The organism is Archangium gephyra (assembly GCF_049060025.1).
GTDB classification, from domain to species: domain Bacteria; phylum Myxococcota; class Myxococcia; order Myxococcales; family Myxococcaceae; genus Archangium; species Archangium gephyra_A.
Genome location: NZ_JBMEQQ010000002.1, coordinates 1550460 through 2011832, shown reverse-complemented (window position 1 = coordinate 2011832; position 461373 = coordinate 1550460). Strand labels below are relative to the sequence as shown.

Annotated in this window: 329 protein-coding genes, 33 pseudogenes and 1 riboswitch; of the genes and pseudogenes, 193 read left to right on the top strand and 169 right to left on the bottom strand. The window is 68.8% G+C overall.

What is annotated here, in order from left to right:
* Window positions 1-788 precede the first annotated feature (788 nt).
* The 5 genes from ACN28I_RS08720 (at window position 789) to ACN28I_RS08700 (ending at window position 5027) form a co-directional block, all read left to right on the top strand.
* Window positions 789-1934 carry a hypothetical protein gene (locus ACN28I_RS08720; RefSeq protein WP_420941620.1) on the top strand — a complete coding sequence of 382 codons (1146 nt, stop codon included), beginning with the start codon at window positions 789-791 and terminating at the stop codon, window positions 1932-1934.
* Complete coding sequence (locus ACN28I_RS08715; RefSeq protein WP_420941619.1) at window positions 1931-2716, top strand: hypothetical protein; 786 nt, start codon at window positions 1931-1933, stop codon at window positions 2714-2716. The genes ACN28I_RS08720 and ACN28I_RS08715 overlap by 4 nt, the downstream gene beginning before the upstream one ends.
* Before the next feature lie 127 nt (window positions 2717-2843).
* Window positions 2844-3509, top strand: a complete 666-nt coding sequence (locus ACN28I_RS08710; RefSeq protein WP_420941618.1) for a TetR/AcrR family transcriptional regulator — start codon at window positions 2844-2846, stop codon at window positions 3507-3509.
* A 32-nt stretch (window positions 3510-3541) separates the two neighbouring features.
* Window positions 3542-4876 carry a P1 family peptidase gene (locus ACN28I_RS08705; RefSeq protein WP_420941617.1) on the top strand — a complete coding sequence of 445 codons (1335 nt, stop codon included), beginning with the start codon at window positions 3542-3544 and terminating at the stop codon, window positions 4874-4876.
* A gap of 40 nt (window positions 4877-4916) precedes the next feature.
* Window positions 4917-5027: a hypothetical protein gene (locus ACN28I_RS08700; protein WP_047858218.1), complete on the top strand. Its 111-nt coding sequence runs from the start codon at window positions 4917-4919 to the stop codon at window positions 5025-5027.
* A gap of 48 nt (window positions 5028-5075) precedes the next feature.
* On the opposite strand, the gene ACN28I_RS08695 is transcribed toward ACN28I_RS08700, so the two are convergent.
* Window positions 5076-5570 carry a hypothetical protein gene (locus tag ACN28I_RS08695; RefSeq protein ID WP_420941616.1) on the bottom strand — a complete coding sequence of 165 codons (495 nt, stop codon included), beginning with the start codon at window positions 5568-5570 and terminating at the stop codon, window positions 5076-5078.
* Window positions 5571-5686: 116 nt separating this feature from the next.
* On the opposite strand from ACN28I_RS08695, the gene ACN28I_RS08690 reads away from it, so the two are divergent.
* Window positions 5687-6829, top strand: a complete 1143-nt coding sequence (locus ACN28I_RS08690; protein ID WP_420941615.1) for an AI-2E family transporter — start codon at window positions 5687-5689, stop codon at window positions 6827-6829.
* A 50-nt stretch (window positions 6830-6879) separates the two neighbouring features.
* On the top strand, window positions 6880-8520 hold the full coding sequence (locus ACN28I_RS08685; protein WP_420941614.1) for a hypothetical protein: 1641 nt from the start codon (window positions 6880-6882) through the stop codon (window positions 8518-8520).
* Window positions 8521-8544: 24 nt separating this feature from the next.
* Here ACN28I_RS08685 and ACN28I_RS08680 read toward each other — a convergent pair whose 3' ends face one another.
* The 3 genes from ACN28I_RS08680 to ACN28I_RS08670 all read right to left on the bottom strand — a co-directional run bounded on the left by ACN28I_RS08680 (window position 8545) and on the right by ACN28I_RS08670 (window position 11037).
* Entirely contained in the window at window positions 8545-9282 is a 738-nt protein-coding gene (locus tag ACN28I_RS08680) for a response regulator (RefSeq protein WP_420941613.1), read from the bottom strand.
* Window positions 9279-10556 (bottom strand): sensor histidine kinase, encoded by a 1278-nt coding sequence (locus ACN28I_RS08675; protein WP_420941612.1) that lies wholly within the window; start codon window positions 10554-10556, stop codon window positions 9279-9281. Before ACN28I_RS08675 ends, ACN28I_RS08680 begins: the two co-directional genes overlap by 4 nt.
* A gap of 88 nt (window positions 10557-10644) precedes the next feature.
* Entirely contained in the window at window positions 10645-11037 is a 393-nt protein-coding gene (locus ACN28I_RS08670; protein ID WP_420941611.1) for a hypothetical protein, read from the bottom strand.
* Window positions 11038-11170: 133 nt separating this feature from the next.
* Between ACN28I_RS08670 and ACN28I_RS08665 the strand changes: the two genes are divergently transcribed.
* The 8 genes from ACN28I_RS08665 to ACN28I_RS08630 all read left to right on the top strand — a co-directional run bounded on the left by ACN28I_RS08665 (window position 11171) and on the right by ACN28I_RS08630 (window position 15966).
* Window positions 11171-11896, top strand: a complete 726-nt coding sequence (locus ACN28I_RS08665) for a HesA/MoeB/ThiF family protein (RefSeq protein ID WP_420941610.1) — start codon at window positions 11171-11173, stop codon at window positions 11894-11896.
* On the top strand, window positions 11884-12126 hold the full coding sequence (locus ACN28I_RS08660) for a sulfurtransferase TusA family protein (RefSeq protein WP_043395479.1): 243 nt from the start codon (window positions 11884-11886) through the stop codon (window positions 12124-12126). Before ACN28I_RS08665 ends, ACN28I_RS08660 begins: the two co-directional genes overlap by 13 nt.
* A 3-nt stretch (window positions 12127-12129) precedes the next feature.
* On the top strand, window positions 12130-12402 hold the full coding sequence (locus ACN28I_RS08655; RefSeq protein WP_420941609.1) for a ubiquitin-like small modifier protein 1: 273 nt from the start codon (window positions 12130-12132) through the stop codon (window positions 12400-12402).
* 4 nt (window positions 12403-12406) lie between these two features.
* The gene (locus ACN28I_RS08650) at window positions 12407-13018 is read left to right on the top strand and encodes a ThiF family adenylyltransferase (protein ID WP_420941608.1); all 612 of its coding nucleotides are present in this window, start codon (window positions 12407-12409) and stop codon (window positions 13016-13018) included.
* 20 nt (window positions 13019-13038) lie between these two features.
* On the top strand, window positions 13039-13527 hold the full coding sequence (locus tag ACN28I_RS08645) for a Mov34/MPN/PAD-1 family protein (protein ID WP_420941607.1): 489 nt from the start codon (window positions 13039-13041) through the stop codon (window positions 13525-13527).
* A gap of 162 nt (window positions 13528-13689) precedes the next feature.
* Entirely contained in the window at window positions 13690-14484 is a 795-nt protein-coding gene (cysC, locus tag ACN28I_RS08640) for an adenylyl-sulfate kinase (protein ID WP_420941606.1), read from the top strand.
* Window positions 14485-14594: 110 nt separating this feature from the next.
* A complete protein-coding gene (gene larE / locus ACN28I_RS08635; RefSeq protein ID WP_420941605.1) occupies window positions 14595-15476 on the top strand; it encodes an ATP-dependent sacrificial sulfur transferase LarE in 882 nt (293 codons plus the stop codon).
* A 325-nt stretch (window positions 15477-15801) separates the two neighbouring features.
* Window positions 15802-15966, top strand: coding sequence for a ribbon-helix-helix domain-containing protein (locus tag ACN28I_RS08630; RefSeq protein ID WP_073562486.1), 165 nt, complete (start codon window positions 15802-15804; stop codon window positions 15964-15966).
* On the opposite strand, the gene ACN28I_RS08625 is transcribed toward ACN28I_RS08630, so the two are convergent.
* Window positions 15963-16823: a tRNA pseudouridine synthase A gene (locus ACN28I_RS08625; RefSeq protein ID WP_420941604.1), complete on the bottom strand. Its 861-nt coding sequence runs from the start codon at window positions 16821-16823 to the stop codon at window positions 15963-15965. The genes ACN28I_RS08630 and ACN28I_RS08625 overlap by 4 nt on opposite strands.
* 488 nt (window positions 16824-17311) lie before the next feature.
* Here ACN28I_RS08625 and ACN28I_RS08620 point away from each other — a divergent pair, with 488 nt between their 5' ends.
* From ACN28I_RS08620 to ACN28I_RS08605, 4 genes are all read left to right on the top strand, one after another.
* On the top strand, window positions 17312-17851 hold the full coding sequence (locus ACN28I_RS08620; protein WP_420941603.1) for an AgmX/PglI C-terminal domain-containing protein: 540 nt from the start codon (window positions 17312-17314) through the stop codon (window positions 17849-17851).
* A 69-nt stretch (window positions 17852-17920) separates the two neighbouring features.
* Window positions 17921-18553 carry a hypothetical protein gene (locus tag ACN28I_RS08615; RefSeq protein ID WP_420941602.1) on the top strand — a complete coding sequence of 211 codons (633 nt, stop codon included), beginning with the start codon at window positions 17921-17923 and terminating at the stop codon, window positions 18551-18553.
* A 205-nt stretch (window positions 18554-18758) separates the two neighbouring features.
* On the top strand, window positions 18759-20036 hold the full coding sequence (gene clpX, locus ACN28I_RS08610; RefSeq protein ID WP_420941601.1) for an ATP-dependent Clp protease ATP-binding subunit ClpX: 1278 nt from the start codon (window positions 18759-18761) through the stop codon (window positions 20034-20036).
* Between the two features lie 132 nt (window positions 20037-20168).
* Window positions 20169-20579 carry an endonuclease domain-containing protein gene (locus ACN28I_RS08605; protein WP_420941600.1) on the top strand — a complete coding sequence of 137 codons (411 nt, stop codon included), beginning with the start codon at window positions 20169-20171 and terminating at the stop codon, window positions 20577-20579.
* Between the two features lie 54 nt (window positions 20580-20633).
* On the opposite strand, the gene ACN28I_RS08600 is transcribed toward ACN28I_RS08605, so the two are convergent.
* Window positions 20634-22148, bottom strand: a complete 1515-nt coding sequence (locus ACN28I_RS08600; protein WP_420941599.1) for an Hsp70 family protein — start codon at window positions 22146-22148, stop codon at window positions 20634-20636.
* A 70-nt stretch (window positions 22149-22218) separates the two neighbouring features.
* Window positions 22219-24300: a hypothetical protein gene (locus tag ACN28I_RS08595; protein WP_420941598.1), complete on the bottom strand. Its 2082-nt coding sequence runs from the start codon at window positions 24298-24300 to the stop codon at window positions 22219-22221.
* 745 nt (window positions 24301-25045) lie between these two features.
* On the opposite strand from ACN28I_RS08595, the gene ACN28I_RS08590 reads away from it, so the two are divergent.
* From ACN28I_RS08590 to ACN28I_RS08565, 6 genes and pseudogenes are all read left to right on the top strand, one after another.
* Complete coding sequence (locus ACN28I_RS08590) at window positions 25046-27322, top strand: PrkA family serine protein kinase (protein ID WP_420941597.1); 2277 nt, start codon at window positions 25046-25048, stop codon at window positions 27320-27322.
* Window positions 27323-27457: 135 nt separating this feature from the next.
* Complete coding sequence (locus ACN28I_RS08585; RefSeq protein ID WP_420941596.1) at window positions 27458-28354, top strand: S1 family peptidase; 897 nt, start codon at window positions 27458-27460, stop codon at window positions 28352-28354.
* A gap of 87 nt (window positions 28355-28441) precedes the next feature.
* Window positions 28442-28906 (top strand): deoxycytidylate deaminase, encoded by a 465-nt coding sequence (locus ACN28I_RS08580; protein ID WP_420941595.1) that lies wholly within the window; start codon window positions 28442-28444, stop codon window positions 28904-28906.
* A 239-nt stretch (window positions 28907-29145) separates the two neighbouring features.
* On the top strand, window positions 29146-29826 hold the full coding sequence (locus tag ACN28I_RS08575; protein WP_420941594.1) for a histidine kinase dimerization/phospho-acceptor domain-containing protein: 681 nt from the start codon (window positions 29146-29148) through the stop codon (window positions 29824-29826).
* A 68-nt stretch (window positions 29827-29894) separates the two neighbouring features.
* Window positions 29895-31332 (top strand): annotated as a pseudogene (gene nla6, locus ACN28I_RS08570) (enhancer binding protein Nla6).
* A 357-nt stretch (window positions 31333-31689) separates the two neighbouring features.
* Entirely contained in the window at window positions 31690-33714 is a 2025-nt protein-coding gene (locus ACN28I_RS08565; protein WP_420941593.1) for an ArsA family ATPase, read from the top strand.
* On the opposite strand, the gene ACN28I_RS08560 is transcribed toward ACN28I_RS08565, so the two are convergent.
* Window positions 33630-34277 (bottom strand): hypothetical protein, encoded by a 648-nt coding sequence (locus tag ACN28I_RS08560; protein ID WP_420941592.1) that lies wholly within the window; start codon window positions 34275-34277, stop codon window positions 33630-33632. The genes ACN28I_RS08565 and ACN28I_RS08560 overlap by 85 nt on opposite strands.
* Window positions 34278-34468: 191 nt before the next feature.
* Window positions 34469-35044, bottom strand: a complete 576-nt coding sequence (locus ACN28I_RS08555) for a hypothetical protein (RefSeq protein ID WP_420941591.1) — start codon at window positions 35042-35044, stop codon at window positions 34469-34471.
* A 97-nt stretch (window positions 35045-35141) separates the two neighbouring features.
* On the opposite strand from ACN28I_RS08555, the gene ACN28I_RS08550 reads away from it, so the two are divergent.
* From ACN28I_RS08550 to cmk, 3 genes are read left to right on the top strand one after another with little or no spacing between them, the layout of a single operon-like run.
* A complete protein-coding gene (locus tag ACN28I_RS08550) occupies window positions 35142-36110 on the top strand; it encodes an acetyl-CoA carboxylase carboxyltransferase subunit alpha (RefSeq protein WP_420941590.1) in 969 nt (322 codons plus the stop codon).
* A gap of 26 nt (window positions 36111-36136) precedes the next feature.
* Window positions 36137-37231 carry a histidinol-phosphate transaminase gene (gene hisC / locus ACN28I_RS08545; RefSeq protein WP_420941589.1) on the top strand — a complete coding sequence of 365 codons (1095 nt, stop codon included), beginning with the start codon at window positions 36137-36139 and terminating at the stop codon, window positions 37229-37231.
* Window positions 37228-37917 (top strand): (d)CMP kinase, encoded by a 690-nt coding sequence (gene cmk / locus ACN28I_RS08540; protein WP_420941588.1) that lies wholly within the window; start codon window positions 37228-37230, stop codon window positions 37915-37917. Before hisC ends, cmk begins: the two co-directional genes overlap by 4 nt.
* A 78-nt stretch (window positions 37918-37995) precedes the next feature.
* Here cmk and ACN28I_RS08535 read toward each other — a convergent pair whose 3' ends face one another.
* A complete protein-coding gene (locus ACN28I_RS08535; RefSeq protein ID WP_420941587.1) occupies window positions 37996-38487 on the bottom strand; it encodes a GAF domain-containing protein in 492 nt (163 codons plus the stop codon).
* Window positions 38488-38585: 98 nt separating this feature from the next.
* Here ACN28I_RS08535 and ACN28I_RS08530 point away from each other — a divergent pair, with 98 nt between their 5' ends.
* Window positions 38586-39314 carry an NAD-dependent deacylase gene (locus tag ACN28I_RS08530; RefSeq protein ID WP_420941586.1) on the top strand — a complete coding sequence of 243 codons (729 nt, stop codon included), beginning with the start codon at window positions 38586-38588 and terminating at the stop codon, window positions 39312-39314.
* 93 nt (window positions 39315-39407) lie between these two features.
* Here ACN28I_RS08530 and ACN28I_RS08525 read toward each other — a convergent pair whose 3' ends face one another.
* Window positions 39408-41090, bottom strand: coding sequence for a serine/threonine protein kinase (locus ACN28I_RS08525; protein WP_420941585.1), 1683 nt, complete (start codon window positions 41088-41090; stop codon window positions 39408-39410).
* A gap of 212 nt (window positions 41091-41302) precedes the next feature.
* Here ACN28I_RS08525 and ACN28I_RS08520 point away from each other — a divergent pair, with 212 nt between their 5' ends.
* From ACN28I_RS08520 to ACN28I_RS08490, 7 genes are all read left to right on the top strand, one after another.
* Window positions 41303-43264 (top strand): ABC-F family ATP-binding cassette domain-containing protein, encoded by a 1962-nt coding sequence (locus tag ACN28I_RS08520; protein WP_420941584.1) that lies wholly within the window; start codon window positions 41303-41305, stop codon window positions 43262-43264.
* Between the two features lie 429 nt (window positions 43265-43693).
* The gene (locus ACN28I_RS08515) at window positions 43694-44659 is read left to right on the top strand and encodes a hypothetical protein (protein ID WP_420941583.1); all 966 of its coding nucleotides are present in this window, start codon (window positions 43694-43696) and stop codon (window positions 44657-44659) included.
* A 9-nt stretch (window positions 44660-44668) separates the two neighbouring features.
* The gene (locus ACN28I_RS08510) at window positions 44669-45358 is read left to right on the top strand and encodes a hypothetical protein (protein ID WP_420941582.1); all 690 of its coding nucleotides are present in this window, start codon (window positions 44669-44671) and stop codon (window positions 45356-45358) included.
* 334 nt (window positions 45359-45692) lie between these two features.
* Window positions 45693-46070, top strand: coding sequence for an IS66 family insertion sequence element accessory protein TnpA (gene tnpA, locus ACN28I_RS08505; RefSeq protein WP_420941581.1), 378 nt, complete (start codon window positions 45693-45695; stop codon window positions 46068-46070).
* On the top strand, window positions 46064-46435 hold the full coding sequence (gene tnpB / locus ACN28I_RS08500) for an IS66 family insertion sequence element accessory protein TnpB (RefSeq protein ID WP_420941580.1): 372 nt from the start codon (window positions 46064-46066) through the stop codon (window positions 46433-46435). The genes tnpA and tnpB overlap by 7 nt, the downstream gene beginning before the upstream one ends.
* Before the next feature lie 36 nt (window positions 46436-46471).
* Window positions 46472-48142 (top strand): IS66 family transposase, encoded by a 1671-nt coding sequence (gene tnpC, locus ACN28I_RS08495; RefSeq protein WP_420941579.1) that lies wholly within the window; start codon window positions 46472-46474, stop codon window positions 48140-48142.
* A gap of 123 nt (window positions 48143-48265) precedes the next feature.
* Window positions 48266-48472 (top strand): hypothetical protein, encoded by a 207-nt coding sequence (locus tag ACN28I_RS08490; protein WP_420941578.1) that lies wholly within the window; start codon window positions 48266-48268, stop codon window positions 48470-48472.
* A 132-nt stretch (window positions 48473-48604) separates the two neighbouring features.
* Here ACN28I_RS08490 and ACN28I_RS08485 read toward each other — a convergent pair whose 3' ends face one another.
* Window positions 48605-49453, bottom strand: a complete 849-nt coding sequence (locus ACN28I_RS08485) for a hypothetical protein (protein ID WP_420941577.1) — start codon at window positions 49451-49453, stop codon at window positions 48605-48607.
* Window positions 49454-49968: 515 nt separating this feature from the next.
* Here ACN28I_RS08485 and ACN28I_RS08480 point away from each other — a divergent pair.
* Complete coding sequence (locus ACN28I_RS08480) at window positions 49969-50862, top strand: dipeptidase (RefSeq protein WP_420941576.1); 894 nt, start codon at window positions 49969-49971, stop codon at window positions 50860-50862.
* Window positions 50863-50973: 111 nt separating this feature from the next.
* Window positions 50974-51765: a hypothetical protein gene (locus tag ACN28I_RS08475; RefSeq protein ID WP_420941575.1), complete on the top strand. Its 792-nt coding sequence runs from the start codon at window positions 50974-50976 to the stop codon at window positions 51763-51765.
* Between the two features lie 51 nt (window positions 51766-51816).
* On the opposite strand, the gene lnt is transcribed toward ACN28I_RS08475, so the two are convergent.
* Both lnt and ACN28I_RS08465 read right to left on the bottom strand, forming a co-directional pair.
* Window positions 51817-53457, bottom strand: a complete 1641-nt coding sequence (lnt, locus tag ACN28I_RS08470) for an apolipoprotein N-acyltransferase (protein WP_420941574.1) — start codon at window positions 53455-53457, stop codon at window positions 51817-51819.
* Window positions 53454-54095, bottom strand: a complete 642-nt coding sequence (locus tag ACN28I_RS08465) for a hypothetical protein (protein ID WP_420941573.1) — start codon at window positions 54093-54095, stop codon at window positions 53454-53456. Before ACN28I_RS08465 ends, lnt begins: the two co-directional genes overlap by 4 nt.
* A 66-nt stretch (window positions 54096-54161) precedes the next feature.
* On the opposite strand from ACN28I_RS08465, the gene ACN28I_RS08460 reads away from it, so the two are divergent.
* Together ACN28I_RS08460 and ACN28I_RS08455 are read left to right on the top strand one after the other, a co-directional pair.
* Complete coding sequence (locus ACN28I_RS08460) at window positions 54162-55049, top strand: hypothetical protein (protein WP_420941572.1); 888 nt, start codon at window positions 54162-54164, stop codon at window positions 55047-55049.
* Between the two features lie 544 nt (window positions 55050-55593).
* Complete coding sequence (locus ACN28I_RS08455) at window positions 55594-56133, top strand: hypothetical protein (RefSeq protein ID WP_420941571.1); 540 nt, start codon at window positions 55594-55596, stop codon at window positions 56131-56133.
* A gap of 21 nt (window positions 56134-56154) precedes the next feature.
* On the opposite strand, the pseudogene ACN28I_RS08450 reads toward ACN28I_RS08455, so the two are convergent.
* Window positions 56155-58381: pseudogene (locus ACN28I_RS08450) on the bottom strand (ATP-binding protein).
* Between the two features lie 102 nt (window positions 58382-58483).
* Between ACN28I_RS08450 and ACN28I_RS08445 the strand changes: the two are divergent.
* From ACN28I_RS08445 to sugE, 9 genes are all read left to right on the top strand, one after another.
* Window positions 58484-60877 (top strand): transglycosylase SLT domain-containing protein, encoded by a 2394-nt coding sequence (locus ACN28I_RS08445; RefSeq protein WP_420941570.1) that lies wholly within the window; start codon window positions 58484-58486, stop codon window positions 60875-60877.
* Between the two features lie 69 nt (window positions 60878-60946).
* A complete protein-coding gene (selA, locus tag ACN28I_RS08440; RefSeq protein WP_420941569.1) occupies window positions 60947-62344 on the top strand; it encodes an L-seryl-tRNA(Sec) selenium transferase in 1398 nt (465 codons plus the stop codon).
* Entirely contained in the window at window positions 62338-62937 is a 600-nt protein-coding gene (locus tag ACN28I_RS08435) for an HNH endonuclease (RefSeq protein WP_420941568.1), read from the top strand. The genes selA and ACN28I_RS08435 overlap by 7 nt, the downstream gene beginning before the upstream one ends.
* Before the next feature lie 128 nt (window positions 62938-63065).
* Window positions 63066-64796, top strand: a complete 1731-nt coding sequence (locus ACN28I_RS08430; protein ID WP_420941567.1) for a hypothetical protein — start codon at window positions 63066-63068, stop codon at window positions 64794-64796.
* Between the two features lie 128 nt (window positions 64797-64924).
* Complete coding sequence (locus tag ACN28I_RS08425) at window positions 64925-65872, top strand: P-loop NTPase (RefSeq protein ID WP_420941566.1); 948 nt, start codon at window positions 64925-64927, stop codon at window positions 65870-65872.
* The gene (locus ACN28I_RS08420; RefSeq protein WP_420941565.1) at window positions 65872-67011 is read left to right on the top strand and encodes a helix-turn-helix domain-containing protein; all 1140 of its coding nucleotides are present in this window, start codon (window positions 65872-65874) and stop codon (window positions 67009-67011) included. Before ACN28I_RS08425 ends, ACN28I_RS08420 begins: the two co-directional genes overlap by 1 nt.
* Before the next feature lie 91 nt (window positions 67012-67102).
* Window positions 67103-67366, top strand: a complete 264-nt coding sequence (locus ACN28I_RS08415) for a hypothetical protein (protein WP_047858179.1) — start codon at window positions 67103-67105, stop codon at window positions 67364-67366.
* Window positions 67360-68352, top strand: coding sequence for an RluA family pseudouridine synthase (locus ACN28I_RS08410; protein WP_420948598.1), 993 nt, complete (start codon window positions 67360-67362; stop codon window positions 68350-68352). The genes ACN28I_RS08415 and ACN28I_RS08410 overlap by 7 nt, the downstream gene beginning before the upstream one ends.
* A gap of 72 nt (window positions 68353-68424) precedes the next feature.
* Window positions 68425-68484, top strand: a riboswitch (guanidine-III (ykkC-III) riboswitch).
* Between the two features lie 16 nt (window positions 68485-68500).
* On the top strand, window positions 68501-68827 hold the full coding sequence (gene sugE, locus ACN28I_RS08405) for a quaternary ammonium compound efflux SMR transporter SugE (protein ID WP_420941564.1): 327 nt from the start codon (window positions 68501-68503) through the stop codon (window positions 68825-68827).
* 41 nt (window positions 68828-68868) lie between these two features.
* Here sugE and ACN28I_RS08400 read toward each other — a convergent pair whose 3' ends face one another.
* Together ACN28I_RS08400 and ACN28I_RS08395 are read right to left on the bottom strand one after the other, a co-directional pair.
* Entirely contained in the window at window positions 68869-70188 is a 1320-nt protein-coding gene (locus tag ACN28I_RS08400; protein WP_420941563.1) for an HD-GYP domain-containing protein, read from the bottom strand.
* Between the two features lie 3 nt (window positions 70189-70191).
* The gene (locus tag ACN28I_RS08395) at window positions 70192-71958 is read right to left on the bottom strand and encodes a HEAT repeat domain-containing protein (protein ID WP_420941562.1); all 1767 of its coding nucleotides are present in this window, start codon (window positions 71956-71958) and stop codon (window positions 70192-70194) included.
* 281 nt (window positions 71959-72239) lie between these two features.
* Between ACN28I_RS08395 and ACN28I_RS08390 the strand changes: the two genes are divergently transcribed.
* Window positions 72240-72884 carry a hypothetical protein gene (locus tag ACN28I_RS08390; RefSeq protein ID WP_420941561.1) on the top strand — a complete coding sequence of 215 codons (645 nt, stop codon included), beginning with the start codon at window positions 72240-72242 and terminating at the stop codon, window positions 72882-72884.
* Window positions 72885-72894: 10 nt separating this feature from the next.
* On the opposite strand, the gene ACN28I_RS08385 is transcribed toward ACN28I_RS08390, so the two are convergent.
* The 8 genes from ACN28I_RS08385 to ACN28I_RS08350 all read right to left on the bottom strand — a co-directional run bounded on the left by ACN28I_RS08385 (window position 72895) and on the right by ACN28I_RS08350 (window position 82873).
* Entirely contained in the window at window positions 72895-73692 is a 798-nt protein-coding gene (locus ACN28I_RS08385; protein ID WP_420941560.1) for a head protein, read from the bottom strand.
* On the bottom strand, window positions 73689-74207 hold the full coding sequence (locus ACN28I_RS08380) for a hypothetical protein (protein WP_420941559.1): 519 nt from the start codon (window positions 74205-74207) through the stop codon (window positions 73689-73691). Before ACN28I_RS08380 ends, ACN28I_RS08385 begins: the two co-directional genes overlap by 4 nt.
* 240 nt (window positions 74208-74447) lie before the next feature.
* Window positions 74448-76919 carry an OPT family oligopeptide transporter gene (locus ACN28I_RS08375; protein WP_420941558.1) on the bottom strand — a complete coding sequence of 824 codons (2472 nt, stop codon included), beginning with the start codon at window positions 76917-76919 and terminating at the stop codon, window positions 74448-74450.
* Window positions 76920-77088: 169 nt separating this feature from the next.
* On the bottom strand, window positions 77089-77979 hold the full coding sequence (locus ACN28I_RS08370) for an RNA polymerase factor sigma-32 (protein ID WP_375765309.1): 891 nt from the start codon (window positions 77977-77979) through the stop codon (window positions 77089-77091).
* 417 nt (window positions 77980-78396) lie between these two features.
* Window positions 78397-80436 carry a transglutaminase TgpA family protein gene (locus tag ACN28I_RS08365; protein WP_420941557.1) on the bottom strand — a complete coding sequence of 680 codons (2040 nt, stop codon included), beginning with the start codon at window positions 80434-80436 and terminating at the stop codon, window positions 78397-78399.
* The gene (locus ACN28I_RS08360) at window positions 80433-81317 is read right to left on the bottom strand and encodes a DUF58 domain-containing protein (RefSeq protein WP_420948597.1); all 885 of its coding nucleotides are present in this window, start codon (window positions 81315-81317) and stop codon (window positions 80433-80435) included. The genes ACN28I_RS08365 and ACN28I_RS08360 overlap by 4 nt, the downstream gene beginning before the upstream one ends.
* Window positions 81318-81391: 74 nt before the next feature.
* Window positions 81392-82372, bottom strand: coding sequence for an AAA family ATPase (locus tag ACN28I_RS08355; protein WP_420941556.1), 981 nt, complete (start codon window positions 82370-82372; stop codon window positions 81392-81394).
* Between the two features lie 369 nt (window positions 82373-82741).
* The gene (locus ACN28I_RS08350) at window positions 82742-82873 is read right to left on the bottom strand and encodes a hypothetical protein (RefSeq protein ID WP_420948878.1); all 132 of its coding nucleotides are present in this window, start codon (window positions 82871-82873) and stop codon (window positions 82742-82744) included.
* Window positions 82874-83015: 142 nt separating this feature from the next.
* Here ACN28I_RS08350 and ACN28I_RS08345 point away from each other — a divergent pair.
* From ACN28I_RS08345 to ACN28I_RS08335, 3 genes and pseudogenes are all read left to right on the top strand, one after another.
* A pseudogene (locus ACN28I_RS08345) lies at window positions 83016-83159 on the top strand (histidine kinase dimerization/phospho-acceptor domain-containing protein); the annotation flags it as partial.
* 191 nt (window positions 83160-83350) lie between these two features.
* Window positions 83351-85105 carry an ATP-binding protein gene (locus ACN28I_RS08340; RefSeq protein WP_420941555.1) on the top strand — a complete coding sequence of 585 codons (1755 nt, stop codon included), beginning with the start codon at window positions 83351-83353 and terminating at the stop codon, window positions 85103-85105.
* Window positions 85106-85137: 32 nt separating this feature from the next.
* Window positions 85138-85524 (top strand): response regulator transcription factor, encoded by a 387-nt coding sequence (locus ACN28I_RS08335; RefSeq protein ID WP_420941554.1) that lies wholly within the window; start codon window positions 85138-85140, stop codon window positions 85522-85524.
* 79 nt (window positions 85525-85603) lie between these two features.
* Here ACN28I_RS08335 and ACN28I_RS08330 read toward each other — a convergent pair whose 3' ends face one another.
* Both ACN28I_RS08330 and ACN28I_RS08325 read right to left on the bottom strand, forming a co-directional pair.
* A complete protein-coding gene (locus ACN28I_RS08330; RefSeq protein WP_420941553.1) occupies window positions 85604-85930 on the bottom strand; it encodes an STAS domain-containing protein in 327 nt (108 codons plus the stop codon).
* Window positions 85931-86130: 200 nt separating this feature from the next.
* Entirely contained in the window at window positions 86131-86844 is a 714-nt protein-coding gene (locus ACN28I_RS08325; protein ID WP_420941552.1) for a lytic transglycosylase domain-containing protein, read from the bottom strand.
* Between the two features lie 262 nt (window positions 86845-87106).
* Between ACN28I_RS08325 and ACN28I_RS08320 the strand changes: the two genes are divergently transcribed.
* The 10 genes and pseudogenes from ACN28I_RS08320 to ACN28I_RS08275 form a co-directional block, all read left to right on the top strand.
* Window positions 87107-87262: a lmo0937 family membrane protein gene (locus tag ACN28I_RS08320; RefSeq protein WP_143195608.1), complete on the top strand. Its 156-nt coding sequence runs from the start codon at window positions 87107-87109 to the stop codon at window positions 87260-87262.
* Window positions 87259-87819, top strand: coding sequence for a hypothetical protein (locus tag ACN28I_RS08315; RefSeq protein ID WP_420941551.1), 561 nt, complete (start codon window positions 87259-87261; stop codon window positions 87817-87819). The genes ACN28I_RS08320 and ACN28I_RS08315 overlap by 4 nt, the downstream gene beginning before the upstream one ends.
* Window positions 87820-87854: 35 nt before the next feature.
* Window positions 87855-88964, top strand: coding sequence for a HupE/UreJ family protein (locus tag ACN28I_RS08310; protein WP_420941550.1), 1110 nt, complete (start codon window positions 87855-87857; stop codon window positions 88962-88964).
* Window positions 88965-89100: 136 nt separating this feature from the next.
* The gene (locus ACN28I_RS08305) at window positions 89101-89502 is read left to right on the top strand and encodes a hypothetical protein (RefSeq protein WP_420941549.1); all 402 of its coding nucleotides are present in this window, start codon (window positions 89101-89103) and stop codon (window positions 89500-89502) included.
* A gap of 32 nt (window positions 89503-89534) precedes the next feature.
* Entirely contained in the window at window positions 89535-90308 is a 774-nt protein-coding gene (locus ACN28I_RS08300; protein ID WP_420941548.1) for a hypothetical protein, read from the top strand.
* A gap of 172 nt (window positions 90309-90480) precedes the next feature.
* Window positions 90481-91128 carry a 50S ribosomal protein L3 gene (rplC, locus tag ACN28I_RS08295; protein ID WP_420941547.1) on the top strand — a complete coding sequence of 216 codons (648 nt, stop codon included), beginning with the start codon at window positions 90481-90483 and terminating at the stop codon, window positions 91126-91128.
* A gap of 376 nt (window positions 91129-91504) precedes the next feature.
* Window positions 91505-92182: a hypothetical protein gene (locus ACN28I_RS08290; RefSeq protein WP_420941546.1), complete on the top strand. Its 678-nt coding sequence runs from the start codon at window positions 91505-91507 to the stop codon at window positions 92180-92182.
* 70 nt (window positions 92183-92252) lie between these two features.
* Window positions 92253-92900, top strand: coding sequence for a hypothetical protein (locus ACN28I_RS08285; protein WP_420941545.1), 648 nt, complete (start codon window positions 92253-92255; stop codon window positions 92898-92900).
* A gap of 100 nt (window positions 92901-93000) precedes the next feature.
* The gene (locus ACN28I_RS08280) at window positions 93001-94419 is read left to right on the top strand and encodes a hypothetical protein (RefSeq protein WP_420941544.1); all 1419 of its coding nucleotides are present in this window, start codon (window positions 93001-93003) and stop codon (window positions 94417-94419) included.
* Between the two features lie 42 nt (window positions 94420-94461).
* Window positions 94462-96186: pseudogene (locus ACN28I_RS08275) on the top strand (GMC family oxidoreductase); the annotation flags it as partial.
* Between the two features lie 90 nt (window positions 96187-96276).
* On the opposite strand, the gene ACN28I_RS08270 reads toward ACN28I_RS08275, so the two are convergent.
* Window positions 96277-97674 carry a sigma 54-interacting transcriptional regulator gene (locus ACN28I_RS08270; RefSeq protein ID WP_420941543.1) on the bottom strand — a complete coding sequence of 466 codons (1398 nt, stop codon included), beginning with the start codon at window positions 97672-97674 and terminating at the stop codon, window positions 96277-96279.
* Window positions 97675-98141: 467 nt separating this feature from the next.
* On the opposite strand from ACN28I_RS08270, the gene ACN28I_RS08265 reads away from it, so the two are divergent.
* From ACN28I_RS08265 to cglE, 9 genes and pseudogenes are all read left to right on the top strand, one after another.
* On the top strand, window positions 98142-98915 hold the full coding sequence (locus ACN28I_RS08265) for an outer membrane beta-barrel domain-containing protein (protein WP_420941542.1): 774 nt from the start codon (window positions 98142-98144) through the stop codon (window positions 98913-98915).
* 14 nt (window positions 98916-98929) lie between these two features.
* Window positions 98930-100022 (top strand): annotated as a pseudogene (locus tag ACN28I_RS08260) (outer membrane beta-barrel domain-containing protein).
* 10 nt (window positions 100023-100032) lie between these two features.
* Complete coding sequence (locus ACN28I_RS08255) at window positions 100033-101568, top strand: tetratricopeptide repeat protein (protein ID WP_420941541.1); 1536 nt, start codon at window positions 100033-100035, stop codon at window positions 101566-101568.
* A gap of 274 nt (window positions 101569-101842) precedes the next feature.
* A complete protein-coding gene (locus ACN28I_RS08250; RefSeq protein ID WP_420941540.1) occupies window positions 101843-105490 on the top strand; it encodes a tetratricopeptide repeat protein in 3648 nt (1215 codons plus the stop codon).
* A 44-nt stretch (window positions 105491-105534) separates the two neighbouring features.
* Window positions 105535-106917, top strand: a complete 1383-nt coding sequence (locus ACN28I_RS08245; RefSeq protein WP_420941539.1) for a tetratricopeptide repeat protein — start codon at window positions 105535-105537, stop codon at window positions 106915-106917.
* A 177-nt stretch (window positions 106918-107094) separates the two neighbouring features.
* The gene (locus tag ACN28I_RS08240; RefSeq protein ID WP_420941538.1) at window positions 107095-107376 is read left to right on the top strand and encodes a hypothetical protein; all 282 of its coding nucleotides are present in this window, start codon (window positions 107095-107097) and stop codon (window positions 107374-107376) included.
* A pseudogene (locus ACN28I_RS08235) lies at window positions 107376-107654 on the top strand (FHA domain-containing protein); the annotation flags it as partial. The gene ACN28I_RS08240 and the pseudogene ACN28I_RS08235, both read left to right, overlap by 1 nt.
* A gap of 1492 nt (window positions 107655-109146) precedes the next feature.
* Window positions 109147-109338 (top strand): AgmX/PglI C-terminal domain-containing protein, encoded by a 192-nt coding sequence (locus ACN28I_RS08230; RefSeq protein ID WP_420941537.1) that lies wholly within the window; start codon window positions 109147-109149, stop codon window positions 109336-109338.
* A gap of 87 nt (window positions 109339-109425) precedes the next feature.
* Window positions 109426-110022, top strand: coding sequence for an adventurous gliding motility protein CglE (gene cglE / locus ACN28I_RS08225; protein ID WP_420941536.1), 597 nt, complete (start codon window positions 109426-109428; stop codon window positions 110020-110022).
* 139 nt (window positions 110023-110161) lie between these two features.
* On the opposite strand, the pseudogene ACN28I_RS08220 reads toward cglE, so the two are convergent.
* The 8 genes and pseudogenes from ACN28I_RS08220 to ACN28I_RS08185 form a co-directional block, all read right to left on the bottom strand.
* Window positions 110162-111460: pseudogene (locus ACN28I_RS08220) on the bottom strand (Ig-like domain-containing protein); the annotation flags it as partial.
* 70 nt (window positions 111461-111530) lie between these two features.
* On the bottom strand, window positions 111531-112499 hold the full coding sequence (locus ACN28I_RS08215) for a LamG-like jellyroll fold domain-containing protein (RefSeq protein WP_420941535.1): 969 nt from the start codon (window positions 112497-112499) through the stop codon (window positions 111531-111533).
* A gap of 4 nt (window positions 112500-112503) precedes the next feature.
* On the bottom strand, window positions 112504-113478 hold the full coding sequence (locus ACN28I_RS08210) for a LamG-like jellyroll fold domain-containing protein (protein ID WP_420948596.1): 975 nt from the start codon (window positions 113476-113478) through the stop codon (window positions 112504-112506).
* A gap of 105 nt (window positions 113479-113583) precedes the next feature.
* Window positions 113584-113985 (bottom strand): annotated as a pseudogene (locus ACN28I_RS08205) (LamG-like jellyroll fold domain-containing protein); the annotation flags it as partial.
* 766 nt (window positions 113986-114751) lie between these two features.
* Window positions 114752-116083, bottom strand: a pseudogene (locus ACN28I_RS08200) (IPT/TIG domain-containing protein); the annotation flags it as partial.
* A gap of 206 nt (window positions 116084-116289) precedes the next feature.
* Window positions 116290-117600 (bottom strand): annotated as a pseudogene (locus tag ACN28I_RS08195) (Ig-like domain-containing protein); the annotation flags it as partial.
* A 300-nt stretch (window positions 117601-117900) separates the two neighbouring features.
* A pseudogene (locus tag ACN28I_RS08190) lies at window positions 117901-118503 on the bottom strand (CHAT domain-containing protein); the annotation flags it as partial.
* Window positions 118504-118612: 109 nt separating this feature from the next.
* On the bottom strand, window positions 118613-122557 hold the full coding sequence (locus tag ACN28I_RS08185; RefSeq protein WP_420941534.1) for a protein kinase domain-containing protein: 3945 nt from the start codon (window positions 122555-122557) through the stop codon (window positions 118613-118615).
* Window positions 122558-122673: 116 nt separating this feature from the next.
* Between ACN28I_RS08185 and ACN28I_RS08180 the strand changes: the two genes are divergently transcribed.
* Window positions 122674-123582 carry a sigma-70 family RNA polymerase sigma factor gene (locus ACN28I_RS08180; protein WP_420941533.1) on the top strand — a complete coding sequence of 303 codons (909 nt, stop codon included), beginning with the start codon at window positions 122674-122676 and terminating at the stop codon, window positions 123580-123582.
* A gap of 13 nt (window positions 123583-123595) precedes the next feature.
* Here ACN28I_RS08180 and ACN28I_RS08175 read toward each other — a convergent pair whose 3' ends face one another.
* Complete coding sequence (locus ACN28I_RS08175; protein WP_420941532.1) at window positions 123596-124666, bottom strand: ADYC domain-containing protein; 1071 nt, start codon at window positions 124664-124666, stop codon at window positions 123596-123598.
* A 463-nt stretch (window positions 124667-125129) separates the two neighbouring features.
* On the opposite strand from ACN28I_RS08175, the gene ACN28I_RS08170 reads away from it, so the two are divergent.
* The 5 genes from ACN28I_RS08170 to ACN28I_RS08150 all read left to right on the top strand — a co-directional run bounded on the left by ACN28I_RS08170 (window position 125130) and on the right by ACN28I_RS08150 (window position 130154).
* Window positions 125130-126353, top strand: a complete 1224-nt coding sequence (locus tag ACN28I_RS08170) for a hypothetical protein (RefSeq protein WP_420941531.1) — start codon at window positions 125130-125132, stop codon at window positions 126351-126353.
* 99 nt (window positions 126354-126452) lie between these two features.
* On the top strand, window positions 126453-126878 hold the full coding sequence (locus tag ACN28I_RS08165; protein WP_420941530.1) for a YeeE/YedE family protein: 426 nt from the start codon (window positions 126453-126455) through the stop codon (window positions 126876-126878).
* Between the two features lie 12 nt (window positions 126879-126890).
* A complete protein-coding gene (locus ACN28I_RS08160; protein ID WP_420941529.1) occupies window positions 126891-127379 on the top strand; it encodes a DUF6691 family protein in 489 nt (162 codons plus the stop codon).
* Window positions 127380-127611: 232 nt separating this feature from the next.
* On the top strand, window positions 127612-129081 hold the full coding sequence (locus ACN28I_RS08155; protein WP_420941528.1) for an MDR family MFS transporter: 1470 nt from the start codon (window positions 127612-127614) through the stop codon (window positions 129079-129081).
* Window positions 129082-129215: 134 nt separating this feature from the next.
* The gene (locus ACN28I_RS08150) at window positions 129216-130154 is read left to right on the top strand and encodes a hypothetical protein (RefSeq protein ID WP_420941527.1); all 939 of its coding nucleotides are present in this window, start codon (window positions 129216-129218) and stop codon (window positions 130152-130154) included.
* A gap of 80 nt (window positions 130155-130234) precedes the next feature.
* On the opposite strand, the pseudogene ACN28I_RS08145 reads toward ACN28I_RS08150, so the two are convergent.
* The 3 genes and pseudogenes from ACN28I_RS08145 to ACN28I_RS08135 form a co-directional block, all read right to left on the bottom strand.
* Window positions 130235-133382, bottom strand: a pseudogene (locus ACN28I_RS08145) (efflux RND transporter permease subunit).
* Window positions 133383-133460: 78 nt separating this feature from the next.
* Window positions 133461-134627: an efflux RND transporter periplasmic adaptor subunit gene (locus ACN28I_RS08140; protein WP_420941526.1), complete on the bottom strand. Its 1167-nt coding sequence runs from the start codon at window positions 134625-134627 to the stop codon at window positions 133461-133463.
* On the bottom strand, window positions 134624-136012 hold the full coding sequence (locus tag ACN28I_RS08135) for a TolC family protein (protein WP_420941525.1): 1389 nt from the start codon (window positions 136010-136012) through the stop codon (window positions 134624-134626). Before ACN28I_RS08135 ends, ACN28I_RS08140 begins: the two co-directional genes overlap by 4 nt.
* Window positions 136013-136148: 136 nt before the next feature.
* On the opposite strand from ACN28I_RS08135, the gene ACN28I_RS08130 reads away from it, so the two are divergent.
* Window positions 136149-136577, top strand: a complete 429-nt coding sequence (locus tag ACN28I_RS08130) for a MarR family winged helix-turn-helix transcriptional regulator (protein WP_420941524.1) — start codon at window positions 136149-136151, stop codon at window positions 136575-136577.
* Window positions 136578-136608: 31 nt separating this feature from the next.
* On the opposite strand, the gene ACN28I_RS08125 is transcribed toward ACN28I_RS08130, so the two are convergent.
* Window positions 136609-137907, bottom strand: coding sequence for a hypothetical protein (locus tag ACN28I_RS08125; RefSeq protein ID WP_420941523.1), 1299 nt, complete (start codon window positions 137905-137907; stop codon window positions 136609-136611).
* Between the two features lie 214 nt (window positions 137908-138121).
* On the opposite strand from ACN28I_RS08125, the gene ACN28I_RS08120 reads away from it, so the two are divergent.
* Window positions 138122-139648, top strand: coding sequence for a hypothetical protein (locus ACN28I_RS08120; RefSeq protein WP_420941522.1), 1527 nt, complete (start codon window positions 138122-138124; stop codon window positions 139646-139648).
* 120 nt (window positions 139649-139768) lie between these two features.
* Here the strand turns inward: ACN28I_RS08120 and ACN28I_RS08115 are convergent, their stop codons facing one another.
* The 5 genes and pseudogenes from ACN28I_RS08115 to ACN28I_RS08095 form a co-directional block, all read right to left on the bottom strand.
* Window positions 139769-140491 (bottom strand): YebC/PmpR family DNA-binding transcriptional regulator, encoded by a 723-nt coding sequence (locus tag ACN28I_RS08115; RefSeq protein ID WP_420941521.1) that lies wholly within the window; start codon window positions 140489-140491, stop codon window positions 139769-139771.
* A 97-nt stretch (window positions 140492-140588) separates the two neighbouring features.
* On the bottom strand, window positions 140589-141677 hold the full coding sequence (locus tag ACN28I_RS08110; RefSeq protein WP_420941520.1) for a metallophosphoesterase: 1089 nt from the start codon (window positions 141675-141677) through the stop codon (window positions 140589-140591).
* Window positions 141678-141821: 144 nt separating this feature from the next.
* Window positions 141822-143662, bottom strand: a pseudogene (gene typA / locus ACN28I_RS08105) (translational GTPase TypA).
* Window positions 143663-143911: 249 nt separating this feature from the next.
* Window positions 143912-144859, bottom strand: coding sequence for an alpha/beta fold hydrolase (locus ACN28I_RS08100; RefSeq protein ID WP_420941519.1), 948 nt, complete (start codon window positions 144857-144859; stop codon window positions 143912-143914).
* A gap of 4 nt (window positions 144860-144863) precedes the next feature.
* A complete protein-coding gene (locus tag ACN28I_RS08095; RefSeq protein WP_420948595.1) occupies window positions 144864-146447 on the bottom strand; it encodes a sigma 54-interacting transcriptional regulator in 1584 nt (527 codons plus the stop codon).
* 111 nt (window positions 146448-146558) lie between these two features.
* Here ACN28I_RS08095 and ACN28I_RS08090 point away from each other — a divergent pair, with 111 nt between their 5' ends.
* The 7 genes and pseudogenes from ACN28I_RS08090 to ACN28I_RS08060 all read left to right on the top strand — a co-directional run bounded on the left by ACN28I_RS08090 (window position 146559) and on the right by ACN28I_RS08060 (window position 152567).
* A complete protein-coding gene (locus ACN28I_RS08090; RefSeq protein ID WP_420941518.1) occupies window positions 146559-147548 on the top strand; it encodes a cation diffusion facilitator family transporter in 990 nt (329 codons plus the stop codon).
* 267 nt (window positions 147549-147815) lie between these two features.
* Window positions 147816-148274: pseudogene (locus ACN28I_RS08085) on the top strand (carbohydrate porin); the annotation flags it as partial.
* A 28-nt stretch (window positions 148275-148302) separates the two neighbouring features.
* Window positions 148303-149058, top strand: coding sequence for a carbohydrate porin (locus tag ACN28I_RS08080; protein ID WP_420948594.1), 756 nt, complete (start codon window positions 148303-148305; stop codon window positions 149056-149058).
* 63 nt (window positions 149059-149121) lie between these two features.
* A complete protein-coding gene (locus tag ACN28I_RS08075; protein WP_420941517.1) occupies window positions 149122-150171 on the top strand; it encodes a hypothetical protein in 1050 nt (349 codons plus the stop codon).
* Window positions 150171-150728, top strand: a complete 558-nt coding sequence (gene rsmD, locus ACN28I_RS08070) for a 16S rRNA (guanine(966)-N(2))-methyltransferase RsmD (protein ID WP_420941516.1) — start codon at window positions 150171-150173, stop codon at window positions 150726-150728. The genes ACN28I_RS08075 and rsmD overlap by 1 nt, the downstream gene beginning before the upstream one ends.
* Window positions 150729-150761: 33 nt before the next feature.
* Window positions 150762-151244, top strand: coding sequence for a pantetheine-phosphate adenylyltransferase (gene coaD / locus ACN28I_RS08065; protein WP_420941515.1), 483 nt, complete (start codon window positions 150762-150764; stop codon window positions 151242-151244).
* 132 nt (window positions 151245-151376) lie between these two features.
* Entirely contained in the window at window positions 151377-152567 is a 1191-nt protein-coding gene (locus tag ACN28I_RS08060; protein WP_420941514.1) for a pyridoxal phosphate-dependent aminotransferase, read from the top strand.
* Window positions 152568-152583: 16 nt separating this feature from the next.
* Here ACN28I_RS08060 and ACN28I_RS08055 read toward each other — a convergent pair whose 3' ends face one another.
* The 3 genes from ACN28I_RS08055 to ACN28I_RS08045 form a co-directional block, all read right to left on the bottom strand.
* The gene (locus ACN28I_RS08055; protein WP_420941513.1) at window positions 152584-153135 is read right to left on the bottom strand and encodes a hypothetical protein; all 552 of its coding nucleotides are present in this window, start codon (window positions 153133-153135) and stop codon (window positions 152584-152586) included.
* 3 nt (window positions 153136-153138) lie between these two features.
* Window positions 153139-153633, bottom strand: coding sequence for a hypothetical protein (locus ACN28I_RS08050; RefSeq protein WP_420941512.1), 495 nt, complete (start codon window positions 153631-153633; stop codon window positions 153139-153141).
* Between the two features lie 87 nt (window positions 153634-153720).
* Complete coding sequence (locus ACN28I_RS08045; protein WP_420941511.1) at window positions 153721-154461, bottom strand: hypothetical protein; 741 nt, start codon at window positions 154459-154461, stop codon at window positions 153721-153723.
* A 155-nt stretch (window positions 154462-154616) separates the two neighbouring features.
* Here ACN28I_RS08045 and carB point away from each other — a divergent pair, with 155 nt between their 5' ends.
* Complete coding sequence (carB, locus tag ACN28I_RS08040; protein ID WP_420941510.1) at window positions 154617-157844, top strand: carbamoyl-phosphate synthase large subunit; 3228 nt, start codon at window positions 154617-154619, stop codon at window positions 157842-157844.
* A 57-nt stretch (window positions 157845-157901) separates the two neighbouring features.
* Window positions 157902-159410 (top strand): D-alanyl-D-alanine carboxypeptidase/D-alanyl-D-alanine endopeptidase, encoded by a 1509-nt coding sequence (gene dacB, locus ACN28I_RS08035; protein WP_420941509.1) that lies wholly within the window; start codon window positions 157902-157904, stop codon window positions 159408-159410.
* A 27-nt stretch (window positions 159411-159437) separates the two neighbouring features.
* Here the strand turns inward: dacB and ACN28I_RS08030 are convergent, their stop codons facing one another.
* The 11 genes and pseudogenes from ACN28I_RS08030 to ACN28I_RS07980 all read right to left on the bottom strand — a co-directional run.
* Window positions 159438-159908, bottom strand: a complete 471-nt coding sequence (locus ACN28I_RS08030; RefSeq protein WP_420941508.1) for a sensor histidine kinase — start codon at window positions 159906-159908, stop codon at window positions 159438-159440.
* Window positions 159909-160623: 715 nt separating this feature from the next.
* Window positions 160624-161016, bottom strand: a pseudogene (locus ACN28I_RS08025) (PAS domain-containing protein); the annotation flags it as partial.
* A gap of 193 nt (window positions 161017-161209) precedes the next feature.
* Entirely contained in the window at window positions 161210-161968 is a 759-nt protein-coding gene (locus ACN28I_RS08020; RefSeq protein ID WP_420941507.1) for a glutathione S-transferase family protein, read from the bottom strand.
* A 48-nt stretch (window positions 161969-162016) separates the two neighbouring features.
* A complete protein-coding gene (locus ACN28I_RS08015; RefSeq protein ID WP_420941506.1) occupies window positions 162017-162667 on the bottom strand; it encodes an SGNH/GDSL hydrolase family protein in 651 nt (216 codons plus the stop codon).
* A gap of 133 nt (window positions 162668-162800) precedes the next feature.
* Complete coding sequence (gene argF, locus ACN28I_RS08010) at window positions 162801-163706, bottom strand: ornithine carbamoyltransferase (protein WP_420941505.1); 906 nt, start codon at window positions 163704-163706, stop codon at window positions 162801-162803.
* Window positions 163703-165148: an argininosuccinate lyase gene (gene argH, locus ACN28I_RS08005; RefSeq protein WP_420941504.1), complete on the bottom strand. Its 1446-nt coding sequence runs from the start codon at window positions 165146-165148 to the stop codon at window positions 163703-163705. The genes argF and argH overlap by 4 nt, the downstream gene beginning before the upstream one ends.
* The gene (argR, locus tag ACN28I_RS08000; protein WP_420941503.1) at window positions 165145-165630 is read right to left on the bottom strand and encodes an arginine repressor; all 486 of its coding nucleotides are present in this window, start codon (window positions 165628-165630) and stop codon (window positions 165145-165147) included. Before argR ends, argH begins: the two co-directional genes overlap by 4 nt.
* 24 nt (window positions 165631-165654) lie before the next feature.
* Window positions 165655-166152, bottom strand: coding sequence for a hypothetical protein (locus ACN28I_RS07995; RefSeq protein WP_420941502.1), 498 nt, complete (start codon window positions 166150-166152; stop codon window positions 165655-165657).
* Between the two features lie 103 nt (window positions 166153-166255).
* Window positions 166256-167680: pseudogene (gene argJ, locus ACN28I_RS07990) on the bottom strand (bifunctional glutamate N-acetyltransferase/amino-acid acetyltransferase ArgJ); the annotation flags it as partial.
* Between the two features lie 50 nt (window positions 167681-167730).
* Window positions 167731-168399, bottom strand: a complete 669-nt coding sequence (argC, locus tag ACN28I_RS07985; protein WP_420941501.1) for an N-acetyl-gamma-glutamyl-phosphate reductase — start codon at window positions 168397-168399, stop codon at window positions 167731-167733.
* A 34-nt stretch (window positions 168400-168433) separates the two neighbouring features.
* Window positions 168434-168793: pseudogene (locus ACN28I_RS07980) on the bottom strand (N-acetyl-gamma-glutamyl-phosphate reductase); the annotation flags it as partial.
* Window positions 168794-168868: 75 nt separating this feature from the next.
* Here ACN28I_RS07980 and ACN28I_RS07975 point away from each other — a divergent pair.
* Window positions 168869-169177, top strand: coding sequence for a hypothetical protein (locus ACN28I_RS07975; RefSeq protein WP_420941500.1), 309 nt, complete (start codon window positions 168869-168871; stop codon window positions 169175-169177).
* 3 nt (window positions 169178-169180) lie between these two features.
* On the opposite strand, the gene ACN28I_RS07970 is transcribed toward ACN28I_RS07975, so the two are convergent.
* The 3 genes from ACN28I_RS07970 to ACN28I_RS07960 all read right to left on the bottom strand — a co-directional run bounded on the left by ACN28I_RS07970 (window position 169181) and on the right by ACN28I_RS07960 (window position 172617).
* Entirely contained in the window at window positions 169181-170254 is a 1074-nt protein-coding gene (locus ACN28I_RS07970) for an AI-2E family transporter (protein WP_420948593.1), read from the bottom strand.
* A gap of 65 nt (window positions 170255-170319) precedes the next feature.
* Window positions 170320-171483, bottom strand: coding sequence for a hypothetical protein (locus ACN28I_RS07965; RefSeq protein WP_420941499.1), 1164 nt, complete (start codon window positions 171481-171483; stop codon window positions 170320-170322).
* A gap of 585 nt (window positions 171484-172068) precedes the next feature.
* Window positions 172069-172617: a hypothetical protein gene (locus tag ACN28I_RS07960; protein ID WP_420941498.1), complete on the bottom strand. Its 549-nt coding sequence runs from the start codon at window positions 172615-172617 to the stop codon at window positions 172069-172071.
* A gap of 592 nt (window positions 172618-173209) precedes the next feature.
* Between ACN28I_RS07960 and ACN28I_RS07955 the strand changes: the two genes are divergently transcribed.
* From ACN28I_RS07955 to ACN28I_RS07945, 3 genes are read left to right on the top strand one after another with little or no spacing between them, the layout of a single operon-like run.
* Entirely contained in the window at window positions 173210-174244 is a 1035-nt protein-coding gene (locus ACN28I_RS07955; RefSeq protein ID WP_420941497.1) for a hypothetical protein, read from the top strand.
* The gene (locus ACN28I_RS07950) at window positions 174241-174696 is read left to right on the top strand and encodes a hypothetical protein (protein ID WP_420941496.1); all 456 of its coding nucleotides are present in this window, start codon (window positions 174241-174243) and stop codon (window positions 174694-174696) included. Before ACN28I_RS07955 ends, ACN28I_RS07950 begins: the two co-directional genes overlap by 4 nt.
* A gap of 4 nt (window positions 174697-174700) precedes the next feature.
* Window positions 174701-175165, top strand: coding sequence for a hypothetical protein (locus tag ACN28I_RS07945; protein WP_420941495.1), 465 nt, complete (start codon window positions 174701-174703; stop codon window positions 175163-175165).
* A 10-nt stretch (window positions 175166-175175) separates the two neighbouring features.
* Here the strand turns inward: ACN28I_RS07945 and ACN28I_RS07940 are convergent, their stop codons facing one another.
* The 8 genes from ACN28I_RS07940 to ACN28I_RS07905 form a co-directional block, all read right to left on the bottom strand.
* Window positions 175176-175973 (bottom strand): IS5 family transposase, encoded by a 798-nt coding sequence (locus ACN28I_RS07940; RefSeq protein ID WP_420941494.1) that lies wholly within the window; start codon window positions 175971-175973, stop codon window positions 175176-175178.
* 362 nt (window positions 175974-176335) lie between these two features.
* Window positions 176336-177223: a peptidoglycan-binding protein gene (locus ACN28I_RS07935; protein ID WP_420941493.1), complete on the bottom strand. Its 888-nt coding sequence runs from the start codon at window positions 177221-177223 to the stop codon at window positions 176336-176338.
* Window positions 177224-177284: 61 nt separating this feature from the next.
* Window positions 177285-177866, bottom strand: a complete 582-nt coding sequence (locus ACN28I_RS07930) for a hypothetical protein (RefSeq protein WP_420941492.1) — start codon at window positions 177864-177866, stop codon at window positions 177285-177287.
* Window positions 177867-178198: 332 nt separating this feature from the next.
* Window positions 178199-180091, bottom strand: coding sequence for a sigma 54-interacting transcriptional regulator (locus ACN28I_RS07925; protein WP_420941491.1), 1893 nt, complete (start codon window positions 180089-180091; stop codon window positions 178199-178201).
* Window positions 180092-180103: 12 nt separating this feature from the next.
* Window positions 180104-181063: a hypothetical protein gene (locus ACN28I_RS07920; RefSeq protein ID WP_420941490.1), complete on the bottom strand. Its 960-nt coding sequence runs from the start codon at window positions 181061-181063 to the stop codon at window positions 180104-180106.
* Window positions 181060-182871: a serine/threonine-protein kinase gene (locus ACN28I_RS07915; RefSeq protein ID WP_420941489.1), complete on the bottom strand. Its 1812-nt coding sequence runs from the start codon at window positions 182869-182871 to the stop codon at window positions 181060-181062. The genes ACN28I_RS07920 and ACN28I_RS07915 overlap by 4 nt, the downstream gene beginning before the upstream one ends.
* 125 nt (window positions 182872-182996) lie before the next feature.
* On the bottom strand, window positions 182997-183485 hold the full coding sequence (locus ACN28I_RS07910; protein ID WP_420941488.1) for a hypothetical protein: 489 nt from the start codon (window positions 183483-183485) through the stop codon (window positions 182997-182999).
* Between the two features lie 204 nt (window positions 183486-183689).
* Window positions 183690-184019 carry a hypothetical protein gene (locus tag ACN28I_RS07905; protein ID WP_420941487.1) on the bottom strand — a complete coding sequence of 110 codons (330 nt, stop codon included), beginning with the start codon at window positions 184017-184019 and terminating at the stop codon, window positions 183690-183692.
* A gap of 877 nt (window positions 184020-184896) precedes the next feature.
* Between ACN28I_RS07905 and ACN28I_RS07900 the strand changes: the two genes are divergently transcribed.
* The 15 genes and pseudogenes from ACN28I_RS07900 (at window position 184897) to ACN28I_RS07830 (ending at window position 234352) form a co-directional block, all read left to right on the top strand.
* Entirely contained in the window at window positions 184897-189864 is a 4968-nt protein-coding gene (locus ACN28I_RS07900; protein WP_420941486.1) for a hypothetical protein, read from the top strand.
* Window positions 189857-192892 carry a helicase-related protein gene (locus tag ACN28I_RS07895; protein WP_420941485.1) on the top strand — a complete coding sequence of 1012 codons (3036 nt, stop codon included), beginning with the start codon at window positions 189857-189859 and terminating at the stop codon, window positions 192890-192892. Before ACN28I_RS07900 ends, ACN28I_RS07895 begins: the two co-directional genes overlap by 8 nt.
* Window positions 192893-193162: 270 nt before the next feature.
* Window positions 193163-194494, top strand: a complete 1332-nt coding sequence (locus ACN28I_RS07890; RefSeq protein ID WP_420941484.1) for a S1C family serine protease — start codon at window positions 193163-193165, stop codon at window positions 194492-194494.
* The gene (locus tag ACN28I_RS07885) at window positions 194482-195453 is read left to right on the top strand and encodes an FHA domain-containing protein (protein ID WP_420941483.1); all 972 of its coding nucleotides are present in this window, start codon (window positions 194482-194484) and stop codon (window positions 195451-195453) included. Before ACN28I_RS07890 ends, ACN28I_RS07885 begins: the two co-directional genes overlap by 13 nt.
* A gap of 118 nt (window positions 195454-195571) precedes the next feature.
* Window positions 195572-198058, top strand: a complete 2487-nt coding sequence (locus ACN28I_RS07880) for a type VI secretion system Vgr family protein (RefSeq protein ID WP_420941482.1) — start codon at window positions 195572-195574, stop codon at window positions 198056-198058.
* Window positions 198059-198090: 32 nt separating this feature from the next.
* The gene (locus ACN28I_RS07875; protein WP_420941481.1) at window positions 198091-199638 is read left to right on the top strand and encodes an esterase/lipase family protein; all 1548 of its coding nucleotides are present in this window, start codon (window positions 198091-198093) and stop codon (window positions 199636-199638) included.
* Between the two features lie 194 nt (window positions 199639-199832).
* Window positions 199833-200666, top strand: coding sequence for a T6SS immunity protein Tli4 family protein (locus ACN28I_RS07870; RefSeq protein ID WP_420941480.1), 834 nt, complete (start codon window positions 199833-199835; stop codon window positions 200664-200666).
* 257 nt (window positions 200667-200923) lie between these two features.
* Window positions 200924-206275, top strand: coding sequence for an amino acid adenylation domain-containing protein (locus ACN28I_RS07865; protein WP_420941479.1), 5352 nt, complete (start codon window positions 200924-200926; stop codon window positions 206273-206275).
* Window positions 206268-217641 (top strand): annotated as a pseudogene (locus tag ACN28I_RS07860) (MupA/Atu3671 family FMN-dependent luciferase-like monooxygenase). Before ACN28I_RS07865 ends, ACN28I_RS07860 begins: the two are co-directional and overlap by 8 nt.
* Window positions 217638-219206 (top strand): annotated as a pseudogene (locus tag ACN28I_RS07855) (condensation domain-containing protein); the annotation flags it as partial. The pseudogenes ACN28I_RS07860 and ACN28I_RS07855, both read left to right, overlap by 4 nt.
* 16 nt (window positions 219207-219222) lie before the next feature.
* The gene (locus tag ACN28I_RS07850; RefSeq protein ID WP_420941478.1) at window positions 219223-224316 is read left to right on the top strand and encodes an amino acid adenylation domain-containing protein; all 5094 of its coding nucleotides are present in this window, start codon (window positions 219223-219225) and stop codon (window positions 224314-224316) included.
* A pseudogene (locus tag ACN28I_RS07845) lies at window positions 224300-230206 on the top strand (amino acid adenylation domain-containing protein); the annotation flags it as partial. The gene ACN28I_RS07850 and the pseudogene ACN28I_RS07845, both read left to right, overlap by 17 nt.
* Before the next feature lie 20 nt (window positions 230207-230226).
* Window positions 230227-231624, top strand: a pseudogene (locus tag ACN28I_RS07840) (condensation domain-containing protein); the annotation flags it as partial.
* 142 nt (window positions 231625-231766) lie between these two features.
* Window positions 231767-233188 (top strand): annotated as a pseudogene (locus tag ACN28I_RS07835) (non-ribosomal peptide synthetase); the annotation flags it as partial.
* A complete protein-coding gene (locus ACN28I_RS07830; RefSeq protein ID WP_420948592.1) occupies window positions 233162-234352 on the top strand; it encodes an alpha/beta fold hydrolase in 1191 nt (396 codons plus the stop codon). The pseudogene ACN28I_RS07835 and the gene ACN28I_RS07830, both read left to right, overlap by 27 nt.
* Here ACN28I_RS07830 and ACN28I_RS07825 read toward each other — a convergent pair.
* Window positions 234323-235252, bottom strand: a complete 930-nt coding sequence (locus ACN28I_RS07825) for an N-acetylmuramoyl-L-alanine amidase family protein (protein WP_420941477.1) — start codon at window positions 235250-235252, stop codon at window positions 234323-234325. The two genes, ACN28I_RS07830 and ACN28I_RS07825, sit on opposite strands and share 30 nt — an antisense overlap.
* Before the next feature lie 157 nt (window positions 235253-235409).
* A complete protein-coding gene (gene lon / locus ACN28I_RS07820) occupies window positions 235410-237887 on the bottom strand; it encodes an endopeptidase La (RefSeq protein WP_420941476.1) in 2478 nt (825 codons plus the stop codon).
* A 258-nt stretch (window positions 237888-238145) separates the two neighbouring features.
* Between lon and ACN28I_RS07815 the strand changes: the two genes are divergently transcribed.
* The 6 genes from ACN28I_RS07815 (at window position 238146) to ACN28I_RS07790 (ending at window position 248098) form a co-directional block, all read left to right on the top strand.
* Window positions 238146-238454 carry a hypothetical protein gene (locus tag ACN28I_RS07815; RefSeq protein WP_420941475.1) on the top strand — a complete coding sequence of 103 codons (309 nt, stop codon included), beginning with the start codon at window positions 238146-238148 and terminating at the stop codon, window positions 238452-238454.
* A complete protein-coding gene (locus ACN28I_RS07810; RefSeq protein WP_420941474.1) occupies window positions 238393-239361 on the top strand; it encodes a VWA domain-containing protein in 969 nt (322 codons plus the stop codon). The genes ACN28I_RS07815 and ACN28I_RS07810 overlap by 62 nt, the downstream gene beginning before the upstream one ends.
* 302 nt (window positions 239362-239663) lie before the next feature.
* Window positions 239664-240512 (top strand): ImuA family protein, encoded by an 849-nt coding sequence (locus ACN28I_RS07805; RefSeq protein WP_420941473.1) that lies wholly within the window; start codon window positions 239664-239666, stop codon window positions 240510-240512.
* A 21-nt stretch (window positions 240513-240533) separates the two neighbouring features.
* Window positions 240534-242045, top strand: a complete 1512-nt coding sequence (locus tag ACN28I_RS07800; protein ID WP_420941472.1) for a Y-family DNA polymerase — start codon at window positions 240534-240536, stop codon at window positions 242043-242045.
* Between the two features lie 216 nt (window positions 242046-242261).
* Entirely contained in the window at window positions 242262-246869 is a 4608-nt protein-coding gene (locus ACN28I_RS07795; RefSeq protein WP_420941471.1) for a metallophosphoesterase, read from the top strand.
* 266 nt (window positions 246870-247135) lie between these two features.
* Complete coding sequence (locus tag ACN28I_RS07790; protein ID WP_420941470.1) at window positions 247136-248098, top strand: NAD-dependent epimerase/dehydratase family protein; 963 nt, start codon at window positions 247136-247138, stop codon at window positions 248096-248098.
* 36 nt (window positions 248099-248134) lie between these two features.
* Here ACN28I_RS07790 and ACN28I_RS07785 read toward each other — a convergent pair whose 3' ends face one another.
* The 3 genes from ACN28I_RS07785 to ACN28I_RS07775 form a co-directional block, all read right to left on the bottom strand.
* Window positions 248135-249475 (bottom strand): hypothetical protein, encoded by a 1341-nt coding sequence (locus tag ACN28I_RS07785; protein WP_420941469.1) that lies wholly within the window; start codon window positions 249473-249475, stop codon window positions 248135-248137.
* Window positions 249476-249545: 70 nt separating this feature from the next.
* Window positions 249546-251816 (bottom strand): hypothetical protein, encoded by a 2271-nt coding sequence (locus tag ACN28I_RS07780; protein WP_420941468.1) that lies wholly within the window; start codon window positions 251814-251816, stop codon window positions 249546-249548.
* Window positions 251817-251965: 149 nt separating this feature from the next.
* Window positions 251966-252985 carry a DUF481 domain-containing protein gene (locus tag ACN28I_RS07775; protein ID WP_420941467.1) on the bottom strand — a complete coding sequence of 340 codons (1020 nt, stop codon included), beginning with the start codon at window positions 252983-252985 and terminating at the stop codon, window positions 251966-251968.
* A gap of 294 nt (window positions 252986-253279) precedes the next feature.
* Here ACN28I_RS07775 and ACN28I_RS07770 point away from each other — a divergent pair, with 294 nt between their 5' ends.
* Both ACN28I_RS07770 and ACN28I_RS07765 read left to right on the top strand, forming a co-directional pair.
* Complete coding sequence (locus ACN28I_RS07770; protein WP_420941466.1) at window positions 253280-253960, top strand: GMC family oxidoreductase N-terminal domain-containing protein; 681 nt, start codon at window positions 253280-253282, stop codon at window positions 253958-253960.
* 14 nt (window positions 253961-253974) lie between these two features.
* On the top strand, window positions 253975-256500 hold the full coding sequence (locus ACN28I_RS07765) for an alpha/beta fold hydrolase (RefSeq protein WP_420941465.1): 2526 nt from the start codon (window positions 253975-253977) through the stop codon (window positions 256498-256500).
* Between the two features lie 15 nt (window positions 256501-256515).
* Here ACN28I_RS07765 and ACN28I_RS07760 read toward each other — a convergent pair whose 3' ends face one another.
* From ACN28I_RS07760 to ACN28I_RS07730, 7 genes and pseudogenes are all read right to left on the bottom strand, one after another.
* Window positions 256516-256884, bottom strand: coding sequence for a DUF2381 family protein (locus tag ACN28I_RS07760; RefSeq protein WP_420941464.1), 369 nt, complete (start codon window positions 256882-256884; stop codon window positions 256516-256518).
* 31 nt (window positions 256885-256915) lie between these two features.
* Window positions 256916-257428: pseudogene (locus tag ACN28I_RS07755) on the bottom strand (DUF2381 family protein); the annotation flags it as partial.
* A 23-nt stretch (window positions 257429-257451) separates the two neighbouring features.
* The gene (locus ACN28I_RS07750) at window positions 257452-259086 is read right to left on the bottom strand and encodes a serine/threonine protein kinase (RefSeq protein ID WP_420941463.1); all 1635 of its coding nucleotides are present in this window, start codon (window positions 259084-259086) and stop codon (window positions 257452-257454) included.
* Between the two features lie 116 nt (window positions 259087-259202).
* On the bottom strand, window positions 259203-260270 hold the full coding sequence (locus tag ACN28I_RS07745; RefSeq protein WP_420941462.1) for a phosphotransferase family protein: 1068 nt from the start codon (window positions 260268-260270) through the stop codon (window positions 259203-259205).
* A complete protein-coding gene (locus ACN28I_RS07740; protein ID WP_420941461.1) occupies window positions 260267-261091 on the bottom strand; it encodes an SDR family oxidoreductase in 825 nt (274 codons plus the stop codon). Before ACN28I_RS07740 ends, ACN28I_RS07745 begins: the two co-directional genes overlap by 4 nt.
* On the bottom strand, window positions 261088-262332 hold the full coding sequence (locus ACN28I_RS07735; protein ID WP_420941460.1) for an acyl-CoA dehydrogenase family protein: 1245 nt from the start codon (window positions 262330-262332) through the stop codon (window positions 261088-261090). Before ACN28I_RS07735 ends, ACN28I_RS07740 begins: the two co-directional genes overlap by 4 nt.
* Before the next feature lie 108 nt (window positions 262333-262440).
* Window positions 262441-263604, bottom strand: a complete 1164-nt coding sequence (locus ACN28I_RS07730; RefSeq protein ID WP_420941459.1) for a hypothetical protein — start codon at window positions 263602-263604, stop codon at window positions 262441-262443.
* Window positions 263605-263759: 155 nt separating this feature from the next.
* On the opposite strand from ACN28I_RS07730, the gene ACN28I_RS07725 reads away from it, so the two are divergent.
* On the top strand, window positions 263760-264353 hold the full coding sequence (locus ACN28I_RS07725) for a DUF4136 domain-containing protein (protein ID WP_420941458.1): 594 nt from the start codon (window positions 263760-263762) through the stop codon (window positions 264351-264353).
* On the opposite strand, the gene ACN28I_RS07720 is transcribed toward ACN28I_RS07725, so the two are convergent.
* The 4 genes from ACN28I_RS07720 to ACN28I_RS07705 form a co-directional block, all read right to left on the bottom strand.
* Entirely contained in the window at window positions 264295-265866 is a 1572-nt protein-coding gene (locus tag ACN28I_RS07720; RefSeq protein ID WP_420941457.1) for an ATP-binding cassette domain-containing protein, read from the bottom strand. The two genes, ACN28I_RS07725 and ACN28I_RS07720, sit on opposite strands and share 59 nt — an antisense overlap.
* 183 nt (window positions 265867-266049) lie before the next feature.
* Complete coding sequence (locus ACN28I_RS07715; RefSeq protein ID WP_420941456.1) at window positions 266050-266433, bottom strand: hypothetical protein; 384 nt, start codon at window positions 266431-266433, stop codon at window positions 266050-266052.
* Window positions 266434-266586: 153 nt separating this feature from the next.
* Window positions 266587-267654 carry an SPFH domain-containing protein gene (locus ACN28I_RS07710; protein WP_420941455.1) on the bottom strand — a complete coding sequence of 356 codons (1068 nt, stop codon included), beginning with the start codon at window positions 267652-267654 and terminating at the stop codon, window positions 266587-266589.
* Window positions 267655-268131, bottom strand: coding sequence for an NfeD family protein (locus ACN28I_RS07705; RefSeq protein WP_420941454.1), 477 nt, complete (start codon window positions 268129-268131; stop codon window positions 267655-267657).
* Between the two features lie 168 nt (window positions 268132-268299).
* On the opposite strand from ACN28I_RS07705, the gene ACN28I_RS07700 reads away from it, so the two are divergent.
* From ACN28I_RS07700 to ACN28I_RS07675, 6 genes are all read left to right on the top strand, one after another.
* A complete protein-coding gene (locus ACN28I_RS07700; protein ID WP_420941453.1) occupies window positions 268300-269067 on the top strand; it encodes a glucose 1-dehydrogenase in 768 nt (255 codons plus the stop codon).
* A gap of 26 nt (window positions 269068-269093) precedes the next feature.
* Window positions 269094-269807: a histidine phosphatase family protein gene (locus tag ACN28I_RS07695; protein WP_420941452.1), complete on the top strand. Its 714-nt coding sequence runs from the start codon at window positions 269094-269096 to the stop codon at window positions 269805-269807.
* Window positions 269808-269833: 26 nt separating this feature from the next.
* Window positions 269834-270919 (top strand): phosphotransferase family protein, encoded by a 1086-nt coding sequence (locus ACN28I_RS07690; protein WP_420941451.1) that lies wholly within the window; start codon window positions 269834-269836, stop codon window positions 270917-270919.
* A gap of 292 nt (window positions 270920-271211) precedes the next feature.
* Window positions 271212-274241: an error-prone DNA polymerase gene (locus ACN28I_RS07685; protein ID WP_420941450.1), complete on the top strand. Its 3030-nt coding sequence runs from the start codon at window positions 271212-271214 to the stop codon at window positions 274239-274241.
* Between the two features lie 155 nt (window positions 274242-274396).
* Entirely contained in the window at window positions 274397-274741 is a 345-nt protein-coding gene (locus ACN28I_RS07680; RefSeq protein ID WP_420941449.1) for a hypothetical protein, read from the top strand.
* Window positions 274742-275135: 394 nt separating this feature from the next.
* Window positions 275136-275408, top strand: coding sequence for a hypothetical protein (locus ACN28I_RS07675; protein WP_420941448.1), 273 nt, complete (start codon window positions 275136-275138; stop codon window positions 275406-275408).
* A gap of 15 nt (window positions 275409-275423) precedes the next feature.
* On the opposite strand, the gene ACN28I_RS07670 is transcribed toward ACN28I_RS07675, so the two are convergent.
* Window positions 275424-276152, bottom strand: a complete 729-nt coding sequence (locus tag ACN28I_RS07670; protein ID WP_420941447.1) for an NAD+ kinase — start codon at window positions 276150-276152, stop codon at window positions 275424-275426.
* A 191-nt stretch (window positions 276153-276343) separates the two neighbouring features.
* Window positions 276344-277321 (bottom strand): SPFH domain-containing protein, encoded by a 978-nt coding sequence (locus tag ACN28I_RS07665; RefSeq protein WP_420941446.1) that lies wholly within the window; start codon window positions 277319-277321, stop codon window positions 276344-276346.
* Between the two features lie 296 nt (window positions 277322-277617).
* Here ACN28I_RS07665 and ACN28I_RS07660 point away from each other — a divergent pair, with 296 nt between their 5' ends.
* The 7 genes and pseudogenes from ACN28I_RS07660 (at window position 277618) to ACN28I_RS07630 (ending at window position 282703) form a co-directional block, all read left to right on the top strand.
* Window positions 277618-278994: a hypothetical protein gene (locus ACN28I_RS07660; protein WP_420941445.1), complete on the top strand. Its 1377-nt coding sequence runs from the start codon at window positions 277618-277620 to the stop codon at window positions 278992-278994.
* Window positions 278991-279362, top strand: coding sequence for a DUF2019 domain-containing protein (locus ACN28I_RS07655; protein WP_420941444.1), 372 nt, complete (start codon window positions 278991-278993; stop codon window positions 279360-279362). The genes ACN28I_RS07660 and ACN28I_RS07655 overlap by 4 nt, the downstream gene beginning before the upstream one ends.
* 34 nt (window positions 279363-279396) lie before the next feature.
* The gene (locus ACN28I_RS07650) at window positions 279397-279747 is read left to right on the top strand and encodes a DUF2019 domain-containing protein (RefSeq protein ID WP_420941443.1); all 351 of its coding nucleotides are present in this window, start codon (window positions 279397-279399) and stop codon (window positions 279745-279747) included.
* A 79-nt stretch (window positions 279748-279826) separates the two neighbouring features.
* A pseudogene (locus tag ACN28I_RS07645) lies at window positions 279827-280171 on the top strand (DUF2019 domain-containing protein); the annotation flags it as partial.
* A 66-nt stretch (window positions 280172-280237) separates the two neighbouring features.
* Window positions 280238-280609 (top strand): DUF2019 domain-containing protein, encoded by a 372-nt coding sequence (locus tag ACN28I_RS07640; protein WP_420948591.1) that lies wholly within the window; start codon window positions 280238-280240, stop codon window positions 280607-280609.
* Between the two features lie 32 nt (window positions 280610-280641).
* Window positions 280642-281790, top strand: a complete 1149-nt coding sequence (locus ACN28I_RS07635) for a hypothetical protein (RefSeq protein WP_420941442.1) — start codon at window positions 280642-280644, stop codon at window positions 281788-281790.
* Window positions 281791-281848: 58 nt separating this feature from the next.
* The gene (locus ACN28I_RS07630; RefSeq protein WP_420941441.1) at window positions 281849-282703 is read left to right on the top strand and encodes an alpha/beta hydrolase; all 855 of its coding nucleotides are present in this window, start codon (window positions 281849-281851) and stop codon (window positions 282701-282703) included.
* Between the two features lie 142 nt (window positions 282704-282845).
* On the opposite strand, the gene ACN28I_RS07625 is transcribed toward ACN28I_RS07630, so the two are convergent.
* From ACN28I_RS07625 to ACN28I_RS07615, 3 genes are all read right to left on the bottom strand, one after another.
* Window positions 282846-283292, bottom strand: a complete 447-nt coding sequence (locus ACN28I_RS07625; RefSeq protein WP_420941440.1) for a hypothetical protein — start codon at window positions 283290-283292, stop codon at window positions 282846-282848.
* A 164-nt stretch (window positions 283293-283456) separates the two neighbouring features.
* On the bottom strand, window positions 283457-284329 hold the full coding sequence (locus ACN28I_RS07620) for a DUF4747 family protein (RefSeq protein ID WP_420941439.1): 873 nt from the start codon (window positions 284327-284329) through the stop codon (window positions 283457-283459).
* Between the two features lie 71 nt (window positions 284330-284400).
* Entirely contained in the window at window positions 284401-286062 is a 1662-nt protein-coding gene (locus ACN28I_RS07615) for an acyl-CoA dehydrogenase family protein (RefSeq protein WP_420941438.1), read from the bottom strand.
* 68 nt (window positions 286063-286130) lie between these two features.
* Here ACN28I_RS07615 and ACN28I_RS07610 point away from each other — a divergent pair, with 68 nt between their 5' ends.
* Window positions 286131-288077 (top strand): ATPase, encoded by a 1947-nt coding sequence (locus tag ACN28I_RS07610; protein ID WP_420941437.1) that lies wholly within the window; start codon window positions 286131-286133, stop codon window positions 288075-288077.
* A gap of 80 nt (window positions 288078-288157) precedes the next feature.
* On the opposite strand, the gene ACN28I_RS07605 is transcribed toward ACN28I_RS07610, so the two are convergent.
* On the bottom strand, window positions 288158-288934 hold the full coding sequence (locus ACN28I_RS07605) for a WbqC family protein (RefSeq protein WP_420941436.1): 777 nt from the start codon (window positions 288932-288934) through the stop codon (window positions 288158-288160).
* 71 nt (window positions 288935-289005) lie between these two features.
* Window positions 289006-290106: an endonuclease/exonuclease/phosphatase family protein gene (locus ACN28I_RS07600; protein ID WP_420941435.1), complete on the bottom strand. Its 1101-nt coding sequence runs from the start codon at window positions 290104-290106 to the stop codon at window positions 289006-289008.
* A 436-nt stretch (window positions 290107-290542) separates the two neighbouring features.
* On the opposite strand from ACN28I_RS07600, the gene ACN28I_RS07595 reads away from it, so the two are divergent.
* Entirely contained in the window at window positions 290543-292882 is a 2340-nt protein-coding gene (locus ACN28I_RS07595; protein ID WP_420941434.1) for an ATP-binding protein, read from the top strand.
* An 18-nt stretch (window positions 292883-292900) separates the two neighbouring features.
* On the opposite strand, the gene ACN28I_RS07590 is transcribed toward ACN28I_RS07595, so the two are convergent.
* Both ACN28I_RS07590 and ACN28I_RS07585 read right to left on the bottom strand, forming a co-directional pair.
* On the bottom strand, window positions 292901-293692 hold the full coding sequence (locus ACN28I_RS07590) for a phytanoyl-CoA dioxygenase family protein (RefSeq protein WP_420941433.1): 792 nt from the start codon (window positions 293690-293692) through the stop codon (window positions 292901-292903).
* A 2-nt stretch (window positions 293693-293694) separates the two neighbouring features.
* Entirely contained in the window at window positions 293695-294696 is a 1002-nt protein-coding gene (locus ACN28I_RS07585) for an aldo/keto reductase (RefSeq protein WP_420941432.1), read from the bottom strand.
* A 79-nt stretch (window positions 294697-294775) separates the two neighbouring features.
* Between ACN28I_RS07585 and ACN28I_RS07580 the strand changes: the two genes are divergently transcribed.
* The gene (locus ACN28I_RS07580; RefSeq protein WP_420941431.1) at window positions 294776-295729 is read left to right on the top strand and encodes an alpha/beta fold hydrolase; all 954 of its coding nucleotides are present in this window, start codon (window positions 294776-294778) and stop codon (window positions 295727-295729) included.
* A gap of 127 nt (window positions 295730-295856) precedes the next feature.
* Window positions 295857-300536, top strand: a complete 4680-nt coding sequence (locus ACN28I_RS07575) for a DUF4215 domain-containing protein (protein WP_420941430.1) — start codon at window positions 295857-295859, stop codon at window positions 300534-300536.
* 6 nt (window positions 300537-300542) lie between these two features.
* Here the strand turns inward: ACN28I_RS07575 and ACN28I_RS07570 are convergent, their stop codons facing one another.
* Window positions 300543-301859 carry a trehalase family glycosidase gene (locus tag ACN28I_RS07570; protein WP_420941429.1) on the bottom strand — a complete coding sequence of 439 codons (1317 nt, stop codon included), beginning with the start codon at window positions 301857-301859 and terminating at the stop codon, window positions 300543-300545.
* Window positions 301780-302199, bottom strand: a pseudogene (locus ACN28I_RS07565) (trehalase family glycosidase); the annotation flags it as partial. The pseudogene ACN28I_RS07565 and the gene ACN28I_RS07570, both read right to left, overlap by 80 nt.
* Before the next feature lie 291 nt (window positions 302200-302490).
* Here ACN28I_RS07565 and ACN28I_RS07560 point away from each other — a divergent pair.
* The 6 genes and pseudogenes from ACN28I_RS07560 to ACN28I_RS07535 all read left to right on the top strand — a co-directional run.
* A pseudogene (locus tag ACN28I_RS07560) lies at window positions 302491-302871 on the top strand (dihydrofolate reductase family protein); the annotation flags it as partial.
* Between the two features lie 79 nt (window positions 302872-302950).
* A complete protein-coding gene (locus ACN28I_RS07555) occupies window positions 302951-303202 on the top strand; it encodes a dihydrofolate reductase family protein (protein WP_420941428.1) in 252 nt (83 codons plus the stop codon).
* A 54-nt stretch (window positions 303203-303256) separates the two neighbouring features.
* On the top strand, window positions 303257-303844 hold the full coding sequence (locus ACN28I_RS07550; RefSeq protein ID WP_420948590.1) for an NYN domain-containing protein: 588 nt from the start codon (window positions 303257-303259) through the stop codon (window positions 303842-303844).
* Window positions 303845-303907: 63 nt separating this feature from the next.
* On the top strand, window positions 303908-304942 hold the full coding sequence (locus ACN28I_RS07545) for an aldo/keto reductase (protein WP_420941427.1): 1035 nt from the start codon (window positions 303908-303910) through the stop codon (window positions 304940-304942).
* A gap of 98 nt (window positions 304943-305040) precedes the next feature.
* Entirely contained in the window at window positions 305041-305829 is a 789-nt protein-coding gene (locus tag ACN28I_RS07540) for an exodeoxyribonuclease III (RefSeq protein WP_420941426.1), read from the top strand.
* 18 nt (window positions 305830-305847) lie between these two features.
* Window positions 305848-306627, top strand: coding sequence for a lysophospholipid acyltransferase family protein (locus tag ACN28I_RS07535; protein WP_420941425.1), 780 nt, complete (start codon window positions 305848-305850; stop codon window positions 306625-306627).
* On the opposite strand, the gene ACN28I_RS07530 is transcribed toward ACN28I_RS07535, so the two are convergent.
* Window positions 306614-307144 carry a hypothetical protein gene (locus ACN28I_RS07530; RefSeq protein WP_420941424.1) on the bottom strand — a complete coding sequence of 177 codons (531 nt, stop codon included), beginning with the start codon at window positions 307142-307144 and terminating at the stop codon, window positions 306614-306616. The two genes, ACN28I_RS07535 and ACN28I_RS07530, sit on opposite strands and share 14 nt — an antisense overlap.
* A gap of 229 nt (window positions 307145-307373) precedes the next feature.
* On the opposite strand from ACN28I_RS07530, the gene ACN28I_RS07525 reads away from it, so the two are divergent.
* The 3 genes from ACN28I_RS07525 (at window position 307374) to ACN28I_RS07515 (ending at window position 310227) form a co-directional block, all read left to right on the top strand.
* The gene (locus ACN28I_RS07525; protein ID WP_420941423.1) at window positions 307374-308468 is read left to right on the top strand and encodes a fatty acid desaturase family protein; all 1095 of its coding nucleotides are present in this window, start codon (window positions 307374-307376) and stop codon (window positions 308466-308468) included.
* Window positions 308468-308839: a hypothetical protein gene (locus ACN28I_RS07520; protein WP_420941422.1), complete on the top strand. Its 372-nt coding sequence runs from the start codon at window positions 308468-308470 to the stop codon at window positions 308837-308839. The genes ACN28I_RS07525 and ACN28I_RS07520 overlap by 1 nt, the downstream gene beginning before the upstream one ends.
* A 308-nt stretch (window positions 308840-309147) precedes the next feature.
* Window positions 309148-310227, top strand: a complete 1080-nt coding sequence (locus ACN28I_RS07515) for a sialidase family protein (RefSeq protein ID WP_420941421.1) — start codon at window positions 309148-309150, stop codon at window positions 310225-310227.
* 19 nt (window positions 310228-310246) lie between these two features.
* Here the strand turns inward: ACN28I_RS07515 and ACN28I_RS07510 are convergent, their stop codons facing one another.
* From ACN28I_RS07510 to ACN28I_RS07495, 4 genes are all read right to left on the bottom strand, one after another.
* A complete protein-coding gene (locus ACN28I_RS07510; protein ID WP_420941420.1) occupies window positions 310247-311707 on the bottom strand; it encodes a tetratricopeptide repeat protein in 1461 nt (486 codons plus the stop codon).
* 156 nt (window positions 311708-311863) lie between these two features.
* The gene (locus ACN28I_RS07505) at window positions 311864-312898 is read right to left on the bottom strand and encodes a threonine aldolase family protein (protein ID WP_420941419.1); all 1035 of its coding nucleotides are present in this window, start codon (window positions 312896-312898) and stop codon (window positions 311864-311866) included.
* Window positions 312895-315240, bottom strand: a complete 2346-nt coding sequence (locus ACN28I_RS07500; RefSeq protein ID WP_420941418.1) for a hypothetical protein — start codon at window positions 315238-315240, stop codon at window positions 312895-312897. The genes ACN28I_RS07505 and ACN28I_RS07500 overlap by 4 nt, the downstream gene beginning before the upstream one ends.
* Window positions 315194-316615, bottom strand: coding sequence for a hypothetical protein (locus ACN28I_RS07495; protein ID WP_420941417.1), 1422 nt, complete (start codon window positions 316613-316615; stop codon window positions 315194-315196). The genes ACN28I_RS07500 and ACN28I_RS07495 overlap by 47 nt, the downstream gene beginning before the upstream one ends.
* A 136-nt stretch (window positions 316616-316751) precedes the next feature.
* Between ACN28I_RS07495 and ACN28I_RS07490 the strand changes: the two genes are divergently transcribed.
* Complete coding sequence (locus tag ACN28I_RS07490) at window positions 316752-317819, top strand: hypothetical protein (protein WP_420941416.1); 1068 nt, start codon at window positions 316752-316754, stop codon at window positions 317817-317819.
* Here the strand turns inward: ACN28I_RS07490 and ACN28I_RS07485 are convergent, their stop codons facing one another.
* Window positions 317820-318278: a universal stress protein gene (locus tag ACN28I_RS07485; RefSeq protein ID WP_420941415.1), complete on the bottom strand. Its 459-nt coding sequence runs from the start codon at window positions 318276-318278 to the stop codon at window positions 317820-317822. It lies immediately after the preceding gene.
* Window positions 318279-318521: 243 nt separating this feature from the next.
* Window positions 318522-319322 carry a trypsin-like serine peptidase gene (locus ACN28I_RS07480; protein WP_420941414.1) on the bottom strand — a complete coding sequence of 267 codons (801 nt, stop codon included), beginning with the start codon at window positions 319320-319322 and terminating at the stop codon, window positions 318522-318524.
* A gap of 385 nt (window positions 319323-319707) precedes the next feature.
* Here ACN28I_RS07480 and ACN28I_RS07475 point away from each other — a divergent pair, with 385 nt between their 5' ends.
* On the top strand, window positions 319708-320589 hold the full coding sequence (locus ACN28I_RS07475; RefSeq protein ID WP_420941413.1) for an SDR family NAD(P)-dependent oxidoreductase: 882 nt from the start codon (window positions 319708-319710) through the stop codon (window positions 320587-320589).
* 3 nt (window positions 320590-320592) lie between these two features.
* Here ACN28I_RS07475 and ACN28I_RS07470 read toward each other — a convergent pair whose 3' ends face one another.
* The gene (locus tag ACN28I_RS07470) at window positions 320593-322080 is read right to left on the bottom strand and encodes an FAD-dependent oxidoreductase (RefSeq protein ID WP_420941412.1); all 1488 of its coding nucleotides are present in this window, start codon (window positions 322078-322080) and stop codon (window positions 320593-320595) included.
* Entirely contained in the window at window positions 322077-323435 is a 1359-nt protein-coding gene (locus tag ACN28I_RS07465; RefSeq protein ID WP_420941411.1) for a 2Fe-2S iron-sulfur cluster-binding protein, read from the bottom strand. The genes ACN28I_RS07470 and ACN28I_RS07465 overlap by 4 nt, the downstream gene beginning before the upstream one ends.
* Before the next feature lie 279 nt (window positions 323436-323714).
* Between ACN28I_RS07465 and ACN28I_RS07460 the strand changes: the two genes are divergently transcribed.
* A complete protein-coding gene (locus ACN28I_RS07460; RefSeq protein WP_420941410.1) occupies window positions 323715-324218 on the top strand; it encodes a DoxX family membrane protein in 504 nt (167 codons plus the stop codon).
* Between the two features lie 44 nt (window positions 324219-324262).
* On the opposite strand, the gene ACN28I_RS07455 is transcribed toward ACN28I_RS07460, so the two are convergent.
* Both ACN28I_RS07455 and ACN28I_RS07450 read right to left on the bottom strand, forming a co-directional pair.
* Window positions 324263-324862 carry a DsbA family protein gene (locus tag ACN28I_RS07455; RefSeq protein ID WP_420941409.1) on the bottom strand — a complete coding sequence of 200 codons (600 nt, stop codon included), beginning with the start codon at window positions 324860-324862 and terminating at the stop codon, window positions 324263-324265.
* A gap of 285 nt (window positions 324863-325147) precedes the next feature.
* Window positions 325148-325744, bottom strand: coding sequence for a dihydrofolate reductase family protein (locus ACN28I_RS07450; RefSeq protein WP_420941408.1), 597 nt, complete (start codon window positions 325742-325744; stop codon window positions 325148-325150).
* 162 nt (window positions 325745-325906) lie between these two features.
* Here ACN28I_RS07450 and ACN28I_RS07445 point away from each other — a divergent pair, with 162 nt between their 5' ends.
* Window positions 325907-326722, top strand: coding sequence for a hypothetical protein (locus ACN28I_RS07445; protein WP_420941407.1), 816 nt, complete (start codon window positions 325907-325909; stop codon window positions 326720-326722).
* A 50-nt stretch (window positions 326723-326772) separates the two neighbouring features.
* Here ACN28I_RS07445 and ACN28I_RS07440 read toward each other — a convergent pair whose 3' ends face one another.
* The 11 genes from ACN28I_RS07440 to truD all read right to left on the bottom strand — a co-directional run bounded on the left by ACN28I_RS07440 (window position 326773) and on the right by truD (window position 337433).
* Window positions 326773-327171, bottom strand: coding sequence for a VOC family protein (locus ACN28I_RS07440; RefSeq protein ID WP_420941406.1), 399 nt, complete (start codon window positions 327169-327171; stop codon window positions 326773-326775).
* A gap of 114 nt (window positions 327172-327285) precedes the next feature.
* Window positions 327286-328716, bottom strand: coding sequence for an HYR domain-containing protein (locus tag ACN28I_RS07435; RefSeq protein WP_420941405.1), 1431 nt, complete (start codon window positions 328714-328716; stop codon window positions 327286-327288).
* Entirely contained in the window at window positions 328713-329954 is a 1242-nt protein-coding gene (locus ACN28I_RS07430; protein ID WP_420948589.1) for an ELWxxDGT repeat protein, read from the bottom strand. The genes ACN28I_RS07435 and ACN28I_RS07430 overlap by 4 nt, the downstream gene beginning before the upstream one ends.
* A complete protein-coding gene (locus ACN28I_RS07425) occupies window positions 329923-331191 on the bottom strand; it encodes an ELWxxDGT repeat protein (RefSeq protein ID WP_420941404.1) in 1269 nt (422 codons plus the stop codon). Before ACN28I_RS07425 ends, ACN28I_RS07430 begins: the two co-directional genes overlap by 32 nt.
* Window positions 331188-331595 (bottom strand): hypothetical protein, encoded by a 408-nt coding sequence (locus ACN28I_RS07420; protein ID WP_420941403.1) that lies wholly within the window; start codon window positions 331593-331595, stop codon window positions 331188-331190. The genes ACN28I_RS07425 and ACN28I_RS07420 overlap by 4 nt, the downstream gene beginning before the upstream one ends.
* A gap of 24 nt (window positions 331596-331619) precedes the next feature.
* Window positions 331620-332348 (bottom strand): helix-turn-helix transcriptional regulator, encoded by a 729-nt coding sequence (locus tag ACN28I_RS07415; RefSeq protein ID WP_420941402.1) that lies wholly within the window; start codon window positions 332346-332348, stop codon window positions 331620-331622.
* Window positions 332349-332424: 76 nt separating this feature from the next.
* Window positions 332425-332841 carry a DUF1761 domain-containing protein gene (locus ACN28I_RS07410; RefSeq protein ID WP_420941401.1) on the bottom strand — a complete coding sequence of 139 codons (417 nt, stop codon included), beginning with the start codon at window positions 332839-332841 and terminating at the stop codon, window positions 332425-332427.
* 440 nt (window positions 332842-333281) lie between these two features.
* Window positions 333282-334673: a hypothetical protein gene (locus ACN28I_RS07405; RefSeq protein ID WP_420941400.1), complete on the bottom strand. Its 1392-nt coding sequence runs from the start codon at window positions 334671-334673 to the stop codon at window positions 333282-333284.
* An 8-nt stretch (window positions 334674-334681) separates the two neighbouring features.
* Window positions 334682-335191, bottom strand: a complete 510-nt coding sequence (locus ACN28I_RS07400) for a hypothetical protein (protein ID WP_420941399.1) — start codon at window positions 335189-335191, stop codon at window positions 334682-334684.
* Entirely contained in the window at window positions 335188-335754 is a 567-nt protein-coding gene (locus ACN28I_RS07395) for an RNA polymerase sigma factor (protein ID WP_420948588.1), read from the bottom strand. The genes ACN28I_RS07400 and ACN28I_RS07395 overlap by 4 nt, the downstream gene beginning before the upstream one ends.
* Before the next feature lie 122 nt (window positions 335755-335876).
* On the bottom strand, window positions 335877-337433 hold the full coding sequence (gene truD, locus ACN28I_RS07390) for a tRNA pseudouridine(13) synthase TruD (protein WP_420941398.1): 1557 nt from the start codon (window positions 337431-337433) through the stop codon (window positions 335877-335879).
* 95 nt (window positions 337434-337528) lie between these two features.
* On the opposite strand from truD, the gene ACN28I_RS07385 reads away from it, so the two are divergent.
* The 5 genes from ACN28I_RS07385 (at window position 337529) to ACN28I_RS07365 (ending at window position 344713) form a co-directional block, all read left to right on the top strand.
* Window positions 337529-338488, top strand: a complete 960-nt coding sequence (locus ACN28I_RS07385) for a hypothetical protein (protein ID WP_420941397.1) — start codon at window positions 337529-337531, stop codon at window positions 338486-338488.
* A gap of 102 nt (window positions 338489-338590) precedes the next feature.
* Entirely contained in the window at window positions 338591-340270 is a 1680-nt protein-coding gene (locus ACN28I_RS07380; RefSeq protein ID WP_420941396.1) for an adenylate/guanylate cyclase domain-containing protein, read from the top strand.
* A gap of 38 nt (window positions 340271-340308) precedes the next feature.
* Entirely contained in the window at window positions 340309-342219 is a 1911-nt protein-coding gene (locus ACN28I_RS07375) for a serine/threonine-protein kinase (protein WP_420941395.1), read from the top strand.
* Window positions 342220-342354: 135 nt separating this feature from the next.
* Window positions 342355-343254 carry a hypothetical protein gene (locus ACN28I_RS07370; RefSeq protein ID WP_420941394.1) on the top strand — a complete coding sequence of 300 codons (900 nt, stop codon included), beginning with the start codon at window positions 342355-342357 and terminating at the stop codon, window positions 343252-343254.
* Between the two features lie 163 nt (window positions 343255-343417).
* A complete protein-coding gene (locus tag ACN28I_RS07365) occupies window positions 343418-344713 on the top strand; it encodes a hypothetical protein (RefSeq protein WP_420941393.1) in 1296 nt (431 codons plus the stop codon).
* Between the two features lie 45 nt (window positions 344714-344758).
* Here the strand turns inward: ACN28I_RS07365 and ACN28I_RS07360 are convergent, their stop codons facing one another.
* The 4 genes from ACN28I_RS07360 to ACN28I_RS07345 form a co-directional block, all read right to left on the bottom strand.
* Window positions 344759-345715, bottom strand: coding sequence for an ATP-binding protein (locus ACN28I_RS07360; protein WP_420941392.1), 957 nt, complete (start codon window positions 345713-345715; stop codon window positions 344759-344761).
* Window positions 345657-346898, bottom strand: coding sequence for a PAS domain-containing protein (locus ACN28I_RS07355; RefSeq protein WP_420941391.1), 1242 nt, complete (start codon window positions 346896-346898; stop codon window positions 345657-345659). The genes ACN28I_RS07360 and ACN28I_RS07355 overlap by 59 nt, the downstream gene beginning before the upstream one ends.
* A gap of 179 nt (window positions 346899-347077) precedes the next feature.
* Complete coding sequence (locus ACN28I_RS07350) at window positions 347078-348592, bottom strand: sigma 54-interacting transcriptional regulator (RefSeq protein WP_420941390.1); 1515 nt, start codon at window positions 348590-348592, stop codon at window positions 347078-347080.
* A 69-nt stretch (window positions 348593-348661) separates the two neighbouring features.
* A complete protein-coding gene (locus ACN28I_RS07345; protein ID WP_420941389.1) occupies window positions 348662-349507 on the bottom strand; it encodes an MBL fold metallo-hydrolase in 846 nt (281 codons plus the stop codon).
* 278 nt (window positions 349508-349785) lie between these two features.
* On the opposite strand from ACN28I_RS07345, the gene ACN28I_RS07340 reads away from it, so the two are divergent.
* From ACN28I_RS07340 to ACN28I_RS07330, 3 genes are read left to right on the top strand one after another with little or no spacing between them, the layout of a single operon-like run.
* Window positions 349786-350403, top strand: a complete 618-nt coding sequence (locus ACN28I_RS07340; RefSeq protein WP_420941388.1) for a hypothetical protein — start codon at window positions 349786-349788, stop codon at window positions 350401-350403.
* The gene (locus ACN28I_RS07335) at window positions 350400-351455 is read left to right on the top strand and encodes an SPFH domain-containing protein (RefSeq protein ID WP_420941387.1); all 1056 of its coding nucleotides are present in this window, start codon (window positions 350400-350402) and stop codon (window positions 351453-351455) included. The genes ACN28I_RS07340 and ACN28I_RS07335 overlap by 4 nt, the downstream gene beginning before the upstream one ends.
* 5 nt (window positions 351456-351460) lie before the next feature.
* A complete protein-coding gene (locus ACN28I_RS07330) occupies window positions 351461-352513 on the top strand; it encodes an SPFH domain-containing protein (RefSeq protein WP_420941386.1) in 1053 nt (350 codons plus the stop codon).
* 17 nt (window positions 352514-352530) lie between these two features.
* On the opposite strand, the gene ACN28I_RS07325 is transcribed toward ACN28I_RS07330, so the two are convergent.
* From ACN28I_RS07325 to ACN28I_RS07280, 10 genes and pseudogenes are all read right to left on the bottom strand, one after another.
* Window positions 352531-353106: a hypothetical protein gene (locus tag ACN28I_RS07325; protein ID WP_420941385.1), complete on the bottom strand. Its 576-nt coding sequence runs from the start codon at window positions 353104-353106 to the stop codon at window positions 352531-352533.
* Window positions 353066-353656 (bottom strand): restriction endonuclease, encoded by a 591-nt coding sequence (locus ACN28I_RS07320; RefSeq protein ID WP_420941384.1) that lies wholly within the window; start codon window positions 353654-353656, stop codon window positions 353066-353068. Before ACN28I_RS07320 ends, ACN28I_RS07325 begins: the two co-directional genes overlap by 41 nt.
* A 3-nt stretch (window positions 353657-353659) precedes the next feature.
* Window positions 353660-354676: an MlaD family protein gene (locus ACN28I_RS07315; RefSeq protein WP_420941383.1), complete on the bottom strand. Its 1017-nt coding sequence runs from the start codon at window positions 354674-354676 to the stop codon at window positions 353660-353662.
* Complete coding sequence (locus tag ACN28I_RS07310; protein ID WP_420941382.1) at window positions 354669-355391, bottom strand: ATP-binding cassette domain-containing protein; 723 nt, start codon at window positions 355389-355391, stop codon at window positions 354669-354671. Before ACN28I_RS07310 ends, ACN28I_RS07315 begins: the two co-directional genes overlap by 8 nt.
* Before the next feature lie 6 nt (window positions 355392-355397).
* Complete coding sequence (locus ACN28I_RS07305) at window positions 355398-356141, bottom strand: MlaE family ABC transporter permease (RefSeq protein WP_420941381.1); 744 nt, start codon at window positions 356139-356141, stop codon at window positions 355398-355400.
* A gap of 44 nt (window positions 356142-356185) precedes the next feature.
* Entirely contained in the window at window positions 356186-357169 is a 984-nt protein-coding gene (locus ACN28I_RS07300; protein WP_420948877.1) for a hypothetical protein, read from the bottom strand.
* Between the two features lie 301 nt (window positions 357170-357470).
* Window positions 357471-358556: pseudogene (locus ACN28I_RS07295) on the bottom strand (recombinase family protein); the annotation flags it as partial.
* Window positions 358553-359056, bottom strand: coding sequence for a DUF5372 family protein (locus ACN28I_RS07290; RefSeq protein ID WP_420941380.1), 504 nt, complete (start codon window positions 359054-359056; stop codon window positions 358553-358555). The gene ACN28I_RS07290 and the pseudogene ACN28I_RS07295, both read right to left, overlap by 4 nt.
* A gap of 498 nt (window positions 359057-359554) precedes the next feature.
* Window positions 359555-367861: a SpvB/TcaC N-terminal domain-containing protein gene (locus ACN28I_RS07285; RefSeq protein ID WP_420941379.1), complete on the bottom strand. Its 8307-nt coding sequence runs from the start codon at window positions 367859-367861 to the stop codon at window positions 359555-359557.
* Window positions 367862-367907: 46 nt separating this feature from the next.
* Complete coding sequence (locus tag ACN28I_RS07280; RefSeq protein WP_420941378.1) at window positions 367908-369971, bottom strand: hypothetical protein; 2064 nt, start codon at window positions 369969-369971, stop codon at window positions 367908-367910.
* A 1216-nt stretch (window positions 369972-371187) separates the two neighbouring features.
* Here ACN28I_RS07280 and ACN28I_RS07275 point away from each other — a divergent pair.
* From ACN28I_RS07275 to ACN28I_RS07255, 5 genes are all read left to right on the top strand, one after another.
* Window positions 371188-372024 carry a DUF2381 family protein gene (locus ACN28I_RS07275; protein WP_420941377.1) on the top strand — a complete coding sequence of 279 codons (837 nt, stop codon included), beginning with the start codon at window positions 371188-371190 and terminating at the stop codon, window positions 372022-372024.
* Window positions 372021-372881 (top strand): serine/threonine protein kinase, encoded by an 861-nt coding sequence (locus ACN28I_RS07270; RefSeq protein ID WP_420941376.1) that lies wholly within the window; start codon window positions 372021-372023, stop codon window positions 372879-372881. Before ACN28I_RS07275 ends, ACN28I_RS07270 begins: the two co-directional genes overlap by 4 nt.
* A gap of 406 nt (window positions 372882-373287) precedes the next feature.
* On the top strand, window positions 373288-373848 hold the full coding sequence (locus tag ACN28I_RS07265; RefSeq protein WP_420941375.1) for a hypothetical protein: 561 nt from the start codon (window positions 373288-373290) through the stop codon (window positions 373846-373848).
* A gap of 190 nt (window positions 373849-374038) precedes the next feature.
* Window positions 374039-375205, top strand: coding sequence for a phage capsid protein (locus ACN28I_RS07260; RefSeq protein WP_420941374.1), 1167 nt, complete (start codon window positions 374039-374041; stop codon window positions 375203-375205).
* Between the two features lie 52 nt (window positions 375206-375257).
* A complete protein-coding gene (locus ACN28I_RS07255) occupies window positions 375258-375992 on the top strand; it encodes a dienelactone hydrolase family protein (protein WP_420941373.1) in 735 nt (244 codons plus the stop codon).
* Between the two features lie 21 nt (window positions 375993-376013).
* On the opposite strand, the gene ACN28I_RS07250 is transcribed toward ACN28I_RS07255, so the two are convergent.
* The 3 genes from ACN28I_RS07250 to ACN28I_RS07240 form a co-directional block, all read right to left on the bottom strand.
* The gene (locus tag ACN28I_RS07250) at window positions 376014-376790 is read right to left on the bottom strand and encodes an MlaE family ABC transporter permease (RefSeq protein ID WP_420941372.1); all 777 of its coding nucleotides are present in this window, start codon (window positions 376788-376790) and stop codon (window positions 376014-376016) included.
* A complete protein-coding gene (locus tag ACN28I_RS07245) occupies window positions 376787-377485 on the bottom strand; it encodes an ABC transporter ATP-binding protein (protein WP_420941371.1) in 699 nt (232 codons plus the stop codon). Before ACN28I_RS07245 ends, ACN28I_RS07250 begins: the two co-directional genes overlap by 4 nt.
* 1009 nt (window positions 377486-378494) lie before the next feature.
* Window positions 378495-379418 carry a putative metal-binding motif-containing protein gene (locus tag ACN28I_RS07240; RefSeq protein WP_420941370.1) on the bottom strand — a complete coding sequence of 308 codons (924 nt, stop codon included), beginning with the start codon at window positions 379416-379418 and terminating at the stop codon, window positions 378495-378497.
* Between the two features lie 185 nt (window positions 379419-379603).
* Between ACN28I_RS07240 and ACN28I_RS07235 the strand changes: the two genes are divergently transcribed.
* From ACN28I_RS07235 to ACN28I_RS07220, 4 genes are all read left to right on the top strand, one after another.
* Window positions 379604-380983, top strand: coding sequence for a TolC family protein (locus tag ACN28I_RS07235; RefSeq protein ID WP_420941369.1), 1380 nt, complete (start codon window positions 379604-379606; stop codon window positions 380981-380983).
* A 6-nt stretch (window positions 380984-380989) separates the two neighbouring features.
* On the top strand, window positions 380990-382177 hold the full coding sequence (locus tag ACN28I_RS07230) for an efflux RND transporter periplasmic adaptor subunit (RefSeq protein ID WP_420948587.1): 1188 nt from the start codon (window positions 380990-380992) through the stop codon (window positions 382175-382177).
* On the top strand, window positions 382174-385311 hold the full coding sequence (locus tag ACN28I_RS07225) for an efflux RND transporter permease subunit (protein ID WP_420941368.1): 3138 nt from the start codon (window positions 382174-382176) through the stop codon (window positions 385309-385311). Before ACN28I_RS07230 ends, ACN28I_RS07225 begins: the two co-directional genes overlap by 4 nt.
* 131 nt (window positions 385312-385442) lie before the next feature.
* A complete protein-coding gene (locus ACN28I_RS07220; RefSeq protein WP_420941367.1) occupies window positions 385443-387062 on the top strand; it encodes a DUF2330 domain-containing protein in 1620 nt (539 codons plus the stop codon).
* A 36-nt stretch (window positions 387063-387098) separates the two neighbouring features.
* On the opposite strand, the gene ACN28I_RS07215 is transcribed toward ACN28I_RS07220, so the two are convergent.
* The 3 genes from ACN28I_RS07215 to nhaA form a co-directional block, all read right to left on the bottom strand.
* Window positions 387099-387335: a hypothetical protein gene (locus tag ACN28I_RS07215; RefSeq protein WP_420941366.1), complete on the bottom strand. Its 237-nt coding sequence runs from the start codon at window positions 387333-387335 to the stop codon at window positions 387099-387101.
* A gap of 86 nt (window positions 387336-387421) precedes the next feature.
* On the bottom strand, window positions 387422-389110 hold the full coding sequence (locus tag ACN28I_RS07210) for an ABC1 kinase family protein (RefSeq protein WP_420941365.1): 1689 nt from the start codon (window positions 389108-389110) through the stop codon (window positions 387422-387424).
* Window positions 389111-389176: 66 nt separating this feature from the next.
* Window positions 389177-390550, bottom strand: a complete 1374-nt coding sequence (gene nhaA, locus ACN28I_RS07205; protein ID WP_420941364.1) for a Na+/H+ antiporter NhaA — start codon at window positions 390548-390550, stop codon at window positions 389177-389179.
* A 309-nt stretch (window positions 390551-390859) separates the two neighbouring features.
* Here nhaA and mutS point away from each other — a divergent pair.
* The 3 genes and pseudogenes from mutS to ACN28I_RS07190 all read left to right on the top strand — a co-directional run bounded on the left by mutS (window position 390860) and on the right by ACN28I_RS07190 (window position 394952).
* A pseudogene (gene mutS / locus ACN28I_RS07200) lies at window positions 390860-393480 on the top strand (DNA mismatch repair protein MutS).
* A 76-nt stretch (window positions 393481-393556) separates the two neighbouring features.
* Window positions 393557-394327: a PAS domain-containing protein gene (locus tag ACN28I_RS07195; RefSeq protein ID WP_420941363.1), complete on the top strand. Its 771-nt coding sequence runs from the start codon at window positions 393557-393559 to the stop codon at window positions 394325-394327.
* Window positions 394233-394952 (top strand): adenylate/guanylate cyclase domain-containing protein, encoded by a 720-nt coding sequence (locus ACN28I_RS07190; protein ID WP_420941362.1) that lies wholly within the window; start codon window positions 394233-394235, stop codon window positions 394950-394952. The genes ACN28I_RS07195 and ACN28I_RS07190 overlap by 95 nt, the downstream gene beginning before the upstream one ends.
* A 69-nt stretch (window positions 394953-395021) precedes the next feature.
* Here the strand turns inward: ACN28I_RS07190 and ACN28I_RS07185 are convergent, their stop codons facing one another.
* The 4 genes and pseudogenes from ACN28I_RS07185 to ACN28I_RS07170 all read right to left on the bottom strand — a co-directional run.
* Window positions 395022-396914, bottom strand: coding sequence for a kelch repeat-containing protein (locus ACN28I_RS07185; RefSeq protein ID WP_420941361.1), 1893 nt, complete (start codon window positions 396912-396914; stop codon window positions 395022-395024).
* 129 nt (window positions 396915-397043) lie between these two features.
* Entirely contained in the window at window positions 397044-398726 is a 1683-nt protein-coding gene (locus ACN28I_RS07180) for a long-chain fatty acid--CoA ligase (RefSeq protein ID WP_420941360.1), read from the bottom strand.
* A 4-nt stretch (window positions 398727-398730) separates the two neighbouring features.
* On the bottom strand, window positions 398731-399264 hold the full coding sequence (locus tag ACN28I_RS07175) for an MYXO-CTERM sorting domain-containing protein (protein ID WP_420941359.1): 534 nt from the start codon (window positions 399262-399264) through the stop codon (window positions 398731-398733).
* Between the two features lie 658 nt (window positions 399265-399922).
* Window positions 399923-404416: pseudogene (locus tag ACN28I_RS07170) on the bottom strand (choice-of-anchor D domain-containing protein); the annotation flags it as partial.
* A 237-nt stretch (window positions 404417-404653) separates the two neighbouring features.
* On the opposite strand from ACN28I_RS07170, the gene ACN28I_RS07165 reads away from it, so the two are divergent.
* The 20 genes and pseudogenes from ACN28I_RS07165 to ACN28I_RS07070 all read left to right on the top strand — a co-directional run bounded on the left by ACN28I_RS07165 (window position 404654) and on the right by ACN28I_RS07070 (window position 425761).
* Complete coding sequence (locus ACN28I_RS07165) at window positions 404654-406030, top strand: OmpA family protein (RefSeq protein WP_420941358.1); 1377 nt, start codon at window positions 404654-404656, stop codon at window positions 406028-406030.
* A 44-nt stretch (window positions 406031-406074) separates the two neighbouring features.
* Window positions 406075-408177 carry a hypothetical protein gene (locus tag ACN28I_RS07160; protein WP_420941357.1) on the top strand — a complete coding sequence of 701 codons (2103 nt, stop codon included), beginning with the start codon at window positions 406075-406077 and terminating at the stop codon, window positions 408175-408177.
* 225 nt (window positions 408178-408402) lie between these two features.
* On the top strand, window positions 408403-409407 hold the full coding sequence (locus tag ACN28I_RS07155; protein ID WP_420941356.1) for a hypothetical protein: 1005 nt from the start codon (window positions 408403-408405) through the stop codon (window positions 409405-409407).
* Window positions 409408-409547: 140 nt separating this feature from the next.
* Window positions 409548-409934, top strand: coding sequence for a DUF4280 domain-containing protein (locus ACN28I_RS07150; protein WP_420941355.1), 387 nt, complete (start codon window positions 409548-409550; stop codon window positions 409932-409934).
* 98 nt (window positions 409935-410032) lie between these two features.
* The gene (locus ACN28I_RS07145; protein ID WP_420948586.1) at window positions 410033-410956 is read left to right on the top strand and encodes a type VI secretion system protein IglI family protein; all 924 of its coding nucleotides are present in this window, start codon (window positions 410033-410035) and stop codon (window positions 410954-410956) included.
* 3 nt (window positions 410957-410959) lie between these two features.
* Window positions 410960-411829: a hypothetical protein gene (locus ACN28I_RS07140; protein WP_420941354.1), complete on the top strand. Its 870-nt coding sequence runs from the start codon at window positions 410960-410962 to the stop codon at window positions 411827-411829.
* Between the two features lie 140 nt (window positions 411830-411969).
* Window positions 411970-412044 (top strand): annotated as a pseudogene (locus tag ACN28I_RS07135) (type VI secretion system contractile sheath small subunit); the annotation flags it as partial.
* Window positions 412045-412114: 70 nt separating this feature from the next.
* Window positions 412115-412546 (top strand): type VI secretion system contractile sheath small subunit, encoded by a 432-nt coding sequence (gene tssB / locus ACN28I_RS07130; protein ID WP_420941353.1) that lies wholly within the window; start codon window positions 412115-412117, stop codon window positions 412544-412546.
* A 42-nt stretch (window positions 412547-412588) separates the two neighbouring features.
* A complete protein-coding gene (tssC, locus tag ACN28I_RS07125; RefSeq protein ID WP_420941352.1) occupies window positions 412589-414082 on the top strand; it encodes a type VI secretion system contractile sheath large subunit in 1494 nt (497 codons plus the stop codon).
* 47 nt (window positions 414083-414129) lie between these two features.
* On the top strand, window positions 414130-414705 hold the full coding sequence (locus ACN28I_RS07120) for a hypothetical protein (protein ID WP_420941351.1): 576 nt from the start codon (window positions 414130-414132) through the stop codon (window positions 414703-414705).
* Between the two features lie 155 nt (window positions 414706-414860).
* A complete protein-coding gene (gene tssK, locus ACN28I_RS07115) occupies window positions 414861-416114 on the top strand; it encodes a type VI secretion system baseplate subunit TssK (RefSeq protein WP_420941350.1) in 1254 nt (417 codons plus the stop codon).
* Window position 416115: 1 nt separating this feature from the next.
* On the top strand, window positions 416116-416511 hold the full coding sequence (locus ACN28I_RS07110; protein WP_420941349.1) for a GPW/gp25 family protein: 396 nt from the start codon (window positions 416116-416118) through the stop codon (window positions 416509-416511).
* A complete protein-coding gene (locus ACN28I_RS07105) occupies window positions 416511-418163 on the top strand; it encodes a hypothetical protein (RefSeq protein WP_420941348.1) in 1653 nt (550 codons plus the stop codon). Before ACN28I_RS07110 ends, ACN28I_RS07105 begins: the two co-directional genes overlap by 1 nt.
* Window positions 418164-418205: 42 nt before the next feature.
* The gene (locus tag ACN28I_RS07100; protein WP_420941347.1) at window positions 418206-418808 is read left to right on the top strand and encodes a hypothetical protein; all 603 of its coding nucleotides are present in this window, start codon (window positions 418206-418208) and stop codon (window positions 418806-418808) included.
* Between the two features lie 10 nt (window positions 418809-418818).
* Window positions 418819-420468: a type VI secretion system baseplate subunit TssF gene (locus ACN28I_RS07095; RefSeq protein WP_420941346.1), complete on the top strand. Its 1650-nt coding sequence runs from the start codon at window positions 418819-418821 to the stop codon at window positions 420466-420468.
* Window positions 420465-421103 (top strand): DotU family type IV/VI secretion system protein, encoded by a 639-nt coding sequence (locus ACN28I_RS07090; protein WP_420941345.1) that lies wholly within the window; start codon window positions 420465-420467, stop codon window positions 421101-421103. Before ACN28I_RS07095 ends, ACN28I_RS07090 begins: the two co-directional genes overlap by 4 nt.
* 102 nt (window positions 421104-421205) lie before the next feature.
* Complete coding sequence (locus ACN28I_RS07085; RefSeq protein WP_420941344.1) at window positions 421206-421409, top strand: hypothetical protein; 204 nt, start codon at window positions 421206-421208, stop codon at window positions 421407-421409.
* A gap of 3 nt (window positions 421410-421412) precedes the next feature.
* Complete coding sequence (locus ACN28I_RS07080) at window positions 421413-423044, top strand: hypothetical protein (RefSeq protein ID WP_420941343.1); 1632 nt, start codon at window positions 421413-421415, stop codon at window positions 423042-423044.
* A gap of 1320 nt (window positions 423045-424364) precedes the next feature.
* Window positions 424365-425249, top strand: a complete 885-nt coding sequence (locus tag ACN28I_RS07075; protein WP_420941342.1) for a hypothetical protein — start codon at window positions 424365-424367, stop codon at window positions 425247-425249.
* On the top strand, window positions 425246-425761 hold the full coding sequence (locus ACN28I_RS07070; protein ID WP_420941341.1) for a hypothetical protein: 516 nt from the start codon (window positions 425246-425248) through the stop codon (window positions 425759-425761). The genes ACN28I_RS07075 and ACN28I_RS07070 overlap by 4 nt, the downstream gene beginning before the upstream one ends.
* 1 nt (window position 425762) lies before the next feature.
* On the opposite strand, the gene ACN28I_RS07065 is transcribed toward ACN28I_RS07070, so the two are convergent.
* The 7 genes and pseudogenes from ACN28I_RS07065 to ACN28I_RS07035 all read right to left on the bottom strand — a co-directional run bounded on the left by ACN28I_RS07065 (window position 425763) and on the right by ACN28I_RS07035 (window position 436919).
* Window positions 425763-428024, bottom strand: a complete 2262-nt coding sequence (locus ACN28I_RS07065; RefSeq protein WP_420941340.1) for a phage tail protein — start codon at window positions 428022-428024, stop codon at window positions 425763-425765.
* A complete protein-coding gene (locus ACN28I_RS07060) occupies window positions 428025-428249 on the bottom strand; it encodes a hypothetical protein (protein WP_420941339.1) in 225 nt (74 codons plus the stop codon).
* Between the two features lie 28 nt (window positions 428250-428277).
* Window positions 428278-430206 carry a hypothetical protein gene (locus ACN28I_RS07055; RefSeq protein WP_420941338.1) on the bottom strand — a complete coding sequence of 643 codons (1929 nt, stop codon included), beginning with the start codon at window positions 430204-430206 and terminating at the stop codon, window positions 428278-428280.
* 150 nt (window positions 430207-430356) lie between these two features.
* Window positions 430357-431766: a type VI secretion system contractile sheath domain-containing protein gene (locus ACN28I_RS07050; RefSeq protein WP_420941337.1), complete on the bottom strand. Its 1410-nt coding sequence runs from the start codon at window positions 431764-431766 to the stop codon at window positions 430357-430359.
* Window positions 431766-432074: an ATP-binding protein gene (locus ACN28I_RS07045; RefSeq protein ID WP_420941336.1), complete on the bottom strand. Its 309-nt coding sequence runs from the start codon at window positions 432072-432074 to the stop codon at window positions 431766-431768. Before ACN28I_RS07045 ends, ACN28I_RS07050 begins: the two co-directional genes overlap by 1 nt.
* 697 nt (window positions 432075-432771) lie before the next feature.
* Window positions 432772-432837, bottom strand: a pseudogene (locus ACN28I_RS07040) (hypothetical protein); the annotation flags it as partial.
* Between the two features lie 1288 nt (window positions 432838-434125).
* Window positions 434126-436919, bottom strand: a pseudogene (locus ACN28I_RS07035) (YncE family protein).
* A 201-nt stretch (window positions 436920-437120) separates the two neighbouring features.
* Here ACN28I_RS07035 and ACN28I_RS07030 point away from each other — a divergent pair.
* Window positions 437121-437492, top strand: coding sequence for a VOC family protein (locus ACN28I_RS07030; RefSeq protein ID WP_420941335.1), 372 nt, complete (start codon window positions 437121-437123; stop codon window positions 437490-437492).
* Window positions 437493-437512: 20 nt separating this feature from the next.
* Here ACN28I_RS07030 and ACN28I_RS07025 read toward each other — a convergent pair whose 3' ends face one another.
* The gene (locus ACN28I_RS07025) at window positions 437513-438463 is read right to left on the bottom strand and encodes an MMPL family transporter (protein WP_420941334.1); all 951 of its coding nucleotides are present in this window, start codon (window positions 438461-438463) and stop codon (window positions 437513-437515) included.
* 349 nt (window positions 438464-438812) lie between these two features.
* Window positions 438813-439406: pseudogene (locus tag ACN28I_RS07020) on the bottom strand (MMPL family transporter); the annotation flags it as partial.
* 189 nt (window positions 439407-439595) lie between these two features.
* On the opposite strand from ACN28I_RS07020, the gene ACN28I_RS07015 reads away from it, so the two are divergent.
* Window positions 439596-439862: a hypothetical protein gene (locus ACN28I_RS07015; RefSeq protein WP_420941333.1), complete on the top strand. Its 267-nt coding sequence runs from the start codon at window positions 439596-439598 to the stop codon at window positions 439860-439862.
* Window positions 439863-440106: 244 nt separating this feature from the next.
* On the opposite strand, the gene ACN28I_RS07010 is transcribed toward ACN28I_RS07015, so the two are convergent.
* The 3 genes from ACN28I_RS07010 to ACN28I_RS07000 form a co-directional block, all read right to left on the bottom strand.
* Window positions 440107-440748, bottom strand: a complete 642-nt coding sequence (locus ACN28I_RS07010) for an energy transducer TonB family protein (protein WP_420941332.1) — start codon at window positions 440746-440748, stop codon at window positions 440107-440109.
* Complete coding sequence (locus ACN28I_RS07005) at window positions 440699-441256, bottom strand: hypothetical protein (protein WP_420941331.1); 558 nt, start codon at window positions 441254-441256, stop codon at window positions 440699-440701. The genes ACN28I_RS07010 and ACN28I_RS07005 overlap by 50 nt, the downstream gene beginning before the upstream one ends.
* A gap of 112 nt (window positions 441257-441368) precedes the next feature.
* Complete coding sequence (locus ACN28I_RS07000) at window positions 441369-443315, bottom strand: CHAT domain-containing protein (protein WP_420941330.1); 1947 nt, start codon at window positions 443313-443315, stop codon at window positions 441369-441371.
* A 127-nt stretch (window positions 443316-443442) separates the two neighbouring features.
* Here ACN28I_RS07000 and ACN28I_RS06995 point away from each other — a divergent pair, with 127 nt between their 5' ends.
* Window positions 443443-444522 (top strand): ComEC/Rec2 family competence protein, encoded by a 1080-nt coding sequence (locus tag ACN28I_RS06995; RefSeq protein WP_420941329.1) that lies wholly within the window; start codon window positions 443443-443445, stop codon window positions 444520-444522.
* Window positions 444523-444588: 66 nt separating this feature from the next.
* On the opposite strand, the gene ACN28I_RS06990 is transcribed toward ACN28I_RS06995, so the two are convergent.
* Window positions 444589-446643, bottom strand: a complete 2055-nt coding sequence (locus ACN28I_RS06990; protein ID WP_420941328.1) for an Ig-like domain-containing protein — start codon at window positions 446641-446643, stop codon at window positions 444589-444591.
* Between the two features lie 173 nt (window positions 446644-446816).
* On the opposite strand from ACN28I_RS06990, the gene dusA reads away from it, so the two are divergent.
* Window positions 446817-447842, top strand: a complete 1026-nt coding sequence (dusA, locus tag ACN28I_RS06985) for a tRNA dihydrouridine(20/20a) synthase DusA (RefSeq protein ID WP_420941327.1) — start codon at window positions 446817-446819, stop codon at window positions 447840-447842.
* Between the two features lie 6 nt (window positions 447843-447848).
* On the opposite strand, the gene mltG is transcribed toward dusA, so the two are convergent.
* Window positions 447849-448865 carry an endolytic transglycosylase MltG gene (gene mltG, locus ACN28I_RS06980; RefSeq protein WP_420941326.1) on the bottom strand — a complete coding sequence of 339 codons (1017 nt, stop codon included), beginning with the start codon at window positions 448863-448865 and terminating at the stop codon, window positions 447849-447851.
* A 260-nt stretch (window positions 448866-449125) separates the two neighbouring features.
* On the opposite strand from mltG, the gene ACN28I_RS06975 reads away from it, so the two are divergent.
* Window positions 449126-450331: a M24 family metallopeptidase gene (locus tag ACN28I_RS06975; protein WP_420941325.1), complete on the top strand. Its 1206-nt coding sequence runs from the start codon at window positions 449126-449128 to the stop codon at window positions 450329-450331.
* 1 nt (window position 450332) lies between these two features.
* On the opposite strand, the gene ACN28I_RS06970 is transcribed toward ACN28I_RS06975, so the two are convergent.
* Complete coding sequence (locus tag ACN28I_RS06970; protein WP_420941324.1) at window positions 450333-451268, bottom strand: MBL fold metallo-hydrolase; 936 nt, start codon at window positions 451266-451268, stop codon at window positions 450333-450335.
* Window positions 451269-451349: 81 nt separating this feature from the next.
* On the opposite strand from ACN28I_RS06970, the gene ACN28I_RS06965 reads away from it, so the two are divergent.
* On the top strand, window positions 451350-451493 hold the full coding sequence (locus tag ACN28I_RS06965) for a hypothetical protein (protein WP_420941323.1): 144 nt from the start codon (window positions 451350-451352) through the stop codon (window positions 451491-451493).
* Here the strand turns inward: ACN28I_RS06965 and ACN28I_RS06960 are convergent.
* From ACN28I_RS06960 to ACN28I_RS06915, 10 genes are all read right to left on the bottom strand, one after another.
* The gene (locus ACN28I_RS06960; RefSeq protein WP_420941322.1) at window positions 451475-453151 is read right to left on the bottom strand and encodes an ATP-binding protein; all 1677 of its coding nucleotides are present in this window, start codon (window positions 453149-453151) and stop codon (window positions 451475-451477) included. The two genes, ACN28I_RS06965 and ACN28I_RS06960, sit on opposite strands and share 19 nt — an antisense overlap.
* A gap of 95 nt (window positions 453152-453246) precedes the next feature.
* The gene (locus ACN28I_RS06955) at window positions 453247-453558 is read right to left on the bottom strand and encodes a PadR family transcriptional regulator (RefSeq protein ID WP_420941321.1); all 312 of its coding nucleotides are present in this window, start codon (window positions 453556-453558) and stop codon (window positions 453247-453249) included.
* A gap of 114 nt (window positions 453559-453672) precedes the next feature.
* Window positions 453673-453828, bottom strand: coding sequence for a hypothetical protein (locus ACN28I_RS06950; protein WP_420941320.1), 156 nt, complete (start codon window positions 453826-453828; stop codon window positions 453673-453675).
* Window positions 453822-454127: a hypothetical protein gene (locus ACN28I_RS06945; RefSeq protein WP_420941319.1), complete on the bottom strand. Its 306-nt coding sequence runs from the start codon at window positions 454125-454127 to the stop codon at window positions 453822-453824. Before ACN28I_RS06945 ends, ACN28I_RS06950 begins: the two co-directional genes overlap by 7 nt.
* A gap of 185 nt (window positions 454128-454312) precedes the next feature.
* Entirely contained in the window at window positions 454313-455518 is a 1206-nt protein-coding gene (locus ACN28I_RS06940; RefSeq protein ID WP_420941318.1) for a hypothetical protein, read from the bottom strand.
* A 35-nt stretch (window positions 455519-455553) separates the two neighbouring features.
* Window positions 455554-456378 carry a hypothetical protein gene (locus ACN28I_RS06935; protein WP_420941317.1) on the bottom strand — a complete coding sequence of 275 codons (825 nt, stop codon included), beginning with the start codon at window positions 456376-456378 and terminating at the stop codon, window positions 455554-455556.
* Entirely contained in the window at window positions 456375-457499 is a 1125-nt protein-coding gene (locus tag ACN28I_RS06930; protein ID WP_420941316.1) for a VWA domain-containing protein, read from the bottom strand. Before ACN28I_RS06930 ends, ACN28I_RS06935 begins: the two co-directional genes overlap by 4 nt.
* The gene (locus tag ACN28I_RS06925; protein WP_420941315.1) at window positions 457496-459808 is read right to left on the bottom strand and encodes a DUF5682 family protein; all 2313 of its coding nucleotides are present in this window, start codon (window positions 459806-459808) and stop codon (window positions 457496-457498) included. The genes ACN28I_RS06930 and ACN28I_RS06925 overlap by 4 nt, the downstream gene beginning before the upstream one ends.
* A 10-nt stretch (window positions 459809-459818) precedes the next feature.
* Window positions 459819-460955 (bottom strand): AAA family ATPase, encoded by a 1137-nt coding sequence (locus ACN28I_RS06920; RefSeq protein WP_420941314.1) that lies wholly within the window; start codon window positions 460953-460955, stop codon window positions 459819-459821.
* 60 nt (window positions 460956-461015) lie between these two features.
* Window positions 461016-461342, bottom strand: coding sequence for a hypothetical protein (locus ACN28I_RS06915; RefSeq protein ID WP_420941313.1), 327 nt, complete (start codon window positions 461340-461342; stop codon window positions 461016-461018).
* Window positions 461343-461373: the final 31 nt, after the last annotated feature.

Below are 461373 nucleotides of genomic sequence, written 5' to 3'. Positions count from 1 at the left end.
GGACGTCCCGGAGGGAGTGGGCGCCGGAGAGTTGCTCACCCTCACCTATGAGTGGGGCTGGAAGCACGCGGGCCAGTCCGCCCTGGAGCGCACCTGGCGCCTGCCGCCCATGGAGGAGATTCCGCCAGAGTGGCGGGAGGACGAGCAGGTCGAGACGGAGGACACGCCCGAGGACGGGGAGGACAGTGCGCTCACATTCCTCTCGGCCCAGGAGGCTTCCTTCCCCGTGCTGGTGGACCCGGAGCGGCCGGAGCTGCTCTGGGTGGCCGGGTACGCCTCGCGTGAGGACATAGCCTCGCGCCTCTTCGGGGACGCCGCGGCGGCGGGCGCTTTCGACATGGAGCCCCGTGCGCCTCCCTCCAGCGCCGCTGAAGTCCTCCAACTCTGCGTCCGCGTGCGCCACCCGCCAGCGCTCGTGCCACAGGTGCTCGCCACCCTGCGCAGTGCCTTGGAAGCGCAGTTGGAGGCGGATGTCGCCTGGAGCCGCTCCCAGCTCTCGACGGCCTCCCTGGACAGGGCCGAGGCCGCCGCGCTGGTGGAACGCGGCCTGCGCTGGGCCCAGCGCTCGGACATTCCGGACGGGGCCGGGCAGAGCTACTTCGACCGCTACCTCCAGGCGCTCGGCCCCTGGCGGGACGAGGACTGGCTCTCTCTCGGCGAAGCCGCCGAGCCCCTGCGCAAGGCCGTCGCCCTGCGCTCCAGGCGCTTCAAGACGGGCTACGTTGAGCGCGGCGGGGGCCGGGGCCTCGTCCGGACTGCGCGAGTCGGTGGAGTCCGTCCAGGCGCTGGTGAAAACGCTGGAGCGGATGCTCGCCGAGGGCAAGGCCGTTGCGACACCGGACGGGCTGCGGTTTTCCCTTCCTGGCGGCGCCGAGGCCTTCAAGCAGGCCTTCTTCGCCATCCGCGGGGAGATGGCCGCTGCGCGCGCCCTCGGCGGCATTCGCGGTGCGGGGATTGCCACCCAGGAGGCCGAGAAGACGCTGGAGGCGTTGAAGCTCTTGGCGGCGGAGAGCCAGGAGATGGCGCTCGCCTACGGTGCGGTGGCACGGCGTGCGGCGGCGCTGCCGGCCGACAAGGCCCAAGCCTACCTCGCCGCCGTGGAATCGCTGCGCTCCTCCGCGCGCGGTGCAGCGAAAGCGACATTGCCGGGATTGCTGCACCGCGCTGGAGCACCGAGCCTGAAGGATCCGCTCGCCTTCATGAAGGAAGCCGAGTGGCTCGTCAGTCACCCGGAACTGGATGCCGAAGCTGTCGTTGAGTTAGCGAGCAAAGCAGTCAAAGGCCGCGTGGACCTGGGCTGGTTGCGTTCCACAGGGCTGACCATGGATTACCTCAACTTCATGGCCAGGAACGAGAAGACGGCTTGGAAACTGTTCCAGAAGGCGGCAGCGGAACCGTGGAACGTAGTGGTGCAACGGCGGGCACGTGAGCAACTCCGAGGCATCGCGATGGAGATGCTGACAGAGCGCAATGCTCAGAAGCTCTTCCCGGGCTTCCGGCTCACGGGGCGACAGGTGCCGTTGGAAGGGGGGCACGTCATCGACAATGAGATAACGGCGATGCTTGGCTTGCGGCTTCAACATGGAGTGGAAGCAAAGGGCTGGAATAAAGACAGGTGGCGCATGGCGCTCAATGCATGGGATGTCAAGCAAGGCGCGCAACCGATCAGCGAACAGCAGGCTGCACTAGCAGACCAACTGCAGCACCTGCTCGAACAACTCGCCGATGCGGCGAAGGCGCCCCGAGGGAAGCCGTTCCTCGTCATTACAGACAAGCTGAGTGGGCCCACCAAGGAGAAGCTGGAGAGATTCCTACGCAGAAACGCGCGGGGCACACAGGTCATTGAAGTAGAGGAAGCCCAAATACTGGAGCAGACGAAGCAGTTGCGCGCCGCATTCAAGCTGCCCGAGGACTTGTCCGGAGGAGCGCCATGAACCGGTGGCCTCTCTGGGCGGTTCTGGCTCCAGGTGCGCCTGCACGGCTGGAGAGCCGTGCCCGCTCCATCGTGATGTCGGATTTGGATCAAGAACTCGGGAAAGAGCAGCCCTTCGAGGTCATCCCGGGCAGTGGACATTACCACGCCATCGTGGGCACGGACCCCAGCGACGTGGGCGCAGAGATGCAACTCGCCGAGGAACTATCGCTCGAAGGTGATGAGCCGGTGTACTCGATTGAGCGCGCCAACGACCCCTGGACCGTCATGTCGTGGCGAAACGGTGCGCTTGAGGTCTTGGAGGTGAGCCCAGACGGATTGGCGAAGTCTCTCGGTTGTCCGCTGCCAGGCAGCGAGGCGTCTTCGGACTCGTCCGCGAGGAAACCACTGCAGGCTGTCTCATTGGTGGAAGGAGTCCGGGCCCAAGAAGCGATTAGGGCTCTGGAGGAAGATGCTGGCGAGCCACTCACTCCGGGGCGCTATCGCCTTGAGGACACGCCGAGAGGGCTCCTCATTGCCAGCGGAACTGGCGACATAGGGTTCGCCGACATCACTGTGTCGGAACGGATTCCCCACGCGACCGTGTTTGCGGTGATTGCCTCGCCGAACCTGGACGAGTTCTTTGTTACCGTGAGGCGAGGGGGGGAGGGCATCGAAGAGTTCGCGCAGCCGCCTGATGAGTTTCCGCGTCTGCCGGTCGTCAGCGAAATCAAGGGCGAGCGCTCGCCCGAGCGGATTCTCGCGGCTTTAGGTATTCCAGCGGAGTGGTTCCGGAATGAATGACAGGGGGGCCGGGCGGCCTCGCCCAGGCGCCGGACACCCGGCCGGGCGGAGTGAGCTGGATGGAGCCTGGGGAGATCCCCGTACCGTCTGAAGTAGGCGGTGGTTACATCTTGCGCGTGGAGGCCCGTTGAGCGAGGAGGGCGGCATGGCCATGCGCGGCACCCGGAAGAAGACGGCGGACAAACCCCAGTACCACCATGGAGATCTGCGCCGGGCGCTGTTGGATGCCTCGCTGACCCTCATCTCCGAGGAAGGTTTTGGGGCGCTGACGCTCCGGGAGGTGGCCCGGCGGGCCGGGGTGACGCACGCGGCGCCCTACCGTCATTTCGCGGACAAGGAGGCGCTGCTGGTGGCCGTGGCCCAGGAGGGCTTCCGCGTCATGACGGCCCGGATGAAGGAGCGCATGGCCGGGGAGACGTCACCCGAGGGCCGTCTGGTGGCCTGTGGCGTGGCCTATGTCCTCTTCGCCATGGAGCACCCCGCGCACTTCCGGGTGATGTTCGGGCCACACTTCACCCAGCCGCCCAAGATGGGCCCGCCGGGCGGGGACACGGATGCGTTCGGTCTGCTGGTGGACTCCATCACCCAGGGCCAGCGGGCGGGCGTGTTCCACGAGGGCGAGCCGCTCATGTTGGCGCTGACGTGCTGGTCCCTGGTGCACGGGCTGGGCTCGCTGCTGGTGGACCGGAAGCTGGAGTTCTCGGGCGTCATCACCGTTCAACAGGCCGAGGCCCTGGCCCTGGAGCAGACGCGTCTGTTGCTGCGCGGGCTGACGCGCGCAACGAGCAATTGACCGGGAGAGCGCCTCGGCTAGGTTGGCGCCCCATGGCCAACCCACCCGAGAGCGAGCCCACCGAGAAGCGCGTCCGAGCCCGGGAGCTGGGCATTCCCCTGGGCCGGTTCAAGACGGGCCGGCACAACGCCATCACCGACGTGGAGGGCGTGCTCGTCGGGCACAGCACCATCATCCGGGGCGAGGGGCCGCTGCGGCCGGGCCATGGCCCCGTGCGCACCGGTGTCACCGCCATCCTCCCCAACCGCGGCAACATCTTCATGGAGCGGATGAACGGGGGCGGCTTCGTCCTCAACGGGGCGGGCGAGGTGGCGGGCATGACCCAGCTCATGGAGTGGGGCCTGGTGGAGACGCCCATGCTCCTCACCAACACCATGTCCGTGGGCGCGGCGTCCGACGCCCTGGCCCGCCACATGGTGGAGCAGTACCCCGGCATCGGCGACGAGCACGACGTCATCATCCCCATCGTCGGCGAGTGCGACGACAGCTATCTCAACGACATCTCCGGCCGGCACGTGCGCGCCGAGCACGTCTTCGAGGCCATCCGCAACGCCTCGGAGGGTCCCGTCCCCGAGGGCAACGTGGGCGGCGGCACCGGCATGGTGACGTGCGACTTCAAGGGCGGCATCGGCACCTCCTCGCGCAAGCTCCCCGAGGCCCTCGGCGGCTACACCCTGGGCGTCCTGGTGATGAGCAACTTCGGCAAGATGCACAACCTGCGCGTGGGCGGCCTGCCCGTGGGCGAGGTGCTCGCCGAGAAGCTCAAGGGCACGCCCCGCCGCGGGCAGACGTACGGCTCCATCATCGCCGTGGTGGCCACCGACGCCCCCCTGCTCAGCCATCAGATCAACCGCCTGTGCAAGCGCGTGTCGCTGGGCATCGGCCGGGTGGGCAGCTACGCGGCGCACGGCTCGGGGGAGATCGTCGTGGGCTTCTCCACCGCCAACATCATCCCCCGGCGCACCCAGAAGATGGTCTACAAGCTGAAGATCCTCCTGGATCAGCGCCTGGATCCCCTCTACGAGGCCGTCATGGAGGCCACCGAGGAGGCCATCCTCAACTCCATGTGCATGGCCACCTCCATGAAGGGGGTGAACGACAACTACGTCCCGGCGCTGCCGCTGGACGAGGTGCGGCGCTTCGTGCAGGCCTGCCGGCCCATCTTCGCCTCGGTGAAGAAGCGCCCCCAGCAGACGAGCGCCCCCGTGGGCCGGGAGAAGCCGGCGGACGTGGACAAGGAGGGCGAGGTGACGGCCGGAGCGGCCCTCCCCACCGAGGTCCGGGGGGCGGAAGGCATCCCGTATCCCACCCGGCCGGCACCGGACGATATCGAGGACTCCTCATCCGGCGGATCTTCTGGTAGTTAGGCGCCCCTCGTCTGTCCTACCTCTCTCAGGAGACGCCTACATGGCCCGCAGCAAGAGCAAGCACCGCCGCGTTCAGAACAAGATCAAGCAGAAGTGGAAGCGTCAGTTCAAGCGCAAGGCGGCCAAGGCGGCCGAGGGCGAGAAGAAGTAATCTCGCTCGGTTGCCTCGGACCCGCTCCGCGCGAGCACGCTCGCCTGCCTACTGGCGGGCCGCCGTGAAGGAGCGGGTCACCGAGCATCGCCGGGCCCCCCCGGCCGTGGTGCTCGAGAAGTTCCCCTGCCAGTCTCCCACCAGTCTGGGCACGCCGCCGTCCCCGATCGCCGGGATGTAGCGTCCGGAGAGGATGGTCGAGTCGGGCCCGCCGGTCCCCCCATCCGTTGGCTGCCCCAGGCTGTTGCCCACCAGGCTGAAGTCATAGGTCTGGAAGAGCGTGCCGCGCAGCGTCATGCCGTCCAGGGTCGCGTCGAGCTCACTGCCCTGGCGGTTCACCTCCAGAGGGCCCTGGGGCAACGCCACCGTCACGCCCTCGCAGGAGGAGGGAGTCGTCCCCGGCTCCAGGGCCAGACCGTAGGTGCCCTCCATGGGGGGGCAGTGGGTGCAGCCCTGCGAGGAACCCCCGCACCCGGAGGCGATCAGCAGCATTCCGGCCAACGTGAGGGGGAAGGTGAGGAATCCGAAGCGTCCAGAAGTCATGGATCATCTACCTCGTGCAGGACGCCCAGGCTTCCCGCAGGGAAGCGAAGTTCCTACGTTCTGTCGCGTCCTGGGCGGGGTGCCGTTGTTGAGGGTGGTGGGGTGGAGGGGTGGGCGTGACTGGGCTCGACACGAAACGGTGGTCCAATCTTATCTTCGCCGGGCTCTTCGCCCTGGCGCTGATTCTCTTCTCGAGAATCCTGCTTCCTTTCCTGATGCCGGTGCTGTTGGGAGGCTTCCTGGTGGTGCTGTTCCGGCCCCTTCAGGATGTCCTGTTCCGGACCCGGCTGAGGGCTTGTCCCTCGCTGTGCGCCGGACTGTCCACGCTGGCCGTCTTCATGCTCATCCTGGTGCCGCTGGCGGCGGTGGGCTGGCTGGTGGCGCGCGAGGTGCTGGGGCTGCTGGAGCATTCGCAGGTGCTGTTGGACCGGATGGAGCAGCAGCAGCTCGCCGCGAGCCTGCCGAGGGGGCTGCGGCGCTTCGTGCCGGCCAACCTGCATGGCTCGCAGACGGAGGAGGCGCTGCTGGGGGCGATGACCAACGGCGCCTCGGTGGTGAAGGATCTGCTGGGGGCTGGCACGGCGCTGATCATCGACATGTTCCTGATGGCGGTCGCCATGTACTACTTCTTCCTGGACGGCCGCCGCCTGTGGGCCGAGTCCACGCAGCTCGTGCCCCTGGACAAGCGCTACATCCAGGCGTTCGCGCAGGAGTTCACCGACGTGGCGCACGCCATCGTCTACGGCAACACCATCACCGCCTTCGTGCAGGGGGCGATGGGGATGGTGGGGCTGATGCTGGCGAAGGTGCCGCACGCGGGGGTGTGGGGCGCGGCCATGGTGCTGGTGTCGCTGGTGCCGGTGGGTGGCACGGCGCTCGTCTGGGGCCCCATCGGCATGGTGCTGCTGCTGGCGGGCAAGGTGAACGAGGGGGTGTTCCTGCTGGCCTGGGGCGCCTTCGTGGTGGGCAGCATCGACAATGTCATCCGGCCGAAGCTGTGCGGCTCGCGCATGGCGCTCCACCCGCTGCTCGTCTTCCTCTCCATGTTCGGTGGCCTGGCGGTGTTCGGGATGATGGGGCTGCTGGTGGGGCCGCTCATCGCCTCGCTCTTCATGGCCATGGTGCGCATCTACCGGCGTGACTTCCTGGGCATCCAGCCGGCCGTGCTGCCCGCGGTGGCCGCGCCCGCGCCCGTGTCCCAGCCGGTGGCCATGCCGCAGCCAGTGATCGCTCCTGGACCAACGGTCGCCGAGGTCTGACGCTCCGCCTGGACAAGGGCCCGCGCGCCGGGTGAGTCTGCCGGCCATCCATGATGGTCTCTGGACGCTGGTTGTCTCGCTGGGGCGTGGTGCTCGCCCTGGCCCTGATGCTCACCTCGCAGGCCGCGCGCGCGGAGCGCGTGGCCGTCTCCGCGATTGAAGGAGACAAGAACCACAAGCTGCGTGCCCAGGTGACGGGGTTGTTGCGCAAGACGCGCAAGGTGAAGGTGCTGCCGCCCTCGGCCTGGGCCATGGCGGCCGCGAAGCAGCGGCTGCGAGGCCCCGCCTCCGTGGAGCGCCGGGTGGTGGCGCGCCTGGCACCGACGCTCGAGGTGGACGCCGTGCTCACGGGCTCGGCGGGGCGGACCTACAGCACCTTCAATGCCCGGCTGCTCGACCAGGACGGCGAGGAGCTGTGGACCGGGGAGTTCGTGCTGCAGCGCGGGCTGCTGCCGAAGTTCGAGGCCCGGAAGTTCACCCAGGCGGTGATCGACGCGCTGACGGCGGCGAACGCGCCCGAGGCGACGGAGTCCGTGGCCGGGTCCGCTCCCGCGCCCTCACCGGCGCCCGCGGTGGCGCCGCCCGCGTCCGAGTCTCATGCGGTGGGCACGGGAGAGCCGGAGGCGGTGGAGCCGGTCCGTCCGGTGCAGCCCGAGCCGCCGCCCGCGCAGGGGACCGCCTCCGCTCCGAGGGCCGAGGCCACGCCGCCGGCTGCTCCGAAGCCGGTGCTCGTTCCGGAGGCGAAGCCCGTTCCCGCGTGGGAGGCGCTGGACGAGGCGTCGCACACGTACCTCATGGAGCTCGAGGGCAGTGGCGGAGGTTTCCCCGAGGAGGGGGGCGTCACGCCGGACGTGGGCGGGAGGCCTCCGCGGCTGAAGGTGTTGCTCGGGGCGGCGGTGACGTGGCGGCGCTACTGCGCGCGGCCGGGCGTGGAGTCGTGCAGCCAGTACGACGCCCAGCTTCCGGAGCAGCAGGTGGGGGACATCTCGGACTTCAGCTCGAATGCGCCGTACGCGGGCCTCGCCGTGGAGGCGGAGGTGTTCCCCCTGTCGCACTGGCCGACGCTGCTGCGCGGGGTGGGGCTCACGCTGGGCTACCAGCGCGGCTTCGCGCGGACGACGGTGCAGGTGTCGTCGCCCGTGGGCGAGACGCCCGAGCGCGAGGTGTACGCGACGGACACGGCCTATGGGGCCATGCTCGCCTACCGCTACTTCTTCGATCTGGGGATGGTGGGGACGCCGCTGTGGGGTCACGCCGGTTTGCGGCTGGGAGCGCTCGGCCGGGAGTTCGACGTGGGCGAGCGGACGGACGTCCCGCTGCCGGTGGTGCACCGCTTCTACCCGGCGGTGGGGCTGGACGTGTCGGTGCCGTTGATGCGCGCGGTGCGCCTCGAGGGCGCGGGCCAGCTCTTCTTGCGGCCCAACCCGGGGCAGTCGCCCTGGGGGGACGAGGATGGCACGCGGGTGGCCGAGGTGCGCGACTACGGCACGGCCGTGTCGAGCCTGGGCTGGGCCGCGGAGCTGGGCGTGGCGGGAGACCTCTGGGGCCCGCTCGGCTACTCCGCGCGCTTCCGGCTGGAGTCCTACAAGGACCGTTTCACCGGGCAGGGCACCCGGCGCGGCTGGACGGAGAGCGGCGTGGCCGAGGAGTCCTACTCGAGCATCGTCGCGGGCCTCACCGCCTCCTGGTGAGACTCCGGGGAAGGCCCCGGTCCGTCACACCGAGATGAGGCCCTTGCGGATGCCCTCGGTGACGGCCTCCACGCGGTTGGTGACCTCGAGCTTGTGGTAGATGTGCTCGAGGTGGGTGCGGATGGTGGCCTTGGAGAGGTTGAGCAGCCGGGCCGCCTCGCTGTTGGACACGCCCTTGGCGATGAGCTGGAGCAGCTCCGTCTCGCGGTTGGACAGCGGCTTGAGGAGCGGCTCGCTGGCCCCGGCGTGAGCGGGCTCGGGACTCTTGAGTGCGGGCGGCGCGGCCACGGGCTCGGTGGGCACGGGGCCCGCGTCCGGCTCCACGCGGAAGTGGCGCAGCAGCCGGCGCGCCAGGCTGGGCTGGATGACGGTGCCGCCGGCGCGCACTTCCTTGATGGCCTCGATGATCTTGTCCGCGGGCGTGCCCTTGAGCAGGTAGCCCGAGGCCCCGGCCTTCACCGCGTCGAGGACTTTGTCCTCCTCGTCGAAGATGGTGAAGATGAGGATCTCCACCTGGGGCCACCGCGCCTTGACCTCGCGGGTGACGTCGATGCCGCTCATGCGCGGCAGGCCCAGGTCCAGCAAGAGGACGTCCGGGTTCACCCGGGGTACCTCCTCGAGCGCCGCCTCTCCGGACAGCGCGGTGCCGACGATGGTGATGTCCTGGTTGCTCTCGAGCAGGCGGAGCTGGTTCTTGAGGATCTTCGTCTGATCCTCGACGACGAAGACGCGGATGGGGGAGGGCGCGATCGCTTCGGTCATGGGCTGGAGGGGAGGGAGAAGGATACGCGAGTGCCGTTACCCGGCGCCGAGTCTACGATGAGGGTACCGCCGAGCTTCATGGCCCGCTCGCGCATGTTGAGCAGGCCGTAGTGGCCGCGAGGCGTCTGCTTGGGATCGAAGCCCTTGCCGTCGTCGCGGACGAAGAGGTGCACGCGGTCCAGGTCGTAGTCGAGCTTCACCTGCACCTGCCTGGGCTGGGCGTGCTTGACGGCATTGGAGAGGCACTCCTGGAGGATGCGGAAGAGGGCGAGCTGGGCATCCGGGGTCAGCTTGCGCGGCAGGCCGGTGCGCTCGAAGCGCAGGTCCACCTGGGTGCGGTCGCCGAACGTCTTCACGTAGTCCTCGAGCCCCTGGGTGAGCTCGAAGTCCTCGCGCATCATCTGCAGGTTGCGGCGCAGCTCCTCGATGGACTCCTCGGCGGTGGCCTTGAGCTCCTGGATTTCGGAGCGCAGCGAGTCGTCCTTCGCCATGCCGAGGATGAACTCGGACTGGATGATCATCGAGGAGAGCGAGGCGCCCAGGCCGTCGTGGATCTCCCGGGCCAGGCGGCTGCGCTCCTCCAGCACGGCCAGCTCCTTGAGATCGCCCTGGAGCTGCACCACCTCGCGGTGGGCGGCGGCCTCGCGCTCGCTGAGGTACACGAGCACGTAGACGATGGTGAAGTTGAGCGCCGCGTACCAGAAGATGGTGAGGACCTCGACGGCGGTGACCTCGCGGTTGAGCAGCAGATCCAGCCGGGCGGTGATGGGCAGCGCCAGCATGGAGGGGAGGATCGCCAGCGGCTTGGGGAAGAGGATGGCGAAGAGGGTGGTGAAGAGCAGCTGCGTGCCGAGCAGCGGGCTCTGCAGACCGCCGCCGACCTGGGGCTTGGAGATGAGCACCACCACGATGATCAGGTCGAGGCACAGGGTGATGTACGTCACCCAGCGGCCAGCCGTGGGGTGGTCGATGACCATGAAGTTCGCGACGCTGTAGAGGAGCATCGCGAAGTAGCCGGCGAAGGCGAAGGTGCTGAAGTCGAAGTAGGAGGACCAGGCGGGCACGGCGAGGATGGCCAGGCCCAGGGTGAGGAACATGAGGCGCGCGTAGAAGAGGGCGCGGGCCCGGGCGACGAAGCGCTCCTGCTCCCAGGAGGCCGCGGCCTGCTCGGCGGAGATGCTGTTGGTGAGCTTGCGCCGCTCGAGCACCGCGCGCACGCGAGCACGGCGGTGCGAGTCGGGATTGTCGTCTTCGAGCGCCAGGGCGGGTTCCATCGGGCCGGCAGCTTAAGGGACCTGCCGGGCTTTCGGGAATACCACCACTCCGGACGCCTGCCTCCCTGGTTCCGGGAGGCGGCGGGGACTACTGCGCCTTCTGGGGGGCGCAGGCCTTGCGAGCCTCGGGCTGGCGCTCGAAGACGAACTCGAGGCGGTCCCGGCTCTCGCCGGTGGCCTCGTTGAAGAGAGGGGTGCCGCCCGCGTACATGGTGCCCTCGGCGTTGCCGTAGCGGTCCAGCTTGTGCTCCTGGAGCCAGCGGTCCACGCAGGCCTCGACCGCGGCCTGATCGCCGCCCTGGCCCGTGGGGCCGCCCGCGTCGGTGGGGGCGGTGAGGGGGGCCCCGGTCGAGCCGGTCTGCCCGGCATTCTGTCCTGCATCGTTGACGGCGGGGTTGTCGGCGGGCTGGTTCTCCCCGGTCTTCTTGGGGCAGCCGGTGGCGAGCAGGGCGACGGCGAGGAGGGCGAGCGCGTGTCTCATGGATCCTCTAGACGGGAAGGCGGGGTAGGGGTGCGACGAAGCGGGGCGGGAAGATATTCGTTCGGGTGAGGGGCGGGAGGCTTTTCGCGGGGCGGAGTTGACGGCGGACGGAGGCTCGGCGAGGGTCGCGCGCGTGGAACGAGTGGCCTCGGCACGGGTGCTGGTGGTGGGCGCGGGCGGATTGGGCTGTCCGGCCTCGCTGGCGCTCGCGCGCGCGGGCGTGGGGCACCTGACCCTGGTGGACCCGGACCGGGTGGACGTGACGAACCTCCACCGGCAGCTCTGGCACCGCACCCCGGACGTGGGCCGGCCCAAGGTGGAGTCGGCGGCGGAGGGGCTGAAGCGGGCCTTCCCGGCCCTGCGCGTGGAGACGCTCACCGAGCGGGTGGACGATCGCAACGCCGCCTCCCTGTTCCGGGCCCATGACGCGGTGGTGGATGCCACCGACGGGACGTCCACCAAGCTCTTCCTGTCGGATGTGGCGGTGGCGGCGGGCGTGCCGCTCGTCTACGGCGGGGTGCTGCGGATGCAGGGGCAGGCGATGCGCGTGGAGCCCGGCGGGCCGTGCCTGCGCTGCCTCTACGAGGAGCCGCCCTCGCCGGACGCGGTGCCCACGTGCGCCCAGGCGGGGGTGCTCGGCTCGATGGCGGGGCTGGTGGGCGCGCTGCAGGCCCTGTTGATTCTGGAGCGGCTGACGGGCGCGGCCCCGGCGGAGGAGGGCTCGGCCACCCTGCACGTGCTCGATGGCGCCACGCTGCGGGGCCGCCAGGTGCGCGTGCGCCGCGCTCCCGATTGTGAGGGCTGTTCCCGCCCGCGCCCGCCCGTCTTCACCGAGGAGCTCGCCCGATGCACGAGGTGACCCGGACGCTGGACATCACCCGCGAGGTCTGTCCCATGACCTACGTGCGCACCAAGCTCGCGCTGGAGGCGCTCGACGACGGCGCGGTGCTGGAAGTGGTGTTGCGAGGGGACGAGCCGTTGAAGAACGTCCCGCGCAATGCGCGCGAGGAGGGCCACGAGGTGCTCGTGCTGGAGCCCCGGGGCGATGGAACCCACCGGTTGCTGCTGCGCAAGCAGGGAGGAGTTTGAGCGATGGCCACGATTCGCATTCCCACCACCATGCGGAGCCTGACGGGCAACAAGGGCGAGGTGCGCGTCACGGGCGCGACGGTGGGCGAGGTGTTGAACAACCTGGAGAAGGCGCACCCGGGAATCGGCGCGCGCGTGTTCGACGACAAGGGCGCGGTGCGGCGCTACGTCAACGTGTTCCTCAACGACGAGGACATCCGCTTCCTGCAGGAGCTGTCCACGCCGGTGGCGGAGGGGGACCGCATCACCCTCATCCCGGCGATCGCGGGAGGGTAGGGCGATGGCGCTGCGCGAGGAGCAGATCCTCCGCTACTCGAGGCAGATCCTCCTGCGTGAGGTGGGTGGGCGCGGGCAGGAGAAGCTGCTGGCCGGAGGGGTGCGGCTGAAGGCGGCGGGGACGGCGGGGCTGACGGCCGCGGCGTACGTGGCGGCCGGGGGCACGGCGGTGGAGGCGGGCCCCGAGCCGCTGTCCTCCGGTGCCGAGGGCTTCCTCGTCCAGGCGGAGGAGGTGGGCCGGCCGGGCGCGGAGGTGCTCGCGCGGGTGCTGCCGGACGTCAACGCGGACGCCCTGCCCATGCGCGGGGCCGGGCGGCTGGCGGAGCTGCCCGCGCTCTGGGATGGCGAGGGCCCCTGGGTGGCGCTGGGCGGCGACGGGACGCGGGGCGTGGCCGTCTTCCGGGGCGCCGCGGGGTGTGCCGGGTGCTTCGAGGCCACCACGGCTGCGCTGGGGGCTCCGCCCTCGGGGGCACTCGGGGTGGGGCTGGGCGCGCTGGGGGCGCTGATCCTCCAGCGGTTGCTGCTCGGGATGGAGCCGGCGCTGGGGGCGTGCGGGTGGGAAGCCCCGGGCGTGCTGACGGACCTGCCGGTGCGGCGCTGCGCCCGGTGTGGCTGACCCACAACCCAGGAGCCAGGGTGAGCCCCACGTTGCCGGAAGACTTGTCGGACGTCATCCGACACCTGGCGTCCTCCTATCCCCGGGAGGGCTGTGGGGTGCTGCTGCGGGCGGGGGCGTCCGGGCCCTGGCGGGTCCGCCCCCTGCGCAACGCCCAGGACGAGCTCCACGCCCGGGAGCCTGTGCGTTTTCCTCGCACCTCCCGGACAGCCTACTCCTTTGATCCACGCGAGTGGCTCGGCGTCCTGATGGAGGTGGAGGCCCGGGGCGAGCACGTGGCCTGCGTGTTCCACTCCCATGTGGACAGCGGTGCGGAATTCTCCGACGAAGACCGGCGCCAGGCCGCCCCGGACGGACATCCGCTGCTTCCCGGCGTTTCCTACCTCGTGATCGCTATCCACTCGGGGTGTGTCAGGGATGCGAAAATTTTCTGGTGGGAGTGCGGATTTTTCCAGGGGGAACAGGTTTTACTTGACTTTGAGTCCCTTCAACCCTTGGAAATCCCTTGAGAAGGCGGGCACTTGGCCGGTTGCCCCCCCTACCTGCGGAAAGGTGGGTGCGAATTGTCAAACGCCGGGATCTTCGTCTATAACGCCCCGGACTTTTGATCTGCCGAGCTCTTGGGGGGCCGGATGTAACCTCCTGGAGTCGCAGGGAGTTTGGGACCCGTTATGGCGCAGACGACTGGTTTTACCGTTTGGCTGACCGGCATGTCCGGGACCGGCAAGAGTACGATGGCTGCCTACATCGCGGCCCGGCTCAGGCAGGTGGATCGCAACGTGGAGATTCTCGACGAGAACGAGCTCCGTGACGATCTCTGGCAAGGATTGGGAGACAGCAAGGACGAGCGCAACACGATCGTCCGCCGGCTGGGGTATGTGGCCGGGCTGCTCACCCGTAACAACGTGGCGGTGCTGGTTCCCAGCGTGAGCCCGTACAAGGCGGGGCGCGAGGACAACCGCAGGACGATTGGCCGCTATATCGAAGTGTACGTGGACTGCCCGACCGAGAAGCTGATCGAGCGCGACAGCACGGGCCGTTACAAGAAGGCGCTGAGCGGGGAGATCCCCAACTTCATCGGCATCACCGAGCCGTATGAGCCGCCGGCCTCGGCCGAGGTGGTGATCCACTCGGACGTGGAGAGCGTGGAGGACGGCGCGGGGAAGATCTTCCAGTCGCTGTTGGATCTCGGGTACGTGACGGTCGAGGAGCTGAAGATCATCACGGGCAAGAAGATGAAGGCGCAGCCTCCGACGAAGACCGAGGTGACGCGCGTGTCGTCGGCCCCGAAGTCGGGCAAGGCGGCGCCGGCGGCCAAGGCGGCACCGGCGGCCAAGGCGGCACCGGCGGCCAAGGCGGCGGCGAGCGCGGGCAAGGGCGCCAAGGCGCGTCCGGCGGCCCGGGCGGCGCGGGTGGCGAAGCCGGCGGCCAAGAAGGCGGCTGCTCCGAAGCGCAAGGCCCGCTAGCCGGGCGGCCCATCCCCCTCCTGCCGAGGGAGGGGCGTGGACCCGAGCGTCTCGAGGACCCCCAGGTTGCACGGGCAACCCGGGGGTTCTTCGTTTATAGAGGTGCCCCCATGCTGACCCCCGAGCGCATCCAGGCCCTGTGTGATTCCTCCCGTCCCAAGCTGGAGGCGATGCGTGCGGCGTTGCGCGCGCACGGCTCGGCGCTGGTGGCGTTCTCGGGAGGAGTGGACTCCACCTTCGTGCTGAAGATCGCGGTGGAGGAGCTGGGCGAGCGGGCCCTGGCGCTGACGGCGTTGTCGGCCTCGGTGGCGCCGGAGGAGGAGCGGGAGGCGCGGGAGCTGGCGGCGAAGCTGGGCGCGCGGCACATGGTGGTGTCGAGCGACGAGCTGGCCAACCCGAGCTACGCGGCCAACCCGACCAACCGCTGCTACTTCTGCAAGACGGAGCTGTACGATCTCTGCGAGGCGAAGCGGAAGGAGCTGGGGCTGGAGGTGGTGCTGGACGGCTTCAACGCGGACGATTTCAAGGATCATCGGCCGGGGCACCAGGCGGCGAAGGAGCACGCGGTGCAGTCGCCGTTGGCGAAGGCGGGGCTGACGAAGGAGGAGATCCGGGCGTGGAGCCACGCGCTGGGGCTGCCCACGTGGGACAAGCCGCAGATGGCGTGCCTGGCGTCGCGGATTCCGTACGGCACGTCGGTGACGCGGGAGCGGCTGTTCCAGATCGCCGGGGCGGAGTCGGAGCTGCGCAAGAGGGGCTTCCGGCAGTTCCGGGTGCGCTACCACGACGAGATCGCGCGCATCGAGCTGGCGGCGGAGGAGTACGAGCGCTTCCTGTCGGCGGAGGTGCGGCGCGAGGTGGACCAGGCGCTGAAGGCGCTGGGCTTCAAGTTCGTGGCGTTGGACCTCGAGCCGTTCCGTTCGGGGCGGATGAACGACGCGGCGGGGATTCAAAAGCCGGCGGACGCCCACCCCCTGCCGGTGGTGAGCTGATCCAACAGGTGATCCCGCGCTGATCCGCGGCTGATCCCAGCCTGATCCCCCGTCTGATCCGTTCCTGATCCGCGAAGCCTCCCCCCTCGCCCTCCGGGAGAGGGTCGGGGTGAGGGTATCTCGCACCCCGAATTCTCCCTGTGCGGGCGCCGGGATTTTGGATCCGCGAGCGGATCGGACGTAGAGCAGAGCGGCTGCGTGCGCGGCCCTCCTGTGATCCGGTTCTGATCCCAGGTGATCACCAGGTGATCTGACGGGTGCGGGGATTTTCTTGCGATCCGATGCGTCTGTGGGACTCTGTGCGCACCTGTAGGAGACAACGCACATGGACATGAATCCTCGCCTCACCTCGGTGGTGTTCCGTCTCAACCGCGAGAAGCTCGATGCGCTCAAGGAGCTGTCGCGCTCGACGAGGATCCGCCAGAGCGAGTACCTGCGAGAGGCGATCTCGGATCTGCTGACGAAGTACGAGGATCGCCTAGTCGACTAGGCGGCGGCCGCGGAGTCCGAGTCAGCCGGGTAGAAGGGAGGCGCCAGGGGGAGACCCGGGGCGCGGGCCCGCTCCTCGGCGGGGAACGGATCCACGGCGGACGGGTAGAGCACCTCCCAGAGCAGGAGTCCCTGAGCCGGAGCCTTGAGGCCGGGGATGGAGGTGCCCCGGTCCAGCGCGGAGCGGTAGAGCTCCTCGGAGAGGACGCCGGCGGCGGTGAGCAGCGCCGAACCCACGAGGTAGCGCACCTGGTAGCGCCCGAAACCATCCCCCCGGAGCCGGACCTCGAAGAGGCCATGGCCCAGCTCGTGGAGGGTGGAGGACTCCAGGGTGCGCGGCTTGCGCAGGCTGGAGTGCTCGTGGAAGGCGTAGAAGTCGCGGCAGCCCACGGCGGCGCCGAGCAACTCGGCGACGCGCTCGGGCTTCAACGCACTGCCCTCCATCAACCGGGGCTCGGTGGAGGGCTCCATGACGAAGGGCCGCCACGCCTCGGAGACGGTGCCGCCGAGCTGGATGCGGTAGCGGTACTCCTTGCCGGCGGCGCTCCACTGGGCATGGAAGCCGTCGGGCGGACGCCGGGCGACACACAGGCCGAGATCCGGCGGGACGTGGGGCGGGAGCCGCTCGGAGAGCATCTCCGAGGTGTAGCAGGGAGGCAGCCGGACACTGACGACCTGCATGCGGGCATGGACGCCGCGGTCGGTGCGGCCGGCGGCCATGACGGTGTAGGGGACACCGGCCTTGCGGAGCGAGGCCTCGAGGGTCTCCTGGACGGTGGGGCCTTCCGGCTGACGCTGGTAACCACGGAAGTGGGTGCCGCGGTACCAGATCCACAGGGCGGCGGGGGTTCTTTTCACGGAGGGTAGGGGCGAGCGAGCGGAAGGAAGTGGAAGGGGCGTTGTGATGGCCCGTGCGGCCTGGGATACTTCCCGGCCCATGTCGGCTGCACAAGACCTCCATGACCCCGAGAGGGAGCAACTCGATTCCCACTGGCTCTACCGCCAGGGGGACCTCGTCCTCGGTCCCCTGACTGGCCACCAACTGGTGGAGAAGCTCTACGCGGGAGTACTGACCGGGAAGACGGAGGTGTCCTCCACCGGCCCGAGCGGTTTCCGCAAGCTCGAGGAGCTGGAAGCCTTCCGGCTGCACGTGTCCAGGGCGGCGGCGAAGCAGCGGGTGGAAGCCGAGGCCCGGGCGCTGCGCGCGCGGCGGACGCGACAGGCGCTGCTCGCGGGAGCCGTGGCGCTGATGGTGCTCGGCGGACTGGGGGCGGGGGCGTGGCAGATCGCCCGCTACTCGTCGGTGTACCTGCCGGGCGTCGAGCGCGACGAGCTTCTCCATCGAGATGTCCGTGCCGGTCATCACCGTGGCCAGGCGCTCCGGTTCCGAGGAGCTGTTCGAGTACCCGGGCGAGCCGAAGCAGCGCACACCGGAGAAGACTCCCACCCCCAAGCCCACCGAGACGGTGCCGGACAAGCCGGACAAGCCGGAGAAGGTGGCCTCGGCCGCGCCGGTGGCGAAGCCGGATCGCCGTCCCACGGGCGGGCGGGCGTCGGGCAAGGTGATCACCGACGCGGATGGCATGTCCACGGAGGTCAACTACGACCAGGCGGCCATCAACCGGGTGGTGAAGCAGAGCCAGGCCACGCTGCACAAGTGCTTCAAGGCGGAGGCCGAGCGCCGTCCGGGCTTCGCCGCCAAGGTGCCGCTCGAGTTCACCATCGGCAACGACGGCCGGGTGGCGCAGCTCTGGGTGGACCATCCGCAGCTGAAGAAGGGACCGCTCTTCGACTGCCTGCTGGGCGAGATGAAGAAGTGGCCCTTCAAGCCCTACACGGGGGAGCGCGCGACAGTGAACCTCGCGTTCACCATCGGTAAGAGGTGAAGCAGGAGATGTAGGCGGCGGCGGGCCGCTTTTTTGCCCCCCCGGTTTTCCTGCCCGATACAGGGGGGCATGGTGACCGCTGCTGAAATCGACATCGAGAAGAAGGCCGCCTCCGTGCCCCCGGGCACCTTCCGCCACACCGTCCTGGTGGCGGCCAAGCGTTTCAAGTCCACCTGGGCCGAGCTGGGCAAGCTCCTGGTGCAGGTGCGGGACGAGAACCTCTGGGAGCCCTGGGGCTACAACTCCTTCGAGGCGTACGCCCTGAAGGAGCTGCACATCAAGAAGCAGACGGCGCTGAAGCTCACGCGCTCGTTCAGCTTCCTGGCCAAGCACGAGGCCCCCGAGGAGGTGTCCCAGCCGGACTTCCCCCAGAAGGCGCCCCCCTTCGAGGTCATCGAGGTCCTGGCGGACGCGGAGGAGCGCGGCCAGCTCTCGCCGCAGGAGTATCGTTCACTGCGTGACAGTATCTGGAACGCGGAGAAGCCGCCCAATGAACTGAAGAAGGAGTTCGCGGAGCGCTTCCCGAAGCCGCCGCCGGAGCCCCCCCCGGAGAGCCTCCAGGTGAGGAAGCTGGCGCAGTTGGCCCGGAAGCTGGCTGCCGAGGTGTCCGGGTGTCGCCGGGTACCCCATGCCATTGCCGAGCGGGCGGGCGCCCTGGCCGAGGACCTGGAGGAGCTCGCTTCGGGCGTGAATGACGCCTGAACGGGTGTTACTCAACGCTGACCTCGTCCGGCGGTGCACAGCCCGCCGGTCGACACATCCGAGATGGGCTTCCTGCGGATTCAGTCGGAGCCTATATTTTGTCGGACGGCTGTTCGAGACGTGGGCAGCCAGGCAATTTGGGTGTGGTGAGGGTGTCGGCTAGGTAGGCTCCGGGGAACCGGGGTCGGTGAACTCGGAGGCGGCAGTGAAGAAGGAGCACCACGTCAACCTGTCCTGCTCGTTCTGCGGCAAGTCCCAGCGCGAGGTCCGCAAACTCATCGCGGGCCCGACGGTCTACATCTGCGACGAGTGCATCAAGCTCTGTAACGACATCATCGCGGATGAGAACGAGCGCGAGGAGGGCAAGCCGCAGGTCAGCTTGCCGACGCCGATGGAGATCAAGGCGTTCCTCGACGATTACGTCATCGGACAGGACCAGGCGAAGAAGGTCCTCTCCGTTGCCGTCTACAACCACTACAAGCGCATCTATCAGAAGAAGCCGGCTGCGCGGCCGCGTCCGGGGATGAAGGCCTCGGGCGCGGATGAGGTGGAGCTGAGCAAGAGCAACATCTTGCTCGTGGGCCCCACGGGAAGCGGCAAGACGCTGCTGGCGCAGTCGCTGGCGCGTTTCCTCAACGTTCCCTTCACCATCGCGGACGCCACCAGCCTCACCGAGGCCGGCTACGTGGGTGAGGACGTCGAGAACATCATCCAGAACCTGCTCCACAACGCGGATTACGACGTGGAGAAGGCAGCGCGGGGCATCGTCTACATCGACGAGATCGACAAGATCGCCCGGAAGGGTGACACGCCGAGCGCCACGAGGGACGTGGGCGGCGAGGGCGTGCAGCAGGCGCTCTTGAAGATCATCGAGGGAACGCGCGCCAATGTGACGCCGCGGGGTGGGAAGAAGTACAACCAGCAGGAGTACGTGCAGGTTGATACGACGAACATCCTGTTCATCTGCGGCGGCGCGTTCCACGGCATTGATGGAGTGATCAAGCGCCGGGTGGGCGAGAAGGGCCTGGGGTTCGGGGCGAAGATCACCCACCGGGAAGAGCGCAGCGTGGGCGAGCTGCTGGCGATGGTCGAGCCGGAGGACCTGATGAAGTTCGGGATGATTCCCGAGTTCATCGGCCGTCTGCCGGTGGTGGCGACGCTGAACGACCTGAAGGAAGAGGATCTGATCACGATCCTCACCCAGCCGAAGAACGCGCTGATCAAGCAGTACCAGAAGCTCTTCGAGATGGAGAAGGTGAAGCTGACCTTCACGAAGGAGGCGCTGAAGGCGATCGCGAAGGAAGCGATGCGGCGCAACTCCGGAGCGCGCGGCCTGCGTGCCATCCTCGAGGACGCGATGCTGGACATCATGTACGACGTCCCGTACCGGGATGGGGTGAAGGAGTGCAAGATCACCGAGACGGTGGTGACCAAGCACGAACCGCCTCAACTGGTGATGGAGAAGGAGAAGAAGTCGGCGTAGCCCGGCGTCTCTCCGCGTAGAAAAGCCCCCGTTGCCCACCGAGGCACGGGGGCTTTTCCACTTCCTCGATCACTGTGCCAACTTCCCCCCAATTTCCCCTCTCCCCTCGGGAGAGGGACGGGGTGAGGGTGCGTGTACAGATCGTCCCACGGTGAACTGGATCGACTCGGGTTGCTCGCGCTGTGCCGGCGGCTCCGGGCGGACACCACGGATGCCGAGTCCCTGCTGTGGAGACTGCTGCGGGCCCGTAGGCTGGTGGGGGTGAAGTTCCGGCGCCAGCACCAGTTCGGTCCGTACATCCTCGACTTCTACTCGCACGAGGCGAAGCTGGTGCTCGAGCTGGACGGGGACGGCCATGCACAGCCGGAACAGCAGGCACGGGACGCGGAGCGCACGGCGTTCCTGGAAGCCCACGGGCTGACAGTGCTGCGGTTCTCGAATCGGGACGTGCTGCAGGAGACGGAGGCCGTGCTCACACGGATCTGGACCCAGGTGAGCACGCACCCTCACCCCGTCCCTCTCCCGGAGGGCGAGGGAAAATAGGCACAGAGGGAGAGCAGGCTCGCGTGGGAAGCAGGCGCGCGCGGGAGCGCGAGGTCAGCTCACCCGCACCGTGGTCTTCATCTCGCGGCCGGTGGCCGGATCCCTGGCGCGCATGGTGAGGATGCCTTCCACGTTCACGTCGAAGGTGATCTCCACCTGCACGGTGCCTGCCCGGGCCGGGCGGATCCCCGAGAAGGTGAACTCGCCCAGCATGTCGTTCTTCGCGACCATCTCGTGGTCGCCCTGGAAGATGCGCATGGCCAGCTCGGTCTGGTTGTCCATGCTCGTGGTGGCGACCACCTGCTTGGCGTTCGGAATCGGGGCGTTGCGCGGGAACACCGTGTGGAAGGCCCCGCCCGCGCGCTCCAGGCCGATCGCCATCGGAATCACATCGAGCAGTTGCAGCCGCAGGCTCGAGTTGTCCTCCAGCGACTTGGCGTACAGCGCCGCGCCCACGGCCACGGCTTCGTCCGGGTGTACACCCTTGCTCGGCGTCTTGCCGAAGAACTTCGTCAGCCGATCCTGCACGACGGGCATGCGCGTCTGCCCACCCACCAGCAGCACCTCGTCGATGTCCTTGGTGCTCAGCCCCGAGTCCACCAGCACCCGCGCCACCATCTGGAGCGTGCGATCCACCAGGTGGTTCGTCAGCTTCTCCAGCATCTTGCGCGTGAACTTCATCTCGATGTTCAGCGGCTGGCCCTGCGCCGTCATCGTGATGAAGGGGATGTTGAACTGCACGTCATCGCGCGCCGACAGATCGATCTTCGTGCGCTCGGCGAGATCCTTGATGCGCTGCATGGCCACGGGATCCGTGGCCAGATCGATCCCCGTCTTCGACGCGAAGTCCGTCAGGACGTGGTGGATGATGGCGTTGTCGAAGTCGATGCCGCCCAGGAAGACGTCACCGCCGGTGGCCTTCACCTCGAAGATGCGATCGCGGATCTCGATGATGGAGACGTCGAAGGTGCCGCCGCCCAGGTCATAGACGAGCACCTTCTTGTTGACGCCCTTGCCGGCGCCGTAGGCGAGGGCCGCGGCGGTGGGCTCGTTGATGATGCGGACCACCTCGAGGTCGATGAGCTTGCCCGCTTCCTTCACGGTCTGGCGCTGCCGGTCGTTGAAGTAGGCCGGCACCGTCACCACGGCGCGCTTGATGGGCGTCTTGAGGTAGTTGGCGGCGACGTCGCGGATCTTGTTGAGGATCTTGGCGCTGATCTCCTGGAGGGAGAACTCCTTCTTGCCCACGTCCAGGACGACGCCGCTCTTCTTGCCGGGGCGCACCGAGTACGCCACGACCTTCTTCATGGCGTCGACGATGTCGCTCTTGTAATGCCGCCCGACCAGACGCTTGGAGCCGTAGATGGTGTTCTTCGGATTGAGCTGCCACTGGCGCTTGGCCTCGTAGCCGATCAACTCGTTGCCCTTGTCGTCGATCGCGAAGATGGAGGGGATGGTGTACTCGCCGCCCTTGTAGGGGATGAGCTTCACGTTCCCACCGTCCTCGACGATCGCGGCGCACGAGTTGGTCGTGCCGAGGTCGATGCCGATGATGGGATCCTTGTGCATCGCGCGTGGACTCCGAAGAAAGGGGGGCTCGGGGCGAGGGGAAAGCGCCCCGGCTTATCAACTCGCGAGGTTAGTGCAACTTCACTGGGGTCGCGAGCGAGAGTAGGCGTCCAGCACGCCAGGGAACTGGAGCAGGTTCACCCCGGGAGCATCCAGGAGGCCCTCGGCCGAGACCCCCGGGGACAGCCGCAGGGCCGCCACCTCCAGCGACACGCCGGTCTCCCCGGCGGGATCCGTTCCTGCTCCGGCGGGCGAGTCCGGTACCCGCACGGCCGCTCCGCCCGCCTCCAGGGCGAAGAACACCACGTGCCGTCCCTGGGCGCCGGTGAGCGTCACCCGGGCGAGCCCCGCGCCCGCTCCGGCCAGGTTGTTCCAGCTCGCCGGGGAGGGGGTGAGGGTGCGGCTCGCGGGTGTGTAGGCCGCGGTGGGCACGGGCAGGAAGGCGGGCATGGAGACACGGGTGGGGAGCGAGGGCGCGCGGACGATGCTCCCGCTGACCGAGCCCCCCGAGGTGCCGGACGTGGCGAGAACCCACACTCCGGGTGTGCCCACCTCCGTCCCTCCGTACGGCGCGCCGCTGCGCAGCAGCACCGGCTGGACGGGCCGGGTCCCATCCGGCCAGGCCGCTCCGGCCGCCTGGGAGGCGAGCCCCAGGGGCATGAGACCCGCCTCGGGGGAGAAGCTCCACGGCGGCAACCACGGCGGTATCGAGGCCGGAGGGGAGGTGGGGGATCACCACCTCGGTGCGGCGGAGCTGCTCGCGGCGGGGGCGGTGGGTGAGGCCGGTGAAGCGGCTGTAGTCCGGGAGATCCTCGCTGCCCACGCAGCGGGTGGTGTCCGAGCACAGGCCATCCCCATCGAGGTCCGTCTCGTCCGGCACGTAGGGCAGGTGGGTGATGGGGGTGAAGGCCTGGAGGGCGTAGTCCATCGCGCCGGTGTAGGCGAGCAGGTCCGTGGGGCGGAGGCTTGTGGCGCGGGCGAGCGGCAGCTTGCCGGCGAAGGCCACGGCGGTGCGGCGCCCGGCCTGTCCCAGTCCATACGAGCGCGTCTTGATCTCCGTGTTGCCCGCCAGCCCGAGGGTCGCGTACGCCACGAGGCCGCCGGGAGCGGGGATGCGCTGGGTGAGGCCGGGGAGGGGAACGAGGAAGGTCTCCCCGAAGAGGTTGCCGAGGTCCACCGCCGTCGGATCCCCGGCGGACAGCACCGAGACGCCGAGCGAGAGCTCGCCGGAGGAATGCACCTCGTTGAAGCTGATGCCCGCGTTGAAGCCGGCGGCGCCGTGGACGGGGTTCTCCCCGAGCGGCAGCAGCACGTCGCGCGCGGGCGTGGAGACCACGGAGACGCGGTCATACCGGGGACGCGAGTCCGCCCGGGTCTCGGCCGAGGCGGCGGAGAAGCTGGCGGTGGCTCCGGTGAAGCCGGGGAAGAGGGCCACGCCGAACGCATCCGTCGTCACCGTGAGGGGGGTGGGGCAGGGGCCGGAGGCGGGCGGCGCGTCACAGCCGAGCACCTCCACGTCGGCGAGCGGGCGCCGGGAGGCCGCATCCACCACGATGATCCGCCGGCCGCTCTCCAGGGAGGGCAGCACGGTGAGGGTGGCCTCCTGGGGAGACACCACCGAGCCCACGGGCCGTGCCTGCACGCGCACCGTTCCGGAGGACACGGCCGTCACCAGGCCCGAGGGCGACACCCTCACCGCGCCACTCGCGTCCAGTGGCGAGAAGCTGGCCTCCGAGAGGGGGAAGCTGGCTCCGTCCAGCGTGAAGGCCACCAGCGAGAGCTGTGCGGTATCACCCACCACGAGCGTGAGCACCCGGGGGCTCAGGGCGATGGAGACGATGTTGGCCGTCGAGGGCGCGGGGCGGCAGGCGCCATCCGTGCAGGCCTCGCCCGGAGCGCAATCCGCGTGCCCCCGGCAACCACCCGGCACGCACCGGCTCGCCACACAGGTGAATCCCGAGGCGCACTCGCTGCCATCGGTGCACGCGGCGCCCGGCTGGCAATGCGAATCGCGGCAGTACGCGGTGGCGGCACATTCCGTGTCCAGCAGGCAGCGCGGCAGCTCCTGGCAGATCTTCGTCGCGCAGTCGAAGCCCGGAGGACAGGTGGCCGGGGTGAAGGCCCGGCACTCGGTGTTGGGGCCGCACTCCACCTGGGACTCGCAGGTTCTGGTACTCGAGGCAGCGGCCCGCGGTGGCGCTGGTGCAGTACTGGCCCGAGGGGCAGTCGGCCTGCGTGGCACACCCGGCGCGGGCGCACGTCCCGGCCTCGCAGACGAAGCCCGCGCCGCAGAGCTGATCATTCACGCACTGGCGCAGACAGTCGCCCGCCCGGCAGACGTAGAGCAGCGAGGCCACGCGCGGATCCACCCCGGGAGCGCAATCCGTGGCCTGGGCACAGGGGGCCTGACACACGCCCTGGACCACCTCACAACGCTGTCCGGCCGGGCAGTCGTCCGCCGAGGTGCATGCGGCGGCCGTGACACACCGGCCCTCGCGGCAGGACTGATTGGCGGCACAGGCCGCGTCCGAGCCACATTGGCACTGGCCCTCCATGCAGGCGAAGCCCTCGGCACAGTCCGTGGCCTGGGTGCACTCGGGACGGGGAGCGCACGAGCCCCCCGCGCATACCTGTCGACTTCCGCACTCGGTGTCGTCGAGGCAAACCGGACCACAACCGCCCAGGCGGCACCGGCCTCCGGGACAATCCGTGTCCGTGTCGCACGGCGTCGTCGAGGTAGGCGGGCAGGCGGAGAGCACTGCCAACAACACAACGGAAACAAGAGCCCTGGACATCCCGCTCTCCGAGGGGAAAGTTCCGGGGGGTCCGCGCGACGTGGCGGCGACCGTCCGGTGTGGTTAGTGGGTTCCTGAACTACAGCACAGAGGAGTCATCCCGTGGAAGCCAAGCGATACCTGCAGGAAGTGGGCGCCCAGGTGTCCGACGACTTCGTGAAGAATCGCTCGATTCTGTCCTTCGAGGAGTACGTCACGCTCTTCATGGGGGATCCCCGGGGACAGTCGCGCAACGCCGCCCAATACCTGCGCGACGTGATGGACCATTACGGCACGGAGACGGTGCCGCACCCCACGGGGAAGATCCGCCGCTTCAAGGTCTTCGACGTCCCCGCCAGTGACCGGGATGGCCGGGTCGGTGTCTCCGGCCAGGAGGATGTGCAGAACGCCATCTACCGGCTGCTCGGCAACTTCACGCGCGCCGGCCGCATCAACAAGCTCATCATGCTGCACGGCCCCAACGGCAGCGCGAAGTCCACGCTCGTCAACGCGCTCAAGGCGGGCATGGAGGACTACTCGCGCCAGCCCCAGGGGGCCCTCTACCGCCTCAGTTGGATCTTCCCCTCGGAGAAGCTCGTCAAGGGCTCCATCGGCTTCGGTGGCGAGCGCGCGGCGGCCACGGTCGGCTCGGGCACGGCGGGGGACCTGTCCACCTACGCGCACCTGGACGCCGAGTCCATCGACGTGCGCATCCCCTGCGAGCTGCGCGACCATCCGCTCTTCGTCGTCCCTCCCTCCGAGCGCCAGCGGCTGCTCGAGGGCGCGCTGAAGAAGAAGGGCCTGGGCAACGGGGACGGGCAGGGTGACAGCGACTTCGTGCTCTCCGACTACATGGTGCACGGAGAGCTGTGCCACAAGTGCCGCAGCATCTACACGGCGCTGCTGGCCAACTACAAGGGCGACTACCTCCAGGTGCTGCGCCACGTGCGCGTGGAGCGCTACTACATCTCGCGCCGCTACCAGGTGGGCACGGTGACGGTGGAGCCGCAGATGAGCGTGGACGCCATGTACCAGCAGGTGACGGCGGACCGCACCCAGCTCAACGTCCCGCCCGCGCTCCACAACGTGGCCCTCTTCGAGCCCCACGGCCCGCTGGTGCACGCCAACCGCGGCCTCATCGAGTACTCGGACCTGCTCAAGCGCCCGCTGGAGGCCTTCAAGTACCTGCTGGGCTTCAGCGAGACGTCCCAGGTGCCCCTGGAGCACTTCGTGCTGCAGCTCGACGAGGTGCTCATCGCCTCGTCCAACGAGAAGCACCTGGGTGCCTTCAAGGAACTGCCGGACTTCGCCTCCTTCAAGGGCCGCATCGAGCTGGTGCGCGTGCCCTACCTGCGCCGCTTCAAGCTGGAGCAGCAGATCTACGACGCGCAAATCACTCCCACCACCGTGGGCAAGCACGTGGCCCCGCATGCCACCGAGGTGGCCGCCATGTGGGCCGTGCTCACCCGCCTCAAGAAGCCCATTCCGGATCGCTACGCGCCCGAGGTGAAGGAACTGGTGGATCAGGTGACGCCGGTGGAGAAGATGCACCTGTACGAGGAGGGCGTGGTGCCGGACCGGCTCAGCCTCTCGCACGGCAAGGAGCTGCGGAAGCTGCGCACGGACATGTACGAGGAGTCCGACGCCTACCCCAACTACGAGGGCCGCAGCGGCGCCAGCGCCCGGGAGATCAAGACGGCGCTCTTCAACGCCGCGCAGAACGCCGACTACAAGTGCCTCAACGCCCTGGCGGTGATCGAGGAGCTCGAGGCCATCTGCAAGGACAAGAGCGTCTACGAGTTCCTCCTGCAGGAGGTGGTGGACGGCTACCACGACCATGAGGAATTCGTGCGCGCGGTGGAGGCCGAGTACCTCGACCGGGTGGACGAGGAGGTCCGTGAGTCCATGGGGCTCGTCTCCGAGGGCCAGTACCGCGAGCTGGTGGAGCGCTACGTCTACAACGTGAGCCACTGGGTGAAGGGCGAGAAGATCCGCAACCGGATTACCGGCGGCATGGAGCGCCCGGACGAGCAGCGCATGGCGGAGATGGAGGCCATCGTCATGCCGCGGGGCGAGGATCCGGGCGAGTTCCGCCGCGGGCTCATCTCGCAGATCGGCGCGCACAAGCTGGACAACCCGGACGCGGACATGGACTACCCGCGCATCTTCCCGGACATGTTCCGCCGCCTGCGCGATCACTACTTCGAGGAGCGCAAGCGCGTGCTGCGCCGCAACAAGGAGAACGTCCTCAAGTACCTCTCCGAGGAGCGCGGCTCGCTGTCCTCGCGCGAGCAGACCCAGGTGGAGAGCACCCTCAAGACGATGCACGAGCGCTACGGCTACTGCGAGCACTGCGCCAAGGACGCCATCCTCTTCCTCATGAAGAAGCGCTACGGGTGATTCCCCCGGAAGCAGCCGGGCGGGCGGGCGCCCGGTGGCCGTGATGCTTTCCGAAACCGCGTTACAGCGGGGATGATGGGGACTCTTTAAAGGTAGAGGGGTTTTGTTCCCTCCACCCCCAGCATCGGAGCGTCGATGAACCGTTTCTCCCTGGGCCTGCCCGCCCTCTTCGCCATGCTCTCCTGCGCTGCCTCCCCGACGCCCCCTCCGCTCTCCGAGGCGGCGGGCACCGGTGGGGCGGGCGGCACTCCGGTGGTGATGCAGCAAGTGGGCGCCTTGACTCCCCGGCTCACGCGCAAGGAGCAGGTGAAACGGATCCTCCCCCACAACGTCCGGCTCTCCATCCTCGAGGAGGGCAAGGCCCGGCGCACCGCCTCGGGCGTGGTGATCGGCAGCGAGCAGACGCCCGAGGGGCTCGTCAGCTACGTCATCACCAACGCGCACGCGGTGGAGATGGGCGACCTGAAGGACCCGCGCCTCGTGGCCATCGTGGACGATCGCGCCAACTCCACCGAGTACACGGCGCTCGTGGTGGCCACCGGTGTGGTGCCGGACATGGACCTGGCGCTGCTCAAGGTGCCGGGCCTGCCGCTGCGGCCCGCGCAGCTCGCCGCGGACGCGGAGCTGGAGCTGGGCGATGACGTGGTCGTGGCCGCCTCGCCCTTCGGCCGGGCCCTGTCGCTCTCCGGCGGCATGGTGTCCCAGGTGGAGTGGGACAAGGAGAGCAAGACGCCGCGCATGGTGAAGACGGACGCGGCCATCGGCTACGGGGCCTCGGGCGGCGGCATCTTCAGCCTCGAGTCCGGCAAGCTGCTCGCCATCGTCGAGGGCTACCGCACCGCCAAGGTGGGCTTCGCCGTGGCCGAGCAGAACTTCAGCTTCGACGTGCCCATGCCCGGCGAGACCTTCGCCGCGCCCAGCTCCAAGGTGCGCCTCTTCCTCCAGCAGAAGGGCTTCGCCCGGTTGCTGGGCACCGGTGCGGCGGGGACGGACCCGGGCACGGGCGGCTCCTCGCAGACCGCCAGCCGCTAGCCCCCGTCGCGAGCCTCCCTCGCGCTTCCGGCCGGAAATTCGACTGCGGGCCCCGCCACGGTACATCCGCCGGAGGCGGAGGCACGCATGGGCAATGACCGGAGCTCGTGGGATCAGTACTTCATGGACATCGCGCGTCAGGTGGCCAGCCGCGCCACCTGCGACAGGAAGCACGTGGGTGCCCTCCTGGTCCGCGACAGGACCATCCTCTCCACCGGGTACAACGGCTCCATCCGTGGCCTGCCCCATTGCAGCGACGTGGGCCACATGATGGAAAACGGACACTGTGTGGCCACCGTCCACGCCGAGGCCAACGCCATCATCCAGGCCGCCAAGAACGGCGTGCGGATCGACAGCGAGCGGGACAAGCCCACAACGCTCTACACCACCGCCAGTCCCTGCTGGCCGTGCTTCAAGCTGATCGCGAACGCGGGCGTGCACCGCATCGTCTACGGCGAGTTCTACCGTGATCCGCGCATCTTCGAGTACGCGGGCCGGCTGGGCATCGAGCTCGTGGGCCCGGGCCCCGCCGAGCAGCCCGGCGAGCGCTGATCGCGCCGCTCACACTGTTGTCCGCTGCACGAACCAGGCGTGGACTCGAACTGCAGTACGAGTGAAGCGTCTGATCGGGGACATCTGAACAGCCGAGTGTCCGACGGTTCGTTGTGGGAATTCCTCCCAGTCAGCAAGAATTACCGCCCCAGGGTTGACGGTACTTGGGCGGCTCCCTAAATCCTCGCAGCGACAGGGCGGCGGGTGTGAAGGGCGCCGGTCAATCTCTAGGAGCTTTCGTGATTACCTCCACGGCTGCGAACAGCGGTGCGCCCTCGGTGCGCGAAGGGGCGGACCCGGTGGTGGATGCCGCTCGTTACAGTGCGGTGCCCTCACTGATGGATAGCCTGCTGCACGATGTGCGCAATCCCCTCAACGCGCTCTCCATCCACCTGGAAGTGCTGTCCGAGAAGTTGAAGGCCGAAACGGGCCAGGTGCCTCCCTCGCAGGAGAAGAACCTCAAGTCCATGCGCGATCAGATCCAGCGCGTGGACGGGATTCTCCGGCGCTTCGCCGAGTTCATCGTGAACCGCCCGGGCGTGCCCGGTGACGCGGACCTGTCGGAGACGGTGACGCGCGCCCTGGAGGTCCTGGCGCACGAGAGCCGCAAGCGGCGCCTCCAGGTACGCCAGGCCATCTCCGCCGGGGTGCGGGCACGGCTGTCGGACACCGGCGAGCTGGGTTTCCTGGTGGTGCAGGCCCTGATGAGGGGCTACGGCCGCTCGGAGCAGGGCGCGGACGTGCTGGTGGCGGTCCGCGCCGAGGAGTCCCGGGCCGTGCTCGAGGTGGTGGATGCCAACACCTCGCCCACGGAGTCCACTCCGGAAGCCGCCGCGGCCCTGGAGCTGCGGTGTGCGCAGCTCGGTGTGGAGCTGCAGCTGCGCCCGGGCATGTGCCGGCTTTCGTTCCCGCTCGTCTGATCCAGCGAGCGGTGGTGGTCGCAACGTTTCCTTTATCTGGGTTGTTCTAGATGTCTGGAGGTATTCACGTGGGCAGCGCGCGAATTCTGGCCGTGGACGACGAGCGCGATACGTGTGAGGCGCTGGCGGAGATGTTGACCGCCTGGGGCCACAAGGTCGAGACCGCGTTCGACGCGCACGATGCTCTGCGCAAGGCGGGCGAGTTCCGCCCGGACGTGGTCCTGTCCGACCTGGCCATGCCGGAGACGGACGGTCTGGGCTTGTTGCGCGCGCTGCGCGACGAGCTGCCGGACTGCCCGGTGGTGCTCCTCACCGGTCATGGCACCATCGCCGCCGCGGTGGAGGCCATCCGCGAGGGCGCCTATGACTTCATCGTCAAGCCGCTCGACACCGCGCGGCTGAAGGTCTGCATCGACCGGGCGCTGGAGAAGAAGGAGACGATGCGCGAGGTGCAGGGCCTGCGCCGGCGCCTCAAGCAGCTCGGCTCCTCGGACTTCATCGGCCAGTCGGCGAACATGCGCAAGGTGTTCGAGCTCATCGAGAAGGTGGCCCCCTCCAAGGCGAGCGTGGCCATCTCCGGTGAGTCCGGTACGGGCAAGGAGGTGGTGGCGCGCTCCATCCACAACCTGTCCCAGCGCCGCGACAAGCCCTTCGTCGCCATCAACTGCGCCTCCATCCCCGCCACCCTGATCGAGTCGGAGATCTTCGGCCACGAGAAGGGCGCCTTCACCGGCGCGGATCAGCGCCGGCCCGGCGTCTTCGAGCTGGCCCATGGCGGCACGCTCTTCCTGGACGAGCTTCGGTGAAATCCCCATCGAGCTGCAGGCCAAGCTGCTGCGCGTGCTCGAGGAGAGCCGGCTGCGGCGGCTGGGCGGCAAGGTGGAGCTCGAGGTGGACGTGCGCGTGCTGTGCGCCACCAACCGCGATCTCAAGAAGGAGATCGAGGCCAAGCGCTTCCGCGAGGATCTCTACTTCCGCCTCAACGTCTTCCAGATCGCCCTGCCGCCCCTGCGCGACCGGCGCGATGACGTGCCCATCCTGGTGCAGCACTTCGTGGAGAAGTTCCGCGGGGACTCGGCCAAGCGCGTGACGGGGGTGCACCCGGACGCGATGGAGACCCTGAAGAACCACGAGTGGCCGGGCAACATCCGCGAGCTGCGCAACGCCGTCGAGCGCGCCGTCATCCTCTGCGATGGCGAGCTCATCATGCGCGAGCACCTGCCCCCCGACATGGCGGGCAAGAGTCCCGAGCGCCACACCTTCCGCCTGCCCTACGGGCTGTCGCTCGACGCGGTGGAGCGCGAGTACATCCTCGGCAGCCTCCAGCGCAACGGCAACAACAAGGCCCGCACGGCCGAGGTGCTCGGGGTGAGCGAGAAGACGCTCTACAACAAGCTCAACCGCTACGCGGCCGAGGCCCGCCAGCAGGGCGGCAAGGATTCCCAGGGCAACACCCTGTCGGGCCATGGCGGCCCGTCGCTGGGCAGCAACCCGGAAATCCGCTGATCGCCGTCCCACCGCGTCCTACCTACTTCAGCGGAACCTGACCCGGAGCCGACCTGTCCGGTTGGCCCGGTCATGCACTCCCCGTCCACGTCCAGATACCGGGAGAGCGTGCGCCAGGGCGCATGTTCCTCATGTGGACGAGGCATGACGCGGTGCGCGAAGCGCGGGGTGGGATACCCCGTCTTCGCTTGACTCACAGGGTCACTGCGGGCGATCCTTCCGGTACACACACCCACGGGGTAGCCGGTGATACAGCTCCCTACTCAGGAGCACCTCCGGTGTGCCCTCTCCGCGGCTGTCAAGAATAAGACGGAGACCGGCCACGCGCCCGTGGGCGTCAAGGAAGGCCACGTTTTCATGAGCGACGCGCGAGTTCTTCACTTCTTCGGCGGCAAGGGCGGGGTGGGCAAGACCACGCTCGCGGCGGCGTACGCGCTGCGGCTCGCGGATGAAGCGCCCAAGGAGAAGGTGCTGCTCGTCTCGTTGGATCCGGTGCGTTCGCTGTCGGATCTGCTGAACAAGAAGCTGTCGGCGAAGCCGGTGAAGGTGGAGGAGGACGAGGCCGCGGCCGCGGCCGCGAAGGAGAGCAAGCCGGAGCCGAAGGGCAAGGGCAAGGCGGCGAAGGGCAAGGCGGACGGGGGCCTGTGGGCGATGGAGGTGGAGCCCGCCGCGCTGTCCAAGGGATTCCTGGCGAAGTACGTGCCGGCGCTGCAGAAGGCGGCGGTGAAGGGCCAGCACCTGACGGAGGAGGACCTGGGCAAGCTGTACGGCCAGGCCACGCCGGGGCTGGAGGAGCTGCTGGGCCTGCTGCACGTGGTGGAGCTGGCCGAGAGCGGCGAGTTCGACCGGGTGGTGGTGGACACGGCGCCCACGAGCCACACGCTGCGCCTGTTCGACATGCCGGTGGGGCTGCGCAAGTTCCTGGGGATGGTCAAGGCGGGGGCGGAGCGGGCCGCTGGCAAGGTCAAGAAGGCGGCGGCACCCTCGGAGGAGCAGGTGTTCCTCGAGGAGTTCGCGGCCAGGGCGGAGAAGCTGCTGGCGCTGCTGAAGGATCCGGCGCGCTCGGCCTTCCACCTGGTGACGCTGGGCGAGCCGGTGCCCGAGGCGCAGACGCGCATGTATTTCACGCAGTTGCGCGAGCGCGGGATTCCGGTGGTGGAGGTGGTGGTCAACCAGGTGGAGGACAAGGAAGGCTGTACGGCCTGCCAGGGCCGCCGCGGGTTGCAGGCGCCGCACGTGCGCAAGTACCAGGCGCTGGACAAGAACGTGCCGGTGCACCTGGTGCTCAAGCGCGAGGTGGCGCCGCGGGGCCTGGAGCTGCTCAAGCCCTTCGCCAAGGAGTGGGCGAGCGGCAAGGAGACGAAGACGATGGAGTTCGCCGCGTCCGAGGGCCCTCCGGCCCTGGTGCGCGCTCCGTCGATGCCGCCCATCGCGGCGCCTCCGCTGCCTCCCACGCGGCTGATCTTCTTCGTGGGTCAGGGTGGGGTGGGGAAGAGCTCGTGCGCGGCGGCCGCGGCGGTGACGCTGACGGAGAAGGAGGGGCCGGTGCTCCTCATCTCGACGGATCCGGCGCACTCGCTGTCGGACGTGCTGCAGAGCCGGCTGACGGACGTGGAGACGCAGGTCAAGGGCACCAAGGGCCTGTACGCGCGCGAGCTGGACATGGCGGGCTGGTTCGGCAACCTGCGCAAGCGCTGGAAGGAGAAGGCGGAGAAGGCCTTCGAGGGCGCGCCGAAGACGGGCAACGAGGTGCCGGCGGATCTGCTGCTGTTCCGCAACATGCTGGACGCGGCGCCTCCGGGCATCGACGAGCTGGCGGCGATGTCGTGCCTGACGGACGCGCTGGTGCAGGAGCGCTTCAAGCGGATCGTGGTGGACGGGGCGCCCATGGTGAATTCCATGCGCGTGGTGGAGCTGGCGGACACGGCCAAGGCCTGGTTCACGGCGCTGCACGGGGTGCTGTCCAAGTACAGGTCCAAGGGCCTGGGCGATCTGGCCGAGGACATGGGGGCGTTCCTCAAGCACATCAAGCGCTTCGAGGACGCGCTGGCCTCGCCCACCGAGTCGCGCTTCGTGGTGGTGACGCGGGGTGAGGAGCTGGCGGCGGCGCGCAGCGAGCGGCTGGTGGAGTACCTGAAGGAGCGCAAGCTGCAGGTGGAGCGCGTGCTGGTGAACCGGGTGGGTCCGAAGGCGGACTGCCCGAAGTGCGAGAACCGGCGGAAGAACGAGCTCAACGCGGCGAAGGTGATCGAGAAGAAGATCGGCCTGCCCGTCACGGTGGCGCCGGCGCTGGGCCGTCATCCGGCGGGTCTGCGCGAGCTGAAGGCGTTCCGGACGGCCTGGTACGCCCTGAGCGCCACGGCGAAGACGAAGGCGGCCTGAGGCTTCCGAGGCCTCCCCCCTCGCGCCTCCATCCCCTCTCCCCCCGGGAGAGGGACGGGGTGAGGGTTCCGAAAACCCCGGGTTGAGCCCGTGTCCAGGGTCACCAGGCGCCCAACCGGGGCATCCGCGGAATCACCCGGGGCAACTGGTACCGGAGCTTCTCGGCGAGCTTCCCGGGCCGGATGAAACCGCTCCTCGCGAGGCGTTGCCGTGCCGCGCTCGAGGCGCATGGCGAGCGCCGGCCCCGCGAGCAGCAGACAGAGCGCGGGGATGATGCACAGCCCCATCGGGACGAGGGTCGCGAACACGAGCCCGAGGGCGCGCCGGATCGGCGAGCTGCCGAGCCCGGGCGACTGGGCCAGCGTGCCGAGACAGCTCGCGAACAGGGCGCCGCCCAATAGCCCCAGGAGTGCGGCCAGCACCCAGCTCGCGCCGCCGAGCGCCGTGCCGAGCACGGGCTCGACGAGGCCCGGAGAGGCAGCCGCGAGCAGGAAGGCGAACAGGAACGGGGTGCTCGCCACCACGGCCACCAATCCCCACTGACGTCCCGCGAGTCGCACCATCCCCCGTCACCTCCTTGCTGGGAGGGTGAGCAGGGGGCGCTCGGCCGCCAAGTCCCCCCGGGCGGGCTCCGGATGGAATCCGTCCTAGGCTTCGCACTCGGACGGAGAGTCCTGAAACGCCCCCAACTCCTCGAATTCGAGCACTCCGCGAGGGGTCATCCGGCCCGGGAGGGGCTTCTTGCCCGGGAAGCTCAGGGTGATGGTCCGGCCCTTGATCTTGTACGTCCCGGTCTGCTCCTCGGTGCGGGTGGGATCCTCGATGATCCGCCGCCAGAGCACGACGCGCTTGCCGTCGGGGAAGGTGAGCCTGCGGGTGGAGCCGTAGACGCCCTCGCCGGGGGAGAACCAGGTGACGCGGCGCAGGAGCTCTCCGGGACATCGCCCTGACGCTCGGGGGAGCGGCCCAGCAGCTTCTGCCAGCCCAGGGTGTCGCGGATGGGGTCCAGGTCCGCGTCCTGCCTGGCCCGGGTGAGCCGGCGGGGATCCAACCGGACGGCCAGGTTGAGCCGCTCGAGGATCGTCTGCCGGTGGGCCGAGTACGGGCAGATCTGCCCCTGCTTGCGCAGCACGCCGAGGGTGGCGGCCACGTTGTAGTGGGCGAGGGCGAACTTGGGGTCGGCCTGGGCGGAGGCTTCGAACTTCTCCAACGCTTCAGGGTACTTACCGGCCTGGTAGAGGCGGAAACCCTCGGTGTTGAGGGCGCGGGCCGACTGGGCGGACGAGGGGGCGGCGAGGACGAGGGCGAACAGGAGCAGCAGGCGGTGCATGACACTCCGACGGATGGGAGGGAAGGGGGATTCTACGCACCGCGTAACGGGTTGCGCGTTGTAAAGGCCCACGGGCAGGTGATAGGGGTCCGGCGCCATGGCGAACGGCATCAACTATCCACTCGATTTCGAGCGCCCGCTCATCGAGCTGGAGAAGAAGATTGACGAGCTCAAGGCCCTCTCGGCGAGCGGCTCGGTGGATTTCACCTCGGAAATCTCCAAGCTGGAGAAGAAGGCCAAGAAGCTGCAGACGGAGATCTTCAGTGATCTCTCCCGCTGGCAGGTGGTGCAGTTGTCGCGCCACAGCTCGCGTCCGTATTTTCTCGATTACGTGCAGCACCTCTTCACGGACTTCTTCGAGCTGGCGGGGGATCGCCGCTTCGGGGAGGATCCCTCCATCGTGGGCGGCTTCGCGCGCTTCGATGGCCAGACGGTGATGCTGATCGGCCACCAGAAGGGGCGCAACACGAAGGAGAACATGGCGCGCAACTTCGGCATGCCGCGCCCCGAGGGCTACCGCAAGGCGCTGCGGCTGATGGAGATGGCCGAGCGCTTCGACAAGCCCATCCTCACCTTCGTGGACACGCCGGGCGCCTACCCGGGCATCGGCGCCGAGGAGCGCGGCCAGGCCGAGGCCATCGCGGTGAACCTGGAGGTGATGAGCCGGCTGACGGTGCCCATCATCGCCACGGTCATCGGCGAGGGCGGCTCCGGCGGCGCGCTGGCCATCGGCGTGGGCAACCGCGTGCTGATGATGGAGAACAGCGTCTACTCGGTCATCACCCCCGAGGGCTGCGCCTCCATCCTCTTCCGTGACGCCACCAAGGCGGCCAAGGCGGCGGACGCGATGAAGCCGACGGCCAAGGATCTCAAGGAGATGAACATCATCGACGAGATCGTCCCCGAGCCGGCCGGCGGTGCGCACCGCGACTACGCCAAGGCCGCGGACAACCTGGCCAAGGTGCTGCGCAAGAACCTGGCCGCGCTGTCGGAGCTGTCGGGCGACGAGCTGGTCCAGGACCGATATCAGAAGTTCCGCGCGCTCGGCGTGTTCTCCGGGCGCTAGCCGTACCCAAAGGAAGCCACACGCCCATGAGACCGCTCGTTCCGCCGTACATCGAGACGCTCAAGCCCTATGTCCCGGGCAAACCCATCGAGGAGACGGAGCGGGAGTACGGGCTCACGGGCGTCATCAAGCTGGCTTCCAACGAGAACCCGCTGGGGCCCTCGCCCAAGGCCATCGAGGCCATGCGGGCCGCGTCGCAGAAGGTGCACCTGTACCCGGACGCGAGCAGCTACGCGTTGGTGCGCCGGCTGGCCGAGCACCTGGGCGTGAAGCCGGAGGAGGTGGTTTTGGGCAGTGGCTCGAACGAGCTCATCGAGCTGCTCATCCGCACCTTCACCACGCCCGAGGACGAGGTGCTGCTGTCCAAGGGCTCGTTCCCGGCGTACCGCATCTCGGTGCAGGCGCATGGCCGGCCCTTCTCGGAGGTGCCCATGCGCGAGGGGCACCGGTATGACCTGGAGGCGATGGCGAAGGCGATCAACCCGCGCACGCGGATGATCTTCATCGCCAATCCGGACAACCCCACGGGGACGACGTTCGGGCGCCAGGAGTGGGAGGCCTTCCTGGCGAAGGTGCCGGAGCACGTGCTGGTGGTCCACGACGAGGCCTACTTCGAGTTCGTGGAATGGCCCGAGTACTTCAGCGCGGTGGAGTACTTCCGCGAGCACCCGAACGTGGTGGCGCTGCGCACGTTCAGCAAGATCTACGGGCTGGCGGGGCTGCGGCTGGGGTACGGGGTGATGGACGCGCGGCTGGTGGCGTACCTGCAGCGCACGCGGATGCCCTTCAACCTGACGGTTCCGGCGCAGATGGGCGGGCTGGCGGCGCTGGAGGACGCGGAGCACGTGCGGCGCACGCGCGAGCTCAACAGCGAGGGGCTGCGCTACTACCAGACGGAGCTGCCCAAGCTGGGGGCGAAGCTGGCGGAGAGCCACGCGAACTTCGTGCTGGCGGACTTCGGACGGCCGGCGATGGAGCTGTACGAGAAGCTGCTGCGCAAGGGCATCATCGTGCGGCCCATGGTGGGCAACGGCTACCCCACGTCGCTGCGCATCTCGGTGGGGACGCGCGAGGAGAACGTGCGCTGCGTGGCGGTGCTGCGCGAGGTGCTCGCCTCATGAGCGCTCGCCCCTTCATCGTGGCGATCGACGGCCCGGCGGGCGCGGGCAAGTCGACGGTGTCGAAGGTGCTGGCGCGGCGGCTGGGCTTCGCGCTGGTGGACACGGGAGCCATCTACCGCAGCGTGGCGTTGAAGGCGCGGCGCGAGGGGCTCGCGTTCGACGACGACGAGAAGCTGGGCGAGCTGCTGAGCCGGGTGCACATCTCCTTCCAGGTGGTGGGCGAGGACAACCACGTGTTCCTGGATGGCGAGGACGTGTCGGGGGAGATCCGGACGCCGGAGAACTCGATGGCGGCCTCGCAGGTGTCGAGCCGGCCGGTGGTGCGCGCGGGCCTGCTGTCGCTGCAGCGGCGGCTGGCACTGGAGACGCCGAAGGGCGCCATCCTCGAGGGCCGCGACATCGGGACGGTGGTGTTCCCGGACGCGGACGCGAAGTTCTTCCTGGAGGCGGATCCGGACACCCGGGCGCGGCGCCGCTTCGAGGAGCTCTTCCAGAAGGGCGTGGAGCGCTCGCTGGAGGACGTGCTGGCGGATCAGATCAAACGGGACCAGGACGACGCGTCGCGAGCGGTGGCGCCGCTGAAGCCGGCGGAGGACGCGATGCGGCTCGACTCGACGAGCATGCCGCTGTCCGACGTGGTGCGGATCCTGGAGCAGACGATCCTGGAGCGGATGTCCAAGCGCTAATTTCCCCTCTCCCCCCGGGAGAGGGACGGGGTGAGGGTGCCACGGACCCGTGTGCACCCCCCGCATCAACCCGAGTCCCTACTTCCGGCGCGAGAACCAGCCCACCAGCTCCTCGAGCGCGCCGCGGTCCACGTCGTCGAAGGTGGACTTGTGCTCGGAGTCGATGTCGAGCACGGCGATCAGCTCGCGGTTGGGCCCGAAGACGGGAACGACGATCTCCGAGGCGGAACGCCCATCACAGGTGATGTGGCCGGGGAAGGCGTGCACATCGGCGACGACGACGGTCTCGCCCTTGGCGGCGGAGGTGCCGCAGACGCCCTTGCCGAAGCGGATCTCCAGGCAGCCGAGGGTTCCCTGGTAGGGGCCGACGCGCAGCAGCTTGCCGGGCTCCACGACGCGGTAGAAGCCGGTCCACAGGTGGCCGAAGGCGTGGTGGAGCAGGCAGCTCATGGTGGCCATGGCGGCCACGTCGTCGTTGATGCCCTCCAGGATGGCCTCGGTGTGCTTCTTGAGCTCGGCGTAGGCCTCGGCCTTGGGCAGGCCGCGCAGATCCAGGGTGACTTCAGCCATGGTGTGTAGTCCTCGAAACAGGAGCCGGCGGGGTGTCGCACCGGCGCGCGGCGCATGTTTAACCTGATCCGGATCCAGCCGCGATACCGGGAGGAAACATGAACACGCTGCGAATCGACGAGGGAACCCGCCTGCTCGTCCTGACGGGGGCGGGCGTGTCCGCGGAGAGTGGCATTCCCACCTTCCGGGGCTCGAATGGGCTCTGGGAGAACCACCCCGTCGAGCGGGTGGCCTCTCCGGAGGGCTTCCGGGATGACCCGTCGTTGGTGTGGCGCTTCTACTCGCAGCGAAGGGCGGGGGCGGCACCGTGCGAGCCCAACCCGGGGCACCTGGCGATCGCCGAGTGGGAGAAGAAGCTGGGGGACCGGTTCCTGCTGGTGACGCAGAACGTGGACGGGCTGCACCGGAAGGCGGGGAGCCAGCGGATGGTGGAGCTGCACGGCAACCTCTTCACCACGCGGTGCACGCGGTGCGAACGGACGCCGTTCGAGGATCGGCTGGAGTACCCGGAGGGGACGGTGCCGCTGTGTGGCGAGTGTGGAGGAGCGCTGCGCCCGCACATCGTGTGGTTCGGCGAGATGCTGAACCCGCGGGAGCTCATCGAGGTGGGGGAATTCCTCCAGCGGCTGGACACGCGCCTGGTCTTCATGGCGGTGGGCACGTCCGGGGCGGTGTGGCCGGCGGCGGGCTTCGTGGACGGGGCGCGGAAGGGGGGAGGGCAGACGTGGTTGGTGAACGCGGATCCAGCGGACAACGCGGACCGGTTCCACCACTTCGTCCAGGGCCGCAGCGGCGAGGTGCTGCCGAAGCTCGTGACCTTCGAGTGACAACCCCTGAGTGACAACCACTCGCCAAGAACCCCTCTCCCCTCGGGAGAGGGACGGGGTGAGGGTGCCACGCCCCCCGGGTTGAACCCCGCGCTACTCCCAGATGGCGATGTCGTCCTTCTCCTTGCTCTCCCTGCTCGGCTTCGCGGGGCGCGAGGGCCGGGAGGGCTCCGCTGGAACGGTCTTCACGGCCTCCAGCGTCACGCTCACGGCCTCGGCGTCGGAGAGCACGCCAGTGAAGTCCAGCTTGCGCTTCAGGTCCTGGTGCCCCGCGAGCTGGAAGGTCAACTCCTGCACCTCGTCGCGGCGCAGCCGGCGCTCCAGCGGCGTGGTGCCGATCTGCACATCCCCCGCGAAGACGGTGGCGCCCTCGGGCGTGGAGCGGATGCGCACCAGGATCATGCTGTCCACGGCGGGCGCGGCGGGCTTCGGCTCCGGCTTCACCTCGGCGGCGGCGGGAGGAGGCGCCTCGACCGGAGCGGCGGGGCGCATCACCACGAAGGCGCCACCCGCGGCGATGAGCAGCAGCGGCACCGCCACGAGCGCGATCTTCCTGCCCGTGGAGCCGCGCTGCGTGTCCTCCGCGAGCGAGTGGGTGTGGTGGGGCGCGGGAGCGGCGGCCTCGGGGCGCGGAGTCCGCTGACGGGCGGCCGAGGCGGATCCACTGCCTGACCGGGCGGAGGCCGGACTGGACGGCTGGGAGCCTCGGGAGGCGGGCGGGGCGGCGCGGGCCGCGGAGGGCTGTGAACCGCCGCGAGCCGCGGGGGCGCCAGACCGGGAGCGCGACTCGCTCGGAGACGAGCGGCCCGGCTTCGACACGCTGCGCTGGCCCGGCTTGCTGCTGCTGCCCGCCCGGCTGCTCTTGCTGGCGTTGCCCGCCTCGGGCGCCGAGCCGGTGGGCATCGCATCGAGCTCCTCGGGAGTCGCGTCCGCCACCGCGTCCAGCATGGCGTCGATGAACTCCTGGGCGTTCTGGTAGCGGTCCTCCTTCTCGCGGGCGAGGGCCTTCTGGAAGAACTCCTCGACGGCCGGTGGCACGGGAGCGCCCTGGCGCTTGGCGGCCACCGTGGGCGGGGGCTGCGTCAGGGCGGCGGTGAGCGCCTTGCGCACCGTGTTGGCCCCGTACGGCGAGGTGCCCGTGAGGCAGTAGTAGAAGACGCCGCCCATCGAATAGAGGTCGGAGCGGTGATCCACGTGCTCGCCGCCGGCCTGCTCGGGAGGCATGTACTGGGGCGTGCCGAGCACCTGGCCGGTGGAGGTGAGCTGATGCTCGTCCTCGGCCTCGAGCGCCTTCACCAGGCCGAAGTCCAGCACCTTGACGAAGTCCCGCTTGTCGAGCTGCTGCACCATGATGTTGTGCGGCTTGATGTCGCGGTGGACGGCGCCCTGCTCGTGGGCATGGGCGAGGCCGCGGCAGGCCTGCTCGATGACGTCCACGGCGCGGCGCAGGGACATGGGGCCGTCGCGCTTGACGAGCTCGCGCAGGCTCTCGCCCTCCAGCAGCTCCATGACGTAGTAGCAGGTGCCGTCCTGGGCACGGCCGAAGTCGTAGATGGTGATGACGTTGGGGTGGCGCAGGCGGCTGGCGATCTCCGCCTCGCGCCGGAAGCGCTCGAAGAACTGGGGCGCGGCCGCCAACGAGGGGTTGAGCGTCTTGACGGCCACCTGGCGCTGCACGGACGTCTGGGTGGCGCTGAAGACCATGCCCATGCCGCCCTGGCCGATCACGTCCTCAATCTTGTAACGGCCATCGAGCACCTGGCCGATGAGCGCCATCTGGGAGGCGCTGCACAGGTGATCGGAACCATCGGTGCTACCGCAGTGCGGGCAGGGGGGAGCCATCAGGAGGCCGAGTATAGACAGAGCCGGGCACCGCCGGGCAGGGGTCCTGGCGGGAGGCCGCCCCGGGCCTGGGGTGGGGGAGGGAGCGGGCGGGCGAATCGGCCGTTCCCGGAAGGCCGCTGGACTGTTACACCCCCGAATCCGCCATGAGTCTCGTCATCGCCCAGGACATCTGCCTCTCCTACGGGAAGAAGGTTCTCTTCGACAACGAAAGCTTCGCCCTCAGCCCCAAGGACCGCATCGGTCTGGTCGGGGCCAACGGTACGGGGAAGAGCTCGCTGATGAAGATCCTCGCGGGGGTGCAGCACCCGGACTCGGGGTCGCTCACCTACCGGCGCAAGGCACGCATCGGCTACCTGCCCCAGGAGCTGGCGGGCCTGCCCGAGGGCTCGGTGGTGGACGCGGTGATGAGCACGGTGCCCGGCCGCGACGCGCTGGAGGCCCGCCTGAGGGAGACCGAGGAGGCACTCGGCAAGGCGGCCAACGAAGAGGAGCAGCTCGAGCTGGCCCAGACGCTGGCGGACCTGCACACGGAACTGGACCACTTCGAGGAGCACTACGGCCGGCACCACGCCGAGCGCATCCTCAAGGGACTGGGCTTCCGCGAGGCGGACCTGGCCAAGCCCACGGGCGCCCTGAGCGGCGGCTGGCGCATGCGCGCGGCGCTGGCGGGCCTGCTGCTCCAGGACCCGGACCTGCTGCTGATGGACGAGCCCACCAACCACCTGGACGTGCCGACGCTGGCGTGGTTCGACGGCTTCCTCAAGCGCTCGAACAAGGCGGTGGTGCTCATCTCGCACGACCGGGACTTCCTCAACCGGCAGGTGGACCGGATCCTCTCGCTGGAGATGGAGGGGCTGCGCTCGTACGTGGGCAACTACGACACGTACAAGCGGCAGCGCGCCGAGGAGATGGAGCAGCTCAAGGCTCAGTCCGAGCGCGTCGAGGCGCGCAAGGCGGAGCTGCAGGCGTTCATCGATCGCTTCGGCGCCAAGGCGACGAAGGCCCGGCAGGCGCAGAGCCGCGCGAAGATGCTGGAGAAGATGGAAGACGTGCAGGTGCTCGAGGAGCGGGCCACCATGCGCTTCCGCTTCCCGGAGGTGGAGCGCTCGGGGCGTGACGTGGTGACGCTGGAGGGCATCCAGAAGCGCTACGGCGAGGCGGTGGTGTACTCGGGGCTGGACGCGCGGGTGGAGCGCGGGCAGCGCATCGCGGTGGTGGGCGCGAACGGCGCGGGCAAGACGACGCTGCTGAAGATCATCGCGGGCGAGCTGGTGCCGGATGGCGGCACGGTGAAGCTCGGGCACAACGTGGTGATGGGGTATTACGCGCAGCACCACGGCGACAAGCTGAACAAGCACAACAGCATCATCGAAGAGGTACGGCCGCTGGCGGCGGACAAGCCGGAGAGCTTCGTGCGCGGGGTGCTCGGCGCGTTCATGTTCTCGGGTGACGACGTGGACAAGCCGGTGGGCGTGCTGAGCGGTGGCGAGCGGGCGCGCGTGGCGCTGGCGAAGCTGCTGCTGGTGCCCTCCAACCTGCTGCTGATGGACGAGCCGACGAACCACCTGGACCTGGACTCGACGGAGATGCTGATCGAGGCGCTGAAGGGGTACGGGGGGACGCTGGTGTTCGTCTCGCACAACCGGAGCTTCGTGAACGGGTTGTCGACGCACGTCTGGGACGTGGTGGGCGGGAAGGCGGTGCCGCACCCGGGCAACCTGGACGACTACCTGTACCACCAGGAGCAGCAGCGGCTGGCGGCCGAGGCGGCGGGGCTGGGCGAGAAGGTGTCGGAGAAGGGCGCGGCGGCGGGGCTGACGGAGAAGGACCGCAAGCGGATGGAGGCCGAGGCACGGCAGAAGCGCAGCGCGGTGGAGGGCCCCATCAAGAAGGAGATCGCGAAGCTGGAGGAGGCGATCTCCAAGCTGGAGGCGGCGCAGAAGGAGCGCGAGACGCAGCTGGCGGATCCGGTGCTCTACAACGACTTCGCGAAGGCCAAGCCGCTGATGGACACGCACCGCGAGGGCAAGGAGCAGCTGGAGCAGCTCTACGCGAAGTGGGAAGCGGCCCAGGAGAAGCTGGCCGAGGCCTCCGCGTCCCTCTGAGAAAATCCATTTTTCCTCTGGAGGCAGCGGTTAATGCGCATTGCATTGTCCATTCTTGGGACAGTGCATTGTTGTAGGCTTGTGTCGTCGGTTGTCTCGGATTGACATCTGCATAAACAGGTGTTGATGCGTTCGATGATTGATGGTTGCAGCATGCAGTCAATGGCGAGTCGTCGAGAGGTTGACGAAAGCATGCGCCGACTGGTGGCCCTAAAGTTGCGATGTGGGAGCGTGTGGGGTAGATGTGTCGCGGTGTTCGTCAACTATCCCACCCCCTGGACATCCTTCTGGCGGGGAACTAGTAGAGCGTGGGCAGGAGCAGACTAAGAATTTCCGTGCTCCCGGGTCCCCCTTATGAGGGGGAGTTGTGAAATATTTTTTTACGGGTTGTGGTATCGGGTTTTGAAGTGGATGGTATCGGAGGCGGAGATGAGCATTTTCGAAGAGAGGCGAAAATTCAGTCAAGATAGACTGGACAAGCTCTCGACCCAGGTCGGTGAGCTGGAGTATGTCAAAAGGCTCGATCCGCTTTGCATATATGTCACGGGCTCGTTTGGGCGCCTTGAGGCTACTCAGCACTCGGACTTAGATCTGTTTTTTGTACATCTTGGGAATGAAAAGATCCATCGGGTCTCTCGTCTTGATAAAGTTTTGGTTGATGCCGAGTTGATTAAGCTCGCCAAAAGAGAGAGTTTCCCGGAGTTCTCACGAGACGGTCGATTTCTTGAGATTCATTATCTTGAGGATATCCAAGCTGCGCTTGGAAGTCCTGAGGACGATTATAGAAATTACTTCACGGCACGCATGCTTTTGCTTCTTGAGAGTCGACCGCTCTACGGTGCAGGAACGTACGAAAAAGTTCTTGGCGATATCGTTGAGACGTACTTTCGCGATTACAAAGACCACGCCAGTGACTTCCGGCCGGTCTTTCTTGTTAATGATATCCAGCGATATTGGAAGACGCTCTGTCTGAATTATGAGCACAACCGCAATCGATCGCTCACGGGAGATGAGAAGGTAAAGTCTCAGCTAAAGAACATAAAGCTGAAGTTCAGCCGGTTGATGACTTGCTACTCTGCGCTTGCTTGTTTGGTTGCGCGACCAACGATTGACTCGGCGGGTGTTTTGTCGCTTGTGAAGACAGCTCCTGCGTTGCGCATCGAGTCTCTTCGTAATGATTCAGAAGAGCGTGGGCAGCTTATTGATTCGCTTCTTGGCGAATATCAATGGTTCCTTGAATTTGCAGCCAAACCGCCTGACGAGCAATTGGCGTGGATTGCAAAAAAAGAAAATAGGACCGAAGCTCTCGATCGTGCGCAGGCGTTTTCCGGTGCTTTCTACCGGCTTATTTGGGACGCCAGCGATCCAGAAAACTTGAAGTATCTGGTGGTGTAGCGAGGGCTCATGCGCGTCTTTTATGTGGTTTATGTTGGCGATGAAGCTATTGCGAGCCATCTGGATGCTATTCGATTGATTTGTAATCCCGACGAAAAAACAAGTGCGCATGTCACCGTTCGTGGTCCGTATCGTCAAAGATTCAAGATGCCAGTTTTGACGAGAGAAGTCACGAGCGAGCCTGTTTTCGTGAGTGGCGTCGGGAATTTCTTTGAGCATAGGCAGAACACGGTTTTTCTTCGGTGCGAATCGGATGCGTTGAGGCGTGCTTGGTTTAAGCGTGACTACCCATATAACCCACATGTGACCTTGTACGATGGGTCGTCTGCGGCATTTGCGAGGAACTTGTATGCGCGGATTCAGGGAGTGAAGCTTTCATTTTGCTTTGAGCCGACACCCTTGAAAGCTCTCGTTTCGCGTCGCGGTCAGCGTGATGCGGAAGTGTGGATGCGCTTGAACTACGCGCTGGTCTCGCAAGTTGCTGGCTATGCGGTTACTGCAGAAGCTATCCGCAATATGACGGAGGAGGAACGCTTAAAAATTGCTGTGCGACTAGCGAAGCATTTGTCACGGATTGTTTCGGGTCGTAAATGCGCTTGGTGTAGAGCAACGGCATCGCGAGAGAAAGACGATGTCGTTGCAGAGTCATCAAGAAGAAGGAGCAGACAGCTAGAGCCTGTTGCTTTTGAAGCTACTTGACCTGGATTGATGTGTGGGCCCGGCGGCGCTCTTGTTGTTGGCGCCCGTGCTGGTCCGATGCTGATGGCTACCCATGGTACGGGCTCGCATCGTGGTAGCGGGAGCAGTGATGGGCGCCCCCAAGGCCGACCCCATTCGTGCTGGCGCATCATCGGTATCTCACGGCACCTCTCGCGTGGCGGTACTCCGGAACGACGACCTGGACCGAGCCATGGGGAGCCCAACCCCGTTGATGAAGATCCACGAGTGGCTGCGTCGGACGTAAGCGCTCGGCGGACCACACCTTCCGAGTGAGGGAGGAGGCGTTCAGCGTCGCGTTCCAGGAGGTGTAGACATGGGACGCAACACGGAAGAAGTGGACGCAACGCTCGCGAGGGCCGCGGCAAGCAACTACTGGACGGAGGCCGAAGCGCAGGAGGTGCTCGAGGCCTACGAGGAGAGCGGGTTGTCGGTGGCGGAGTTCGCCCGCCGCCATGGGCTTACACCGCAGCGGCTGAGGTGGTGGAAGAAGCGGCGGGCCGAGGAGGCGGGCCCGGCGCTCTCGTTCGTCCCGGTGCACGTCGCGGCGCCACCGTCGACAGAAGCACAGCGGGCACCGGGCACAGCCAGCATGGAGGTGCTACTGGCCAGGGGCCGGCGCATCCGTGTGGAGCCGGGCTTCGACGCGGACGCGCTGGCGCGGCTGGTGAGGGTGCTGGAGGAAGCATGCTGACACTGCCCTCCTCGGTGCGCATCCACCTGGCGAGCCAGCCGGTGGACATGCGCAAGTCCTTCGACGGGCTCTCCTTGCTGACGCGACAGGTACTGCGGGAGGACCCCTTGAGTGGACACCTCTTCGTCTTCTTCAACCGCACGCGCGACATGGTGAAGGTGTTGTGGTGGCACTCCGGTGGCTTCTGCCTCTTCTCCAAGCGCCTGGAGAAGGGCAGCTTCCGCCTGCCGCGCTCGCTACCGGAGGACACGGGCGCCGTCACCCTGGACGCGGTGGAGCTCACCCTGCTGCTGGAGGGGATTGATTTGAAGGCCAGTGTCCGCCGGCCTCGCTGGCAGCCCCCACCTCTGAAGTCGGCTGCTTGAGAATACCTCTTGCGTCCAGGGGCAGCTCCATGGCTCATGTCCCGGGACATGAGCGGCGCGGCCCCCGGCAAGAAGACGACGGACGTACACGGCGTGGCGGCGCTGTTGCGCACGCTGCTGGCCGAGGGCCAGGACGAGCAGGTGATTGAGCTGGTGGTGGGCCTGCTCTCGCAGTTGGTGGAGAAGAACACCGAGTTGGAGTTGCGGCTGCGCAAGGAGATGCGCCAGCGGTTTGGCCGCCAAAGCGAGAAGCTATCCGCCGAGCAACTGTCGCTGTTCCTGGAGCAACTGGGCCAGGAGAACGCCGGGGCCCAAGAGGCGGCGGCGCCTGAGGCCAGGGACGCAGGCGTCGCGGCGGGCTCCACGCCGCCCTCCAAGCCATCACACGAGGAGTCGCGAAAGAAGGAGCGCAAGGGGCACGGGCGCCGTCCGCTCCCCTCCAGCCTGCCGCGCGAGCAGCGCGTCCACCAGCCCCCGCCCGAGGCGCTGCGGTGCGAGGCATGCGGGCGGGACAAGACGTGCTGTGGCGAGGAGAGGAGCGAGACATTGGAGTGGGTGCCCGGTCACTTCAAGGTGATTGAGGAGGTACGGCCCAAGTACGCCTGCCGGCCGTGTGGTGACGGGCTGGTGGTGGCTCCTCCCGCCGACAGGGTGATTGAGGGGGGATTGCCCGGACCGGGCCTGGTGGCCCACATCCTCGTTTCCAAATTCAAGGACCACCTGCCGCTGCACCGGCTGAGCGGCATGTACGCGCGCCATGGCGTGCAGCTGCGTACCTCGACGCTCTCGGACTGGGTGGCCGCGGGCGCCGACACCCTCCAGCCGCTGGCCCGGGAGGTGGCCCGGCGGGCGCTGGACTCGCACGTGTTGCAGAGCGACGACACGCACCTGAAGGTGCTCGACAGAGAGCACCCCAACGGCCTCAAGCGCGGGCACATGTGGGTGTACTTGGGGGACACCACCTGGGCGGCCTTCGTCTACACGCCGGACTGGAAGGAAGAAGGGCCCCTGTCCTTCCTGGACAAGCGTGAGGGCTGGCTGCTGGTGGACGGGTACAAGGGCTACGACAAGCTGTTTACCCGCCAGGGCGCCACCGCGCTGGAGGTGGGGTGCTGGAGCCATGCCCGTCGCTACTTCGTCGAGGCCTTGGACGCTGGTGACACACGAGCGGCGCTGCCGCTCTCTCTCATCGGCCGGCTCTTCGAGGTGGAGCGCGAAGCCGACGAGCAACAGGTGGACGAGGCCGAGCGGCTGCGCAGGCGCGACACGCTCTCACGCGCTGTCACGGAGCACCTGGGGCGCTGGGTGGCCGAAGTCTACAACCGGGAGCCGCCCAAGAGTCCGCTGGCGCGGGCGTGCCGCTACGCCATCAACCAGTGGAAGTCGCTGACGCGCTTCATGGAGGACGCGCGCCTGCCGCTGCACAACAACGCCTCGGAGCTGCGGCTGCGGGAGATTGCCGTCGGCAGGAAGAACTACCTGTTCGCCGGCAGCGACGCGGGAGCCGAGCGCGCCGCGTGCGTGTACACGCTGGTGGCCACGTGCGTGCTGGCCGGGGTGGAGCCGTGGGCGTACCTGGCTGACGTGCTGGAGAAGCTCGCCCAGGGCTGGCCGCAGCGCCGTCTCGATGAACTGCTGCCGCCCATGTGGAAGGCCGCGCGCGCGGCTGCCGCGCAGATGCCCTCCACCTCTTCTGCCGCGACCTGAGCACCGCCCATCCCCGTCGGCAGACCGGCGGGCGGCGCACCCGTTATCACATCTGCGCCGCCCCTCTGCACCGCTCCACCGAGTGGATACGGCGCGGGAGGGTGCAAGTCCGCGCATCCGGCCGTGAAGGAACTCACCGTCCCCGAATCCGTCGCGGCGCACAAGGCGGGCGCTGTGTTCGTGGATGCGAACGGCGAGGACTTCCGTCAGAGCAACGGCAAGGTTCCTGGCGCGATCCTGCTCGACAACTACCGGAAGTACGACGTGCAGGCCGTGCTGCCCCAGGGCAAGGACACCCCGCTCGTCTTCTACTGCAGCAACAAACGTTGAGGGGCTTCCCACACTGCCGCCGGTCGGGCGGCTGAAGCGGGTTACACCAAGGCGTCTGTGATGTCCGATGGGCTCAAGGGCTGGAAGGAGGCAGGCAACCCCACCGAAGCGGTCAAGTGATGGACCGGCCTTTTACCGGTGATGCCCGCCACCCCGGTGGCCACCGCCTCGGCCGCCTCGATGGCCGCCGCGGTGGTGGTCACGGTACGGGCTCGCGTCGTGGTAGCGGTTGCGGTGATGGCGGCCCCAGCCCCAGGGCCGGTTCCATTCGTGGCCGCGCATCACCGGGTAGCGCCTCCAGGTGTGGAAGAAGTGGTTGGGATGCCCCCACCTGACGGCGACCCTCGCGTGGCGGTATTCCGGAACGACGATCCGGACCGAGCCACGCGGAGCCCAGCCCCCGTCGATGAAGATCCACGAGTGGCCACGCCGGCTCCATCTTGGCGCGACGAAGACCAGGCCCGGCTGGGGAGGCGCGACCCAGGTTCCCTCCACCCAGACGTACTGGGTCCCGGACCAGTACCAGTAACCGGGTGCCCACGTGAGGTTCTGCGCGGGAGGGGGCGGGGGAGCCTCCACCCGGAGCTGGGGAGGCGCTTGGGTCGTCGCGACCTCCTCGCTGCTCACGTCGATGGGGATCTCCACGTCCGTCGAGCCGGGTCTCGCCCAGCCACCGGAGATCCAGCGCCAGACGTCTCCATCCTGTTGCCAGTAGCCGTTGACGAATTGATAACCCGGCATCCGCGCGATCCACGCTCCGGGCTTGAAGCGCCACTCGCCGCCGTCCCAGTACCAATGTCCGGAGGTCCACACCGCGTCGGGGAAGGGCCGAGGCGCGGGCCGCTCCATGGGGAGCGCCGGAGGCGGTGAGGGCGCCAGGGGCTCCAGCTCCACGTCCTCTTGCTCGGTGTACCCGAACTCTGGCGCGGCGACCGGAGCCGTCTGCGCATGGACGGCCGGAGCCGCAAGACCGAGAACCAAACAGACCAACCATCGAGGCGTCATGACGTCGTCTCTCCCCTCACTGCCGCTTCATGGGTGGGACGTTTCCCGCCTCGATTTATTCACGCCCCCCGTGGGCCAGTACCCCTGATGACGCGCCGGTGACGGTGCGCTAAGCGGAGGGCCCATGAGACCGACCACCGCGTTCCTCAGCCTCTTCCTGCTCGCCACCACGTCTTGCACCCACGGCTCGAACCGCCAGGAGACCGCGACGAGCCCCGCCTCCACGGACCTCGCCGAGCGCAGCCGCGTGCTCGCGAAGCGAGTCATCATCGCGGATGGCCACGTCGACGTGCCCTACCGCCTCCACGAGAAGCTGGGGCCGGATGGCGAGCCCACCGAGGACGTCTCGCAGCGCACCGCCGGAGGCGACTTCGACTACCCGCGCGCCGTGGAGGGCGGGTTCGACGTGGCCTTCATGTCCATCTACATCCCCGCCGAGCTTCCAGACGAAGCCCGGTGCGTCGAAGGCCCTCGCGGACTCGCTGATCGACATGATGGAGAAGATCGCCCGCACCTCGCCCGGGAAGTTCGCCATGGCCCACTCGGTCGAGCAGGCCCGGCGCAACACCCAGGAGGGCAAGGTGTCCTTCGCACTGGGCATCGAGAACGGCTCCGCCATCGAGGACTCGCTGGAGAACGTGGCGCACTTCCACCAGCGCGGCGTGCGCTACATCACCCTCACGCACTCCAAGGACAACCAGCTCAGCGATGCCTCCTTCAACACGGGCAAGCGCACCTGGAATGGCCTCAGCCCCTTCGGCAGGCAGGTGGTGGCCGAGATGAACCGCGTGGGCATCATGGTGGATGTCTCGCACCTCTCGGATGACGCCATCCTCCAGGCGGTGGAGGCGAGCCAGGTACCCGTCATCGCCTCGCACTCCTCGTGCCGCCACTTCACGCCCGGCTTCGAGCGCAACATCAGCGACGAGCTCATCCGCGCCCTGGCCGCGAAGGGTGGGGTGGTGATGATCAACTTCGGCTCCGCCTTTCTCTCCCAGGCCTACAACGCCTACGAGCTGGAGGGCCGCAAGGTGTTGACGGCCTTCGCCCAGGAGCGCGGCCTGACCTTTGAAAGCCCCGAGGTGCGGGCGTTCGTGGAGTCCTATATGCGCGAGCATCCCGCCCCGCTCGCCCGGGTGGAGGACGTGGCCGATCACATCGATCACGTGGTGAAGCTGGTGGGCATCGACCACGTGGGCCTCGGCTCCGACTTCGATGGCGTGGGCCCCACGCTCCCCATCGGGCTCAAGGACGTGTCCCAGTATCCCAACCTCTTCCGCGTCCTGCTCGAGCGCGGCTACAGCGAGGCGGACATCGAGAAGATCGCCTCGGGCAACGTCTTCCGCGTGTGGCAGCGGGTCGAGTCCCACGCCGCCAGCCGCTGAGCACCGGCGCGCCCTGAAAGAACCTGTCTGGCAACCCGCCGGAGAAGAACCTTTCTGGTAAGGTTGTCGAGAAGACCGGCGAGCGCCGTCGGCGGAACCGAGAGGAGTCACATGGCGGACGAGAAGAAGTGGAAGGGAGGCAGACTGGGGCCGTTCGGCATCGGCCGGCGGCTCGAGGGCGTGGAGCCGGAACTGGGACGCCTGTACGAGGCGCACCACGTGAAGACGGGGGCTCCGGCCGTGGTGCTGGTTCCCGGCCGGAGCATGGACTGGGAGCCCGAGGAGTCCTGGCAGGTGCGCGTCTCCTCGAACGAGGCGCCTGCCTATGTGGCCCTGGAGGTGGAGCGGGGTCCCGCTTCGGGCACGTTGCCGGAGTTGGCGCGGATGTTCGACCTGATCACCTCGGCGCTCGAGCGGGTGGAGCGGAGTGTCCAGGCGCGCGGGCACCTGACGGGCCAGCCGGTGGGACGGGTGAAGTTGTACGTGGGGAGGGCGCGCCGGCTGCTGCGCTCCTGGCGATGGCGCGCCGCCGCGGGCCTCGCCCTCGTCACCCTGGGCGCGGGCCTCTGGCTGCTCCTCTCGGGAGCCGGGAGCGGCGGACAACACGTCGCTCACGGCGTTGCCCTGGAGGCCCTGTCACAGGCCGATGCGCCCGGTCTGATCAGTACGTACAACCCGGAGACAGGTGTCATCGCCTACCCCATGCCAGCGAAGCCCTTCCGGAATCAGGCAGTGGCGCCCTGCAAGTCAAAGTGGGACGAGGTGGAGATCAACGGTGGTTGCTGGTTGGAACAGCCGAGGCGCCCGCCCTGCAACGAGGTCCAGGCCGAGCACCGGGGCAAGTGTTACATGCCGGTCGCGAAGGACAGGGGCCCGCGCGAGTCCCAGTCCATCCAACCCTGAAGATGGATGGCCAGAAGGGCTCGGCGTCCTCGGTGTCGATGGACAGGGGCGTCAAGCCTGACGGGCCCTGCGCCGTGCCAGGAGCGAGGGCACGAGGAGCAGCACGGCGCTCAACACCAGGGCGGTGGGCCCCAGCCAGTCGCCCCAGAGCACCATCAGCGTGGGCACGGGGGGAGACAGGGGGACTGTCACGGCGAGGCTCGCGCGGTGAGCGTCCGGCACCGCGGCGAGCACCTCGCCCGTGGGGCTGATGAGGGCGGAGATGCCCGAGTTGGTGACGCGCACCTGCGGCAGCCGCGTCTCGATGCTGCGAAACGCCGCGTGCATCAGGTGCTGCTTCGGCGCGGGCGTCCCCGAGAACCACGAGTCATTGGACAGCGTGATGATGAGCTCGGCCCCCCGGCGCGCCTCCTCGGCGACGTAGCTGGGGAAGATGGACTCGTAACAGATGAGCGGCGCGACGGTGATCGCCCGGCCTCCGCCGAGTGGGAGCGCCAGCGTCTGGGGACCGGGCCCCCGCTTCCAATAGCCCGTCCAGGGCAGTTGCTCGCGCAGCCACTTCGAGTCGATCAGCTCGGGGACCCACTCCGTCAGCGGGAAGAGCATCGTCTTGCGGTAGGCCGAGCGCTCCAGCGTCCCGTTGCGCCCCGGGCCCAGGAACATGGCGGCGTTGTACTCGCGCTCCTGCTCCAGGTCGTACGTGCCGAAGAGCAGGGGCACCTGGCCACGCGAGACGAACTCGCGGATCTCCGCGTCGAACTCGGCGCCCGCGTCGCTCTTGGGCGTGCCGAAGGTGGTCGGGTACACCGTCTCGGGCCAGATGAGCAGATCCAGCTTCCGGTTCTGGAGCAGCTCGGCCGAGAGCCGGTAGTGCGTGTCCAGGACCATCCGGACCACGTCGTACATGCCCATCTCGGCCGCGAGCTTCTCGTACCTGGTGATGTTGGCCTGGACGACGCCGACCGTGAGTTCCTGCCTGGGCGCCTCGCGCGCGGCCACCTGCCGGTAGCGGAACTGGCCGTACCCGAAGCAGGCCAGCACGAGCGCCGCCCCCACGGCCGCCGGAGCCAGTGCGCGCCGCGAGCCCTCGCGCACCCCGTGGGCCATGAGGGCCCTGCCGGCCGCGAGTACGCACGTGTTGACGATGACGAGCACGAGCGTGAGCCCGTGCGTCCCGGCGATGTCCGCGCCCTGGCGCAGGGACTCGGAAGCGATGAAGCCCTGCCCGAGCGTCACGGCGAAGAGCTTGGGGCTCACCCACTCGGTGCCCACGTACACGAGCGCGCCCGTGAGCGTGACGCGCCAGAAGGCCCGGGGGCTCTCCTGGGCGGTGCGCCGCAGGTGGTAACGGGTGAGCGCGAAGGTGATGAACTGCAGCTCCATGAAGGGCGACAGCACCAGGAAGGCGAGCCAGCACACCGCCAGGGGCGCCCCGGAGTAGCTCTGCAGGGCTCCGGGAAACCACCCGAAGAGGGCCGCGTTGAAGGCGCAACCCATGGCCACGCCCGCGAGCACCACCTCCCGCTTGGAGGAGGCCCGGTCCAGCACCCAGAGCCAGGGCACGAGCGATACCCAACCGGCCGAGACCCAGAGCGGCTCCTGGCTGCCGAACAACCACAGCAGGCCAGCGGTGCCCGCCACTCCGAGCAGCAGGAGCACCAGGCGCCTCGCGCGGACCGCCATCGCGCTCATGGAATGGGCTCCACTCCCTCCGGCCCTTCGGGCAGCTCCAGGATTTCGATGGGCATGCCCTGGGGCGCCAGCTCGGGCGGGACGACCCGGTTGGAGGGCAGCTCGACCGGCGTCCCCTTTGAGTCCACCGGCTTGTAGTCCGGATGGAACATGAGGATCGGTTTGATGCCCTCCCCATTGTCCGTGGACTGGTAGTGGCGCACGTAGCCGGGAGGCAGCTCGAAGTCCTCGGGGACGATGATGCCCTGCTTGAGGGGACTGGTGCCCGGGCGGTACAGGTTGATGCCCTCGGCGGGTCCGGAGGGTGCCGCCTCCTGCGCCACGGGCTCCTCCTGGGGCGCGGGATCGGACGGCTGGGCCGGGGCGCTCTGGGGCCGCGGGGCCACCCTGGGCGCGGGACGGGACGGAGTGGGGGAGGGCGCGGGGGCGGCCTGTGCCAGCCTCTCGGGCTCGGCCTCGGGTGTAGCGGGCACGGAAGCCGGCGATGACACGAGCCAGGCACTCAAGAGCAGACACAGGATGGTGACGCCGAGCCCCAGCCCGACGATCCACGTGCCGCTACCGGTGCGCTTCCGCTGGATGCGCGTCACACCATCGCTGTCGACGTGCCGCTCGTAATCGGGATGCTGCGAACCCATTCTCGCCCCTGTTCTCCGGGCCTCGTATGCTACGGGCCCCCCGCCGCCCGGGCAATCCGTTCCCCCATGAGCCCCATTCCCGCCGATGCCCCCGTAGAGCCTTCCGCCAACGGCGAGGCCGTGGCCCCTCGCTTCCAGGTCCACGCCTACCCGCTCACGCTGCGCGTCATCAGTTCCTTGCTCCAGGTGCTGATCACGGCCGATCTCCTGTGCGCTTCGGCGCTCGTCGTCTCCGGCACCTTCACGGGGGCGATGAATCCCAGGCCCCCGGCACTGGCGGGCTGGCTCGCGTTGCTCGCGCTGGTGCTGTTCGGCCTGACCCGGCTCATCCGGTGGCTTACCGCGGCGGCCTTCTCCGTGGAGCCGTCACAGTACGTGCTGCAGCGCCGCGGAGATCGGTTCGAGATCCCCGCCACCTCGGTGGAGTCGGCCCGGATCTGGCGGCTGCCCATGCCGGGGGCGGGCCTGTCGCTGCGGATGAAGTCGGGGCGAGGCTTCCAGTACGCGCTGCAGGTGGCGGATCCCCTGCCGGTGTTGGAGGCGATGGGGAAGGAGGTGGGTCACCCGCTCACGGTGTTCGCGCACGCCCGGGCCACGGTCCTCCGGCGGCGCTGGTACCACCTGGCGCTCAAGTTCGTCCTGTTCCCGCTGGTGCCCACCGTCATCATGTTCCAGCTCAACCAGCGCATCAGCTACGGTGGGCCGTTCGCGCAGTACCACATGTATGGGCTGGGGCCGTACCTGCTGAGCTTCCTCACCTATTGGGCCTACTTCACGGCGCTGCTGGTGCTGTTCGCCAGCCTCTGGCGCGTCCTGGCCGAGCTGGTGGCCTTCGCGGCGGCGTGGATCTCCCCGAGCCGTGCGAGGGGCGTGCGGCGGTTCGTGGAGGTCGCCAGCGCGGTGCTCTACTACGGAGGCTTCTGCGCGCTCGTGGCGTGGAGGTTCCTCCAGTAAGGCGTCAGCCGATACGGAGCCGGGGCGTTGGCGTTCGAGTCGGGTGGAAGACGTTGTGAGGAGCGGGCTGCGTTCGGGAAGGAATGCGGTGCTTGGATGAAGGCATGCATTCCTTCGTCTGGCCGATCCTGACGTGTTTCTGTCTCGTGGGCTGTGCTGGCGTCGGTCACCGGCAGTTGCATCAGTCCGTGGGACCCGGACCCGGGCCGGGCTGCGCGAGCACGCTGGATTGCGCCTGCAAGAACGGATCGGCAGCGGCCTGCGAGCAACTGGGGACGGCACCCAAGGCCCCTGCACCTCGAGGTCCCGGACCGGTCATGCCGCCCGGGACGGGCAAAGTGCTTGTTACAGGTGAGACAGGTAAACCGGAGCGGGACACCAAGGACCGATGTGAGGACTATTATGTCAGGTGCGTAGAGGCGGGCGGCGGCAGCATGATTGGCCATGCTGCCGGCTATAGCCGTTGTGCCTCCTGCATGGCCTACTGCACATCCAATGGTTTCTGGCCAGAAGCGATCTACACGTGGAATGGAGTGCGGCTGTCATGCCCGGGCATCTGACCAAGGCAGAAGATGAGCGGCTGTGGCGCCTGGCCCAGGAGTGGGATCGCCTCTATCTCTCGCTTCTGCGTGCGCCCATCACCGAGAAGATTCCGGCATTCAAGCAGCTCGAAAAACGATTTCTGAAGGAGATGCGTACCGCAGCAGGGAGGCGACAGGTGCAGAGACGGATCACCGAGACCCTTCTCATGGAGACCTGTACTGGTCCCTGGAGACGGTTCTCGCCGTACTTGCGGCGGATGGAGCGGCTCGGCTACCGCTCGATGGACGACCGCTTGTTGGTCTGTTGCTGGGCGGCGCAGGCTGCCAGAGGGTCTCCAGCGGGACTGCGCAGGGCAACCGCGCTCATGGCTGACTTCGAGCGGCGGGCTCGCATTCGGCCACCGGCTCCGAAGGCGCGAGCGCAGGTTGAGTTCATGTTGACTCGAGCTCGGGGCTTCATCGGTCTTGGCACCGAAATCATTGCGACAGGGGATGGGCGCCGCAAGAAGCCCAAGGCGCGCGCCCGCCGGTCAGGTGAGTAGCCAGTCCCCGGCGGTCCTCCCTCAGCCCGTGCGGCGCTTCTTCTCGCGCTTCGGCTTGCGCTCGGGCTTGGGAGGGGGCGTGTTGCTCTCGGCGGGCTTGGTGGTGGGGAAGGGCGTCCCATCCATCAGGACCGGCTCCGGAACCTGGACCGGCTCGGACGGAGGCGCGGGCAGGCGGATGATGAACGTCGCGCCCTCGCCCGGTTTGCTCTGCACCGACAGCGTCCCGCCGTGGTTCTTCACGATGCGCTGGCTGATGGCCAGTCCCAGTCCCGTGCCCTTCTGCTTCGTCGTGTAGAAGGGGACGAAGACGTGCTGCTGCTGCTCCTGTGGAATCCCCGGGCCCGTGTCCGTCACGTGCAGCTCCACGGACGAGTCCCCCGCCGAGCGGAAGTCCGTGAAGCGATCCGGCCGCACCGTCTTCAGGCTGATGGAGCCCCCGGTGTCGCTCATCGCCTGCATCGCGTTCTGCACCAGGTTGATCAGCACCTGCTTGAGCTGCTCCGCGTCCGCCTCCACCCGCGGCAGGGACTCCTCCTGCTCCACCTTGAGCCTCGATGCCCTGCGGCATCTCGTTCTGGATGAGCCGCACCGTCCGCGTCACCACCTCGTTCAGATCCGTGGGCCCGAAGCTCTGCTTCAGCGGACGCGAATAATCGAGGAACGCCGACACCACCCCGTTCAGGCGGTTCACCTCCTCGACGATGACCTCCAGGAATTCGCCCTCTTCCCCCGGCAGCCGCTTCGGATCCAGGCACTGCGCCGCGCCCTTGATGGCGCCCAGCGGGTTGCGGATCTCATGCGCCAGGCCCGCCGCCATCTCACCCAGGGCCGCCAGGCGGTCCCGCTCGCGGATCTTCTCGTACAGCTTCGAGTTCTCCAGCGCCGTCGCCAGCCGCTCGGCCACTTCCAGGATGAGGGCGATCTCGTCCGAGGCGTACGCCTCCGGTACCCGCTCGTCCCACAGGTTGAGGAAGCCGATGACGCGATCATTGCCCAGCAGCGGCACGGTGATGCCGCCCTTCATCTGCAACAGCGCCGCGCGCGTGTCGTTGAGCCGCTTGAGCTCGTCCCGGAAGCGCTTGCCCTCCACGGCCTGCTGCCGCAGCACCGCGATTCTCCGCTCCACGTTCTCCAGCAGCACCGCCTTCTGTCCCGAGGCCACCGCGAACAGCACGCCCCTCGCCGCGCCCGTGTCCAGGAAGCTCACCGGCGCCGGCCCCCGCGCGTCCAGCAGCCGGTAGCCCGGCCTGTCCTCCGCCAGCAGGTACAGCGAGGCATGGGTGATGCGCCCCGACTCGTGCAGCGCGTCCAGCACCATGCGCGCCAGCTCGGAGATCTCGATGATGCCCGCCATCCTCGCCCGTGTGTTGCCCAGCACCCGCAGCAGCTCGAAGCGCTCGCGGAAGAAGATGGCCACCACCTGCTCCTCCACCTTCACTCGCAGCGGCTCCAGCAGGATGAGCACCACGAAGGCCGCCACCACCGTGTTGAAGACGAAGAGCGAGGTGTTGTTCTTCGGGTCCACCCACACCGTCAGCAGGGTGAAGACCGCGGCCAGGATGGTGGCCAGCACCGTCTGCGAGGCGATCTTCCCCAGCAGCTCGTGCAGGTCCATCAGCCGCAGCCGCAGCAGCGTCTGGGCCAGGAAGAACAGGTAGAGCGTGGTGAAGACCGGCCCCAGGGTGGGGAAGGGCAGGCCGTAGCGCTCGAGCAGATCCAGCGCCGTGAAGAGGATGGCCGCCCCGGCGCCGATGGCCAGGTACGTCAGGCGCAACCGCTCGATCCGCGACTCGGTGGTGCTGACTCGTCGGAGCAGCAACGACACCGAGCCCAGCAGCGCACCGAGCACCCAGGCGCCCATGGCCAGCTTCGCCCAGCCATTGTGGGCCAGCGGGGACACCGCGACGGCCAGTCCGAAGACGGCGGACAGCACAGCGAGCCGCCTGCCGAGCAGATGTGTTCCCTTGCTGACCCCCAGGAATTCGAGGAAGAAGGCAACAGCCGCGCCAGGAACGAGCGAAGCCAGTAGAATGGTGGCACCCACCGCCACCCTCGACACCCAGGAGTACTCAGCGCCCGCGAAGAGGGTGTGGAAGAAGCTGGAGAGGTAGTACCCGCCCACTGTCAACGCGAAGACGGAGTAGAGCGTGAGCACCCGTGGACGTCCCGCCCTCAACAACATGGAAACGCCCAGCGCCAACCCGATGATGGATGCGAGGAGTGCGCTCTGTGTCCGGATGTCCATGCGTGGTGGCCAGTCTAACCTCCGTTCGTTCGCGGAAATTTTTTCCCTGCTTCCAGTTGTCTCCGTGGCTGCCCAGGCCCATCACCTCAGGGCTCAACCCGTATGAAAGCCTTCGTCCCCCTGCTCGCCGCCGCCGCCGCCGCCGCTTCGCTGGCCTTTGCCCAGGCGCCGCTCACAGAAGAGCCCTCCGCGGCTCCCCAGGCTCTCACGGGCAATGCCCCGTCCGAGGCCCAGCTCTCCCCACCTCCCGACGCCGACAAGGTGCTCGTGGCGCCCGGGTACGTGGAGGTGTTCAACCCGGCCTTCCCGGGTCCGCCTCCGCAAGCGCCCGCCCAGCCGAAAATCTTCAAGGGCCGCGCCTACGGCCTGGACGACCTGGCGCCGTACTTCGCCAAGGGCAAGCTCCTGGAGGCCAAGCAGGCCTTCGACAAGGGCTTCTACGTCCGCGCCCGCGAGCTGCTGGAGAAGGAGGGCAACTCGCTGCCCGTGCGCTACCTGCGCGCCCTGAGCGCGGTGCGCGCCGGGGATGACAAGCGCGCCGCCGAGGAGATGACCGCCCTGGCCGGGGACTACCCCGCGCTGCGCGATCGCTGCCTCACCCATGCCGGCGTGGCGCTCGAGTCGCTCGGCCGCTTCGCCGATGCCGGCGTGCTGCTCGCCCAGGTGCCCGACACCTCCCGGCTGTACGCCGATGCCCGCCTGGCGCTCGGCCGGGTGCTGCGCAAGGCCAAGGACACCGAGGCCGCGCTCGCCGCGCTCACGCCCCTGGCCAGCCGCACCTCGCCCTCGTGGGGCCGCAACGTCGCCGCCGAGGCCCTCATGGCCAGCGCCGACATCGCCGCCGAGAAGAAGGACAAGACGCGCGAGCGCGAGTTCCTCTGGCGGCTGTGGGCCCACCACCCCCTCACGCCCCTGGCTCAGCAGGCCGAGAAGCGCCTCAAGGGCCAGCAGGCACCCCTGGACATGAAGGTGGCGCGCGCCGAGCAGCTCATCGAGCTGCACCGCAACAAGCAGGGCCTCGACGTGCTCGAGCCGCTGCTGCCCAAGCTCAAGCTGCCGGACGCGCTCGCCTGCCGCGCCTGGTTCGCCTACGGCAAGGGCCTGCGCAAGGAGCGCCAGCACACCCGCGCCATCGCCGCGCTCACCCCCGTGGTGGACAAGTGCCAGGATCGCGATCTGCTGCCGCGCGCCATGTACGTGCTCGGCTCGTCGCGCTCCATCGTGGATCAGGTGCAGGGCCCGCAGACGTACGAGCGGCTCGCCCGCGAGTACCCGGATCACTCCTTCGCCGACGACGCGCTCTTCTACGCCGCGGACCTCTATGTGAAGACGGGCCGCCTGGAGCTCGCCTCGCAGCGGCTCAAGGAAGTGGCGAAGCTCTACCCCCAGGGTGACTTCCTCGGCGAGGCGCTCTTCAAGGACTTCTGGATCTCCCGCACGCTGAAGACGGCGGATGCCGGGCTGCCCATGCTCCTGGAGATCGAGAAGCGTTTCGCCGACGCGGACGAGACGTACGATCTGGAGCGCGCGCAGTACTGGCGGGCGCGCACCCTGCAGGACAAGGGCGACAAGAAGGCCGCGGCGGATCTCTTCGAGACGATCGCCGTGGAGCACCCGGCCACCTATTACGGGCTGATGGCCCGCACGATGCTCGCCGAGCTGGAGCCGGCGCGCATGGAGCGCGTGGCGCCGAAGATCGACTTCACCCAGCAGGAGCGCCGCGGCCCCTGGCCCCTGCACGCGGGGGCGATGGAGAAGGATCCGCACTTCACCGCCGCCGTGGAGCTGATGCGCCTGGGCTTCCCCGAGGCCGTCTCCTCGGAGCTGCTCGCCGTCAACCGCACCAAGCTGCCGTCGGAGAACGTCCGGCTGCTCGTGCAGCTCCTGTCGCTCGCGGGCGACGAGCGAGGCGCCCATGCGGTGGCCCGCGTGGCGCTGCGCCGCGACCTGAGCGGCCGCATCACCCCGGAGACGCGCCCGGTGTGGGAGGTGGCCTACCCCAACGCCTTCCGCGAGCTCATCGAGAAGCACACCGCCGCGGCCGGTGTGGAGCCGGATCTCCTCCAGGCGCTGATGCGCGAGGAGAGCGCGTTGGATCCGAAGGCGCTCTCGTGGGCGGGCGCGCTGGGCCTCACCCAGCTCATGCCCTCCACGGCGCAGGCGGTGGCGCGCCAGCTCAAGCTCAAGAAGGTGACGACCCAGGCCCTCCTGGAGCCGGAGCTCAACATCCGGCTGGGCGCGCACTACCTGGGCTCGCTCATCAAGCGCTTCTCCGGGCACACCCCGTACGCGGTGGGCAGCTACAACGCCGGCCCCAACGCCATCAACCGGTGGCGCGAGGACCGTCCGGGGGTGCCGCTGGACGCGTGGGTGGAGGAAGTGCCCATCGCGGAGACGCGGGGCTACATCAAGCGGGTGCTGCGCTCCTACAACACCTACCAGCTCCTCTACGGGCGGCCGGCCACGGTGACGGGCGTGCAGGCCGCGAGCCGGTAACGTCCAATCGGCGTGAAGGGGAGGGGAGTTGGGTGGCGCGCGAGCCCCCGCCCCCTTACAATTCCGGCCGTGGGTGCACCCTCGACCGAGAACGGGGGGAAGAACGCTCTGCTGCGAGCGCTCCCCTCCATTGAGCAGCTCCTGCGCCGGCCCTCCCTGGAGGAGAGGCTGGCGGCGATTCCGCGTCCCCGGGCCGTGGCGGCGTTGCGGCTGGCGGTGGCGCGCGTGCGCGAGCGGCTGTTGCGCGGCGAGGCCCGTCCCTTCGAGGACTCGGACGTGGACGAGGCGTTGCGCGCGCTGGCCACGCCCAACCTGCGGCCCGTGCTCAACGCCACCGGCGTGGTGCTGCACACCAACCTGGGCCGGGCCCCGTTGGCTCCCGAGGCCGTGGCCCGCGTGGCCGAGGTGGCGCGCGGCTACTCCAACCTCGAGTACGACCTGGACGAGGGGGAGCGCGGCAGCCGCTATGCCCCCGTGGTGGAGCTGCTCACCCAGCTCACCGGCGCCGAGGACGCCCTGGTGGTGAACAACTGCGCGGGCGCGGCGCTGCTGGTGCTCGCCACGCTCGCGGCGGGCCACGAGGCCATCGTCTCGCGCGGCGAGCTGGTGGAGATCGGCGGCGGCTTCCGGGTGCCGGACGTGATGAAGCAGTCCGGGGCGCGCCTGGTGGAGGTGGGCACCACCAACCGCACCCGCCGCTCGGACTACGAGTCGGCCCTCACGCAGGACACCGGCGTGTTGATGAAGGTGCACCGCTCCAACTTCGCGGTGGTGGGCTTCACCGAGGAGGTGGAGGTGAAGGAGCTGGCCGCGCTGGGCCGCGCGCGCGGGGTGCCCGTGTTCGTGGACCTGGGCTCGGGGGCGCTGGTGCCGCTCACGGGCGAGGGCCTCACGGACGAGCCCACCGTGCCCGCCATCGTGGCCGCGGGCGCCGACGTGGTGGCCTTCTCCGGGGACAAGCTGCTGGGCGGGCCACAGGCCGGCATCATCGTGGGCCGCACCGAGCTGATCGCCCGCATCAAGAAGCACCCGCTCACCCGGGCGCTGCGTATCGACAAGATGACGGTGGCGGCCCTCGAGGCCACGCTGGAGCTGTACCGGGACGGCCGGCCGGAGGCCGTCCCCACGTACCGGATGCTCACCTGGCCCATCGAGGAGCTTCAGGCGCGTGCCGAGCGCCTGCTCGGTCTCCTGGTGAGGAAGGGAATCAAGGCCCGGGTGGTGCCCATCTCGGGGCAGGTGGGCGGAGGAGCGATGCCGCTGGCCAGGTTGCCGTCCTATGCGTGCATCCTCACCGTTGGGGAGCCAGCCTCGTTCCTGGAATGTCTTCGGGGAGCGGGAGTTCCGGTGATTGGGCGGATCTCGGACGGTGAGGTGGTTATGGACGTCCGGTGTCTGGCGGAGGAGGACCTCGGGCCGGTCGCTGACGCCGTCGGTACGGCCTCACAGGGAAGGCATGCATGTTGAACAGCGCCGTTCTCGTCCTGAACCGTAACTATCAACCGGTGCACGTCACCTCGGTGAAGCGCGCCCTCGCCTTGCTCTACCTGGGCGTGGCCAAGGCCATCGACACCCAGTACCGCCTGTATGAGTTCTCGGACTGGGCGGCCCTGAGTGCCAGCGCTCCGCACGACAGCATCCACACCATCGACCGGCGCATCCGCGTGCCCCGGGTGGTGGTGCTCTCCGCCTACGAGTACCTGCCCAAGGGCCGGGTGCGCTTCTCCCGCCTCAACATCTATGCGCGCGACCATGACACCTGTCAGTACTGCGCCCGGCAGTTGCCGCGCGCGGAGCTGAACCTGGACCATGTCGTCCCGCGCTCCCAGGGCGGCAAGACGAGCTGGGAGAACGTGGTGTGCTCGTGCGTGCCCTGCAACCTCCGCAAGGGGGGGCGCACGCCGGCGCAGGCGGGCATGAAGCTCCTCAAGGTGCCCATGCGGCCGCGCTGGACGCCCTTCTTCCGCGGCGCCTCCCGCCGCATCACCTACCGCGAGTGGCTGCCGTTCCTGAACCTCGCCGACGCCTCGTACTGGAACGTCGAGCTCCTCGCCGAGTAGTGGAGGAGGGCGCCGCTACGGCGCTGGAGTTTTCCAGGCAGAGCGGTCCGCCGTGGCCGATGTAGGGCTCGTGGGGTCTCCCGCGAAGCACGGATTCTGTCCGCGCTTCGACTTTCAGGGAGATATCCATGCAGGGGAATCGTTGGCTGGTGCTGAGCGCGCTCGCACTGGTCATGAGCATCGCGGGCTGTGACTGTGGCGGGCCGCCGGATACCGGCGATGACGCCGGAGTCATCGACGACGGCGGCTCCAATCCGGGGGATGATGGTGGGGACGTCACGCCGGATGACGGCGGCACCGGGACCCTCCCGGATGGCGGTGTGCCCCCGGCGTGCTTGGACGAGGGCGCTGCCTGCAGCCGGAATGAGGATGCGGGGACGGGGACCTTGTGCTGTAGCGGCGTGTGTGGTGCGGACGGCCGTTGTTCGGAGCCCGACACGCTCTGCCGGACCCCTGGCGAGGCCTGCACCTCCGGCGTTCAGTGCTGCACCAACGTGTGCCTGAGCAACGGCACGTGCGGCAACAACCAGTGCCTCGACATCGGGGGCTCCTGCTCCAACGCCGAGCAGTGCTGCACCAAGACGTGCACCAACGGCACGTGCGCCCAGATTCCGAGTGACACGTCCTCCTCGTGCAAGGTGGTGGGCCAGGGCTGCGGCGTGGATGGAGACTGCTGCTCCAAGAACTGCCAGGCCGGCGTCTGCGCCCGTTCCTACTCCTGCCAGGCGTATGGTGACGTCTGCACCAGCAATGCGGAGTGCTGCGGCAACGCGTGCTCGGCCCCCACCGGCGGCGTGGGCCGGTGCCAGATGATCACCGGCGGTGGCGGTGGCGGCTGCACCCAGGACGGCAACCCGTGCAGCAGTGGCTCCGGGTGCTGCTCGCGCACCTGCGTGGATCTCGGCTACGGCGCCACGGTCTGCCAGCCGGTCGGTGGCTGCAAGCTCACCGGAAATTTCTGCACCCAGGACAGCGACTGCTGCGGCGGTGGCAAGTTCCCGGACGGCGGGCCCATCAACCCCAACGGCACCGTGAAGTGCGTGGGCGGCCGTTGCGACAACGGGCAGGCCTGCAACGGCGTGGGCAACATCTGCGGCGCCGGCACGCTGCCGGACGGTGGTGCCGTCGACATCAACGCGTCCCAGAACTGCTGCGACGGCAGGAAGGAAGTGTGCCAGGTGGACTCGTCCGGCGTGCCGCGCTGCTTCGGCGGCGGTACCGGCCCGAGTGGCGCATGCCCCACGGGTTACACGGGCGAGGCGCCCTGCTGCATCGCGCAGACCAACACCTGCCAGTTCTCCGAGCAGTGCTGCGACGGTGCCCTCTGCCTCCCGGCGAATGACGGGACGGGCCGGCTGTCCTGCCAGAAGCCGACCTGTGCCGCCGTGGGCACCCCCTGCGGCAACGATGGTGGCGAGACGTGCTGCGCGGGCACCCAGTGCCTGCCCACCTCCGAGTTGACCAAGGCCTGCCAGGTGCCCTACACCCCGCCTCCTCCCACGGACGGTGGCACCACCCCGCCGGATGCGGGCGGCTTCTGCCAGGCCAACGGCGCCGCGTGCACCTCCGCCGCCCAGTGCTGCTCGGAGATCTGCTCGGGTGGCAAGTGCGAGGCACCCGCGGCGTGCCAGCCCCAGTCGGGGGCGTGCACCTCCGGCTCGGACTGCTGCTCCGGCCTGAGCTGCCAGGTCCCGCTGGGCAGCACCTCCGGCACCTGCCAGCCGGGGGCTACCTGCTCGTCCAGCGGCCAGGCGTGCTCGCCGACGGATCCGTGCTGCACGGGCCTGTCCTGCCGCACGGCGACCGGGCTGGCGTGTGATGGGACTACGGCCTGCGTCTGCCGGATCCCCATCAACTAATTGGCCAGGGAGTCGACGCGGAGCGCGGGACAGGTTTTGATACGGATGCTTTGAGTCCCCCCAGTCCCTCCTCCGCGTCGCAGCCCGCTCGTTCGTCCCCGCCCGCCCAGCCGTCCGCGGGCGCGGCCGTGCGCACGGACCCCGAGTCTCCGGGGATCGTCGCTCGCAACCGCCCCCACCGCATCATCGCGGTGGGAGGCGGCAAGGGCGGTATCGGCAAGTCGCTCGTCTCCGCCAACCTCGGCGTCGCGCTGGCCCTGCGAGGCCAACGCGTTCTGCTGGTGGACGCGGACCTGGGCGGCGCCAACCTGCACACCTGTCTGGGTGTCGCCCAGCCCACGGCCACCTTGTCGGACTTCATGTTGCGCCCCAAGGCGCGGCTGGAGGACGTCATCGTGCCCACCGGCGTGGCCAACCTGTCGCTGATCGCCGGTGCGTTGGACGTGCTGGACGCCGCCAACATCAAGTACGCCCAGAAGCAGCGGCTGTTGCGCAGCCTGCAGACCCAGTCGGTGGACTACCTCATCATCGACCTGGGCGCCGGCTCCAGCTTCAACACGCTCGACTTCTTCATCATCGCCGACCACGGCGTGCTGGTGCTGCTGCCCGAGCCCACCTCCGTGGAGAACGCCTACCGCTTCATCAAGGCCGCCTTCTACCGGAGGCTCCAGCAGGTGGAGTCGCAATACGGCATCGAACGGCTGGTGGAGCGGGCCATGTCCACCCGCGAGGGGGCCGCGAAAACGCCTCATCAGATCATCCAGCACGTGCGCCAGCAGAACGCCGCGCTCGCCGAGCGGCTCGAGAAGGAGCTGGCCGCCTTCCGCGTGAAGCTGGTGCTCAACCAGGCGCGCTCCGACGGCGATCTCAACGTGGGCGCCGCGGTGGTCTCCGCGTGGAAGAAGTTCTTCGGCCTGGAGATGGATGACCTGGGGGCCATCCGTTACGACGACGAGGCGTGGCGCGCGGTGCGCAAGCGCCGGCCCATCGTCCTGGAGAAACCCGAGTCTCCCGCCGCTCTCGGTATCCAGCGCATCGCCGACCGCCTGCTGGCGCTCGACGGGGTGACGGAGTGATGTCCGCCATGAAGCACTTCGAGCAACAGTCCTACTACGAGCTCCTGGAGGTGCCGGTCACCGCCTCGGAGGATCAGATCCTCGACGCCTACGCACGGGCGATGGAGACGTACTCGCCGGACTCCATCGCCGTGTACACGCTGGCCGAGCCGGAGGCGCTCGACGCCCTGCGCGAGCGGCTCACCCAGGCCATGGAGGTACTCTGCGCGCTGGAGCAGCGCCTCGAGTACGACCGGAAGATTGGCGTGAAGCGCTCGCCGGAGGAGCTGGCCCGTCTGCGCGCCGAGTCCCTGAAGCGCGCGGCCGAGGCCCCCGCCGGGAAGGCGCCCGCCGACGGGGCAGGGGAGGCACCGGTCACGGAGGCCGCCGCCCAGGCGCAGCCCGTGGCCGAGGTGAAGCCCGCGCTCCAGGCCGTGCCCGCCGCCGAGGAGGAGCCCCAGGAGGCGGAGGTGGTGACGGGCGAGGTGGTGGTCGAGGTGGAGCCGGTGGCCGAGGCGAAGCCCGCCGCGCCGGAGTCCGCCGCCGAGCCACTGGCCGCCGAGGCCCCACCGGAGCCGGCCGCCGCTGCCGCCGCCGCGCCTGACGCCGCGCCCACCCCGGAGGCTGTTCCCGTGGTGCCCCTGGCCGCGAAGCCGGGCTCCCTGTCCCGGTCCCTCACTCCCGCGCCAACCCCGGGGCTCAAGCCGGCCATCCATGCCCGGCCCATGACTCCCGTGGCTCGCCGCGGTTCGGCCCTGCCGCCCCCGCTGCCGCCGCGCAATGGGGCCCGTGCCATCGTGCGCGCGGAGGCCGAGCCCACGCCCCCGGCCCCGGCTCCGGCCCCGGCTCCTCGCCCCGGCGACTCGCGCACCCGGCTCAAGACGGTGGTCGACGTCCCGCCCGATGCCGAGTTCAACGGGGAGCTGCTGCGCCAGGTGCGCGAGGGCCGCAACCTGTCGCTGCATATGCTCGCGGACCGCACGCGCATCTCCTCCCGGCACGTGGAGAGCATCGAGGCGGACCGCTACGACATCCTGCCCGCGTCCGTCTATCTGCGCGGCATGTTGATGAGCATCGCCCGCGAGCTGGGCCTGGACCCGCTCCGGGTGTCGAGGAGCTACATGGGGCTCGTCGCAGCCGGTGAGAAAAAGAACCGCTGAACCCTCCCGGGCCCTTCGAGCGTCCCCCAGGTGTCCGCTGCCCTGTCAGCGAAGTTGACACCCTGGGGGGGGCTGCTTAGAAAGGTCCAGGATGACTGAAGAAGAAAAGATCAAGGCCATGCGGCTGGCCCGCGCGATTGCCTCGGATATCTCGCTCTACAACGAGCAGAAGATCATCAAGGGCATCGAGCAGGACAACCTCTTCGAGGTCCTCAAGGAGGAGCTGGAGGAGGGCCGGGAGCTCTACAAGAGCCGTGTCAGCCCGGAGATCTTCCAGAAGATGAATTTCTTCGAGCGGGCCATCAACGACATCGTCCTGCGCTCCAAGGCGCACGTGAAGTCGAAGATCTGGTGACCCCCGAGGCGCGAGAGCACCGTGCCCCGCCCGAGGCCCGTGGCGATCGGCTGGATCAGGTTCTCGCGCGCGCTTTTCCGGATCTGACGCGCTCGCGCATCCAGGGCCTCATCGAGGCCGGGAACGCGCGGATCGACGGCAAGCCCGCCAAGGTGGCCCAGCGGCTGCGCGGCGGCGAGCTGCTCTCCCTTCACATTCCCGCTCCGGTGCCGGCGGTGCCGGTGGCCGAGGAGCTGCCCATCTCGGTGCTGCACGAGGACCGGGATCTCGTCGTGGTGGACAAGGCGGCGGGGATGGTGGTGCACCCGGGCGCGGGCCACGCCTCGGGGACGCTGGTCAACGCGCTGCTGCACCGGGTGAAGGATCTGGCCGGAGTGGGCGGCGAGCTGCGCCCGGGCATCGTGCACCGGTTGGACAAGGACACCACGGGCTGCCTGGTGGTGGCCAAGCACGAGAAGTCGCTGGTGGCCTTGCAGAAGGCCTTCAAGACGCGGGTGGTGGAGAAGACGTACCTGGCGCTCGTGCACGGGACGCCCAAGGCCGCCGAGTCGCGCATCGAGACGCTCTACGGCCGCCACCCGGTGAACCGCCAGCGCTTCACCGGCAAGGTGAAGGAGGGCAAGCCCGCCATCACCGTGTACCGCGTGCTCGAGGCGTTCGAGGACGCCGCGCTGGTGGAGGTGGATCTGCTCACCGGCCGCACGCATCAGATTCGCGCGCACCTGTCGGAGGCGGGCCACCCGCTGCTGTGCGACAGCCTGTACGGCGCGGGCCGCAAGGCGAAGGGGAAGGCGGCGGAGGCGCAGGAGGTGCTGGGCCGCCAGGCGCTGCACGCGTGGAAGCTGGCCTTCCCGCACCCGCGCACGGGCAAGGAGCTGCACGTGGAGGCGCCGCTGCCCGCGGACTTCACCGCCGCGCTGAAGGTGCTGCGCGGGAGCGCCGCGCCCACGGCCCAGCCCAAGGCCGCCCGGTCCAGGAAGAAGTAGGCCGGGGAGCGCGTTCTGCTGGACGCGAGCGGTGAGGCGAGGTTATGCCCTCCGCTGTCTGGCGGGCTCATTGGGGAGCTCGCCGGGCCCGGACGAGGTGCGCCGTACCCGGTCACGACAAGACGACGCCTCAGAAGGAGTGTGCGTCATGGCGTGGATTCTGCTCATCATCGCTGGACTGCTCGAGGTGTGCTGGGCCATCGGGCTCAAGTACACCGAGGGCTTCACCCGTCTGCTGCCGTCCGTGCTGACGGTGGCGGCCATCATCGCCAGCATGGGGCTGCTGGGAGTGGCGGCCAGGAGCCTGCCCATCGGCACCGCCTACGCCGTCTGGGTGGGCATCGGGGCCCTGGGCGCGGCCGTGCTGGGCATCTTCCTGTTCCACGAGCCCGTCACCCCCGCGCGCGTCTTCTTCCTCGCGCTGCTGCTGATCTCCATCATCGGCCTGAAGGCCACGAGCGGCGGGGAGCACTGAGCCCTCGCGCGGGAGTGGCGTGGGCGCTCTGGCTCGAGTGATTACACGCCTCCGAGCGTCATCGTCTGCTGCCGGCGGCTCAGCACCTTCACCGGCTGGATGGCCATGACGCGCATGAAGACCTGGAGCAGCTCCGGGTCGAACTTGTGGCGCATCTCCGTCCACATCAGCATCAGCGCCACCTCGGGGCCGTACGCGTCGCGGTAGGGCCGCCTCGACGTCAGCGCGTCGTAGGCGTCGCAGATGGCGAGGATCTTCGCGTACACCCCGAGGCTCGTCTTCGGGATGATCATCTCGATGTTGCCCCGGCCGTCCCGCACCGCCGTGCCGAAGTCCGCCTTGTGCTCGAACGTCGTCACCACGCGCAGCAGCGTCGAGCGCGTGAAGCCCTTCTCCATCAGGATGTTGCGGATGGAGACGAGCGGCGCCTTCTGGATGAGCGCCTTCTCCTCCGCGCTCAGCGCGCCCTTCTTGGTGGACAGCTCCTCGGGCAGCGTCACCATGCCCGCGTCGTGGAAGAGCGCGGTGTAGCCGAGGTCTCTCAGCTGCGCCTTGGTCAGCCCCAGCTCCATGCCGAAGACGATGCTCATCAGGCACACGTTCACCTGATGGTAGACGAGGTAGTCCACTTCGCTCTTCTTCAGCGTGGTCATCCCCAGGAAGTGCGTCTTCTGATCGAAGGAGATGTCCACGAAGTCCTGGACGATCCGCAGCGCCTTCGCTGTGTTCAGCGGCTTGCCGGCCTGCACCGACTCCAGGTACTTCGTCAGGAAGAACACCGCGCGCGAGTACACCGTCATCGCGTACTTCTTGCGGTCCACCTTCTGATCATCCGGGTTGGCCAGCTCGTCCCGGTTCAGCTTCTCCTTCAGCTTGGAGAAGCGGGTGACCTTCATGTTGAGCAGCTTGCGGCCCGCCAGCCCCTCTTCCTCCGCCGATGACGACTGGTCCTTGCTGAAGATCCAGATGAAGTTCTTCAGGTCCGGCACCGTGACGGGCTTGTTCAGCGAGATGCCGCCCACGTCCTTGGAGCGCATCTCCCCCAGCAGGTAGCGCTGGTTGTCGATGGAGTTCAGGTCCACCTTCACCAGCATGTTGTTGAGGTAGAAGGAGTCCTTGACGCCCACCAGCTCCAGCCGGCCTTCCTTGGAGATGATCTGGTTGACGATGCCCTGCAACTGAAGCAGCGGCTTCTCGAAGACGGCGTTCTCCGGGTCGTACATCTTCACCGAGCGGATCAGCATGTACAGGCCCGACACGAGCCCTCGCGCCAGCGTCTGCAGCTTCTCCGAGTAGCCGCGGCCGAACTCGCCGACGTTCTCTTCCTGGCCCTGGGTGACCTTCACGGCATTGTCCATCATGGTTCAGGCCTCCTCGGTGGTGGACGTCTCGCCGAACAGCGTCTTCTTCGTCTGGTACATGGCCTTGCGCGCGGCGTTGAGCACTTCGACGGGCTGGCTCTTGTCCTCCACCACGCCCTGCAAGGCCTTGTACGAGGGGATGGAGCACGCGCCCGCCAGCCCGGCGATGGCCAGCAGCTTGTCCTCCAGCACCTTCTTCTTGTTGAGCATCGCGGGCTTCACCGCGATCGTCTGCAGCAGCATCGAGATGGCCCCGGGCAGCCCCGTGGCGCCCAGCGCCGTGTAGATGGCCGTGCGCTCCTCGAGGCTCTTCTTCTCGAAGTTCGCATCCTTCATCAACCGCACCAGATCCACGTAGGCCTTGTCCCGGTCGAACTCCGGCAGCAGCCGGGCCGCCAGCATGCGCACCTGCGTGGCCGGATCATTGAGCGCCTCGAGGATGAGCTTGCGCGCCTCGGCGGTGCGGCCCCGGGCGATGATGTTCATCACCTCCAGCTTCACCGCGAGGTTCTTGTTGAGCAGCACCAGGCCGAACATCTTCACCCGGTCCGGGTGGTTGCTCTTCTCCAGGACGTAGACCATGTCGCGCACGGTCTGCGGCCGATCGGACTCCAACCGCTGCACGAAGGGCTGCGGATTCTCCTGCGCGAAACGCGCCAGCGCGTCGCACACCAGCACGCGGTTCTCCGGGATCTCGATCGTCTCCAGCGCGTTGAGCAGCGTGAACACGGTGGAGGCATCCAGCGCCTGGAGGTAGCGGGTGATGTCCACCGGATGCCGCGGGCGCGTCGTCTTGAGCATCTCCGCCAGCCGCATCACCCGTTGCTCCTCGCCCATCTTCAGCGTGAAGTGGGACAGCAACGAGCCGATGCTGCTCTCGGGCGCGCGTTGCGCCATGGAGCGCATCTTCAGGACGATCTGGTTGATGGTGCCGTAGTCATCCTGGATGAGCATGGCGTCCAGAAGCTGCACGAAGACCTCCTCGAGCAGCGCCGTGTCGTCCACGCCTCCTTCGATGACCTGGAAGATGGCGCTCATCAGCTTGGGGAAGAGCCGGGCGTTCTCCTCCTCGGAGATCTCCCGCTGGAGCCGGGCCTTGAGATCGTCCGAGGCGTAGTTGCCGGCCACCACCAGGCCGCGCATCTGCTCCACGCCGTCCAGCTTGGAGTCCAGGTCCTCCGCGTTCACGCGGGCGAAGCGCAGGTAGTCTTCCGAGTTCGTCTTGAGGCGCGAGTAGAGGTAGCCGACCACCTTGTCGACCTCGACCTCGACCTCGTGCTCGGAGACCTCGTCCATCTTGAAGCCTTCGACGACGACGTACTCGACGTGCTCCAGGCCGGAGCGCCAGAGCTGGGCCAGCACGTCCTCGGCGCCGCGCTCGGGCTCGGACAGGGCGATGAGCGTGAACGTCACCAGCTCCGAGACCGTGAGGCCCGGCCGGAAGATGAGCTGGCGGATGCCGTCCCGGAAGAACTTGTAGGGCAGCGGCGTGTCCTCGGAGAAGGTCGGCTCGCCGTGCAGCATGAAGTTCTGCTGCTCCACCTTGAGCGACAGCGGGCCGTGCTTCTCCGTGTACGCGGCGAGGGCCTCCGTGGCCCGGGCGAGGAACTCGGGGAAGCGCGCCTCGTTGTGCCGGTACATGCCGATCTGCTTGATGCCCTTGAGTAGCTGGAAGGTGAAGTCGCGCGCCGACTCGAGCTTCTCCTGGACGGCCGGATCCGTCGTGGGGTCCTGGGCGGTGCGACTGGCGGTCTGTGCCTGGAGGGCCATGACGTCCTTGGATGGGCGGGCAGGGGAGAGGGGAAGTTCAGTGTACCCCGTTTCTTCCCGTTTCGCCTCACTGGAAAACATCAGCAAGCCGGGGGGTTTACCGGGCCTGTGTCCAGAAGGGGTTACTCCGCGTGTAGGGTCTGTGCACCCACCCTACACCCCGAGAGGAGGGGCCCTGGCGGGGTGCTTTGAGGGGATCCCACAGTGTGGGAGCGTCCAACCCGGCGGCACCCGGACGGGGCTTGGAGAAACATGCGGATGGGACGTAGGAGAGAAGAGCCATGACAACCGCCGGAAACCTCATGCGGAGCAGGGCTCTGCTGGTCAGCGAGAGCCTGCGCTACACGCCGGGAAGCGTGCAGGGCCACCGGGTCGTCACGATGCGGGGGGACGGCTTCATCGGGGTGGCCGCGGCGCTGAGCGCCTCCGAGTACGTCGTGCTGTTGCTGCCGGGAGTCACGTTGCTGCGCGAGCGCAAGCCCGACACGAGCGTGGGAGAGGCCTTGTTCTGCGAGGCCCAGGTCCAGCGCAGCACGGTGGTGCTGACCATCAACGTCGCCTGGCGCGAGTCCGCGGCCACGCCGCAGCAGTGGCGGGACACCTTCGCGGAAGACCTGGACCTGGAGAAGCAGTCGGACGTGTTCCGGGACAAGCTGGAGTTCGTGGACGTGCCCGAGGCGTTCACGCACCTGCCGGACCGCGTCGTCCGCCGCTACGTGCCCAAGGCGAACCCCGCGCGGTTGTTCCAGGACGTGTGGCTCGGAGCGTCGCGGATCAACTTCGAGCTCATGGCCTCCATCGACATGCCCGAGGAGTCCGCGGCGCGGGGCCTGGAGCCGCTCATCGTGCAGGCCGAGGTCTTCGTGGACAGGGATCTCATCCGCGCCTGGCCGGGCGTCGAGTCGGGGCCCGTGAAGGAGCCGTGAGCCGGACGCGTTACTCTTCCTCGCGCTTCGTGCCACGGCTGAGCCGTTCCAGCCCCGCCTGTCTTTCCCGCGCCAGGTCATCGGCCAGGGTGAACGGGTAGATGGCCCGGTGGTTCACGTTCTTCCAACAGGCCGCCACATGGTGCTTGCCGCCGATGGAAATGAAGGCATGCCTGGGCGGGTTGGTGAGGGCCGCGAGCCATGCCTCGGCCTGCTCGCGGGTGTCGAATGTGGCCACCACCGGTGGAAGGCCTTTCTCCAACTGGTCTTCGATGAACTCGCCCACGACTGGAGTGGGAATGAACGGCCAATCCCTGTCTTCACGAGTCGCGAATACCACGTGGTATTCACCACCAATCAACACCCTGGCCTTGTAGGGCGGAACGGACTGGTGCTCCAACCAGGCATCCGCCTGCTCGCGGGTGTCGAATGCGGCGATGACGGGTGGAAGCGAGCTGCTTCGCCAGTAGTCTAGATAATCCTCGAGCCCCTCGTGCTGGCCAGAAGCCTCGATGAAGATGAGTGCGTCACTGGCGCCCCGCAGGGTTTCCTTCTCTTCGGCTGATTGCGCCTGGGACCGCAGTTGCTCGAGGTAATGCATCACGTCGGCGAAGGAGAGTGACCGCACCTGACCTGGCTGCAGGCTCTTTCGGAAATCCTCGAACCGGTACAGTTGTCCACTGGTGGAGAGAAAAGACGCTGCGGCGCTGGCGATTTCCAGGAGCTTTCTCTCCCCGTCGGAGTGGTTGTTGCGCCGGTATTCGAGGAGCAGCAGAACCGCGTCGCCCAGAGGGTTGTCGGAGCTCACCGAAACGCCTCCGCGAGATGTAGATCGACGGGAGCATCGGGCGACGTGAGGAGAAGGGCGGGTGCCAGTATCAGGATTCCCCCGCTGCTCATGACGACGTAGAAGACCACGCCCGTGATGATGACAGCGGTACCCACCGCGATTTCTTCCTTGTGGCGCTTCAGCCAATCGACAGCCTCGCCGGTAGCTCGAAACTCCAGCGCCCCCGCAGCCTGTCGCTCGAGTCTTCTACGGCAGTCTTCGCTCTCCTTGCGACACTCATCCGTGCAATACGCCTTCAGGGCGGCTCGAACACTCTTGTAGCTGGCGATGTAGTGCTCGGCATGAGGTGGAAGAGGGCTTTCATTGCACCTCTTCATGCATTGTTCCCATACTTCAAAGCAGGCACTGCCAATCGGGTCGTTACTCATCGGATTGCTTGTCCGCTTGATGACGCCGCCGATACCTACCGTTCCAAACAGGGCCTGATAGTGCCGCAGGTCAAAGTCCGCGAGCGGCTTCCAGTCGTGCGTCACCCGCCCATCCGGAGTCTCCTGGACAACGAGCACGAACCGGCCCAGGTTGTGCGGGCCGGTAGGACCCCGGGCCGCCGTCACAGGCTTCGCCGCGGAGCAGGAGACAAGGAGAAGAACGAGGCTCGACGCCGCGAGCTTCCGTAGGAGTGCGCTGACGCTCATGCCGCGCGCGTGTAGGGCAAGGACCTCGTCACGTCCAGCGGAAACCCGTGACGGCCCGTACTCCTCATGCGACGTGCGCTACTTCGCGGGTTTGGCCTGCGCGCCGCTCTCGCCTCGCAGCCCCGTGAGGAGCAGCAGGGCGGTGATGACGGTGAAGAAGCCCAGGCCCCACAGGTTGGATTCCTGCAGGAAGCGCGAGAAGGGCGTGTCGCCGAGCATCCCTGGAATGTCGATGGCCCGCGTCCAGGCTCCGTCGCTGACGATCTCCAGGAAGGCGATGAGCACCCCCGCGATGGCACCACCGGCGATGTAGCCCGAGGAGAGCAGGGTGCCGGGCGAGAACTCGGACTCGGCGGCCGAGCCTCCGCGCACCCTGTCCACCACGTAGCGCACCATGCCGCCCACGAAGATGGGCGCGCTGCTGGAGATGGGCAGGTACACGCCTACCGCGAAGGGCAGCGAGGACACGCCGCACAGCTCCAGCATCAGCGCGATGAAGACGCCCACCAGCACCAGGTCCCACGGCAGCTTCTGCGTGAGGATGCCGTCGATGATGAGCGCGAAGAGCTGCGCCTTGGGCGCGGGGTAGCGGGTGAGGGGAACGCCCTCGTAACTGGTGATGCGGCCGCCAATGCCCGGGTCCACCACGTAGTGGATGGCCCCCGCCTCATCCACCAAGTACGTGCCCGTGGGCACCGGAGTCTCCGCCCCCCGGACATAGCCCACGCGCCAGGTGCGCTCGGGGCCCGGCGTCACCGCGCCGAGTTCCGATACCTTCACCGTCTGCCCCGATGCCAGCCGCACGTCCGTGGCCGCCACGCGCTCCACTGGCTGCGCGTTCCAGCTCCGCAGCTCGGGAGCTCCACCCGGCCCCTGTGCCACCTCCAGGCCCTGCCTCCACAATGGGCCCTTCAGCTCGGCGAGCTTCACGCCCCGCGCCGCCAGCGTCTGCTCCGACACCGCCCACGGGTACGTGTGCTGCGTGCGCGTCTCGTCGCCCACCACGCTCACCGTCTGGCCCGGGTGCGTCTCGGGGAGGACGGTGGTGGCGCCCCGGTTGAGCACCACCAGCACCAGGCCGATCAGCAGCGAGCTGGTGAGCACGCCCACGAAGAGGGCGATCTGCTGCCGCCGGGGCGTGCCGCCCACCAGGTAGGCCGTCTTCAAGTCTTGCGCCGTGGTGCCTCCGTTGGAGGCCGCGATGCCCACGATGGCCGCCGTGGTGAGCGCCATGAAACGGTCCTCGGCGCTCGTCCACCCCAGCAGCAGGTACACGAGGCACGTGAGCAGCAGCGTGGCCACCACCATGCCGGAGATGGGGTTGGACGAGGAGCCGATCTCGCCGGTAATCCGCGCGCTCACCGTCACGAAGAAGAAGCCGCACACCACGATGAGCAGCGCGGACAGGAGGTTGACCTGCAGCGGGGGCGCCAGCCAGATGCCCAGCACGAGCAGCGCGCTGCCCGCCAGCACCACGGTGATGGGCAGATCCTGCTCGGTGCGCAGCAGCACCGGCCCCGCTTCCTTGCGTTGCGAGGCCAGGAAGGTGTCCAGCCCGCGCCGGAAGGCGTTGAGGATGGTGGGCAGCGAGCGGATGAGGCTGACGAGCCCTCCGGTGGCCACCGCGCCCGCGCCGATGTACAGCACGTACGCGTCCCGCACCGTGTCCGGATCCATCTCCCGGATGAGCGTGCCGTCCGGCCGCAGCAGCGGCTGCTCGAGCCCGCTGCCGAAGAAGGTGATGAGGGGAATCAGGATGAGGTAGCTGAGCACGCCACCCGCGAAGGTGATGGACGCCACCTTGGGGCCGATGATGTAGCCCACGCCGAGCAGCTCCGGGCTCACCTCCATGGACACCGAGCCGCCCGTGTAGCCCGCCCGCTGTGCCACCCCGGCCGCCGTTGTCTTCACCCAACCCAGCGCCGTGCCCACCACCTCCTTGAAGAGGTGCAGGCCCGCGTAGGCGAACTTGTAGAGCCCTCCCACCGCGAAGCCGAGCACCACCGTGCGGGCGTTCGTCCCGCCTTCCTCTCCCACGACGAGCACGTCCGCCGCGGCGGTGCCCTCGGGGTAGGCGAGCTTGCCGTGCTCCTGGACGATGAGGCCGTCGCGCAGCGGAATCATCATCAGCACGCCCAGCACGCCGCCGAGCGAGGCCACCAGGAAGGCGTGCATCAGGTCGATGTCGTAGCCCAGCAGCAGCAGGGCCGGCAGCGCCGCGGCCACCCCGAAGGCGAGTGACTCGCCGGCCGAGCCCACCGTCTGGACGATGGTGTTCTCCAGGATGTTGGAGCGGCCCAGCGCCCGGAAGATGGCGATGGACAGCACCGCCACCGGAATGGAGGCCGACACCGTCAGGCCCACCTTCACCGCCAGGTACACCGACGAGGCCCCGAAGACGATGCCCAGCACCGAGCCCAACGCCAGCCCGCGCAGCGTCAGCTCCGGCCGTGACTCGGTGGCCGGCACGTAGGGCTTGTGGATCGCGGGCCCGGCGGCCTGGGCGATGGGGACGCGATCCTCGGAGATCGGCGGTTGGCCGTGAGACAAGGGGGGCGCTCCTCACTGCGAGGGAAGCGGCCCTTCTAGCAGACGTACGAGCCCGTGGATCGCCGCTCGCCACACATGTGCGGCCCTGGAAACACGAAGGCGCCCCCACCGCGAACAGTGGAGGCGCCTCGGGTGCTTCACCCGGGAGCCCGGACGGGCCCCGCCAGGACTACTGCATGGACGCGGTGGCGTCCGGATCCACCTCGGCCATCAGCGCGGCCAGCTCGGCCTTCAGCTTGTCCTTGGCGCGGATCTCCAACTGGCGGGCGCGCTCGCGCGAGAAGCCGAAGTGCTCGCCCAGCTCCTTGAGCGTCATCGGCCGCTCGTTCATCACGCGCTGCTCGATGATGAAGCGCTCGCGGGGATCCAGCCGCATCAGCGCCGTGCGCACCCGGGCGTTGATGAGGCCCGCCTCCTCCTTGTCCGCGAACTCGTCGTCCTGCGGCGCGCTCGCGCTCACCACGAAGTCCACGTGGCTGTTGCCCCCGTCCTCGCCCATCGGCGCGTCCAGCGACAAGTCGCGCCCGCCCATGCGCTGCTCCATCTCGCGCACCTCGCCGGGCTTCACGTGCAGCCGCTTGGCGATCTCATCCACGTTCACCACCGAGCCGTCCGCGTCGCCCAGCTTCTCCAGCTCGCGGCGCGTGCGCGCCAGACTGAAGAACAGCTTGCGCTGCGCCTGCGTGGTCCCGAGCTTCACCAGCGACCAGCTCTTGAGGATGTAGTTCTGGATGTACGCGCGGATCCACCACACCGCGTAGGAGATGAGGCGGATGCCCTTGTCCGGATCGAACTTCTGCACCGCCTTCATCAGGCCGATGTTCCCCTCCTGGATGAGGTCGGACATCTTGATGCCGTAGGAGCGGTACTCGTAGGCCACCTTCACCACGAACCGCAGGTTGGAGGTCACCAGCCGGTGGCCCGCCGCGAGGTCGCCCTTGATGAACCGCCGGGCCAGTGCCTGCTCCTCCTCGACCGAGAGCAGGGCGTACTGGTTGATCTCCGACAGGTACATGGCCAGCGAGCCCGAGTTGGACGACTGCTCAGTGGAGAGCTGCATGGTTTCTCCCGAGTGACCCCGTGCCGGGGCCGGTGAGAAGTGGTTTGGAACCGCGTGACAACCCGATGGAGGGTGGCTAGAGCAACGTGTGTGCCACGGCCTCACGCGGTAATTCGCCAGTCGCAACGCATACTTGGCCGATGCGAGCGCACGACGGTGGACGGAAGTCCGTAAGCGTTACAGCGCCGGTCCGGTTCCACCGGGCGAGGGGGGCAGTAAAGAATGCGCCTCTAGTCTCAAATGGCCTCCTGGCCCCCCGTCCGCAATTGAACTGTGGGGCAGGGGAGACGGGGGCCTGTCATCGCCCCCTTCGTCCCTACGGGTAATAAGGAGACCCCTTGCCGCTGGCCGGAAAAGTCCTCGCGCCCCGCCGGAAGGCAGGCGGGTAGACGGGCCCTCGGCGGGCAAGGGCCCCTCTCAGGACGCGCGGGCCTTCGGGGCCTGCAATTGCTGCTGCTGCTTGTGGACCTCGACGCTCTGCTTGAGCTCCTTGAGGAGCCGGGCCGACTCGCCGGGCTGCAGCGGACGCTGGCCGAAGCGGGCCTCCAGGTAGCGGCGCGTGAGCGGCGACACCACCGGTGCCAGCGGGTGGGCCTCCCGCGTCAGCCGCGCCGACACGTCCTCGAGCGTCTCACCGTCAGCCGCGCGCACGCCCGCCGCCGCGAGCTGGCGCTCCACCGCGTCCACGAAGCGCGTCGCCTCGAGCGCCCGGGCCCGGGGCTTGCGCCGCGAGAGGTACTTCCACGTCCAGTACACGGCCGCGCCCACCAGGGCCGCCGTCAGCCAGGCGCGCAGCGGGGGGAGCTGGGTCTTCTCCTTGCCCGGCTCGGTGCGCGGCGGACGCGACAAGTCCCGCATGAAGTTCATCTGGTCGCGGAACGAGTAGTCGACGACGGACGAGCGCCACGCCGACTCGATGGCCTCGTAGAAGGAGATGAGCGACTCGAGCAGCTCCAGCGACTGGTTGGCGCGGAAGGCCGGAGGCGTGGCGTCCACCGTGACGAAGCCACGCCCGGGCACCAGCACGTGCGTCCACGCGTGGGCATCTCCGGCGCGCACGAGGTACTCGTCTCCCACGCGCTCGCCGCCGAAGAAGCCCGTGGCGAGCCGGGCCTCGAAGCCCTGGGTGCGCAGCATCAGCGTGAGCGCCGTGGCGAAGTGCTCGCAGTGGCCCGCCTTGCGCACGAAGAGGAACTCCATCAGCGGATCCGCCACGTCCCCGCCCAGCTCCAGCGTGTACGTGTACTCGCGCTGCAGCCAGTCCGAGAGCTTCTGGGCCGCGGCCAGCGGATCCGTCTCGTTGCCCACGATCCGCTGCGCCAGCGCCTCGATGCGCGGATCGATGCCCTCCGGCAGCGCCAGGAGCTGATCCAGCTCCGTCTGATTCAGCTTGCCCGGGTTCGTGTCCGTGCCCGGCGGCACGCTGTACACCTCGTAGGAATACCCGAGCCCCTCATCCACGAAGCGCAGCTCGTCCCCGCCCAGCTCCTGGAGCTGGATGCGCCGGTCGCCCGTGGGGGTGTGCATCAGGGCGTTGCCCAGCTTGGCGGGGGTCTCCAGGGCGATGAGCGTGCGGCTGCCGTAGGCGGGCAGCAGCTCGATCCGCTGGTACACCTGCTTCTCCGCGCCCGGACGAAGCGTCACGCGGGTGCGGCGGCGGGTGTTGGGCGGGCCGATCGTCGACCACTCCTGGCCGTCGAAGGTGTCGTAGGTGCGGCCCAGCCAGTAGGAGTCGAGCCGCTCGCGGCCCGGATCCGGCGTCAGCTTCGCCCGCAGCACCACGCGGGGGTTGCTCTTGAGGGTGCCCGAGCCGCCCAGGCGCACGGTGTCGGCGAAGCCGCTGGTGGCCGGGCCGAGTCCCGGGGTCGCGCGGCGCACGCCCATGTTCCAGTTGAGGCGCGGGAAGAGGACGAAGAAGGCGATCGCACCGGCCATGGCCACGAGCACGCCCTTGGACAGCGGGCGCATGACGTGACGCACCGGCACCGGCTCGCCCGGGGGCACCGCCGCCTCCACCACCGCCAGTCCCAGCGACATGCTCGCCAGCACCGCGAAGGCCAGCAGACACACGGCGAAGAGCAGCTCACCGGAGAGCGCCGCGCCGCCGGCGATCATCAACAGGCCGGCCAGCAGCACCTGCCCGTCGGTGGCCGGGTTGGTCTCCGACAGCAGCCGTTGGGAGGCGACGAGGCCCGCGAAGGAGCAGGCGGCCACCACGAGGTCCATCTGCCCGGCGGCCACCGCGAGGTAGAGCGCGCCCGCCAGGGGCACCAGCAGCATCGCCGTCAGCCGGGGCGCGCGGGCGAAGGGCCGCCAGCCCATCAGCGACACGGTCAGCGCCAGGAGCACGAGCCCGAGCGCCCAGAGGGGCACCTGGCCGGACACGGCCATGGAGGCGAAGGCCGCCCCGGTGCCCAGGTCTCTCAAGATGAGGCGCAGCCGGTTGGGCCGGGTCATGCCGCTTCCTCCCGCTGCTCCTCGAAGCCCAGCCACGCCAGCGCCCGGAGGATGGCACGCTCCTGCCCGTTGCCCGCGCCCGGACGCAGCCGCTGCTGGGGCAGCTCCAGCCCCACCTCGTGACCCGCCTCGAGCAGCCGGTGGGCCTGTTCGGCCACTTCCTCGCAGCGCCGCTCCAGCGCGTCACCCGTCAGCCCGGCCTGCACGCCGAGGATGTACGTGCGGCGCTCCTCGCGCTCGCGCTCCACCTTGAGCAGCTTGCCCACCGAGGCGCTCTTCAGCCAATGCACGCGCCGGGCATCCTCGTGCTCGCCCAGCTCGCGCAGGCCCGCCACGTCTCCGGTGCCGTCCATCCGGTGGGGGTTGTTGGCCTCGCCCACGTGTCCCACGGCCGCCTCGCCCGGATCCGCGCAGGCGAAGCCCCGCCGCGGGTAGATGAGCAGGGTGCCCTCCAGCGCGAAGACGCGCGTCTTGGCGAAGAGGCCCAGCGGCCAGGTGGTGGTGATGCGCACGCCCGTCAGCTTCACCGGGCCGCGGCGGGGCGCGGTGAGATCGGCCCGCACCACGTGCTCCTCTCCCGCGGGCAGGTAGCCCACGCCGCCCTCGCCGATGAGGGGTGAGTCCACCTCGGACAGCGTGAGGGCGAAGGCATGCCCCTGGCGGCGTGTGATGCCCCAGCGGAAGGCGAAGGGCTCTCCGGCGAAGGCTCCCTCCGTGCCGACGCGCCGCACCGTCAGATCCTTGATGCAGCGCTCGGAGAGCACGCCGGAGAGGATGATGACGCTCAGCAACAACCCCAGCACCAGATAGAGGAGGTTGTTGCCGGTGTTGAGCGCGCCCAGGCCCACGCCGAACGTCACCACGAGGTACGTGCGTCCCATGCGCGTCACCTTGAGGGTGCGCGGCGGGCGGAGGGCGGCCTTGAGGCGCTGCCAGACGGAGCGGGGCGGGGTGCTCACCGGGGCGCGACGACCTTCCGGGCGACCTCTTCGATCAAATGGGTCGCCTCGTCACGGGTGTAGGCGCCCTGGTTGGCGCTGCGCAGCAGGAGCCGGTGGGCCAGGCACGGCGCGAGCACGGCCCGCACGTCGCCGGGCGTGACGAAGTCGCGCGACTCCCAGAGGGCGTGGGCGCGGGCGGCCATGCCCAGCGCGAGCACCGCGCGGGTGGAGGCGCCGCGCTCGATGTCGCCGTGCGAGCGCGTGGCCTGGGCCAGCCGGATGATGTACTCGGCCACGGTGTCGTCCAGGCGCTGGGAGGCCACCTGCGCGCGCAACTCGCTCAGCTCCTCGGGCGAGCTCACCGCCGCCAGGGCCTCCACGGGCGAGGAGGCATCGCGCGTGGTGAGCAGGCGCGCTTCCACCTCGGGAGAGGGGTGGCCCAGCGACAGGCGCATGAGGAAACGGTCGAGCTGCGAGTCCGGCAGCGGATAGGTGCCGGAGAAGTCCACCGGGTTCTGCGTGGCCACCACGGTGAAGGGGCGGGGCAGGAGGTGGGTGGCGCCGTCGAGGGACACCTGGCCCTGGGCCATGGCCTCGAGCAGCGCGGACTGGGTGCGGGGCGGGGCGCGGTTGAGCTCGTCGGCCAGGACGAGCTGGCGGAAGAGGGGCCCGGGGCGGAACGAGAAGGTGGCCGTCTGGGCGTGGAAGACCTGGGCGCCGAGGATGTCGGCCGGCATCAGGTCCGCGGTGAACTGGACGCGGGAGAAGGAGAGGGCGAAGGAGCGGGCGAGAGCTTCCACCAGCGTCGTCTTGCCCACTCCGGGGACGTCTTCGAGCAGCAGGTGTCCACCGGCCACGATGCAGGTGACGGCGAGGCGGACCTCCTTGTCCTTGCCCTGAACCGCCAGGGAGAGATTGGCGGCCACACGCTCCAGCGCGGCCCGCGCCGTGGCGGGGGAGGGAAGGGGACTGACGGCTCTGGCAGGGGAGTTCATCGCGGCCCGCACTCTACTCCAGCCGTGCTTTCCCAAAAGCCCGGGGATTGGAGATCGTCGAGGGGCGGGCAGGCAGGCAGCCCCCGCACTCATCGTCGTGTGGTCCTGAGTGGGAGCGCGCTGCGATATCCCCTCGCCGCTGAGACGCGCCGTGCGAGAGTGGAGAAGCTCGTACACCCGGGAAGGCACTCCATCCATGACTCATGACGCGCACCACGCCACCGAGGCCGCGGCGGATGGAGGCGCCTGGCTCCACGCGCTGACGGAGCTCTTCACCGGCGCCTGGTACATGCCCCACGGGCACTGCTACCTCTGGAAGCCCGGCCTCGTCTGGCTGCACGCCGTCTCCGACACGTTGATTGGCGCGGCCTACGTCCTCATCTCGCTCGTGCTGTACACGCTGGTGCGGCGCATCCGCTTGCCCTTCAGCGGCATGGTCGTCGCCTTCGGCGTCTTCATCGGCGCCTGTGGCCTCACCCACTTCATGGAGGTGTGGAACATCTGGTACTCGGCCTACTGGCTGGCCGGGTGGGTGAAGGCCGTCACCGCCCTCGCCTCGGTGCTCACCGGCGTCTTCCTTCTCAAGGCCAGGCCCACCATCGTCGCCGTCACCGATGCGGCGCGGCTGTCCGAGCAGCGGCGGGTGGAGCTCGAGACGAAGAACCGCGAGCTCGAGGCCCTCTACGCCCGCCTGCGCGAGGCCGATGAGCTCAAGACGCAGTTCTTCGCCAACGTCTCCCACGAGCTGCGCACGCCCCTCGCCCTCATCCTCGGGCCCATGGAGCGGTTGCTCTCCGCCGGGGACACGTCCGCCGGGCTCCGGCGGGAAGCTCGAGGTGGTCGAGCGCAACGCGCGCCTGCTGCTCCGGCACGTCAATGCGCTCCTGGACGTGTCCAAGCTGGATGCCGGAGCCATGCATCCGGTCTATGCGGAGACCGACCTCGCCGCGCTCGTGCGCCTGGGGGCCGCCAACTTCGATGGCCTCGCGCGCGAGCGCGGCATCACCTTCGAGGCTCGATGCGCCGGCCACGCTGCCGGCCCAGGCGGATGTGGAGAAGCTCGAGCGCGTCCTGCTCAACCTCCTGTCCAACGCCTTCAAGTTCACCCCCGCCGGCGGGCACGTGCGCTGTGTGCTGGGGGCGCATGACGGCCGCGCGCGGCTCGTCGTGGAGGACTCGGGGCCCGGTGTGCCCGCGGACATGCGCGAGGCCATCTTCGAGCGCTTCCGTCAGGCGGAAGCGGGCATCAACCGCCAGTTCGGCGGTACGGGCCTGGGGCTCGCCATCGCCCGCGACTTCGTGCGCCTGCACAAGGGACGCATCTGGGTGGAGGAGGCGTCCGGGGGAGGGGCGCGCTTCGCGATGGAAATGCCGCTCCGGGCGCCCGAGGGCACCCCCGTGCGGCCCGTGCCCGCCGTGGCGGAGGAGGCGCTGAGGGCCGAGGCGTCCGGGGCCGCCGAGGAGTTGCGCGTGCGGGCACCTCGGATGCCCGCCTCCACCGCGCCGGCGCCGGAGAACGCGCCCACCGTCCTGGTGGTGGAGGACACGCCGGACCTGCGCGACTTCGTGGCCCGGACGCTCGGGCAGGAGTTCCGCGTGGAGGTGGCCGCGGACGGCGAGGAGGGCCTGCGCAAGGCGGAGGCGCTGCGTCCCGACGTCCTCGTCACCGACATCATGATGCCGCGGATGAGTGGGGATGTGCTGCTGCGCGAGGTGCGTGCCCGGGCCGGTCTGGAGGCCACCCCCGTCCTGTTGCTGTCAGCCCGGGCCGACGATGCGCTGCGCGTCAGGCTCCTCAACAGCGGCGCCCAGGACTACCTGGTGAAACCCTTTCTGGGGGGCGAGCTCATCGCCCGCGTGCGAAACCTCGCCACCCTCAAGCGCACCCGGGACGCCCTCCAGGAGGAGCTGAAGGTGTACTCGGGAGATGTGGAGTCCCTCGCCCGGGAGCTCGCCCTGCGCAAGCGGGAACTGGAGACCGCGCTCGAGGCCACCCAGGCCGCCCGCGAGCAGGCCCAGAAGGCCAGCGACTTCAAGAGCACGCTCCTCCGGCTCCTCTCCCATGAGCTGCGGACTCCCCTGTCCGTGATTCAGCTCAACCTCCACCTGCTGGGGCGGGAGCGGGAGGCGCTCTCCGCGCGGCAACAGGGCCTGCTCGAGAAGCTGACGCGGGGGAGCTCGCGGCTCCACCACCTGATGGAGACCATCCTCGAATACACCCGGCTGGAGGCGGGCCGCGTGCAGCTCACCGTGTCCGAGGTGGAGCTGTCCGCCCTCGCCCGTGAAGTCGCCGAGGAGTACCGGCCCGAGGCCCAGCGGAAGCTGCTCGCCCTGGAGCTTCGCCTGCCGCCCCAGCCCGTCCTCGTGCGGACGGACGCGCGGCTCCTCCAACTCGTCCTCCTCCACCTCGTGAACAACGCCGTGAAGTACACCGAGCGGGGCTCGGTCGAGGTGTCCGTCGAGGAACTGCCCGAGGCCTGTCTCCTCTCGGTGCAAGATACCGGACGAGGGATTGCCCCGGAGGACCAGGTGCGTATCTTCGAGCCCTTCCAGCAGTTGGAGGACGTGCAGCGCAAGGGCTCGCCGGGGTTGGGCCTCGGGCTCGTACTGGTCAAGCAACTGGCGGAGATGCTCGGAGCCCGCATCTCCATCATTTCGGAAGTAGGAAGGGGCAGTACTTTTGTTGTCACCCTGCCGTCCGGAAGGGGAGGGCCGCACGAGGCCCTGACCTGACGAGCCGGCGCCTCTTTCACAACGGGGAATGCGTGAGCGCACCTGGGCACGAAGACATCATCCTGGTGGTGGAGGACGACGAGGATCTCCGCGACAGCGTCTGCATGGTGCTGGAAATGGAGGGCTTCCAGGCCGTGGGCGTCTTCAATGGGCTGGAGGCCTTGCACTACCTGCAGGCCCACGCGCCTCCGTGCGTCATCCTGTTGGATTTGATGATGCCCGGGATGAGTGGCGGTGAGTTTCGCGCGCGTCAGCTCGAGGACTCACTCTTCGCTCGCGTGCCCACCATCGTGGTGTCGGCCATGGAGGTCGGCCATCAGCAGGAGCAGGTGTTGAACGCGGCGGGCTACCTCACCAAGCCGGTCAACGCGAAGCAGCTCTCCCACACCGTGCGGCAACACTGCCAGGCGGCCGCCTAGGGGAACCGCCACCCGCCCCATCCGGGCGAGCGGCGGCTCGAGACCCCGCGGCACCGCGCTGCACGCGGGGAAACCCTCGTCAGGCGAGGACTTCCTCGGGCGTGTAGTACGCGCGCGACGGGGCGATGGTGCCGGTGCTCAGGCCGAAGTAGCGGAACATCCGCTCATGGTGGCCGGCGAGCCCCCGGAACTGCACCTTGCGCTCCGCCATGCCGTGGGTCAGCACCGCCACGGCCGAGTCACGGAACTCCTTCAGGTGGCTGAAATCCACCACCACTTCGCGCGCACCCAGCTCCTCCAGGGAACTGCTCAGCGTCTTGGCGGTGCGACCATCCAGCGTGCCCGTGAGCCGCAGGGTCAACTGCCCCGCGAGTTCTTCTCGTTGAATCTCAAGCCCCGCTACCATGGTTCGTCTCTCTCCATAATGCCGCATGCGTCCACGCGGAGCCGGGTGTGTCGGGACACCCGGTCCGGGGTGGAACCACCCACCCCGGCGCACAAAGACCGGCAACGCACAGTGCTTCCGTTTTCTCGGGAAAGGCAGTCACGTCCCTGAAAAAACCGCCGCACTGTCGGAGATCAGTCGGGATGACTGTTCTCCACCTATCACCCCGGTCCGCCAGAAGTTTCCTTCTGGGCTTCCCGCAGGGAGACCTCGCGGGCCTGCTGGGCCTTGAGGCGGCGGAACTCCTTCATCACCTTGGCCGGGTAGCCCGCCATGAAGCGGTCGCGCTTCTCCTTCTTGGAGAGGATCTTCTTGGCCAGCCCCGGACCCGCGTTGTAGGCCACCAGCGCCCGCTCCGGAGAGCCGAAGCGCTGGATGAGATCCGCCAGGTACGCCGTTCCCAGCTCCACGTTCAGTTCCGAATCGAACAGATTGGTGTGGCGCTGCAGCTTGAAGCCCGCCTTGTCCGCCAGGTAGTCGCCGGTGTCCGGCATCACCTGCATCAGCCCCATGGCTCCCACGTGGGACACCGCGTAGTTGTTGAAGGAGCTCTCGCAGCGGATGACCGCCACCACCAGCATGGGGTCCACCTTGTTGCGCCGGGCCTCGCGGACAATGGCCATGGCCAGCCGCCGCTGCTGGCGCTCGGGCAGCCGGGAGGCCCGCACCGCGGCCACGATCCCCAGCCTCTCCGCCTCCTCATAGAACGACGCCTCCTCCTCGAGCCGTGCCAGGTGGGCCTCCTGCGCCGCCAGCTTCGCGCGCAGCTCGGCCACCTCCGGACTGCTCTCCCCTGGGAAGTAGGGCTGGAAGGCCCCCGCCTCCATCCCCACCAACATCCCCGCCGTCACCATCGCCACCGTCCACCCTCGCATACACACCCTCCCCACGCGCTCCGAACCGGCCACGCGTCCGTGTGGCAGATGACCGCAGCACAAAGCAGCGGGCGTGCCATCCGGCAAACGCCTGAAATCACGAGGACGGCCTGGGAAGTGGGAAGTGGGAGGCCGGAAAAAAAGTCCGATCTGGGAACGCATTTGCCCACCCCGGGACTGTCGAAAGGAGGGGTTGCCACAACCCATCAGGTGTCCCAGCTTTGCGCACGGTTCCGAGACCATCGGGAGAGGAGTGGGCGGCGTGTACTGGACGATGAGTGCGATCCTGTTCGTGCTGTGGGTGCTCGGGCTGATCAGCGGCTCGACCGAGGGCAGGTGGATTCACCTTCTATTGATATTCTCCATGGTGACGCTGATCCTCGCGCTGGCGCGGCGGGGGAGGGGAGCCCTCGCATGAGGCGGGCCCCGGCGATCATCGATCTGGAGCTGCCGCGGGACGCGAGCGGCTTTGTGCGGCGCGAGTGTCCGCAGTGCCAGCGGGACTTCAAGACGCGGCCGTGCCGCCATGACGCGAGCATCCTGCAGCGCCGGCTGGCCTCGCTCTTCCCCTTCGAGAACGCCCACGAGAGCTTCGACGAGGTGCCCGACTGGTGGTGCCTCTATTGTGGCTACCGGGCGCCGGGGGACGAGTGGCTCACCCCCAGCCAGCAGGCCCATGTGGAGGCCGTGGCACGCGCCTGGGCCAACCACGTGCGCTACGAGCAGCTGGCCTACGTGTCGCGCACCCTCTCGCTCAACCCCCGGCCCACCTTCGTCAGCGTGGAGCCGGAGGCCCTGCCCGGGCCCATGCCCCCGGACACGGATGATCTGCGGATCATCCCCCTGGTGTGCTGCGGTGAGGAGGTGAAGGCCCTCTGGGACTGGGAGGGCCCGCTCTTCTGCCCGCGCTGCGGCTCCCGGCACGGGGGCTTGAGCGGCCGGCAGCAGATCCACCTGGAATTCATCCAGGAGTAGACGAAAGCGGGCCCGCGGGGGCACTCTCGGGCCCGATGAGGCGGACGGCCCGGCTGGCGCTACCGCTCGTGCTCCTGGCCGTGGCCGGGAGTGCGAGCGCCCACGATGCGGACATCCTCTACGCGCAGCTCTGGCGCTCCGAGACGGGCGGGCCGGAGGTGCGCGAGCGCCTCACCCTCACGGCGGACACGCTCGCCCTGCTCATTCCCGCCGCCGACGCGGACGGGGACGGTGCGCTCACCCAGGGGGACCTGGACGCGCGCGCGCCGGCGCTGGCGGTGGGCATCTGGGACGCCCTCCCCCTGAGCGCCGGGGGCCGGCCCTGTGCCCGGAGCGAGACCAGCGCCCGGATACGCGCGTCCTTCGTGGAGCTCGGCGCCACCTTCCAGTGCGCGCCCGGCGAGCTCCGCCAGCGCTTCTCCCTGCTGTCCGTGCTGCCGTCCAACTACAAGGTGGTGCTCGGCAGCTACATCCAGGGCGAGCAGGGGCAGCGCTTCGCGGATGCCTCCCAGCCCACACTCGTGGTGTCCGACGGAGGGTCCGGCGGAGTGTCCGGGCCCGGACAACCCGGCCCGGAGCGCGTCTCGGGGCTGCTCGACTGGGTAGGCCTGGGCGTCATCCACATCTTCGGGGGCATCGATCACCTGGCCTTCCTGCTGGCCCTGCTGCTGGTGGGGGGGAGCTTGAAGCGGGTGCTGCTGCTGGTGACGGCCTTCACCGTGGCCCATTCCCTGACGCTGGGCGCCACGGCCCTGGGCTTCATCCTCCTGGACGATGCGCGCACGCGCTGGGTGGAGGCGGCCATCGCCGCGTCCATCATCTGGGTGGCGCTGGAGAACCTGCTGCTGCGCGAGCACCGCCACCGGGCCCTGCTGACGTTCCTCTTCGGGCTGGTGCACGGCTTCGGCTTCGCCAGCGTGCTGGGGAGCTACGGCCTGGGTGACTCGGTGGTGACGGGCCTGTTCGGCTTCAACCTCGGCGTGGAGCTGGGGCAGGCCGCCATCGTCGCCGTGCTCTACCCCCTCGTCCGGCTGGTGCAGCGCAGGCCGGAGTTGCACCAGCGGACAGTGCGTGCTCTGTCGCTCCTCATCCTCGCGGCCGGGGGATATTGGTTGATGGAGCGCGCACTGGGCCCGATCGGTTGAATCCTCGCGAATCCATCCCTAGTTTGCTCGCGGGATTGGGGGCAGCACCTGGGGAGGGCCGATGGGCGCAAGGCATACCCGCTTGGCAGCAGCACTTGCCGCGGCATGGGAATCCGAGGTTGTTTCGGCACGTCGTATGACGATGCTGGCCGAGCGGCTCGGGGATAGCCGCGGACGGGCGCGGCTGATGGTACTCGCCGCTTTCTGCAGGGCACACGCCTCGCGGCTGTTGGCCCGGCTGGCGGCGCTCGGCCGCGGGCCGCTGCCCGTGCCGCCCGAGGAGATCAACCTCGACGAGGACACGGTGATGGAGCTGCGCCGGGAGGGGGCCTTCGCCCGTGCCTCGGCCGCCCGTTACGAATCCACCGCCGAGCTGGCCCGGCAGCACGCGGACCTGTCCAGCGCCTGGGTCTGCGAGCTCAACCGCACCGAGGAACAGGATCGGGCCCGGGAGCTCTTCGCCCTGGCCGAGGGCGCCGCCCAGGCCGCCGCGGAGGCCAACATGTCCTCGGCCGCCGCCGCTCCGGCCGATAGCTGACAGCCTGCTGGCCTTGGGCGTAAAACACGCCCATGGCCAAGGCGGAGAGCTACAACGATTTGATTTTCCAGCTCGGCGACCTCTCGAGAGATCGCCTGGCGGGCAAGCCCAACTGTCCCCGGACCATGGATCGCGTCTACCGCGCCGAGGCGGCGCTGGTGGCCCGCCGGGACGAGCTGGCCGCGCTCGAGCAGCAGATGAACGACGAGGACGCGGCCTGGCAGGAGTACCTCGCCCAGTACGAGGCGCAGCGGGCGGCCCAGTTCGAGATCGTCAAGAAGTGGAAGAAGGCGGTGGACGCCGTGGAGGGGACGACCAAGACCCTCCGCAAGACGCTGTCCAACCGCCGGGCGGATCTCCGCTACGCCCAGGACGCGCTCAAGAAGCTGGAGAAGAAGCACGGCGACCTGGAGCTCGTCACCACGGACGAGTCCAAGCTGGCGCTCTCCCGCGAGAACATCAAGAAGAACCGCATCCAGATGATGCGCCTGACGCGTGAGGTGGAAGACCTCGAGCATCAGGTCGAGGTGGCGCTCACTCCCAAGCCCGGGCAGCCCGGCGCGGCGGGCATCCTGGCGCACAAGCGCATGCTCGACATGGAAGACGAGATGAACGCCCAGAAGGAGGCAGTCGACCAGGCGATGGCGGAGATCGACCGGGCGATCGCCGAGAAGGAGACCGAGGTCCAGGCCGCGGAGGATTATCTGGACCAGGCGTTGTTCCTCCTCGGCGAGGACGTCTACGCCCAGCGCATCCAGGACGCGCAGCTCGCCCCGTTCTACCCGCGCCTGGATCGCGCGCAGTGAAGTGGCTCCCGCCCTCCGTGCTTGACGGTGGGGGGTAAGCTGCTACATTGCGCCGCTTCCTGGCGTCCGGGGAACTGAAGTCGGACGCAAACTGCTGAAATCATTGACGTTTCCGCGCACATGCGCGGGTTGTGAGGACGACGTGAAGGGTCTTATCGGTAAGAAGGTTGGAATGACCCAGGTGTTCAACGAGGAGGGTAACCTCGTTCCCGTGACGGTGGTCGACGTCAACACCTGCCAGGTCGTGGGCAAGCGCACGCCGGAGAAGGACCAGTACTCGGCGGTGACGCTGGGCTTCGGTGAAATTCGCGAGAAGAGCCTGAACAAGCCCAAGCTGGGCTTCTTCAAGAAGAGCGGCGCCGCGCTGCGCCGTCACCTGAAGGAGTTCCGCGTGTCTCCCGAGGAGGCCGCGGGCTTCAACGTGGGCGACGCCGTCAAGGCGGACCTGTTCACCAAGGGCCAGCTCGTGGACGTCACGGGCGTCACCAAGGGCCGTGGCTTCCAGGGCGTCATGAAGCGCTGGAATTTCAAGGGCTCGCAGACGAAGACGCACGGCACGCACGAGTACCAGCGTCACCCGGGCGCCATCGGTCAGCGTAAGACGCCCGGCCGCGTGTACCCCAACAAGAAGCTGCCCGGTCACTACGGCGTGGAGCAGGTGACCACGCAGAACCTGACCGTGGTGGACGTGGATGTGGAGAAGGGCCTGCTGCTCATCAAGGGCACCGTGGCCGGCCACAACGACGGCATCGTCATCGTCCGCCCGAGCATCAAGGTCGCGCTGCGCGAGCAGCACAAGGCGGCCCGCGCCGCCAAGTAGGCCGTTCCCCTGTGTGTGCCCCCTCCCTCGCCAGGGGGAGGGCCGGACCATCGTCCTACCGAGACTCCAGGCACCGCCACAGGGTTCCTCGACGCCCCGCACCGGCTACCCACCGGGCGGGGCGTTCGTGTTTCCGGGCCCCGACGAGCCGGCGCGGGCCGCGCACATTTCCCGGCTGGTCGCGCGTGAATGCGCTGGGAAGCAGCGTCACGAGGCGGGCCCGTGGGTTGCCGGTGTTGAGCGAAGGAGACTTCGCCAGATGGAGGGCAGGGCGAAGCCGCCTTCGGTCCCGCGCCCCCGGTCCAGCTCTCGCTCCGTACTGGCATGGGGAGTGCCTTGAGGAAGCCGCACAACTGCCTCAAGGAGGAACGAGCCCATGTCTGGCTTCACGACAACGACCACCGCCGGCGCGGTGGCCCGAGTGTGCATCTTCTCCCTCGTACTCCTCTCCGGGTGTCAGAAAACACTTTCGGCATCCACGCAGCCGTCCCACCCGGATGTTCCCCTGCGATTCGAGACGCTGCGGGAACATGTTGGAGAGGAGGAGCACGTCGCGCTCGACATCTACTTCGTCGGCTTTCCCGAGGACCTGCAGGCGGAGGTCCGGGCGCGTCTCTCGGAGCTCCTGTCGTCCCTCCACATCGTGGACGCGAAGCCCTGGTGGATTCCCAACATGCCCAGGTACGGTGCGCCGGAGTTCTCACTCGCTCCCGCTCCTCCCGGGCTCCCCCCCGACCTCGTCCCACCCGATGGCATGATCCGCTACGACGCCATCTCCATGGCGAAAGAGGTGGACCCAGGCACCGGGCGCGTCATCTGGAAGCCGAACAAGGAGCTCGAGGACCTGGTCGATGACTGGCACGGGCGCGTGGATGTCATCAACTACGTCGAGCATGACGGGGCCTACACGGGTGTCCGTTGGCGCGTAGGCCGGCTCCAACTCCACTTCCTGCCCGCCCCACTCCTGCAGCCCCTGTATCCCCGCCTGCGGAAGCTCCAGGACTCCCTTCTCCTCGAGCAATCCTCCGGCCTCCTACAACCTCTACTCGTATGAAGAGCTCTTCTCCTGGCTCTCGGAACAACCGTTCGGCCAGGCGCCGCGTGGCGGGGCGGCCCTGGTCTTCTTGAACCTCGCCGGGCTCGCCGGGGAGAGCTACAGCTTCTACGCGGATCCCACCCGGGATCTGGTGCCGGCCGGGGGGCTCGCTCCAGCGGAGGTGCATTACCCGCCCGCCATCGCCACGACATCCACGAGTCAGCAGAGCGCCGATTTCATGACCGCGGTCCTGGGGGGCGGACTGACCCAGCCCAAGATGATGGCTGCCCTGGAAGTGGAGTGCGCTCAAAGCACGAGCGCAGCGCAGGCGGACATCCGCATTCCAGGCCTGAAGCCAACACAGCCCCTGTGTGCACGGTGGAAGCTGGAGCCCATCCGGAACCTGCTCGGAAACAAGGGGCGCCGGCTCTTCGTGTCGGACACGACCCGGGAGCTCGCTGCGTTCAGCTCGGGCCAGTTGGACCGTCAACGGCTCTTGGACCAGATCGAGGACGGCTTCTTCGAGCTCTACCGCTACGGCGTCCTCCAGACGTCCATCAAGGCCAACAACGTCTATTCCGAAGCCTACGAGCTGAGGACGTTGGTCATCGACCTGCGGCTCGATGCCCTGGAGCTTCTGCTTGTTGGAGAAGCAGAAGGCTCGCATCCCGGAGCCGGCGGCACTGGCTCAATGCCAGGCAGCGCCGCCGGCCGGCCGTGGCGAGAAGACCTATGAGCTATCAGATGTCTTCGACGTGGGCCTGGCTGTTCAATCCTTGAGCCAGTTCAACCCAGGAGACTGGAAGGTAACCTTCGTTCCATTCCCATTCGGATTGATGCCGGACGGCACCATCGACCCGATGAAGGGAGCGCGGCTCAAGGAGCAGCTGAGACAGTTCCTGAACAAGCCGGCCCTGTCGGATCCAACGTCGGGCCAGACCATCACCCTCGCGCATCCCCCCTTGTACCGGAAGCTACAGTTCCCGGACGGGAAGGGCGGAATGATTGAGCTGGGCTCGAGTTGGGAGAAGGGGATGGACTTCCTGATCACCACCTCGGTGCTGACCGCCAGCCCGGCGGAGGGCGGCCTGGGGATTTACGAGGCAGTCTGGCCGGACGCCCAGGTGGTGAACGCAAAGCCGTTCCACGAGACCGGCAAGCGCACCGTGAAGCCCCTGGCGCTCCTGCTCACACCTCCGCCCGATGGACCACGGGGCGAGAAGTGGGGGCCCTTCACCATCAACCTCGCGGTCGTCGCGGGGCTCGGCCTGGTCACGGATTTCGGAGGAGGAGGATTCTGGGTCTCCGTTGCCGGCAATGAGCTGGGAGGAGGCATCCTGCGGAGGGACTTCTCACTGGTGGTGCCTCAATACATCCTGGGCAAGCACCGCGGAAACGGCAGCCAGGTCCCTTATGGCGTCATGCCGGATGGCAGCGTCCAGGCTCAACCCTCGCTCCGGACATTCACCGAGAAGATGCTGGACATGGGCGCGCCTCACTGGTGCAACGAGTTCAACTCCAAGGACGACACCCTGCGCGCCACCTGCCGGAGGTTCGTGCGGACCACCACCACCCTGCAGACCCTCGAGACGCTGCAACACGGACTCGGCTACATGCATGCGCCGGAGCCCCGGAAGCGGTACCACTATGATGGGGAGCGCTCCAGCCTACGGCGGCTCAATGAGCTCCTCGCTTCTCCCCCTGACTGCACGGGCCTGCTGCTGCATCAAATGGTGAATATGTACACGACGGTCGGTGTCTCGACCGTGTGGGGGCCGATCACCTCCGAGTGGAACGGTGTGGGCCCCCAGGCTGGGATGGGAGCGACCCTGCACAGGTCCCACGCAAGGGAGGAGCTCGCGGGTGCGGAGCGGCAACTCGGCTACGCCATCGCCCGGTTCTCCTCTTCCTTTCCCCGGGAGGTGGAGCTCCGGCGCCTCTTGTTGGAGGCCATCCATGTGCACAGCCTCGCCGTGAGGCGCTACGACGACTGGGACTACGAGGGAGCGCTCCGGGAGGCGATGCGCGTGCTGTCCCTGCTGGACCAGGCTCTCACGCGAATGGGCGAGCCCGGCCGCATCCATGATCCACTCACCGAGGTACCTGCGCCCGCGAGCCCGCCCGTCCTCAGGAGCATCGCATCCATCGGGGCCGCTTCCTCCATCGAGTCCTCCTTGAAGGAAGGGGCAGGCCTGCTCGAGCTGCGCGAGGCATACCGGCGGTTCGGCACTCGAGACTGCCAAGGCGTCCCTTGAGCGAGCCCGGAGGTGACGCAGCGGAGGTGACGCGGCGGAGGCATGGGCCCGCGTGACGTGCTCCAGGGCCTGTGGCCAGGGAAAACGTTGTCAGGAGGCCCGGGCAGCAAGCAGGGCTCCTCCGCCTGTCCGGGCCCATCACAAACGCTCCGTCCACAATCCATCCACCCACCGAGCCGGATGAACGGCCGAGGCCCCACGCGCCTCGGGTGCTGGGGGACGGGCTCCTGGCGGAAGGAGAACGTCATGCACGATTATGTCATCGTCGGCGCCGGCTCGGCTGGCTGCGTGCTCGCGGCCCGGCTCAGTGAAGATCCCTCCATCCGCGTCCTCCTCCTCGAGGCCGGCGGTGAGGATCGCAAGCGGGAGATCCAGATCCCCGCTGCGTTCGGCAAGCTCTTCCGGACGGAAGTCGACTGGAACTACCGCACCGAAACCCAGCCCCACCTCGCCGGGCGTTCGCTCTACTGGCCCCGCGGCAAGGTCCTGGGGGGTTCGTCATCGATCAATGCCCAGATGTGGGTGCGGGGCAATCCCGCCGACTATGACGAGTGGGCCCGGTTGGGCAACCCGGGATGGTCGTACCGCGACACCCTCCCTTATTTCCGCCGGGCGGAGGACTGCCAGGAAGGGGCCTCGGAGTACACCGGAGTGGGGGGCCCCATGGGCGTCTCCGCGCTTCGGTCCCCCAATCCCCTGACCCACACCTTCCTGGAGGCCTGCCGCCAGGCCGGCATCCCTCTCAACCCCCGCACCAATCCCAGCTCCCAGGAGGGGAGCTATTACACGCAGGTCTCCCAGCGCCGGGGCGTGCGTTGCTCCGCCGCCGGGGCCTACTTGCGGCCCGCGATGAAGCGGCCCAACCTTGAGGTCCGCACCCAGGCCCACGCCACCGGAATCGTGATCAAACAGGGACGGGCGATGGGGATCCGCTATCTCCAGGGAGGGAGCGAGAAGATCGCGGAGGCCCGGCGGGAAGTGCTCCTGTGCGGTGGAGCCGTGAACTCACCCCAGCTCCTCCTCTTGTCGGGCATTGGTCCGGCGCAGGAGCTCGCCGCGCTGGGGCTCCCGGTCGTCGCGAACCTGCCGGGAGTGGGGCGGAATCTCCTCGATCACCTGACGGTGGCGGTGATCATGGGCGTGCGACGGCCCGTCACACTCCTCGCGGCGGAGACCCCCGCCAATCTGCTCAAGTTCTTGCTGCTGAGGAAGGGGATGCTGACCTCGAATGTCGCCGAGGCCCATGCCTTTGTCCGATCCGCGCCCCACCTGAGTGCCCCCGACCTCGAGCTCGTCTGGGCCCCCTATCCCTACATCAACCATGGGCTGACCCGGCCCACCGGGCACGGCATGACCATCGCCCCGGTGCTGCTCCGTCCAAGAAGCTCTGGCCGGCTCACCCTGCGCTCCCCCAATCCGATGGAGCCACCCATCATCGATCCTCGCTATCTGTCCGATCCCGCGGACCTGGAGCTGCTGATGACCGGGGTGCGTCGAGCGCAGGAGGTGTTCCGCACACCCGCCTTGGCTCGAGAGGAGACAGTTCCCATCGAACCGGAGCCCGGTACCGGGTCCGACGCCGAGCTGAGCACCTTCATCCGCCAGAAAGCCGAGACCCTGTACCATCCGGTGGGGACGTGCCGGATGGGGAGCGATGAGGGGGCGGTCGTCGATTCATCGCTACGGGTCCGAGGGCTCGAGGGCCTCCGGGTGGTAGACGCTTCGGTGATGCCGACCCTCATCCGGGGTCATACCAATGCCCCGACCATCATGATCGCCGAGCGAGCCGCCGACCTGCTCCGGGGTCGTGGGCCCAAGAGGCACGAGCTGGGGGTTGAGGGTCCCTCCAGCCGATCTTCAGGCCCTCTGACCCTCTTCGAGAAATACGCCGGCCGCCTGGGCTCCCCACTGGGCCTTGCGGAGCTGGAGCGCCCGGTCGGTGACGCCGAGCCGCCGGGCGGCGCGCTGGAGGTTGCCCTGCTCCTCCGCGAGGGCGAGCCGGATGGCTGTCTCCGAGGCGATGCGGCCGATGTCCTTGAGCCCCACGCCGCCCCTGAGCGCGCGGCGGATGGACTGGGTGAACGACGTGTCCTGCCACCACCTCGCCGACGCAGCTCCCGCGGGCCGCTCGTCGGGAGGGATGTCTCCCACCGTGATGGGACCATCGCCCACGTGGCTCTTGCAGATGCGGCTGACGAGCTGGCGCAGGTCGCGCACGTTTCCCGGATAGTCGCGCGTGAGCAGGTACTCGCGCACGGGCTCTTCCAGCTCCAGGGGCGGCCTGCCCGGGCGCATCTTCCGGAGGAAGTGGTGCACCAGGGGCAGGAGGTCCTCCGTCCGCTCGCGCAAGGGCGGCAGGTGGCAGATCCAACTGGAGATCCGGTGGAAGAAGTCACGCCGGAAGCCTCCCTGCTCCACCTCCTTGGACAGGTCGCGGTTGGTGGCGCAGATCAGACGGAACCGGGTCTGCTGCCAGGTATTGCCGCCCACCCGCTTGTAGGTGTGCTCCTGCACCACGCGCAGGAGCTGGGCCTGCATCTTCGGCGGCAGCTCGCCCACCTCGTCGAGGAACAGCGTCCCACCGTCGGCCAGCGCGAAGGCCCCATCTCGCGAGGTGGTGGCTCCGGTGAAGGCTCCGCGCTCGTGGCCGAAGAACTCACTGCCGGACAGCTCGGGGACCACCGTCGTGCAGTCGAGCGTCACCAGCTCGCCCTTGTCCGGACGCGGATCCAACGCGTGGATGAGGTGGGCCACCTCCTCCTTGCCAGTCCCGCTCTCGCCCAGCAGCAGGACCGAGGAGTCGGTGAAGGCGGCGGCTTCGATGATCTGCCGCAGCAGCCCGAGCCAGGCGGCGGAACGGCCCACGAGCCGATCCTGTACCTGGGGCGAGGCGATGAGCCGGTCCACGGCGCGCCAGCGCTCCAGCCGTGCGGCGATCTCCGCCGCCGGACTGATGCATCGGTCCCAGGCCAGGACATCGGAGAGGCCCGCGTCGAGCAGGCGCCAGCAGGCATCGTTGCCGAGCATCGCGCCGGAGGTGGCCACTCCCAACACGCGCGCTTCCGGGCACAGGCGCAACTCATTCAAGGCCTCCAGGGTCGCGGGCCCCATTTCATCGAAGACGAGCAGCCCCGGGCCGGAGACCTCCTCCCTCCTGACCGGCTTCACCTTCACCCCCGCCTCCTGCAGGGCCTTCATCATGGCAGGGAAGGTGCTACCAGAGCGCTCCACCAACCGGATCCACGCCTCGAACATGTGAACGCACCTGTATGGGTCTGGGCTTGCGTATTCTTTTTTCAGGTCCGCAATGAATTGCAAGAGAGCGCCCGTGCTCCATTGCCGATAAAGATTGCCATCAACGAGCCATTACCCCCAGGGAGCATGCTATTGCATCAATCAGGAATAGCCGGAATCGAATAAAATCAGGATAAGCATGTTTTTATTCGGCCGTCGTCTGCCTGGGCCTTGTCCCCGGGCCGGGGCGGGCCCCCGGACTCAATGGAGGGAGAGGGGCCGGACGTCTGCCGCGCGGCACCTGTCGGTTTGGAGACAGTCACCCGGGCCGGAGGAGGACGTCGGAAGCCCCATGCGCCGGGTTTCGCGGGGGGAAAACGTTGGCCAACGTGCGTTGGCATGCCGTGTGTAGACGAATCCACACCCCGAGTGAGCCTGGTCCCTTGCTCCTGGGTGATCGCGTGCCCACATGTCCGAGCCACACGGCTATGACTGCACGCAACCTTCCAAATTTCGTTTCGCTGGCCCTGGTGCTGACGGCGCTGTCCGCCTCGGCGCAGGAGCAGGTGCTGGACCCGGCCGCCGTGCGCCACCGGCTCTTCTCGCCCGGGGAGCGGCTGGAGGCGTCCTTCACGGTCGGGCTGCCGGCGCGCGAGTACCTCACCGCGCACTACAACCTGAACGCCGGCCTGGCCTACAACTTCTTCAACACGCTCGGCGTGGAGGCCCGCGCGGGGTACGCGCTCAGCCGCCACACGGGCCTGGCGCGCTCCATCTCCGAGAGCTTCCTCGCCCGTGAGGACAAGAAGATCACGGACGAGCTCGAGGACATGTGGGAGATGAATCTGCACGGCGTGGTGGGGGCCCGCTGGGCGCCCATCTACGGCAAGCTGTCGCTGCTCGCCGATGAGACGGCCCACTTCCAGGCCTACCTCTGGGCCGGTGGCGGCCTGGCCTCGCTGCGGCGCCAGTCCATCATCCAGTGCTCGCAGGTGGGGGACCGCGATGTGGGGGCCTGCTCCCAGTGGCGCGTCGAGACGCGCATGGCGCCGGTGGCCACGGGCGCGGCGGGCTTCCGCTTCTTCCTGGCCAACGGGCACGCGCTGCGCTTCGAGCTGCGCGACTGGGTCTTCGCGGACCAGTACCGCGTGAACGTGCAGCGCGAGGACTGGGAGGCGGGGCGGGAGAGTGGTGAGCCCGCGCCCAACCCGGGCTTCACGCACCTGGTTCAGTTCGATATCGGCTACTCCTTCATCTTCTGAGGCTGACGTCCCGCATGCGACCGACCTCGTTCTTCGCCGTTCTCCTGTCCGCCACGCTGGCGTCCGCGCAGGAGGAAACCCCGGCGGCGCCGCCCTCGGAGATGGCGCCCATTCCCGTGAAGCCGGAGCCCCGGCCCCCGGCGCCCGACGTTCCCGCGCCGCCCGCGCCCGAGGCCCTGGATACCCAGGCGCCCGTGTCTCCGGCGGACGCCCCGCTGGCCGAGCCCGAGCTTCCAGCCGGTGGCGGATCCGAATGAGCAGCGCCTGGTGAACGGGGCGCCGCTGCACAACCCGAACGTGGCCGTCCACGTGGTGCAGAAGAAGCGCTTCGCGGACGAGGGCCGGCACGAGTTCACGCTCTACCCGGTGGTGGGGCAGGTGAATGGCCGCTTCACCGAGCACGCGGGCAGCGCGCTGCACTACACCTACCACCTGCAGGAGAACTTCGGCCTGCAGATCTCCACCAACTACAACTGGTACTCCAACGAGAGCCTCTTCAACCTGGAGCTCATCGACAAGGTGCGCGAGCAGGCGCAGGCGGCCTCGGCGCTGCTGCTGGTGTGGGGCGCGCAGGCGGGCGTGGAGGTGACGCCGCTCTACGGCAAGTTCACCTTCTACGACAACCACCTGCTGCAGTTCGGCCTCGTGCTCAACGGCGGCGCGGGCATCGGCTCCACGCGCGTGCTCGTGCGCCCCGAGGTCTCCAACCAGGTGGACGGCGAGTCCTTCACCGTCCCGGCGCGGTTCGCCGACACGGGGATGAAGTTCCTCGGCTCGGTGGGCGGCGGCTTCCGCGTGCAGTTCGGCGACTCCATGGCGCTGCGCCTGGAGGTGAGGAATCTCGTCTACACCGCGCGCGTGGACCGGGTGGATGGCTGCAACCTGCAGGACTTCCAGAAGCTGGAGGACGCGCGGGGCAGCGGCCGGCCCTTCTCGGAGCTGGGACTGACGGGGAGCTGCCAGTTCCAGAAGTTCGACGGGGTGGACCCGAAGACGCGCAAGAACTACCGCGAGGACATCGTCCTGGGGAAGGACCTGGTCGGCAATCCCTCTTCGGACGTGCTCAACAACCTCAGCTTCTACGGCGGCTTCTCCTTCCTCTTCTGAGTCCCGCGCCATGCATCGACTGATACTCGCCACCTTCCTGGTCCTCGCGCCGCTGGCGGCTTCCGCGCAGGACATGAACACCTACAACCAGGCGCTCGCGAGCTTCAACGCGGGCAAACTGGACGCCGCGGCCCCGCTCTTCTTCGAGCTGGCCGCCAATGCGCAGGACACCGATGTCCGCGGCAAGGCCGAGTTCTACCTGGCTCAGACGTACGCCCGGAAGAAGCTGCACATCAGCGCGCTCGTCACCTACGCGGCCATCGTCAACGCCGGCCACCAGCACCCCTCCTACCTCCAGGCGCTGGAGGGGCTGGTGGACGTGCAGCAGCAGCTCAACGAGCAGAACCTCGTGGCCAACATCCTCGACAAGGCCTACACGCCCGAGGTGCAGGACAAGTGGGTGAGGCTGCCTCGCGAGGTGCTGGCGCGCGTCCACTACCAGGTGGCCACCATCCGCCAGCGCCGCGGCCGTTTCGAGGAGGCCCGCGCGCTGCTCGAGGCCGTGCCGCCCGACAGCCGCGTCTACGCCCGCGCCCGCTACCTGCTGGGCGTGGTGCTCGCGGATCCCCATTTCCCGGGCCGTCCCGCCGAGGCGGATGCGCTGGATGGCGCCGCCCTGGCCGCCTTCAAGGGCGCGCTGGACGCCAAGGGGCCGCAGCTCGCCCATGACGAGGTGAAGCAGCTCGCGCTGCTGGGCCTGGGCCGCCTGCACTACGGCCGCCACGAGTACCCGCAGGCCGTCGCCGCCTACGAGGCCGTGCCGCGCTACGCCCGCTTCTGGGACCAAGCCCTCTTCGAGAACGGCTTCGCCCGCTTCCAGAACGAGGACTTCGGCGGGGCGCTCGGCAGCCTCCAGGCGCTGCATGCCCCGCAGTTCGAGGGCGCCTTCCAGCCGGAGTCGTGGGTCCTCAAGGCGACCGTCTACTACTACAGCTGCCTCTTCGACGAGGTGAAGACCACGCTGACGGCCTACGAGCAGCTCTACGAGCCCATGGCGAAGCAGCTCGAGCCGTTCTCCGGCGAGGACGTGGACCTCCTGAGCGCCTACAACCTGGTGGCGGCGGAGAACCGCCGGCTGCCTCGCCCCATCTACCTGTGGATCCGCGGCAACGAGCGCATCCAGGACGTGATGCGGATGATCGAGCAGGTGGACACCGAGAAGCGCGCGGTGGCCGCCCTGGGTGACTGGGAAGGCACGGGCATGGTGCCGGAGATGGTGTCCTCCCTGGAGGAGGTGCGCGGCACGCTGGTGCAGATCGGCGGCCGCTTCGCCAAGAGCCGCCTGCAGGAGGCCGCGCAGAACCTGCGCACCTTCGCGGATCAGGCGGAGATCATCCGGGTGCAGACGGCGCTCGACGAGAAGGACCTGCTGCTGGCGGGCGTGGATCAGAAGGCCGTCTTGAAGACCCAGTCCATCTACCGGCCGAAGATGCCGGGCGCCGCGTGGAACTACTGGAAGTTCCAGGGTGAGTTCTGGCGCGACGAGATCGGCTACTACCAGTACACCCTGAAGCGCGGCTGTCCGGCGAAGCTCCAGGAAAAGTAAGTCCTCTACGGGGGTGGAGGACGCGAGGGGGCGGGCCCGTGCTCAGTGAGCGCGGGTGCCGCCCCTTCGTCTTTGTTCACCCACGGATCTTCCGTAGTGGAGCACTTCTCATTCCAACACCCCATTTCTACCTTCCCTCGTCCCTTTCGGTAGGTGGTGAGGGAGGCGATGGGGGCGGCCCGGCTTCTCGTGGAGCTCGGGGCGGGTGGGACGCACAGGGTGCGGCTCGTCCGCCGGGAGCCCTCTTTTCCTCGCACCCACCACAGGAGCTCGCATGAAGGCGGTCCTTCGTTTCGGTGCGCTGGCAGTGGGCATGGCGCTCACCGCGGGCGGAGCAGGGGAGGCGGCACAGCCCTCGGGCAAGGCCTCCCAGTCGGCGGAGTCGCGCAAGGGGGCCCCGCGCAAGGGGGCCTCGTCCAAGTCCAAGGCGGCTTCCTCCAAGGAAACCCCTCCCAGGGAGGCGGCATCCAAGGAGGCGGCTTCCCAGGAGCGGGAGCCCGAGCGCCAGGGGCCGGCCCGCATGGGTCCCGCCCGCATGGGTCCGGGATCGGACAACACGCCGCGCATCGCCGATGCCAAGAAGGACGGGCTGGCGGACCGCAAGCGCGACGAGGCCATCGAGGGCTTCAAGCGCCTCATCCCCAAGCTGCAGGAGGGCTCGCACCGCCGGGCGGACATGCTCTACCGGCTCGGTGAGCTCTACTGGGAGAAGTCCAAGTACCTCTACCAGCAGGAGATGAACCGCTTCCTCGAGGCCGAGAAGGCCTTCGACGCGGCCACCGCCCGGGGCGAGCAGTTGGAGGCGCCCAAGCAGGATCACCGCGAGAGCGAGCGCTTCCGCGCCGAGACGATGCGCATCTACGAGGAGCTGCTGAGCGGCTACGCGGACTGGCCCCAGCGCGACGAGATCCTCTTCTACCTCGGCTACAACCTCCAGGAGCTCGGCCGGCGCGATGACGCGGTGAAGCGCTACCTGCAGCTCGTCGAGGAGTTCCCCCAGTCGCAGTTCGTCCCGGACACCTACGTCCAACTGGGCAACCACTACTTCGACAACAACAAGCTCAAGGAGGCCCGCGGCTACTACGAGAAGGCGCGCTCCTCCAAGGTGCCCAAGGTGTACGCCTACGCCGTCTACAAGCTGGCGTGGTGCGACTACAACGGCGGCGCCTATGACGAGGGCCTCGCCAGGCTGCACGAGGTGGTGGACTACGCCGGCGATCGGGGCGAGGAGCTGGGTGACCTCAAGACCGAGTCGCTCAACGACCTCATCGTCTTCTACGTCAAGCTGGACAAGTCGAAGGAGGGCATCGCCTATTTCAAGGCGAAGGCCCCCGAGAAGCGCCAGGAGCGGCTGATCTCCAAGATGGCCGCGCAGCTCATGGACGTGGGTCTGTACGACAGCGCCATCGAGACGTACCGCGTCCTCATCCAGGACAAGCCCATGGGTGCCGGCGCGCCCGACTACCAGCAGTCCATCGTCCGCGCCCACGAGGGCCTGCGCCAGCGCAACCAGGTGCGCGCCGAGATGAAGCGCATGGTGGAGCTGTACCGCCCCGGCAGCGAGTGGTGGCAGGCCAACACCGGCAACAAGCCCGTGCTGCGCAATGCCTTCAGCGTCACCGAGGAGGCCATGCGCGTCATGGTCACCGACTACCACCAGGAGGCGCAGAAGACGCGCCAGGTGGAGACGTACCGGCTCGCCCGCGACATCTACAAGCAGTACGTGGACACCTTCGCCACCAGCGAGGATCCCGAGTTCATCTCCGACTCCGCCTTCAACATGCGGTTCTTCTACGCGGAGATCCTCTGGGCCCTCGAGGAGTGGGAGGCCGCCGCCGCCCAGTACGACGCCGTGGTCGCCTTCAAGGTTCCGGACCGCGACTCGGCCCGCGAGGTCTCCAACGAGTCCTACCGCAAGAACGCCTCCTTCGCCGCCATCATGGCCTACGACAAGCTCGTGAAGATCGAGCGCGGCCAGCTCACCAGGAGCGACCTCAAGGACGGCCAGAAGGTCGACGAGAACAAGTCCAAGGGCCACGTCGAGAAGAAGGGCCGCATCACCAAGAAGGACACGGATCAGGCCGAGGAGCCGCTCACGCGCTTCGAGGACCGGCTGGTCGCCGCGTGCGACACGTACAACACGCTCTACCCGGACAACCCGGATGAGATCGACCTGCGCTACCAGGCCGCCCTCATCGTCTACGACCGCCACCACTACATGGACGCGGCCCGGCGCTTCGGGGAGATCATCCACAAGTTCCCCGCCGAGCGCCGCTCGCGTGACGCGGCGGACCTGACCATGTACGTCCTCGAGTCTCGCGAGGAGTGGCTCGAGCTCAACAAGCTCTCGCGGCAGTTCCTCGCCAACGAGAAGCTGCTCAAGCCCAGCCCCGAGTTCGCCTCCCGCGTGGCCCGCGTCGTCGAGGGCTCGCAGTACAAGTGGATTCACGAGGTCGTCTACCAGAAGGAGAAGAACCCGGCGAAGGCCGCCGAGCTCTTCCTCGAGTACGTGAAGGAGTTCCCCAGGTCGGAGAACGCGGACCGCGCGCTGACCTCGGCCATGGTCATCTTCCAGGAGGCCGGGCAGCTCGACCGCGGCGTGGCCGCCGGCGAGCGCGTCCTCACCGACTACGCGGGCAGCCCCTTCGAGCCGAAGATCCGCTACACGCTCGCGCGCCTCTACGAGAAGCTCGCCGAGTTCCGCAAGGCCGCCGCCATGTACGGCGCCTTCGTGGACACCCATGACGCCGCCACCCGCGCCGCCGACGCCCGCAAGGCGAAGGCGGTGGCCAGCAAGGGCAAGGACGCCAAGGGCAAGGACTCGAAGAGCAAGGACTCCATGTCCGGCGACGCGCCGAGCGCCGACGAGGCGAAGTCCCGCAGGGAGGAGGAGCGCCGCGAGCTGCTCGCCGAGGCCAGCAAGTGGGTGCCGGATGCCCTCTTCAACGCCGGCCTCTGGTGGGAGGGCGTGGGCGAGTCCGACAAGGCCATCTCCGCCTACCGCTCGTACATCGCCCGCTTCAAGGACCGGCCGGACGTGCCGCAGCTCGCCTACAACATCGGCCTCGTCCACGAGAAGGACGGCAAGCCGGCCGAGGCCGCTCGCGCCTTCGAGTCCTTCGCCGGAACGTACGGGCGTGACTCGCGCACCACCGCCGCTCAGCTCTACCTGGCGCGCTACCGGCAGCTCATCGCCTACGGTAAGCAGAAGAACGCCCGCGATACCGAGCGCATGCAGGGCGAGCTCGTCCGCGGCTGGGCGAAGCTGTCCCAGCAGGAGAAGCAGCGGCCGGACCTCCTCGATGCCTACGGCCACGCGCGCTTCCTCGCCGTGGAAGCCGACTGGCAGCGGTACATGAACATCCGCTTCAAGAACGTCGCCACCATCCGGCGCGACCTCACCGCCAAGCAGCAGTCCATGCAGAAGCTGGAGAAGGCCTACGTGGACGTGCTGGGCACCGGCTCGGGCGAGTGGGGCATCGCCGCGCTCACCCGCATCGGCCTCGCCTACGCGGACTTCGCGCGCAACATCCTCGAGTCGCCGGATCCCGCCGGACTCGACGAGGAGCAGACGGCCATGTACCGCGCCGAGCTGGAGAACCTCGCGCTCCCGCTGGAGGACAAGGCCACCGAGGCGCTCGAGAAGGCGCTGGGCAAGGCCTATGAGCTGTCGCTCTACAACGAGTGGACCCTGGCCGCGCAGGACCAGGTGAACCGCTACCGCCCCGGGGCCTACGCCCAGGTGCGCCAGGTGCCCTTCCGCGGCAGCGAGTTCTTCGTCACCTCGGACGTGGCCAAGGAGCCCGGCCTCCCCGAGGTCAGCAGCCAGACCGCTCCGGAACCCGCTTCCACCGAGACCCCGGCTCCCGCGGGCAGCGCGGCGCCCATTCCGCCCACCGCTTCCGGGGAGGCCCAGCCGTGAAGGTGACGCACATGCATCCGCAGGCATCCGCAGGGAGGACGTTCATGGCGTTCCGCCGCACCTTCGCCGCCGCCACGCTGGCCCTCACGGCCGCGTGCGCCACGACCTCGCAGGTGAAGTCCACGCCGGTGGCCACCGCGGCCCCGGCGCCCGCTCCGGCTCCCGCTCCCGTCATCGAGACGAAGAAGGAGCGGGACCTGCGGGAGACCTTCGCCCAGGCCGTCGCCGCCTTCGACGCGGGCGACTACGCCAAGGCCGAGGAGGGCTTCCGCGAGGTGGCGGCCAAGGCGCCGCAGAGCCTCAACGCCCAGTTCAACCTCGGCATCATCGCCGAGCGCCAGGGCCGCCTCGACGACGCTCAGGCCGCCTACGAGAAGGTCCGCTTCCTCGACCCCGGCCATGTGCCCACGCTGCTCAACCTGGGCCGCATCTACCGGGTGCAGGAGAAGTACGCGGAGGCCATCTCCCTCTACGAGGCCGGGCTGAAGGTCCGGGGCCGCGAGTTCGAGTCCTCGCTGCTCAACAACCTCACCGTGGCCTACCGGCTCGCCGGCAAGCACGAGCAGGCCGAGGCCACCGCCCGCCGCGTGCTCGCGCGCCACCCGGACGACGCCGAGGCCTACAAGAACCTCGCGCTCGTCTACTACGACCAGGGCAAGTACCGGCTCGCGGAGCTGGTGCTCGCCAACGCGCGCAAGCTCGATGAGAAGGACCCCGGCATCTACAACAACCTGGGGATGATCTACCTGAAGCTGGAGGACCGGGCCCGCGCGCTCGCCCAGTTCCAGAAGGCCGTCTCGCTCGACGAGCGCTTCGCCCCCGGCTACGTCAACCTCGGCGCCATGGCGCTGGCCTGGCGCGACTACGCCGGTGCCGAGCGCTCCTTCTCCAAGGCCGTCGAGCTGGAGCCCGGCTCCCACGAGGCCTGGCTCTACTACGCCTACGCGCTGGACGGGCAGAAGGGCCGCGACACCAAGAAGGGGCTCGCCGCGGGCGAGGCCTTCGAGAAGGTGCTCTCGCTGCGCGCGGAGCAGCCCGAGGCCGTCTGTGGCGCGGGCTGGGCCTACGCCGTCGAGCGCACCGGCTGGGACAAGGCCGAGGGCTTCCTCCAGCGCTGCAAGGACCTGGGCGCCACGAGCGCTCAGGACAAGCAGATGATCGACTCGAAGCTCCAGGGCATCGCGGCCATGCGCAAGAGTAGCCAGCCCGAGCCCGCGCCCGAGGGGGAGAAGGCGCCCAACCCCGCCGCGGTCGGAGGCAGTGGTTCGATGCTCGACAAGGTGTCCGATGAGGGCGCGCCGCAGGAGGAGGGCGCGCCCGCGGAAGGTGCCGCGCCCGCCGAGGGTGCCGCGCCCTCCGAAGGTGCCTCGCCCGTGGAGAGCATGCCGGCGGCCGAGCCTCCGGCCGAGGCCCCGCGGGCCGAATAACCTACCGGTCCCAGTGGGAAAATTTTTCCACTTACTGGGGCCTCGAGGGGAGCGGGTGGAAGCGGATCGCAGGGATTTCGCGGCATTCCACCACCCGGGACGTTGGTGCAGGGCGTGCAAGGAAGCTGAAGGAACCTCATCCGGGACCCGCTGTCCCATCCGACGAGGAGGCCTGACATGAGACGACTGGCAGCGGTAGTGGCGATGGTGGCGTTGTGGGCGGGGCCGGCGCTCGCGGAGGAGGAGCCGCAGACCCAGGTGAAGGTCATCCAGGAGGAGGACAAGGTCGTCGTCCGCAAGAAGACGACGATCGACTTCACCGACATGGCGGTGGAGGGCGAGCTCACGAAGCCCGAAGGCTCGTACGTTCTCAACCGGAAGAAGACGGACTTCCAGAGCCTCATCCGGGTCCGCGACAACTTCAATCCCGAGCTGCAGAAGTCAGTGGACAACCTCTAATGGGCGGCGTGGGCATGGCGGATGGAAGGGAGGAGGAAGGATCCTCTATGGCGGCGGGGAAGAAGAATGGATTGACGCTGCGGATCACCGGGCCGGATGGGACGGTGCACGAGGCCGTGTCCGAGGCCGAGAGCGTCATCGTGGGATCGGGCGCCCAGGCGGCGGTGAAGCTGCTGGACCCTCGGGTCTCGAACCTTCACGTGATGCTGAAGGTCGAGTCCACCGGTACGGTGACGGCCATCGATCTGGGCAGCGAGAGTGGCACGCAGGTGGACGGCCAGCGGGTGGTGGGACCGCGGACGCTCTCGCCGGGTGACGTGCTGATGCTGGGCAGTTCGCGGGTGGAGGTGCTCTTCGGCAACGCGGAGCCGCCTCCAGCCCCGGTGGGCGCACAGGTGGAGAGCGGAGTGGGGCTGCAGGGCTCCATGCTGCATCCTCGCGCCCCGGAGCCGCGCGCTCCGGAAGTGGGCAACCGGGTGGTGCCTCCGGGCCTGCGCAACCGGGCCACTCCCGAGCAGGTGGTGCGGAGCACTCCCGCTCCGGCGGCCCGGAAGGCGCGCTCGCTCGTCGCGGCGCACATCCGTGAGCCGCTGCCTCCCGAGGCGCTGCCCACCAAGGACGCGAAGGTCCTCCAGGTGCAGCTCCTCTGGGGCGATCAGCTCCTGTCGGTGCAGCACTTCCGGGACGGCGTGCCGGTCACCATCGGCGAGGCGGAGAAGAACTTCTTCCACGTCTTCGAGTCCGAGGTGGGGGCGCGTCACGTGCTGGCGGTGGCTCGCGGCGAGCTGTACGAGCTGCGCGTCCCCGGGTCCGCGGGCGTCATCGTCACCCACAACGGTGACGTGCGCACCAAGGACGGCCTGCGCGCCGAGGGCAAGCTGACGGCCTCGGGCAACGAGCACGCGTACACGCTGGGCCTGCATGAGCGGGCCGAGGTGTCCCTGGGCACGCTCACCTTCGTGGTGCGCTACGTGAAGCCGTCACCGGCCGTGGCGGTGAACACGCTGGCCGAGGCGGACTTCACCTGGTTGAAGATCGCCGGCATCAGCTTCGTGGCGGCCGGGGCCTTCCTGGCGGCCATGCTGCTCACGCCGCGCTCCGAGGCGCAGTCCAGCGACGACATCTTCGCGAGCCAGCAGCGGGTGGCGAAGTTCCTGGTGCAGCCGACCAAGCCGGTGGACACCAAGCTGCTGGAGCGCCTCAAGGGCGTGGAGGAAGGCGCCAAGGCCAAGGGCGAGGAAGGCAAGTTCGGCAAGGAGGAGGCGAAGAAGGCCGAGGCCGATCCCTCCAAGCCGGGCACCAACATCGTCAACAAGAACAAGCGCGAGCAGGATCGCAAGGTGGTGGGCCGGGTGGGCCTGCTGGGCGCGATGAAGAACCTGAAGGGTGGCGCCTCGGATGTCTTCGGTCCGGGTGGCCTGGGCACGGGCATCAACAACGCGCTGGGCGGCCTCAAGAGCGGTGCGGGTCTCGGGGATGCGCAGGGCGTGGGCGGACTCGGCTCGCGTGGCTCGGGCACGGGCGGTGGTGGTACCGCGCTGGGCCTCGGTGGCCTCGGCACCAAGGGCAATGGCCGGGGCGCGGGGGGAAGTGGCGGCATCGACCTGGCCGGCCGTGGCAAGACGGTGACGAAGATCGTCCCCGGAAAGACCACGGTGATCGGCGGCCTCGACAAGGACGTGATCGCCAAGATCATCCGGAGCCACCAGAACGAGATCAAGTACTGCTACGAGACCGAGCTGCAACAAGAACCCGAGCCTCGCGGGCAAGGTGGCGGTGGCCTTCACGATCGACCCGGCGGGCGCGGTGGCCGAGGCGAACGTGACGGAGACCACGCTGAACAGCTCGGCCGCCGAGAACTGCATGCTCTCGCGCATCCGCCGCTGGAAGTTCCCCGAGCCGAAGGGCGGCGGTGTGGTGGCGGTGACGTACCCGTGGCTCTTCTCGCCCGCGGGTGAGTAACCGCTGACGTCTCGAGCATCTGCGAACCGTAACGAAAACCCCTCTCCCCCCACTGGGGAGAGGGTCCTGGGTGAGGGTCGTCCCGATATGAAGAAGCCGCTGCTGGCCGCTGTGCTCGCGATGCTGCCCACCACCGCCCTGGCGGCCACCCCGCCGGAAGGTGTCCCGCTGGAGGTCCGCCGTGGCTTCTTCACCGAGGCGGACATCGGCATGTTCTTCACGCTGGGCGGGGAGAACATCTACTCCAACGCGCAGACGTACCTGCAGTTGGGCGTGGGGTACGACCTGACGGACAAGGTCTCGCTGGGGGTGCACTTCGGGCTGGGCTCGTCGGCGGCGAACTGCTTCGCCGGGTACATGCCGGGCACGAACGTGTGCAGCATGTCCGACAACTTCACGGTGGCGTTCGCCGACGTGACGGCGGCGTACATGGTGCCGCTGGCGGACCGTCTCTACCTGATGCCGAAGGTGGCGGCGGGCCTGTCGCGGTTGGATCCGGCGCCGGTGGGCACGGGAGACCCGGGCGCGGCCCTGACGGCGCCGAACGCGGGCCTGGGCATCGGCATCGAGTACGCGACGCCGATGGATCACTTCTCGGTGGGCGCGGACTTCCTGGCCCGCTACATCATCGGGCCCAACATCCCCACCTTCGCCTTCTTCCCGCGGGTGAAGTACACGTTCTGAGCTTCGCGGGTTCGATTCCCGCCGGTGACAAGTCGGAAGGCCCAGCAACCTCCAAGGGGTTGCTGGGCTTTTCTTTTTGCCCCCGCGGAGGGGAGGGCGGTTTCAGCCGGAATGCCTACGGAGTGGCGGTGTCCTCGGGGCACGTCGGCAGGCCGGAGAGCGAGAACGGCTTCGAGGCCGAGAGCCCATGGGCATTGGTGGCGGTGGCGGTGATGGTGGGGGTGACTCCCGTCGGCGTGCACGAAGGCGCCGTCCACACGATGCGGCTGGTGCTGGCGGTGTCCTGCGCCGTGGCCAGTGAACCCGTGTCGGCCGCCCAAGCGAAGGTCAGGGAGCTGGACTGGGGGTCCAGGGCGGTGACGTCAAAGACAACCTTCTGGCCCGGAGAGGCGGAGGTGGCGGACTGGTAGAAGTTGGTGAACGAGGGAGGGAAGAGCTCCGTGGTGGAGGAGGTGATGCAGAGGGCCAGGGCGCCCGTCGTCTGACCCCCGCGGCCGTCCTGGAGGGTGACGGTGAGCTGGCAGTTGTTGCAGAGACCGGCCGGAACCGAGGAGGGGACGAAGGTGGCGGAGCTGGAGGTGGCGTCCGTCCAGGTGCCGGGGCAGGAGGCTTCCCACTGGTAGGAGAGGGTATCGCCATTCACGTCGGAGGCCGTGACGGAGACGGAGGTGGACTGCCCGGCGTCGAGCCTGTTGAGGGTGGCAGAGATCTTGGAGACGGTGGGCCAGAAGTTGAACGAGATGTCGAGGGCGGCGGCGCCAGTGGCGGCACCGGAGGAGACGTAGATGGAAATGGAGAGGGAGACGGCGGCGCCCTGGGAGTCCGTCACGGTGAGGGTGAGGGTCTGGATGCCGGTGGAGGCGGGAGCCGTCCAGGAGGTGGTGGAGGCCGTGGTGTCGGAGAAGGAGCCGCTGGAGGCGGTCCACGCCAGGGTGAGAGGGTCGCCCGCGTTGGGGTCAGCCACGGAGGCCGTCAGGGAGAGGGAGCCGCCTGCCTGGACGGTGGTGGTGGAAGCGACGAGGGAGGTGATGAGGGGCGCCTCGTTCTCGTAGGGCGGAGGAGGCGAGAGCTCCTGGAGGGTGAGGGCGACGGCGGTGGTCTGGTCGGCGGTGAGGGTGACGCCGGACGTCTGGCCTTCGAATCGCAGGGTGCCGGAGGCGTCGAAGGCCTCGGCGTGGAAGGTGCGGTTGGAGCCAGGGGGGAGGTTGCCGAGGAGGCCGCCCCAGGAGCCGTTGGTGCTGGCCAGCTCGATGGAGAGGGAAGACATGTCCGAGGCGGAGACGGTCACCTTGACGCGGGCGACGTCACTCGCGGAGAGCGCCTGGGGGATGGAGACGGCGAACTGGACGGAGCTGGTGGGCTGAGAAGAAGAGGTGCAGGCCGCCAGGGAGAACAGCAGCACCGCGGCGAGGCCGAGGAGACGTGAGTGGAGGGTCATGGCGTGTTCTTTTGAAGGGAAGGAGTGGGAGTAAGGGGATGAGGAATTCAAAGACGAGCAGCAGCGCCGCTCAGTACGAGACCGGGAAGTTCGCGGTGGTGTGCCGGGCCCTGCCGATCGTCACCAGCAGGTCATCCACGTAGGCGGGGTGGGTGCCAATCGAGATGGCCGACGTGGTGGCGGTCGGCCCCTCCATGCGGTCGGTGGCGGGAATCGTCAGCATCGACACGAGCACCCCGTTCTTGTGCGTGTACAAGCGCGTGCCCGAGCGGCTCAGGGAGAGATGGACCCAGGTGTTCAGGGGCAGGACGCCCCACCCGATGGACCCGCCCCACCACCGCGCATCCTGGTTGCCGTACGCGAAATCGGCGCCGTTGTTGTAGCGCGTGTTGCCGACGGTGATGTCCCACCCGTTCCCGGCTACCACCGGGGAGAAGTCCCCGGCCCGGGTGGAGAAGTTCACCCAGAACTCGATGGTGAAATCCTGGGCCCCGAGAAGGTACGCCGAGCTCGTGGGGGTGGTGAGGCTGCCGGTCGTCAGGTTGGCGGAGGCACCGCCGCGCACCGCCTGGGTGGTGGTGATGGTGGGCGAGGAGACGGTGGTCAGCGCCGCGCCCGACCCGTAGTTCGGGAACGACGTCGAGAGGTGGGCTCCGTCCATCGGGAGATACAGGGTGGGCCTGGCCAGTTGCGCCAACGCGAAGTTGGCCGTCGTGTACTTCGCGCTGCCGATCGTGATCATCACGTCGTCCAGGTACGAAGCGCTCTGACCGATCATCAGCGCCGAGGTGGCCGCACCGGCCTCCATGTTCGCGTTGGCCGGAATCGCGACGGTGGAGACGAGCACCCCGTTCTTGTGCGTGTAGAGCCGGCCCTGGGAGCGGGAGATGGCCAGATGGGTCCAGGTGTTGAAAGGCAGGACGCCCCACCCGATGGACCCGCCCCACCACCGCGCTCCCTGGTTGCCGTAGGCGAAGTCCGCGGCGTTGTTGTAGTGCACATTGCCGAGGGAGATGTCCCACCCGTTCCCGGAGATCACCGGGCTACCGCTCCCCCCGTGAGCAGAGAAGTTCACCCAGAAGCTCGATCGTGAAGTCGCGGGTGCCGATGACGTTGGCCGCGGTGGCGTCGGTGGTCAGGTAGCCCTGCTGGAAGTTGCCGCTCGCCCCCCCGTACCTGGCCACCGAGGTGGTGATGGCCGGCGCTGAGACCGCACTGAACGCCACGCCGTTGGCGGCGAGGTTCGGGAAGACCGTCGAGCCGTTCGCTCCGTCGAGCGGAAGGAAGACGTGCGGCTCCGTCGGCACGAGGCGCGGAGGGTAGGTCGCACGCGCCACCGAGAAGTTCGAGGTGTCGTGCCGGGCCGTCCCCACGGTGATCAGCAGATCGTCCATGTAGGCCGGGTGCGCGCCGACCGTGATGGAGGACGAGGTGTTCGGCCCCTCCATGCTGTCGGTGGCCAGGATCGTCAGCGTCTGCACCAGGATCCCGTTCTTGTGGGTGATCAGGGTCGTGCCCTTCCGGGTGAGGGACAGGTGCGTCCAGGTGTTGAGGGGGAGGACTCCCCAGCTGATGTCTCCTCCCCAGTGCCGGTAACCGCTCACCTCCGTGCGGTAGAAAGCGAAGTCCGCGTTGTTGTTGTAGTACGTGTTGCCGAGGGAGATGTCCCAGTAGCCGCCAGCGGCGGGAGTCCCCCCCCAGAGCACCGGCGAGCCGCCCCCACCCAGTGCGCTGTGGTTGACCCAGAACTCGATCGTGAAGTCGCGAGTCCCGAGCACGTTCGCCCCGGACACGGTCGTCGCCAGGGACCCCGAGGCGAAGTTGCCGCAGCCGCCGCAGCCCGCGCTCGAGTTGGAGATGGTCGGCGTGCCCGTGGCCGTCAGCGCGACGCCTCCGGGCACCGCGTTCCGGAAGTCCGGGGAGAGATCCTCTCCGTCACCCCGTCCGTCCATCGGCAGGTAGATGTTCGGAAGGGGCCCCACCTTCGCGGGCGTGAAGTTGGCGGTGGTGTGCTTCACCCCTCCGACGGTGATCAGCAGGTCGTCGATGTACGCTGGGGAGAAGTTGCCCACCGTGAGGACCGACGTGGCGGAGGTTCCTTCCAGGCGAGCGGCGGCATCGATGGTGATCGAATCCTTCAGCACGCCATTCAGGTGCGTGTACAGGTTGGTGCCGGAGCGGGAGACCGAGAGGTGATGCCAGACGCCCGTCGTCAGAACGCCCCATCCGACGTACCCGCCCCACCACCGGGCCGATTGATGCCCAAAGGAGAAGTCCGCGGCGTTGTTGTAGTTCGTGTTGCCGAGGGAGATGTTCCAGCCGTCGCCGGAGACGACCGTGGAGACGAAGCCATCGAGGGAACCGCTGTACTTGACCCAGAACTCGATCGTGAAGTCGCTGTTGCCGATGACGTGGGCCGCGCTGCGGTTGGTCGTCAGATGGCCGTTCTTGAAGCAGCCGCTGCCGGCGCCGTACTTCGGTGAGACGGTGGAGATGGCCGGTGCCAGCTCGGGACGGAAGCTCACCCCGGAAGCTCGAGAAGTTCACGAAGTCCGTGGACGAGTTATCGCCCGTGACGGCACTGGTATTGTCCATGGGGAGCATGACCAGCGTCGAAGGACCCGACAGGGTATGCGTCCAGCCGTCTCCGGTGGCGGCGGCGCTCGTGTTTCCGGCGTGGTCAGAGGCGCGCACCGAGGTGTAGTAGGTGGTCCCCGGTGCCAGCGTCAGGCCCGTGCGCGAAGCAGTGGTGACGTTGCCGATGTTGGTCCAGCCGAGGATGTCGGTGCCGCCCGCGCTCGTGCCAATCGCCAGCTCGTAGGAGGCGAGCCCGCTCCCCGAATCGACGCTCGCGGTCCAGGTCGCCACCGGGGAGGCCGTCGGCTGGTGGGTGGAGGTGCCGTCGTTGAGCCCGGTGGGGGCGGAGGGACCCGTCGTGTCGACGAGCCAGCCGTTGCCGGTGAGGGTGGAGAAGTTGCCGGCGCGGTCGTAGGCCCGGATCGACGGGTAGTAGGTCGTCCCGCTCGTGAGCGTCAGCCCCGTGAGGGTGGTGCCGGGGCCGGCACCGGGAGTGAACCGGGTCCAGTCCTGCGTCTGGGTTCCTCCGGCGGCGGTGCCGACGGCGTATTCATAGTGGTCGATGCCGCTGCTCGCGTCGGTGAAGGCCGTCCACGTCAGCGCGGGGGAGGTGGTGAGGGAGCGGGAGGCGGTGCCGTCGTCGAGGGTGCCGCCCCCGGCCGGCGGGGTGCTGTCGTAGAGGAGCGCGCCAACGAGGGTCGAGCTCTGCTCGTCCGGAGAGGTGACGGTGATCGGATGGGTGCCCTCGGTGAGGGAGGGGACCGTGCAGGTGAGGGTCGTCGAGGAGCCGAACGAGGTCGCGGTGCAGGGGGTCGCGCCAACCTGAACCGCGCTCCCCGGGATGAAGCCCGTGCCCGTGAGGGTGAGCAGCGTTCCGGCCTTGGCCTGGGTGGGACTGCTCGAGGCCAGGCTCGGGGTTGAACAGAGAGGCAGCCCCGTCACCGCGAAGCTCCGGGTGGCCGTCAGGTTGAAGGTGTTGGTGACGGTGGCGGTGATGGTGGGGGTCGTGCTCGCGAAGACACAGGGAGGGGCCGTCCACACGATGTGGCTGGTGCTGGCGGTGGTCTGCTCCGAGGACAGCGAGCCGGTGTTGGCCGTCCACGCGAAGGTCAGGGCGCTGGCCTGGGGATCCGTGGCGATGACGTCAAAGCCCACCAGCTCGCGTGCAGGGGTGGAGGTGGCGGACTGGTAGTAGTTGGTGATGAGGGGCGCGAAGTGCTCGGCGGAGGGGGCGGCAACGCAGAGGTTGAGGCCACCCGTGGTCCTGCCCCCGCGAGCGTCCTGCACGGTGACGGTGAGGCGGCAGTTGTTGCAGAGCCCGGCGGGAATGGAGGAGGGGACGAAGGAGGCGGAGCTGGAGGTGGCGTCCGTCCAGGTGCCGGGGCAGGAGGCTTCCCACTGGTAGGAGAGGGCATCCCCCTCGACATCGGAGGCCGTGACGGAGACGGAGGTGGACTGTCCGGCGTCGAGCCTGTTGAGGGTGGCGGAGACCTTGGAGACGGTGGGCCAGAGGTTGAAGGAGATGTCGAGGGCGGCGGCGGCGGCGGGGCCGGAGGTGACGTTGACGGCCAGGGAGACGGAGACGGCGGCGCCCTGGGAGTCCGTCACGGTGAGGGTGAGGGTCTGGATGCCGGTGGAGGAGGGAGCCGTCCAGGAGGTGGTGGAGGCCGTGGCGTCGGAGAAGGAGCCGCTGGAGGCGGTCCACGCCAGGGTGAAGGGGTCGCCCGCGTTGGGGTCAGCCGCGGAGGCCGTCAGGGAGAGGGAGCCGCCTGCCTGGACGGAGGTGGTGGAAGCGACGAGGGAGGTGATGAGGGGCGACTCGTTGCGGTAGGGCGGAGGAGGCGAGAGCTCCTGGAGGGTGAGGGCGACGGCGGTGGTCTGGTCGGCGGTGATGGTGACGCCGGACGTCTGGCCCTGGAGGCGCAGGGTGCCGGAGGCGTCGAAGGCCTCGGCGAGGAAGGTGCGGTTGGAGCCGGCGGGCAGGTTGCCGAGGAGTCCGCCCCAGGGGCCGTTGGACCTGGTCAGGTCAACGACGCGGGGAGACATATCGGAGGCGGAGACGGTCACCTTGACGCGGGTGATGTCACTCGAGGAGAGCGCCTGCTGGAGGGAAGCGGCGAACTGGACGGAGCCCGTGGGCTGAGAGGAGGTGCAGGCCGCGAGGCAGAGCAGCACCACCGCGGCGAGGCACGAGAGACGTGGGTGCATGGGCAAGGCTCGTGTGTCTAAAGGGAGGTGGTGCTCTCGGGGCGCGTGGACCCCGTGGCCGCGCACGTCGGGAGGCCGGGGAGCGAGAAAGGCTTCGAGGCCGAGAGGCCATGGGCATTGGTGACGGCGGCGGTGATGGTGGGGGTGACACCCGCCTGCGTGCAGGAAGGCGCCGTCCACACGATGCGGCTGGTGCTGGCGGTGTCCTGCGCCGTGGCCAGCGAGCCGGTGTTGGCCGTCCACGCGAAGGTCAGGGCGCTGGCCTGGGGGTCCAGGGCGGTGACGTCAAAGCCAACCGTCTGATCCGGCGAGGCGGAGGTGGCGGACTGGTAGTAGTCGGTGAAGAGGGGCGCGAAGTGCTCGGCGGAGGGGGCGGCAACGCAGAGGTTGAGGCCACCCGTGGTCCTGCCCCCGCGAGCGTCTTGCACGGTGACGGTGAGGCGGCAGTTGTTGCAGAGCCCGGCGGGAATGGAGGAGGGGATGAAGGAGGCGGAGTTGGAGGTGGCGTCCGTCCAGGTGCCGGGGCAGGAGGCTTCCCACTGGTAGGAGAGGGCATCCCCCTCGACATCGGAGGCCGTGACGGAGACGGAGGTGGACTGCCCTGCGTCGAGCCTGTTGAGGGTGGCGGAGACCTTGGAGACGGTGGGCCAGAGGTTGAAGGAGATGTCGAGGGCGGCGGCGGCGGCGGGGCCGGAGGTGACGTTGACGGCCAGGGAGACGGAGACGGCGGCGCCCTGGGAGTCCGTCACGGTGAGGGTGAGGGTCTGGATGCCGGTGGAGGAGGGAGCCGTCCAGGAGGTGGTGGAGGCCGTGGCGTCGGAGAAGGAGCCGCTGGAGGCGGTCCACGCCAGGGTGAAGGGGTCGCCCGCGTTGGGGTCAGCCGCGGAAGCCGTCAGGGAGAGGGAGCCGCCTGCCTGGACGGAGGTGGTGGAGGCGACGAGGGAGGTGATGAGGGGCGACTCGTTGCGGTAGGGCGGAGGAGGCGAGAGCTCCTGGAGGGTGAGGGCGACGGCGGTGGTCTGGTCGGCGGTGATGGTGACGCCGGACGTCTGGCCCTGGAGGCGCAGGGTGCCGGAGGCGTCGAAGGCCTCGGCGAGGAAGGTGCGGTTGGCGCCGGCGGGCAGGTTGCCGAGGAGTCCGCCCCAGGAGCCATTGGACCTGGTCAGATCAAGGGCGAGGGGAGACATATCGGAGGCGGAGACGGTCACCTTGACGCGGGTGATGTCACTCGAGGAGAGCGCCTGCTGGAGGGAAGCGGCGAACTGGACGGAGCCCGTGGGCTGAGGAGAGGTGCAGGCCGCGAGGCAGAGCAGCACCACCGCGGCGAGGCACGAGAGACGTGAATGGATTGGCAAGACTCGTCCTTCCGAGAGGAGAGAATTCAAAGAGAAAGCTCGGTGAAACAGGGGGCGCGTACGCCGTGCCTGTGAGGAGCCGCCAATGTGGAAAATGATGCAGAGAAAAGTGCGAGCCACGGGCGTGGCCTGATGCGTTGGCCCGCCGCCGCTCGCCCTCGCCACGAGGGCCGAAGATTTGAGCCTGCCCTGCGGGAGCGCCACGTCACCGGGTCAAGCCCAAGCAGGGTTGACGGGTGGGGCACTCCAGGTTCGGGAGGAGGGGGCCGCCGTCCTGGCGCGTCCCAGCCGTCCTCCGCTCTACTGGCCCGCCGGCTCCTGCGAAGGCAGAGTGATTGCACGCAGGGGCGCGTTGCTGCCCAGGGCGATGAAGGGGGCCCAGTCGTGCGGGTGGGGCCGGGAAGCCCGCAGCGAGCGCATGGCCTCGCGCAGGGCGGAGGCCCGGCCCTGGCCGGCCAACAGGTTGCGGTAGTAGCTCTCCATGAGCAGGTGGGTGGAGTCGTCTTTCACCTTCCACAGGCTCATGACCACTGTCTCGGCTCCGGCCACGGCGAGGGCGCGGCGCAAACCCTGGACTCCCTGGCCCAGTTGGACCTCGCCACGGCCGGTGTCGCAGGCGGACAGGACGACGAGCTGGGTCCCCCACAGATCGAGCCCCGCCAGCTCCAGCGCGGTGACCAGGGCGGCGTCGGGCCGGGGCTTGGAAGGCTCGGCGGCGCCCGCCAGGGCGAGGCCGGAGCGCAGCAGGGGATTTCGAGGGCGTGGCGCCTGGCGGTTGTCGCCCAGTGCGCCGAAGTGGCCCACGCCGCGGGAGCCCTCGGAAGGGGAGGCGTCCTCGAGGAAGAAGCCGTGGGTGGCCAGGTGGAGGATGCCGGGCGTGGAGAGCTGCAACAGCCGCTCTTCTCCTCGCCGGCTGCCCCTCCCGCCGCACAGCAGAGGACCACCACCAGCAGCCATCCGAAAACCCGACGCATCGCTTCCCCCTGCTCGGCAAGGACAGACCGTTTACCCGCTACCGCGGAGAGAACGAGGCACAGACCCTCACGCCGATCCTCGCGTCGCGCGCTGTCGGATCTCCGGGGGAGAGGCTCGCGCTGTACGCGGTGAAGGCATCGTAGTACCAGGAGCCCCCCCGAAGCACGACGCGCCCGAACTCCGGCGTCGCGGACCGGGTGAGCTCGTAGGCATTGCCGGCCATGTCTTCCAGACCGAAAGGGCTCACCGAGGCGGGGTGGGAGCCGACCATGTCCGGCCCGAAGGCCGTGGGCTTGCGGCCGTAGGTCGTGTCGATGTTGGCCTCGTCGGGCAGCAGTTGGTCGCCATGGGGGAGGCGGCGGCCGTCCGCACCCCGCGCGGCGTACTCCCACTCGTTCTGGCCACACAGCCGCGCCCCTGGCAGACGCCTCGTCCGGTCCAGCCAGTAGAAGTAGCCCTCCAGGTCCATGGCGGAAACACCCGACAGGGGAAACTGGCGCCAATCGGCGGTGTCCCGCCGGTCCCGGCCCGGGTAGCGAAACGGCTCTCCCACTCCCGCCGTCAAGACGTCTTCCCGCGAAGTCTGGAAGGAGAAGAGCCAGCCCTCTCCGGGTTGCCACCGCAGCGTGACCGCCCCACCATCGCCAAAGCGTGGCTGCTCGAGGAGCCGTCTCTCCGGCGCCGTCGGCGGCAGGTCCTCCAGGTAGGTCAGCCAGTCGCCGAACGTCACCTCCCGCCGTCCGATCAGGTAGCCCTCGGTGAGGCAGAAGCGGTGCAGCGGCGAGCTGTACATGAAGGTCCGCACCACCTCGGGCTCGGCGCTGCCCAGCAGGAAGCAGCCCGGCGGGATATAGGCATAGCCCTCGGGCACCGCGGTGGGGAGCACGAGGCGGACCCGCTGACGCGTGTCGTGCGTGAGGAGCAGCGGCAGGTCCACCGGCGCATGCCCCGGCCGCGTGACGTGGAGCACATAGGAGCCCTTGGGCAGGACCACACGGGCGAGGGGCGTCGGTCCCAGGGCGTCAGTCCCCAGGACGGGCTCGCGGCGCCGGACTCCCCCCACCTCGGTGTAGCGGTCGAGCTCGACGCGGGCCCCTGGGGGCTCGGTCACGATCTCCAGCTCGGCCGGGGCCAGGAGCCGCCGCTGCCACTCCGCCCCCTGCTGCGTCGTGTCGGCCACCCGCGCCAGTTGCCGCATCCATTCGTCACGCTCGCGCTGCTGGTGGAAGCGCTCGGCGAGGAGGACGCCTTCGTAGGAGACCTCCGCGATGAGCCGGTGCGTCCCCACGTGGCCGCGCTCCCGATCGAGGGCCTTCTCCAGGCTCTGGCTCGCGCGGGCGTAGGCCCCGTGGGCCTGCTCCCTCAGGGCGAGCGCCTCGGTCCATCGCCGCTCGGCGGCGTCCCTCGTGGCACGGGGGCCCGGCTGGGTCCCGTCGAACAGCGCCAGCGCCTCCTCGCGGCCCACGCTGGCCCGCTGGGCGAAGGCACGCCCCGCGGCAAGCTCCTCGCGCGCCGCGTCGAGCTGGGAGGCGATGAAGCGACCGTCCGCCAGGTGGGCCTGCAGGCGAAGGACACCCGAGGAGACGGCCACGGCGAGCACGGGGACGAGCACCGCGAGCCACCGGCCCCACCGCTGGCGCGCCACCGCGCGGTGGGAGGCCAGGAGAAAGGCACGCTCGCGCCACCCCAGGGCGGAGGGCTCGAGCACACGCGCCTCGTCGAGCTGACGCTGCCCCCACAGGGCCTCCCGGGCCTGTCTCAGGCGCTCCCATTCGGCGCTCGCCGCCTCGAGCCGCTTGCGCACCACGCGGTGGCCGATGTCGTCGTCGAGCCAGTCGCGCAGCGTGCCCCAGCTCTGGATGAGCGAGTCGTGGGCGATCTCACACCGCGGCTGGCCTCCCGTGGTGCGCGTGTGCAGGAGCCGGCCGTCGACGAGCGCGCGAAGGGCGGCGCGGGCGGCCCCATCCGAAGCCTCGACGAGCTCCTCTTCCCCGCGCTCGATGCGCGTGCCTTCCCCCGTCACGAGCTGGAGCAGCAGGCGCCGCGCCGCCTCGCGCTCCGTGGGGCTCAGCCGCGAGAGCACCCCATCGGCGTGCCGCGACAGGGCTCCGGCCACGCCGCCCATCTCATCGAGCGCCACCTGGGTGAGCCGCCCCTGCTCCGGGGCGCGTCGCGCCCACAGCTCCGCGAGCGCGAACTGGAGGAGCGGCAGGCTGCCCACGCCCTGCGCCGTGGACGCGACGAGCGTCTGGACGAGCTCGCTGGACTCGAAGGCCACGCCCCGGCCGCGCGCGGGACCGACAATGGCCTCGCGCACCCCCTCGGGCGACATGGGGCGGAGGACATAGAGCGCCCGCTCGGCCTCCTCTCCCAAGCCGGGCAGCGCGCATAGGCGCGTCAGGAAGTCGCCGCGCACCGCCAGCAGCACGCGCACCCCCTCGGAGGGCAGGGCCAGCTCGCCCAACAGGCGGGCGAAGTGCGTGGCCTGAACCGGTTCGGAGAGCGTCAGGAGCTCCTCGAGCTGGTCGATGAAGAGCATCAGGCCCCGGCCGCCCAGATGCGCCTCTCGCAGGGCCTGCCCCAGCCAGGCGGGCGTCTTCGCGAGCGCGGAGACGCACTCCGCCTCCCTTTTGCGCAGGAGGGGGGCGAGCACGGCGGCGAGGGCCTCGAGCGGGCGGTGGCCGGGCCACAGCGTGAGGGTGACCCACTCGCGGCTGTCGTCCAGGGCTCCGGCGGCCACCCGGGGCAACACGCCGGCGCGGCACAGCGAGGACTTGCCGGCCCCGGAGTCCCCAGCCACGAGGACCATGGATTGGTGGCGGAGCCGCTCGATCACGGTGCGGATGTCGGCGTCGCGTCCGAAGAAGGTGGCCTGGTGCTCGGCCGTGAAGGGCGCCAGGCCACGGTAGGGATTGCTCTCCACCAGGGGCGCGTGCTCGCCGCTGAGCCGTGACAGCCGTTCGAGCGCCTCGCGCAGGGCCATGGCCGAGGCGAAGCGCTCCCTCGGGTCGGCCGCGATACACCGGGCGATGATCGCGGCGAAATCCGGATCGATCCCCAGCCCCGCATCGGCCAGTGGGGCCGCCTCGTCCCGTGGGAGGCGTGGATCTCGCGGCACCTCGCCCGTACACAACTCGTGAAGCATGATGCCCAGGGCGTAGATGTCGCTCTGCGGGGTCGCTGGAGCACGGCGCCACAGCTCGGGGGCCACATAGGGCAGCGTGCCAGCGAGCGGGGAGGGCGGGGAGGAGGGCGCGGGCTCGCCCGGCTCGAAGCGCTCGGCCAGACCGAAGTCGAGCAGCTTCACCTCGCCGTCCTGGGTGACGAGGGCGTTGGAGGGCTTGAGGTCGCGGTGGAGCACGCCCTGGCGATGCGCCGCCGCGAGCCCTCGGGCCAGGCCCGCCCCAAGCGCCAGCACCCGCCGCCACGGTACCGGGAGCGGCAGCTCCGCGAGGCTCTGGCCAACGACATACTCGGAGACGATGTAGGGGTGGCCGCTGACTTGACCCACGCGGAACACGGTGACGACGTTCGGGTGCTGCAGGCGGGCGATCGCGCGGGCCTCGGTCTCGAAGTAGGCACGGACCCAGGGCTCGGGCTGACTCGAGGCGATGAACTTCACCGCCACGGGCCTGCCCAGCGTGGTGTCATGCGCCAGGTAGACGACGCCCATGCCGCCGCGGCCAATCATGCGCTCGAGGCGGAACTCGTCGAACGCCTCGGGCGGAGTCCAGGCGCCTCCGTGTTCCTCCGCGCTGCCGGCCTTGGGAGCCAGCTGCTCCGGCCCCTCCTTCTCTCCGTCCGAGCCCCCGCGAGCCACCGAGGCCAGGAGGAGCCGGCAGGCGTCGCACCCGGCGGCGTGGTGGTGGGCGCGGGCCAGCGCCTCGTCCGGCAACCGGCTATCGAGCAGATCGACGAGGAGCTCATCCGTCAGACAACCGGAGGCGTCCGGCTCGATGTCGCTGGCGTTCAACGGTGGCATGGGGTGGAGCTCCTTGGGCCCTGGGCCGGCCGGGTGCCATTCAAAGGCCCCATTGATGGTTTGGCAAAGCGCGTGGTACAGCGTTGAGCATGGTTCCGGCGCCCAGGCTGGCCGCGATGTTTCTTGCGCATGCGAAGGTGCGCTTCCTTCCGCCCGTGGATGCCGCCGCGCTCGAGCGTCTGTTGGTTCATGCGTGGGAGGCCTCCCGCGCGCAGTGGCCCACCGTGACGCTCCCCGCCGAGCCATTCGTGACGCACCTCGCCGAACGGCTGCCCGAGGCGACTCCCACCAGCCCCATCGAGCCGCTCCTCGCGCCGCTGTCCCTGGCGGAGCTCTACCTGGCGTGCGCGTGTCTGCAGGGGGTGGGGACCGCCCTGGAGGTCTTCGAGCGGAACTACCTGGCGAAGCTACCGGGGTTGCTCAGGAGTCCCAAGTACCCCGACACGATGATCGAGGACATCTGCCAGCTCACACGCATGAAGCTCCTCGCTCCCTCGCCCGAGGGCCGCCCCAAGATCGCCGAATACACGGGGCGAGGCGCGCTGCAGAGCTGGGTGCGTGTCACCGCCACACGCATCGCCATCAAGCTGCAATCCACCGAGAAACAGGCGCCCGAGGAGGACGCGGACACCCTCTTGTCGGCGCTGCCGGCCCCGGGGGTCGACCCGGAGCTGGATGCCATCAAGCGGCGCCACCAGGCCGACCTGCGCGAGGCCATGTGCGAGGCCTTCTCCACACTGTCGCCCGAGGATCGCCACCTGCTCCGCCTCTATTTCGTCGATCAGCTCTCGATGTACGAGCTGGCGACGCTCTTCCGTGTCAGCCAGCCCACCATCTCCCGCCGGCTGAAGAGCACACGGGAGACGGTCTACAAGGAGACCCGGCGCCACCTGCAGGCGCGCCTGGGCCTGTCCCAGCGAGACTTCCAGAGCTTCCTGGCCCTGCTCGACAGTCAGCTCGAGCTGAGCATCAGCCAGCTCCTGGGGGAGGAGGACGCCCCGCCCGGGCCGCCCGAGCAAGGCTGACCTCCCCGCCCTCCTACTTCGCGCCGCGTCCATAGGACCGATTGCGCAGCAGCGCTTTGTCGGGGCTCACGTCCGTGCGTTGCGCCACGCAGCGGTCCTCCTGCCCCAGGTCCGTCATGCGCCCCGTGCTGAACCGGTTGGGACACTCCTGGAGGATGGACTCCAGTGCACGGCCATCACGGGTATGTGCCAGGCAGGTGGCCCCGTCGGGCGCCCAGGCCGCCTCGAACGAGCCCTTCGCCGGATCCCAATCCGCCGAGATCTCGGCCGCCCGCTCGATCATTCCAAGCCGATCGTACATGTCGATGGTGGTGTCCTCGTGCGTGTGGCTGCGGCCATTGCCGCAGTAGTCGGCGCGTGCCATGCGCGTGCAGGCCTGGTGGAGGTCGGCCAGCGACTGCCCGGCATGGCTCGCCCAGGGCTTGTAGCCCCAATGGATGCACTTGGTGATGGCGCCGTTCTCACACGCGAAGGTGAGCTTGCCCGGGACGTCCTGCCGTGCCCCGCTCGCGTCCCAGACGCCGCTCACGGCGAGCGCCCGGGGGTCGGGCACGCGGTTCAGGGCGACGCAGGGGTTCTCCCATTCCTGGGCCACCGTGTTCCAGGCCTCGATGCGGTACCAGACCATGCTGGGATCCTCTGGCGAGGGCTCGGCGCCACAGATGGCCACCTCCACGGGCTTGCCATCGCTGGCGGTGCCTTGGAGCACGGTGCCGACGACGTCGCCGGCGGAGGGCAGGGCCACCAGGCGCGCGCCCTCGAGCCGCAGTGCCTTGACGTGGGCCTCCGCACGCCGCGGGGACGCGAGGTCGACCGAGACGAGCACGCTGCTGCGCTCGTCGGCGATCTTCTCGGTGTCCCAGCTCCGCTTGGTGCCCCAGAGCATCGTGCCTTGGGGCCTGGCAATGCGGTGGACCGCCTGGGACTGGCACCGCCGCGAGTAGCGCTCGGCGTCGGGAACCACGGTGGTCTCGCTCACGTGCTTGGGACGCGCGGGCTTCGAGCCCGCTGGCGGGGCGGCCTGCGCCAGCGCGGAGAATTGAAGAACCAGGCAGGCAAGCAGACATTCTTTGAGGGTGGTCACGGCGTTCTCTCCATTGCGTTCGCATCGCTGGGCATGCTGGCCCGCAGCAGTTGAGAGCCGGTGAACCTGGGAATGATGCAGAAAATCCACTGGCAGGGGCAGACGCCGTTCGCCGTGGCTCCAGGTGCTTCGGAACCTGGAGCCTTCCGGATCACATCTTCTTCTCTCCGGCGCCGGCACATGCCGCCGCGATGTCTCGCTCTTCCAGCCCCTCGTGACAGACCCTTGCTCGTAGCGGATTCATCTCCACCTTCGGTGCGAAGAGGCGCTGGGGGGCGGGATGAAGTGCTGGGGCGGACGGGGTGGGTGGGCAACTCTTTTCCTTCTGACGGCATGCGGCGGTGGGACGGAGGTGCCTCCCACGCGGGTGGAGGCAACCCCTCCCGCTTCACAGGCTGAACCCCCACCGCCACAGCCGCGGAGCCCTCCCGTCGTCTCCCCGCCGCTCCCGGCCGCTCGCTGCATGCCACGGCCGGGCGAGCCCGCGCCCCTGTTCACCAACGAGCAGGGTCACCCGCGCTCCTGGGTGCCCGTGGGCTCCGCGCTGGAATACAACACCGAGCGCGATACGCCGCAGACCCGGCTGGGGCTGGCGGTGGATTCCACGGGGGCGCCCGTTGTCTCGTGGGGCGAATACAACGGCGCGGTGTGGGGCTACTTCTTCCGGCGCGCGGAGGGCAACGTGTGGTCGCAGGCGGCGGCTTCCCTGTTCCCCCTGGCCGCGAGCACGCACAGCTCGCCTGGCCGCCCGGCCTTCTCCGTCGATCCCCAGGGCCGTCCGGTGATGGCCCTGCTCGAGACGACCGGGCACTCCACGGGCACCGTCCGCATCCACCGCTGGGAGGGCCGGTTCTGGTCGGTCCTGGGGCTTGGACTCCAGGCCGCGAACAACCGGTTGACGGAGATCACCAGCGCGGCGCTCGCCTTCAACTGCTCCGGAGAGCCGGTGGTGGCGTGGAGTGAGATCGGCCCGGGCGAGCCCTCCCTCGGCATCCATGTGAGCCAGTGGAATGGAGACTCCTGGCAGCGGGTGGGGGAGCGGCTCGGTGCGTACCCGGACGGCGTGCGCGGGGATGGTTCCAACGGAGAGCGTCCCAGTCTTGCCGTGGACTCCCGGGGCTTCCCCGTCGTGGCCTGGGAGGAGTCGGCCATGCGGGAGTTCATCGACCGCATCCACGTCCGGCAGTGGGATGGCGCCCGGTGGCTGCCCGTGGCGGGAGGCGTCGCCAGCGAGGACAGGCCCTCGAAGGGCAACGCCCACTACCCCTCGCTCGTGCTCGATGGCGCGGATGTGCCCTACCTCACGTGGACCCAGCATGAGGGAGCGGCTTTCGGCGAGTTGAATCCGGTCCGGCGCCCCTCCGGGGAGCAGTGGACGGGCATCCTCGAGCCCGCGCCCAGGCGCGAGCCGGTGCTCGCGGCGCTCGGGTCCCGCGTCTTCCTGCTCTTCGCGCGCGAGGAGCAGCTCGAGATCCACACCTGGGATGGACAGGCGTGGCGGCCCGTGGGCGAGCCGCTCCAGGCGCTGCCGGGCGAGACGAAGCTGGGCGAGTGGGCGCTCGCCGTGGACCCGCGAGGGCTGCCCGTGGTGGCCTGGATCGAATACACCCGCAACCCGACCCCTCCTGGGAAGATGGGCCCGGCGGAGTTGGGCGAGACCCATCTCCACGTCTGGCGCTTCCAGTGAGCCCCGGGGCAGCGGGCTCACGATAGGGACCGCCACTCCCGTCCCCTGGCCCTGAGTTCCCCAGTGACTCCTTTTCTGGGACTCTGGCGCTCACGGACCATGACTTCTTCTTTCCTTCTTCCCCTCCTCGGTGGGGCGCTCATCGGGTTGAGCGCCTCGCTCCTCCTCCTGGCCAATGGCCGGGTGGCCGGAATCAGCGGCGTGGTGGGCTCGCTGCTGGCCCCCGTTCGCGGCGACATCGCCTGGCGCGTGCTCTTCTTCGGCGGGCTGCTCACCGGTGGCCTGCTGCTGGCGTGGCTGCGTCCCGTGTCCTTCGCGGCCCCGGCGCCCCTGAGCGCGGGCGGGGCCGTGCTGCTGGGGGTGGCCGGGCTGTTGGTGGGCTTCGGCTCGCGGTGGGGCAACGGCTGTACCAGCGGGCATGGCGTCTGCGGCATCAGCCGCGGCTCCGTCCGTTCCCTCGCGGCCACCCTGGCCTTCATGGCCACCGGCGTCCTCACCGTCTTCCTGGCCCGACACGTCTTCTGAACGGAGCTCCCCATGCGTTCCTCCCTCAGTGCGTTTCTCAGCGGCCTCCTCTTCGCCATCGGTCTGGGCCTCAGTGGCATGACGGACCCGGCCAACGTCCTCGGCTTCCTCGACATCGCTGGTGACTGGGACTTCCGGCTCGCGTTCGTGATGGGTGGCGCCATCGCCGTGCACGCGGCGCTGCGGCCCCTCATTCACAAGCGGGCGCAGCCCCTGTTCGCCGCGAAGTTCCCCTCCTTTCCCGTCAGCCGGGTGGACCCGAAGCTCCTCACGGGCGCGGCCCTCTTCGGCGTGGGCTGGGGACTCGGCGGCTACTGCCCCGGCCCCGCGCTCACCGCCCTCTCCCTCCGCTCGCCCCAGGTGCTCGTCTTCGTGCCCGCCATGTTCGCGGGCATGTACCTCGCGCAGGTGCTGCAAGCGCGGCGCGACGCGAACGCGCGGACTTCGAGCCTGGGCGCGAGGCCTTCACCGTCAACGCCATCGGTGGGTTCCGCTCCATGAAGGTCCTTCTCGTCGTCACAGCGCTGTTCGGTGGCCTCTTCCTCGGCGCCTGTGTGCGCCATCGGCCGACGTTGCCCGCCGGAATCGCGGCACTCGGAGTCCGCGAGGGTTGACACCGGGCGAGTGGGCATCAGGGCACGCGGGAGGCAGGATGACTTGACGCTGGCGGCCCTGGCCTCCACCCGTTAATCAGGGCGCGGACTTCCCGCCCCGACAGCCCCGCCCGGACAGCATGCGAACCACCCACCGTCCCCTGACCACCATCGCCCTGGCCTTGAGTCTCTTCATGGCGGCGCTGGAGATGACGGTCGTCTCCACCGCCATGCCCACGGTGGTGGGCGAGCTGGGCGGGCTGCACAGCTACGCCTGGGTCTTCACCGCGTACATGCTGGCCTCCACCGTGACGGTGCCCATCTACGGGAAGCTGGCGGACCTCTATGGGCGCAAGCCCGTGCTGCTCTTCGGCATCGGCCTGTTCCTCGCCGGCTCCATCCTCAGTGGGCTGTCCACGTCGATGAACATGCTGATCGCCTTCCGCACGCTGCAGGGGTTGGGGGCGGGAGCGATGCAGCCCGTGGCGCTCACCATCGTGGGAGATCTCTACACGCTGGAGCAGCGCGCGAAGGTGCAGGGCGTCTTCAGCGCGGTGTGGGGCATCGCGGGGCTGGTGGGCCCGCTCACCGGTGGCCTCATCGTGAAGTACCTCACCTGGCACTGGGTCTTCTTCATCAACGTCCCGGTGGGGCTGGGTGCCCTCGCGCTGCTGGTGGTCTTCTTCCACGAGCAGGTGCAGCGCAAGCCGCAGACGCTGGACTACGCGGGCGCGGCGTTGCTCTCGGCCGGAGTGGTGGCGCTGCTCTTTGGTGTGCAGGGAATCGGCCGCAACCTGCTGGCGCTGCCGGTGGGGGCCGTGCTGCTCGCCGCCTTCGTGCGGGTGGAGCGCAAGGCGGCCGAGCCCATCATCCCCATGTCCCTCTTCCAGAATCCCGCCATCGTGATCGCCTCGGTGGCGGGGGCGCTCTTCTCCGCGGCGATGTTCGGCGCCACCACCTACGTGCCGCTGTACGTGCAGGGGGTGTTGGGGGGCTCGGCCACGCTGGCGGGAGGGATGATCACCCCGATGATCGTCGCCTGGCCCATCGCGAGCGTCTTCGCGGGGCGGATGTTGCTCAAGACGGGCTTCCGTCCGCTCATCGTCGGAGGGTTCGGGCTGTCGGTGATTGGCACGGGGGCGATGGCGCTGTTGCTCGAGCCGCGCTCGTCCCTGCTGATTCCGGAGCTGGCGATGGCGCTGTTCGGCATTGGCCTCGGCTTCGCGTCCACCTCGCTGCTCATCGCGGTACAGACGAGCGTGGGCTGGGAGCTGCGCGGGGTGGCGACGGCGAGCCACATGTTCTTCCGCACCATTGGCGGAGCGCTCGGGGTGGGCTTGATGGGCGGGGTGGTGGTGTCCCAGCTCCTGAAGGATCCGAGTGTCCCCCTGTCCGCGGCCAACGAGCTGCTCGGCCCCGAGCACGGCCGTGGCCTGCCTCCGGCCTTGTTGCAGACGCTGAGCGGAGCGCTCGGCACGGGCCTGACGATCAACTTCTGGATCATCTGTGCCGCCACCGTCGGCGCCTTCGTCGCCGGGCTCTTCTTCCCGAAGGTGAAGCGCGGCGAGGGCCTGGCCAGTCCCTCCACCGACGTGGCGGCACCTCACTGACCCCTGGTGACTGTTGTCACCAGTGCTGACCGCGGTCACCAGGTGGCGGGCACCGGTGCGGCCGGAGGGGGCCTGTATGTCCCTGAAATCACGCACCCCCCGCGTTGGCATGGAAGGCGCAATAGGACAGGCGCATGAAGACCTTCAAGATCGGTGGCCCCAAGAGCAGCCCTTCCCTCCGCGGAACGCAGAACGATGCGCCGAAGCCTCCCGCGATGCCGGCGCCGTCCTCGTCCACGAAGACCCCTCCCACCAAGGTGGGCGGGCCCAAGGATGGCTTCGACACGGGCACCTCCAAGATTGGCTCTTCGCTCCGGGGGCTGTTCGGGCCGTCGCAGGCCGATTCGTTCGCCGCCGACCCCATGAAGTTCACCGGGCAGAACGTCCTGAACGGCTACAAGCTGTTCCAGAACGGGGTTCCTCCGCCGGGAGTGCAGCTCCCGACGCCCAACAAGCCCTTCGTGCCGGCGAACCAGTCGGTCGCGGCCCTGAACGTCCAGCAGCAGCATGGCAACGCGAACCTCTCGCTCTCGGCTCCTGGCGGCAACGGGCCGCAGGTCAACTACCTGCACTACCTCTCGTCGGGGCAGGGCAAGCCGGATCAGGGCTCGTTCGCGGGGATCTCGGACGTGCCGCTCCACCCCAAACCGGGGCAGCCGTCGATGGTCATGACGGGGCCGCTCAATGGCTGCGCGGTGCATGCGCTGCACAACCCGGCGAATGACTCCCTGTCCTTCGTCCACCAGGCGGACTTCGAGAAGTACGGCGCCAACACGGGCAAGCAGCACCTGAAGGACTTCCTGGGCCAGAACAAGCTCAACCTGGTGCAGAGCCTCACGCCCCACGACTACTCGCATCCCACGGGGGCCCACGGCATCCAGACGGGCGCCACGGCCTTCGCCCACTACGACAAGGCCTCGGAGCAGTGGAAGCTGGTGGGCCAGCTCAACGACTGGAAGAACGGCGGCTCCCCGGGAGGGCGTCCCGAGCTGCAGCGGCCCCAGGGCGGGCTGGGGCAGTGGCTGGGCCCCGTCGACGTCAAGAATCCGCTGAAGCTCGACGAGCTGAAGTGACGGAGCGGACATGAAAAAGGGGCACCGCGTGGCCGCGGTGCCCCTTCGCTTTTCGGAGAGGCCGGGGCCCCGGGCTCACATCACGGCGCGGGGGCCGGGGCGATGGTCTCCGGCTCCACGCTGGTCCGCTTCGCCGTCCCCCGAAGCTGCTGCATCAGCACGTACAGGCCGGGGATGAAGACGAAGTTGACGATGGTGGACACGAGCATTCCTCCGAAGACGGCCGTGCCCAGCGAGTTGCGCGCGGCGGCGCCGGCGCCCTCGGCCATCATCAGCGGTACCACGCCCAGGAGGAAGGCGATGGACGTCATGAGGATGGGCCGCAGGCGCACCTCGGCGGCTTCCACCACCGCGTCCACGGCGCTCTTGCCGCTCTCGCGGAGCTGCTCGGCGAACTCCACGATGAGGATGGCGTTCTTGCTGGCCAGGCCCACCAGCATCACCAGTCCGACCTGGCAGAAGACGTCATTGGCGAAGCCACGCGCCACCTGCAGTCCCAGCGCGCCCATGATGGCCAGCGGCACCGAGAGGATGATGACGAAGGGCAGGGTGAAGCTCTCGTACTGGGCCGCGAGCACCAGGAAGACGAACAAGATGCCCAGGGCGAAGATGATCAGCGTCTGCCCGCCGCTCTCCTTCTGCTCGAGGCTGAGGCCCGTCCACTCCGCGCTCATGCCCTGGGGCAGCTGCTGCGCGGCCATCTGCTCCATGGCCTCCAGCGCCTGGCCGGAGGAGACGCCCGGAGCGCTCTGCCCGTTGATCTCCACGGCCCGGAAGAGGTTGTAGTGCCGGATGACCTGGGCGGAGGCGGTGGGCGTCACCTTCACCAGCGACTCCAGGGGAATCATCGCGCCGGTGTCGGTGCGCGTGTAGAAGGCCCCGATGTCCGACGGGTTGTCGCGGAACTGCTGATCGGCCTGGACATAGACGCGGTAGGTGCGGTTGGCGTAGTTGAAGTCGTTGACGTACTGGCTGCCCATGTAGAGCTGCATCGTGCCGAACACCTGCTCGATGGGCACGCCGAGCGCCTTGGCCTTCTGGCGATCCACCTCCACGTCCAGCAGCGGCGTGTCGGCGTTGAAGGAGGTGTAGACACCGCGCAGCTGGCTCTCCTGGTTGCCGCTCGCCACCAGCTCCTGGGCGGCCGTGGCGAGCTGATCCAGCGAGAGGTTGCCGCCCACGTCCTCGAGCATGAACTGGAAACCACCCACGCTGCCCACGCCGCGGATGGCGGGGGGCTGCACGGGCATGACGCGGGCGCCGCCAATGTTGCCGAGCGGCCCGCGCAGCCGCTCCACCAGCGCGGCCACGGACTGGTCCGGCTTGGGCCGCTGCTCCCACGGATGGAGGGGGACGAAGATGGTGGCGTAGTTGGGTCCGGTGCCCTGGAAGGAGAATCCGCCGATGGCGAAGATGGCGCGCACCTCGGGCTGGGCCTTGAGCAACTGCTCCGCCTCGACCAGCACCTTCTCCGTCTGGACGAGCGACATGCCCTCGGGCCCCTGCACCATGATCATGAGGTAGCCCTGGTCCTCGTCGGGGATGAAGCCGGTGGGCGCCGAGCGGAAGAGCAGCACCGTGCCCGCGATGCACAGCAGGAACGCCCCGAGGATGATGAGGGGGCGCTTGAGCAGCGAGCGCAGCCCCCGGCCGTAGGTGGCCTTCGTCCAGTCGAGCGCCTTGTCCATCCAGCGGAAGAAGATCCACTTCTCTCCGTGGTGGTGCTTGAGCAGGCGGGCGCTCAGGGCGGGCGTCAGGGTGAGGGCGCAGAAGGTGGACAGGGCCACCGACACGGCGATGGTGAGGGCGAACTGGCGGTAGATGGCGCCGGTGGTGCCGGGGAAGAGCGCCACGGGGATGAACACCGCCACCAGCACGATGGAGATGGCCACCACCGCGCCGGCCACTTCCTTCATGCCCTCACGCGCCGCCTGCATGGCGGTCAGGCGCTTCTCCACCATCAAGCGCTCGATGTTCTCGATGACCACGATGGCATCGTCCACCACGAGACCCGTGGCCAGTGTCAGGCCGAACAGGGTGAGCGTGTTGATGGAGAAGCCCATCATGTAGACGAAAGCGAAGGTGCCGATCAGCGAGACGGGGAGGGTGGTGGCGGTGATGAGCACGCTGCGCCAGCCGTGCAGGAACAGGAAGATGACGAGGATGACGAGCGCGATGGCCTCCACCAGCGTGCGCACCACCTCATTGACGGAGGCGCGCACCGCGAGCGTGGTGTCGTTGCCGAGCTGGTACTCGAGGCCCGGGGGGAACTGCTGGGCGAGCCGGTCCATCTCCTTGATGACGCCGTCGCGCACGTCGAGCGCGTTGGCGGTGGGGAGCTGCATGATGGCGAGGCCCACGCCGGTCCGCCCGTTGAAGCGCATCAGCGTGCCGTAGTTCTCCGCGCCGAGCCTCCACGCGGGCCACGTCCTTCACGCGCACCAGCTTGCCGTCGGTGGTATTGCGCTGCACGACGATCTCCCCGAACTCCTCGGGCTCGACGAGCCGGCCGCGCGCCCGCACGGCGATCTGGTAGGGCTGCTCGCTGGTGGAGGGGGGCTGGCCCACCTGGCCCGCGGCCACCTGGAGGTTCTGCTCCTGCAGCGCCCGCACCGCGTCCTGGGGGGTGAGGTTGCGGCGCGCCAGCTCGGTGGGATCCAACCACAGGCGCATGGAGAACTTGCGCTCGCCGAAGATGCGCACGTCGCCCACGCCGCGCACGCGCTTGATGGCGTCCTTCAGGTTCACGTCGGCGTAGTTGCTGAGGAACTTGGCGTCGTAGCGGTCGTCCGGGCTGGACAGGCTGAGCGTCATCAGCATCTGGCTGGAGGCCTTGTTGACGACGATGCCCGTCTGGTTCACCTGGGCGGGCAGGCGCGCGGCGGCGCGGCTCACGCGGTTCTGCACGTCCACGGCCGCCACCTCGATGTCGCGCGAGGGCTCGAAGGTGACGGTGATCTGGCTGGTGCCGTCGTTGCTGCTGGTGGAGGTGATGTAGCGCATCCCCTCCACGCCGTTGATCTCCTGCTCGAGCGGGATGGTGACGGCGTTCTCCACGACCTCGGCGCTCGCGCCCACGTAGGTGCTGGTGACGGTCACCTGGGGCGGCGCGAGATCCGGGTACTGCGCGATGGGGAGGGTGGGAATGGCAATCGCCCCCACCAGCGTCAGCAAGATGGAGCAGACGGCGGCGAAGACGGGCCTGCGGATGAAGAAATCGACGAACACGGCGTTCAAGCCCTCATGAATTCCTGCTGTGGCCGGGCCCCGTTCCCCTCCCCAGGGTGCCCGGTCCTGCTCAATGGCTCAGCGGCTGCCGCCGGCGGCTCCACCACCGCCACCCTCGGTGCCCTGCGCGGCCCGGATGGGGGTGGGCGCGGGCGGGGGCTTCACCTTCACCGGCGTGCCGTGACGCAGCGCCTGCAGCGAGGTGACGGCCACCTGCTCTCCTTCCTTCAGCCCTCCCTCCACCACGTAGGCCATCTCTCCGAGCGCCCCGAGCTTCACCGGGCGGCGCTCCACCACCGTCTTGCCTTCCTTCTCCGTCACCACGAGCGCGAAGGGCTGGCCGCTCTGGCGCACCACCGCGAGCGCGGGGAGCTGCAGGGCCTGGCGGGTGGAGTAGACGAGGCGCGCGCGCACCAGCTCGCTGGGGCGCAGGCCCACGGTGTTGCGGAAGGCGGCCTTGACCTCGACGAGCTGGGTGCGCGGATCCGCCTGGGGGGCCACGAAGAAGATGGGGCTGGAGATCAGCACCTTCCCCTGCGAGTCGAGCACCTCCAGCGGCGTCTCGAGCCGCAGGGAGCGGGCACGCTCGGACGGCACGGCCACGCTCACCTCGAGCACATCCGCCTGGGCCACGCTGGTCAGCGGCGTGGTGGCGCTCACGAAGTCGCCCATGCGCACCAGCACGTCGCCCACGGTTCCGGCGAAGGGCGCGCGCACGGTGTTGAACCCGAGCTGCACCTCGCGCTGGGACTCGGTGGCGGCGGCGGCGCGCGTGTTGGCCTCCAGCGCCTCCACCTGGGCCCGGGACTGCTCCAGCTCCTGGGCGCTCGCCAGCCCCTCCTTGTAGAGGGACTCGAGGCGGGCACGCGTGCGGCGGGCCTGCTCGAGGTTCACCTCGGAGGAGGTGCGCTGGGCGCGGGCGGTCTCGAGCGCCGCCGTCTCCTCGCGCGCGTCCACGTCGAGGAGGGGCGCACCGGCCTCCACCTTCTGGCCGGGGCGCACGTGGATGCGGCGCACGTAGCCGGCCACCTGGGGCAGCACGTTGACGCTCTGCCGCGACATCAGGCTCCCGAGGTACTCGCTCGTATCGCGCACCTCGCTGGGGGCGAGCCGCACCACCTCGATCTCACGGGGTGGGGGAGCCGGCCTGGCCGCCGGCTTGCCGCCGCAACCCGACACTCCCACCGCGAGCGCGGCACCCCACAGTCCCACCACCAGCGCCTTCAGGGGGCGTACCCTTCTCACCAGTCGCACCGGGCCTCCGTCAAGAATGCGTCCAGGCGCGCCTGGACAAGCTCGAATTCACGCAGGGCCAACGCCAGCTCCGCCTGACGCAGGGCCGCCCCGCTCTGTACCAGTTCCAGGCTGCTGCCACGGCCGACCTCGAAGGCTCGCCTGGTGAGCTGGTCGGTCCTCGCGGACAGCTCCCGCGACTCGGCCGCCGTCTTCACCAGGGACTCGGCGACCTGCACGTTCCGCCGGGCCCGCGCCACCTCCACCTCCACGTCGCGCCGGGTGCGCTCGAGCGTCTCGGCCGCCTGCTGCTCGGCGCCCGCGCGCTCGCGGACGATGCCTGCCCGCCCGCCTCCCTCCCAGAGGGGCACCGACAGGACGGCGGCGATGCTCCAGGTGGCCAGCCGCCCGGGGCCCGGATCCGTGGTGAAGGCATTCAGGTTGCTGTTGATGCCGAGCGTGGGCAGGTAGCCGGCGGACGCCTGACGCGTGCTCTCGCGGGCCGACTCCACCTGGGCGCGCGCGGCGGCGAGATCCGGCCGCTCGGCCAGGGCCTTCAGCGGGGTGCAGGAGTCCCGGGTCTGCTCCACCAGTCCCTGGAGCTGGAAGGACGTGCTCACGCCCACCTCCTGGGGCAGGCCCAGGGACAGGCCGAGCGCCTCGCGGGCGCGGTGGAGCTGCTCGTCACCGGAGATGAGCGACTGCCGGGCCACCTCCACGTCCTGGCGCACGCGCACCACGTCCAACTGGGTGCCCGCGCCCAGCTCGAAGGAGCGCTGGGCGAGCGCGGCGCGCTCGAGGGCCCGGCGCAGCCCCACGCGGTTGAGCTCCGCGGCGCGCTCGGCGGCCACGGTGGCCACCAGCGTGCGGGCCAGCCCCAGGGTGAGGCGGCGCTGCACGTCCTGGAGGTTGGCCTGGGCGCTGTCCTCGGCCGCCGAGGCGGACGACAGCCCCCTCCAGGCGCCCAGGTCCACCACCGACTGCGTCAGCGACACCGAGCCACTCGCGAGCGGCACGGTGGGCCGGCGCTCGGAGTCGGTCTGCCCGAACAGCGGAGCGCCCGTGAGGCCCACGGGGATGCCGGGGTTGAGCAGATCCGTGGCCACGCCCGCGGACACGCGGCCGTTGGGCAGCAGCGTCCCCAGGGCCTGGCGCCACCGGCCTTCGGCGCGCTGCACGTTGGCCTCGGCGATACGGAGATCCGTGGAGCGCTCACGCACCAGCCCGAGCGCCTCGTCCCAGGTGCCCACCTGTTTAGCGGCGGCGGGCGCGGGGACGAGCATCGGATCGTCCACCTGGGGCTGGAAGGGAGGCGGGGCGGGTAGGAGCGGATCCTGGTCGGCCAGGACCGGGCTCGCGGCGAGCACCAGGAAGAGGAGGGTGAGGCGGGAGGTCATGCCAGGAGGGGACCGGGGGAAGCGGGTGTCGTGCGTGCTGTCCGGTTGCCCCCCGGAACGGCCAGCGTGTTCAGTGATATTGACAACGGTTGTATCTCGCAACCATTGTTTAAGGGAAATGACCCTCGCCGAGCAAGTGGGAGCCCTGCGACGCACCCTGTACCGGCTGCTTACCCGCCGGTTGAGCGGGAAGACGCGCCGGCCCCTCACCCAGTTACTGGCCGTGAAGTTCGTCGCCATGCGCGGTGTGCGCACCCAGGCGGAGCTCGCCGAGCGGCTGCTGGTGGATGCGCCGGCGGTGAGCCGGCTGGTGGATCGGCTGGAAGAGGAAGGGCTGATGAAGCGCTGCGCCGGGGAGGATCGCCGGTGCGTGAAGCTTCAGGCGACCGAGGCGGGCCAGGCGGAGCTGGGGGTGTTGGAAGAGGTGACGCAGTCCCTGGATGAGGAGGCGGGCCGGTATCTGACGGAAGCGGAGATGGCCGAGCTGAAGCGCCTCCTGGAGAAGCTGCAGGCGGGGCTGTCCCAGGTGGCGACCCAGCCCATGGAGTGCGAGTCCCAGGACTGAGGGGCGGTGCAACCGCTGCCGGGACGCTCGACTAGTCCGGCCGCAACCCCGTGGTCGCCCCTTGCAGGTGCAGCAGCGAGAAGGACGCCGTGGGCGCGAAGGCCGTCACGAGCAGCACCTTGTCGTTCACCTTGTAGAGCGAGACCTCGAAGAGGAACGGCTTGCCGTCCCGCGTGGCGCTGCCGGTGAGGCTGGCGACGCTCGCATCCAGGAGCGGGGTGCCGTTGTCGGAGGTCTCGGCGAGCTGGAAGTCGGGATACTTCACCCGCAGGTTGCGCAGCTCCAGGTCCCTCGCTTCGCGCAGGTTCGCTGTCTCCGCCTCGTTCCAGCCGCGCACGGACACCATCATGCTGCCGGTGTGCTCCGGCTGGGACAGCCACACGTCGACGGTGGTGTCCTGGGTGCGCGCCGCGTCGCCCTTGCGGCGGTACCAGCCATTCGAGGGCACGCGCAGCTTGTAGGGGTGCCGCTCGCCGACGATGGATTCGTCCTCACCGAGCTGACGGCCCTCGAGGTCCGGCCGCAGGGCGATCCGGGCCCGGTCGGCGAGGGGCTGGACGGCGGAGAGCCGTTGGAACCCGATGATCTCCACGCCCACGCTGAGCAGGACGGCGGTGAGGCCGACGCCCGCGAGGAAGGACGAGGGCTTGCCCCACACGAGCACCAGCGTGCCGCACGAGAAGGCGAACACGACGAGCGTGAAGAGGAACTGGGCCTGGTAGAGGCTCATGCCTCCGAACAGGAACATGCCCACCACGAGCCGCACGAAGGCGAGGGTGCGAAACTGGGTCTTCCCGCGCAGGAAGCTGATGCCGAGCAACGCATCGAGGCCCACGCCCACGAGTGTCCCCGCGAGCTGGGCGGCCCGCAGCGAGGCATTCGTCGACACCGAGGGCAGGAACAGGAACTCGAAGAGGTGGAGGACCGCGTTCACCAGCAGGACGACGCCGGCGACGGGGAGCGCGGAGTTCACCGCGGAGGCGGATTCGGCCTGGGGCCGCGGCTCGGAGGTGGGGGCGCTGTCCCGGGCGGGAGCGGGCCCCAGTGACGGGATGTATTCGATGGTGGGGACGTGCTCCGCCTGACGGGCGGGCGGGGTGGCCACGGGGGCGGCGCGGGCGACGGGAATGCCCGCCACGGGCGTGACGGCGCGGTCCGAGATGCTCGGCATGGCCACGGAAGCCCGGGGCGCGGCGGCGACGCTCGGGATGGCCGTGGTGGACGGGCGGGAGCCCGACGAGCCCCGGCCGCAGCGGGGACAGAGGCTCTGGGCCCTGGGGCGGTGCTTGAGCCCACAGTGAGGGCAGTTGATCCAGCTATTGTCGTCCACGGGATCCCCTTCCGGCCCTCGTCTTCTAACAGAGTGGGACAGCCGGGAGATAGATGGTCCCCCGGTCCGCTGTGCGTGCATGTCCGCCACTTGAGACGAGCGTCCCGGCCGGGGACGGGCCGCGTGGCGCCGCCCGTGTGATTTCCGAGGGAAGCGGGGCTGGAGCCACCCTTGCAGTGGGGTCGCGTGCACCCATCGCTCTCGGAGGCGAAGCATGAGTTCGGTATCGCGGCGCGAGTCCCACCCCCCGGCATCCACGGATCTGCTGGTCCCGGCCACGGAGTCCCACGGCCCACCGTCCCAGGCGCCAGCGAGCGCGGCGGGGCGGGCAGGCAGGAGCACGGGGACGCAGGAGGCCCCGGCCGGTGGGGCCCAGAACAACCAGGTGGAGACGTACCGGGGGCCGGTGGAGAGGTCTCGCTCCCAGGGGCCAGGTGGGCCGCGGGCGGGGACGGAGGGAGGGGGAGGGCTGACGGCGGGCCAGCTCGCGCTGGGTGGAGCGAAGGCGGCGGATGCGGCCCGGGCCGATGCGACGTACGCGGACATCCGGGCCACCCTGCACACGGATTGGAAGGACTGGGCCGTCACGGACGCGGACGTGCGCCGGGTGCACGAGCAACTGGAGAAGCTGCCTCCGGCCGGCTACCGCCAGATGATGGAGCGGCTGGAGCAGGGAGGGCTGCTCGGGAAGTACGTGAAGCAGATGAGCCCCGAGGCGCGTCAGGAGTTCCTGGCCCAGGCCGGGCGCAAGGGCTACGTGACCCAGGAGCCCGGGAAGAAGGCCGAGCCCGCACCGTGCCAGCCGCCCGACAGTCCGGCGTATTACCGCAATGAGCTGAATCTGCCCGAGAGCGTCCGGGAGCTCGTCCACCATGAGAACCGGGTGGCGAGGAAGACCTATGCGGATGCGTACGATGCATACATCGACCGCTACGAAAAGCGGGTCGCCCAGGCGGGTGATCTGCTCGAGATTCGTGAGCTGGGCAGACCTGTCGATCCCAAGGGAAGTCAGTCCGAGCCCGGGGTCATCTCCGGGCATCCGGACTACCAACGCTTCACGAAGGAGTGGAGGGCCACGCCCAGTGCGCTCCCCAGCAGCCAGGCGGCTGTAGCGGTGGACCAGCGCATCAAGGATCTCACCGACGCTCAGCGGGCCGGCACGCTCAAATTCAAACGGGAGACGCAGCTCAAGATGAAGAGCGGCGAATCGGAGGTGAGCGTGTCCCGGGAGGACAGCATCACCCAGTACGGGAAGACGGACGGCTCCTTCAAGGCCGGAGCGGAAGCGGCTGTCGGGCACCGGAAGATGGCCGCGGAGGTCGATTCCTCGGGCGCGGTCAAGACGGTGCAGGGGGTCAACTTCGGGGTGGCCGGCGCGAGCATCGACTCGGAGGGCACTGTCCGCATGGAACTGTCCATCCCCGGTACGGATTACGGCGCCTACTCCGAGTTCAACCACGAGAAGGGGACGTTCGGAGGTGGCGTGAGCGTCGAGAAGGATGTGTCGAAGGACACCAAGGTCAAGACGGATTACGGCATCTCGATGCAGGGCTCGCGGCTCGAGCGCGCGCGGGACGTCGCCTCGATGACGCCCGGTACGCTCTTCGGAGCGCTGCCCGAGCAGCAGCAGGGCCTCGCCTGGAAGGACATCCCCGCCGAGCGCCGCGCGCGCATGGAGCGTGATGGATGGACCGCCGCCACCTGGGCCTCGGAGCTCCAGAAGAAGGCCGCCAGCCGCTGAGCGGTCCTCACTTCTGCTCCAGATCTCCCAGTTGGATCTGGAGCGCGTTGGTGTAGGCCAGCAGGAGCAACGACACCGTTGGAAAGAGCAGTCCGGGCGTGGTGAGCGTCAGTTCCATCGTCACGCGAGGTTGTGGAAGACCCGCTGGACGTCCTCGTCCTGCTCGAGCGCGTCCACCAGCTCGAGGACTTCCTTCGCCTTGTCCTCGGGCAGCTCGAGGTGGTTCTGGGCGATGTACTCGGACTCCGAGGACAGGGGATGGAGCCCCCGCGCCTCGATGGCGGCCTGGAGCTGCCCGAAGTCGTTGAAGGCGCAGCGGATGATGATCTGCTTCTCCCCCTTCTCGCCGGTGCCCTCGCCCATCTCCTGCAGGCCGTGGTCGATGAGATCCAACTCGAGGGCCTCCAGATCCAGCCCCTCGGGGGCGAGCCGGAAGACGCCCATGCGCTGGAACATATAGGCCACGCTGCCGCTGTTGCCCATGTTGCCGCCCCAGTCCTTGAAGTGCATGCGGACGTTGGCGACGGTGCGCACCACGTTGTCGGTCGCGGTCTCCACCAGCATGGCGATGCCGTGCGGCGCGTAACCCTCGTAGAGGACGACCTCGTACTCCTTGGCGTCCTGGCCGCTGGCGCGCTTGATGGCGGCCTCGACCTTGTCCTTGGGCATGTTCGCGGCGCGGGCGTTCTGCAGCGCCCGGCGGAGGGCCGGGTTGTTGTCCGCGCTCGGACCTCCGGCCTTCACCGCGATGGCGATGTCCTTGCTGATCCGCGTGAAGATCTTCGCCATCTTGTTCCAGCGGGCGAACATCGTGGTCTTGCGGGTTTCGAAGATGCGTCCCATGGGGCGGAGAATGGCCGAGCCCCCGGGCCTTCTTCAAGGCAATCGGTGCCTCCCTGTCACCCCTCGGGCAGGTGCCCGTCCGGCCTGGGAGCGCGCTTCACGCCCGGCGCAGGGTGATGACCGCCAGCTCCGGCGGGGCCCCCAGGCGCACGGGCGGCCCCGTGGTGCCCGCGCCCCGGTTCACGTACAGCCAGGAGCGGCCCCGCCGGTAGAGTCCCGCCGTCCACACGGTGATGAACCGCGCCAGGGAGAACCGGGGGACTCCCGGCACGCCGAGCTGCCCGCCATGGGTGTGGCCCGAGAGCGTCAGCTCGACCGCCCGGGAGTGGGCCTCCGGGAAGAGGTCCGGGTCGTGCGCGAGCAGCACCGTCGGAGCGCCCTCCGGCCGCGCCTCCAGGGCCCGCTCCAGGTCGGCCCGCGAGGTCCAGGTGTCGTCCACACCCGCGACGTAGAGGCGGGCCCCGTTCCGCTGGATGACCGTCCCCTCGTTGCGCAGCACGGTGAGGCCGTTGCGCCGGAGCTGCCGCACCAGGTGCTCGCCGTCGGTGAAGTAGTCGTGGTTGCCCATGCACGCGAAGGCGCCGTCCTTCGCTCGCAGGCCGCCGAGCGCCCGCGCCACCGCCTCGACGTGCGACGAGCCGTGGGTGATCAGGTCGCCGGTGACCGTCACCAGATCGAGCTCGAGCGCGTTGAGGCGTGCCACCCATGAGGCCACCCGCCCCTCGGGTGCGTGCGGGCCGCAGTGGACGTCGGAGAGCTGGCCAATCCGGTAGCCGTCCAGCTCGGGGGGGAGGCCCTCCACGCGCACCACCCGCCGCCGCAGCCTCGGCCGGCCGAGCACCGCGTCGGCTCCCATCCAGAGCGCGAGGGTTCCGGCCAGGCCCCAGGCCGCTCCGAAGGGGGCTCCCGCCCGGACGGCCAACATGGTGGGCACCATGAGCAGGTCGAACACCAGGCAGGCCGACCACCAGCCGAGCGCCAGGTACGTGGTGGGGGAGGCCGCCGTGGTCTGCCAGGGACTCTGGAGCTGGCGCAGGTAGGGCGGCGACACCACCACCGCCACGAGCACCGGGAGGGGCGTCCGGGTGAGCCAGCACAGCCAGAGCACGGCCGGGAGCTGGATCAGGGTGGTGAGGGCGGCCACGACCAGGGGGAAGCGGTCTCGGAGACGGGCTCGGCTGAACATCGGACCTGGATGAATAACCAGCTCCCGTGGGGCCCGCTGCAAATGCGAAGAGGGCCGCGGGTGGGGGCCTTGTCGACCCTCACCCCGGCCCTCCCGGAAGGAGAGGGTGATCGGAACCCGATCCCCTCTCGCCCTGTTGGCGGATTACGCCTCGCTGCGCTCCTCGCGCTTGCGATCACGCTCGGCGCGGTAGCGCTCGCCCGAGCTCAGCGCCTTCTTGCGCATGCGCACCGACTTGGGCGTCACCTCCACCAGCTCGTCGTCGGCGATCCACTCGAGCGCCCTCTCCAGCCCCATCTCGCGCGGCGGGGTGAGGATGACGTTCTCGTCGCGGCCAGCCGCGCGGATGTTCGTCAGCTTCTTCTCGCGGCAGGCGTTCACGTTCAGCTCCGACGGGTGCACGTGCTCGCCGATGATCATCCCCTCGTAGATCGTCACGCCGGCACCCACGAAGAGGTGGCCACGCTCCTGGATGCTGAAGAGCGCGTAGGGCACCGTCTCGCCCAGGCGGTCCGACACGATGGCGCCGTTGGCCCGCTTCGGGATGTAGCCGAACCACGGCTCGTACCCGTCGAACTGGCTGCTCATGATGCCCTCACCGCGCGTGATGGTGAGGAACTCCGAGCGGAAGCCGATGAGGCCACGCGCCGGAATGCGGAACACCAGGCGCGTCCGCCCGCCGCCGAGCGGCGACATGTCCGACATGCGGCCCTTGCGAGGCCCCAGGCGCTCCGTCACCACGCCCACGCTGGTCTCGGGCACGTCGCAGAACATCAGCTCCATCGGCTCGTGCAGCACGCCGTCGATCGTCTTCGTCACCGGCTCCGGGTTGGAAGCCGTCAGCTCGTAGCCCTCGCGGCGCATCGTCTCGATGATGACCGCGAGCTGGAGCTCGCCACGGCCCACCACGCGGAAGGCGTCCGGCGTCTCCGTGTCCTCCACGCGGATGGACACGTTACGGTAGGCCTCGCGGTACAGGCGCTCGCGCAGGTTGCGGCTGGTGACGTACTTGCCTTCCTTGCCCGCCAGCGGCCCGTCGTTGACCTTGAAGATCATCATCATCGTGGGCTCGTCCACGGTGATGCGCGGCAGCGCCACCGGCTTCTCCACGTCGGCGATGGTGTCGCCGATGGAGATGGCCTCGATGCCCGCGATGGAGACGATCTCTCCGGGGCCCGCGTCCGGAATCTCCGTGCGCTTGAGGCCCTGGAAGCCGTAGAGCTTCACGATCTTCCCCTGCTCGACCTTGCCCCCGTCCCGCATCACGGCCACGGGCATGTTGGCCGTCAGCCGGCCGGCCTGGACGCGGCCCACCGCGAGGCGGCCCACGTAGTCGTCGTAGTCCAGGTTGGCCACCAGGAGCTGCAGCGGCTCCTGCGTCGGAGCCGGCGGCGGCGGGATGTGCGAGAGGATGGCCTCGAACAGCGGCTCCAGGCTCGTGCCCGGCTGCTCCAGCGAGGGCGAGCTTGCCCCTGGCGGGCGACCGTGTAGAGCACGGGGAACTCGAGCTGGGTGTCGTCCGCGCCCAGGTCGATGTAGAGCGAGTAGACCAGATCCAGGATCTCCTTGGGGCGGGCGTCCTGGCGGTCGATCTTGTTGATGACGAGCACCGTCTTCAGGCCCATGGCCAGCGCCTTGGTGAGCACGAAGCGCGTCTGGGGCAGGGGGCCTTCGGCCGCGTCCACCAGGAGGATCACACCATCCACCAGGCGCAGGCCGCGCTCCACCTCACCGCCGAAGTCCGCGTGGCCCGGGGTGTCGATGATGTTGATCTGCTTGCCCTTGTACGTAACGGCCGTGTTCTTCGCGAGAATGGTGATGCCCTTCTCTCGCTCGAGGTCGTTCGAGTCCATGACCCGCTCGGTCACGGCCTCGTTGCTGCGAAAGATGCCCGCCTGGCGGAGCATGTGGTCGACGAGGGTGGTCTTGCCATGGTCGACGTGGGCGACAATGGCGACGTTACGGATGTTCTCTCGGGCAATCATGTCGAGGTGAGCCGGAGCTGAGTCCCCCGGCTGAGAAAATCGTGGATGGGCAAGGCGCCCAGGCCCTGAGTGGGGACCCTGTGTGAACTTCACAGGAACGCTGAGGGTGGGCGCTTATATGCCGGGGGTGTCCACTGTGCAACGTGGCTGCAAGAAAGATGAGCGGACGGCCAGCCAGTACCCTGGGAGGCCTGCCCGCGGTTCATCCTGCCGTCTCAGAAGGCTGGGACCCCCTGTATCGCCCGCCCGTCAGGGAGGCGAGGCGGCCACATCCAATGCGTCCAGCTCGTTCTTCCGGTAGGCCGGGAGGGGAGCCGGGGGCGAACCGGTCAGGTGCTCGCGCAGGAAGCGCTCCACCCGCAGCTCCACCAGTTCGCGGTGCTCCAGGGGGGCGGCATGGGTGCCCTGGGGCACCATCATGAACTCGGCGTCGGGGATGTGCGCGGCCATCCGCCGCGAGAGCCACGCCGGGGTGAATTTGTCGTGCTCGCCCGCGATGATGAGGGTGGGCACGTCCACGTGGGGCAGATGATCCCACGCGCTGTGGTGGGCGGCGGACTCCAGGGTCCTCACGAAGACCACCGGATCCATGTTGGCCAGGTGGGTGAAGTAGGGGACGAGATCGTTCTTGGCCAGCAGCGATCGGTTGAGCTCAACGGAAAGGGCCACCTGCATGGCCAGCTCGGTGCTCAAAAGAGTGCGGGTGAGGCGGGCGGCGGGCTCGGGGAAGCGCTCCACGGTGAAGCGGATGAAGGGGAAGAGCCGCTTGAGCCAGTCGCCGTCGTGGAAGGTGTCCAGCGGGGTGCCGTAGCTGCCGCAGATGAGGACGAGCCCCTTCACGCGGTGGGCGTAGCGGCGGTGGAACTCGAGCGCGACCTGCACCCCCATGGAGTGGGCGAAGAGGACGGCCTGATCGATGCCCGCGGCGTCCATGACGCGGTTGAGGTCGTCGCAGGTGTAGAGCATGCCGATGCGCTCGCGCTCCCGGGGCAGCCCCGAGCGGCCGTGGCCCCGGTAGTGCCAGCGCAGCACCCGGTGGCGCTGCTCCAGGTAGGGCGTGAGGTACTTCCAGACGAAGCCGTCGCAGCCGAGGCCGTCGCACAGCACCATTCCCGGCTCGCCCTCGCCCTGCACCTGGTAGTACAGCGACGCCCCATCAGGGACGGTGAGGTAGTCCTGCCGGAAATAGTGGCTCATGCTCTCACGCGTCGGCCTCGGCGTCGGGAGGGAGACCCTTGTCCAGGCCGTACTTGGCGATCTTCAAAATAAGGTTGGAGCGGCTGATGCCAAGCTCCCTTGCCAGCCGGCTCTTGTTGTTCCCAGTGCGCAACAGTCCCTGGTGGATCATGTCGCGTTCCAACGTCTCCACGGCCTCGTGCAGCTTGCCGGCGGCCCGGGCGGTGAGCATGGAGAGGCTGCCGGGCGTCACCGCATCCCGGATGCGGCTGGAGATGAGCTCGGCGGGCAGCAGATCCAGGTCTCCGCCGAGCACCAGCAGCCGCTCCATCTCGTTCTCCAGCTCGCGCACGTTGCCCGGCCAGGCGTAGGAGCCCAGCAGGGTCATGGCCTCGGGGGACAGGCCCCGGGTGCGCTGGCCCTCGCGGTGGTGCTTGCGCAGGAAGTGGTCCACCAGCAGCGGCAGGTCATCCCGGCGCTCGCGCAGCGGGGGCAGGTGCACGCGGATGACGTTGATGCGGTAGAAGAGGTCCTCGCGGAACTCGCCGCGCTTGACCATCTCGCCCAGGTCCTTGTGGGTGGCGGCGATGACGCGCACGTCCACCTCGCGCGGCTCGGTGCCTCCCACGGGCAGGAAGGTGCCCTCCTGGAGCACGCGCAGCAGCTTCACCTGCAGGGCGGGGGACATGTCTCCCACCTCGTCCAGGAAGAAGGTGCCGGTATCGGCCACCTCGAAGAGGCCCTTCTTGTCGCGCATGGCGCCGGTGAAGGAGCCGCGCATGTGGCCGAAGAGGGCGCTCTCCAGCAGGTTGTCGTTGAAGGCCGAGCAGTTCTGCACCACGAAGGGGCCGTGCCGCCGCGGGCCGTTGGAGTGGATGGCGCGCGCCACCAGCTCCTTGCCCGTGCCCGACTCCCCGTTGATGAGGATGGTGGCCTCCGAGTTGGACACCTTCTGCAGCAGCTTGAAGATCTCCTGCATGGGCCCGGAGCGGCCGATGATGTCCTCGAAGCGGTAGTGCTCGCCGTTGCCCTGCACGAGCCCCGGGGGACCCCGCTCCTCCTTGCGGGCCTTCTCCGCCTCGAAGGCGGCGATCTCGCTCACGCCGTACTCGAGCAGATCCGCCAGCTTCTCCAGCCCCTCGTCGCCGAGCACCGGCAGCCGCTCCACCGCGCGCTCCACCTCCGAGGCTCCTTGCCCCAGCTCGCGCAGGCGCGTCTTGAGCACCTCCAGCTCCCGGGCCGAGGGCGGCTCGCGCAGGGAGCCCTCCACGAAGAGGAAGCCCTCGTACTCGTCCTGCACGTAGATGGGCGCACCCACCAGGCTGAACTGGAGGTGGCACGGCTGCACGGTGCCGCGGCGCAGGCGGCGGTTGGCCCGGAACTGCTCGTGGAGCTGGCGCACCGACTGGGTGCAGCGCCGCAGGCCCTCTCGCGAGCTGAGCGACAGGCGGCAGCACCCGTTGGGCGTCGGGGGAATATCTCCGCCCTTCTGCCAATCCATTACCAGCCCGTTGCGGTCCGCATAGTGGAGCTCCGCTCTCCACCACTTGCGGATGATTTCCCGCAGCATGATGATGGAATGCAGGTTCTGGAGCCTCTCGAAGTCCATCTGCCGTGCCTTGGGGATGTTCAACAGGGGAAAAACCTTGAACCTGCGATGTTTTCAGACTCTAACCTTTTGCCGCTTCTCCGTGGATCAGCGTTCGCACATCATCCGCTCGTGACTACCTCTCCCCACACCCATGGTGGGTCAGCCCATGACCATGATCACGCCCACGACGAGGCGTGTGAGGGGCACGGCCACGGGAAACCGGCGAAGCGGCTGCATCCTTCCATGAAGGAGGAGCGGCGGAAGGACCGGACGCGGCTCATCTTCGCGCTGGTGCTGACGGGGACGATCGCCGCGGTGGAGGCGGTGGGAGGCTATCTCACCAACTCGCTGGCGTTGATGTCCGACGCGGGCCACATGCTCACGGACGTGAGCGCGCTGGGGCTGAGCCTGCTGGCGCTGTGGTTCTCGGGCAAGCCGGCGGACTTGAAGAAGACGTACGGCTACTACCGCATGGAGATCCTCAGCGCGCTGCTCAACGGCGTGCTGCTGCTGGGAATCACCGGCATCATCCTGATGGAGGCGTGGGCGCGGATGCGCGCCCCGGCCGAGGTGAAGCTGGGGCCCATGGCGGTGGTGGCGACGGTGGGCCTGTTGGCGAACCTGGGAGCGCTCGGCTTCCTGCACCGCTCGCACTCGATGAACGTGCGCGGGGCCTTCCTGCACGTGCTGGGCGACGCGCTCTCCAGCGTGGGCGTGCTGATTGGCGCCGGGGTGATGTACCTGACGGGCTGGTACATGGTGGACCCGCTCATCTCGGTGCTCATCTCGGTGGTGATCGTCGTGGGCGCGCTCCGGCTGGTGCGCGACGCGGTGGACGTGCTGCTGGAGGCGGTGCCCTCGCACGTGGAACTGTCGGTGGTGAAGGAACTGCTGCTGAAGGTGGAGGGCGTGCGCGACGTGCATGACCTGCACGTGTGGACCATCGCCAGCGGGATGCACGCGCTGTCGGCGCACCTGGTGGTGCAGGATCCGATGGTCTGCAACAACGATGAGATCCTCACCGCGGCCAAGCACGCGCTCTTCGAGCGGTTCGGCATCGATCACACCACCATCCAGATCGAGAGCGAGACCTACGCCCACCAGGGCGAGGTGCACTGAGCCGCTCCCGCCGTCCATCGCCGTGAGGCCGCCAACACAGGCGGGCCCCGGCGTCGCTTCCCTGCTCCTCGGACGTTGAAGGCCGCACAGAGGCCCCCATGCGGGGGTGATGTGGTCCCCGTCCGGGTCCAGGATGCCTGGAAACGACGGGTTACGCAGGAGGCCTCATTGCCGGTGCTCCGAAGCGTGGGATGGCTCGCGGTTCTCCTGGTGCTGGCGGCGCTGCCGGCCCGGGCGGACCTGCTGGCGGATCGGCTGCGGCTGTCCATGTACGGCCGCATGGGGCTGGCCTGGACACCCCAGGGCGACTTCATCCAGGGGCGGAGGCTCAACGTGACGGGGGGCCCCCTCGGCGGCCGGTTGGAGGAGGGGGACTACCTGGAGCCCACCGTCGCGCTCCACCTCATCCCTCCGCCGCAGGATCTGGATGAGGCCTTCGTCCGGCTGGTGGTGACCCCGGCCCTGCTCTCCAGCAACGGCCTCGTCCTGAGCGCCTTCAGCTCCGACTTCGCCCGGACGCTGCGCATCGAGCTGTTCCAGGCCTACGTGGAGGCCGGCAACTTCTGGTTGCCGAACCTGAAGGTCTGGGCGGGTGCCCGCTTCTACCGCGGCACCGACGTGCACATCTCCGACTTCTACTACTTCAACAATCTCACCGGGCAGGGCGTGGGGTTGCAGTACCGCAAGCTGGACGTGGCCGTGCTGCTGCGCACCTCGGAAACCAACGCGCTCTACAACGTGGACCTGGACGGGGATGGCGAGGGCGAGACCCGCCGCCAGCGCACCGTCTTCGTGGGCCAGTACGTGCACGAGTTCAGCGAGCGGTTCGAGACGCACCTGCTGTCGGAGCTGCACCTGCTCCCGGCCTCGTCGGCCCGGCTTCCCGACGGCTCGCGCGCGCGGCTGTCGGACTTCGGCTGGGTGCTGGGCATTAAGGGGCGGCTGGACCTGGGCACCCGCGGCTTCGACGAGCTTCTCGGTGCGCTACGGCCGGGGCATCGCCAATGGCGGGCCCGGTGGCGGGCAGACCTGGAACACCTTTGGCCAGCCCGATGCCAATGGCCGGTATGCCGGCGCCTTGGGCATCGAGGTGGTGGAGCATCTGCTCATCGACCTCGGGCCCCGCTACAGCTTCAACGGCTATGGCATCTTCCACTACGGCCGGGGCGGGAGCGGGAGGCCCGAGGACGAGACCCTCGACATCGCGGTGGGCGCCCGGGGCACCTGGTACCTGGCCAAGGTGTTCCACCTCATCCAGGAGGCGCACTTCCAGGGACTGAAGGTGGGCGAGGAGGGCCCGCTCGCCACGGCGGTGAAGCTGACGCTCATGCCCGCCTTCGTCCCCACGGCGGACAACAGCGTCTTCGCCCGGCCCCACTTCCGGCTCTTCTATACGATCGCCTTCTATGACCGGGACGCCGTGAGGACGCTCGTCTCGCCCTACCTCCAGACCGTGGGCCCCACGCGCATCGGGCACTACCTGGGAGCCCAGGTGGAGTGGTGGTTCTGAGCACCGGGGTAGGGGGCTGAACGAAATTCCCCATATCGAGCTTGCGGCCCCCCTCGGGAGCGGATGATTCTCGTTCCCCGGATGAACGTGCTCGACAAGGTTCTGACGCTGAGGCCAACGAGCGTGGTGGCGCGGCTGGGGGCTCGCTCGCGGCTGCCCGTGCTGAACCCGCGCGAGCTGCTCGCGGCGCTCGAGGGGGTACCGGCGGTGCTGCCGTGCCTGCCCGTGCCCGTGCGGCCGATGCTGCCGGGGATATTGGCCGCGGCGCGGGGCGAGGACGCGGTGCTGGGCCTCATGTGCCCGCATCCGTTGGCGGACCGGGGCGCGGCCGAGCGCTTCATGGCCTCGGTGCAGGAGGTGGCGGAGGCGGACGGCCATGCGCGGCCCGTCTTCCTGCAGGCCGGGCCGGTGCGGGTGCCGAAGGCGGAGCCGGAGACACTGGGACAGCTCCAGGAGGGCATCTACCGCCTGGTGGACGCGGGCTTCTCGCTGGTGTCGCTGGACGTGTCGCGGTTGGAGCCGGACGCGGCGGCGGAGGCGGTGCGGCGGCTGTCCGGGGCGGTGGTGGAGCGCGAGCTGGCGCTGGAGGTGTCGCTGCCCGCGGCGGCCGAGGGCAGTGAGCTGGAGGGCGCCCGCGCGCTGCTGGACGGCCTGCGGGGCCTGTCGGTGAACTTCCTGCGCGTGTCCGCGGCCTTGCTGGGCGAGGAGGAGCAGGAGGTGCAGTTCCTCCAGAGCCTCGTGGAGCTGGCGGGGCAGTACGGGGCGGGGGTGTCGGTGGGCGAGGCGGGGCGGCGCTCGGCGCGGGTGCTGCCCACGTACGTGGCGGCGGGGGTGAAGAAGGTGGAGTGCGCGGCGCCCTTCGAGCGGCTGGCGCTGGCGGCGTACCCGGAGGCGGTGCGCACGAGCCTGGAGCAGAAGGCGGAGAAGGCCGGGCTGGGGGCGGGCGAGCTGCTCGGGGTGGTGGGCGCGCAGCTCGCGGCGCTGGAGGCCCAGGACGCGGCGCGGCTGGAGGCGCTGACGTTCGCCGAGGCCTGTGACGTGCTGGTGGCGCTGGGGGCGTCGCGGACGGGGTGGAAATCGATGCTCTTCCTGGCGGAGAAGCGGAACGACTGATGCGGATTGTCGCGGGCAGTGCGAAGGGACGGGCGCTGGCGGGCCCCAAGACGACGTCGAAGCACATCCGCCCCACGGCGGACCGGGTGCGCGAGACGATCTTCAACGTGCTCGGCCAGTGGTTGGAGGAGCAGAAGGTGTTGGACCTCTACGCGGGCACGGGCGCGCTGGGCCTGGAGTCCGTCTCGCGAGGGGCTCCCAAGGCCGTGCTGGTGGACTCGGACCGGGAGGCGCTGGCGCTCTGCCGGGCCAATACGGACACGCTGGGCTTTGGCGCCCGGGTGGAGATTCTCGCGCAGCCGGTGGAGCGGGCGCTCGAGGTGCTCGGCCGCCGGGGAGACACGTTCCAGCTCATCTTCGCGGACCCGCCGTACGCGGCGCGGGTGGTGGAGACGGTGCTGGAGGGGATCGCCCGGAGCAAGGTGCTGGCCCCCGGGGGCACGGTGGTCGTCGAGCACGACAAGCGGGAGGCAGCCCCCGAGTCCCATGAGGGCTTCGAGCGGGTGGATCAGCGCCGTTTCGGGGACACCCTGGTCAGCATCTTCCGCATTCCTTGACCGGTAGTCTGGGTGCGTCGAGACTGGGCGGGCATGCGCACCGCCATCTATCCGGGTTCATTCGATCCACTCACCAACGGTCACCTCAGCATCATCCAGCGCGCGCTCCAGATGTTCGATCGGGTGATCGTCGCGGTGGCGGTGAACCCGAAGAAGGTGCCGCTCTTCACCGAGGAGGAGCGCAAGCAGCTCATCCTCGAGGCCTGCCAGGAGCCGCGGGTGGAGGTGGATGCCTTCCACGGCCTGCTGGTGGAGTACGCGAAGCGGCGCGGGGTGAACGTGCTGCTGCGCGGCCTGCGGGCCGTCTCGGACTTCGAGTACGAGTTCCAGCTCGCGAACATGAACCGCAAGCTGGCCCCCGGCATCGAGACGGTCTTCATGATGACGGGCGAGGACTACTTCTACGTGTCGTCGCAGCTCGTCCGGGAGGTGGCCTCGTTCGGCGGGAACGTCGAGGGGCTGGTGCCGCCCAACGTGCTGAAGGTGCTGCGCGCGAAGTACGCGAAGCAGGGCTGAGGGGCGCCAGAAGCCCGGCTCGATGACGCAGTGGGCCGAGAGCCGTCATCTGGGTGGGGTAGCGCCCGGTTCTGTTCACTGGTGACGCCGGGCTTCTTGTCTGCCCGGGGGGCGCGCTGCTAGGCACCAGCCATGAATCTCGCGAACCGGCTCAAGGCCATCAAACCGTCTCCCACGCTCGCGCTCAACGCGAAGGCGAAGGCGCTGGCGGCGCAGGGTGTGGACGTGGTGAGTCTCGCGGCGGGCGAGCCCGATTTCGACACGCCGGAGCACATCAAGCAGGCGGCCGTGGAGGCCCTGCGTCAGGGCTTCACGAAGTACACGCCCACCGCGGGCATCCCGGAGCTGCGCGAGGCCATCTGCGGGAAGCTGACGCGGGACAACGGCCTCACCTTCGGGGCGGACCAGGTGGTGGTGTCGGTGGGGGCCAAGCACGCCATCTACAACACCTTCCAGGCGCTGCTGAACGAGGGTGACGAGGTCATCATCCTGGCGCCGTACTGGGTGAGCTACCCGGAGATGGTGCAGCTCGCGGGCGGCAAGCCCGTCATCGTGGAGACGCGCGAGGAGGACGGCTTCGCGCCGGATCCGGACGCCATCCGCCGGGCGCTCTCGCCGCGCACGAAGGCGATCGTCCTCAACAGCCCGAGCAATCCCTCGGGGGCGGTGTTCTCGCGGGCCGCGCTGGAGGGGATCGCCCAGGCGGTGCGCGGGCACGAGTGCCTGGTGATCAGCGACGACATCTACGAGAAGCTGCTCTACCAGGGCGAGTTCCTGAACCTCGGCAACGTGGCGCCGGACCTGTTCTCGAGGCTGGTGGTCATCAACGGGATGAGCAAGGCCTTCTCGATGACGGGCTGGCGCATGGGGTACGCGGCGGGCCCCAAGTGGCTCATCGCGGGCATGCAGATGATTCAGGATCAATCCACGTCGAACGCGGCGTCCTTCGTGCAGAAGGCGGCGCTGGCGGCGCTCAAGGGTCCGCAGGACATCTTCGTGCCCATGGTGGAGGAGTACCGGGGGCGGCGGGACATGGTGGTGGACGCGCTCAACTCGATGGAGGGCGTGCGCTGCCGGCGTCCCGAGGGTGCCTTCTACGTGCTGCCCAACGTGAGCGGCCTGATGGGACGCACGTACAAGGGCGCGCCGCTGACGGGCTCGATGCAGATCTCGGAGATCCTCCTCAACGACTTCCGGGTGGCCGCGATGCCGGGCGCTCCCTTCGGCGTGGAGGGCTACATCCGAATGAGCTTCGCGACGTCGCGGGAGCAGCTGCGCAAGGGCCTGGATCGCTTCCGCGAGTTCGTCGCCTCCACGCGCTGAGCCGCCCTGGCGAAGGTCAGTCTTTCCCAGATGGCAGGAGGCCCTGCTGAGCGGCGTAACGTCTCGCGTCCGTGACGTAGTAGCGGATGCGCTCGGACTCGGGGAAGACCTTCAGGGCCCATTCCCCGAGCTGGAGCGCCTGTGACAGCGACTCGCGAGTTCGCGTGTCGGTCCAGTACCGGATCATCCCCGCCCACGCGTATTCGAGTGTCTCCAGCGATTTGGCCGCTCCCTCCTGGTAGAGAGCGAACGCGTCCTCGGGGGCGTTGCGGAGATCGTCCAGGAAGTAACCCAGCTCCACCAGCGAGGGAGCACTTCGCTCCGAGCTCTGTACCGCCTGCTCCAGCAGCCGCTGGGCTTCCGAGAACGACTCCCGGGCATCCACGCCGGGCTGATCGATGAGCTGGAGCAGCCGGGCGAGACGCAGGAGGTTGGGAGTGAACGCGGGACAGGCCGCGAGGAGTTCGCGGTGGAGCCGAAGCTGCTCGGGATTGTCCTTGTCGGCCTCTCCCGCCTGCCGGGCCGCCTGGAACATGGCCGTCAACTCATCGAGGCTGGGATGCGCCACGGCCTACCTCACCTTGTCCATCAAGCGATCCGGGTTCTCGAGCAGCTTCTTGGCCATTCTCAATTGGGCTTCCGTCGCGAGGCTGAAGTCGCCCCTGTCCAGCATCCGCTTGATCTGGAACAGGGTGTAGTCCTTGAGCTGCGAGGGGAAGTCCGGAGCGCGCTGGAGTCTTGCGGAGAGTTCGCCCAGCTTCATGTTCAACTGAGCGATACGCTCCAACAACCGGGCCGCGTGGGGTTGGGAGAGGAGCCCCGACGCTATACCCTCGGCAATCAGGACCTCGGCCTCGGCGAACTGTCCGTTGGCGATGAGCGCCGAGATGCGGGAAGACACAGTGCTCCCCTTGGCGCGTACGCCTTCGTCTTCGACCTCGGTGTCGGGCCCGTAACGCTCCTGGCTCACGGGAGCAGAGGTCTCTCGGAAGGAGCCCGAGCGCTCATGACCACAGCCCATGCCGATCAGGATGGAGCCGACGAGCAGTAGTACGCCGATCCGCATGAGTGCCCCCTCTTGAGTACACCCTGAGTATAAGAGGGGGCGCTCCTCCTTCGATGGCCGAGAGCCCCGAAGTTTCCTCTCCTACATTCAGTCCGTGTACGCGAACGCGCGCCAGCCATCACCGGCCTGCCGGTACAGGATGACCGCCGCGCGCCCTGAGAGGTTGGCCACCGCGGCGTACACCTCGGTGCCGCGCGGGACGATGGCGCCGAGCCGCGCGGGCGGCTTGCCGTACTTCTTCTCCATCTCCGCGTAGGGCAGGACCTCGATGTCGTAGAGGGTGACGAGGTCCGTCCGCTTGTTGCGGAGCTCCTTCACCCAGGTGACCACGAGCGTCTCGGGTGCGTCGAACCTCCGCTCCTCGAGCTGGAAGGGGAAGGCGAGCATCGGCACGGTGCTGCGCACGTCCCCCGTCAGCAGATAACTGAGCAGGTAGCGGGCCTCGTCGCGCAACCCTTCCTGGATGCTTCCGGGCTCGGGCGCGGGGGCCGGAGCCGCGGGAGCCGCGGGGGCCTGGGCCGTAGGGGCGGGAGCCGGAACCGGAGCTGGCGCCTGGGGAGCGGGTGCCTGGGCGGCGGGGGCGGGGGCCCCGGCGGCGGCCTCCTGCCGGGCGCGGCGGCGGACCGGCTTCTCGGCGGCGGGAGCCGGCTCCCCGGCGGGGGGCACCTGCTCGGCGGCCGGAGCGGGGGCCTGCTCGGCGGCGGGGGCGGGCACAGGGGCGGGAGCCGGCTCGGCGGCCGGGGCGGCTGCGGCGGGAGCTTCCTGGGCCTCCTGGGCGAGGGCAGGAGCGGCGAGGGAGAGGAGCAGGGCCAGGGACCAGCGACGCATGAAACCTCCGGAAAACGGAGCGCAGCCTAGCAGAGCGCCCGGCCGCCTGGGATCGACCTCCCTGCCGCCGGGCAGGCCTCGGCTTTCCACCCCCCGCTACCCGTTTCACACGATTGGTGCAAGCGGGGGCGAACGTTGCTATTGGCCCCCCCTCGATGCCCAAGCGTACCGATATCCGGAAGGTTCTCGTCATTGGCTCCGGTCCGATCGTCATCGGCCAGGCCGTCGAGTTCGACTACTCAGGGACCCAGGCCATCAAGGCGCTGCGGGAAGAGGGCGTCGAAGTCGTCCTCTTGAACAGCAACCCGGCGACGGTGATGACCGACCCGGAGTTCGCCCACCGTACATACATCGAGCCCATCACGGTCGAGGTCGCCGAGCGGATCATCGCCCAGGAGCGCCCCGACTCCGTGCTCCCCACCATGGGTGGCCAGACGGCGCTCAACCTGGCCAAGGCGCTCGCCGAGCAGGGCATCCTCGAGAAGTACGGGGTGAGGCTCATCGGCGCCTCGCTGGAGGCCATCAACAAAGCCGAGGACCGGCTGCTCTTCAAGCAGGCGATGGAGCGCATCGGCGTGGCGCTGCCCAAGAGCGGCTACGCCACCACCATGGAGCAGGCCCTCGCCCTGACCGAGGAGATCGGCTTCCCGGCCATCATCCGGCCCTCCTTCACCCTGGGTGGAACCGGCGGTGGCATCGCGTACAACCGCGAGGAGTACGAGGCCATCTGCCGCTCCGGCCTCAAGGCCAGCCCCACCAGCACCATCCTCATCGAGGAGAGCGTGCTCGGCTGGAAGGAGTACGAGCTGGAAGTGGTCCGCGACTCGGCGGACAACGTCATCATCGTCTGCTCCATCGAGAACCTGGACCCGATGGGCGTGCACACGGGTGACTCCATCACCGTGGCCCCGGCCCAGACGCTCACGGACCGCGAGTACCAGCGGCTGCGCGAGGCCTCCATGCGCATCATCCGGGAGATCGGCGTCGACACGGGTGGCTCCAACATCCAGTTCGGCGTCAACCCGCACGATGGGCGCATCGTGGTCATCGAGATGAACCCGCGCGTGTCGCGCTCCAGCGCGCTGGCCTCGAAGGCCACGGGCTACCCCATCGCGAAGATCGCCGCGAAGCTGGCCCTGGGCTACACGCTGGACGAGCTGCGCAACGACATCACCCGCGACACCCCGGCCTCCTTCGAGCCCACGCTGGACTACGTGGTGGTGAAGGTGCCGCGCTTCAACTTCGAGAAGTTCCCCCACGCCAACCGCACCCTCACCACCAGCATGCGCGCGGTGGGCGAGGTGATGGCCATCGGCCGCACCTTCCGCGAGGCGTACCTCAAGGCGATGCGCTCCATGGAGTCCGGCCGCACCGGCCTGGAGTCCCCCGAGCTGCCGGAGGACAAGGACGAGCGGCGCAAGGTGCTGCGCGACCACGTGCGCGTGCCCCGGCCCGAGCGGCCTGGCTACCTGGTGCAGGCCTTCCGCGAGGGTATGTCGGTGGAGGAGGTGCACGAGCTGTCCTCCATCGACCCGTGGTTCCTGCGCCACATCCAGGCGCTGGTGCACGAAGCGAAGCAACTCCAGGAGTTCGGCAAGCTGGAGAATGTGCCGGACGCGGTGCTGCGCGCGGCGAAGTCGGACGGTTTCGCGGACAAGTATCTGGCGCAGCTCCTGGGCTGCACCGAGGCCGAGGTGCGGGCCCGCCGGCACGAGAAGGGCATCCGGCCCGTGTACAAGCGGGTGGACACCTGCGCGGCCGAGTTCGAGGCCTACACGCCCTACCTCTACTCCACGTACGAGGAGGAGGACGAGGCGCCCCCCACCGAGCGCCAGAAGGTGCTCATCCTGGGCAGCGGCCCCATCCGGATCGGCCAGGGCATCGAGTTCGACTACTGCTGCGTGCACGCGGCCTTCGCGCTGCGCGAGGCCGGGTACGAGACGGTGATGGTCAACTGCAACCCGGAGACGGTGTCCACGGACTACGACACGTCGGACCGCCTGTACTTCGAGCCGCTCACCATCGAGGACGTGCTGGAGGTGTCGCAGCGCGAGAAGCCGGTGGGCGCCATCGTGCAGTTCGGCGGGCAGACGCCGCTGCGCCTGTCGGTGCCGCTGGAGAAGGCGGGGCTGCCGATTCTGGGCACGCCGCCGGACGCGATCGACCGGGCCGAGGACCGTGAGCGCTTCGCGCAGCTCATCGAGAAGCTGGGGCTGATGCAGCCGGAGAACGGCGTGGCGCGCAGCCATGAGGAGGCCTACCGCGTGGCCGAGCGCATCGGCTACCCGGTGATGGTGCGGCCCTCGTACGTGCTGGGCGGCCGGGCGATGGAGGTCGTGTACGACCAGCAGAGCCTGGAGCGGTACATGCGCGAGGCGGTGAGCGCATCGCCGGAGCACCCGGTGTTGATCGACCGCTTCCTGAAGGATGCCACCGAGGTGGATCTGGATCTGGTGGCGGACAAGACGGGCGCGGTGCTGGTGGGCGGGGTGCTGGAGCACGTGGAGGAGGCGGGAGTGCACTCGGGAGACGCGGCGTGCACGCTGCCGCCGCACTCGCTGTCGCCGGACCTGGTGGAGCGGATGAAGGATCAGGCGATGGCCCTGGCGAAGGAGCTGGGCGTGGTGGGCCTGATGAACGTGCAGTTCGCCATCCAGGGCAAGACGATCTACGTGCTGGAGGTGAACCCGCGGGCGAGCCGCACGGTGCCGTTCATCTCGAAGGCCACGGGTGTGGCGCTGGCGAAGATCGCCTCGCTGTGCATGGTGGGCAAGACGCTGGCGGAGCTGGGCGCCACCCAGGAGCCCGAGTTCCGGCACGTGGCGGTGAAGGAGTCGGTGTTCCCGTTCGCGCGCTTCGCCGGGGTGGACGTCATCCTCGGGCCCGAGATGAAGTCCACGGGCGAGGTGATGGGCATCGCGGACGACTACGCGTCGGCGTTCGCGAAGAGCCAGCAGGCGGCGGGCGTGAAGCTGCCGAGGAGCGGCAAGGTCTTCATCTCGGTGAAGAACGACGACAAGCCGGCGGTGGTGGATCTGGCGAGGCGGTTGCGCTCGCTGGGGTTCCAGATCGTGGCGACGGGCGGCACGCACCAGTACCTGTCGACGAAGGGCATCGACACGCAGAAGGTGCTGAAGGTGCAGGAAGGCCGGCCGCACATCGTGGACAAGATCGTGGACGGGCAGATCGTCCTGGTGATCAACACGACGTTCGGCAAGCAGGAGATCGCGGACAGCTTCTCCATCCGCCGCGAGTCGCTGATGCACAGCGTGCCGTACTACACGACGGTGCAGGCGGCGCGGATGGCGGTGGGGGCGCTGGAGTCACTGCTGCGCAAGGAGCAGACGGTGCGTCCGCTCCAGGACTACCTCGCCAGGAAGTAGGGGAGGCGCGGAACCCGAGCGTCGACACCCCGGGGAGGGGAACGGTAGCGTGAGACCATGCGCCGTTCCCCCCTCGCGACGCTCCTGTTGGCGGCCCTCGTCCTGCCGGCCTGTCTCCCCCGTGCGACGACGGCCCGTCCACCTCCAGCGCCGTCACTGACCACGGTGGCGGATGCCCTCTTCGCGTCCGTCGAGAGCGAGGGCACGCTGGCCAGTGTCTTCATGGTGGACGCGGCGACGGGGGCTCCCCTCTACGCGCGCCACGAGCACGTGCGCCTGCTGCCCGCGTCGACGATGAAGGTGGTGTCCACGTCCGCGGCGCTCGCCGCGTTCGGTGCGGACTACCGCTTCCGCACGCCCGTGCGGCTCGAGGGCACACAGCTCGGCAGCCTCTTCCTCGGGGATCTCGTGGTGGAGGCCTCGGGAGACCCGTCGCTGGGCTCGTGGCGCTTCCCCGAGACGGCCGTGGCCTGCGAGCAGCTCGCCGAGGCCTTCCACTCACGAGGCATCCGGCAATGGCTCGGGGCGGTGAGGGTGCTCAACGCCGACGAGGGGCCCTATGGCCTGTTCGGCCCCGGCTGGGCCTGGGACGACGCGGCCTACGCCTACAGCGCGGCCCCCACCCCCTTCGTCTTCCGCGAGAACGTGGTGGACCTGTCGCTGGAGCGTCCCGAGGGACATGACTGCAAGTCGCAGCCCTGGCGGCCCCTCGTGGTGCGCTACAGCCCGGCCTTCGATGCGCCTCCGCCCGTCGTGTACCTCGAGCCGAACGCCCAGCGGGCCGGGGTCGGTTGCGTGCGCGAGCGGGGCAGCGGGCGCATCCGTTGCGTGTGGCGCTCGACAGCGGAGCAGTGCCCGCGCAAGGCGACGATGCGCGTGGCCATCGACGAGCCACAATCCCTCTTCACCTCGTGCATGGAGGAGGCCCTGGCCGTGCGAGGCATCTGGCGTGTCGCGACCGCGCCGCGGACGGCCTCCGTGCCCTCGGCCACCACGAGCGAGCCGCTCCTGGAGTTCGTCAGCCCCTCGCTGGCCGAGTTGGTGAAGGTGACGAACAAGGAGTCGCTCAACCTCTACGCGGAGCGGCTCGGCCTGCGCTTCACCCGCGAGCGCACGGGCACCGAGAGCTACCCCGCGCTGCGCGACGCCATGACGCAGGAGCTCACGCGCCGGGGCATCTCCTCGCGTCTGCTGCGGGCGGCGGATGGCAGCGGGCTGTCGCGCTACAACGTGGCCACCGCGCGAGGGCTGGTGGGCGTCATCTACACCAGCCTGAAGGAGCCGTACGCCGCCGCGCTGCTGGAGAGCCTGCCCATCGCGGGCGTGGACGGCACGCTGGCGAACATCGCGGCCTCCAACGGAGCGAAGGGGCTCATCCGCGCCAAGACGGGGACGCTCTCGGGGCAGAAGGCCTTCGTGGGCATCGCCGAGCGCCCCAATGACCCGGAGCACCCGCGCGTCGTCTTCGCGCTGATGCTGGGCAACATCGACGAGCAGCCCGCGCTCACCGCGAACCAGGTGTTCGAGCACTTCGCCGAGGCGATGGTGTCCCTGCCCCTGCGCTGAGCCCCCTGGAACGAGACCGTTCCCCGGCTACTGACGGAGGCCCACCCTGCTGGCGCCAGGGGCTTCCGTGAAGTGATCGGCCACGGTGGGCAGGAGGACGCGGAAGGTGGTCCCCACGCCCACGGTGCTCTCCACGGACAGCTCCCCTCCGAGCGCGCGAATGATTTCGTGGCTGATGGGCAGTCCCAGGCCGGTGCCTTCCCCCGCGGGCTTGGTGGTGAAGAAGGGCTCGAAGATGCGCTCGAGGTTCTCGGGGGAGATGCCACAGCCGGTGTCTCGCACCTCCACCACCGCCGAGCCGTCCTGGACGCGCGTCGTCAACCGGATCTCCCCACCTGTCTGGGGCATGGCCTGCGCGGCGTTGACCAGCAGGTTGACGAAGACCTGGGCGAGCTGCACGGCATTGCCCTGCACCTGGGGCAGCTCGCCGTAGTCGCGCACGAGTCGCGCCCGGCTGCACACCTTGCCCCGGATCAGATGGAGCGAGGTCTCCAGCACCTCGTGGAGATCCACCGGGTGGGAGGAGACCGGATCTCCGCGCGACAGCGACTGGAGGCTTCTGGACGATGAGGCGCATGCGCTCGACTCCCTCGCGGGCCTCGGCGACCGCCTCCAGCAGCTCGTTCCGGATGTCCTCCGGCTGCTCCAGCTCGCGCAGCTCGGTCTGGATGAAGCCGAGGTTGCTGGAGACGAACGCGAGCGGGTTGTTGATCTCATGGGCCACGCCCGCGGCGAGCATCCCGATGGAGGCCATCCGCTCGTTGAGCCGCAGGCGGGCCTCGCTCTCGCGCTGCTCGGTGATGTCCCGGACCGTGACGGCCAGACAGTCACCCACGGCTCTCAACTCGCGGCGGAACCAGCGGCGCCCGCTCCCGGGCATCTCCTGGAGCACTTCCTCCGTCTGCGGCTTGCCCGTCCGCCAGAACTCCTCGCACGCCGAGGGCGGCGCGATGAAGGCCGCATGCGGGAACTCGGAGAGGACGTGCCCCTTGGCCTCGCGCGCGCGGCAGCCCAGCAGGACCTCGGCATGGGTGTTGAGGTGCAAGACGCGCATTCCCTCGGACTCGCCCCGGAGGATGAAGAAGGCGTCGAAGCTGCCGCTGACCGCCAACCGGAAGAGGGCCTCGTTGCGGCGCCGGGCCTCATCGCCGCGCAACTGGGAGGACAAATCCCGGGCAATGCCAAACAGCCCCATCAACTGGCCATCCTCACCCCGGAGGACGCCCTTGGTGGAAAACCACTCGCGCTGCGCCCCCGCCATCCGCTCGCTCATCTCGGAATGCAGCACCCGTCCGGCGAGCAGCACCTGCCGGTCGAACTCCATGGTGGCCTCCGCTTCCCCCGGGGACACCAGTTCGTCGTCCTTGTGGCCGAGCACCTCCTCCACGGAGTGACCGAGGTAGCGCGCCCCGGCGCTGTTGATGAAGGTGTAGCGGCCCTGGAGATCCTTGGTGAAGACCGCATCCGGCGAATGCTCGGCGAGGTGCAGGAAGAGCTCCCGGTAGGGCAGCCCGAGCGGTGGGACCGCCTCCCCGCTCACCGGGGCCGGGCCAGGGCCCTGAGAACGCCCCGAGACGGCGTCACCCGACACGCTGATTTCTGGCATGGCAATCCCCCCGGATACCTTCATCTTCAAGCAATTGATGTATTGCTGGAAAGTTCCGGCGGAAGCCTCGCCCGCACGTCCGTTGACAACTCCACCTTGCGCATGCCGTCTGGCCAACAGCCGGCGTTCAACCCTTACGAAATCCGGCTCCAATCCGTCACCGGCAGGAGCCCGAGGAACAACGCATCCGCACTCATGGCTTCGCTTTGGGGTCTACCGGAGCGGGGCGGCGTTCGGTGTAGAGCTGGTCCCTCCAGCGGATCAGATCCGCGAACCGCTCGGCGAGGGCCGGGTGCGTCCAGGCCTTCCTCCGGCCCGGCCCCAGCGGGATGAAGAGCTCGTCCACGGGCTGGATGAACTGGAGGGTCAGTGCCATGGCGATGTCCGCGTACGAGAACGTGCCGATGAGGAATCGTCCTCCCTGGAGCGCCGCACGCAGCCGCTCGAGACCGGGCACGACCGTGGCGAGCACGGCCGCCTCCGGGTCCGGCGCCGCCTCGTGCTTGGTGGCCAGGAAGCTCGCCGCCATCCGCGCCATGGGCGTCAGCCGGCCCCGCGCGAACCCGGGGATGAACGGGGGCAGGCTCTCGGCCTGGGCCTCGGGGAACTGCATGAGCCGCTGCACCATGTACGCGCGCCCCACGCGGAGGATCGCGTCACTGAGCTGCTCCCATTGCTCGATCTCCGGGAGCGAAGCCGCGGGGAAGAGGGGAGCACCCTTGCCCTCACGCTCGGCCCGCTGCGCGATCGCGTAGGAGCCCATCGTGGCGCCCGAGTCCTCCACCAGGAGCGGGACGGTGCCGCGTTGACCGCGAGGCGCATGGAGACGCAGGCGCAGCTCGCCCACGAGCGGAATGTGTTCGCGGTACTGGTACGGCAGGCGATGGTGATCCAGCGCCCAGCGTGCCTTCTCGGTCCAACCGGAGTAGCCCAATCCCACCAGGGTTCTCATGACCGAGGACTCTCCTCGGAGTCCGGTCCCGTGGCAACAAGTGAAGCGTCAGGGCGCCGCTTCGGCTCCGGCGGGAAGGAGCTTCACCAGCTCCCTCCAGTAGCAACGCCGCACCTCGGAGGCGCCGCGCAGGCTGGGCTCGATGGTGGAGGTGAACCAGGAGGCCTCGCCCCGGAGGAAGTGCCCATGCAGGTCGATGAGGGTACTGCCATGCTCCGAAGCAAGCCCGGCGATGAGGTCGTTGATCCGCCGGTGATTCCCTCGGGCCCGCTCCACCGGCACGCCGGTGAAGTTGTGGCGATCGTCCCCCATCGTGGGGTCGTACACGTTCGCGATGAACACCGGGCGGATGGGCAAGGCCGTGAGGAAGGCGGAGAGCTTGCGCCGGAACTCGTCGAAGCCCGGGCCCGTGTCCATGAGCAGGCCCTGGAGGAGATCGTTCCCGCCCACCGAGACGAGCGCCACCGCCTTGCCGGGGTCGCGCACCCCGCGGAGCTGCCGCGCAAGGGAGTTCACCGTCCCCCCATCCTGCGCGAGCTGTTCGAGCCGCCCACCGCCGAAGGCGCTCAGGTCCTGGCCTCGGAACTCCGGGAAGAGGTCGTCCCGGTTGCGCACCAGCAGCTCGCCGGGCGAGACGCCGTACCGGTTGTAGTGTCCGCAGTCGAGAACCGAGTCGCCGAAGGTGAATACCGTGAGCATCCGTTGTCTCCGTCCCGCTGTCCTCCCCCAAGACTGGGGTGGGGGAGGGCAGCGGGCAACGCTCACGCCGCATACTGGCTTGGGCAGCACGCCAGCGGGCTGGGTCCGGGGGAGCCCGGGAGCCGGGACACCCTCAGCCCAGGATGAGCTGCTCCAGCAGGGCCTTCTGGACGTGCATCCGGTTCTCCGCCTCGTCCCAGACCGCCGACTGCGTCCCGTCGAGCACGCCGTCGGTGATCTCCTCGCCCCGGTGCGCCGGCAGGCAGTGCAGCACGATGGCTCCCGGGTTCGCCTTCGCCATCAGCGCCTCGTTGAGCTGGTAGTCGTGCAGCTCCTTCTTGCGCCTGGCCGACTCGGCCTCCTGGCCCATGCTCGTCCACACGTCCGTCACCACCACGTCCGCCCCACGCACCGCCTCGGTGGCGTCCGCCGTCACGTGCACCCGCGCTCCCGCCTGCGCCAGCAGCTCCGCCGACGGCCGGTACCCCTCCGGACACCCCAGCCGCAGGTTGAACCCGAAGAAGCGCGTCGCCTCCACGAACGAGCGGCCCATGTTGCTCGCGCAGTCGCCCACGAAGGCAATCGTCCTGCCCTTCACGCTCCCCAGCCGCTCCTCCACCGTGAACAGGTCCGCCAGCACCTGCACCGGGTGCCCGCCCTCGGACAGGCCGTTGATCACCGGCACCTGCGAGGCCTTCGCGAACGCCGTCAGCCGGTCGTCCCCGAAGGTGCGGAACATGATGCAGTCCGCGTAGCCGGAGATGACCCGCGCCGTGTCCTCGATCGTCTCGCCGCGCGCGATCTGGCTGCTGCCCGCGGTGATCGTCGTCACCGTGCCGCCCAGCTGGTACATCGCCGCCTCGAACGACAGGTGCGTGCGCGTCGAGGACTTCTCGAACACCAGCACCAGATGCCGCCCGGCCAGCGACGTCACCACTTCCTTGCGCTTGCGGCTCGCCTTGAGCGCGTGCGTCCGCTTGAAGAGGGCCTGGTACTCGGCCTCGGTGCGGTCAGCCAGGGTGAGGAAATCGCGCTTCACAGTGCTGCCTCCTGCAAGGAATCGAAGAGGGCCGCGAGCCGGGGGACGGCATCCGCCATCGCCCGCGCCCGAGCCGCGTGGGACTTCAGCTCCGCAATCTGCTTCTCCACCGACGCCGGTCCGGTTCCTCCGGCGTTGGCCTTGCGCTCCACCGCGCGCCGAGGATCCGCGCTCTTCAGCACCTCGGCGTCGAAGCGCGGGTCCACCGACTGTGCCAGCTCCAGCGTCACCTTGGCCAGCGGCAATCCACGCTCCTGGCACGCCCGCACCAGCGCTCCCACCGCCTTGTACGCCGTGCGGAAGGGAATCCCCTTCATCGCCAGCGCCTCGGCCACGTCCGTGGCCTGCATGTAGTCCGACTCCACCGCCGCGAAGCACCGCTCCTTGTCGAAGTGCACCTTGCCCAGCGCCAGGTTCAGCATGGACAGCACGCTCGTCAGCAGCGGCCCCGTCTCCAGCAGCACCTGCCGGTCCTCCTGCAAGTCCCGGCTGTACCCGCCCGGCAGCCCCTTCACCAGCACCGCCAGGGTGTTGAGGTTGCCCACCGCCCGCCCGGCCTTGCCGCGGATCAGCTCGAAGACGTCCGGGTTGCGCTTCTGCGGCATCATGCTCGAGCCGCACGCAATCTCCCCATCCAGCTTCACGAAGCCGAACTCGGGCGAGGCGAAGTCGTAGAAGTCCGTGGCCACCCGGCTCGCGTGCAGCAGCGAGCGCATGGCCGTGTACGCGAAGTCCATGGCGAAGTCGCGATCGCCCACCGTGTCCAGCCCGTTCATCGTCATGCGGGGGAAGCGCAGCAGCTCGCGCGTCACCTCGCGGTCGATGGGCAGCGACGTGCCGCCAATGGCTCCCACGCCCAGCGGCAGCACGTCCACCTGCTCCAGCACGAAGCCGAGTGCGTCCACGTCCCGGGTGAACATGGCCCCGTATCCGCACAGCAGGTACGCCAGCGAGATGGGCTGCGCCCGCTGCCGGTGGGTGTACGAGGGCAGCAGCGTCTCGCGCTCCGCCTCGGCCCGGGCGGCCAGGCCCTCCAGCAGCTTCGCCAGCACGCCGAGCACCTCGGCCACCTTCTCGCGCACGTGCAGGCGCAGGTCCAACGCGACCTGATCATTGCGCGAGCGCGCGGTGTGCAGCAGGCCCGCGCGCTCCCCGAGGACGCGGGTGATCTCCGCCTCCACGGCCATGTGCACGTCCTCCTCGTCGGCCAGGACGAGCGTGCCGGCCTGGGCGCCCTTCCAGATGGCCACGAGCTGCTCACGGATGGCGCGCGCGTCCTCCGAGGGGATGAGGCGGGTGCGCGACAGCATGGTGAGGTGGGCCATGCTGCCGACCAGATCCTCGGTGAGCAGCGCCTTGTCGAGCGCCAGCGAGCTGGTGAAAGCCAGCACCTCCGGGTGGAGGCCGAGCCCGCCGGAGGCGGCCGTCTTGGCAATCGTCACGGGGTTTCTTCCTTTCCAAAGAGGGACTTCAACTTCCGGTTCAGTGTGCGGGTGGACTTGCCCCGGGCCGGGGCGGCGAAGATGGTGTCATCTCCGGCGATGGTCCCCAGGCTCTCGGGCAGCCGGGCCTGATCGATGGCCGAGGCCACCACGGGCGCGGAGCCCGGGCGGGTGCGGACCACCACCAACATCTCGTTGTCCTCCACCGAGAGGACCATCTCCGCGAGCTCGCGCAGCCGGTCCTCGCCCGAGGGAGGAGGGGCCTCCTCCAGCCCGTACACCGTGCCGCCCTGGGGCAGCGACACGCGCATGGCGCCGAGCTGGGCCAGATCCCTGGACAGCGTGGCCTGGGTGACGTCGAAGCCCTCTTGCGCCAGGCGCTGTCCCAGCTCGTCCTGGGTGGACACCTTGTGCGCGCGGATGATGCGGCGGATGGCCTCCTGCCGCGCCGCCTTGTCTCCGTTGCTGCGAAGCGGACTCACGTTCAAGGTCCTCACGGGCGGGCCTCAGCGGGTGACGAGCGTTCCGACACCCTTGTTGGTGAAGAGCTCGGCGATGAGGCTGTGGGGGACGCGCCCGTCGATGACGTGCACGCGCTCCACGGAGCCGCCGCCCAGGGCCTTCAGGGTCATCCTCGCGCGCGTCTGCATGCTGCCGGTGAACGCGCCCGCCGCGAGGTGTGCCTCCAGCTCCGAAACCGTCAGCTCGTTGAAGAGCTCCTCGCCCCGGAGGATGCCCGGCGCGTCGTGCAGGTAGATGAGCTTGTGGGCCTTGAGGGCGCAGGCGATTTCGGCGGCCACCGCGTCCGAGCCCAGGTCGTACGTCTGCCCGTCCTCGCCCAGGCCCACCGGGGAGATGATGGGCACATAGCCCTGGCCCAGCAGCATCTCCAGGAACTCGTGGTTGACGCGCGTCACCTCGCCCACGTGCTCCTTGGAGCGGCCATCCTCCATGGGAATCCGCCGCGCCCGCAGCAGCGCGCCGTCCTTGCCGGACAGGCCCACCGCCCGGTCCCCCAGGTTGTTGAGGAGGGTGACGAGCTTCCGAGTTGACGGAGCCGGAGAGCACCATCTCCACCACCTTGAGGCCCGAGGCGTCGGTGATGAGCGCGCCGTCCTGGCGCAGGCCGAGCTTGTCCAGCGTGCGGGTCAGCTCCGGCCCACCGCCGTGCACGATGATGGGCTGCAGGCCCGCCGAGCGCAGCAGCTCGATGTCGCGGCAGAAGGACTGCTTGAGGGACTCCTTCACCATGGCCGCGCCGCCGTAGCGGATGACGCAGCGCTTGCCGCGGAAGCGGGAGATGTACGAGAGCGCCTCGACGAGCAGCGTCGTCTTGAAGGCGGGGCTGTAGTTGGCCAGCCGGTCGTCCTTGCCCACGCCGCCGTCGGGCCTCGGGACGATGAGAGAGGTGTAGTCCGCGTTGATCTTCACGTAGTCGTACGAGAGATCGCACCCCCACGCCACGGACGAGCCCTCGCCGCCCGTGAGGCACACCTCGATACGGACCTCGGGCTCGCGCATGCGCGTCTTGAGGTGCGCCGGGTCATACGGCCTGGGCTCGCCCTCGTAGACGGAGATGCCCTGGATGCGGACGTGGGCCGAGTAGGGGTCCACCGCGTAGCCCTGGGTGCCGGCGCGCGCGCCCACGGTGGCCAGCACGCGGCCCCAGTTGGGATCCGCCCCGAAGACGGCGGCCTTCACCAGCGTGGAGCCGGCCACGGCGCGAGCCAGGTCCTGCGCGATGGCGGCGTCCGGCGCGCCCGTCACCTCCACCTGCAGCAACTTGGTGGCGCCCTCGCCATCCGAGGCGATCTCCCGCGCCATCTCCAGGCACAGGTCCGAGAGCGTGGCGGTGAAGATCGTCAGCTCCGGCCCCGGGTCCGAGATGGACGGGTTGCCGGCCCGGCCGTTGGCGAGCGCGTAGACGGTGTCGTTGGGGCTCATGTCCCCGTCCACCGTGAGGCTGTTGAAGGTGCCGGAGACGGCCTCGCGCAGGGCGGTCGCGAGCACGCCGGGCTGGATGGCGCAGTCGGTGGTGATGACGGCGATCACCGTGGCCAGCGACGGGTGCATCATCCCCGAGCCCTTGAAGATGGCGGAGACAATCACGTCCCGATCACCGATGCGCACCGAGCGCCACGTCTGCTTGGCGCGCGTGTCGGTGGTCATGATGGCCTCGGCGGCGGCGTCGGGCTCGGAGCGCAGGGAGTCCTTGAGCCCGCCGAGCACCGTCACCACCTTGGCCACGGGCAGGGGATGGCCGATGACGCCCGTGGAGGCGGTGAGCACGGCGGACGCGGGCACGGAGAGGGTGCGGCCCAGCTCGTCGCGCAGGGTGCGCACGGCCTGCTGCCCGGCGGGGCCGGTGAGGGCGTTGGCGTTGCCCGAGTTGACGAGCACGGCCTGGATGCCCGAGGCGGGCAGACGGGGCTCGGCGTCCTGGACCGGGGCGGCCCGGGCCTTGTTGGCCGTGAAGCAGCCCGCGGCCGAGCAGGGCGTGTCGCTGTAGACGAGCGCCACGTCCTTGCGCTGGGGCTTGAGGCCGGCGTGGATGCCGGAGAAGGAAAAGCCGAGCGGTACCTTCACGGATTGAACCCCCGCAAGGTGGAGAGGCCGAGCGTCTCCTCCCACCCCATCATGAGATTGAGGTTCTGGACGGCCTGACCGGCCGCCCCCTTCACCAGGTTGTCGATGGCGGCCGTCACCACCACGCGGCCCGGATCGTACCCGGTGGTGTCGGCGGCCACGGCCACCGCGCAGCGGTTGGTGCCCACCACGCCCTTGAGGCTCACCGCGTCCGGCGAGGACTCCACCGTCACGAAGGGGCAGGGCGCATAGGCCTGCTCCAGGGCGGCGCGGGCCTCGGCGGCGGTGGTGCCCGGACGCAGGCGCCCGTAGGCGGTGACGAGGATGCCCCGCTTGAGCGGCAGCAGGTGCGCCGTGAAGGTGAGGGGCACGGTGCGGCCCGCCACGCCCGCGAGCGTCTGGGCGATCTCCGGCGTGTGCTGGTGGCGCAGCACGCGGTAGGCGCGGAAGTCCTCGTCCACCTCGCTGAAGCTCAAGTCCTCGGAGCCCTTGCGGCCCGCGCCCGTGGTGCCCGAGGCGGCGTCGAAGATGAGCGAGCCCTCGTCGAGCAGCCCGGCCCGCAACAGCGGCGCCACGGACAGCGCGCAGGCGGTGGCATAGCAGCCCGGGTTGGCCACGAGCTTCGCGCCGGGAATGCGCTCGCGGAAGAGCTTCCGGCAGGCCATAGGCGGCCTGCGCCAGCAGCCCGGGCGACGAGTGGGTGAAGTTGTAGAAGGCCGGATAGGTGGCGATGTCGCGCAGGCGGAAGGAGCCCGACAGATCGATCACCCGCACGCCCGCGGCGAGCAGCCCGGGCACCAGGTGCAGCGACGTCTCGGCCGGCGTGGCGAGAAACACCACCTCGCATTCCCGGGCCAGCTCGGCGCTCTTGTCCTGCGGCGTGTACCGGAGCTGCCCGGCCGCTCCCATGATGCCCAGACGGCGGCTCACGGCCTCGCCCTGCCACCTGTCGCTGGTCACCAGCCGCAGGTCCACCTTTTCGTGGGCCGACAGGATATGGGTCGCCTCGACGCCGGAGTACCCGGACGCGCCAATGATGCCGATCGCCGTCTTATGCATGGAAGTGCATGAATATTCGCTCCCCTGCATACGCGCAAGCAGCAAATGCATATTCCCGCTGGAGGAGGCACCGCCATGACGACCGAGGGGCTGCACGAGCAGAAGAGGGACTCCTTCCACAAACACGAGGCCGGGCTCGCGCAGATCGACGCGCAGATCGGCCAGATGGAGGCCGTGTTCCTGCGGACCTTGGCCGAGGAGCTGGGGCTCACCCCGGAGGAGCTCACCCGCATTCGCGGCGCGCTGGACACCGTCCGGCAGTCGCTGTCCCAGCTCAAGCAGTCCGACGATGACGGCTGGGCCCAGGCCCAGGAGCGCTTCGAGCAGGCCTGGACGGACTTCCAGGAGCACTCCCGGAAGATCACCGGCGGTTCCGCCGGGTAGCTTCTAATGAGGCGCGGGGCCCACCGGCTCGTGCGGGCCCCGGTCCCGCGGCTCGGGCTCCCGTGGCATGGGGGCGGCCTCGGGGTGGGGGGCGCCGTCCTCGCGCTCGCCGCCCCACCGCTCGCGCTGCTCCTCCTGCACCTCGCGCAGGAGCTCCTGGAGCGCCGCCGCCAACGGCAGGGCGATCACCGCGCCGATCAGCCCCATCAGGGCGGCGCCCATGAGCAGCACCACCGAGATGAGCAGCGGATTCATCCGGATGGAGTGGCGCTGGACGAGCGGTTGGATGAGGTTGCCCTCTATCTGCTGGTAGACGAGGAAGACGCCCAGGGCGATCAGCGCCCGGTTGAGCCCCACCGTGGTCAGCGTGGTGAAGGAGACGAGCAGCGCCATCAGGAGGCTGCCGATGTAGGGGATGAGGCCGAGCACCAGGTACAGGCTCCCGAGTGCCAGGAAGTAGGGCACGCCCAGCAGGAAGGTGCCCAGGGCCGTGACGAGGCCGCCCATCGTCACCGTGAGGGCCGTGCCCACCAGGTAGCCGCTCACCGCCCGGTGCATGTTCTTCACCAGCTCGCGCACCGCGGGCCTGCGCGCCGGACGCACCCACCCCAGCGCCTGGGTGTAGAGATCCTTCCCGAAGAGCAGGGCGAAGAGGCTGAGCGTCACCACGGTGATGAACACCAGCACGCCGTTCACCGTGGTGGAGACGACGCCCGGCAGCGACTGGGCCACCTCGTCCGGCAGGTGCGCCAGCGCTTCCTGGACCTTGCGCTCCAGGTCGAAGCGCTGCTCCAGCCACCGCGTCCACTCCCAGGTGCGGACCTCGCTCACCAGCCCGGGCGCGGAGCGCACCAGACTGTGCGCCTGTTGCACCACCAGGGGCACCAACGTGGCCCCCAGCAGCCCCGTGAGCCCGAGCAGCCCCAGGAACGTCACCAGCACGCCCCAGCCCCGGCTCAGTCCCCGCCGCTGGAGCCAGCGCACCAGCGGATCGATCGCCAGGGAGACGAACAGCGCCACCGCCAGCAGCACGAAGACGGCGCGCACCTGGATGAGCATGTACGCGAGCAGCACCAGGGCGAGCGCATTGAGCCCTACCGTCCAGACGGTTCGGGCGGAGATCTGCGAGCGGCGTGTCGGATTCAGGGCGGCCCTCCCGTGCTCAAGGTAGGCACGCCCCCGTGGTGGCTCTGCCCGAGGCCCGGAGAGCGGGCCGCCGAGGGGGCCCTGGCTCTCCTGCCTGGTCCTTCGATCCTCTCAGGAGACCGGTTCAGCGCGCGGGCACGGTGGTGGAGTAAGCCCCGTTCTGGTCCGCCAGCGTCTGCGAGAGCAGCAGGGCGGACGGCTTGCCCTCCACGTCCACCACGCGGAAGAAGCTGATGGAGGCGTAGGGCGCGGCCGGCAGCGGATTCGAGCCGTTGAAGCTGACCTGCCCGGTGACGCTGCGGCCCTTGGAGAGGGTGAAGGAGGAGAAGCTCCAGGGCCGCCTCGCTGGTGGCGAAGCCCTCCGCGGGGCGCACCGTCACGATGCGGCTGACGCGCGGGAGGTTCTCGGTGGGGATGAAGTCGAAGCGGTAGCGGCCCGGATCCATCGCCAGCTCGAAGTGGCCCCCTTCATCCGTGGTGCGCGGAGCCTCGAAGCGGAACGCGGGCCGGGGCCAGCCGGGGACGTCCTCGAGTGGCTCGGCCACCACCTGCACGCCCGCGGCCGGTTCCGAGCTGCTGGGCTTCAGCAGGGTGCCGCGGACCTTCATCCGCTCCCCACACGTCACGTCCGGCGACTGCACGAGGCTGGTGCGCGGCACCTGGACGTACCTCTGGGTGAGGCCCGCGCTGGAGCCCGGCGGCGGCACGACGGAGAGCGTCATCGGGTTCCCGCTCTCGCTCGCCAGGGTGAGGAGCTCGAAGGAGCCGTTCGCGTCGGTGAGCACCTTCTGGCTGCGGAACAGCCCGCCACCGCCCACCTTGCCCGCCAGGGACACCGAGGCCTGTGCCACCGGCTGTCCGTCCCGGCTCAGCACCCGGCTCTTGAAGCGTACCGGCTCGCCGTAGTCCCCCATCGCCAGCTCCAGCTTGCCCTGGCGCGGGTTCACGGTGAACAGCTTCTGCGGCACCACGGCCTGCGCGGAGGTGGGCACCACCTGGAGGACCACCGTGGGCCGCTCGGCGGCCGAGGGCGGAAGCGCGAGGGTGAACTCCCCCGTGTCGCGCTTCACCGTCGTGCGCTGCGAGAGCGGGCGCAGCTCCTCGTCCACGGCCTGCACCTCCAGCTCCACATCCACCAGTTCCGCCTCGTCCGGCGACACGCGCTGGTGCACCACCGTGCCGGAGAGCCGGACGAGCCTCGGAGGAGACGGGCAGGGTGAAGTCCAGCATCACCGAGCGGCCCGGCTGCACCTCGCTGGTCTTGGAGACGGGAGGCAGCTCGGAGTCGGTGGTGAGCAGGGTGACGTTGTAGCGCCCCACGCCCACCGGAACCGAGTAGCCGCCGTTGTCGGGCACGAGCGTGCTCTCGTGGCGGCGCACCACGCCGGGGATGAGCAGGCTCTCGCCCGTCATGCGCAGGGTGATGGGAGAGGAGTACGCGCCGCTGGAGGTCATGCCCTGCACGAGCACCCGGCCCTGGAGGACGGCGGCATCGTACAGCTCGATGTTCTGCTGGCTCCGGAGCTCCTGCACCCGGAAGTCCTGGGCATACAGGCCAACGCGGGGGTTGGGGACCACCTCCACGACGATGTTCCTGCCCGGGTCTCCGCAGCCATCGATGAAGCAGACCTCGTCGCTGTCGCAGTCGCTGTCACTGCGGCAGCCGACGATGGGTTCGATGTCCGGCGCCCCCGCGCAGCCCGAGACGAGGGCCGCGGTCAGCAGCACGAAAGAGGAGAGCTTTTTCATGGGCAGATTCCTCCTGCCTCGGTCCTGACGAACCACGTGTAGGTGGCGGTATAGCCGGGATCGATGAGGGTGCCTCCGTCCGCGAGCGGCATGATGTAGCTGGCCTCGGGCTCGCGCTCCACGAGGGGGGTGTCGGAGACGATGACCTCGACGATGTGGTCGCCCGGGAGGTTGAGCCGGTTGAAGTCCGTGGAGCCGAAGTTCACCTGGAAGGAGGCGCGCTCGTCGCGCGTGGGCCTGGTGCCCCTGGCCTCGATGCGGACCAGGTGATCCTCGCCGCGAGGCTGGTTGGGGTTGTAGTCCACGAACCAGTAGGCGAGGAGCTGGTCGCCGATGTCGGGGTCCTCGACGGGGACCGTGAACGTCAGCACGCAGAGATCAGAGCCGAAGCCCCGGATGATGCGATTGGTGGGGACCACCTGGTTCTCCACGATCCGCGGGGGGCGGTTGCGCTGCATGGGGAGCTCGCTGAGGTAGGGCGCATCCTGGGGGATGACGCACCCCCCCAGGAGCCATACGGCGGCTCCGAGTCCGAACCACTTCATGGCGGGGAGCCCAAGCAATTCGCTGGCCAGTCGGTCGGGAGCGGATTTCATCGTCGGAACAGGGGTTTGACGAGGGTGCCACACCCGGAAGGGGCAGGGAACCGCGACAGGCCTGTCAGGATGATTCCTCGACGCTCGGCGGCGGGGATGAGCGTCCCTCGCCAGGCAGGCAGCCGGGCCGAGGGACGGGCCGGAGGAACTCCCGGAACTGGTACTACTGGGGCGGCGATGTCCAACCCTTCTGTCGATTCGTACCCTCCGGGGGACCGGTGGCGCTCGCGCGTGGGAGCGCTGGCCCTGGCGGCGCTGATGCTGGTGACAGCGTGCGCCACGGGGGCTCCCGTGGGCAGAGGAGTCACGGGCTTCCATGACGGTCCGCTCGTGGAGGGGGCGGGAACAGGGGATGCGGTCTTCGCCACGCTGCCCACGGACTTCGCGCCGGTTCGGGTGGGCGACTCGGAGCCTCCAGGCCGCCCTGACGACGTTCTGGCTCAACCTGCCGCCGCGGGTGGCCATCTCGCACTCCTCGCTGCCTGTGGGGCGCAAGCTGGCGTTGGGTTCCTCGCCTTGTGACGACGGGGGGCCATCAGACTTGGCACGGTCCTACGGGCGTTATTGCGAGCGGCGCGGCACACCGGGGGATTGCCTGACGCTGCTCGAGGACGGGCCGCAACTGCGAGACGACGATAAACGGAGCTTCGCACTTGCCCTGGCGGTGGGGCCGGCGCTGGAAGGGCTGGACGCGGAAGCCCGGGCGATGCTCGACCCAACGCGGTTGCTGGCGACGCTCAGCATCACCATCACGGCCTACATGGCGCTGTTGGTGGCGCCCGTGCCCGAGCCGGTGACCAAGGGCCTGGCCGCCGCGTTCACCGTGCTGCTGTGGGGCTATCTCGGGTGGGAGTTCTTCGATCTGCTGAGTGCCTATGCGCGGCTTCACGCGGATGCGCCGCGAGCCTCCACCTTCGCGGAGTTGCGTGAGATCGGTGAGCGGTTCGGCCGAGTCATCGGCCCGAACAGCGTGCGGATCCTTCTCATCGTGGGGACTGCGGCGATAGGGGAGACGGTGGCGCTCGCGTCCAAGGCTCCGAAGCTGCCGGGATTCGGGCAGGCCTCGCGCACGGTCGAGGCAAGCACCGGCCTGGGCCTGTTGAATGTGGCAACCGGCGCCGAGCGCGTCATCGTCTCTGTACCCGAGGGAGCGATTCGCGTCGTGTTGGCGCCTCACGTGGCGGCCATGGCCACCCGGAGCGCCGCGGTTGGGACTCCGTCACCGGGGCGGGGGACGCTCCTGCCCAACGGGCACAGGGCGTGGGGCTCGTCGAGTGGTTTCAAGTCGGCCATGGGGCCAGCGGGCAAGGGCAAGGAGTGGCATCACCTCGTGGAGCAGACCCCGGGCAACGTGACGCGGTTCGGGGGGCAGTCCCTGCACAACACGGAGAATGTCATTGCGCTGGATAAGGCTCTTCATGACCGCATCAGCGCGTTCTACTCCTCGAAATCCGTCCGCTTCACCAACTCACATACGTTAACAGTTTGGCAGTGGCTCAGCACCCAGTCCTATGAGGCACAACGCCAATTTGGATTGCTGGCCATAAAAAATATCAAGAACGGAGTATGGCCATGACGGATCTTGAAACGCTGGTTGAGGAGTTTGCGCTGAATGTAGAAGCGCAGACCAAAGCGATATGGCGAGGGGATGCCAAGACCGGGAACAAGCACGCAGATCGATATCTGGCTGCATTCAAAGCCTTGTGCGCGCATGGCAATGCCGGACGGGATTCGCTTGCTGTGCTGTTCAAGCATTCAAATATGGATGTGAGCACCACTGCTGCGGCTTTCCTGTTGCGCTACCGGACGTCGGAGGCCAAGGCCGTTCTGGAAGAGGCTGCGAAAGGAGAGGGATTCGTGGCGTTTGCCTCCGCCCAGACATTGAAGAACTGGGAAGAGGGCACCTGGGCCCTGGATCCTGTCGAGCCGGTCGAACCACCGGTCAAGCGCGCTCGGCCACGAACCCGAGGCAACAAGGGCTCCCCGGGGCGTGGCGGGGGGCATCGTCGGGGCAAGTCCGGTGAGTGAACCGTTGCCGGAGTTCGACAAACTCGTTGATGCGTTCGCCTACCATGTAGAGGCGCAAACCTGGGAGATCTTCAACGGGGATGCGAAGACCGGAAACAAGCACGCGAAGAAAGCCATTGCCGCATTCAATAAGCTGTGTGCCCATGGTGACGCTGGACGGGATGCGCTCGCTATGCTGTTCACTCATCGGAGTATGGACGTGCGGACCTCCGCGGCGGCTTTCCTGTTGCGCCATCGAACAGCGGAGGCCAAGGCGGTTTTGGAGGAGGCCGCAAAGGGAAAGGGTCTGATTCCTTTCGAGGCTTCCGAGTGCCTGAAACGCTGGGCGGAGGGCACATGGGCTCTGGACCCTGCCGAGGATGATGCAGGCGGCGGGGCACTCCCGGGTATGACAGCGATCAAACGCGCCCGGACACGAACCAGGGGCAAGGGAGCCCAGGGGCGTGGCCGGGGACTCAGAGGGTGTTGAACAGGGGTAATCAGGCAAGCCGGCGCAGCATGAGCTTTATCATGCCCAGGTGGATGAAAGCTTCGGAAGACTCCTCCTTGCGCTCGTAGTCCTTAGACAGACGTCTCTCGCGATTGAGCCAGCCGAAGGTGCGCTCGCCAATCCAGCGCTTCGCCTGCACGACGAAGCCTCGGTCCTTGTCCGAGCGTTTCACCACCTTGAGGTTGATGCCACTGTCCTTGGCCACCTTTTCCACCTGTTCCCCCTGGTAGGCTCCATCTGCCCACGTCATCTGGAGCGTGGGGTACTCCTGCGCAGCTATGGGGAGCACGGCTTGGACCGCATCCCTGTCCTGCACATCCGCCGTCGATATCCACGCCACCAGCACCAGGCCCAACGTGTCCACGAGCAGGTGGCGCTTGCGCCCCTTCACCCTCTTGCCTGCGTCGTAGCCCTTCGTTTCCGCCTCTTCCGTTGTCTTCACGCTCTGGCTGTCGAGGATGCTCGCGGTGGGTTGTGCCTTTCGGCCGGCCTTCTTGCGCACCTTGACTCTCAGCGTGTCGTGTATCCGTTTGAGGGTGCCGTTCTTCTTCCACAGGTCGAAGTAGTGGTAGACGAGCTGCCAGTCCGGCAGGTCGTGCGGCATGTAGCGCCACTGCGCCCCCGTGTGGGTGATGTAGAGGATGGCGTTCACCACCTCCCGACGCGGATGCAGCACCTCCTGGGGTCCGCACTCGCTGGCCCGGACAAAGGGCTCCATCAATGCCCACTGCTCGTCGGTGAGGTCGGTGGGATACGGCTTCCTGGCGGGCATGGGAAGGTCGCTCATGCCTCTTGAGGTAAGGACGCCTCTCCAAGGGCACAACTTGCCCGGTCATATCCACGACCCTACCTTTCTGGAAGGTAACCAGGAGGTGGTGCGGCAGCGGACGTGGCGGCAGCGACAAAGCAAGAGTCGTCCACCAGCGTGGTGGTCGGTACGGGTGCGTGCGGCATCAGGCGCATGCACTTCGTGCCCCGACCGCGAACAGTGGGCCATTGCTCGGAGCGCTCAGTCTGCCCAGTTCAACAGCCTCTCAGGTGCCAAGGAGGCTCTCGTATTGGGGGAACTTCGCGTGCAGCTCGCAGGTGTGCTTGAAGACAGGCCGCCTTCCGAAGGAGTGGTTCTCGTAAATGAGCGATTCGCTGAACCTACTTCGATAAGCCGTAGCGGCTCGCCCGCAGCATCCGCTCCAACTCCTTGGCGTAGGCAGCGATCCTCGTCGCCTCATCCATCCCGTTGATGATCCGTCGCGCGTTGACGTAGTTGCAGTTCCCGTCCTTGATGTAGTCGCTGAGTGACTTCAGCGTGAACGAGCCGTTGCGCATCCCGTGAGACATGATCTTGTAGGCGACGTCCGGCTCGAGGACGAGCTCAGGATGGAGCACGAGACGATCATCGCCGTACAGGATGTCGCTCATCGTCTTGTAGTTCTTCTTCCAGGTGAGCTGCACGTACCCGCGCCCGTAGTACGCATTCGAGTAGTTCTGCCCGTCGGAGCCCATCACAGTCACCGCATTGCCGTACGCATACCCTGCGCCCTTCCCGTACTCCTCGATGGGCTGCCAGGTGTCCGCGCACTCATGCTTGACCGTTGCCAGCATGTATGCGGCCCACCGGACATCACTAATCTGGGGATCGCGATCAATGAACCGTAGAAGAATCGAGAGGCCATGCGCAGCGGAGTCATTGAGGACGCCGTAGGTGCCCATGTAGTCCGCCATGAACTTGTCATGCCGGAACGTGAGGCTTCCCAGGACGATGTCCGTGCCCAATCGAACCAGCGACTCTGCGGGGCCCGGCTCCTTGAGCCAGATGTACGTGCCAATCACGTTGCCGAGCGCAGCCCAGGTACTGGGTCCGACGACTCCATTGGCGGGGGTGATTCGATGAGCGGCCTGGAATTGCATGACGGCGGCCTCGGTCTGAGGGCCGAACGTCCCCAACGAATCAAGAGCCGGAGGCGGCTGATTCAGCCGCCTGAACCAGTGCTGAAGCGTCTTGACCGCGCGCCCCCTACTTCCCCGTTTGATGATCATGTCGCCCCCTCTTTACATGTAAGCTTGAACAGTAGCCGTCTACGCTCGGTGTTGAGTCGAATCACTTTCCATCGCTGCTCCCCGGAAAGTCGGCGCGCAGCATGGGTTGCACTCGCTTCAACGGTACCTCGACGTCGATCGAATGGAAGGCTCGCGCCGAGACTGGCCGAAGCACCACGAGCGCACCTTCCTTCAAAAAGAAGCGGTGCACCGAGATCGGTACGTTGGTGCCCACCTTAGTGGTCGCCGAGAGCTTCTCGCGCACTGCTTGGGTCAGGGTCTCTTGCCATGGAGTACCGGGGCGAAACAGATCCGCCACCTGATACACCGTGCCCGTCGCGAGATTGACGGTGAGCCCCTCGACCGTGTCATCGGGATGGAGGCTCGGGTTGGTGCAGGCAGTACGGTGCAACCGGACGCTGAGGATCCCCTCGTTCACCAGACCTACCGAATATTCGACGGACACATCGGTCTTCCCGGGGTCGGGTAGATCGGCGCAGCCCTCGCCCTTGCGCGCCGACGAGGCGTCGCGTGTCGTTTGGCAACTCTCCGGAATGGTAGCCAGCACGGCTTGGTCAACGAGTCTGTTGACACTCGCAAGCGTCTCGGACGACGAGAGCCCGGCGATTTCAGGATAGGCCACGTCAATGGCGCATCGACCTTTACCGGTGGTGTAGGTCTCACGCCTCTGCGCTACGCGGACGGAGCTTGTGGTTCCAGAACCGCCCGTGCTCTCGCGTGTTGTCACAGGCGGAAGTTCGGGGGCCTGGACGGGCTGCTCCGTCCTTACTGCCGGGGGAGCAGCATGGACCAGAGGTTGATCTCCACGCGAACAAGCAAGTCCTGTCGCGCAGAGACACACGAAAAGGAAACGCAATGGTCCTCCTCTGGCTTTCCGGCCAGATGCCGGGTGCAAGAGGAGGGTAGAAGCCTCGGAGTTCCTTGGCAATAGAACCGCGCTCGGATGGGCCGCGTCTACAGCAACTCCTCGTCGCCGTCCTCGCCGGGCGGCATCGGTCCGCCGTTCTTCTCCGCCTCCAGCTTCTCGAAGTGGCGGAAGATCGTGCGCGGATCCACGCCCAGATCCTTCGCCGTCTTCGTCTTGTTGCGGTTGTTCCGCTCGTAGACCTCCTGGATGTACTGCTTCTGCCAGCGCTCGCGCGCCTCCGACAGCGGCAGCACCGGCTCCAGGCTCTCCGGCCTCAAGTCCAGGTCATCCGGCCCCAGCAACGGCTTGTCCGCCAGCACCACCGCCTTCTTGATGCGGTTCTCCAACTCGCGGATGTTGCCCGGCCAGCCGTACTTCTTCATCGCCACCGTCGCCGACGGCGAGAAGCCCTTCACCTTCGAGCTGAACTCCTTCGCGTACTTCTGCAGGAAGTACTTGCCCAGCACGAACAGATCTTCGCCTCGCTCCCGCAGCGGCGGCAGCTTCAGCGTCACCACGTTCAGCCGGTAGTACAGGTCCTCGCGGAAGGTGCCCTTGCGCACCTCCTCCTCGAGCACCCGGTTCGTCGCCGCCACCACCCGGATGTCCACCGGCTCGCCCCGGTGGTCTCCCACCTTGTAGACCACCTTCTCCTGCAGCGCCCGCAGCAGCTTCACCTGCAACTGGAGCGGCATCTCGCCAATCTCGTCCAGGAAGAGCGTGCCGCCGATGGCCGCCTGGAACTTGCCCATCTTCGTGTTCACCGCCCCCGTGAAGGCGCCGCGCACGTGGCCGAACAGCTCGCTCTCCAGCAGGTTCTCCGGAATCGCCCCGCAGTTGATGGTGATGAACGGACCCTTGCTCCTCGGCGAGTGCCGGTGGATCTCCCGGGCGATCAGCTCCTTGCCCGTCCCCGTCTCGCCCGTGATGAGCACCGAGATGTCCGTGGGCGCGATCTTGTCGATGCGCCGGTACACGTCCAGCATCCCCTGGCACGCCCCGACGATCTCCCCATAGTGGGTGTCGTCCAGCCGCTTGCGCAGCTCCGTGTTGTCCAGCTTCAGGTCGTTCACCAGCAGCGCGTTCTGGATGAGCAGCAGCGCCTGCGCCGCGAAGATGGTGAGCATGTCCAGGCTCTTGGGCTCGAACCGGTTCACCAGCCTGTCGTTGCCCACGTACAGCACCCCGAACAGCTCGTCGTTGCGCACCAGCGGCACGCACATCACCGACAGCAGCTTCAGGTTCACCACCGACTTGCTGCTCTTGAACTCGGGGTCGTCCAGCGCGTCGCTCAGGATGAGCGGCTTGCGGCTGCGCACCACCTTCTCGATGATCGAGTCCGACACCCGCGCCGTCGCATCCTCGATGTTCTCCCGCGACAGGTTGCGCGCCACCTTCACGTTCAGCTCGCCGTTCTCCCGCAGGATGAGGAAGCCCTTGTCCGCCCGCGTCACCTCGATGGCCTCGTCCAGCAGGCCCTCCAGCAGCTCGTCCCGGCTGGAGGTGCCCAGCAGCCGCTCGCTGAAGGCGGTGAGGCGGCGCAGCAGCACCAGCTCGCGGCCCACCACGCCCGGCACGTCCCGGGTGTGCGAGTCCGGATCCGACGTCCCCTCGTGCGTGACGGAGAGGAGCGGGGCCGGAGGCGGCCTGGGTGCGGCGTCCTCGCGCGCGAAGACGAGCTCGGTGCCGCCCACGCGGATGACGTCGTCCGTGGCGAGCACGTGGTTGTCGCGCTTCTTGCCGTTCACCTGGAACACCGCCCCCAGGCTGCCCAACTGGTAGCGCGTTCCATCGAAGAGCACGTGCAGGGCACTGTCCGGGACGGCCGGGTCCTCCAACTGCACGTCATTGTCGGCCGCGCGGCCGATGCTGGTGATGCGCTTGTGGAGGGGGACCGTGCGGACCTTGCCCTCGGGGCTGCGGACGGTGAGGCTGGCCATGTCGACGCGTTCCTAGAAGGCGAGGGTGAAACCGGCACCCGCGCCGCCAGAGGTGGGATAGAGGTGGAGGCTCGCCCGGGGCGTGGCCGGGTCGGGCGTGGAAGGCAAGGTCTCGATGCGCGTGTTCACCACCTGCTCCTGGTGGTGCAGGAGGGCATCCAACACCCCCGCCGCATAGACGGCGTAGAAGCCCGCGGCCGAGCCCCACTTGAGCCCCGTCCAGACCTCGGCCTCCCTTTTGCGCGCGGTGGGGATGTAGCTCACGGTGACGTCCAGGGGCCCGCGGATGTCGTCCACGGTGACGTCCTCCGTCTCGATGAGCGAGTCGTAGGCGAAGAAGGAGATGATGCTCGTGACGGCCAGCACTCCCTGCGAGGCCGCGAAGAGCGTGCCCAGGCCGGTACGGCCCTGCTGGAACTGGCCCGCCCCGAAGGGCACGAAGTTCACCAGGAAGCTGCGCGTCTCCACCTGCCGCACCGTCACCTGCCTCGACAGCGCCTCCACGCGCCGGCGCTGCTCCTCGGCGGCCACGCGCTCCCGCTCCCGCCGCTCCAGTTCCGTGCGCTCCCGCTCCACCCGCAGCCGCCGCTCCTGGCGCACCAGCTCCAGCTCTGCTGACATCTGATCGCGGATGCCGTCCAGGTGCTGCACCGCCGGCGGCGGCACCGAGAAGGGATCCAGGTTGAAGTCGGGCTCCAACCGCAGCAACGCGCGGAAGTGGCGTGTGGAGTCCTCGGCGCGGTTGAGGTGGAAGGCGCTCAGTCCCGCCAGCTTGTGCAGCTCCGCCAGCTCCTTGTCCGCCAGCCGGCCCCGATCGATCCGCATGCCCGCCCGCTCCAGCACCTCGGCGTAACGGCCGTACTCGTAGGTGGCGCGCAGGGTGGCCACCTCCGCGTCCACCGGCTCCTCGGCGAACACGGCGGCGGGGACGAGCAGCCCCCACAGCAACAGAAGGCGGAGGCAGCGGCTCATTCGGCGACGAGCGCTCCGCGCAGGGTGGTGGGCTTGCCCGGTTCGATGCTCACCGCGCGTTTCTCGGTGAGGTAGCCGTTGTGGCTCACCTCGTACTCCACGCGGTGCTGGAAGCTCGCCGGGCCCCTCGGCGAGTGGATCTCGAAGGGACGCTCCTGGGACTCGCGCACCGTGCGCACCTCGCCGCCCACGCGCACCACCGCGTCCGCGGGCTCGTACGCGAAGGACAGCCGCGAGCTCTTCAGCAGCGCGCGCAGGGGGAAGACGTTCTCCACCCCCGGCTTCACTTCAATCATCTCCTGCGCGTCCTCGCAGTAGTCGCAGGTGATGGTGACGGTGTGCCGGCCCGGCGTCAGCGCCACCGCGTGCCGCGCGAGCGCCTGCTCGCTGCGCGCTCCCTGATCCACGCGGATGTAGCCGTAGGGACGCACGAGGATGGACACGGGCTCCGGCACCGCCCGGACGGGCTCGGGGCGCACGGGCTCGGCGCGCGCGGCGAGCCGCTTCTCGGGGAGAGGCCGCACGGAGGCCGGGGCCGGGGGGGTCTGGAGCGGCGGCCCGGGGGGCTCCGTCTTCTTCGCGGGTGCCACCACGCCGCCTTCCGTCACCTTCACGGGAGTCACCTTCGCGGGAGCCGTGGGCGGGGCGTCCGGGGCGCGCCGCTGGAACAGGTGGAAGCCCACGCCGAGCACCGAGGCCACCAGCAGGCCCGCGCCCAGCTTCAGCCCCCGGGCCCGCCACAGCTTCACGCGGCGCTCCCGCTCCAGCCCCTTGAGCAGCCCGAGCGCCCGCGCGTTGGTGCCATCCAGCGCGAGCACCTGGTTGAGGCACCCCAGCGCCCGCGCCATGCGCTTCTCCGCGAGCAGCCGCTCTCCACGCTCGAGCAGCGTGGCGATGATCCGCGGGCGCATCAGCTTCTGGTACGAGGGCGGATCCGCGAAGAAGGACGTGAGCTCCTCGCCCACGCGCGCGAAGCCGAGCCCCGCGAGGTAGTCCCCGAGCGCATCGCGCAGCTTGCTCGCGTTCGGGTAGCGCCGGGCCGGATCCCTCGCCAGGCAGGTGGCGCAGATGTCCGCCAACTCGTCCGAGAGCGTGGGCACCCGCTGGCGCGGATCCTCATACGCCCCATCGAGGATGCGCTTGAGCGTGGCGGTGGCGTTGGCGGCCGAGAAGGGCAGCCGGCCCACGATGAGGGCGTAGAGGATGGTGCCCAGCGAGAAGATGTCCGTCTCGGGGCCGGCCTCGTGGCCCTCGATGATCTCCGGGGCCATGTGCGCCGGCGAGCCCACCAGCGCGCCCGTGACGGTCATCCGCTCCTCGATGTCGAGCAGCTTGGCGATGCCGAAGTCCATCAGCTTGAGGACGCCGTCCTCGCGCACCATCACGTTCTCGGGCTTGAGATCCCGATGGATGACGCCGGACTCGTGCGCGTGCGCCAGCGCGGCGGCGAGCTCATGGATGATCATCGCGGCCAGCTCCGGCAGCTCCAGCCGGCCCAGCTCGTCCACGCACTCCTTGAGGGTGCGGCCGCGCACGTACTCGGTGACGAGGAAGGCGTCCTGCGCGCCCTCGGCCGAGAAGTCGAACACCTCGAGGATGTTGGGGTGGTGCAACCGTGCCACCGCCTTGGCCTCGCGCGCCAGCCGCCGGCGCGACTCGGACTTGTTGGCCAGGTGCGGGTGCAGCACCTTCACCGCCACCTCGCGGTCCAACGCCGTGTCCAACCCCTTGTACACGACGCTCATGCCCCCGGAGCCGAGCTCCTCGAGGATGCGGTACCGCCCGATGTTGCGGCCGATGTGCGTCATGGGTGCCGGGTCTCAGTCTTCCAAGCCCGATGCCCATCCGGACGCGAGTGTCAGGGTGGCGGGCGCGGGTATGACAGTGACGTCGGGGTTGGATTCTAGGAGCCCGCCCCGTGGGGTGCAAAGCGTCAATCGCGCTTGATGCGGCGGCGCGCGGCGAGCCGGTCCAACAGGGCGTGCAGGAGCGGCTCGGCCTGGCGGGGAAGCTGGCGGTCCGTGGGGGAGGGGCTCACCGGGAGGGAGCGTGCGAGCCGGTACAGCTCCACCAGCCGCTCGCGGAACAGCTCGTTGTCCGGCTGCTCCTGGAGGGCGCGGCGGTAGGCGGCGGCGGCGCCTACATAGTCCCCGAGGAAGAAGAGGCGCTCGCCCTCGGTGACGGGGGTGGAGGGGCCCTGGGGGATGGCCTCGGGGACGGCACTGGCCTGAAGGGCCTGGAGGGCCTGCAGCTCGTGGGGCTGGAGCGTCTCGCGCAGGTTGGCCAGCTTGAGGGCGAGGGCCTCGTCCTCGGGGAAGGCCCGGCACAGCGCCTCGTAGAGGCCCAGGGCCTTGTTCAGCTCTCCGCGGCGCAGGGCGCGTTCGGCATGGGCGACCATTTCGGCGCGGGCTTCGGGCTTCATCTCGGGCGCAAGGTTACCGTACGGGGCAGGGAAGTCACCCCGGGACTCAGGTGGCCTGCTCTGAATGTAGGATGGATGTTCACCCAGAGCGGAACCCCCGGCTGTCCGCCTGACCTGGGGAGGAGAGAGCGAGGAATCCGCCATGGTGGATTTTTACCATGTCGATGGCGGTTCGGACGGGGGCGTGGACTCGCGCGGTGTGTCCTACAGGGTCTGGCTGGAGCGCGAGGCCACACGCCGCATGCGCGGCACCACCCAAGCCGCCACGAGCAGGAGTGGGAGCAACCACCATCCCGCGCTCACGATCCACGAGTAGAGACCACTTGCCCAGAAGGCATTCTCGTCTTCGGAGAGCACCAGCGCTCCAGCAAGTTGAGACGAGTCGTCGAGGAGTTTCTGGTTCTCGAGAGAGGGCGTCGGGCGCAGCACGAGACTGACCGTGGGGTCGTCCCTCAGGCTCGCTTCGAAAGTGAAGAGCTTGGTGGCCAGTGCAAGCTGGGAGACCACCAGGAGTCCGACTCGAAGGGCTCTCATCGCTTTGCAGGCACCTTGAGGGCAAATTCTGGCTCTTCTGCACGGTCCGGGTCGAAGGACAGACCGGCCGGGCAGCAGAGCGTAAAGGCTCACGGAGAGACGGCAGACGTGTCGGGTTCCGAGACCGTGGCGGCCATCCATTCAAGACATGGGCAGCGGTGGTCCTCGACCCAGAGGTTCGACCCTGGACCGTATCACCGGCCCGCTGTTCGGCAACAGCCTGCCGGCAAGCAGGTTCCGCCGCGGCGCCTAGTCGTGCAGCGTCTGCTCGTCTACGGTGTGCCAATTGGTTCACATGAGCCGCCACGTGGCGCTCTTGTCCATGACTGGGCCAGCCACGCCACCATCTCCTCGAACTCGGCGAGCCTCGCCGCCGACGAGTGCCTGACGGTGGTGCACTCCGACTTCCCATGCTTCGCTAAGCCCCCGGACGACTGTGTGCCTCAGGTATGCTGCACGGCCAGTGCACTGCATCACCTAAAGGTGGGATAGTTGCCTTGACGGGTACAGGCACCTGATGCTTGCAACCCACAGCCCACGAGCAGCGCTCTTGACGCATCCGTCCGAAATCAGTGTGCGGTCCTTGCTCCAGCAGTTGCTCACCGCGCTTGAGTCAACTCCCCTGCGCAACGAGGCTATTCACCTCCGCCAGGTGTTTGACCGTCGGGAATGGCAGGGACTGGGGCAAGCAGACGTCAACCAACTGCTCCAACTTCTCACTCGTGGGCAGGCGGCAGCACTGCTGCCTTCCGAGGCCCCCATAGGTGTCTCGCTCCAATCCTCCGCGCCTGCACCGACCACGAGTGTAACAACGGCCACGCAACGCGAGGTGACACCGTCACTGCCGTGGTCTCCTCTCGAAGCCTATGCTCCATGGGTGGACGCTGTTCCCCGTGGACGGGAACTGCTCGCGCTTCTCGAGTCGCTGACGCGCTGTGATGACGGAGACGAGGCCACACGGCTTTTGCACCAGCTCTTCGTTGGCCATCTGCGCTTCGAGACGCACGCAGTGGAGGAGACGGGCCGACTTGACTCCAATCAAGTCCTGCGCCGCTTGCGCACCGTGGCACGGCACGAGGCCTTCGTCGTCTCGCTGCTGGAGCTTTCCTTTCCGTACGAATACCCCAGCACCTTTCAACCCGTGTTCCGGTTACACCCCTACGGACTGGTGGTGGCCATTGCGCCAGGATGGAACACGTGCCAGTTCGCCTTCCGCGTGAAGGGTGATGACGCCAGCGTCACCACCCGGACGCGTCCGCTGGTGGGGAAACTGTGGGACGAGGCCCTCCAGGACACGCTCGTGGTGTGGCTGCGACGGTTGGAGCTCCTCCGTCCCCGTGGAGCCGACTCGCCGGCGACGCTGCTCGAGCGCGTCGAGGCGGCCCTCGGGCCTTCTCCCGCCGAAATCGTTGGTAACTGGTCCTCCATACCAGTCGATACCTCGGCGCCCCCGCCCGGGCCATCCTGGCGCGAGTTGCCCGCGCACGAGCGCCGTGCCTTTCTACAAGACGACACCGTGCCGGGGACTCCCCGCTGCTTCTGGGGACTGGAGCGGGTGTTGCGCGCGAGCTTCCCGATGGGAGTGAGCAACCGGCGCGCGCGCATCTGCTACCGCGGCTATGTTCTCGGCGAGGAGGCCTGCTCCGCCGAGGATGCCCTGCGCACGGGCAAGAGCTGGGTGCGGCGCGCCTCCCTGGAACTGGAGGCGCGCATCGAGGACGGGACATCCTTCCCGGTGGTGCTCCCGGTGGCGGTGCCGGAGGTGAGCCGGGAGGGGCACCTGCTCCTGGACGGAACGTGGTATCGCTTCGTGCCTCGCGTGAGCGCGGTGGGTCGGCTCCTCGGAAGCGCGATCTCTCCGGCCGAGTTCGAAGCGGAGGATGAGGAGGAATCGGAAGACGAGGTACTGGAGATCGAGGGCGCAAAGCCCGCCGAGCTTGCCGTGGGCGAGGAGCAGGGGGCCTTCGCCGAGTTCGTAGAAGTGGAGCCCCTCGCCGCAGAGGAGGATGCATCCGAAGAGACCTTCACCGCTCTCCGAGGTGGGCCCGTGCGCGCGGAGGGCGGCAGCCTCGCGGGGGTGCTGGAAGCAGCGGCGGCGCGGAAACTCGCGAGCGTGCGCAAGCGCATCAAGTCATGGGTGGGGGAGCCGCACACCCTCAAGACCGAGCTTCCGTCGATGCTGCGCGGGCTCGTTGGCCGCGACCCGGAACTGCTCCTGGTGTCGCGTCAGTTTCTGCGGCTTGAGCTTGAGCCCATGAGGCACACGGGGAAGCCCGAGGACGAGCTTCCCGTGCTGCGGCACGTCGGTGAGGGAGCGGAGTTCGCGCCCGCGTGGGCCTGCCCGGATGTTTCGGCGGCTCTCCCACCTGGCACCTGGTTGCCGGTAGCCGCCGCGCGGCTCGCGCCGGGTGGAGAGCTGGCAGTGCCCGTGGTACGCGAAGCCGGTGCGCTCCGGCTCGCGGTGGAGGCTCGCCCGTTGTGGAAAGTGAACCCTCGTACGGGCGCCTCCGGTGGCGGGCCGCCGTCCTGGTGGATTGCCTCCGAGCTGGCCACCTTCGCTTTGTTGCCGGCAGGTCGGTTGGAGGGCGCGTCCGCTGTGGCCACGCGCGCGCGGGTGCTCCCCTCCGGGCTTCGGGCGCTGCGAGTGCCAGGAGAGCGACTCCGGGGACGGTTCAGGCAGGGTCTACCCTTGCCTCCCCGGTCTCGGAAGCGGCGCATCCTCCATGCGCGCATCCCCGCCGTGCTTCGTGAGGACGGTCAGCCACAGCACCGTCTCCTGTGCGCGGAGGGCAGGCAGGTCCGCCCGGGACAGGTGTGGTTGGAAGCCCCCCCGGCGCTCTGGGGGGCGAGGACGGCTCCTGCGGAGAAGAAGCCCAAGGGCTCCCCACTGTGGAACCTGCTCGCGCAAGTCTTCCACCCGGAACCCTCTGGGAAACAGAAGAACGAACAGGAGGCGGAGGTCAAGGCACGGGAGGCGACGGCGGCCCAGGTGGCGGTTCGCCAGCGGGCGCCAGGATCGCTGGCGTGGCAGCGGTGGACCATCCCTCCTGGGCTCGCGGGCATTGTGGTGGAGGTGGTCGAGCGGGAGGAGCGGGACCGGTATGGGCTCTGCCTGGGGTGGAGGGTGACGCTTGTGGTGGCTCCAGAAGAGACGGAGGCGCTCCACGGGCATGTGGTCCTCGCGGATGGGCGTGTCATCCCGCTGGAGGGAGCGTACTCGGAGGAGGATGCCCCCTTCATGGCGGACGGAACCGGGGCCGACCTGCTCATCGAGGACCCACACCTCATGGAAGGCATCCGCGGAGCCTCGCCGTGGAGGGATGGGCGGACCGGAGAGGAGCTGTCGGGAGCCGCTGAGCTCACCGAGCGGCTCCACCTGCTCGCTTCCTCGGGGCCTCTGCTCCGCGGCCCCGACCTGAGGCTGCGCTTCCGGGTACGGGACGGAGCGGGCATCCCGGCCTCCTCGGAGGCTCCCGCGCTCTCCACGGTGGACTGGACTTGGTGGTCTGCGGCAGACCCCGCCGGAGTCGTGGCGGTGGCACAGGTTGCGCGCGCGTGGAGCGGAGGTCTGCCACCGTACTGGCCGCACCTAGTCGAGGTGCTTGAGGCGGCGGACGTCCTGCCCCCCGTAATTCCAGCGGAAGGCGACGAGGGCACCCGGTCGGCGGCCTTCGCCGCCAAGCCGCCACCCTCTGCGAGCCAGATTCGGCGCACTGCAGCCACCTACCGGGATGAGAAAGAAACGCCTCTCCGGTGGAGTTGCGCCTGCGGGCGACTGACCGGAGTGCGGCGTGCCCACGAGGTCTGTGCATCGCTCGACCTAGTCGGCACTGCCCCAGCGGAGAAGGCACTGCCTGATGATGGTTGCGGAACACCCGTGCTGTTACGGGCTGCGCTGTCCCGCCGACGCCGACCTCAGAAACTGCCGCTCACCGAGCCGGTCCTCCATCCTTGGAGGCTGGAAGCGGCTGCCGCCCTGCTAGGGCTGACGTGCGCGGAGTTGCTCGAAGAGCACGCCCGCTCCGGTGCCACCAGACTGGCCCTGAGGTTTGCCGTGGCCCTGCGTGAGGAAGACCCCACGGCTGCGGCCCGTGCGCGGCTGGCGGAGGTGGAGCCGGCAAAGCGCGTTGAACTCGTGCACGGGCTCGAACTGCTCCGGGCGATGCGGGACGCGGGGACGCTTCGCCCCCACCGCTTCCTGCTCGCGCGGCTGTCCGTGTTGCCCCGGGCACTCCAGCCTACGGGGCTTCCGCCCGGGGCGCCAACCAAGGTGCAATCCGCCCTGACCCGAGCCTATCAGGACGTGCACGCAGCCTCGCGACTCCTCTCGGGATTGAAGAGCTCCGGCGTGAGCCTCCTTGTGAGGACCGCGCGGCGCACATTGCAAGAGAAGGTCCGCGTGCTCTTCGGCTCGCCCTGGCAGGGGGTGGTGAGCGGGGAGCCACGCAGCTTGGCGGAGCTGACGGCCCGCTTGTGGCCCTTGACCCGGCCGCCACGCCTGCGTTCCGTCATCCCCGGCACCTTCTGGGTGGATGGCGTGCTGGCCGAGGCGGGAGAGCCAGCGAAGGATGTGCTGCCGGAGCCCGGCTTCGACCCCTGCCTCCCTGCCCGAGCAACCGCGCTCGCGGCCATCCCTTCGCAGCGCGACGAGACCTCCGCTGAGAACCAGGACCCAGGGAAAGACGAACCCGTCGAGGAGGAGAGCAAGAGCCTTGAGCCGCCCACGGACGCGCCCGAGCTCAGCTCTTCCAGCATAGGCATCCTGCGCCTGCGCGCCGGGCCGCTAGGTGCAACTCTCACGGGTGTGTTCACAGCCAAGGGGCCCCGGTTGCTTCCCGGGCGTCCGCTGGATGACCCCCAGCCGGACCGCAGGACCTTCTGGATGCGCCGAGCCGCCAAGGAGCGGCTGATTCGCCTCCACCTGCCCCGATTGATGGGCCTCTTCGCGGAGTTTGGCGCTGGCGAGGAGGGAGAGGTGCCAGCCCAGCAATCTCCCTCAGACCGTGGGAGGCTTGGTGCACAGTTGCTACGCGCGTTGGTACGTGCTCTGGATACACCGCGCTCCAACCCCGCTGCGCTTTGCGCGCTGTTGGAGGCGAGCCGTCCACTCCCACTCGAGAACGATGGGCAACGAGCCCTGGAGAGGGTCTCTCCTGCCCTGGTGGCTGCCTTCCCGGGCCAGGGTGCGATGTGCGCGGAGGGACGGGCTTTCCTCGCGGAAGCCCTGGTCGGATGGTGGACGCGCGCGTACGGGACCGCAGAGGTCGGCGGATGGGTGTGGATGCCCGTGCAGGAGAGGGGGCCGGCTGGTGCACGGCGAATGCTTCCCCCGCTCTCCTCCCCGGCGTGGGAGACGTGGCCAGGGATGACCGCGGCCACGGCCCCGGTCCGCTTCCTCCTGTCGCAGGAGGGGCAGCCGGTGACCACCGCGTGGGGCTACTCCCTGCAGGTCGTGCTCGGCCTGGACGTAGAACCGCTCGCCGCCACCGCAGATGAAGCGGAGTTGCCTTCGCTCCCATTGCAAGAGAGCGAGGATGTGCTTCTGTCAGATGCCTCCCCGTTCCCCGAGCCCGTGGAATGGGAGGAGGAGGTCTCCCCTGCACCGCCACTCTCGTGGCCCGCGGCCCAGGTCCTCCAGGGGGCAACAGAGGACGTCACGCTCCTGGACATCAGCCTCGCATCGTGGCTTTCGCGTGGAGCCGTGCAACCGCCCGACGCTTCACCGCGGCAGCTCGACGTCGGCCCCGGGCCGGCGGCGCCCCAGGCCGTGCTCCGAGCCGGGGATATCACGCTGCTCGATCGACCCTTCCTGAACTGGCTTCGTGGAGACCTGAACGATGGCTGAGTTGCCGTCCCTGAAGACGCTCGTTGCACCTGGAGAGCTGCGGGTGGACCTGCTCGAGCTCTTCGAGTCCGAGCCCCAACTGGACATCCTTCTCGCGGCACCGGGGCTGCTGCCGCAGCCCCCCTTCGGCCATGCCCGCCTGGCGAGCGCGCCGCACGAGTCCCTATCCGCCAAGGTGGCCGATGCCCACCGCCGCGCGCTGCTCGCGGCGCTCGGGGCTGAGTTGGACCGCCTGCCCCAGACATCCGCCTGGCAGATGCGCGTGCGCACGTGGATGGAGAAGTTGGGGCGCGCTGACACACGCATTCTCCACTACGCGGCAGGGCCACTTTTCAGCCGCCTCGTCAGCCGCGCCGAAGGGAGTGTGGTGCCGCCAGCTCCCCTCACGAAGGAGTTGCTGCGGCGGGAGCCTGGCTCCGAGTTGGACCTCCAGCTGTCCGGTCAAGCGCACGTGCGAGCACGGGAGTGGTTCGAGCGACACGCCCTCCTGGCCGACGACATGTCCGCCGAGGTGCGGGCGCTGCTAGAGGTCACCTGGGCGGGAGAGTTCTGCTCGGCGGAGGACCTGTACTTCAAGGTGCTCATCGAGTTCTTCCGCGAGATGCTCGACGGCGAGGATATCTCCGACCAGAACCCGCTCCTGAAGGTCATGACGCCCTTCCAGACGACGGCCTACCAGCAGGCCCGGGGCATCCTGCGTCGCTTCGGAGGGGTGTTTCTCGCGGACGTGGTCGGCTTGGGCAAGACCTACATCGCCATGGCGCTGTTGCGTCACCTGCAGGACGAGTTCGACCAGCATGCCGTGGTCGTCGCGCCCCCCGCAGTCTGCCCGGCGTGGACGCGGCTCGCGGAGGAGCACGGGGTCCACCTGCGGACGGTGTCTACGGGGAAGCTCGAGGAGCTCGAGAACTACAGTAAGCGCGAGGTGTTGGTACTCGATGAGTCGCACAACTTCCGAAATCCCGCCACGCGGCGCTACGAGCGCCTCTGGCAGTGGCTGCACCCGGAAGGGCTCCCCTCGCAGCGCAAGGTCCTGCTGCTATCCGCCACCCCGCAGAACAACAGCGCTCGCGACGTGCTCCAGCAACTGCGCCTCTTCCCGGATAACTTCGTCCGTCTGCCCTTTCCCGGCGAGTCCCTGGACAGGTTCTTCAAGGCCGTGGAGGACGGGCGGGAGTCCCTCACCACCATCCTGCAGCACGTTCTGGTGCGGCGGACGCGGCGCTTCATCCAGACGCAATACCCGGACGCTCAGATGCGTGTGCGCGATGCCGCGGGTAATGAGCGGCTCGCCCCCATCCGCTTCCCCAAGCGGGTGTCCGGACCGGAGCAGTGCCTGCGCTACTCCATCGAGGACACCTACGGAGAGGGCCTCTACGATACCATCATGCAGGCGCTGGCCCAGATGGACCTGCCCCTCTATGGATTGGGCGGCTATGTGCTGCAGATGCACGCGCAGGATCCGCGCATCATCGGCTTCCGCCAAGCAGGCCAGAGCCTGCGCGGGCTCTTCCGGGTATTGCTGCTGAAGCGCCTGGAGTCGAGCGAGGCCGCCTTCCGCATCACCCTGGAGCGGCTCAGCGAGCGGCTGACCAGGGCCGTCGAGGACTTGCGCTCGGGCTTCGTTCGTCTGAGCGAGGAGTTGGACGACGATGACGAGCAGAGCGCGGAGACGATGCCCTCCGGGATGTTCCACGTTGACCGGCTGCGCAATGCCCTGCAAGGGGATCTCGACCGCGTGCAGTCCCTGCTGGACGCACTGGGGCGGCGGTCCGCTTCCGAGAGTGCCAAGCTCCGGCGTCTCAAGGGCTATCTCGCCACGCGAGACCCGCGCCACCACCGCACGCTCCTCTTCACCCAGTTCACGGATACGGCGGAGTTTCTCAAGGAGCACCTGAAAGAGGAGTTCGGCCAGGTCGAACTGGTGAGCGGCCGCACTGGGCGTGCCGCACAGGACCTCGCTCACCGGTTCGCCCCTCGTGCCAACCGGAAAGACGTGCCCCCAGAGCGGCAGATCGACCTGCTCATCGCGACCGATGCCTTCAGTGAAGGCATCAACCTGCAGGACGCGGACACCCTCATCAACTACGATCTCCACTGGAATCCAGTGCGCCTTATCCAGCGCGCGGGTCGCATTGACCGCCTAGGCAGCGCCAATGAAGAGATTCACATCGCCAGCTTCCTTCCGGAGCGACAACTGGAGGCCAACCTGAGACTGGAGCAGGTAGTGCGGCGGCGCATCCAGGAGTTTCTCACCATCTTCGGCGAAGACAGCCATGTGCTTCCTACCGAGAACGCGCCGGACCCGGAAGGCGCGGTGGACGCCTATGTGGGGACTGCGTTCGACAAGGCGGAAAAAGCGGACGAGATGGATGGCTTCGGGCGGCACGCCGAGCGCGTCCTCCAGCTCCGCGAGCGTGAGCGCTCGCGTTTCCAACGGTTGAGGGAACTGCGCCCTGGCCGACGCGCCGCGACGGATTCGAAGCACCCCGGAATCGTGGCTTGCCGCATGTCTTGGTACTGGGCCTTCTGGCAGCGACCGTCCGGTGGAGACGAGCTGGCGCGCATTTCCGACCTCGCGGGACTCGACCTGCTCTATCGACACGGAAGGGCACCCAGCGTGGCACCAGAACAGGCCTCGACCGCTTCACGCATGCTCGGAGCCGTCGTGGAGGAGGCACGTCGGCACTTCGCGGTCCAGGCCAGGCAGGTTCGTGAGCAGCGCCTCCAACCCGCCCTCGACCACCAGGAAGAGTGGCTGCGCGCGACCCTCGAGTCCTACGGAGAGCGTTGCAGCGGAGAGCGCCAGCAGAAGGTGAAGGAGATGGTGAATTGGGTACTCGCCGGTCAGTACAAAGCGACACTCCGCCGGGCCATCACTCACTGGCGCAAGGAGCAATTGAAAGACGAGGCACTCTTCCAACAAATGCTGCGCATGCTGCGCTTCCCCATCCGGACCGAAATCCTGGAGGACGAGGAAATGGTGGTCGCGGTGATGGGTGATCCATCCCCCCCACTCAGCACCTGACCGTTCCGCCTGGGGTTTTCGTAAGGCGCCAAGTGCGACGTGCAGTGGCGACGATGAGTGCCGTCAGTCCGCTGCACCCGCCCGCTGCCGTCAACGGAAACGCCAGAAGTCCGCGCTCTCCTGCATCGCCGAGGGGACGCCAACTCCTCGGAGTGTGCCTGCCCCACGTAACCGGGGCAAGCCCACTCATCACCAAGCTAAGTGCGCCGAGTGGATTGGGAGGAAGTGACGCGGGCAATGCGTCGCGGTTCCGCCTAGTGTGTGCCCCGCATGTTGATGATCCTCCTCCTCGCCGCGCTGGCCCAGGCTCCGGTCCCGGCCGCGGACGCCCTTCCCGAAGGAGCGCCGGACGCGGGCACTCCGGCCGTGGTGCCTCCGCTGCCCGTGGCCACGCTGCCCCCCGCCACCCATGAACTCTTCGAGCGCCTCAAGGGCCGCGTCGCCCAGGTGCGCATCATCGAGCGGCGCAGCGGCACCCGGTCGTCCATCGGCTCGGCGTTCTTCGTGAGCGCCGAGGGACTCGCCCTCACCAACTACCACGTCATCTCCGACATCGTTCACCGCCCGGAGGACTACACCGCCGAGCTGGTGCGCGAGGGCAAGGACGCCGAGGCCGTGCCCGTGCGCGTGTTGGATGTGGACGTGGTGCACGATCTCGCCGTCATCCAGCAGGACGCGCCGGTGAAGGACTGGTTCGAGCTGGCCGCGAAGGATCCTCCGCAGGGCACCCGGCTGTACGCCATGGGCAACCCGCACGACCTGGGCACCACCATCGTCGAGGGCACCTACAACGGCCTCGTGCAGGACGCGCTCTACGACAAGGTGCACTTCAGCGGCGCCATCAATCCCGGCATGAGCGGTGGCCCCACCGTCACGGGCGATGGCCGCGTGGTGGGCGTCAACGTGTCCACCATGGGCAACCAGCTCGGATTCCTGGTGCCGGTGGCCCATGCCCGCGCCCTGGCCGAGCGCGCGCGCCAGGTGAAGGAGAGCAGCCCCTCGACGCTGCTGGCCGTGGTGGGCTCGCAACTCCTGGACAACCAGCAGCGCATCACCGAGCGGCTCCTGGCCACGCCCGTCCCGGTGCAACAGCTCGGGGACTACCGCGTGCCCGGCCGCTGGCAGCCCTTCCTCAAGTGCTGGGGCGACACCACCCACCAGCCGGAGAACCCGTACACCATCACCAACTACCAGTGCTCCTCCGAGGAGGACATCTTCCTGAGCGGGGAGCACCGCACGGGCGTGGTGGCCTATGACCACGCCTCCGTGTCCAGCGATCAGCTCGGGCCCCTGCGCTTCTCGGCGCTCTACGAGGCCACCTTCGGCAATGACCCGGGCGGCGTGGACGCCACCAAGGAGGACGTGACGAACTTCCGCTGCCGCGTGGAGTTCGTCTCCGTGAGCGGCATCCCCACCCGGACCGCCCTGTGCCTGCGCGCCTACAAGAAGTTCCCCGGGCTGTATGACCTGGAGCTCCGGGCCGCGACGATCAACGCGAACACCTCGGGCGTCCAGACGAGCCTGACCCTGGCGGGGTTCTCCGCCGACAACGCGCGTGCGCTCGCCCGCCGCTACCTGGAGGCGCTCGCGTGGACGAAGTGATCTTCCTGGAGGTGCTGGAGGCGGACGAGGTGCACGCCCGGCACCGGCTGGACCGCTTCCCCGTCATGGTGGGGCGCGGGTACTCCAACGACGTCATCCTGGATGATCCCAAGGTGTCGGCCTCGCACCTGCGGATCGATCGCACGGAGGAGGGGAGGTTGATGCTGCACGACCTGGGCAGCCGCAACGGCACATTCCGGGTGGTGCCCTGGGCGCGGCTGGCGGAGCTGGAGCTCACGGATGACGCGCGGGTGGCCGTGGGCGACACGGTGCTGCGCTTCCGGAGCCGGACGCACGCGGTGGAGGACACGCGTGCCACCGCCATCCCCGTGGCCCCCCAGGGCCGTCCCTTCGAGCAATCCTTCGCCTTCCCCGCGATGCTGGTGGTGGCGGTGGTGACCTTCCTCCTGCGCGAGTACCAGACGAACTACCAGAAGACGGATTGGGGCTCGCTGGCGCTGGCGGTCGTCGCGCCGGTGTTCGTGTCCTTCATCTGGTCGGGGCTCTGGTCCGTCGCGAACAAGGTGGCGCGGCGCGTGTTCCACTTCGGGGCGCACGGCACCATCGGGAGCCTCGGGCTGCTGGGGTTGCTGGTGATTCCCCTGCTGATTGGACTGCTGACGTACAGCCTGGGGCTGGGCTCGTGGGTGCGGTGGCTGTACCTGATCGCCTACCTGGGGTGGATGGGCTTCGTGCTCTTCTGGCACCTGCGCTACGTGACGCGCGCGGAGCCCCGGCGGCTCGCCGCCATGCTGGCGGTGGTCCTCGTGTGCTTCGGGGCCCTCACCCAGGCGGACTCGCTGCTGGGCGAGGAGGACTTCTCCTCCTCGCTCGACTTCGACCGCACGTTGCTGCCGCCCGCCTTCCAGGTGGTGCCCTCCAAGCCGGTGGACACCTTCTTCGAGGACACGCAGCGGCTCCAGGAGGACGTGGACGCGCTCGCCAAGGAGACGCCCTGAGACTTCAGGCGGGGAGGAACTGTCTCCCTCCGCTGAATTCTTCGAGGATCTCTGAGGGAGGCCCTCGCATTTTGCTATCCTGATCCGTTGAACGACGGGTTGATCGAGGGGGGCATCCATGGGAGCGCCCGTAACACCTGCCTTTTCGCTGCGAATCGGCTCGCAGGAGCCGGAAGCGTTGGTCGTCAGTGGCTTCTCGGGCCGGGAGGGGCTGAGCCGCCTCTACGAGTTCCAGGTGGACTTCCATCCTCTGGAGGACGCTCCGCTGGAGTCCAAGGAGCTGCTGGGCACCGAGGCGTTGCTGACGGTGGGGCTGCCCGACGACAAGACGCGGCAGGTCCACGGGTACGTGCGCGCGGTGGACGCGCTGGGCCAGCACGGTGGACGCTGGCGTTACCGGGCGTGGGTGGTGCCCAGGGCGTGGTGGCTCACGCGGGTGAAGCGCAGCCGCATCTTCCAGGGCAAGACGGTGCCGCAGATCGTCAAGGCGGTGCTGGAGGAGGGGGGCGTGAAGGTGAAGCTGTCGCCGAGCGGCAGCTACGAGGCGCGTGAGTACTGCACGCAGTACCGGGAGACGGACTTCGCCTTCGTGAGCCGGCTGCTGGAATGGGAGGGCCTCTTCTACTTCTTCCAGCACACGGAGGAGGGGCACGTGTTGGTGGTGGGCGACAAGCCCACCGTGCACGAGGCACTGCCGGGCGGGGCGAAGCTGCCGCTGCGGGAGAAGGCGGAGCTGGCGGAGGACAAGGAGTACCTGTCCTCGCTGCAGCGGGTGCACCGGTTGAGGCCGGGCAAGGTGCACCTGAAGGACTACGATTTCGAGAAGCCCGCGCTGGACGTGTCGGGCAAGACGCAGGACTCCAGCAACGGACAGGACACGCTGGAGGTGTACGACTACCCGGGCGAGTACGTGGCGCCCGCGGTGGGCAAGGGCGTGGCGAAGGTGCGCCTGGAAGAAGCGGTGCAGGCGGCGCGCACGCTGGAGGGCGAAGGCGTGTGCCCGCGGCTGACGCCGGGCTATCGCTTCGAAGTGGAAGACGGGGGCACTCACGCCGGGGAGTACGTGGCGGTGGAGGTGGTGCACTCGGGCTCGCAGCCGGAGACGCGCGGGAGCCGGGAAGCACTGGGCAACCTGTACCGCAACAGCTTCAAGTGCATGCCGGCCAGCGTGCCCTTCCGGCCGAGGCGGACCACGCCGGTGCCGCACCTCGCCGGTCTGCAGACGGCCACGGTGGTGGGGCCGGGGGCGGAGGAAATCCACACGGACGAGCACGGGCGCATCAAGGTGCAGTTCCACTGGGACCGGGAGGGCCAGCGGGACGACAAGGCCTCGTGCTGGGTGCGCGTGGGACAGGCCTGGGGCGGCCCCGCCTGGGGCGCGCTGTACCTGCCACGCATCGGGCAGGAGGTGGTGGTGCGCTTCCTGGAGGGCAACCCGGACCGGCCGCTGATCGCCGGCACCGTGTACAACGGAAGCAACCCCACGCCCTACGCGCTGCCGGACGACAAGACGAAGTCCACCCTCAAGAGCGCCTCCAGCCTGGGCAGCGACGGCTTCAACGAGTTCCGCATCGAAGACTCGGCCGGCGAGGAGGAGATCTTCGTCCACGGACAGAAGGACGAGGATCTCGTCACCGAGAACGACAAGGACCAGCTGGTGCGCGCCTACGAGGACCTGCTGGTGAAGAAGGATCGCTCCCGCACGGTGGACGGCAATCAATCCCTCCGCGTCGTGCTGGATGACGTCAGTCTCATCGAAGGCAATCAGTCCCTGCAGGTGACGGGCAACCGCTCCACTCGCACCATCGGCAGCCACTCCGAGTCCGTGGAGGGCAACCAGGCCATGACGGTGTCGAAGAATGTCACCGCTTCCGTCATCCAGGCGGCGTCCGAGAGCGTTGGCGCGGCCAAGGCGCTCACCGTGGGGGCCTCCTATCTGATCAACGTGGCCCTGGCGAAGAACGAGGCCGTTGGCGGGCTCAAGTCCGTGCAGGTCGCTGGCACCCTGTCCGAGTTCGTCGTCGGAAGCCGGCAGGAGATGGTGGCCAAGGACGCTTCGGTCAAGGTGGGCGGCGACTACCAGACCGAGATCAAGGGGCAGGTCTCGGACACGCTCGGCAAGGATTTCAAGGGCGAGGTGGGCAAGAAGCACGAGTTGAGCGTCAAGGAGGCCGTGTCGACGCTGGCCAGGTCCTTCGAACTCAAGGCGGACAAGTTCTCCCTGGTGGTCAACGGCAAGCTCATCCTCAGCATGGAGAAGTCCGGCAAGGTGCACTTCGCTCCCAAGACGTTCACCATCGATGGCTCGGACATCAAGGCCAAGGGCAGCAAGGTGAAGCTGGAGCCGGCGGGCTCGATGAAGGACAAGTCCGTGAAGCTGGCGGAGATCAAGGCCCTCCAGGAGGACAAGATCAAGAAGTCGGTCCACGTGGAGATGCAGATGGCGGACAGCACCGCGCTGGCGGGCCAGAAGTTCGAGGTGAAGCTGCCCGATGGCTCCACGAAGTCGGGCAAGGTGGACGGCGGCGGGGCCGCGAGCGTCGCCGAGGCCAAGCCCGGCCAGGCGGAGATATCCTTCCCCGATCTGGCCAAGTTGGCGGATTGAACCCCGAGCCTCGCATTCCCACTGAGAGACGCATGTCCCCACCGGAAGAGAACAAGGCGGAGATCCAGTGGCACCAGCTCTTCAAGCCCATGAAGGGCATGAAGCAGGGGGCCAAGAACCAGCTCGCCGTTGCCCCGGAAATCATCCCCATCGTCTTCGTGCCCGGCATCATGGGTACCCGGCTGAAGAACTCGAAGGGCGAGAAGGTCTGGGATCCGGACGACGCGTTGTTCATGCTGCGCAAGTACGGCCTGGCCTGGAAGGACGCCGAGGACAAGAAGGATGCGGTCGTCGGCAAGAAGTTCAACGAGAACTTCCTCGAGCCCTACCTGGACGACGCGGAGCACAACGAGGACAAGCTGGAGGACTTCGAGGGTGCGGCCGAGCGGGGCTGGGGCGGCGTGTCCTGGAGCAGCTACGGGAGCATCCTCACCACCCTGCAGACCCGGAAGTGGTGCGAACTGGCGCGCCTGTGCTTCACCATGCCCGTCTACGCCTTCGGGTACAACTGGACGGGCTCCAACACCACCGCGGGCAAGAAGCTCAAGGCCTTCATCGACGACATCGTCCAGAAGCACGCCTGTGAGCACGTCATCATCGTCACCCACTCCATGGGCGGTCTGGTGACGCGCTCGGCCTGCATGGAGCACGGCGCCAATGCCAAGGTGCTGGGCATCGTCCATGGCGTGCAGCCCGTCACCGGAGCGGCCGCCGCCTACTGGCGCATGAAGGGCGGCTTCGAGCGCACGGACCTGATGTCCATTCCCGCCGCCTGGGTGCTCGGGACCAACGGCGAGGAGGTCACCGCCCTGCTGGCCAACATGCCCGGAGGCATGCAACTGCTGCCCAGCCATCACTACACCGCCAACGATGGTTCCAAGCAGTGGCTCCAGTTCGAGGACCACACCGGCAAGCAGGTGACGGCGCTCCCCAAGGACGGCGACCCGTACGCGGAGATCTACAAGGAACAGAAGCAGTACTGGCGGCTGGTCAATCCCGCGTACCTGGCGCCGGGTGAGGACGAGGACAGTCCCGCCTCCGCCAAGACGCGGTGGACCGGCTATACCCAGTTGGTGGACGAGACGAAGGCCTTTCACGATCGCGTCGGGCTCAGCCCCAACGTGGACACGGCCATCTTCTACGGTTCCGGTACGGAGCACCCCACGGCGGATCGCGTCGTCTACAAGCTGTCCCCCAATGGCTTCATGCAGCAGGCCGGGCGGTTCTTCCGGGTCGCCTGGACCTCGCACATGGCCGCCGCCCTCACGGGGGGCTGGGGCGCGGCCGTCTATCTCGGCTACGAGGCCCTCACCACCTCGGATTGGTGGACGTCTCGCGGCGGCTTCCAGACGGAGCTCTTCCTGGAAAACGCCAGGCTCATGGTGGCCCTGCAACCCCCGAACGGGGCTGGCGATGGCACCGTGCCCGAGTCCTCCGGCAAGGGTCTCAAGGCCGAGGCCACGGGCATTCCCAAGATTGCCCACGAGCCCGCCTACCAGGACAAGGTGGCCGCCGAGTTCACCGTCCAGGCCATCGAGAAGTTCTTCCGTTCCAAGGTCAAGAAGCGCATTCAGGAGTAGCCATCCCGATGCTGTTGCCCTCGTCCTTTCCGCCACGCAGGAGCCTCATGGCGGCGCTGAGCCTGCTCCTGCTGGTCCTCGCCTCCTGCACACGCAGCAGTCCCCCTTCGGAGGAAGTACGCATGAGCCCGCAGCCGGCAGAGCCCGTCGTCCGCCAGTGTGTCGGTCGTTTCTGCCTGGAGGTCCCTGCCTCCATGGCCCGCAAGGCCGGCTCTTTCTCTCTCCAGTACGTCTCCATGGAGGAGGTGTTCTGGATGGAGCCTGACGCCGAGCCCCGGCAGCACGTGTGGAAGGAGCGGCTGGCCCGGATCCAGGCCCTCGAGCAGCAGCGGATGATACCCACGGACGTCCGGGGAGAGATTCGCGGCCAGCGGGAGCTGGGGCCCGGCCTGCGCGGAGTGCTCTTCCACGAGGACAACAACCCGGAGCTCATCTCCTGGGGCGGGCTGCTGCGCAGCGGTCCCGTGGACGTGTGGATGCAGATCGACGGAGATCTGGACCGCGAGGGCGAGTGGGCGGCGCGCCTGGCCGAGGTGGCCCAGGCCTACCGGCCGCTGGAGGCCCAGGAGAAGTGGCCCGTTCCCGGCAAGGACTGGTTCTATCTGAACCAGGGCCGCGTCAGCCTGCCCATGAAGTTCAAGGAGGAGGCCCAGGCTCGCTTCGAGGGGCACCCGCTCGGGCTCAAGCTGGCCATCACCACCAAGACGGTGAGCAAGGTGAAGAAGCAGGGCCTCATGGACCGGCTCTCCGACTCCCTGGCGCTGGCCGGCGAGGGGATGACGGGTAGCCTCGTCACCCAGAAATACAAGTCCCGCAAGGTGGCCGGGCTCGAGGGCGAGGAGCTCATTCTCCGCTACACCAAGGGAAAGAAGCGGCAGCTCTACTGCCTGTGGACCTACGCGGGGGAGGCGAAGTCTGGCAGCCACCCGAAGATGTCCATCGAGATGGAGAGCAACCTCGACCAGGACGACGCCAAGGTTGCTGTCTGGAATCAGGTGCTCGATTCCCTGCGCCCCGCGGGCCTGTAGCTCCGCGAGCGCTACATCCCGCGCACGGCGTGCGGCTATCGCCGGGTTTTCTCCCAGTCAAGAATGAGCGTGCCCGGAGTCCCAGCGGGCGAGCGGCGGTTCTCTCCTGGATTCTTGGAGCCTGATGGGCCCAGCGTCTAAGGTGACGCCCGAGAAACAGGGGGCAGGAAGAGCTTGTCGGAACTGCTCGGCCCCTGGGTGCCGTGTGGTCACTGCGTGGGTTCTTCATGCCCTCCGAGCCCCGCTCGTGAGGACCCATGCCGCTGCTGTCGCGAGAGAATCCCGCGCGTGCCGTCTCCCTTCCCGAGGGCACCACCTTCGTGGACGTGCTCCGGGAGCGGGCCCTCCTCCAGCCCGAGGCCCGGGTCTTCACCTTCCTCGACGAGGCAGGGGAGAGCTTCATCACCTACCGCGAGCTGGACGAGGGCGCCCGGGCCGTCGCGGCCACCTTGCGCCAGCACCTCGCCCCCGGTGATCGGGCGCTGCTGCTCTACCCGCCGGGCCGTGAGTACGTGCTGGGTTTCCTCGGGTGCCTCTACGCGGGCGTCATCGCCGTCCCCGCGTATCCGCCCGATCCCTCCCGCCTGGCCCGCACCCTGCCCAGGCTCCAGGCCCTGGTGGCCGACTGCCGCGCCACCGCCGCGCTCACCACCTCCGCGCTGCTCGACATGGTCGGGTTCCTCACCGAGGACGCTCCGGTGCTCCGCGCGCTGCGCTGGCTGGCCACCGACGCGCTCGAGTCCGGCGCCACCGCGGCCTGGTCCGCGCCCTCGCTGTCCTCCGAGGATCTGGCCTTCCTCCAGTACACCTCCGGCTCCACCGGCACGCCCAAGGGCGTGATGCTCAGCCACCGCAACCTGCTGCACAACTCGGGGCTCATCGCGCTTGGCTTCGATGCCTCGCCCCAACCCGTGGGCGTCATCTGGCTGCCGCCGTACCACGACATGGGGCTCATCGGCGGCATCCTCCAGCCCCTCTACCGCGACATCCCCACCGTCCTGATGTCGCCGCTCTTCTTCCTCCAGCGCCCCTTGAACTGGCTGGAGGCCATCTCCCGTCACGGCGGCAGCGTCAGCGGAGGCCCCAACTTCGCCTACGAGCTGTGCGTCCGGAAGACGACCCCCGAGCAGCGCGCCGCGTTGGATCTCCGTCGCTGGGAGGTGGCCTTCTGCGGCGCCGAGCCCATCCGCCAGGAGACGTTGGACCGGTTCGCCGAGGCGTTCGCTCCCGCGGGCTTCCGGCGCGAGGCCTTCTATCCCTGCTACGGGCTCGCCGAGGGCACGCTCATCGTCAGCGGTGGGCGCAAGGCCGAGCCTCCCCGGGTGCGCCACTTCGCTCGCGAGGCGCTGCTGCGCGGAGAGGCCCGGGCTCCGGACGCCGGGCACGAGGGCGTGCCGATGATCGGCTGTGGCGGCTCCCTGGGTGGCCAGGAGGTGCGCATCGTCGAGCCCGAGACGCGCGTGCCGTGCGCCCCCGGCCGCGTCGGGGAGATCTGGGTCCGTGGCGCCAGCATGGCCCACGGCTACTGGGAGCGGTCCGATGACACCGCGCGCACCTTCCAGGCGCGGCTCGCGGGCTCCGGCGAGGGGCCGTACCTGCGCACCGGGGACCTCGGCGTGCTCGACGGCGGCGAGCTGTTCGTCACCGGGCGGCGCAAGGATCTCCTCATCATCCGCGGGCGCAACCACTACCCGCAGGACCTCGAGCTCACCGTGGAGCGGTGCGACCCGGGGCTGCGGCCCGGTTGCGGCGCCGCCTTCTCCGTGGACTCCGGGGGCGAGGAGCGGCTGGTCGTCGTCCATGAGTTCGCCGACCGTTCCGGCGCGGACCTGGAGACGCGCGCCCGTGACGTCATCGCCCTCATCCGCCAGACGGTGGCCGAGCAGCATGAGCTCGGCGTGCACGCGGTGGTGCTGCTCGTGCCCGGAAGCATCCCGAAGACGTCGAGCGGGAAGATCCAGCGCCATGCCTGCCGCGCCGCGTTCCTCCATGGCTCCCTGGAGGCCGTGGGCTCCTGGCACGAGGGGGGAGCCGTCACCCGGGGGGAGACCGCGGGCCTGTTGGACGGAGCGGAGGAGTCCGCGCCTCCCCTGAGCGCCGGAGTGGAGGCCCTGCTGCCGTGGCTCTCCGCCCGCCTGTCTCGCGAGCTCAGGATTCCCGCCGGCGAGCTGCGGCCGGACGTGCCGCTCACCCAGTACGGGCTCGACTCGCTGCGCGCCATGGAGGTGCGCGGTTCGCTCGAACAGACGTTCGGCGTGAAGCTGCCCGTCACCAGCCTCCTGCGCGGGCCCAGTGTGCGGGAGCTGGCCGAGAGCCTCGTCGCGCGCCCCTCGCCCGAGGCCGAGGCGCCGCTCGCGCCCCTGGCTCCCGAGGAGACTCCGCCTCTCTCCGAGGGGCAGCGGGCGCTGTGGTTCCTCCAGCGCATGTCGCCGGAGAGCACGGCGTACCACGTGGTCCGCGCGGCGCGGATCCGCTCCCAGCTCGATGCCCCGGCGTTGGAGCGCGCCTTCCTGTCGCTCGTGGCGCGCCACCCGTCGCTGCGCGCGGTGTTCCCCGAGGAGAACGGCGCTCCCGTCCCGCGGTTCGTGGAGCCCTCGGGCCCTCGGGTGCAGGTGGAGGACGCCTCCGGCTGGAGCGACGCGCAGCTTCGGACACGGCTCGACGCCGAGGCCCACCGGCCCTTCGATCTGGAGCAGGGGCCGCTGATGCGCGTCCTGCTCTTCACCCGCGGCCCGGACGAGCACGTGCTGCTGCTCTCGCTCCACCACCTCATCACCGACTTCTGGTCCCTGGGCGTGATGGTGGAGGAGCTGGGCGCGCTCTACACGGCGGAGACGGGAGGCCTCGCGGGCGTGCTGCCGGCGCTCTCCGTGGGCCCCGTGGAGGCCACCCGGGCGCTCTCCGTACGGCTCGCGGGCCCCAGGGGAGAGGTGCTGCGCTCCTTCTGGAAGGAGCGGCTCGGCGGTGAGCTGCCCGTGCTGGCGCTGCCCACCGACAAGCCCCGTCCCCGGCTCCAGTCCTTCCGCGGGGAGACGCTCCCGTTCCAGGTGGGGCCGGAGCTCACCCGGCGCGTGAATGCGCTCGCTCGGGAGACCGGGGCCACGCCGTACATGGTGCTGCTGGCCGCCTTCTTCGCCTTCCTGCGCCGCTACACCGGACAGGATGACCTTCTCGTGGGCTCACCCACCGCGGGCCGCACCCGGCCGGAGCTGACCCGGCTCGTCGGCTACCTCGTCAACCCCGTGGCCCTGCGCGCCAGCATTCCCCGGGGCACCTCCTTCCGCGAGCTGATCTCCCAGGTGCGCGGCACGGTGCTCGAGGCCCTGGAGCACCAGGACATGCCTTTCGCGCGGCTCGTGGAGCAGCTCCAGCCCACGCGCGAGCCGGGGCACTCGCCCGTCTTCCAGGCGATGTTCGTCCTGCAGCGTGCCCACCTGCCCGGAGAAGGCGCCTCGCTGGCCTCCTTCGCGCTGGACGGCCCGGACGCACGCATGCGCCTGGGCGCCCTGGAGATCGAATCCCTGCCGCTCGTGCGCCGGGGCTCGGCGTTCGATCTCACCCTGATGATGGCCGAGGCGGACGGTGGGTTGGGCGCCTCGCTGGAGTACTGCACGGACCTCTTCGAGGCCGCCACCGCCGAGCGCATGGCGCGGCACTTCGTGGCGATGCTGGCGCAACTGGTGGAGGCGCCCGGGCAGCGGGTGGAGGAAGTGGAGCTGCTGGGAGGGGAGGAGCGGGCCCGGGTGCTGGAGGAGTGGAGCCGGGGGCCGCGCGTGGAGGTGCCCGTGGAGGGGCTGGCGCGGCTGCTGGAGGAGCAGGTGGCGCGCACGCCGGAAGCGGTGGCGGTGGAGGGAGGCGGGCAGCGGCTGAGCTACCGCGAGCTGGAGGCGCGGGCGAGGCGGCTCGGCGCCCGGCTGCGGCGCGAGGGCGTGGGCCCGGAAGTGCGGGTGGGCGTGCTGCTGGAGAAGAGCGTGGAGGCGGTGGTGGCCTTCTGGGGCGTGCAGAAGGCGGGTGGGGTGTACGTGCCGCTGGAGGCGGTGCTGCCGCGCGAGCGCCTCGAGTGGATGGCGCGGGACGCGGGCGTGAAGGCCGTGGTGACGCTGCGCGGGTGGGAGGAGCGGTGCCTTCCGCCCGAGGGCGCGCGGGTGGTGCGGCTGGAGGAGACGGGCGCGGAGGAGCCGTTGCCCTATGAGAGCGGCGTGCGGGGTGGCAACGCGGCGTACGTCCTCTACACCTCGGGCAGCACCGGCAGGCCCAAGGGCGTCGAGGTGACGCACGCGGGGCTGTGCGATCTGGCGTACGCGCGGATGCGGGCGTTCGGCGTGGGGGCGGAGTCGCGGCTGTTGCAGCTCGCCTCGCTGGGCTTCAACGCCTCCATCTGGGAGTACCTGCTGACGGTGTCCTCGGGCGGGGCGCTGTACGTGCCCGAGGGTGGACGGGTGCCGCTGGGCGAGGACCTGCGGCGGGCGCTGGTGGAGGGCGCGGTGACGATGGTGACGCTGCCCCCGTCCGTGCTGGCGCTGCTGCCGGAAGAGGGGCTGGAGTCCCTGCGGGTGGTGAAGTCCGTGGGCGAGGCCTGCCCGCCCGCGTTGGTGGAGAAGTGGGGAAGGGGACGGCGCTTCGTCAACGGGTACGGGCCCACGGAGACGTCGGTGTGCGTCACGTGGGCGGAGTGCGTGCCCGGCGAGGGCCGGCCTTCCATTGGAAGGCCGCTGGCCAACGTGCAGGCGTACGTGCTGGACGCGGAGATGCGGCCTGTCCCCGCGGGCGTGGCGGGAGAGCTGTTCCTGGGCGGCCCCGGCGTGGCGCGAGGCTACGTGGGGCGGCCGGAGCTGACCGCCGAGCGCTTCGTGCCCAACCCCTTCAGCCGCGAGGGCGGTGAGCGGCTGTACCGGACGGGGGACGTGGTCCGGTGGAAGGCGGACGGGCGGCTCGACTACGTGGGCCGCGCGGATGCGCAGGTGAAGGTGAACGGCGTGCGCGTGGAGCCGGGCGAGGTGGAGGCCGCGCTGCGCGAGGTGGGCGGCGCGAAGCAGGCCCACGTGAAGGCGTGGAAGAGCCCCTCGGGCGAGGCGCGGCTGGTGGCCTACGTGGTGCCCGGGGAGTCCACGCCCCGCGAGACCCGGGAGCTGCGCGCGCTGCTGCGCCAGCGGCTGCCCGAGTCCATGCTGCCCTCGGCCTTCGTCCACCTGGAGGCCCTGCCGCTGTCCTCCAGTGGCAAGGTGGACGGGCGCGCCCTTCCTCCTCCCGAGCCCCCCGAGCGCTCCGCTTCCTTCGTCGCACCGCGCAGCCCGCTCGAGGTGTCCATCGCGCGCTGCTGGGCCCAGGCGCTCGGGCGCGAGGCCGTGGGCATTCATGATCATTTCTTCGATGACCTCGGCGGCAGCTCGCTCACCGTCGTCAGGGCCTGCGCCCTGCTGCGCGACGAGCTGAAGCAGGATGTCCCCATCGTCCACCTCTTCGAGCACCCCACGGTCCACGCGCTCGCCAGGCGGTTGGACGCGGCCGTGAGCTCCGAGACTCGCAGCAACAATCATCAGGATCGCGCGGAGGCTCGCCGACAGGCCCTCCAGCGCCGCAACCCTCGAGGGAGCCGTGGCAATGGCTGAGCAGGACATGATGGACGAGGGCACGGGGAACGACATCGCGATCATCGGCATGGCGGGGCGCTTCCCCGGTGCCAGTGACATCCACGCCTTCTGGCGGAACCTGCGCGAGGGCGTCGAGTCCATCTCCCGCTTCGGCGCCGAGGAGCTGGAGCCGTCTCCGCTCGTCCCCGAGGCCCTGCGCGCGCACCCGGACTTCGTGCGTGCCGGTGGCGTCCTCGAGGGCGCGGACCTCTTCGATCACGGCTTCTTCGACATCGCCCCCCGCGAGGCGCTGTGGATGGATCCCCAGCAGCGCGTCTTCCTGGAGTGCGCCTGGGCCGCGCTCGAGGACGCCGCCTATGATCCCGAGCGCTTCCCCGGGAAGATCTCCCTCTACGCGGGCGCCGGCCAGTCCGGGCACGTGCTCTCCCTGCTGGGCCACGTGAAGAAGGAACCGGCCGCCTTGTTCGAGGCGCTCGGTACGACCACCGCCGAGAACGTCGCCACCAAGGTGTCCTTCAAGCTCTGCCTGCGCGGCGAGAGCATGGCCCTCTACACCGCGTGCTCCACGGGCCTCGTCGCCGTCCACATGGCCTGCCAGAGCCTCCTGCTCCGCCAGTCCGACATCGCCCTGGCCGGCGCCGTCCGCCTCTCGCTCCCGCAGCGCACCGGCTATCTCTACCAGGACGGGATGATCTTCTCGCCCGATGGGCACTGCCGCGCCTTCGACTCGCGCGCCCGGGGCACCGTGAGTGGCAATGGCGTGGGCGTCGTCGTCCTCAAGCCGCTCGCGGATGCGCTGCGCGACGGCGATCACGTCTATGCCGTCATCAAGGGCTCGGCCATCAACAACGACGGCCATCAGAAGGTCGGCTACACCGCCCCCAGCGTCGAGGGCCAGGCGGAAGCCATCTCCGAGGCCCTCGCCTACGCGGGCGTCGGGGCAGGGGACCTGGGCTACGTCGAGGCCCACGGCACCGGCACGCCGCTCGGGGATCCGATCGAAGTGTCCGCGCTCACGCGCGCCTTCCGCCGCGACACGGACGCGCGAGGCTACTGCGCGATCGGCTCGGTGAAGACCAACATCGGCCACCTGGACACCGCGGCGGGCATCGCCGGGCTCCTCAAGGCCACCCTGGCGCTCCACCACGAGGAGATTCCCGCCAGCCTCCACTTCGAGCGCCCCAACCCGGCCATCGACTTCGCCGGCAGCCCCTTCTTCGTCGCCTCCGAGCGCCGCCCCTGGGCTCGCGGCGAGCGGCCCCGGCTCGCGGGCGTCAGTTCCTTCGGCATCGGCGGCACCAACGCGCACGCCATCCTCTCCGAGGCTCCGCTCACCGCCAGCCGCCCCAGCGCCCGGCCTCGCCAGCTCGTCACGCTCTCCGCTCGCACCGCCACCGCCCTGGAGGCCATGACGCAGGAGTTGGCCGCGCACCTGGAGGCCCACCCGGGTGTCGACCTGGCCGACCTCGCCTTCACCCGGAACGTGGGCCGCAAGGCTTTCGAGCACCGGCGCTCCGTCGTCGCGGCGGATGTTCCCTCGCTGATCGCCCGGCTGAAGGCGCCTCCCGCGGCTCAGGCGATCGCCAGCCTGGAGGCGGCTCGCGAGCAGCGCGTGGCCTTCCTCTTCCCCGGACAGGGCGCGCAGTCGGTGGGCATGGCGCGCGAGCTGTACGCCGCCGAGCCCGCATTCCGCGAGCACGTGGACGCTTGCCTTTCGCTGCTCACCCCCCGTTTGGGCAGGCCCCTGCGCCCGCTGCTGTACCCGGCTCCCGCGCAAGAGGCCGAGGCCCGCGAGGCCCTCGCGGATCCCCGCTACGCGCTGCCGCTGCTCTTCACCGTGGAGTATGCACTCGCCAGGCTGTGGATGGACTGGGGCCTGGAGCCCCACGCCATGTTCGGGCACAGCTATGGCGAGTACGTGGCCGCGTGCCTCGCGGGCGTGCTGCCGCTTGAGGACGCGCTGGCGCTCGCGGTGGTGCGCGGTCAGCTCATGGCGCGCATGCCTCCCGGGGCCATGACCGCCGCGGGCTGCTCCGAGGCCGAGCTTCAGCCGCTGCTCACCGGAGCCCTGTCGCTGGCCTCCGTCAACGGCGCCACCCGTTGTGTCGTCTCCGGCCCCGTGGATGAGGTGGAGCGGCTCGAGCAGGAGCTCGCGCGCCGTGGGGTGGGCTCGCTGCGGCTGCCCGCGCGGCAGGCCTTCCACTCGGCGGCAGTGGAGCCCCTGCGTGAGGAGCTTCAGCGCACCGTCGCGGGACTGCGGCTCTCCGCGCCCCAGCGGCCTTATGTCTCCAGCGTCACCGGGACGTGGATCCGCCCCGAGGAGGCCACGGATCCGTCCTACTGGGCCCGGCAGATGCGCCAGCCCGTGCGCTTCGCCGCGGGCCTGGACACCCTCCAGCGGGATGGGTGCGCCGTTTATCTGGAAGTCGGTCCCGATCAGGCGCTCACCACGCTGACCCGGATGCACCTGCGCGGAGAGGCGCAGGTGCGGGTGGTTCCCTCGCTGCCTCGCGCGGGTACTTCGACGTCCGATCAGGGCACGTTGCTGGAGGCGCTCGGCTCGTTGTGGCAGGCCGGGCTGGAGGTGCGCTGGGAGCGCTTCTACGCCCACGAGCAGCGCCTGCGCCTGTCCCTGCCTTCGTATCCTTTCGAGCGCCAGCTCTTCCGGCTCGAGCCCCGCTGGGCGGAGACGGACGTGGCTCCGGCTCCGGCCAGGGCTCCCGTGGCGGCTCCCGCTCCGGCTCCGGCTTTGGTCAAGGCTCCGGCTCCTGCCGTGGCCGTCGCCCCGGCCAGCAAGGAGGCCCCCCAGACCGATATCGAGCGGCAGGTGCTGGCCATCTGGCGCGAGCGGCTCGGTGTCGAGGACATCGGCATCCACGACAACTTCCTGGAGCTGGGCGGCAACTCGCTCATGGCGGCGCAGATGCTCACGCGCCTGCGCGAGTCCTTCCCCGTGCAGCTCCCTCTGAGCGATCTCTTCGAGGCCCCCACCGTGGCGGGCATCGCCGGGCGCATCGAGGCCCGCCTGAAGGAGGCGGGGCCCTCGGGGAGTGGCGTTCCGGTGCCGCGCCTGGAGCCCGTGGCGCGCGAGGGCGTGCTGCCGCTCTCCTTCGTGCAGGAGCGGGTGTGCGCGCTGGAGCGCTTCGTGCCCGGCAACCCCGCGCTCCACATGCCCATGGTCCTCCGGCTCACGGGCTCGCTGGACGTGGCCGTGCTGGAGCGGTGCCTCGCCGAGACCGTCCGCCGTCATGAGGCCCTCCGCATCACCTATGCGTTCGTGGATGGCCGGTTCGTGCCTCGCGTGCCCTCCGAGCTGAAGCCGGCGCTCCCGGTCCTCGTCCTGGAGGGCTCCCGCGACGAGCGCGAGGCGGAGGCACTGCGGCTCGCCCGCGAGGACGCCGCGCGGCCCTTCTCCCTGGAGCAGGGTCCCGTCCTCCGCGCCTCCCTGGTGCGCATCGCCGAGGACACGCACCTGCTGCTCGTCACCGTGCACCACGTCGTCTCGGACACCCTGTCCATGGTGGCGATCGCCCGCGAGCTGGCGGTGAACTACGAGGCCTTCCTCCAGGGCCGCCCCTCTCCGCTCCCCGCGCTCCCCGTGCAGTACATGGACTTCGCGGCGTGGCAGCGGCGCGCGATGGCCTCGGGTGCCTTCTCCGCCCAGGAGGCCTTCTGGCGCGAGCGCATGGCCGCTCCTCCCGGCCCGCTGGCGCTTCCCACGGATCGTCCTCGCGGGGCCTCGCGCTCGCTCATCGGCGCGCGCCGCCTCTTCGGCCTGTCCCGCAGGCTCTCCGATGCCATCCTGGCGCTCGGCCAGCGCGAGGGCTTCACCTCCTTCATGATCCTCCTCGCCGGTTACAAGGCGCTGCTGGCCCGCTACGCCGGCCAGGAGGACATCGTCGTGGGCACGCCCATCGGCAACCGCTCCCGCGGCGAGCTGGAGCCGCTGGTCGGCTACGTGGCCCATGCCGTCCCGCTGCGCACCGACCTCTCCGGCGATCCCACCTTCCGCGAGCTGCTCGGGCGCGTGCGCGACACCACGCTGGGTGCCTACGCGAATCCGGACGTCCCTTATGAGCACCTCGTGCGCGAGCTCGAGCCCAAGAAGGACCCCAACACCTCGCGGATCTTCGACGCGCTGTTCGTCCTCCATGCCGGGTTCGGCTCGCACCTGGAGCTGCCCGGACTGCGGCTGGAGCCCGTGCAGGTGCCGGATGCGCCCTCGCAGTTCGGCTCCCTGCTCTCCAACCTCTGCGTCTCCCTGGGCGAGGGCGAGCAGGGCTTCTCCGGTGACATGGAGTACGCCACCGAGCTCTTCGACACCGCCACCATCGAGCGGATGATCGGCCATTTCGAGGCGATCCTCGAATCGGCCGTGACGGACCCCGGCCTGCGGCTCTCCGAGCTGTCCCTGGAGACCGCGGCGGAGCGGAGCCAGCGGGAGGCCCTCGCGTCTCCGTCTTCGCACCGTGAGGCCGTTTCGATCGCGGCCCTGCTGGAGGCCGAGGTCTCGCGGGCTCCGGATGCACCCGCCGTCATCGCCGGGGAGCGGAGCCTCTCCTGGGGTGGGTTGCGCGAGCGGGCCCGGCGTCTGGCCGGAGCTTTGGTGAAGAGGGGCGTGGGACCGGAGCAGCTCGTGGCCGTGTGCCTGGAGCCGTCTCCCGAGCGCCTCGTGGCGCAGTGGGCCGTGCTGGAGGCCGGTGGGGCCTGGGTGCTCGTGCCTCCGTCGAAGCTGCGGGAGCTGGCCTCGCTCGCCCCCGAGGGTGCACCGGTGCCGCTGCTGCTCACGGACTCGCGGCTGCGCACCAGTGTCCCGCTGGAGGCCTCGCGGGTGCTGCACGTGGACGCGCCCCAGGAGGAGCTGCCCGCGTTCGAGCACCGCGCCTCTCCGGCCGGTGCCGAGGCCATGGTCTGCCTCGAGGCGCTGCGTGCGTCCGAGGGCACTTCGCGCCGGGCCATCCACACGCTCCGGACCGTGGCGCACCTGTTCCACGCGCTCGATCAGGGCGGCGGTGGGACTCCGGGAGGCGCATGGCTGTGGGCCGAGGAGCCCGCGGGGCAGGGGAGCGGACTGGAAGTGCTGTGGGCCCTGTGCCGGGGCCTGCGCGTCGTCCTGCCGCGTGAGCCCGCGAGCGCCCGGTTCGTGGTGGGCCGGGACGCCGCGCCCCGCCGCGCGCTGGCCTTCGGCCTCTCGTACTTCGCCAATGACGAGGACTCACTCGGCCGGCGCAAGTACCAGCTCCTGCTGGACGGAGCGCGCTTCGCCGACTCGCATGGCTTCTCCGCCATCTGGACGCCCGAGCGCCACTTCCACTCCTTCGGCGGCCTCTACCCGAGCCCCGCCATCACCGGCGCGGGCATCGCCACCATCACCGAGCACCTGGGCATCCGCGCGGGCAGCGTGGTGATGCCCCTGCACGACCCCCTCCAGGTGGCCGAGGAGTGGGCGATGATCGACAACCTCTCGGGAGGCCGGGTGGGGGTGTCGTTCGCCTCGGGGTGGCACGCCAACGACTTCGTCTTCGCGCCGGACCATTACGCGCGCCGCAAGGAGATCATGCTCCGCGGCATCGAGACGGTGCGGCACCTGTGGCGCGGCGGAACGGTGCTCCGCCGCAACGGCGAGGGCCAGGAGGTGGAGATCGCCATCCGCCCGCGCCCGGTGCAGGCCGAGCTTCCCTTCTGGTTCACGGCCGCCGGGAGCCCGGAGACCTTCCGGCTCGCGGGCGAGCTGGGTGCCAACGTGCTCACCAACCTCATGGGCCAGGATCTCGATTCCCTGGCCGAGAAGGTGGCGATCTACCGCGAGGCGTGGCGGCGGCACGGCCATGGCCCCGGCCGGGGACAGGTGAGCCTGATGATGCACGCGTTCCTCGGGGCGGATGCGTCCGAGGTGCGCCGCGCCGTGCGCGAGCCGTTGCTGCGTTACTTCCGCAGCTCGGTGGACATCTTCAGTGGCTTCGCCGCCAGCCAGGGTCTCAAGGTGGACGTGCGCACCCTCACGCCGCGCGACATGGACGCGCTGCTGGAGCACGGCTTCGAGCGCTACCTGGAGGCCGGTGGCCTCTTCGGAACGCCCGAGTCCTGTGCGCCCATCGTCGAGCGCGTGCGGCGGCTGGACGTGGACGAGGTGGCCTGTCTGGTGGACTTCGGCGCCAGCACGGAGGCGACGATGAACAGCCTCCAGCACCTGGACACGTTGCGGCGCCGCTCGCAGCCGGAAGGGACCGCGGCCGTGTCCTCCGCGCTGACGGAGAGCGGTTCTGAGGTCGGGGCGGTGCTCGCGCTGGTTCGCGAGACGGGTGTCACGCACCTGCACTGCACGCCCTCCCTGGCCCGCGCGCTCGCCGCGCTCCCGGGAGTCTCCGAGGAGCTTCGCACCGTGCGGCGGCTGTTCGTCGAGGGCGCGGCTCCGGAGCTGGCCGCCTCGCTCGCTCGCGCGGCTGGAGTGGAGGTGCTGCGCCGCGAGGAGGCCTTCGGGCCGGCGGCGTGGCTCCCCGTGCGCGCGGAGGATTCGGGTACTCCCGTCTTCCTGCCTCCCGCTCACATGCAGGTGCAGGTGCTGGATTCCCGGGGCAGGCCCGTTCCCGTGGGCGTCTCCGGCGTGCTCGCCATCGGAGGCGGGGGTGTTCCGCGCGGCTTCTGGAAGGAGCCGCCCCTGGAGGCTGGAGCCCGGCTGCTCCCCTTGGGACAGCGCGCCCGGCGCAGGGCCGATGGTTCCGTGGAGCTTCTCGCGGGAAGTGCTCCTGCGGCCCGCCGTCCGGCACCGGCTCCCGCGCCTGCGCAGGCTCCACGTCCCGAGGGACCGTCCGCCATCACCCGCGTGCCGCGCGATCGGCCGTTGCCCCTCAGCTTCTCCCAGCAGCGGCTGTGGTACCTGGATCAGCTCGAGCCGGGGAACGTGGCCTACAACAACCCCTCCGCGCTTCGTCTGAGCGGACCGCTGGAAGCCGCCGCGCTGGAGCGAGCCCTCAACGAGGTGGTCCGCCGCCACGAGGCACTCCGGACCACCTTCGCCCTGGAAGACTCGGGCCCCGTGCAGCGCATCGCGGAATCCCTGGCCGTGCCCGTGCCGGTGGTGCCGCTGGAGGTGGAGGGAGACCGTGACGCGGCGATCGCCCGGTGGGCCCGCGAGGAGGCCCGGCGGCCCTTCGATCTCGCGGCCGGTCCGTTGATCCGCGCGGCGCTGCTGCGCGTCGAGGACACCGAGCACGTGCTGCTCGTCACCCCGCACCACATCGTCTCCGACGGCTGGTCCGCGGGCGTGATGATGAAGGAGCTGGCGGTCCTCTACGCCGCCTTCGTCTCGGGAGCCGCTTCGCCGCTGCCGGAGCTGTCCGTGCAGTACGTGGATTACGCCGCGTGGCAGCACGAGTGGCTGCGGGGCCCCGCGCTGGAGAAGGAGTTGTCCTGGTGGAAGCAGACGCTGGCCGACGTGCCCGTGCTGCGGCTCTCCACCGAGAAGCCCCGTCCGGCCGTGCAGTCCTACCGGGGCGCGCAGCACCGCTTTACCGTGCCTCGGAACGTGGCCAACGCGCTGGGTGCGCTCGCCAGGCGCGAGGGCGCCACGCCCTTCATGGTGCTCATGGCCGCCTATCAGGTGCTCCTGTCCCGCTACAGCGGCCAGCAGGACTTCGCGGTGGGCACGGCCGTCGCGGGCCGCAGCCGCCCCGAGTTCGAGTCCCTCGTGGGCTGCTTCATCAACTCGCTGCCCCTGCGCGCCGATCTCTCCGGGGATCCGTCCTTCGTGGAGCTGCTCGGCCGCGTGCGCCGCACCGCCCTGGAAGCCTTCGCCCACCAGGAGGCACCGTTCGAGAAGCTGGTCGATGCCCTGCACGTCTCGCGTGACCTGGGCCACTCGCCCATCTTCCAGACGCTGCTGGTGCTCCACAACGTCCCCATGCCCACCGTGCAGCTCGCGGGCCTCACCCTGAGCGGCATGGAGCTCCACGCGGGCGCCGCCAAGTTGGATCTCGCGCTGGAGCTGCGCGAGACGGCGGACGGGCTCTGGGGTGGCCTCGAGTACAACACCGATCTCTTCGACGCGGAGACCATCTCCCGCATGGGTGGCCACTTCGTGCGCCTGCTCGAGGGGATCGCCTCGGCTCCGGAGCACCGGCTCTCCTCGCTCTCGCTCCTGTCCGAGGCGGAGCGCCGCCAGCTCCTGCTCGAGTGGAATCCGCCCCAGGCGGCTCCGTCCTCCGCCACCGTGCTCGAACTCTTCGAGGCCCAGGTGGCCCGGACTCCCGACGCACCCGCTCTGGCCGATGCCGGAGAGGTGCTCTCGTACCGTGCAGCTCGCCGCGCGGGCCGGGCGCATCGCCTCGCTGCTGCGGCGGCAGGGCGTGGGTCCCGAGCACGTGGTGGCCCTCGCGCTGGAGCGCCCCACGGACGTCGTGTCCTCCATCCTGGGCACGCTCGCGGCCGGAGGCGCCTGGCTTCCGCTGGACATCTCGAGCCCGCCGGAGCGGTTGCGGCTCGTGCTCGAGGACGCGGGGGCGCGCGTGGTGCTCACCCGCGAGGCCATGACGGGCCGGTTCGCCCTGGGAGAGGGGAAGGCCGTGCTCGCCGTGGAGTCCGCGGCGTCCGAGCCCGCGGTGTCCCTCGCGTTGCGTCCCGAGCCCCATCACGCGGCCTACGTGCTCTTCACCTCCGGCTCCACGGGCAGGCCCAAGGGCGTGGTGGTGGAGCACCGGCAGCTCGCGCACGCCACCCGGGCCCGTTTCGAGGTGTACGGGGCTCCGGGCGTCTGCGTCCCGCTGTCGCCGTTCACCTTCGATGCCTCGCTCGCGGGCCTGTTCTGGACGCTGCTCCACGGCGGCACGCTGCGCTTCCCGGAAGCCGGAGTGATGGATGATCCGCGGGAGCTGGCCGCCTCCCTCACGCGGCACGGCGTCACGCACCTCATCGGCGTGCCCGTGCTGTACGCGCAGATCCTCGCGGCGGCTCCGGCCGGTGGGCTCTCCAGCCTGCGTGCGGTGAGCGTCGGCGGCGAGGCGTGCCCGCGCGAGCTGGTCCGCGCCCACCACGAGGCCCTGCCCAACACGGCCCTCTTCAACGAGTACGGCCCCACCGAGGCCACCATCTGGAGCACCGTGCACCGGGTGGATCCTTCGGACACGGGCTCCGTGCCCATCGGCCGGGCCATCCCCGGTGCCCGGGTGTACGTGCTCGACGAGCGCCTGCAGCCCGTCCCCGTGGGCGTGCCGGGCGAGCTGTACGTCGGCGGCGCTGGCGTGGCGCGCGGCTACCTCCACCGGCCCGAGCTCACCTCCGAGCGCTTCGTGGCCGATGCCTTCGACACGAGCCCCGGTGCCCGGCTGTACCGCACGGGCGATCGCGTGCGTTGGCGCAAGGACGGGGTGCTCGAGTTCCTCGGCCGCCAGGACGGACAGGTGAAGGTTCGGGGCTTCCGCATCGAGACGGGTGAGGTGGAAGCGGCGCTCGCCGCCCACTCCGGGCTGCGCGAGGTGGCGGTGGCCGCTCGCGAGGACGGGCGGGGTGGCAGGCGGCTCATCGGCTACGTCGTGCCCCACGAGCGCCCGGGCCCCACGGCGGACGCGCTGCGCGCCTTCCTGCGCGAGCGGCTCCCCGAGTACATGGTGCCCTCCGCCTTCGTGGAGCGCGAAGCCCTGCCGCGCACGCGCAACGGCAAGGTGGACGTGGGCGCGCTGCCGGCCCCGGAGCTTCAGCCGGCCGCCCGCAGCGCCGCGTACGTGGCACCGCGTAACGAGCTGGAGACGCAGCTCGCGCGCATCTGGTGCGAGGTACTCGGCGTGGAGCGCGTCGGCGTGGATGACAACTTCTTCGAGCTGGGCGGGGACTCCATCCTCAGCATCCAGATCGTCACCCGGTCGGGCCGGGCGGGCATCGAGTTGTCTCCGCGTCAGGTGTTCCAGAACCCCACGGTGGCCCGGCTCGCGGCGGTGGCGAACACGCGGCTCGCCGTGCAGGCCGAGCAGGGTCCGGTGACGGGCCCGGTGGCGCTGAGCCCCATCCAGCGTTGGTTCTTCGCCCAGTCGCCCGCCGAGCCCCACCACTGGAACATGTCGCTCCTCCTGGAGCTGCGCACGGCCCTGGACGCGGCGGTGCTGGAGCGAACGCTGGGGCTCGTGGTGGAGCACCATGACGCGCTGCGCTTGCGCTTCGCTCGGACGGAGGAGGGCTGGCGGCAGGTGTGCGCGGCCCCGGGCGAGCCCGTGCGGCTGGAGCACGTGGACCTGTCGGGTGTGGCGCCCGAGGCCCGGGCCGCGGAGCTGGAGCGGCGGGCCACGGAGGTGCAGGGCTCGCTCCGGTTGGAGGAGGGGCCGCTGCTCCGGGCCGTGCTGTTCGAGCTCGGGGCGGGACAGTCCGGGCGCCTGCTGCTCGTGCTGCACCACCTGGTGGTGGATGGCGTCTCCTGGCGCATCCTCCTGGAGGATCTGCTGGTGACGTACCAGCGGCTCGCGGCGGGCGCTCCGGTGGCACTGCCTCCGAAGACGACCTCCTTCCAGGCCTGGGCCCGGGGCCTCTCCGAGCACGCGCGCTCCGGCAAGCTGGACGTCGAGCGCTCCTGGTGGCTGGAGCGTCCCTGGAGCCGTGTCACGCGGCTGCCGGTGGACTCGACGGGAGGGGAGAATCTCGAGGGCTCGGCCCGGAGCGTGAGCCTGTCGCTCACCGCCGAGGAGACCCGCGCGCTCTTGCAGGACGTGCCGCGCGCGTACCACACGCAGATCAATGATGCGCTCCTCACCGCGCTCGCGCGGACCGTGAGCCGCTGGACCGGCAATCCGCTGGTGCTGGTGGACGTGGAGGGCCATGGCCGCGAGGAGCTGCTCGCGGGCCTGGATGTCTCGCGCACGGTGGGTTGGCTCACCACGTTCTTCCCGGCGCTGCTGGAGGCCCGGGAGGCCGCTGGCCCGGGTGAGACCCTGCGGGACGTGAAGGAGCAGCTCCGCGCCGTGCCTTCCAAGGGCATGGGGTACGGGCTGCTGCGCCATCTGGCCGAGGACGCCGCGCTGGCGGGGCTCCCGTTGGCCGAGCTGAGCTTCAACTACCTCGGACAGGTGGATGGGGCGTTGAACGGGAACGGGATGCTCGCGCTCGCGCCCGAGGGCATGGGACCGCAGCGTGGGCCTCGCACCCGCAGGCCGTACCTGCTCGACGTGGTGGGAGCCGTGGTGGGCGGCCGCCTCCAGATGACGTGGACGTATGGGGCGTCGATTCACCGCGGGGAAACCGTCGAGAAGCTCGCGGCGGATTTCCTGGAGCGGCTGCGCGAGCTGATCTCGCACTGCCAGTCCCCCGAGGCCGGAGGCCACACGCCCTCCGACTTCAAGTTGGCCAAGGTGAAGCAATCCCAACTCGACAAGCTTTCCGCCCGGTTCGGCAAGAAGACCCCATGAGCGACAACATCGAGAACCTGTACCCGCTCTCCCCGTTGCAGCAGGGGATGCTCTTCCACGTCCTCCAGGAGCCGGGCTCGGGCCTGTACTTCAACCAGCTCTCCTGCGAGCTGCGCGGCGCGCTGAACCTCCCGGCCTTCACCGAGGCCTGGAGCCGGGCCGTGGCGGCGTTCCCCATCCTCCGCACGGCCATCGTCTGGGAGGACGTCGACGAACCCCTCCAGGTGGTGCTCAAAGAGGTGGACCTGCCGCTCGAGCAGGAGGACTGGCGCGGGACTCCGGCTCCCGAGCAGGAGGCGCGCTTCACCGCCTGGCTGGAGGCGGATCGCCGCCGGGGAGTGGAGCTCGGCACGCCGCCGCTGCTGCGCCTGTCGCTGCTGCGCACCGGGGACTCGGCGTACCGCTTCGTCTTCAGCCACCACCACATCCTGCTGGACGGATGGTCCGTTCCCCTCCTCATCAAGCAGGTCTTCGTCCTCTACGAGAGCCTCGTCCGGGGTCTCACGCCGCGCGTGGAGCAGGCGCGGCCCTATGGCGACTACATCGAGTGGATTCAGGAGCGCGGGCTGGAGGAGTCCGAGCGCTTCTGGCGCCGCTCGCTCGCGGGCTTCTCCGAGCCCACCGGGCTGGGGCGCGGCTTCCCCGGGGCGTCGCCCGCGTCCGGCCGTGTCACCCGGCGGATCCACCTGTCCGCCTCCACCACCGAGGCGTTGAACGCGCTCGCGCGCCAGCAGGGCCTCACGCTCAACACCGTGGTGCAGGGCGCGTGGGCGCTGCTGCTCGGCCACCACGCGGGGACGAGGGATGTCGTCTTCGGCACCACCGTGTCCGGCCGTCCCCCGGAGCTGTCCGGCGTGGAGGGCATGGTGGGCCTGTTCATCAACACGCTGCCGGTGCGGGTGCGTCTGCCCGGCGACGAGCCGCTCGTCGAGTGGCTGAAGGGACTCCAGGCGTGGCTGCTGGAGATGCGGCAGCACGAGCACTCGCCGCTGGTGAAGGTGCAGCGCTGGAGCGAGGTCCCCGCGGGCACGCCGCTCTTCGAGAGCCTGGTCGTCTTCGAGAACTACCCGGTGGATGCGGCGCTCACGGCGTCGCTGCCCTCGCTGGAGGTGCGCGACGTGCGCGCCGTGGAGGAGGACCACCACCCGTTGACGCTGGTGGCCGTGCCGGGGCGAGAGCTGCGGTTGGATCTCGCCCATGAGCGCGCCCGCTTCGATGCGGAGCATATCGACGGGATGCTGGGACAGTTGCGCCTGCTGCTCGAGGCCATGGCCTCCCGGCCGGAGCAGCGGTTGCGCGAGCTGTCCCCGGTGGATGCGGCCGCGCGCCAGCGGCTGTTGAAGGAGTGGAGCACCGCGGGAGGTCCGTCCACGGAGCCCGCCGTGCTCCATCGCCTCTTCGAGGAGCAGGTGGCGCGGACGCCGGACGCGGAGGCGCTCGTGTTCGGCTCCGAGCGGCTCACCTATGCGGAACTGGACGCGCGGGCCAACCAGCTCGCGCACCACCTGCGCGGGCTCGGCGTGAAGGCCGAGTCCCGGGTGGTGCTGTGCCTGGAGCGCTCCTCGGAGGCTCATCATTTCCATGCTGGGCGTGCTCAAGGCGGGTGGCGCGTACGTGCCGTTGGATCCGGCATGGCCCTCGGCGCGGCTCCAGTCGCTGGTGGAGGACTGCGGTGCCGCCGCGGTGCTCGTGCAGTCGTGGACCTCCGCATGGCTGGAGGGGAGGGCGGTGCCGCGCCTGGTGTTCGACACGCCAGCGGACCTCGAGGCGCTCTCCCGGGCCCCTCGGACGGCTCCCGAGGTGGAGGTGCACCCCGGACAGCTCGCGTACATCATCTATACGTCGGGCTCGACGGGCAGGCCCAAGGGCGTGCTGGTGGACCACCGCAACGTCTGCAACACCGTGCGGGTCTCCCGTTGGGCCTGGGCCGTGGGTCCGGGCAAGCGGGTGTTGCAGTTCGCCTCGGCGAGCTTCGACGCCTCGGTCTCGGAGATCTACGGCGCGTTGCTCGACGGCGCGGCGCTGGTGGTGGCCTCGCGCGAGGCCATCCAGCCCGGGCCGGAGCTGGCGCGGCTGCTGCGCGAGCAGCGGATCCACGCGGCGATGTTGACGCCCTCCGTGCTGGAGGTGACGCCCTGCGAGGCGCTGCCGCTGCTGGAAACGGTGATGGCGGCGGGCGAGGCCTGCAACCCCGGGCTGACGAAGCGCTGGGGCACGGGTCGACGCTTCATCAATGTGTACGGGCCCACGGAGATCACCATCTGCGCGACCCTGGCCGACTGCGTGCCGGGTGCGCCGGTGACGCCGCTCGGCCCACCGATCGGTGGCGCCCGGCTCTACGTGCTGGATGCGGACCTGCGCCCGGTGGCCCAGGGCGTGCGCGGTGAGCTGTACGTGGGCGGCGCGGGCGTGAGCCGGGGCTACCTCGGGCGGGCTGAGCTGACGGCCGAGCGCTACCTCCCGGAGCCCTTCAGTGGAGAGCCCGGGGCCCGCATGTACCGCACGGGCGACGTCGTGCGGTGGATGCCGGACGGACAGCTCGAGTTCTTTGGCCGCGCCGACGAGCAGGTCAAGGTGCGTGGCTTCCGTATCGAGCTGGGGGAGATCGAGGCCGCGCTGCGTGCCGAGCCCTCGGTGGGCGAGGCGGTGGTGGTGGTGCGCAAGGGCGCTCAGGGCGAATCAAAGCTGGTGGCGTACGTGGTGCCAAATACCCCGCCAAATACCCCTCTCCCTCCGGGAGAGGGACGGGGTGAGGGTGCCACGGCTCCCGGGTTGGATCTCTCCAGGCTGCGCGCCTTCCTGCGTGAGCGCCTGCCCGAGTACATGGTGCCCGCGGCCTTCGTGCCGCTCGCGGCGCTGCCCCTCAACACGAGCGGCAAGGTGGATCGCAAGGCGCTGCCCGCGCCGGAGCAGACGCGCGAGGTCCCCAGTGGCTACGAGCCGCCGCGCACCCCGGAGGAGCGCACGCTGGCAGAGGTCTGGGCCCAGGTGCTCGGGCACGAGCGGGTGGGCATCCATGACGACTTCTTCGAGCTGGGCGGCGACTCCATCCTCGCCATCCAGATCATCTCACGGGCCGGGCAGGCGGGAGTCCACGTCACCGCGAAGCAGCTCTTCACCCATCCGACGATCGCCCGGCTCGTCACGGTGGCGGGCTCGGCGCCGGGGATCGCCGCCGAGCAGTCGCTGGTGACGGGACCGGTGGTGGCCACCCCCATCCTGCGCTGGTTCTTCGAGCAGGAGCTGCCGGAGCCCCACCACTACAACCAGGCGCTCCTCTTCACCCTGTCCGAGCCGGTGGAGGCGGAGCTGCTCGAGCGGGCGCTGCGGCACCTGCGGCTGCACCACGACGCGCTGCGCCTGCGCTTCAGCCGGGACGCCGAGGGGTGGCACGCACGCAGCGGAGACGGCGAGGGCGTCTTCCCGTTGGAGCAGGTGGATCTCTCCGGGCTGGAACCGGCGGCGCGTCTCGCGGCCCTGGAGTCCCATGCCGCCCGGACGCAGGCCTCGCTGGAGCTGGAGAGCGGGCTGCTCGGGCGCGCGGTGCTGTACACTCTGGACGCGGGGGAGCCTCGCAAGCTGCTGCTCGTCCTCCATCACCTCGTGGTGGATGGGGTGTCGTGGCGGGTGCTGCTGGTGGATCTCCTCACGGTGCTGGCGCAGCTCCGGGCAGGGGCTCCGGCCGTCCTGCCGCCGAAGACCACCTCCTTCCAGCAGTGGGCGGAGCGGCTGGACGCCCATGCGCAGACGCCGGCCGCTCGCGAGGAGGCCGCGTACTGGTTGGGGCTGCCCTGGGATCGCGTGTCGCGCCTGCCCGTGGATCTCCCCGGCGGTGACAACACCACGGCTTCCGCCCGGCAGGTGGGCGTGGAGCTCGACGCCGCGGAGACGCGCGCGTTGCTCCACGACGTGCCGCGCGCCTGGCGGACGCGGATGGACGAGGTGCTCCTGGCCGCGGTGACGGAGGCCTTCCGCCGCTGGACGGGCGCACCGGGACTGCTCGTGGCCCTGGAGGGACACGGGCGCGAGGAGCTGCTGGCGGACGTGGACGTGTCGCGCACCGTGGGCTGGTTCACCAGCCTGTATCCGGTGCTGCTCGAGACGGGCGACGGGCTGGAGTCGGGGCTCAAGCGCGTCAAGGAGACGCTCCGGAGCATTCCCCGGCGCGGCATGGGGTTCGGCGTGCTGCGCTACCTCACGAGGGAGCCGGAGCTGTCCGCCCGCTTGAAGGCGCTCCCGGCGCCGGAGGTCTCCTTCAACTACCTGGGACAGGTGGACCACGTCCTGCCCGAGGGCTCGCCGCTCTCCCTGGCTTCCGAGCCGGTGGGCCCCACCGCGTCCGCCCGGGCCCCGCGTGCGCATCTGATCGACATCAACGCCATCGTCTCCCAGGGCCGGCTCCAGGTCTTCTGGACGTACAGCGGAAGCATCCATGCGCGGGAGACCGTCGAGGCGCTCGCGCGGGACTTCCAGCTCGCCCTGCGCGGGCTGATCTCCCGCTGCTCGGAGGAGGGCGTGGGAGGCTTCACGCCGTCCGACTTCCCGCTCGCACCGCTCGGGCAGGAGGCGCTGGACGCGCTGGTGGCGCGGGTGACGGGAGGGGATGCCCGGAGCCGGCGGAACCTCGAGGATCTCTACCCCCTCACGCCGCTCCAGCAGGGGCTGCTCTTCCATGTGCTCCAGGCCTCGGGCAGCTCGGGCGTGTACCTCAACCAGATGTCCTGGGAGGTGCACGGGGCGCTGGACGTCACCTCGGTGGCGCGGGCGTGGCAGGAGACGGTGGCGCGGCACACGGTGCTGCGGACGGCCTTCCTCTGGGAGGGCCTGGAGGCGCCGCTGCAACTGGTGATGCGGGAGGTGCAGCTCCCCATCCGCTCGGAGGACTGGCGCGAGGTTCCGCCCGGGGAGCGACAGGCCCGGCTCGCCGCGTGGCTGGAGGAGGATCGCCGCCGGGGCTTCGAGCTGGAGCGGGCGCCCCTGATGCGGCTGGCGCTGCTGCGCACCGGGGAGCAGTCGTGGTGCTTCGTGCTGAGCTACTCGCACCTGCTGCTGGATGGCTGGTCGTTGCCGCTGCTCATGGGCGAGGTGTTCGGACGTTACGAGGCCCGGGCTCGGGGACTCACGCGCTCCTGGCCCGAGGCGCGCCCCTACCGGGACTTCATCGAGTGGTTGAGCCGGAAGGATCTGGGAGAGGCGCGGGAGTTCTGGCGCCGCTCGCTCGCGGGGTTCAGCTCGCCCACGAGGGTGGCGGCCGATCGCGGACCGGTGCCGGACGGCACGCCCGTGCGCCGGGAGCAGCGGCTGCGGCTGGAGCCGGGGCAGGCCGCCGCGCTCCAGGCGTTCTCGCGCCGCCACCAACTCACCCTGGGCACGTGCCTCCAGGGCGCCTGGGCGCTGCTGCTGCGCCACCACTCGGGTGAGGACGATGTCGTCTTCGGCAACACGCTCTCCGGCCGCCCCGCGACGTTGCCTGGGGTGGAGGAGCTGGTGGGCCTGTTCATCAATACGCTCCCGGTGCGCGTGCGGGTGCCTCGCGGCCAGCCCGTGGGCGAGTGGTTGCGCGAGCTCCAATCGTGGCTGCTGGAGATGCGGCAGCACGACTACACGCCGCTGGTGGAGGTTCAGCGCTGCTCGGAGGTGCCGCTCGGGACGCCGCTCTTCGAGACGCTGGCGGTCGTGGAGAACTACCCGGTGGACGCCGCGCTCGGGAAGGGCTCGGAGCTGGAGATCCGCGACGTGCGGGGCCATGAGCTCGACAGCTTCCCGCTGACGCTGATCGTCGACACGCACCAGGGGCTGAGCCTGCACCTGTTCCATGACGAGCGCCGCATCGACGCGGCGGACGCGGCGCGGATGCTGGGGCACCTGAAGGTGCTGCTCGCGCGGATGGTGGAGTCGGCGGAGCGCCCGGTGGCGGAGCTGTCTCCGCTGGACGAGGGGGAGCGCCAGCGGGTGCTGCGCGAGTGGAACGCGACGGCGGTGGCGCGCGAGGACGGGGTGGGGCTCGCGGCGCTGCTGGAGGCGCAGGTGGCGCGCATGCCGGAGGCGCTGGCGGTGGGGATGGGTCCGGTGCGGCTCACCTTCCGCGAGCTGGACGCGAAGGCCAACCAGGTCGCGCACCGGCTGCGGCGGATGGGCGTGGGCCCGGACGTGCGGGTGGGCCTGTGCGTGGAGCGCTCTCTGGAGCTGGTGGTGGGCCTGTGGGGCATCCTGAAGGCTGGCGGCGCGTACGTGCCGTTGGATCCGGCCTATCCGCCCGAGCGGCTGCGCTACATGCTGGAGGACTCGGGGGCGGGAGTGGTGGTGACGGCGGGCGAGGCGGCTGAGGGGCTCGTGGGGCCCGGGCAGGCGCTGTTGCGGCTGGACGTGGAGCAGCAGGCGTTGCGCGCGGAGCCGGAGACGCCGGTGCCGGGCGGCGCGGGGCCGGAGCACCTGGCGTACGCCATCTACACCTCGGGCAGCACGGGTCGGCCGAAGGCGGTGATGGTGCGCCAGCGCGCGGTGGCCAACCTCATCGAGGCGCTGCACCGCGCGGTGTACGCGCCGCTGAAGCCGGGACAGCGGGTGAGCGTGAATGGCTCGGTGTCCTTCGACACGTCGGTGAAGCAGCTCTTCCAGGTGCTGCGCGGACACATGCTGGACCTGACGCCGGAGGCTCGTGCGCTTCGACAGTGAGGAGCTGCGCGGCTACCTGGAGCGGCAGCAGGTGGACGTCTTCGACTGCACGCCCTCTCAGCTCCAGTTGTTGCTGGAGACGGGCTGGTTGGAGGAGGCCACGCGTCCCGTCACCCTGCTGGTGGGCGGCGAGGCCATTTCCGAGACGCTGTGGCGGCGGCTGGCGGCCTCGCGCACGGTGCGGACGTTCAACGTGTACGGCCCCACCGAGTGCACGGTGGACGCGACGGTCTGCCCCGTGACGGAGGAGTACGAGCGTCCCGTGCTGGGCCGGCCCATCGAGAACGTGCGGCTGTACGTGCTGGACCGCGGCGGGCAACCGGTGGGCGTGGGCGTGGCGGGAGAGCTCTTCATCGGTGGAGCGGGGCTGGCGCGCGGGTACCTCGGGCGGCCGGACGCGACGGCCGAGCGCTTCGTGCCGGATGCCTTCAGCGGCGAGCCCGGAGCGCGGCTGTACCGCACGGGAGACCGGGCGCGGTGGTTGCCGGACGGGACGATGGAGTTCCTCGGGCGCGTGGACTTCCAGGTGAAGCTGCGAGGCCACCGCATCGAACTGGGCGAGGTGGAGTCCGCCCTGCGAGAGCAGCCCTCGGTGCGAGACGCGGTAGCCGTCGTCCGCGAATACGGGCCAGGAGACCAGCGCCTGGTGGCCTACGTGGTGCCAACTCCCCCAATTCCCCCAACTTCCCCTCTCCCCCCGGGAGAGGGACGGGGTGAGGGTCTACAGCCCCCCGGGTTGGATCTCTCCGGGCTGCGAGCGGCCCTCGAGACACGGCTGCCCAAGCCGATGATCCCCTCGGCCATCGTCGAGCTCCCCGCCTTCCCGCTCACGCCGAGCGGCAAGGTGGACCGCAAGGCACTCCCGCTGCCGGGAGCCATCCAGGCGGCCACGGGCTTCATCCCGCCGCGCACGGACACGGAGCGGAAGCTGGCGGAGCTGTGGTCGCGCACGCTGGGCGTGGAGCGCGTGGGCGTGACGGACTCCTTCTTCGAGCTGGGAGGGCACTCGCTGCTGGCCACGCAACTGGTCTCGCGGGTGCGAGGCACCTTCGGGGTGGAGCTGCCGCTGCGCGCCGTCTTCGAGTCGCCCACGTTGGAGGGGCTCGCCCGCCGGGTGGAGGAGGCGCCGCGGATGGCCACGGGCGCGGCCGCACCGCCGCCGCTGGTGGCGTACCGGGGCCCGAAGGAGGAGGTCCCGCTCAGCTTCGCGCAGCAGCGGCTGTGGTTCCTGGAGCGGCTGCGGCCCGGAAGCGTGGCCTACAACATCCCCTATGGCGTCCGGCTGACGGGCACCCTGGAACTCGAGGCCCTGGAGCGGGCGCTGGAGACGATCGTCCAGCGCCACGAGGTGCTGCGCACGGTGTTCGGTGAGCACGAGGGCAGGCCGGTGGCGCGTGTCGCGGAGCGGATGAAGGTGCCGCTCGGGCGGGTGGAGCTCTCGGGGCTCGGGGTGGACGAGCGGGAGGCCGAGGTGCACAGGCTCGCGGAGCGGGAGGCGCTGAGGCCCTTCGCGCTCGCGGAGGGGTCGCTGCTGAGGACCGTGCTGCTGCGCCTGGGAGAGCGCGAGCACGTGCTGCTGCTGACGGTGCACCACATCGTCACGGACGGCTGGTCCACGGGCATCTTCGTGCGGGAGCTGGCGGCGCTGTACGCGGCCTTCACGCGCGGGGAGCCGGGCCCGCTGGCGGAGCTGCCGTTGCAGTACTCGGACTACGCGAGGTGGCAGCGCGAGTGGTTGAAGGGCGAGGTGCTGGAGGCACAGCTCGCGTACTGGAGGCAGCGGCTGGCGGGCAGTCCGCCCGTGTTGAACCTGCCGCTGGACAGGCCGCGCGCCGAGGAGCCGGAGTTCCACGCGGGCACGAGGCCGTTCTCCCTGCCGGGGGAGCGCCTGGCGCGGCTCGAGGCCCTGGGGCGGCGCGAGGGGTGCAGCCTCTTCATGGTGCTGCTCGCGGGCTTCCAGGCGGTGCTGGCGCACTGGAGCGGGCAGGAGGACGTGGTGGTGGGCACGCCGGTGGCGGGGCGCACGCGGGTGGAGGTGGAGGGGCTGATCGGCTTCTTCGTCAACACGCTGGTGCTGCGCACGCAGGTGGGCGGAGCGCCGACGTTCCGGGAGCTGCTGGCGCGGGTGCGCGAGGTGGCGCTGGGGGCGTACGCGCACCAGGACGTGCCCTTCGAGAAGCTGGTGGAGGAGCTGCGGCCGGTGCGGGACGTGCGGTACACGCCGCTCTTCCAGGTGATGTTCTCGCTGCAGAACGTGCCCCGCGCGTCGCTGGAGCTGCCGGGCCTCACGCTCACCGGCCTCGAGACGGTGACGGACAGCTCGAAGTTCGATCTCTCGCTGTCGCTGGAGGAGGCGGAGGGCGGAGTGCGAGGGCAGCTCATCTACAACGCCCGGCTCTTCGACGAGGGCACGGCGGCGCGGTGGATGACGGAGCTGGAGGCGTTGCTCGGCGCGGTGGCGATGGAGCCGGATCAGCCGCTTCCGCGCCTGTTGGGAGAGGGCACCGGGGCGCGCCCCATGCCACCTCCGCCGCTGCTTCCCGCGCACCCGGCGCGGCTCGGGTACGTGGAGCCCGAGGGCCCGGTGGCACCCAGCCTGGCCCGGCTCTGGCGCGAGCTGCTCCGGGTGGAGCGGGTGGGCATGCACGACAACTTCTTCGACCTGGGCGGGCACTCGCTGCTGGCCACGCAGCTCGTGTCGCGGGTGCGCAAGGAGCTCGGGGTGGAGGTGCCGCTGCGGGCCCTCTTCGATGCGCCGACGCTCGGGGCTCTGGCCGCGCGCATCACCTCGGTGGGTGGGGCGGCGGCCACGGCGGCACCCCTGGTCCGGGCGGTGGACACGGACGGGCCGCCGCAGCTCAGCTTCGCCCAGCAGCGGCTGTGGTTCATGGAGCAGCTCCAGTCGGAGAGCACGGCGTACAACATTCCCTATGCGCTGCGGCTGGAGGGCCGGTTGGAGCGGGAGGCGCTGGAGCGCGCACTGGAGGAGGTGGTGCGCCGGCACGAGGTGCTCCGGGCCTCCTTCAAGAGTCAGGCGGGCGAGCCGGTGATGCACATCGCCGAGCCGCCGCGGCTGCCGCTGTCACCAGTGGACCTGTCGGAGATGGACGCGGGACAGCGGCGCGAGGCGGTGGAGTTCTTCGCCTCCGAGGAGTCGCTCCGGCCCTTCGAGCTGTCGCGGGCTCCGCTGCTGCGGGCGACGCTGCTGCGGCTGGGAGAGCGGGAGCACGTGCTGTTGCTGACGGTGCACCACATCGCCTTCGACGGCTGGTCGGCCTCCATCCTCTTCCGGGAGCTGGCGGCGCTGTATGACGCCTTCTGCCGTGGGGCGCCGAGCCCCCTGCCGGAGCTGGCGCTGCGGTACGCGGACTACGCGAGGTGGCAGCGGGGGTGGCTGAAGGGCGAGGTGCTGGAGTCGCAGCTCGCGTATTGGAGGCAGCGGCTCGCGGACAGTCCGCGGGTGTTGGACCTGCCGCTGGACAAGCCGCGTCCGGCCCAGAGGTCCCCGCGTGCGGGCCGGGTGCCGGTGGTGCTGTCGCTCGAGCTGAGCGAGGCGCTGGAGGCCCTGGCGCGTGAGGAGGGCAGCAGCCTGTTCATGGTGCTGTTGGCGGGCTACCAGGCGCTGCTGGCGCGCTGGACCGGCCAGGAGGACGTGGTGGTGGGCACGCCGGTGGCGGGGCGCACGCGGGCGGAGGTGGAGGGACTGATCGGTGTGTTCGTCAACACGCTGGTGCTGCGCACGGATGTGAGCGGAGCGCCCGCGTTCCGGGAGCTGCTGGCGCGGGTGCGTGAGGTGGCGCTGGGGGCGTACGCGCACCAGGACGTGCCCTTCGAGAAGCTGGTGGAGGAGCTGAGGCCGGAGCGTGAGTCGGGGCACTCGCCGCTCTTCCAGGTGCTGTTCGTCATGGAGAACCTCCCGGCGCGCGAGGTGGCGCTGCCGGAGCTGAAGCTGTCGCCGGTGGAGCGGGAGGGCGTGGAGGCGAAGCTGGATCTGACGTTGGGCTTCACTCGGACGCCGGAGGGGCTGCGGGGCGTGTTCCTGTACGACGCGGCGATCTTCGAGCCGGAGACGATCCATCGGTTGGCGAGGCACCTGGAGACGCTGTTGGCGGCGGTGGCGCGGGCGCCGGAGCGGCGGGTGACGGACGTGGAGCTGCTGGTGGGGGAGGAGCGGGCCCGGGTGTTGGAGGAGTGGAGCCGGGGGCCGCGGGTGGAGGGGTCGGTGGAGAGCCTGGCGCGGGTGCTGGAGCTCCAGGTGGCGAGGACGCCGGAGGCGCTGGCGGTGGAGGGGAGCGGGCAGCGGCTGAGCTACCGGGAGCTGGAGGCGAGAGCCCGGAGCCTCGGGCACCGGCTGCGGCGCGAGGGCGTGGGCCCGGAGGTGCGCGTCGGCGTGCTGCTGGAGAAGAGCGTGGAGGCGGTGGTGGCCTTCTGGGGCATCCAGAAGGCGGGGGGCGTGTACGTGCCGCTGGAGGCGGTGCTGCCCGCGGAGCGCCTGGAGTGGATGGCTCGGGACGCGGGCGTGCGCGCGGTGGTGACGAGGCGCGGCCTGGAGGCGCGGTGCCGGTTGCCCGAGGCCGTGTCCGTGGTGCGGCTGGAGGAGCTGGAGGAGACGGCGGGCGAGCTGGAGGCGGGAGTCCAGCCGGGCAATGCCGCCTATATCCTTTATACGTCGGGCAGCACGGGGCGGCCCAAGGGCGTGGTGGTGACGCACGAGGGCGCGTGCGATCTGGTGCGTAGCAAGGCTCGGGCGTTTGGGGTGGGAGCGGACAGCCGGGTGATGCAGCTCGCGTCGCTGGGCTTCGATGCTTCCATCTGGGAGTACCTGCTGCCGGTGTCGGTGGGCGGGGCGCTGTACGTGCCCGCGGGCGGGAGGGTTCCGCTGGGCGAGGAGCTGCGGCGCGAGCTGGTGGAGGGCGCGGTGACGGTGGTGACGCTGCCGCCCTCGGTGCTGGCGCTGCTGCCGGACGAGGGGCTGGAGAACCTGGAGGTGGTGAAGTCCGTGGGCGAGGCCTGTCCGGCCGGGCTGGTGGAGCAGTGGGGCAGGGGCCGGCGCTTCATCAACGGGTATGGCCCCACGGAGGTGACGGTGTGCGCCACGTGGGAGGAGTGCGTGCCAGGCGGAGGCCGGCCGGGCATTGGCGGGCCGCTGGGCAACGTGCGCGCCTACGTGCTGGACGGGGCGATGCGGCCGGTGCCTCCGGGAGTGGCCGGAGAGCTGTACCTGGGAGGCCCTGGGTTGGCGCGGGGCTACGTGGGGAGGCCGGAGCTGACGGCGGAGCGCTTCGTCCCGGATGCGCTCAGTGGCGAGCCGGGAGCGCGGCTGTACCGCACGGGGGACGTGGTGCGGTGGAGGGCGGACGGGCGGCTCGACTTCCTGGGCCGGGTGGACGCGCAGGTGAAGGTGAACGGCGTGCGCATCGAGCCGGGCGAGGTGGAAGCCGCGCTGCGGGAGCTGGCCGGGGCGAGGCAGGCGCACGTGAAGGCGTGGAAGGGCCCCTCGGGCGAGTCGCGGCTGGTGGCGTACGTGGTGCCAAATACCCCTCGCCCGCCGGGAGAGGGTCGGGGTGAGGGTGCCACGGGCCCCGGGTTGAGCCTCGAGGCCGTGCGTACCAGGCTGAAGCAGCGGCTGCCGGAGTACATGCTGCCGTCGGCCCTGGTGGTGCTGGAGGCCCTCCCCCTGACGTCCAGCGGCAAGGTGGATGGACGGGCCCTGCCCGCTCCGGAGGAGGCCCGCCCGGCGGCGAGGGCCATCGTCGCGCCGAGGAATGAGCTGGAGCGCGAGCTGGCGCACCTCTGGGAGGAGTTGCTCGGGGTGGAGCCGGTGGGAGTGACGGACTCCTTCTTCGAGCTGGGTGGGCACTCGCTGATGGCCACGCAGCTCGTGTCGCGGGTGCGCCAGGAGGCCTCGGGGTGGAGGTGCCGCTGCAGGCCATCTTCGATGCACCGACACTGGAGGCCCTGGCCGCGCACATCACCGCGGGGGGGGGGACGGCGGCCGAGACGGCGCCCCTGGTCCGGGCGGCGGACACGGACGGGCCGCCGCCGCTCAGCTTCGCGCAGCAGCGGCTGTGGTTCCTGGAGCAGCTCCAGCCGGGGAATACGGCGTACAACATCCCCGTCGCGCTGCGGCTGGAGGGCCCGCTCGACACGGTGGCGCTGGAGCGCGCGCTGGAGGAGGTGGTGCGCCGGCACGAGGTGCTCCAGGCCACCATCGAGAGCCGGGAGGGCGAGCCGGTGCTGCGCTTCTCCGGGCCCTTGCGGCTGCCGCTGACGCCGGTGGACCTGTCGGGACTGGACGCCGGGCCGCGGAGCGAGGCGGTGGAGCGGCTCGCCTCCGAGGAATCGCTCCGGCCCTTCGAGCTGTCGCGGGGGCCGCTGCTGCGCGCGACGCTGCTGCGGCTGGGGGAGCGGGAGCACGTGCTGTTGCTGACGGTGCACCACATCGTCTTCGACGGCTGGTCTGCGGGCATCCTCTTCCGGGAGCTGGCGGCGCTGTATGACGCCTTCGGCCGTGGGGCGCCGAGCCCCTTGCCGGAGCTGTCGCTGCGGTACGCGGACTACGCGAGGTGGCAGCGGGAGTGGCTGAAGGGCGACGTGTTGGAGACGCAGTTGGGGTACTGGCGCCGGCAGCTCGCGGGCAGTCCGTCCTTGCTGCGGCTTCCGCTGGACAAGCCGCGCGCCCCGGCCCGGACGCCGAGGGCGGGCCAGGTGCCGGTGGTGCTGTCGCGCGAGCTGAGCGAGGCGCTGGAGGCCCTGGCGCAGCGAGAGGGGAGCAGCCTGTTCATGGTGCTGCTGGCGGGCTTCCAGGCGTTGCTGGCGCGCTGGAGCGGGCAGGAGGACGTGGTGGTGGGCACGCCGGTGGCGGGGCGCACGCGGACGGAGGTGGAGGGGCTGATCGGCCTGTTCATCAACACGCTGGTGCTGCGCACGGACGTGAGCGGAGCGCCGACGTTCCGGGAGTTGCTGGGGCGGGTGCGCGAGGTGGCGCTGGGGGCGTACGCGCACCAGGACGTGCCCTTCGAGAAGCTGGTGGAGGAGCTGAGGCCGGAGCGGGAGCTGCGGCACTCGCCGCTCTTCCAGGTGATGCTCGTGCTCCAGAACACGCCGAGCCACGGGGTCTCGCTGCGGGAGCTGAAGCTGTCGCCGGTGGAGAAGGAGGGACCGGCGGCGAAGCTGGATCTGACGTTGGGCTTCGCGCCGACGCCGGAGGGGCTGCGGGGCGTGTTCTCCTACGACACGTCGCTCTTCGAGCCGGAGACGATCCATCGGCTGGCGAGGCACCTGGAGACGCTGCTGACGGCGGTGGCGGAGGCGCCGGAGCGGCGGGTGACGGACGTGGAGTTGCTGTCCGGGGAGGAGCGGGCCCGGGTGCTGGAGGAGTGGAGCCGGGGACCGCGGGTGGAGGGGGCGGTGGAGAGCCTGGCGCGGGTGCTGGAGGCTCCAGGCGGCGAGGACGCCCGAGGTGGTGGCGGTGGAGGGGAGCGGGCAGCGGCTGAGCTACCGGGAGCTGGAGGCGAGAGCCCGGAGCCTCGGGCACCGGCTGCGGCGCGAGGGCGTGGGCCCGGAGGTGCGCGTCGGCGTGCTGTTGGAGAAGAGCGTGGAGGCGGTGGTGGCCTTCTGGGGCATCCAGAAGGCGGGGGGCGTGTACGTGCCGCTGGAGGCGGTGCTGCCCGCGGAGCGCCTGGAGTGGATGGCTCGGGACGCGGGAGTGCGCGCGGTGGTGACGAGGCGCGGGCTGGAGGACAGGTGCCGGCCGCCGGAAGGAGTCGCGGTGGTGGTGCTGGAGGAGGTGGGCGAGGACGCGGGCCCGCTGGAGAGCGGCGTGCGCTCGGGCAACGCGGCCTATGTCCTCTACACCTCCGGAAGCACGGGACGGCCGAAGGGCGTCGAGGTGACGCACGAGGGCGCGTGCGATCTCGTCCGGGGGAAGGCGGGGGAGTTCGGAGTGGGGGCGGAGAGCCGGGTGATGCAATTCTCGTCGCTGGGCTTCGACGTGTCGCTCTGGGACTACCTGCTGACGGTGTCGGTGGGCGGGACGCTGTACGTGCCCGCGGGAGGGAAGGTGCCGTTGGGGGAGGAGCTGCGGCGCGAGCTGGTGGAGGGAGCGGTGACGGTGCTGGCGCTGCCGCCCTCGGTGCTGGCGCTGCTGCCGGACGAGGGGCTGGAGCACCTGCGGGTGGTGATGGTCGCGGGCGAGGCGTGCCCGCGGGAGCTGGTGGAGCGGTGGGGCAGGGGCCGGCGTTTCGTCAACGGGTATGGCCCCACGGAGGTGTCGGTGCTCGCCACGTGGGAGGAGTGCGTCCCCGGGGAGAGCCGTCCGCCGATTGGAAGGCCGCTGGCCAACACGCAGACGTACGTGCTGGACGGGGCGATGAGGCCGGTGCCTCCGGGAGTGGCGGGAGAGCTGTACCTGGGAGGACCGGGGCTGGCGCGGGGCTACGTGGGAAGGCCGGAGCTGACGGCAGAGCGCTTCGTGCCCAACCCCTTCGGCCGGGAGCCGGGCGAGCGCCTGTACCGCACGGGAGACCTGGTGCGGTGGCGGGCGGACGGGCGGCTGGACTTCCTGGGCCGCGTGGACGCGCAGGTGAAGGTGAACGGCGTCCGGATCGAACCGGGAGAGGTGGAGGCTGCGCTGCGGGAGCTGGCCGGGGTGAGGCAGGCGCACGTGAGGGCCTGGAAGAGCCCCTCGGGCGAGTCGCGGCTGGTGGCGTACGTGGTGCCAAATACCCCTCTCCCGCCGGGAGAGGGACGGGGTGAGGGTGCCACGGGCCCCGGGTTGAACCTCGAGGCCGTGCGTACCTGGCTGAAGCAGCGGCTGCCGGAGTACATGCTGCCGTCGGCCCTGGTGGTGCTGGAGGCCCTCCCCCTGACGTCCAGCGGCAAGGTGGATGGACGGGCCCTGCCCGAGCCCGGGGAAGCGCGCCGGGAAGGCCGGGCCTCCGTCCCGCCGAGGGATGAGCTGGAGCGGGAGCTGGCGCACATCTGGGAGGAGGTGCTCGGGGTGAAGCCGGTGGGAGTGACGGACAGCTTCTTCGAGCTGGGGGGCCAGTCCCTGTTGGCGGTGCGGCTGGTGGCGCGGCTGCGGGAGCGGTGGGGACACGCCGTCCCGCTGGCGGCGCTCTTCGAGGGGCCCACCATCGAGGCGCTCGCGGCCCGGCTGCGCGCGGGCCTTCCCTCGACCGTCCAGGGCAACCGGGTGACCCTGCAGCCCGAGGGCACGGGCACGCCGGTCTTCTGGGTGCACCCGGTGGGGGGCAACGTCCTGTGCTACGCGGAGCTGGCGCGGCACCTGGGCACCGGGCGTCCCTTCCATGCGCTGCAGGCCACGGGGCTGGATGGGAGCGAGGCCCCCCTCACACGGGTGGAGGACATGGCCCGCCGGTACGTGGAGCAGGTGCGCGCGGTGCAGCCCGAGGGGCCGTACCTCCTCGGAGGCTGGTCACTGGGCGGGACGGTGGCCTACGAGATGGCGAGGGAGCTGCGGCGTCAGGGGCAGGAGGTGGCCCTGCTGGTGCTGCTCGACAGCTTCGCCCCCGCCGGGCAGTCCACGCCGGAGCCGGAGGCCGCCACGCTGCTGGCGGGCTTCGCGGCGGACCTGGCCCGGAGCGCCGGACGCGAGCTGTCCCTCACGCCCGAGTCCCTCGCGGGCCTGTCCCCCGACGAGCAGCTCCGCGCCCTCTGGACGCGGGCCCGTGAGGCCGGATTGCTGCCTCCCGGGATGGGCCTGGAGGAGCTGCGGACGCTGCTGGAAGTGGCCCGGGCGAACCTGCGCGCGGTGGCCAGCTACAACCCCGAGCCCTCCGAGGGGCGGATGCTGCTGCTCCGGGCGCGCGACGCGCGGAAGGGCGCCACGGTGGACGCCACGCATGGCTGGGGGCGGCTCGCCGCCTCGGGGCTCACCGTGGAGGACGTCCCGGGCGACCACCACAGTGCCCTCCGGGCGCCGCACGTCACCGAGCTGGCACAGCGGCTCACGCGCTGGCTGGAGGAGGCGGAGCGGGCGGCGTCAGGGCGCGGGGAGCGCGGCGCGGGTTGAGACCCGGGCCGGGGCTGCGGCACTGGGGGGAGGGGCGAAAACATCGACCACCCCCTGGGCCACCGCCGCGGCGAAGGCCTCCAGGGTGCGCTCCTCGCGCCAGCGCTCCACCTCCTCGAGGTCCAGCGCGTGGTGCGTCTCGATGATGACCGAGGGCATGGGCGGCTTGCGCAGCACGAAGATGCGCTGTCCGGGCAGGTGCCGGCTCACGAAGGTCCCCGGCTGCTCGGAGTCGGGGGCGTAGAGGCCCACGTAGTCCTCTCCACCGTAGGGCAGGAAGCCCGCGTCGCCCATGCGCCGGGCCAGGGCCCGGGCCAGGGTGAGCCGTTGGGAGAGCAGGGGCTCGGCGATGTCATCGGCGTAGAGCACGCTGTACCCGGGGGCCGAGTCGTTCCTCAGGCACACCTGCTCCATCGTGCTCTGCCACCAGCGCGCCTCCCCCCGTGAGTCCGAGTGGAGGCTCACGAAGAGCTGGGCCCGCCAGCGCTCGGCCTGCTCGAGCCGGTCCTGGTACGTGGGCCGCTGCCCGGACTTCCGGCTCACCTTCACCTGGAAGTGCCCGGTGGCCTCCAGCCGCTTCGCCAGATCCTCGGCCACGCGGAGCGTGTGGGCCGCCTCCGGCTCGCAGGTGACGGAGGTGTTCCCATCGTTCCCGGGGGCGCCGTGTCCCGCGTCCAGGTAGATGCGCTTCCTTCCGAAGCCCTTGGGAAACTCCACCTGGGCGACGGTAAGGGGGGCGCTCGCGGTCGGCCAGCGGGGTGGGGCCTCGGGAGCGGGCGCGGCGATCACCGCGGGGGAGGGGACGGCTTCGGGCGGAGGGGGCGCGGCGCGGGCCTGCTCCTCGCATCCGGCGGACAGGCCCAGGATCAGGATCAGCGGCCAGGGGGTGCTCTTCGACATGTCTCCTCGGACCCCGGCCGACTGTCCGGCGTTCCCACCGAGCATACACGGGGCCAACGAGGACAAATGACAACGGGCAGGCCCCCTGTCCGGAGACCTGCCCGCCGTCCAACTTCAGTCCTGACTCAGGACCGCGCCAGGCGCGGACCTCGGTCCGCTAGGCGCGGACCTCGGGAGCCTGCTCCGTCTGGACGGGGACCGACTTCTCCCCACCCTCGGGAGGAGCGATCGGCGTCTTGAACGGAGACGTCTCCAGGGCGGCCTCGAGCACCTCGTCCATGCGGGTGGCGAAGATGAACTCGATCTCGTTCCTCGCCTGCTCCGGCACGTCCTGCAGATCCTTGCGGCAGCGCTCCGGGAGGATGACGCGCTTGATGCCGGCGCGGTGAGCCGCGAGCACCTTCTCCTTGATGCCGCCCACCGGCAGGACCAGGCCACGCAGCGTGGCCTCGCCCGTCATCGCCGTGTCGCCGCGCACCCGGATGCCCGTCAGCAGGCTGGTGAGCGCGGTGAGGATCGTCACGCCCGCGGAAGGACCATCCTTGGGGATGGAGCCCGCCGGGAAGTGCAGGTGCAGATCCGTCTTCTCGAGGAAGTTCGGATTGATGCCGAGCGCCTCCGCCTTGCTGCGCAGGTAGCTCAGCGCGGCCGTGGCGCTCTCCTTCATCACGTCGCCGAGCTGGCCGGTGAGCGTCATGCCGCCCTTGCCCGCCATCTTGGTCGCCTCGATGAAGAGCAGGTCTCCACCGGCCGCCGTCCAGGCCAGACCCGTGGACACGCCGGGCACCTCGGTGCGCTCGGCGACCTCGGAGTAGAACATCTCGGGCCCCAGGATCTCCTTCACCCGGTTGCCGTCCACGTTCTGCTTGTCCAGCTTGCCGCCGGCCACTTCCACCGCCACGGCGCGGCACAGGTCCGCGATGCGCCGCTCGAGGTTACGCACACCGGCCTCGCGCGTGTACGCGGTGGTCAGCGTGAGCAGGGCCTCGTCGGTGATGGTGATGTGGTCCGGGCTCAACCCGTGCTCCTTGAGCTGCTTGGGCACCAGGTGGATGCGCGCGATGCTCTGCTTCTCCTCGAAGGTGTAGCCGGACAGCTCGATGATCTCCATGCGGTCACGGAGCGGGCCAGGGATCGGATCCAGCTGGTTCGCCGTGGCGATGAAGAGCACCTTGGACAGGTCGAACGCCACGTCCAGGTAGTGGTCGCTGAACGTGTTGTTCTGCTCCGGGTCCAGCACCTCGAGCAGGGCCGCGCTCGGATCGCCGCGGAAGTCCGCGCCGAGCTTGTCGATTTCATCGAGCATCATGACCGGGTTCTTGGTCCCGGCCTTCTTCATGCTCTGGATGAACCGGCCCGGCAGCGCGCCGACGTAGGTCCGCCGGTGGCCACGGATCTCCGCCTCGTCACGCACACCACCGAGCGACAGGCGCACGAACTTGCGGCCCACCGCCTTGGCGATGCTCTGACCCAGCGACGTCTTGCCGACACCCGGCGGCCCCACCAGGCAGAGGATGGGCCCACGCATGTCGTTCTTGAGCTTGCGGACGGCCAGGTACTCCAGGATGCGCTTCTTCACCTTCTTGATGCCGAAGTGATCCTTGTCGAGCGTCTGGCGCGCGTTCTCGATGTCGAGGTTGTCCTCGCTGAGCTTGGCCCAGGGGAGATCCGCGATCCAATCGAGGTAGGTGCGCGCGACGGTGTACTCGCTGGAGGCCGCCGGAATCGTCTTCAGGCGGTTGAGCTCCTTGTTGGCCACCTTCTCGACCTCGGGCGGCAGGCCGGCCTTCTTCAGGCGCTCCTGCAGCTCGTCGAGCTCCTCCTCCTCCTCGCCCATCTCGCCGAGCTCTTCCTTGATCGCCTTGAGCTGCTGGCGCAGGTAGTACTCGCGCTGGGTCTTCGACATCTCGCCCTTCACGGCGGAGTCGATCTTGTTGGAGAGCTTGAGGATCTCGCGCTTGCGGTTGAGCAGCTCGAGCACGAGCTTCATCCGGGCCTTGAGGTCCACGGTCTCGAGGACGGCCTGCTTCTCCTCGATGGGGACGTCCACGTTGGCGGCGATGAGGTCCGCCAGGTGGCCCGGGTGGGTGATGGACTCCACCAGCTCGGTGGCGGCGGCCGGCAGCTCGGGCATCAGCTCGATGACCTCGCGCGCCAGCTTCTTGAGGTTGATGCCCAGGGCCTCGACCTCGACGTTCTCGGCGGCCGTCCGGTCCTCCACGGCCTCCACGCGGGCCTTGAGGTAGGGGGCCTCCTGGACCAGGTCCATGACGCGGAAGCGCGCCAGACCCTGGACGACGAGCGAGTAGTTGTCCTCGCCCATCTTGAGGAGCTTCACGATGCGGGCCACGGTGCCCATCGTGTAGAGGTCGGACGCACCGGGATCCTCCTCCTCGGCGCGGCGCTGGGTGACGACGCCGATCACCTGGTCGTCACGCACGGCGTCCTTGATGAGGGCGATCGTCTTCTGACGGCCCACCGCGAGCGGCAGCACGCCGCCCGGAAAGAACACGGAATTACGCAGGGGGAGGATGGGCAGGACCTGCGGAATGTCCTCCTTGTTGATCATCCCCGGGGGCGCCATTGCAGCCGGCATGGCCGCAGCGCCGGAACCCTTCTTCTTGTCGTCGGACATGTAGTCGATGCCTCGGTTTCCAGCCCGGCCGGAGAGCATCCGGGCCGGTAGAACTACTTAGTTGTCGATCTTCTGTGAGAGTTGACTCAACGTAGCAACCAAAACGGACATGGCAAACGCGACCTGCATTTTTCGTGTAGGCCGTCGGGTGCCGGACGGTTGCTCGCACATCGCCTGAAGGTGGGGCATGTTGCGTGGCCCCCCCTTATGTTGCGGCACGGCGCGCGCTACGCCGGGCCGCGTTCGCAGGAGACCCCCATGATGCATCCCATGCGTTCGAGCGCGCTGCTGGCCATCGCCCTGTGGGGCGTGGCGTGTACCACGCCGGTGGAGGAGCCCGGCTCCACGTTGCCCGGCCGTTGCCAGGTGGACGCCCCGCTGATCTCGGCGCAGAAGACGGATCTGCTCTTCGTCATCGACAATTCGGGCTCGATGGCCGAGGAGCAGGCGGCCATTGCCACCGAGCTTCCCCGCGTTCCTGGACGAGCTCCGGCGGGGAAACGACGTGGAGCAGGACTTCCGCGTGGGGGTCATCACGACGTCGGTCTACCTGAACGCGTTCTATGATAACCGCGAGCAGTTCACGGAGTTTCCCGATCAGGCGGGCCGGTTGCAGCCGGTCCCTGACGAACGGGGCCGGCCCACGGCTGAACGCTACCTGGACGAGGGCGACCCGGAGCTGCTGGAGAAGTTCCGCCGGATGGTGCAGGTGGGGACGAGCGGCAGCGGGCAGGAGACGCCCTTCGAGGCGGTGAGGCTGGCGGTGACGCCGCCGCTGACGACGACGCCGGTGGGCGAGGGAGGCAACGGAGGCTTCCTGAGGGACGGGGCGCGGCTGCTGGTGGTGGTGGTGTCGGACGAGGAAGATTGCAGCTCCACGGAGAGGCCGCCGCGGGTGCTGCTGACGGAGGACACGAGCCGGGACCTGTGCAGCGAGCAGGCGGATCGATTGACGCCGGTGCAGGAGTACGTGCGGCTGTTCCGGAACCTGGCGGACGGGACGGGAGCGACGCGCGAGGTGCTGTGGGCGACGATCGGGCCCGTGGGGCTGACGGACAAGCGGGCGGAGGCGGTGCTGGACCGGACGGCGCAGGGGACGTTCGTGCGCAACGTGGATTGCCCGACGTCGTACGGACCGGGATACCGGCAGCGGGAGATGGCGTCGCTGTTCGATACAGGGCTGAAGAACCTGGACTCCATCTGCCGGGCGAGCTTCCGGGAGACGCTGGTGTCCATCGCGACACTGGCGAGGACGTCGCAGAGCATCGAGGTGGTGAACCTGCCGGACGCGAGGCTGGCGCAGGTGCTGGTGACGCGGGAGGACGGGTCGGTGCAGACGTGCAGCGTGGTGGGGGGAGATCTGACGTACGAGCCGTCGTCGGAGCGGAGGGCGGCGCGCCTGTACTTCCAGTCCTCGTGCCCGCGGAGACCGACGGACAAGAAGCTGGAAGTGAAGCTGCTCTGCGCCAACTGAGCCGAGCCAACCCCCCAAGCCAACCCACCCCCCCCAAGCCAACCCACGCCCCCAACCACCCCTCTCCCTCCGGGAGAGGGACGGGGTGAGGGTGCCCGGACCGCGGGTTGAGCCTGTGTAACCCCCCGAGGTTCCTGGAAGAGAGAGCCAGGGTGAGGGTCTGTCGCCTGCCCTGCGCACCCACCCGGGGAACCGTAGAAAACCAGCCGCCCGGCTGATCACCAGGCGACATTTCCTGGCGCATGTCAGGCCGCTCGTCATACTGAACCCAGTTTCAGGTCCAGTGCGGGACGAGGGACGTGATGAGTGCGACGGCCGGGAAGGTGTCGGTGACGGTGGAGGCGCTGCGGGAGCAGATCCGCCGGTTGCAGGCAGCGCCGAGGAAGTACCTGGCGGCGCTGAGGACGGGGGTGGAGGCCTTCGACGAGCTGCTGCCGGGGGGAGGGCTGCCGTTGGGGCAGGTGGTGGAGCTGTGGGGGGAGGCGGCGTCGGGGAGGACGAGCCTGGCGCTGAGGGCGGTGGCGTCGGCGCACCGGGAAGGGCGGCTGTGCGCGTACGTGGATGGACCTGGGGAGCTCTACCCACCGGCGGCGGTGGCCGCGGGGGTGGATCCCACCCGGCTGCTGATCGTGCGGCCGAAGACGGCGGAGCAACTGGCGTGGTCGGCGGTGCAGCTCGTGCGGAGCGGGGCGTTCGCGTGCGTGGTGTTGGACCTGACGCGGAGCCCGAAGGGCACGGGCGGAGTGCGGCTGTCCCCGGCGGAGGGTAAGCGGCTGATGGACGCGGCGGGGCGAGGCGGGAGCCTGCTGCTGCTGCTGACGGCGCCGGAGGCCCCTGGGGACGGGATGATGCGGCTGCGCACGGAGGCGCGAGACGACGAGGGCCTGTCGGTGGAGGTGGTGCGAAGCCGGCAGGGAGGAATCGGCTCGAGGACGCTGGTGCCGTGGAAGGCGCTCTATCCGGAGCTGGAGGGAGGCGAGTCCCCGTGGGGTGCGGAGCTGCCGCCGGCGGAGGCCGTGACGGTGCCGGAGCTCCCGAGGGAGCAGCCCCCGTCGGAAGGACACCGGGGAATCCTGTGGCAGCGGCCGGGGCGGGACACGCCGATGCCGTCGCTGCGAGCGAGCCTGGATGCGGGCACGGCCCTGCACTGAGGCGAGGGGAGGGGAACGGACATGCGGTTGGGGTATCTGCACTTTTCGCGCTTCCCGGTGCAGCGCAAGGTCATCGAGCTGCCGGAGCTGACGGGCAGACCGTTCGTGCTGGTGGAGGAGGTGCGAGGCCAGCAGCGGGTGGCGTGCGCGTCCACGAGTGCGCTGAAGGCGGGCGTGAAGCAGGGGATGACGCTGACGGCGGCGACGGCGCTGGAGCCCGAGCTGAGACACTTCCCGTACCGGCCGGAGGAGGAGCGGCGGGCGCTGGTGGGCATTGGCGAGATGCTGATGGGGCTGGCGCCGGGCTTCCAGTTGTCGGAGCCGGACGGGCTGTGGTTCGACGCGAGCGCGGCGAACCTGGTGAAGGGGGAGGAAGGGCTGTGCGCGAAGGTGCTGGCGCAGTGCTCGGAGCTGGGGTGGAGGGGGAGGGTGGTGGTGGCCTCGGAGAAGTTCACCGCGAGGGCGCTGGCGAGGCATGGGGCGCCGCGGATGAGCGTGGTGCCGGACGGAGAGAGCGCGCAGGCGTTGGCGCCGCTGCCGCTGAGTGCCCTGGAGGGCCCGGAGCAGACGGCGTTCGCGGCGCTCGGGCTGACGACGCTGGGCGAGGTGGCGGGACTGCCGGTGGGGGCGGTGACGGCGCGAGGCGGCGCGGTGGGCATGCGGGCGCACGCGCGCTGCCGGGGCGGGGATGAGACGCCATTCATCGCGGAAGTGCTGGAAGAGGTGCTGGAGGAGCGGCTGACGCTGGAGTGGGCGGCCGAGTCGCTGGAGCCACTGCAGTTCGCGCTGAAGACGGTGCTGGACCGGTTGTGCGGACGGCTGGGAGGCCGGAAGCGCGCGGCGGTGCGGCTGAACCTGACGTTGAAGCTGGACCCATCGGGACAGGCGGTGGTGCCGCTGACGCTGGCGAGGCCGACGGCACAGGCGAAGATGCTGCTGGAGCTGACGCGGCACCGGCTGTCGGACGTGCGGCTCGAGGGACCGGTGGCGGGGCTGATCCTCCGGGTGGAAGAGGACTGCGAGGACCGGGGCCAGCAACTGGCGCTGGGAGACGCACCCGAGGGAGACGCGGCGCTGGAGGTGGTGCTCTCGCGGCTGGCGACGGCGCTGGGGGAGGACTCCCTCTTCATGGCGGCGCTGGAGGACACGCACCGTCCCGAGGACGCGTACGCGACACAGACCTTCCGGCCACCGCCGATGCGGCGCGGACTGGAGGGTGAGCTGCTCCAGTCAGTGGAGGCAGCGGAGCCGGTGCCCGAGGTACTGCGGGAGCGGCCCTCGCGGATGCTGGGGACACCAGCCACGATCGACGTGGAGATGACGGCCTCGGGGGAACTGCTGGCGGCGAGGCTCGGAGGACGCAGGCGCCGGGTGATGGCGCTGGTGGGCCCGGAGCGGCTGAGCGGGGACTGGTGGGACGCGAGGCCGTACAGCCGCGACTACTACCGGGTGCACTTCGAGGGACTGGGCCCGGCGTGGGTGTTCCGGGACGCGAGGGACGGCCGCTTCTACCTCCAGGGCCTGTTCGATTAGCCCTGTGTAGGCCCCCTCTCCCTCTGGGAGAGGGCTGGGGTGAGGGTATAGGCATCCGGTGCCCGCCCGGTGCATTCTCGGCTCCCGGTAACTCGACTGGGGGACACGTGGCGCGGCTCAGTTGGCTTCACCTCTCGGATCTCCACATGGGGCTCCGGAGGCTCGCGGTTGCTTCGGCCCGACTACAGGGAAGCGTTCGAGCAGGATCTCCGCAGGATGCACGCGCGCTCGGGCCCCTGGGACCTGGTGTTCATCTCGGGCAACCTCACGGAAGCGGGCGGGACGATGGAGTTCAGCTTGCTGAGCTCCACCTTGAAATCCCTGTGGGGTTTCTTCCGCGGCCTGGGCTCGTCTCCCAGCCTGCTCGTCGTGCCGGGCGAGCGCGACTTCTTGCAGGCTCATCCCTCCGCAAAGAACCTCCGGGGGTCGCTCGATCTCTTCAGCGCCTGGTTCGAGGAGTGGCGGAATGCGCATCCGTCGGCTGTGCACCAGGGTCTGCGCAGAGGCCTGCTTCCGGGAGATTTCGCCACGACGGTCGAAACGGCGGGCTCGAGGATTGGGATCGTCGGGCTCAACTCGAGCACCCGGAACGGCACCGAGCTGGAGGAGAAGGATTGGTATGAACTCGATCTGAAGCAACTCGATCCAGCTCTGGGCGGGAGCGCGCGGGACTGGGCGCTTGAACATGATGCCGTGCTGCTGCTGACGCACCGCCCACCCTCGATGCTGAGGCCCATTTCCCTGATGCGGATTCAGGAGGCATTGACCCCACCGAATGGCCGCCTGTTGCACCTGTGTGGCAACGCGCAGCGCAGGGAAGGGGCAACTCGTTTCGGGCTCTCGGGCCGCTTCTATCCCACCCAGGCCCCCTCGCTCTTTGGTGCGATCCATCCCAAAGCCGAGGCCGAGGATTCAGGGAGTCTCTGGGGATACACCGTGGGGGTGCTCGAGCTGTCGGGGGCGGGGGCGCCGCTCAGGCTCTTCCCGCGCATCGCCTCGTTCACCAAGGGCGCGCTCTCCCTGGGCCCCGATGAACGGTGGGTCTCCGGGCCGGACGAGGCCTTCGAAACGTCTCTCGCCGCTCCGCGTGCCCTGGACACGAAGCGCCCCCCCTTACTGGCCGGGGGGGAATCGGCCCCCTTCCAGCGCCGCCCACCCGCCGGGGATTTCCGGGCCGTGCGCGGCGAGCCGACGGATCCACGGCTCCCGCCGGGCGTGAAGTTCCAGAAGCTGCTGGAGACCGGTCGCAAGATGGTCGATTCGCTGGCCTGGGCACCCGCTGGGGATGCGCTCGGGATTGGTCTGGTGGGAGGCGACATCGCCTACTGGAAGCCAGCCCAGGATCTGCCGGACTGGATGGTCACCGCCCACATTTCCGGGCTTGAGGATCTGTGCTTCTCGCCGGACGGCCAGTTCCTGGCGTCCCGCTCCCATAAAAACGTGCGCTTGTGGAATGCGGACGGAATCCAGCTCGGGACGCCACGGGCCCTGCTGAGTGTGGGATGGCGGGTGGCCTGGTCCTCGACGGGACTGCTTGCGGCCGAGTCGGGGCATCGGGCCCTCCAGCTCTGGAACACCCGGACCTGGGCCGAAGCGGGCCGGGTGCAGCTCCCTCCCGCGCTGATTGAGGTGTACGCCCTGGCCTGGTCGCCGGATGGGCAGATGCTGGTGTGTGGAGGCGAGGGAATCCCGGTTCTCGCGCGGCCGAAAGTCGTGAGGAACTCGGACACCGTGGAGGCGCATCAGCTCGCAGGGGGGGCGCCTGGAGGCGCTGTCCTGGACATCGCGTGGATGCCCGGATGGTCCTCGGTGGTCGCCATGGCCTGCCGGGACAGGACCATCTACATCCGGGATGTCCGGCAGCCCGGACTCATGGCCGTTCTGGAGGGCCACAGGACCGACGTCACGAGCGTCAGCTTCTCCCACGATGGACGGCTGCTCGCCTCCAGGTCGAGCGACGGGGCCATCCGGCTGTGGCGCACAGACACCTGGGCGTTGGTGGCCGAGCTCGAGGCGCCCTTCACGAGCCCGCACTACGCCGGACTGGCTTTCTCTCCGGTGGCGCATGTTCTGGCGAGCGTGGGTCCCGAAGGCCACGGCGTGCAGCTGTGGGAACTCGAGCTCGCCGCCCTGATGCGCTCCCACGTGCCGTCGCAGACCGTGCACGAGGTGAGCGCCAAGGTCGTACTGGTGGGCGAGGGGCGTGCGGGCAAGAGCTGTCTGGCGCTGCGCATGGTGAAGGACGAGTACGAGGAGTTGGACTCCACGCACGGCATGCGCTTCTGGTCGATGTCCGCCGAGCCGTCCTCCGGGGACGGGCCCACGAGCGGGCCACGGCGGGAGATCATCCTGTGGGACCTGGGAGGGCAGAGCGAGTACCAGCTCGTGCACCAGCTCTTCCTGCGGGACTCGACCGTGGCCCTGATGGTGATGGAGCCCGGGCGAGGGGAGGGGGCCCTGGAGGAGGTCGAGGGATGGAACCGGCGCCTGCAGGCCCAGTCCCGGGAGCGGAGCATCCGCACGCTCCTGGTGGGCACGAAGGTGGACCACGCCGAATCCCCGGTGAACCGCCCCGCGCTCGAGGGCCTGGTGCAACGGCTCGGGTTCGAGTCGTACGTGCTGACGAGCGCGAAGCAGGGGCAGGGCATCGCCGAGCTGAAGGCGGCCCTGGGCCGGGTCATCGACTGGGACAGCCTCCAGAAGGTCAGCCGCCCCGAGCTGTTCCAGTCCATCCGGCAGCTCATCCAACGGCTGCGCGAGGCGAAGCGGGTGGTGCTGACCTTCTTCGAGCTGGAGAGCGAGCTGCGCCGGGAGCTGGGCAGTGCCTTCGAGCCGGAGGCGCTCCAGGCCGTGGTGGGCCATCTCACCCGGCAGGGGCGGGTCGCGGACACGCGGATGGCGGGAGGGACGCGGGTGCTCATCCTGGAGGTCGAGCAGCTCGAGCGTTACGCGGGCTCGCTCATCGTGGCCGCACGGGAGAATCCCCACGGGGTGCCCGCCATCGAGGTGGCGAAGGTCCTGTCCCCGAAGATGAAGTTCCCGCGCATCAAGGACGAGGAGCGGTTGACCGAGGACCAGGAGCTGGCGGTCCTCAACTGCGTCATCGAGCTGCTCATCGAGCACGGCGTGTGCCTGCGCCACGAGGGACTGCTCATCTTCCCGTCGCTCTTCCAGCCGTCGCAGGGCGGGGCTGGCGCGGACTTCGCGCACGCCATCTCGCTGCACTACGACTTCTTCGGCCCCATCGACAACATCTACGCCTCGCTCGTGACGTCCCTGGCCATCAGCCAGCGCTTTGGCCCCATGCGCCTGTGGGAGGACCGCGCCGAGTTCGGGCAGGCGGGCCTGGGTGCCTCGGGCATCCGCCGGGTGCGGAGCAGGAGCCAGGGGGCGCGGGGGATTGCCCAGCTGGACGTCTACTTCGATGATGGAACGGACGCGAAGACGCGCGAGCTGTTCGTGAACTTCATCGAGCAGCACCTCCGGGAGCACGGAGTGGAGCTGTTGGAGCGGCTGACCATCACCTGCGTCTGCGGCAAGGTGTTCCCGGAGGAGACGGTCCGCACCCGGCTGGCCAAGGGGGCCCAGGACGTGGGTTGCGAGGACTGCGACCACCGGACGCCCCTCACGCTCGGTGCGCAGCAAGCCCGGGAGCTCAATCCGGAGCTGGTGAAACAGGTCCAGGCGTTGCGGACCACCATCCGGGAGCAGCTATCCCAGAGCGTCACGGAGACGAAGGTGCTCATGACGGAGGCGAAGACGGTGAGCACGGGCCAGGAGACGCCCCTGCGGATCCTCCACCTGAGCGACCTGCACATCGGAGCCGGGGATGATCCCCTCGGACTGCTCCAGCCCCTGTTGGCGGACCTGCAGGACAGGAGCGAGGGGCTGGGAATCGAGCGCCTGGACTATCTGGTCATCTCCGGAGACATCACGAACCGGGCCTTGCCCCAGGAGTTCGAGAAGGCGCGTGAATTCGTCTCGAGGCTCATCGAGCAGTTCGGGCTGACGGCCGAGCGGTGCATCCTCGTTCCTGGCAACCACGACCTGGACTGGAACACGGAGGTCTACGAGTGGCGGAAGAAGCGGCTGGTGGACAAGAGCAGGCTCGTCACCGGCGGGTACCATGACGCGGGAGACGGATACCTCATCCGCGACGAGGCGAAGTACCCGGAGCGCTTCAGGAACTTCACCGAGCACTTCTACCATCCGCTGATCCAGAAGCCCTATCCGCTCGCGCCCGAGGAGCAGTGCATCCCGTTTCTCTTCAGCGAGTCGCGGCTCCAGTTCCTGGCCATGAACTCCGCCTGGGAGATAGACGAGTACTTCAAGGAGCGCTCCAGCATCTCCGACAGCGCGCTCTCCCGGGGGCTCGACAGGGCGCAGCAGGACATCGCCAGGGCGCGAGAGCGCGGCGAGCTGACGGGAGACGCGAAGGTGCTACGGCTGGCGGTCTGGCACCACCCCATCACGGGCAACGAGAAGATCCAGGGCGATGCCTTCATGAAACGGCTGCTTCAAGCGGACGTCCGCGTTTGCCTCCATGGGCACGTCCATGAGGACCGCGCCGATCTCGTCAACCACCTCCACTCGGAGCGGAGGATCCACGTCATGGGCGCCGGGAGCTTCGGGGCCCCCACGTCCGATCGGCCTGAGTCGGTGCCGCGCCTGTTCAACCTGCTGGAGGTGCAGCGGGATCTCCAACGGTTGCGGGTGCACACGCGGTGCCTGCGCAAGCAGGGAGGCGCGTGGGAGGGATGGGCGGTGTGGCCGGGGGAGAAACCGAACGAGCGGCGCACCTGCTATGACGTGCCCTTGGCTTGAGTGAGGTGGACGGCCTCTACCCGGTGGGGCGGAGCGCACTGTTCGTCCACGACAACGTGCACCACGCGTGCGCGGCGGGTCTGGCGGTAGGGAGAATGATCCCGGAAGGCGCGAGTTCCCGAGTCCGGAGCGGCCGGCAGAAACCCTTCCTCGAAACACAGATCGAGGACTGACTCGGTGCTATGTCCCCTCTCCCTCTGAGAGGGCCAGGGTGAGGGTCTCCCCGGAGCCGTTTCGTGGTCCTCGACCACGATGGGAGTTGAGTCATGAAGGTGCTCGTCACGGGAGCAGCGGGCTTCATCGGGTATCACGTGTGTGAGCGGCTGCTCGCGCGTGGGGATTCGATCATCGGAGTGGACAACCTGGACACGTCGGGAGACGTGACGCTGAAGGCGACGCGGCTGTCCAGGCTGAAGGCGGCGCCGAACTTCGGTTTCCACCGGATGGACATCCGGGACGTGAAGGCCTGCCGGGAGCTCTTCGACGGGGTGAAGCCGGATCGCGTGGTGCACCTGGCGGCGCGGGTGGGCGTGCGGGCGCTGCCGTCGGAGGCCCCGGACTACGCGGAGACGAACGTCACGGGCTTCCTGCAGGTGTTGGAGCTGTGCCGGCTGGCGAAGGTGGAGCACCTGGTGTTCGCCTCGTCGAGCTCGGTGTACGGGGCGGGCACGCCGGTGCCCTTCGCGGAGGATGCGCCGGCGGATCATCCGCTGAGCCTGTACGCGGCGACGAAGCGCGCGGACGAGCTGATGGCGCACGTCTACAGCCACCAGTACGGGCTGCCGGTGACGGGGCTGCGGCTGTTCACGGTGTATGGCCCGTGGGGCCGGCCGGACATGGCGCCGATGCTGTTCCTCCGGGCGATGCTGGAGGGCCGCTCCATCACGCTCCATGGCGAGGGCAGGATGCAGCGCGACTTCACCTACGTGGACGACGTGGTGGAGGCGCTGGTGCGGCTGCTGGACAAGCCGCCCGCGGGCGCGCCGCCGTACCGGGTGGTGAACGTGGGGCGGGGCGCGCCAGTGACGATGGCGCGCTTCGTGGATCTGCTGGAGGAGCAGCTCGGAACGAAGGCATGGGTGGAGCTGCGGCCGGCGCAGCCAGGGGAGCTGGAGGTGACGTGCGCGGACGTGACGGCGCTGGAGCGCGAGACGGGCTTCCGTCCCTCGGTGCCGCTGGAGCAGGGGCTCGCGCGGCTGGTGGCGTGGTACCGGGGCACCGAGGGCTGAGCGGAGGGTCCGAGCTCGCCCGGTGCACGCACTCGGTCAACCCCGGCACCGCTCGGCCACGCGATAGAGTTGGGTGAGCGAATAGTCGAGCAGCGCCTGTCGCGACTGCATGGAGTGGCGGGCCCGGGCGAAGGGGAACCAGACGCGACTTCCCACGAGCACCTGTGCCTCATCGAGCCTCTGGCGCGGAATCCACCTACCGCCCAGGTTGCGCACCAGCACCTCGCCCAGGTACGCGCCAATGGCGGGCACCGCGTGCTCGTCGATGGCTTCCCGCGGGCGGCTCGTCGGGAATTCCTCACGCCAGAAGTAGAAGTCAACGTCCGAGAGTGACTCGGGCGTTGCCTCGAAGACGGAGGGCACCTCCGAGTGCAGCAGCGCCACGAGGTGCTCGGCGTAGAGGCTGTACTGCTGAAGAGCGCGCTCCAGATCCTCTACGTCCGGAGAGAGGGCGGAATCAGCAGGGCGCCACTCCTCGGGCTCGGGTGGCTTCCAGGCGTTGAGTTCGGCAATCCTCCGCTGGCGCTCGTGACTGGCGGCGCGGTCCACCACACGCGAGAGGAGCGGGGCCAGGTCCGGGTGGAAGCGGGGCTCCACGGGGGCGAGCATGGCACTGCGCCCATGCAAGGTGCGCAGCATGGTGTCGAAGTCGAGGTCCGGCCGAAGGTGGGCGTGGGCGCGAGCCTGCGCGAGCCGTGCCTCCTTGCTGGCGAAATCCGCCGCGGTGGGCCACGTCACCAGGAGGATGGAGCCGTTGGGCAGTTCCTCCACACGGTGGGCTGGGGTGGACAGCATGCGCTCGCGACCAACCGTCTCCACCAGCTTGGGGCCGAAGACGTTGAGCCAGAACACCTCGTAGACTTTGTCGAAGCCATCTCTGCGCCGAGTGTCGTCGTCGCGGCCGAAGTTCGGCGAGTCCGTGAATTGCGTGTCATCAGTGCTGTGGGCCTTGGCGTGGGAGACCGGGTAGCAGGAGGCCCATGTACGCACCATCTCCTCGAACTTGAAGCAGTGCTCAGCCTCCGCGAAGAAGGGCAGGGGCTTCACGTTTATGAAAACTCTCAGTTGGGGAGACCGCGGTGGGAGCCAGAGCCCGAGCGACATGTCCAATGCGGGCCACTCCGTCCGGTAGAGCCCGATGGACGTACTATTTTCGTCGCGTTTCTCTTCCAGGGACTTCCAGATGGCGGCGCGAGAGTATCTGCGTTGCCGCTTGCCTTTGACGACATCCGGCATCCACCCATCGGCGTACTCCTCGAGCGCCTGGAAAAAGGGCTCCAACTCGCGCTCGAGTGCCGCTTGCGAACTGGAGGCACCGTCGAAGGTTAGCAGAAGGCTGTCCTCCGACTTCACGCCGTAGAATTCCAGTACCTTCATTGGAACAGCACCTCCACTCCCGGAACCTTTTCCTTGGTTTCGTCCACGGCTCTCTTCAAGGCGTCTACGTTCATGGGCTTGAGCTTCCCCCCTCGTAAACAAGGCGGGTCCGCTGGACGGGCACCTCGCCGCCCTCGTGGAGGGGGGACTGGAGGGAGGTTCGGCGGATGCTCAGTCTCTCGCCGTACTTGCTCAACGCTTCCCTCGCATCCGCGATGATCTGTGCCTTCAGGGCCTCGTAGTTCATCCCCGAGAGGTCGCGGCTCTTGAAGCTGAACGTCTCCACGCGCCGTGGCTGCCCACCGAGCCCACCCTCCTCGATGACGAGAACATCCGCGTAGCGCAGGCCTGAGCCCGGCTTCCTCACGCCCACCTGCGTTTCGAGGCGGGGCTTGTCGAAGTCCCCGAGGAAGCTGCGCTGTAACCGAGGCTTCTGCGCGTCGTCTCGCAGAAGTCTCACCATGTCGCGCTCGAAGGCCAGCCCCCGGGCAAACCACCCGCGCAACTGTTCGTAGGGCGCCCACTTGAGGGGGCCCTCGGCGGCCGTGCCACTCTCCACCTCTTTGAAGCGCTTGTTGTAGTACTCGACGTACTCGAGCCAGCGCGGGTTGCCCTGGGCCTCGGCCGGCGGGGCTTCGAGGGCCGGGCGGTGCTGCTTCAGCACCTTCGCGTCCTTGGGCAGGCGTGGGCCCGTGGCCTCGAGCTCAGCCGCCGCGAGCTTGGCCTCCACCACCTCCCGCGTATGGCCCACCCCGTCATCCACCAGCGAGGCCAGGGTGCCCTGCCCCTCTGCGACAGGGGCCTGCTTCGGGGAGGGGCGTGCGGCGTCATCCGTGGCAGCGGTGGCTTCCCCGGCGCCGGCCCCCGCGCCAGTCTTCACGGGCGGGGAGCCCGAGGCCCCAGGCCTGGCCTTGGACATGAGCGGCCGGGCCTTGGCCACATTCCCCCGCGCTTCGTACAGGGCCAGCGCGGCGTCCACCCCTCCCACGGCCACGAAGCGTCCCGCCTCACGTCTGGCTTGTATGTAGCGGGCCAGCTCTCGCATGCCCTCCACGCCCGCGCCCAGCCGTGCTTGCAGTTCCCACGTCCTCTCCGCGAGGAGACTCACTCGGACTCGCACCGTCTCGAGTCCCCGCTGGAGTCCGGCTCCTCCTCCCCGGACCTCGTAGAGGGCGCGCGCGCCCTTGCCACCCACATACAGGGTTGCCAGCAGCGCGACGGGCGTCAGCTCGCGCATGGCCTGCTCGTATTCGCCCTGCGAGAGCGAGTACAGCCCGTGGCCCGTACCCGCCGCGAGGTAGTAGAAGCCCAGCGGCACGCCGAAGGTGACGTGGTCCACGCTGCCCATCACCACGTTGCCCGCCGAGTAGTGCTGCCTGGCCGCCTCCCGCTCCACCTCGTCGAGGTCCTCCTGATAGGACGGTGGGAGCTGGCCTCGTTGTCGGGAGTAGTGGGTGTGCCAGGCGTTCTTCTCCTGCTCGTGGGTGAGCAGGTCGGAGACGGAGCGGCCTGCCCCCCGCAGCAAGTCTCCGGGCAGGAAATCCCTATCCGGGCGGGCCGAGAGCTTCAGGCCCCGCGCCTCCAACTCGGCTTTCGCTCGGGGCATCAGCCCCAGCGTGGTCTCCAGCCGCTTGTCCCGAGCCAGCCAGAAGAGAAGCTCCCGCAGCTCATCGTCATAGGACGAATCGAGGAGGAAGCGGACGAACACCTCGGCATGGGCGACTCCATACGTGCCGGTGGCATGAAGGAGGAAGGCAAGACGCTTGCGGTTGAAAAGGCCGGCGGCGTCCTCACGCAGGGGCCCCAGCGAGCCGAGCCGCACGGCATCCCAGTCCGTCAGCGTCCCCACCAGGCGGGGCATGTCCACCCGCTCCTGGAGGGCGACGTATTCGGCTGGCGCGGTGCACGTGAAGAAGGGGACGAGGAGCGCTTCGCTGTCTCCGGCGGCGAAGTCGGGCCAGCCCGCGGGCACGGCCTGCCCTCCGCACGAGGGCGGCTCCTCGGGGACAGGCCCTGTGCTGGCCACCTCGTCCGCGGGCGCCTTGCCCGCGCTCGCGAGGGCTGCGTCCGGGCCTGGCCCGCGGGCGCTGCGGCGGTGCAGCCGCTGCTGCTCGCCCACCTCGGAGGAGAAGGCGTATTCGCCCGCCTCCGGAGGGGCAACAGGGGAGGGAGCCTCGAATGGGTAGGGCGAGGCGCCCGCCTCAAGCAGCGTGGAGAGGGTGTGGGGGGCACGCTCAGCGCTACCGCCGTGTCGCGGCCCGAGCGTGACGCAGCCGGTGGAGAGCAGCACGGCGCCCAGCAGCAGCGCCGCCCACCTGAGCGCCAGGGCCTCAGCGCGCATTGTCCCCCTCAGGTCACACCACGTGGCGGAGGAGGCTGGTAGGGGCGAGGCAGAATCCATTGCCCCGCCCAGTGCTGGGCAGAGGGATGGCCGCAGCACGGTCCACGGGTGAGTCCCCATCGTGCGCGCCCTCCGGAAGCACCCCCTGCCTAGAAGCTGATCGCGGCGCTCACCGACAGCGAGGTGTCGGTGGGCAGCTTCCCCTGGGCGGGCTCGCTGTCGTACAGGAAGAGGAAGGTGGTGGCGATCGACAGCGTCTGCGTCAGCCGCACGGAGAGCTGCGTCTGGCTGTTGATGATCAGGCGCGAGCCCTCGATGAGGCTGGGCAGCACGCTGAGCTCCTCCAGGAACGCGACGTCCTTGGCGATGCCGTAACGGAAGGCCACGCCGAAGCGGGGGCCGCCGAGCGACACGTCCGGCAGTTCCAGGCGCGAGGGGTAGTACTGGAAGCGCGTCTCCCGGGCGTAGCGGAAGGCCAGGTCCGTGCGCAGGAAGGCATCGCCTCCGTCCGCGCGCTTCGTGTCCAGCCAGATGATGCCGACTCCCGCCTCGCCGGCGCCGCGGAACTCCACGCTCTTCACGTGGTCCGCGTCCACGGCACCCAGCAGGTAGCCGCTGATCTTCTGGGTGAAGCGGTGGTCTCCGCGAAGCTGCAGGGCCGCGTTGAGCGCCGTCACCTGCGACACCGTCACCACCTCTCCCTCCAGCCCGGGGGGACGGCTCTCACCGTAAACGCCCGAGGCCTTGACGGAGTAGATCCAGTTCTCCGTCTTGCGCTCCGCGGAGATCAGCCCGTTGAACGTGACGGTGGAGGCGTTGCCGGTGATGAAGATGAGGCCCAGGCCCACCGTGACGTCCCAGACGTCCTTCTTCGCGGCTTCCTTCTTCTCGGCGTCGGTCTGGGGCTTCTGCTCGGCCGCGGGCTGCTCGGCGGGAGGCGCCGTGCGGGCAATGCCCTGGGCGAGGCGCTCGATGGCCTCGGCCATGCGGGCGTTGGCCTCGGCGGCGCGCTCGGCGGCGGCGGCGGCGCGCTCGGCGGAGGACGCGGCGCGCTCGGCGGAGGTGGCGGCGTCTTCGGGGGTGGTGGTCTGCGCCGGAGCGGAAGGCTGCGCGGGAGCAGGGGTCTGGAGCGTCAGGAAGGCGGACAGAAGGGCGTGGACAGGAAGCACGGCGGACTCGGTCGAGGGATGAAGGGTGGAGCGGCGCGGAGTCTTGGCGCGGAATCACCCCGGGTGCAATGATGAGGTGAGGGGGAGCCCGACATATGAACCGACTCGCATCAGCCATCGAGGACATCCAGAGCCATTACACGGTGGTGGTCGTGGGTTCGGGCTACGGAGGGGCCATTACCGCCTCCCGCCTGGCCCGCGCGGGACAGAAGGTGTGCGTCCTGGAGCGGGGGCGGGAGCTGCGGCCCGGCGAGTACCCGGACACCCCGCTGGAGGCGGCGGCCGAGCTTCCAGGTGGACAAGCCCGAGGGCCAGTTGGGTTCGCGCACGGGGCTGTATCGCCTCCATGTGGACGAGGACATCAACGTGCTGGTGGGCTGTGGCCTGGGAGGCACCTCGCTCATCAACGCCGGGGTGTCCCTGCGTCCGGATCCGCGGCTGTTCGAGGAGCCGTGCTGGCCGGCGGCCCTGCGCGCCGAGGGCATGACGCGGCTGGAGCGCGGCTTCAGCCTGGCGGAGCGGATGCTGGGGGCCACCCCGTACCCGGACACCCATCCCGCGCTGCCCAAGCTGGCCGCGCTGCGCAAGTCGGCCGAGGCCCTGGGGCGGAAGTTCTCGAAGCCGCCCCTCGCCATCACCTTCCAGGACGGAGTCAACGAGGCGGGCGTCACGCAGAAGGCCTGCAACCTCTGTGGGGACTGCTGCTCCGGCTGCAACCCGGGGGCGAAGAACACCCTGTTGATGAACTACCTGCCGGACGCGAAGCGGCACGGGGCGGCTCTTCACCTCCGTGGACGTGCGTTTCATCGAGCGGGCCGGGGACGGCCGCTGGCGGGTGCACTTCCAGGTGCTGGGGACGGGCCGCGAGGCCTTCGAGGCGCCCACGCTGTTCGTCAGCGCGGACCTGGTCATCCTCGCGGCGGGCACGCTCGGCTCGACGGAGCTTCCTCCTGCGCTCCCAGGCGCGAGGGCTGAAGGTCTCCGGGCAGTTGGGGCGGGGCTTCAGTGGCAACGGGGACTCCGCGGGCTTCGCCTACAACACCGCGCAGGAGGTCCGTTCGATCGGCGCGGGCAACCTCCCGGCCCAGGAGCTGCCACCGGTGGGGCCCTGCATCACCGGGCTCATCGACCTGCGCGAGGGCTCCGGCGTCCGGAGCGGAATGGTGCTTGAGGAGTGCGCCCTCCCGGGAGTGCTGGGGGCGGCGCTGCCCGCGGCGATGGGGGCCACGGCGGCGCTGCATGGGACCAACACCGCGCCGGAGGAGCGCGTCCAGCAGAAGGTGCGCGAGGCGGAGAGCCTGGTGCTCGGCCCGCGCGAGGGCGCCGTGCTGCACTCGCAGACGTACCTCGCCCTCACGCATGACGGCGCGGACGGGCGGATGGAGCTGGTGGAGGACCGGGTGCGGATCCGCTGGCCGGGCGTGGGCTCCAAGGACGTCTTCCAGCAGGCGGACGCGCTCATGACGAAGGCCGCCCAGGCACTCAAGGGCATCGCGACGCGCAACCCGCTGTGGACCGAGACGCGGGGCAACAGCCTGCTCTCCGTTCACCCGCTGGGGGGCTGCATCATGGCGGACTCGGCGGAGGCGGGCGTGGTGGACCACCGGGGACAGGTGTTCGCATCCAGCGAGGGCACCGGGGTCCACGAGGGGCTGTACGTCTGTGATGGCTCCATCGTCCCCACGTCGCTGGGCGTCAACCCGCTGCTGACCATCTCCGCGCTGGCCGAGCGGAGCGCGATGATCATCAGCGAGGAGCGTGGCTGGCACATCGACTACGCGGGCAAGGGCGCCATCGCCGAGCCCCCTGCGGTGGAGAAGCCGGGCATCCGTTTCACCGAGCGGATGAAGGGGCACTTCGCCCTGGAGGGCGGGGGGGCGACGAAACCCGAGGAGTTCGAGGCCGCGGAGAAGCGGGGCGGGCAGGCGGGCTCCTCGTTCGAGTTCGTGCTGACCATCATCTCGGATGACCTGGACGAGCTCGTCGAGGATGCGAGGCACGAGGCGCGGATGGTGGGCACGGTGGTGGCGCCGGCTCTCTCCCCGAGGCCGCTGACGGTGACGCACGGCACGTTCAACCTGTTCGTGAAGGACGAGAACGCGGTCGAGACGCGGCGGATGAAGTACCGCATGCGGCTGACGGCGGATGATGGGCGCGCCTTCTTCTTCTCGGGCGACAAGATCGTCCGTGAGGGCCCGCTCTGGAAGGTGTGGCACGACACCTCCACGCTCTACATCACGCTGCACGAGGGCGTGGATGAGGGCGGGCCGGTGGTGGGGAAGGGCGTGCTGCGGATCGCGCCGGAGGACTTCATCAAGCAACTGGGCACGCTCGAGGCCACCCACGCGAGGAACACCGAGGAGCGGCTGGCGGCCACGGTGCGCTTCGGCCGCTACTTCGCCGGGGTGGTCTACGACTACTACGGCGGGGCGACGTCACCGGAGTCGGTGTTCGACCCGGACGCGCCGCCGCGCAAGAAGCGCCCGCTCCGGGTGCCCGCGCCCCAGCTCGTTCCGTTCAAGACGCGGGATGGGGTGGAGCTGCTGCTCACGCGCCACCAGGCGGGCACCCAGGGGCCCGTCATCCTCTCGCATGGCCTGGGCGTCTCCAGCCGCATCTTCACCATCGACACGATCGAGACCAACCTGCTCGAGTACCTGTGCGCGAATGGGTACGACGTGTGGCTGCTGGACTACCGCTCCAGCATCCTGCTGCCGGCGTCCACCGCGCAGTACACCGCCGATGACGTGGCGATGAAGGACTACCCGGCGGCGGTGGCGAAGGTGCGCGAGGTGACGGGGGCGCCGTCGGTGCAGATGGTGGCGCACTGCTTCGGTGCCACCACCTTCAGCATGGCGCTGCTGGGCGGGCTCGAGGGGGTGCGCTCGGCGGTGCTGTCGCAGATCTCCACCGAGTTCGTGGTGCCCCGGCTGGTGGGGCTCAAGGCGGGGCTGCACACGCCGAACCTGCTGGAGCGGCTGGGCGTCAAGTCGATGACGGCGTACACGGACACGAAGTCCGATTGGCTGTCGCGCCTCTACAACAAGGCGGTGGACCTCTACCCGGTGGACAAGGACGAGGAGTGCGACAGCCCGGTGTGCCACCGCATCACCTTCATGTACTCGCTATTGTACGAGCACGCGCAGCTCAACGAGGCGACGCATGCCGCCCTGCACGAGATGTTCGGCCTGGCCACCATCAGGGCCTTCGATGGGATCGCGGACATGGTTCGCGCGGGCCACATCGTGGACGCCTCGGAGAAGGACACCTACCGGCCGCACCTGAATCGCATGGCGCTGCCCATCCGCTTCATCCACGGTGAGCGCAACGGGTGCTTCCTGCCGGAGAGCACGCAGAAGACGCTCGAGGTGCTCGTGCGGGCGAACGGGCCGGGACTGTACTCGCGGCGGGTGATTCCGGAGTACGGCCACATCGACTGCATCTTCGGCAAGAACGCGGCCAAGGACGTGTTCCCGCACATCCTCGAGCACCTCGAGACCACGCAGAAGGCCTGAGCCCCCGGTTCGGTGTTACGGGAACATCACCGAGGGGATGGAGATGCTGCGCGGACCTGCTTCCCATAGGTTCAGGGTGACCGGGCCTCGTGGTTCTCCAGGTGCCGCTGGAACCTCGATGAACACGCTGCCGATCTCGTTGGGCGGTATGGCTTCGGGCTGATGGAGCTTGAGCCCCTCCATCTTCTCGCCCTTGGCGGTGACCAGGGAGGCCCCCACGGTGGTCCAGGGCTCGGTGCTGGAGTTCAAGACCCACGCCTCCACCGCTACGCTCTCGTTGACGCGGTAACTGGTGCCGCTCGACACGGAGAGGCCGCCCGCTGTCGGCTGCTGACCAGGGAACTGACTGAAGCGGATGCCAGGCGGTCTGAGTACCCCGCTCACATAGAGCCTCCATCAACCCAACGGACTGGTTGAGCTGTGATCGCAGTTGCTGGAGCGCCCCGCGCAGTTGCTGGTTCTCTTCGCGGAGCCGCTGGTTCTTCGCGTGCTCCTGCTCTATCTCCTGCTGGTAGGATTCCCGGGTCCGTTTGTCGCGGTACACCTCGACCTGGTGTGTTGCCTGTCCTCGGTGGCCCACCAGCACGAATGTGGCGTTCTGCCGGGCCCCGCCATCCTCGAAGCGCACCGTGAGGCGTATCCGCTCTCCTGGCATCATGTCAGCAGGAGGTAGCAGCGTGAGGAGTTGACGGGCCCGTACCACCTCCTCGAAACGCACCTCGTCCTGCAACTCTACTGTGACAGGTGCGTCGAAGCGCAATCCCGTCAAGAGCCCACGACTGACACACACGTCGAAAGTGGATGTGGACACGAGCGACAACTCAACGCGCTGCACGTTCCCGCAGTCGGCGGCAGCGGGCGGCGATTCCACCGCGGTGGGTCCTTGAAGAAGCACCAGGACCAGGAGGGAGGGGGATACTGGGAGCATTGGCGCAGCCTCCAGAGGCCGGACTAATCGAAACTCTCCACGGGCATGACCCTAGCGGAAGGTGAGACGATGACCCTGTTGCGCGTGCTCTCCGGCTCCATCGGAATCCCAAGCTTGTACTCGTGCCACAACTGGAGACACACCGGCAAGACCTCGCCGCTGGGCAGCCTGGCCTTGGTGAAGCGGCCGTAGACACGATCCGTCCCGAAATAGAGGCGTCCGGAAAAAAAGGTTTTGTTCCGGAGCTTTCCCCAGGGACCGATGATCTCCGCCGTTACCTCCCCTTCCTGCACAGGCGCTTTCGGCCTCATCTGTTCAACGGGGACGAGGCTCGCGCCATGGATGGTTCTGTTCATCAAGCCGAAGGCCTTGTGGGTCATGTCGGCTCCGGGCGGGCACTCCGCCGGCTTGGGAGGCTGACGCTGCTGCGGACCGCTCACGCATCCGGAGCTGGCGACACAACCGGCGGCAACCAGGGTTCGAATCGTCTTGGACTTCGTCATCTTGGGCTCCTCGCTGTTCGTCGCCTTGGCGACGGGCGCGGGGAGGGGTGACGTCGGAGGTCCCGCGCCAGGGACAACTTCGCCCGTCACCTGGGCGGAAGCTATTTCCTGGCGAGGGCTGGCCTGTCGCGGCGGGGAAGGGGGAGGCGACTCCGAGGGTTGGACGAGAGGCGTCACCCACACCCCCAACACCAGCAGCACCGTGGCGGCAACGAGCCCGGCGGTCCGCCACCGGCCAGCCCGGTATCCAGGCTCCGCCGGAGCGGAGGCGGCAGGGCGCTTCTCGCGTCCGGCTCTGGGGAACAGCGGTGTGCGCCAGGCGCTGTCCGCCTGGGTGCACAGCTCCACCAGGTCCTCCGCGAGCGCCTTCGCATCCGCGTACCGGTCCTCGGAGTCCTTTTCCAGCATCCCCATGCACAGTTCGCTCAGGGCCAGGGGCACGCGCGGATTGAGCTCATGCGGAGCTGACGGCGTCTCCTCGAGGATGGCCCGGTTCAACTCCGGGTCGCTCCGGTCTCCGAAGGGAAGCGTGCGCGTCAACAGGAGGTAGGTGACGACGCCCATCGCCCACAGGTCATCTCCCGGCGCGAAGGGGTAGGGCTCGCCCTCCCACTGCTTCGCGAAGCGCAGCGCCTCGGGGCTGCGGTACTCCGCGGTGCCCGGTGGCAGGCGCAGGGTCAGCCGCGGCGCCCCCTCCTTGAGGCCCGCCGCGCCGAAGTCCACCAACACCGGTTGCCCGTCCGCCTCGCGCATGACGATGTTGGCTTCCTTGATGTCCCGGTGCACCACGCCCGAGGCATGCACGTCCGCCAGGGTGAGCGCGAAGGGCAGCAACACCCGCATCACCAACTCGAGCGCGGAGGGATTCTCCTGCTCCGCCCAGACGTCGAGCGTGCGGCCCTCGACGAGCTCCAGGGCCAGCACGAGGAAGCGCGGCTCGTCCTCTGGCCAGAAGCCATACCCGTGGAAGGCCACCACATTGGGGTGGTGCACCAGCCGCAGTGCGGCCGCCTCCCGGTCGCCCCGTGGGTGGATGCGCACCAGCTTGATGGCGTAGGGCCGTCCGTTCCGTCTCGCCCGGTACACGGTGCCGAAGCTGCCGGAAGCAATCGTCCCCTCTACGGTGAAGCCAGCCACCTGGGTGCCGGGAGCCAATTGTCCAGGCACTTCCTCTGGACCCTGTCCGCCGTTTCCATCGAGCATCCCGCATCCCTCCGCGAACCGCGGAGGCTACCAGGGAGATGGGTGAGATCCCCGGACGTGATGGGTAGTCAGCCTCCCACCCTCTTGATGATGCCCCGGCAGCGCCAGTCGAAGTAGTTGATGAGGATCCAGAAGTTCTTGAACGCCGGGTTGCGCGTCTGCTTGTGGTGGTAGCGGTAGTAGATCTGCTGGGCGATGACGGCGAGGCGGAACAGGCCGTAGACCTCGTAGAAGGCCCAATTGGCGGGCTTCAACCCGGTGCGCTCGAGGTAGTAGGCGACCACCTCCTCGCGCCGGAGCATGCCGGGCAGGTGCGTGGGCTGGCGGCGGGTGATGCGCATCAGCCAGGGATCATCGGCGTGCACCCAGTAGGCGAGGGTGTTGCCGAGGTCCATCAGCGGATCTCCCAGGGTGGCCATCTCCCAGTCGAGCACGCCGATGACCTCGGTGGGACGCTCCGGGTGGAGCACCACGTTGTCGAAGCGCCAGTCGTTGTGGATGACGCAGGTGGAGACGTCATCGGGGGTGTGGGCCGCGAGCCAGTCACGCACGGCCCGGAAGCTGGGGACGTTCCAGGTGCGGGCCTTCTCGTAGCGATCCGACCAGCCCTCGATCTGCCGCCGGGGGTAGCCGGCGCCCTTGCCGAGCGACTCCAGCCCCACGGCCCGGTAGTCCACCCGGTGCAGCTCGATGAGCTTGTCGATGACGTTGAGGCAGAGCTGGCGGGTCTGTGCCGCGTCCAGCCGCATCCCGGGCGGCAGGCGCGAGCGGGGGATGAGGCCGGCGATCCGCTCCATGACGTAGAAGTCGGCACCGATGACGGCCGGGTCCTGGCACAGGCCCACCATGGTGGGCACGGCGGGGTAGACGGGCTCGAGCGCCTTCTGCACCGTGTACTCGCGCGCCATGTCGTGCGCCGACTTCGCCTTGGTGCCCGCGGGGGGCCGCCGCAGGATGAGGTCGCGGTTGGCGTACTCGAGCCGGTAGGTCCAGTTGGAGGCCCCGCCCGCGTACTGGGTGACCTTGGGCGTGCCCTCCAGCGTGGGCACCTGGGCCTTGAGCCAGGCGTCCACGGCGGGGATGTCGAGCTCCTCGCCCGCGCGCACGGCCCTGGCCTCATCGAGAGCGGGAGTCATGCCGGCTGCGCCCCTCCATCCCCACGCATCCTGCGGGTGCGCTTGCGGATCATCGAGGCATAGACGCCGCGCGGCAGGATCCGCTTCATCAGCCAGGCCTGACGGCCCTCGGCGTGGGGGAGGATGTAGAAGTGGCGCTGCTCGACGGCCCGGAAGATCTGATCGGCGATGTCGTCCGCGGTGATGGGCGAGCGCTCGAGCAGCTTGCCCATGACCGTCCGCAGCCCGGCGTTGGAGGTGCGCAGCGACTCGGCGAGGTTGGTTTTGAAGAAGGACGGGCAGACGACGCTGACGCCGATGCGGTTGTCGGCGAGCTCGTTGTGCAGCGTCTCCGACAGCGAGACGACGGCGGCCTTGGTCGCGTTGTAGCTGCTCATCATGGGCACATCGAGCAGCCCGGCCATGGAGGCCACGTTGACGAAGTAGCCGTGGCCCTGGCGCTTGAACAGCGGCGTGAAGACCTTGCAGCCGCGCACGACGCCCAGGAGGTTGATGTCGATGATCCACTGCCAGTCATCGAGCGAGACCTCCTCGATGGCACCCGCCTGGGCCACGCCGGCGTTGTTGACCACCACGTCGACGCCGCCCCAGTTCGAGGAGAGCCACTCGGCGGCCGCGTGCAGGTCCTCCTCGCGCGTCACATCGCAGCGGAGGGAGTGCGCGTGTTGGGTGAGGGAGGTGAGGCTCTTCAGGGTCTCCGCGCCCCGGGCATCGTTGACGTCGGCAATACAGACGCGCCAGCCGGCCCGGGCGTAACGCAGGGCGATGGCCTGTCCGAGCCCGCTGGCGCCGCCGGTGATGAAGATGCGCTGGTCACTCATGATTCCCGGCTCCTGGAGAAGCCGCGCCGGGCGAGCTCGATGCGGGCGATGACGCCCTTGTGCACTTCGTCCGGTCCGTCCGCGAGCCGCAAGGTGCGGGCCTGGGCGAAGAAGTTCGGGAGCTGGGTGTCGCCCGAGACTCCGGCACCACCGTGGATCTGGATGGCGTCATCCACCACCTTCTGCAGCATGTTGGGGGCCACGACCTTGATGGCGGAGATCTCGGTCATCGCGCCCAGGGCGCCCAGCTCGTCCAGCTTCCAGGCGGCATGGAGCGTGAGCAGGCGCGCCTGATCGATGGCGATACGGGCCTCGGCGACGCGCTCGCGGTTGCCGCCGAGGTTGAGCAGCGGCTTGCCGAAGGCGGTGCGGCTCATGCCGCGATCGATCATCAGATCGAGCGACTGCTCCGCCGCGCCGATGCAGCGCATGCAGTGGTGGATGCGGCCGGGGCCGAGCCGTCCCTGGGCGATCTCGAAACCCCGTCCCGGGCCCGCGATGATGTGGGAGACCGGCACCCGGACGTCACGGAAGTGCACCTCGCCGTGGCCGTGCGGCTCGTCGTAGTCGCCGTACACGGGGAGCATGCGCTGGATCTCCACGCCCTTCGTGTCCAGCGGCACGAGCACCATCGAGTGCTGGTGGTGGCGGTCGCCCCCCTCGTTGGCGGTGCGGGCCATGAAGATGATGATCTTCGCCCGGGGGTCGCCGATGCCGCTCGACCACCACTTCTTGCCGTTGAGCACCACCTCGTCGCCCTCGACGGTGGCGGTGGCCTGCATGTTGGTCGCGTCCGAGGAGGCCACATCGGGCTCGGTCATGCAGAAGACGGAGCGGATCTCTCCGGCGAGCAGGGGCGTGAGCCAGCGCGCCTTCTGCTCCTCGGATCCGTACCTCCAGAGCACCTCCATGTTGCCGGTGTCCGGAGCGTTGCAGTTGAAGACCTCGGGGGCCATGAAGCTGCGGCCCATCTCCTCGGCGACGGGCGCGTACTCCAGGGTGCTGAGACCCGCGCCGAGCGTCGCGTCGGGCAGGAACAGGTTCCACAGACCTTCGGCCCTGGCGCGTGCCTTGAGCTCCTCCATGAGGGGAGGGATCTTCCACTGCCGCCAGTCACCGCCATGGCTGGCCCCGCGGATCTGCGCCCAGTACTGCGCCTCCACGGGCTGGATGTGCTTCTGGATGAAGCGCCGCACACGCTCGCGGTAGTCCTTGGAACGGTCACTCGGTTCGAAGTTCATGGGAGGCCCCTTTATCGCGGGGTCTCATCCTGGGGCCGGGCCCCTTGATGAAGCCAGTGAATGTTGGGCCGGATGAAGTGCGGCACCGGGCGCGTGTTGCGCACGCTGTCAGCTTCCTGTCGAGGCGATGGCCCCAGGGTGGATGGACTTCGCGGCGAGGACCTCACTGACGAGGAGGTCGCGGATGGCGTTGCCGAGCTTGTCTCCCAGGTTGTAGTCCACCGTGACGACCGCCCCGTTTCCGATGAGCCGCAGCCTCGGCTGCCCGTAGCTCACCTGGTCATCGAAACCGAGCTCCTCCCCGAAGACGATGGCGTGCAGCCGGCTTTTCGGCACGGCGGTGCGCGACCACCTCCGTCCCGCGCGCTGGTAGCAGTAACCCACCCTCTCGCCATCGACAAAGAAGACCTCCGCGCCCGGGGGCTTGCCCCTCACATCGAACAGGAAGTTCCGCAGATGGTGCCGGAAGCCCGCGAGCCACAGGAAGGCGGGCGAGACGAGCAGCATCCCCACGAGGAGCACCCAGGCCAGGCCCTTGGGAGCCGGTGAGTCGGCGCGCCGCAGCTCCAGGCCCGTCTCGGTGGTGACGAGCTCGAAGCCCGCGGCGGTGACCTCGGCCCTGGCCCATTCGAGGTCCAGCTTACGGGGATCCAGCATGAGCGGGAGCTGCCCATGGCCACGGTGCACCACCACGGGGGGTGGTCCCTGGTTCAGCTCCACGAGCTTCAGCCCGGCCGCCGCGGCCACTGCGTACAGCGTGGCCACGGTGGCACGGCCCTGCCGCTCGCCGGAGACCGTGAAGCGAAAGGGAGGCGCCTCGGATGGTGAGGTCACCACCTCCAGCGTATGGACCGGGACGGTGAAACGGAAACGCAGGAAGCCGGGCAGCCAGCTTCGTGCCGGGCGCTCAACATGGCGCACATAGACGGGCGTGGAGCTGTCCTTGCTGCCGTCGTAGCGCGGGTAGGACACTGGCTGCAGGGCGGCGGGGTGTTGCGGCGTGCCACCATCTCCCGAGTCTCCATCGCCTTGCGACGTCAGGCTCTGCAAGAAGACCCAGAGCAGCACCAGCAGGACGAGGCTCCACAGCAGGAGCTTGAAGGGGAAGGTGAGGAGCGCTCCCCAGCGGAAGCGCTCGTCACGGATGTGCATGAGGACGAGCGCGTCGGCCCCGGCCAGGCGTGCGCGCAGCTCCGCTCGCACGGATTCCGGCAGTGCGCCGAGTGCCTGCTCGATGGCCTGGCTCGCATGGGCCCCAGCGGGAGCGTTCATCAGGGGGCCGAGGGTCTCGCGCTGCCCACCTGGGGGTCAAGAGGCAGGCTCCGACCGGAGGGAGGGGCAGGCAGGTTCCCGTGTCCCGGTGGCGGAGGACTCCCGATGCCTATTGTCGGAGAGCGCTCCGCCCCTGGGGCCCCGAGGAGTTCTCCATGTCCTTGCCGTTACGTCTGGCCGGTGCGGTGCTGGTGCTGGGGCTCGCCTCCTGCACGAGCATCAAGACGAGCACGAACTACGATCCCAACTCCGTACAGGCGGTGGGCTCGTACCGCACCTATGCCTGGTTGCCCATGAAGGACGGCGCGGATCCTCGCGTCTACAACCCCATCATCCAGGCACGCGTGCAACTGGCGGTGGACCGGGAGCTTCAGGCTCGCGGCTACCAGAAGGTGGAGCAGGGGCAGGACGCGGACTTCAAGGTGGGCTGGCACGCGGCCATCGACGACAAGGTGGACGTGGACTTCGTCAACAACTTCTACGGCTACGCCTGGGACCCCTGGTACGACCCCTTCTACGGCCCGGTCGCCTACGGCGGCGCGGGGCTGGCCGAGCCCGTCGTCCGCGAGTACCGCGAGGGGACGCTCATCCTCGACGTCGTGGATGGGGACTCGAACAAGCTCGTCTGGCGCGGCACCGCGGAGGCCCGGCTGGCCGAGAACATGGATGCGAAGAAGAGCCAGAAGCTCATCAACAAGGCCGCCGATGAGCTGCTGGAGGATTTCCCGCCCGAGCCCCGGAAGGAGTAGGGGCCAGGCCCTCAGTCCGAGGTGACGTCCACGCCTCCCCCCGCACCCGCCAGCGCGTGGTGGTACAGCGCTGCGCGAAGTGCGCGTCGTGCGTCACCAGCAGCAGGGCTCCGGGGTACTCGCGCAGGGCCTCCTCCAGGTGCTCGATGGAGGGCAGGTCCAGGTGGTTGGTGGGCTCGTCGAGCACCAGCGCCCAGGCATGCTGTCCGAGCCCGCGCGCGATGAGCAGCTTGCGCGTCTCCCCCGGGGACGGCTGCTCCGTGGCGAGCAGGCGATCCGGATCCACCCCGAGCGCGGCCACCAGGGACAGCACGCGGCCCTTCTCCGTGGGAGGCAGCTCGCGCACCGACTCGAGCACCTCCTCGGCCTCATCCGCGCTCAAGTCCTGCGGTACGTACAGCACGCGCTCCAGCGGCACTCGCGCCTGTTCGAGCAGGGCCTGGAGCAGGGTGCTCTTGCCCGCGCCGTTGGGGCCCTCGATGCGGATGCGGGCGTCCCTCGGAACATCGAGCCGCAGCGGCCCGAACAGCTCCACCTCGCCCGCGCACAACCGGGGCACGTCGAGGCTGAACAGCAGGGCGTGGGGCGGGCGGACGTAGTCGACGAAGATGGAGCGCCCGAGCGTCTTCTCCACCTCGATGGACTCGACGGCGCTGGCGGCGCGCTCGGTCTCGCGGCGGATGAGGGTCACGCTGCGGCCGAGACGGGCATCCGCCCAGCTCACGAGGTTCTTGGCGCCCAGGGTGCGTGCGTCGCTGTCGTACTTGTCCTTCATGCGGCTGCCCGCGTTGCGCGAGGCGGAGGCGGACTCCTGCTCCCGGCGTGTCTGCGCGAGCCGCTGCTGGAGCCGGCGGTGCTCGTCCTGGGCCTGGTGCCGGGCGGTGCGGCGGCCCTCCAGCTCGGCTTCCCACGCCTCGCGCGCCGCGGTGTAGGCCCCGGACCACAGGCGCACCGAGCCCCCATCGACGCGCAGCGTGGAGGTGGTGAGGGCCTCGAGCAGCTCCCGGTCGTGCGAGACGAGCACGCCCACTCCGCGGAAGCGGCGCAGCGCGGAGATGAGCCACTCCCGGGCCTCGGCGTCGAGGTGGTTGGTGGGCTCGTCGAGCAGCAGCACGTCCGGCTCGCGCGCCAGCGCCGCGCCGATCTGCCAGCGCTTGCGCTCCCCGGGTGACAGCGTGGGCCACCGCTCCAGGGCGGTGACATCCAACCCGAGCTGGCCGAGCAGCCGCCTCGAGCGGGAGTCATACGCCTCGGCGAGCGCGGTGATGTCGGGGGTGAGCTCCTCGACACGCTGCGGACAGAGGTGGACGAGCGCCGAGGGCGGCTCGAAATGGAGGTGTCCATCCGAGGGCTGGAGCTCGCCGGAGATCAGCCGCAGCAGGGTGGATTTGCCGGCGCCGTTGGAGCCGACGAGGCCCGTCCAGCCTGGAGGCAGGTGGAACTCAGCGTCGGAGAAGAGGGGAACGGCGTCGGAAAACGCGAAGGAGACGCGGTGGGCGCGAACGAGTGACACGAGGAACTCCGGAATCGTTCCGGGCACGCACGAGGGGCCCGGTGGGTGGCTGAGAGACAGCGCCGCGATTCAGGAGTGGATCTTCAATGGAGTACGAAGCCTCGTGTTCGAGGGGGCCCGGAATTCAGGGCTCGGAACTATTAACCACCGACGGGCCCCCGTGCAATCCCTGACGGGCTCGTCCTAGCGGGCGGGCACGGTCGCGGCGGCAGCCTGCGCCTGCCGGGCGAGCCGCCAGGCACCAATGGACGCGGCCAGCGTCGACGTCGTGGTCAGCAGGAGCGCCAGGGCGACGTTGTGCAGCGACTCCTGGAAGCCGTAATACAGGATGACCGGCTTCGGCTCGCCCTGCATCTCAGCGTAGAAGCGCAGCATGGTGATGACGCCCGTGGTGAAGCCCAGGCCTCCCGCGAAGAGCGTGAACAGCCCCAGGGCGATCATCAATGGAACGTGGCGGGACTCGGGACGGCTGGCGTACCGCAGGCTGGTCCCCAGCAGCGCCAGACCCGCGATGAGCGTCGGGTACATCCCCCAACCACCTGCGATGAACGCATCCGAAATGGACATGGGCTCTCCCTTTTGTGATGAGCAACCCCTCGGACAATGGGGCTCACGAAAGGTTCCAATCCGGGAGCCGAGACACCCTCACCCCGCCCCTCTCCCGGAGGGCGAGGGGATGTTGACGTGGTGAGGGGATTGTTCCGCCGGGACTGCTCCGGACTACTCCTCGGAGGGCAGCGCCGGGCGGTTGCGCACCGGCACCGCGGGCGGCTGCGTCTGCAACGTGCGCGAGAGTGACTGGGCGCTCCGGGCCGCGGCGCTCGGCGCGGGCTGCGACTGGGAGGTGCTCTCCTTGGTGAACACCTCCTTGAGCATCGCGATGCTGCCCAGCGCCGTCGTGGCCTCGTAGGGGACGAACATCTTGTTGTCGCCCTTGCCCAGCTCCTGCAGCGTCTCCATGTAGCGCAGCGCCAGCACCTCGGGCGTCGCGCCGCCACCGGCGTTGACGGCATCGAAGACCAGCCGCGTGGCATCGGCCTTCGCTTCCGCGTCCAGCAGCGTGGCGCGCTTGCGGCCCTCGGCGCGCGCCACCTCCGCGTCACGCTCGGCCTCCGCGCGGAGGATCCGGGAGATCTTCTCGCCCTCGGCCTGGAGGATGGCCGCGGACTTGTCACCCTCGGCCTTGGTCACCTCGGCGCGGCGCTCGCGCTCGGCCGTCATCTGCTTGGCCATGGCGTCCTTGATGGCCGCGGGCGGCTCGATCTCGCGCAGCTCCACCCGCGTCACCTTCACGCCCCACTTCTCCGTGGCCTCGTCCAGCACCAGGCGCAGCTTGGTGTTCACCGTCTCGCGGCTGGTGAGCGTCTGGTCCAGCGTCAGTCCGCCCATGATGTTGCGCAGGTTCGTCATCGTGAGCTGCTCGATGGCCAGCGCCAGGTTCTCCACCGCGTAGAGCGCCTTCGCGGCGTCCACGATCTGGTAGTAGATGACCGAGCCCACCTCCATGGTGACGTTGTCATGGGTGATGGCCTGCACGGTCTCGAAGCCCATGACCTGCTCGCGCAAGTCCACCAGGTGGCTGCGGAAGATGCGGTTGCCCACGCGCATCTCCATGACGCGCGGCGAGTCGAAGAACGGGATGAGGATGTTCGGCCCGCTGGTGGCCACGTGGTGGAACTTGCCCAGACGCTCCACCACCATGACCTTGGCCTGGGGCACGATGCGCAGGCCCTTGACCATGGCGAACACCACGGCGACCGCACCGATGACAAAGAGGGCAGTACCCATCTAACGACCTTCCTTCTGTTTCGGAGAAACTTCCAGGGATGCGGCGGGGCGCCGCACCCACAGCTTCAAACCTTCCACCTGCTCGACGACGACCAGCTCCCCCGTGGCCACGCCGCCTCCGAGTGAGCGCGCGGACCAGAGTTCTCCGTTGATGCGCACGGTGCCGCCGTGCCCATCCACGAGCGCCTCGGTGACCACGGCTTCCTGGCCCACCATCGCCTCCACGCCCGTCTTCATCTTGGACGCGTTGCGCATGAAGGCCTTCTTGAAGATCGTGCGCGAGCCGGCGAAGAGCGCCAGCGACACACTCATGAAGACCAGGAGCTGGACGTTGATGCCCAGCCCCAACGCCGCGATGAGGGAAGCGGCCAGCGCTCCCACGGCGAACCAGAGCACCACGAAGCCGGGGAGGGCCATTTCCAGCGCGCCTCCGATGATTGCGGCGAGGATCCACAACTGCCAGCCATGGATGTCCATGAACGCTCCTGTCCGGCCCGGAGCTTGCCACCTTGGAGACGCGGTGCGCCAGGACCCTTGTCCCGGGCCTGACATTCCTCCCCCGGGGGCGGGCAGCGGGGTAGGCTCCGCCGCCGTCCAACCCCTGGAGGTGTGCGCCATGGGCGGCCCGGGGACAGGAGGCACGTGATGGCCGGAAGAGTCGAGGGCAAGGTGGCACTGGTGACGGGAGCGGCGTCGGGGCTGGGCAAGGCCGCGGCGGCGATGCTGGTGCGCGAGGGCGCCCGGGTGGCGCTCACCGACCGCAATGAGGCCGGTGTCCGGGAGGTGGCCGGGGCGCTGGGCGGGCCCGCGCGGGCCTGGGCGCTGGACGTCACCCGGGAGGCGGACTGGGAGCGGGTGGTGGACGAGGTGGTGGCCACGTTCGGCCGGCTGGACGTGGTGGTGAACAACGCCGGCATCGGCATCTCGAAGGACATCGAGGCGCTTTCACTGGAGGAGTGGCGGCTCGTGCACTCGGTGAACCTGGACGGGGTGTTCCTGGGCTGCAAGCACGCCATCCGCGGCATGCGGAAGAGCAGCGCGAAGGGCTCCATCATCAACATCAGCTCGGTGGCGGGACTGGTGGGGGTGGACTCCCTGCCGGCGTATTGCTCGAGCAAGGCCGGGGTACGCCTGCTGACGAAGTCCGTGGCGCTGCACTGCGCGCGCAAGGGCTACGGCATCCGCTGCAACTCGGTGCACCCCACGTTCATCGAGACGCCCATGGTGGATGACCTCGCCAGCCTGAGCGGCGACATGGCGGCGGGGAAGGCGCGGCTCGCGCGCATGATTCCGCTCGGCCGCATCGGCGAGCCGGACGATATCGCCTACGCGGTGCTGTACCTGGCCTCGGACGAGTCCAAGCTGATGACCGGCTCGGAGTTCGTCGTGGACGGTGGCACCACGGCGATGTGAGCTGCCTTCAACCCTGGAGGTCGCGGATGGGAGTGTTGATCCTGGTGCGGCACGGGCAGACGTCCGGCGAGTGGTACGACCGGGACCGGCTGTCGGAGCTGGGGACGCGTCAAGCGGCGCGGCTGGGCGAGGTGTGGGCGGCGTCGGAGCACATGTTCGAAGCGGTGTACGTGGGACCGGCCCGGCGGCACCAGCAGACGTGCGAGGCGGTGAGGGCGGCCTACCTGGCCCGGGGGCTGAGGTTCCCCGAGCCGGTGGTGCTGCCGGAGCTGGACGAGTACGCGGCGGAGCCGCTGTTCCGGGTGCTGCTGCCGAAGCTGGCGGAGCGGAACGAGCAGGTGCGCGAGGTGATGGAGTCGGGCGCGCTGGAGGGGCCGGACGCGGCGCCGCGGCTGTTCCGGTTGTTGGATCCGCTGGGCCGGGCGTGGGCGCGGGGCGAGCTGGAAGACCCGGCGGTGGAGCGCTGGAGCACGTTCGTGGCGAGGGTGGAGGCGGGGCTGCGGAAGATGATGCACCAGCCGGGGAGGAAGGCGGAGGTGGCGGCGTTCACGTCGGCGGGGCCGATGGCGGTGGCGGCGGGGCTGACGCTGGGGGCGAGCGCGGAGAAGGTCTTCGCGCTGAGCCTCATGGTGTGGAACACGGCCTGTACGGACTTCCTCTTCTCGGGAGAGCGGCTGTCGCTGCGGAGCTTCAACGGGACGCCGCACCTGCTGGAGCCTGAACTCCAGACGATGCGCTGAAACAAGGACGAGCAGGGGAGGGCGGAATGAGCACGCCGGAGTGGCTGGACCGGACGAGGGCGGTGCGTCCCGGGGAGGAGCTGGACGCCGCGTGGCTGGAGAAGTACCTGGCGGAGAACGTGCCGGGCCTGACGGGGCCGTTGGTGGTGGAGCAGTTCCCGGGAGGGCACTCGAACCTCACCTATCTGCTGCGGATGGGGGAGAAGGAGCTGGTGCTGCGCCGGCCGCCATTTGGAGCCAAGGCGATCAAGGCCGGGCACGACATGGGCCGCGAGTACCGGATCCTCAGCGGGCTGCTGCCGGTGTACCCGAGGGTGCCCCGGCCGCTGGTGTTCCGCGGAGAAAACGAGTCTCCGATGGGAGTGCCCTTCTACGTGATGGAGCGGGTGCGCGGGGTCATCCTCCGCGCGAAGCCTCCGAAGGGCGTGGAGCTGACACCGGAGTTCATGCGGAAGCTCTCGGAGAACTTCGTGGACAACCTGGTCGAGCTGCACGCGGTGGACTGGCGCGCGGCGGGACTGGGGGAGATTGGGAAGCCGGAGGGGTACCTGGGCCGGCAGGTGGCGGGGTGGACGGAGCGCTACGGCAAGGCGAGGACGGACGACATCCCCGAGATGGAACAGGTGGCGAAGTGGCTGGCGGGGAACCTGCCGGCGGAGCTGGCGCCGACGCTGATCCACAACGATTACAAGTACGACAACCTGGTGCTGGATCCGGACCACCTGCCGGGCATCCGCGCGGTGCTGGACTGGGAGATGGCGACGATCGGCGATCCGCTGTCGGACCTGGGGATGGCGCTGGCGTACTGGGCCGAGGCGTCGGATCCCGAGGATCGGCGGGCGTTGCCGTTCGGGCCGACGATGCTGCCGGGCAACCTGACGCGCGAGGAGTTGGTGGCGCGGTACGCGGAGAAGAGCGGACGTGACACGCGGGGAATCACGTTCCACTACGTGCTGTCACTCTTCAAGGTGTCGGTGATCGCGCAGCAGATCTACTCCCGGTTCAAGCAAGGCCTGACGAAGGACGAGCGCTTCGCGGCGATGATCACCGGGGTCCAGGTGCTCTCACGGACGGCGGCGCGGGCCATCGAGACGGGCACCCTCCGCCCGTAAAACCCTCACCAAGAACCCTCGCCAACACTCCTCGCCAACAACCCCTCTCCCCCCGGGAGAGGGACGGGGTGAGGGTATCGAGAGCCCTGGGTTCCCCTCGGTGTGCATCCCCTCTCCCTCTGGGAGAGGGCCAGGGTGAGGGTCTGGATCAGACGTTCCGGGTTCGCATCCGTCCCCACACTCCGCGAGAAGGTCACGCGGCAGTAGCCCACTTTCAGAGTGACGTGACACGGCCGGTAGGCCCGACATACCTACCGGGGCGGACCTTCCGCCTGAACGGCTGCTCAGTAGGGTGGCGAGCGTGTACGCCGAGCTGGTCTGCCGGTCGAACTTCTCGTTTCTGCGCGGGGCCTCGCACCCCGAGGAACTGATCCAGGCCGCGGCGGAGCGGGGACTGTCCGCCGTGGCGCTGGCGGATGGGGACGGCCTGTACGGGGCCGTGAAGGCCCACCTCGCGGCGAGGGACGCGGGCATCAAGTACCTGATCGCCAGCGAGCTGACGCTGATGGATGGCCCGCGCGTGGTGATGTACGCGCAGGACGCGAGGGGCTACGCGAACCTGAGCCGGCTCATCTCGAAGAGCCGGATGCTGCATCCCAAGGGTGAGGCGGGCCTGCCGTGGCGCGAGCTGGTGGAGGGAAACGAGGGGCTGCTGGCGCTGCTGCCGTACCCGGTGGCGGCGGAGCAGGTGGCGCCGCTGGCGGAGTCCTTCCGGGAGCGCTTCTACGTGGGCATGTGCCGCACGCTGTCCTCGGGAGACGAGGCGCGGGTGGCGCGGGCGAAGGACCTGGCGAAGACGCTCGGGGTGCCGCTGTGCGCGCACAACGACGTGCACACGCACCAGCGGAGCCGCCAGCCGTTGCAGGACGTGCTCACGGCCATTCGTTACAAGACGACGCTGGGGCAGCTCGGGACGAGGCGGCTGCCCAACGCGGAGCGGACGCTGAAGGGGCCGGAGGAGATGGCGCGGCTGTTCGCGGACTGCCCGGAGGCGCTGGAGCGCACGGTGGAGCTGGCGAGCCGCTGCAACGCGACGCTGGACGGGCTGCGCTACCACTTCTCGGAGCAGGATCTGCCGCCGGGACACACGACGGCGACGTGGCTGCGCGAGCTGACGTACCAGGGGCTCCAGGTGCGCTACCCGGCAGGTGTGCCGCCCGAGGTGGTGAAGCAGATCGAGCACGAGCTCAAGCTGATCGCGGCCCTGGACTTCGCGGGGTACTTCCTGGCGATCTGGGACATCGTCCGGTTCGCGCGCTCGAAGGGGATTCTGTGCCAGGGGCGAGGGAGCGCGGCGAACTCGGCGGTGTGCTACGCGCTGGGCGTCACGGCGATCGATCCGGTGCGGATGGGGCTGCTCTTCGAGCGCTTCCTGAGCATGGAGCGCAAGGAGCCGCCGGACATCGACGTGGACTTCGAGCACGAGCGGCGCGAGGAGGTGCTGCAGTACGTGTACGAGAAGCACGGCCGGCACCGGGCGGGGATGGTGTGCGAGGTCATCTGCTACCGGGGGAGGCTGGCGCTGCGCGAGGTGGGCAAGGCGCTCGGGCTGTCGCTGGATCAGGTGGACCGGCTGGCGAAGGTGGCGGGTGCTCACGGCGAGATGTCGCTGGAGCTGCTGAAGGAGGTGGGGCTGTCGGAGGATGACCGGCGGGTGCGGCAGACGCTCGCGCTGGCGCAGGAGATCGAGAGCTTCCCGAGACACCTCTCCATCCACGTGGGCGGATTCGTCATCACGCGCGAGCCGCTGGTGGAGATGATCCCCGTGGAGAACGCGGCGATGAAGGGCCGCACGGTGGTGCAGTGGGAGAAGGACGACCTGGAGGCGGTGGGCGTCCTGAAGGTGGATCTGCTGGGGCTCGGGATGCTGACGGCGCTGGCGAAGTGCCTGACGTTCATCAAGGAGCACCACGGGCGCGAGCTGTCGCTGGCCACGATTCCGGCAGAGGATCCGAAGGTCTACGACATGTTGTGCAACGCGGATTCGATCGGGGTGTTCCAGATCGAGAGCCGGGCGCAGATGAACATGCTGCCGAGGCTGAAGCCGCGATGTTTCTACGATCTGGTGGTGGAGATCGCGCTGATCCGGCCGGGGCCGATCGTCGGGGACATGGTGCACCCGTACCTGAGGAGGCGGGAGGGGAAGGAGCCGGTGGAGTACCCATCGGAGGACGTGCGGCGGATTCTGCAGAAGACGCTGGGGGTGCCGCTCTTCCAGGAGCAGGCGATGAAGCTGGCGATGGCGGTGGCGGGCTTCACACCGGCGGAGGCGGACGGACTGAGGCGGGCGCTGTCACACAAGCGGGCGGAGGAGCGGCTGGGACCGTTCCACCAGCGCTTCGTGGAGGGAGGCGTGGCGCGGGGATACACGCCCGAGTACGTGGACACGCTGTTCCGCCAGTTCCGCGGGTTCGCGCACTACGGCTTCCCGGAGAGCCACTCGGCGAGCTTCGCGCTGCTGGCGTACGCGTCCTCGTGGCTGAAGTGCCACTACCCGGCGGCCTTCACGGCGGCGCTGCTGAACTCGCAACCGATGGGCTTCTACGCGCCGCACACGCTGGTGGCGGACGCGCAGCGGCACGGGGTGAAGGTGCTGGGCGTGGACGTGAACCACTCGGGGTGGGACTGCACGATGGAGGAGGGTGGGGCGCTGCGGCTGGGGATGCGGATGGTGCGGGGGTTCCAGGAGGCGGCGGGACGGCGGGTGGAGGCGGCGAGACAGGGCACGCGCTTCACGAGCGTGGGCGAGCTGGCGCGGCGGACGCGGGCACCCCGGCACGAGCTGGCGCGACTGGCATTGGCGGGAGCGCTGGGGAGCATCAGCGGATCGAGGCGGGACGCGCTGTGGGAGATCCAGGCGCTGGGCCCGCTGGAGGAGAACGACCTGTTCTTCGGGATGGCGATGGACGGGACGCAGGTGGAGCTGCCGCAGATGAACGTGGCGGAGCGGGTGAGCAAGGACTTCGAGACGGTGGGCGTGTCGCTGGAGAAGCACCCGCTGGAGCTGTTGAGACCGGCGCTGCGCAAGCGGGGCGCGGTGACGGCGGCGGGGCTGGAGCGGGTGAGAGCGGGGGCTCGGGTGGCGGTGGGAGGGATGCTCATCTGCCGGCAGATGCCGCCGACGGCGAAGGGGTTCTGCTTCCTGTCGTTGGAGGACGAGACGGGGATCGCGAACCTGGTGGTGGCACCGGACGCGTACGCGCGGTTCCGCAAGGACATCCACGGCGCGCTGTTCCTGGTGGGGCAGGGGACGCTGGAGAAGACGGGGAAGGTGCTGAACGTGAAGGTGCAGCAACTGGAGCCGCTCGCCTCTACGCTATAGGTGTGGGGCTGGGGAGGTAGCTCATGCGCCGGTACAACCGCGCCCCTGATCGCGTTGTATTGCTGGGCCTCATTCTGGCCTGTGCACTCCAGTGGGCATGCGCGACCATCGTTTGAGGCGGCATACCGCCCTCTGCATTCGACTTCAGAAACGTCGTGCCTGTCAGTTCGAAGGACCCGAGCGGCTGGAAGGCCGCCAAGGTCAAGATTCTTCTGGGTCGGCTTTCATCGGTATTTCCGGCAGCGGCCTACTGCGACATCGAGGTGGGCATCCCTGAAATCAACTTTCGTGGTCCTGTTCCCGACGAGTTCGCACAGCTCGAAGCTGCGGCGGCTGCAGATGCGGCAGCCCGAATCGTGTTGTCCCAGGGGATTCCCCCTACAGCCATCTTGTGCCGTAGTTTTCAGGAAGAGATGGAACGCATTCTCAGCGCGGCCATCCCGGGAGTTCGCGTCACGAAGTTTCTGACGCCGAACGTTCCTCACAAAACCTTCCCGTGACCGGACGAGCAGCGGACATGGTTTCCGGTCCTGGGCGTATGGGCCCTGGAATCGGCGTTCCATTCCGGGCATGAGGGGAATCGCCGCATGGATACGCACTTCACTGCCGATGAGCTCATTGCGATCGTGCATCGCTTCTATCCCTCGAACCTCGAGGGCAACGATCCTCGATACGATGCCTCAGTGGAGTTCCAGCGGTTGATCGCCGCGCGAGAAGCCGCCATGGCGGACGCTCAGGTTCTGGGACTCCTTCTTCCAGCGCCTGCGCGATGCAGTGCCTGGATGCCATGTCGAGAACTGGTCGACGCTTCGTTACGACGCCTGCCGGAGATGCCGTGTCTACCTTCCGGGAACCACTCCGGCCTCTACAGAAGTAAAGGCCGTGGTTGGTCTCGTGAGCATTCTTGCGCCGGTGTTCGCCATCTATGCGTCCCACCAGACGTATGAAGGCCAGCGGGTTTCGAATACCCGCATCTACTTTCCCCCGCTCCCCATCGAGTTCCACGAGCACGGGGCCACATTGGATGGGCTCATCCGCTCCTCATTCGGCTTCGAGAGCCTGCCGAATCACATCCTCTTCACTCCTGTTCCGGACCTCCAGGTCGGCAACAAGGCACCTGAAAAGGTGCAGCTCATCGACTGCCTCTTCACGGACAACCGATGGTAATGGCTTCGAAGCCGCTCAATGGACGACGAGCCGGGCGCGCTGTCCTGCCGGGCGCACGCGGGCGGTGGTCCCCGCGTTGAATGCGAGGAAGTCCTCCTCCACGCCGTCGCTGAAGATGACGCCTCCCGCGGGCATCCGTGATTCCACCTGCAACTCCTGCTGCGCGCTGACGAACCCGGCCACCATGCTGGCCGCCGAGTGCCGGCTGATGAAGGGCTCGCGAACCACGAAGGCCAGCCGCGGGTCCTCCCAGGTGAGCCGCCACGGTTGGCCCGGCTGTCCACCCGTCGCCGCCGTGAGCCCCTGGGCGAGCGTGAACACCGAGGACAGCCAGCCGCTCGATCCCGCGCCCGTGGAGACGATGATGCCGCTGGAGGACTGGGACTCGGCGCGGCGCTCGTAGTGCAGGGTGTAGCGGGCGGAGACGTGGGTGCGCGCCCCGAGGAACAAGTCGTTGAACCCGAGCAGCCGCTGGCCATCGCTCAGCACCACCTCGGCGAGTGTCACCTCCCGGAAGCGGGCCTGCGACTCCAGCACGTGGCGCACCGCCACCCGGGCCTTGTCGACCCCGAAGGGCAGCAGCACGCCGTCGATGCGCTCGGGGTCCGGGTTGACGCCGACGATGGGCTGCGAGCCCACGTACTTGGCCACGTTGGCCACCAGGCCGTCCTGGCCCACCGTCACCACCAGCTCCTTGCCGGTAAAGAGGAAGGTGGGCACCAGCGAGCGGTCCACCTGCTGCACCGGCAGGCCGAGCTTCCAGCAGCTTGTGCAGCGCGTCGAGCGAGCGGCGGTAGGTGTCGTCCTCCCGCGCGTAGTCCTCGAAGTCCTGGCCGGCGTGCTCCAGGTAGAAGCGTGTCTGCGAGCGGGTGTTGAAGCGCTCCACCAACTCGGCGAGCCGCGTCTTGCGCGTGACGAGGACGATCTTCTCGTACTCAGCCATGGCGGCCCTGGTTTCCCGACGGGGCCGAGAGCAGCGAGCGCAGCAGATCCGGGGACACGTTCAGCTCGCCGATCTTCCCCGCGTTCTCCGCCATCTCGCGGAAGGCGAGGGCGATGTTCAGCCTGGGATCGTTCCCGCCGCCAGCCGCCGCCATGAGCACCTTCCAGTCCATGTCCCGCACCGGGGCGAGCGTCTTCTCCAGGGCGTAGGCCTTGGCCTCGGCGGCCTTGCGCTCGTTCTCGCTCCAGCGATCCATGAAGGAGGCGCGCTGCTCCTCCACGGCGATGTCCGCGGCGATCTGCGCCTCGCGGATCTGCCGCTTGCCGGCCTCCACGGACAGCTCGGTGGCGATCTCGCTCTCCTTGATGCGCCGCTCCTGCTCCACGGCGGCGTTGCGGCGGGCGTAGATGGCCTCGTCCGCGCGCCGCTGGAGGGCCTCGCGGGCCTCGGCCTCCAGGGCCCGAGCCATCTCCGGGGTGGGGCGCGCCGACAGCAGCGCGAAGCCCTGCACCTCCACGCCCAGCATTCGCACCGCCTCCGTTTCACGCAGCCCCGCGAGCACCTTGCCCTCGATGGTGGCCGCCTGCACCAGCACTTCGCGCAGGGGCATGGACTGCACCACCGTGCGGGCGCGCACCTGGGCGATCTGGACGAGCCGCTCCTCGAGCTTCGAGGGATCTTCCGAGGCGTACTCGCCCGAGGGCTTCACGGAGTAGTCCAGCAGCCCGGCGAGCAGCTTGGGGTCGGCGACGCGGTAGGTGAGCTGGCCCTGGAGGGTGACGGCCTGGAAGTCCTGGGTGACCTCGTTGAAGGCGAAGGGGACGTCCGAGCTGGCGAGCGGCACGGCGACCACGGTGGTGGTGGGCGCCCAGTAGAAGAAGGAGAGGCCCGGCCCCTCCCGCTTCACCCGTCCATCCTTGAACTGCATGACGTACGTCGTCGGAGGCGCCTTCATGTACCGGATGCTCATGGCCGGACTCTCTCTGGCTTCGTGTTTTATAAACACCGACATAGTGTCCATTGAACACGAATGCAACCGGGAATGAATCCGTGGAGGCTCCCTCTCCCTTCGGGAGAGGGCTGGGGTGAGGGTGTATGGCCCCACGGGTTGTGCCGCGCGTAACCAATGCGGCCACCTGGCGAAGCGGGCGGCTTGACAGTGGGACTCGCGACCACCTGAAATCGGGACCCTCCGGGAAGAGAGGCGTGACCATGTCGATTCATCATTCCTCCGCAGGGGGGCGGCGGTGCTCGCGAGTAGGAGCGTTGGCGCTGGTCGCGCTGGTGCTCCTTGGGGCCTGCACCACGGGCATGCCCTCGGGGGGACGGTTGAGGGCACAGCGCGACCAGCCGCCAGGGCCGCGCCAGTCCGCGCAATCTCGGGAGTGGACGGGTGCGGCCCGGGGCGAGGAGGGCAATGGCGCGCCGCTCTTCGCCAGGTTGCCCACGGACTTCGCGCCGGTGCGAGTCGGGGACGCGGAGTTCAACGCCGCACTGTCGAAGCTGGTGCTCGATATGCCGCTGCGGGTGGCTTCCTCCGCGCCTGGGCAGCGCGGCGGCGGGTTGGCGCCGGGCTCCGGTGGTTCGGGCGGAGAGGCGTGGCAATCAGAGCTGAACCGGTCCTATGGGCGTCACTGCGAGCAGCGAGGCACTCGGGGGGACTGCTTCACGCTGCTCGAGGACGGGCCCTACCTCCAGGAGGACGACAAGCGAAGCATCGCCATGGCCCTGGCGGTGGGGCCGGCACTGGAGGGCGTGAACGCGGAGGTGAGGGCCATGCTCGACCCGACGCGGGTGCTGGCGACGCTCAGCATCTCCATCACGGCCTATATGGCGCTGTTGGCGGCACCGGATCCGGTGCTGACCAAGGGCGTGGCGGCGGGGGCCGCATTGCTCTTGTGGGGCTACCTCGGGTTCGAGCTCTTCGATCTGATCCGGGCCTACAGGCGGCTCTCGGAGGAAGCGGCGCGGGCCACCACGTTCGAGGAGCTGCGCGAGGCGGGCGAGCGGTTCGGCCGGGTCATTGGCCCCAACAGCGTGCGCATTCTCGTGCTGGTGGGGACGGCGGCGGTGGGCGAGACAGCGGCACTCGTTTCCAGGGCGCCAAAGCTGCCGGGCTTCGGGCAGGCGTCGCGCACCGTCGAACTCAACACCGGCTGGAACCTGATGGATGCGGCGGTCGGGGCCGAGCGGGTCATCGTGTCGGTGCCCGAGGGGACGCTCCGGGCCGTGCTGCCCATGACGGCCGTGGCCATGTCGGGCCGGAGCGGTGGTGACAAATCCTCTGGAGGCGGGAGCGGGACACCCAAGGAGGGAAGGGTGCTTCCGAATGGGCACCGGGCATTCAAGTCCTTCGATGACTTCAAGGACTTCATGGGCCCGGCGGGCGAAGGGAAGCAGTGGCACCACATCGTCGAACAGCGCAAGGTGAACGTTGAGCGGTTCGGACCGGAGGCCATTCATAATACCGAGAATGTGATTGCCGTGGACAAGGTAAAGCATGATGCAATAAGCGCCTTCTACTCCTCCAAAGACCCTCAGGCCGGTGGCATGGTGGTGCGTGAATGGCTCCGTACGCAATCCTATGAGAAGCAACGCGCTTTCGGGTTGATGGTGTTGAGGCAGTTTGGAGTTGTCCCATGAAGAAGATGGAGGTGAAGAAGCTCCCAACGGATCAGCTTGTCGAAAAGACCAGAACCCTATCCGCAGAGAGGATGCGCGCCATCTACGCGGGCAAGCCAAAAGATGGAAACCGCATGTTCGATCTTCTCGTTGCGATTCACAGGGAGCTGCGGGCAAGAGGAATAGATGCTCAGCGTCAGTTGTTGGTGTTGCTCGATGATCCAGACATGGGAACTCGTTGTTGGGCTGCAACTGCGGTTATGGAGTTTGCGCCGGAAGAGGGGGAACGGGTGCTTGCCGATCTTGCAAAAAGCGCTGGTGGATTGGTTGGATTTTCTGCGGAGTGGGCATTGGAGGAGTGGAAGGCGGGAACTTTGAAGCCAATTTGATGTGGCGTGGTGTAAAGGGCGAGGGACTGGAACAATGAATCCCAAAGTGCTTGTCGAGGTTTTCGCTGAGCATGTTGCGGCACAGACTGACGCGATTTTTCGTGGGGACGCCAAGACAGGAAACAAGCATGCCAGGCGCTACTTGAACGCAGTCGACAAGTTGCTCACGCTTGGCGATACAGGACGGGATGCACTGGCCTCGTTATTTACTCACCCGAGAATGGACGTCCGAGTCAAGGCCGCAGCGTACTTGCTTCGCTATCGAACAGCAGAGGCCAAGGCGGTACTGGAGGAATCAGCCAGCAGCGAGGGCTTGATCCCCTTCATTGCCTCTGAGGTATTGAAGAATTGGGAGAAAGGGACTTGGGCGCTGGAGCCTGAGTAGGCCGGTCGCAACGACAGTTCTGACCCGGTGCAGCCGAGCTGAGCGGTGGGGCGGATGTCTATAGGAAGGGAATTTGGAAGTGAGTATCGAGAAGTGGGTAGATGATTTTGCCCGGCATGTTGCTGCGCAAACGGATGCTATCTTCCGGGGAGATGCCAGGACAGGCAACAAGCACGCCGATAAGCGTGTTGCTGCGTTCAAGAAGCTATGTGCTCATGGAGATGCAGGGCGGGATGCGCTCGCCGCGCTGTTCAAGCACCCTCGCATGGATGTTCGCGCCATGGCTGCGGCATATCTGCTGCGGCACCGGACAGCGGAGGCCAAAGCTGTCTTGGTGGAACTCTCGAAGGGCGAAGGGCTGGCTGCGTTTGGTGCATCCGAGGCCTTGAAGCGTTGGGAAGAAGGAGTCTGGGCCCTGGACCCTTCGGAAGCCGCCAAGCCAGCCCCAGAGGCTTCTCCGGCGAACGCTGAAGTGTTGAAGAGACGCACCATGAAGAAGGCGCAGTTGAAGGACCTTTCGATTGAACAGTTGATCGAAATGACCAGGACTGCTTCCGCCGAGAGGTGGCGTGCCATCAATGCAGGCAGGCCCAAAGACGGAAATCGCATGTTCGATCTTCTCGTCGCAATCCGCAGGGAATTACGGACGAGAGGCCTGGAGGCCCAGCGACGGCTGATGGGTCTGCTCGATGATCCAGACCCTGGGACTCGTTGCTGGGCTGCGGTATCCGTTTTGGAGTTCGCGCCAGAGGAGGGGGAGCGAGTTCTTGCTGAACTTGCGAAGCTGCCTGACAGCCTGGTGGGGTTCTCCGCGGAGATGACGCTGGAGCAATGGAAGGCAGGCACCTTCAAACCCCTCTGATGATTTTTCGAGGGCTCGCATAGACTTGAGGGATGCCAAGCGCGTCGAGTGACCTCCTCCGGCAGATCCGCCAGCGGCCCGGTATGTACGTGGGCGATACAGGCGGTTACGGCCTCCACCGGCTGCCGCTACTCCTGCTGCAGGCGGGAGCCCTCGCCGCGAGCGAAGGCTGCGGGGATGAAGTGAGCCTCCACCTGGAGGAGGGTGGCGCCTGTTCCTTCTCCTTCAACGGGTCCTTGTGGCCCTCACTGCTCGTTCCCGAGGCTCCGGGAGACTCGCTGGCGCGGTTGTTCACCCTGGCCGATGCCGACCTTCAGGCACCTCGTCCAGACGGCGCGCCCGAGCCGTTCCTCCTCGTGTCTCCCTACGAAGATCTCGCGCTCGCCAATGCGCTCGCTTCGGAGCTTGAGGTCACCCTCGCGGCTGGCGGGAGCACCTGGGTGCAGTCCTTCCGATGCGGAGAGCCGGCGGGCCCACTCCGAGCGCTCCCTGGCTCCGAGGGCGGGCCGCCTCCGTTCCGAGGCACGCGCATCCACTTCGTGCCAGATCCCTCCATCTTCGACCGGCCCCGGCTCTCCCTCCTGGGGTTGTCGTGGCGCATGGAGGAACTGGCCGCCCTGCACGAGCGTGTCTCCTTCCGTCTGCGCGATGACGCGCGCTCACTCGAGGCGCACCACCGTTTCGAGCGCGGGCTCGTGGACTACGCCGCACGGCTCTCAGCGCCGGAGCTCCCGCTCCATGCACCCTGGAGTTTTCAGGGGAGCCACGACACGACCCGGATCCGGCTCTCCCTCCAGTGGTGCGAGACACCCGGGAGTCGCGTGAGCTCCTGGGTCAACCAGCTCCGAGCCAGTGGGGGCACGCATCTCAAGGGGCTGATCAGCGGGATTCATGGCGCGCTCCATCATCATGCGGAGGCCACGAGGCGCACGCCGGAGTTCGGGGTCTACATTCCCTCGGTGCTCACGGAGGGGCTCACGGTGCTGCTCGACGTCACGGTTCCTCGGCCGGTATGGCTGGGTCCCGTCAAGGGAGTGCTCGCCAACGAGGAGTGCGAATTCGCGGTGGAGGAGCTGGTCCAGACGTGGCTGAGCCAGCGTTTCGCGGAGGAGCCCGCGGTGGCGGAGCGGGCGGAGCGGGTGTTGGACCACGTCATCGGGCGGTACATCGCTCGCGGGTAGCGTCTCTCCCAGCCGTCAGCTTCTGACGTGGAGCCCGGTCTGGCGTTAAAGTACCGCCATGGCTCGTCTTCTCCGAGGAGCGCAGCGGATGTTGCTCCTGGTGTTGGTCACGGTGGTCATCGCGTACGTGGGCCTCTGCGTGCTGGTGTTCCTCAACCAGCGGCACCTGGTGTTCCCGGTACCTCCGGGGGCCCGTGAGCCCTCGCTGCCCGGAGCCACGCTTCTGCGCATCCCCGGGCCGGAGGGGTCAACGGTCTACGCGCTCCACGTGCCCGCGCCGGCCGAGGCGCCCACCGTGGTGCACTTCCATGGCAATGGCGAGCAACTCGCGGATGGGGCTTGGCTGGCGCAGCGCTTCCAGGAGGCGGGGCTCGGCTTCTACGCGGTGGAGTACCCGGGTTACGGGCTCGCGGCCCAGCAGGGGCCCTCCGAGACTGGCATCTACGCGGCGGCGGAGACCGCGCTGGAGCACCTGCACCAGAAGCTAGGTGTGCCTCGGGAGCGCACGGTGTTGCAGGGGCAGTCGCTCGGCTCGGGCGTGGCGGTCGAGATGGCCAAGCGGGGCCACGGCTCGCGGTTGGTGCTCATCACGCCCTACACCTCCATCGTGGACGTGGGGGCCAGGATTTTCTCGTGGTTGCCCGCGAGCCTGCTCGTGAGGGATCCGTTCGACAGCGCGGCCAAGGCGCCGGGGTTGACGCTGCCGGTGCTCATCGTCCACGGGACGCGGGATGAGGTCATCCCCGTGGATATGGGGCAGCGGCTGGGAACCTTGTTCCCGAATGCCACCGTGCGCTTGCTCGAGGGCAAGCATCACAATAACGTGCTCGATCAACCGGCCACCCTTCAGGAACTGATGGAGTTCGCACGCAGTGCGACGCATTTGCCGGGCGAGAGCCAGCCAAAGCATTAAAGATAGGCAATTATAGTCATGATTTGCATAGAGGATTGGACAACCTGATTCCGATCGGGATGGGAGCGTGTTGCGTGGCTTCGGATTTGCAGGATAGTTACAAGCCCGATAGTGGTCAGCCCATTTTTTGGGAGTCGTGATTCTACTTTTTCTGATTGTCCTCCTCTGCTGAAGAGTTTTTGCTGCTTTGATATTCATCAAACCAATAGCTCATCCGAAAAACAGCAAGTGTAGCTGCCAATGCTAGGGAAAAGGAGTATATGAAAAGACAATATCCGAAAAACCAAGATGCCGGAACGGCAAGATCCAGTATTCTATTCCATTGTGGGATTAGTTTGATGACTTTTGCTGCCGTTGAATTGGGCTCTGGAACGAAGTATAGAGATTTCGCGACTAATGCTGATACGAGCGCGGTCAATTGAATGATGATGAAGTGCGCAAATGCTGCGCTAGTTCCTAGGAAAGGTGACTCTTGTTCTTTTTTGTCCGACCCGCTAATGATTGCTTTGAACTGCTCATCACCAAAGCCAATGAGAATTGCATAGCCGCCCAAGGTAAACCCCAACATGTTTGGGATGATGGATAGCACGCTGTCCCACCAATTTGGGTTGCTCCATGTGTTCCACATTAAAAATGTAACGGCAAAAGAGCCGTGTAGGTATGGTGAACTGAGCAAACTTCTCCACCCACCATACGCCGCCCAAAACTGTATCAGCAGTCTAAGGAGTCCTTCGTAGCTTTCGCGAAGGCTTGTCATTTGGGTATCCGGCTGCGAATGTCCTCAAGCGCCTTGATGGCTTTCTCGCGCATCACCTCGAACGCGTCTTGTTCCTGAGGGTTGAACGTTGCGTTCATGGTGAGTGGATGTTTTTCTGTTGACTTGTCAATCACTCTGCCCTTCTCGTCCAACCCATGGCCTCGCACTACGCCGTCGGAAAGTGCGAGAGTCGCCATTTTCCGCGTTTCGGGATCTGGGTCTAGGCTTTGTCCATGCTCGGCTTCCAATACCGTTGTTAGCTTGGCGGCTTTTTGTTTGCTTAGTCGTTCTTTTATTATTTTGTCATACTTCCCTGTGTCGTCAGGGTTCGGTCTTGAGATAACGATTTCAAGTTTGCGGAGTTCCTTGAGATTAAAGATGTTTTCTAGATGTTCGGATTGTTGCTCTATCTGTACATCTATTTGGTGTACGTCTGAACGCTGTTTGTTTTGTATTAGTATTTCCTGAATTATCCTTTTAATAGAACTGTGCGACAGGTCGAGCCTGAAGAATAGTCGGTGTCTAAGGGGGAAGAATACGAATTCTATTGCTTTGAATTCGGGTCTTAGATTTCTTGGTATGGATGCTAATTCTTCTTCGCTGGCCTCTTTGCCTGCAGCCTTATCGAACCATGGTCTGTCAAGATCGAAGTCAGTGTAGCAGTTGATTTTCCCAAAGTAGATTGGATTGTTTTTTTCTGAATCGGGAAAAAGTGAAAACTCGCCAATTATCGCGTAATTGTTTCCTCGGAAATTTGTTGCAGTGCGTCTTTTTTGGGCATTGTCAAAGAGTGATATATATGTTTCGGGGCTATGCGGTATCGTTTTGATGTTGAGAGCTCCGATACGTATTGTTTTTTCTAGGTGCATTTTTTATTTTGTTATGGGGAGTGAGTTCGATTTTTTGAGCGCGTTTCAATTAAGAATGAAGGAGGTTCACTTTACGTTACTAGCAGCCGCGCGTCGTCCAGGTCCATGTCGGCGATCAGGTCCACGCCGTTGCGCATGAGCCGCCGCGCCGCCGCCATGGCCCTCGGGCCGTGCCCGTGGTCCAGGCACCACTGCGCGTGCTCCACCAGCAGCGCCAGCTCATACGTGCGGCCCAGCGTCAGCGAGAACCGCCTCGCCCCGGCCTCCACCCCCGCCGGGTTCTCCATCGCCTTCATCACCCACGCCCGCGCCTTCTCCAGCGACTCGCTCGCCGCCGCCACGCACGGCCTCAGCCCCGCGTCCTTCGCCGCCCCCAGCCGCCGCTCCGCGTCCGTGTACAAGGCCTCCAGCGCGCCCCCCTTCGCCATCGCCCTCAGCGTGTCCAGCGAGAGCACGTTCGTCGTCCCCTCCCAGGTGGACAGCACCTGCGAGTCCGCCAGCAGCCTCGGCAGCCCCGTGTCCTCCACGTAGCCCGCTCCGCCGAAGCTCTCCACCGCCTCCGACGTCACGTGCACCACCTGCCGCCCCGTCGTCAGCTTCGCCAACGGTGTCACCAGCCGCTGCAGCAGCAGCTCCTCCTCCGTCGCCGTCCTCGCCTCCATCTTCCCCAGCAGCTCCACCGCCCGGAACGCCAGCAGGAAGCCGCCGTGGAACTCCGCCTCCAGCCCCGCCAACGTGTCCACGTGCAGCGGCTTCTCCGACAACGGCGCCCCGAACTGCACCCGCCGCTTCGCGTAGTCCCTCGCCAGCGCCAGCGCCCGTCTCATGCTCCACGTGGCGCCCATCGCGTTCCACGTCCGCGTCACGTTCAGCATCGACGCCATGTTCCGGATGCCGTCCGTCAGCCCCGCCACCGGCACCGCCAGCGTCCCGTTCAGCGTCAGCTCCGCCGTCGGCACCTTCCTCGTCCCCAGCTTGTCCTTCAGCCGGTTGATCTCAATCCCGTTCAGCCTCCCGTCCGCCCCTCGCGTCTCCACGTAGAAGATCGCCAGCCCCTTGCCCCCGGGTCCGTTCCCCTCCGGCCTCCCCAGCGTCAGCGCCATCTGCGCCGTCGTCGCCGAGGTGAACCACTTCGTCCCGTACAGCCTCCACCCCTCGGGCGACTTCCTCGCCTCCGTCAGCGTCAGCCCCACGTCCGAGCCGCCCGTCCGCTCCGTCATCCACTGGCCCGACGTCCAGAACGTCTTCGGGTCCCTCGACGTCAGGTGGGGCAGGGCGCGCTGGATCAGCTCCTCGTTCCCCAGCGCCAGCAGCGTTCGCGCCGCCCCGTCCGTCATCGCCAGCGGGCACGAGTAGACGTCCAGCGACGGCTGCACCAGGTAGTTCAGGACGAACTGGTGGATGCGCGAGCGGTCTCCGTTCTTCTGCTCGTACGCCACCGCCACCAGCCCCCGCTTCGCCGCCAGCGCCTCCGCCTCCTTCCACAGCGGTGACACCTCGATGTGGTCCACCCGGTGGCCCCAGGCGTCCCACTGCGTCAGCTCCGGCTCGTTCGTCCGGTCCCGGAGCTGGAACTCGTACAGGGACTTGCCTCCCAGCTCGCCCAGCTCCCGGAGCTCGTCCTCCAGCCCCGTCCGCATGTCCCGGGGGAGCACCCGGTCGAGGTAGCTGCGGAGCAGCGCGTCGTCGTCGTACTGGTTCCCAAGCCTCGGAGGTTCCTGGAAGAAGCTCATACCCGGCAAGCTAGCATCGAGCCGCTCCCACTTCCTGCTAGACTCGCTCGCCTCAACCCGGAGCAAACATGGCCGAGCAGCGGAGGCCGGGGGGCAATCCCCCTCCATTCGACTCCCCCGATTTCGAGACCGACACGAGCCGCACCATCACCCCGCGGGAGAGTCCCGCCGCGGGCAATGTGCTCTCCGCGCCGCCCCGGCCCCGGATGCCCACCGGGCAGGGGCCCGCGGCCCAGGGCGGTCCCCCGCGGCCTCCCGCCCCCGGCGGTGCCCCCGCCGAGCGCCGGCCCCTCGGTCCCAGCCCTTTCATCGAGCGCCGCGCCCCGAGCCCTCCCAGTCCCGAGGCCCGCCGCGTCATCTCCAACCTCCCCACGGAGCAGCTTCCCCCCGTCCCCGCGGAGCTGCGCCGCCAGGCCCCTCCCATGCCCAGCATGGACCTGGCCGCCGTCCCCATGGACAAGCGGTCCGCTCCGCCCGTGCCCAGCATGGAGATGGCTCCCGTCCCCGTGGAGCACCAGCGCCGCCCGGCCCCGCCGGTGCCGACCATGGATCTGCCCTCCGTCATCGTCGAGCCGCGCCGCGCCGGCCCCCCCGTCCCGACGTCGGAGCTGCCTCCCGTCCCCGCCGAGCTGCGGCGGCCCTCGTCCGGCGCCCCGGTCCCGGGCTCCGAGCGCAGGATGACCGGCACCCTGCGCCGCGCCGCCATCGCCGAGGGTGGGGGCGCCTCCAGCGCCACCACCATGTGGCCCGCCCAGCCGCGCACGCTCGCCGAGTCGGGCCTCACCGCCACCATGGTGGAGGAGCTCGTCCTCAAGGCCATCTTCTTCGCCGGCGAGATGCGGGGCATGGACATCGCCAACCGCCTCAAGCTGCCCTCCACCATCATCGATGAGGTCGTCGAGGGCCTGCGCCGCCAGAAGTACATCGACATCCGCGGCGGTGGCGGCTCCGGCGTGGGCAAGTCCACGATGATCTACCAGCTCACCACGTTCGCCACCGACGTGCTGCGGCAGATCCTCGATCGCAACCGCTACAACGGCCCCGCTCCCGTCACCCTCCAGGAGTGGATCGACTCGGTCAAGAAGCAGACCGTCCGCGGCAACCGCATCACCCGCAACCGGATGGAGGATCAGTTCGGCGACCTCATCATCCGCGACTACATCTTCGATGGCATCGGCCCCGCCATGAACTCGGGCCGCGCCATCTTCTTCTACGGGCCCCCCGGCAACGGCAAGACGGCCATCTGCCAGGGCATGGTCAACTGCTTCGATGGGGAGATCTTCATCCCCCACGCCATCCTCATCGACGACTTCATCGTCCGCATCTACGACAGCATCCTCCACAAGCCCATCGAGGATGATGCCAACACGCAGTCCTATGACCGGCGCTGGGTCCGCTGCCGCCGGCCCCTCGTCGTCGTCGGCGGTGAGCTCACCCTCGAGATGCTCGACCTCGTCTACTCCCCCGAGGTCAAGTACTACGAGGCTCCCTTCCAGATGAAGGCCACCAACGGGATGCTCCTCATCGACGACTTCGGCCGTCAGAAGGTCTCCCCCAAGGATCTCCTCAACCGGTGGATCGTCCCCCTCGAGAGCGATGTGGACATGCTCACGCTCCACACCGGCAAGAAGGTCCAGGTCCCCTTCGACGTCTTCGCCGCCTTCTCCACCAACCTTGACCCCAGCGAGCTCGTCGACGACGCCTTCCTCCGCCGCGTCCGCTACAAGCTCGAGGTCCAGCCCCCCGATGAGGAGCTGTTCCATCAGATCTTCGAGGTCATGTGCCGCAAGCGCGGCGTCCCCTACGACGCCGACATGGTCCAGTACCTCATCGACACCCACTACAAGCCCACCGGCCGCCGCTTCGCCGCGTGCCAGCCCCGCGACCTGCTCGATCAGATGATCGACATGGCTCGCTACCGCGGCAGGCCTCCGCAGCTCGATCAGGACCTGATCGATGCGTCCGTCCGCAGCTACTTCGTCCGGTTCGACAAGGAGCGCGGCGGAGGGCGGTGATTCGCGGGCTCGGAGTTCCCCACGGTGGGGAGGACGGGGGCGGGCACCCTCACCCCGTCCCTCTCCCGGGGGGAGAGGGGTTATTTCGCGAACGGGCCCCAGGGGCTGGGCTCGAGCCACTTCCGGACCTCGTCGATGGGGACGTTCGACAGCACGTCCACGATCGACAGGCCCACCACGAAGCGCTCTCCCTTCCGGCCCTGGTCGTACGCCGGATAGCGGAACTTCTGCCACAGCAGCCTCACCCCCGCATCCCGGAACGGTCCCGGCTTCAGGTACAGCGAGCCCACCGCCGAGTAGTACGTCTCCATCCCCAACTGCGTGCAGTACGACGCCAGCCGCCCCGTCTTGTCCGGGTGCGAGCGGTCCAGCTTCGACGCCAGCTCCACCCGCGGTTTCACGCCCAGCGGCTCGTAGAAGAGCGCCATGCTCGCCAGCAGCGTGCGTAGCAGTGAGCCCGGACCCCGCTCCTTCGCCGCTTCCGCGTAGAATCCTTCCAGTCTCGGCAGCACCTGGCTCCGGAAGTAGGGCCTCTTCCCGTACAGCATCGTCAGCGTCGCCAGGTGCTTGCGCGTCCACGGCTGTCCCGGGTCCACCGCCAGCTCGGAGATCCGCGTGTCCCGGTGCGCTCCCTCCAGGGGGATCGTCAGCCACTGGAACGCGGGCTCGGCCGGCGGGGGCAGGGGAGTGCCCGGCGGAAGTGCGACCCGCGCCCTCCGCTGCCAGCCCCTCCTCAGCCACTGCACATTGTCCAGCACCAGCAGCGTGTCCGCCCTCGCCACCTGCTCGTAGAAGTCCAGCCACGGCAGGTAGTGGGGTTGCTCGGCGACCAGGACTCCGGACCGCTGCTCAGTCACGGGCTCAGTGTAACCGGGTTCAGCGGCCCACGGGGGGCATACCCTCACCCCGGCCCTCTCCCAGAGGGGGTTTACATGCGCAGGCGCGCCACCACTCCCGCCACGTCCGGCGTGCCCCCCACCGTATATGCCAGCACGGGGCCCACCCGGCGCAGGCCCGGCGTCACCGGCTTGCGCACCAGCACCAGGTCGAGGCGCTCCGCCAACGCCGGCATCTCCAGCGCCAGGTCCGCTCCCACCGGCCGCGTGCTCCCCTGGCGGTGCGTCCACACGTCCACGTACCCGGCCAGCAGCAGCTCCCGGTACGTGGGCGCCCCCATCAGCCCCAGGTTCGCCGGCGTGTTGAAGTCCCCCACCAGCACCACCGGCAGCGGCTCGCCGTGCAGCGCCCGGATCAGCTCCCCCGCCTGCGCCACCTGCACCCGCAGCCCGTGCTCGTCCGGCGCGGGCTCCAGGTGCGTGCTGACGAAGCGGTACGTCCGGCCCTCCACCTTCGCCGCCACCGAGGCCCAACCCCTCGGCAGCGCCACCGGCTCCTGGCCCGGACGCCGCACCTTCCGGTGCGCCACGTAGTTGCCCGTCCGCGCCTCCTTCACCTCCACGTCCGCCCGCGCCAGGATGACGTCGAAGTCCGTCAGCCGCACGTCGTCGAAGGCCGGCGCCTCACTCGTGAGCAGCGGCAGCTCCACGTCCGCGTTGCGCACCCGCGCCACCTCCCGGTAGTGCAGCCCGCGCGCCGCCAGCTCACCCATCAGCACCGGCAGGACGTCCAGGTGCAGCTCCTCCGCCGGCCGGGTGCCCCCGAAGAGCGCGTCCCCCGGCGACTGCCGCCGCACCTGCATCACCCGCTGCAGCCCGATGAGGTGGGGCCGGGCATACTGAATCTCGTCCGCCAGCTTGCGCGCCCGCGCCCGCACGTCCTCCGGGTGCAGCGCCTCCAGCAGCTCCGCGGCACGCGCCGGCTCCTCCGCCCTCGGCGCCTCCAGCACCCGCTCCAGGTGCCCTTCGCCCGACAGCCCGCGCGTCATCACCGTGAGGGCGCCCGGGTCGAAGAGCTGGGACAGCTCGGACGCGGAACGCTCCTCCCGCCCATCCACCACCTGGGGCAGCGTCGCCACCTGACAGGCGCCGAGCGCCACCATCCACAACCCCACCGCGATGCCGTACCTCATCTGTGACCTTCCCCCCGGACCGGCCCCGCCCCGAGCAACCCGTGCCCGCCTGCCTGCCGCGGACAACCCCGGTGAGATAGGGCGCCCCTGCTCGGACGCCAGGGGGCCAGACCCCCTCTTCCTCCCGGCCGACCACCATTGAGCACGTCGAGGTCGCACAAACGTTGGACACGTGGCAATAATGCGGACCGCCTGCCCGCTCACCGGGCGGCCCATGGTCCCCCTTTGCGCCTCCCAACACTCCCCCACGTGGAGCGAACGAGGATAGGCTTGCGTCCAACGGAGAGCGGTTCTCCCGGAATCGGGTGCTCGTGGTGGACCGGAAGGGCCTCGATCTAGCAATCTTCTGTTTCCTCAGAATCCGCTCCTGCCTCCATGCGCTTTCTCCTCCTCAGTCGCGACGGTGACCACCCCATCGGGTCGGAGCTTCTCCCGGATGGGACACGAGGTCGTGGTCGCCTCGGGACCCGAGGTCACGGCCGCCACCATTTCCCTGGTGGATGTGCTCGTGGTCGGGGCCGATCAGGTCCGCGAGAAGTCCGATTGGTTCGGCCGGCTGCGCGCGCAGATCCGCGCCGCCGAGGTGTCCGTGCTCGGCATGGCCGCCAGCCTCACCGACGAGGACATCGCCCCGCTGATGGAGATCGGCGTGGACGACTACCTGGTGGCGCCCTTCCACCCGGTGGACGTGCGCGCCCGCATCGCCCTGTTCGAGCGCCGCTGCTACGCCTTCATGCGCCGGCAGTCCCACGAGGAGTCCGCGCGCGGGGAGATCGAGCGGCTGGCGGCCATCATCCAGACGCCTAACGACATCGCGCTGGCGGGCCTGGATCTGGACGTGGTGATGCGGCTCATCGCCGAGCGGGCGATGATCCTCTGCGGCGCGGGCGGCGCGGCCGTGGGCATCATCGAGGGCGAGGAGATGTTCTACCGGGTCTGCACGGGCTACTCGAAGCAGTTCGAGGGCTCGCGCCTGGCCATCGCCAGCACCATGGCCGGCACCAGCGTGCTGCGCGGCGAGGTGATGCGCACCGACGACACCGAGCGGGATCCGCGCGCCAACGTGGCCGCGGCGCGCCGGCTCAAGGTGCGCTCCATGCTCAACGTGCCCCTCAAGCGCGACAACCAGACGGTGGGCGTGCTGAGCATCGCCTCCCAGGTGCCGTTCGCCTTCGTGGACTCGGACGAGCGCACGCTGGAGCTGATGGCCGGCCTGCTCGGGGCCGCCATGGGCAACGCCGCCGAGCACGCGGCGAAGCAGGCGCTGATGACGGAGGTGGCCTCCATCGTCACCGCGCTCCAGGAGAGCCAGCACCTCTTCGACTCCTTCCTCAACAACAACCCGGCGCTCGCGTACATGAAGGACGAGGCCGGCCGGCGCGTCTTCGTCAACGAGCCCTTCCGGCGCTTCTTCGGGCTGGCTCCCGGCCTGGACGTGAGCACCATCCCCGACGAGCAGCTCATGCCCGCGGAGACGGTCGCCCACCTGCGCGATCAGGACGATCAGGCCTTCAAGTCCGGCCAGCCCTCCGTCTCCGAGAGCATGATCCCCACGCCGGAGGGCGAGCCGCGCCAGTTCCTCACCTACCGGTTCATCGCCCGCGACAGCTCGGGCCGGCGCTTCCTGGGTGGCGTGTCCTTCGACATCACCGAGCGCAAGGCCGCCGAGGAGGCGCTGCGCCGCTCCGAGGAGAGCTTCCGCGCCCTCATCGAGGGCTCGCCCGAGGCCATCTTCGTGCACCGCGGCGGGCCGCTGCTCTACGTCAACCCGTCCGCGTGCTCCTTCCTGCGGCTCAAGGCCAACGAGCTGGTGGGCCGCTCGCTGCTGGACTTCGTCCACCCCGAGGATCGCGGCGCCGCCGCGGGCACGCTGGATGGTCTGCCCGGCCGGGGCGCCTCCAACCGCGTACGGGAGATCCGCTTCCTGCCTCCCGGCGGCGGCCTGCTCACGGCAGAGATCAGCAGCCTGCGGCTCGTCTTCGCCGGCCAGCCCGCCACGCTGGTGAGCGCGAGAGATCTGACCGAGCGCAAGCAGATCCAGGCGCGCCTCGTCGTCGCGGACCGGCTGGCCTCGGTGGGTACGCTCGCGGCGGGCGTGGCGCACGAGATCAACAACCCGCTCGCCTTCGTCATCTCCAACCTGTCCTTCCTCACCGAGGAGCTGCACACCATCACCGGGCTGCTGCCCGAGGGGCGGCTCAACGAGGTGGAGGAGGTGCTGGCCGAGACGAACGAGGGCGTCAACCGCGTGCGCCTCATCGTCCAGGATCTGAAGACCTTCTCACGAGGCGACGAGGAGCAGCCCACGGCGGTGGATCTGCGGCGCGTCATCGACTCGGCGCTGGCGCTGGCCCGCGGCGAGCTGCGCCACCGCGCCACCGTGGTGAAGGACGTGTCCGAGGTGCCGCTCGTGGAGGGCAGCGAGGCGCGGTTCGGCCAGGTGGTGCTCAACCTGCTCATCAACGCCGCCCACGCCATCACCGCGGGTCAGCCGGACAAGAACGAGATCCGCGTCATCCTGCGCGCCGAGAGCAACCACGCCGTCATCGAGGTGAAGGACACCGGGTGCGGCATGCCGCGCGAGGTGTTGGATCGCATCTTCGATCCCTTCTTCACCACCAAGCCGGTGGGCGTGGGCACGGGGCTGGGCCTGTCCATCTGCCACGGCATCATCACGGGCTTCGGCGGGGAGATCACCGCCAACAGCGAGATCGGCCGGGGCAGCACCTTCCGCATCAGCCTGCCCGCCATCCGCAGCAAGCTGAAGGCGGGGTAGGGCGCGGGGCAGGGAGCCTCAATGCGAGCCGCGGCGGAAGAGCGGGAAGAAGTCCCGAGGGGCCTTCTTCTTGCGCACGCAGCGCGTGTCCGAGCTCATGTAGCAGGCCGAGAAGCCCCGCCGGCGCTGGCCCGTGCGGCTCGGCCCCGAGCGGTGCCACACGTAGTTGTGGAGCAGCAGCACCTCGCCCGCCTCCACCGGTAGCGGCACCGCGAGCCCGTCCGCCCCCCGCACCGCCACCTGATCCGGCGGCACCACGCCCCCGAGCGCCGTGGCCAGCCCCCAGCGGTGGCTCCCCGGCACCACCTCCACGCAGCCGCCGTCCAGCGGCGCGTCGTCCAGCGCCGTCCACAGTTGCAGCTCGGGGTCCTTCGTGAGGCCCCACAGCTTGCCCCCGTCCTGGTGCCAGGGCAGCTCGCTGCCGCCCCGCTGGCCCTTGTGGAAGAGGATGGCCCGGTAGAGGCAGATGTCCCCGGGCATGAGCGTCCGGGCGAGCCGCTCGAAGAGCGGGTTCTCCATCCACTCGAGGAAGCGCGGATCCTTCTCCAGCTTCTCCAGCTTGCGGTAGTCCAGCGACGGCCCCTGCCAGCCGAGCCCCAGCGGCGCGTCCTCGTAGCGGCCCGTGGGCGCGTCCATCTGCCAGAAGAAGCCCGGGTAGCTCACCCGGCCCAGCATCAGATCGTCCGCGCGCTCGCGCAGCGCCTCCAGGCCCTCGGGGCTGAGCAGCCGGCCCAGGCGCGCGTACCCGTGCTCGGCGTAGTGCGCCAGCGGCCCGGCCAGGTCGAAAGTCTCCGCATCCACCGCCAGCATGCTCACCTCGCGTACGTGGCGTCTGTGCCCAGCCACTCCCGGGAGAGCTCGTCCACGCGCGTGGCCACCTCCGGGGGCAGCGGCTTCGCGCAGGCGTCCAGCGCCGCGTCCAGGTGCTCCACCGTCGCCGGGCCCGCCAGCACCGAGTCCACCCCGGGCCGGCTCGCCAGCCACGCGTAGGCGAGCTCCACCAGCGTCAGGCCCGCCGCCTCCGCCACCTCCCGCAGGCGCGCGGCCTGCTCCAGGAGGCGCTCGGACCAGTAGCGGCGCTGGTAGAAGCGGTTGCCGTCGAAGCGCGAGCCCGCGGGAATGGCCCCGCCCGGCACATGGCGCCCGGAGAGCAGTCCTCCGGCCAACGGGTTGTAGACGGTGGTGTGGATGGGGTAGCGCCTCGTGAAGGGCAGGTACTCCACCTCCACCTGGCGCACCAGCAGGTTGTAGAGCACCTGGGACACCACCGGGCGGGGCAGGCCGCGTGCGTCGCACAGGCCCCGCAGCTCCAGCAACTGCCAGGCCGCGTGGTTGGACACGCCCCAGTGCCTGGCCTTGCCGGCGCGCAGCAGCCCGTGCACGGCCTCCAGCGTCTCCTCCACCGGCGTGGCGGCATCCGGGGCGTGCAGGTAGAGCACGTCCACGTAGTCCGTCCCGAGCCGCTTCAGGCTGTCCTCCACCGCACGCACCACCTGTTCACCGGACAGGCCCTCGGGTTTCCCCCGGACGCGCGCCAGCCCCACCTTGGTGGCGAGCCCCACCTCCGCCCTCCGGCCGCGCAGCGCTTGGCCGAGGAGGCGCTCGGCCTCGCCGTTGCCGTACGAATTGGCGGTGTCGAAGAAGGACACGCCGCGCTCCAGGGCCCGGGCGATGATGCGCTGCGCCTCGGGCGCCGGGGTGCGGGCGCCGAAGTTCATCGTGCCCACCGAGACGGCCGCGGGGGGGGCGCCGGGCCCCGAGGGACGGGGCTCGAGCCAGCGGGTGAGGGGAGGGGAGGGGGCGGTCTGGCTCATGGAATGAGGAGTAACGATACCCACTAGTGAACGCCGGGCCTTGCGCTGCCGGGGGAGCGGCCGAATGGTGGGGGGGAACATGCCCTATCTGCGCCTCACCCGCTTTGTCTCCGCTCCCGACGGCACCCGCGTCGCGTACCACACGCATGTGGGCAATGCCCCGGAGAATGAGGCGGAACCCGCGCTCGCCTCCCGCCCGTCGGTGCTGCTGACCAACGGGATCGGGACGTCGGAGAACTTCTGGCGCTACATCGTCGCGGACCTGGAGCAGGACCACCGGGTGGTGCACTGGGACTACCGGGGCCACGGCCGCAGCCAGTTGTCCGTCAATGGTGACTACGCCCTGCGCGTCCACGTGGATGACCTGGAGCGCGTCACCGAGGAGATGATGGTCCGAGGCGACGGGCGCGCGCCCCACCACGTGGCGTTCTCCATGGGCGTCCGGGTGGTGTTGGAGCTGTACCGGCGGCGGCCGGAGCTGGTGCCCGCCATGACGCTCATCGGCGGCAGCCCCGCCTCGCCGGATCCGGGCGCCTGGTTCATCCCACTGCCGGGCGGGCACAACACCCTGGGCCGCGCCTTCAAGACCCTGACGCCGCTGGTGCCCAAGGTGGCGCCGCTCGTGCATCAGGTGCTGGCTTCGCGGCTGGCGTATCCACTCGGGCGCATCTCGGGCCTGCTGAGGGCCCGCGCCCCACGCGCGGACATCCTGGAGTTCCTGCTGGCCCTGCGCCGGATGGACCCGGAGGCCTTCTGGATGATGGTGCGCGGCCTGCTGGACTGCCCTCCGTGCTGGGACGTGCTGCCGGACGTCCGGGTGCCCACGCAGATCATCGCCGCGAAGAACGATCTGCTGGTGCCCCTGCGCGAGATGGAGCGGATGCGCGAGCGGATGCCGGCCGCGGAGTGGGTGCTGGTGGATGACGCGGGCCACGCGGGCCTGGTGGAGGCGGGCACGGAGATCGCCGAGACCGTGCGCGCCTTCCGTCAGAGATGCGGGGTGGGGCCGGCGTACCCGGAGCACACGCACTGAGGTGGGGCGTTCCGCCCTGGGTGGAAGGGCGGGAGTGTCACCTGGATGACCTCTTCGGGCATGATGGGCGCCGATACGGTCTCCCGCCTCTCGCGGGGAGGTTTCCGTATCGGAGCAGGTGTGCCCGATGCTGCCAGCCCGTCGTTTTGGAATCGTTGCCTTCACCGCGTTGCTGTTCGTGCTCACGGGGTGCGGTGAGGGGGAGGACGCAGCGCGCTGCGGCGATGGCGTGAAGGCCGGCGCCGAGCAGTGCGACGACGGCAACACGGTGAACGGTGACGGGTGCGAGAACACCTGTACTCCGACTCCGGGCGGGGCGGGACCGGCCTGTGGCAACGCGATCCTGGAGGCCCCGGAGCAGTGCGACGACGGCAACACCGTGGGCGGTGATGGGTGCGAGCACAACTGCACCCTGCCAGCCGCCGACGCGGGCTCGGACGCGGGGACGGAGACGGACGCGGGCTCGGAAACAGACGCGGGCACCGGGGCGGACGCGGGGACGGAGACGGACGCGGGGACGGAGACCGAGACGGACGCGGGGTCCTCGGGGCCAGCCTGTGGCAACGCGATCGTGGAGGCCCCGGAGCAGTGCGACGATGGGAACACCGTGGGCGGTGATGGGTGCGAGCACAACTGCACGCTGCCCATCATCGATGCGGGCACGGGGGTAGCGGACGCGGGCACTGGGACGGACGCGGGCACGGGGGGCGCGGACGCGGGCACCGGGACGGACGCGGGCACCGGGACGGACGCGGGCACCGGGACGGACGCGGGCACGGGGGGCGCGGACGCGGGGACCCACGCGGATGCGGGCACCGGCACGGACGCGGGCTCCTACTACGATGCGGGCACTGCGGCGGACGCGGGTTACTACGACGCCGGTACGTGGCCGGACGCGGGCTCCTACGACGCAGGGACGTGGGACGCGGGGACGTGGGACGCAGGCTCCTACGATGCAGGCACGCGGCCGGATGCTGGCTATGACGCGGGCACGTGGGACGCGGGTTACTACGACGCTGGTACGTGGGACGCGGGCTCCTACGACGCGGGCACGTGGGACGCGGGTTACTACGACGCGGGCACGTGGGACGCGGGTTACTACGACGCAGGCACGTGGGACGCGGGCTCCTACGACGCGGGCACGTGGGACGCGGGCTCCGATGGGGGGAGCTGGGACGCGGGCTCCGACGGAGGCACGGGGACGGTCATCGTGTGCCCGAGTTCTCCGCTGCCACCGCCCCCCTCGGGAACGTGCTCGGTGACGCCGGGCAGCGCCAGCCACCTCGTCACGGGCGTCATCCTGGCGCCGGACCGGGTCTACAAGGGGGGCCAGGTCCTCTTCGATCCAGCCGGCGTCATCCAGTGCGTGGGCTGCAACTGCTCCAGTGCGCCCGAGGCGGCTTCGGCCACGCAGGTGGTGTGCCCGGATGGCGTGGTGTCCCCGGGTCTCATCAACCCGCACGATCACATCCCCTACCAGGGTTGGCCCCATTCCGAGTTCACCGCGGAGCGCTACGAGCACCGCCACGACTGGCGCATGGGCAGGGATGGCCACACGGGGATCCCGTCCTCCACCTCGAGCAACGCGGCCATCCGCTGGGCGGAGCTGCGTCAGGTGATGGCGGGCACCACCTCCATCGCTGGCGCTGGCGGCCAGAACGGGCTGCTGCGCAACCTCGACAAGCCGAGCACCTCCCCGAGTGGTGGCAACCAGGAAGGCCTCGAGGCGGGCGCCAGCGGCCTCCGTTACGAGACCTTCCCCCTGGGCGATGTCACGGGCCCCGAGCTGACCAGCGGTTGCGCCTACCCGGCCATCGATCCGCCGGGTGTCATCCCGAGCGACTCCGCCTACCTGGCGCACATCGCCGAGGGCATCGAGACCTCCGCCCTCAACGAGTTCCTCTGCACCTCGGGCCTCGACCCGTCCGGGCAGGACCTGATCGGCCCTCGGACGGCGGTCATCCAAGGCGTCGGCCTGCGCGTGCCGGAGATCGGGCACATGGCCAGCCAGGGCGCGAGCCTCGTCTGGTCACCGCGCTCCAACGTGTTCCTCTATGGCGACACCGCCCAGGTGGCCATCTACAAGCGGCTGGGCGTCAACGTCGCGCTGGGCACGGACTGGCTGCCCACCGGCTCGATGAACCTGCTGCGCGAGCTGCGCTGCGCGGACTACCTCAACAGCATCTACTACAACGCCACCTTCAACGACGCCGAGCTGTGGTCCCTGGTCACCCGCAACGCGGCCCGCGCCACGCAGACCGCGTCGAAGATCGGTGACCTGAGCCCTGGCAAGATCGCGGACATCGCCATCTTCCGGCTCAAGTCCTTCGCGCACTCGCCGCACCGCGCGGTCATCGCCGCCAACCCGGAGGACGTGGTCCTCACCCTGCGCGGAGGCAAGCCGCTCTACGGTGACTCGGCGCTGGTCGAGGCGCTCGGCGCCACCGGGTGCGATGCGCTCGACGTGTGCGGTGCCTCGCGCCAGGTATGCCTCCAGTCGGAGACCGGGGAGTCACTCGCCACGCTCCAGGGCCTGAACGAGGACTCCTATCCGCTCTTCTTCTGCTCCGCGGAGCCCGTCAACGAGCCCCTGTGCCTGCCGCAGCGCACGTCCACCGATTCGCGCTTCCCGGGCTCCGTGAATGGCTCGACGTTGTACTCGGGCATCCCCGAGACCCACGACATCGATGGTGATGGTGTGCTCGATGTCAGCGACAACTGCCCCAATCTCTTCAACCCCGTGCGCCCGCTGGACAATGGCATGCAGGCGGACTCGGACGGTGATGGGACAGGGGACACGTGTGACGTGTGCCCGCTCGAGCCGTACTCCACCACCTGTGCCGGGCCGGACCCCGGTGACTCGGATGGCGACGGCGTATCCAATGCCGTGGACAACTGCCCCTACGTCTCCAACCCGGGCCAGGAGGACGGGGATGGCGATGGTACGGGCAATGCCTGCGATGTCTGCCCCGTGTACAACCCCGGCGGCTCGGCGTGCCCGGTGAGCATCTACATGCTCAAGACGCCGGTGTTCGGCACCTGGTCCTGGGTGGGCCAGCGCGTCACGCTCGAGAACGTGCTGGTGACGGGCGCGAGCGCCTCGGGCTTCTTCGTCCAGGTGCACCCGGGTGAGTCCGGTTACTCGGGGCCCGCGTACTCCGGCGTCTTCGTCTTCAAACCCGGCCACGGCATCAACGTGGGCGACCGGGTGGATGTCGGCAATGCGCTCGTCACCAACTACTTCGGGCAGCTCCAGGTCAACAACCCGGTCAGCCTCACCCTCCAGAGCACGGGCAACCCGCTGCCCGAGCCCATCGAGGTGTCGCCCTGGGACGTGGGGACCGGTGGCTGGCGCTCGCAGGAGCTGGAAGGCGTGCTCGTCCGCGTGCGCGGGGTGGAGGTGACGCAGGTGGAGCCTCCGCCCGGCCCGGGTGACTCCATCCCCAGCTACGAGTTCGTGGTGAACGGAGTGCTGCGCATCAACGACTTCCTCTACCGCCCCACCCTGCCGGCCGTGGGCGATCTCTACGCGGTCATCACCGGCGTGCTGGAGTGGCGCAACGGCAACTTCAAGCTGGAGCCGCGCTCCAGTGTGGACCTGGTGAGCGACACGACTCCCTTCCTCGTGGAGTTCGGCCCGTCGGATTGGGCCTTCGTGCGGGATGGCTACGCCGGCCCCACGTTCCCCGAGGAGATCCTCGTGAAGTTGAGCCGGCCGGCCGAGGTGGACACGTTCGTCTCGGTGACGGCCTCCAATCCAGGGGTGAGCATCCCCATGGGAAGCGTGCGCATCCCCGCGGGGCAGAGCTCGGCGCCTTTGTGGGTGAACGTCGATCTCTCCCAGGAAGGGGCGTACCCCGGCTACACGTGGCTGACGGCGACGCTCGATGGCATCTCGAAGACCGCCTCGCTGACGGTGCTCGCCGAGGACCAGGCCTCCTCTCTGTCCTTCCTGGCGTGCGAGCGCCACACGGTTGCGCAGGGCGGGACGACCCAGTGTGTCGTCATCCTGGATGTTCCGTCCGAGGCCGACACGGTGGTGTCCCTGTCGGTGTCACCCGAGGGGCTCGGCGCGGTGCCCTCCGCGGTGGTCATTCCGGCGCGTCAGATCGGCGCCTTGTTCACGTTCACCGCCTCGTCGAGCCTGCATGGTGGCGCAACCCTCTACGCGACGCTCGGGGGCCAGATGCTGTGGACCTACATCGCGGTGCCGGCGCCCTCCACCACGGACCACGTGGTCATCAGCGAGTTCGCTCCGCAGGGCCCAGGCGGGGCGGCTGACGAGTTCATCGAGCTCTACAACCCCACCAGCGAAGAGGTGGACCTGTCCGGCTGGAAGGTCCAGTACAAGAGCGGCTCGGGTCCTTCCTACTTCTCGTACGAGCTGCCCGCGGGCTCGCGGATCGCCCCTCACGGCTTCTTCCTGGTGGCGTCGGCTGGGTACACCGGGTTCGTGGGCGCGGACGCCAACTGGGGCGGCTCGTTGAGCCTCTCGGCGGATCCGGCCAGGGGAGGCCACGTGCGGCTCGGCAGGCCGGGCATCGGCTCCTCGCCGGCGGATCCCCTGGCGGTGGACACGGTGGGCTACGGGCCGGCCAATGCTCCCGAGGGCAGTGCCTTCCCCACGCTGCCCGTCGCGAACGGCAGCTTCGAGCGCAAGGCCTGGAGCGATTCCACGGACGGCACGATGGAGTCGGGCCCCCATGCCTCCCACGGCAACGGCTTCGACTCGAACGACAACTCCCAGGACTTCTTGCTGCGCTTCAACCGCGGTCCGCAGAACCGGGCCAGCCCGTCCGAGCCGTGACTCCGCTCAGGGAGCCGGTGACGGCCGCTGCTCCCGCCTCGCGGGGGGCGGCTTGCGTCCCACCCGGCGCGCGGGCTCCTGCTGGAGCCCGTGCTGCAGCTCCAGGAAGACGCCGTTGGTCCACCCGAAGCCGGCGACGTTCTCCGCATACCCCGCCGCGATCTTCACCTCCGAGGAGCGCGTCACCATGTTGTACTTCTCGCGGATCGTCCCCTCCCGGCGGAAGTTCTCGGCGACCGTGTCGAGGAACTTCCGGGAGAGCCGGTCGGCATCCGCTCCACGGCCGTAGCGGCGCAGCCCCTCGACGGTGAGGAGCTGGATGGGAGCCCACCCGTAGGGGTAGTCCCATTGGGTGAGTGACTCCTGGCGGCTCATCGCCACGCCGCCGGGCTGCTCGAAGCGGGAGAGCTTGCCCGCCACGGCGCGTGCCTGCTCGGGGGACGCCAGCCCCGCCCAGAGCGGGTAGAAGGTCGTCGCGTACTCGTAGGTCGAGCGCTTGCCGGCCACGAAGTCGTAGTCGAAGTACATGCCCCGCTCGGCGTCCCACAGGTAGCGGTCCACCAGCTCCCGGCGCCGCGTGGCGCGCTCCCTCCACCCCTTCGCTTCCGCGGGGCGGCCCAGCAACGTGCTGATGCGCTCCAGGTCCGTCTCCGTCTTGTACAGCAGGCTGTTCAGGTCCACCGAGGCGTAGTGGTGCGTGCTCGCGTTGAAGGGCCCGTTGTGGAAGGACACGTCGAAGCCCGACTCGCGCATGCTGCGGTCACCCTTGTAGTAGTCCGGCGTGAGGGTGAACGACTCCATGGACGTGCAGGTGGTCGCCCCAGCCGTCCGTTCACACACCTGGACGGTGAATACGGGGCCCGTGTCCGCCGCCTCCCGGTTGTCCGGGTCCACCTGGCGCAGGTAGGGCTTGCCGGCCTCGGGGTTCTTCAGGAAGTACATCACCACATCGCGGTAGTAGCGGGCGTGCGTGTCGAGCTCCGGCACCGGCCCCTCGCCGAAATCGAAGTAGCGCGACAGCCCCGTGTCCCCGGCCAGGTGCTCTCCGCGGACCCACATCTCGTAGTCGCGGGTCACGTAGGGCAGGGCCTCGGTCAGCCACGCACGCCGCTCCGCCTCTCCCTTCAGGGAGTCGTGGACCGCCAGCACCATCGAGGAGAGGAAGGGCGGCTGCGAGCGGGTGAGGTAATAGGTGCGGTTGGCGTTGAGCACGCCTCCGTAGTTCTCGAGCCTCGAAGAAGAAGTTGCGCACCATGCCCTGGGCCAGCTCCCGCCGTCCGTCGCGCAGCAGCCCGCGGATGATGAAGTAGCTGTCCCAGCCATACATCTCGTTGAACATGCCGCCGGGCACGACATACGGGTGCTCCAGGAAGAGCAGCCCCGGCGGATCGATCGCCCGGACATCCGCTTGCCCTGGCCCGGTGATATCCGACGGCAGACGCCGGACCTGCACCTGAGGGCATCTCTGGCGCAGTTGCTGGACCGAGACGGGCTCGGGCAGGTCCTTGGGCAGGTAGAGCACGGAGCGCTCCGGGACCTTGGGATCCGCCAGCACCTTGCAGGTGTCCAGCGAGCGCGTCAGCACGTCCCAGTTGAGCGAGATATACGTGCGGACATCCCAGTAGTCGGGCAGTGCCTCCTGGGGAGCCGCGCTCGCCACCATCGAGAGCGCGACGATGAGTCCCGGAGCCCACGTGGGCATGCGTGACCGTCGAGTGCCTGCCATGTTTCCCCCTCCCGCCTGTCCTGACGGACAAGCTTGCCTTCCATGCTCGGGGTGGCAACGGACGGCGGGGCAGACAGGTCACGCGTTCGCCACGCGACAGCGCTGAAGGAGAGGCTTGTCTCCAGAACATGCCTGTGAGACGTTTTGTCCCGGCACGGGAGACCGTGCCGCCCATGATCTCCCTTCGCTGAAAACCTCCGCTCCGTGCAGCGACCCTCGGGTGTGACGATGTCCGTCACCCCCGTAGTTGCGTCGTGCCGTGCGCATGCGAGGAGCGGAGACCCGCCCCCTACAACCCCTTGCCGCAGTACCTTCCCGCGCGGAGCGCGCCCGGAGTCCTCTATGCAATCCCAGATGCGCAAGCTCAAGTACCACGTGGCCACGACGCTCGACGGCTTCATCGCCGGCGAGGACGACTCGGTCGACTTCTTCCCCTCGGGCCTCTCGCCCGAGCACGTCGTGGACTACTTCCACTCGCTGCTGTCGGAATACGACACGGTGCTCATGGGCCGCGGTACCTACGAGCCCGCGCTGAAGATGGGGGTCACGGACCCGTATCCCTCCCTGGAGACCTATGTCTTCTCGCGCACCCTGAAGGAGAGCCCGGATCCGCGCGTGCACCTCGTCCGGGAGGACCCCGTCGCCTTCGTGCGGGAAGCTGAAGTCGCGCCCCGGCACGCAGACCGACATGAGCCGCGCCGTGCGGGCGGCGAAGATGAGCATCCCCAAGGACATCTACCTGTGCGGCGGCGGGCCCCTGGCGGCGGCCCTCTTCGACGCGGGCCTCATCGACGAGGTCATCATCAAGCTGAACCCGGTGTTGATCGGTGCGGGCAAGACGCTCGCCCCGCATCTGGCCCGGAAGGCGGACCTCGAGCTGCTCTCGACCAAGGCGTACCGCAACGGGGTGGTGCTGCTGCAATACGCGGTCAAGCACTGAGGTCCGGACAAGGATCGTCCTTCCATGGCGCGGGATCAGGGTATCCTCCGCGCCATGGTTTCCTCACGTCCTCCCGCAGCCTCCTACGTCCTCATCGACGCCGAGAACGTCGACTGGGCCGTGTCCAATGTCGTGGGACGCAAGCCCGAGCCCCAGGACCGTGTGCAGTTCGATCGACTGGTGGCCTTCTGTGAAGACCACTTCCCCAAACCCGTGCGTTGCGTGGTGGTGCTCAACGCCCGGGGCGAGCAGTTGCCGGATGTGATGATCGGCTTCGTGCGGGCCCTGAAGACCGCCGGCTGCGAGGTGGCGCTCCTCCATGGCCGGCCGGACCAGAAGGTGGTGGACCTGGGCATCCTCAAGCTCCTGGAGGCCATCCGCACCCAGCGTCCCAAGGCCGCGGTCGCGCTCGCCAGCCACGATGGGACCGACTTCGCGGACGCCCTGCGCCAGCTCCTCGAGGAGAAGCGGCAGGTGGCCATCCTGGGCCTGCGCGAGTACATGAGCCAGCGCTTCCGCGAGCTCGTTCCCGCCGGGCTGGAGATCCTCGACCTGGAGATGAACGCGAAGGTGTTCCAGCGGCCGCTCCCGCGCCTGCTGCCGGTTCGCGTGGACGAGTTCGACCCCATGTTCTTCCTGTAACCAGGATAGAACGCGCGTCACCGCGCCCTTCGGCGCGCTCCTCTGGATGGGAAGGTCGACTGCATGGAATTCCGGCAACTGGGTGGCTCTGGCTTCAAGGTCCCCGTGCTCAGTCTGGGCACCGGGACGTTCGGTGGCACCAACGAGTTCTTCAAGGGCTTTGGGGAGAGCGACGTGAAGGAGGCCACCCGGCTCGTCGACATCTCGCTCGAGGCCGGGATGAACATGTTCGACTCGGCCGACATCTACTCCGGCGGAGCCGCCGAGGAGATCCTCGGCCAGGCGCTCAAGGGCCGGCGCGAGCGGGCGATCATCTCCACCAAGGCCACCTTCCGCGCGGGCTCCGGCCCCAATGAGGTGGGCTCGTCGCGCCACCACCTCATCCGCTCCGTGGAAGGCAGCCTGCGCCGCCTGGGCACCGACTACATCGATCTCTTCCAGCTCCACGGCTTCGACGCCGTCACGCCCGTCGAGGAGACGCTCAACGCGCTCGATGACCTCGTGCGCGGCGGGAAGATCCGTTACATCGGCTGCTCGAACTTCTCGGGCTGGCACCTGATGAAGTCGCTGGCGGTGTCGGAGCGGCACAACCTGGCCCGCTACGTGGCCCACCAGGCGTACTACTCGCTCGTCGGGCGCGAGTACGAGTGGGAGCTGATGCCGCTGGGCGTGGACCAGAAGGTGAGCGCCGTCGTGTGGAGCCCGCTGGGGTGGGGACGGCTCACGGGCAAGCTCCGGCGCGGCCAGCCCATGCCGAAGGACACGCGGCTGCAGAACGCCACGACGGCCGCGGGCGGCCCGCAGGTGCCCGAGGAGTACCTCTACAAGGTCGTGGATGCCCTGGACGAGGTGGCGAAGGAGACGGGCAAGACGGTGCCGCAGATCGCCCTGAACTGGCTGCTGCAGCGGCCCACGGTCGCCAACGTCATCATCGGCGCGCGCAACGAGGAGCAGCTTCGCCAGAACCTGGGAGCCATCGGCTGGAACCTCACCCCGGAGCAGGTGGCGAAGCTCGACGCGGCCAGCGCCACGCCCCCCGTCTATCCCTACTGGCACCAGAAGCAGTTCAAGGAGCGCAATCCCTTCCCGACCTCCTGAGGCCCCGCTCCACCCGTGCTTCCCGCTCGCTCCCGGAGGGAGCGGGGAGTCACACGGAAGGGCTGGAAAAGCGCACGCCGCTCGGGCAATGAACGGGTGTGCGCATCGTCTCCTGGAACGTGAACGGGCTGAGGTCGGCCCACAAGAAGGGCTTCCTGGACTGGCTGGCGGCCGAAAAGGCCGACGTGGTGGGCGTGCAGGAGGTGCGCGCCCGCGAGGAACAGCTCCCGGAGGAGGTGCGTGCTCCCAAGGGCTGGCGCGCCACCCACTTCGTCGCGGCGGAGCGCCCCGGCTACAGCGGCGTGGGCCTCTTCGCGCGCAAGGGGCTCGACGCCGTGGAGACGGTGCTGGGCGTGAAGGAGATGGACGCCGAGGGCCGGCTGCAGGTGGCCCGCATCGGGCTCCTGACGGTGGTCAACTGCTACTTCCCCAACGGCAACGGCAAGGAGCGGGACAACAGCCGCATCCCCTTCAAGCTGGACTTCTACCGGCGCCTCTTCGCGCGGCTGGAGAAGGGCCTGCGTGACGGCGAGCGCATCCTGGTGATGGGAGACTTCAACACCGCGCACCAGGAGATCGACCTCGCCCGGCCCAAGGACAACCGCGAGACGAGCGGCTTCCGCCCCGAGGAGCGCGAGGAGCTGGACCGGTGGATCCGCGCCGGCTGGGTGGACACCTTCCGCCACTTCGAGAAGGGGACGGGGCACTACAGTTGGTGGAGCCAGCGCTTCGGCGTACGCGAGCGCAACATCGGCTGGCGCCTGGACTACGTGCTGGCCTCGCCCGGGGCCATGTCCTACGTGAAGCGGGCCGCCATCCACCCCCTGGTTCTCGGCTCGGACCACTGCCCGGTGAGCGTGGATCTGGACCCGAAGGTCCGCCGCTGATAGGCCGGGAGGCACTTCATGAACGCTCTGCTCTCCATCTATGCGTGGCTGGAAACCGGTGTGGTGGCCCTGGTGGGCTTCTGCCTGCAGGCCCCCCTGATCGTCACCTGGCCCTTCGACAAGCGCAAGGTGATCACCGGCCGGGCCTTCCGGCTCATCGGCGTCACCGCGGCGAAGCTCAACCCCTTCTGGAAGTTCGCCATTCACGGCAACCCGGTGCGCCCCGCGCCCCGCACCGTGGTGGTGAGCAACCACGAGTCCAACGCGGACCCGTTCATCATCTCCTTGTTGCCGTGGGAGATGAAGTGGCTGGGCAAGGCCTCGCTCTTCAAGATTCCCTTCGTGGGCTGGAGCATGTGGCTGGCCGGGGACATCCCCGTGCGCCGCGGCGAGAAGGACTCGGCTCAGGGGGCCATGGCCACCTGTGCCCGCTGGCTCGACAAGGGCATGCCGGTGATGATCTTCCCCGAGGGCACGCGCTCGAAGACGGAGGATCTGCTGCCCTTCAAGGACGGTGCCTTCCGGCTGGCCATCGAGACGGGCGCCGACGTGCTGCCCATGGCGGTGAGTGGCACGCGCCGCGCGCTGCCCAAGCACTCGTGGCGCTTCGCCACCTCGCGCGCGCTGGTGACGGTGGGCACGCCCATCTCCACGAAGGGCATGACGCTCGCGGACCTGGAGCGGCTCAAGCAGATGGCCCGGGAGCAGATCCTCGCGCTCCGGGCCACGCTGATGCCGCTCACGGGTGTCGAGGGCGGCACGGCCTCCGACAAGGAGCAGGCCGTTACTCCTCGGTGAAGCGCAGCTCGCAGTCCTCGGTGATCGCGCTGGTGAGGGCCGCGCTGGTGAGCTTCTTGAAGAAATCCTCTCCGTTGATGTTGATGGAGAGCTGGTTCTTCTCGCCGGCGATGGTGGCGCCCTCGTCGGTCTGAACCTCTCCTCCGATGGCCGTCACATCCCCCGCGATGGTGGCGCCCTTCTGGAGATGGACGTTGCCGCTGATGGCGGTGACGTCCCCGGACACGCGGGCACCGGCCTCCACCGTCACCTTGCCGCGGATGGACACCACGTCGTTCACCGTGGCGCCCGCGCGGACCACCACGTCGCCGTCGATGGCCACCGCGTCCCGGACCGCCTTCTTGCCGTCGATGACCAGGTTCTTGCCCCGGGTGAAGAGGTCCCCCTTCTTGATGCTGATGGTGCACTTCTCGCCCTTGGCCTTGCCCTCCTTCTTGGCGTCATCCTCCGCGCGGGCGGCGGCGGGCAGGGCGAGCAGCGAGAGGACGGCGAGGGCGGACAGCAGGGACCTGGACATGGTGCTTGGACTCCTGGAGGGCAGCCGCTCGGTGCGGCGCACACGGTCCTACGGATGTCCGCTGGAGTGATTGCGGAGGTGGACAAGCTGGGGATCGGACGCTCCGGGATTCAGGTCACCTGTGCGGGTCCAGACATGTTACGAAGGGCGACTGCCGAGCTGGGGTAGGGCTGTGTGGGGATTCACCCCGCCCGGGCCGAAGTCCCATCGGGCGCGCGAGAGCGGGTGGGTGTTGGCGCAGGCGACGAAGGCGAAGTTTCCAGAGGCGGGGCCCTTTCATCAGGCGCTCAAGACGCGGGTAGATCAGTACTTCCAGGACAGTGGGCGCCCGGCGCGCGATCTCCCGGGCATGTACGCCAAGACGGTGGCGTTGCTCGCCTGGTTCGCGGCCTCGTATGCCTTCCTCGTCTTCGTGGCGGACGGTGTGGCCAGCGCGATCGCCGGGTGCGTGTCGCTCGGGCTGGCGATGGCGGGCATCGGCTTCAGCGTCCAGCACGATGCGAACCACGGAGGCTATTCGGAGAAGCGATCGGTCAACCGGCTGCTCGCCCTGACGCTCGACGTGCTCGGTGCGTCCTCCTACGTGTGGAGCTGGAAGCACAACATCTTCCACCACAGCCATCCCAACGTGGCCGGGCTCGACGCGGACATCAACATCCAGCCCTTCTGCCGCGTCGCTCCGAGCCAGCCGCTGCGTCCGGCCCATCGCTTCCAGCACCTCTACATCTGGATGCTCTACGGGCTGCTCGCGGTGAAGTGGCAGTTCATCGATGACTTCAAGGACGTGCTCTCCGGCCAGGTCGGGCTGCAGAAGATGCCCCGTCCCACCGGGCGGAAGCTGGCCGAGGTCCTCATCGGGAAGGTGTTCTTCTTCGGCTGGGCCCTGGTGTTGCCCGCCTTGTTCCATCCCGTGTGGCAGGTCGTGCTCTGCCATGCGCTGACGTCCTTCATCCTCGGGCTCACGCTCGCCAGTGTGTTCCAGTTGGCGCACTGCGTGGAGGAGGCGAGCTTCCCCGAGGTGCCGGAAGCTGGCGGCAGCTTCACGCGCGAATGGGCCGTCCATCAGGTGGAGACGACGGTCGACTTCGCGCGCGGCAACCGGCTGCTGTGCTGGTACCTCGGTGGGCTCAACTTCCAGGTGGTGCACCACCTGTTCCCGCGCGTGTGCCACCTGCACTACCCGGCGCTCTCGCGGATCATCGAGACGACGTGTCTGGAGCACGGTGTACGCTACCGTGCCCAGGACAATGTGCGCGCGGCGTTGGGGAGCCACGTGCGCTGGCTCAAACGGATGGGCCAGCCCCTGGCCGCGGAGGCACTGTGATGAACGACGAGACAGCAGAGAAGGTCCGCTTCGGGCGCGCGCAGAAGTTCCGGCTCTCGTCGAAGGGCAACGAGGCCGTGTCGGCGTACACCCTCATGGTCGAGAAGGCCCGGTCGGGCTCGGGGCGCGCGCAGTTCGACGCGGCCCGGGGTGATTGGAGCGGGCCTCGCGGCCTGTCTTCCGAGGATGGGCTCTTCCTCGTGGAGTTCGGGGTAGGGGAGCGGACGATCTCCGAGGTGACCCGCAACCTCGAGGACTGCGCCAGCCCGAAAGAGGTCAAGGCGGCGATCGAGCGGTTGCTGGAGTGCGGCATGCTCGAGCCGGTCATCGTGCCGCCCCCGCCCGCACCGCCGCCGCGCCGCTACTGGTAGGCCGCCCGCCCCGAGCCCCGGGGCCGGTTGTCCATCCGACGGCATACATGGTCCGCCGTGCGATTCAGACTGGCGGCTCCCATGGCGAAGTTGAGACCCTGGCGGTCCCGGGCGCGGATGAGGGGGGGCGATGGGGGGTCTCAAAAGGCTGTGGGTGGGGGTGCTGCTCGCCCCGCTGGCCGCGTTCGCTGGCGATGTATTCGGGACTGTCGGGAACTTCAGCCAGACGCGGGCCACTTCCCGTGAACCCACGGTGGAGCTCGTGGGCAATCATGTCTTCACCGCGTGGATCGACATGCGGACAGGGTATGGAGACGTCTACTTCCGGCAGAGGCTCGAATCGGGGCCTGAGCTACGGCCAGGCCCGGAACCTGAGCGACGGCCACCATGCTCGGGCCTCGGACGTCCAGGTGACGCGGGTCGAGGGCCATGTCTACGCCGTCTGGGTCGAGGCCGGCATCCGCTTCCGGGTGAGCCACGATTTCGGGGAGACCTTCGGCCCCATCCAGGTGCTGAGCGGGAGCGGCCGGGATCCCCACCTCGTCGCCGCCGGAGGGAACGTCTATGTGGCCTGGAGCGGCTCGGGGACGGCGGGCGAGCTCTTCCTCCGGGCCAGTCATGACTCCGGCGACTCCTTCGAGCCCCCCATCGAGCTGAGCCAGCAGGCGAAGGGCGGCGATCTGGCCCTCGCGGCGGAGGGCACCACCGTCCATGCCGTCTGGGACGATGGCTCCCGTGTGTTCCTGCGCCAGAGCATGGACGAGGGACGCTCGTTCGCACCCGCGCAGGTGCTGGATGCCGGGAGCGGACCCTCCGAGGACGCGAGCCTCGCGATCCAGGGGACGGGCGTGTTCGTCGTGTGGCGGGAGGGCAGCGGGTGCGGCAGTGAGATCGTCTTCCGCCGGAGCACCACGCGCGGCGCCAACTTCGATCCCATCCAGAACCTCAGCCAGAACGCCGTGGCCTCGTTGGATCCGCTGCTGGAGGTGAACGGCTCGTCCGTCTACGTCCTCTGGAAGGAGAAGGTGGCGGGCCAGACGGACATCTTCTTCACGCGGAGCCTCGATACCGGGGGCACCTTCGAAGCGCCCAGGAACGTGAGCGAGACGCCGGGCAAGTCGTCGCAGTACGCGCTCTCGTCTTCCGGCGGCGTCGTGCGCATCGTCTGGCGCGACCGGTCCGTGGGCGAGGGGGACATCTTCTACCGCTCCAGCACCGATGGAGGCGCGAGCTTCGGGGAGACGCAGAACCTGAGCGCGTCTCCCGGGCGGTCCACCTCGCCCGTCATCATCTCCTCGGGCAGGGCCGCCGAGGTGCACGTCTTCTGGGAGGAGGACCTCCCCGGCAATCGGGAGAGCTTCTATCGCCGGGGAGAGCTGCGGCCCTGAGCCACCGGGCCTCCCGCCGTCAGCGCAGCTCCCGGGCGAACTGCGTCCGGTAGCGTTGCTGGAGGTCCTTCAGCTCGCTGCTCTTGCCGGCGGTGCGGTACTGCTCCGCCAGCAGCTTCCAGGCGTCCTGGTGCGCTGGCTCCAGGGCCACCACCTGCTCGAGATGTGTCCGGGCCTCCTGGCCCGCGCGGGTGTTCGCCGCCATCCACCCGAGGAGGAAGTGCGCCTGGACGGCCTCGGGGTGGGCCGCGAGCGCCTTGCGGCAGGCGGTGCGCGCGGGGCCGAGCTGCCCGCCGCGCAGGTTCAGCTGGGCCTCCAATTGCCGCCGTGCCTTCACCAGGAGCGCCTGCGCTTCCGCGTGGCTCCCCGACTGGAGGTGGAGCATCGCGAGGTTCATCAGGATCGGCACCTGCTCCGGGAAGCGCGAGAGCGTCGACTCACAGCGCTCGCGCGTGGCCGGCAGCTTCGGCGCGGCGCGCACGGCCAGGTAGCACGCCATCACCTGGACCTGCTCGTCGCGGGGGTAGCGCTGCACGAGGGGCTCGAACTGCTGCGCGGCCACCTCGACGCGGCCCTGTTTGTCGAGCGCGATCACCTCGTCGATCCGCCGGCGATCGGCCGGGAGGATGGGCGAGGCGGGTTCCGGACCCAGGGGGGCCTGGCCCGAGAGGGCCCGCTCCGTCCACGCGAGGGCCGACTCCTTGTCCGCTCCTTCCCAATCCGGCCAGACGGTGGCCGTGAGCAGCGCCTTCAACTCCCGGGCCCAGGCCTGTTGGGCCTCGCGGTCGCGGCGGCCCTGGGGAAGGTGGCGCAGGCTCAGGGCGAGGTGCTGCTGGGTCTGGGGCGCGAAGGCCGCCTGCGCGGGCTCGTAGCTGGGGTGCATCATCCAGTGGGAGTCCTGGACGTGGAACACGCCGAGCGTGTGCGCCCACTCGTGCAGCAGTACCGAGGTCTCCTTGTGCAGCTTGCGCTCGCGGTAGAGCGTCTCCCGCTCTTGATCGGGCAGGTGCGTGAACACGGACAGGAGCGCCTTGTGCTCCTCGGGATTGTCCATGCCCCGGAGGATGCAATGCCGGCCGAATGGCCGCGCCACGCCGAGCTGGTGGTGGGACGTGGTGAAGATCGGCAGCGCCGAGACGAGGCCGATCACCAGATCCACGTCTTCGCCCGCGTCGAGCGCCTCCAGCTGGTTCAGCGCCGTCTCGAGATCCTGGCTTCCGCCAGCGCGGTCCCACTTCCGGGTCGAGTCCACCTCGAACACCACACCAAACTGTCCCTCCACCACGTCAGTGGCGCGGCGCAACTGCGCCTCGATGCCGGGCTCCCAGCGCAACACCTGGGAGCGGTAGTCGGCGTCGGCGTAGACCCGGACCCGCAGGGTGCGGCGCGGGCTGGAGGAGGGCGCCTGCGAGGCATTCTCCAGGCGCTTCGGCACCAGCGTCCTGGCGTACTCCCGCTCGTAGTCCACCGGCCGCTTCACGCAGCCGCTCCCCGCGAACACGAGCAGGGCGAAGAGAGAGCACAGGGCGCCGGTGAGGCGCAGAGGAACAAGTTCGAGCCACGATGGATTTCCCCCCGGAAGGTGGAGCGCCAGTCTGCCAGAGGCGCGCGCCGTCCGGGGAGGGGGGGGCGCGGCTCAGCCGCCCACGAGCTCGCGCAGCCGGGAGGCGAAGCCGCGCACGTCTTCCTCGGTGGTGTCGAAGGACGTCATCCAGCGCACCTCGGAGGTGGACTCGTCCCAGACGTAGAAGAACGTGTGCTCCTGCATCCGGGGGATGAGCTCCTTGGGCAGGATCGCGAAGACACCGTTGGCCTGGGTGGCCCGGGTGAGCTTCACCCTGGGCAGGGAGGAGACCTCCCGGGCGAGCAGCGCCGCCATGGCGTTGGCATGGCGAGCGCTCTTCAGCCACAGGTCATCGGTGAGCAGCGCCTCGAACTGGGCGGCCACGAAGCGCATCTTCGAGGCGAGCTGCATGCCCTGCTTGCGGAGGAAGCGGAAGTCCGGCGCGAGCTTGGGCTCGAAGACGACCACCGCCTCGCCCATCATCAGGCCAATCTTGGTGCCGCCGAACGAGAGGACGTCCACGCCGCAGTCGGTGGTGATGGCGCGCAGCGGGACGCCGAGCGCGGCGGCGGCGTTGGAGATGCGGGCGCCGTCCATGTGCAGGTACAGGCCATGGCGGTGCGCCAGGTCCGCGAGCGCGCGGATCTCCTCGGGCGTGTAGAGGGTGCCCATCTCCGTGGACTGGGAGATGGAGATGACGCGGGGCTGCACGTGGTGCTGGTCACCCAGGCCGCGGATGCGCGGCTCCACCAGCGCCGGGGTCAGCTTGCCGTCCGGAGTGGGGATGTCCACGAGCTTGCAGCCCGTGGCCTTCTCCGGAGCACCGCACTCGTCCACGTTGATGTGCGCCGACTCGGAGCAGAGGATGGCATGGTACGGCTTGAGCAGCGCGCTCAGGCCCAGCACGTTGGCGCCCGTGCCGTTGAAGACGAAGTGCACGTCCACGTGCGAGCCCAGGTGCTCGCGGAATTTCGCCACCGCGCGCTCGGTCCAGGGATCTCCCCCGTAGGCCAGGGCGTGGCCCACGTTGGCCCGCGCAATGGCCTCGAGAATCACCGGGTGGATTCCCGCGTTGTTGTCGCTGGCAAAGCCTCGCTTCGGATTCATTCGGTCGTCTGCTCCTGTGATGTCGTTCTCAGGGCCGGCCCTGCTGCGCCTTGCCCTGCTTGAAGAGCTTCCTGCTGCGCCTTCTCACGCGGGTGGTCTCCCGCCAGCCGTGCGTCGAGGGCGAGCTGCAGCTCCACGTCCGGCCGCGAGAACACCGCCGCCGCCGCCTGCTCCAGCACCACGTCTCCCGCCGCCTTCGCCAGCACCCAGTCCGACAGCTCGGGCCGGACCTTGGCCCGCGCACGTGCGTGCTCGGCCGCTTCCTTCAGCTCCGGCTGGGCCCGCAGCACCGCCGCCACCTCCGCGCCCGCGGCACCCGTCAACGCGTGGTGGATGATCGTCGACGTGACCTGGATGCGCCGCTCCTCCTTCAGCACCTTCGCCAGCGCCTCGGACTTCGCCGCCCCGCGCTCCACCGCCAGGCGGGCCAGCGCCCACTCCAGGTCATCACCCGCACCGAGCTGTGGCCAGAGCTTCGCGGCCTGACGGTAGGCCTCCACCACCGAGGCGAGCTGCTCCGGCTTCTCCTGCTGGTAGTCGTGCTGACTGCGCAGGGCCACACCGAGCAGGCTCCACGCCGCCGCGATCGTGGGCGCGTGGTTCGTCTGCTTCGCCCGCTTCAGCGCCGCCTCGGCCCAGGCCACGTGCTGGGCCGTCCTCTTGACCAGCTTCTCGTCCAGCTCGCCCGCCTCCCACTTGCGGCGGATCTCGGCCTGCGCGCCACCCTCGAAGGGCGGGAGCGTCTCCAGCCGCTTCGCCAGCGCCGCCATTCCCCGCGCGTCCTCGTGCAACCGCAGCCACTCCAACTGCCGCGACCAGCCCGAGGTATTCCCGGGAGCCAGGGTCTGCTCCTGCTGGCTCAGCTCCTGGCTCCGGCGCAGGGCGGGATCCGCGTCCATCGCCCGCAGCACCTCCTCGCGCAACGGGCCCCCGAGCAGCACGTAGAGCAACTGCCGCGCATCGGAGTCCCTCAGGTGGAGGGGTTTGGTGCGCACCCAGCGCTCCAGCACGGTGAGGGTGCCCAGATCCTCCTGAACCTCCGCCAGGTTGCCCACCACGAGGGCGCTCTCCGGCGCCAGCCGCGCCGCGTCCTCCAGGTACCGCGCCGCCGAGCGCAGGTGCGCCACGTCTCCCGTCGCTTCGAACCGGCCCCGCAGCGACATGGCCGTGTTGTTGGCGGACGCCGCGCTGTGCTTCGCATCCCGGGACCGGAAGGCCACGGACTTCGCGAACGCCCGATCGGCCTCCTCCAGCCGGCCCTCGCGCAGCGCCCGCCGCGCCTCGATCTCCAGCAGGGAATCCTTGACGTCCGGCGAGCTCAGGTCGCTCTTGCGCAGCCACTTCTCCTCGTCCACGTCGTCCGTGGCCATGCGTGCCATGAGGGAGGCCGCCCTGTACCGGGCCACCTTCTCCTTCCCGGTGGAGTACACGTCCTCGGCGAGGGCCCGGGCCGTCTCGAGCCGATCCAGCTCGCGGTAGACGCTGGCCACTTCCAGCGTGAGCGCCGGATCCTTCCGCTCCACCACGCTGAGCAGTTCCTTGTCTCCCTCCTCGGCGCGGCCCAGCCGGTGGTACACCTGCCCCAGGCCCAGGTGGAAGCGCGGGTTGCCCTCGGACTCCTGGCGGATGGCGAGGAAGGCCCGCTCGGCCTCACCCAGCAGCGCCTGGCGCGCCGCGCCTTCCGTCTCGTTGGCGCGCAGCAGCTTCACCATGCCCAGCATGAGCGAGGCCGGTACCACCGCCTGGTGACGCAGGTACTCCTCGCGCAGCTTCTCCAGGCCGGGGTCCGTCTCCATCCGCTCGGACAGCCAGTCGGTGAAGATCTTCCGCTGCTCCTCCTCGTTGCTGGAGGCCGCATCCAACCGGCTCGTCACCTCCGAGGGGAGCTGGCCCGAGCGCGCCTGCGAGACGAGCCGATCCTGCAGTGCTTTCGCCTCCGTGTCGTACTTGCGCTGCACGCGCTGGAAGGGCGCCAGGCGATCGGCGACATAGGTGGAGAGCACCGCGTCCGCCTCGGGAAGCTGTCCCAGGTCCCGGTGGCACAGGCCGAGCAGCATCTGGGCATCGCCCGTGAGCCGCCCCTGGGGCCCGAGCGCCGTCAGCGTGGCCATCGCGCGCCTGGCGTCACCCTGGCCGCGGGCGATGCCCGCCACCGCCACGGCCAGCTCCTGGTTGTCTGGAGCCGCCTTCAGGGCCCGGACGAGCTTCGCCCCGTCGCCCGCCTCGATGAGGGCCATGTCCTTCGCGTGCGTGGCGCGAGCCGTCTCCAACCGCGTGAGGTAGAGGGCCACCTTCTCACGGCGCGACTTGTCCTGGTCCCGGTGGCTCCTCCACGCCTCCACCGGGCCGGCGGCCTCCAACCACAGAGAGGGCGCCTCGCCGAAGGTGTCGATGATGGCCTCGGCCGCGTCCAGCGACTCCTGGCCGGGGAAGCTCGACGTAGAGCGCGAGGGCCCGCAGGGGCCACTCCTTCACGAGCCGGTCCGCCAGGGTGCGCTTGAGCGCCACCTGCCGCTCCCTCAGGGCCGGCGTTTTCCCGGAGACGCGCAGCGCGTCCTCCACCACCGTGAGCGCCGCCCGCGCGTCCGCGTCCGTTTCCTGGCCGATCTCCCGGGCGCAGGTGTCGAGCCGCTCGCCGAACCGGGCCGCGGGGGCGCCGCTGAGCGCGCTGAAGGACAGGGCGCCCACGCTCTTCACCACGCGGCCCACCGCCTCCGTCGTGTCCCGCGTGCAGGGCGTGGGCAGGTCCACGAGGCTCAGCCGCACCACGGCGTCCGCCGCCTGGCGCCGCGCCGACTCATCCGCGTGCGCGTCGATGACGGAGTGGTAGCGCCGGATGGCCTGATCGCGCGGGAGGGTGGCCTCCGCCGTCCGGGCCTCCTCCAGTGCCAGCCGCGCCAGGCGCTCGGGCGAGTTCAGGTACCCATTCACGTTGGACACGAGGAACAGCCCCGCGATGCTGGCGAGCACCAGCCGCTGCCACCAGCGTGTCACCGGGCCGAGCGGCTCCTGGGAGTAGAACTGGTACGAGTTGCCGTCCTCCGTGCGCACCCGGTAGGCCTTCAGCGGGAAGATGGGGATGAAGATCAGGCAGATGAAGTACGTGGTCACATAGGAGCCGTCCGGAGCGTGATCGCGCTTGCCGTACAGCCCTGTGCCGCAGCCGTTGAGGGTGAAGAGGGAGGGAGCCGCCTTGATGGGACGCGGGCCCCGCTGCGCCCCGCGGGCCGCCGTCTTCAGCGCCGGCTGGCGGGTGTCCTTCACCACGCGCTTGAGGAGGGCGCCCGCCTTCTCGAAGTGGCCCCTGCCCAGGAGCCACGCCGCGTACTGGAAGCGGCAGAAGACCTCGGGCTCCGCCAGGCCGGCCTCGAGCTCCGCGCGCTGCGAGGCGTCCTCGGACACCCGCACGGCCTTCTCCAAGAGGCGGCGGCAGCCCTCACGGCTGCCCGAGGCGTGCAGGAGCGCCGCGGTCCGGGCGGCCACGTCCGCCACCCGCTTGCGCACGAGCCCTTTGAGGTCGGACTCCTTGGCTTCGTCGGCTTCCTCCAGCGCGCCGGACAGGCCGTCGAGCACCTTGTCCAGGCCCTGACGCACCATGTCCACGCGGACCTTCATGCCGTTCCAATCCGTCCGCTCCGGATCGGGTTCCAGCACGTCCTCGGCGAGCAACCCCGCGACGTGGCGGATGTTCTCGGCCAACGTGTTCAACCGTTCCATCGTTCCCCCCCTCCAGGGACTGAATGCGCGCGGGAACATAGGCGATACGCGGGGTGGCGAGCGAGCCCCTCCACGCGGCGGGCTCCACTCTTGCACTCCCCACCGGGTAGAGCCCGGGAAGGACCCTCACGTGGACATGACGACCCACCGCCGCAACCTCGCCATCTGGGGGTACGCCTTCGGCTATTTCGCCTGCTACGCGCCCTACAGCGCGCTCACCAAGGCCCTTTCACGCGGAGCGTTGGACGGGATGACGCGCGGTATCTCCGGCTTCGAGCTGCTGCCGTGGAGCACGCTCGCGTCCGGGGTGGGCATGTTCCTCTTCCTCACCTCCCGGGGCTGGTGGCAATACGCGAGCACCCGCACGGTGCTGGGGGTGCGAGTGCCGTTCCCCGGCCCGTGGACGTTCCTCTCGGGGCTGTGCTCCGCGGCCATCATCGCCACCACCACGCTCGCCTATACCTTCAGCGGCACGTCCATCGTCTTCATGATGCTGCTCATGCGCGGCGGCGTGCTCATCCTCGCGCCGCTGGTGGACGTGATGAGCCAGCGCCGGGTGGCGTGGCCCTCGTGGGTGGCGCTCGGGCTGAGCTTCGCCGCCGTGGGCGTGGCCACCGCGCCCGGCGTGGATGCCCGTGTCACCGCGGCGGCGCTGTTGGACCTGGGCGTGTACCTGATCGCCTACTTCATCCGGCTGCGCTTCATGAGCCGCCTGGCCAAGACGGGGGAGCCCTCGGCCGGCATCCGCTACTTCGTCGAGGAGCAGATGGTGGCCACGCCCGTCCTCGTGGCGGTCCTGGCGGTGGCGGCGCTCATCGGCGAGGGGCCCGTGCTCTCCGACATCCGCCATGGCTTCACGGAGCTGTTCGCGCGCGGGCGGGTGTTCGAGGAGCTGCTCGTGGGCGTGCTGTCGCAGGGCACCGGCATCTTCGGCGGCCTCATCCTGCTGGACCACCGGGAGAACTCGTTCTGCGTCCCGGTGAACCGCGCCTCCAGCATCGTCGCGGGCGTGGTGGCCACCGGGCTGCTCTCGGCGCTGCTCGGCCTGCCGGGCGCGGGGACTCGGGAGCTGGTGGGGGCCGCGCTGGTGATGGGGGCCATGCTGGTGCTCGGCCTTCCCACCGTGCTCGCGGCCCGCCGGGCGGCGAAGCAGGCTGCCCGGCTGCCGGACCCGGAGGCCGGGGCCGGCGTTCCGGGCAAGTGACTACTTCTCCTCGGTCACGTGCAGGGTGAGGACGGGGCAGGGGGCCCGGGCGATGACCTTCTGGGCCACGCTGCCCAGCAGCAGCCTCGGCAGGCCCCGGCGGCCGTGCGTGCCCATGACGATCAGATCGAACCCGCCCGCCTCCGCGACGCGCAGGGTGGCCGAGGCGGGCTCCCCCACCTCCAGCCGCTGGGTGATGGGACCCGGGGCGTTGAGCGAGCCGATGAGCGTCGTCAGCTCCTTGCGAGCCGCCTCGAGCGCCGTCTTCTCCAGCGACTGGGGATTCCAGCCCGGCGCGGCCACCAGGAGATCCGGCGCCATGTACTGCGGCGGCTCCCAGGCGTGCAGCACCTCGATGGAGGCGTTGAACGGCCTGGCGAGCTGCACCGCGTAGTCGATGATGGCCTTGGAGCCCTCCATCAGGTCCACGGGTACGAGGATGCGAGAAGGCATGGGCATCGTTATTCCCTCCGTTACCGCCCGGACCCCGGAGTGGGGGGGCGCTCTGCTCCTTCATCCCTGGAAGATGCATGCCAGGGCAGCTTCACGCACCGTGGGGTGTCCACGCGCAAACTCTTCCGCGCGGTGCGGGAAGGGGCGCAAGCCTTGCGTCCGACGGAGCTCCGCCCGGAGGGGAGGGGGCGGCCTGAAATGGAAACGGCGGCCCCGCGAGGAGCCGCCGTCCCTTCCCGCGAGCGGGGATTACAGGCCGACTTCAGCGAGGCGGGCGCGGATGGCCGAGGCCTCGACACCTCGGTTGGAGGCGCTGGTGCTGTAGTTGGAGCCGACGCCCACGTGGTGCAGGCCGATCACGAGGTGCGCGTTGGCGGCGCCCGCGCCCGCGAGCACCGGCGAGCCGGAGGAGCCGCCCAGCGTGTCCGCGTTGTAGGACAGCTCGTTGCTGGTCACGTTGGTGTTGAGCACGGAGCCCGGCGAGTACTTCTTGTTGGGCACGCAGCTCGGGGTGGCGTTGTAGTCGCAGTTCTGGTGGAGGACGTACATCGCCGAGCCGTTGGCCGCGTTGGCGCTGGCCACCGTCAGCTTCCCGTACACCTGGCCGGGCAGGTAGCCGTTGAGCGCCTTGCAGGTGAGGACGGTCATGTCCTCGGCCGTCCAGGTGCGCACGAAGGTGGAGCAGTCGTACCAGATGCGGCTGGTGGAGGCGACGCCGTCCTCGTAGTTGAAGGACACCCTGGCGCCCACCGCCTGCGAGCTGCTGCCAACGCAGTGGTTGTTGGTGACGATCTTGTCGTTGGCGATGAGCCACGCGGTGCAGCGGCTGCCCACGGCGGGAATCGACAGATAGCCCACCGCCTTGGAGCGGGTGCGCTCCGTGCTGGTGGCGCTCAGCGACGTGGCGGCCGTCCAGTTCACCGAGCCGACGATGACCTCGGCCTCGGTGGAGCCCACGGGCTCCGCGTTCGGCACGTCCTCGGGCAGCTCGGCCACACCGCAACCCGTCAGACCCACCACCAGGAACGCACGGACAATCTTCATGCTCATAAAGGGGCTCTCTCCGTCGCGCGGGGAAGTGCGCGCGGGCCGTGCTGATGGCACTTGCCGTGCCAACCTCGTAGGTGGCCGTTTTCCCTCGGGACGGGTCTCTTGGGATCCGGCCGGAGTGGAGCGTCCATGCTCCTGTTTCCGGGTTGCAGATGTAAACCGGCTACACAAATCCGGATGAATCCCGAGCCGCTTCCGGACCTTAGGGGCTCCGGGGGAGTGTCCTGGAACAGGACATCACGCTTTCCGCGATTCGTAGCGAAAACGGACAATTCCCGAGGACTGGTTGGGGAGCAGGGTGGCCCGGAGGGCGCTCGGCCCGGCGCGTCATGTGAGGGTTGCTCCAGGTGCCTAGCTTTCCTTTTTGGCGAGGCAAGGAGGAGCCATGCGTCCACCCATCGATTCGGGCACGGTCCTCATCACCGGGGCCTCCTCGGGGATTGGCAGGGAGATCGCCCGCCAGCTCGCCCGGAGGGCCCGGACGCTGGTGCTGGTGGCCCGGCGGGAGGAGCGTCTGGAGGTGCTGCGCGAGGAGCTGCACGAGCGCAACCCCACCCTGGGCGTGGTGGTGGAGCGGTGTGACCTGGCCCACCCGGATGAGGTGGACTCGCTGTTGGACTCACTGCACCGGCACCTCGTCCGCGTGGACGTGCTGGTGAACAACGCCGGCCTGGGCGACTACAGCCTCTACGAGCAGGAGAGCTGGGCTCGCATCCATCAAATGGTGCAGGTGAACGTGACGGCGCCCCTGCTGCTCACCCACCGGCTGCTGCGGCGCATGGTGGAGCGCAAGCGCGGCGGCATCCTCAACATCAGCTCGGGTGGGGCGCGCACCTTCGTCCCGGGCCTGGCCGTCTATGCCGCCACCAAGCACTTCCTCGATGGGTTCACGGAGTCACTGCGCCTGGAGCTGATGGACACCGGGGTGGTGGTGACGCAGGTGGCTCCCGGGCCCGTGGACACCGAGTTCAGCGAGGTCGCGGGGACACAGGAGCGCGTGGGCAGGGCTCCCGCGTGGATGCGTATCTCCGCGGCCCAGTGCGCCCGCGAGGCGCTGGAGGGGTTCGATCGGGCACAGCCGCTCGTGCACCCGGGTTTTGCCTACCGGTGGATGATGCGGCTGTCGTCGCTCATGCCCCGCGGCGTGCTGCGGGCCGCGGGTCTGACGACCGCCCGGCAGCTCCGCCATGGCACCTCGCTGCTGGAGCCCTCGCACCCGGATACCGGCCAGCGCGTGTTGCTGGCCGGGGAACCCGAGGGGGCGTGAGCTTCAGCCGATGATCATGTCCTCGCGCTCCAGCTTGCCTTCCTGGAAGCGGCGCAGGTTGAAGCGCGTGAAGAGCTCGTCGGACTCGCCCGTGGTCATCCACCCGGCCATCCGCTCGGCCACCGCCGGGGCCATCATGAAGCCGTGCCCCACGAAGCCCGACATCTGGAGCAGGTTCTCCAGGCCCGGCGTGCGGCCCAGCACCGGGTTGTTGTCCGGCGTCACGTCGTAGCAGCCCGCCCACTGGCGCAGCACCTTCACGTGCCCCAACTGCGGCATCTGCTCCATCAGCGCCTGCGAGAAGCGGGACACGAAGCGCAGCGTCGAGCCCATGTTCAGCCCCGCCGGCTCCTTCGGATCGCCCATGCCGCCGACGATCTCCCCGCGCATCGACTGGCTGAAGTACAGCCCCGAGTCCAGCACCGACACCAGCGGGCTCAGGAAGGGCTTGAGCGGCTCGGTGCTGAGGATCTCGTGCCGGTGCGGCTCGTTGGGAAGCTGCACGCCCACCCGCTTCGCGATCTCCGGGCTCCACGCGCCGGAGGCCAGCACCACCGTGTCGCACGCGATGTCGCCGCGATCCGTCTTCACCTTGCGCACCAGGCCGTCCGACGTCTCGAAGCCGGTGACGTTCGTGAACGTCTCGACCTTGATGCCCGCCTTGCGGCAGCCATTCGCGTAGCCCCAGAGAAAGGGCCACGGGAAGATGACGCCGTCCTCCGGGTTGTACGAGGCCGCTTGCGCGCCCGCCAGCGACAGGCCCGGGACGATCTCCCGCGCCTCGTCCACCGTCAGCAGCCGCGTGGGCACGCCGTGCTTGTTGTGCAGCGCCACGTTGCGCTCCAGGCGCTGCGCCACGGCCTTCGTCTTGGCCATGAAGAGGTAGCCGCCCTGGCGCAGCCACACGTTGATGCCCAGGTCCCTCGCGAACCGGCCCATCAGCTCGATGGAGCGCTTGGCCAGCTCGATGTTGGCCGACGTGCCCCACTGCATGCGCACGCCGCCGCCGTTGCGTCCGGACGCGCCCGCGCACAGGTAGCCGCGCTCGAGCACCACCACGTCCGTCTCGCCACGCAAGGACAGGTTGTACGCCAGCGCCAGCCCCATGATGCCGCCGCCGATGATGACCACCTTCGCCTTCGCCGGCACCGAGCCCTCGGACCGCAGCGCGGGCGGGAAGACGGCCAGCTCCTCGGGCACGCCGCCCACCGGAGGCTGGGACTCGTCCACCTGCATCGACGCCAGCACCGACAGCTCCGTCGGGTAGAGCGGCGGCCGGGGCGTGAAGGGCAGCAGGCCCGCGGGCTTCTGCGCCTTCTCCCTGCACAGCAGCGCCGCCACCGCCGACAGGCACCCCTTGCCCTGGCAGATGCCCGTGCCGAAGCCCGTGAAGCGCTTCACCGACTCCACGTCACAGTAGCCCTTCGACACCGCGTGACGGATGTCGTCGGACGTCACGTCCTCGCAGGAGCAGATCAGCGTCTTGCTCATGACTGGCCTCCCGTCAGCGAACCCACGAGCGCCTCGGCCGCGCGCCTGCCGTCCGCCGCCGCCTCCGCCGTGCTCCTGCCGCCCGTCACGTCGCCGGCCACGTACAAGTCCTTCGCCGCCGTGCGCCCGTCCGCGTCCGCCACCACCGCGAACACCTCGCGCGCCTCGTCGAACTCCACCTTCGCGCCACCCTGGCGGGCCAGCTCGAAGCTCGGGCTCGTCGCCACCGCCACCAGCACCGCGTCGCAGTCCACCTTCACCCGCTTGCCCGATGCGTTCGCGTAGCTGAAGCCGCTCACCTCGTTGCGGCCGTGGGCCTTGGGTTCGCTGCCCTGCGTGGCTCCGGCCGGCGCTCCCGAGGGCACCGGGCCCTTCAGGTCCACCACCGCCGCCACCTTCGTGCCGTGCTCCTGCATCAGGCGGGCGAGCGCGTACAGCTCCGGGCCCCAGCCCACCAGCGCCGCCACCTCGGGCGCCACGCCGTAGCGGCGCATCAGCAGGCTCGCCGCCCGGCCCGCGTACACGCCCGGCAGATCGTTGTTCTCGAAGGGCAGCAGCGGCGGGTGGCCGCCCGGCGTCAGCAGGAAGCGCTCGGCGTACACCTTGAGGAGCCGCAGCCCCTCCGGCCCGTCCGCCACCACCGCGAGGAAGCGGCCGGCCTCGTCGTCATACAGGCCGATCACCGTGGCCCGCGTGCGCACGCTGCCCGAGGGCAGGGCCGCGGTGTCCATCATCTTCGGTGCATCCGGCTCCGGCGCGCCCGCGACGAGGCGGCCGCCGAGCACGCTCTCGCGCTCGAAGAGGAGGAAGGCCACGCCCTGGCTGGCGAGCACCTGTGCCGCCGCCAGGCCCGCCGCGCCACCGCCCACCAGCGCCACGCGCGTGCGCAGCGTCTGCACGGGCATGCGCTCCGGAGCAGGGGAGGCTGGCAGCAGTCCGAGGCCCGCGAGCTGGCGCGCCACCTTGGCCATGACCTGCTCGGCCACGGGCACGCCGGCGAACATCTCGTGGTGATCCAACCCGTTGGGGAAGAACCAGTCGATCGCCTCGAAGACGTCCACCTTCGCGGAGGGGTAGGCGTTCTGCCGCTCCAGCTTCATCCCGGCGCGGGCCGGAGTGCGGCAGGTGTAGACGTTGGGCACGCCGTCCACGCGCATGAGGCAGTGGGAGCACGCGCCCGAGAAACAGTAGGGGCCACGGGCGCGGTGGTACTTGATGGAGCGGGCGAGCACGGACTCACCGGCGGCGACGAGCGAGCACGCGACCGGCTCGCCCTCCACGGCGGGAACCGTTTCGCCCTCGAGGTCCATGGTGATGGACTTGCCGCGCGCGGCGGCATCTGGGAGGCGACGCATAAGGTGCGCGGACAATGTCCCAGCCGGACCGGGCGGTCAAAGGACACCCGGCCCTCCAGCCCGCTCGCTGAGTAGAGGAGATGACAGCCCGGGTGATGGGGCGTGGTACGCCGGCTTCTCCCCTGGCTGGCGCGGTGCGTCAGCGCTCGGACCGGACGGACCCTGTCCTCGCGCGGCGCGCAAGAGTTGCGCCCGGGTGGGGTGGAGCTCCGAGGGAAGGGGGCTGGCACAGGCCATGCTCTGGAGAGGGGATGGAACCCCTGGCCCTGGAGGCCGTCCATGCTCGCCGGTTACTTCATCACGCTCATCCTGGCCGCCGTCCTCATCGTCCTTTGTGCCCGGTGGCCCCATACGGTGGGCCGTCTGGCGCTGGGCTGGTGCTTCCTGCTCGCGGGCGCCGTCAACCTCACCCTCGCGCTCGTGAGCCCGCGGATGTACGTGGAGGGCTTCGGACCCACGGCCATTCCGCTCTACCAGGAGTTCATCGAGGGGCCGTTCGCCCGGAACCCCGCGCTCTTCGTGGTGCCCATCGCCCTGGGGCAGCTGCTGTGTGGCCTCGCTGTGCTGTTCGGCCGGGGCAATGGGGTGCGGTGGGGTGCGGTGGGCTGCATGGTGTTCCTCGTGGCGATCACGGGGCTCGGCGTGGGGTGCGCCTTCCCGGCCAACCTGGCGATCGCCATCGCCCCCGCGCTCCTGTTGCGGCACCGCTTCCCGCACGGCGCGCTGTACGGGCTGCACCGCAAGCACCACCACCCGGGAGGAGGAATTCCGGCCGGCCGGTGAGCCGCGAAACACTCCCTCTACGGTGTAGTCCCGGGGTGCGAAGGCTACCAGCCCGGCCGCTTGGAGGTGGGCGCGGGCAGGTTCTCGAGCAGGTGGTGGTAGAGGTTCTCCCGCTTGACCCCACCGCGCAGCGCCTGGTCCGCCCGCGCCAGCTCCGCGTCGATCACTTCCCCGAAGGAGTCGAAGGGATGCGCGCCCTCGAGCATGTAGCCGTTGATGAAGAACGTCGGCGTGCCATGGATGCCCACCGCTTCCGCTTCGTTCATGTCCGCCTCGACCCTGGAGCGGAACTTGCCGCTGTCCAGCGCGGCCCTGAACCTGCCCATGTCCAGATTCAGCTCCTGGGCGTAGCGCTCCAGCGAGGTGCGATCCAGTGCGCGCTGATGGGCGAAGAGCTGGTCGTGGTACTCCCAGAACCTGCCCTGCTCGTGCGCGGCCATGGAGGCCTCGGCGGCCAGCCTGGCGTTGGGGTGGAAGAGCATGGGCAGGTGGCGGAACACCACGCGCACGTCCTCGCCGTACTTCTCCTTGAGCTTCGCCAGCGTGGAGTTCACATAGCCGCAGTAGTGGCACTCGAAGTCGGACCACACGACGATGGTGACCTTGGCGTGTTTCGGGCCGGAGGAGGGCGCATCTTCGGGCACAGCCACCTTGCGGTAGGGGGAGGGGGGGACGTCAGCCGGGGGAGCCTCGGCCCGAGGGGGTGGGCTGTCATCGCTCCTGTCCGGGCTCGTGGCCGCTCGGCCACCTGCGCACCCGAGGAGCAGACCCGCCACCAGGGCCACCATCACGCTGGCTGTCGGACCACCCATCCGGGGCCCGTGATTTCCACCGTGCTCGCGCGCTCCCAATGCTTCTCTTGGCTCCATGATCGCAGCACCCGTCCAATTTGAAGTTGATGGAATACCGAAGGGGTCGGATTGCCAGGGCTACGCCTTTCGTACCGGGTAGCGCAGGTGTGTAACGCCGACGCCCGCGATCACCGTCGGGTTGCCAAGGAAGGCCGGCGTATTGGCGAGACCGTCGAAGAGTCGGATGCCGGAGCCAAGCAGAACTGCCGCGACGTCGACGTGGAGCTCGTCGAGGAGGCCAGCATTCAGGCACTGCTGGATGGTGTCAGCGCCGTGGACCCCAACGGACTTCCCGGCGGCGGCGGCTTTGGCTTGTTTGACGGCGCTTTCGATGCCGTCCGTCACGAAGTGGACGGTCGAGTCGGGTCGCGGCCATCCGGCGGGGATGTGGTGGGTCAGGACGAATGCCGGTCCCCACCAGTGATTTCCGCCCCAGCCCTGGGCGACGTCGAACGTGCGTCGGCCGGTGAGCACGGCACCGAGTCCGGACGTCAGACCGCGAAGATGCTCGGCGCTCGGCCCGGACACCTTGAACGTCATGGGGTCCGACCCTCCGGTGTGGATCTCGACCTCCCCCGAGTTGAAGTACCAGTCGAACACTTCGTCCACGCCATCGTTGCGGTCGGCGACGTAGCCGTCGAGCGACATGGACATGATTGCGATGAGCTTCGACATTGCGCTGTTCCCCTCCAGGGGTGGGATCGTCCGCCAAACGCGTCTTGGACTGCAAGCGACTGCTGCCACGACATGTGCGTTTCCCAGGCGTGTTAAGATCCGAACCCGGCCGGTTCCAGGACCGGCCAGGCAGAGACGAGAACAACACCTCAAAACCGAGCCATGCGGCGAAAATTCGACCTATCATTCGAACGTCAAAAGACGGTCTTGATCTTATCGGGAACAGGCACGAATGCCTGGCACCACTACGGTTTTTTGAAGAACTTCTCGCTCGAGGACTTCAACCAGTTTCAGGCCATCCTGGGAATCAGTGGCGGAGCCTGCGTCTTTTTCGCGAGAGTCATGGAGGAACTGGGCTATTTCGGAGACGAAGGCATCAAGAAATACGATTCGCTCTGGCGAAAACGGCTGAATCGATATGGCTTGATCGAGAAATTGCTTCGCGCCAGGAGCGGCGATTATCTATTCCACACGAAAGATCTGCATCTTGCCATGCGCGAGCTCTTTGGTCAGGGAATGGAGATCACCTTCGCTGATTTTCCAGTGAAAAACTTCAAATGCATCACGCACCGAGAGGATGCAGGGGGTGACGGCCTCGGCGATTTATACATCGCGGATAGAACCAATTCAGGTCCGCTTCCCGTGGGCGAAGTGGCTGCGAGCGGCGGCTTCCCACGTAGAGCTGGAAAAATGAATTTGTGTGAGCCCGAACCCGTTGGCGGGATGTCCATCTCGGATTTTGACTTTGCCCCACGCGAGATCAAATCCAGGCTCAAAAGCTATCTAAGAGAGAACTTCGCCGATAGCCAGATCGTGTACTTGAGTCTCTTCAAGTCCGGACAAAAAGGGAATGTCCATTGGGTCAGGACTGGAACAGACAGGTTCCCCCTGGTTGGCCAGATGCTTGATGCGGCATTGATGGCAATGGGAATCCCAAACCCCCGGCATGAGAGCGTGTATAGGAGGAGCTTTCCTTGATGCTGCTCAGGCGCTACTGGGACGAGCGCTGAGCAGCCCGGCCGGCCGCATCAGGCCTGCGGCGCCGTCCAGACCAGGTTCCACAGGTGGCCGTCGAGGTCCTCGAAGCCCTGGTCATACATGAAGCCGCGGTCCTCGGGCGGATGCGGAGTACGGCCGCCGGCGGCGACGGCCTTGGCGATCAGACTGTCCACTTCCTCCCGGCTCTCGCAGCTCAGGCAGATGACGATCTCGTTGGCCTCCTTTGCCTGCACGACGGGCTTGTCGATGAGGGTCTTGAAGAACGCTTCGGTCGACAGCATGGCATGAATGCTGCCATCCACGATGACCATGAACGCCGCGCTCTCGTTGCTGAATTGTGGATTGAAGCTGAATCCGAGAGCGGAAAAGAAGGCCTTGGATTTGTCCAGGTCCTTGACCGGCAGGTTGAAGATGATCTGCTTGTTCATGACGTCCCCATGTCGAAAGGTGAGTTGAATAACGGGTCCTGCATCCGAACGACGAATGATGACGCATGAATCGACAAGCGCGCGAAAAAGATTTTCGCTCCACGCCAGTCGCCTTCACCTTCCCATGGAGGAGCAGAGGGGGCCTCCGCCGGGAAGTGCATTCCTGGCGCGCCGCCGGAGCCAGGCCGCGCTGCCCAGGAGCAGGAGCCATGCGCCGCTCCCAGCCCCCCCGCTCCCCGAGGCGCACGCGCACCCCACCGGGTCCACCGGCTCCACAGGGTCCACCGGCGGCGGCTCGGGGACGGCCTGCCGCACCGTCACCCGGAAGGAGCACTCGGAGACGAGTCCGGCCTCGTCCCGGGCGGTGACCTTCACGGACGTGGTGCCCGGAGGAAAGAGGCTGCCGGAGGCCTGGCTGTAGGCCACGAGGGGTGAGGCCGTCACGGCATCGCTGGCCACGGCGGGCGCGTAGCTGATGACGGCGCCCTGGGCGTCGGGGGTCTCGGCCGTCACCTCCGCGGGACAGGCGAGGGAGGGAGGCGTGGTGTCCCGCACCGTGACCAGGAAGGTGCACGAGGAGGCATTGTCCGCTTCGTCTCGCGCCGTCACGGTGACGGGCGTCTCCCCGAGCGGGAAGCGAGAGCCCGGAGCGTGGCTGGCGGACACCACGGGCGAGCGGGTGACGGCGTCCAGCGGGCTCGCGAGCAGGTAGCTGACGGATGCGCCCTCGGGTCCCTCGCCCTCCACCGTGAGGTCCGGCGCGCAACCCACGAGGGGAGGCGTGGTATCGCGCACGGTCACCGTGAAGTGACACGCCGTGGCGTTGCCCGCCCCATCCCGGGCCGTGACGGTGACGTCCGTGGCGCCCAGGGGGAACACGGTCTCCGAGGCCTGGCTGTAGGTGAGCCCGGGCGAGGGCGTCACCGCGTCGGAGGCCGTGGCGGAGGCGTAGGTGACGGTAGCCCCCGTGGCGCCGGTGGCCTCGGCGGTGACGGCTTCGGGGCAGCTCAGGGCGGGCGCGAGGGTGTCCTGGACGATGACGTCGAAGGAGCACGAGGCGGTGTTCTCCGCCGCGTCCTTCGCGGTGACGGTGACGGCCGTCTTCCCGAGCGGGAACACCGTGCCCGAGGCCTGGCTGTAGGTGAGGCTCGGAGCACCCGGGGAGTCATCCGTGGCCTCCGCGGGCGGATAGTCCACCCGCGCACCCGAGCCACCCAGGGCCTCCACCGTCCGGGAGGACGGGCAGGTGACGGTGGGCGGCGTGGTGTCGAGCATCATGCGCCACAGCTCGAAGCCGCTCGTCCCATCGGTGGCGACGAAGAAGACGGAGTCTCCCACGCGCGTGAACAGGCGCGGGTTGGAGGAATAAGGCCCGGGGGAGAGGTCTCCGAGGGGCCGGGTCCCCGCCTCCGTGCCGTCCGACACCCAGGGCTCCAGGCCGGAAACGCCGTCCGAGGCGGCGAACACCACGAGCCCCTCCGGCTTCAGCGTCAGCATCGCCTGCGCGGCCACGCCGCCCGTGGGCCCGGGGAGGATGTCCTTCACCCGGTACGTGCCCGCCAGCGTCCCATCGCTTCGCCACAGCTCGTTGCCACACCTTCCGGGTCGTACGCCAGGAACAGCAGGATCCCGTTGACCTCCGTGAGGAACCTCGGGTTGAAGCTGCCCGCCCCCGCGGGGAGCTGCTTCACCTGCTGCGTGCCGGTCCCGGTACCATCGCTGCGCCAGAGCCCGCGCCGTGGAGTGGGGTTCTCGCCGGCGCTGAAATACAGCACCCCATCGAGCAGCGCGAAGTCGTCCGGCGCGCTGCTGAAGCCCGGCGCGATGTCCTTGACGAGCACGGTGCCGGTGGCGGTGCCATCGCTCTTCAACAGCTCGATGTCGTTCGAGGTGCCGATGTACCCCGGGAAGTAGAAGAAGCCGGGGGTGAGGGCGAAGTCCCGATCGAAATAAGGCGCGACGTTCGCCGCGGAGACCGTCCCCGCGGTCGTGCCATCGGTCCTCCAGAGGGTGGTGCCAGAGCCATTCGAGGCACCGAAGAAGACCTGTCCATTGAACGGCACGAAGCCCCTGTTCAAGGAGTTGCCGGAGGCGCCAGCCACCCAGATGTCCTTGAGGAGCCGGGTTCCCTCGGGAGTTCCGTCACTCGTCCACGGCTCGAAGCCCTTCAGACCATCGTTCGCGTTGAAGTAGAGCCGTCCGTCCAGGGCCTGCATGTCGTGCGGCGAGCTGGAGAGGCTTCCGGGTTGGATGTCCTTGAGAAGCCGGGTTCCCTCGGGGGTTCCGTCGCTCGTCCAGAGTTCCGTGCCGTGGATGCCGTTGTGCGCATCGAACAGGAGGGCCTCATTCATCGGCACCAGTTGCGCCGGGCTGGAGCCCGGGACCCCCGGGAAGATGTCCAGAAAGAGCCGCGTGCCGCTGGGGGAGCCATCGCTCACCCACAGCTCACGGCCCAGGCCCTCGACGTCCGCGGTGAAGTACAGGCTGCCCTTGAAGCTGGTGAGGGCCTTCGGATCCGAATGGGCCGTCCCGGTCAGGATGTCCTTCACCCGGTACGTGCCCGGCTCCGTGCCGTCGCTCCGCCAGAGCTCCTTTCCCGTGGTGCCATCGTTCGCGGAGAAGAAGAGGACGCTCCCCGCGGCGGTCAGCAACTCGGGGGTGGAGCTGGTCTTGCCGCCCCAGACATCCTTCACCCGCACGGTGCCCGCGGAGGTGCCGTCGCTCTTCCACAGCTCCCGGTCCGAGGTGCCGTCATCCGCGATGAAGTAGAGCTCTCCGTCCACGACGGTCAGGTACTGGGGGCCGGAGCTGCTCGAGCCCACCCAGATGTCGTGGATCCGCTGCGTGCCCGCCTCCGTGCCGTCGCTCTTCCAGAAGCTCGGAGCCGGTGGTGCCATCACTCGCGACGAAATAGAGCAGACCGCCCGTGGCCACGAGCTGCTTGGGCCAGCCACTGCCAGCGCCAGGCTGGATGTCCTTGACCAGCCAGACCGAGTTCCCATCGCTCGCCCACAGCTCGTAGCCGATATGGGAGTCGGCGTATTTGCCCATGGAGACGAAGTAGAGCGTCCCGCCCATGACGGTCGGGGACTCCACCGTGGCGCCGTCATACGGATCTCCAGGGGTGGGGTCGTAGACGAGCCGGGTGCCCTCCGCGGTGCCGTCACTGGTCCAGAGGGAGAGACGGGCCGAGGGCTCGAAGCCGACGAAGAAGACGCGGCTGCCCATGCGCGTGAGCGACTTGACGAAGCCATTCGAGCTGCCGGGAGCGAGGTCCTTGACGAGCACGGTGCCGGCGGCGGTGCCGTCGCTCTTCCACAACTCACGGCCGGTGGTGGCCGTCTCCGCGGTGAAGAAGAGCCGGCCCCCGGCGACGGTGAGGTCGGCGGGGCTGGAACTGAAATTGCCCGCGACGATGTCCTTCACGAGCAGGGTGCCGGCGGCGGTGCCATCCGTCCGCCACAGCTCGGTCCCATGGCTGGCATCCATCGCGGAGAAGTAGAGGACCCCGTTGAAGTCCATCAGGTTGCTGGGAAAGGAGGGGCTCACTCCGGGGTAGAGATCCTTGACGAGCACGGTGCCGGCGGCAGTGCCGTCCGTCCGCCACAGCTCGCGCCCGCTGCTCCCGTCATCGGCGGAGAAGTAGACGAACCCGCCCACGACGGTGAGTTGGCTGGGAGCGGAGTCCTGAACGCCCGGCCGGATGTCCCGGACGAGCTGGGTGCCGGCCGGCGTGCCATCACTCTTCCACAGCTCGCGCCCGCTGCTGGACTCCTGCGCGACGAAGAAGACCGTGTTGCCCACCGCCACGAGTCCGGACGGAGCACTGCCGGTATTGGCGGACGGCGTCGTGTAGAGATCCCGGACGAGCCCGGGAGCCGCGAACCCCAGCGCGGCGGAGGCCGTGGCGCTCGGGCCGTTCTCCGGACCGGCCGGCGTTGCACTCGAACAACCGCCCACCACGGCCAGCGTGGCGGCGAGCCCGAGCAGCAGGCCGCGATGGTTTCCCAGGTTCCTCATGTCCCCCTCGACGAATGCGCAGCGGGCACCGGCCCGCGGATTGGCGGGTGGAGATTATCCGCCGCGCTCGTGGAGAGCGACATACGGGCCGTATGGGCGGGCGCGATGGGTTTGAGGGAACTGGAGTTGGGGAGGCCGTCGTAGGCCGTCGTCTGGACCCCATCGGGCCCCTTCGGCGCGGGCTCCACGCCGTTCGGGTACGCGATTCGCCCCCCCTTGCGGATCATGCGGAGCAGAGGCTCGGCGGCGTCACCCTTCGCCAGCACCAGCGCGGCGTCAAAGCCTTCCGGCGCGAAGTCGCGGCAGGCCCTCTCCACGTCTCCCTGTTTGCCGTCCGCCGCCACGTCGGCGCCCAGCCTCCTCACCAGCTCCACTCCGTCCACCCCGGAGGCGACCGCCAGCACCTTCGCCCCCATCCTTGAAATCGGTCAGGCGCGATCGGCCCCCTGGGGATGGACAGGCGCGATGGCCCGCTTGTCTTTCCTCATCGCCAGCCAGCGGCGGCGCAGGGTGACGGGGTGTTCAGGATAGTGTTCGTCACGGAAGTCGACCGATGTCAGCCGGTCGGTGCGGAAGATTCGGAAGTCGGCGCGCAGTTCGCACCACGCCATGACGACGCGCACCATCGCGACATAGCCCACCATGAATGGCCAAATGATGCGCTCACTCGTCCGGCCGGTCTCGTCAACATAGCCGATCACGAGCTTCCGCCCCTGCCGGCTCCACGCGCGGAGCTTCGCGACATCGACGCCGGCGTCGCCGTACACCTCTCGCGACGGCGGGGTTCCGACCGCGGGGTCGTCGATGAGCGGGCGCAGATCCTCGGGCACGATCGTCGCGATCTTGGCGAGGACGTCCAGAGCTGCGCGGGCGAGCGCGGCGTCGGCGTGCGCCATCACCCATTGGGCCCCCAGCGCGACCGCTTCGAGCTCGTCCGAGGTCAGCATCAGTGGCGGCAGATCGAAACCGCGCTCGAGGATGTAGCCGACCCCCGCCTCGCCGCGGATCGGAACGCGCTGCGCGATCAGCGCGCCGATGTCCCGGTAGATGGTGCGCTTGCTGGTCTCGAGTTTCGCCGCGATCGCATCGGCGGTCAGCGGGGCCGAGGCGCGGCGCAGCACCTGGATGATCTCGAACAGGCGGTCGGCGCGTCGCATGGTGGGTCCGTTCGTTCGCGGCGGCGGGGAAGCGCTCTCGCGACCTCGCCCGCGCCGTGAGGTGCCGTGCCCGATCCTACGACATCGCGACGATGATCGCCGACGACATCAAGCTGCCCAGCGTGAACATCGGGCCGCCGATCAGGCTGTAGTAGAACGGCCGCGGGAAGTTGGGGTTGATCGCGATATTGACCGTCATCGGTACCAGGTAGCCGATGCCGACGAGCACCCCCAGGAGCAGCGCATCGCCGTAGGTCGTGATGCCGAGCGCGCGCAGGAGGAACGCGGTCGTCGCGATGTTGAGTGCGCTGCACACGAGCGGCCCCACGATGAACAGCGGTCCTGGCGGCTGCGCCGGTTGGTCGCCCTTTCCGAGCGAGGCCCTGTATTGCTTGGAAAACAGCACCATGTACCAGACGCCGCCCAGCCCAAAATGGGCGACGGTCGCTACCAGAACGGCCAGCCAGTTCATGTGTGAGAATGCTTCGGTCATCGGTCTGACTCCCTTGTCGATGTGGAAGAATCCAGTATTGGATCGGTGTTCGGCCGGCAGGTGGCCGGTTCGCAGCAGTGCCTCGCGATGTAGCGGAGGGCTGCTGCCACCGTGCTGTCAGCAGTGAACAGCGACGTCGAAGAATCCGGTTTGAAGCCCGGCGCGCTCGGAACTCCCAAAACGAAAGCCCCGCGATGTCCGAAGAGGACATCCGGGGCCTTGCGACATCCCTTGTTGTGGAGGCGGCGGGAATCGAACCCGCCGCTCGGAGCCTCCGGCGAGAGCGAGCCCATTGGGTCGCACGCGGAGCGCTGCAGCTCCTACCGGATGAAGCGCCCGCTGCCGGCCGCTGAGCCTCGAAACACTCCGGGGGACGGCCCGAAGCGCCCCCGCGCCTCGTGCCGCCCCCCGAGAGGTGCTGCCCGTCTTCAGCCCGCCGCTCAGACCGGGATGTGGTCGGAGATGATGGGCTCCGGCATGCCCTGCGGGCGGCGTCCGAACTGGGTGCGGATGACCGCGCCCAGACCCACCATCGCCGCCGCGATCAGCACCAGCGGTCCCAGCACCGGAATCTGTCCCACCGCCAGCAGGAGCAGCAGCCCCAGCGCCATCACCATCGCCTGCGTCTTGCGGCCGCGCATCACCGGCAGCCGCGTGCCGATGCTGCTCGCCACCGCCGTGAAGCCCACCGCCGCCGCCAGGGGCGGAATCAGCCACAGCGCCGCCGCCACCGGGATGCCGATGATCGTCACCGCCAGGATGACCGTCACCAGGGCCAGGGGGATGGACGCGGGAATCAGCGCCAGCGCCGTCACCAGCCCCACCACTCCGCCCGCGAGCGGCTTGGCCTGGATGTCCGCCGCCAGCGCCTTCATCCGCGCCGGGAAGAGCATCTGCCCCAGGAAGCCCAGCCCGAACAGCACCGCGAACTGGATGAGGAAGGTGGCGACATCATTGTCGTCGTCCCGCTCCCTCCGCTCCTCGCTGTCGGCGGGGTCGTGCCTCGACTTCTTCAGGCCCTTCCTCACCTCGCCGGACACCATCTTGCCGATCTGCGCGCCACCGAAGGACTCGGTGCTGCCCTCCACGTGCGCCCCGTCCTGCTTGATGACGGTGCCACCAAAGGACGAGACGTCTCCCTCCACCCTGGCCCCCGGGCCGAGCACCACGTTGCCGCCGAAGGCATGGGCATCCCCCTCCACGTGGCCGGTGATCTCCAGGTTGCCGCCGAAGACGACCGCGTCATCGTCCACGTGCCCCTTCACCGTCAGGTTGCCGCCGTAGACGACGGCGCTGTCCACCGACTCGCCCTCCTTGATCTCCAGGGAGCGGCCGCGGGCCACCACGTCACTCGAGCCGTTGCTGGAGCGCCGCGCCTCCCTCATCTTCTCGCGCATGCGCTCCTTCACCTCGTCCGGGTCCAGCTCGTTCTGGGGCATGGGCGGAGGACCCACGGCCGGAACGGGAGGCACCGGGGGAACGGGCGCCACCGCGTTGTCCTGCGCGCTCCCCGCGGGCGCGGAGCGCACGGTGAAGATGCCGTCCTGCTCCTCGAGCTGCAGCGAGTGGGCGCGGGCCACGGTGCGCAGGGCCTGCCGGGCGCTGACGCCATTGAGGTAGACCTCGGCGGGAGCATCCATCGGGCCGATGAGCACCAGGTTGAGCCCGCCCTCCTCGGAGAGCTCCTGGAGCACGTCCTTCAACGAGCCGCGTGCGTGGATGCTGATGAGGTCCTCGGCCTGCGTCTGCGCGTCCTGCGTCTGGGCCAGGGCGAGGGGAGAGGCGAGGAGGGCGGCGGAGAGCAGCAGGCCCCGGGTGTTGGAAGGTTTCATGGCGACACTCACGCTTCGGAAGGGGTGGGACCGTTGCGGGCCAGGCGCTTGAGGCCAAACACGGAGGAGAGGACGACGAAGGCGACCAGGGCGAGGATGGGACCGGCGGCGGTGCTCCACAGGGCGTGGATGCCGCTCAGCAGGGCCTCGGTGAAGGCCGTGCCGCCCACCAGGGTGCGGGCCACCGACTTCCCGAGCCCGCTCAGGGCGGCGTCGCTGGCGAGCAGCAACCCGAGCCCCATCATCAACGAGGCCCCCAGGATGGACAGGCCCGTCCACAGCTCACGGCGCACGGGCGTGGGCTCGGCGGCCACCCGCGCCATCACCTTGTGCACCAGGTCCGGCGGGGGGAGCGGATCCGCCAGCCGGCACAGATCCTTCTCCAGCAGCCGGTGCTCCTCGATGATGGCGGTGCACAGCGGGCAGTGCTCCGCGTGCCGCAGGGCGGGACCCTCTCCGGCCTCCAGCTCGGTGAAGAGCACCTCGAGGTCCGGGCATTCAATGGACGTGGGGGTCATGTCGGCTCCTCCGGGCTCATCTGCTTGCGGAGCTTCTCCCGGGCCCGGAACAGGCGCGCCATGATGGTGCCGGGCGCGCAGCCCAGGACCTGGGCGATCTCCTTCGTGGTGCGCTTCTGGACGTAGTAGAGCGCCAGCACCTCCCGGTCGTCGGCGGACAGGGTGGCGAGCGCCGCCTCCAACGACTGGCGCTCCTGCCGGGCGATGGCCCCGTCCTCGAGCGAGACCTCGCCGTTGGGCAGGAAGTCCTTCATCGGCTCGAGCTCCTCCGTCTTCACCTTGGTGCGCCGGCGCAGCAGGTCCAGGCACAGGTTGCGGGTGATGGCCATCACCCACAGATCGAAGGGGCGCGACTCGTCGTACTTGTGGAGGTTCTGGTAGGCGCGCAGGAAGGCCTCCTGGGAGACCTCGGAGGCCTCGGCCTCGTTGCCGAGCAGGCGCAGCGCCAGGCCGTACACCGGACGCTGCACGCTGCGCACCAGCGACTCGAAGGCCGACGGGTCTCCGCGCCGGGCGGCGACCACGTCCGCCTTCCAGGGCGTGGCCGCGGCGTCATCGGCCATCAGCATGCCGATGGCCCGGGCGAGGTCCGCGACGTTTGCTGCGTTGAGGGCGAGAGCATTCACGCCCTGGTCTACGGAGCATGGTCAGTTCGATTGCACCGCCCGAAATACCGGCGGCCCTGTTACTTCTTCTTCCGTGATTCCGGGCGCTTGGCCGCCTGCTGGCGCCGGGTCTGCTCCCGCGCCTGCTCCTTGACGTCCTTTTTCTGACGCTGGCGCTCGAGGAAGCCGGCGGACGGCTGGGAGGGGCGGGTATCGGGAACGGGAACCTCCCGCTCCTCGCGGGCCTCCCGGGCCAGGGGCCGCCTGCCCGGGATGGGAGCGGCCTCCGGGGCGGGGGAGCGCCGGGCGGCCCTGGGACCGGCCTTGGCGGGGAGGGGAGGCGTGGCAGAGGGCGCCTTGCGGGGGCCCCGGGGGGCATAGGCCGTGTCCGCGGACTCGCGATCGCCGTCCCGGTCCTCGACGGGGGCACGCCAGGACTCGCGGATCTGCTGCGCGGTGTCCTCCGTGTACTCGAAGTGGAAGAGCCGCTTGACGACGAGCGTGGCGTAGGCGCCGGGAGGCAGGGTGAAGGCGATGTTGGTCTTGAGGTAGCCCCGGTTCAGATCGTCATTCTGGACGCGGCCGATGACGAGCTTGTGGGGGATGACGACGATGGGACGCTCCTCGTGCTTGAAGTAGAGCATCCGCGAGGCCTCCTCGATGCGGAGGTCCTGCAGCGTCAGCTTCTCGCGGCCGAGCACCCAGTCCACGGCCTGCTTCACCAGCGGATCCTCGAAGTGGCTGTCCGGGGCGAGCAGGGGGAAGGTGGCCTCGCGCAGGGCGTCGAGCACCTCGGTCTTCGCATCGCGGTGGAAGAGCAGGGTGCCCGCCTGGTACTTCATGGGGAAGAGGTGCTCGCGGGGCAGCAGCATCTGGAGGTAGCGCCGCACGCCCTCGTTCCAGAGGTAGCTCTGGTAGGTGAAGAGCAGCATGGCGCGGTAGGACGCGTCGATCTGCAGGAAGGCGCGCAGGTAGTCGCCGGGGTGCTCGCGCAGGGACTTGAGGATGCGGTGGTACTTGCGGCTGCCCTCGAAGGGCACGCGGGCGTCCCACCGGCCCCAGTTCTCGCGCCAGAAGGCCTTCACCTTGGCGTCCTCGCTGCGGTCCAGCTCCGAGGGCTGGGCGAGGTAGTTGCGCAGCGCGGCCTCGAAGTCGCCGCGGATGAGATCCTTGGCGATGAAGCCCTGGCCGTGCTTGAGCGAGCCGAAGCGCTGGCTGTCGAAGTAGTTCACCACGCCCAGCCGGTTGATCTCCGCGGCGGCCAGGTTGAGCGGGCCGACCGACTCCTCCGTCAGCATGCGCACGGTGACGGCGAAGCGGTTGGAGGTGATGTTGGCGGCCGACAGGGGCTTGTCCGTGCGCCCCAGGTACTTCAGGCGCAGGTCGGGGTCCTGCATGTCCACGTCCGCCCCGTCCACGGCGATGAGCTGCTCGGTGCGGCCCTGCTTGTCCTTCAGGCCGCAGTACGAGATGGAGCCGGGCTTGAGGCCGAAGGCGTCGCGGATGCGGTCCGCCGCATCGAAGGTGGACAGCTTCTGCTTGTCCATCAGGTAGACGCGGTGGCGGCCGCTCGCTACCTCGTCGAAGCGGTAGGACTCCTTGACGGAGAAATCTTCAGGTTTCTGCTTGATTCGCACGGGGCTCCCTTAACAGCCAGAGTGGCCTGAGCGGAAGGAACGAATGGTTGGGGGCCTGACAACCGGACATCCCAGGGCGTAAGGTGCCGCCCCCCATGAGACTGCTCTCCCTGCTCGTCCTGCTGACGGCCACCGGCTGTGCCTCCACCCTCTCCACGATGCAAACGGCGAAGCCGCTTGCCCAGGGGCAGTTCCAGGTCTCCGGTGCGGTGGGGGTCTTCACCCCGGTGGGCCAGCTCGGCACGCTCATCGACGAGGGCATCCGCCAGGGCGAGGCCATCCACGACACCGTCCGCTCGGGCGCGCCCTACCACCTGGAGGAGGCCGAGGCCCAGCGGCTGCTCGGCGTGGGCATGGCGCTGGCGGTGGCCCCCCCGGGCCCGGCCAACGAGCTGATGATCCGCACCGGCCTGCTGGAGTCCAACACCCTGGACGTGGGCCTGCGCCTGAGCACCACCTCCCTGCGCTTCGACGGCAAGGTGCGGCTGGCGCACGGCGGCACCCCCGAGGACTCCTCCCTGCCCGACTACCAGCGCAAGTCCTATGACCTGGCCCTCGGCGTGGCCTACTCCCGCCACCTCTTCAAGAGCCCCGTCCTGGATGCGCTGGAGATCGTGAAGATCGACGAGTTCTCGCGGTGGGACATCGAGGTCCCCGTCTACCTGAGCATGGACCTGGGGGACATCTTCAAGCTGTACGCGGCCCCCAAGTACATCTACAGCCGCACCTCGCTGGACTCGCGGCTGGTGGACGTCTCCCGGGAGGGCCAGGACGTGTCGGGCTTCGACCTCTCCCTGCCGGCCGAGGTGACGAGCCACTTCTATGGGGCCAGCGTGGGTTTCGCCCTGGGCTTCCGGTACGTGCACCTCTTCGCCGAGCTCACCGGCGGCTATACCGACTGCCGCCCCCTCGTCTTCGGCCAGCGGCGCGATCTGGGGGGGGTCACCCTGTACCCCTCCATTGGAATCGCCTTCAAGAATCCCCTGCCGTTGTGGGGCCGGGGGTCTCGTTCCAATTCTCCGGTAACCCCGGAAAATCCGGTTTCCATCCGCTGAAACAGGCGTCCAGGCGGGCGTCCGTGGCCGTTCCGGCGCTCCGGCGGCTCTGGTAGTGTCCCGCCGGTTCCGTCGAAGTCCGGACCGCCGAGGTCTCCGCGCGTGAGTCAAGGTTCCACCCAATCCGCAAAGTCTCTCAGCCCTCGGGGGCCGCACCTCAAGGGGCGGTTCCCGGATGGGACGACAGGGGAGTTCCCTCTCGGGGATTTGACGACCCTGGGCCGCCACCCGTCCAACACCGTGCGGCTGGTGGATCGCGAGGTTTCCAAGGAGCACGCGACCATCGAGCGGATGGGGCGCGACTTCATCCTGAGGGATCTGGGCTCGTCCAACGGCACCTTCGTCAACGGCAAGCGCGTGGCGGAGCTGCGGCTGCGGGACGGGGATGAGATCAGCCTGGGCACCTCCAAGCTCATCTTCCACACCGGGGAGCCGCCGGTGGCCTCCGCTCCTCCTGTCGGAGGCCCCAGCGCCTCTCCGGGACGGGCGGCGCCCCGGGTGACGGTGGTGGCGCAGTCGCACTCCATCCCCGCGTTCCTCGCGCAGATGGATCAGCAGGTGCCGCAGAACTTCCGGCCCGCCGAGCAGATCCAGGAGCTGGCCACCCTCAAGCGCGAGTACGAGAAGCTGCGCATCGCCTACGAGTTCCACCGCCAGGTGAGCCAGCAGGGCAAGCAGGGGGATCTCTTCGAGCAGATCCTCTCGGTGGCCTTCCAGCTCCTGGCGGCGGACCACGGCGTCATCCTCAAGCCGGGCGCGGACGGCCAGTTCTCCCCGGTGGCCATGAAGCACCGGCAGGGCAGCCCGCCCAACGTGATGGTCTCCGACACCGTGCTGCAGAAGGTGGCCGAGACGAAGAAGGGCGTGCTCACCGCGGACGCCATCATCGACGAGCGCTTCTCCTCCTCGGAGAGCATCGTGGCGCAGGGCATCCGCTCGGCCATGGCGGTGCCGCTGCTCGCCAAGGGCAAGCTGGAGGCGGTGCTCTTCCTGGACTCGCGCCAGCAGACCAACGCCTTCTCGGAGAAGGACCTGACCATCCTCTCGGGCATCGCCGCGCAGGCGGCCATCGCCCTGGAGAACGCGGCCCTGGGCGAGCAGATCCAGGCCGAGGCCATCACCCGCGCCGAGCTCAGCCGCTTCCTGTCCCGCGCGGTGGCCGAGGCGGTGATCCGCGGCGAGACCGAGGACCTGCGGCAGAGCCGGCTGGCGGAAGTGACGTGCCTGTTCGCGGACATCCGGGGCTTCACCACCCTGTCGGAGAACGAGTCTCCGCAGGAGGTGGTGTCCATGCTCAACGAGTTCTTCACCCTGATGGCGGGCGTGGTGTTCCGCCACGAGGGGAACCTGGACAAGTTCATCGGCGACTGCGTGATGGCGGTGTGGGGTCCTCCCTCGCCGCACGCGGACGATCCGGCGCGGGCGCTGCGCGCGGCGCTGGAGATGCAGGACGCGGTGGAGGTGCTCAACGGCTCGCGCATGGCGGCGGGCAAGCGTCCCATCGAGGTGGGTATCGGCGTGAACACCGGCCAGGCGGTCGTGGGCTACATGGGCAGCACCGAGCGCCATGAGTTCACCGCCATCGGCGACACGGTGAACACGGCCTCGCGCCTGTGCGGCCTGGCCAAGGGAGGCGAGGTGGTGGCCAACCAGAGCACCGTGCAGAAGGCCGGCACCGGCTTCGAGGTGGAGCCCCTGCCCGTCACCCAGGTGAAGGGCAAGGAGAAGGGCGTCCAGGCCTTCCGCGTCATCGGGTTGGAGATCACCAACTCCCAGCGATGAAGACCGTCAACTGCCCAAGCTGTGCGCGTGCACACGACGTGAGCGGCCTCGCGGACGGCCACGAGGTGGCGTGTGCCTGTGGTGCCCGCTTCCCGGTGCGCGCCGTGCCGGCCTCCGCCCTGGAGCCCGAGATGTCCGCGCCCACGCTGGTGCGGCCCTCGTTGCCCTCGGCGGGCACGGCCCTGGAGCCGCGGACGCCCGAAGGGGAGGGCACGTTCGTGGGCGGCTCGGTGGAACTGCCGGGCTACGAGCTGGTGCGCGTGCTGGGCCGGGGCGGGATGGGCGAGGTGTGGCTGGCGCGGCAGAAGTCGCTGCACCGCATGGTGGCCGTGAAGGTGCTGCCGCCGCGGCTGGCGAAGGATCCCGAGTTCGTCACGCGCTTCGACAAGGAAGCCACGGCGCTCGCGGCGCTCAACCACCCCAACATCGTGCAGATCATCGATCGCGGGGTGGCGGGGGAGCACTACTACTTCGTGATGGAGTACGTGGAGGGGCGCTCGCTGCGCGACGTGATGCGCGAGCTGTCGCCTCCCGAGGCCCTGCGCCTGGCGCTGCAGGTGGCGCGGGCCATCGAGTGCGCGCACGACAAGGACATCATCCACCGCGACCTGAAGCCGGAGAACGTCCTGCTGGACAAGCGCGGGCACGTGAAGGTGGCGGACTTCGGGCTGGCGGGCATCCGCAGTCCGGACTCGCGGCTGCAGCTCACCGCCACGTCGGTGGCCATGGGGACGCTCAACTACATGGCCCCGGAGCAGCGCCGGGACGCGAAGAACGTGGACGGGCGGGCGGACCTGTTCTCGTTCGGCGTGGTGCTCTACGAGATGCTCACCGGAGAGATCCCGGTGGGGCGCTTCAAGCTGCCGTCCGAGCGTGTGCAGGGGTTGGACGCGCGGGTGGACGAGGTGGTGGCTCGGCTGCTGGAGAACGAGCCCGACGCGCGCTACGCGAAGGCCGCCGAGGTGTGCCAGGCGCTCGAGGGGCTCGTGTCGAGCACCTCGCTGCCGCCGGGGGCGCTGCGGGCCCGGGAGGAACTGAGCCCGGTGAAGCGCCGGCTGAGCACGGGTTGGCGCACGGTGCGGACGGTGCTCACGGCGCTGGGCGGGCTGGTGGTGATCTTCGCCGGGGCGAGGCAGGCGCTGGGCCCGGTGACCCTCTTCCAGTGGGGCGACACGAAGTGGGTGCTCGGCACGTGGCTTCCCCGGCCGGTGGCGGCGGGCAAGCCGTGGCCGGCCAACACGGATGGGGATCTGTTCGTCGCCTCGACGATGGAGGATCTGGCGGACGGGCGGGTGCGGTTGGGGGTGGACTTCGTGGAGGGCCAGGAGGAGTTGAACGCCCACGCGGGGACGTGGAAGCTGGAGAACGGGCGGCTCCACGTCATTCAGGGAGGCGATGAGGCCAGCGGCGGGCAGTTGATTCCGCGCGCGTACCTGGCCCACCGCTACTTCTCCAGCGACGACTTCTCCGCCGAGGTGCTGATGAGCGCGAGCCCCCTGGACAGGAGTTATGTCCAGGAGCCGGACGCGCAGCACTTCGCCGAGCTGTCCTACCGCGTCACGGGCCTGCAGGTGTCCGTCTTCGCCATTCCGGAAGCGGGCATGCGGCTGGGCTGGAAGTACACCACCGCGGATGGGCAGGAAGTGGCGGGCAACAGCGCGCAGGAGGTGGAGAGCCTCGTGCAGGACGAGACGCCCGTGCCCGCCGGCCCCTTCCGCGTGAAGCTGCAGCTCAAGAAGAAGAAGAACGGCGTGGACGTGCACGCGTTCCTCAACGGCTCCTCCGAGCCCTTCGCGTACAAGTTCCTGGAGGGCTTCCAGGGGCGCTCGGCGAAGGTGGCGGTGGGGTGCCGCAACCTGGTCTGCTCCTTCGATGACGTGGTGGTGCGGGGCATCCAAACGAAGAAGTCCGCGCACACCAGCAAGGTGGCGGAAACCCAACAGGAGTGACGGGAGGACTCGTCCTGTAGGACGAGCCAGCGTCCGGGAGCGCACGGGGACACCCCCCGGGTGTGCTCTTGCGGAGCGCGAAAGGCGTCACCACCTTTGGCCGCGCGGTTTTGACTCCGGGGTCGAGGGGAAGCCATGGACTTGCGGTGGGCATTCGCCCCGCTGTACGCGGCGGGACTGGGTGCGCTGGTGGTCGCGGCGTTCGCCTTTGGCCGCAAGGACGCCCGGGCCTTCATGCCGCAGTGGCCGATGGCGTGGTTCGGGCTGCTGGCGGTGCTCTTCGCGATTGTCACGCTGCGTTACCGCGCCGGGCCCTTCATGTGGCTGTCCCCGAGCTCTCTGGGGGATGGGCTGGGGCTGGCGCTGCTGGTGGTGGCGGCGGGGCTGGCGGTGGCGGGCTCCCGGGTCTGGGTGCGCGCGGATGCGCTGCGGGCCGAGGCGCCCCGGAGCATCGACGAGGGCGTGACGGCGCTGCGCGAGGGCCGCTCCCCGGGGTGGGGCGTGTACCGGGGCCGGTTGGGCTCGAGCGATCAGGTGACGTCGCCGGGCGGCGTGGTGTGCGCCTTCTACGAGGCGGAGCTGCGCGGGGTGATGCCGGACGGGAGCAAGGGGCCGCTGCTGTCGGTGGAGCGGGCGTACGCGCCGCTGCTGCAGGTGAGGGGAGAGCGCGCGGAGGCCGCGGTGAGCTTCTCGCCGAAGCTGCTGCTGGCGCCGGTGCGGATCCTCCGCTGCCAGATGGGCAAGCCGCTGGCGGAGACGGGCACGGGCGTGCCGGCGGAGGGCCGGGTGGTGGAGGAGTCGCTCTCGTACGAGCGGGTGGGGCGGCTCGGCGAGGAGTGCCTGGTGGTGGGGGAGCTGAAGCAGGGGCCGGTGCCGGGCGTCTACGAGCTGCGCGGGAAGCAGGGGGGACCGGCGATGGTCATCCTGGGCAACGCGGGCGAGGGCACGGGGACGGTGCTGGCGCGGCGGGCGTGGAAGCTGTTCGCGCTGGCCGGTGGGCTCACCGTGGCCGCGGCCTGGGTGCTCGCGGGCTGAGGCCATCCGCCCCGGGGCGTTCTGTTACCGACGGTAACAGCGGTTACGAAACCACACCGGACACGGTGCGGCGGCTTGGGGCGGCCAGAGGGTGGGCTTCAATGGTACGGAGGTTGCGTTCGCAGCCTCCCGGCATCCATTGACCCACAACCCCAGGGAAGCCATGAAGAATGCTCGACTCGCCGCACTGATCCTCTCGGGGGGAATCTGCTCGGCCACCCACGCACTGGCCCAGACTCCCGGCACCGGTGACGCCACCCCCCCGTCCGCCACCCAGCCCGCTCCGACGCCGACTCCGACCCCGGCCGTCGCCACTCCGGCCCCCGCCGAGAACGACGAGAACCTCTTCCGGTTCTACGGCACCCTCACCCCGCGCTTCGTGATGGCCAACAGCGCGATGGAGTCCTTCAGCCAGCCCAACGAATCGGCCGTCACCGCCGCGGGCAACCCCGTCTTCTCCAACTTCCCCAATGAGGCCCGCCATACCTTCCAGGTGGCGCAGTCGCGCTTGGGTTTCTGGCTCAACGAGAAGGGGCCCCTGAGGGCGCAGGTCGAAATCGACTTCGTGGACTTCACCAAGGCCACGCCCACCGTGGCCAGCCTGCCCCGGCTGCGCATCGCGCACGTGGACTACACCTTCCTTCCCGGCCACACCGTGGCCCTGGGGCAGGACTGGGATCTGCACGCTCCGCTCAATCCGCACGGCATCAACCTGGTGGGCGCGCTCTTCCAGGGCGGCAACACCGGCTTCATGCGCCAGCAGTTCAAGTACTTCTACACCGCGCCGGACTTCGAGCTGGGCGCGGCGGTGGGCTTCCCCGCCCCCAACGTGGGGCCCAAGGACGCGGGCTTCGAGATTGGCGCCCTGCCCACCCTGGCGGTGCGCGGCACCTACAAGTTCGGCAAGAGCCGGGTGGGCGTCTCGGCCCTCGCCACGCGGATTCCCTTCAACTTCAGGGCCCCGGACGAGCGCCATGCCACCGCTTTCGCCACCGCGCTCTTCTCCGAGCTCGCGCCCTCCGACACCACCCACATCCGGGTGGAGCTCAACTTCGGGCAGAACACCGCCAACCTGGGCATGTTGTCGCTGTCTCAGGGCCGCGCCGCCACGGACGTGCAGGACTTCGGAGGCTTCATCTCGGTCCGCCAGGTGTTGACGGGCATGCACGCCATCTACGGCATGGCGGGTTACCAGAAGGTGCTCGATCCCTCGAAGGTGGTGCCCAGCTACGACACTCCCGCCACTGGCGCCGCCACCCTCTCGGGCACCGGTCCGGGCCTGCTGCACAACGGCTCGGTGCGCCTGGGCTACGAGCTCAAGCCCCACCGCAAGCTGGCCTTCGTGCTGGAGGGCTTCCTCTTCCAGTCGCACCACCGGCTGCAGGCGGCGGACGCGCCGAATTTCGATCCGGATCGCACCGCGCTGGGCCTCGAGACGGGCGCCATCCTGAGCTTCTGAGCCAGCAGGGCTTCAGTCCTCGGAGGAGGGAGAGGGGAGGGGGACTCACCCTTCGTCCGCGATGCCGTACTCCGCCGGCTTCCCGCCCATCGAGGCCACGTCCGGCGCGAGCCGCTGCTCGGGGAGCCGCGGCAGGCGGAAGCGCACGTGGGTGCCCTCTCCCTCCCGGCTCTCCAGCTCCACCCGGCCCCCATGGAGCAGGAGGATGCCTCGCGAGAGGTACAGCCCCAGGCCCATGCCGCCGCGATCATGCGGCGTCCCCGCATGCGCGCGGTAGAAGCGCTCGAAGATCCGCTCCCGCCGCTCCTCCGAGATGCCGATGCCCTCGTCCTCGATGGAGACTTCCACCTCACCTCCGTCCAGCGAGAGGGTCACCTTCACGGGGGTCCCCGCGGCCGAGTAGCGCGCGGCGTTGTCCATCAGCTCGGTGAGCACCTGCTGCAGCCGCGCCGCATCGCCGAGCACCCATGCGTCCGGTCCCGGCTGGACGTGGATCGGATTGCGCGGATGGCGGGTGGCGGTGCTCGCGGCGGCCGCCTCCACCAACGCGCGCAGGCGCAGCTCCTTCTTCTCGAAATGCAACCGGCCGAGCTGGAGCTGGGAGGCATCCAGCAACGTGCGCACCACCCGGTCCATCCGATCCACGCCCACGCTGATGCCCTCGAGCTGCCGGCGCAGCGCGGGTGGCGGATGTGAGGTCCGGCAGGCGAGCTGGGCGAAGGACTTCATCACCGCCAGGGGCGTCTTCAGCTCGTGCGCGGCCATCTTCACGAACTCGCCCTGGAGGCGCTCCAGCTCGATGGCCTGGGTGATGTCGCGCCCCACCGCCACGGCGGCGACGACGTGGCCCGACTCGTCCCGGATGGGCGCGGCGTTCACCCGCAGGACGCGCCTCCGGTTCAGTGGAGTCAGTGTGAGGACGACGTCCGTGTCGTCCACCTGCTCACCCCTCAAGGCCCGGGAGAGGGGCAGGGCGTTGAAGGCCAGCTCCTGTCCCTCCAATTCCTTGGGGTTCAGCTCCCGGTAGACGGTGTCGAGGCGGTGGCCCTCGCGCGCCGAGCTTCCCGAACAGCGCCAGCGCGGCCCGGTTGGCGAGGGTGACGGTTCCCTCGGGGTCGAGCACGATGACGGCCTCGACCATGCTCTCGATGATGGCCTGGAGCTCCGCTGAGCGCCGCTGGACCTGGGCGAGCAGCCGCCGCCGTTCCTCCTCCTGGCGTTGGCGCTCGGCGAGCGTGCGCGCCAGGATCCGGTTCCGTTCCGAGCGAGCCATCACCATTCCGCTCGCTCCCAGCCCCGCCCACAGCAGGAGGCCCAGGGCCACCACCAACCCTCGCTGGCGGCGCACGTCATCGAAGAGCGCGTCCTCCTCCGTCGAGACGAACACCCTCCAGCCCGCGCGGGCGACGCTCACCTCGGCGGTCCGCCACCCACGCTCCAGTCCGGCCTCCCGCTCCCAGGCCCGCAGATCCTCGAGGGTGAGCTCGGACAGGCACCGCACGGTGCGGCCCTGCCCGCGCGCCCACGTGAGCAGCTCCTCCTGCCGCGGGTGCGCGATGAGCGCGCCGGCACGGCTGACGAAGTAGAGGATCTCCGTGGGGGAGACGTTGGCCTCACGGACCACCTCTCCCATCAGGGGGAGGGTGATGTCCACGCTCACCACCCCGCGCGGCTGGCCCTCGTCATCGAAGAAGGCCCGCACCAGGGACACGTACGTCAGGCCCATGTCGAAGTAGGGCTCGGAGATGTAGATGCGCCCCTTCTGCTGCCAGGCCCGCTGGTACCAGTCCTTCCGGGGGTAGTCGTAGGCGGGCGTGGACCACTCGTAGGTGAGGACCAGGGGCCCTCCCTCCGGGCCGTGGTGGAGGTAGGGGCCCATGTAGCGCACGCCGGGCTCGAACCGGCCGGGCTCGAACCACACCCCGATCCCATGGACGATGCGCGCCGGTGCGGAGGGCAGGACCCGGCGGAGCAACTCCTCGACCTCGCGCTGCTCCCGGAGGGGGCCGGCGAGCGAGGCCAGGGTGTCCAGGAGCTGCTCCGCGGCGTGGATCTGGTACCCCAGCTCGGACGCCAGCTCGTTGGCGTGAGCGGCCTGCTGGGCAAGGGCCTCCTGTTCCTGGCCGCGACGAGCCCGCTGGTCGAACACGATCAGACCCGCGGTGAGCGCCACGCCCAGTCCCACGATCAGCAGCAGGGCGAGCGACCGGCGCGCGAACGCCTCGTGGCGGTACCCCTCCCGGTGTTCACCTCGTGGCGATGGAATCCCTCCGGCTCATCCAACAGGGATGAGGACGTGAGAGCGGCCTGCCAAGAGGGCGGCGGAGGCACCCAGTCCGCGCGCCCCGTGCCCGAGCATCGGGGCTACCCCTCGTCGGCGATGCCGTACTCCTTCAGCTTCCGGCCCAGCGTGTTGCGGCCGATCTGCAGCACCTTCGACGCCGCCGTCCGGTTGCCCTTCACCGAGTCCAGCACCCGCAGGATGTGCCGCTTCTCCACCTCGGCCAGCGGCAGCAGCTCGCCCGTGCCACCCTCGGCCACTGTCTCACCGGACTCCACTGGGGCCGGCGGCGCGCCCACCACCTTGGGCAGTGGCAGGTGCTCCTCGAGGATCTCCCCCTCGCACAGCACCACCGCGCTCTCGATGCAGTTCTCCAGCTCGCGCACGTTGCCCGGCCACCGGTAGCGCTTGAGCCGCTCCAACGCCACCCCGCTCAGCCTCGGCCGCGGCAGCCGGTGCCGCTTCGCCGACGCCGCGATGAAGTGCCGCGTCAGCCGCTCGATGTCCTCCCCACCGCGCTCGCGCAGCGGCGGCAGCACCAGCTCCACCACCTTGATGCGGTAGTACAGGTCCTCCCGGAACTTCCCCTCCGCCACCATCTTCACCAGATCCCGGTTCGTCGCCGCGACGATCCGCACGTCCACCTTGATCGTTTGCGTGCCGCCCACCCGCTCGAACTCCCGGTCCTGCAGCACCCGCAGCAGCTTGCCCTGCACCGGCAGCGGCAGCTCGCCAATCTCGTCGATGAAGACCGTGCCGCCATCCGCCGCCTCGAACTTGCCCGGCATCCGGTGGTCCGCCCCCGTGAAGGCTCCCTTCTCGTGGCCGAACAGCTCGTTCTCGATCAGCGACGCCGGCAGCGCCGCGCAGTCCACCTTCACGAAGGGCTGATCCCTCCTCGGCCCGTTGACGTGCACCGCCCGCGCGAACAGCTCCTTGCCGCACCCGCTCTCGCCCCGCAGCAACACCGTGGCGTCGGTGGGCGCCGCTTTCTGGATGAGCCGGTAGATGACCTTGAGCGGCTCGGACTCGCCGATGATCCGGTTGAAGAAGTAGCCCACCGGCGCGTGCGGCTGATCCTTCGCCCGCTTCAGCTCCTGGTACAGGCTCGTGCTCTGCAGCGCGTGGCTCACCTGCACCGCGATGGCCATGAGCCGCTCCACGTCGTCGTCCGTGAAGCGCCCTCCGCCGCGCCGGTTGAGCACCTGCAGCACGCCGTAGATGTCCCCGTCCGTGTCGCGCAGCGGCACCGCGAGCATCGTCGTGGTGCGGTAGCCCGTCAGCCGGTCGATGTCCGCGAAGAAGCGGCTCTCTCCCCGGGCGTCCGGCATGTTCACCGGCTCGCCGTGCTCGGCCACGTAGCCGGCCACGCCCTGGCCCACCTTCACCCGGATTTGAGACACCTCGGGCAGGTGCGCCGCCCGCGAGAAGAGCTCGCCTCGCGCCGGATCCAACAACCACAGCGTTCCCCGGTCCGCCTGCATCGTCACCGCGATGCGATCCATCAACGTCTGGAGGAACGCATCGAGATCGATCTCCCGTCCGACGAGCCCGCCGATCGGGAGCAGTACCTGGCTGATGTCCGGGGTCGAGGCCATGACGGGGAGGGGGGAAGCTCGAAGTCCGGGGGGACACTATCGCAGTGCGGGCCCATGTGCCCCTCCGGATCACGCGCAGGCGGCCCCGAGCACGATGCGCTTGCCCTCGCGCGCCGGCTCGGTGGCGGCGAAGTGGTTGCGGGCCTCCTCGGCCATGTTCTCCACCTGCTCGTCGTTGTGGGCCGGGTCATGGTGGAACAGGAACAGCCGCTGCGCGTTCACCGCCGCGGCCACCTGGGCGGCGTCCACCATGGTGGAGTGGCCCCATCCCTTCTTCGGGATGCCCTTCTTCCCGTTGTACTCGTCCGGGGTGTACTGGGCGTCCAGGCACAGCGCGTCCGCGCCCTCCATCCACTTCGCCACCCGCGGATCCAACGTGGCCAGGGAGATCTCCATGTCCGTGGCGTAGACGAAGCTGTGGCCGTCCGCCTCCACGCGGTAGGCGAGGCACCCCTGGGGGTGCGGCGCGTCGAAGGGCGTCACCCGGAAGGGCCCCACCTCCACCGTGCGCCCGTGCAGCGCCGAGCCGAACGTCATCCGCGAGCGCATGGTGGACAGCGGCACCGGGAAATTGGGCGGCTCCATCTGCCTGGCCAGCACCGACTCGAGCGCCTGCGCCCCGTCCGCCCCCGGGCCGTACAGCGTCAGCTCCGTGGTGGGCAGGTAGCCCGGCGTGAAGAAGGGGAAGCCCTGCACGTGATCCCAGTGCAGGTGCGAGAAGAAGAGCGTGGCCTTCCGCGGGTCGCCCTCGCGCATCATCGCCTCGCCCAGCGCCCGGATGCCCGTGCCCGCGTCGAGGATCAGCCGGTGCCCCTGGCTCACCACCTCCAGACACGAGGTGTTGCCTCCGATCCGCGCCGCGTGCGCCCCCGACACCGCGATGCTCCCCCTCACTCCGTAGAATCGCACTTCCATGGTCGCTCCTCCTCGAAGGCTGGTGGGGCGGTCCAGACCGGCCGCCCTTCTGTGCCCCTGGAAAAGCAAGGACGTTGCCAACGTCAAATGGCTGGAATTGCTGGGAATCCAGGGCGGTAGGGCAGATCGACTGCTCCATTCCGGCGCACCTGGATGGAGCGCACGCTCCGATCCGGATCGATCGGGAGCGCGTGGGGTCGCCGGGCATTGTGTGGGAATGGACACACATGGAAGACTCGGCGCGCCGCCGCTTGCGCGGCATGAGGGGGAACTCCCGCGTGTATCCCGATCGCTTCCGGCTGCCCCAGGTCACCGAGCACGTGCTGACGTGGCTGGAGAGGCGCCGGCCCGGGTTCGGCGAGTGGGACGGTGAGGTGGAGGCTCAGCTCCGGGCCGAGTCGCGGCTGGCGCTGGCCGACGTGGCCGGGCGCTTCGCCGAGGTGGCGGAGGATCCCGGCTACTGGGCGCGCCTGGAGCGCAGCGTCTACACGGTGGCGTTGCCGCGCTACTTCCAACTGGCCCGGGAGCACCACGCGCTGCAGCGGCGCAAATACGGGGTGTGGCGCGGGGGGGATCTGCTCTCGCGCGTGGCGTACACGGGGGCGGGGATCGCCGCGGCGGTGGTGGTGGCCGTCACGGCGGTACCGGACTGGATCGAGCCGCTGCCCTTCGCGCTCATCCTCTTCGGGCCCTTCCTGCCGGACATGCAGGAGTCCTTCTACGAGCGCCGCTACCGGCGGCAGCTCGAGACATTGGTGCGCGACATGGGTGTGGAACAGCAACAGCTCGAGGCCTACCGGCCGCTGGACGAGTCCGTCCCACCGGCCCTCGAGCGCCTCTCCGAGCCGGAGTCCCCGGTGCGGAGCGGTGAGTCCTCTTCGAAGGAGAAGGTATGAGCAAGGTGGGAGATCGAATCCTCGCGGCGTTGAAGCAGCCGCGGACGCGGAAGCTCTGGCCCATCGGCGTGCTGCTGTTCGGTGGCCTGTTCGCGTACAACGTGTGCACCGTCTACATCCGGCCCGCGGAGAGCGGGGTGAAGCAGGTCATCCTGGGTGGAGGCAAGGGCATCCGGGACACGGTGTACGGACCGGGCCTGCACTGGGTGACGCCGGGGGCCGAGCGCATGCACCGCTTCCCCACGGATCTGCAGCTCCTGGAGATGGCGGACAACCCGGCCGAGGTGGGCGAGGGCGCGGATCACCGCGTGGTGCGGGCCATCCGGATCCAGACGTCCGAGGGCTACACGGTGTCGGCGGACGTCACGGTGCTCTACCGCATCGAGAATCCGTACAAGGTGATGACGCAGATCGGCCCGGGGCGGCTGTACGAGGACTCGGCGGTGATTCCGCGCGCGGAGCAGGTGCTGCGCCGGACGCTGGGCGAGATGGACGCGGATGACTTCTACAAGGGAGACCGGCGCGACAAGGCGGTGGCGCAGGCGCAGAAGCTGCTGATCTCGGAGCTGGAGCCCAAGGGCATCAAGGTGACGCACGTGCTGCTGCGGCAGTACCGGTACGACTCGCGCTACCAGCAGGCGATCGAACAGCGGAAGATCCAGGATCAGTCCGTCTTCAAGAACATGGCGGAGGCCGCGGCGGCGCAGGCCGAGGCGGAGATGAACAAGATCATCGCCGTGGGCCAGGCGACGGTGCAGGTGGAGCTGTCGCGCGGAGACGCGGAGGTGGCCAAGCTGCGCTCGGAGGCGGATCTGTACCGGCGCACCAAGGCGGCCGAGGGCGATCTGGTGGTGAAGCTGGCCCGGGCCAAGGGAATCGAGTTGGAGAACGCGGCGCTGCGCGGGGCGGGCAGCGAGAACATGGTGGGCCTGAAGATGGCGGACGTGCTGGGTGGCACGCAGGTCATCGTGGTGCCCACGGATGGCGAGAGCGGAGTGAACCCGTTGGATCTCAACGCGGCGCTCCGGCGCTTCGATGTGAAGGGGATGTGAGAGCCATGAAGCGCATGGACTTGAGGATGCTGGGGTTGTTCGTGCTGCTGGCGCTGCCGGTGGTGCAGGGATGCGCGTGCCACTCGACGGAGGCGAACGAGGTGGGTGTGCTCACGCGGAAGTTCACGCTGATGGGCTCGCGGGGCGTGCAGCCGGAGACGTACGCGCCGGGCGCCACGTACTTCTTCTTCCCGCCGTTCTCCACGGACTGGGACACCTTCGAGACGAAGCTGCAGAACCTGAAGATGAGTGCGAAGGCCGACGGGGAGAAGGGCCGCACGGACGACATCGAGTTCAAGACGGTGGACGGCAACGACATCGCGGTGGACGTGACGGTGGCCTGGCGAATCGATCCCGCGAAGGCGCCGCACCTGATGCAGAAGGTGGGGCGCACGACGCTGGACGTGGAGAACCGGCTGGTGCGGTCGGCGACGCGGGCGCTGGTGCGCGACGCGCTGAACGTGCTGCGCTCGGAGGACTTCTACACGGCGGACAAGCGCTTCGCGGCGGCGGAGAGCGCGCGCAAGCTGCTGGAGGAGGCGCTCCTGCCCGAGGGAGTCATCGTGGAGCAGGTGATCTTGCAGGAGCACCGCTTCAACCCCGAGTACGAGAAGGTGATCCGCGAGAAGAAGCTGGCAGAGCAGACGGCGGAGAAGCTGCGCTCGGAGGCGCAGGCGGCGGCGGAGGAGGCCAAGCGCAACCTGGAGTCGGCCAAGGGCACGGTGTCGCAGAAGATCGCCCAGGCGATGGGAGAGCTGGAGCAGACGAAGCTGGCGGCGGACGCGGAGCTGGTGCGGGCCACGAACGAGGCGACGGCGATCCTCAAGGAGGCTGAGGCGAAGTCGAAGGGTATCGCCAAGGAGAACGAGGCGATGGCGGGCGCGGGCGGCCGGACGATGGTGAAGATGCGCATCGCCGAGGCACTGATGGGCAAGCAGATCATCTTCATGCCGAGCGGCGGGCGCAGCGGGGCCACGCTGCAGACCATGGACATGAACCAGATCCTCACCCAGTACGCGACGGGCAAGGCCACGCAGGCGGCGAGCAACGGGCAGTGAGGCTATGCCTGACCATACTACTGGTGGTCAGGTAGCATCGCTTCGGGCGTAGGCCCGTGCTGTTCAAGAAACCGCTGAAGTCGGCTAAATGGTTCCAGCTGCCATATTTTTTCATATGGCAGCGTTGGGAACATTCCCATGAGCCATTGGCGTGAATTGCTTGGCCGGTGCTTGTTTGACTTGGATATTAGATCAGCCAGAACCTCATGCGGCCGGTGTTTGGCACGTTCGCGCTCTACAGGCGTAGGCGCTGGAAGGCCAAGAGTCTCAAGTAGCCCTGGCACCTCAAAAAAGACCATTTCCATCTCTGGCACGAGCAGGATTAGCTCCCACTCGTTCCTGGGTGCGGTAGTTCCCAGCATGGTCTCTAGATATTTTCTGCGATCCTCAACCCTGGAAGGATCATGTTCATCCGCATCAAGGATGAGAGCCACGGGAAGCTGCTTGACCCCAACGAGGGATCTTGCAAGTGATTGTGCTGACGAACTCCCTTTGGCAGTGAAGACCTGGGCATGCTTGATCTTCTTGGCTTTGATTAGTGACTTGATGAGTTCACTGTCGAACTGACCTTCCGTAACCACGCACACTGTCATGTCGCCTCCTCCGCCAAAAGACTGTAGTCCGAAAATCCGTGCTCGATGGCGTGACGAAACTTCTTTTGTAGTCCAGAACGCATTGCGCGCTTGTGAGGCCATATTCAATGTCGTCCGCATCCCAAAGAAGGACATTGATGGGAGTGCTAAACTGGGCGAGCACCTTTGCTGGGTCGGTAAATCCTCGAATGCTGAAGATTGCGCCCATCGCTTGTGTTGGACGTCGAGCGAGTCGTGCGCGTAGTTTGGCGATAGCATCGAAGTCGATGCTGTCTTTGTACTGCTTCATTTCCAACAAGCAATACAGTCCGCCATCTTGAACTGCGCCATCAATTTGTTCGAGCTCTTTGCCATCTCGGCGTACTGAAAAGGGCCAGGTCACCTCAGCTCCCTCCAGTTCGAACGCTCGAAGTACTAGGTATTCGAAGGCCTTCCCCTCTGGCCAGTCACGCAGGGATGTGCCGCTCTGGAGCTGGCGGTACATCCTGGTAATGTCGGCCGGTTTCTTGATGCGTTTGATTTTACGGATGTATTCCTCGGATTTTGCCATCCCTCACTCCTTCCAGAGCATCTTCCACGGGTGCTTGCGCAGGTCCGACAGCAGGGTCTTGAGGTCGTCGTACACCTGCTTGTCCTTCTGCAGCGCGCCCACCGTGCCCTCTCCGGCCTCGATTCGTGCGAGCAGCCGGTCCGCCTTCGCGGCCATCTGGTCGAGCTTCTCGCCCGCCGCCGTGTAGCGCTCCAGCGCCAGCTTCAGCCGCTCGCCATCCTTCGCGTCGAGCCCGCCCGTCATCATCGACAGCCCGTTGAGCGTCTTCGCCGCCGAGCCGGAGAGGCCGGGCAACTCCCGCTTCATCATCGCCGCCGTCTCCGCCGCGTCGCCCAGCAGCCGTGCCCCTGTTCCTCCTGGTTGCATGGCCTCGCGCGTGACCTTCGCCAGCATCCGCAGGTCCTTCGCCGCCGCCGTCAGGTCTCCCGTCAGCGTCTTCAGTTCGCCCCGGTTGTCATCCAACACGCCGGCCAACGTGCCCGTCAGCCGCGACAGGTTGCTGGCCAGGTTGCGCATTCCCTCCGGATCCTCCGCGAGCGCGCCGCTCGCCACGTCCAGGAAGGCCGAGAGCTGCTGCGCCACCAGATCCAACCGCGGCGCGTCCGTGCCCCGCAGTGAGCCTCCGGAGGAGGGAAGGGGAGGTGAGGACGCCGAGCCCGGGTTCAGCTCCAGGTACGGCTCGCCCAGCGGCCCCACCGTGGCCACCGTCACCCGCGTGTCCTCCCGCAGCGCCACCATCGCCTCGGGCTTCACCGAGAGCCCCATCCGCACCGGCAGCGGCCGGCCCTGCGCATCCCGCCGGTCCGGCTCCAGGTGGATCTCCTCCACCCGGCCCACCGCCACGCCCCCCAGCTTCACCGGCGCGCCCTTCGTCACGTTGCCCGTGTGGCTGAAGTCCACCGAGAGCACCGGATCGCGGCCCAGCGTCAGCTCGCCCATCAGCCACAGCAGCCCGAGCACGCCCGCCAGCGCCGCCAGTACCAGCGCGCCCACCTTCATCTCCAAGCGACGCTCATCCATCCGATGCGCTCTCCAGGAAGGGCGCCGTCAGGGCCCGTAGCTCCGGCTCCGAGGATGCCAGGAACTCTTCCGGTGTGCCCAGGAAGGCGCAGCGCCCCCCTCCCACCACCAGCACCCGGTCCGCCAGCGTCCGCAACAGCCGGTAGTCATGGGACACCACCAGCGCGCCCAGCCCTCGCGCCTTCACCGAGGCGAGCACCTCCTCCACTTGCGCCGCCGCCCTCCGGTCCAGCCCCGTGGTGGGTTCGTCCAGCAGCAGGTACTCCGGCCGCAGCGCCAGCGCCCGGGCAATCGCCGCCCGCTTCTTCGCCCCGGGCCCCAGCTCGGTGGGCAGCCGATCCGCCGCTGCTTCCAACCCCACCTGGGCCAGCGCCTCGAGCACCGCCTCCGGCGAGAGGCCGGGGGCCGCCATTGCCACGTTCTCCCGCAGCGTCCGCCAGTCCAGCAGCGCCGGGCCCTGCACCAGGTACGGCGCCCGCTGGCGCAGGGCCCGCAGGGCGCGCTCGGGCATCGTGTCCACCCGCTCGCCGAGGAGCTCCACCCGGCCCGCCTCCGGCTTCAGCAGCCCCACCGCCAGCCGGCACAGCACGCTCTTGCCCGCGCCGCTCGCACCGGCCACGAAGGTCAGCTCGCGCGTGGACAGCTCCGCGCTCAGCCCCGTCAGCACCCGCCGGCCGGACTCGAACGTCACCACCACTTCCGAGAAGCGCAGCATCCCCGCTCACACCCCCAGGGCCTGGAAGCCGAGCGCCACCACGAAGGCGATCAGCAGGCAGCCGAAGCACGCCGCCACCACCCCGCGCGTGGTGGCCTCGCCCACCGCCTCGGCGCCTCCGCGCGCGGACAGGCCCGCCACCGCCGCCGCCAGCGGAATGTAGAGGCCGCAGCCCGCCCCTTTCGCCAGCCCCGCCAGCACGTCCCACCCGTCCACGAAGCGCGCGTCCATGAAGGCCGTTCCGTCCACCCCGAAGGCCCAGCTCGCCGTGGCCACCGCCGACAGCGTCGCCGCCATCGTCCCCACGATGCACAGCAGCGGCACCCCCACCAGCCCGGCCACCACCCTCGGCGCCACCAGGTCCGCGTACGGGTCTCCCGCCGACATCTCCAGCGCCTCCACCTGCTCGTTGACGCTCATGGTGGACAGCTCGGCGCTGTGGCTCGCCCCGCCGCGCGCCGCCGCCAGCAGTGCCGACACCACCGGGCCGAACTCGCGCACCAGCAGCTCGAAGTAGGGCGGGCCCACCACTGGCAGGTTCCCCGTCACCTTGCGCGCCTGGCTGTCCGCGAACGTCACCAGCACCGCCCCGAAGAAGGCCATCCCCGACATCACCAGCCACATGCTGCGCGAGCCCGTCTCATGCAACTGGTGCAGGCACTCGCGCCAGGACAGGCCGTGGCGCACGCTCGCCCGCACCGTGCGCGCGAGCATCAAGGCCGGGGCTCCGATGAAGGCCAGGGGATTCATGGGGGGGCCGGGATGCTACCGGAACCTGCATCAGGACACCTGTGTTAGCGGGAATGGATGTGATGATGGTGGTGCTGCGTGGGACGGCGTGACGTCCGTTTTCGAGCAAGGGCGGCCTGGATGAGCTGCTCCACCTCGTGGGTCAGCCGGAAGCAGAAATTGCCCTTCGGTAGAGCGCGCTCGGGCGTGAGGATGCCCTTCTTTATCCAGTACCGCACGGTGTCCCAGGTTACTCCGTACTTCTCGACGAGCCCGCGCGTGGAGTAGCGGCCGTCCGGCAGACGAGCCGGCGGGCGCGGATGGTGACTGTGACCTCGGTGATGCGGCGGTTTGCCCGGTGCGTAGCCCTGCTCGCGCGCCCTGGCCAGGAGCGCCTCCAATTCGGGCGTCATCTCGAACCAGAAGGGCTCCTTGTTCCACTTGTGCATGGGCGTGCGGCTGTGCACGGGGGTTATCAGGCCGCGGTGGACCCAGTAGTGGACCATGGGGGCCGTCACTCCGAAATGCGCGATGAGACCGCGGACGGAATAGAGCCCCTGCTCGTCGCGCTCGGGCGCGCGGATGCTGAATCCTCCAGCAGTTCGTCCAGCACGAATGCCCTCTCGCTTGCGAATGCCCGCCACCAGGCGGTTGGTGAAGGTGTGCCGCAGGCCGCTCTTCAAGCCACGCCGGTTGAGCTCCTCTGCTATTTGCGAATCGCAGTAATGCTTCCTGGCGAGCTTGCGAATCTTGGCGATGACTTGGGGTGACGTCCTTCTGGATTCGGAAAATGTGGGCCGAGGCGTCTGCAACTCGGTGATGGCCCCTGTCTTCCAGAGGATTCGGATGCGGGTGGCCCGCTTGGGCACGTCCACCGGCGAGAGCACCACCTCTTGGATGAGCAGCCGCAGTATCCGCTTCTTGTCCGAGTTGGTCGTGGTCGGCGCGTTCCACAGCGCGGGCAGGTCGCCCGCCAGCGTTAGTATCTTCTTCTTGTCCTTGTCCGAGAGCCTCCAGCGGACGGGTGCTCCTGGCCTGCTCGTACTCATGCTCGACCCGCGCGAGTTCCTCGAGCTTCTGATTCCATCGCGACTCCAGCGTGCGGGCCACCACGCGATTCTCCGGCTCCACGGCGTTGTACTGGCGCTCGGCGCGCTGGGCCTCGTAGCGCACCCGCTCCAGGCGCAGCTTCCACTGGCGGTTGACCTCCTCGGCCTGCCGCTCCACCTCCTTGAGGACCGCCAGCGACAGGTCCAATTCGGGCGGGGCGAAAGCCACCAGCAGGGTCTCGACTATCTTGTCGTCAATGCGGCGTGCGACTGTGGACCAGCAGTTGCCCTCGCCATAGATGCGCCGGCTGCACTGGTAGCTGGGGTCGTCGGCGACGGAGTAGTCCGGGTGCATCCGCCGGCCACACTTGCCGCACAGCACCAGCCCCTGGAGCAACGCCGGACCTCCGCGTGGCGCACCTCGGCCGCGCACATGCGCCCCTCTGACCGCATTGTCTTCGAGGCGCTTCAAGTTCTCCAGGTACTGCTCCCAGGAGATGTACGCGGGGTGCGCATCGCGCAGGAACGCATGCCACTGCTCTGGCTCCTGGAGCGTCTCGTGCTTGCGTCGCATCTCTCCTTCGACGAGGACGCGCCGGTCGCGATTGCGGCCCCAGGCGTAGGCTCCGGCGTAGACTGGATTGCGCAGGATGGACACGGCACGCGGGACATCCAACGCGTGCCAGCGAATTTCCGCCGGAGCGCCCCGGTGGGCATGCCGTGAGGGGAAGAGCAGCTTGTTGCGGGTGAAGTAACGCACGGCGCCGCTGACACTGCCCTCCAGGCGGAAGCGCTCGAAGAGGAGACGGAGGGCCTTCTGCACCTGCTCGTCGGGGTCGAAGACGAGCGCACCGTCCTCGAAGATGTAGCCGGTGGGCGGGGGATAGACGAGCTCACCCTTCTTCGCCTTGTGCAGGATGCCGCCTTGCAGGCGCAGGCGCATGGAGTGGCGCTCGGCGTCACTCATGGTGCCCTTCATGCCCAGCACCAGCCGGTCATTGAAGTCGTTGGCGTCGTAGACGCCATCGTCATCGATGATGAGCGTGTCGGAGAGCGCACAGAGGTCGAGCAGCCGATGCCAATCGGATGAGGAGCGCGCCAGGCGTGACACCTCCAGCGACAAGACGGCGCCCACCTTGCCGAGGCTGACCTTGGCCGTCAGCCGCTGGAAGCCCTTGCGCCGGGTGGCACTGGCACCGCTCTGACCCAGGTCCTCATCGATGACCTCCACCTGAGTGGCGTCCCAGCCGAGTTTCTTGGCCAGCTCCACCAGGGCGTACTGGCGCTCAGTCGACTCGCGGTGCTCGTGGACCTGCAACAGGGTGGATTGGCGGATGTACACCAGCGCGGGTCTGGCCAGGTGCTCTGACCGAATCTTGGTGCTCATCTCTTGCCTCGCTTCCCGCGGGAGCCTTGGTGAGGGCCTTGAACAGCACGTCGGCCAGCACGCCCAGCAGCTCGTGCCGGGCCGCCGCGGGCAGTGCGGTGAAGAGCTCGCCCGGCGATGACCGGCCGTTGGCGCTTCTCGTCCGACGCACTACCTTCCTGGTCATGGAGCCGGGACTTATTCCTCAAGTCATCGAGAAGAACACTCAGCTCGCGGAGCGATTCAGGGTGCAGCTTCGGACATTTCCCTCGGAACTCGAGCGGTGGGGGCCTGGGCCGTAGGTCCGTCCAATCCTCGGGAACCTTCGCGAGCCGGCCATCGGGAAACAGCAGCACGACGCTGGGGCGGCCGAGGTAGCGCAGGCGCTGCTGCACGGGGAATGCACGCCCCACGAACGGATGGAGCGGGTGGGTGATGACCACCCAATCTCTCGACGGCTGCGTCTTTAAGGGGGGGCGTCGTTGGGGGCTTGCCAGACCCGCGCAAACCCTCGAAAGCATTGGTCCGCAGGAGGGAGAGTGCCGATTGAACCGCTTATGAATGGGAACTTGGAAACCAGAACGGGCCTTTCTTTCGCCCTGTGAAAATCCGAGTCTCTTCGTCTACTGCAGGTTCCAGCCCGGCGAAGTATGACGACGCCGAATGACGCCCTGCGAGTTCCCCAGCCAAGAGGAAGAGCGCCTCGCTGAGTTGACTGGGATCTAAAACCTTGTCTAAATCGATACCAAGCTCTACGTCCACCAGATTTCCTACCCGCAGAAGTCTGATGGAGACGCCTGGGATATGGCCAATCCCTGGCAAATCGAAAGACCTGAGCATCAAAACTGTCGCAGTGTGAAGCCCTGGCAGAAGCTCAGGTAGTGCAGTCCCTGGATCGCATTTCTCTCCATCCAGGCTCGCTCGCATCACGCCTGTTGACCTCGACAGAATGTCGTCAACGAGGCGGAATGCAGCATCTGCCTCCTGCCCTTCGAATATAAGTTCCACCAACTGACCCATCAGTCGACGAATCCCTTGAAGGTGAAGTCTTGATTGAGTCGAATTCCCCGGCCATCCGGAAGCCGTTTTTCAATCCATCCAAGGCCCGTTTTTGGATCGGTAACTTTCTTGAACGAGCCCGGCCCCCGGACAATATCCCTGAAGTGTTGCATCGCCTGTCCATGCCACGTGCTTTGGTTGCCGTTTACCTTGCCCCATATTTGAGGATTCCGTCCTGCATGCTTGGACAACGCATGACCCAGTCGGGTTGAGCCCTTGTATACCTCTGATGCTGTACCCAGGGCTGTCCTCAGTTGGTTGGTCCCAACCAGTGGCGCTGCGGAGCGCAATATGGCGCTTCCGCCCTTTACGATACCGAAGCTCAGGACCCCCACCGCAGCATCCATTGCTATGTCAGCGCCTGTCGTCTCCTCACCAAGTGCTGCCCGTGTAGCTGTGCCTCCAGCGGCACTTGTAACTCCAGCTACGGCCCCCTGCGCTAGGATGCTGCCTCCCGCCGTTAGGCCAGCAAGCCCTCCTGTGACTGCGCCACCTGCTGCCGTTGCAGTAACGCGACTCCAATTGACATCTTCTCCGCGCCAGAGTTGACGGCCAAGCTCTACGCCACCACCAATAGCACCGCCGACCAAGAAGCCAGCTACCGCAGCGGGCACGGTGAGCGCGCGGCCATCTGGATCGGTATATTTTTGTGGGTTGTGCCCTGCGTAAGCGTATGTCGCCAGATTGACTGGATGGAACACGCCGCCAATGCCGACTTCCCCATCGAGGTAGTCGGTAGCTGCGGGATCCGCGCTCGCCCATAGCCCCACACGTGGGTCGTAGTAGCGCGCCCCGAAGTAATGGAGCCCAGTCTCCTGATCGAGTTCTTTGCCGCTGAACAGATGTGGTAGCCGCTCTGTGTTCGACCTCTGGTCAACCCATGGTTCGCCAGACGGGAAGTACTGCACGTGCTCGTACAGTTCTCCGTCTACATCGGTCACGTAGCTCGTGCTGCCGATATGATCAGGATGATAGAAATACAGGAAGTTCGTATCCGGCATCCCATCATCCGGCATCTCGCTTGGCACTTCGTAATGTGGATTCTTCTCCACATTGCGACCGCTCTGGTGGCCGTTCGCCGATCGATGCTCCCACCACTTGCCAAGCATCATGGAGACCAGGTCATGGTCATCTGGCCGCACGTGCGAGGCGCCTGGTGACAGCTTGGACGCAATGCGTGTCGTGCCAACATAGACGTGCTTGGTCCCCACGGACCGGTTTCTCACGGTCCACTTGTCATTCACATAGACGGTCTCACCTTGCGCTCCCGTCTTGATGATTCGATCACCACCGTCGTCGTAAACGAAGCGCGTGGCCCGCCCATTGTCGGAGATCGAGCGGATACGGTTCTCTTCATCCCATACGATCGTGCGGCGCTGCCCATTGCGGTCGTGGTCCCACCCCGTCTGGTTACCGTTGGCATCGTAGAAGAACGTCCGGTCGCCAATATGTGTTGCCGCATGCGGCTTGGTGGAGCCGTAATCATAATTCCACGCGTAGGTGGTCTTGTGCTGCGGGATGGGTTTGCCGTCACCACGGTTGCGGATCCAATGCTGCTGGTTCTTGGAGCGGATGTTATGGATATCGTCGTAGTGCAACACGTACGAGTATTCGTTACTCTTCCCTGGCGGCTGGAACCATGTGCCGGTCGCGCTGGTCAACCGGTACAGTTCATCGTAGACGAAGCGCTGCTCGACCCGCCCGCCGTACTCGTTCGGCCTTGCATTCGGGACGTCATTGACCAGGTTGGTGACGTTGCCAACCTTGTCAAAATTATACGTAAACCGCTGGAACTCTCCGGCTTCCAGGGTGGAGAGTCGTCGGCTGCGCGCATCATACTCATAGTGCGTACGGATGCCGTTCCCGGTTTGCTGGAACTCACGCTGCTCGAACCGGTCGTACTCCAACCGGGTCACGTATGGGAACAGGACGCCCAGCTTCACGCCCTCGACCGCACGGGGCTGCCCGCCCGAGTCGTAGGCATACGTGAGCACCTCGGTATCTGGGTAGACCAGCTGCTGCAGCCGCCCCCAGGTATCGTAGAGATACCGCGTCACGTAGATCTCGGGGCTATTGGAACTGTTGCCCATGGTGCGGCTGTCGATGCTGCGCCGCTCGTAGGTGGTCTCGCCAAGCGCGCCGTAGCGCCGCTCCTCGAAGCCGCTACTGTCGTCCACGCGCACGAGCCGACCCACGCGATTGCCGCCCTGTCCACGCAGTGCGGCCCCGCCCCAGGCATAGGTTACGTCGTTGTCCTGGTAGCGAGGATAGCGGATCCCGATCAGATGAGTGAAGTCGTAGCGGTATTCGATCGCCCCACCTTCGCGCCTCAGGTTGGCTGTGATTCGCCGGATGACATTGCCCGCTTCGTCGTAGACCATCTCGGTGTGCCCGCTATCCGGATGGACTACGTCGGTTCGCCGGCCGCCCAGGTCGTACTCCGACCGCGTGAGATTGCCGGCCGCGTCGAGCACACGCCGGATCTGCTTGAGAGGATCGTACTCGTAGCGCGTGGTGATCCCTCGTCCGTCGAGGTACTCGACCACTGCGCGGATGTTTTCGCGCGCGTCACGCAAGGCATCGCGGCGGTTGTTCTCGGCGTCGAGCGTGGTGGTCAGTGCCCACAGGCCGCCACCCGAGAGTGCTGGCGCCAGCGCATAGGTCTTCTGCGTCCGCGCGTCATCAGGCATTACGACCTGGAGCTCGCGATCGAGCAGGTCGTGGGTGATACGCGCGGGTGGCGCGCTGGTGTCCACGGGCCGGGTGAACGCCAGATTGCGCGCCGTGCTCTTGGGCTCCTCGGTAGGATACCACCGCGCGACCACCCGGCCCCAAGGATCGAGGTGCGTGCGGCCGGACACGATCATGACGTCCTGGGCCGCAGCATCGACCCCACGATGCAGGGTCCCATCCTTCTTCGTCTGGATGGCTTGGCCGAGGCCATCTATGAAAGTCACCGTCTCGATCGGATCGGCCACGTTACGGAACACATCCATGTTCGCGGTGGTGGCATAGGGCACCACGGCATCGGGCCGGTACGTGAAACGGATGGTGTAATCGAGCCCTCGCTCTATCTCATACGGCCCACGGACACGCGAGATGCGCCCGAAGTCGTCGTACTCGGTGAGCACCGGATTGCCATTGATGTCGAACTCGCTCGTGGGCGCACCGAAGCGCAGGTCATGCCCAGCCGTGGAGTAGTAGTTGAAGCTGTCGTCAATGCGAACCACGTGGGTCCGCACCTCGTCTTCATAGGTATAGCGGAGCTGGTAGCGCTGGCCGTTGTGATTGGGGGGAGAGGTGACGCTCTTCAGGTTGCCATCGGTGTCGTAGGTGAGATCCGTGTGGGCCACTGTGTCACTGTCAAGGGACACGCGAATCTGGCGCACGTCGCCCGTGCCACTAGCGCAGTCCACGTCGGCTTCCCGCTTGCGCAGGAGCGCGCCAGCCGCATCCCGCACGATGATGCGATCGGCCACCCCCACGATGTGGTGCGCGCGGCAGGTGGACAACCGGCCCGTGTATTGGATTTCCGCCCGATAGTCGTCACTGGCTCCCGGTCCTCCCGCGTCATGGAGCGAGATGACGTTGCCGTAGGTGTCGTAGTCCTGGGTGGTAAAGGTGTGGATGAACGCGTCGGGAGCGCCCTCGTGCTGATAGTGGTGCTCCTCCACCTGCGCTGGGAACACCGCCTCGGTACGCGCCGCCTGCTCGGGCGTCAGCACCCGGCCGCTTTCGATGTCGCGGAGTTCGTACTTGTAGGTGGCGCGCTCGAAGACGGAGCCGTCGCCGCCCAGGAGTTGCGACGCGGCCATGAGACCGCGCTCGTGATAGCCGTTGTTACGGAACCCGAGCTTCTGGCGGCGGTAGACCGGCAGCGCGCTCGGAGACGAGACGCCATTCCAGCCGCGGGTATCCAGCGTGTCGACCTCGACCCGGGCGAAGCCGTAGGACTCGCGCTCGTAGCGGTCGTAGCGGCCTCCCTCATAACGCATGCGCTGCAGCGAGTAGTCGGTGACCTGGCCCAGCTCGGTGGAGTCGGCCTGGCCGTCGTAGACCTTGACCTCGCTCAAGGCCCAGCGGCTCTGCGGCATGTCCTGGGTGTTGCCGGTACGCGTGTAGTCGAGCCAGAACTCCGCGCCCAGTGGACGCTTCACGTGCCGCAGGAGGTCCGTGCGGCCCGTGCGGTTGCGAGCTACCTGGATCTCGTGCGGGTTGCTGGAGACGAGATGATCAGGATACCCGTCACCATTGATGTCTTGGATGGAGACCGTGGGCCGGCCGACCGATTCGCCGAAGTCCACGCCTGGGTTGATGATGAGGCTGATGCCAACAAAGACAGGAATGCTGATGGTGAAGTAGGCGCCACCTCCAAGGGTGGTCGACTGGTTCTCGGTGATGTCCTTGCCGCCTGCACCACCTCTCCAATTCACCGGGGTCGCTGCGATGCGATGGCCCTGGTTGAACCACACTCGCAGCCCATCGCCTGCCTGCTCGGCGCAATCGAGCAGACCGTCGCCGTTGACATCGAGCAGGGACCCGCCGCATTGGGTGACACCGCCCGAGCCGGTTCCGGACTGGCTGTTGCTTCCGTTGATGCCTCCGCCGAACCCGTAGATGCCATCGTTGAAGCCAAGGGATGCCCCCGCGTTCTTTTCCCGGGTGACACCTTCATGGATGACTGCCCAGCCCCAGGGCTCGCGAGGCGCGAACCGGTAGCCCAGGTTGAGTGCCACATCCAGCGTTCCCGCTCCCTTCCACACCCGGTCGGGCAGGCCATCACCGTTGACGTCCATGAGGTCTGCTTCGGACGTGGCATCGCCCTCACTGGCGCCCAGGCTCAGGGAGAATCCGACCGGCTGCATCTGCTGGGTGCTGGCGGAGCCACCTCCGGTTTTTTCGGCACCGCCACCCATCAGACCGCGCGCGGTGGAGATCGCGCTGGAGATGTTGCCGCCAATGCCAAAGGTCGAGCTCTCGCTGCTGGTGATTCGCAGCTCACGGCTCGGCACCTCACGCTGCTCGGCGAGGACTCCCAGGGGCGACGTGTACTGGACACGCTCCGGAGACACCACATCGGGGAAGCCATCGCCATTCATGTCGAGGAAGTCGAGCAGGCCGCGCGACTTCCCCTCGGACTTGGAGAAGGAGGCGGGACCGGCGCCGCCACCCAGGGCCGTGTTGCGCGAGCGGGAGATGCGGGGCACAGCCGCGGTTCCGGCGAGCTGGGCCGGCTTCGGGAGCCGAATCAGCGGACCCCCGAGCCGTGTGGTCGACATCTCGGTCGCGGTCACATAGATGAGCTCATGGGGCCCCTGCCAGTGCCCGCCTCGCACCGGGCTGCACTCGAAGGCATCCTCCGCGGTGTAGCGGCAGGGCATCGTGTCGGGCATGGGCACCAACGCGAATGCCTTCATGCCCTCCTGGGAGAACTGGCGGGCCATGTCGGGGGCCGTCTCCTCAGAGGGGGGATCGCTGGTCTCGAAGGGCGGCGGCTTGTCGAGCTCGCCAGGCGGAATGGGCTGCTCGCCCCGCTCCTCACCACCGTTGTAGCCACCGTAGGCCCAGCCTCGATAGCCATGCGAGAGCCTGCCCGGTTGTGCCACGCCGTAGCGGATGGACGGGAGTGGGAGGATGCCCCTGGAGACAGAGGTCCGGACAGCGTCGAAAAGCTCCGGAGTGCTCACGGAGAAGGAGAAGAAGACCGGCTCGTTGGCTGTCACCGGCACATCCAGGAGCACCGTATGACTGCCGCCATTGTCGATGGTGACCTGCCTCTTTCCGAGCAGGCGCCCCTGGCTCTTCGCCGTGAAGGTAACCGTGCCCTTGTGAAGCGTACTGCCCGCATCGATTGTCGCCGCGAGGGAGACGGTCCCGCTGACCGTTGGCACGAACGCTGGTGCCGGGCTCTCCGGTGTGCGCCGCGAATACGTGGTCATGTCGTAGACCAACGGGATGTCGAAAGTCGGCTTTCCTTCGTGATCCACGACGGGCACGGTCCGGCCATTCTCGTCCCGCGCACTCACGTAACGGATCCATGGACCGTGCTTGAGGCTCCCGTCCGTGCCGCTGATGGGCTCGAAGGCCAGTGCGGTCAGATCGACGGGCGAATCCGAGTGGATTCGGAGCGAGACGAAGCTCCGGGCGCTGACCGTGATGGTCTGATCGAGGTTGAAGGTGCTCCGGGACGAGTGGGGGAGTACCTGGGAGAACGCCGGTCTGCCGTCGACCATGAGCATGACGGTGACGTCATCGGACGTCTCGCGCAGCTTGGTGAGCCGGCACGAGACCCGCAGGGCACCGGCATAGGGGACGTTCATTCCGGTGCCGGCGCGTCCGGCGAGCACGAACTCGTTCGTGGCGTCGAAGCGACGGACGTCGAGGAGGTTCTCGTCCTTGCCCGGAGCCATCCCCAGGTATTCGACGACCGGGCTCCACTTCACCCGGTCATCCCACGCATTCTCCAGGGCGTGGAGACGGAAGAGGATGCGCTCGCCAGCGGCGACATCGACTTCCACGCTGGGATTCTGCGGTTGGGTCTCGGTGGCGCTGAAGACGTGCGTCCAGAGCTGCGTGCCCTCATGCTCGATGGCGGCCCGGAGACCATCCCCGCCAGAGCGCTGGGCCCCGCTCAACCGCACCTCGCCAGAGATGCGCACACGCCCCGGGTAGGGCGCCTGCCAGCTCCGGACCGTGTCCACGGGAGGTGAATTGCGGTCGAGCTCGGTTTCGAATTCGGGATCCTCGAAGGACGCGGGCAGCACATCGGGAGACACGGCGCTCGCGCCAATACGCACCGGAGTGCCACTGCTGTCCCCGGGAACGAATCGGGGCAGGCCGTCCGCGCGCCGCCAGTTGAAGTAGACGGTGGATCCTTGCACCAGATCCACCAGTTCATCGGCATTGACGTCGGACAGATAGGTGTCCTGCTCCGAGGACGAGAAGGCCATGTTCGCGTGGAGCTGGCCTGGGGTGAAGTACACCTCGGGGCCGACGGACAAACTCATGAGCGAGCGCTCATGCGACAGCGCTGGCAGGCCCTCGACGGGGAGAGCTGAGGGCGTGAAGCCTGGGAGGCCCATGGGCCCGGACTGGTTGCGGTTGAAGAGATAACCACCGCCCGCGCCACGGAACACACGGTCGGCCAGGCCGTCACCGTTGATGTCCGCGAGCACGACCCGGCCCTTGGTATCGTCGGACCGTCGGCCGACCTTGACGCCAACCGAGATATTCTTGGTCATGCCGAAGCCGACGCCGACGTACAGGTGGCCTCCGAATGACCGCGTCAGCGAGCCACCCAGGGCGCTGGCATCTGCCTCTCCGATGGCATCGTAGAATCCGCCCGGCAAGGCGAGCCCGGTATCGGGCTTCTCCGCACCCGCGTTCCATGCCTGCACCGGATCGAAGCCGCGATAGACGTTGCTCGTCTCGGTGACTTCGTCGAAGTACTCGAAGGTGTGGACGTTGCCCGGGAAGGGCCGGTTGTTCACGCCGAACTGGGTGAGCTTCTTCAGCCGGCTCTTGCCGAAGGGCCCCTGGTCGTACTCGAGCTGCCAGGCGCGCACGAGCGTGTGGCGGTAGTGGACCTCGATGCGACCCAGGCGTTCGCTGGTGACCTGTTTGAAGCCACCGCGGCCGCTCACGATGAGGTCCGGGCGGCAGCCTGTCTGGCTTTCCGCCGTGCACGCGGGCTGGCGCAGGAAGACCACGCGGTAGGGGGCCGTGGCCTCGCCCACGCGCATCGTGTAGTGCGCCGAAGACAGGTAGAGCTCACGGCCAGGGACCTGCCCCGGTGCGCTCCAGGTGACTGTGTCGTAGTCGAAGCGCACCCGGTTGCCGTGGGTGTCGCGGATCTCACGCAGGGCCCAGCGGAAGACGTGGCCCGCATCGTCCGTCAGGCAGGCCGAGGCGGCCCTCCCCGTCTCGGGTGTACCGCCGTAGAAGTAGCGCGTGCCCTTGCGGTCGGTGACCTCCCACCAGTACTGGCTGGGGCCGGTGCCATGGCGCACGATGCGCTGGAACGAGCCCTCGATGCGGGGGTGGAACACCTTGTCGCCCGTGGAGCGCGGGCTCGGCAGGTTTCGGTGCGCGGTGGGGGAGAGCTGCGCTCCATCGAAGAGGTAGGTCTCGGTCTCGAGGGACGCGTCGTAGCGGGGAACGCCCCAGCGGGTCTCGGCCTCGATGGCCGAGAGGCCGACGTCCCAGCCGAGCCCCATCCAGCCGTTGCCGCGCGCGGAGCTGTAACCGAGCGCGAACGAGGGCTGCACGCCGAGCCGGCCAGGGGGAAGCTCCAGGGGGTAGTTCAGCGCCGCGTCACCGCTGGAGCTCGACCTGCGGGGGCTGGATGAGCTGGATGCCCGCTGAGGGAGTGGCCGCCTTGATTCCCTTGAGGCGATTGGGATCGAACGAGGCGATCTGCGGATGCTCGGGTGCCACCACGATCGCGTTGATCATGGTTGTGAAATGATCGGTGAGGCTCTCGACGACTTCCCGCTCGCGCGCGACCCCGGCGCGGGCGAGCGGCTCCCAGCGCTTCAGGGTCTCATCGTAGTAGAAGGTCTGGATGTCCTCGGGCACATAGCCGGGTGGCAGCAGAGAGGGCTGGTAGGGCAACGAGACCTTCAGGGCATCGTCGAAATTCTCTCCGTGCGGCTGGAACTCGTAGGCACGCCGGAAGGGGGCGGTGACATTGATGAGTCCCGGGTCCAGGGCTGGGAGCTGGGCAGCATCAAGCTGCTTGAGCGAGACACGCTTGCGGCCCTTCATGGCGGTGGCCGGGATTTCGACCGAGACACGGGTGCCAAGCTCGATACGCTTGGCCTGTCCAGGCGAGACCTCGGCCTCGGCGATCTGACCCACGTCACCGAAGCGGGCGCGGCGCTCCTCCTGGCTGAGGCCGTCGTTGAGCACCGGGTCTCGAGAGGCAGCGCCAGGCATGAGGCCGGCGTCACGGTCGAGCACGAACTGACGCGTGAAGGTGCTTCCATCGGCGAAGCGGGCGGTGACAGTCACCGGCCAGTGCTCATCGGGCTTGGTGGTGCGCCGGAGCATGGAGGCGAACACTCCAGTGGTGCTGTCGGTCTCCCGGCTGTCGATGCTCACGCGCACGCCGCCACTCACGTGACTGGGCGCACGTGCCCAACCCTCCACCCAAGCTTCATGACCGAAGTGCTCGCGGGCCGACGCGAGAATGATGCGCGGGAAGTCGATGCGGCGAGCAGCGCCCGAGCCGAACACGCGCAGGCGCGTGACCGAGACATCCGCGGAGGGGCGCAGGCGGAGGCCAGCGCAGCGCACGCGGCCCGCATCGCTGATGGCATACGTAGTCAGGCCCGGGGTGTCCTCGACGAGCGAGGCCGGCAGGTCATGCGCCACCGCATCGGCATCCACGCAGCGCAGCGACCAGTTCGCCGCCCCGGCCGCGATGCGAACCACGTCCGGGGAGATCCATCGCTCGAAGGCAACGACCAGTTCCTGGCCAGCCGCCACCGTGACTGCCTCATTCCCCTCGCGGAGCAGGGCCATCGCACCTTGCGTGGGAATGGCATCGAAGGGCGCGATGGAAACGGACTCGATGGCATTGCTGCCGTGATCCAGCTCGGCCACGAGCTTGACCTCGCCGAGCTTGATCGTTCCGCGAGCCTCGCCAGGCAGGCAGAACTCGACCTGGTTGCGCCCGAAGCGCAGGTGCTCGGCGTCAATGGGATGAACGAATGTCCTTGCCTCCTCGCCCGCGGCATCGGTGGCGGGTGGCACCCAGAACCCGCGCATCACGGGTCCGCCGTTGATGCCGCGCGTCAGGACCAGCGGCCGGAACGCGCCCTCGGCGCGATAGCTCAGCCAGGCACGCCGGTATGCGCCGGGGTGGCGTGCGAGCTGGAACGACAACGTGGAGCAGCCGGAGAGGCTGCTGGCAGGCTCGCGGCTGAGGCTCTCGTTCCCAGGTGCCAAGGGCAGGACGTCGGCGAGCGCCGCGGAAGGCATTGCGCCAGGGGTCGTGGCCGGCTCCCATGCGAGCGGCAGCGCCTCCGATGTGCCCCAGAGTTCCACTTCGGGCACCACCGCTTCGTTCTCATCCGAAGGCTCGAACCTCAGGATGATGCGCCCCATTCGCCGCGGCGCCTGCAGAGGGAACGTCGTCCATCCCTGCGGCAGGGCCGCCAGGTCATGAGGGCCCGAGATGCGCTGGCCCAGGGCGTCGAGCAACGAGAGACGGTAGGGGCTCGGGCCGAACACCTTGAGGGCGGCGACTTCCGCGCTTCCGTCCAACTGGGCCGTGACATCCGCATGGCCCTCTCCGCCAGAGGGCCTCCAGCCGATGGCGGTGTCGCGATCGAAGAGCGCCCAGGCCCCAGGGTCGGTGCTGGCTTCCAGCACTCGGGGCGTGAGTCGGCGCGCGGCGAGCTTCTCCCGTCTCGCCCGTGATGAGGGGGTCCTCACTGCCCTGGCAGGACAACGAGGCCATCAGGAATATCACCGCGACCGCGGAAACTTTGAGCGGGGCGGGAATTCCACCTCGATGAATGGACATCACGGCTCTCCAAGCGTGGTGGCGATGCGGCGCGCTTTGATTTCAAATGAGCATCTACGCTGTCAATGGAGGAGATCGTGCGCCTGGGACCTACTGTGTCGTTCATTTTCATTCTCGGAGTCATGCTGAGCGGCGGTCTGATGGCGAGCTGCTCGAGTGAAACGCCGAGCGACACACCGTTCCAACGCGGTACGGCAGGCGAGAGCTGCCGCGCACGCAACGATTGTGAGACCGGACTCGCCTGCATCAACGAGACATGCGTTCCAGGAAGCCCTCTCCTGAGCGTGACGGGCAAGGCGTGTTACCGGGTCGAGTGTGCGAACGATGCCGGATGTTGTGCCGATTTCGTTCCTGCCTCGGGCTGCGATGCTTACGAAGCTGCCTGTAAGGCCGACCCGAGCGACTGTGATGCCTATCGCAGGCTCTGTCAGTGCAATCGCGCATGTGTGGATGAGCTCTGTGTGGACAAGGGACCGGGCTGCGCTGCAGACGCGGAGTGTTCCGCACTCTCGTCACCGTATTGTGTGGGGAGCCGGTGCGTGGAGTGCCGGGACAACGGGGACTGTCTCGACGAGGGGGCACGCTGTATCGAGGGGGCTTGCAAGGCCTTGTGCAAGACCAATGAGAACTGCCCGCGACTCCATGCCTGCGAAGCGGGGACCTGCGTGCCCTCCGGATGCACCTCGGATCGCGAGTGTAGCTTCGTGCTTGGTGATCCACGCGGCCGTTGTGCGAATGGCGCGTGCTTCGTGGGCTGCACGAATGACACCCAGTGCGATGCGACAGCCTTCGAGGTGTGCCACGAGGGACGATGCACCTTTGCCGGGTGTGAGAGCGATGCTGAGTGCCGGGCCTACCTGGGTCTCTCCAGCACGCCGGGCGACGCTCGCGCGGTGTGCCGGTGATTGAAGGGCCCCTGGCCCTGGACCAGAGGGCTCGGGGCTGTACCCGGGGAGGCGTACCATTCCCGAGTCACCCCGGGCGACATGACGGGCCGAGTCACTTTGTGCTTGCCCGGGTGCGTCTGTCTCCATAGCGTCGGCGGACTCTCGGAGGCCCCTCGTGCGCCCTGGTCCCTGGCTCTTCCTGCTGGCCCTGCTGTTTTCCGCTTCGGCCTCTGCCCGGGAGGGGCAGGCGGCGAGCGTCTTCCGCCAGCGCACCCTCCTCGTGTCCTCCCAGCCCGATGGCGTGCCGCCTCTCGAGCTGCACGTCGCCGCCGGTACCGCCACCCTGGTGGAGTCCGACGTGCCCCTCGGGCCCCTGTCGTTCCAGGACGTGCGAGGACGCATCCAACTCGTCCCCATCGACGACCACCGGCTGGTGCTCGTGCCCTCGGAGGATCTCGCCCAGAGCGAGCGCCTCTCGTTCGTCGTGGGGGCCACCCCTCGGGCCGGGCCGCTGCGCTTCTCCCTCGTCACCCGGAACGACGAGGTGGACGCCTCCGTGTTCCTGGTGCGTACCTCGCCCGCCGCTGCTGACGAGGACGCCGCCAAGGCCCTGGTTCTTCAGTTGCTCAGCGCTCCAGACGCTCGTGCCACGTTCGCCGTCCCGCAGAAGATAGGGAAGATCGACGGGCCGGAGTCTGTCGTACGGCTCGTGTCCCTGCTCCGGCTCGGACAGCGCCTCTTCGTCACCCTGGCTGTCAGGACCTGGCAACCTGACCTCCGGCCCTGGCTGCCGAAGCAGATGCGGCTCCGGGCCACACTCGACAAGGGCTCCTCTTTCGTGGAGTGGCCCGTGGTCTTCTTGTCCGGTCCGCAGGAAGAGGACCAGCAGTTCCATGTGCTCACCGCGCTGCTCCCAGAGGGGACCACCCGGCTGGAAGTGGCCCTGGACGGGGAGCGCGTGCCTGGGGCCTTCCATCTCCTCCCGCTGGAAGCGGCGGTGGCATTGCCATGAGAAAGCCGCTGCACCCCAATCAACTCCGGGCCCGGCACCGCATCCGGGACTTCCGCGTGGTGCGCCGGCTGGGAGTGGGCGGTTTCGCCTTCGTCTTCCTCATGGAGCGCGGCGGACACCTCTATTCGTGCAAGATGGCGGTCCGGCCCGCATCTCCGGATGACGAGGACCAGGTGGATGCCTGGATGCGCCGCGAGGTGACCTCGCTGGAGCTGATGGAGCACCCCGGCTTGCTGCCAGTGCTGGAGTGGGGCCGCTGGCCCGACCCTGACACCGGCTACGTCTATTTCGTCACGCCGTACGTGCCAGGAAGTACCTTCCACGTGTGGCGCTGGCGCCAGCGTGCCCCGCTCCACCGCACGGTCGAGGTGCTGTGCGAGGCGCTGAAGCCTCTGGAGTTCATGCACGAGCGCGGCCTGTGTCACCGCGACCTCAAGGCCGACAACCTCTTGGTCCGGGAGGGGGACGACAAACCCTTCCTCATTGATCTCGGCGCGGTGCACCTGCCGTCCGCACGCCCTCTGACGGATGGGGTGGCACCGGGCACGCTCTACTGCCAGCCCCCCGAGGTCATGGCCTTCCTCGTGGAAGAGGCCCATCAAAAGGGCTCCCGCATGAAGGCCCATCCTTCCGCCGACCTCTACATGCTGGGCGTGCTGCTGTACGAGATTCTCACCGGGTGTCATCCCTTCGGTCCCAGGCTCTCCCTGGAGAAGTTGCTGGTGGCCATCGCCTCGGGACCGCCGGAGCCTCGAGAGCTTCGCCCCCGAGGCTCCCGCTTCCCTCAGTGTGCTGACGATGAGGTTGTTGGCTCGGGCTCCCGAGCAGCGCCCCGCGAGTGTCCGGGCCGTCCGTGAGGAGCTGGAGCGGCTCCGGGAAGAGGAGGGGCACACGGCCTCCTGGCAGGCCGCTCCATCGCTCCCGGAGCGCGAGCGGATACGAGCGCGGTTTCCGGGGGTCGACGTGGTGGAACTCGTTGACGAGGAGCCCGTGGAGCCGGTTTCTCCTCCGTCTCCCCGGGCCCTATCTGCCATGCGTGCAGGGTGGGGCCGCGGCTGGATGAAGGGCCTCGCCGGGGTGGTCCTTGGCGCCGCACTTCTCGGGCTAGGGTGGATGCTCTTCCACGATGAGCCCGGTGTGCCGGACTGCCCGGCACCTTCCGAGAAAGGAACCCACCCCGTGTCCTCTGCTCCCCATGACGATTCTCGTTCCGTCTGTCCCTCCGTGCAGGTGCCTTCGCGCCGATGTGCCCTGCTCACGAGCTTGCTGGGAGCTTCGGTCGCGCAGCTCGCCGGGTGCGCCACCGCTCCCGTGCGGCCCGATCCCATCGGCTATCTCGACCGATGCCCCGCCGAGGCGCGCGCCACCCCCGTCAAGCTGGGCATCGAGCCCCGGGAGCACCCCACCTTCATCGAGTCCGGCCTCGCGCCGGCATCGAACGACCCCGGACATCCCACCCGCAACGTCAAGCCCGGCCCCATCAGTGCCCTCATGGTTGTCCGTGTGAATGGAGCGAGGCAGAAGTACCCGGTGTCTGGTGTGGCGCTGACGACGTTCAAGCGCGTCTACATCCAGCTCGACACCCTGCACCTGCCAGATGGCTCCACGCTGCCCATCTGCGGGGTGGCCACCGACGGTCTGCACCAGTACGGCATGCCGACGTACAACTTCATCCCCTTCGAGGGGGCCCAGGTGGATCCGGAGCGGGTGGATACCAGCCCGGGTGCCGTCATCATCAACGCCCCGCGCTTCGAGACGGTCCTCCAGGGCCCCGAGGGCTACCGCGTCCCTCGCATCGTCCTGGCTCCGCCCGAGTATCGCTGAGTCCCTCCCAGCCAGAGGCCGGGGCTCCGACATGCGCAACTCCTCGAAAACATTGGCCCGCGAGGAGGTGGAGGCTCTTTTTTTGGGACGGTGGAGCGGCTGGCTCGTCTTTTCATTGAATCCTGAGAATTCAGGGCTCAGTGTCAGCCGCCCCGGCAACCCCGTGGCCATCCCAAAGAAGGCAGGAGTCATGAACAAGAGGTTTGGAGTCTGGGCCATCTCCCTCATCTTCACCGCGTCCCTTTGCGCGTGCGGCCCCGCCGAGGACGCCGACGTTTCCCCCGAGCCCGTCGCGCAGAGCGAAGAAGCGCTGTCGGGGGCGGGCTGGACCGTCCTCAAGGCCAGCGGCGCGGCGCCGATCCGCAGCATCGTCCGCCGCTCGGATGGGTGGCTGCTCGGCCCGCGCAGCAATGGACATGAGATCGAGGTCTGGGCGAGCAGCAACAACGGCGTGAGCTGGTTCCGCCATGGCTCCGTGGCCAACAACGCGTCCGTGGAATTCGGCGATGTGACGATGCTCCGCGTCCCCGGCACGAAGACCATCTTCTGCGCCTTCCGCGAGCACAGTAACGGGCAGTTCCGCGTCACCGTCACCCGGAGCGACAACGACGGCAACACCTGGGTCTACGACAGCACCGTCGTCGGACCCGTCTCCCGCTTCGTCGGCGCGCCGTTCCTCTTCATCCGCGGCAATGGCGACCTCCAGATCTATTACGACTCCGAGGAGCTGGCCGCGCAGAGGGGCTATCCCGGCCACCAGTGGATCGCCATGCAGGGCCGCACCGGGAAGACCGGCCCGTGGACCGCGTACGGCGTCGTGACCGTCGCGCGGGAGACGGCGGCCGGAGCGCTGTCGCGCGAGGGAATGCCCACCGTCGTGCAGCTCGGCGGGGATCGCCTCATGGTCGTCACCGAGGGCGTCGAGCCCTTCACGACGGGGGGTGTTCGCGCCAACGTCATCAATTCCATCCAGTCGTGGGACGGCGGGAGGACGTGGGACTACTCGCTGCGCCGCACCGTCTACCGGTCGCCCATCCACTCGGGCAGCGGGCGGCGCTACAACGCCTACGTGCCCTACGCCATCCGCGTGGGCAATGGCCCCGTGGGCGTCGCCTTCTGCACCGACGAGAACAAGGGCACGACGCCCGATCTCTCGAGCACGGCCCCGCATCTGCGGCAGTGCCACGTCGGGTACGTCAGCACGACCACGAGTTTCGAGACCTGGTCGGGCCCGAGCGCCATCTGGACCGGGAGCATCCGGAACTACACGCCCGGCCTGTTCGAGCGCAGCTCCAATGACGTCATCGTGACCATCGATGCGTTCGGCGGAAACCAGCGCGTGATGCGCAAGCCGTGAGCCCCTGCGGGCCGGGGAGCCAGGTGTCCGCCCCGGCCTGTAGACTCCGTCCATGCCCGACGAATACCGCTTCTACGTGGATGGACGTATTCCCGTGCTCAAGGTGCATGATGAGCCCCGGCCCGGACCGGCGGTGCTCGTCCTGCACGGGCTCGGCGCGAACGCGGATACCCAGCGCGGGGAGCTGAACGCGCTCGCCACCTGGGGCTTGAGCGCTGTCGGCGTGGACGCTCCGCACCACGGGGCCCGGCGCGATGGGTGGCTCGATGAGATGGAGAGGCTGGGTCCGCCCGAGTCCCATGCCCGCCTGCTTCACGCCATCCGCGAGGCGGCCCACGATGTCTCTCGGGTCATCGACCACGTCGTCTCCGAGGGCCACGGGCCCATCGGGCTCGCGGGCATCTCGTTCGGCGCGTACACGGCGCTGACCGTGGCGGCCAATGACTCGCGGGTGCGGGCCACGGTGTCGCTCCTCGGCTCGCCGGACTGGACTCCCCGGGAAGGGCCCATCACCGAGGAGATCCGCGGGCTGATGCACCACGCACCAGTCCACCGCCCGTGGGACTGCGCACGCCACCCGCTGTTCCTGCTCAACGCGAGCCGGGATGGCATCGTCCCGCCGCACTGGGCCCGCGACTTCGCCCGGACGATCTGGGCGTGGCACCCCGGGTTGCACGTCGAGCACTTCGAGTACCCGGAGTCGGACCACATGATGCGCCAGGAGGATTGGGACGATGCCTGGCGCCGGGCGCTCGGCTTCCTCCGGCGGAGCCTCTACGGGGAGTGACAGGCGGCCCAGGAGGAGAGGTCAGCTCAGCCACATCGCCAGCGTGGTGGTGAGCAGGAAGTCCAACAGGAAGATGGCGCCGCATCCGTGCACCACCGCGCCCGCCGCCGCCTGGCCCACCGCCCGGGCGCCTCCCCGGGCCCTCAGTCCCACCGCCGTCGACACCAGCGCGATCGCCAGCCCGAAGGCGCTCGTCTTCACCATGCCGCCCAGCACGTCCGTCGCGTGCAGCATCTGCTCGAAGCTGCCGAAGAAGGCCCGCACCGGCAGGCCCAGCGTGAAAAAGGCCGCCACCGCCTCGAAGACCACCGCCACCAGGAAGGTGAGGGCGGACAGGCTGGCCACGCTCACCGTCATCGCCACCACGCGCGGCGCCACCAGCACCGCGAACGGATCCAATCCAATTCCTCGCAGGCCCTCGAGCTGCCCGCCCACCTGCATCGTCGCCAGCTCCGCCGCGTTGCGCGCTCCCAGCCGCGCCGCCATCACCAGTCCCAACAGCAGCGGGCCGAACTCCCACAGCACCGCGTACCCCGCCGCCCACCCGAGGATTGCCCTCGCCCCGAAGCGCTCCACGTACAGCGACGTCTGCACCACCACCGTCGCCCCCGTCAGCGCCGCCGTCGCCAGCGCTAGCGGCAGCGAGCCCCAGCCGAACTGCACCAGCCCCCGCAGCAGCTCGCGGCGATCCATCCGCGCCAGCCCCAGCACCGTGCGCGCCAGCACCAGCGCCACCGTCCCCACGCCGCGCACCGCGCCCAGCGTCTCCTGACCGAGCCACGTCAGCGCCGCCGTCACGCGAGCGCCTCGTCCGTCCGCGTCTCCACCTCGGGGGCGGGCGGGCCGTCATGCACGAGCGCTCCGTCGCGCAGGTACAGCCAGCGCGAGAGGGAAAGCTCCGGCGGAACCTCGGGCGCGGCGACCACCAGCGAGCCGCTCCCGGCCACCTCCAGCAGCACCCGCGCCACCTGCCGCGCCGTGCCGGGATCCAACCCCGCGAAGGGATCATCCGCCAGCAGCACCGAGGGGCTCGCCGCCAGCGCGCGTGCGATGCCGGCCCGCTTTCGCATGCCGCCGGACAGCCGCTCGGGCAGGGTGTCCGCGGCCTCCGCGAGGCCCACCGCGCGCAGCACCTCGTCCGCGCGGGCCTCCGCCTCCTCGCGAGGCACCCGCCGGCGCTCCAGGGGCAGCAGCACGTTGCGGCGCACCGTCAGTGAGTCGAACAGGGCATCCGTCTGGAACACCATGCCGAATGCCGCCTGGCGCGCGCGCTTCTCCGCGGGCGCCATCCGGGCCACGTCCTCGCCATTCCAGAGGACCTGTCCGCTGGCCGGAGTCACCAGCCCCGCGAGCGCCTTGAGCAGCGTCGTCTTGCCCGCGCCCGAGCGCCCCAGGACGAGCACCCGGCTGCCGGGCGGAAGGGTGCACGCCACCTCCCGGAGGAGGGCCCGTCCACCCTGCCGGATCGAGAGCCTGTCGGCGCGCAGCTCCATGTCAGCCCGGGCTCAGGGCGCGCCCCAGCGCACCAGCGTGCCACCCTGTCCCGCGGCCCACTGCTCCAGGGGACTGATGGCGTCGAGCGACAGGAGCACCTGGCTCTGCGGGTAGGGCTCGCTCCAGGCCGTGCCGTCGAAGCGGTGGAGGTACGTGCCGCTCTTGTTGGAGAGCACGTAGAGGGCGTTGGGGTGGAAGGCGGCCACGTCCAGCAGCTCCAGCGCGCCACCGGGGGACGGCAGCTTGCGCCACGTCCCTTCCTTGCGCTCGAGCACCAGGCCGTGCTCGCCCACCGCGTAGGCCAGCGCTCCGTCCACCACGGACACGCCGCGCAGGTAGCCCGTGCCCGTGTCCTCCGGCAGCTCCTCGCGAACCCAGGCCTCCGCGAACGTGAGGAGGCGGAAGGCGCGGGGCAGGGGAGCGGCGCCGGGCTGGAAGTCCTCGGCGCCCACGGCGAGCAGCGTGTCCGGGCCCAGGCCGTGCACGCTCCGCAGGTTCGCCGCCAGGCGCGTCATCACCACCGGGGTGCTGCTCGTCGTCTCCCGCCACTCCCAGCGCAGCACGTGGCCGCTGCTCGTCACCGCGTACACCGTGGTGGTGCCGCTCCGCTCGTAGCCCACGATGCCGGTGACGGTGCCCGGCACTCCGCTCACCACGCCCGTGGTGCACCCGGAGCCCGTGACCCCGGTGGTGGCGAGCGTGCCCTCCGCCGAGCCGATGAAGACGCGTCCGTCGCTCGGCCGGGCCCAGGCCACCTTCCAGTCATTCGCGGTCCCGCACACCCCCGTGGCCTCCGTTACCGTGGAGCCGCTCACGTGCGCGAGCCAGCCGTCCGGGCCCGCGAGCCACGCCTTCCCCGGCGCGTACGTCGTCACCGCCTCCCACGCCGTGCTCCAGAGGGCCCGCGTCGTCCAGGCGTTCGTCGCGCAAACGCCCTCGTCCACGAGTCCATCGCAGTCGTTGTCCAGCCGGTCGCACACCTCGGCGCCGCCGATGAAGCGCGAGGTGTCATCGCAGTCCTCCGCGACGTCCTTCGCGCCCGTGGGCGCCTCGCAGGCCAGGGCCGCCACCGTGCCGGCGAGCCCGTCTCCGTCTCCGTCCGCGTACCACGTCACCGGCGTCGCCGAGCTGTCGCACGCCACGCCGAATCCACCCTCGCCGCACACCCGGACGCCCGCGCAACCGAGCCTCCGTCTCGCACGCGGAGCCCAGGAGGAACTGCTCGTCCACCCTGCCGTCGCAGTTGTCGTCCTTCCCGTCGCAGCGCAACTCGAACGCGGCCGGGTGCACGGTCCAGTCCGTGTCGTCGCAGTCCCCGGGCTCCAGTGCCGTACCCGCGGGCTGCGTGCAGGCCATCACCACCCGGGAGAGATCTCCGTGCCCGTCGCCGTCCGCGTCCACGTAGTAGCCGCGCTTGCCGGAGGCGTCCTCCTCGTCGCCGGAGCAGTTGCTGTCCTTGCCGTCACACGTCTCCGGGGCGCCGGGGTACACGGTGGCGTCGGTGTCGTCGCAGTCCGTGCCCTTGCCGGACGCGCTCGCCTTGACGAAGCCGTCTCCATCCAGGTCCTCCGCGCGCAGGTCCAGGTACACCGCCGTGGTGCCGCTCGGGGGGACTTCCACCTGCCGCGTGCTCGTGGCCACCTCCGGCCCCGAGCACGAGCCCTCGTGCGCGCTCGCGATCACCTGCAGGCGGCGGCTCCAGTCCGGCTTGCGGAAAACAGCTACCGTCTTGGCGTCGCTGTTGCGATCCTCCACCGTGAGCTGTTGCGTCTCGGTGCGGCTCACATCCTCCGCGTCCAGTGCCGTCACAGTCAGGCAGCCCGGGTGGAACGTCGCGTAGAAGATTTCCACACGCACGGCTCCCGCCCCGGCCTCCGCCCCACGGCAACCGCACAGCGCCACCATTCCCAACGCCAGCAGGAATAAACGCATCGTTCGGGCATTCCCGGGCGCGCCGCGCCCCACTCGAAAAGTCTTCGTCCTTCTCCCCATTAGCCCGATGTGCGATGCAGCGTCCAGAGAGGTGGGTTCCCGTGATCGTGCTCGCTCGGGTCCTATGAATAAGAAATGGGGCCTGTCGTCCTACCCCGTCCCGGAACATCTCCCTTCGCCCGACCATGCATTTGATCCGTTCCGCCGTTGTCGTCCCCATGTGCGCCTGGCTCGCACTGTGTGTGCCCGAAGCGCGCGCGCAGGAGCTGCGGCCCGTCCCAGGGCCCGGAGCCGAGACTCCGTCCGCCACGCAGCCCGAGACTCCGCGGGAGCCGCTGACGCTGGAGCGCGCGGTGTCGCTGGCGGCCGAGCGCAATGAGACGGCGCTGTCGGCGCAGGCCCGCTCCGAGGCCGCCGAGGCACGTGTGGCCCGGGCCCGCGCCTTCTTCCTCCCGAGGCTCAACGTCGGCGCCACCTATACCCGCCGCCTGCAGGACGTGGTGCGCCGGGTGGGGGACGAGGAGGTGGTGATCCAGACGCGCAACGCCCTGTCCGGCAATGCCACGGCCTCCGTGCCCCTCTTCGACGCGCGCGGCTTTCCGCTCCTCCAGGCGGCGAGCCGGGATCGCGAGGCGACGAAGCTGGACGCGGTGGAGGCGCGCCGGCAGGTGTCCTTCCAGGCCGCCGACGCCTTCCTGTCCACGCTGGGCTTGCAGCAGGTGGCCCAGGCCGCCGAGCGCCGGCTCGCTTTCGCCCGGCAGTCGCTGGAGGAGGCGAAGGCCCGTGCCCAGGCTGGCCTGGCGAGCACCAACGACGTGACGCGCGCGCAGTTGGACGTGGCCATCGCGGAGGCGGATCTCGCTGACGCGGTGGGTCAAGCCGAGACGAGCCGGTTGGAGCTCGGCTACCTCCTGGTGGCGCCGGTGGAGGGCCCGCTGTCGGCGCCCGAGACGCTGCTGGGCGAGGCCTCGCGGCCCGCGGAGGCCTTCGCGCTGCTGGCCGAGGGCGCCCTGGAGCGCCGTCCGGACATCCTCTCGGCGAAGCTGCGGGTGGAGCAGCAGCAGGCGCTCGCGCGAGAGCCCCTGGCCCGGCTGTTCCCCACGCTGTCGGCCTCCGGGCAGTACAGCCTCACCAACGAGGCGGGCCTGTCGGGCCGCAACTGGAACGCCTTCGTGTCGGTGAACCTCGGCTGGTCGCTCTTCGACGGGGGCGAGCGCTACGCGGAGCGGCGGGAGCGGCTCGCGCTGGTGCGGATACAGGAGTTGGACGTGGCGGCGCGGACGCGGCGGGTGGACGTCTCGGTGGACCGGGCGAACGTGGCGCTGCGCACCGCCCAGGCCGCGCTGAACCGGGGGCAGGTGGCCTTCGACGCCGCCCGCCAGAACGCGGAGGAGACGAGCATCCTCTATCGCCAGGGGATTGCATCGTCCCTGGCGTTGAGCGATGCGCAGGTGAGGCAGTTCGAGGCCGAGGTGGCGCTTGCCCGGGCTCGCTATGCATTGGGCACCGCGCTCCTGGAGCTGCGGGCCGCCGTCGGACTCGATCCGCTGGGGAAGGAGCCGTAAGTGAAGATGCGTGTGGTGACGATGGCACTGGGCGCCGTGCTCGCCCTGGGGACGGGGTGTGGCAAGCCGGCGGGAGGTGCCCCGGCGGCCCAGGAGGGCGGCAAGGGGGGAGGCAAGGGCGGTGGCCGCGGACCCATCCAGTTCCCCGTGGAGGTGCGGCCCGTGGAGTCGCGCGACGTGGAGTACGTCGTCTCCGCGGTGGGCTCGGTGGAGGCCTTCGAGCAGGTGCAGATCACCGCGCGCGTGGCGGGCGTGGTGGAGCAGGTGCGCTTCATGGAAGGCCAGTCGGTGAAGAAGGGCGAGGTGCTCGCGGAGATCGAGCCCACGCGCTACAGCATCGCGGTGCGCTCGGCGCAGGCGGCGCTGGAGAAGGCGCAGGCCTCGAAGGCCGAGGCGGAGGCGGCGGCCGGGCGGCGCACGGCGGCCAACGAGGCGAGGCCGGGGCTGCTGCCGGCCGAGCAGATCGACACCGCGGAGGCCCGGGCGCGCACCGCCGCGGCGGATGCGAGCGCGGCGCGGGCGGCGGTGGAGCAGGCCGAGCTGAACCTGCGGGACGCGTACGTGAAGGCGCCCATGGCGGGGGTGCTGCAGACGCGCACGGTGCAGACGGGGCAGTACGTGCAGCCGGGCACGGTGCTGGCCACGCTGCTGCGGCGCGAGCCTCTGCTCCTGCGCTTCGCCGTGCCCGAGGCGGACGTGGCGCGGCTGAAGCCGGGCATGCCGGCGCGCTTCACGGTGCGCTCGGACTCGCGCACGTACACGGGGAAGATCAGCTACGTGGCGGACGCGGCGGATGCGGCCAGCCGCATGGTGAAGGTGACGGTGGAGGTGGGCGGAGAGGAGGCCAAGGCCCTGCGGCCGGGCTCCTTCGCCACGGTGTCGGTGCCGGTGGAGACGGCGAAGGGGGCTCCGGTCATCCCCCAGACGGCGGTGCGCCCCAGCGATCGCGGCTTCCTGGCCTTCGTGGTGCAGGACGGCAAGGCGCGCGAGCGCGTGGTGGAGCTGGGCCTGCGCACGGCGGATGGGCTCGTGGAGGTGCGCGAGGGCCTCAAGCCCGGCGAGCAGCTCGTGGTGCGTGGCGGAGAGGCGCTCAAGGACGGAGCCGGGGTCCGGATCTCCGAGGCTCCCAAGCCCGCCTTCACCGGTGAGCCGCGCCAGGAAGTGGATGCGAGCGCGGGAGGCTCGGGCCGATGAGCATCACGGATGTCTGCATCAAGAAGCCCGTCTTCGCGTGGATGCTGATGGCGGCGACCATCGTCTTCGGACTGGTGGCGTCCCAGCGCATCGGCATCAGCCAGTACCCGGACGTGGACTACCCCGTCATCGGTATCAACGTGACGTGGGAGGGAGCCTCTCCGGAAGCGGTGGAGAACGACATCATCGAGCCGCTCGAGGAAGCGGCGATGCAGGTGGAGGGCGTCAAGGCCATCACCTCCCGCTCGGGCCAGGGCGGGGGCAGCATCTCGGTGGAGTTGGATCTCTCGCGCAACGTGGACCAGGCGCTTCAGGACGTGACGTCCAAGGTGAGCCAGGCGCAGCGGCGGCTGCCGCGGGACATCGATCCGCCCGTCATCTCCAAGAGCAACCCGGAGGATCAGCCCATCATGTGGCTGGGGGTGTCCGGGCCCTTCTCGCAGCAGTTCCTCGCCGACTTCACGCGCTACCGGGTGAAGGAGGTGCTGCAGACGGTGCCGGGCGTGGGCGAGGTGACGCTGGGCGGCTCGCTGGAGCGCAACGTGCGCATCTGGGTGGACGCGGAGAAGCTGGACGCGCGGGGGCTCACCGTCGCCGATCTCATCGCCGCGTTGCAGCGTGAGCACGTGGAGCTGCCCGCGGGCCGCATCGAGACGGAGGGCCGCGAGGTCAACGTCCGCGTCATGGGCGAGGCGTTGGATCTGGAGACGCTGCGCCAGTTGGTGGTGCGCGAGGGCAACGGCTCTCCCGTCTACCTGTCCGACGTGGCGCTGGTGGAGGACGGCTTCGAGGACGTGCGCCGCATGGCCCGGGTGGACGGCCAGCCCGCGCAGGGGCTCGGCATCCGCAAGCAGCGTGGCGCCAACGCGGTGGCCGTGGCGCAGGGCGTGCGCGCGAAGCTGGACGAGCTGCGGAAGGACGCGCCCGAGGGCATGGATCTGGGCGTCAACTTCGACTCCACCCGCTTCATCGAGGAGAGCGTCCATGAGATCGAGTTCGAGCTGCTGCTGGCCTGCCTGCTGACGGCGCTGGTGTGCTGGGCGTTCCTCGGCTCGCTCTCCAGTACGTTCAACGTGATCCTCGCCATCCCCATGTCGCTGCTGGGCACGGTGGCGGTCATCTACTTCCTGGGCTTCACCCTCAACACCTTCACGCTGCTGGGCCTGTCACTGGCGGTGGGCATCGTGGTGGATGACGCCATCATGGTGATGGAGAACATCTTCCGGCACGCGGAGGAGGGGAAGCCCCGGGCGCAGGCGGCGAGCGAGGGCACGCGGGAGATCACCTTCGCGGCGCTGGCGGCCACGCTGGCGGTGGTGGCCATCTTCATCCCCGTCATCTTCATGCAGGGGGTGATCGGCAAGTTCTTCCTCCAGTTCGGCGTGACGCTGTGCGTGGCGGTGCTGCTGTCCTATGTGGAGGCCATCACCCTGGCGCCGGCGCGGTGCGCGCAGCTCCTCAAGACGGGCCGCGAGAACCGCGGCCGGGTGGGCCTGGCGGTGGATCGGGCCTTCACGTGGCTGGAGCACCACTACGGGAAGGTGCTGGCGCGGGGGCTGGCGCGGCCCTGGTGGGTGCTGGGCGGCGCGCTGGCGCTGCTGGCGCTCTCCGGCTTCGCCTTCAAGAGCCTGTCGAGCGAGTTCGTCCCCTCGCAGGATCAGGGCCGCATCATGGTGCGGCTGCAGACGGCGGTGGGCAGCACGGTGGAGGAGACGGACCGGCTCTTCCTGAGGGCCGAGGAGTTCCTGAGCAACCGGCCCGAGGTGACGCGCCTGTTCGCGGTGGTGGGCGGCGGCGGCAGCGGGGTGAACGGCGGCATGCTGTTCGTCACCCTGGTGCCCCAGGACGAGCGCATGACGATGGCCGAGTTCAACCAGGTCATCCGCAAGGAGCTCAACTCGTACCCCGGCCTGCGCGCGGTGGTGATGGATCTGTCGCAGAGCGGCTTCACCGGCTCGCGCGGCTTCCCGGTGGAGTTCAGCGTGCGGGGCGCGGACTGGGAGCGGCTCATCGAGTCCAGCACGGATCTGCGCGAGCAGCTCCAGGCGAGCGGCAAGGTGGTGGACCTGGACACGGACTACCAGTTGGCCATGCCGGAGCTGCGGATCACCCCGGACCGGGCGCGCGCCGCGGACCTGGGGGTGTCCATGCAGGACGTGGGCTCCACCCTCAACGCCCTGGTGGGCGGGGTGCGCGTGGGCCGGTACAGCACCGGCGGGCGCCGCATCGACGTGCGGCTGCGCCTCATGAAGGATCAGCGCTCGCGGCCGGAGGATCTGTCCATCTTGAAGGTGCGCACCGGCTCCGGCGAGCTGGTGCCGCTCTCCTCGCTGGTGACGCAGGAGGAGCGTCCGGCGCTCCAGGCCATCACCCGCAAGGACCGGGAGCGCGCCATCAGCGTCTTCGCCAACGTGGCCCCCGGCGCCACCCAGCAGGAGGCGATGGAGACGGTGCAGAAGCTGGCGAAGGAGCTGCCCGGCGGCACGCGCGTGGTGTTCGGCGGCTCCAGCGTGGCCTTCCAGGAGTCCATGGACAGCCTCCTCTTCGCCCTCTTCCTGGGCATCGGGGTGGCCTACATGGTGCTGGCCTCGCAGTTCAACTCGTTCCTCCACCCCGTGACGGTGCTCACCATCCTCCCGCTGTCGGTGGCGGGAGCGGCCTTCGCGATGTGGGGCACCAACACGACGCTCAACATCTTCAGCATGATCGGCCTGCTGCTGTTGATGGGCATCGTGAAGAAGAACTCCATCATCCTGGTGGACTACGCGCTGCTGCAGCGCGAGCAGGGCGCGAACGCGGTGGACGCCATGCAGCGGGCGGGACCGGTGCGCCTGCGGCCCATCCTCATGACGTCGCTGGCGACGATGATGGCGGCGGTGCCCGCGGTGCTGGCGCTGGGCGCGGGCAGCGAGACGCGCGCGCCCATGTCCGTGGCCGTGCTGGGAGGCCTCTCGGTGTCCACCGTGCTCAGCCTGCTGGTGGTGCCCGCCTTCTACGTGGTGGCGGACCGGATGAAGGTGCGGTTGGATCGGTTCCGCGGCCGCTCCGGGGACTCCGACGAGCATGACGCGGGCTCCGGTGGCGAGGCCCCGCCCGTCACCGAGGCCGACAAGCCCCGGCTCGCGGGGAGCTGAACGTGTCGTGGATTCGCGGGCCCCTCGTGGATTTTTGAGGGGTCCGCGGGCCTCGAGGCCCCTGATGTCGCGGGGTTGACGTTCGGCCGGTTGCTTGCAAAGCCCTCCGGGTTTCCCTCAAGGGGGTATGCATGCGTCACGCGGTGGTGTTCGGCGCGCTGGTGGCCGTGGGGTTGCTGTCCGCACCCAGGGCCGAGGCGTGCGGTGGTTTCTTCTGTGCCCAGGCGCCCATCGATCAGGCCGGAGAGCGCATCGTCTTCGGCGTCAGCGGCAACTCGGTCGAGGCCCACATCCAGATCCAGTACGCGGGTGAGGCGGAGAAGTTCGCCTGGGTGGTGCCGGTGCAGGCCAGGCCCACGCTGAGCCTGGGGTCGGCGCAGCTCTTCACGTACCTGGACGGCGTGACGCAGCCGCGCTTCCAACTCCAGTGGGAGCCGTCGTGCCAGCCCCTCTTCCCGGGACCCATCTTCTCGCCGCCGATGGAGGACGCCGCCCCGGGCTCGGCGGGCGGGGACGGTGGAGTCGTGGTGGTGGGGCGCGAGGACGTGGGGCCCTATGACGCGGCCACCCTCACCGCGGACGACGCGGTGGCGCTGCGCACCTGGCTGACCACCAACGGCTACGACATCCCCGAGGCGGCCGGGGACGCGCTGTCTCCGTACGTGGGCAACGGCTACTACTTCGTGGCGCTCAAGCTGCGGCAGGACAAGGACGTGGGAGATCTGCGGCCCATCGTGCTGAAGTTCGAGGGCAACCGCCCCTGCGTGCCCATCCGCCTCACGGCGATCGCGGCGCGCCCGGACATGCCCATCATCGCCTACGTGCTGGCGGAGAAGCGCGCCATCCCGCTGAACTACCGGCACGTCCTCATCAACCCCACGCGCGTGGACTGGCTGGGGGGCGGCCGCAACTACCCGATGGTGGCCACCGAGGCGGTGGACGAGGCGGGAGGCCACGCGTTCCTCACCGAGTTCGCCGGGAGCGCCACGACGTTCGCGCAGAACTTCGCGCAGGGCGCTGGCCGCAACTATGACACCCAGATGCTCGCGGGCATCGCGCACCCGGTGGACTTCACCCAGGCGATGCTCACCCAGGGCTTCCTGGGGGACACCGCGGTGCAGGGCCTGCTGCGCAAGTACATCCCCATGCCGGCCTCGCTCGTGCCGCGCGTGCCGGAGTCCCAGTTCTACAACTCCATGTGGAGCTACCGGGCCGACATCGACTCGGATCCGGGACGGCCGGCCTTCGATGCGCGGGGCTTCGCGCAGGAGCTGGAGACGCAGGTGGTGCAGCCGCTGAAGGGGGCCATCTCCCTGCTCAACGCCCACCCGTACCTCACGCGGCTCTACACCACCATGTCCGCCCAGGAGATGACGGTGGATCCGGACTTCGACTTCAACTCGGACGCGCCGGACGTCTCCAACGTCTTCACCGCGAAGGCCCGCTTCCAGAGCTGCCAGGAGGACTTCTCGAAGCGCGAGGTGCGCATCGAGCTGCCGGATGGGCGCTTCTTCTTCACGAAGTTCAACCAACCCATCACCCAGGGCCCGAGCGCCGAGCGCGTGGAGCAGTACAGCGAGGTGGGTGCGCCCGCCGTCATCCAGGACAACAGCCCCGTCATCCTGGGGGTCATCCAGAATCTGGGAGGCGGGCTGGCCGGGCAGGGCTGTGGCTGCGGTGCCACGGACGCGGGCTCGGTGGCCCTGCTGACCCTGGTGTTCGGCGCGTGGAGCCTGCGCCGCCGCCGCTAACTCCCCCTCCCTCCGGGAGAGAGGTTCTCCCGGGGGTCACTTCGCCGAGTGGACATCCTTCGCGTACTGCACGAGGGCCTCCTCGGCCTCGGGCCCCGTCCACCCGAGCGGCACCATGCGCTCCAGCTTCTTCCCGTTCACCGAGACGATGAAGTAGCGATCGCAGCGATCGCCCTCGCCATAGGAGATGCCCAGCCGCAGGCCGAGCTGCCGCGCCCGGGTTTCGAGCCGGGCCGTGGTGGAGGTCGAATAGAAGCGGGGGAGGATGAGCACGCCTCCGCTTCAACCAGAAGCCGTGGCCTCATTGAAGGACCACCTGGGGCGTCACCTCCTGGGGCCACCCTGTAGGGTGGGCTGGCTCACGGGCGGCGCTTCTTCGCCAGCCAGCGGCTCACCCGCACCTTCCCGAAGCGTCTGCCGAACAGGTACCAGGTGAAGACGGCTCCGAAGATCGCCGCTGACAGGGCGATGCCCAGCAGGCCCAGCACCGGCAGGCCGTGGTACTGCCACGGCGTCTGCGCGAACGAGATGAACGCTCCCACGATGAGCCCGCATGCGCACAGGCCCATGAACATCACGATCGCCGCGCTGCGCAGGTTGTCGTTGAGCTTGTCGAACTGCTCGGCCCGCACCGTCACGCTGAACTTCCCCGACTCCAGGTCCAGCAGGATCTGCGAGAGCTGCGTGGGCAGATCCTGGGCCAGGGACTGGAAGCGGAGCAGCGTGCGCATCAGCCCGCCCTGGAGCTGGCTCGGATCATACCGGTCCGCCAGGAGCTCCTTGGCGTACGGCATCGCCACCTCGAGGATGTTCAGGTCCGGGTACAGGGTGCGCAACATGCCCTCGGTGGACACCGAGGCCCGGCTCAGCAGCGCGTACTCCTTGGGAATGCGGATCCGGTATTTCACCGCCAGGTCCAACAGCTCGCGCATGAGGCTGCGCGCGTCCACCTGGCCCAGCGTCATGGGCAGGTGCCTGCCGAGCAGCCCTTCGATGTCGTTGCGGAAGCCCACCAGGTTGGCCCGGGCGTCCGGCACGCCCACGCGGTAGAGGATGCGCGCCACCGATTCGCTGTCCTTGAGCGCCACGGCCAGCGCGAGCATCACCAGCGTCTCCTGCATGGCGCGCGACAGCCGGCCCACCACCCCGAAGTCCAGCAGCGCCAGCCGGTTGCCCTCGAGCACCAGGAGGTTGCCCGGGTGGGGATCTCCGTGGAAGAGCCCGTCCTCGAAGAGCTGCCGGAAGCTCGCGTCCAGGAGGTGGCCCGCCACCTCCCGCCGGTCCTCCGGAGACAGCTCCGCCTGGTTGATCTTCACCCCGCGGACGAACTCCATGGTCAGCACCGTGCGGCTGCTGAGCGCGTCGTACACGCGCGGAATCTTCATGTACGGCCGGTTGCGGTTGTTCTCGAGGAAGGCCCGGATGTTCGAGGCTTCGTGCACGAAGTCCAGCTCCTCGTGGATGGCCCGGTCGAACTCGTCGATGATGCCGGTGGGCGAGTAGATGCCCGTCTCCTCCACCACCGCCTCCAGCAGCCTCGCCAGCGAGCGCAGCACCACCAGGTCCGAGTCGATCTGCTCGGAGATGCCCGGCCGCTGCACCTTCACCACCACCTCCTCGCCCTCCAGCGTCACTGCCCGGTGCACCTGGGCGATGGAGGCCGCCGCCAGCGGCTGGGGATCGATCTGCTTGAAGAGCGAGTCCGCCTCGCTGCCCAGCGACTCGCGGATCTGCGAGTACACCTGTTCGAGCGGGAAGGGCTCCACATGGTCCTGCAGCGTGGACAGCTCCTCGATGTACTCGGCGGGCAGCAGGTCGGCGCGCGTGGAGAGGATCTGCCCCAGCTTCACGAAGGTGGGGCCGAGATCATTGAGCAACATCCGGAAGCGGCGCGCGGTGGAGGCGCGCTGGGCCTCGGGGGAGACCTCCACCTTCTCCCGCCGCCCGAGCTGGCGCCACAAGCCCGCCCGCTCCAGCCACTCGCCGAAGCCGTGGCGCGCTGCGATGACCCCAATCTGCCGGACGCGGTTCAAATCCTGGAGGAGCACGGTGGCCGGCACCTTTCCACGGGGCCGGGCCGCCCGCAAACCCCAAGAGGCCCCGCTGGAGCCCGCTCAGGCCGCCTCGGAGGCGGGCGCGGAGGCGGGCTCCCCCTGGGGCCGGGGCATGGGTCCAAAACGCAACAACAGGTAGCCCACCACCGCGGACAGCAGGGAGCCGAGCAGGATGCCCAGCTTCGCCTCCGTGAGCAGCTCCGGCTCGTTGGCGAAGGCCAGTCCCGCCACGAACAGGGCCACCGTGAAGCCGATGCCGGCCACCACCGACACCCCGTGCACTTGCAGCGCCCGCGCCCGCCCCGGCATGTCCGACACCCCCGCCTTCACCGCCACCCAGGTGAAGAGGAAGATGCCCACCTGCTTGCCGACGAAGAGGCCGAGCACCACGCCCAGCGGCAGGGGCTTGAGCAGATCCGACAGGTGCATCCCCTCCAGGGAGATGCCCGAGTTGGCCAGGGCGAACAGCGGGACGATGGCGTACGCGGACCAGCCGTGCCACAGGTGCACGAAGCGGGTGAGCGGCGGCTCGATGTCCTCGAGCTGCTCCTCGATGTGCAGCAGCTGGTTGGTGCGCACGGACTCGTCCTCGGGCTCGCGCAGCAGCGTGCCGATGAAGCCGTGCAGCTCCTCCAGCACCTCCCGGCCACGGCGCACGGGCCGGGCGGGGATCATCATGCCCACGACCACGCCCGCGATGGTGGCGTGCACGCCGCCGTGGTGCATGGTGTACCAGAGCCCGCCGAGCAGCGCCGCGTACACCAGCCCGTTGCGCACGTAGAACTTGTTGCAGGCCGCGAGCACCACGGTGATGCCCAGCGCCGCCAGCAGCCACTCCACGTGCAGCCCGGTGCCGTAGAACATGGCGATGACGAGGATGCCGCCGATGTCGTCGAAGATGGCCAGCGCGGTGAGGAACACCACCAGCCCGTGGCTCACCCGGCCCTTGAGCAGGGTGAGGCAGCCGATGGCGAAGGCGATGTCCGTGGCCATGGGGATGGCCCACCCCTTGAGCGCCGGCGTGCCCGCGTTGAGCGCCACGTAGATGCCGGCCGGCACCACCATTCCGCCCACCGCCGCGATGAGCGGCAGCATGGCCTTGGACAGGGTGCGCAGCTCTCCGGCGGCCAGCTCCCGCTTGATCTCCATCCCCACCAGGAAGAAGAAGATCGTCATCAACCCGTCGTTGATGAATTCACGGACGGTGAAGTGGACGAGGGTGTTGCCCGTACCGAGGGCCAGGGAGGCATCGAAGATGCCCGTGTAGGTGCTGGCCCAGGGAGAGTTGGCCCAGACCATGGCCACCACGGCGCAGAGGGCCAGGAGGATGCCGCCGCTGGCTTCCAGCCTGAAGAACGCCTGGACGGGGGCGACGGCGGCCTTGAAGAGACGGGGGACGGGAACGGGCTGGACGGTGCTGGGGGGGGTCTCCATGGCGCGGCGAAGGTTGCCTTCCCGGGTGGATCGGGCCAACCGTTTTCGGAGGAGGTACTCACGATTTTTCCGGCCCGGGACGGCCGCATGTCAGGGGAGCATGCTAGCCATCAGCGGAGTAGGAAAGGGCGGGTGGACGGCAGAAGTCATGTGTTCTGTTGATCCGGAACCAGACGCATGACACAAGGGGCGGCGATGGGCGCGACGCAAGCGAAGGCAGGCAAGGGACACGGGGACGAGGCCGAGGCGCCGGTGGAGGCCACGGCCGAGCCGGCGGCGGGGGCGCGGGAGATTGGCGCGCTCACCCCGATGATGCGGCAGTACCTCGAGGTGAAGGCGCTCAACCCGGACGCCATCCTCTTCTTCCGGCTGGGGGACTTCTACGAGATGTTCTTCGAGGACGCGGTGCGCGCCTCGGAAGCTCTTGCAGATCACCCTCACGGCGCGGGCGAAGAACGCGGAGAAGGTGCCCATGGCGGGGGTGCCGTACCACTCGGCGCGCCGCTACATCGCGAAGCTGGTGGAGCACGGGCTGAAGGTGGCCATCTGCGAGCAGGTGGAGGAGGCGGGCAGCGGGCCGGGCCTCGTCCGGCGCGAGGTGACGCGCGTCATCACCCCCGGCATGGTGCTGGACGAGGAGGCGCTCGAGCCCCGGGCGAGCAACTTCCTGGCCGCGGTGTACCCGGGAGCGCAGGGCTTCGGGGCGGCGCTGTTGGAGGCCTCCACGGGCGAGTTCTTCAGCCTGGAGGCGGAGACCACGCAGGAGCTGGTGGAAGCGCTGGCCCGGGTGGAGCCGAGGGAGCTGCTGGTGCCCGAGGGGGAGAAGGACTCCCCGGACACGGCCTTCATCGTGTCGCGGTTGGCCCGGCCCCCGGCGGTGGCGGAGCTGGAGAAGGCGGCCTTCGAGCCCCAGCGGGCCACGATCTACCTGCGCGGTCACTTCGCGGTGCAGTCGCTGGAGGCCTTCGGGCTGCAGGACGCGCCCCTGGCCACCGGGGCGGCCGGCGCGGCGCTGCGCTACCTGAAGGACACGCAGAAGACGGCCGCCGCCCACGTGGACCGGCTCAGCCGGCACCACCGGGGCGTGCACCTCCTCATGGACGAGGCCTCCCGCTCCAACCTGGAGGTGCTGCGCACCCTGCGGGATGGGGGACGCAAGGGCTCGCTGCTGGGGGTGCTGGACAGGACGGCCACGGGACTCGGGGGGCGCAAGCTGGCCCGGTGGCTGGCCGCGCCCCTGTGCTCGCTGCCGGAGATCAACGCGCGGCTGGACGCGGTGGAGGAGCTGGCCCAGCGCAGCGTGTGGCGCGAGGAGATGACGAGCCTCCTGAAGGAGGTGGGCGACATCGAGCGGCTGTGCGGCCGGTTGTCGCTGGGAGCGGGCAACGCGCGTGACTTGAGGGCGCTGGGATTGTCGCTGGCGCAGCTGCCCCGGCTGGGGGCGGTGCTGGCGCGCTGCGAGTCGCCGCTGCTCAAGTCGCTGGCGGGGCCGCTCGGCGCGCTGCCGGAGCTGACGGAGCTGCTCCTGAGCGCGGTGGTGGACGAGCCGCCCACGGGCCTCAAGGAGGGCGGCTTCATCCGCCCGGGCTTCCACGCCGAGCTGGACAAGCTGGTGGAGCTGTCCACCTCCGGCAAGGACTTCCTGCTGAAGATTGAAATGCGGGAGCGGGAGCGGACGGGCATCAACTCGCTGAAGATCCGCTACAACAGGGTGTTCGGGTACTACCTGGAGGTGACGAAGGCGAACCTGCACCTGGTGCCCTCGGACTACATTCGCAAGCAGACGATGGTGGGGGCCGAGCGCTTCATTACTCCGGAAGCTCAAGGAGTACGAGGAGAAGGTGCTCACGGCGGAGGAGCGCCGGAGCACGCTGGAGCTGGAGCTCTTCGAGCAGTTGCGGGCGCAGGTGGTGAAGGAAGCGCCGCGGCTGCGCTCGGCGGCGGAGGCGGTGGCCACGGCGGATGCGTTGCTGTCCTTCGCGCGGTGCGCGGCCGAGTACGGCTACGTGCGGCCGGAGGTGGACGAGTCCGAGGTGCTCTCCATCACGGCCGGGCGCCACCCGGTGGTGGAGCGGATGCTGGGGGCGGGGGAGGCGTTCGTCCCCAACGACGTGAAGATGGACTCGGAGGACGCGCAGATCCTCGTCATCACGGGCCCCAACATGGCGGGCAAGAGCACGGTGATGCGGCAGGTGGCGCTGACGGTGCTGATGGCGCAGGCGGGCAGCTTCGTGCCGGCGGGCGCGGCGCGGATCGGCCTGTCGGATCGCATCTTCACGCGCGTGGGAGCGGCGGACAACCTGGCGCGAGGGCAGTCCACCTTCATGGTGGAGATGACGGAGACGAGCCACATCCTGCACCACGCCACTCGGCGCAGCCTGGTGGTGTTGGACGAGATTGGCCGAGGCACGTCCACCTACGACGGATTGTCGATCGCCTGGGCGGTGGCCGAGCACCTGCACGACAAGGTGGGGGCGAGGACGCTCTTCGCCACGCACTACCACGAGCTGGTGGACCTCCCCCGGGAGAAGCCCCGGGTGAAGAACATGTGCATCGCGGTGAAGGAGCAGGGCGGCAAGGTGCTCTTCCTGCGCAAGCTGGTGTCGGGAGGGGCCAACCGCTCCTACGGGATCGAAGTGGCGAGGCTCGCGGGGCTGCCGCCCGAGGTGGTGACGCGGGCGAGGGACATCCTGCAGAACCTCGAGTCCGGTGAGTTCGACGACAGCGGGCGGCCGAGGCTGGCGAGGCGGACGTCGTCGCGCGCGCCGTCGCCGGGGCAGTTGGGACTGTTCGGCGGCGCCGAGCCGGGGCCGAAGCTGGAGCCCTCGCACCAGAAGGTGCTGGAGGCGCTCCGGGGCGTGAAGGTGGACGAGACGACGCCGATGGAAGCGCTCAACCTGCTGGCGAAACTGCAACGTGAGCTGAAGTAGGGGAGGGCAATAGAGGGGGTGCTCCTGGAACGTGGTGCCCACGTCAGCAGGGTGGCCTACACTGCGTATGGAACCCATGTCCGATCTGGTGCGCCGCGCCCTTACCGCTCTCTTCGAGCACACGTCCGACGGCGTGCTGGTGCTCGATCTCCAGTACCGGCTGGTGGAGGCCAATGCCGCCGCGCAGCAACTGCTGGGGGAGTCTGGCGACGCGCTCCGGGGGAGGCCCATCTCGGAGCTGCTGCCGCAGTGGACGCCGCCCGAGCCGTTGTCCCCGGAGGAGCCGCCGCAGGAAGGCGAGTGGGTGTGGCACGGGACGGCGAGGACTCCGCGCCATGCACATGTGCTGCGGGTGCGTTGCGTGCCCCTGCCGGAAGGCCGGGTGCTGGTGCTGCGAGACCTGACGGCGCAAGCGGAGGTCGAGGCCTCGCTGCGCCATCAGAAGGAGTATTACGAGTCGCTGGTCCTGCACAGCCCGGTGGCCATGATCACGGTCAACCTCCGCTTCAGCGTGGTGTCCTGGAACCCGGCGGCCGAGCGGCTGTTCGGTTACACGGCCCGGGAGGCGAAGGGCCGGAACATCCTGCAGTTGTTGGCGGGAGCGGGCCCGATGCGGGAGGAGGCCGAGGCCACCACGCGTGAGGCGCTCGAGCGAGGCCGGGTGCAGCTTGTCACCCGGAGGCTGCGCAAGGACGGGACGCTGGTGGACGTCGAGCTTCCTGGCGCTGCCGGTGATGGTGCAGGGGGAGCGGGTGGGCTTCGTCGCCATCTATCACGACCTCACCGAGCTGCGCCGGCTGCACGAGCAGGAAGTGGCGCACCTGCGCACCATCCAGACCGAGCGTGAGCGGGCGGATCAACTCTTGCTCAACATCCTGCCGAAACCGGTGGCGGACCGGCTCAAGAATGGCCAGCGGATCATCGTGGAGAACTTCCCGGACGTGACGGTGCTGTTCGCCGATCTGGTGGACTTCACGCGCTTCGCCGCGCAGCACACGCCGCCGGACGTGTTGCAGGTGCTGAACATGGTCTTCTCCATCTTCGACCAGCTCACGGACGAGCTCGGGGTGGAGAAGGTGAAGACGATCGGTGACGCGTACATGGCGGTGGGAGGGCTGTCGCTGCCGAGGATCGACCATGCCGAGGCGATGGCGGCTCTGGCGCTGGCCATGCGCGCCGAGGTGTTGAAGCTGGGAGATCAGTTGCAGATTCCGCTGCATCTGCGGATTGGTCTGCACTCGGGTCCGGTGACGGCGGGAGTCATCAGCGGTAAGAAGTTCGCCTATGACCTGTGGGGCGACACGGTGAACACGGCGAGCCGCATGGAGTCGCACGGCGTGGTGGATGGCATCCACCTGTCCGAAGCGGTCTACGAGCGGCTGCGGGACCGCTACCGCTTCCAGGACCAGGGCGTCGTCCACGTGAAGGGGAAGGGGCCCATGCGGACCTGGCTGTTGCTCGGAGCCCAGTGAGCCGGAACCAAATGAAAAACCCCTGCCACCCGGAAGGGAAGCAGGGGTAGGTCAGGTGGCCGGGTACCTTCAGCCCGGCGTCAACCGGAAGACCACGGTGCCGCTGCAGCTATTGCCGCTGTAGCAGCCCGCGCGCAGCTCGTAGGTGCCACTGGTGGTGGCGGTGTACTGGATGAAGGAGGACAAGCCACCGCAGTTGTCATCGTTGTAGGCCACCTGGGTGGCGCTGGTGCCGAACAGGCGCAGGTAGGTGTCCCCCGTGGCCGTGGCCCCCGTCAGGTTGCAGGTGCCCACCTCCACTTTGTCCCCTGCCTTCAAGGTGAAGGTGCGGTTGACGGTGTTCTGCTGGGCGCTGTTGGTGTTGGTGGCGCTGTAGGTGAGCGGCTCGATCTTCGCGGCGGGGATGACGTTGAAAACCACGGTGCCGCTGCAGCTGTTGCCGCCGTAGCAGCCCGCACGCAGCTCGTAGCTGCCGCTGGCGGGCACGGTGTAGCGGATGAAGGAGGCGAGGCCACCGCAACTGTCATCGTTGTAGGCCACCTCGGTGCTGCTGACGCCAAACAGGCGCAGGTAGGTATCCCCCGTAGCCGTGGCGCCCGTCAGACCGCAGGTGCCGACCTCTAGCGTGTCTCCCACGTTCAAGGTGAGGGTCCGGTTGGAGGTGTTCTGCTGGGCGCTGTTGGTGTTGGAGGCGCTGTAGGTGAGGGAGCCGGCGGGAGGCGGGGGAGTGCTCGCCACGCATGTGTTGGAGCTACTGCAGGTGTAGCCGCTGCCGCAGGTTCCGCACGAGAGCGTACCGCCACAGCCATCTGGAATCGTTCCGCACTGCGCGCCCTTCGAGGCACACGTCGTGGGAGAACAGGTGCTGTCGAGGGTGAACAGGTCCATCGTCGCGTACGTCACGTTGTTACTGGAATTCTGGCCACCGACGATGAGCGCCGAGCCATCCGCCAGCGAGTCCACGCTGAAGCCGAAGCTGTACTGGGGAATGCTGATCTGCCCGACGATGACCCACTGCTGTTGCACGGAGTCGAACCACTCAATGGACTGATCCCAATAACCAGCCACCATCAAGAGCTGGCCGTCGAGGAGCACGAGCTTGCCTTGCCAATGGTCACGGTTGAGTTGTGGCAGCGTCGTCCAGGTATTCGTGGACACATCGTAGCGCTGGACATTGTAGGTTTCTCCACCAATCAGGATGCGTCCGTCGGAGAGAAGGACTGCGGAAGGTTGGCGATTGGGGAAGGGAGACGACGCACGGGTGGACCACGTCCCCGTCCCGGGATCATAGATCTCGACCGAGGTCTGTACTGCCGCCGTGGAGCCGACCCCGCCCATGACCAGAACGCGATTGTCGGGAAGCTTCACTGCCACGTGCTCATTGCGTCCCAGTGTCAGCGACCCCGTCGCCGTCCAGGTGTTGGTGGTGGGATCGAAAAGGTACGCGTTCGCACTGTAGCCGTTCCCACCGGCCACCAGGACCCGGCCACTGGCCAGCAACGTGGCGGTGTGCGTGTAAGAGGGAAATGGCATGGGCGACATCTCAGTCCAGGTGTTCGTCCCGGGGTTGTAGCGCTCCACCGATGCCATGGTCCCATTCCAATCAAGGCCACCCAGCACCAGCACCGAGCCGTCCTGCAGGAGCACCGTGGTGTGCAGCCGCCGCGCTTTGTGCATCGGCGCCACGAAGGACGTCGTCTGCGTTGCTGGGTTGTACATTTCCGCGGTTGTTGTCGTACTACCGAACTGGTCGACAGCACCGCTCACGAAGAGCACCCTGCCATCCAGCAGCTTCGTGGATGTGTGTTGGTAGCGGGCCTGCTGGAGCGGCCCCACCGTCCGCACCAACTCCTGGCTCACCAATTGCTTGGTCTGCTCCTCCTCTCGCCCTTCACTCATCTCCCCGGGTCCACAGGCCCACAGCCCCATCGCCAGGACTGCCATGGCGTATTGCTTCCTCATGTTGCATTCCCCCGCGTGAACAGATTTCGCGGGGCTGACTACCAGCGGCTCTGGGCTGGTGCTGTGAAGCACCTCACTCAAGGGAGGTGAGCACGTTCACAAGGAGCGCCGAAGACTTACAGAGCAGCCTCAAACACCCGGCCCGTCTTTTTTCTCCAGGAGATGGCTGCGCAATGAGGTGAGGGCCTGGAAGAGCGGGTCGGTGCTCTTGCGATGGAGCGCTCCCGTCAGGTATTGCGTCTGGCACCATGCTTCGTCCAACGCTCCCTCCTCCTTGCGAGGATAGAGCGGGATGAAGTCCGTGCGATCAGGCAGATGCTCGGCCCCCATTTGCAGTTCGATGCGGCGGCGGATCTCCTGCAACCACGCGCCCGCGTTGAGGCTCTGGGTTCCCGTGAAGACGAGGAGCACATAGCGGTAGTGGCCCGCCACGCCCCCAGTGGGCGCGGGCAGCACGATGGCACCCCGGACGAAGGGCAGCCCGCTCACCACCTCGGCCACCTCGGCCGCCGGGTAGACGCGGCCCTCCCGCCGGGCCGTGCGCGGGCCTCCGTAGTGGTATACCCCGTATGCACGCGTCAGGACCAGGTAGCCTGGTGGGCGCTCCTTGTCTGGCAGCAGGGTGAAGACTCCCAGGTCTCCGGGCGCCTCCTGGCCACTCATGTTCACATCGCGCAAGGCCCAGGAACGGCCTGGCGCGGGAGGCGCCTCGGTGTGTACGTCCCTGACCCGACGCGGGGAGCAGAGCACCGTTCCCCCCGCCGCCGGATCCACGAGCGCGTTCGAGGAGGGCACTGCGGACAATCCACACTGCTGGACCCAGGCACGCCACCCCTGCCAGTCAATGGGCTCCTCGGGGTTGCGGAACCAGTGGGCCACGTTCTTGAGTGGCGTACGGGTGCGCAACAGCACGTCCCGCAGGGCCGGGCTGACGCCGAGCGCGCGCACCGGATGCTGGGTGAGCAGCGCGGGGTTTGCCTCGATGTCCTGCAACTCGAGGTGGAGGTACGTGGCCCCGCGCAGCAACGTGGTGAAGAGAAAGGCCGGCAGGTGCTGCAGCGGGTGATAGCCGGGTGCGGCGAGGTGCTCGCCCGGACTCAGGCCGAAGGTGAGCATCCCGTCCACCAACGCCCCGCGCCACGCATCCTCCGCGGTGAGCAGCACCGGCGTGCCCGCGGGTTCCACCAGGGGGGAGAACAGCAGCCCCACCGGTTCCTCTGGCTTGTAGGTGTGCGAGGTGAAGGCTGGAGACGCCTGCCCCCCGTTCTGCAGCATCTGCTTTTCGAATCCCTCCACGAGCAGCACCTGATGGGGTTCGGTGGCGATGTGCTCGGGTTGGAGCAGGGCGAGTCGCCGCGCGATGAAGCGCTTGCCCTGTGGGGGCAGGTAGCTGATGCAGGCACCCAGGCCCAGCGCCGCCGCGAGTGAGATGAGCAGCTCGCTTCCCACCGAGTACAGCAGGCAGACCTTGGCTCCAGGCTTGACGCCCTGACGGGCCCACTCGGTGGCCCGCCGCGCCGCCTGTTCCTGCAAGGTGCGGTAGCTCAGGACCTGCCAGCCGCTCCTCCGGTCGTAGCACCGCAGGGCGATGCGATCGCTACTGCCGTGGCGCACGACGACGTCATGGAAGAAGTCGTACTGCTGTCCCACCCGGCTCTTGAGCGGAGCGCCGCGGCCTACGTGCGCCGTGGCCAGGGCGGCGGCGAATCCATCCGCATCCGCCCAGCTCTCCTGCTGCCAGGCGGGCACTCCCGCTTCCGCGGGAGTACCCGTCTCGAGCTGCTCGAGGATCTTCCTGACGTCGAAGGGCATCCGTCTACTCCCGCCTGCGCCGCCGCGAGTGCAGGCCCAGGAGCGTTAGCATGGCCAACAGGCTGGCGCTTCCCATGCCGGTAGCGGAGCAACCCCCTCCGCGACCCGTCAGGAACTGGCCTACTCCCTTTACGGGGAGTGTCACTTCAGGCGTGGAGGCGTCTTGCAACTTGATCTGCACCTCGCCCGTGACCTCACCCGCCTTGTCGGGGCGGAACAGCACGGTGAGCGGGACGCTTCCTTGCGCTGGGATGTCGATGCTGTTCGACGAACCATTCACATTCGCGCTGAATGGAGAACCGTCGGGCTCCTTCATGCTCACGAACACCCTCTGGGCCTGGCTCGAACTGTTCGAAAGGGTGACGGTCTTGGCTTGAGCCACTCCATTCACATCCTCGCGCTCCCAGTTTAGGGAAGGCGGGTCGACGTCCAGGATTCGAAGGGTCGCTTCTCCCTTCAGCTCGATGAACACCACGCGGAGTTGCTGCGGCGATTTCGTGCCAAACTCCAGCTTGGTCAGGGAACTGGTCGGCTCCATGGGCTGGTACTCGACTGTGACAGGCAGGGGAACATCCGGCTCGAGGATCCAGCCGGTCAAGGACAGGAGATCGATCTTGAAGGGCGCTCCGATCTGCGTCACCTCGGGTGCCAGGAAGCTCGATGTTGCTGCTGCTCAAGTTCCTGAGCGTGAACTGCTCTGTCCGTTTGGTGCCTCCAGCACGGACGCTCTTGAAGTCCAGCAGCGTCTTGTCGATGGCGAGGAGGGTGGGGATGCCCTGTCCTTGCAGGGTGACCGCGATCCTGTCGCTCAATTGACCGAAGCCGAGCCGCAGGGTGCAGCCGCTCGTGACCACCTCACTGTCCGGAGTGAAGGTCACGCGCCAGTCCTTCGAGCTGAAGGGCTCCAGGGTGACTCCTCCGGTTGGCACTGTATCCGCCCTGAACTGAGTGCACCCCGGACCGGGATCCACTGTCGCGCTGATGAAGGTAATGGGATCAGCGGTCTCGTTATAGAGGTGTAGGGTCCGATAGGAGGGATTCTTGACGAGCTGCCGCCCGAAATCCAGATCTCTCTCCACCGAGATCTGATCAATGACTCCCTTGCCGACCAGTCTCATCGACACGGGTGCCACGCGTGCCTCGACCGGCGTGACCGTCAATTGGACGTCGAGAGAGCTCTTTTCCACGGTGGGCAGGAATGTCACCGAAACCGGCAGGCTGAACCCCTTACCCAAGGTGTAGGGAAGACTGGCATGCTTTAGTTCGAATGAGCCTACAGCGGCCGCAGGGAGTTTGATCTCATTGACCTGGACCGTCCCCGAGCCAATGTTCTTGATGTTGAAGACTTGTGCGTTGGAAGGACTCCCCACCACGACGCCCACGAACTCCAGCTTGGTGGGATCCAATTGCAGGACAGGGGCCGTTCCTTCACCCCTGACTTCCTTCCAGATGGGCCGGGCATTGGATTCGACCGTGACGAAAGCGCTTTGGATCCCCTCCACGGTCGGCCTGAATTTCAGGGCGATGGGTTTGGTTTCCAAGGGGAGCACGGTCAGTGGGAAACCTGTCCCCCCATCACCCCCTTCGACGCTGAAATCCGAGTCGGTTAGAGCCACGGTTCCCCCATCCGGGGCCGTATCCGTGAAGATCACCCCCTGGATGACCAGGGCGCTTTCACCCTGGTTCAGCACGGACAGTGACCCGGGGACGGATGACTGTAGGTTGGTGCTGCCGAAGTTGACGATACTCGTCGAGGGGAAGACGGCCAGGGCACCCGTGGCCGAGCCCTTCACCGTCAGAATGTGGGACGGGATGGTCTCGGAGTCCGTCTCGATGATGAGATCCGCCTGATAGGTATCGCGAAACTTGGGAGTGTAATTGACGAAGAATTCGACGTAGTTCGCTCGACTGGGCAGCGCTACGGAGCCAGGCGTGAAATTCGTGATGGTGAATGGGCTCGAGCCCGAAGTGCTCGAAATCCGCGCGTTCAGCAGCTTGAGATTGTATTGGCCCGAGTTCTGCAGCCTGACCCCGAGCGTGCTGGTGACCTCCACATCCGTGGTGCCGAAGAGCAGCTCCGCCGAGGGATTCACTACACCAATGCCGTCGATACCTTGTCCCGTCAACGACACCTGCGAAATACCGCCGGTCGCATGCGTGCCGTCAATGGAATTGCTGTAGATCCTCATCGTGCTCGTCACAGGCGCCGCCGTCACCGTCGTCGGCTTGAAGGCCACGTTGACCGTGATGAACCCGTTGGTGGGTGCGATAATCCAGGGCTGGTCGGTCGTAGGAAGCGTCGTCGGGGACACGATGACGTAACCCGCCGGCAGGTCGATCTGTTTGATCAACAGTTCGGCCTTTCCCTGGTTGCTGATGGTGAGCGGCTGCGAAGCACTTGCCAGGTTCAGCTTCTGGGGTGCGAAAATGAGACTGGTGGCGGAAAGATTGATACTGGCTGACAGACCGGTTCCCACCAGGGAGAACCACACGGAGCCACCCACCCCATTGGCTGCATTTGAGTCAATCTTGATCTTGGCGTTGAAGGCGAGATTCGCGTTGGGCATGAATGACACTGGCAGCAGGACAGTGTCCCCAGGAAGAAGTTCGGTCTTGAGTGGGGGCTGGTAATCGAACGGTGGAGACGAAGTCGAGGGATCGATGGCAAACCCCGACAGTGTGAGGTTGGCATCGCCCTCGTTCTTGAGCACCAGGTTCTTCACGCTGCGATCTCCCACGCTCAGATTCCCGAAGTTGAGCTCTGTCAGGTCTGGATTGGTCTCAACGGAGACATTGATCCTGGGCACGGCGCCCTTGCCTTGCAGTCTGATCTGGGGAACAACGGAGGCGTTGCTCCTCACATCGAGCAACTCGCTCACGCTCAAGGTGCTCTGCGGGGTGAATCGCACCGTGATGTCGACGCTTGGTTGGGTTCTGTTGAGATAGACGGGCGCGGACAGGGTCGTGCTGCTGAAGGGGGAACCCGATGCGAACACGAGCGGATCAACCCGGATGGTTTCCGTTCCATCGTTGATGAGCGTGAACGTCTTCTCGGACCAGGACCCCGTCGCCAGGCGGACATTGCCGAAATCGATCTGAGGTGGAGACGAAGCCGGACTGGTAACGACCCGGAGCATGCTGATTCCGCGTCCTGAAAGCGGGATGCTCACCGAACTGTTACCGGGGGTCGGATCGTTGGTCTGGAAGGTGAGATCTCCAGTGAATGAACCGGCCGACGCGGGGTTGAACGTCACCGTGAGCGTCTTCGGACCGCCTGCTTTCGTTACCTCGAGGGTTGGTTTTGGAGAAACCGAGAATGCCGTATGGCTTGTGTCGATCGAGCTGAGCTGAAGCTTCCCGCTGCCCGTGTTGTACAGGACCACCTCAAAAGATGGCGCTCCCGCGACGCCTACGTTGTGATCCGGGAACACGATGCGTGTTCTGTCCACCTGGAGCGTGGGCTGAACTCCCTTTCCACTCAAATCGACCTGGACATCTGCAACCGCTGCCGTGTCCGTACTGAAGAGCCTGAGCTTGCCCAGGACGGACACCTCTGAATCGAGGGTGGGGGCGAACTTCACGTACAGCGTCGTGATGCCAGGAGGCACCTCAAGAGGCGTGGTCCGGTCCCGGGCCGGGTCGAGCGAGAACGACGAATCACCCTCGATGAAGACTTCTGAGAAGATGATCGGACCGGTGCCCGTGTTCTGAAGCGTGACGGGGAGTCTCGAGAAAGAGCCCACGCGCACTTCGTCGAACGGGAGCGGGCCCACGGGCTCGAGCTTGGGCTTCACCCCTCTGCCACTGAGCCTGACGTTGAAGCTCGCGTAGGCCGGATTGGGATCCGTGCTGGTGAAGGCGATGGCGCCCTCCACGCGGGCGTCCGTGACGGTGGGGGCCAGGAACCGCACATCCAGGGTCTGTGTCGAGACGCCCTGGTTCAGGGCCGCCAGGGTGACCGTGCCAGTGGGCTGGTTGGTGATGGTGAAGGCCGCGTGGCTCGGCGTGCCAAAGTTGAGGGTGATGGGGCCCGTGCCCTGGTTGGTCAGGGTGATGGACATCAGCTTCGTCTGCCCGGCGCGCACGTCACCAAAAGACAATTCCGGGGTGGGACTCACGAGCAGTACGGGTTTCACGGTCTTGCCCGTGAGCTTGATGCTGAAACTCTCGTAGTCTGGATCCGAACTGGTGAAGGTAATCCACGCCTCGACGGGCGTGCCCGTTTCGGGGGGGGCCAGGAACTGGACATTCAGGGTCCGGGTCGAGACGCCCTGGTTCAGGGCCGCCAGGGTGACTGGCTCCGTGGGCTGGTTGGTGATGGTGAAGGCCGTGTGGCTCGGCGTGCCAATGGTGAGGGCGATGGGAGCAGAGCCCGTGTTGCTCACCGTGACTGGAAGAGACTTGATGGTCCCCTCGCGCACGTCACCAAAGGGCAATTCCGTGGTGGGGTTCAGCACGACAACCGGCTTGATCGCACTGCCCTTCAGATGGATGGGCACAGTCCTTTGCAGGGTCCCGCTCGGATCCCCCACGACATCGAGCAGGAGGTCCCCCTCGACGAGCGCTTCCGGGTCTGTGGGCGCATGGAAGTTCACCGTCAACGTCGTCTCGGCGCCTTTCGCCAGCGGGAAGGACGTCTCCGTCGGGGAGGCCAGGGAGAATCGCGAACCCGAAGCAGCGGTGAAGGTGGGGGAGATCGTGACGGTATTTCCGCCGACGTTGCGGACCTTGACCTGCAGCGGTTTGACAGTCCCCGCGCGCACGGTTTGGAAGTCGAGCAGGCTCTTGTCCACCTCCGTGGCGAATTGCACGCCGGTTCCAACGAGGTCCACCGCGGGCAGTTGTGTCGTGGCGTCGCTGGTGACGGTGAGCTGCCCCTGGAACTGAACTGTGTTGTTGGGAGCTACATTGTTGGGGGAGAACTTGACCGCGATGAGCGCGGGCTGGTGGTCCGGGTGGCTATTGGGCAGCACCACGATGGGCGAGGCGGCGGTCGGCGCGGTAGAGGGCGAGACCAGCGTGAAGCGATCGCTGCCACTGAACGCGATGTTGGAGATCCTCAGCGGGGCATCGCCGTCATTGGTGATCGTCAAGGTCTTGACGTCACTGTCCGTGCCCGTCAGCTGATTCTTGAAGTTCAGCGCGGTCGCCGAGCCCTGGATGTGCCGCTCGGCGACCGTGAGCTCGATCCTCACGCGAGCAAGACAGTAAGTGTTGTCTGAAGGCGTGAAGATGATTTGGTTGACATCGGTTGCACCGGTCTTCCACCCGATTCCGATCTCGTTGGTGGGATCCGACGCGGCGACCTCCTGGTATCCCTGCGCCCCATCGCATGCCCTGGAGTTCTGATTGCATTCGCGCTCCTTGGAGGAGATGGTCGTGCTCGTCGGGTTGGCGGTGGGCCGCAGAGTGGTCTCATTGAGTTTGACCGTCACGGTCTCCGTGGCCGTCTCAGTCCCGTGTACGGAGGCTCCATAGACCTTGGCCGTGATTCCCACGACCAGCAAACCGGCTGGAACCGGGTAGTTGATCGTCTTTGTGTATTGGCCGGTGTCTGACCTTGGACAAGAGTAGGACCAATAAGGAGAAGTACCTGACGAGGAGCACCTCAAGCATTCCAACCCGCCGGGGGGGCCCCCTCCCGACCACGTGAGATCCGGAACATTGGTGAGCACACGGGTGGCCGCCATGGACTTCACCCGGAGCGAGGCCGTTGGTGTCGGGGTCTCTGGGTCGACCGGTCTACAGGAGACCAAGCCTCCCAGGACCAGCAGAGCCAGCACATAGCGTCGGAGCACTTGTCCCTCCCCACATAAAGAGCGGTAGAATCCTACCCGATCATGAGCTTACCTTCATCGGCTACCCGGAGTGCAATCGCCGCGACACTGCTGGGCTGCTCGCTGGCTTTCGCTCAAGGTGGAGACTCCTTGCCGGGCTTCGACCTGGAGCGGCTGGAGACGAACACCGGGCGAGGCACGTTGCTGGTCGGCAACGGCGAGTTGATGGTCCCCGGAGGCCTGAACGTCACGCTCCTGGGCCACTACCAGCACCTGCCCCTGGTCTTGAACGACGGCGAGCGGGATCTCGGCATCGTGCAGAACAGGGCGACGGCCATGCTCTCGGCCAGTTACGGTCTCCTGCCATGGCTCGAGCTGAGCGCGCAGCTCCCGTTCGTGCTCTGGCAGAGGGGAGAGGATCCGTCGGCGGTGGGTCTCGCGGAACTGGCGGGCCAGGGACTGGGAACTCCGGTCCTTCAGGCCAGGCTGGGCGTGTTGTCGCGGATGCGCCGGCAACCATTGGACTTGGCGGTGGATCTGGGGGTGGGCCTACCGATCGGCACCGGGTCGGCGCTGGCTGGTGATCCCGGACCTCGCGTCCATGCCCGCATGGTGGCGGGCGCGGTCCTGGGCTGGGTCCAGCCTTCGTTCGAGGCGGGCGTCCTGTTCCGTCCCAGTGTGCTGCTGCCCTCGACCAATGCCCCGGTCCGCCCTGGAGCGAGCTCGGAGATCCGGCTCGGGGCCTCGCTGGCCACGACGGGCAAGGGCGCGCGGGCGGAGTTGGGGTGGCGGGGGACGTTCGCTCCCGATGCTGTTTCCATGGAGTTGCTGGGCGGTTTCCGCGTTCCCGTCCTGTCCGGGCTGGAAGCGTTCGTCCTGGGAGGCCCGGGTCTGGGCGGGGCCGCTGGGACGCCTCTGTTCCGTGTACTCACGGGTCTCACCTTCCGGGAAGAGCCTCCTCCCAGGATCTCCTTTCCATGGGACGCGCGCGCGGATCAGGAGTTGCAGCTCACCCTGGCCAATCCGGAGCGCCCCCTGGATCAGGAGTCCGTGCGTCCGGTCCCCGCCTGGCAGCTCAACGCCCTGTCTCGCGGAGAAGCAGGGAGCGCGGAGGCCTCGGCGCCTCCACGGCCCAACCAGATTGGTCCGCAGGAGAAGATCGTGCTGCGGGGGGAGGTGCACTTCCCGCAGGGAAGCGCGGAGATGCCGGGAGTGGTTCCCCTCCTGGACCAGGTGGTCCTGCGGACGTTGGAGCAGGCCACCGAGGGCTACATCCTCATTGAAGGGCACTCGGACAAGGATAGCGCCGACGCATACACGGCGGTCCGGCGTGCACAGGCGATCCGGCGCTACCTGATCTCCCAAGGCATTCCCGCGACGCGGGTGCGTACCCAGGCCTTCGGCTCGGACTGGCCGGTCAGCTCCCACCCGGCCACCGAGCAGGAGCGGCAGCTCAACCGGCGCGCCGAAGTGCTCGTCATCACCGAGTCCACCCCGCCACCCACTACCCAGGTGGCTCCTCCGTAGTTCGCTTCGTCATTCGTCCGTTCCTTGAAAGGAGCCCATACCCCATGAAGTACAGCAACGGCCTCCCTTGGCTGCCGGCACTCCTGGTGCTCAGCGCCTGTCCGGGCAAACCCCCGGAGCCGGCCGCTCAGTTGAGCGCGATTTCCGTCTCCTGCGCTCCCGCCACCGTGCTGGCCGGCCAGAGCGTGCAGTGCACCGCCAGCGCCACGGACCAGAAGGGCGAGCCTTTCAGCGTCTCCGGCTACACCTGGACGTCCAGTGATGAGGCCATGGCCAGGGTGGATGCCATGGGCAAGGCCAGTACCCTGGCCGTGTCCAGCGGCCCCGTGGTCATTCGCGCCAGTGCCACCGCGGGTGACGTCACCCGCCAGGGTGAAGCCACCATCAACGTCACCCCGAAGGACCCCACCGTCCATTCCACCTCGATCACCACGGCGGAGACGTGGCGAGAGGCCGACAACCCCCACCTGGTGCGTGGGCAGCTCGTGGTGGATGCCTCCGCCACACTCACCCTGGAGGCGGGCGTCGTGGTGCGCTTCGCCCCGGACGCGGAGCTGCGCATGACCGACGGCGCGCTCCTGGCCCGCGGCACCCAGATGGCGCCCATCGTGCTGGAGGCTGAGGCCAGGGCCGCGCGTGGTTCCTGGCGCGGCCTGGTGTTCTCCACCCTGGGTAGTGCCTCGACGCTGGAGCATGTCACGGTGAGTGGCTGCGGAGCCGCCGGGGGCGAGGGGGCCTGCGTCTCCGTGCGTGAGCAGGCCGCCCCCGTGCTGCGCGACGTCTCGGTGCGCGAGAGTGGAAGCGTGGGCGTGCTCGTGGCGGATGACGGCAGTGCCTTCGGTGCCGGTTCGGCCCGCCTCTCCGTCTCGGGCAGCGCGGGTTACGCGGTGCGCCTGGGCGCCAGCCGGGCCGACTCCTTCCCCATGGGGGGCGCCTTCAGCGGCAACTCTCCCAATGCCGTGGAGTTGAACGGCCATGTCTCCCGCACCCTGACCTGGCCCAATCCGGGCATTCCCTTCGTGATCCCCGCGCTGATGAACGTCGAGAATCCCATCTCCGCGGTGACACTCACGATTTCCGCCGGGACGCAGTTGCGCTTCGGCGCCAACGCCCAGCTGGTCGTGGGCTACCCCGTCCCCCAGAGCATCCTGAAGGTGGACGGCACGGCCGACGCGCCGGTGCTCTTCACAGCCGACGCGGCCAGTCCCACTCCCGGTCATTGGAGGGGCGTGCATGTGCTAACCCCCCCCTCCAACGCGGGCCACATTCACCATGCCATCTTCGAATACGCTGGCGCGGAGATCGATTCGAGTGAGCGCTTTAATGAAAATGGCAACCTGAACATCTACGCGGGAGAGCCCGACGTCGGCTTTGCTTCCTTCGTTCTCTCTGACGTGGTTGCGCGACGAGGGAAGGGCGCCGGTATCGTCATGATCAGCCAGGCCATTTTTGGCGAGGGCTCGGCACGGATCACGTCGACCGAGAACGGCTCCTACGCCCTCGTTGGAGGGGCCAATACCGTTGGCAGCATGCCCACGGACAGCAAGCTGCGAGGCAACGCTCTCGATATGGTGAAGATCGACGGAGGGAGGATTGTCACCACCCAGACGTGGCCGAATCTGGGACTTCCGTACGTCATCGCTGGAAGCGTATATGTGGGTTATTATAACAGGCCCACACTGACCCTCCCGCCGGGGACGGACCTGCGCTTCCAGGCAGACACGGCATTCGTCGTGGGCGGCAGTCCGAACGAAATGCCGGGGATCCTGCTCGCCCAGGGAACGGCGGCGGCGCCCATCCGCTTCGTCCCTGATGTCTCTTCCGCCCCCCGGGGACATTGGTGGGGGCTCCACTTCTGGATGGCCGAGGGGAGCCGACTGGATCATGTGCTCGTCACCCACGGGGGCACCTTTGAAAAAGGCTATCCCGAATCGGGCATCATCGGTTCAGGCAATGTGACCGTGCACCGGGAGATTGGCCCATTCATCACCAACAGCACGTTCCGCGAGGCGCTCGGCAATCCTATCTGCGTGAGTGACGGCCGCGTGGCGGGCTCAACCCGGGTCGACACCCAATTCTTCAACCCGGAACTCAACAACACCGCCGTGGACAACCCTGAAGACTTCCAGGATTTCTGCGAACTCTAGGCAGAAGAGTCCTTGTTCGCCAGAGTCCCCAGTGAGTCGGAGCACTGACTGGGGACTCCAAACGCCCGCGCGTGTTGCCCTTTGCAACTCGCGCTGGCGCTTCGCCAGCGGTGCTCGTCGAGGTAGTGGAACTCCGTTCGATCGGGTTCCACCTGTCGTATTGCCGAGCCCTACTCTCGGAAACAGTGCGTTGCGGCACCGGAGCACGCCCGATAATCTGCTCGCATGGCAGAGGAAGACGGCGGCAGGCCGGAAACAGCCGAGAGCGGTGCCGTGGTGGACGCCTCCGATCTCGAAAGCATCAGCTCGCAAGCCGCCTATGACACGTTCCTCGCCGAAGCGAAGGCCATCGAGCCGGGCTTCGTCGAGGAGTGCTGCGCCGACATCGCACTCGTCTACCACAGCGTGATGCGCGGTGTGGAGAACGTGCTGGGCAGCGGGACGGTGGTCGTCGGCAGGCTGCCCAACATCAACGTCGTGGAACTCTCGATGCTCCCGCGGCTTGCCCAGGGCCTGGCCTTCGCCGCGCTTCAGGTGGACCGCGAGCTTGAGGCTGCCTCGTTCGGGAAGCTGTTCGAGCGGACTCAAGACCTCCGCCGCAAGCTGCGCAAGGCCGCCGACGCCCTCGCCGAGGCCCGCCTCCTTCCCGATGCCGACATCGATGAGATCTGGCTCCGCGCGCAGCACGATGCCCTGGAGGATTGTCTGGCGCTCGTCGCTTTGTTTCGAAGGAACGAGGCGAGGATCGCCGGCCACTCGCCGGTGGTTGCAGCCGACCTCGCCGAGGCGGAGCAGCTCGCCGGCAAGCTGCGCGTGATGCTCGGGCAGCAAGGGGTCGAGAGCGACAGCGGGGCGCCGTCGCTCGTCAGGGTCATCGAGATCCGCGATCGGTTCTGGACGCTGTTGAACCAGCGTTACGACGTGCTCTGGAGGTGCGGTGCGTGGCTCTACGGCCGCGCTGTCGATGAGCGCGTGCCGCTGCTCCCGGTCCGGAGGGCGCTGGTTGGGAAGGCTCGGAGCGCTCCGGTCGAGCGGGATGCACCGCAGCCAGTGCCGGAGCAGCGGCGGATCATGAGTCCTCCACCGCTCATGCCCGCGCCGGTGCCGGTGAGCCAGCCCTCCAGTGCGCCTGTGCGCGATACGGCCCGGCACCTGCATGATCTGCAGCGAGATCTGGAGCGGAAGGCCCGGTTCCTCGTCCGGATTGGCGTCATTTCTCCCCGGGAATGAGCAGCCATGGCACAGAGCGGGTAGGGAAGGGAGCCCATGCGCACCTAAGCCCTCAACGTGCTGCGAGGCATCTGCTGGAAAAGGGAGGGCCGGGTGTGTGACGATGGCGCGCCGCGCGAACCTTCGCCACGGAGTGCTCCATGGGAGTCCAGGTTGTCATGGGGGCCATGCTGCAGTGCAGTTTCGGAGCGGCTCCTTCATCGCTGGTGGTGCTTCCCACCAACAAGATCCTGGCCACGACACCCGCGGCCAACATCATGGACAACAAGCCCATGATGAACATCATGCCTTTCGGCATGTGCATGTCCCTGGCCAACCCCATGGTGGCGGCGGCCACCGCGGCGGCCATGGGGGTGCTCACGCCCATGCCCTGCGTGCCCGCCACGGCGGCTCCTTGGGCTCCCGGTTGCCCCAAGCTGCTGATCGGCAACATGCCGGCCGTGGACAGCACCTGCAAACTCATGTGCAACTGGGGCGGCGTCATCCAGGTCGTCTCCCCTGGCCAGTTCACGGTGCAAGATGGCTGAGTCCGCGAAGTCCCTTCCTCCTCCTCCCCTCCAGCCCAACCTGCTGGACAAACTCCTGGCCGCCGAGGCGCCAGACCTCGAGAAGCTCGGATGACCGGCTGGAGAAGGTCAACGGCCTGGTCTCCAAGAGCGCCTACCTCGATGCGGCGCGGGCGGCCGAGGCGTTGCTGCGCCAGGAGCTCTACGACGTGCGGCTGGTGGGCCCCTACCTCCTCGGCCTCTTCATCGAGGGGGGCCTGGAGGCGATGCCCGTCGTCTTCCAGGGGCTCTCCCGCACGCTGCTGATCAACTGGCAGTTCTTCGGACCGCGCGAGCGCAAGGACGTCTTCGCCGATGGCGGCCTGCGCTGGATGCTCAAGGTGCTCAACAAGCACCTCGAGCACCACGAGCGCCTCAAGGACGAGACGTGGCAGCGCTGGAGCGCCCCCTCCAACCGCGAGCCCCTGGAGCAGGCGCTCACGCTCAGCGAGGAGATCTTCTCCGCGTTCGGCAGGGCGATGCCGCGCAACGGCTGTGAAGCTCCGTTCCGCCGCCTCTCCCAGTGGCTGGAGGGCCACCTGCAGTCGCTGCCTTCCCCGGCCCCGCTGGAGGAGCCCGAGCCGGAGGAGCCCGTTGAAGAGCCCGAGGCGGTGGAGGAGGAGGCCCCGGCTTCATCACGGCCGGCCAGGCCCGCGCGCGCCGCCGCCGCGTCGGCCGGCCCCACCATGCCCGTCTCGCCCGCGCTGACCCAACTGATGCTCAAGCTGGCCGCGTTCGACACCCTCGTCGCGCGCCAGGACTTCCAGCGCGCCAGCGTGGTGGCGGCCGACGTGCTGAACGTGGTGGAGCACTTCGATCCGCGCGTGTACCTGCCCGCGCTCTTCTCCCGCTTCTTCGCCGGGCTGAGCACGAACGCGGAGCAGGTGGAGCCGCTGCTGCAGAGCACCGAGACGCTGTCCTTCCGCGCGCTGGATCAGCTCTACCGGGTGGATCTGGAGACCTTCCTCGCGCAGGGCACGGGGTCGGATGGGGGAGGGGAGTAGATCATGGACGTCGCGCTCGAGCGGCGCATCCGCGAGCGCATCCGCGGCTTCGATGTCCCGGCGCTGCTGGACGTGCTGAACGCGTCCGGCTACGGCGACGCGGAGATCGAGTACCGCAGCCACCGCACCACCGTGCACCAGTCGCACCTGGTGCACGACATCCAGTTCATCCACCAGCCGCGCAAGCGCATCATCATCACGGTGAACGTGGGACTGCTCAGCGCGCAGTCTCCGCTGCCGTCCTTCATGATGCAGACGATGGATCAGCTCGACCATGACCGGCTCGAGCGCTTCATCGGCTTCTTCGATCACCAGCTTCTGCGCGAGTGCTTCGCCGGGCTGTACCCGGAGCGCGAAGGCGCCCTACTGCCCGGGTGGCCGGAGGCGGCGAAGGACCGGTTGCGCCTGATGCGCCCCACCTGCCAGAGCACCCTGCACTGGCTCTTCCGCAAGGTCTTCCCCGAGACGGAGTTGGCGGTTCGCCGCGACGTCCGCCAGCAGAAGGTCTCCGCGCCCGCGATGCGGTTGGGGGCCAGCGCGCTCGGAGAGGGCGGCGCCATGGGCGGCTTCGCTTCCATCCCCACCGGTGGCATGGAAGTGCGCATCTTCGCCGACGAGCCCATCTGCAGCAGCGGTGTTCCCTGGGCCATCGAGGCTCGCCGCCGCCTCGAGGCGGATCTGCTGCCGCTGCTCTCCGAGACGGTGTTGATGCTCACCGTGATCCTCGTGTTGCGCGATCAGGAGGGCTTCCTGCGCATCGAGCGCCAGAGCCACCTGGGCTACGATCCGCTGCATGGCGCCCCGGTAGAGACCCGACAGGTTCTCCTGTTTTCGGGTGACACGTCGCGTTCTGCCTCGCTCGGCAGCTCGTGAGCGGGGGGAACCTCCCTTGACCCCTGCAATCGCTTCTCCCTAGACTGCCACCCCAGAACACAGCGGGCTGTGTCCTGCGGTGGTGGGGGGAGTCGCAGGGGGCTTCCAGGGATGCAGACCGCTCGGTGTAAGGAGAAGCCGTGCCCATCCAGGACAAGCTGCCCAAGTCTCGTATTACGCTCGTCTACCGCACCAAGATCAACGGCCAGCCGGAGGACGTGAAGCTGCCCTTCCGCGTCGTGGTGCTTGGTGATTTCTCGCAGGGGAAGCTCCAAGGACCGGCAGATGGACCTCGACGAGCGCGCCATGCGCTCGGTCACCGGCTCCAACATCAACGAGCTGATGAAGGACATGGAAATGTCCATCTCGTTCGAGGTGGACGACAAGGTCAGCGCGGATGGCCAGGGGAAGATGCAGGTCGAGCTGCCCATCGATCGCATGAAGTCCTTCCACCCGGACGAGATCGTCCACCATGTGCCCAAGCTCAAGGCGCTGATGCTGCTGCGCAAGCTCATGATGGAGATGCAGTCGGACATCGACAACCGCAAGGAACTGCGGCGCACCCTCTACGAGCTGTTCTCCAACAAGGAGCAGCTGCAGAAGGTCCTGGAGAGCGACGAGCTCAAGAGCTACGCCTCCATGCGCCTGCCCACGCCGGCCAAGCCCCAGTCTGACCAGCCCGCGCTCGCCGCCGGCACCTCGGCCGCCAAGGCCTGATCCCCCCACGCTCCCTTCTCCACGCCGAGGAACCTTCTTCCCATGGCCGTCGAAAAAAATTACCTGAATGAGCTGTTCAAGGTCCGCGGGCTCGACATGCCCACGAGCGCCTCGCCGATGATCGGCACGGGCCTGGTGCCCGCCACCTTCAACGAGGTGCAGGTCCCGGGCGACGAGCGCTTCATGTCGTCGCTCGCGGCGCTGCTCTACAACGTCGAGCCCGTCCAGGACGAGGCGGGGCAGATCCGCTTCGACAAGGGCGAGGTGCTCAAGGCCGTCGCGCGCATCGATGAGCTCATCGAGGCGCAGATCAACGAGATCCTCCACCACGAGAAGTTCCAGCAGGTGGAGTCGGCCTGGCGCGGTCTCGAGGACCTCGTCAACAACACCAACTTCCAGGCCGATATCACCATCGACATCATGGATGTGGCCAAGGAAGAGCTGGCCGAGGACTTCGAGAAGAACTCGAGCAGCCTCTTCTCCAGCGCCCTCTTCGACAAGGTCTACATCAAGGAGTACGACCAGTTCGGCGGCCGTCCCTACGGCGTCATGCTGGGCCTGTACGACTTCACCGCCTCGCGCGCGGATCTCACCTGGCTGGAGCGCATGGGCACGGTGGCCAACGCGGCGCACTGCCCGTTCATCGCCGCCGCCAGCCCCAAGTTCTTCGACTGCGACAGCGTCGAGCAGCTCGAGTCGCTCAAGAACCTGGATGGCGTGCTGAGCCACCCGCGCTACAGCAAGTGGCACGAGCTGCGCGACAAGGAAGAGGCCGCCTACATCGGCCTGACGCTGCCGCGCTACGTGGTGCGCCTGCCGTGGGATCCCGAGAGCAACCCCTGCGAGGTGCTCAACTTCAAGGAGAACGCCCAGGGTGACTCCAAGAAGTACCTGTGGGGCAACACGGCCTACCTGATGGGCCGCAACCTGGTGAAGGCCTTCGAGCTGTCCGGCTGGTGCCAGTCCATCCGTGGTCCCAAGAGCGGCGGTCTCGTCACGGGCCTGCCGGTGGACTCCTTCACCATGCGCGGCCAGAAGATGATCCAGGCGCCGGTGGAGATCGCCATCCCGGACTACCGCGAGTACGAGTTCGCCCGCAACGGCTTCATCCCGCTGGTGTACCGCAAGTCCACGGGCGAGGCGGCCTTCTTCAGCACCCAGTCCATCAAGCAGGCCAAGAAGTTCAAGGACCCCAAGGACTCCGAGAACTCGCAGCTCGTCACCAACCTGGCCTACACCTTCTCCATCACGCGCCTGGCGCACTACATCAAGAGCATCCAGCGCGACAACATCGGCAGCACCGCCGATGCCGGCTACGTGCAGCGGCAGATCGAGTCGTGGCTGTCGGGCTACGTCACCACGATCACCAACCCGGACGATCTGACGCTGCGGCGCTTCCCGTTCAAATCCGTGGCCGTGCAGGTTGAGGCGCGCCCCGGGGAGATTGGCTGGTATGATTGCAAGGTGGCCGTGCTCCCGCACATCCAGTTCGAAGGCCTCAATGTGGAGCTGATGTTGGAGTCCCGCCTGGGATGACCAGGCCCCCGTCGTAGTCCCTACCCCATCAACCGAAGGAGGGCGACATGCCTCAGTACGCCAAGTCCCTGGACATCTACCAGGGTTTCAACTTCAAGAAGGACAAGCAGACGCCGGTGGGCTACATCACCAAGCTGATGGTCGGTGATGTGGAGCTGGCCGCCGATCAGACGACGATCAAGGATCCGGAGCAGCCGGGTGCGGATCTCGGCGACAAGGTGGTGGGCGTGCTCAGCCACTACCTCTGGGAGACGGGCACCACGGACGCCATGTACCTGTCCGCTCAGGTCTCCACGGCCAACAAGCAGTCCCTGGCGGCCAAGCTGCTGACCGACTGGACCAACATGGAAGTCTCCTTCACCTACGTGGTCTACGAGTACGACCCGCGGGAGAAGAAGTACTTCAAGTCCAACCACTCGGATGCCGAGCTCAAGGGCATCCTGGAGAAGAACGGCAACGACCTGAACCTGACGGTGGCGGATGATCCGTCCCGCGAGGTGCAGTCGCCCGAGAACTTCACCCTGCAGATCGGCATCAAGCCGCAGACCCAGGAGCAGGTGGTGCACATGGCCACGGGCGTGGGCAAGAACCTGTCCAAGCAGTGGGGCATCACCGCGGCGTAGTCACCGCGCGCCAGCCACCCGCTGGTCCTCTGGCAGGAGGACGCGTTCCTCCTGCCAGGGTGACGGTGAGGGTACGCTGGAGTCCCGCCTGGGAGGGGCTGGAGAGCCTCCAGCGAGACGGCCTCTTTGACCCTTCACCCCCAGGAATCCCGACCATGCAGCACCACAAGCTCGCGCGGGTCCGCTGGCAGGTTGGCCAGACGCTCCTTCCCGAGCACTTTCGCGCCCAGGACGAGTCCCTCTCCGCTGAGGCGCGGGTTCACGCCGGGCTGTCCGGGCTGCCCCAGACGGGCATTGCCGTGCTCGCGTGGAGCGAAGCGCTCCTGGCCGAGGGCAGTCTCTCCATCTCTTCCCTGACCGCCGTCCTGCCGGGAGGCTTCCTGGTGGACGTGCCGGGCAATGCCGCCCTGCCTTCTTTCTCCCTGGAGGCCACCGGGCGCGCCGAGGTCACCGTCTTCCTGCACCTGCTGGAGGACACGCGCGGTACCGAAGGTGTGCCGCTCTACGCGGATGAGCCGCCCAACGTGCAGCGCGTGCTGCGCAAGCTGCAGCTCTCCAGCGAGCAGTCCGTGGACCGGGCCCTCTCCACCCTGGAGCTGGTGTCCTTCTCCAAGAATCTCGATGGCTCCTGGCGCCCCGCGACGCGGAAGGTGCCGCCGCTGCTGCTGGTGGGCCCCAATCCCTTCCTCAACGGGCTGCTCGCCGAGCTGGACATGTTGCTGGAGAAGGCGCACGGCCAGCTCCGCACGCTGCTGCTGGACAGCTACCAGCGGGGAGAGCGGCTCGCGAGCGCCCGCCGCACCCTGCTCGAGGTGCACCGCCTGCAGGCCCTGCGCACCGACATGCGCAACGGCATCAGCCCCCACCCGTACGTCTTCTTCGCCGCCCTGCGCCAGTTCTACTTCGAGGTGTGCTGCTACCTGGAGCTGGAGCCCGCCGGCGACATGCCCACCTACCTCCACGATGATCCCGCCGAGGGGCTGTGGGGGTGGATGACGCTGCTCAACCGGGCCTTCCGCCCCGAGGACACGCGGCTCACCTACAAGCCCTTCGACCAGAAGGAAGGGCAGTTCGTCCTCTCGCCGCTGCCCACGCTGGAAGAGGGCGTGCAGAGCGAGCTGTACCTGCTGGTGCGCAGCGAGGACCCCAGCCAGCCTCCTTCCATGGAAGGCGTGAAGGTGGCGAGCCCCGCCCGCCTGCCCGCGGTGCGCCGGCTGGCGCTCCGGGGCATTCCCTTCCAGCACGTGCCGCACCCCGCCTTCCCCCACGCCTTCGGCCCGGAGATCTCCTGGTACAAGCTGTCGATGGGGGAGGAGTGGCAGTATGCCCAGCGCGACAACGGCATGGCCTTCTACGCCACCCCGTCGCTCCAGGGCACGCAGGTCTTCCTCTTCTGGCGAAGGGCTTGAGATGGCACGCCCCTCCTTCCTCGACAAATTCACCAGCCCCTGGCAGCGCTCGGGCTCCGCCCAGGGCGAGCTGGCGCTGGTGCGGCAGAACCTGGAGTCCGTGCTCAACACCAAGGAGGGCTTCGGCTACTTCGTCCAGGGCTTCGGTGTGGGCCGCTACACCGAGAAGTTCGGCACCCGGGATCTGATGGCGACGCTCTCCGGTGAGCTGCTGCATTCGGTGCGGCAGTTCGAGCCGCGCCTGGAAGAGCCGGAGTTGGAGCTGCGCGGCCGGGACTCCGGCCTGTGGCTGCACTTCATGCTCACCGGCCAGCTCAACGGTGCGCCCTGCACACTGCGGCTCCTCTTCCATACCGTGAGCGGCCAGGTCCGGGTGGAAGAGGACGAGGAGGGGTGATGGAGCACACCTTCGACGAGCGCCTCACCGTCACGCTCACGCTCACCATCGCGGGCAAGGCCCACGAGATCATCGCCGGCAGCATCAAGCGCTTCGCGCTGGAGCTGTGGAGCTGGGGCCTGGAAGGCGAGGTGGAGTTCCTGCTGACGGACAACTCGGCCCAGGGGGGCAAGGAGAAGGACGCCCTGCTGGCGGACTTCCTCAAGCCGGATCTGGTCGAGGTGTCGCTCGAGGTGAAGGCCGTGCTCGCCGAGGCCTCCACGAAGCCGTCCCATACCGCGCTGAAGGTGCAGGGGCTCGTCACCGAGAAGACGCTCGTCGAGGAGGTCGTCCCCACCACCAGCGGCGCCAGCGTCATCCTCCACCGGCGCTATGGCATCCGCTTCCAGGACGCCGCGCGCGTGCTGTGGCGGCAGCACTACCCCTGTGCCCTCTACACCTCGAAGACGCTCAAGGACGTGCTGGAGGCCCACAAGGGTGACAAGATCCGCCTCGCCTATGACTGGGACGCGGGCCTGGGCACCTCGCACGCCCTGATCTTCGTGGGGTTGGACCCCGAGAAGGGGGCCAGCTTCTACGACTGGGTGCTCTGGTACGTGCACGGCCACATGGGGGTGTGGACCTACGACTACGCGACGCAGGGCTACAAGTTCGCCGCCGCCAAGGACACCTCGGGCACGCCGCTGAACCTGGTGGATGAGAACCTGCAAGGGTTGGAGGTGCTGCTGCCCGAGGTCATCCGCCATGACGTGACGGTGCTCAACGCCACGGCCGAGAGCCCCCAGACCCAGCCCGTGACGCAGAAGCAGGCCGTCGCCGGCATCCGCCAGGACGTGCTGCTGTGCACCCCCATCTCGGACGAGGTGCAGGCCCGGGTGGACCTGGAGACGGCGCGGCTGAAGTGGCGCAGCCCGGAGATGGAGCTCGTCTGGCGCTCCTTCCCCGAGAAGACGTTCGCTCCGGGAGCCCTGGTGAAGCTGCCGGACAACGCGGCCTGGGGCGCCGCGGGCCTGACGGCGGGCGAACCCCTCCGCGTCCGCAGCCTGCACGTGTCCGGTGAGGTGTCCGACGATCAGGGCCAGGAAGAGGTCTACAACGATCCCAGTGCGCTCTTCTCCTTCCGCATGAGCACCCGGCTGGAGCGCAAGGACGATCCCCACGTGGATCTGCCCGCCTGGCAGCCCCCGGCCTACCCGCGCTACGTGGAGGGCTTCATCGTCAGCGAGCAGGGCGCCGACCAGGACGAGACCTGGCAGGCCTACACCGACTCGAAGACGTCCCTGGACGGGTACAAGGTGAAGATCCCTCTCTTCGCCGATCAGATCATCCCCGCTCCCTTCAACCCCAACCTGCTGCCCGGCCACTTCTACTTCCCCGCCTACAAGGGCGAGCGGGTGCTGGTGGGGCTCGACTTCCAGCGCGCGTGGATCAAGCGCTTCCTGGACTGGCGCACCGGCGCGCGCATGCCGCAGGACGGGCAGGGCGTGCAGCTGCTGGTGGGGAAGACGCCCGAGAATGGCACCGCGCTCAAGCACTTCTACACGGACGACAAGCCCGTGTTCCTGATGCAGCGCACCAACGCCAAGGACACGCAGAAGATCCAACTAGACGAGGGCACGCTGCTCATCCAGGTGAAGGAAGAGCAGTCGTGAAGCGGCGGGGGCCCCGGCTCCCCACCAGGAAGGCGAGGAACCATGGGCAAGCTCGTCTGCACCGTTGAGCTGGACAAGGAGAAAGGCGTCACCGTAAAGGTGGAGAACGCCGACGACCAGATCACCCAGACGGTGGTGATGGATGGCACGAGCATCACCATCACCGTGAAGGGCTCCGAGGAGACGAGCACCTACGTCCAGAAGCAGGACAGCGTCACCATCACGTGCAAGGATTTCACCGTGGACGCCACCGGGACGCTCACCCTCAAGTCCGCCAAGGCCTCGAGCTGGGCGAGCCAGGACATCCTCAAGGTCGAGAGCACCAAGGACATGACCTTCACCTCCAGCGCCAAGCTCACCCAGAGCGCCACGCAGGACGCCAAGCTGTCCTCCAATGCCAAGGTGGCCATCGAGGCCGCCACCAACCTCGATCTCAAGGGCATGCAGACGAGCTTCACGGCCACCGGCGGCGACAACAAGATCGAGGGCGTCAACCTGAAGATGGCCGCCAAGGCCCAGGCGGAGCTGGCCGCCCCGATGATCAAGGTGGCCGCCCAGGCCAAGCTCGGCCTCGAGTCCTCGGGCATGGCCGATCTCAAGGGCTCGATGACCACCGTCGGCGGCTCGCTCGTGAAGCTGGGATGATGAGGGTGCGGTGAGCGATTCGTCGGAGCGGGTGTACCTGGACTACCTCAACGAGCTGGATGCGCTCGAGCGCTTCCGGCAGCGTTTCCTGGGCTCGTACCCCACCGTGCCCATGGACCGGGAGGATCCGCACGTGCGGCGCCTCATCGAGTCCATGGCCTTCTTCTCGGTGCAGACGCGCCTGGCCACGCAGCACAACCTGCGCTCCACCTGGCTGCGGCTGTTCTCCTCCTTCTTCGACTTCCTCCTGCAGCCGCTGCCGGCGGTGGCCCTCGTGCAGGCGCTGCCCGCGGAGAAGATGACCGAGACGGTGGTGCTCACCCGGGGCACCGAGCTGCGGCTGTCGCCCGCTCACGGCATGGCCGGGACCTTCCGCACCCGCCGCCACCTGCGCATCCTCCCCATCTCCTCCGCGGGCACCGAGGTGGTGCGTCTGCCGGACGGACGCTGGCGGCTCATCCTCCGCTACGAGTCCAGCTTTCCGCGCCGGGATCCGGTGGGCCTCTTCAGCCTGCACGTGCGTCACCTGGACGAGTACCGTCCCTCGCTGGCCGTCTTCCACGCGCTGCGCCAGCACCTCACGCAGGTGGGCGTGGTGTATGACGCGCCGGCCAACGAGTCCTCCCAGCCCCTCCCGTGCGAGTTCTCCCTGGGCAACGCCCCCGGCGAGCTGGATGACGCGGGCGCCTACGAGCACCCGCTGCAGCGCGTGCGTGCCTTCTTCCAGATGCCCGAGCAGGGCCTCTTCCTCCACGTGTCGGTGCCCTCGCACCGCAAGGAGTGGACCCGCTTCAGCCTGTGCCTGGACCTGGACAAGTCCTGGTCCGTGGGGCGCTCGAGCTACCCGGACTTCCTCCACCCCTTCGTCGTGCCGGTGGAGAACCTCAAGGCCGAGCCCGCCCAGCCCATCGTCACCGACGGCACCCGCTCCGAGTACCCCATCCGCGGCATGACCGCCGGGCGCGACCTGCAACTGCACTCCGTCACCGGCGTGTACGTGCTGGAGAAGACGGGCCGCACGCCCATGCGTCCCGCCTTCCTCCCCGGCGAGGGGCCCAGCTATGAGCTGGACGAGTCGCTCGACGAGGAGCTGCGCGCCCGCCACAGCCTGCTGGTGCGCATGCCCGAGGCCTTCCGCGAGCCCCGCAAGCTGCTGGTGGAGGCGCTCTGGTACCAGCCGCAGTTCGTCTCCGAGGCCGTTGGTCGGCTCGCCGTCTCCACCCCGGGCCGGCATGTGGAGGGCCTGGGCTGGCAGCTCGTGGGCCGGCTCGAGGCGCACCGCGAGAGCACGCTGCGCAACGACGTGGCGGGGCTGACCCGGCTGCTCGCCTGGAAGGTCAAGTCCACGCTCGAGCGCAATGAGCTGGCCGCGTTGCTGAGCTACCTCGGCACCCCCTCCGAGGAGCCCTTCCGCCGCGTCATCCCCTGGCTCCGGGAGCTCAAGGCCACGGTGGCCCCGGACGGCGCCCTGCGTGGATCAGGCCTGTTGCACGTCTACGAGCTGCTGCTGGAGCCCTTCGACGCCAGTGCCGAGCCCCTGGTTGCCTGCTTCCTCGAGCAGGTGCACCAGCTCCTGGAAGCGTGGAATGCTGAGGCCTCGGTGGTGCTGCGGCCCACCGTAGCGGGGGCTGGTCCCTTCCAGTTCAAGGTATCCTCATGAAACTCGAGCATTGGCAGAGCATCCTCCGGACGCACCGGCAGGTGCGCTCGTTGTTGGATCAATCCCTGCCTCCCGAGCCCGCCGCGGGCGGAGAGCGCACCCAGGTCCGGGTGGGTCTCCAGGGCCTGAACCAGCTCCAGCAACTGCTCCTGGCCGAAGTGGGCGTCCTGCAGAAGGCCCTCGGCGGCACCTACCGTGACGAGGAGATCGACGAGGCGGTGCGCCCCTTCGTCTATCTCGTCGACGAGCTGGTGCTGCGCCGGCTCGCGGACATGGAGCAGGCCGACTGGCCCCTGCTGCAGTACCGGCTGTACGGCATCGACTCGGGCGGCGATCGCTTCTACGAGGTGGCCGACGAGAAGCTCGTCCAGCGCGGGGCCTCGCCGCTCGTCTTCGAGCTGTTGCACTTCTGCCTCACCGCCGGCTTCGAGGGCCGCTACGCGGGCAACACGGCCCGGCTGCGCGAGTACAAGGAGCGCCTGGCCGCTCGCATCCCCACGCCCGAGGCGATGCCCGCCCTTCCGACTCCCGTGGCCCAACAGCCGCTCGTCCACGCCTTCCCGTGGCGTTATTACGCGGTGTCCGGATTCGTGGTGGTGACCGTCCCGGTGCTACTGTGGTGGCTATCGCGATGAGGGCCGAAGCGCAGATCATCAAGGAACTCCAAGGGGCCCGGACGCAACTGGGCCGCCTGGAGAAGATCATCCACACCGAGGCTCGGGGGACTGAGCGCGGGCGTGGAGCCGTTGCTGGCCGAGGTGCGCGCGGGGGTGGCGGTGCTCTTCCCGGAGGCGGGGGAGACGCGGCTGGCGCCCAAGGAGCACGAGGCCCGGCACGAGAAGCTCCTGCAGTCGCTGGATGAGCTGGAAGACGTGTTGGAGGCACTCCAACTGGCCGCGCGAGCTGGCCGCTCCAATACGAGCACTCGCGGGGGGAGATGAGCCGTGGAGTCGCAGCTGCTCAATGTGGTGATGGCGCAGGCTCCCGCCGGGGATCCGACCAAGGCGCTCAGTGCGGGGGTGAACTCCCTCAACACGGGCGCCCAGTCCGTCAAGTCGAGCGCGACGAAGCTCGGCAAGCTCTGGGACATGGTGAGCCCGTACCTCATCTGGATACTCGTGATCGCCCTCGTGGCGTTCCTCGTGTACGCCACGGTGAAGTGGCTCGTGCCGTGGTGGCGCCGCCGGCGCGCCGGGGATCCGGCCTCCAGCGGCCCTCCGCCGATGGACTCCAACCGGCTGGTCCGGGTGCGCCAGGCCTTCCTGTCGGGGCTGCCCTGGGCCAACCGCGCCGCCGTGGTGGACCTGCCCAACGTGGTGGTGCTCGGGCCCGCCGGCAGCGGTAAGACGGAGCTCATCGGCCTGGACGTGGACTGGCAACGCCAGGCCCGCCAGTTCCTTCCCAGCTACACCGCGGACGCGCTCCTGCAGGTGTACCTGGGGCCCGACTGCGTGGTGCAGGAGGTGTCGGCCCCGCTGCTCGAGGATGAGTCGCTCGGGGCCCGCGGCGCCCTGCGCCGGATGTGGCAGAAGTGCTTCAGCCACCGGCAGAAGGGTCTGGCCGTCATCGCCCTGGACGTGCGCTGGCTGGCGGACACCCCGCCCGACGAACAGCGGCGCATGGCCCAGCTGCTGCGCGGCAAGCTCAACATCATGTCCGAGGCCCGCGGCGGCCCGGTGGAGACCCGCCTGTGCCTCACGCACATGGACGGGTTGGAGGGCTTCGAGGACTTCGCCCGGCTGCTGAAGAAGCACCGCGTGCCGCTGTCCTTCGACATCCCCAAGGCGGGGGAGGAGGGCCGGCTGGCCTCGCTGCTCGAGGGCCAGGAGCAGTACCTCGCCCTGGGCCTCACCTCGCTGCCGGTGGACGACTTCGAGCGCCTGGAGCACTTCTACTCCCAGGGCGGACGCTCGTTCTCCGCGCTCGGCCGCTTCGTCTCCGCGCTGCTGGAGGGCGACACGCTCTCCTACAAGCCCCGGATCACCCGGGTGTTCTTCTCCTCGCGCACGCCCGAGGCGCGCGCCAGCGACACCCTGTCCGTGGTGGCCGAGGAGAGCTCCACCCAGTCGCTGCGCCAGCACTACCTGCGCACCCACCTGCGGCGCGCCGTGACGATCGCCGCCGTGGGCTGTCTGCCGGTGATCGCCGCGTACGCCCACTTCTACTCGCTGCTGGGCGAGGCGCAGGAGGAGCTGCAGCGCTTCGAGGACACGATCGCCGAGCTGCGCCAGCAGGGGTTGGAGGGCAGGGGGGAGGTCGTCGAGCAACAGGTGAACGAGGCGGCGGACGCGCTGCTGCAGCTCAACCGCGCCACGCGCTGGTGGCCGCCGCTCAGCTCCAGCTTCCCCGATGAGATGCTGGATCTGCGTCAGCGGCTGGCCCGGGGCATCCGGGAGAGCCACCTGCGGCCCGCCCTCGCGCACTGCCGCAAGCAGCCCAAGGATTGCCGCCCCGAGCAGGTGCTCTACCTGCTGGCCACCCTCCACGCCTCCAATGGGGACAGCCTGGGCTCCTTCGTGCAGCTCCAGCGTCCAGCCCCAGCACACGCGCTTCCTGCGCCAGTTCCGGGAGGGTGAGTCCGCGACGGCGGCCACCTCCAACGTCGAGAAGACCCGCACGTGGATCTCCGCGCTGGAGCTGCGTGAGCCCCTGGTGGCCACCTACGTGCTCGCCAGCGACGAGCCCTGGGAGCGCACTCCGCCCTGCCGTCGCGGGGCCGTGCAGATCTCCAACAACGCGGACGAGGACTGGTCCTGCTGGCCCTACCCGCAGCGGCTGACGTTCGAGAGCCAGCTCAAGCCGTGGGTGGAGCACCTCCTGGCCCTGCGGCAGACCCTGGAGGCCGGGCACAAGGGGCTGCCCGATCTGGAGCTGCGCCGCGAGGAGCGCGAGCGGCTGCAGGCGCAGCTCGCGGACCTCGACGTCTATACCTCGCTGCCCAGCGTGCTCAACCTGTTCGACGCCTCCGCGGTGCAGGTCAACACGCGCCACTTCGAGGGCATCGAGACCACCGTCCAGGTGCTCGATTGGCTCAGGGCGAACCGGGACACGCTCGCCGCCGTGCTGCGCATGGAGGAGGAGGCCTACGCGGGCTACCAGGCCGTGGGGAAGATGACGCCCTCCGAGCTGCTCACCCGCGATGGCCTCTGGCTGACGGGAGAGAACAAGGGCCCGTACCGCATCGAGCTGCTGCAGCAGTCCTTCGAGTTCCGCCCGCCCCAGCTCTCGCGGGATCTGCTCCAGGCCCTGCTCGACACCTACGAGAAGGACGGCAAGCTGAGGGTCGCCGCCCATGCCTCCGTGCGCGATGGGCAGATGGTGTTGACCCGGACGCCCTTCGAGGCGGACCTCAAGCCGCTGGTGGATGACTTCACCCAGCGCCTGAAGAACGCCCAGCTCCCGCTGGACGAGGCCGCCAAGCGCGAGGCCTACGTGCAGAAGCGCGTGAACGGCTTCTCCCAGGGCTACCGCGACGGCCTCTTCCACACCATCAAGGGCTACGACTTCAACGTGCCGCGCAGGCAGCTTCTCGACTCGCTGTCCCGGCTCACCCAGCCGTCCTCGGAGCAGGTGGACATGCTGCGCGACGTGGCCCACCGGGCCAACCTCGAGCCGCTGGAGGGGCCCTACTACGAGCCGCTGCGCAATGCCGTGGCGCCTTTCCGCCCCATCGTCCAGCTCATGACGGCGGACAAGAGCGGCTTCTATGCCGCGCTCGCCCCGTACCATGCGCTGGTGGCGCAGATGCATGACGAGCTGGACGCCGTGTCCAGGCCCGGCCAGGACAAGGCCGCTGGCAAGGACGCCGCCGCGGCCGCCGCGGCCAAGGGCAAGGCCCCGGAGGAGGAGGCGGAGGGCGAGGCGCAGCAGGACGGCACCGCGGAGGCCTCGCGGACATGCTCACCCCGCTGGAGAAGGTGGCCCTGTCCATGCTGCTCGAGGAGGAGGGCTCCTACCTGCGCAAGGCCCAGGAGTGGCTGGACACGCAGGGCATCACCGGCGATCTGCGCCAGCCCTTCCTCAAGCCCTTCCTCCAGGTGCAGAAGCTGGGCAAGCAGGAGCTGGAGAGCACCCTGGCGCGCCAGTGGGAAGAGGCCGCCGGGCGCATGCTGCGGCCCATGCTGGAGCGCTACCCCTTCAACCCCGACTCCAAGGAGGACGTGGATCCGGGCGAGCTGGAGGTGCTGCGCCGCAAGGACGGTGCCTTCTGGCACTACGTGGACCAGATGTTCTCCCGCGTCACCGTGGAGCGCGGCACGCAGTGGTCGCTGCGCGGTCCGCTGCGCGAGAAGCTGACCATGCCGGACGAGCTGCTGCTGACCCTCAGCCGCCTGTCCCGCCTGTCCAAGCTGCTGTGGGATGACGAGGGCCGGCCCCGGCCGCTCATGTTGAAGGTGCAGCCCCAGCCCCTGCCCGCGCCGCCCATCACCGGTGTCTTCGTCACCATGTCCTCCCTCAAGTGCGGGAAGACGACCGCGTATGGCTTCAATCAGAGCCCCACCTGGCAGGAGTTCCCCCTGAGCTGGTGGGATCAGCAGGTGTCCTCCATCGTGCTGGAGATGCGCTCGCCCGCGCGCGACGCTCCCCAGTACCTGTCCTTGCCGTGGAACCGCTCGGCGTGGAGCTGCTTCCGTCTGTTCGAGGAGGCCACCCTCACCAATGATCAGCGCCGCCAGTGGAGCCTCGCCCTGCAGGGCAACGGCGTGGGCAAGCGCGGGTTGGATATCAGCTTCGGCCTCAAGGGAGACCCCTGGGTGCCTTTCCGGGAGGTGCCGCGATGAGCGCACGCATGTATCGGCTGACGGCCCTGGCGGCGCTCGCGCTGCTGGGGGCCTGTGGCCCGAGTCACGTCAATCTCAGCATCAAATCGCCTCCCGGGACCAACCTGGGCCGGCCCATGTACATGCTCGTCCGGCAGGTGGACCCCAAGCAGTACGCCAACGAGGCGTACTCCGAGGTGGCCGCCAAGGTGGGCGCCCCGGACAACACCGTGCTGCAGACGTCCGTCATCTACCCGGGCACCATCCAGCGCTTCCAGGTGAAGACGCCGAAGGAGGGCGCGTTGGCCGTCTCCTTCCTCTTCACCGCCCCGGACGGCAACTGGCAGCTCCTGCTCAGCCCGCCGGTGACGACCGCGGTGGACATCGAGCTGACCGTGAGCCGCATCCTCAGCGACTCGACGCCTCCCGCGCTGCCCCAGGAAGAGCAGGGTGCGCCCGAGGCGAAGCCTCCGGAAGGCATCAAGATGCCGGAGCTGCCGAAGGAAATGCCCAAGCTGCCCGGCGCCAAGTAGCTCAGGCGGCCAGCGCGCGCACCTGGGCGTCGAGCCCGTCCATCATCTTCTCCACCCAGGTGCGGGCCTGCTTCACCGGCTCCTCGAAGAGGGTGGTCTCCTGGATGGACTTCTCGATCTTGTCCAGGGGCGCGAGCAGTTGCTCCCGGGCCTCGTCCACGCGGCCGGCCATGGCGTCGATCTGCTTCGCCGCCGTGTCCATCAGTCCGTTGGCCTGCGTCGCCATCGGGTTGAGGAGCTGATCCACCCGCTGGGCCAGCTCGGTCTCGATGCGCTCCCGGGCCTTGTGGACCTCGTCGAGCGCCTGCTCCACCGACGTGCGCGCCGTGTCGAGCCCCGACTTCAACTGCTCGCGGGCCACGTCCACCTGCTTCTCGATCGCCTCACCCACCTTGGCGAGCTGGTCGGCCGCGGCCTTCACCCCATCGGCGAGGCGCTGCTGGAGCATGTCCAACTGCTGCTTCACCTGGGTCTTGAGATCCTCCACGCGCGCGGTGACCTGATTCACCATCGCCTCTACCTGCTTCACCACCTGATCCCGGGCGGTCGCGATCTGCGCCGTCACCTGCACCACGAGCTGCTCCACCTGGGTCACGGCCTGGTCGATGGTGCTCTGCACCGACTCCAGCAGGGTGCCGATCTGCTGCACGAGCTGCTCCTGCAGGGTCTGCACCTGCTGCACGGCCTGCGTCTGGAGCTGCTCCACCTGGGTGATGAGCTGATCCTGCAGCGTCGTGAGCTGCTGCCCCACCTGGTTGGAGATGGTCGTGATCTGCGTGGAGATCTGCGACACCACCTTGGTGATGGCCTGCATGGCCGGGTCCACCAGCGGCTTGGGCAGGTCCGAGGCGGGGATGGCCTCCAGCATCTGCACGGCCTTGGCCAGCACTGACTCCAGCGTGCCCACCAGGGTCTTGTAGAGCGTCTGCAACTGCTCGAGCTTCTCGGGCAGCAGGGCGAAGAGCGCCTGGAGCTGCTTCTCGAGCTGCGCCACCGTCTCCATGAGCTGATCCAACACCGAGAAGGCGGTGTCGATCGTCTGTTGCACCGGGGCCTGGATGGACTCGAAGGTGGTGATCGCCGTCCTCATCACCGCGTCGATGGCCTCGCTGCCCTGGGTGATGAGCGTGTCGATCTGCTGCTGGATCTGCTCGATGAGCTGCTCCACGGCCTTGATCTGGCTGGCGAGCTGCTCCACCTGTCCGGCCAGGGTCTGCTCGATGGTGTCGAGCACCTGGTTGAGCTGATCACGCCCGGCCCCGAGCGTGTTGCCGACGGTGCTCTCCAGTGTCTGGAGGAGCTGATCGGCCGTCTCGGCGGCGCTCTTCACCGTGGAGCGGACCGGCTCCAGTCCCGCGCGGACCTGCCCGATGAGCCGCCGCGCCTCGGCCTTCGAGGACTCGCTCGCGGACCGCACGCTGTCGTGGAGGCCCTGCAGCGCCGTGGCGGGTTGGACGATCACGGCGTCGAGCGCCTGGGTCAGCCGTTCAGTCTCCTGGCCCACCGTCTGGCGGATCTGCACCGCCGGGGCGAGCACCAGCGTCGTCACGTTCTCCAGCTTCGTGGCCGCGCCCTTCAGCTCCTCGCTCGCGCGGGTGCGGACCTTGTCGAGCTCCTCCTGGAGCTGCTTCTCGCGGGCTTCCAGCTCCTCGAGCGGCTTCTCCAGCTCCTTCTCCGCCTGATCCTTCAGCTTCTGGAAGTCCTCCTGGAGTTGCTTCTCGCGCTCCTCGAACTTCTTCTTCTGCTGCTGCACCTGATCGCGCAGCTTCTTGATTTCCTCCTGGAGCTGCTTCTGCCGGGCCTCGAGCTGAGCGGCCGCTTCCTTCTGCTTCGGCTTCGGCTGGGCGCGCAGCTTCTCGAGGTCGGCCTGGAGCTGCTTCTCACGGGCCTCGAGCTCGGAGGTGAGCTTCTTCACCTCCTGCTCCGCCTGGTCACGCAGCTTCTTGTACTCGCCCTCAAGCTGCTTCACGCGCTCGTCGAGCTGCTTCTTCAGGGCGTCCTTGCGCTTCTTCAGCGCGGCGAGCAGCTCGGAGGACAGGGACTGGCAGCGCTTCACCACGTCCTGTCCCAGCGAGTCGAGCTGCTTCACGAAGGACTGCTCCTTGCCCCGCACCGTGCCCTCCAGGGCCTGGACACGGGAGGAGACCGCGGGCTCGATGGCCTTCACGGACTTCTGCACCCGGCCCCCGGAGGACTCGAGCTTCTTGCGCAGGGCGAGCACGTCGTCCGCGGCCTTGTCGAACCTGGACCACAGGGCCTTCACTCAGGGCTCCATCTCCGCCAACTCGGCGTCCAGCGCATCAATCTGCTTCGAGAGCTCGCCACCGAACGCGTCCACCTCGGGACGCAGCGAGCCGATGGCCGCCTCGAGCTTGCCCGTCAGGGCCTCGGCCTCTGTCCGGATCGGCTTCAGCCGGGCCACCACGCCCGTACTGAAGGACTCCAGCTCTCCGCGCAGCTCCGCGATCTTCCCGCTCAGTTGCTTCATGGATCCGCTCCGTCCCCCGGTTCCTGGCTCACCGCAGCTTCTCGAGGGCCGCCTTGGCCTGCTCGGCCGCGCCCGAGAGCTGGCTCACTCCCTGCGACAGCCGGGAGGTCGCCCCCTTCAGCCCGCTTTTGGCCTCGGCCACCTTGGCGCCCACCTCCGTGCGGGCCCCGGTGAACGCCGCCTTGGCCTCCGCCTGGGCGCTCTTCATCTTCGCACGCACCGCGCCCATCGCGGCCTGGTAGGAGGCGGAGGTCTCCCCGATGGCGCCTCCCACGGACGCCGTGAGGTCTCCCTTGGCGGCCTCCACCTGGGGCGAGACGTCATAGGTGGGCGTGGGGGCCGCGCCACTCTGGGACTCCTTCACCTGGATGAAGAGGTGGCCTTCCCCCATGCGGATGACCTGGGTGTCACCCGAGTTGGTGCGCAGCATGCGCCACACCGGTTTGTCGTCCTGGAAGTCGTGCGTGAAGGCCGTCTGGCTCGTCTTGTTCCAGCCCAGGAGGATCTGATCGCCCTGGCCGTCCTGCGGCGTGCGCACGCCTTCCTTCCAGTCGAGGAAGCGGTCGAACTCGGCATGCGCGAAGTGCAACGCAATCAGCACGCGCGTGTTCTTGTACGGCGGGAAGAAGAACTGGCCGGGGAAGTGGATGGGCTCGGCGGGCACGCTCACCGTCTGGTTCCACAGCGGCACCGTCATCCGGAAGTAGGCGAGCGACGTCTTCTCGTCCTCGACGATGAGGTAGCGCCGATCCTGGGGCTCGCCGCCGGGGCTGTGCACCAGGGCCTCGACGTGGATGGGGTAGCGCGGGGCGCGGAAGGCGGGCAGGGTGACCAGAGGCTCCGAGGCGGACTCCAGCCGTGCCGACATCCGCACCTGGTAGTTGGCCTGGGCCGTCTGCTGGTTGTCATGCTGGCCCTCGCGCTCGGCATGGGCCTCCAGCTCCAGCTCCAGCACCCGCTGGTCCTCGTCGAGCCCCGTCAACGCGGCGGGCCACAGCGGGCCCTCCAGCCGCACCAGGGCGCCGGGATGCACGGGCACCGAGGGGAAGTGCTTGAAGGACAGGTTGAACTGCCGCTGGCGCACCTGCAGGCGGATCTTCTCCAGCTTCTGCCGCTGCTCGGCCTGGGCGGTGATGGGGTTGCGCAGCAGCATGTCATGGGACACGCCCGCGACGGCCTGGGGCTGTGCGATGGGCGTGGTGGTGGGCCCGTTGGCCAGCGCGTTGAGCACGCGGGTGCCGTGGCGGATGGGCTGCGGCAGCCGCACGTCCATGTGCCCCACCTGGAGGCGATCGAGCACGGCCGCCGTGCCCGAGGGCTTGCTGTCGGCCAGCAGGTACTCGTTCTTCTGGGTGTCGTAGCTGAAGACGCCGTTGTTCGCGTGCACGTACCAGAGGACGAAGTCGTAGAAGCTCACCTCGGGGGCATCCGCGCCCAGCGCGAGGCAGAGCATCTCCTGCTTCTGGCGCAGCGCGGCCCAGTCGTAGGAGAGCTGGAGGGTGGCCTTGTGGGCCTCGATCACCTCCTGCATGGACATGTCGGTGTGCAGCTCGACGGGGCGGTGCTGGCGCCAGAGGACCTGGGCGGCGTCGGCGAACTCGAAGGTGTAGCGGCGGAAGACGCGCTCGGCCTTCTTGTCCTTGCCGTGGGTCTCCGCGATGAGCCGGCGGCTGCGGGCGAGGCCCTGGACCACGAGCGGCGCGGGCGGCGTGTCGAGCGCGGGGTTCACCGCGGACAGGGCCAGCCGCACCTGGACGAGGTCCGGCTTCTGGAAGGCGGTGTAGAGCGGCGCGTCCTTCTTCTCCAGCGAGGTCCAGAAGGTGACCGAGGCCGTGAAGCCATGGCTGCCCAGGCGCACGGCCAGGTGCTTCACCTGGCCACCGGGGATGGAGAAGGACTGGCCGCCGATGGTGAGCGTCAGCTCGGGCTTGAGCTCCTCCTGGAATGCCGTCCTCACCGGGTGGTCTCCTCCCCCCCTACACAGGGTGCCTGGGCGCATCATCTCACATCCCCGCCGGATTCGTCCCCAGAAGCCCCCCCGTGGCGGCGAGGGGCAGCCGGGCAGCCGGAGGCCCGGTGGAGGAGGGGACGGCTCGGGCGGTCCGTCTCAGCCGCGCAGCGGCAGGATGAACTCGAGCTGCACGTGCGTGCCCGCGAGTTCGGGCCGGAGCGAGGCGTGAACGTGGACGCCCCGCTCGCCGGGCCCGGTGGACACCACCTTCCCCTGGAGCTGACAGGCCCTCCCCGGACCCGTGGGGAGGAACGCCTCGGCGGCCCGGGTGAAGACGGCGGACACCTCCTCCTGCCGGGCTCCCGCGGGGAGGCGCTCCGCGATCTCCTCGGCGAGGCGGACGATGCGGCCGGTGAGAAGCTGCGCGGGCAGGGGCGTGGCATCCCGGCCTCCGTACACGGTGGGTGCCGCCGCCAGCAGCACGGCGTTCGAGTCCCACCAGCCGCTCACGCCCACCACGCCTCGCGCGGCCAGCCGCTCCTGTTCCCGCAGGGAGATCCCCACCTCGGTCGCCACCGGCGAGCGTCCGCCCGGGCGCCACACGGCGGGCGCCTTCGTCCCGCTGCCCGGCCCCACCAGACGGCCGAAGGTGCGCGTGTCGCGAAAGCTCGCCGCCAGCAGGGCCGCCATGGCGAGCGCGGGGCTGGTGAAGCACTCGCGGTGCACCTCTCCCTGGTGCTCGGCCATCATCACCACGGGATTCTGGGCGGCGCACAGCCAGCGGGAGGCTTCGTCCGCACGCAGCCGGCTCCACGCTTCCGACGCGGGGGCCTCCCGGACGGCCACCACCATGGGCAGACAGGCCTGCTCCCCCAGGGCCGCGAGCCGACGCAGGGTGTCCACATCGTCGAGGGGCTCGAGGAGGAAGCACGCATCGGGGCGCTGGAGGGCGGGGACGCCGAGGCTCTCCGAAAGCGCGTCCACGAGCTGGTGGGGCTCCGCGTCGAGCACCTCGATGTCCATGCCCGCGGAGGGGGGACAGTGCGTCCACAACCAGTGCAGCCCGCGCCAGGCGGACTCCAGCCGTGCCACCCGGGGGTGTTGGAGGATGTCCCGCGCGGTGCCGAAGAGGGCCTCTTCGATGAGGGCGAGCGCGGCGCCCCGGGCCTCCCGGGGCGAGTGCGTCTTGCGGAGGGCCCCGGCCAGCGCGGAGGACAGCAGGCCCGGGCCCAGTCCTTCCAAGAGGCGGGCGGCGTCCTGGGGGCCCAGGCCTTTCGCGCCGGAGAGCGCGTCGCGGACGGCGCGCAGGGTGCGCAGATCCGGAAGGGCGTCGATGACCGCGGAGAGCTGGAAGGCCTCCGGCCCGTCGAAGGAGACGACATGGGAGCTCGCGTCACCGGAGCCGATGCGGTCCTGCACGGTGACGCTCAGCCCGCTCCCGGCGCGCCCGAGGTGCTCGGCGAAGGCGGCCTCGGTGAGGAGGAAGCGGCGGCCCGAGGGGGAGGGGAGGAGGGCCCCGGCGACGAGCCACCGCACACGGACGGCGGGCGGAGGGGTGGCGTTCATCAAGCGCTCGCCCGCTCACTCCGCTGCTCGGGGGCGAGGGGCAGCTCCAGCGTGAACGTGGCCCCCTGGCCTGGCCCGGCGCTGTACACCCTCAGTTCGCCCCCCAGCTCCTGGGCCGCCAGGGCACTGGAGTGCAGGCCGAAGCCGTGCCCCTCGTCGCGGGTGGTGAAGCCGTATTGGAAGATGCGGGTGCGCATCTCCGGCGCGATGCCCATGCCATTGTCCCGCACCTCGATGTGGATCCGGCCGGGCGTGGGGCTCGTCATGCTCACCGTCAGGTGCCGCTGCCCCTCGGGCACCACGTCCATGGCGTATTTGGCGTTGCTGATCAGGTTGACCAGGATCATCAACACCTTGTGCTTCTCCGTCACCACGGAGGGCACGTCGGCCAGTTTCCGCTCCACCTTGACGGCATGGCGGCCGAGCGCCGCCTGGTTGATGCGCAGGGCGTCCTCCAACAGCTCTCCCAGATGGACGGGCTCGAAGAGCTGCTGGGGCGTCCGGGCGTAGCGCTGCTGCAGCTTGACGATGGCTCCAATGTGCTCGGTGTGCCGGCTGACGTCGCTGAGCAGGCTCTGGAGGCTCCTGCCCCTCCTCCTGCAGGTGCTTGCCCAACCGGCGCATGAAGGGCAGCACGTTCTTCCCGCGCTCGTCCTGGGTGAGGAAGGCCGTGAGGTCGGCCCGGTGCGCCTCGAGCAGATCCGCCACCTTCTCCACGCTGTCGAGCTTCAGCCTGCCCAGCCGCTCCCGCGCCAGCAGCGTCGAGGTGAGGACGCTGTTGAGCACGTTGCCCACGTTGTGCAGCACGTTGGTGGCGATCTCCGCCCGGCCCACCTGCCGCGCCGTCTCCACCAGTTGCCGGTGGACCTCCTGGAGTTCCCGCGTGCGCTGCTCCACCCGCTGCTCCAGTCCTTCGTTGGCCTGCCGCAGGGCCTCTTCGCGCCGTTGGATCTCCCCGGCCATCTGTTGGAAGGCGCTCGCGAGCTGTCCCAACTCGTCCGCGCGCGAGGTGTCCAGCGTGACATGGAAGTCACCGGCCTCCAGCCGGGTGGTGGCCTGGGTGAAGCCCATCAGCGGGCGGGAGATCTGCTGCTTCAGCACCCAGTACATGATGGCCAGCTCCAGGAGCAGCGACACCACGCCGAACCCCAGGATATAGCGCGCCGCCTGGAAGGCGGCCGCGGACACCACCTTCTCGGGCAGCACCGTGACGATGCGCCAGTCCGGGCCCTTCAGCCGGGCCACGGCGAGCAGCTCGCCGTACTCCGGGAACTCCAGCACGGCCTGGCCAGAGGGGTGGTCCTTCAAGCGCTCGAAGAGGCCGTGCAGGTGGGCCCGCTGCCGGGCGGTGCCCGCGTGCGCGGAGACATCCTCCGGTTTCCCGGTGTTCTTCAGGATGTCGTAGACGCCCTCTCCGCTCTTCATCTTCATCTCGGGGTGGGCGATGAGCTGGCCATCGTCGCGGATGATGATGTTGTAGGCCCCGGGGATGTGGTTGTTGATGGTGCGGACCATCAGCTCATTGAGGAGCATGTCATGGGAGATCGTCCCCACGTGGCGGCCGTCCACGTCCAGCGGGGTCGCGACCGTGACCATCCACGTCTGGGTGGGCGTATCCTCGTAGATGCTGGTCCAGGCGGACTCCCGCCGCGGGTTGTTCGCGGGCAGGCCGAGGGAGAAGTACTCGAAGTCCTCGAGCGAGAAGGTGGGCTCGAGGTCCTGGAAATAGTTGGCTCCCTCCGGCCAGTACCCCACCACGGCTCCCTCCGGGAGGATGACGCCGGTGGTGGAGAAACGGACATGGAAGGCGGGCGCATACTGGAGCGTCACTTCGTAGGCGGCCAGGAGCCGGCGGCGGAAGTCGGCATCGGCCTTCACGTCCCGGGGGATGAAGACTCCCGGCATCCGCGTGCCATCGAAGAGCTCGCGACGGTTGCGGATCGTCCCGTCGGGACGCAGGGCGAACAGCTTGTCGAAGCGGGCGTCCACGTCCTCCTGGCTCAGGGCCCGGATCTGATCCTCCAGGGCCTTCTTCATGGCGGCGTGGTTGTCCTCCGCCAGCACGAAGAGGGCCTCCTCCCGCTCGCTGCGCTCCGTGACGTTGCGCTCCATCTGCACCACGGCCTCGGCGCGCAGGGAGTAGAAGATGTGGAGGTAGCTGAAGAGCGTGGTCAGCGCGATGATCACCGCGATGCGCACGCCCATCTTGATGAGCGTCGACCGGGCCAGGGATGACCGGGCAGGGGTGGGGGGCACGAGCTGTCGGGTCATGATGGATGTGCTCGGTCAACCGGGGGGATGTTTCACGGGCGCGCCCGGGCCGATCCTCGAGGGAGCGGCCCGGGCGTATCCGGCTTGCTCAGGGGGTGCTGAGGGGATCCGCCGGGTTGCTGCCCGCCGCCCGCTCGTCGCCGTCGAGGAACCCGTCCAGATCGCGATCGATGCCGATGCGCTGGCCCGAGCCCGGAGGCGTGCAGGTATAGGTCAGCGCCCCGCCGCCCGTGGTGACGTGCAGGCGGAGGGCCGCGTCGGTCAGTTGCGGCTTGGACTGCCGGTCGGGCTTGAAGTGCCCGCCCTGGTAGAAGAAGCCCACCTCGGTCAGCGCGACCCGGCCCTTGGCCACCAGATCGCACTCGCCGGCGTTCGCTCGCGCCACCAGCAGATCCACACGGGAACCCACCACGGCGTGGTTGAGGGCCGTGAGGGTCACCTGCTGGCCGACGATCGGCGCCAGGTTGGTGTCGAAGGCCAGCATGAACTGCTCCATGTCCAGCTTGGCCTGGAAGCCCGCGGGCGTGTCCGGGATGCCCACCGAGTTGAAGATCGGATGGACGTCGAAGCTGCTGTTGAAGCGGAACAGCGTGTCGATGGAGCCATCGCTGTTGAAGCCGAAGCCGCGGATCTGATCTCCCATGAAGGGATCGGCCGGCATGAGGCCGAAGTCGTAGCCCACGCCGAACATGCCAACCTTCTGGTACATGTTCCGCAGGTGAGGCGTCTTGGGGAAGAGCGCCGTCCCCACGAAGGCCGAGAGGCCCTCCGTGCCGAAGAAGCCCTTGGCCACGCCCGCGCTGGGGTTGGCGTTGGGATCCAGCGTGTGGCAGGAGTTGCACGAGCCGTGGAAGAAGCTCGTGGTGTTGAAGTAGAAGTCGCGTCCCGCCTGCTGCGCCGGGGTGAGCGAGTTGTCGAGGTTGCGGACCGGGTTGGGCGGGTAGGTCACCTGGAGGATGAAGTCGGTGAACTGCTGCATCTCCGCGGGGGTGAGCTGCGCGTTCCTCCCGAGCAGCTCCATGAACGCCGGGTTGAACTGCTTGAACGCCGCGGCCTCGTCGAAGGCCCCGCTGTCCGGCTGGGCGGTCGGCGCGGTGTCACCGCCGTTGCGATCCCCGCGCCAGTGCATGGCACCGTGGTTCGCCATCCCGCGCAGGCTCTGGGTGGAGAACGGCCCCTTCATCGGGTGGAAGTTGGGATCCTGGCCGAAGGTGGGATCATTGCCGAACTCGGGCGGCACCTGGACGATGGGGTTCGAGCTGGTCTTGTAGACGCCATCCGGGTTGCCCAGATCCCACACCAGGCTGTCGAAGTCGCCGAAGATGTGGCAGCTCGCGCAGGACGAGTCGCCGTGGCTCGAGCTCTTCTTCGCGTCGTAGAGGAACGGACGTCCCGCCACCACGCTCGCCGGCTCGGGGTTGTGCATCCGCACGTGGGCGACTTCCTGGCGCGTGACGGTGTTGACGACGGAGATGCCGTTGTCGAAGCGCGTCATCACGTACATGCGCCCGCAGCTCTCATCCAGCACCATGCCGGTGGGGCCGCCCCCCGTCAGGGGAATCTGGTTCGTGGTGCTCGGCACGAAGGTGTCGGCCTCGAGCGCGGCGGTGGAGTAGACGCCGATCTTCGAGGAGCCGAACGCGGCCACGTACAGCGTGGTGCCGTTGGAGCTCACCGCCATGCCCATCGGCTGCGCGAGGCTCTTCTCGTTCTCCGCGTTGGGGATGGGCGCGCAGCAGGCCGCGTAGTTGATGTGCTTGTTGAGGTGCCGGGGGGCCACACCCGAGGAGCTCGGCACGGAGATCCGGCTCTCGTGCAGGTGCCCGCGGAGCGTCTGTCCGGCGAAGGTGCCCGGGCCCTCGAAGCGCAGATCATTCCGGGCCTCGGTGTTGCTGACGTACACCTTCCCGTTCACCGGGTTGACGGCCATGTTGAACAGGATGGTGCCCACGCCGGAGTAGAAGCCGGACGTGCCGGAGAGCTGCGCCGGCGGGTTGGCGTTGGCGTCGATGACGAACACGTCCTTGTCCGGCAGGGAGAACTTCACCTTGTCCGTCCACGAGCGGCCCAGCACGTCCACCCAGTCCTGGCCGTTGAACCGGACGAGCACGGAGACCTCGGGCGCGGGCTTGCCCTCGGCGTTGACGTTCGGCCCGGGGACGCCGCCCGCCGCCTCGCCGCCGTTGGGCACGAGGATCTCATGCACCACGGAGGAGCGGTTTCCGGAGTGGAACGCGGCGGCGTAGACGCGCGAGCCGTCCGGCGTCACCGCGAGCGCGCGCGGGGTATCACTGAAGAGGGTGACGATCGTCAGCGGGTTGCCACCCAGCGAGGTGCCCAGGCTGTTGGCATCGAAGACCCAGACGTCGGCCCGGCCCACGCCCGGCGTGGTGAACTGCGGATCGAAGGGCACGTTCTGGCCGCGGTGGGCGGCCGTGACGAAGGCGCGATTCTTCCCCGTTCCGGCGAAGACGATGTCGCGCGGCTCGTCACCCACGAGCAGCGTCCGCACCACCGAGCCAGCGCGCCCGTATGCGTTGTGCCGCACGATGCTCACGCTGTCGGACAGGTGGTTGACGACCCAGAACCTCGCCGTCACTCCGCACCGCGACCGCCACCGGCTCGAGCCCCACGGGCACCGAGGAGACATGCGTGAGGGAACCCGCCCCCACATGGAAGATCTCCAGGCGGTTGTCCGGGGTGTTGACGGCGTAGAGGAACCTGCCACCCGGGGAGAGGGCGAGCGGACGCACCTGTCCGCTCTCGAAAAGAGTGAACGACGACGCGGCCGCCTCGTGACCCGTCACCGCTCCCACGAGCAGCAGCGCGACGAGGGCTGATCTCAGACGATTCCAGCGAGATGCCGGACTACTGGCTTCCATGAGGGCTCCATAATAATACAGAGAGGCTGAAAGAATCCTTTTCAACAGGATGCCTCTCGGCGTCAAGTGAACCACACCTGGGCCTTGACATCGCCTGTGTCCCCTGGGACCCGGGCCGGGAGTGGGATGACCCGGGGGTGAGTCCGTCCTGGGCCCGGTGGGAGGGTACACGCTAGCGTCACGTGGATGAGCGCCCGGCGCATGTTTCCCATGCTGTCCACCGAGAACCTGGAGCAAGCCCTCCGCTTCTACGGGGAGCTGCTCGGAGGCACCGAGACGTACCGTTTCCCCGAAGGCGGGCAGCCGGTGTTCGTCGTGTTGAAGCTGGGCGAGTCGGACATCGGCCTCGGCGCCATCACCGGGGCCCCGCCGTTGCACGGCCAACCGCTGCGCCCGGCCCAGGGGCACCGCATCGAGCTGTGCGTCTACGTGGACGACGTGGATGCCACCATCGCGCGGATGCGGGCGGGCGGGGTTTCCATCCTGCTCGAGCCGTCCGAGCAGCCGTGGGGTGAGCGGGTTGCCTACGTGAGCGATCCGGACGGCAACCTGGTGATGCTCACCCGCGGGTAGCTCGCGGGTGGCATGCCGCGTCATGCCGAGTGCCGGGGCTCCTCGTCCGGTTCCGCCTGGAGCGGAAGGGGCAGGGACTCCTCCTGGGCGGGGAGACCGGGCGCGCGGCGCTCGAGCAGCGCGAGCACGGCGGGGAACAGCACCGTCGTGCCCAGCGAGGCGCAGACGACTCCCAGCAGGGCGATCTCCCCGATGGAGCGCAGGCCCGGATGGCGCGCCGTGAGCAGCGCGCCGTAGCCCGCGGCATTGGACAGCGTGGCCACCACCGCCGCGACGCCCGTGGTGCGCACCACGTGGGGCAGCGAGCCCGGCCCCTCCTCGCGGTAGCGGTGGTAGAGGTGCACCGCGTTGTCCACGGCGATCGCCAGCAGGTTGGGCAGCACCACCGCGTTGATGAAGTTGAGCTTGAGCCCGTAGAGGTGCATCGCCGCCGGCAGGCACGCGAGCCCGAGGTACAGCGGCCCGGCCACCAGCCCCGCCCGGCGCAGGCTGCGCAGGCTCAGCGCCATCATCGCGAACACCGCGAGCCCGGCGGCGAGCAGCAGCCAGGGCCCATCCATCCGTACCAGCTCGAAGATGCGGTAGGCGATGAGGTTTGGATCCAGCACCTGCACCTGGAGGCCCTGAGCCCGGGCCAGCTCCCGCAGCTCGTCCATCTGCTCGCCGAAGCGGTGCAGGGCGTCGGTGTCGGAGAGCGACTCGCGCTTGAAGGCGAGCACGAAGCTGCCCTCGCCATCCAACGCGGTGAAGCGGCGGCGCACCTCGGCGGGCAGCTCCTCCACGCCGTAGGGCCGGGCACTCAGCAGGGCCTCCAGGCGGCGCAGCGCGGGGCCCACCCGCTCCGACTCCCAGGCGCTCCCGGGAATGCGCTCGAGGAAGGCGCGCAACGCGGCACGCTCCGCTTCGACGTCCTCGCCCGTGCGCGGCAGGAAGTCGCTGAGCGACACCACCTCCGCGAAGGTGCGATCCACGCTGTGACGGGCCTCGAGCTTCCCGCAGGGTGGCCGCGAGCTGGCCCGCCCGCGAGACGTCCTCGGCCAGGAAGATGGTGGGCGAGTGGCGCCGTCCGAGCTGGGCGATGATGTGATCGTCCAGCCGGGTGGCGGCGAACTCCCCGCGCAGCTTGCGCATGTCGGGCTCGAAGCCGATGGAGCCCACCACCGTGGCGGACCAGGCGGCCAGCGCGCAGACGCCCACGACGATGCCCACCAGCACGGAGCGCGACAGGTGCGGCGCCTCGCGGCGGGGCCGGGCCGGCAGCGGCAGCTCCGCGCGTCCGGGCCGCAACCGCTCCGTCAGGGCGATGAGCGCGGGGCCACACAGGTACGTGGCCAGCACGGTGAGCATCACCCCGGCGGCGGCGATCCACCCGAACTGGGCGAAGGCCTGGAACTGCGCGAGCGTGAGCGCGGCGAAGGCGGCGGCGTTGGTGCAGGCCGAAGTCAGCGCGCCCTTCCAGGTGCCCCGCACGGCCTCGACGAGCGCCTCCAGGGCGGAGTGCTGGCGGCGCTCCTCGCCATAGCGCATGGCCAGGTGGATGCCGTACTCGATGCCCAGCCCGATGAGGATGGCGACGAGGAAGCCGGTGATGATGTTGAGGTAGCCGATGGACTGCTGCGCCACCGCGAAGGTGACGAGCAACCCCACGCCCACGGGCGCCCCCACCACGGCGAGCGAGGTCAGGCGCCGGCAGGACAGCACGACGATGAGCGCCGCGATGGCGCACGAGAGCATCGAGGCACGCGTGAGATCCGCGCGCATCCGCTTGTCCTCCTCCAGCCGCAGCACGTGCGCGCCCGTGGCGTCCGTCTCCACGCCGGGAAAGTCCCGGGCCACCTCGGTGCTGGTGGCCCGCACCTGCGTCACCAACCGCTGGGCGAAGGAGAGATCCGCGGCGACGCCCGAGGGCTTCACGAACAGGTACAGCTCGCTGCCGTCCGCCGGGCTCAGGTACTCGCGCAGGGACGCGCGGGGCGCGTAGCGGCGGGCGATCTCCTCGAGCGAGGGCGGCGGGGGGAGATCATCGCGCTCCACCAGGAGGGGCAGGGCGGCGCGTTTCTCCGCCTGGAGCACGGCCTCCAGGTCCGCGCGCAGGGCCCGCAGTTGCTCGGCGGGGAGCAGGAGCAGCGCACGCTCCTCGAAGAAGCGCGTGTCGTAGCGGAACTCGACGTAGCGGACCTCGTCCAGGGCCTCCAGCCGCGGCGCCAGCGCGTGGGCGAAACGGCGCAACGTCTCGGGACTCCCACCGCGGGCGCGCAGGACCAGATAGCCGTCACCACCGGCCTTCCGGGAGACGGCCTCCAGCTCCCGCACCTCCTGGGTGTGCGCGGGGAGCAGCTCCACGAAGGAGCCCCGGAAGACGAGCCGTGAGGCGAGCAGACCCGACAGCAGCGCCGCCACCACCACACACGCGAGCACGTGCCCGGGCCGCCGGTAGGACAGCCGGGCGAAGCGCTCCATTCCTCTGTCGAAATCCAGACGCGAACTCAAGGACCCTCACAACTCCCCCCGGCTTCCGCCCGCGTGTGTCTCATGAATGCGTGGCGGGCCCAAGTGTCGCGAGCGCCCGGAAACAATTTGTAAGCGGAGGAGCGGAGCGCGATGCGAGGGCGCTTCAGTAATACGCCACCAGTGTGACACGCACCTGGCTCCTGGCGGCGAAGGTGGGGAGGGCGTCCTCGACACCGGTGACGGGATCGAACGTTCCGACGACGCCCACACCCTTCGCGCCCGGGCCTCCCACAGTCCGGAGCAGCTCGAACCGCCACTCGCTCACCACCGAGTCCCGGCCCATCAGGACCTCCGGTGGAAGGGACGGCAGCTCCTCGCCGAGCTCCGTCACCGCCGTCACGGCGGCCTGATCCAGTCCACCGTTGCCCGAGGGTTCGATGATCTCCACGGAGCGGACCTTCCCGCCGGCATCCTGGGTGAGGCGCACCACCGCGACGCCCTCGCTGTGCGTCCACTTGTTGGGCAGCGAGTAGGCCAGGCTCTCCTGGGCCTCCTTCATCATCTGGTGTGAGGCCGGTCCGCCCGCGAGCGGATCCACCCGGCGGGGGTGCGCGAGCGGATCCTCCATCTCGCCGGAGCGGGAGAGCACGCTCGACACGTCGCGCGCCTTCTGGGCCACCTTCTCCTTCGTCGTCCGTCCTTCCTCGACGTCCGCATGGCTCTGGCGGAAGCGCCGCGCGAGCACCTTGCCCATGTCACCGAAGTACGAGTGCGTCAGGCCGCTCTCGGCGCGCCGCCGGGCCACGGTGTCGCGTGCCGTCTGGGAGACGAGCCTCCTGGGGGGACGCCGGGTGCGCGGGCGCGCGAAGGCGGGTGCCCGGGGGGCCCGGCTCGTCGGGTGGGAGCACGGGGAAGTCTCCACCGGGCTGGAGCGCCAACGTGCCGGGGTCCGGGAGGAGCGAGGGCTTCTCCGGTGCCTCCTCCGCACGGGGCACATCACCGGCCAGGGGCGCGTCACTGGCCAGGGGCGCGGGCGAGGGGCTCGCGGCGGGCGGTCCCACGCGGGGCCTGTCGTCCTTGCGTCCCGCCTCGCGCTCGCGCGGCTCCGGGCCCTGGCGCGGCGAAGCCGGAGCGGGCGGCGGGGCAGGGGGGACGTCGACGACGAGCACCTCCACCGGGTCCTGGGTGGAGTGAGCGGAGGGGGGAGGCTGCGCCGGGGGAAGCGGGATTCTCTGCCACCACCACAGGAGCACCAGGTGCAGCACGAGGCTGAGGGCCAGGGCGAGCTTCAAGACACGGGATGGGTGCCTCATCTGCCCAGCTCCTCATGGTCACGGGGGCCGCGGTCCTACGGTAGTCACGGGCCCCGGCGCTGAGATCTCCGGGGGTGTACGAGGAGCCGAGCCCCCGATTGCCCGCCCCGGCTCAATCCGTCCGCACCCAGGCGACCTGGACACCATATTCGTCCTCCATGATCCGGCTCAGGGACTTGCTCAGCTCCTGCATGGCCTCATTGCCCCAACCCCAGGCCGCATAGCGCTTCAGCTCGCGCAGAGTGCTGCGCTCGTCGAATACGGCCTCCCGCGGATCGTAGAGATTGTGACGTGTGATGGCGAAGAGCTCCTGGAGGTGCTGACGCGCCCTGGACTCCAATTGCTCCACCTTCGCCTTGCCGTCCCACAGCTCGAGGATCGCCAGCTCCACGAGGCTCGCATAGGCCCAGACCTTCTGCTGCGGGCGGCCCCACTCGAGATTGTCCCGTGCAATCGCCTTCGCCAGCCTCCGTTGGCGCCGGATGCGTATCAGTTGCTTCTTCTCTTCTCCCTCCTTCGCCGGAGTGAGCTGTCCGGGCCCCATCGTGAGCGCCAGGTACTGCACCAGGGGCCACGCCTCCCGGACCCCGGACCGGTAGCACTTGAAGTAGTACTCCCGGGCCTTGCGGAGCGCGCGTTCGAAGTCCTCTTTCCGCTCCTCGGACTTCGAGTCGAACTGCGCCACCTGCTTCCAGGCGCTCGCCAGCACCCCCCAGGCCTTTACCTGCTTCGAGCCGCCTGTCTGCCGGAGCGCCACCTTCTCGAAGCGGCGCATGTACTTCCTGAGCGTGCGGACGTGGCGCTCCCGCGGCGCCGTTTCCGTGTTCCCGGCCTTCTTCTCCGCTCGCGTCAGCTTCGCCTCCAGGGCGATGCGGGCCCGGACGAAACGCACCTCCCGGAGCTGGTTCTCGAGGTCCGCGGGAAGCGCGGCGTACATCACCACCGAGGCCCAGTCATGGCTGTCCGGGCACTGCACGTAGAGCGACTGCCGCAGGTCATGGGAGATGACCCGGGGATCCTCTCCGCGCAACAGCCGCCTGTAGAGAACCTCCGTCATGACGCGCGAGCCCTCGATGGTGAGGGGAAACTGGGAGCCCACCACCAGGGGAATGCCCGCCTCGTGCAGCGCATGGGCGATGCTGGCGCCCGGCATCACCACCGAGCCCACGTTGGCGGCGTCACAGCTCGCCAGGGAGACGACCGCCGGCCTGCGCAGTGTCAGCTCCGTCCCGCCGCGCCCGTGGCAGCGCAGGGCCGCCGCCAGCTCCGGGCCGGACACCACCGCCACCTGGGTGCGCCGCTTCTCCGAGTGGAAGGCCAGCCCGTACTTCGGGCCCCCTCCGTCCTCGGGGAGAACTTCGAAGCCATGCGCCAGCACGTGCACGTGCGTGAAGGCGCCCGTGGCGCACGCATTGCGCACGTCCGTGAGCGTGGCGGCCTCGAGCACCTTCACGTGCTCCGAGAACTCCTTGCTGCTGGCCAGGTAGGGAGCGAACGCGGAGCGCAGGGCGTCCATGTGCTCGCGGAGCGGCACGGCCGAGACGGCATCGGGGGCCGCCGCCACCACGAGGATGCGCGGCCGGGCCGGCCACCGCAACGTCTTGAGCGCCACCCGGCGGACCTCGCGCGTGAGGCATACCGGCGTGCTCGTCTGCAGCACCAGCGGTTGCCCCTGCCCGGGCAGCCCCGGGGCGGATTCGACCAGCTCGAAAGGCAGCATGGCCAGCTCCGACGCGGAGAGCACCAGCCGCAGGTGCACCATGCGCTTGCCCTCCTTCGGGTCCGAGGAGGACAGCTCGGCGATGAGCGAGCGGATGGAGCCGAGCACCTTGCCCACCTCCCGTGCCGCTTCCTGCCTCGCCTCGGCCGCGACGTGCACCCCATGCACGTAACGGAGCTGGCGGAGCTTGCGCAGGAATTGGAGGTGCTCGAAGGTGATGTGCACCGTCTCCGCGTCCTGGTTGCCACAGAGGGCCAGGTACGGCGTGAGCGGCGAGAGCAGTTGGTTGTGAGCGGGTCCGTGGCGCAGCAACTCCAGGGTGACGGTACGGATCGCCATGGGCCTTCCTCCCGGTAGGGACAGCCCACTCTGCCACAAGCGGAACGGGCCGGTAGATTCATGGCTCCCTCCATGTCCTCCGGCTAGATTCCCGGTGGCCTGGGCTGCTCTTGAGGAGGCTGTCCGCATGTTCCAGATCGAGATGCTCCCCGCCGATCATGGGGACTGCCTGATCATCACCTATGGTGACGCGCGGAGCAGGCACCGCATCCTGATCGACGGGGGCACGGCCTCCACCTTCAACCGCCTGCGCGCGTACATCGAAAAGCTCCCGCGCAAGGAGCGGCGATTCGAGCTGCTCATCGTCACGCACATCGACTCGGATCACCTCGACGGCATCGTCGAGCTGATGCTGTCGGATCTGGAGGTCCGCTTCGATGACATCTGGTTCAACGGCTGGCAGCACCTGACGCCGCCGAGGAGCCCGTACCTCGGACCGCGGCAGGGTGACATCCTGGGCAACCTGCTCAGCATGAAGTACACGCAGCGGTGGAACAGGCACTTCGGCGGTGGGACGGTCGTCGTGCCGGAGACGGGGGCGCCGCCGGTGTACACGCTGCCGGGCGGCATGTCGCTCACCTTGCTCTCGCCCCGCTGGAAGGAGCTGCGCAAGCTGGACTCGGCCTGGATCAAGGTGGCCACCAGCCAGGGCTGGTTCCCCGGCGAGATGCCGCCCACGATGTCCGCCCACCGCTCCCGGATGAGGCACCTCTCCAAGGTGCTCTTCGGGGGCGACAAGTCTCCCGCCAACGGCAGCAGCATCGCGGTGATCGCCCGTTACCAGGGCAAGAGCTGCCTGCTGGCGGGGGATGCCTGGTCCTCCACGCTGTTGGCGGGGATCCGCCGGCTGGTTCCCCCGGGACAACGGCTGGAGCTCGATGCCTTCAAGCTCCCCCATCACGGCAGTCAGGGCAACATCACCGCCGAGCTCCTCGAGGCCGTGAAGTGCCCGCGCTACCTCATCTCCACCAATGGGGCCATCTTCAAGCATCCGGACCAGGCCATCTTCAAGGCGCTCGCCCAGCACAGCCCCACGCCCGTCTCGCTCTACTTCAACTACGACGTCCCCACCACGCGCGCCTGGGCCGAGGAAGCGGCCCTCCGGGCCACCCAGGACGACAAGGACTTGATGAAGAAGCAGCTCGCGAAGCGCGAGTACCCCGCCTCGGAAGCGGAGGGGATGAAGATTGACCTCCTCGGATCCTGAGGCCCCCGCCGCCCGGTATGACGGCGGGGGCCGGGGTCAGTCCCGGGTTCGTTCAGCCCGGTGCCGTCAGTTCTCGCACATGTTCGCGCCGGTGTTGCCGGAGAAGGTGTTGTTGTACGTGGCCAGGGTGAAGTTCGTCGTCACCGGGGTGCTGCCGGAATAGCCGCCGTCGCTCACGGTGATGCCGCAGCCCGACGAGTTGTTGAAGGCGCTGTTGGTCACGAACGCGCCAATCTCGCGGTACACGTTCACGTTGCCCGTGCCGATGCTGCCTCCCTCTCCCGAGTGGGTGACGATCACGTAGTCGAGCCTGCTCCCACCGGCATCCCAGAAGTGCAGCCCGCGCCAGTGGCCCTGGGTGGGCGTGGCCGTATTCGGGATGAAGCGGATGGGCGCCGCCGCGGTGCCCACGGCGACCAGGGAGCCGGGCTGGCTGCCACCGACCTCGATCTCATAGCCCTGGCTGAAGCGGACTTCCGTGCCCGCGAGCAGGGTCAGCCTGGGGTTGGAGGCGGCACCCACGCGGACGAAGTTGTTGACCACGTAGGGAATCCCGAGGTTCGGCCACGTCTGGGTGGTGGTCACGTTGCCCTCGCGGATGTCCACCGCGTTGACCGCGTTGCCGGTGAAGGTGCCGCCCGTGGGGATCGAGCCGGCATGATTGGCCTCCACCCGGATGGCGTAGCTGCCATTGTCGCGCGCCGTCAGCACGGTCGAGCCCGGGCCGAACGCTCCGCTGTAATCCAGGTAGACGCCGTGCTCGCTGCTCTTCTGCACGATGACGTTGTTGATGGCGAAGCGGGGGCCGCCGCCCGTGTCGTTGCCGTAGATGTTCAGGTTGCCCGTGCCGATGCTGCCGCCCGCGCCCGCGTACTCGAGGGTGGCATGGGAGACGCGGCTGGTGTTGGAGGTCTGGCTGCCCAGGTGCAGGCCCCGCCAGTGGCCGGGGCTGGGGCTGAGCGAGTCGGCGGTGAAGAGGACGGGCGCGGCCGCGGTGCCGTCCACGATGAGCCCACCCGGGGCATTGTCGCCGACGGACAGCGCATAGTTCGCCCCGAAGCGCAGCACCGTGCCCGCGGGAAGGGTGAGCATGGGGCCGCTGGCGGCCTCGACGTTGACGTAGTCATTCAAGACATAGGGGATGCCCAGGTTCGGCCACGTCTGGGTGCGCGAGACGTCGCCGCGGATCTCGATCGCGTTGGGGACGTTGTCGGTGAAGGTGCCGCCCGTGGGGATCGTCCCGGCTGCGTTGGCGCCGGTGCGCACCGCGTAGCTCTCGCTCCCGAGGACGGTGAGGGTGGTCGACCCGGCCCCGAAGGCGCTGCCGTCATCGGCCACCTCGACTCCCGCGGAGCCGCTGTCCTGCACCGTCACGTGGCGGAGCACGGGGGTCGCCCTGTTCGTCATGGCGATGCAGGCGCCCTCGCCCGACGTATCTCCACAGTGGCTCAGGGTGACGTGGTTCAGCTCCGAGGCGCTCCCCGCCGAATCGAACACCAGGCCCCGCCAATGGCCCTTGGTGGGCGAGAGCTGGCTGGACACCATGCGGATCGGCGCCTCCGCGGTACCCATCGCCTTCAGGGCCCCGTTGGTGTCGATGCGAAGCTCGTAGTCCGCATCGAAGCGGACCACCACCCCCGCCTCCAGGGTGAGCGTGGCGGCCGAGGCGCCGCCCACCGAGAGGTACCCGCGCACCACGTGCGGGTTGCCGGAGGCGCGCCAGGTCTCGTTGGCGGTGATGTCCTGGGTGTGGATGGTGCCCACCGCCGTGGACCCGGTGACCGTGAGGGTGGCCTGCCCCTGTCTGGTGACGCCGTCCGCGGTGGCGCTCGCGGTGATGGACGCCGTCCCGGCGGTGAGGGCGTTGGCCTTGCCCGACGCGTCCACGTCCGCCACGGACTCGTTGCTGGACGCCCAGCTATAGCTGGAGACCGTGAAGGGATCGCCGTTCTGGTCCGTGGCGCTGGCCGTGCACTGGGACGTCAGGCCGGCCGCCACGGAGGCGGGGGTGCAGGTGACGGTGACCGCGTTCAGCAGGGGCTTCTCGTCAGGATCGCCGCCAGGGCACCCAGCGAGGACCACCAGGGAGGGAAGCCAGAGGACTGCCTTGTTGAGCTTCATGAACCGCGAACTCCTTTCGTGTGGAGGCGCGGGAGAATAGACGGACTGGCCGGCAGGAGAGCGAGTCGGCGGGGGAGCATTCCTCCTCCCTTACCGTCTGACGGGCTTTTTCTTCACCGTGTGTGCGGTTGAGCCGCTTGCATGAAGGCCGGAAGCCCGGCATGGAAGACCCGATGACTGCCCACCGCCTTTCGGTCGCGCCCATGATGGATTGGACGGACCGCCACGACCGCTACTTCCTGCGCCTCATCTCCAAGCGCACGCGGCTGTACACCGAGATGGTCACCATTGGCGCCATCCTGCACGGTGACAAGGCGCGGCACCTCGACTTCTCCAAGGAAGAGCACCCCATCGCGCTGCAGCTCGGCGGCAGTGATCCGGAGCAGCTCGCCGAGTGCGCCCGCATCGCGGAGCAGTGGGGCTACGACGAGGTGAACCTCAACGTGGGCTGCCCCTCGGACCGGGTGCAGAACGGCATGTTCGGCGCGTGCCTCATGGCGAAGCCCGACCTGGTGGCCCGCTGTGTCGAGGCCATGCGCGGCGCCACCCGCCTGCCCGTCACCGTCAAGCACCGGCTGGGCATCGATGAGCTCGACTCGTACGAGCTGCTGACGCACTTCGTCCGGACCATCCACGGGGCGGGCTGTGACACCTTCATCGTGCACGCGCGCAAGGCGTGGCTCCAGGGGCTCAGCCCCAAGGAGAACCGCGAGATTCCTCCGCTGCGCTACGACGTGGTGCGCCAGCTCAAGACGGACTTCCCGCACCTGACCCTCGTGCTCAACGGCGGCGTGAAGTCCCTGGAGGCCGCGCGCGAGCACCTGGCGTGGGCCGATGGCGTGATGATCGGCCGCGAGGCGTACCAGAACCCGTACATGCTCGCGCTCGCGGATGGCCTGCTGTTCGGCGAGGAGCGCCCCGCGCCCACGCGGCGTCAGGTGGTGGAGGCGCTGCTGCCGTACGTGGAGGAGCTGCTGTCGCGCGGGGTGCACCTGTCGCGCGTCACCCGTCACATCCTGGGGCTCTTCGCGGGGCAGCCGGGAGGGCGGGCCTGGCGGCGCGTGCTCAGCGAGCGCGCCTGCCGGGCCGGAGCGGGGATGGAGGTGCTCCGGGATGCGCTCGCCCAGGTGCCGGAGCGCGTCCTGGACGAGCGGCCCGGCGCCGAGTCCGAGACGGCCCCGCTGGCCGCCTCGGCGTGAGGGCCGTCAGTAGACGTTGTACTTGCTGCGCAGCGCCTCGTGCTCGGCGGCGTTGCGCGAGGGGTGCAGGCGCCGCTCGGCGTCGTGGAGGTAGTACCAGAACTCGCTCGGCTTGGGGTTGAGCGAGGCCCGGAGCGACTCCACCGTGGGCGCGCCGATGGGCCCCGGCGGCAGGCCCTTGCGGTGCCGCGTGTTCCAGGGGTCCTCCAGATCGCGCAGGCGCTTGAGGAAGGCCTTCCGGTCGTTCCACTCGGCCAGCTCGTAGCGCGACGTCGCGTCCACGCCCAGCGGGAAGCCCTTGTCCACGCGCTTCCACAGGATGCCCGCCACCAGCGGACGCTGCGCCGGCACGGGCTCCTCGCGCTCCAGCATGGAGGCCATCACCACCACCTCGTGCAGGCTGCGGCCGCTGCTCGCGAGGGCCTCGCGGTGCGGGGTGTAGAAGCGCTCGGCGAAGGTGTCGAGCTGGCGCTGGATGAGCTCCTGGACGTTGAAGGCGCCGGGCACCACCCGGTACGTCTCCGGGTAGAGGTAGCCCTCGAGCGTGGCGCGCGGGAGCGGGAAGGCCGCGGTGTAGCGGCTCGGCTCGCTGGCGGCGGCGATATAGGCGCCGGGCTTGATGAGGCCCGCGGTGGCGAGCGCCTCGTCGGTGTCGCGCAGGCGCCAGCCCTCGATGACGACGAAGGGGACATCCTCGGGGATGGGGCTGCCCTCAAGCGCGGTGGACAGCTCCGCCATCGTCATGGACGGGCTCACCGCGTGGCGGCCTGCCTTGGGAGCGAAGTGGCCGCGGCGGTAGAGGTGCCAGCGCCAGATGCGGACGTCACGGATCAGCCCCTGGGCGGCGAGCTGGGTGCCCAGGCCACGGCCCGTGGTGCCCTTGGCAACGGTGAACTCCACGGTGGGGGCGCCCGGCGGGGCCATGGCGCGTTGGACCTCGCGCTCCGCCCAGAAGAACGTGCCGGCAACCGCGCCCACCGCGAGGACGAAAATCCCAACCAGGACCAGTAGAATGCGCTTCATGCGCGGCGCACATTAGCACCCACCCGCGCGGCCCCTAGGAGATGTTGGCTGGCCGGACGCTCTCCAGGCGCCCCTCTGCTCGCTCGTGGACTATGGCACCATGGGTCTTCCTCCTGGAGGCTCCATCCCGATGCGACGTGCCCTGCTCTCCGCCTTCCTGCTCCTCTCGGCCCTGCCCGCCAGCGCCGCCGAATCCCCCGCCCGGAGGCTCCTGGCCGCGCATCCGCAAGCTCCGCATCCAGCAGTTGCTCCCGCAGGCCATGGAGCGGGCGAAGGTGGATGCCTGGGTCGTCATCTGCCGCGAGAACGACAACGATCCCCTGGCCAAGCACGTCGGCTGCGAGAACACCGGCGCGCAGGCGGCCTTCCTCTTCCTCAAGCAGAAGGAGGGGGTGCGCGCGCTCGCGCTCTCTCCGTCCGGCGAGGCCACGGCACTCCGGGAGGTGGGCCCCTTCGACGAGGTGGTCTCCCTGGAGCGCGGCACGGACCTGTTCGCCCGGGTAGCCACGGCGCTCTCCGAGGCGAAGCCCCAGCGCATCGCGGTGAACTCCTCGCGCAAGCTCACGGTGGCGGATGGGCTGTCGGCCACGCAGCGTGAGCGGCTCCAGGAGGCGCTCTCTCCCACGCTGCGCCGCCGCCTCGTCTCGTCCGAGGAGCTCGTCTTCGAGTGGCTGTCGGTGAAGCTGCCCGAGGAGGTGGAGATCATGCGGCGCGCCGCGGCGCTGACGGCCTCGCTCCAGGAGGAGGCCTACCGCACCATCGTCCCGGGCAAGACGCGCGACTCGGACGTGGCGCGCTTCCTCAAGAAGCGCATGGCCGAGCTGGGCGTGGAGGACGGCTGGCAACCCGATCAGAACCCCAACGTGAACTCCGGGCCCGACCGGGGCCACTCGCACGCCACGGATCGCGTCATCCAGCCGGGTGACTTCATCCAGACGGACTTCGGCATCAAGGTGGAGGGCATGTGGGGCACCGACATCCAGCGCTTCGCCTACGTGCTCGCTCCGGGCGAGACGCAGCCTCCCGCCGAGGCGCTGGAGAAGTGGGAGAAGTCGAAGAAGGGCAGCCGCGTGGCGCTCGCGGCGATGAAGCCGGGGGTGCGAGGCTACGACGTGGACAAGGCCCAGCGTGACTTCATGCGCGAGGCGGGCTCGGAGCCGGTGATGTGGGGCACGGGCCACCCGGTGGGCTATTGGGCGCACGACGTGGGCCCGGCGCTCTCCGGTGCGCAGAAGGGCAAGCCTCCCGAGGGCTGGGCGCTCCGGCCCCTCCGCCCCGGCCAGGTTTTCGGTTTCGACGGCTTCTTCGCCTGGAAGCTCGCGACTCCCGGCCAGACGAAGACGATCTCGGTCGAGGAGATGGCCGTGGTGACGGAGAAGGGCGCGGAGTACCTCATCCCGCCGCAGGAGACGCTCATCCTCATCCCCTCGCCAGCACAGCCCCTCCAGCCGGGCAGCGGGGGCTGAGTCAGAAGCTGTACGCCTGGCCATCCGCCGGCACCAGCACGCGCCGCGGGTCCAGGCCCTTTTCCGCGATGTAGTCACGCAACTCCTCGCGCGACTGCGTGGCGTGGTTGACCGATTCCATGTGGGTCCCCATCACCGTGGCCTTCGGCGCGGCCTGGGAGGCGCGGTGGAGGTCTTCCTTGCCCATGATGATGGAACCGTCATAGCCGAGCACGCGCGCATAGCCGGTGTTGAGGATGATCACCTCCGGCTGGTACTTCTGGATCGCCTCTTCCACATGGCGGTTCCAGACGGTATCGCCGGCCACGTACACGGTCTTGTGGCCGGGGCGCTGGAACACCACGCCCGATACCTTGCCGAGGAGTTTGCCGAGATCAGCCATCATCATCTTGTCATCGCCATGCTGGCCGCCGGTCTTGCTCAGGCGCGTGCCGTTGAAGACGGTGTCCTCGGTCAGCACACGCACGTCCGTGAAACCGTCCTTGCGGATGCTTTCGGCGTCTTCTTCGTTCTGCGCGAAGATCGGCAGGTTCCTGGGCAGGCCTTGCCTGGCCGCGTCATCCCAATGGTCCAGGTGCGTGTGGGTGACGATGATCGCATCCGCCTTCATCACCTCGTTCACGGGCATGGGCAGATCCACCAGCGGATTTCTCAGGTGGCTGTTGTAGGTGCCCTCGAAGCCAGGGTAGGCGCCTTTCTTCGCCAGCATGGGATCGACCAGGAAGGTCGTGCCCGCATATTCCACTTTGATGGTGGCGTTGCGGATCTGCCGGACCTTGACGGTCTGCGCGTTGGCGGTTGCCGCGTTGTCTTGACCGACGCTCGCGCGAGGAGTGCTGCAAGCGGCCAGCAGGATGGCGCAGGTGGCGAGAGCGATGTTGCGCAAGAGGTGGGCCGGCGCGCTGGCCATGGAGAGAAGGGGGCGAGGGGCAGTCATGAAAGTCTCCTGGGAGTTGGTGCACTCATTGAGTAGCCCGTGCCCATTCGCGCAACCATTCGCCATCCTCGCGCAATGGCTGTGCAGAAACGGTCAGGCCCGCTGGACTGGGTGGAGGAGACGCTCGGCCGCACGCTGTTCGACCGGCGCGCCGACGGCTACGCGCCCACCTTCGAGGGGGAGTCAGTGCTGGAGGCCCTGGTGTTTCAGCGGCGGGGCACTTGAGGCACGGTGAAGGAGAAGGTGCTGCCACGGCCCGGCTCGCTCTCCACCTGGATCTTCCCCCCGTGCGCCTCCACGATGCCCTTGGCGATGGACAACCCGAGACCCGCCCCGCGGCGATCCGTCCGGTTCGCCTGCCAGAAGCGATCGAAGAGGTGCGCGAGCGACTCGGGAGGAATGCCGGGACCGGTATCGCCCACATAGAAGAGGACCTGCTCGCCCTCCACTCGCGCGCCCACCCGGATCTCCCCTCCCGCCGGCGTGAACTTCAGCGCGTTGCCCAGCAGGTTGGAGAAGACCTGGAGGAGCCGATCCCGATCGGCCAGCACCGGGGGCGCCACCTCGGGAGCTTCCATGCGGAGCTGGTGCCCCGCGGCCTCGGGACCGGCCGAATCGACGGCTTCCCGGAGAATGCTGGCGGGCGTCTGGGGGCTCACGCTCAAGGCCAGCCGGCCCGCCTCCAGCCGGGCCACGTCCAGGAGATCCTGGATGAGGCGGCTCATGCGCCGGCAGGCGGAGGCGATGGAGTCCAGGGCTTCCTGGCTCCGGGTCTGGAGGTCCGCCGTTCCCAGCTTCTGGATCTGCCGCTCGACCACCTGGGTCCACAGGGAGATGGAGTTGAGCGGGCTGCGCAGATCATGGGCCACGATGCCCAGCACCTCGTCGCGCACCTTCGTCGCGCGCTGGGCGGACTGGTAGAGCCGTGCGTTCTCCATCGCCAGGCCGGCCAGCCGTGCCAGCCCCTTCGCGAACTCCAGGTCCGCGGGGCCATGGCTCCGTCCGGCGCGCGTCGAGACGAACACCAGCGCTCCCAGCAGTTTCTCGCCGCTCATGATGGGCACCCCCATGAGCGAGCGCGGCTCCATCCGCCGCAGCAGCGACAGGTGCTCGTGCCCCTGGGCCATGGACTCCAGCGCCTCGGGGGTGACGAGCGGCATGAGCAGGGGCTCGCGCCGCACCAGCACCTCGCGCGCGAGGAAGGGCTGGCGCATGTCGATGCGGAAGTCGCGCAGCGCCCTGGCCAGCTCCTGCTGTCCGGGATGGCGGTGCGCCACCTCCAGCCGGCGCACGTGCTCGCCCTCTGAGAGGTACACCACGCACCAGTCCGTCAGCGACTCCGCCGTGAGCCGGGCCACGGAGGCCAGGGTGCACTCGGCGTCCAATGAGCTGGAGAGCGTCTCCCCGGCCCGCGCCAGGAAGCGCTGTTGCGCCTCCACCTGCTTCTGGAGCGAGACGTCCCGCAGGATGGCCGTCAGCACCCTCTCGCCCTCCACCTCCATCCAGGAGATGGCGGCCTCGGCGGGGAACTCCTCTCCATTCTTCCTCAGGCCGAAGATGGGCTGGCGCTCGGCCATCCTCCGGGAGGCATGGGGCCCTCCGCCGAAGGTCTTGAGGTGGGCGGGGTGGCCGCCCCGGAAGCGCTCCGGGAGCAGCAGCTCCAGCGGCTTGCCGAGCACCTCCTGGGCGCCATAGCCGAAGATCTGCTCCGCTCCGGAGTTGAAGAGGGTCATGCGCCCCTGGCCATCCACGGAGATGATGGCATCCGCGGCCAGGGAGATGATGCCCGCGAACCGGGCTTCCGAGATGCGCAGGGCGTGTTCCACGCGCCGCTGTTCGGCGAGGAGCGCCGTGAGCTCCTCCGCATTCCGCTCCGCCGTCATGTCGCTGCTCGCACCTCCAGGAAGCCCCTATACCGCAGAAAAAGCGCGTGCCGTGGCTCTTCCTGGCCCTGCCTCCTCGCCCGTCAGGCTTGGGCTCAGCAGGCGCTCGCGGGTCTCAGCAGTCCGGGCATGGCCCGCTTCTGCTCGAGCGCGGCGCGCCGGCCTTCTCCCGTCAGCTCGTAGTAGCGCCTGGGACGGCCGCCCCGCTCCGGCAGGGGCTCGCCCTCGAAGCTGCGCACCAGGCCCTCGCGCTCGAGCGCCTTGAGGGCGGGGTACACCGAGCCCTCGTCCAGGACGATCTTCCCAGCGGTCCGGGCGTGCACCTTCTCGATGATCTCCAGTCCGAAGCCCTTGTCATGCATCAGCACGCTCAGGATCGCGGTCCGGGCCGAGAGGGGAGTGTCCATGGGCCGCGGAGGCTACCTTGGACTTCGACGATTACAACCTCGTGTCACGCGCGTGCACGACAGTGACCATTTGAAGAAGGGCAGGGCCGTGGAGGCCCCGCCCGGGTGCTCGTGCTACTCGGGGCCCTGGCCGCTGTTGTTGCCGGTGGCCGCCGTCTCCGCCCCGAACAGCGAGTGGACGCCGTCCTGCACCGAGTGGGCGCTGACCCAGAAGAGGGTGGAGAGGATCCTCGCCTGGATCTTCCGCCTCGGCACTCCCGCCTTCACCATCTTCTGGATGACTTCCAGCGCATCCCCGAGGCCTCCTCGGCGCTGATGCGCGGGGAGAGGTGCGCGCCCATGGCATCGAAGATCCGCTGGGCTTCGCGCAGCAGCTCCGATTGTTCCGGGGTGCTCGTCAGCGTCAGGGGCCGCGCCGCTGGCATCGTGGCGGGAGCGGCGGATGTCACGGAGGCGCGGTGGGGCGCGTAGCGTCCACCCAGCACGTTCCGGCGTGAGCTCGTGAGTCCATCCTCGAGCGCGAACCACTCATCCCCGTATGTGGACTCCGGCTTGTGCTCGTCGTTCATCGGAACACCTCCGTGGGATGCAACAGGTTGAACCCTGCAACGTCATGAAGAGGAATCTGCCCGTGGTTACCCTCCCGAATGCCAACGGCCTCCCCAGCGCTCGGCCCGTGTGGGATTGCCGGTGCCTTCGTGGGATACAAGGTACCTTGGTTTTTGAGGTTTGCAACCAGAACTTTATACAACCATCAGCCCGTTTGATTCCCGAGGGTCCGAACCCTCAGCTCCCGAGCTGCTCGAGCCCCACGGTGACGCGGAGGGCGGCATCGGCCCAGGCCGCCGCGAGCGCCGCCTCGTCCCCGGGCTGGCCGGACGCGCGGGCGGCGTCCAGCGTCGTGGCGAGCGCTCCCAGGTCCTCCGCCAGGCGCCTCATCCCGAGCTTCCCGGACGCGCGCGGCCACGGCGGAGAGCCGGGCCGTCCAGGCGGGGACGACGTGGCGCAGGCCCTGGTGCACCGCATCCGCCAGGCAGCCTTCCAGCTCGGCCAGGGCGGCCGGGAGGGGTGGCAGCGGGGGCCTGTCCTCCGCCGTGCGCAGCGGCCCCGTCCGGGTGGCGGGTTGCACGTCGAGCACCACCACGCCCGTGCCTTCGCAGGAGAGCGCCAACGGCTCGACCACGAGCCCCCGGGCGGTCCTCCGCACCTCCCCCGAGAGGTAACGGAGCTGCCCGCGTTTGCCGCCCAGCCCCTCGGCGAGCGCGTCCAGCGCTCCGGGGGCCACGCGGCGGTGGGACAGCTCCACGAAGAAGCCATGCCCGCCCGCGTCCTCCAGCTCCGCGCGCACCAGCTGGGCGCCCGGCGCATAGGCCACGTCCACCACCCGGGAGACCTCGAAGGCGTGCACGTTCTCGGCGAGCTGGCGCGGTCTGAGGAAGCGGGGAGGCCGGGCCCGCAGGGAGGCCTCCAGCGCGGAGACGTCCTTCACGAGCAGTGGCGCCGGCAACAGGCTCCAGTCCCCGGACTGCGGGGTCACCGAGGTGCGTTGCAGCCCGCGCGTGGAGAACACCACGAGGCGATCCGGACGGCGCGTGGCGCCCGAGGTCACCACCTGCCCCCGGGCGAGGGCCTCGATCGTCGCGCCGGGGGCACCCTGGCGGCGTCCGAGGTCGGCCCCGTCCTCGGGGGTTTGATCCTCCGCGTAGGTGAAGGCCCGGCGCACCACGAGGAGGCTCGCGCTGGCCGGATCCGCGAGCACCAGCTCCACGCGGCGCTCCTGGCCATCGGCGGACAGCCGCGCCCCGAGCGACACCAGCCGGACATAGTCGAGCTTCGTCTCGGGAGCCTCGTCCATGCCCAGCACCGCGCGAGGCGGGACGGCGCCCTCGATGCGTGCGGCGCGCAGCCGGGCGAAGAGCCGCCAGGGTGGCCGCGAGCTTCGCCGGGGCGTAGCGGGCACCGCGGCCCACGTAGGCCCCGAGCAGATCCTCGATCTCATCGAGCGCCGCGAGCGGCCAGGCCATCTTCACGTCCGCGAGGCTCGAGCGCGCCACGGCGAAGCGCCCCGCGAGGCCGGTGCTGGCGTGCTGGGCGCCCTCCAGCAGGAGGAAGCTGGCGAGATCGCTCGCGGCATCCAGCGCCGGTCCGCCCTCGTTCGACGCGGCGTGCCGGTTCGCCACCTCGACGGAGAAGCTCGCGGCTCGTGGGGTCCTTCTCGTCGGCGGCGCGGAAGGCCCAGATGGCGAGCGGCAGGTGCTCGCAGCCGGTGCCCACCGAGCAGTCGCAGCGCGCGTAGCCCAGGTTCCGGGGCACGAGGAAGCGCACCGTGCACGTGGCGAGCGCCACGCTGGGAAGGTCCTCGCCCACGAACGTCCCCCGGCGCACCTGCGCGAGGTAGCCGCGCTCCCGGAGGGACTCGGCCCGCTCCAGCGAGCGGCGGGGGAGCAGCTCCGCCAGCGTCCTGTCCTCCACCGAGCCCGGAGACCAGGGCGGCTCCGGCGCGGCTTCCGAGGCCTTCTCCGGGGCGGGGGCCGTGCTCGACGCGCTGATGAACGCCGGGTAGGCCAGCGCCACGGCCACGCGGTGCCGGCACACGGTGGTGGAGTTGCAGGTGCAGGGGCTGTCCTTCAGGCTCTTGCCCGGGGCGAGCCGGGCCGTGATCCCATCCTCGAAGGTGCCCACCACCGTCCCATCGGCGAGCTCCTCCAGCCGGGGACCCTTGCCCTGCTCGAGCTCCTTCTGCGCGCGCTTCACGAGCCCCAGGTTGGACACGCTCGCGATGGCCTGCGGGGTGAGGCCGAGCAGATCCGGGCGGCTCATGCGCGCACCTTCTCGGCGATCCACGCCGCGAGCTGGCCGGGCGTCATCGCTCCCACGTGGGCGCCCACGTCCACCAGCCGCCGGGCCAGGTCCCGGTCGTAGTTCGGGGTCGCGTCCGGTTCGAGCGCCGCGAGCCCCAGCACCTTCGTTCCCTGGGCGCACAGCTCCTTCACCCGGCGCACGAGTATCTCGGGGCTCCCACCCTCGTAGAAGTCCGAGATGAGGACGACGATGCTCCGACGGGGCACCTCGATGAGCCCCGCGCCGTAGGCCACCGCCTTCTGGATGTCCGTGCCGCCTCCGAGCTGCACCTTCATCAGCAGCTCGACGGGGTCGGTCACCTCGCGGGTGAGATCCACCACGGCGGTGTCGAAGGCGATCAGGTGCGTCTGGATGCCCGGCAGCCCCCACAGACAGGCCGCGGTGACGGCCGAGTGGATGACCGACGACACCATGCTCCCGGACTGATCCACCAGGAGGATGACCTGCCAGCGCTCGGTGAAGCGCCGGGTGCGTGAGAAGAACGAGGCGCGCTCGATGGCGACCCTGCGCTCGGAAGGGGAGTAGCGGTGCAGGTTCTCCCGCAGCGTGCGCCGGAAGTCGAAGTTGCGTGCCACCTTCAAGGGCGAGCGGCGGCGCCGGTCGAGCACGCCCGAGAAGGTCTGGCGCACCTCCCTGGCCAGCTTCTCCATGAGGTCGCGCACCACCTTCTCGATGATGCGGCGGGCCACCGCCAGCACATCGGGATTCATGAGGTGCTTGGTGCGCAGCACGGCACGCAGCAGCGTCTCGTTGGGCTCCACGCGCGAGAGCACGTCGGCGCGCGTCACCACCTCGTCGATCTTGTAGCGCTCGACGGCGTCACGCTCGAGGCGCTCGATGGTCTCCTTGGGGAAGAGGTTGTGGACCTCGTTGATCCAGTCCGGGACGGTGAGCGAGGACGGACCCGTGCCGCCCTGGCGCCCGCGCACGTCCCGGTCCGCGAGGTCTCCCTCGCGTCCGTACAGCCACTCGAGCGCCGCGTCCATGCCGCGGCCCTGTGCGTCCAGGCAGTTGCCGAGGGCTCCCTCCGCCGCCTCGCCGAGCACGAGGCGCCAGCGCGCCAGGGGATCCATTGTCATCGCGCACCTCCCTCACGGGCCCGCAGCAGCCCGTAGCGGCCCAGTACCTGCTCCACCTCCTCGTCCAGCGCCGTGCCCGCGGCGACGAGCGCCGGGTCCACCTCGAGGCGGATCAGCGCCCGCGCGCCCGAGGGGTCCTTCCCGTGGAGCGAGAGGATCATCCGGGCGATGTCCTCCTTCTCCTGGGGCGGGAAGAAGCCGAAGGCCAGGCGCAGGGCCGGGACGGCGACGAGGAAGTCCTCCTGGGGCAGCTCGCGGAGCACCTCGTCCAGCACCGCGGTGACGGGAGGCGCGCGCACCACCTGCTCGCGGGCGAGCCGGAACAGGCCGGCCAGAAAGTCGCCCAGGGTGGCGGGACGGGCCGCGGACCGGGTGGCGCGAATGGCGGCGGCCTCGGCGCTCGCCTCGTCGGAGAAGCGGGACAGGGACCAGAGCGCCCCGAGCGCGGCACCTCGTACGGCGGGCGGTGCGCGGAGATCAGCCATGCGGCGTTCGAACACGGCGGCGGCATGCGTCCCGTCGAGCGCGAGGGACGGGCCCGCGAAGCGCAGGGTGTCGCGCAGCGCGGCCACGGCACGGAGGTGCCCCTCGTCCGCGGGCAGCGCGGGCCCGTCGAGCTGTTCGAGCAACCAGAGACCCCGATCGAAGGCCGCCGCGATGACGGCGCCCACCTCGGCCGAGCCCTGGGCACCGAGCAGCACGTCATGGCGCCAGATGGAGAGGAGCCGCTCCAGGGCCGTGCCCAGGCGGGTGAGATCCGGCTCGTGCAGGGCCTGGGCGGCCACGGCCTCGAGGACGCGTTGCGCCAGCCCCTTCGCGCCGGTGAAGAGGCTCTCGGCGAGCAGCAGCGCGAGCTTGCTCAGGTCCGGGCCCGCCGTGAGGAGCGCCTCCTCGAGCCGTCCGGTGGCCGCCACCTCCAGCGTGGGCCCCCAGCCCGAGGCCTCGATGACCCAGGAGATGAAGTCCTCGGAGGGGGCCAACGTCCAGGATTCCTGGAGCACGGGCTCGGTGGGGAAGGTGGGGCCCGCGTCCCGCGTGAAGCCGGGGATGCCGAGCACCCGCAGCCGGTGCAGCGCGCGGCTGCGCTCCAGGTGCGCGGGCTCGCGCAGCTCCACGCTCACCTTCCGGGCGCGCCCCTGCGGCCGGAGCTCATGGGCGGTCAGGACGCGCTCCACGTCGGCCAGCAGCGGGGGCCTCGGAGTGAGCTCGCTGAGGCGGCCCGTGCGCTCGCCCGAGAAGGCGCGCAACACCTCGGCGAGGAGCGGATCCGTGTCCGGGGAGAGCACGCCGCGCGTCGTCCACGGCAGGGCCACCTCGAGGGAATCCTTCACCAGGGCGGCCGCCATCCCGTCGAGCAGATCCGAGCGCGCCAGGGCCGTGTGGGCACGCAGGCGTCCGAGTCCCTCGGCCATGACGGAGGCGGCGATGAGGTCCGCCGAGGAGACGTGCTGCCCCCGGCCGCGCAACCGCTGGACGGCGGCGCGGAGCATGTGCTCCGGGGCCTTCTCGGGGCCGAGCTCCCACACCGCCTGGTAGAAGGCGGGGGAGGGCATGCCGGACTCGTAGCCGGTGAAGGAGTCCAGGCGGCGGAAGCTGTACGGCACGAGGTAGCTGCGAGCGGAGGGGTGGCCCGGCGTCTCGGGGAAGGTGGCACCCGGCTTCACTCCGGCCCGCGCGAGCACCGGCGCGTGGAAGCCACCGCACACCACCATCACGGGGCCGTCTCCCTGGGCCAGCGCGGCCTCCACGTGCGCCAGCATGAAGGCCTCGCGCCGCTGGTCGCTCTCGGTGACCTCGTCCTCGCCGCGGTACGAGTCGAAGTAGACGCGCAGCCGCTCCGTCAGGGCGTCCAGCTCACACGGCTGCTCGAAGAGGTGATCCCAGAGGGCATCCATGCCTTCCAGGCCCAGCTTGCGGCAGAGCGTCTCGATGATGCGGGTGGTGCGGCGCTCCCCATCCGAGTAGCGGTTGCGCACGCCGTGGAAGGACTTGTCCCAGGCGGGCAGGTCCATGAAGCGCACCTGGGCCCCGGCGGCATTGCCCTCCGTCAGGGCCACCCACTCGGGCGAGTAGGCGCAGAAGGGCGTCCACGAGGCATGGGTCCGCGCCTCGTCGCGGTAGCTGCTGAAGACGGCGAGGGGCAGCTCGTGCGGCAGGAGCAGCTCGTCCAGGCGGGCGTTCATGTCCGCCGGTCCCTCGATGAGCACGTGGCGGGGCTTCACCTTCCGCAACGTGTGCCGCACGACGCGGGCACACGCCGGGCTGTGGTGGCGCACGCCGACGACATGGAGGCCCGGAGTCCCCTGCATATGCACGTGCTCAGCCCGGCAGGAGGTGGCGGGCCTCGTACAGGGCACGCCATTGGGGGCCGGTGCGGCGCGCCACCCGCTGCTCCAGGTACGCGCGCAGGCGCTTGAGATCCTCGGGGCTGTCCTTCGCCGCGGTCCCGGCGAGCGTCTCCACCAGGTCCGCCGCCGAGCCTCCATCCCCGCGCAGGTAGTAGCCGCGCACGCCCACCGCGTGGGCCACCGAGACGGCCTCCGCCGTGGAGAGCACCGCCGTCAGCCGCTCCATTGCCTGGCCGTCGCTCGTCTCCCCGGCCCGCAGCTCGCGGAACGTGGTGACCAGCACCTCCAGCAGATCCTCCGAGGGCGTCACCGGCACCCCCGAGCGCGCGAGCAGCCGCTTCGTCTCGTTGCGCACCAGGGACAGCTCGGTGTTGAAGTCGCCGATGGGGAAGACCGTCTCGAAGTTGAAGCGCCGCTTGAGCGCCGCGCTCATCTCGTTGACGCCCCTGTCCCGCGTGTTGGCGGTGGCGATGACGTTGAAGCCGTCCCGCGCGAACACCATGGCCTCCTCGTCCCGCAGCTCCGGCACCGCCAGCACCCGGTCCGACAGCATGGAGAGCAGCGAGTCCTGCACCTCGAGGGGGCAGCGGGTGATCTCCTCGAAGCGCACCACCTTGCCCTCCCGCATGCCCGTGTAGAGCGGGGCGGGCACGAGCGCGCGAGGCGTGGGGCCCTCGGACACCAGGAGGGCATAGTTCCACGAGTATTTGATCTGATCCTCCGTGACGGACGCACCGCCCTGGATGGTCAGCGTGGAGGTGCCGGAGATGGCGGCGGCGAGCAGCTCGGACAGGAGGCTCTTGGCCGTGCCGGGCTCGCCCACGAGCATCAGGCCCCGGTTGGTGGCCAGCGTCACCATGGCCCGGTCCACGAGGCTCGGGTTGCCCACGAACTTGCGCTGCACGCCCAGGGCCTCGTCTCCGAGGATGAAGCGGCGCACCGCGTGCAGGGACAGGCTCCAGCCCGGAGGCTTCGGCGCGTCATCCTGGGCGCGCAGCTTCTCGAGCTCCTCCGCGTGGAGGGTCTCCGCGGGAGGCCGCTGGACGTCCCTGGCCGTGCCACTCTCGGCCGGAGGGGTGGGGGCGTTCTTCTTCCGGGTCGTCGCCATCGGGAACACTTCGTACTGAAGAGCGACTGGACGCACCAGTCCCTTCCGGCGCCGATGGCCCTACTGTTGCGCCGGAGAGCCCTCGGAGCCGGTTCCGAAGTCGGGCATCTCGTAGGGGAGCCGCACGAGAACACGGCTGATCCCGTACACCACGACGCGCTTCTCCTCCGGCTCCAGGCGGAACTGCACGCAGCAGCCATGCACGTAGAAGCGCATCCCCTGGCCATCGTGATAGGCGAACTGCTTCCACCGCTCGTCATCCCGCGGCAAGGTATCCGCCAGCTCCGCGATCCGCTCGAGCATCAGGTGGATGGTCGTGGACGTGCGCCGGGACAGCTCGTCCATCACTGAGAACAGGTGCTCAGGCAGCTCAATGACATAAGCCATTCCCTCACGATGGGGACTGTCCACCCGCCCA

What these genes read in the sequence shown, in the direction of transcription:
- ACN28I_RS07850 (WP_420941478.1), top strand. Translation starts at nt 219,223, where the DNA reads ATGCTGGGCGTGCTCAAGGCGGGTGGCGCGTACGTGCCGTTGGATCCG.
- ACN28I_RS07350 (WP_420941390.1), bottom strand. Translation starts at nt 348,592, where the DNA reads ATGGCCTCGACCCCGGACATCAGCCAGGTACTGCTCCCGATCGGCGGG.
- ACN28I_RS08560 (WP_420941592.1), bottom strand. Translation starts at nt 34,277, where the DNA reads ATGGTGCGACTCGCGGGACGTCAGTGGGGATTGGTGGCCGTGGTGGCG.
- ACN28I_RS08685 (WP_420941614.1), top strand. Translation starts at nt 6,880, where the DNA reads ATGATGGTCTCTGGACGCTGGTTGTCTCGCTGGGGCGTGGTGCTCGCC.
- ACN28I_RS08240 (WP_420941538.1), top strand. Translation starts at nt 107,095, where the DNA reads ATGAGACGACTGGCAGCGGTAGTGGCGATGGTGGCGTTGTGGGCGGGG.
- ACN28I_RS07915 (WP_420941489.1), bottom strand. Translation starts at nt 182,871, where the DNA reads ATGACGCACATCGGCCGCAACATCGGGCGGTACCGCATCCTCGAGGAG.
- ACN28I_RS07870 (WP_420941480.1), top strand. Translation starts at nt 199,833, where the DNA reads ATGGCCCGCAAGGCCGGCTCTTTCTCTCTCCAGTACGTCTCCATGGAG.
- ACN28I_RS07940 (WP_420941494.1), bottom strand. Translation starts at nt 175,973, where the DNA reads ATGAGCGACCTTCCCATGCCCGCCAGGAAGCCGTATCCCACCGACCTC.
- tssK (WP_420941350.1), top strand. Translation starts at nt 414,861, where the DNA reads ATGCAGCACCACAAGCTCGCGCGGGTCCGCTGGCAGGTTGGCCAGACG.
- ACN28I_RS08255 (WP_420941541.1), top strand. Translation starts at nt 100,033, where the DNA reads ATGCATCGACTGATACTCGCCACCTTCCTGGTCCTCGCGCCGCTGGCG.
- ACN28I_RS07075 (WP_420941342.1), top strand. Translation starts at nt 424,365, where the DNA reads ATGCTCACCCCGCTGGAGAAGGTGGCCCTGTCCATGCTGCTCGAGGAG.
- ACN28I_RS08350 (WP_420948878.1), bottom strand. Translation starts at nt 82,873, where the DNA reads ATGTTCCACACCTCCATGAAGTGGGTGAGGCCACAGGCGCCGATGAAG.
- ACN28I_RS07555 (WP_420941428.1), top strand. Translation starts at nt 302,951, where the DNA reads ATGAGCCGCGCCGTGCGGGCGGCGAAGATGAGCATCCCCAAGGACATC.
- ACN28I_RS07470 (WP_420941412.1), bottom strand. Translation starts at nt 322,080, where the DNA reads ATGAGCAAGACGCTGATCTGCTCCTGCGAGGACGTGACGTCCGACGAC.
- ACN28I_RS07910 (WP_420941488.1), bottom strand. Translation starts at nt 183,485, where the DNA reads ATGAAGCCCGAAGCCCGCGCCGAAATGGTCGCCCATGCCGAACGCGCC.
- ACN28I_RS07895 (WP_420941485.1), top strand. Translation starts at nt 189,857, where the DNA reads ATGGCTGAGTTGCCGTCCCTGAAGACGCTCGTTGCACCTGGAGAGCTG.
- ACN28I_RS06995 (WP_420941329.1), top strand. Translation starts at nt 443,443, where the DNA reads ATGTTCCAGATCGAGATGCTCCCCGCCGATCATGGGGACTGCCTGATC.
- tssC (WP_420941352.1), top strand. Translation starts at nt 412,589, where the DNA reads ATGGCCGTCGAAAAAAATTACCTGAATGAGCTGTTCAAGGTCCGCGGG.
- ACN28I_RS07310 (WP_420941382.1), bottom strand. Translation starts at nt 355,391, where the DNA reads ATGCTGCGCTTCTCGGAAGTGGTGGTGACGTTCGAGTCCGGCCGGCGG.
- ACN28I_RS07415 (WP_420941402.1), bottom strand. Translation starts at nt 332,348, where the DNA reads ATGCGACGCGCCGACCGCCTGTTCGAGATCATCCAGGTGCTGCGCCGC.
- ACN28I_RS07185 (WP_420941361.1), bottom strand. Translation starts at nt 396,914, where the DNA reads ATGAGGAAGCAATACGCCATGGCAGTCCTGGCGATGGGGCTGTGGGCC.
- ACN28I_RS07800 (WP_420941472.1), top strand. Translation starts at nt 240,534, where the DNA reads ATGCGGTTGGGGTATCTGCACTTTTCGCGCTTCCCGGTGCAGCGCAAG.
- ACN28I_RS07515 (WP_420941421.1), top strand. Translation starts at nt 309,148, where the DNA reads ATGGAGACGTCTACTTCCGGCAGAGGCTCGAATCGGGGCCTGAGCTAC.
- lon (WP_420941476.1), bottom strand. Translation starts at nt 237,887, where the DNA reads ATGTCCGACGACAAGAAGAAGGGTTCCGGCGCTGCGGCCATGCCGGCT.
- ACN28I_RS08060 (WP_420941514.1), top strand. Translation starts at nt 151,377, where the DNA reads ATGAATCTCGCGAACCGGCTCAAGGCCATCAAACCGTCTCCCACGCTC.
- ACN28I_RS07270 (WP_420941376.1), top strand. Translation starts at nt 372,021, where the DNA reads ATGAGAAAGCCGCTGCACCCCAATCAACTCCGGGCCCGGCACCGCATC.
- ACN28I_RS07935 (WP_420941493.1), bottom strand. Translation starts at nt 177,223, where the DNA reads ATGATCATCAAACGGGGAAGTAGGGGGCGCGCGGTCAAGACGCTTCAG.
- ACN28I_RS08525 (WP_420941585.1), bottom strand. Translation starts at nt 41,090, where the DNA reads ATGGCGCTCATCGGCCAGGTGCTCGATGGCCGTTACAAGATTGAGGAC.
- ACN28I_RS08370 (WP_375765309.1), bottom strand. Translation starts at nt 77,979, where the DNA reads ATGCAGCTCTCCACTGAGCAGTCGTCCAACTCGGGCTCGCTGGCCATG.
- ACN28I_RS08150 (WP_420941527.1), top strand. Translation starts at nt 129,216, where the DNA reads ATGAAGACCTTCAAGATCGGTGGCCCCAAGAGCAGCCCTTCCCTCCGC.
- ACN28I_RS07005 (WP_420941331.1), bottom strand. Translation starts at nt 441,256, where the DNA reads ATGAGGCACCCATCCCGTGTCTTGAAGCTCGCCCTGGCCCTCAGCCTC.
- ACN28I_RS07495 (WP_420941417.1), bottom strand. Translation starts at nt 316,615, where the DNA reads ATGGAACGGTTGAACACGTTGGCCGAGAACATCCGCCACGTCGCGGGG.
- ACN28I_RS08075 (WP_420941517.1), top strand. Translation starts at nt 149,122, where the DNA reads ATGATTCTCGTTCCCCGGATGAACGTGCTCGACAAGGTTCTGACGCTG.
- ACN28I_RS07520 (WP_420941422.1), top strand. Translation starts at nt 308,468, where the DNA reads ATGAACGACGAGACAGCAGAGAAGGTCCGCTTCGGGCGCGCGCAGAAG.
- ACN28I_RS08445 (WP_420941570.1), top strand. Translation starts at nt 58,484, where the DNA reads ATGAAAGCCTTCGTCCCCCTGCTCGCCGCCGCCGCCGCCGCCGCTTCG.
- ACN28I_RS07875 (WP_420941481.1), top strand. Translation starts at nt 198,091, where the DNA reads ATGTCCCCACCGGAAGAGAACAAGGCGGAGATCCAGTGGCACCAGCTC.
- cmk (WP_420941588.1), top strand. Translation starts at nt 37,228, where the DNA reads ATGAGCGCTCGCCCCTTCATCGTGGCGATCGACGGCCCGGCGGGCGCG.
- ACN28I_RS07120 (WP_420941351.1), top strand. Translation starts at nt 414,130, where the DNA reads ATGCCTCAGTACGCCAAGTCCCTGGACATCTACCAGGGTTTCAACTTC.
- ACN28I_RS07600 (WP_420941435.1), bottom strand. Translation starts at nt 290,106, where the DNA reads ATGAGGTACGGCATCGCGGTGGGGTTGTGGATGGTGGCGCTCGGCGCC.
- ACN28I_RS07925 (WP_420941491.1), bottom strand. Translation starts at nt 180,091, where the DNA reads ATGGCCAGCCTCACCGTCCGCAGCCCCGAGGGCAAGGTCCGCACGGTC.
- ACN28I_RS07745 (WP_420941462.1), bottom strand. Translation starts at nt 260,270, where the DNA reads ATGACTCCCGCTCTCGATGAGGCCAGGGCCGTGCGCGCGGGCGAGGAG.
- ACN28I_RS07535 (WP_420941425.1), top strand. Translation starts at nt 305,848, where the DNA reads ATGAACGCTCTGCTCTCCATCTATGCGTGGCTGGAAACCGGTGTGGTG.
- ACN28I_RS07785 (WP_420941469.1), bottom strand. Translation starts at nt 249,475, where the DNA reads ATGAAGGTACTGGAATTCTACGGCGTGAAGTCGGAGGACAGCCTTCTG.
- ACN28I_RS08435 (WP_420941568.1), top strand. Translation starts at nt 62,338, where the DNA reads ATGTTGAACAGCGCCGTTCTCGTCCTGAACCGTAACTATCAACCGGTG.
- ACN28I_RS07045 (WP_420941336.1), bottom strand. Translation starts at nt 432,074, where the DNA reads ATGGACGTGGTGCCCGAGGGGCAGCGGCACCTGACGGTGAGCATGACG.
- ACN28I_RS07635 (WP_420941442.1), top strand. Translation starts at nt 280,642, where the DNA reads ATGCCAAGCGCGTCGAGTGACCTCCTCCGGCAGATCCGCCAGCGGCCC.
- ACN28I_RS07335 (WP_420941387.1), top strand. Translation starts at nt 350,400, where the DNA reads ATGAGCAAGGTGGGAGATCGAATCCTCGCGGCGTTGAAGCAGCCGCGG.
- ACN28I_RS08115 (WP_420941521.1), bottom strand. Translation starts at nt 140,491, where the DNA reads ATGGGACGCATCTTCGAAACCCGCAAGACCACGATGTTCGCCCGCTGG.
- ACN28I_RS08465 (WP_420941573.1), bottom strand. Translation starts at nt 54,095, where the DNA reads ATGGGTTCGCAGCATCCCGATTACGAGCGGCACGTCGACAGCGATGGT.
- ACN28I_RS07700 (WP_420941453.1), top strand. Translation starts at nt 268,300, where the DNA reads ATGGCCGGAAGAGTCGAGGGCAAGGTGGCACTGGTGACGGGAGCGGCG.
- ACN28I_RS07180 (WP_420941360.1), bottom strand. Translation starts at nt 398,726, where the DNA reads ATGCCCTTCGACGTCAGGAAGATCCTCGAGCAGCTCGAGACGGGTACT.
- ACN28I_RS07140 (WP_420941354.1), top strand. Translation starts at nt 410,960, where the DNA reads ATGGACGTCGCGCTCGAGCGGCGCATCCGCGAGCGCATCCGCGGCTTC.
- ACN28I_RS07665 (WP_420941446.1), bottom strand. Translation starts at nt 277,321, where the DNA reads ATGAGCATCCGGTACATGAAGGCGCCTCCGACGACGTACGTCATGCAG.
- ACN28I_RS07735 (WP_420941460.1), bottom strand. Translation starts at nt 262,332, where the DNA reads ATGAACTTCGAACCGAGTGACCGTTCCAAGGACTACCGCGAGCGTGTG.
- ACN28I_RS07610 (WP_420941437.1), top strand. Translation starts at nt 286,131, where the DNA reads ATGGCCGAGCAGCGGAGGCCGGGGGGCAATCCCCCTCCATTCGACTCC.
- ACN28I_RS07090 (WP_420941345.1), top strand. Translation starts at nt 420,465, where the DNA reads ATGAAACTCGAGCATTGGCAGAGCATCCTCCGGACGCACCGGCAGGTG.
- ACN28I_RS07230 (WP_420948587.1), top strand. Translation starts at nt 380,990, where the DNA reads ATGCGTGTGGTGACGATGGCACTGGGCGCCGTGCTCGCCCTGGGGACG.
- ACN28I_RS08420 (WP_420941565.1), top strand. Translation starts at nt 65,872, where the DNA reads ATGTCCGCCATGAAGCACTTCGAGCAACAGTCCTACTACGAGCTCCTG.
- ACN28I_RS08630 (WP_073562486.1), top strand. Translation starts at nt 15,802, where the DNA reads ATGGACATGAATCCTCGCCTCACCTCGGTGGTGTTCCGTCTCAACCGC.
- ACN28I_RS08080 (WP_420948594.1), top strand. Translation starts at nt 148,303, where the DNA reads ATGGCGAGGGCGAGACCCGCCGCCAGCGCACCGTCTTCGTGGGCCAGT.
- ACN28I_RS07425 (WP_420941404.1), bottom strand. Translation starts at nt 331,191, where the DNA reads ATGAGGAACCTGGGAAACCATCGCGGCCTGCTGCTCGGGCTCGCCGCC.
- ACN28I_RS08250 (WP_420941540.1), top strand. Translation starts at nt 101,843, where the DNA reads ATGAAGGCGGTCCTTCGTTTCGGTGCGCTGGCAGTGGGCATGGCGCTC.
- ACN28I_RS08620 (WP_420941603.1), top strand. Translation starts at nt 17,312, where the DNA reads ATGTCCGTGCCGGTCATCACCGTGGCCAGGCGCTCCGGTTCCGAGGAG.
- ACN28I_RS07715 (WP_420941456.1), bottom strand. Translation starts at nt 266,433, where the DNA reads ATGTCCATTTCGGATGCGTTCATCGCAGGTGGTTGGGGGATGTACCCG.
- ACN28I_RS08315 (WP_420941551.1), top strand. Translation starts at nt 87,259, where the DNA reads ATGAGGCGGGCCCCGGCGATCATCGATCTGGAGCTGCCGCGGGACGCG.
- ACN28I_RS06915 (WP_420941313.1), bottom strand. Translation starts at nt 461,342, where the DNA reads ATGGCTTATGTCATTGAGCTGCCTGAGCACCTGTTCTCAGTGATGGAC.
- ACN28I_RS07150 (WP_420941355.1), top strand. Translation starts at nt 409,548, where the DNA reads ATGGGAGTCCAGGTTGTCATGGGGGCCATGCTGCAGTGCAGTTTCGGA.
- ACN28I_RS08520 (WP_420941584.1), top strand. Translation starts at nt 41,303, where the DNA reads ATGAGTCTCGTCATCGCCCAGGACATCTGCCTCTCCTACGGGAAGAAG.
- ACN28I_RS07105 (WP_420941348.1), top strand. Translation starts at nt 416,511, where the DNA reads ATGGAGCACACCTTCGACGAGCGCCTCACCGTCACGCTCACGCTCACC.
- ACN28I_RS08365 (WP_420941557.1), bottom strand. Translation starts at nt 80,436, where the DNA reads ATGACCCGGCCCAACCGGCTGCGCCTCATCTTGAGAGACCTGGGCACC.
- ACN28I_RS08340 (WP_420941555.1), top strand. Translation starts at nt 83,351, where the DNA reads ATGGCCTCGCGCGCGAGCGCGGCATCACCTTCGAGGCTCGATGCGCCG.
- ACN28I_RS08120 (WP_420941522.1), top strand. Translation starts at nt 138,122, where the DNA reads ATGAGTTCGGTATCGCGGCGCGAGTCCCACCCCCCGGCATCCACGGAT.
- ACN28I_RS08395 (WP_420941562.1), bottom strand. Translation starts at nt 71,958, where the DNA reads ATGGCCCTCCAGGCACAGACCGCCAGTCGCACCGCCCAGGACCCCACG.
- ACN28I_RS08325 (WP_420941552.1), bottom strand. Translation starts at nt 86,844, where the DNA reads ATGCGAGGGTGGACGGTGGCGATGGTGACGGCGGGGATGTTGGTGGGG.
- ACN28I_RS07695 (WP_420941452.1), top strand. Translation starts at nt 269,094, where the DNA reads ATGGGAGTGTTGATCCTGGTGCGGCACGGGCAGACGTCCGGCGAGTGG.
- ACN28I_RS08110 (WP_420941520.1), bottom strand. Translation starts at nt 141,677, where the DNA reads ATGTTCAGCCGAGCCCGTCTCCGAGACCGCTTCCCCCTGGTCGTGGCC.
- ACN28I_RS08460 (WP_420941572.1), top strand. Translation starts at nt 54,162, where the DNA reads ATGAGCCCCATTCCCGCCGATGCCCCCGTAGAGCCTTCCGCCAACGGC.
- ACN28I_RS08550 (WP_420941590.1), top strand. Translation starts at nt 35,142, where the DNA reads ATGGCGAACGGCATCAACTATCCACTCGATTTCGAGCGCCCGCTCATC.
- ACN28I_RS07740 (WP_420941461.1), bottom strand. Translation starts at nt 261,091, where the DNA reads ATGAGTGACCAGCGCATCTTCATCACCGGCGGCGCCAGCGGGCTCGGA.
- ACN28I_RS08510 (WP_420941582.1), top strand. Translation starts at nt 44,669, where the DNA reads ATGCGCGTCTTTTATGTGGTTTATGTTGGCGATGAAGCTATTGCGAGC.
- ACN28I_RS06955 (WP_420941321.1), bottom strand. Translation starts at nt 453,558, where the DNA reads ATGGACACTCCCCTCTCGGCCCGGACCGCGATCCTGAGCGTGCTGATG.
- ACN28I_RS07620 (WP_420941439.1), bottom strand. Translation starts at nt 284,329, where the DNA reads ATGCACCTAGAAAAAACAATACGTATCGGAGCTCTCAACATCAAAACG.
- ACN28I_RS08305 (WP_420941549.1), top strand. Translation starts at nt 89,101, where the DNA reads ATGACGATGCTGGCCGAGCGGCTCGGGGATAGCCGCGGACGGGCGCGG.
- ACN28I_RS07405 (WP_420941400.1), bottom strand. Translation starts at nt 334,673, where the DNA reads ATGAAACCTTCCAACACCCGGGGCCTGCTGCTCTCCGCCGCCCTCCTC.
- ACN28I_RS08480 (WP_420941576.1), top strand. Translation starts at nt 49,969, where the DNA reads ATGATGGAGAAGATCGCCCGCACCTCGCCCGGGAAGTTCGCCATGGCC.
- ACN28I_RS07580 (WP_420941431.1), top strand. Translation starts at nt 294,776, where the DNA reads ATGCCCTATCTGCGCCTCACCCGCTTTGTCTCCGCTCCCGACGGCACC.
- ACN28I_RS08160 (WP_420941529.1), top strand. Translation starts at nt 126,891, where the DNA reads ATGCGTTCCTCCCTCAGTGCGTTTCTCAGCGGCCTCCTCTTCGCCATC.
- ACN28I_RS07155 (WP_420941356.1), top strand. Translation starts at nt 408,403, where the DNA reads ATGGCAGAGGAAGACGGCGGCAGGCCGGAAACAGCCGAGAGCGGTGCC.
- ACN28I_RS07300 (WP_420948877.1), bottom strand. Translation starts at nt 357,169, where the DNA reads ATGAGTACGAGCAGGCCAGGAGCACCCGTCCGCTGGAGGCTCTCGGAC.
- ACN28I_RS07975 (WP_420941500.1), top strand. Translation starts at nt 168,869, where the DNA reads ATGACGACCGAGGGGCTGCACGAGCAGAAGAGGGACTCCTTCCACAAA.
- tnpA (WP_420941581.1), top strand. Translation starts at nt 45,693, where the DNA reads ATGGGACGCAACACGGAAGAAGTGGACGCAACGCTCGCGAGGGCCGCG.
- lnt (WP_420941574.1), bottom strand. Translation starts at nt 53,457, where the DNA reads ATGAGCGCGATGGCGGTCCGCGCGAGGCGCCTGGTGCTCCTGCTGCTC.
- ACN28I_RS08530 (WP_420941586.1), top strand. Translation starts at nt 38,586, where the DNA reads ATGAACACGCTGCGAATCGACGAGGGAACCCGCCTGCTCGTCCTGACG.
- ACN28I_RS07690 (WP_420941451.1), top strand. Translation starts at nt 269,834, where the DNA reads ATGAGCACGCCGGAGTGGCTGGACCGGACGAGGGCGGTGCGTCCCGGG.
- ACN28I_RS08565 (WP_420941593.1), top strand. Translation starts at nt 31,690, where the DNA reads ATGAGCGACGCGCGAGTTCTTCACTTCTTCGGCGGCAAGGGCGGGGTG.
- ACN28I_RS07345 (WP_420941389.1), bottom strand. Translation starts at nt 349,507, where the DNA reads ATGGAAGTGCGATTCTACGGAGTGAGGGGGAGCATCGCGGTGTCGGGG.
- nhaA (WP_420941364.1), bottom strand. Translation starts at nt 390,550, where the DNA reads ATGGAGACCCCCCCCAGCACCGTCCAGCCCGTTCCCGTCCCCCGTCTC.
- ACN28I_RS08700 (WP_047858218.1), top strand. Translation starts at nt 4,917, where the DNA reads ATGGCCCGCAGCAAGAGCAAGCACCGCCGCGTTCAGAACAAGATCAAG.
- ACN28I_RS07590 (WP_420941433.1), bottom strand. Translation starts at nt 293,692, where the DNA reads ATGCTGGCGGTGGATGCGGAGACTTTCGACCTGGCCGGGCCGCTGGCG.
- ACN28I_RS07950 (WP_420941496.1), top strand. Translation starts at nt 174,241, where the DNA reads ATGACGGATCTTGAAACGCTGGTTGAGGAGTTTGCGCTGAATGTAGAA.
- ACN28I_RS07385 (WP_420941397.1), top strand. Translation starts at nt 337,529, where the DNA reads ATGAGACTGCTCTCCCTGCTCGTCCTGCTGACGGCCACCGGCTGTGCC.
- ACN28I_RS07305 (WP_420941381.1), bottom strand. Translation starts at nt 356,141, where the DNA reads ATGAATCCCCTGGCCTTCATCGGAGCCCCGGCCTTGATGCTCGCGCGC.
- ACN28I_RS06930 (WP_420941316.1), bottom strand. Translation starts at nt 457,499, where the DNA reads ATGACAATGGATCCCCTGGCGCGCTGGCGCCTCGTGCTCGGCGAGGCG.
- larE (WP_420941605.1), top strand. Translation starts at nt 14,595, where the DNA reads ATGCTGACCCCCGAGCGCATCCAGGCCCTGTGTGATTCCTCCCGTCCC.
- ACN28I_RS08095 (WP_420948595.1), bottom strand. Translation starts at nt 146,447, where the DNA reads ATGGACTTCGAGAGGCTCCAGAACCTGCATTCCATCATCATGCTGCGG.
- ACN28I_RS07000 (WP_420941330.1), bottom strand. Translation starts at nt 443,315, where the DNA reads ATGGCGATCCGTACCGTCACCCTGGAGTTGCTGCGCCACGGACCCGCT.
- ACN28I_RS07780 (WP_420941468.1), bottom strand. Translation starts at nt 251,816, where the DNA reads ATGCGCGCTGAGGCCCTGGCGCTCAGGTGGGCGGCGCTGCTGCTGGGC.
- ACN28I_RS08695 (WP_420941616.1), bottom strand. Translation starts at nt 5,570, where the DNA reads ATGACTTCTGGACGCTTCGGATTCCTCACCTTCCCCCTCACGTTGGCC.
- ACN28I_RS08670 (WP_420941611.1), bottom strand. Translation starts at nt 11,037, where the DNA reads ATGAGACACGCGCTCGCCCTCCTCGCCGTCGCCCTGCTCGCCACCGGC.
- ACN28I_RS07485 (WP_420941415.1), bottom strand. Translation starts at nt 318,278, where the DNA reads ATGCCCATGCCTTCTCGCATCCTCGTACCCGTGGACCTGATGGAGGGC.
- ACN28I_RS08455 (WP_420941571.1), top strand. Translation starts at nt 55,594, where the DNA reads ATGCCCGGGCATCTGACCAAGGCAGAAGATGAGCGGCTGTGGCGCCTG.
- ACN28I_RS07815 (WP_420941475.1), top strand. Translation starts at nt 238,146, where the DNA reads ATGATGCATCCCATGCGTTCGAGCGCGCTGCTGGCCATCGCCCTGTGG.
- ACN28I_RS07575 (WP_420941430.1), top strand. Translation starts at nt 295,857, where the DNA reads ATGCTGCCAGCCCGTCGTTTTGGAATCGTTGCCTTCACCGCGTTGCTG.
- ACN28I_RS06970 (WP_420941324.1), bottom strand. Translation starts at nt 451,268, where the DNA reads ATGACTGCCCCTCGCCCCCTTCTCTCCATGGCCAGCGCGCCGGCCCAC.
- ACN28I_RS06950 (WP_420941320.1), bottom strand. Translation starts at nt 453,828, where the DNA reads ATGGTGAAGGCGGGAGTGCCGAGGCGGAAGATCCAGGCGAGGATCCTC.
- ACN28I_RS08360 (WP_420948597.1), bottom strand. Translation starts at nt 81,317, where the DNA reads ATGGGACGCACGTACCTCGTGGTGACGTTCGGCGTGGGCCTGGGCGCG.
- ACN28I_RS07410 (WP_420941401.1), bottom strand. Translation starts at nt 332,841, where the DNA reads ATGACCGAAGCATTCTCACACATGAACTGGCTGGCCGTTCTGGTAGCG.
- ACN28I_RS06935 (WP_420941317.1), bottom strand. Translation starts at nt 456,378, where the DNA reads ATGAGCCGCCCGGATCTGCTCGGCCTCACCCCGCAGGCCATCGCGAGC.
- ACN28I_RS07110 (WP_420941349.1), top strand. Translation starts at nt 416,116, where the DNA reads ATGGCACGCCCCTCCTTCCTCGACAAATTCACCAGCCCCTGGCAGCGC.
- rplC (WP_420941547.1), top strand. Translation starts at nt 90,481, where the DNA reads ATGACCCAGGTGTTCAACGAGGAGGGTAACCTCGTTCCCGTGACGGTG.
- sugE (WP_420941564.1), top strand. Translation starts at nt 68,501, where the DNA reads ATGGCGTGGATTCTGCTCATCATCGCTGGACTGCTCGAGGTGTGCTGG.
- ACN28I_RS07050 (WP_420941337.1), bottom strand. Translation starts at nt 431,766, where the DNA reads ATGAACGCCACCCCTCCGCCCGCCGTCCGTGTGCGGTGGCTCGTCGCC.
- ACN28I_RS07060 (WP_420941339.1), bottom strand. Translation starts at nt 428,249, where the DNA reads ATGAAGCAACTGAGCGGGAAGATCGCGGAGCTGCGCGGAGAGCTGGAG.
- ACN28I_RS08650 (WP_420941608.1), top strand. Translation starts at nt 12,407, where the DNA reads ATGGCGCTGCGCGAGGAGCAGATCCTCCGCTACTCGAGGCAGATCCTC.
- ACN28I_RS07030 (WP_420941335.1), top strand. Translation starts at nt 437,121, where the DNA reads ATGTTTCCCATGCTGTCCACCGAGAACCTGGAGCAAGCCCTCCGCTTC.
- ACN28I_RS08705 (WP_420941617.1), top strand. Translation starts at nt 3,542, where the DNA reads ATGGCCAACCCACCCGAGAGCGAGCCCACCGAGAAGCGCGTCCGAGCC.
- ACN28I_RS08015 (WP_420941506.1), bottom strand. Translation starts at nt 162,667, where the DNA reads ATGCTCACGGTATTCACCTTCGGCGACTCGGTTCTCGACTGCGGACAC.
- ACN28I_RS08580 (WP_420941595.1), top strand. Translation starts at nt 28,442, where the DNA reads ATGGGCAATGACCGGAGCTCGTGGGATCAGTACTTCATGGACATCGCG.
- ACN28I_RS07490 (WP_420941416.1), top strand. Translation starts at nt 316,752, where the DNA reads ATGACGACCCACCGCCGCAACCTCGCCATCTGGGGGTACGCCTTCGGC.
- tnpB (WP_420941580.1), top strand. Translation starts at nt 46,064, where the DNA reads ATGCTGACACTGCCCTCCTCGGTGCGCATCCACCTGGCGAGCCAGCCG.
- ACN28I_RS07630 (WP_420941441.1), top strand. Translation starts at nt 281,849, where the DNA reads ATGGCTCGTCTTCTCCGAGGAGCGCAGCGGATGTTGCTCCTGGTGTTG.
- ACN28I_RS07475 (WP_420941413.1), top strand. Translation starts at nt 319,708, where the DNA reads ATGCGTCCACCCATCGATTCGGGCACGGTCCTCATCACCGGGGCCTCC.
- ACN28I_RS07480 (WP_420941414.1), bottom strand. Translation starts at nt 319,322, where the DNA reads ATGAGCATGAAGATTGTCCGTGCGTTCCTGGTGGTGGGTCTGACGGGT.
- ACN28I_RS08660 (WP_043395479.1), top strand. Translation starts at nt 11,884, where the DNA reads ATGCACGAGGTGACCCGGACGCTGGACATCACCCGCGAGGTCTGTCCC.
- ACN28I_RS07160 (WP_420941357.1), top strand. Translation starts at nt 406,075, where the DNA reads ATGAAGTACAGCAACGGCCTCCCTTGGCTGCCGGCACTCCTGGTGCTC.
- ACN28I_RS07595 (WP_420941434.1), top strand. Translation starts at nt 290,543, where the DNA reads ATGGGACACGAGGTCGTGGTCGCCTCGGGACCCGAGGTCACGGCCGCC.
- ACN28I_RS08165 (WP_420941530.1), top strand. Translation starts at nt 126,453, where the DNA reads ATGACTTCTTCTTTCCTTCTTCCCCTCCTCGGTGGGGCGCTCATCGGG.
- ACN28I_RS07880 (WP_420941482.1), top strand. Translation starts at nt 195,572, where the DNA reads ATGGGAGCGCCCGTAACACCTGCCTTTTCGCTGCGAATCGGCTCGCAG.
- ACN28I_RS08330 (WP_420941553.1), bottom strand. Translation starts at nt 85,930, where the DNA reads ATGGTAGCGGGGCTTGAGATTCAACGAGAAGAACTCGCGGGGCAGTTG.
- ACN28I_RS08245 (WP_420941539.1), top strand. Translation starts at nt 105,535, where the DNA reads ATGGCGTTCCGCCGCACCTTCGCCGCCGCCACGCTGGCCCTCACGGCC.
- argC (WP_420941501.1), bottom strand. Translation starts at nt 168,399, where the DNA reads ATGGCCTGCCGGAAGCTCTTCCGCGAGCGCATTCCCGGCGCGAAGCTC.
- ACN28I_RS06925 (WP_420941315.1), bottom strand. Translation starts at nt 459,808, where the DNA reads ATGCAGGGGACTCCGGGCCTCCATGTCGTCGGCGTGCGCCACCACAGC.
- ACN28I_RS06975 (WP_420941325.1), top strand. Translation starts at nt 449,126, where the DNA reads ATGGAGCGGGCGAAGGTGGATGCCTGGGTCGTCATCTGCCGCGAGAAC.
- ACN28I_RS07960 (WP_420941498.1), bottom strand. Translation starts at nt 172,617, where the DNA reads ATGAAGTGGTTCGGACTCGGAGCCGCCGTATGGCTCCTGGGGGGGTGC.
- tnpC (WP_420941579.1), top strand. Translation starts at nt 46,472, where the DNA reads ATGTCCCGGGACATGAGCGGCGCGGCCCCCGGCAAGAAGACGACGGAC.
- ACN28I_RS08270 (WP_420941543.1), bottom strand. Translation starts at nt 97,674, where the DNA reads ATGTTCGAGGCGTGGATCCGGTTGGTGGAGCGCTCTGGTAGCACCTTC.
- tssB (WP_420941353.1), top strand. Translation starts at nt 412,115, where the DNA reads ATGGACCTCGACGAGCGCGCCATGCGCTCGGTCACCGGCTCCAACATC.
- ACN28I_RS08180 (WP_420941533.1), top strand. Translation starts at nt 122,674, where the DNA reads ATGTTTCTTGCGCATGCGAAGGTGCGCTTCCTTCCGCCCGTGGATGCC.
- ACN28I_RS07705 (WP_420941454.1), bottom strand. Translation starts at nt 268,131, where the DNA reads ATGGACATCCATGGCTGGCAGTTGTGGATCCTCGCCGCAATCATCGGA.
- ACN28I_RS07100 (WP_420941347.1), top strand. Translation starts at nt 418,206, where the DNA reads ATGGGCAAGCTCGTCTGCACCGTTGAGCTGGACAAGGAGAAAGGCGTC.
- ACN28I_RS07920 (WP_420941490.1), bottom strand. Translation starts at nt 181,063, where the DNA reads ATGAGCCGCTGCCTCCGCCTTCTGTTGCTGTGGGGGCTGCTCGTCCCC.
- ACN28I_RS07545 (WP_420941427.1), top strand. Translation starts at nt 303,908, where the DNA reads ATGGAATTCCGGCAACTGGGTGGCTCTGGCTTCAAGGTCCCCGTGCTC.
- ACN28I_RS07550 (WP_420948590.1), top strand. Translation starts at nt 303,257, where the DNA reads ATGGTTTCCTCACGTCCTCCCGCAGCCTCCTACGTCCTCATCGACGCC.
- ACN28I_RS07795 (WP_420941471.1), top strand. Translation starts at nt 242,262, where the DNA reads ATGCACGCGCGCTCGGGCCCCTGGGACCTGGTGTTCATCTCGGGCAAC.
- ACN28I_RS08475 (WP_420941575.1), top strand. Translation starts at nt 50,974, where the DNA reads ATGGCGGACGAGAAGAAGTGGAAGGGAGGCAGACTGGGGCCGTTCGGC.
- coaD (WP_420941515.1), top strand. Translation starts at nt 150,762, where the DNA reads ATGCGCACCGCCATCTATCCGGGTTCATTCGATCCACTCACCAACGGT.
- ACN28I_RS07655 (WP_420941444.1), top strand. Translation starts at nt 278,991, where the DNA reads ATGAAGAAGATGGAGGTGAAGAAGCTCCCAACGGATCAGCTTGTCGAA.
- ACN28I_RS08680 (WP_420941613.1), bottom strand. Translation starts at nt 9,282, where the DNA reads ATGACCGAAGCGATCGCGCCCTCCCCCATCCGCGTCTTCGTCGTCGAG.
- ACN28I_RS07725 (WP_420941458.1), top strand. Translation starts at nt 263,760, where the DNA reads ATGTCCTTGCCGTTACGTCTGGCCGGTGCGGTGCTGGTGCTGGGGCTC.
- ACN28I_RS08535 (WP_420941587.1), bottom strand. Translation starts at nt 38,487, where the DNA reads ATGGCTGAAGTCACCCTGGATCTGCGCGGCCTGCCCAAGGCCGAGGCC.
- ACN28I_RS08020 (WP_420941507.1), bottom strand. Translation starts at nt 161,968, where the DNA reads ATGAGAACCCTGGTGGGATTGGGCTACTCCGGTTGGACCGAGAAGGCA.
- ACN28I_RS07790 (WP_420941470.1), top strand. Translation starts at nt 247,136, where the DNA reads ATGAAGGTGCTCGTCACGGGAGCAGCGGGCTTCATCGGGTATCACGTG.
- ACN28I_RS07890 (WP_420941484.1), top strand. Translation starts at nt 193,163, where the DNA reads ATGTTGATGATCCTCCTCCTCGCCGCGCTGGCCCAGGCTCCGGTCCCG.
- ACN28I_RS07240 (WP_420941370.1), bottom strand. Translation starts at nt 379,418, where the DNA reads ATGCGTTTATTCCTGCTGGCGTTGGGAATGGTGGCGCTGTGCGGTTGC.
- ACN28I_RS07865 (WP_420941479.1), top strand. Translation starts at nt 200,924, where the DNA reads ATGCCGCTGCTGTCGCGAGAGAATCCCGCGCGTGCCGTCTCCCTTCCC.
- ACN28I_RS07175 (WP_420941359.1), bottom strand. Translation starts at nt 399,264, where the DNA reads ATGGAGCCGACCAGTTCCCTGACCAAGCTGGAGTTTGGCACGAAATCG.
- ACN28I_RS08400 (WP_420941563.1), bottom strand. Translation starts at nt 70,188, where the DNA reads ATGATGGACAATGCCGTGAAGGTCACCCAGGGCCAGGAAGAGAACGTC.
- ACN28I_RS07505 (WP_420941419.1), bottom strand. Translation starts at nt 312,898, where the DNA reads ATGAATCCGAAGCGAGGCTTTGCCAGCGACAACAACGCGGGAATCCAC.
- ACN28I_RS07440 (WP_420941406.1), bottom strand. Translation starts at nt 327,171, where the DNA reads ATGAACAAGCAGATCATCTTCAACCTGCCGGTCAAGGACCTGGACAAA.
- hisC (WP_420941589.1), top strand. Translation starts at nt 36,137, where the DNA reads ATGAGACCGCTCGTTCCGCCGTACATCGAGACGCTCAAGCCCTATGTC.
- ACN28I_RS08600 (WP_420941599.1), bottom strand. Translation starts at nt 22,148, where the DNA reads ATGCACAAGGATCCCATCATCGGCATCGACCTCGGCACGACCAACTCG.
- ACN28I_RS08415 (WP_047858179.1), top strand. Translation starts at nt 67,103, where the DNA reads ATGACTGAAGAAGAAAAGATCAAGGCCATGCGGCTGGCCCGCGCGATT.
- ACN28I_RS06920 (WP_420941314.1), bottom strand. Translation starts at nt 460,955, where the DNA reads ATGGCGACGACCCGGAAGAAGAACGCCCCCACCCCTCCGGCCGAGAGT.
- ACN28I_RS07245 (WP_420941371.1), bottom strand. Translation starts at nt 377,485, where the DNA reads ATGGAGCTGCGCGCCGACAGGCTCTCGATCCGGCAGGGTGGACGGGCC.
- rsmD (WP_420941516.1), top strand. Translation starts at nt 150,171, where the DNA reads ATGCGGATTGTCGCGGGCAGTGCGAAGGGACGGGCGCTGGCGGGCCCC.
- ACN28I_RS07260 (WP_420941374.1), top strand. Translation starts at nt 374,039, where the DNA reads ATGAACAAGAGGTTTGGAGTCTGGGCCATCTCCCTCATCTTCACCGCG.
- ACN28I_RS08100 (WP_420941519.1), bottom strand. Translation starts at nt 144,859, where the DNA reads ATGAGCCACTATTTCCGGCAGGACTACCTCACCGTCCCTGATGGGGCG.
- ACN28I_RS08555 (WP_420941591.1), bottom strand. Translation starts at nt 35,044, where the DNA reads ATGCACCGCCTGCTGCTCCTGTTCGCCCTCGTCCTCGCCGCCCCCTCG.
- ACN28I_RS07330 (WP_420941386.1), top strand. Translation starts at nt 351,461, where the DNA reads ATGAAGCGCATGGACTTGAGGATGCTGGGGTTGTTCGTGCTGCTGGCG.
- ACN28I_RS07465 (WP_420941411.1), bottom strand. Translation starts at nt 323,435, where the DNA reads ATGCGTCGCCTCCCAGATGCCGCCGCGCGCGGCAAGTCCATCACCATG.
- dusA (WP_420941327.1), top strand. Translation starts at nt 446,817, where the DNA reads ATGACTGCCCACCGCCTTTCGGTCGCGCCCATGATGGATTGGACGGAC.
- ACN28I_RS07070 (WP_420941341.1), top strand. Translation starts at nt 425,246, where the DNA reads ATGAGCGCACGCATGTATCGGCTGACGGCCCTGGCGGCGCTCGCGCTG.
- ACN28I_RS07450 (WP_420941408.1), bottom strand. Translation starts at nt 325,744, where the DNA reads ATGTCGAAGCTCATCGCAATCATGTCCATGTCGCTCGACGGCTACGTC.
- cysC (WP_420941606.1), top strand. Translation starts at nt 13,690, where the DNA reads ATGGCGCAGACGACTGGTTTTACCGTTTGGCTGACCGGCATGTCCGGG.
- ACN28I_RS07530 (WP_420941424.1), bottom strand. Translation starts at nt 307,144, where the DNA reads ATGTCCAGGTCCCTGCTGTCCGCCCTCGCCGTCCTCTCGCTGCTCGCC.
- mltG (WP_420941326.1), bottom strand. Translation starts at nt 448,865, where the DNA reads ATGAAGCGCATTCTACTGGTCCTGGTTGGGATTTTCGTCCTCGCGGTG.
- ACN28I_RS07730 (WP_420941459.1), bottom strand. Translation starts at nt 263,604, where the DNA reads ATGAACGCTCCCGCTGGGGCCCATGCGAGCCAGGCCATCGAGCAGGCA.
- ACN28I_RS07585 (WP_420941432.1), bottom strand. Translation starts at nt 294,696, where the DNA reads ATGAGCCAGACCGCCCCCTCCCCTCCCCTCACCCGCTGGCTCGAGCCC.
- ACN28I_RS07370 (WP_420941394.1), top strand. Translation starts at nt 342,355, where the DNA reads ATGGACTTGCGGTGGGCATTCGCCCCGCTGTACGCGGCGGGACTGGGT.
- ACN28I_RS08050 (WP_420941512.1), bottom strand. Translation starts at nt 153,633, where the DNA reads ATGCGGATCGGCGTACTACTGCTCGTCGGCTCCATCCTGATCGGCATG.
- ACN28I_RS08185 (WP_420941534.1), bottom strand. Translation starts at nt 122,557, where the DNA reads ATGCCACCGTTGAACGCCAGCGACATCGAGCCGGACGCCTCCGGTTGT.
- ACN28I_RS07220 (WP_420941367.1), top strand. Translation starts at nt 385,443, where the DNA reads ATGCGTCACGCGGTGGTGTTCGGCGCGCTGGTGGCCGTGGGGTTGCTG.
- ACN28I_RS08390 (WP_420941561.1), top strand. Translation starts at nt 72,240, where the DNA reads ATGACAACCGCCGGAAACCTCATGCGGAGCAGGGCTCTGCTGGTCAGC.
- ACN28I_RS08615 (WP_420941602.1), top strand. Translation starts at nt 17,921, where the DNA reads ATGGTGACCGCTGCTGAAATCGACATCGAGAAGAAGGCCGCCTCCGTG.
- ACN28I_RS07570 (WP_420941429.1), bottom strand. Translation starts at nt 301,859, where the DNA reads ATGGCTGGGACAGCTACTTCATCATCCGCGGGCTGCTGCGCGACGGAC.
- cglE (WP_420941536.1), top strand. Translation starts at nt 109,426, where the DNA reads ATGAAGAAGCCGCTGCTGGCCGCTGTGCTCGCGATGCTGCCCACCACC.
- ACN28I_RS07640 (WP_420948591.1), top strand. Translation starts at nt 280,238, where the DNA reads ATGAAGAAGGCGCAGTTGAAGGACCTTTCGATTGAACAGTTGATCGAA.
- ACN28I_RS07315 (WP_420941383.1), bottom strand. Translation starts at nt 354,676, where the DNA reads ATGGATGAGCGTCGCTTGGAGATGAAGGTGGGCGCGCTGGTACTGGCG.
- ACN28I_RS07615 (WP_420941438.1), bottom strand. Translation starts at nt 286,062, where the DNA reads ATGAGCTTCTTCCAGGAACCTCCGAGGCTTGGGAACCAGTACGACGAC.
- ACN28I_RS08715 (WP_420941619.1), top strand. Translation starts at nt 1,931, where the DNA reads ATGAACCGGTGGCCTCTCTGGGCGGTTCTGGCTCCAGGTGCGCCTGCA.
- ACN28I_RS07195 (WP_420941363.1), top strand. Translation starts at nt 393,557, where the DNA reads ATGTCCGATCTGGTGCGCCGCGCCCTTACCGCTCTCTTCGAGCACACG.
- ACN28I_RS07365 (WP_420941393.1), top strand. Translation starts at nt 343,418, where the DNA reads ATGAAGAATGCTCGACTCGCCGCACTGATCCTCTCGGGGGGAATCTGC.
- ACN28I_RS07905 (WP_420941487.1), bottom strand. Translation starts at nt 184,019, where the DNA reads ATGAGAGCCCTTCGAGTCGGACTCCTGGTGGTCTCCCAGCTTGCACTG.
- ACN28I_RS08170 (WP_420941531.1), top strand. Translation starts at nt 125,130, where the DNA reads ATGCCACGGCCGGGCGAGCCCGCGCCCCTGTTCACCAACGAGCAGGGT.
- ACN28I_RS08655 (WP_420941609.1), top strand. Translation starts at nt 12,130, where the DNA reads ATGGCCACGATTCGCATTCCCACCACCATGCGGAGCCTGACGGGCAAC.
- ACN28I_RS07255 (WP_420941373.1), top strand. Translation starts at nt 375,258, where the DNA reads ATGCCCGACGAATACCGCTTCTACGTGGATGGACGTATTCCCGTGCTC.
- ACN28I_RS06960 (WP_420941322.1), bottom strand. Translation starts at nt 453,151, where the DNA reads ATGACGGCGGAGCGGAATGCGGAGGAGCTCACGGCGCTCCTCGCCGAA.
- ACN28I_RS08430 (WP_420941567.1), top strand. Translation starts at nt 63,066, where the DNA reads ATGCAGGGGAATCGTTGGCTGGTGCTGAGCGCGCTCGCACTGGTCATG.
- ACN28I_RS07650 (WP_420941443.1), top strand. Translation starts at nt 279,397, where the DNA reads ATGAATCCCAAAGTGCTTGTCGAGGTTTTCGCTGAGCATGTTGCGGCA.
- ACN28I_RS07225 (WP_420941368.1), top strand. Translation starts at nt 382,174, where the DNA reads ATGAGCATCACGGATGTCTGCATCAAGAAGCCCGTCTTCGCGTGGATG.
- ACN28I_RS07710 (WP_420941455.1), bottom strand. Translation starts at nt 267,654, where the DNA reads ATGGGTACTGCCCTCTTTGTCATCGGTGCGGTCGCCGTGGTGTTCGCC.
- ACN28I_RS06945 (WP_420941319.1), bottom strand. Translation starts at nt 454,127, where the DNA reads ATGAACGACGAGCACAAGCCGGAGTCCACATACGGGGATGAGTGGTTC.
- ACN28I_RS08045 (WP_420941511.1), bottom strand. Translation starts at nt 154,461, where the DNA reads ATGCGTCGCTGGTCCCTGGCCCTGCTCCTCTCCCTCGCCGCTCCTGCC.
- ACN28I_RS07320 (WP_420941384.1), bottom strand. Translation starts at nt 353,656, where the DNA reads ATGGCAAAATCCGAGGAATACATCCGTAAAATCAAACGCATCAAGAAA.
- ACN28I_RS08280 (WP_420941544.1), top strand. Translation starts at nt 93,001, where the DNA reads ATGCCGGACGGCACCATCGACCCGATGAAGGGAGCGCGGCTCAAGGAG.
- ACN28I_RS08355 (WP_420941556.1), bottom strand. Translation starts at nt 82,372, where the DNA reads ATGAACTCCCCTGCCAGAGCCGTCAGTCCCCTTCCCTCCCCCGCCACG.
- ACN28I_RS08135 (WP_420941525.1), bottom strand. Translation starts at nt 136,012, where the DNA reads ATGACCTCCCGCCTCACCCTCCTCTTCCTGGTGCTCGCCGCGAGCCCG.
- ACN28I_RS08310 (WP_420941550.1), top strand. Translation starts at nt 87,855, where the DNA reads ATGAGGCGGACGGCCCGGCTGGCGCTACCGCTCGTGCTCCTGGCCGTG.
- ACN28I_RS07400 (WP_420941399.1), bottom strand. Translation starts at nt 335,191, where the DNA reads ATGACCCCCACGTCCATTGAATGCCCGGACCTCGAGGTGCTCTTCACC.
- ACN28I_RS06990 (WP_420941328.1), bottom strand. Translation starts at nt 446,643, where the DNA reads ATGAAGCTCAACAAGGCAGTCCTCTGGCTTCCCTCCCTGGTGGTCCTC.
- ACN28I_RS07325 (WP_420941385.1), bottom strand. Translation starts at nt 353,106, where the DNA reads ATGACAGTGTGCGTGGTTACGGAAGGTCAGTTCGACAGTGAACTCATC.
- ACN28I_RS07395 (WP_420948588.1), bottom strand. Translation starts at nt 335,754, where the DNA reads ATGGCCGATGACGCCGCGGCCACGCCCTGGAAGGCGGACGTGGTCGCC.
- ACN28I_RS08265 (WP_420941542.1), top strand. Translation starts at nt 98,142, where the DNA reads ATGACTGCACGCAACCTTCCAAATTTCGTTTCGCTGGCCCTGGTGCTG.
- ACN28I_RS08515 (WP_420941583.1), top strand. Translation starts at nt 43,694, where the DNA reads ATGAGCATTTTCGAAGAGAGGCGAAAATTCAGTCAAGATAGACTGGAC.
- ACN28I_RS08585 (WP_420941596.1), top strand. Translation starts at nt 27,458, where the DNA reads ATGAACCGTTTCTCCCTGGGCCTGCCCGCCCTCTTCGCCATGCTCTCC.
- ACN28I_RS08300 (WP_420941548.1), top strand. Translation starts at nt 89,535, where the DNA reads ATGGCCAAGGCGGAGAGCTACAACGATTTGATTTTCCAGCTCGGCGAC.
- ACN28I_RS08290 (WP_420941546.1), top strand. Translation starts at nt 91,505, where the DNA reads ATGTCTGGCTTCACGACAACGACCACCGCCGGCGCGGTGGCCCGAGTG.
- ACN28I_RS07290 (WP_420941380.1), bottom strand. Translation starts at nt 359,056, where the DNA reads ATGCTTTCGAGGGTTTGCGCGGGTCTGGCAAGCCCCCAACGACGCCCC.
- ACN28I_RS08155 (WP_420941528.1), top strand. Translation starts at nt 127,612, where the DNA reads ATGCGAACCACCCACCGTCCCCTGACCACCATCGCCCTGGCCTTGAGT.
- ACN28I_RS08675 (WP_420941612.1), bottom strand. Translation starts at nt 10,556, where the DNA reads ATGGAACCCGCCCTGGCGCTCGAAGACGACAATCCCGACTCGCACCGC.
- ACN28I_RS07235 (WP_420941369.1), top strand. Translation starts at nt 379,604, where the DNA reads ATGCATTTGATCCGTTCCGCCGTTGTCGTCCCCATGTGCGCCTGGCTC.
- ACN28I_RS07460 (WP_420941410.1), top strand. Translation starts at nt 323,715, where the DNA reads ATGCTCGCCGGTTACTTCATCACGCTCATCCTGGCCGCCGTCCTCATC.
- ACN28I_RS07825 (WP_420941477.1), bottom strand. Translation starts at nt 235,252, where the DNA reads ATGTCGAAGAGCACCCCCTGGCCGCTGATCCTGATCCTGGGCCTGTCC.
- ACN28I_RS07445 (WP_420941407.1), top strand. Translation starts at nt 325,907, where the DNA reads ATGCGGCGAAAATTCGACCTATCATTCGAACGTCAAAAGACGGTCTTG.
- dacB (WP_420941509.1), top strand. Translation starts at nt 157,902, where the DNA reads ATGCGCCGTTCCCCCCTCGCGACGCTCCTGTTGGCGGCCCTCGTCCTG.
- ACN28I_RS07805 (WP_420941473.1), top strand. Translation starts at nt 239,664, where the DNA reads ATGAGTGCGACGGCCGGGAAGGTGTCGGTGACGGTGGAGGCGCTGCGG.
- carB (WP_420941510.1), top strand. Translation starts at nt 154,617, where the DNA reads ATGCCCAAGCGTACCGATATCCGGAAGGTTCTCGTCATTGGCTCCGGT.